This is a genomic window from Paenibacillus silviterrae, from assembly GCF_030167925.1.
GTDB classification, from domain to species: domain Bacteria; phylum Bacillota; class Bacilli; order Paenibacillales; family NBRC-103111; genus Paenibacillus_G; species Paenibacillus_G silviterrae.
This window is the reverse complement of the sequence record NZ_JASKUT010000001.1, coordinates 2422204-2883576: the sequence shown is the minus strand read 5'-3', so window position 1 is coordinate 2883576 and position 461373 is coordinate 2422204. Positions and strand designations below refer to the sequence as shown.

General features: G+C 52.4%; 449 protein-coding genes, 10 tRNA genes, 5 rRNA genes, 4 pseudogenes and 4 riboswitches (2 of these 472 cut by a window edge). Of the genes and pseudogenes, 348 read left to right on the top strand and 120 right to left on the bottom strand.

All coding sequences use genetic code 11. The annotated features are described in order from the left end of the window. A protein-coding gene (locus QMO62_RS13220; protein WP_284641496.1) for a putative RNA methyltransferase crosses the window boundary here: on the bottom strand, window positions 1–704 show its 5' portion. 181 nt of this gene lie to the left of the window's left edge; 704 of the gene's 885 nt are visible here — the first part of the coding sequence; its start codon is at window positions 702–704; its stop codon lies beyond the left edge, outside the window. Window positions 705–827: 123 nt separating this feature from the next. Between QMO62_RS13220 and QMO62_RS13215 the strand changes: the two genes are divergently transcribed. Further along, window positions 828–989: a hypothetical protein gene (locus QMO62_RS13215; protein WP_284641494.1), complete on the top strand. Its 162-nt coding sequence runs from the start codon at window positions 828–830 to the stop codon at window positions 987–989. Between the two features lie 23 nt (window positions 990–1012). Then, on the top strand, window positions 1013–1924 hold the full coding sequence (locus tag QMO62_RS13210; protein WP_284641492.1) for a DMT family transporter: 912 nt from the start codon (window positions 1013–1015) through the stop codon (window positions 1922–1924). A gap of 36 nt (window positions 1925–1960) precedes the next feature. On the opposite strand, the gene QMO62_RS13205 is transcribed toward QMO62_RS13210, so the two are convergent. Then, the gene (locus tag QMO62_RS13205) at window positions 1961–2098 is read right to left on the bottom strand and encodes a hypothetical protein (RefSeq protein ID WP_284641490.1); all 138 of its coding nucleotides are present in this window, start codon (window positions 2096–2098) and stop codon (window positions 1961–1963) included. Window positions 2099–2175: 77 nt separating this feature from the next. Further along, a complete protein-coding gene (locus QMO62_RS13200) occupies window positions 2176–3876 on the bottom strand; it encodes a methyl-accepting chemotaxis protein (protein WP_284641488.1) in 1701 nt (566 codons plus the stop codon). Window positions 3877–4024: 148 nt separating this feature from the next. Beyond that, a riboswitch (cobalamin riboswitch) is annotated at window positions 4025–4235 on the top strand. A gap of 244 nt (window positions 4236–4479) precedes the next feature. Between QMO62_RS13200 and QMO62_RS13195 the strand changes: the two genes are divergently transcribed. From QMO62_RS13195 to QMO62_RS13145, 11 genes are read left to right on the top strand one after another with little or no spacing between them, the layout of a single operon-like run. Further along, window positions 4480–5169 (top strand): HoxN/HupN/NixA family nickel/cobalt transporter, encoded by a 690-nt coding sequence (locus QMO62_RS13195; protein WP_284641486.1) that lies wholly within the window; start codon window positions 4480–4482, stop codon window positions 5167–5169. A 27-nt stretch (window positions 5170–5196) separates the two neighbouring features. Beyond that, a complete protein-coding gene (cobJ, locus tag QMO62_RS13190; RefSeq protein ID WP_284641484.1) occupies window positions 5197–6798 on the top strand; it encodes a precorrin-3B C(17)-methyltransferase in 1602 nt (533 codons plus the stop codon). Window positions 6799–6835: 37 nt separating this feature from the next. Further along, a complete protein-coding gene (locus QMO62_RS13185; protein WP_284641482.1) occupies window positions 6836–7819 on the top strand; it encodes a sirohydrochlorin chelatase in 984 nt (327 codons plus the stop codon). Then, entirely contained in the window at window positions 7819–8601 is a 783-nt protein-coding gene (gene cobK / locus QMO62_RS13180; protein WP_284641480.1) for a precorrin-6A reductase, read from the top strand. Before QMO62_RS13185 ends, cobK begins: the two co-directional genes overlap by 1 nt. A 2-nt stretch (window positions 8602–8603) precedes the next feature. Beyond that, window positions 8604–9248, top strand: a complete 645-nt coding sequence (locus QMO62_RS13175; RefSeq protein WP_284641478.1) for a precorrin-8X methylmutase — start codon at window positions 8604–8606, stop codon at window positions 9246–9248. Between the two features lie 14 nt (window positions 9249–9262). Continuing rightward, a complete protein-coding gene (locus tag QMO62_RS13170) occupies window positions 9263–10399 on the top strand; it encodes a cobalt-precorrin-5B (C(1))-methyltransferase (protein ID WP_284641476.1) in 1137 nt (378 codons plus the stop codon). A gap of 6 nt (window positions 10400–10405) precedes the next feature. After that, window positions 10406–11641: a precorrin-6y C5,15-methyltransferase (decarboxylating) subunit CbiE gene (gene cbiE, locus QMO62_RS13165; protein ID WP_284641473.1), complete on the top strand. Its 1236-nt coding sequence runs from the start codon at window positions 10406–10408 to the stop codon at window positions 11639–11641. Beyond that, window positions 11638–12348 (top strand): precorrin-2 C(20)-methyltransferase, encoded by a 711-nt coding sequence (gene cobI / locus QMO62_RS13160; protein WP_284641471.1) that lies wholly within the window; start codon window positions 11638–11640, stop codon window positions 12346–12348. The genes cbiE and cobI overlap by 4 nt, the downstream gene beginning before the upstream one ends. Next, window positions 12345–13121 (top strand): precorrin-4 C(11)-methyltransferase, encoded by a 777-nt coding sequence (gene cobM / locus QMO62_RS13155; protein WP_284641469.1) that lies wholly within the window; start codon window positions 12345–12347, stop codon window positions 13119–13121. Before cobI ends, cobM begins: the two co-directional genes overlap by 4 nt. Then, a complete protein-coding gene (locus QMO62_RS13150; protein WP_284641467.1) occupies window positions 13121–14275 on the top strand; it encodes a cobalt-precorrin 5A hydrolase in 1155 nt (384 codons plus the stop codon). Before cobM ends, QMO62_RS13150 begins: the two co-directional genes overlap by 1 nt. A gap of 18 nt (window positions 14276–14293) precedes the next feature. Then, window positions 14294–15700, top strand: coding sequence for a cobyrinic acid a,c-diamide synthase CobB (locus QMO62_RS13145; RefSeq protein WP_284641465.1), 1407 nt, complete (start codon window positions 14294–14296; stop codon window positions 15698–15700). Here the strand turns inward: QMO62_RS13145 and QMO62_RS13140 are convergent. The 4 genes from QMO62_RS13140 to QMO62_RS13125 form a co-directional block, all read right to left on the bottom strand. After that, window positions 15692–16324 (bottom strand): pyridoxamine 5'-phosphate oxidase family protein, encoded by a 633-nt coding sequence (locus tag QMO62_RS13140; protein WP_284641463.1) that lies wholly within the window; start codon window positions 16322–16324, stop codon window positions 15692–15694. The two genes, QMO62_RS13145 and QMO62_RS13140, sit on opposite strands and share 9 nt — an antisense overlap. Continuing rightward, on the bottom strand, window positions 16324–17238 hold the full coding sequence (locus tag QMO62_RS13135; RefSeq protein WP_284641461.1) for an IolE/MocC family protein: 915 nt from the start codon (window positions 17236–17238) through the stop codon (window positions 16324–16326). Before QMO62_RS13135 ends, QMO62_RS13140 begins: the two co-directional genes overlap by 1 nt. 174 nt (window positions 17239–17412) lie before the next feature. Then, window positions 17413–18546, bottom strand: coding sequence for an NADH-dependent flavin oxidoreductase (locus QMO62_RS13130; RefSeq protein WP_284641459.1), 1134 nt, complete (start codon window positions 18544–18546; stop codon window positions 17413–17415). A 220-nt stretch (window positions 18547–18766) separates the two neighbouring features. After that, window positions 18767–22006 carry a DEAD/DEAH box helicase gene (locus QMO62_RS13125; protein WP_284641457.1) on the bottom strand — a complete coding sequence of 1080 codons (3240 nt, stop codon included), beginning with the start codon at window positions 22004–22006 and terminating at the stop codon, window positions 18767–18769. A gap of 224 nt (window positions 22007–22230) precedes the next feature. On the opposite strand from QMO62_RS13125, the gene QMO62_RS13120 reads away from it, so the two are divergent. The 4 genes from QMO62_RS13120 to QMO62_RS13105 all read left to right on the top strand — a co-directional run bounded on the left by QMO62_RS13120 (window position 22231) and on the right by QMO62_RS13105 (window position 25451). Next, window positions 22231–23271, top strand: coding sequence for an LLM class flavin-dependent oxidoreductase (locus QMO62_RS13120; RefSeq protein ID WP_284641454.1), 1041 nt, complete (start codon window positions 22231–22233; stop codon window positions 23269–23271). Between the two features lie 95 nt (window positions 23272–23366). Then, window positions 23367–24347 carry a TIR domain-containing protein gene (locus tag QMO62_RS13115; protein ID WP_284641452.1) on the top strand — a complete coding sequence of 327 codons (981 nt, stop codon included), beginning with the start codon at window positions 23367–23369 and terminating at the stop codon, window positions 24345–24347. Continuing rightward, window positions 24344–24535, top strand: a complete 192-nt coding sequence (locus QMO62_RS13110; RefSeq protein ID WP_284641450.1) for a hypothetical protein — start codon at window positions 24344–24346, stop codon at window positions 24533–24535. The genes QMO62_RS13115 and QMO62_RS13110 overlap by 4 nt, the downstream gene beginning before the upstream one ends. A gap of 682 nt (window positions 24536–25217) precedes the next feature. Further along, window positions 25218–25451: a hypothetical protein gene (locus QMO62_RS13105; RefSeq protein ID WP_284641447.1), complete on the top strand. Its 234-nt coding sequence runs from the start codon at window positions 25218–25220 to the stop codon at window positions 25449–25451. Between the two features lie 78 nt (window positions 25452–25529). On the opposite strand, the gene QMO62_RS13100 is transcribed toward QMO62_RS13105, so the two are convergent. Both QMO62_RS13100 and QMO62_RS13095 read right to left on the bottom strand, forming a co-directional pair. Beyond that, complete coding sequence (locus tag QMO62_RS13100) at window positions 25530–26573, bottom strand: chymotrypsin family serine protease (RefSeq protein WP_284641444.1); 1044 nt, start codon at window positions 26571–26573, stop codon at window positions 25530–25532. A gap of 121 nt (window positions 26574–26694) precedes the next feature. Next, window positions 26695–27039, bottom strand: coding sequence for a hypothetical protein (locus QMO62_RS13095; protein ID WP_284641442.1), 345 nt, complete (start codon window positions 27037–27039; stop codon window positions 26695–26697). A 259-nt stretch (window positions 27040–27298) separates the two neighbouring features. On the opposite strand from QMO62_RS13095, the gene QMO62_RS13090 reads away from it, so the two are divergent. Next, window positions 27299–27586, top strand: coding sequence for a DUF3817 domain-containing protein (locus QMO62_RS13090; RefSeq protein WP_284641440.1), 288 nt, complete (start codon window positions 27299–27301; stop codon window positions 27584–27586). A gap of 66 nt (window positions 27587–27652) precedes the next feature. On the opposite strand, the gene QMO62_RS13085 is transcribed toward QMO62_RS13090, so the two are convergent. Continuing rightward, on the bottom strand, window positions 27653–27823 hold the full coding sequence (locus tag QMO62_RS13085) for a hypothetical protein (RefSeq protein WP_284641438.1): 171 nt from the start codon (window positions 27821–27823) through the stop codon (window positions 27653–27655). A gap of 512 nt (window positions 27824–28335) precedes the next feature. Here QMO62_RS13085 and pheS point away from each other — a divergent pair. From pheS to QMO62_RS13060, 5 genes are all read left to right on the top strand, one after another. Beyond that, complete coding sequence (gene pheS / locus QMO62_RS13080) at window positions 28336–29370, top strand: phenylalanine--tRNA ligase subunit alpha (RefSeq protein WP_284641436.1); 1035 nt, start codon at window positions 28336–28338, stop codon at window positions 29368–29370. Between the two features lie 22 nt (window positions 29371–29392). Next, window positions 29393–31825, top strand: coding sequence for a phenylalanine--tRNA ligase subunit beta (gene pheT, locus QMO62_RS13075; protein WP_284641433.1), 2433 nt, complete (start codon window positions 29393–29395; stop codon window positions 31823–31825). A 143-nt stretch (window positions 31826–31968) separates the two neighbouring features. Then, window positions 31969–34422 carry a cell division protein ZapA gene (gene zapA, locus QMO62_RS13070; protein WP_284641431.1) on the top strand — a complete coding sequence of 818 codons (2454 nt, stop codon included), beginning with the start codon at window positions 31969–31971 and terminating at the stop codon, window positions 34420–34422. 6 nt (window positions 34423–34428) lie between these two features. After that, on the top strand, window positions 34429–34989 hold the full coding sequence (locus tag QMO62_RS13065; protein ID WP_284641429.1) for a CvpA family protein: 561 nt from the start codon (window positions 34429–34431) through the stop codon (window positions 34987–34989). A gap of 957 nt (window positions 34990–35946) precedes the next feature. Next, window positions 35947–36279 carry a L,D-transpeptidase gene (locus QMO62_RS13060; RefSeq protein WP_284641427.1) on the top strand — a complete coding sequence of 111 codons (333 nt, stop codon included), beginning with the start codon at window positions 35947–35949 and terminating at the stop codon, window positions 36277–36279. Here the strand turns inward: QMO62_RS13060 and QMO62_RS13055 are convergent. From QMO62_RS13055 to QMO62_RS13045, 4 genes are all read right to left on the bottom strand, one after another. Beyond that, entirely contained in the window at window positions 36276–36965 is a 690-nt protein-coding gene (locus tag QMO62_RS13055; RefSeq protein WP_284641425.1) for an SDR family NAD(P)-dependent oxidoreductase, read from the bottom strand. The two genes, QMO62_RS13060 and QMO62_RS13055, sit on opposite strands and share 4 nt — an antisense overlap. Before the next feature lie 168 nt (window positions 36966–37133). Beyond that, window positions 37134–37517, bottom strand: coding sequence for a cupredoxin domain-containing protein (locus QMO62_RS13050; protein ID WP_284641423.1), 384 nt, complete (start codon window positions 37515–37517; stop codon window positions 37134–37136). Between the two features lie 58 nt (window positions 37518–37575). Then, window positions 37576–37692, bottom strand: coding sequence for a hypothetical protein (locus QMO62_RS33415; protein ID WP_369699106.1), 117 nt, complete (start codon window positions 37690–37692; stop codon window positions 37576–37578). A 309-nt stretch (window positions 37693–38001) separates the two neighbouring features. After that, window positions 38002–38370 carry a phage holin family protein gene (locus QMO62_RS13045; protein WP_284641421.1) on the bottom strand — a complete coding sequence of 123 codons (369 nt, stop codon included), beginning with the start codon at window positions 38368–38370 and terminating at the stop codon, window positions 38002–38004. 221 nt (window positions 38371–38591) lie between these two features. On the opposite strand from QMO62_RS13045, the gene QMO62_RS13040 reads away from it, so the two are divergent. From QMO62_RS13040 to QMO62_RS12910, 26 genes are all read left to right on the top strand, one after another. Further along, complete coding sequence (locus QMO62_RS13040) at window positions 38592–40970, top strand: endonuclease MutS2 (protein WP_284641419.1); 2379 nt, start codon at window positions 38592–38594, stop codon at window positions 40968–40970. A gap of 116 nt (window positions 40971–41086) precedes the next feature. Then, window positions 41087–41767, top strand: a complete 681-nt coding sequence (locus tag QMO62_RS13035) for a PspA/IM30 family protein (protein WP_284641417.1) — start codon at window positions 41087–41089, stop codon at window positions 41765–41767. A 93-nt stretch (window positions 41768–41860) separates the two neighbouring features. Continuing rightward, window positions 41861–42280, top strand: coding sequence for a DUF350 domain-containing protein (locus QMO62_RS13030; RefSeq protein ID WP_284641415.1), 420 nt, complete (start codon window positions 41861–41863; stop codon window positions 42278–42280). A gap of 134 nt (window positions 42281–42414) precedes the next feature. Then, entirely contained in the window at window positions 42415–42906 is a 492-nt protein-coding gene (locus QMO62_RS13025; RefSeq protein ID WP_284641413.1) for a hypothetical protein, read from the top strand. Window positions 42907–43137: 231 nt separating this feature from the next. Then, window positions 43138–46359 (top strand): glycosyl hydrolase, encoded by a 3222-nt coding sequence (locus tag QMO62_RS13020; RefSeq protein ID WP_284641411.1) that lies wholly within the window; start codon window positions 43138–43140, stop codon window positions 46357–46359. 358 nt (window positions 46360–46717) lie between these two features. After that, window positions 46718–47653, top strand: a complete 936-nt coding sequence (locus QMO62_RS13015; RefSeq protein WP_284644937.1) for an ABC transporter permease — start codon at window positions 46718–46720, stop codon at window positions 47651–47653. Between the two features lie 41 nt (window positions 47654–47694). Next, the gene (locus QMO62_RS13010) at window positions 47695–48561 is read left to right on the top strand and encodes a carbohydrate ABC transporter permease (protein ID WP_284641409.1); all 867 of its coding nucleotides are present in this window, start codon (window positions 47695–47697) and stop codon (window positions 48559–48561) included. A gap of 38 nt (window positions 48562–48599) precedes the next feature. Next, window positions 48600–50138: an extracellular solute-binding protein gene (locus QMO62_RS13005; RefSeq protein ID WP_284641407.1), complete on the top strand. Its 1539-nt coding sequence runs from the start codon at window positions 48600–48602 to the stop codon at window positions 50136–50138. A 193-nt stretch (window positions 50139–50331) separates the two neighbouring features. Next, the gene (locus QMO62_RS13000) at window positions 50332–52665 is read left to right on the top strand and encodes a helix-turn-helix domain-containing protein (protein ID WP_284641405.1); all 2334 of its coding nucleotides are present in this window, start codon (window positions 50332–50334) and stop codon (window positions 52663–52665) included. 88 nt (window positions 52666–52753) lie between these two features. Beyond that, window positions 52754–54070, top strand: coding sequence for an MFS transporter (locus QMO62_RS12995; RefSeq protein WP_284641404.1), 1317 nt, complete (start codon window positions 52754–52756; stop codon window positions 54068–54070). Window positions 54071–54256: 186 nt separating this feature from the next. Continuing rightward, window positions 54257–54547 (top strand): hypothetical protein, encoded by a 291-nt coding sequence (locus QMO62_RS12990; RefSeq protein ID WP_284641402.1) that lies wholly within the window; start codon window positions 54257–54259, stop codon window positions 54545–54547. Window positions 54548–54730: 183 nt separating this feature from the next. Further along, window positions 54731–55222, top strand: a complete 492-nt coding sequence (locus tag QMO62_RS12985; RefSeq protein ID WP_284641400.1) for an Lrp/AsnC family transcriptional regulator — start codon at window positions 54731–54733, stop codon at window positions 55220–55222. 15 nt (window positions 55223–55237) lie between these two features. Next, a complete protein-coding gene (locus QMO62_RS12980) occupies window positions 55238–56437 on the top strand; it encodes an aminotransferase class I/II-fold pyridoxal phosphate-dependent enzyme (RefSeq protein WP_284641398.1) in 1200 nt (399 codons plus the stop codon). 133 nt (window positions 56438–56570) lie between these two features. After that, complete coding sequence (locus QMO62_RS12975; RefSeq protein ID WP_284641396.1) at window positions 56571–56837, top strand: aspartyl-phosphate phosphatase Spo0E family protein; 267 nt, start codon at window positions 56571–56573, stop codon at window positions 56835–56837. 43 nt (window positions 56838–56880) lie between these two features. Beyond that, window positions 56881–57615, top strand: coding sequence for a hypothetical protein (locus tag QMO62_RS12970; RefSeq protein ID WP_284641393.1), 735 nt, complete (start codon window positions 56881–56883; stop codon window positions 57613–57615). Window positions 57616–57720: 105 nt separating this feature from the next. Then, on the top strand, window positions 57721–58251 hold the full coding sequence (locus tag QMO62_RS12965; protein WP_284641391.1) for a hypothetical protein: 531 nt from the start codon (window positions 57721–57723) through the stop codon (window positions 58249–58251). Continuing rightward, window positions 58252–58459, top strand: a riboswitch (cobalamin riboswitch). A gap of 162 nt (window positions 58460–58621) precedes the next feature. Then, window positions 58622–59659 (top strand): ABC transporter substrate-binding protein, encoded by a 1038-nt coding sequence (locus QMO62_RS12960; RefSeq protein WP_284641390.1) that lies wholly within the window; start codon window positions 58622–58624, stop codon window positions 59657–59659. Then, window positions 59660–60694, top strand: a complete 1035-nt coding sequence (locus tag QMO62_RS12955) for a FecCD family ABC transporter permease (RefSeq protein WP_284641388.1) — start codon at window positions 59660–59662, stop codon at window positions 60692–60694. It abuts the gene before it with no gap. Window positions 60695–60736: 42 nt separating this feature from the next. After that, on the top strand, window positions 60737–61546 hold the full coding sequence (locus QMO62_RS12950; protein WP_284641386.1) for an ABC transporter ATP-binding protein: 810 nt from the start codon (window positions 60737–60739) through the stop codon (window positions 61544–61546). Further along, window positions 61546–62634 (top strand): nicotinate-nucleotide--dimethylbenzimidazole phosphoribosyltransferase, encoded by a 1089-nt coding sequence (cobT, locus tag QMO62_RS12945; protein WP_284641384.1) that lies wholly within the window; start codon window positions 61546–61548, stop codon window positions 62632–62634. The genes QMO62_RS12950 and cobT overlap by 1 nt, the downstream gene beginning before the upstream one ends. After that, window positions 62631–63185 (top strand): bifunctional adenosylcobinamide kinase/adenosylcobinamide-phosphate guanylyltransferase, encoded by a 555-nt coding sequence (cobU, locus tag QMO62_RS12940; RefSeq protein WP_284641382.1) that lies wholly within the window; start codon window positions 62631–62633, stop codon window positions 63183–63185. Before cobT ends, cobU begins: the two co-directional genes overlap by 4 nt. An 18-nt stretch (window positions 63186–63203) precedes the next feature. Continuing rightward, window positions 63204–64181, top strand: a complete 978-nt coding sequence (cbiB, locus tag QMO62_RS12935; protein WP_284641380.1) for an adenosylcobinamide-phosphate synthase CbiB — start codon at window positions 63204–63206, stop codon at window positions 64179–64181. After that, on the top strand, window positions 64160–64978 hold the full coding sequence (gene cobS, locus QMO62_RS12930; protein WP_284641377.1) for an adenosylcobinamide-GDP ribazoletransferase: 819 nt from the start codon (window positions 64160–64162) through the stop codon (window positions 64976–64978). Before cbiB ends, cobS begins: the two co-directional genes overlap by 22 nt. A 21-nt stretch (window positions 64979–64999) precedes the next feature. After that, window positions 65000–67639 carry a cobyric acid synthase gene (locus tag QMO62_RS33240; protein WP_348651703.1) on the top strand — a complete coding sequence of 880 codons (2640 nt, stop codon included), beginning with the start codon at window positions 65000–65002 and terminating at the stop codon, window positions 67637–67639. A gap of 30 nt (window positions 67640–67669) precedes the next feature. Continuing rightward, complete coding sequence (locus tag QMO62_RS12915) at window positions 67670–68236, top strand: cob(I)yrinic acid a,c-diamide adenosyltransferase (protein WP_284641375.1); 567 nt, start codon at window positions 67670–67672, stop codon at window positions 68234–68236. Next, window positions 68233–69159, top strand: a complete 927-nt coding sequence (locus QMO62_RS12910; RefSeq protein ID WP_284641373.1) for an RluA family pseudouridine synthase — start codon at window positions 68233–68235, stop codon at window positions 69157–69159. Before QMO62_RS12915 ends, QMO62_RS12910 begins: the two co-directional genes overlap by 4 nt. A gap of 123 nt (window positions 69160–69282) precedes the next feature. Here the strand turns inward: QMO62_RS12910 and QMO62_RS12905 are convergent, their stop codons facing one another. Beyond that, window positions 69283–70029: a YdcF family protein gene (locus tag QMO62_RS12905; protein ID WP_284641371.1), complete on the bottom strand. Its 747-nt coding sequence runs from the start codon at window positions 70027–70029 to the stop codon at window positions 69283–69285. 126 nt (window positions 70030–70155) lie between these two features. On the opposite strand from QMO62_RS12905, the gene QMO62_RS12900 reads away from it, so the two are divergent. Genes QMO62_RS12900 through QMO62_RS12890 form a run of 3 tightly spaced genes read left to right on the top strand, consistent with a single transcriptional unit; the run spans window position 70156 to window position 72866 of the window. Beyond that, entirely contained in the window at window positions 70156–70527 is a 372-nt protein-coding gene (locus QMO62_RS12900) for an arsenate reductase family protein (protein ID WP_284641369.1), read from the top strand. A gap of 15 nt (window positions 70528–70542) precedes the next feature. Further along, window positions 70543–71634: a site-2 protease family protein gene (locus tag QMO62_RS12895; protein WP_284641366.1), complete on the top strand. Its 1092-nt coding sequence runs from the start codon at window positions 70543–70545 to the stop codon at window positions 71632–71634. 56 nt (window positions 71635–71690) lie between these two features. After that, window positions 71691–72866 (top strand): LL-diaminopimelate aminotransferase, encoded by a 1176-nt coding sequence (locus QMO62_RS12890; protein WP_284641364.1) that lies wholly within the window; start codon window positions 71691–71693, stop codon window positions 72864–72866. An 896-nt stretch (window positions 72867–73762) separates the two neighbouring features. Here the strand turns inward: QMO62_RS12890 and QMO62_RS12885 are convergent. Continuing rightward, entirely contained in the window at window positions 73763–74269 is a 507-nt protein-coding gene (locus QMO62_RS12885) for a GNAT family N-acetyltransferase (protein ID WP_284641362.1), read from the bottom strand. Between the two features lie 222 nt (window positions 74270–74491). Between QMO62_RS12885 and QMO62_RS12880 the strand changes: the two genes are divergently transcribed. From QMO62_RS12880 to QMO62_RS12855, 6 genes are all read left to right on the top strand, one after another. Further along, a complete protein-coding gene (locus tag QMO62_RS12880; RefSeq protein ID WP_284641361.1) occupies window positions 74492–75574 on the top strand; it encodes a Gfo/Idh/MocA family protein in 1083 nt (360 codons plus the stop codon). Between the two features lie 30 nt (window positions 75575–75604). Then, window positions 75605–76624, top strand: coding sequence for a Gfo/Idh/MocA family protein (locus QMO62_RS12875; protein ID WP_284641360.1), 1020 nt, complete (start codon window positions 75605–75607; stop codon window positions 76622–76624). After that, window positions 76621–77592, top strand: coding sequence for an AraC family transcriptional regulator (locus tag QMO62_RS12870; RefSeq protein WP_284641359.1), 972 nt, complete (start codon window positions 76621–76623; stop codon window positions 77590–77592). The genes QMO62_RS12875 and QMO62_RS12870 overlap by 4 nt, the downstream gene beginning before the upstream one ends. 307 nt (window positions 77593–77899) lie before the next feature. Beyond that, on the top strand, window positions 77900–79156 hold the full coding sequence (locus QMO62_RS12865; protein ID WP_284641358.1) for a GTP-binding protein: 1257 nt from the start codon (window positions 77900–77902) through the stop codon (window positions 79154–79156). Between the two features lie 2 nt (window positions 79157–79158). Next, window positions 79159–79308, top strand: a complete 150-nt coding sequence (gene rpmG, locus QMO62_RS12860) for a 50S ribosomal protein L33 (RefSeq protein WP_284641357.1) — start codon at window positions 79159–79161, stop codon at window positions 79306–79308. A gap of 104 nt (window positions 79309–79412) precedes the next feature. Beyond that, window positions 79413–80300: a 5'-3' exonuclease gene (locus QMO62_RS12855; RefSeq protein WP_284641356.1), complete on the top strand. Its 888-nt coding sequence runs from the start codon at window positions 79413–79415 to the stop codon at window positions 80298–80300. A gap of 60 nt (window positions 80301–80360) precedes the next feature. On the opposite strand, the gene QMO62_RS12850 is transcribed toward QMO62_RS12855, so the two are convergent. Further along, complete coding sequence (locus QMO62_RS12850; protein WP_284641355.1) at window positions 80361–80957, bottom strand: biotin transporter BioY; 597 nt, start codon at window positions 80955–80957, stop codon at window positions 80361–80363. Between the two features lie 139 nt (window positions 80958–81096). Between QMO62_RS12850 and QMO62_RS12845 the strand changes: the two genes are divergently transcribed. The 4 genes from QMO62_RS12845 to QMO62_RS12830 all read left to right on the top strand — a co-directional run bounded on the left by QMO62_RS12845 (window position 81097) and on the right by QMO62_RS12830 (window position 84458). Then, window positions 81097–81903 (top strand): ATP-binding cassette domain-containing protein, encoded by an 807-nt coding sequence (locus QMO62_RS12845; protein WP_284641354.1) that lies wholly within the window; start codon window positions 81097–81099, stop codon window positions 81901–81903. Further along, complete coding sequence (locus QMO62_RS12840; RefSeq protein WP_284641353.1) at window positions 81891–83594, top strand: ATP-binding cassette domain-containing protein; 1704 nt, start codon at window positions 81891–81893, stop codon at window positions 83592–83594. Before QMO62_RS12845 ends, QMO62_RS12840 begins: the two co-directional genes overlap by 13 nt. After that, window positions 83582–84052, top strand: a complete 471-nt coding sequence (locus tag QMO62_RS12835) for a DUF1284 domain-containing protein (protein WP_284641352.1) — start codon at window positions 83582–83584, stop codon at window positions 84050–84052. Before QMO62_RS12840 ends, QMO62_RS12835 begins: the two co-directional genes overlap by 13 nt. Before the next feature lie 88 nt (window positions 84053–84140). Then, window positions 84141–84458, top strand: coding sequence for a cupin domain-containing protein (locus QMO62_RS12830; RefSeq protein WP_284641351.1), 318 nt, complete (start codon window positions 84141–84143; stop codon window positions 84456–84458). 69 nt (window positions 84459–84527) lie between these two features. Here the strand turns inward: QMO62_RS12830 and fabF are convergent, their stop codons facing one another. The 3 genes from fabF to QMO62_RS12815 all read right to left on the bottom strand — a co-directional run bounded on the left by fabF (window position 84528) and on the right by QMO62_RS12815 (window position 87028). After that, a complete protein-coding gene (gene fabF, locus QMO62_RS12825) occupies window positions 84528–85805 on the bottom strand; it encodes a beta-ketoacyl-ACP synthase II (RefSeq protein WP_284641350.1) in 1278 nt (425 codons plus the stop codon). A 107-nt stretch (window positions 85806–85912) separates the two neighbouring features. Continuing rightward, window positions 85913–86509 (bottom strand): TetR/AcrR family transcriptional regulator, encoded by a 597-nt coding sequence (locus tag QMO62_RS12820; protein WP_284641349.1) that lies wholly within the window; start codon window positions 86507–86509, stop codon window positions 85913–85915. A 189-nt stretch (window positions 86510–86698) separates the two neighbouring features. Beyond that, on the bottom strand, window positions 86699–87028 hold the full coding sequence (locus QMO62_RS12815) for a DUF3055 domain-containing protein (protein WP_372516671.1): 330 nt from the start codon (window positions 87026–87028) through the stop codon (window positions 86699–86701). 162 nt (window positions 87029–87190) lie between these two features. Here QMO62_RS12815 and ilvD point away from each other — a divergent pair, with 162 nt between their 5' ends. Continuing rightward, window positions 87191–88876: a dihydroxy-acid dehydratase gene (gene ilvD, locus QMO62_RS12810; protein WP_284641348.1), complete on the top strand. Its 1686-nt coding sequence runs from the start codon at window positions 87191–87193 to the stop codon at window positions 88874–88876. Between the two features lie 63 nt (window positions 88877–88939). On the opposite strand, the gene QMO62_RS12805 is transcribed toward ilvD, so the two are convergent. Next, the gene (locus QMO62_RS12805; protein WP_284641347.1) at window positions 88940–89767 is read right to left on the bottom strand and encodes a DUF2935 domain-containing protein; all 828 of its coding nucleotides are present in this window, start codon (window positions 89765–89767) and stop codon (window positions 88940–88942) included. Window positions 89768–89921: 154 nt separating this feature from the next. Between QMO62_RS12805 and QMO62_RS12800 the strand changes: the two genes are divergently transcribed. Then, window positions 89922–90905 carry a stalk domain-containing protein gene (locus QMO62_RS12800; RefSeq protein WP_284641346.1) on the top strand — a complete coding sequence of 328 codons (984 nt, stop codon included), beginning with the start codon at window positions 89922–89924 and terminating at the stop codon, window positions 90903–90905. Window positions 90906–90929: 24 nt separating this feature from the next. Here QMO62_RS12800 and QMO62_RS12795 read toward each other — a convergent pair whose 3' ends face one another. From QMO62_RS12795 to QMO62_RS12765, 7 genes are read right to left on the bottom strand one after another with little or no spacing between them, the layout of a single operon-like run. Next, the gene (locus tag QMO62_RS12795) at window positions 90930–91610 is read right to left on the bottom strand and encodes a DUF4956 domain-containing protein (protein WP_284641345.1); all 681 of its coding nucleotides are present in this window, start codon (window positions 91608–91610) and stop codon (window positions 90930–90932) included. Window positions 91611–91631: 21 nt separating this feature from the next. Beyond that, the gene (locus tag QMO62_RS12790) at window positions 91632–92342 is read right to left on the bottom strand and encodes a polyphosphate polymerase domain-containing protein (RefSeq protein ID WP_284641344.1); all 711 of its coding nucleotides are present in this window, start codon (window positions 92340–92342) and stop codon (window positions 91632–91634) included. A gap of 3 nt (window positions 92343–92345) precedes the next feature. Then, a complete protein-coding gene (gene pelG / locus QMO62_RS12785) occupies window positions 92346–95447 on the bottom strand; it encodes an exopolysaccharide Pel transporter PelG (protein WP_284641343.1) in 3102 nt (1033 codons plus the stop codon). After that, entirely contained in the window at window positions 95423–96913 is a 1491-nt protein-coding gene (gene pelF, locus QMO62_RS12780) for a GT4 family glycosyltransferase PelF (RefSeq protein ID WP_284641342.1), read from the bottom strand. Before pelF ends, pelG begins: the two co-directional genes overlap by 25 nt. Continuing rightward, entirely contained in the window at window positions 96882–98714 is a 1833-nt protein-coding gene (locus QMO62_RS12775) for a DUF2194 domain-containing protein (RefSeq protein WP_284641341.1), read from the bottom strand. The genes pelF and QMO62_RS12775 overlap by 32 nt, the downstream gene beginning before the upstream one ends. Then, window positions 98686–99618, bottom strand: coding sequence for a hypothetical protein (locus QMO62_RS12770; RefSeq protein ID WP_284641340.1), 933 nt, complete (start codon window positions 99616–99618; stop codon window positions 98686–98688). Before QMO62_RS12770 ends, QMO62_RS12775 begins: the two co-directional genes overlap by 29 nt. Further along, window positions 99611–101767, bottom strand: a complete 2157-nt coding sequence (locus QMO62_RS12765; protein ID WP_284641339.1) for an NAD-dependent epimerase/dehydratase family protein — start codon at window positions 101765–101767, stop codon at window positions 99611–99613. The genes QMO62_RS12770 and QMO62_RS12765 overlap by 8 nt, the downstream gene beginning before the upstream one ends. Before the next feature lie 203 nt (window positions 101768–101970). Here QMO62_RS12765 and QMO62_RS12760 point away from each other — a divergent pair, with 203 nt between their 5' ends. Next, window positions 101971–103374 carry a DUF4832 domain-containing protein gene (locus tag QMO62_RS12760; protein ID WP_284641338.1) on the top strand — a complete coding sequence of 468 codons (1404 nt, stop codon included), beginning with the start codon at window positions 101971–101973 and terminating at the stop codon, window positions 103372–103374. Window positions 103375–103517: 143 nt separating this feature from the next. On the opposite strand, the gene QMO62_RS12755 is transcribed toward QMO62_RS12760, so the two are convergent. Continuing rightward, window positions 103518–103811, bottom strand: a complete 294-nt coding sequence (locus tag QMO62_RS12755) for a hypothetical protein (RefSeq protein ID WP_284641337.1) — start codon at window positions 103809–103811, stop codon at window positions 103518–103520. A gap of 220 nt (window positions 103812–104031) precedes the next feature. On the opposite strand from QMO62_RS12755, the gene QMO62_RS12750 reads away from it, so the two are divergent. Beyond that, window positions 104032–105033, top strand: coding sequence for an HRDC domain-containing protein (locus QMO62_RS12750; protein ID WP_284644934.1), 1002 nt, complete (start codon window positions 104032–104034; stop codon window positions 105031–105033). A 136-nt stretch (window positions 105034–105169) separates the two neighbouring features. After that, window positions 105170–105502 (top strand): coiled-coil domain-containing protein, encoded by a 333-nt coding sequence (locus QMO62_RS12745; RefSeq protein WP_284641336.1) that lies wholly within the window; start codon window positions 105170–105172, stop codon window positions 105500–105502. Window positions 105503–105534: 32 nt separating this feature from the next. On the opposite strand, the gene corA is transcribed toward QMO62_RS12745, so the two are convergent. Continuing rightward, the gene (gene corA, locus QMO62_RS12740) at window positions 105535–106470 is read right to left on the bottom strand and encodes a magnesium/cobalt transporter CorA (protein ID WP_284641335.1); all 936 of its coding nucleotides are present in this window, start codon (window positions 106468–106470) and stop codon (window positions 105535–105537) included. 457 nt (window positions 106471–106927) lie between these two features. Continuing rightward, window positions 106928–107079, top strand: a riboswitch (SAM riboswitch). A 120-nt stretch (window positions 107080–107199) separates the two neighbouring features. On the opposite strand from corA, the gene metA reads away from it, so the two are divergent. The 3 genes from metA (at window position 107200) to mqnC (ending at window position 110570) form a co-directional block, all read left to right on the top strand. Continuing rightward, a complete protein-coding gene (metA, locus tag QMO62_RS12735) occupies window positions 107200–108126 on the top strand; it encodes a homoserine O-acetyltransferase MetA (protein WP_284641334.1) in 927 nt (308 codons plus the stop codon). Then, on the top strand, window positions 108123–109301 hold the full coding sequence (locus QMO62_RS12730; RefSeq protein ID WP_284641333.1) for an aminotransferase class I/II-fold pyridoxal phosphate-dependent enzyme: 1179 nt from the start codon (window positions 108123–108125) through the stop codon (window positions 109299–109301). The genes metA and QMO62_RS12730 overlap by 4 nt, the downstream gene beginning before the upstream one ends. Window positions 109302–109427: 126 nt before the next feature. After that, the gene (mqnC, locus tag QMO62_RS12725; protein ID WP_284641332.1) at window positions 109428–110570 is read left to right on the top strand and encodes a cyclic dehypoxanthinyl futalosine synthase; all 1143 of its coding nucleotides are present in this window, start codon (window positions 109428–109430) and stop codon (window positions 110568–110570) included. Between the two features lie 33 nt (window positions 110571–110603). On the opposite strand, the gene QMO62_RS12720 is transcribed toward mqnC, so the two are convergent. Then, a complete protein-coding gene (locus QMO62_RS12720) occupies window positions 110604–111731 on the bottom strand; it encodes a GGDEF domain-containing protein (RefSeq protein WP_284641331.1) in 1128 nt (375 codons plus the stop codon). Between the two features lie 151 nt (window positions 111732–111882). Between QMO62_RS12720 and ytxC the strand changes: the two genes are divergently transcribed. Further along, on the top strand, window positions 111883–112812 hold the full coding sequence (gene ytxC, locus QMO62_RS12715) for a putative sporulation protein YtxC (protein WP_284641329.1): 930 nt from the start codon (window positions 111883–111885) through the stop codon (window positions 112810–112812). A gap of 14 nt (window positions 112813–112826) precedes the next feature. On the opposite strand, the gene QMO62_RS12710 is transcribed toward ytxC, so the two are convergent. Next, window positions 112827–112970, bottom strand: a complete 144-nt coding sequence (locus QMO62_RS12710) for a hypothetical protein (protein ID WP_284641328.1) — start codon at window positions 112968–112970, stop codon at window positions 112827–112829. Between the two features lie 158 nt (window positions 112971–113128). On the opposite strand from QMO62_RS12710, the gene thrS reads away from it, so the two are divergent. The 4 genes from thrS to QMO62_RS12690 all read left to right on the top strand — a co-directional run bounded on the left by thrS (window position 113129) and on the right by QMO62_RS12690 (window position 116586). Beyond that, a complete protein-coding gene (gene thrS / locus QMO62_RS12705; RefSeq protein WP_284641327.1) occupies window positions 113129–115066 on the top strand; it encodes a threonine--tRNA ligase in 1938 nt (645 codons plus the stop codon). A 141-nt stretch (window positions 115067–115207) separates the two neighbouring features. Then, entirely contained in the window at window positions 115208–115894 is a 687-nt protein-coding gene (locus QMO62_RS12700) for a 3D domain-containing protein (protein ID WP_284641326.1), read from the top strand. A 19-nt stretch (window positions 115895–115913) separates the two neighbouring features. Beyond that, the gene (locus tag QMO62_RS12695; RefSeq protein ID WP_284641324.1) at window positions 115914–116036 is read left to right on the top strand and encodes a hypothetical protein; all 123 of its coding nucleotides are present in this window, start codon (window positions 115914–115916) and stop codon (window positions 116034–116036) included. Between the two features lie 208 nt (window positions 116037–116244). Continuing rightward, the gene (locus QMO62_RS12690) at window positions 116245–116586 is read left to right on the top strand and encodes a hypothetical protein (RefSeq protein ID WP_284641323.1); all 342 of its coding nucleotides are present in this window, start codon (window positions 116245–116247) and stop codon (window positions 116584–116586) included. Window positions 116587–116734: 148 nt separating this feature from the next. Here QMO62_RS12690 and QMO62_RS12685 read toward each other — a convergent pair whose 3' ends face one another. Further along, window positions 116735–118030 (bottom strand): ammonium transporter, encoded by a 1296-nt coding sequence (locus tag QMO62_RS12685; protein WP_284641322.1) that lies wholly within the window; start codon window positions 118028–118030, stop codon window positions 116735–116737. A gap of 221 nt (window positions 118031–118251) precedes the next feature. On the opposite strand from QMO62_RS12685, the gene QMO62_RS12680 reads away from it, so the two are divergent. The 8 genes from QMO62_RS12680 (at window position 118252) to glnA (ending at window position 127125) form a co-directional block, all read left to right on the top strand. After that, window positions 118252–118665, top strand: a complete 414-nt coding sequence (locus tag QMO62_RS12680) for a YugN-like family protein (RefSeq protein ID WP_284641321.1) — start codon at window positions 118252–118254, stop codon at window positions 118663–118665. Window positions 118666–118801: 136 nt separating this feature from the next. Then, the gene (locus tag QMO62_RS12675) at window positions 118802–120355 is read left to right on the top strand and encodes a S1C family serine protease (protein WP_284641320.1); all 1554 of its coding nucleotides are present in this window, start codon (window positions 118802–118804) and stop codon (window positions 120353–120355) included. Window positions 120356–120458: 103 nt separating this feature from the next. Next, window positions 120459–121151, top strand: coding sequence for a response regulator transcription factor (locus QMO62_RS12670; RefSeq protein ID WP_284641319.1), 693 nt, complete (start codon window positions 120459–120461; stop codon window positions 121149–121151). Further along, window positions 121152–122693: a sensor histidine kinase gene (locus QMO62_RS12665; RefSeq protein WP_284641318.1), complete on the top strand. Its 1542-nt coding sequence runs from the start codon at window positions 121152–121154 to the stop codon at window positions 122691–122693. A gap of 44 nt (window positions 122694–122737) precedes the next feature. Then, complete coding sequence (locus QMO62_RS12660) at window positions 122738–123694, top strand: 4-hydroxy-3-methylbut-2-enyl diphosphate reductase (protein ID WP_284641317.1); 957 nt, start codon at window positions 122738–122740, stop codon at window positions 123692–123694. A gap of 37 nt (window positions 123695–123731) precedes the next feature. Next, window positions 123732–124268, top strand: coding sequence for a DUF2062 domain-containing protein (locus QMO62_RS12655; protein WP_348651702.1), 537 nt, complete (start codon window positions 123732–123734; stop codon window positions 124266–124268). A gap of 132 nt (window positions 124269–124400) precedes the next feature. Continuing rightward, on the top strand, window positions 124401–125444 hold the full coding sequence (aroF, locus tag QMO62_RS12650; RefSeq protein WP_284641316.1) for a 3-deoxy-7-phosphoheptulonate synthase: 1044 nt from the start codon (window positions 124401–124403) through the stop codon (window positions 125442–125444). Window positions 125445–125697: 253 nt separating this feature from the next. Next, window positions 125698–127125, top strand: a complete 1428-nt coding sequence (gene glnA, locus QMO62_RS12645; RefSeq protein WP_284641315.1) for a type I glutamate--ammonia ligase — start codon at window positions 125698–125700, stop codon at window positions 127123–127125. A 73-nt stretch (window positions 127126–127198) separates the two neighbouring features. Here the strand turns inward: glnA and thpR are convergent, their stop codons facing one another. After that, window positions 127199–127786 (bottom strand): RNA 2',3'-cyclic phosphodiesterase, encoded by a 588-nt coding sequence (gene thpR, locus QMO62_RS12640; RefSeq protein ID WP_284641314.1) that lies wholly within the window; start codon window positions 127784–127786, stop codon window positions 127199–127201. Between the two features lie 124 nt (window positions 127787–127910). On the opposite strand from thpR, the gene serC reads away from it, so the two are divergent. Continuing rightward, on the top strand, window positions 127911–128999 hold the full coding sequence (gene serC, locus QMO62_RS12635) for a 3-phosphoserine/phosphohydroxythreonine transaminase (RefSeq protein ID WP_284641313.1): 1089 nt from the start codon (window positions 127911–127913) through the stop codon (window positions 128997–128999). A 110-nt stretch (window positions 129000–129109) separates the two neighbouring features. On the opposite strand, the gene QMO62_RS12630 is transcribed toward serC, so the two are convergent. After that, window positions 129110–129826, bottom strand: a complete 717-nt coding sequence (locus QMO62_RS12630) for a response regulator (protein WP_284641312.1) — start codon at window positions 129824–129826, stop codon at window positions 129110–129112. Window positions 129827–129973: 147 nt separating this feature from the next. On the opposite strand from QMO62_RS12630, the gene trmL reads away from it, so the two are divergent. Next, a complete protein-coding gene (gene trmL, locus QMO62_RS12625) occupies window positions 129974–130438 on the top strand; it encodes a tRNA (uridine(34)/cytosine(34)/5-carboxymethylaminomethyluridine(34)-2'-O)-methyltransferase TrmL (RefSeq protein WP_284641311.1) in 465 nt (154 codons plus the stop codon). A 110-nt stretch (window positions 130439–130548) separates the two neighbouring features. Then, entirely contained in the window at window positions 130549–130821 is a 273-nt protein-coding gene (locus tag QMO62_RS12620) for an AbrB/MazE/SpoVT family DNA-binding domain-containing protein (protein WP_284644932.1), read from the top strand. Window positions 130822–131116: 295 nt separating this feature from the next. Here the strand turns inward: QMO62_RS12620 and QMO62_RS12615 are convergent, their stop codons facing one another. From QMO62_RS12615 to QMO62_RS12600, 4 genes are read right to left on the bottom strand one after another with little or no spacing between them, the layout of a single operon-like run. Beyond that, the gene (locus QMO62_RS12615; RefSeq protein ID WP_284644931.1) at window positions 131117–132190 is read right to left on the bottom strand and encodes a phosphodiester glycosidase family protein; all 1074 of its coding nucleotides are present in this window, start codon (window positions 132188–132190) and stop codon (window positions 131117–131119) included. 17 nt (window positions 132191–132207) lie between these two features. Beyond that, on the bottom strand, window positions 132208–132639 hold the full coding sequence (locus QMO62_RS12610; RefSeq protein ID WP_284641310.1) for a hypothetical protein: 432 nt from the start codon (window positions 132637–132639) through the stop codon (window positions 132208–132210). After that, window positions 132636–134258, bottom strand: a complete 1623-nt coding sequence (locus tag QMO62_RS12605; RefSeq protein ID WP_284641309.1) for a response regulator — start codon at window positions 134256–134258, stop codon at window positions 132636–132638. The genes QMO62_RS12610 and QMO62_RS12605 overlap by 4 nt, the downstream gene beginning before the upstream one ends. Further along, window positions 134236–136050 (bottom strand): sensor histidine kinase, encoded by a 1815-nt coding sequence (locus QMO62_RS12600; protein WP_284641308.1) that lies wholly within the window; start codon window positions 136048–136050, stop codon window positions 134236–134238. Before QMO62_RS12600 ends, QMO62_RS12605 begins: the two co-directional genes overlap by 23 nt. Window positions 136051–136233: 183 nt before the next feature. Here QMO62_RS12600 and QMO62_RS12595 point away from each other — a divergent pair, with 183 nt between their 5' ends. The 5 genes from QMO62_RS12595 to QMO62_RS12575 all read left to right on the top strand — a co-directional run bounded on the left by QMO62_RS12595 (window position 136234) and on the right by QMO62_RS12575 (window position 142066). After that, window positions 136234–137115, top strand: a complete 882-nt coding sequence (locus QMO62_RS12595) for a carbohydrate ABC transporter permease (RefSeq protein ID WP_284641307.1) — start codon at window positions 136234–136236, stop codon at window positions 137113–137115. Further along, window positions 137115–137948, top strand: a complete 834-nt coding sequence (locus QMO62_RS12590; RefSeq protein ID WP_284641306.1) for a carbohydrate ABC transporter permease — start codon at window positions 137115–137117, stop codon at window positions 137946–137948. Before QMO62_RS12595 ends, QMO62_RS12590 begins: the two co-directional genes overlap by 1 nt. Before the next feature lie 236 nt (window positions 137949–138184). Further along, window positions 138185–139483, top strand: coding sequence for an ABC transporter substrate-binding protein (locus tag QMO62_RS12585; protein ID WP_372516717.1), 1299 nt, complete (start codon window positions 138185–138187; stop codon window positions 139481–139483). A 214-nt stretch (window positions 139484–139697) separates the two neighbouring features. Beyond that, a complete protein-coding gene (locus QMO62_RS12580) occupies window positions 139698–141038 on the top strand; it encodes an MFS transporter (RefSeq protein ID WP_284641304.1) in 1341 nt (446 codons plus the stop codon). A gap of 92 nt (window positions 141039–141130) precedes the next feature. Beyond that, the gene (locus QMO62_RS12575) at window positions 141131–142066 is read left to right on the top strand and encodes an NAD(P)/FAD-dependent oxidoreductase (protein WP_284641303.1); all 936 of its coding nucleotides are present in this window, start codon (window positions 141131–141133) and stop codon (window positions 142064–142066) included. Between the two features lie 59 nt (window positions 142067–142125). On the opposite strand, the gene QMO62_RS12570 is transcribed toward QMO62_RS12575, so the two are convergent. Further along, window positions 142126–142875, bottom strand: a complete 750-nt coding sequence (locus QMO62_RS12570) for a DUF2161 domain-containing phosphodiesterase (protein ID WP_284641302.1) — start codon at window positions 142873–142875, stop codon at window positions 142126–142128. A gap of 404 nt (window positions 142876–143279) precedes the next feature. Between QMO62_RS12570 and QMO62_RS12565 the strand changes: the two genes are divergently transcribed. Beyond that, complete coding sequence (locus QMO62_RS12565) at window positions 143280–145175, top strand: PrkA family serine protein kinase (RefSeq protein WP_284641301.1); 1896 nt, start codon at window positions 143280–143282, stop codon at window positions 145173–145175. A 71-nt stretch (window positions 145176–145246) separates the two neighbouring features. On the opposite strand, the gene QMO62_RS12560 is transcribed toward QMO62_RS12565, so the two are convergent. Continuing rightward, window positions 145247–146782, bottom strand: a complete 1536-nt coding sequence (locus tag QMO62_RS12560; protein ID WP_284641300.1) for an ATP-binding protein — start codon at window positions 146780–146782, stop codon at window positions 145247–145249. A 277-nt stretch (window positions 146783–147059) separates the two neighbouring features. On the opposite strand from QMO62_RS12560, the gene QMO62_RS12555 reads away from it, so the two are divergent. Next, the gene (locus QMO62_RS12555) at window positions 147060–147839 is read left to right on the top strand and encodes a class I SAM-dependent methyltransferase (RefSeq protein WP_284641299.1); all 780 of its coding nucleotides are present in this window, start codon (window positions 147060–147062) and stop codon (window positions 147837–147839) included. Between the two features lie 162 nt (window positions 147840–148001). On the opposite strand, the gene QMO62_RS12550 is transcribed toward QMO62_RS12555, so the two are convergent. Next, window positions 148002–149042, bottom strand: coding sequence for a D-alanyl-D-alanine carboxypeptidase family protein (locus QMO62_RS12550; RefSeq protein ID WP_284641298.1), 1041 nt, complete (start codon window positions 149040–149042; stop codon window positions 148002–148004). Between the two features lie 330 nt (window positions 149043–149372). On the opposite strand from QMO62_RS12550, the gene QMO62_RS12545 reads away from it, so the two are divergent. From QMO62_RS12545 to QMO62_RS12525, 5 genes are all read left to right on the top strand, one after another. Further along, window positions 149373–151277, top strand: coding sequence for a DUF2334 domain-containing protein (locus QMO62_RS12545; protein WP_284641297.1), 1905 nt, complete (start codon window positions 149373–149375; stop codon window positions 151275–151277). A gap of 126 nt (window positions 151278–151403) precedes the next feature. Beyond that, a complete protein-coding gene (locus QMO62_RS12540) occupies window positions 151404–153524 on the top strand; it encodes a sensor histidine kinase (RefSeq protein ID WP_284641296.1) in 2121 nt (706 codons plus the stop codon). Window positions 153525–153581: 57 nt separating this feature from the next. After that, on the top strand, window positions 153582–154298 hold the full coding sequence (locus QMO62_RS12535; RefSeq protein ID WP_284641295.1) for a response regulator transcription factor: 717 nt from the start codon (window positions 153582–153584) through the stop codon (window positions 154296–154298). A gap of 67 nt (window positions 154299–154365) precedes the next feature. After that, window positions 154366–155493, top strand: a complete 1128-nt coding sequence (locus QMO62_RS12530) for a type I phosphomannose isomerase catalytic subunit (protein ID WP_284641294.1) — start codon at window positions 154366–154368, stop codon at window positions 155491–155493. A 25-nt stretch (window positions 155494–155518) separates the two neighbouring features. Next, a complete protein-coding gene (locus tag QMO62_RS12525; RefSeq protein WP_284641293.1) occupies window positions 155519–156436 on the top strand; it encodes a phosphotransferase family protein in 918 nt (305 codons plus the stop codon). A gap of 52 nt (window positions 156437–156488) precedes the next feature. Here the strand turns inward: QMO62_RS12525 and QMO62_RS12520 are convergent, their stop codons facing one another. Continuing rightward, the gene (locus tag QMO62_RS12520; RefSeq protein ID WP_284641292.1) at window positions 156489–157922 is read right to left on the bottom strand and encodes a SpoVR family protein; all 1434 of its coding nucleotides are present in this window, start codon (window positions 157920–157922) and stop codon (window positions 156489–156491) included. A 391-nt stretch (window positions 157923–158313) separates the two neighbouring features. On the opposite strand from QMO62_RS12520, the gene QMO62_RS12515 reads away from it, so the two are divergent. Then, window positions 158314–158535 carry a hypothetical protein gene (locus QMO62_RS12515; protein WP_284641291.1) on the top strand — a complete coding sequence of 74 codons (222 nt, stop codon included), beginning with the start codon at window positions 158314–158316 and terminating at the stop codon, window positions 158533–158535. A gap of 14 nt (window positions 158536–158549) precedes the next feature. Here the strand turns inward: QMO62_RS12515 and QMO62_RS12510 are convergent, their stop codons facing one another. Together QMO62_RS12510 and yhbH are read right to left on the bottom strand one after the other, a co-directional pair. After that, a complete protein-coding gene (locus tag QMO62_RS12510) occupies window positions 158550–158744 on the bottom strand; it encodes a hypothetical protein (protein ID WP_284641290.1) in 195 nt (64 codons plus the stop codon). A 100-nt stretch (window positions 158745–158844) separates the two neighbouring features. Then, window positions 158845–160008, bottom strand: coding sequence for a sporulation protein YhbH (gene yhbH / locus QMO62_RS12505; RefSeq protein WP_284641289.1), 1164 nt, complete (start codon window positions 160006–160008; stop codon window positions 158845–158847). A gap of 340 nt (window positions 160009–160348) precedes the next feature. Here yhbH and rpoD point away from each other — a divergent pair, with 340 nt between their 5' ends. The 6 genes from rpoD to QMO62_RS12475 all read left to right on the top strand — a co-directional run bounded on the left by rpoD (window position 160349) and on the right by QMO62_RS12475 (window position 165739). Continuing rightward, complete coding sequence (gene rpoD / locus QMO62_RS12500; RefSeq protein ID WP_284641288.1) at window positions 160349–161473, top strand: RNA polymerase sigma factor RpoD; 1125 nt, start codon at window positions 160349–160351, stop codon at window positions 161471–161473. A 112-nt stretch (window positions 161474–161585) separates the two neighbouring features. Next, window positions 161586–162530, top strand: coding sequence for an N-acetylmuramoyl-L-alanine amidase family protein (locus tag QMO62_RS12495; RefSeq protein WP_284641287.1), 945 nt, complete (start codon window positions 161586–161588; stop codon window positions 162528–162530). A 77-nt stretch (window positions 162531–162607) separates the two neighbouring features. After that, window positions 162608–163054, top strand: a complete 447-nt coding sequence (locus QMO62_RS12490; protein WP_284641286.1) for a MarR family winged helix-turn-helix transcriptional regulator — start codon at window positions 162608–162610, stop codon at window positions 163052–163054. 111 nt (window positions 163055–163165) lie between these two features. Continuing rightward, on the top strand, window positions 163166–164158 hold the full coding sequence (locus QMO62_RS12485) for an ABC transporter ATP-binding protein (protein ID WP_284641285.1): 993 nt from the start codon (window positions 163166–163168) through the stop codon (window positions 164156–164158). Beyond that, window positions 164155–165270 (top strand): ABC transporter permease, encoded by a 1116-nt coding sequence (locus QMO62_RS12480; RefSeq protein ID WP_284641284.1) that lies wholly within the window; start codon window positions 164155–164157, stop codon window positions 165268–165270. Before QMO62_RS12485 ends, QMO62_RS12480 begins: the two co-directional genes overlap by 4 nt. Before the next feature lie 28 nt (window positions 165271–165298). Beyond that, window positions 165299–165739, top strand: coding sequence for a DUF6526 family protein (locus QMO62_RS12475; RefSeq protein WP_284641283.1), 441 nt, complete (start codon window positions 165299–165301; stop codon window positions 165737–165739). Here the strand turns inward: QMO62_RS12475 and QMO62_RS12470 are convergent. Then, window positions 165727–166407 (bottom strand): putative endonuclease domain-containing protein, encoded by a 681-nt coding sequence (locus tag QMO62_RS12470; RefSeq protein WP_284641282.1) that lies wholly within the window; start codon window positions 166405–166407, stop codon window positions 165727–165729. The two genes, QMO62_RS12475 and QMO62_RS12470, sit on opposite strands and share 13 nt — an antisense overlap. Before the next feature lie 788 nt (window positions 166408–167195). Here QMO62_RS12470 and QMO62_RS12465 point away from each other — a divergent pair. The 14 genes from QMO62_RS12465 (at window position 167196) to QMO62_RS12400 (ending at window position 180955) form a co-directional block, all read left to right on the top strand. Beyond that, window positions 167196–167927 carry a ZIP family metal transporter gene (locus tag QMO62_RS12465; protein ID WP_284641281.1) on the top strand — a complete coding sequence of 244 codons (732 nt, stop codon included), beginning with the start codon at window positions 167196–167198 and terminating at the stop codon, window positions 167925–167927. Window positions 167928–168028: 101 nt separating this feature from the next. Continuing rightward, window positions 168029–168466 (top strand): DUF2383 domain-containing protein, encoded by a 438-nt coding sequence (locus QMO62_RS12460; RefSeq protein ID WP_284641280.1) that lies wholly within the window; start codon window positions 168029–168031, stop codon window positions 168464–168466. Window positions 168467–168709: 243 nt separating this feature from the next. Further along, window positions 168710–172060, top strand: coding sequence for a glycoside hydrolase family 44 protein (locus tag QMO62_RS12455; protein WP_284641279.1), 3351 nt, complete (start codon window positions 168710–168712; stop codon window positions 172058–172060). A 24-nt stretch (window positions 172061–172084) separates the two neighbouring features. Continuing rightward, window positions 172085–173221, top strand: a complete 1137-nt coding sequence (locus QMO62_RS12450; RefSeq protein ID WP_284641278.1) for an S-layer homology domain-containing protein — start codon at window positions 172085–172087, stop codon at window positions 173219–173221. 115 nt (window positions 173222–173336) lie between these two features. Further along, window positions 173337–173534 (top strand): hypothetical protein, encoded by a 198-nt coding sequence (locus QMO62_RS12445; protein WP_284641277.1) that lies wholly within the window; start codon window positions 173337–173339, stop codon window positions 173532–173534. Window positions 173535–173737: 203 nt separating this feature from the next. Further along, window positions 173738–174580, top strand: coding sequence for an alpha/beta fold hydrolase (locus QMO62_RS12440; RefSeq protein ID WP_284644930.1), 843 nt, complete (start codon window positions 173738–173740; stop codon window positions 174578–174580). Then, the gene (locus tag QMO62_RS12435; RefSeq protein WP_284641276.1) at window positions 174573–175157 is read left to right on the top strand and encodes a nitrogen regulation protein NR(II); all 585 of its coding nucleotides are present in this window, start codon (window positions 174573–174575) and stop codon (window positions 175155–175157) included. Before QMO62_RS12440 ends, QMO62_RS12435 begins: the two co-directional genes overlap by 8 nt. 87 nt (window positions 175158–175244) lie before the next feature. Then, window positions 175245–175733: a spore coat protein gene (locus tag QMO62_RS12430; protein ID WP_284641275.1), complete on the top strand. Its 489-nt coding sequence runs from the start codon at window positions 175245–175247 to the stop codon at window positions 175731–175733. A 215-nt stretch (window positions 175734–175948) separates the two neighbouring features. After that, window positions 175949–176707, top strand: a complete 759-nt coding sequence (locus QMO62_RS12425) for a hypothetical protein (RefSeq protein ID WP_284641274.1) — start codon at window positions 175949–175951, stop codon at window positions 176705–176707. Window positions 176708–176835: 128 nt separating this feature from the next. After that, entirely contained in the window at window positions 176836–177423 is a 588-nt protein-coding gene (locus QMO62_RS12420; RefSeq protein WP_284641273.1) for a bifunctional transcriptional activator/DNA repair enzyme AdaA, read from the top strand. Then, complete coding sequence (locus tag QMO62_RS12415; protein ID WP_284641272.1) at window positions 177413–177979, top strand: methylated-DNA--[protein]-cysteine S-methyltransferase; 567 nt, start codon at window positions 177413–177415, stop codon at window positions 177977–177979. Before QMO62_RS12420 ends, QMO62_RS12415 begins: the two co-directional genes overlap by 11 nt. After that, window positions 177939–178886, top strand: coding sequence for a DNA-3-methyladenine glycosylase family protein (locus QMO62_RS12410; RefSeq protein ID WP_284641271.1), 948 nt, complete (start codon window positions 177939–177941; stop codon window positions 178884–178886). The genes QMO62_RS12415 and QMO62_RS12410 overlap by 41 nt, the downstream gene beginning before the upstream one ends. A 64-nt stretch (window positions 178887–178950) precedes the next feature. Beyond that, window positions 178951–179244: a phasin family protein gene (locus tag QMO62_RS12405; protein ID WP_284641270.1), complete on the top strand. Its 294-nt coding sequence runs from the start codon at window positions 178951–178953 to the stop codon at window positions 179242–179244. 28 nt (window positions 179245–179272) lie between these two features. Continuing rightward, a complete protein-coding gene (locus QMO62_RS12400; RefSeq protein ID WP_284641269.1) occupies window positions 179273–180955 on the top strand; it encodes an ABC1 kinase family protein in 1683 nt (560 codons plus the stop codon). A gap of 11 nt (window positions 180956–180966) precedes the next feature. Here QMO62_RS12400 and QMO62_RS12395 read toward each other — a convergent pair whose 3' ends face one another. Continuing rightward, on the bottom strand, window positions 180967–181164 hold the full coding sequence (locus QMO62_RS12395; protein WP_284641268.1) for a hypothetical protein: 198 nt from the start codon (window positions 181162–181164) through the stop codon (window positions 180967–180969). Window positions 181165–181351: 187 nt separating this feature from the next. Between QMO62_RS12395 and QMO62_RS12390 the strand changes: the two genes are divergently transcribed. From QMO62_RS12390 to QMO62_RS12380, 3 genes are all read left to right on the top strand, one after another. Continuing rightward, the gene (locus tag QMO62_RS12390) at window positions 181352–181651 is read left to right on the top strand and encodes a hypothetical protein (protein WP_284641267.1); all 300 of its coding nucleotides are present in this window, start codon (window positions 181352–181354) and stop codon (window positions 181649–181651) included. 100 nt (window positions 181652–181751) lie between these two features. Next, window positions 181752–182135, top strand: coding sequence for a DUF423 domain-containing protein (locus QMO62_RS12385; RefSeq protein ID WP_284641266.1), 384 nt, complete (start codon window positions 181752–181754; stop codon window positions 182133–182135). 147 nt (window positions 182136–182282) lie between these two features. Next, the gene (locus tag QMO62_RS12380) at window positions 182283–184205 is read left to right on the top strand and encodes a putative bifunctional diguanylate cyclase/phosphodiesterase (RefSeq protein ID WP_284641265.1); all 1923 of its coding nucleotides are present in this window, start codon (window positions 182283–182285) and stop codon (window positions 184203–184205) included. Here the strand turns inward: QMO62_RS12380 and QMO62_RS12375 are convergent. Then, the gene (locus QMO62_RS12375; RefSeq protein WP_284641264.1) at window positions 184202–184732 is read right to left on the bottom strand and encodes a hypothetical protein; all 531 of its coding nucleotides are present in this window, start codon (window positions 184730–184732) and stop codon (window positions 184202–184204) included. The two genes, QMO62_RS12380 and QMO62_RS12375, sit on opposite strands and share 4 nt — an antisense overlap. Before the next feature lie 178 nt (window positions 184733–184910). Here QMO62_RS12375 and QMO62_RS12370 point away from each other — a divergent pair, with 178 nt between their 5' ends. Beyond that, on the top strand, window positions 184911–185213 hold the full coding sequence (locus QMO62_RS12370) for a YunC family protein (protein ID WP_284641263.1): 303 nt from the start codon (window positions 184911–184913) through the stop codon (window positions 185211–185213). A gap of 115 nt (window positions 185214–185328) precedes the next feature. Here the strand turns inward: QMO62_RS12370 and QMO62_RS12365 are convergent, their stop codons facing one another. Beyond that, window positions 185329–187308: a beta-galactosidase trimerization domain-containing protein gene (locus QMO62_RS12365; protein WP_284641262.1), complete on the bottom strand. Its 1980-nt coding sequence runs from the start codon at window positions 187306–187308 to the stop codon at window positions 185329–185331. 160 nt (window positions 187309–187468) lie between these two features. On the opposite strand from QMO62_RS12365, the gene QMO62_RS12360 reads away from it, so the two are divergent. Together QMO62_RS12360 and QMO62_RS12355 are read left to right on the top strand one after the other, a co-directional pair. After that, window positions 187469–188344, top strand: a complete 876-nt coding sequence (locus QMO62_RS12360) for a helix-turn-helix transcriptional regulator (RefSeq protein ID WP_284641261.1) — start codon at window positions 187469–187471, stop codon at window positions 188342–188344. Between the two features lie 67 nt (window positions 188345–188411). Beyond that, complete coding sequence (locus QMO62_RS12355) at window positions 188412–189125, top strand: FadR/GntR family transcriptional regulator (RefSeq protein WP_284641260.1); 714 nt, start codon at window positions 188412–188414, stop codon at window positions 189123–189125. Window positions 189126–189133: 8 nt separating this feature from the next. Here QMO62_RS12355 and QMO62_RS12350 read toward each other — a convergent pair whose 3' ends face one another. Then, window positions 189134–189562 carry an Hsp20/alpha crystallin family protein gene (locus tag QMO62_RS12350; protein WP_284641259.1) on the bottom strand — a complete coding sequence of 143 codons (429 nt, stop codon included), beginning with the start codon at window positions 189560–189562 and terminating at the stop codon, window positions 189134–189136. Window positions 189563–189635: 73 nt separating this feature from the next. After that, window positions 189636–190379 (bottom strand): SDR family NAD(P)-dependent oxidoreductase, encoded by a 744-nt coding sequence (locus QMO62_RS12345; RefSeq protein WP_284641258.1) that lies wholly within the window; start codon window positions 190377–190379, stop codon window positions 189636–189638. Window positions 190380–190526: 147 nt separating this feature from the next. Between QMO62_RS12345 and QMO62_RS12340 the strand changes: the two genes are divergently transcribed. From QMO62_RS12340 to QMO62_RS12325, 4 genes are all read left to right on the top strand, one after another. Then, window positions 190527–191276, top strand: a complete 750-nt coding sequence (locus QMO62_RS12340; protein WP_284641257.1) for a (Fe-S)-binding protein — start codon at window positions 190527–190529, stop codon at window positions 191274–191276. Then, window positions 191254–192726 (top strand): LutB/LldF family L-lactate oxidation iron-sulfur protein, encoded by a 1473-nt coding sequence (locus QMO62_RS12335; protein ID WP_284641256.1) that lies wholly within the window; start codon window positions 191254–191256, stop codon window positions 192724–192726. The genes QMO62_RS12340 and QMO62_RS12335 overlap by 23 nt, the downstream gene beginning before the upstream one ends. Beyond that, entirely contained in the window at window positions 192716–193483 is a 768-nt protein-coding gene (locus tag QMO62_RS12330; RefSeq protein ID WP_284641255.1) for a LutC/YkgG family protein, read from the top strand. Before QMO62_RS12335 ends, QMO62_RS12330 begins: the two co-directional genes overlap by 11 nt. Window positions 193484–193647: 164 nt before the next feature. After that, entirely contained in the window at window positions 193648–194238 is a 591-nt protein-coding gene (locus QMO62_RS12325; RefSeq protein WP_284641254.1) for a hypothetical protein, read from the top strand. 228 nt (window positions 194239–194466) lie between these two features. Here QMO62_RS12325 and QMO62_RS12320 read toward each other — a convergent pair whose 3' ends face one another. Continuing rightward, window positions 194467–196179: an ABC transporter ATP-binding protein gene (locus QMO62_RS12320; RefSeq protein ID WP_284644929.1), complete on the bottom strand. Its 1713-nt coding sequence runs from the start codon at window positions 196177–196179 to the stop codon at window positions 194467–194469. A 224-nt stretch (window positions 196180–196403) separates the two neighbouring features. On the opposite strand from QMO62_RS12320, the gene QMO62_RS12315 reads away from it, so the two are divergent. The 7 genes from QMO62_RS12315 (at window position 196404) to QMO62_RS12285 (ending at window position 202095) form a co-directional block, all read left to right on the top strand. Next, window positions 196404–197153, top strand: coding sequence for an IclR family transcriptional regulator (locus QMO62_RS12315; protein WP_284641253.1), 750 nt, complete (start codon window positions 196404–196406; stop codon window positions 197151–197153). A gap of 18 nt (window positions 197154–197171) precedes the next feature. Beyond that, window positions 197172–197945, top strand: coding sequence for an SDR family NAD(P)-dependent oxidoreductase (locus QMO62_RS12310; protein ID WP_284641252.1), 774 nt, complete (start codon window positions 197172–197174; stop codon window positions 197943–197945). Between the two features lie 50 nt (window positions 197946–197995). Then, complete coding sequence (locus QMO62_RS12305) at window positions 197996–198904, top strand: fumarylacetoacetate hydrolase family protein (RefSeq protein ID WP_284641251.1); 909 nt, start codon at window positions 197996–197998, stop codon at window positions 198902–198904. Window positions 198905–198937: 33 nt separating this feature from the next. Then, entirely contained in the window at window positions 198938–199258 is a 321-nt protein-coding gene (locus QMO62_RS12300) for a UxaA family hydrolase (protein ID WP_284641250.1), read from the top strand. 18 nt (window positions 199259–199276) lie between these two features. Further along, on the top strand, window positions 199277–200437 hold the full coding sequence (locus QMO62_RS12295) for a UxaA family hydrolase (RefSeq protein WP_284641249.1): 1161 nt from the start codon (window positions 199277–199279) through the stop codon (window positions 200435–200437). A 100-nt stretch (window positions 200438–200537) separates the two neighbouring features. After that, window positions 200538–201332, top strand: coding sequence for an SDR family NAD(P)-dependent oxidoreductase (locus QMO62_RS12290; protein ID WP_284641248.1), 795 nt, complete (start codon window positions 200538–200540; stop codon window positions 201330–201332). 97 nt (window positions 201333–201429) lie between these two features. Continuing rightward, complete coding sequence (locus QMO62_RS12285) at window positions 201430–202095, top strand: cyclase family protein (RefSeq protein ID WP_284641247.1); 666 nt, start codon at window positions 201430–201432, stop codon at window positions 202093–202095. Window positions 202096–202875: 780 nt separating this feature from the next. Here QMO62_RS12285 and QMO62_RS12280 read toward each other — a convergent pair. Beyond that, on the bottom strand, window positions 202876–203730 hold the full coding sequence (locus QMO62_RS12280) for an IS3 family transposase (RefSeq protein ID WP_284644925.1): 855 nt from the start codon (window positions 203728–203730) through the stop codon (window positions 202876–202878). A gap of 11 nt (window positions 203731–203741) precedes the next feature. Then, window positions 203742–204059 carry a transposase gene (locus QMO62_RS12275; protein WP_284641113.1) on the bottom strand — a complete coding sequence of 106 codons (318 nt, stop codon included), beginning with the start codon at window positions 204057–204059 and terminating at the stop codon, window positions 203742–203744. A gap of 410 nt (window positions 204060–204469) precedes the next feature. Between QMO62_RS12275 and QMO62_RS12270 the strand changes: the two genes are divergently transcribed. Further along, window positions 204470–205057, top strand: a complete 588-nt coding sequence (locus QMO62_RS12270; protein ID WP_284641246.1) for a hypothetical protein — start codon at window positions 204470–204472, stop codon at window positions 205055–205057. Window positions 205058–205130: 73 nt separating this feature from the next. Further along, complete coding sequence (locus tag QMO62_RS12265; protein WP_284641245.1) at window positions 205131–205259, top strand: hypothetical protein; 129 nt, start codon at window positions 205131–205133, stop codon at window positions 205257–205259. Window positions 205260–205316: 57 nt separating this feature from the next. On the opposite strand, the gene mtnA is transcribed toward QMO62_RS12265, so the two are convergent. The 3 genes from mtnA to QMO62_RS12250 all read right to left on the bottom strand — a co-directional run bounded on the left by mtnA (window position 205317) and on the right by QMO62_RS12250 (window position 207931). Continuing rightward, on the bottom strand, window positions 205317–206399 hold the full coding sequence (gene mtnA / locus QMO62_RS12260) for an S-methyl-5-thioribose-1-phosphate isomerase (RefSeq protein WP_284641244.1): 1083 nt from the start codon (window positions 206397–206399) through the stop codon (window positions 205317–205319). Between the two features lies 1 nt (window position 206400). Continuing rightward, on the bottom strand, window positions 206401–207606 hold the full coding sequence (mtnK, locus tag QMO62_RS12255) for an S-methyl-5-thioribose kinase (RefSeq protein ID WP_284641243.1): 1206 nt from the start codon (window positions 207604–207606) through the stop codon (window positions 206401–206403). Window positions 207607–207760: 154 nt separating this feature from the next. Further along, window positions 207761–207931 carry an asparagine synthase gene (locus QMO62_RS12250; RefSeq protein ID WP_284641242.1) on the bottom strand — a complete coding sequence of 57 codons (171 nt, stop codon included), beginning with the start codon at window positions 207929–207931 and terminating at the stop codon, window positions 207761–207763. Window positions 207932–208083: 152 nt separating this feature from the next. Between QMO62_RS12250 and QMO62_RS12245 the strand changes: the two genes are divergently transcribed. From QMO62_RS12245 to QMO62_RS12215, 7 genes are all read left to right on the top strand, one after another. After that, a complete protein-coding gene (locus tag QMO62_RS12245) occupies window positions 208084–208656 on the top strand; it encodes a DUF1802 family protein (RefSeq protein WP_284641241.1) in 573 nt (190 codons plus the stop codon). A gap of 168 nt (window positions 208657–208824) precedes the next feature. Further along, window positions 208825–209655 carry a Fe-S cluster assembly ATPase SufC gene (gene sufC, locus QMO62_RS12240; RefSeq protein ID WP_284641240.1) on the top strand — a complete coding sequence of 277 codons (831 nt, stop codon included), beginning with the start codon at window positions 208825–208827 and terminating at the stop codon, window positions 209653–209655. A gap of 28 nt (window positions 209656–209683) precedes the next feature. Next, window positions 209684–210997 (top strand): Fe-S cluster assembly protein SufD, encoded by a 1314-nt coding sequence (sufD, locus tag QMO62_RS12235; protein ID WP_284641239.1) that lies wholly within the window; start codon window positions 209684–209686, stop codon window positions 210995–210997. Further along, window positions 210994–212220, top strand: coding sequence for a cysteine desulfurase (locus QMO62_RS12230; RefSeq protein WP_284641238.1), 1227 nt, complete (start codon window positions 210994–210996; stop codon window positions 212218–212220). Before sufD ends, QMO62_RS12230 begins: the two co-directional genes overlap by 4 nt. Beyond that, window positions 212207–212632 carry a Fe-S cluster assembly sulfur transfer protein SufU gene (sufU, locus tag QMO62_RS12225; protein WP_284641237.1) on the top strand — a complete coding sequence of 142 codons (426 nt, stop codon included), beginning with the start codon at window positions 212207–212209 and terminating at the stop codon, window positions 212630–212632. The genes QMO62_RS12230 and sufU overlap by 14 nt, the downstream gene beginning before the upstream one ends. Before the next feature lie 46 nt (window positions 212633–212678). Beyond that, on the top strand, window positions 212679–214076 hold the full coding sequence (gene sufB / locus QMO62_RS12220; RefSeq protein WP_284641236.1) for a Fe-S cluster assembly protein SufB: 1398 nt from the start codon (window positions 212679–212681) through the stop codon (window positions 214074–214076). 139 nt (window positions 214077–214215) lie between these two features. Further along, window positions 214216–215370 (top strand): C40 family peptidase, encoded by a 1155-nt coding sequence (locus QMO62_RS12215; protein ID WP_284641235.1) that lies wholly within the window; start codon window positions 214216–214218, stop codon window positions 215368–215370. A 48-nt stretch (window positions 215371–215418) separates the two neighbouring features. Here QMO62_RS12215 and QMO62_RS12210 read toward each other — a convergent pair whose 3' ends face one another. From QMO62_RS12210 to moaD, 3 genes are all read right to left on the bottom strand, one after another. Then, on the bottom strand, window positions 215419–216453 hold the full coding sequence (locus tag QMO62_RS12210; RefSeq protein WP_284641234.1) for an HD-GYP domain-containing protein: 1035 nt from the start codon (window positions 216451–216453) through the stop codon (window positions 215419–215421). Window positions 216454–216607: 154 nt separating this feature from the next. Continuing rightward, entirely contained in the window at window positions 216608–217678 is a 1071-nt protein-coding gene (locus tag QMO62_RS12205; RefSeq protein ID WP_372516716.1) for a ThiF family adenylyltransferase, read from the bottom strand. A gap of 2 nt (window positions 217679–217680) precedes the next feature. Further along, window positions 217681–218436: a molybdopterin converting factor subunit 1 gene (moaD, locus tag QMO62_RS12200; RefSeq protein ID WP_284641232.1), complete on the bottom strand. Its 756-nt coding sequence runs from the start codon at window positions 218434–218436 to the stop codon at window positions 217681–217683. Between the two features lie 113 nt (window positions 218437–218549). Here moaD and QMO62_RS12195 point away from each other — a divergent pair, with 113 nt between their 5' ends. The 10 genes and pseudogenes from QMO62_RS12195 to QMO62_RS12150 all read left to right on the top strand — a co-directional run. Then, entirely contained in the window at window positions 218550–219011 is a 462-nt protein-coding gene (locus QMO62_RS12195) for a hypothetical protein (protein ID WP_284641231.1), read from the top strand. Window positions 219012–219049: 38 nt separating this feature from the next. After that, window positions 219050–220492, top strand: a complete 1443-nt coding sequence (locus QMO62_RS12190) for a bifunctional metallophosphatase/5'-nucleotidase (protein ID WP_284641230.1) — start codon at window positions 219050–219052, stop codon at window positions 220490–220492. A 64-nt stretch (window positions 220493–220556) separates the two neighbouring features. After that, complete coding sequence (locus QMO62_RS12185; RefSeq protein ID WP_284641229.1) at window positions 220557–221360, top strand: undecaprenyl-diphosphate phosphatase; 804 nt, start codon at window positions 220557–220559, stop codon at window positions 221358–221360. 182 nt (window positions 221361–221542) lie between these two features. Further along, the gene (locus tag QMO62_RS12180; protein WP_284641228.1) at window positions 221543–222649 is read left to right on the top strand and encodes an HD-GYP domain-containing protein; all 1107 of its coding nucleotides are present in this window, start codon (window positions 221543–221545) and stop codon (window positions 222647–222649) included. 144 nt (window positions 222650–222793) lie between these two features. Continuing rightward, on the top strand, window positions 222794–223930 hold the full coding sequence (gene yfkAB / locus QMO62_RS12175; protein ID WP_284641227.1) for a radical SAM/CxCxxxxC motif protein YfkAB: 1137 nt from the start codon (window positions 222794–222796) through the stop codon (window positions 223928–223930). Between the two features lie 52 nt (window positions 223931–223982). Further along, on the top strand, window positions 223983–225035 hold the full coding sequence (gene ytvI, locus QMO62_RS12170; protein ID WP_284641226.1) for a sporulation integral membrane protein YtvI: 1053 nt from the start codon (window positions 223983–223985) through the stop codon (window positions 225033–225035). Window positions 225036–225055: 20 nt separating this feature from the next. Next, window positions 225056–225940: a YitT family protein gene (locus QMO62_RS12165; protein ID WP_284641225.1), complete on the top strand. Its 885-nt coding sequence runs from the start codon at window positions 225056–225058 to the stop codon at window positions 225938–225940. 236 nt (window positions 225941–226176) lie between these two features. Then, a complete protein-coding gene (locus QMO62_RS12160; RefSeq protein WP_284641224.1) occupies window positions 226177–226398 on the top strand; it encodes a spore coat associated protein CotJA in 222 nt (73 codons plus the stop codon). A gap of 18 nt (window positions 226399–226416) precedes the next feature. Beyond that, a complete protein-coding gene (locus tag QMO62_RS12155) occupies window positions 226417–226686 on the top strand; it encodes a spore coat protein CotJB (RefSeq protein WP_284641223.1) in 270 nt (89 codons plus the stop codon). Window positions 226687–226788: 102 nt separating this feature from the next. Continuing rightward, a pseudogene (locus QMO62_RS12150) lies at window positions 226789–226989 on the top strand (manganese catalase family protein); the annotation flags it as partial. A 5-nt stretch (window positions 226990–226994) separates the two neighbouring features. On the opposite strand, the gene QMO62_RS12145 reads toward QMO62_RS12150, so the two are convergent. Next, window positions 226995–228554, bottom strand: coding sequence for a recombinase family protein (locus QMO62_RS12145; RefSeq protein ID WP_284641222.1), 1560 nt, complete (start codon window positions 228552–228554; stop codon window positions 226995–226997). Window positions 228555–228691: 137 nt separating this feature from the next. Between QMO62_RS12145 and QMO62_RS12140 the strand changes: the two genes are divergently transcribed. Further along, window positions 228692–229336 carry a hypothetical protein gene (locus tag QMO62_RS12140; RefSeq protein ID WP_284641221.1) on the top strand — a complete coding sequence of 215 codons (645 nt, stop codon included), beginning with the start codon at window positions 228692–228694 and terminating at the stop codon, window positions 229334–229336. Between the two features lie 141 nt (window positions 229337–229477). Here the strand turns inward: QMO62_RS12140 and QMO62_RS12135 are convergent, their stop codons facing one another. The 5 genes from QMO62_RS12135 to QMO62_RS12115 all read right to left on the bottom strand — a co-directional run bounded on the left by QMO62_RS12135 (window position 229478) and on the right by QMO62_RS12115 (window position 233790). Continuing rightward, entirely contained in the window at window positions 229478–229810 is a 333-nt protein-coding gene (locus QMO62_RS12135) for a hypothetical protein (protein WP_284641220.1), read from the bottom strand. Between the two features lie 4 nt (window positions 229811–229814). Continuing rightward, on the bottom strand, window positions 229815–231704 hold the full coding sequence (locus QMO62_RS12130) for a DEAD/DEAH box helicase (protein WP_284641219.1): 1890 nt from the start codon (window positions 231702–231704) through the stop codon (window positions 229815–229817). A gap of 96 nt (window positions 231705–231800) precedes the next feature. After that, on the bottom strand, window positions 231801–232397 hold the full coding sequence (locus QMO62_RS12125; protein WP_284641218.1) for a hypothetical protein: 597 nt from the start codon (window positions 232395–232397) through the stop codon (window positions 231801–231803). 24 nt (window positions 232398–232421) lie between these two features. Then, window positions 232422–233468, bottom strand: coding sequence for an ImmA/IrrE family metallo-endopeptidase (locus QMO62_RS12120; RefSeq protein WP_284641217.1), 1047 nt, complete (start codon window positions 233466–233468; stop codon window positions 232422–232424). Beyond that, window positions 233440–233790 carry a helix-turn-helix domain-containing protein gene (locus tag QMO62_RS12115; protein WP_284641216.1) on the bottom strand — a complete coding sequence of 117 codons (351 nt, stop codon included), beginning with the start codon at window positions 233788–233790 and terminating at the stop codon, window positions 233440–233442. The genes QMO62_RS12120 and QMO62_RS12115 overlap by 29 nt, the downstream gene beginning before the upstream one ends. A 170-nt stretch (window positions 233791–233960) precedes the next feature. Here QMO62_RS12115 and QMO62_RS12110 point away from each other — a divergent pair, with 170 nt between their 5' ends. From QMO62_RS12110 to QMO62_RS12025, 19 genes are all read left to right on the top strand, one after another. Then, window positions 233961–234167 carry a helix-turn-helix domain-containing protein gene (locus tag QMO62_RS12110; protein WP_284641215.1) on the top strand — a complete coding sequence of 69 codons (207 nt, stop codon included), beginning with the start codon at window positions 233961–233963 and terminating at the stop codon, window positions 234165–234167. A gap of 115 nt (window positions 234168–234282) precedes the next feature. After that, complete coding sequence (locus QMO62_RS12105; RefSeq protein WP_284641214.1) at window positions 234283–234474, top strand: hypothetical protein; 192 nt, start codon at window positions 234283–234285, stop codon at window positions 234472–234474. 107 nt (window positions 234475–234581) lie between these two features. Then, the gene (locus QMO62_RS12100; RefSeq protein ID WP_284641213.1) at window positions 234582–235094 is read left to right on the top strand and encodes an XRE family transcriptional regulator; all 513 of its coding nucleotides are present in this window, start codon (window positions 234582–234584) and stop codon (window positions 235092–235094) included. A gap of 15 nt (window positions 235095–235109) precedes the next feature. Continuing rightward, the gene (locus QMO62_RS12095) at window positions 235110–235373 is read left to right on the top strand and encodes a hypothetical protein (protein ID WP_284641212.1); all 264 of its coding nucleotides are present in this window, start codon (window positions 235110–235112) and stop codon (window positions 235371–235373) included. Window positions 235374–235432: 59 nt separating this feature from the next. Next, window positions 235433–235657, top strand: coding sequence for a hypothetical protein (locus QMO62_RS12090; protein ID WP_284641211.1), 225 nt, complete (start codon window positions 235433–235435; stop codon window positions 235655–235657). Window positions 235658–235663: 6 nt separating this feature from the next. Beyond that, the gene (locus QMO62_RS12085) at window positions 235664–236353 is read left to right on the top strand and encodes a hypothetical protein (protein ID WP_284641210.1); all 690 of its coding nucleotides are present in this window, start codon (window positions 235664–235666) and stop codon (window positions 236351–236353) included. Between the two features lie 17 nt (window positions 236354–236370). Then, the gene (locus QMO62_RS12080) at window positions 236371–237930 is read left to right on the top strand and encodes a PcfJ domain-containing protein (RefSeq protein WP_284641209.1); all 1560 of its coding nucleotides are present in this window, start codon (window positions 236371–236373) and stop codon (window positions 237928–237930) included. Next, window positions 237927–238925 (top strand): DUF3102 domain-containing protein, encoded by a 999-nt coding sequence (locus QMO62_RS12075; RefSeq protein ID WP_284641208.1) that lies wholly within the window; start codon window positions 237927–237929, stop codon window positions 238923–238925. Before QMO62_RS12080 ends, QMO62_RS12075 begins: the two co-directional genes overlap by 4 nt. Then, on the top strand, window positions 238925–239200 hold the full coding sequence (locus QMO62_RS33660; protein WP_504928720.1) for a hypothetical protein: 276 nt from the start codon (window positions 238925–238927) through the stop codon (window positions 239198–239200). Before QMO62_RS12075 ends, QMO62_RS33660 begins: the two co-directional genes overlap by 1 nt. Next, on the top strand, window positions 239197–239403 hold the full coding sequence (locus QMO62_RS12070) for a hypothetical protein (RefSeq protein WP_284641207.1): 207 nt from the start codon (window positions 239197–239199) through the stop codon (window positions 239401–239403). Before QMO62_RS33660 ends, QMO62_RS12070 begins: the two co-directional genes overlap by 4 nt. Beyond that, the gene (locus tag QMO62_RS12065) at window positions 239387–239821 is read left to right on the top strand and encodes a hypothetical protein (protein WP_284641206.1); all 435 of its coding nucleotides are present in this window, start codon (window positions 239387–239389) and stop codon (window positions 239819–239821) included. The genes QMO62_RS12070 and QMO62_RS12065 overlap by 17 nt, the downstream gene beginning before the upstream one ends. Then, complete coding sequence (locus QMO62_RS12060; protein WP_284641205.1) at window positions 239818–239997, top strand: hypothetical protein; 180 nt, start codon at window positions 239818–239820, stop codon at window positions 239995–239997. The genes QMO62_RS12065 and QMO62_RS12060 overlap by 4 nt, the downstream gene beginning before the upstream one ends. A gap of 36 nt (window positions 239998–240033) precedes the next feature. Then, window positions 240034–240783, top strand: coding sequence for a hypothetical protein (locus QMO62_RS12055; RefSeq protein WP_284641204.1), 750 nt, complete (start codon window positions 240034–240036; stop codon window positions 240781–240783). Then, a complete protein-coding gene (locus QMO62_RS12050; protein WP_284641203.1) occupies window positions 240770–241150 on the top strand; it encodes a replicative helicase loader/inhibitor in 381 nt (126 codons plus the stop codon). The genes QMO62_RS12055 and QMO62_RS12050 overlap by 14 nt, the downstream gene beginning before the upstream one ends. Further along, window positions 241116–242513: a replicative DNA helicase gene (gene dnaB / locus QMO62_RS12045; protein WP_284644928.1), complete on the top strand. Its 1398-nt coding sequence runs from the start codon at window positions 241116–241118 to the stop codon at window positions 242511–242513. The genes QMO62_RS12050 and dnaB overlap by 35 nt, the downstream gene beginning before the upstream one ends. A gap of 123 nt (window positions 242514–242636) precedes the next feature. Further along, on the top strand, window positions 242637–242990 hold the full coding sequence (locus QMO62_RS12040; RefSeq protein ID WP_284641202.1) for a hypothetical protein: 354 nt from the start codon (window positions 242637–242639) through the stop codon (window positions 242988–242990). A gap of 504 nt (window positions 242991–243494) precedes the next feature. Continuing rightward, the gene (locus QMO62_RS12035) at window positions 243495–244040 is read left to right on the top strand and encodes a tyrosine-type recombinase/integrase (RefSeq protein WP_284641201.1); all 546 of its coding nucleotides are present in this window, start codon (window positions 243495–243497) and stop codon (window positions 244038–244040) included. A gap of 309 nt (window positions 244041–244349) precedes the next feature. Then, window positions 244350–244724, top strand: coding sequence for an HNH endonuclease (locus tag QMO62_RS12030; RefSeq protein WP_284641200.1), 375 nt, complete (start codon window positions 244350–244352; stop codon window positions 244722–244724). Then, window positions 244687–245157, top strand: coding sequence for a hypothetical protein (locus QMO62_RS12025; RefSeq protein WP_284641198.1), 471 nt, complete (start codon window positions 244687–244689; stop codon window positions 245155–245157). Before QMO62_RS12030 ends, QMO62_RS12025 begins: the two co-directional genes overlap by 38 nt. Before the next feature lie 12 nt (window positions 245158–245169). Here the strand turns inward: QMO62_RS12025 and QMO62_RS33410 are convergent, their stop codons facing one another. Beyond that, a complete protein-coding gene (locus tag QMO62_RS33410; RefSeq protein WP_369699110.1) occupies window positions 245170–245583 on the bottom strand; it encodes a CBO0543 family protein in 414 nt (137 codons plus the stop codon). A 222-nt stretch (window positions 245584–245805) separates the two neighbouring features. On the opposite strand from QMO62_RS33410, the gene QMO62_RS12020 reads away from it, so the two are divergent. From QMO62_RS12020 to QMO62_RS11885, 28 genes and pseudogenes are all read left to right on the top strand, one after another. Further along, window positions 245806–246291 (top strand): phage terminase small subunit P27 family, encoded by a 486-nt coding sequence (locus tag QMO62_RS12020; protein WP_284641197.1) that lies wholly within the window; start codon window positions 245806–245808, stop codon window positions 246289–246291. Next, window positions 246254–248071: a terminase large subunit gene (locus tag QMO62_RS12015; RefSeq protein ID WP_284641196.1), complete on the top strand. Its 1818-nt coding sequence runs from the start codon at window positions 246254–246256 to the stop codon at window positions 248069–248071. Before QMO62_RS12020 ends, QMO62_RS12015 begins: the two co-directional genes overlap by 38 nt. A gap of 15 nt (window positions 248072–248086) precedes the next feature. Beyond that, a complete protein-coding gene (locus QMO62_RS12010; RefSeq protein WP_284641195.1) occupies window positions 248087–249421 on the top strand; it encodes a phage portal protein in 1335 nt (444 codons plus the stop codon). Next, complete coding sequence (locus QMO62_RS12005; protein WP_284641194.1) at window positions 249360–249992, top strand: HK97 family phage prohead protease; 633 nt, start codon at window positions 249360–249362, stop codon at window positions 249990–249992. The genes QMO62_RS12010 and QMO62_RS12005 overlap by 62 nt, the downstream gene beginning before the upstream one ends. A 47-nt stretch (window positions 249993–250039) precedes the next feature. Continuing rightward, window positions 250040–251233 (top strand): phage major capsid protein, encoded by a 1194-nt coding sequence (locus tag QMO62_RS12000; RefSeq protein ID WP_284641193.1) that lies wholly within the window; start codon window positions 250040–250042, stop codon window positions 251231–251233. Window positions 251234–251245: 12 nt separating this feature from the next. Then, the gene (locus QMO62_RS11995) at window positions 251246–251794 is read left to right on the top strand and encodes a hypothetical protein (protein WP_284641192.1); all 549 of its coding nucleotides are present in this window, start codon (window positions 251246–251248) and stop codon (window positions 251792–251794) included. Continuing rightward, complete coding sequence (locus QMO62_RS11990; protein ID WP_284641191.1) at window positions 251791–252276, top strand: phage virion morphogenesis protein; 486 nt, start codon at window positions 251791–251793, stop codon at window positions 252274–252276. Before QMO62_RS11995 ends, QMO62_RS11990 begins: the two co-directional genes overlap by 4 nt. Next, window positions 252273–252662: a hypothetical protein gene (locus QMO62_RS11985; protein ID WP_284641190.1), complete on the top strand. Its 390-nt coding sequence runs from the start codon at window positions 252273–252275 to the stop codon at window positions 252660–252662. The genes QMO62_RS11990 and QMO62_RS11985 overlap by 4 nt, the downstream gene beginning before the upstream one ends. After that, a complete protein-coding gene (locus QMO62_RS11980; RefSeq protein ID WP_443690014.1) occupies window positions 252604–253086 on the top strand; it encodes a phage neck terminator protein in 483 nt (160 codons plus the stop codon). The genes QMO62_RS11985 and QMO62_RS11980 overlap by 59 nt, the downstream gene beginning before the upstream one ends. Before the next feature lies 1 nt (window position 253087). Beyond that, entirely contained in the window at window positions 253088–254095 is a 1008-nt protein-coding gene (locus tag QMO62_RS11975; RefSeq protein ID WP_284641188.1) for a DUF3383 family protein, read from the top strand. 14 nt (window positions 254096–254109) lie between these two features. Beyond that, window positions 254110–254505, top strand: coding sequence for a phage structural protein (locus tag QMO62_RS11970; RefSeq protein ID WP_284641187.1), 396 nt, complete (start codon window positions 254110–254112; stop codon window positions 254503–254505). A gap of 81 nt (window positions 254506–254586) precedes the next feature. Continuing rightward, window positions 254587–254898 carry a hypothetical protein gene (locus tag QMO62_RS11965; protein WP_284641186.1) on the top strand — a complete coding sequence of 104 codons (312 nt, stop codon included), beginning with the start codon at window positions 254587–254589 and terminating at the stop codon, window positions 254896–254898. Between the two features lie 181 nt (window positions 254899–255079). Next, complete coding sequence (locus QMO62_RS11960) at window positions 255080–257365, top strand: phage tail tape measure protein (protein WP_284641185.1); 2286 nt, start codon at window positions 255080–255082, stop codon at window positions 257363–257365. After that, complete coding sequence (locus QMO62_RS11955) at window positions 257365–257850, top strand: phage baseplate protein (protein WP_284641184.1); 486 nt, start codon at window positions 257365–257367, stop codon at window positions 257848–257850. Before QMO62_RS11960 ends, QMO62_RS11955 begins: the two co-directional genes overlap by 1 nt. 6 nt (window positions 257851–257856) lie before the next feature. Next, entirely contained in the window at window positions 257857–258174 is a 318-nt protein-coding gene (locus QMO62_RS11950; RefSeq protein WP_284641183.1) for a phage baseplate plug family protein, read from the top strand. After that, entirely contained in the window at window positions 258167–258958 is a 792-nt protein-coding gene (locus QMO62_RS11945) for a phage protein (protein WP_443690013.1), read from the top strand. Before QMO62_RS11950 ends, QMO62_RS11945 begins: the two co-directional genes overlap by 8 nt. Then, on the top strand, window positions 258955–259398 hold the full coding sequence (locus tag QMO62_RS11940) for a hypothetical protein (RefSeq protein WP_284641181.1): 444 nt from the start codon (window positions 258955–258957) through the stop codon (window positions 259396–259398). The genes QMO62_RS11945 and QMO62_RS11940 overlap by 4 nt, the downstream gene beginning before the upstream one ends. Continuing rightward, window positions 259386–259733: a DUF2634 domain-containing protein gene (locus QMO62_RS11935; RefSeq protein ID WP_284641180.1), complete on the top strand. Its 348-nt coding sequence runs from the start codon at window positions 259386–259388 to the stop codon at window positions 259731–259733. The genes QMO62_RS11940 and QMO62_RS11935 overlap by 13 nt, the downstream gene beginning before the upstream one ends. After that, window positions 259720–260898 (top strand): baseplate J/gp47 family protein, encoded by a 1179-nt coding sequence (locus QMO62_RS11930; protein ID WP_284641179.1) that lies wholly within the window; start codon window positions 259720–259722, stop codon window positions 260896–260898. The genes QMO62_RS11935 and QMO62_RS11930 overlap by 14 nt, the downstream gene beginning before the upstream one ends. Continuing rightward, window positions 260895–261539 (top strand): hypothetical protein, encoded by a 645-nt coding sequence (locus tag QMO62_RS11925; RefSeq protein WP_284641178.1) that lies wholly within the window; start codon window positions 260895–260897, stop codon window positions 261537–261539. Before QMO62_RS11930 ends, QMO62_RS11925 begins: the two co-directional genes overlap by 4 nt. A 15-nt stretch (window positions 261540–261554) precedes the next feature. Then, entirely contained in the window at window positions 261555–263645 is a 2091-nt protein-coding gene (locus tag QMO62_RS11920; protein ID WP_284641177.1) for a hypothetical protein, read from the top strand. Beyond that, window positions 263642–264130, top strand: a complete 489-nt coding sequence (locus QMO62_RS11915; protein ID WP_284641176.1) for a hypothetical protein — start codon at window positions 263642–263644, stop codon at window positions 264128–264130. Before QMO62_RS11920 ends, QMO62_RS11915 begins: the two co-directional genes overlap by 4 nt. Continuing rightward, complete coding sequence (locus QMO62_RS11910) at window positions 264130–264240, top strand: CD1375 family protein (protein WP_284641175.1); 111 nt, start codon at window positions 264130–264132, stop codon at window positions 264238–264240. Before QMO62_RS11915 ends, QMO62_RS11910 begins: the two co-directional genes overlap by 1 nt. 46 nt (window positions 264241–264286) lie before the next feature. Continuing rightward, entirely contained in the window at window positions 264287–264424 is a 138-nt protein-coding gene (locus QMO62_RS11905; RefSeq protein ID WP_284641174.1) for a CD1375 family protein, read from the top strand. Between the two features lie 80 nt (window positions 264425–264504). Continuing rightward, the gene (locus QMO62_RS11900) at window positions 264505–264915 is read left to right on the top strand and encodes a phage holin family protein (protein ID WP_284641173.1); all 411 of its coding nucleotides are present in this window, start codon (window positions 264505–264507) and stop codon (window positions 264913–264915) included. Next, on the top strand, window positions 264912–265730 hold the full coding sequence (locus tag QMO62_RS11895; RefSeq protein WP_284641172.1) for an N-acetylmuramoyl-L-alanine amidase family protein: 819 nt from the start codon (window positions 264912–264914) through the stop codon (window positions 265728–265730). The genes QMO62_RS11900 and QMO62_RS11895 overlap by 4 nt, the downstream gene beginning before the upstream one ends. 385 nt (window positions 265731–266115) lie before the next feature. Further along, window positions 266116–266328: pseudogene (locus tag QMO62_RS11890) on the top strand (LexA family protein); the annotation flags it as partial. Window positions 266329–266341: 13 nt separating this feature from the next. Next, window positions 266342–266572: a LexA family transcriptional regulator gene (locus QMO62_RS11885; RefSeq protein WP_284641171.1), complete on the top strand. Its 231-nt coding sequence runs from the start codon at window positions 266342–266344 to the stop codon at window positions 266570–266572. Between the two features lie 86 nt (window positions 266573–266658). Here QMO62_RS11885 and QMO62_RS11880 read toward each other — a convergent pair whose 3' ends face one another. Together QMO62_RS11880 and sda are read right to left on the bottom strand one after the other, a co-directional pair. After that, window positions 266659–267171 (bottom strand): hypothetical protein, encoded by a 513-nt coding sequence (locus QMO62_RS11880; RefSeq protein WP_284641170.1) that lies wholly within the window; start codon window positions 267169–267171, stop codon window positions 266659–266661. A 242-nt stretch (window positions 267172–267413) separates the two neighbouring features. Next, a complete protein-coding gene (gene sda, locus QMO62_RS11875) occupies window positions 267414–267572 on the bottom strand; it encodes a sporulation histidine kinase inhibitor Sda (protein ID WP_284641169.1) in 159 nt (52 codons plus the stop codon). Window positions 267573–268471: 899 nt separating this feature from the next. Here sda and QMO62_RS11870 point away from each other — a divergent pair. The 6 genes and pseudogenes from QMO62_RS11870 to QMO62_RS11845 form a co-directional block, all read left to right on the top strand. Next, window positions 268472–268864, top strand: a pseudogene (locus tag QMO62_RS11870) (manganese catalase family protein); the annotation flags it as partial. A 25-nt stretch (window positions 268865–268889) separates the two neighbouring features. After that, entirely contained in the window at window positions 268890–269264 is a 375-nt protein-coding gene (locus QMO62_RS11865) for a hypothetical protein (protein WP_284641168.1), read from the top strand. Window positions 269265–269390: 126 nt separating this feature from the next. After that, window positions 269391–269591, top strand: coding sequence for a hypothetical protein (locus QMO62_RS11860; protein WP_284641167.1), 201 nt, complete (start codon window positions 269391–269393; stop codon window positions 269589–269591). Between the two features lie 521 nt (window positions 269592–270112). Further along, window positions 270113–270763 (top strand): CBO0543 family protein, encoded by a 651-nt coding sequence (locus QMO62_RS11855; protein WP_284641166.1) that lies wholly within the window; start codon window positions 270113–270115, stop codon window positions 270761–270763. Window positions 270764–270912: 149 nt separating this feature from the next. Beyond that, window positions 270913–271302 carry a DUF6010 family protein gene (locus QMO62_RS11850; protein ID WP_284641165.1) on the top strand — a complete coding sequence of 130 codons (390 nt, stop codon included), beginning with the start codon at window positions 270913–270915 and terminating at the stop codon, window positions 271300–271302. A 151-nt stretch (window positions 271303–271453) separates the two neighbouring features. After that, the gene (locus QMO62_RS11845; protein WP_284641164.1) at window positions 271454–272131 is read left to right on the top strand and encodes an HAD family hydrolase; all 678 of its coding nucleotides are present in this window, start codon (window positions 271454–271456) and stop codon (window positions 272129–272131) included. 58 nt (window positions 272132–272189) lie between these two features. Here the strand turns inward: QMO62_RS11845 and QMO62_RS11840 are convergent, their stop codons facing one another. The 7 genes from QMO62_RS11840 to QMO62_RS11810 form a co-directional block, all read right to left on the bottom strand. Then, window positions 272190–273308 carry a YheC/YheD family endospore coat-associated protein gene (locus QMO62_RS11840; RefSeq protein WP_284641163.1) on the bottom strand — a complete coding sequence of 373 codons (1119 nt, stop codon included), beginning with the start codon at window positions 273306–273308 and terminating at the stop codon, window positions 272190–272192. A 7-nt stretch (window positions 273309–273315) separates the two neighbouring features. Further along, window positions 273316–274497 (bottom strand): YheC/YheD family endospore coat-associated protein, encoded by a 1182-nt coding sequence (locus tag QMO62_RS11835; protein WP_284641162.1) that lies wholly within the window; start codon window positions 274495–274497, stop codon window positions 273316–273318. Next, on the bottom strand, window positions 274498–275868 hold the full coding sequence (locus QMO62_RS11830) for a YheC/YheD family endospore coat-associated protein (RefSeq protein WP_284641161.1): 1371 nt from the start codon (window positions 275866–275868) through the stop codon (window positions 274498–274500). A gap of 104 nt (window positions 275869–275972) precedes the next feature. Then, entirely contained in the window at window positions 275973–277193 is a 1221-nt protein-coding gene (locus QMO62_RS11825; protein WP_284641160.1) for a YheC/YheD family endospore coat-associated protein, read from the bottom strand. A 75-nt stretch (window positions 277194–277268) separates the two neighbouring features. Further along, entirely contained in the window at window positions 277269–278627 is a 1359-nt protein-coding gene (locus QMO62_RS11820) for a YheC/YheD family endospore coat-associated protein (RefSeq protein WP_284641159.1), read from the bottom strand. 187 nt (window positions 278628–278814) lie between these two features. Continuing rightward, window positions 278815–279618 carry an HAD family hydrolase gene (locus QMO62_RS11815; RefSeq protein ID WP_284641158.1) on the bottom strand — a complete coding sequence of 268 codons (804 nt, stop codon included), beginning with the start codon at window positions 279616–279618 and terminating at the stop codon, window positions 278815–278817. Then, window positions 279611–280393 (bottom strand): DeoR/GlpR family DNA-binding transcription regulator, encoded by a 783-nt coding sequence (locus QMO62_RS11810; RefSeq protein WP_284641157.1) that lies wholly within the window; start codon window positions 280391–280393, stop codon window positions 279611–279613. Before QMO62_RS11810 ends, QMO62_RS11815 begins: the two co-directional genes overlap by 8 nt. A gap of 186 nt (window positions 280394–280579) precedes the next feature. Here QMO62_RS11810 and QMO62_RS11805 point away from each other — a divergent pair, with 186 nt between their 5' ends. Continuing rightward, the gene (locus QMO62_RS11805; protein ID WP_284641156.1) at window positions 280580–281695 is read left to right on the top strand and encodes an acyltransferase; all 1116 of its coding nucleotides are present in this window, start codon (window positions 280580–280582) and stop codon (window positions 281693–281695) included. An 85-nt stretch (window positions 281696–281780) separates the two neighbouring features. Next, complete coding sequence (locus QMO62_RS11800) at window positions 281781–282059, top strand: hypothetical protein (protein ID WP_284641155.1); 279 nt, start codon at window positions 281781–281783, stop codon at window positions 282057–282059. Between the two features lie 74 nt (window positions 282060–282133). Here QMO62_RS11800 and QMO62_RS11795 read toward each other — a convergent pair whose 3' ends face one another. Then, window positions 282134–282511 carry a hypothetical protein gene (locus QMO62_RS11795; RefSeq protein WP_284641154.1) on the bottom strand — a complete coding sequence of 126 codons (378 nt, stop codon included), beginning with the start codon at window positions 282509–282511 and terminating at the stop codon, window positions 282134–282136. A 157-nt stretch (window positions 282512–282668) separates the two neighbouring features. Between QMO62_RS11795 and QMO62_RS11790 the strand changes: the two genes are divergently transcribed. After that, the gene (locus QMO62_RS11790) at window positions 282669–284009 is read left to right on the top strand and encodes a DRTGG domain-containing protein (RefSeq protein ID WP_284641153.1); all 1341 of its coding nucleotides are present in this window, start codon (window positions 282669–282671) and stop codon (window positions 284007–284009) included. On the opposite strand, the gene helD is transcribed toward QMO62_RS11790, so the two are convergent. From helD to QMO62_RS11770, 4 genes are all read right to left on the bottom strand, one after another. Continuing rightward, window positions 283993–286353, bottom strand: a complete 2361-nt coding sequence (gene helD, locus QMO62_RS11785; RefSeq protein WP_284641152.1) for an RNA polymerase recycling motor HelD — start codon at window positions 286351–286353, stop codon at window positions 283993–283995. The genes QMO62_RS11790 and helD overlap by 17 nt on opposite strands. Before the next feature lie 415 nt (window positions 286354–286768). Further along, a complete protein-coding gene (locus QMO62_RS11780) occupies window positions 286769–287053 on the bottom strand; it encodes a YtpI family protein (RefSeq protein WP_284641151.1) in 285 nt (94 codons plus the stop codon). A 105-nt stretch (window positions 287054–287158) separates the two neighbouring features. Then, the gene (locus tag QMO62_RS11775; RefSeq protein ID WP_284641150.1) at window positions 287159–287671 is read right to left on the bottom strand and encodes a sporulation membrane protein YtrI; all 513 of its coding nucleotides are present in this window, start codon (window positions 287669–287671) and stop codon (window positions 287159–287161) included. Further along, entirely contained in the window at window positions 287668–288000 is a 333-nt protein-coding gene (locus tag QMO62_RS11770; RefSeq protein ID WP_284641149.1) for a YtrH family sporulation protein, read from the bottom strand. The genes QMO62_RS11775 and QMO62_RS11770 overlap by 4 nt, the downstream gene beginning before the upstream one ends. Before the next feature lie 135 nt (window positions 288001–288135). Between QMO62_RS11770 and QMO62_RS11765 the strand changes: the two genes are divergently transcribed. From QMO62_RS11765 to QMO62_RS11725, 9 genes are all read left to right on the top strand, one after another. Next, window positions 288136–291705, top strand: coding sequence for a DNA polymerase III subunit alpha (locus QMO62_RS11765; RefSeq protein WP_284641148.1), 3570 nt, complete (start codon window positions 288136–288138; stop codon window positions 291703–291705). 109 nt (window positions 291706–291814) lie between these two features. Then, complete coding sequence (locus QMO62_RS11760) at window positions 291815–292303, top strand: phosphatidylglycerophosphatase A family protein (protein WP_284641147.1); 489 nt, start codon at window positions 291815–291817, stop codon at window positions 292301–292303. A gap of 100 nt (window positions 292304–292403) precedes the next feature. Continuing rightward, window positions 292404–292595: a glutamate decarboxylase gene (locus QMO62_RS11755; protein WP_284641146.1), complete on the top strand. Its 192-nt coding sequence runs from the start codon at window positions 292404–292406 to the stop codon at window positions 292593–292595. Between the two features lie 55 nt (window positions 292596–292650). Beyond that, on the top strand, window positions 292651–293580 hold the full coding sequence (gene accD, locus QMO62_RS11750) for an acetyl-CoA carboxylase, carboxyltransferase subunit beta (RefSeq protein ID WP_284641145.1): 930 nt from the start codon (window positions 292651–292653) through the stop codon (window positions 293578–293580). Further along, window positions 293570–294544 carry an acetyl-CoA carboxylase carboxyl transferase subunit alpha gene (gene accA, locus QMO62_RS11745; protein ID WP_284641144.1) on the top strand — a complete coding sequence of 325 codons (975 nt, stop codon included), beginning with the start codon at window positions 293570–293572 and terminating at the stop codon, window positions 294542–294544. Before accD ends, accA begins: the two co-directional genes overlap by 11 nt. After that, window positions 294537–296294, top strand: coding sequence for a pyruvate kinase (gene pyk, locus QMO62_RS11740; RefSeq protein WP_284641143.1), 1758 nt, complete (start codon window positions 294537–294539; stop codon window positions 296292–296294). Before accA ends, pyk begins: the two co-directional genes overlap by 8 nt. A gap of 87 nt (window positions 296295–296381) precedes the next feature. Beyond that, window positions 296382–296795: an acyl-CoA thioesterase gene (locus QMO62_RS11735; RefSeq protein ID WP_284641142.1), complete on the top strand. Its 414-nt coding sequence runs from the start codon at window positions 296382–296384 to the stop codon at window positions 296793–296795. Window positions 296796–296799: 4 nt separating this feature from the next. Continuing rightward, on the top strand, window positions 296800–297195 hold the full coding sequence (locus QMO62_RS11730) for an FxsA family protein (RefSeq protein WP_284641141.1): 396 nt from the start codon (window positions 296800–296802) through the stop codon (window positions 297193–297195). 176 nt (window positions 297196–297371) lie between these two features. Then, the gene (locus QMO62_RS11725; RefSeq protein ID WP_284641140.1) at window positions 297372–299456 is read left to right on the top strand and encodes an RNA degradosome polyphosphate kinase; all 2085 of its coding nucleotides are present in this window, start codon (window positions 297372–297374) and stop codon (window positions 299454–299456) included. On the opposite strand, the gene QMO62_RS11720 is transcribed toward QMO62_RS11725, so the two are convergent. Beyond that, window positions 299428–300963: a Ppx/GppA phosphatase family protein gene (locus tag QMO62_RS11720; RefSeq protein WP_284641139.1), complete on the bottom strand. Its 1536-nt coding sequence runs from the start codon at window positions 300961–300963 to the stop codon at window positions 299428–299430. The genes QMO62_RS11725 and QMO62_RS11720 overlap by 29 nt on opposite strands. Window positions 300964–301131: 168 nt before the next feature. Here QMO62_RS11720 and QMO62_RS11715 point away from each other — a divergent pair, with 168 nt between their 5' ends. From QMO62_RS11715 to QMO62_RS11680, 8 genes are all read left to right on the top strand, one after another. After that, the gene (locus QMO62_RS11715) at window positions 301132–301593 is read left to right on the top strand and encodes a YsnF/AvaK domain-containing protein (protein ID WP_284641138.1); all 462 of its coding nucleotides are present in this window, start codon (window positions 301132–301134) and stop codon (window positions 301591–301593) included. Window positions 301594–301668: 75 nt separating this feature from the next. After that, entirely contained in the window at window positions 301669–302256 is a 588-nt protein-coding gene (locus QMO62_RS11710; RefSeq protein ID WP_284641137.1) for a YsnF/AvaK domain-containing protein, read from the top strand. A gap of 246 nt (window positions 302257–302502) precedes the next feature. Beyond that, entirely contained in the window at window positions 302503–303615 is a 1113-nt protein-coding gene (gene citZ / locus QMO62_RS11705; RefSeq protein WP_284641136.1) for a citrate synthase, read from the top strand. A gap of 140 nt (window positions 303616–303755) precedes the next feature. Then, complete coding sequence (gene icd, locus QMO62_RS11700) at window positions 303756–305051, top strand: NADP-dependent isocitrate dehydrogenase (protein WP_284641135.1); 1296 nt, start codon at window positions 303756–303758, stop codon at window positions 305049–305051. Between the two features lie 53 nt (window positions 305052–305104). Further along, window positions 305105–306046 (top strand): malate dehydrogenase, encoded by a 942-nt coding sequence (gene mdh / locus QMO62_RS11695; RefSeq protein WP_284641134.1) that lies wholly within the window; start codon window positions 305105–305107, stop codon window positions 306044–306046. A 584-nt stretch (window positions 306047–306630) separates the two neighbouring features. Continuing rightward, window positions 306631–307236, top strand: coding sequence for a TetR/AcrR family transcriptional regulator (locus tag QMO62_RS11690; RefSeq protein WP_284641133.1), 606 nt, complete (start codon window positions 306631–306633; stop codon window positions 307234–307236). Then, window positions 307233–310346: an efflux RND transporter permease subunit gene (locus tag QMO62_RS11685; protein ID WP_284641132.1), complete on the top strand. Its 3114-nt coding sequence runs from the start codon at window positions 307233–307235 to the stop codon at window positions 310344–310346. The genes QMO62_RS11690 and QMO62_RS11685 overlap by 4 nt, the downstream gene beginning before the upstream one ends. A gap of 118 nt (window positions 310347–310464) precedes the next feature. Then, entirely contained in the window at window positions 310465–310890 is a 426-nt protein-coding gene (locus QMO62_RS11680) for a hypothetical protein (RefSeq protein WP_284641131.1), read from the top strand. Here the strand turns inward: QMO62_RS11680 and yfbR are convergent. Both yfbR and QMO62_RS11670 read right to left on the bottom strand, forming a co-directional pair. Next, window positions 310887–311468 (bottom strand): 5'-deoxynucleotidase, encoded by a 582-nt coding sequence (gene yfbR / locus QMO62_RS11675; protein WP_284644927.1) that lies wholly within the window; start codon window positions 311466–311468, stop codon window positions 310887–310889. The two genes, QMO62_RS11680 and yfbR, sit on opposite strands and share 4 nt — an antisense overlap. A gap of 29 nt (window positions 311469–311497) precedes the next feature. Continuing rightward, a complete protein-coding gene (locus QMO62_RS11670; RefSeq protein WP_284641130.1) occupies window positions 311498–312649 on the bottom strand; it encodes a polysaccharide deacetylase family protein in 1152 nt (383 codons plus the stop codon). Between the two features lie 122 nt (window positions 312650–312771). On the opposite strand from QMO62_RS11670, the gene QMO62_RS11665 reads away from it, so the two are divergent. The 7 genes from QMO62_RS11665 (at window position 312772) to QMO62_RS11635 (ending at window position 323886) form a co-directional block, all read left to right on the top strand. Further along, complete coding sequence (locus QMO62_RS11665) at window positions 312772–314313, top strand: fumarate hydratase (RefSeq protein WP_284641129.1); 1542 nt, start codon at window positions 312772–312774, stop codon at window positions 314311–314313. Between the two features lie 154 nt (window positions 314314–314467). Next, window positions 314468–316264: a two-component system histidine kinase PnpS gene (pnpS, locus tag QMO62_RS11660; protein ID WP_284641128.1), complete on the top strand. Its 1797-nt coding sequence runs from the start codon at window positions 314468–314470 to the stop codon at window positions 316262–316264. An 87-nt stretch (window positions 316265–316351) separates the two neighbouring features. Further along, the gene (locus tag QMO62_RS11655) at window positions 316352–317068 is read left to right on the top strand and encodes a response regulator transcription factor (protein ID WP_284641127.1); all 717 of its coding nucleotides are present in this window, start codon (window positions 316352–316354) and stop codon (window positions 317066–317068) included. 252 nt (window positions 317069–317320) lie between these two features. Then, window positions 317321–318406 carry a Gfo/Idh/MocA family protein gene (locus tag QMO62_RS11650; protein WP_284641126.1) on the top strand — a complete coding sequence of 362 codons (1086 nt, stop codon included), beginning with the start codon at window positions 317321–317323 and terminating at the stop codon, window positions 318404–318406. A gap of 190 nt (window positions 318407–318596) precedes the next feature. Continuing rightward, a complete protein-coding gene (locus QMO62_RS11645; protein WP_284641125.1) occupies window positions 318597–321590 on the top strand; it encodes a stalk domain-containing protein in 2994 nt (997 codons plus the stop codon). A gap of 104 nt (window positions 321591–321694) precedes the next feature. Continuing rightward, on the top strand, window positions 321695–322927 hold the full coding sequence (locus QMO62_RS11640; protein ID WP_284641124.1) for an aminopeptidase: 1233 nt from the start codon (window positions 321695–321697) through the stop codon (window positions 322925–322927). Window positions 322928–323013: 86 nt separating this feature from the next. Continuing rightward, window positions 323014–323886 carry a manganese catalase family protein gene (locus QMO62_RS11635; RefSeq protein ID WP_284641123.1) on the top strand — a complete coding sequence of 291 codons (873 nt, stop codon included), beginning with the start codon at window positions 323014–323016 and terminating at the stop codon, window positions 323884–323886. A gap of 55 nt (window positions 323887–323941) precedes the next feature. Here QMO62_RS11635 and QMO62_RS11630 read toward each other — a convergent pair whose 3' ends face one another. Next, window positions 323942–324106, bottom strand: coding sequence for a hypothetical protein (locus tag QMO62_RS11630; protein ID WP_284641122.1), 165 nt, complete (start codon window positions 324104–324106; stop codon window positions 323942–323944). 186 nt (window positions 324107–324292) lie between these two features. Here QMO62_RS11630 and QMO62_RS11625 point away from each other — a divergent pair, with 186 nt between their 5' ends. The 3 genes from QMO62_RS11625 to QMO62_RS11615 all read left to right on the top strand — a co-directional run bounded on the left by QMO62_RS11625 (window position 324293) and on the right by QMO62_RS11615 (window position 328495). Further along, window positions 324293–325948 carry an alkaline phosphatase family protein gene (locus tag QMO62_RS11625; protein WP_284641121.1) on the top strand — a complete coding sequence of 552 codons (1656 nt, stop codon included), beginning with the start codon at window positions 324293–324295 and terminating at the stop codon, window positions 325946–325948. Window positions 325949–326088: 140 nt separating this feature from the next. Beyond that, window positions 326089–328266 carry a PAS domain-containing protein gene (locus QMO62_RS11620; protein ID WP_284641120.1) on the top strand — a complete coding sequence of 726 codons (2178 nt, stop codon included), beginning with the start codon at window positions 326089–326091 and terminating at the stop codon, window positions 328264–328266. A gap of 85 nt (window positions 328267–328351) precedes the next feature. Then, window positions 328352–328495: a hypothetical protein gene (locus QMO62_RS11615; RefSeq protein WP_284641119.1), complete on the top strand. Its 144-nt coding sequence runs from the start codon at window positions 328352–328354 to the stop codon at window positions 328493–328495. 50 nt (window positions 328496–328545) lie between these two features. On the opposite strand, the gene QMO62_RS11610 is transcribed toward QMO62_RS11615, so the two are convergent. Next, window positions 328546–329691, bottom strand: coding sequence for a DUF2264 domain-containing protein (locus tag QMO62_RS11610; protein WP_284641118.1), 1146 nt, complete (start codon window positions 329689–329691; stop codon window positions 328546–328548). Window positions 329692–329870: 179 nt separating this feature from the next. Between QMO62_RS11610 and QMO62_RS11605 the strand changes: the two genes are divergently transcribed. Next, complete coding sequence (locus tag QMO62_RS11605) at window positions 329871–330341, top strand: CBO0543 family protein (protein ID WP_284641117.1); 471 nt, start codon at window positions 329871–329873, stop codon at window positions 330339–330341. Between the two features lie 40 nt (window positions 330342–330381). On the opposite strand, the gene QMO62_RS11600 is transcribed toward QMO62_RS11605, so the two are convergent. Next, window positions 330382–331143 (bottom strand): YheC/YheD family protein, encoded by a 762-nt coding sequence (locus tag QMO62_RS11600; protein WP_284641116.1) that lies wholly within the window; start codon window positions 331141–331143, stop codon window positions 330382–330384. Window positions 331144–331333: 190 nt separating this feature from the next. Here QMO62_RS11600 and QMO62_RS11595 point away from each other — a divergent pair, with 190 nt between their 5' ends. After that, window positions 331334–331630, top strand: coding sequence for a DUF6509 family protein (locus QMO62_RS11595; RefSeq protein ID WP_284641115.1), 297 nt, complete (start codon window positions 331334–331336; stop codon window positions 331628–331630). Between the two features lie 51 nt (window positions 331631–331681). On the opposite strand, the gene yxiS is transcribed toward QMO62_RS11595, so the two are convergent. Continuing rightward, a complete protein-coding gene (yxiS, locus tag QMO62_RS11590; protein ID WP_284641114.1) occupies window positions 331682–331987 on the bottom strand; it encodes a protein YxiS in 306 nt (101 codons plus the stop codon). A gap of 76 nt (window positions 331988–332063) precedes the next feature. On the opposite strand from yxiS, the gene infC reads away from it, so the two are divergent. The 3 genes from infC (at window position 332064) to QMO62_RS11575 (ending at window position 333991) form a co-directional block, all read left to right on the top strand. Next, window positions 332064–332537 (top strand): translation initiation factor IF-3, encoded by a 474-nt coding sequence (infC, locus tag QMO62_RS11585; protein WP_284644926.1) that lies wholly within the window; start codon window positions 332064–332066, stop codon window positions 332535–332537. Window positions 332538–332807: 270 nt separating this feature from the next. After that, window positions 332808–333125, top strand: coding sequence for a transposase (locus QMO62_RS11580; RefSeq protein WP_284641113.1), 318 nt, complete (start codon window positions 332808–332810; stop codon window positions 333123–333125). Beyond that, entirely contained in the window at window positions 333011–333991 is a 981-nt protein-coding gene (locus tag QMO62_RS11575; RefSeq protein WP_348651718.1) for an IS3 family transposase, read from the top strand. The genes QMO62_RS11580 and QMO62_RS11575 overlap by 115 nt, the downstream gene beginning before the upstream one ends. Window positions 333992–334473: 482 nt before the next feature. Here QMO62_RS11575 and QMO62_RS11570 read toward each other — a convergent pair whose 3' ends face one another. Together QMO62_RS11570 and QMO62_RS11565 are read right to left on the bottom strand one after the other, a co-directional pair. Beyond that, window positions 334474–335154, bottom strand: coding sequence for a putative endonuclease domain-containing protein (locus QMO62_RS11570; protein WP_284641112.1), 681 nt, complete (start codon window positions 335152–335154; stop codon window positions 334474–334476). 98 nt (window positions 335155–335252) lie between these two features. Next, the gene (locus QMO62_RS11565) at window positions 335253–337154 is read right to left on the bottom strand and encodes a methyl-accepting chemotaxis protein (protein ID WP_284641111.1); all 1902 of its coding nucleotides are present in this window, start codon (window positions 337152–337154) and stop codon (window positions 335253–335255) included. 256 nt (window positions 337155–337410) lie between these two features. On the opposite strand from QMO62_RS11565, the gene QMO62_RS11560 reads away from it, so the two are divergent. From QMO62_RS11560 to QMO62_RS11535, 6 genes are all read left to right on the top strand, one after another. Continuing rightward, window positions 337411–338415 carry a PstS family phosphate ABC transporter substrate-binding protein gene (locus QMO62_RS11560; protein ID WP_284641110.1) on the top strand — a complete coding sequence of 335 codons (1005 nt, stop codon included), beginning with the start codon at window positions 337411–337413 and terminating at the stop codon, window positions 338413–338415. A gap of 114 nt (window positions 338416–338529) precedes the next feature. Continuing rightward, a complete protein-coding gene (gene pstC / locus QMO62_RS11555) occupies window positions 338530–339438 on the top strand; it encodes a phosphate ABC transporter permease subunit PstC (protein ID WP_284641109.1) in 909 nt (302 codons plus the stop codon). Further along, window positions 339438–340307 (top strand): phosphate ABC transporter permease PstA, encoded by an 870-nt coding sequence (pstA, locus tag QMO62_RS11550; protein WP_284641108.1) that lies wholly within the window; start codon window positions 339438–339440, stop codon window positions 340305–340307. Before pstC ends, pstA begins: the two co-directional genes overlap by 1 nt. Before the next feature lie 12 nt (window positions 340308–340319). Then, window positions 340320–341072: a phosphate ABC transporter ATP-binding protein PstB gene (gene pstB / locus QMO62_RS11545; RefSeq protein ID WP_284641107.1), complete on the top strand. Its 753-nt coding sequence runs from the start codon at window positions 340320–340322 to the stop codon at window positions 341070–341072. An 18-nt stretch (window positions 341073–341090) separates the two neighbouring features. Next, window positions 341091–341750 (top strand): phosphate signaling complex protein PhoU, encoded by a 660-nt coding sequence (gene phoU / locus QMO62_RS11540; protein ID WP_284641106.1) that lies wholly within the window; start codon window positions 341091–341093, stop codon window positions 341748–341750. A 236-nt stretch (window positions 341751–341986) separates the two neighbouring features. After that, window positions 341987–343729 carry a bifunctional diguanylate cyclase/phosphodiesterase gene (locus QMO62_RS11535; protein ID WP_284641105.1) on the top strand — a complete coding sequence of 581 codons (1743 nt, stop codon included), beginning with the start codon at window positions 341987–341989 and terminating at the stop codon, window positions 343727–343729. Here the strand turns inward: QMO62_RS11535 and QMO62_RS11530 are convergent. After that, window positions 343705–344472, bottom strand: coding sequence for an HAD family hydrolase (locus tag QMO62_RS11530; RefSeq protein WP_284641104.1), 768 nt, complete (start codon window positions 344470–344472; stop codon window positions 343705–343707). The two genes, QMO62_RS11535 and QMO62_RS11530, sit on opposite strands and share 25 nt — an antisense overlap. 158 nt (window positions 344473–344630) lie before the next feature. Between QMO62_RS11530 and polA the strand changes: the two genes are divergently transcribed. The 5 genes from polA to QMO62_RS11505 all read left to right on the top strand — a co-directional run bounded on the left by polA (window position 344631) and on the right by QMO62_RS11505 (window position 350509). Further along, window positions 344631–347300, top strand: coding sequence for a DNA polymerase I (polA, locus tag QMO62_RS11525; RefSeq protein ID WP_284641103.1), 2670 nt, complete (start codon window positions 344631–344633; stop codon window positions 347298–347300). A gap of 371 nt (window positions 347301–347671) precedes the next feature. Further along, a complete protein-coding gene (gene mutM / locus QMO62_RS11520; protein ID WP_284641102.1) occupies window positions 347672–348523 on the top strand; it encodes a DNA-formamidopyrimidine glycosylase in 852 nt (283 codons plus the stop codon). 90 nt (window positions 348524–348613) lie between these two features. Then, complete coding sequence (ytaF, locus tag QMO62_RS11515; protein WP_284641101.1) at window positions 348614–349303, top strand: sporulation membrane protein YtaF; 690 nt, start codon at window positions 348614–348616, stop codon at window positions 349301–349303. A 37-nt stretch (window positions 349304–349340) separates the two neighbouring features. Continuing rightward, the gene (gene coaE / locus QMO62_RS11510; RefSeq protein WP_284641100.1) at window positions 349341–349937 is read left to right on the top strand and encodes a dephospho-CoA kinase; all 597 of its coding nucleotides are present in this window, start codon (window positions 349341–349343) and stop codon (window positions 349935–349937) included. After that, window positions 349934–350509 (top strand): lytic transglycosylase domain-containing protein, encoded by a 576-nt coding sequence (locus QMO62_RS11505; protein WP_284641099.1) that lies wholly within the window; start codon window positions 349934–349936, stop codon window positions 350507–350509. The genes coaE and QMO62_RS11505 overlap by 4 nt, the downstream gene beginning before the upstream one ends. 91 nt (window positions 350510–350600) lie before the next feature. Here QMO62_RS11505 and QMO62_RS11500 read toward each other — a convergent pair whose 3' ends face one another. After that, entirely contained in the window at window positions 350601–350825 is a 225-nt protein-coding gene (locus tag QMO62_RS11500; RefSeq protein ID WP_284641098.1) for an alpha/beta-type small acid-soluble spore protein, read from the bottom strand. A 99-nt stretch (window positions 350826–350924) separates the two neighbouring features. On the opposite strand from QMO62_RS11500, the gene nrdR reads away from it, so the two are divergent. The 16 genes from nrdR to QMO62_RS11420 all read left to right on the top strand — a co-directional run bounded on the left by nrdR (window position 350925) and on the right by QMO62_RS11420 (window position 367684). Continuing rightward, window positions 350925–351398 (top strand): transcriptional regulator NrdR, encoded by a 474-nt coding sequence (gene nrdR / locus QMO62_RS11495; protein WP_284641097.1) that lies wholly within the window; start codon window positions 350925–350927, stop codon window positions 351396–351398. A gap of 66 nt (window positions 351399–351464) precedes the next feature. Continuing rightward, a tRNA-Ala gene (locus QMO62_RS11490) sits at window positions 351465–351537 on the top strand. Window positions 351538–351696: 159 nt separating this feature from the next. Further along, window positions 351697–352644: an LLM class flavin-dependent oxidoreductase gene (locus QMO62_RS11485; RefSeq protein ID WP_284641096.1), complete on the top strand. Its 948-nt coding sequence runs from the start codon at window positions 351697–351699 to the stop codon at window positions 352642–352644. A 78-nt stretch (window positions 352645–352722) separates the two neighbouring features. After that, window positions 352723–353382, top strand: coding sequence for a TetR/AcrR family transcriptional regulator (locus tag QMO62_RS11480; protein WP_284641095.1), 660 nt, complete (start codon window positions 352723–352725; stop codon window positions 353380–353382). A 5-nt stretch (window positions 353383–353387) separates the two neighbouring features. Continuing rightward, window positions 353388–353756, top strand: a complete 369-nt coding sequence (locus QMO62_RS11475) for a DUF4180 domain-containing protein (protein ID WP_284641094.1) — start codon at window positions 353388–353390, stop codon at window positions 353754–353756. Between the two features lie 21 nt (window positions 353757–353777). Then, the gene (locus QMO62_RS11470) at window positions 353778–354437 is read left to right on the top strand and encodes a formylglycine-generating enzyme family protein (protein ID WP_284641093.1); all 660 of its coding nucleotides are present in this window, start codon (window positions 353778–353780) and stop codon (window positions 354435–354437) included. A 478-nt stretch (window positions 354438–354915) separates the two neighbouring features. Next, window positions 354916–356469, top strand: a complete 1554-nt coding sequence (locus tag QMO62_RS11465) for an ABC transporter substrate-binding protein (RefSeq protein WP_284644924.1) — start codon at window positions 354916–354918, stop codon at window positions 356467–356469. Next, window positions 356451–357476, top strand: coding sequence for an ABC transporter permease (locus QMO62_RS11460; RefSeq protein WP_284641092.1), 1026 nt, complete (start codon window positions 356451–356453; stop codon window positions 357474–357476). The genes QMO62_RS11465 and QMO62_RS11460 overlap by 19 nt, the downstream gene beginning before the upstream one ends. Next, window positions 357473–358336, top strand: a complete 864-nt coding sequence (locus tag QMO62_RS11455; protein WP_284641091.1) for an ABC transporter permease — start codon at window positions 357473–357475, stop codon at window positions 358334–358336. Before QMO62_RS11460 ends, QMO62_RS11455 begins: the two co-directional genes overlap by 4 nt. 19 nt (window positions 358337–358355) lie before the next feature. Further along, entirely contained in the window at window positions 358356–359279 is a 924-nt protein-coding gene (locus QMO62_RS11450) for an ABC transporter ATP-binding protein (protein WP_284641090.1), read from the top strand. Then, a complete protein-coding gene (locus QMO62_RS11445) occupies window positions 359269–359889 on the top strand; it encodes an ABC transporter ATP-binding protein (protein ID WP_284641089.1) in 621 nt (206 codons plus the stop codon). The genes QMO62_RS11450 and QMO62_RS11445 overlap by 11 nt, the downstream gene beginning before the upstream one ends. 133 nt (window positions 359890–360022) lie before the next feature. Further along, window positions 360023–360859 carry a helix-turn-helix domain-containing protein gene (locus tag QMO62_RS11440; RefSeq protein ID WP_284641088.1) on the top strand — a complete coding sequence of 279 codons (837 nt, stop codon included), beginning with the start codon at window positions 360023–360025 and terminating at the stop codon, window positions 360857–360859. Window positions 360860–360949: 90 nt separating this feature from the next. Further along, on the top strand, window positions 360950–361525 hold the full coding sequence (locus QMO62_RS11435) for a dihydrofolate reductase family protein (RefSeq protein WP_284641087.1): 576 nt from the start codon (window positions 360950–360952) through the stop codon (window positions 361523–361525). Window positions 361526–361687: 162 nt separating this feature from the next. Beyond that, window positions 361688–364246 (top strand): winged helix-turn-helix domain-containing protein, encoded by a 2559-nt coding sequence (locus QMO62_RS11430; RefSeq protein ID WP_504928719.1) that lies wholly within the window; start codon window positions 361688–361690, stop codon window positions 364244–364246. 89 nt (window positions 364247–364335) lie between these two features. Then, the gene (locus QMO62_RS11425; RefSeq protein ID WP_284641085.1) at window positions 364336–365262 is read left to right on the top strand and encodes an NAD(P)-dependent alcohol dehydrogenase; all 927 of its coding nucleotides are present in this window, start codon (window positions 364336–364338) and stop codon (window positions 365260–365262) included. A gap of 134 nt (window positions 365263–365396) precedes the next feature. Beyond that, window positions 365397–365483, top strand: a riboswitch (cyclic di-GMP riboswitch). Window positions 365484–365566: 83 nt separating this feature from the next. Continuing rightward, window positions 365567–367684, top strand: a complete 2118-nt coding sequence (locus tag QMO62_RS11420; protein ID WP_284641084.1) for a diguanylate cyclase — start codon at window positions 365567–365569, stop codon at window positions 367682–367684. Window positions 367685–367751: 67 nt separating this feature from the next. Here the strand turns inward: QMO62_RS11420 and QMO62_RS11415 are convergent, their stop codons facing one another. After that, entirely contained in the window at window positions 367752–368333 is a 582-nt protein-coding gene (locus QMO62_RS11415) for an NAD(P)H-dependent oxidoreductase (RefSeq protein ID WP_284641083.1), read from the bottom strand. A 109-nt stretch (window positions 368334–368442) separates the two neighbouring features. Between QMO62_RS11415 and QMO62_RS11410 the strand changes: the two genes are divergently transcribed. From QMO62_RS11410 to QMO62_RS11385, 6 genes are all read left to right on the top strand, one after another. Beyond that, window positions 368443–369459, top strand: a complete 1017-nt coding sequence (locus QMO62_RS11410) for an AraC family transcriptional regulator (protein ID WP_284641082.1) — start codon at window positions 368443–368445, stop codon at window positions 369457–369459. 18 nt (window positions 369460–369477) lie between these two features. Further along, complete coding sequence (locus tag QMO62_RS11405; protein WP_284641081.1) at window positions 369478–370443, top strand: helix-turn-helix transcriptional regulator; 966 nt, start codon at window positions 369478–369480, stop codon at window positions 370441–370443. A gap of 74 nt (window positions 370444–370517) precedes the next feature. Continuing rightward, a complete protein-coding gene (locus QMO62_RS11400) occupies window positions 370518–370898 on the top strand; it encodes a VOC family protein (protein WP_284641080.1) in 381 nt (126 codons plus the stop codon). Between the two features lie 99 nt (window positions 370899–370997). Next, window positions 370998–371498: a VOC family protein gene (locus QMO62_RS11395; RefSeq protein ID WP_284641079.1), complete on the top strand. Its 501-nt coding sequence runs from the start codon at window positions 370998–371000 to the stop codon at window positions 371496–371498. A 36-nt stretch (window positions 371499–371534) separates the two neighbouring features. After that, window positions 371535–372161, top strand: coding sequence for an SRPBCC domain-containing protein (locus tag QMO62_RS11390; RefSeq protein ID WP_284641078.1), 627 nt, complete (start codon window positions 371535–371537; stop codon window positions 372159–372161). Window positions 372162–372306: 145 nt separating this feature from the next. After that, window positions 372307–373578, top strand: a complete 1272-nt coding sequence (locus QMO62_RS11385; RefSeq protein ID WP_284641077.1) for a methyl-accepting chemotaxis protein — start codon at window positions 372307–372309, stop codon at window positions 373576–373578. Window positions 373579–373813: 235 nt separating this feature from the next. Here QMO62_RS11385 and QMO62_RS11380 read toward each other — a convergent pair whose 3' ends face one another. Then, window positions 373814–373984, bottom strand: coding sequence for a hypothetical protein (locus tag QMO62_RS11380; RefSeq protein WP_284641076.1), 171 nt, complete (start codon window positions 373982–373984; stop codon window positions 373814–373816). Between the two features lie 159 nt (window positions 373985–374143). On the opposite strand from QMO62_RS11380, the gene QMO62_RS11375 reads away from it, so the two are divergent. The 5 genes from QMO62_RS11375 (at window position 374144) to QMO62_RS11355 (ending at window position 381923) form a co-directional block, all read left to right on the top strand. After that, window positions 374144–375127: an aldo/keto reductase gene (locus QMO62_RS11375; RefSeq protein ID WP_284641075.1), complete on the top strand. Its 984-nt coding sequence runs from the start codon at window positions 374144–374146 to the stop codon at window positions 375125–375127. 286 nt (window positions 375128–375413) lie between these two features. Next, window positions 375414–377681, top strand: coding sequence for a helix-turn-helix domain-containing protein (locus tag QMO62_RS11370; RefSeq protein WP_284641074.1), 2268 nt, complete (start codon window positions 375414–375416; stop codon window positions 377679–377681). A 294-nt stretch (window positions 377682–377975) separates the two neighbouring features. Continuing rightward, window positions 377976–379478 (top strand): extracellular solute-binding protein, encoded by a 1503-nt coding sequence (locus QMO62_RS11365; RefSeq protein ID WP_284641073.1) that lies wholly within the window; start codon window positions 377976–377978, stop codon window positions 379476–379478. Between the two features lie 83 nt (window positions 379479–379561). After that, the gene (locus QMO62_RS11360) at window positions 379562–380839 is read left to right on the top strand and encodes a Gfo/Idh/MocA family protein (RefSeq protein WP_284641072.1); all 1278 of its coding nucleotides are present in this window, start codon (window positions 379562–379564) and stop codon (window positions 380837–380839) included. A gap of 94 nt (window positions 380840–380933) precedes the next feature. Then, window positions 380934–381923, top strand: coding sequence for a bile acid:sodium symporter family protein (locus tag QMO62_RS11355; protein WP_284641071.1), 990 nt, complete (start codon window positions 380934–380936; stop codon window positions 381921–381923). A gap of 112 nt (window positions 381924–382035) precedes the next feature. Here QMO62_RS11355 and QMO62_RS11350 read toward each other — a convergent pair whose 3' ends face one another. Continuing rightward, window positions 382036–384354, bottom strand: a complete 2319-nt coding sequence (locus QMO62_RS11350) for a helix-turn-helix domain-containing protein (RefSeq protein WP_348651701.1) — start codon at window positions 384352–384354, stop codon at window positions 382036–382038. A gap of 275 nt (window positions 384355–384629) precedes the next feature. On the opposite strand from QMO62_RS11350, the gene QMO62_RS11345 reads away from it, so the two are divergent. The 9 genes from QMO62_RS11345 to QMO62_RS11305 all read left to right on the top strand — a co-directional run bounded on the left by QMO62_RS11345 (window position 384630) and on the right by QMO62_RS11305 (window position 395431). Next, window positions 384630–386147, top strand: a complete 1518-nt coding sequence (locus QMO62_RS11345) for an extracellular solute-binding protein (RefSeq protein WP_284641070.1) — start codon at window positions 384630–384632, stop codon at window positions 386145–386147. 75 nt (window positions 386148–386222) lie between these two features. Next, the gene (locus tag QMO62_RS11340; RefSeq protein ID WP_284641069.1) at window positions 386223–387176 is read left to right on the top strand and encodes an ABC transporter permease; all 954 of its coding nucleotides are present in this window, start codon (window positions 386223–386225) and stop codon (window positions 387174–387176) included. A gap of 18 nt (window positions 387177–387194) precedes the next feature. Then, a complete protein-coding gene (locus QMO62_RS11335) occupies window positions 387195–388073 on the top strand; it encodes a carbohydrate ABC transporter permease (RefSeq protein ID WP_284641068.1) in 879 nt (292 codons plus the stop codon). A 150-nt stretch (window positions 388074–388223) separates the two neighbouring features. Next, window positions 388224–389654 (top strand): family 43 glycosylhydrolase, encoded by a 1431-nt coding sequence (locus QMO62_RS11330; RefSeq protein WP_284641067.1) that lies wholly within the window; start codon window positions 388224–388226, stop codon window positions 389652–389654. Window positions 389655–389677: 23 nt separating this feature from the next. Then, window positions 389678–390799, top strand: a complete 1122-nt coding sequence (locus tag QMO62_RS11325; RefSeq protein ID WP_284641066.1) for a hypothetical protein — start codon at window positions 389678–389680, stop codon at window positions 390797–390799. Window positions 390800–390802: 3 nt separating this feature from the next. After that, window positions 390803–392008: an MFS transporter gene (locus tag QMO62_RS11320; protein WP_284641065.1), complete on the top strand. Its 1206-nt coding sequence runs from the start codon at window positions 390803–390805 to the stop codon at window positions 392006–392008. Continuing rightward, a complete protein-coding gene (locus QMO62_RS11315; RefSeq protein ID WP_284641064.1) occupies window positions 392009–393514 on the top strand; it encodes a glycoside hydrolase family 28 protein in 1506 nt (501 codons plus the stop codon). A 3-nt stretch (window positions 393515–393517) separates the two neighbouring features. Next, window positions 393518–394573 carry a dienelactone hydrolase family protein gene (locus QMO62_RS11310; protein ID WP_284641063.1) on the top strand — a complete coding sequence of 352 codons (1056 nt, stop codon included), beginning with the start codon at window positions 393518–393520 and terminating at the stop codon, window positions 394571–394573. Window positions 394574–394672: 99 nt separating this feature from the next. Then, window positions 394673–395431, top strand: coding sequence for a hypothetical protein (locus tag QMO62_RS11305; RefSeq protein ID WP_284641062.1), 759 nt, complete (start codon window positions 394673–394675; stop codon window positions 395429–395431). Between the two features lie 45 nt (window positions 395432–395476). On the opposite strand, the gene QMO62_RS11300 is transcribed toward QMO62_RS11305, so the two are convergent. Further along, on the bottom strand, window positions 395477–395830 hold the full coding sequence (locus tag QMO62_RS11300) for a hypothetical protein (RefSeq protein WP_284641061.1): 354 nt from the start codon (window positions 395828–395830) through the stop codon (window positions 395477–395479). Window positions 395831–396056: 226 nt separating this feature from the next. Between QMO62_RS11300 and QMO62_RS11295 the strand changes: the two genes are divergently transcribed. Continuing rightward, complete coding sequence (locus tag QMO62_RS11295; protein WP_284641060.1) at window positions 396057–396230, top strand: hypothetical protein; 174 nt, start codon at window positions 396057–396059, stop codon at window positions 396228–396230. Between the two features lie 67 nt (window positions 396231–396297). Here the strand turns inward: QMO62_RS11295 and QMO62_RS11290 are convergent, their stop codons facing one another. Next, window positions 396298–397593 carry an MFS transporter gene (locus tag QMO62_RS11290; RefSeq protein ID WP_284641059.1) on the bottom strand — a complete coding sequence of 432 codons (1296 nt, stop codon included), beginning with the start codon at window positions 397591–397593 and terminating at the stop codon, window positions 396298–396300. Between the two features lie 197 nt (window positions 397594–397790). On the opposite strand from QMO62_RS11290, the gene QMO62_RS11285 reads away from it, so the two are divergent. From QMO62_RS11285 to QMO62_RS33640, 19 genes and pseudogenes are all read left to right on the top strand, one after another. Then, window positions 397791–398333, top strand: a complete 543-nt coding sequence (locus tag QMO62_RS11285; protein ID WP_284641058.1) for a hemerythrin domain-containing protein — start codon at window positions 397791–397793, stop codon at window positions 398331–398333. 13 nt (window positions 398334–398346) lie between these two features. Next, window positions 398347–398892, top strand: coding sequence for a ribosome hibernation-promoting factor, HPF/YfiA family (gene hpf / locus QMO62_RS11280; RefSeq protein WP_284641057.1), 546 nt, complete (start codon window positions 398347–398349; stop codon window positions 398890–398892). A gap of 167 nt (window positions 398893–399059) precedes the next feature. Beyond that, window positions 399060–400100 (top strand): hypothetical protein, encoded by a 1041-nt coding sequence (locus tag QMO62_RS11275; RefSeq protein ID WP_284641056.1) that lies wholly within the window; start codon window positions 399060–399062, stop codon window positions 400098–400100. Further along, on the top strand, window positions 400087–402267 hold the full coding sequence (locus QMO62_RS11270) for a molybdopterin oxidoreductase family protein (protein ID WP_284641055.1): 2181 nt from the start codon (window positions 400087–400089) through the stop codon (window positions 402265–402267). Before QMO62_RS11275 ends, QMO62_RS11270 begins: the two co-directional genes overlap by 14 nt. Next, window positions 402264–402824, top strand: coding sequence for a 4Fe-4S dicluster domain-containing protein (locus QMO62_RS11265; protein WP_284641054.1), 561 nt, complete (start codon window positions 402264–402266; stop codon window positions 402822–402824). The genes QMO62_RS11270 and QMO62_RS11265 overlap by 4 nt, the downstream gene beginning before the upstream one ends. A gap of 27 nt (window positions 402825–402851) precedes the next feature. Then, window positions 402852–403388: a Rieske (2Fe-2S) protein gene (locus QMO62_RS11260; RefSeq protein WP_284641053.1), complete on the top strand. Its 537-nt coding sequence runs from the start codon at window positions 402852–402854 to the stop codon at window positions 403386–403388. Further along, a complete protein-coding gene (locus tag QMO62_RS11255; RefSeq protein WP_284641052.1) occupies window positions 403378–403566 on the top strand; it encodes a hypothetical protein in 189 nt (62 codons plus the stop codon). The genes QMO62_RS11260 and QMO62_RS11255 overlap by 11 nt, the downstream gene beginning before the upstream one ends. Further along, complete coding sequence (locus QMO62_RS11250; RefSeq protein WP_284641051.1) at window positions 403563–403898, top strand: hypothetical protein; 336 nt, start codon at window positions 403563–403565, stop codon at window positions 403896–403898. Before QMO62_RS11255 ends, QMO62_RS11250 begins: the two co-directional genes overlap by 4 nt. After that, window positions 403868–404185, top strand: a complete 318-nt coding sequence (locus tag QMO62_RS11245; RefSeq protein WP_284641050.1) for a hypothetical protein — start codon at window positions 403868–403870, stop codon at window positions 404183–404185. The genes QMO62_RS11250 and QMO62_RS11245 overlap by 31 nt, the downstream gene beginning before the upstream one ends. 103 nt (window positions 404186–404288) lie before the next feature. Next, complete coding sequence (locus tag QMO62_RS11240; RefSeq protein WP_284641049.1) at window positions 404289–404528, top strand: hypothetical protein; 240 nt, start codon at window positions 404289–404291, stop codon at window positions 404526–404528. After that, window positions 404525–404887, top strand: a complete 363-nt coding sequence (locus QMO62_RS11235) for a group I truncated hemoglobin (protein WP_284641048.1) — start codon at window positions 404525–404527, stop codon at window positions 404885–404887. The genes QMO62_RS11240 and QMO62_RS11235 overlap by 4 nt, the downstream gene beginning before the upstream one ends. 51 nt (window positions 404888–404938) lie before the next feature. Then, the gene (locus QMO62_RS11230; RefSeq protein WP_284641047.1) at window positions 404939–405082 is read left to right on the top strand and encodes a hypothetical protein; all 144 of its coding nucleotides are present in this window, start codon (window positions 404939–404941) and stop codon (window positions 405080–405082) included. Between the two features lie 147 nt (window positions 405083–405229). Next, complete coding sequence (gene ric / locus QMO62_RS11225; RefSeq protein ID WP_284641046.1) at window positions 405230–405916, top strand: iron-sulfur cluster repair di-iron protein; 687 nt, start codon at window positions 405230–405232, stop codon at window positions 405914–405916. A 161-nt stretch (window positions 405917–406077) separates the two neighbouring features. Next, window positions 406078–406704: a molybdenum cofactor guanylyltransferase gene (gene mobA / locus QMO62_RS11220; RefSeq protein ID WP_284641045.1), complete on the top strand. Its 627-nt coding sequence runs from the start codon at window positions 406078–406080 to the stop codon at window positions 406702–406704. A gap of 95 nt (window positions 406705–406799) precedes the next feature. Beyond that, window positions 406800–409070 carry a formate C-acetyltransferase gene (gene pflB / locus QMO62_RS11215; RefSeq protein ID WP_284641044.1) on the top strand — a complete coding sequence of 757 codons (2271 nt, stop codon included), beginning with the start codon at window positions 406800–406802 and terminating at the stop codon, window positions 409068–409070. A 39-nt stretch (window positions 409071–409109) separates the two neighbouring features. Further along, window positions 409110–409874 (top strand): pyruvate formate-lyase-activating protein, encoded by a 765-nt coding sequence (pflA, locus tag QMO62_RS11210; protein ID WP_284641043.1) that lies wholly within the window; start codon window positions 409110–409112, stop codon window positions 409872–409874. A gap of 19 nt (window positions 409875–409893) precedes the next feature. Next, entirely contained in the window at window positions 409894–410412 is a 519-nt protein-coding gene (locus QMO62_RS11205; protein ID WP_284641042.1) for a hemerythrin domain-containing protein, read from the top strand. 186 nt (window positions 410413–410598) lie between these two features. Further along, window positions 410599–411801: a DHH family phosphoesterase gene (locus QMO62_RS11200; protein ID WP_284641041.1), complete on the top strand. Its 1203-nt coding sequence runs from the start codon at window positions 410599–410601 to the stop codon at window positions 411799–411801. A 166-nt stretch (window positions 411802–411967) separates the two neighbouring features. Next, a pseudogene (locus QMO62_RS33640) lies at window positions 411968–412166 on the top strand (transposase); the annotation flags it as partial. Between the two features lie 546 nt (window positions 412167–412712). On the opposite strand, the gene QMO62_RS11195 reads toward QMO62_RS33640, so the two are convergent. The 3 genes from QMO62_RS11195 to QMO62_RS11185 are packed head-to-tail and all read right to left on the bottom strand — an operon-like array spanning window position 412713 to window position 415065. Continuing rightward, entirely contained in the window at window positions 412713–412934 is a 222-nt protein-coding gene (locus QMO62_RS11195) for a cold-inducible protein YdjO-related protein (protein WP_284641040.1), read from the bottom strand. A 20-nt stretch (window positions 412935–412954) separates the two neighbouring features. Continuing rightward, window positions 412955–414196 carry an acetate/propionate family kinase gene (locus QMO62_RS11190; RefSeq protein WP_284641039.1) on the bottom strand — a complete coding sequence of 414 codons (1242 nt, stop codon included), beginning with the start codon at window positions 414194–414196 and terminating at the stop codon, window positions 412955–412957. Continuing rightward, window positions 414193–415065 carry a 3-hydroxyacyl-CoA dehydrogenase family protein gene (locus QMO62_RS11185; RefSeq protein ID WP_284641038.1) on the bottom strand — a complete coding sequence of 291 codons (873 nt, stop codon included), beginning with the start codon at window positions 415063–415065 and terminating at the stop codon, window positions 414193–414195. Before QMO62_RS11185 ends, QMO62_RS11190 begins: the two co-directional genes overlap by 4 nt. 196 nt (window positions 415066–415261) lie before the next feature. Between QMO62_RS11185 and nirB the strand changes: the two genes are divergently transcribed. Both nirB and QMO62_RS11175 read left to right on the top strand, forming a co-directional pair. Further along, the gene (gene nirB, locus QMO62_RS11180; protein WP_284641037.1) at window positions 415262–417694 is read left to right on the top strand and encodes a nitrite reductase large subunit NirB; all 2433 of its coding nucleotides are present in this window, start codon (window positions 415262–415264) and stop codon (window positions 417692–417694) included. A 40-nt stretch (window positions 417695–417734) separates the two neighbouring features. Next, window positions 417735–418067 (top strand): nitrite reductase (NAD(P)H) small subunit, encoded by a 333-nt coding sequence (locus QMO62_RS11175; RefSeq protein WP_284644922.1) that lies wholly within the window; start codon window positions 417735–417737, stop codon window positions 418065–418067. A 38-nt stretch (window positions 418068–418105) separates the two neighbouring features. Here the strand turns inward: QMO62_RS11175 and QMO62_RS11170 are convergent, their stop codons facing one another. The 3 genes from QMO62_RS11170 to QMO62_RS11160 form a co-directional block, all read right to left on the bottom strand. Further along, on the bottom strand, window positions 418106–419188 hold the full coding sequence (locus QMO62_RS11170; protein ID WP_284641036.1) for a PAS domain-containing sensor histidine kinase: 1083 nt from the start codon (window positions 419186–419188) through the stop codon (window positions 418106–418108). A 25-nt stretch (window positions 419189–419213) separates the two neighbouring features. Further along, complete coding sequence (locus QMO62_RS11165; RefSeq protein ID WP_284641035.1) at window positions 419214–419867, bottom strand: response regulator; 654 nt, start codon at window positions 419865–419867, stop codon at window positions 419214–419216. A gap of 93 nt (window positions 419868–419960) precedes the next feature. Beyond that, entirely contained in the window at window positions 419961–420383 is a 423-nt protein-coding gene (locus tag QMO62_RS11160) for a GAF domain-containing protein (protein ID WP_284641034.1), read from the bottom strand. A 259-nt stretch (window positions 420384–420642) separates the two neighbouring features. Here QMO62_RS11160 and QMO62_RS11155 point away from each other — a divergent pair, with 259 nt between their 5' ends. From QMO62_RS11155 to QMO62_RS11130, 6 genes are all read left to right on the top strand, one after another. Further along, window positions 420643–421350 carry a Crp/Fnr family transcriptional regulator gene (locus QMO62_RS11155; RefSeq protein WP_284641033.1) on the top strand — a complete coding sequence of 236 codons (708 nt, stop codon included), beginning with the start codon at window positions 420643–420645 and terminating at the stop codon, window positions 421348–421350. 147 nt (window positions 421351–421497) lie between these two features. Continuing rightward, complete coding sequence (locus tag QMO62_RS11150) at window positions 421498–422082, top strand: TetR/AcrR family transcriptional regulator (protein WP_284641032.1); 585 nt, start codon at window positions 421498–421500, stop codon at window positions 422080–422082. Between the two features lie 39 nt (window positions 422083–422121). After that, complete coding sequence (locus tag QMO62_RS11145; RefSeq protein WP_284641031.1) at window positions 422122–423405, top strand: HlyD family secretion protein; 1284 nt, start codon at window positions 422122–422124, stop codon at window positions 423403–423405. Beyond that, complete coding sequence (locus tag QMO62_RS11140; protein ID WP_284641030.1) at window positions 423402–424595, top strand: ABC transporter permease; 1194 nt, start codon at window positions 423402–423404, stop codon at window positions 424593–424595. The genes QMO62_RS11145 and QMO62_RS11140 overlap by 4 nt, the downstream gene beginning before the upstream one ends. 21 nt (window positions 424596–424616) lie before the next feature. Beyond that, window positions 424617–425900 carry a TolC family protein gene (locus QMO62_RS11135; protein ID WP_284641029.1) on the top strand — a complete coding sequence of 428 codons (1284 nt, stop codon included), beginning with the start codon at window positions 424617–424619 and terminating at the stop codon, window positions 425898–425900. 90 nt (window positions 425901–425990) lie between these two features. Next, a complete protein-coding gene (locus QMO62_RS11130) occupies window positions 425991–426338 on the top strand; it encodes a DUF2512 family protein (RefSeq protein ID WP_284641028.1) in 348 nt (115 codons plus the stop codon). A gap of 50 nt (window positions 426339–426388) precedes the next feature. Here QMO62_RS11130 and QMO62_RS11125 read toward each other — a convergent pair whose 3' ends face one another. Next, window positions 426389–427171: a sugar phosphate isomerase/epimerase family protein gene (locus QMO62_RS11125; RefSeq protein WP_284641027.1), complete on the bottom strand. Its 783-nt coding sequence runs from the start codon at window positions 427169–427171 to the stop codon at window positions 426389–426391. A 477-nt stretch (window positions 427172–427648) separates the two neighbouring features. Here QMO62_RS11125 and QMO62_RS11120 point away from each other — a divergent pair. The 15 genes from QMO62_RS11120 (at window position 427649) to QMO62_RS11055 (ending at window position 440186) form a co-directional block, all read left to right on the top strand. Further along, window positions 427649–429183: ribosomal RNA gene (locus QMO62_RS11120) — 16S ribosomal RNA — on the top strand. Between the two features lie 597 nt (window positions 429184–429780). After that, window positions 429781–432704: ribosomal RNA gene (locus tag QMO62_RS11115) — 23S ribosomal RNA — on the top strand. A 162-nt stretch (window positions 432705–432866) separates the two neighbouring features. Next, window positions 432867–432981, top strand: a 5S ribosomal RNA gene (gene rrf, locus QMO62_RS33635). Between the two features lie 333 nt (window positions 432982–433314). Beyond that, window positions 433315–434851: ribosomal RNA gene (locus tag QMO62_RS11110) — 16S ribosomal RNA — on the top strand. Window positions 434852–435448: 597 nt separating this feature from the next. Next, window positions 435449–438355 (top strand): 23S ribosomal RNA (locus tag QMO62_RS11105). The 16S, 23S and 5S rRNA genes sit together here with 8 tRNA genes alongside, the layout of an rRNA operon. A 129-nt stretch (window positions 438356–438484) precedes the next feature. Next, window positions 438485–438560 (top strand) — tRNA-Ala (locus QMO62_RS11100). Between the two features lie 4 nt (window positions 438561–438564). Further along, window positions 438565–438637, top strand: a tRNA-Asn gene (locus QMO62_RS11095). Window positions 438638–438709: 72 nt separating this feature from the next. Next, window positions 438710–438797 (top strand) — tRNA-Ser (locus QMO62_RS11090). 17 nt (window positions 438798–438814) lie between these two features. Next, window positions 438815–438888: transfer RNA gene (locus QMO62_RS11085), tRNA-Met, on the top strand. Between the two features lie 10 nt (window positions 438889–438898). Then, a tRNA-Thr gene (locus QMO62_RS11080) sits at window positions 438899–438974 on the top strand. 11 nt (window positions 438975–438985) lie between these two features. Next, a tRNA-Tyr gene (locus QMO62_RS11075) sits at window positions 438986–439071 on the top strand. Window positions 439072–439086: 15 nt separating this feature from the next. Further along, a tRNA-Leu gene (locus QMO62_RS11070) sits at window positions 439087–439166 on the top strand. Window positions 439167–439171: 5 nt separating this feature from the next. Further along, window positions 439172–439245 (top strand) — tRNA-Arg (locus tag QMO62_RS11065). Window positions 439246–439383: 138 nt separating this feature from the next. After that, entirely contained in the window at window positions 439384–439887 is a 504-nt protein-coding gene (locus tag QMO62_RS11060) for a hypothetical protein (RefSeq protein ID WP_284641026.1), read from the top strand. After that, window positions 439884–440186 (top strand): DUF2653 family protein, encoded by a 303-nt coding sequence (locus tag QMO62_RS11055; protein WP_284641025.1) that lies wholly within the window; start codon window positions 439884–439886, stop codon window positions 440184–440186. The genes QMO62_RS11060 and QMO62_RS11055 overlap by 4 nt, the downstream gene beginning before the upstream one ends. A gap of 40 nt (window positions 440187–440226) precedes the next feature. On the opposite strand, the gene QMO62_RS11050 is transcribed toward QMO62_RS11055, so the two are convergent. Both QMO62_RS11050 and QMO62_RS11045 read right to left on the bottom strand, forming a co-directional pair. Next, window positions 440227–441072, bottom strand: coding sequence for an SPL family radical SAM protein (locus tag QMO62_RS11050; protein WP_284641024.1), 846 nt, complete (start codon window positions 441070–441072; stop codon window positions 440227–440229). Window positions 441073–441272: 200 nt separating this feature from the next. Beyond that, window positions 441273–441821 carry a hypothetical protein gene (locus QMO62_RS11045; RefSeq protein WP_284641023.1) on the bottom strand — a complete coding sequence of 183 codons (549 nt, stop codon included), beginning with the start codon at window positions 441819–441821 and terminating at the stop codon, window positions 441273–441275. A 118-nt stretch (window positions 441822–441939) separates the two neighbouring features. Here QMO62_RS11045 and QMO62_RS11040 point away from each other — a divergent pair, with 118 nt between their 5' ends. Further along, a complete protein-coding gene (locus QMO62_RS11040; protein ID WP_284641022.1) occupies window positions 441940–442221 on the top strand; it encodes an alpha/beta-type small acid-soluble spore protein in 282 nt (93 codons plus the stop codon). A gap of 56 nt (window positions 442222–442277) precedes the next feature. Here the strand turns inward: QMO62_RS11040 and QMO62_RS11035 are convergent, their stop codons facing one another. From QMO62_RS11035 to brfA, 4 genes are all read right to left on the bottom strand, one after another. Further along, the gene (locus QMO62_RS11035; protein WP_284641021.1) at window positions 442278–442409 is read right to left on the bottom strand and encodes a DUF6254 family protein; all 132 of its coding nucleotides are present in this window, start codon (window positions 442407–442409) and stop codon (window positions 442278–442280) included. A gap of 111 nt (window positions 442410–442520) precedes the next feature. Beyond that, window positions 442521–442712: a hypothetical protein gene (locus QMO62_RS11030; protein ID WP_284641020.1), complete on the bottom strand. Its 192-nt coding sequence runs from the start codon at window positions 442710–442712 to the stop codon at window positions 442521–442523. A 114-nt stretch (window positions 442713–442826) separates the two neighbouring features. Next, window positions 442827–443345, bottom strand: a complete 519-nt coding sequence (locus QMO62_RS11025) for an RNA polymerase sigma factor (protein WP_284641019.1) — start codon at window positions 443343–443345, stop codon at window positions 442827–442829. A gap of 153 nt (window positions 443346–443498) precedes the next feature. Next, on the bottom strand, window positions 443499–443735 hold the full coding sequence (brfA, locus tag QMO62_RS11020) for a ribosome rescue factor BrfA (protein ID WP_284641018.1): 237 nt from the start codon (window positions 443733–443735) through the stop codon (window positions 443499–443501). Between the two features lie 171 nt (window positions 443736–443906). Here brfA and QMO62_RS11015 point away from each other — a divergent pair, with 171 nt between their 5' ends. Next, entirely contained in the window at window positions 443907–444215 is a 309-nt protein-coding gene (locus tag QMO62_RS11015) for a hypothetical protein (RefSeq protein WP_284641017.1), read from the top strand. Window positions 444216–444404: 189 nt separating this feature from the next. Here the strand turns inward: QMO62_RS11015 and QMO62_RS11010 are convergent, their stop codons facing one another. Next, window positions 444405–445031 (bottom strand): FMN-dependent NADH-azoreductase, encoded by a 627-nt coding sequence (locus QMO62_RS11010; protein ID WP_284641016.1) that lies wholly within the window; start codon window positions 445029–445031, stop codon window positions 444405–444407. Window positions 445032–445214: 183 nt separating this feature from the next. Here QMO62_RS11010 and QMO62_RS11005 point away from each other — a divergent pair, with 183 nt between their 5' ends. Next, window positions 445215–445586: a hypothetical protein gene (locus QMO62_RS11005; protein WP_284641015.1), complete on the top strand. Its 372-nt coding sequence runs from the start codon at window positions 445215–445217 to the stop codon at window positions 445584–445586. Window positions 445587–445655: 69 nt separating this feature from the next. On the opposite strand, the gene QMO62_RS11000 is transcribed toward QMO62_RS11005, so the two are convergent. The 3 genes from QMO62_RS11000 to QMO62_RS10990 all read right to left on the bottom strand — a co-directional run bounded on the left by QMO62_RS11000 (window position 445656) and on the right by QMO62_RS10990 (window position 446925). After that, window positions 445656–446411 (bottom strand): phosphodiester glycosidase family protein, encoded by a 756-nt coding sequence (locus tag QMO62_RS11000; protein ID WP_284641014.1) that lies wholly within the window; start codon window positions 446409–446411, stop codon window positions 445656–445658. 25 nt (window positions 446412–446436) lie between these two features. Then, window positions 446437–446712: a hypothetical protein gene (locus tag QMO62_RS10995; protein ID WP_284641013.1), complete on the bottom strand. Its 276-nt coding sequence runs from the start codon at window positions 446710–446712 to the stop codon at window positions 446437–446439. Between the two features lie 141 nt (window positions 446713–446853). Next, window positions 446854–446925, bottom strand: a tRNA-Gln gene (locus tag QMO62_RS10990). Window positions 446926–447036: 111 nt separating this feature from the next. On the opposite strand from QMO62_RS10990, the gene QMO62_RS10985 reads away from it, so the two are divergent. Then, window positions 447037–447705: a tetratricopeptide repeat protein gene (locus QMO62_RS10985; RefSeq protein WP_372516667.1), complete on the top strand. Its 669-nt coding sequence runs from the start codon at window positions 447037–447039 to the stop codon at window positions 447703–447705. On the opposite strand, the gene thiO is transcribed toward QMO62_RS10985, so the two are convergent. Together thiO and QMO62_RS10975 are read right to left on the bottom strand one after the other, a co-directional pair. Then, window positions 447698–448822: a glycine oxidase ThiO gene (gene thiO, locus QMO62_RS10980; protein WP_284641011.1), complete on the bottom strand. Its 1125-nt coding sequence runs from the start codon at window positions 448820–448822 to the stop codon at window positions 447698–447700. The two genes, QMO62_RS10985 and thiO, sit on opposite strands and share 8 nt — an antisense overlap. Further along, entirely contained in the window at window positions 448819–449463 is a 645-nt protein-coding gene (locus QMO62_RS10975; RefSeq protein ID WP_284641010.1) for a thiamine phosphate synthase, read from the bottom strand. Before QMO62_RS10975 ends, thiO begins: the two co-directional genes overlap by 4 nt. Before the next feature lie 246 nt (window positions 449464–449709). On the opposite strand from QMO62_RS10975, the gene thiD reads away from it, so the two are divergent. The 10 genes from thiD to QMO62_RS10925 all read left to right on the top strand — a co-directional run bounded on the left by thiD (window position 449710) and on the right by QMO62_RS10925 (window position 457593). Continuing rightward, window positions 449710–450528 carry a bifunctional hydroxymethylpyrimidine kinase/phosphomethylpyrimidine kinase gene (gene thiD, locus QMO62_RS10970; protein WP_284641009.1) on the top strand — a complete coding sequence of 273 codons (819 nt, stop codon included), beginning with the start codon at window positions 449710–449712 and terminating at the stop codon, window positions 450526–450528. A 133-nt stretch (window positions 450529–450661) separates the two neighbouring features. After that, entirely contained in the window at window positions 450662–451093 is a 432-nt protein-coding gene (locus tag QMO62_RS10965) for a DUF86 domain-containing protein (protein ID WP_284641008.1), read from the top strand. A gap of 129 nt (window positions 451094–451222) precedes the next feature. Further along, window positions 451223–451858: a helix-turn-helix transcriptional regulator gene (locus tag QMO62_RS10960; protein ID WP_284644921.1), complete on the top strand. Its 636-nt coding sequence runs from the start codon at window positions 451223–451225 to the stop codon at window positions 451856–451858. A 147-nt stretch (window positions 451859–452005) separates the two neighbouring features. Continuing rightward, entirely contained in the window at window positions 452006–452893 is an 888-nt protein-coding gene (phnD, locus tag QMO62_RS10955; RefSeq protein WP_284641007.1) for a phosphate/phosphite/phosphonate ABC transporter substrate-binding protein, read from the top strand. A 43-nt stretch (window positions 452894–452936) separates the two neighbouring features. Further along, a complete protein-coding gene (gene phnE / locus QMO62_RS10950) occupies window positions 452937–453686 on the top strand; it encodes a phosphonate ABC transporter, permease protein PhnE (RefSeq protein WP_284641006.1) in 750 nt (249 codons plus the stop codon). A 1-nt stretch (window position 453687) separates the two neighbouring features. Next, window positions 453688–454479 carry a phosphonate ABC transporter ATP-binding protein gene (gene phnC / locus QMO62_RS10945; RefSeq protein ID WP_284641005.1) on the top strand — a complete coding sequence of 264 codons (792 nt, stop codon included), beginning with the start codon at window positions 453688–453690 and terminating at the stop codon, window positions 454477–454479. Further along, window positions 454466–455524 carry a selenide, water dikinase SelD gene (gene selD / locus QMO62_RS10940; RefSeq protein ID WP_284644920.1) on the top strand — a complete coding sequence of 353 codons (1059 nt, stop codon included), beginning with the start codon at window positions 454466–454468 and terminating at the stop codon, window positions 455522–455524. The genes phnC and selD overlap by 14 nt, the downstream gene beginning before the upstream one ends. A gap of 24 nt (window positions 455525–455548) precedes the next feature. After that, a complete protein-coding gene (gene mnmH / locus QMO62_RS10935; RefSeq protein ID WP_284641004.1) occupies window positions 455549–456592 on the top strand; it encodes a tRNA 2-selenouridine(34) synthase MnmH in 1044 nt (347 codons plus the stop codon). A 117-nt stretch (window positions 456593–456709) separates the two neighbouring features. Then, window positions 456710–457180 (top strand): DUF948 domain-containing protein, encoded by a 471-nt coding sequence (locus tag QMO62_RS10930; protein ID WP_284641003.1) that lies wholly within the window; start codon window positions 456710–456712, stop codon window positions 457178–457180. 14 nt (window positions 457181–457194) lie between these two features. Next, window positions 457195–457593 carry a YtxH domain-containing protein gene (locus QMO62_RS10925; protein ID WP_284641002.1) on the top strand — a complete coding sequence of 133 codons (399 nt, stop codon included), beginning with the start codon at window positions 457195–457197 and terminating at the stop codon, window positions 457591–457593. Between the two features lie 62 nt (window positions 457594–457655). On the opposite strand, the gene QMO62_RS10920 is transcribed toward QMO62_RS10925, so the two are convergent. The 4 genes from QMO62_RS10920 to QMO62_RS10905 form a co-directional block, all read right to left on the bottom strand. Next, window positions 457656–458744 carry a phosphodiester glycosidase family protein gene (locus QMO62_RS10920; RefSeq protein WP_284641001.1) on the bottom strand — a complete coding sequence of 363 codons (1089 nt, stop codon included), beginning with the start codon at window positions 458742–458744 and terminating at the stop codon, window positions 457656–457658. A gap of 143 nt (window positions 458745–458887) precedes the next feature. Next, window positions 458888–460693 carry a putative bifunctional diguanylate cyclase/phosphodiesterase gene (locus QMO62_RS10915; protein ID WP_284641000.1) on the bottom strand — a complete coding sequence of 602 codons (1806 nt, stop codon included), beginning with the start codon at window positions 460691–460693 and terminating at the stop codon, window positions 458888–458890. A gap of 68 nt (window positions 460694–460761) precedes the next feature. Further along, window positions 460762–460884: a cyclic lactone autoinducer peptide gene (locus QMO62_RS10910; RefSeq protein WP_284640999.1), complete on the bottom strand. Its 123-nt coding sequence runs from the start codon at window positions 460882–460884 to the stop codon at window positions 460762–460764. Beyond that, a protein-coding gene (locus QMO62_RS10905; protein WP_284640998.1) for an accessory gene regulator B family protein crosses the window boundary here: on the bottom strand, window positions 460881–461373 show its 3' portion. It continues 65 nt past the right edge of the window; only the last 493 of its 558 coding nucleotides appear in the window; the start codon falls outside the window, past its right edge; it ends in the stop codon at window positions 460881–460883. Before QMO62_RS10905 ends, QMO62_RS10910 begins: the two co-directional genes overlap by 4 nt.

The window sequence follows — 461373 nt, the reverse complement described above, 5'->3', positions numbered from 1 at the left end:
ACAAAATACTTTTGAAATTGCGCGAGGGTATGATCGTTCGAATAGGTTTTCCTAGCGGAGCCATCGTACAGCAAATCTCTAAGCTCCTTCAGGTATTCGCTGCCGGGAATGACCTTAAGCACTGTTCCGCCCGCAGCGGCGATTCTTTGAAATTCCGTATAATTGGCGGGTGAAAGCACATTAAGCACGAAATGAAACTGTCGAGCCGCAAAAGGACAATTCGCGATATCGGCAACAAACCACATCGCGCCTTTATATTCTGCGGCCGCCCGGCTGATACCCTCCTTCGAGAGATCGATTCCGACGGCGAGCGGCGGATGGCACAGATCTCGCTCCAGCTTCATCCGGATGCCGGATAAAAGCGAGCCCTCTCCGCATCCGGCATCCAGAATCGCCAAAGGATGCACCGGCGAATGGCTGCCGCGGATGCACTCGACTAGGGCTTGGCTCAACGGCTCGAAGAAGCCGCTCTCAGCTATCCTTCTTCTGGAGTCAAACAGACGCTTATCATATTTGGATTGCATGGTTCGATTCAGTAGGTTGACGTACCCCAGCTTAGAGATATCAAAGCAGTGCCGGCTTCCGCAAACGATACTGCGCGATTCGACCGTATGCATCGGACCAAAGCATAAGGGACAACGTAAAACCCCGCTATGATGAGCCAGCAGGTCGACAAGACTCGCCTGGCTTTTCTTGTTGGACACAATAAATACACCCCATTCATTCGGATTCGGTGAATGAAAAAAGGCGCAGTCAAATAAACCCTCAAGCCGTAATTAAAAAAACGGATGGGGCCGCTGATCTGCACCTTACATTACCTGTACCGAATGAATTGGATGATCATGGCGGGCAATACTCCTAACGACAATTTTGCAAAGCCAGTTTATTATAGCACAGCAACCGGCGCCTGTCCCATTTCGCCGAAGCATATTCCGCCTGGGGGCTTCCTGTGGTATGCTGGAAGCTACACGCCCGCAGCGCTGCTGTGAGGCAGGAAGGAGCCGGGTGACGTATGCTTAGAAATTCACCGTATCTCTTGTTAATGCTGGCAACCTGTATTTGGGGAGGCAATTTTGTCGCGGGAAAGGCGCTGGTCACCCTGATGCCGCCCTTGACCATGGCTGCCGTACGCTGGGGAATCGCCTTTCTGTGCCTGCTCCCGTTTTTCGGGAAGATGACCTGGGCGATGCGATCCGAATGGCTGAGGCATTGGAGGATGCTCGTGTTTTTATCCGTAACGGGAGTCGTCGGCTTTAACAGCCTTACGTATGTAGCGGTGCAGTATACCGGCTCCATCAACGCTTCCTTGATGAATGCGGCGACCCCGATTTTCGTACTTATCCTATCATCCTTCGTACTTAAGGAAAGCATAGCCTGGTCGGCCTTACCCGGCATCGCGGTTTCCATTGCAGGGGTAGCATGGATCATCGGACGCGGCAGCCTGGATGCCGTACTTGGACTTACCGTCAACCGGGGAGATCTCTGGATGCTGCTAGCGGTGCTTTGCTGGTCCTTATATTCCGTCGGTATGAAGAAGGCAGCCGGGCGATTCCCTGCAACGCCGCTGCTTTTTGCACAGATCGCCATTGCGTTACTGCTCCTGCTCCCCATTTCGGCAGCAGAGCTGCTTATTCGCACCCCTGACATACGCTGGAGTCCCTCCCTCGGAGCCGGACTGCTCTACATCGGCTTATTTGCTTCGATCGTGGCTTTCCTGTCGTGGAACCGGGCGATCGAGCTGATCGGTCCGCAGCGGTGCTCGGGCTTCCTGAACCTGATACCGCTCTTCAGCGCCTTATTCGCTACCGCCTTCACGGAGGAGACCATCCGCTGGTATCATCTGCTCGGCGCGGCTCTAATCGTCTCGGGCGTTTACCTGGCGAACCGTGCCATTCGAGCGGTCCAGCACAAACAAAAAGCTTAGTTAGAGAGCTTATGCTTTCTAACTAAGCTTTTCGGTTTAATGAAACAAATAACGAATGACACGGAACGTTTTCTTGCCGCCGGGAATTCGCATCAGCCAAACCGGTCTGCGGCTTCGTGCCGTCTTCGCCGTGCGCTCCAGGAATTGGCCGAGCGTCATTGATTCTTTGGTCATCCTGATCACCTCTCGCCTAGGGTAGTATACTTAAGAGCCTATGTCGAAAAGGCGTTGTCCTATGTCAATTTTTCGGCTTACAGCTGAAAATAACGGATCGATTCTTTAAGATCCTCGGCGAGCTCGGCCAGCTGAGCCGCGTTCCGCGAGATTTGCTCCATGGAAGCAAGCTGCTCCTCCGAGGCGGTTGCCACGCTCTGGGCGTTGCTGCTGGAGGAACGGGCAATGCCGGCCGTTGCCGCAACGGAAGCGGACACTTCTTCGGTGCCTGCGGCGATTTGCTGAGAAGCGGCCGACACTTCCTGAATATCCGTGTTCAGCTGCTCGACAGAGCGAGCAATCTGCTGAAAGCTTCTGCCGGATTCCCCCGTCAGCTCCAGACCGGCCGTCACTTGGCGGCTGACGCCTTCCATCGCCTCCACAGCCGCTGCCGCTCCTTCCAGCATATGCACAATCAGCCCGCTAATCCGGTTCACGGATGCCTCAGACTGGGCGGAAAGCTTCTTGACTTCCCCGGCCACTACGGCGAAGCCCTTACCATGCTCTCCGGCGCGAGCCGCTTCAATCGAAGCGTTCAGAGCCAGCAAGTTGGTTTGATAAGCAATGTCGTTGATCAAGGACAAGATACCGCTAATCTCCTCCGATCGCTGTCCCAGCGCGCGAATGGACTGCAAGGTGGCTTCAGAGGCATCGGCAATCGCCTTCATCTGCCGCTCCACCTCACTGATCGCTTGAACTCCTTGTACCGCTCCCTGTGTCGTCTCCATGGATTGGGCCGCCATGCCTGCAGCGGTTTCGGAAATTTTACCGATCGCAGCGGCCATCTCTTCCATGGCCCGGGCGGTTTCTTCGGTGGCGGCCGTCTGCTCCTGCGCACCGGATGCGACCTCTTCAATCGAAGAGGAAATTTGCAGAGCGGAGGCGGTCGTTTGAGAAGCGCCGCTCGACAGCTCCTTGGAGAGGGCGGAGACGCTTTCGGAGGCTTCGGCTGATCTCGCAATGGTGCTTTGCAGCTGGCCGACCATCCGGTTTAAGGCCTCGCAGAGGTCGCCCACCTCATCCTTGCTCTTCGACTGCATCGGCTGGAGGTGGAGCTTGCCCGCAGCGATCTGTACGATCCCTTGGGTTACCTCCCGAAGCGGACGAGCCAGCCGAATTAAGAAAAAGTAGCTAATCCCGGCGGCAATAAGTATCCCCAAGGCGATACTGCTATAAATCATGCGGTCGCTTTCTTCATGAGCTTGATAGGCTTCCATGGCGGAAATCTCCGAGCCCTTGCGATTGAATTCGATCAGGGCTTGTATATGAGGCTGCATTTGATTGAATATTTTTTGACCGTTGGATAGTAAATAGTTGGATTCGGCCGCGTTCTTCGCTTTATTGGCTACCAGCGTTTTCTGGGTATTCTTCATGAATTCCGCCCAGTGGTTCTGTACCGCTTTAAAGTCAGCCGCTTCCTCTTCCGTTGATACGCGGTCGCTATACTGCTTCAATGCGGCATCGATCCGGTCGTAGCCTGCAGCGATTTGTTCCTCCAGCGACTTAATCTTTCCGGGGTCCTGCTCCTCCCTATGCTGATACAGCAGATTGGTTACGTGCTCCGTGCTGTAATTCACCTCGTGCATCAGCTGGATACCCGGAAGCCATACGGATACGGGCCGTTCGGAGCGAATCTGGATATAGTCCATCCGATTCAATGAGAATAGTCCTGTCGCTAGGGTGATGAGCAGCATCCCCGCAAACCCAGCGACCAGCTTGACACTAACTGTCCAACGCATCGACATCATCCTTGTATGTAAAATAAAAAACCGTAATCTATATCGGACTTCTATCGTCTGATCATAAATTTTATGTAAAATATTAACACAGGTAAATGGTGGTAGACAGCTGCTGAAGGATCGTGCTATCATAACTAGACTTTCAATTTCATAGGTTCGAAGCGTAGGTGACAGGCTGCAGGCAATGTATGATGCCGTCTGTCTTAAAAGGGAAGCCGGTGTAATTCCGGCACGGTCCCGCCACTGTAAGCGAGGAGCCGATCTGCATTTTGGTGTCACTGTCGACTTAGGTCGATGGGAAGGCCGCAGAGAAGCGACGATCCGCAAGTCAGGAGACCTGCCTGCGTTGTTAAGTCACCGAATTGGCCGAACAGGCCAACTAATAACCTACGCGGATAGGGGGTGTCGAACGCGCTTACGGGGCAGCTGTACAGCTTTTCTCTTTGCTTTGGTTTGGCTTATTACGTCAATGGGACGTATGGAACCGGACAGGGCTTACTTAGGAGAGCTGGAAGAAATCACGTACGAGGTTCGGGCATCTTCCATGGGAGGATGCCTTTTTTGTTGTATCTGCATTTTGATGAAAAACGGAGGTTGGAAAGCATGGAAATGGTGATGGTTCCCTTAACGATGGTGATTCTCGGGCTTCGGCACGGGTTCGATTCCGATCATATTGCGGCGATTGCGGATATGGTCGGTACGGAAACAGGAAAGTTTCGGCGAATGGTGGGTTTGGGACTGACGTATGCACTAGGGCACGGCTTGATTGTTCTAGCGGTAGGTTTGCTTGTCTTATATGCAGGCTCCAGCTTGCCCGAGTCACTGCTCGGCATTATGGAATCGCTCGTCGGCGTCAGCTTGGTGGTCCTCGGCTTGGTGCTCGTGGCCGTCACGATTAAGCAGCGGCGGGAGGGTGTTTACATAAGTCGGTTGAAGCTCGCCGAGGGTATCATCCGGAAGCTGACGGGACGCAGGGAACGGACGGAGGCAAGTCTGAAGAGGTACGGATTGGCGGGAGCTTTCGTCATAGGCATCCTTCACGGCATTGGGGCCGAAACGCCGACGCAGGTCGCGTTGATTTCCTCCGCAGCCAGCCTTAGCGATATAGCCGGAGCCGCACTGCAAATCATACTGTTTACGGTAGGACTGCTTGCGGCAACAGCGCTCATCACGCTTTTTGCTTCATGGGGCTTTACGATGGTCCGGCTGTACCGCAGGGTGCTGCTGGGACTTGGCTTGCTGACCGGCGGGTACAGCTTGTACTTGGGCGGCTCGATGCTTTGGAACGGATAGCGGCATTGAAGAAGGGAGCGGTTCAGGATGAAAGATCAAGGAAAGCTGCTTGTCATCGGCTTCGGACCGGGCAGCTTCGAGCATATTACGAAGCGGGCGCGCGAAGCGATTGAAGAGAGTGATGTCATCATCGGCTATAACACGTATGTTGATTTGATCCGCGGGCTGCTAAGTCACCAGCAGGTGGTGCGAACCGGGATGACCGAAGAGGTGAGCAGAGCTCAGGAGGCGGTTCGGCAAGCGGAAGCCGGCAAGAAGGTGGCCGTCATTTCCAGCGGGGATGCAGGTGTGTACGGGATGGCGGGTTTGGTCTATGAGGTGCTGATGGAGAAGGGCTGGCGGCGCGGAGAAGGCGTAGAGGTGGAGATCATTCCGGGCATATCGGCGATCAACTCGACGGCTTCCCTGTTAGGAGCTCCCGTCATGCATGACGCATGCACAATCAGCTTAAGCGATCATTTGACCCCTTGGGAGACGATTCGAAAAAGGGTGGAGGCAGCGGCGGCGGCGGACTTTGTCATCGCACTGTACAACCCTCGGAGCGGCCGAAGGACACGGCAGATTGTGGAGACGCAGGCGATTGTGCTGCGGCATCGGCCGCCGGAAACGCCGGTCGGGATCGTAAAGAGCGCATACCGCGACCGCGAGGAAGTCGTGCTGACTACGCTGGGCGGCATGCTGGAGCACGACATCGGCATGCTGACCACGGTCATTATCGGGAACTCCACGACCGTTGTGTACGAGGGGCTCATGATCACCCCGCGCGGATACCAACGCAAATATACTCTGAATGCGGAGGTACAGCCCCTTCGGCCAAGCGAACGACTGCAAGTGAAAGCGGAGCCTTGGTCATTGGAGGCTTCGATAAGCCAAGAACCGCGCGGTGGAGAAGTACGCTTGCCGACGCTCGAGCTTGCGCTTGAAGCGCTGCAGCGGGTGGACACGGCTCGGACGTCTACTGTACCGGCGCTGTTCCGGCAGGAACAGATTCTTGAGTTCTATGTGAGCCCCGGGCTGGCGAACAAGAAGCTGTCCGCGTCGCAGCTGGTGGCCTTGGCCAAGCTGGTCGGGGAGCAGGGGACGCTGGAGTATACCCCGCATCATCGTCTGCTCGTGAGGCTTGCCACGGACGAGCCTGAGCGTGTCAAGGAACGGCTGGCGGCGGAAGGGCTGCTGCTGGAGCCGGCAGGGGACGTGGTACAGGTGAAGGCGTGCGATTTTTGCGACATGGAGAAGGCGGAATCCGTCCCGCAGCTGGAAGAACTGCAGCGCCGAATCGGCGGGCAGCGCGTACCGAAGGAGCTGAAGCTCGGCTTCAACGGCTGCGGCATGGCCTGCTACGGGGCGGTCAAGGAAGATATCGGCATTGTGTACCGCAAGGAGAGGTTCGACTTGTTCCTTGGGGCAAAGACCGTAGGTCGCAATGCTCATGCGGCGCAGCCGGTGGCGGAAGGGCTGACGCCGGAGCAGCTGGTCGAAACCGTGGAACGGATCGTCCGGACCTATGCGCAGCAGGGACATCCGAACGAGCGGTTCCATAAATATTTTAGCCGGGTGAAGGAAGTGGAAGGGTACCGCTATGAAGCACCGCAAATAGCCCGGATCGAGAATGCGGCCTGCGGCGATTAAGGCTTTGTTAGGACAATGAGCAAGAGGAGGAGCGGGAATGAACGCTGTTTTATTTGTGGGACACGGAAGCCGGGATTCGGAAGGAAACGACGAGGTTCGAGCCTTCGTCGAGTCGATCGGGGAGCGTACGGGTCAGCCGATCGTCGAGACGTGCTTTCTTGAATTCGAGCCGCCCACGGTCGGAGCAGGCATCGAACGCTGTGTCGAGCGCGGTGCTACGCACATCGTGGTGATTCCGATCATGCTTTTCTCGGCGGGACATGCGAAGCTGCACATTCCGGCGATGATCGACGAAGCGAAGCGGCATTATCCGAGTGTCCGCTTTACATACGCACGGCCTGTCGGCGTGCACGAGCAGGTGCTGGAGATTCTGGCCTCCAGGCTGGAGGCGGCGGGCATGCATGTGAAGCAGAAGGAGGAGGACACGGCAATTCTGCTGGTAGGCCGCGGGAGCAGCGATGCGGATGCGAACAGCGACTTGTACAAAATATCGCGGCTCCTGTGGGAGCGAATGCGCGTGAAATGGGTGGAGCCGGCCTTTATCGGCGTTACGTCGCCGCTTGTGGAGGAGGCGGTAGAGCGCTGCTTGCGGCTGGGGGCGAAGCGCGTAATGATCTTGCCTTACTTCCTGTTTACCGGCGTCCTGATCAAGCGGATGGAGGGGCTGGCTCAGGAGTATGCGGCTCTGCATCCGGGCGTTCGTTTTGATCTTGCCGAGTACTTCGGCTTTCATCCGCTGCTTCGGTCCATTCTGCTGGAGCGGGTACAGGAGGCGCTGCTCGGTGAAGTGAAGATGAGCTGCGATATGTGCGTGTATCGAATTGAGGCTGCAAAGCATCACGAGCATCACCATGACCACCATCACGATCATCACCACGACCATCATCACCACGATCATCACGATCACGATCACGATCAAGATCACGATCACGATCACCAGCACGATCATCGCCACCACGACCATGACCATTCGCATGGACATGCGCACGGCCGCATTTCCGGGAAAGAGGAGGTATCCTGATGCTTCTGGTTTTAGCAGGAACCGGCGATGCCAGAGAGCTGGCGCTTCGCCTTCGGCAGGCGGAGTACCCGCTCCTTACGACCGTTGTCACGGAGAGCGCGGCCCAAAGCATGCGGGAGGTCGAGCTGCCGGTGCGGGTGGGGCGCCTCCAGGCCGAGGAAATGGCGGCGCTGATACGCGATAACGGCATGAAGGCAGTGGTCGACGCGAGCCATCCGTTCGCTGAAGAGGCCTCCCGCAATGCCAAGGCAGCGGCGGAGATGGCCGGGGTCCCGTATTTGCGGTACGAGCGGGCCGGAGGCAACATCGGGAAGCATCCGCTGCTCACGATGGCGGACGACTACGAGCAGGCGGCGGAGCTGGCGGCAAGCAGAAGAGGCGTGATCATGCTGACGACAGGAAGCAAAACGCTGCACATTTTCGCCAAACGCCTGCTTGGCTTGGAGGCTACGACGCTTATCGCGAGAATGCTGCCCCGGAAGGACAACATGGAGAAGTGCGAGGAGCTGGGGCTGCCGCAGCGCAACATCGTTGCGATGCAGGGGCCTTTTTCCAAGGAGCTGAATCAGGCGTTATACCGGCACTTCGGCGTGACGCTCATGATTACGAAGGAGAGCGGCAAGGAGGGCGCGGTCGACGAAAAGCTGCAGGCGGCGATGGAAATGGGCATCGAAACCATCGTGATCGGGCGTCCGGACATCGAATACGGAGCTGTATTCTCTTCCTTCGATGGCCTGCTGGAGGAGCTGGAGAATCATAGAAATCGATGGGAGGCGCAGTGAGAATGGATTTTCATACGGAGTTTAAGCCGCTGACGGTACAGCCGCAGGAAATTGAGGAACTCAGCTTCGAGATGATTACGGAGGAGCTTGGACCGCATGATTTTACCGAGGAGCAGTATCCGGTCGTCCAACGGGTCATTCATGCGTCGGCCGACTTCGAGCTGGGCCGCAGCCTGCGCTTTCATCCGGATGCGGTGAGGGCAGGGGTCGAAGCCATTCGCAGCGGACGCATCGTCGTAGCGGATGTGCAGATGGTGCAGGTCGGCATCAGCAAGCCGAGATTGGCCCAGTTCGGCGGCGAAGTGAAGGTATACATTTCGGACAGCGATGTGATGGAGGAAGCCAAGCGGCTGAATACGACGAGAGCGATCATCTCCATGCGCAAGGCCGCCCGCGAAGCCGACGGGGCCATCTATGCCATCGGCAACGCGCCGACGGCACTGCTGGAGCTGATCCGCATGGTGAAGGAAGGCGAAGCCAGACCGAGTTTGATTGTCGGTGTACCAGTCGGCTTCGTCTCGGCGGCGGAGTCCAAGGATGAGCTGCTCAAGCTGGATATTCCCTTCATCACCAATATCGGCAGGAAGGGCGGAAGCCCGGTTGCCGTAGCGGCAGTCAATGCACTCTCCTTACTGGCAGTGAGATAGCAGGGGGGACACTCATGCTTAAGAAGGAGCAGCCGGATGAAGGGAAGCCTCTTCGCCATGGCTACACTACGGGAGCCTGTGCGACGGCGGCGGCGAAGGCGGCGCTTATCGCGCTGATCGAGCAGGAGAACCAAACGGCCTCCACGATCCGGATCCCCGCGGGGCTGGAGGTGACGTTCGAGCTCGCACGCTGCGAATACGACCCCTCCCGCGGCTTGGCCGAGGTAATCAAGGACGGAGGCGATGATCCGGACGCAACGCATGGGGCCAGGATCATCAGCGAGGTGTATTGGTCGGAGAAGCCGGGGGTCGAGATCGACGGGGGCATCGGTGTCGGAAGGGTGACTAAGCCGGGGCTTCCCGTGGAGGTAGGCCAGGCTGCGATCAATCCAGTTCCGAGACGCATGCTGCGGGAGGCTGCGGAGGATGTCTTGAACCGGTACGAAATGAGCGGGCGGGGCGTTCGAATCGTCGTTTCCGTCCCCGACGGCGAGCAAATCGCGAAGAAAACGCTGAACGCCCGACTCGGTATCCTGGGAGGCATATCCATACTCGGGACAAGAGGTATTGTAGTTCCGTTCTCCACCGCCGCCTACAAGGCCAGTGTAGCCCAAGCGATACGCGTGGCGGTTAAGGGGGGCTGCAGCCATGTCATTCTGTCCACCGGCGGCCGCAGCGAATCGTACGGCATGCAGATGTATCCGAACCTTCCGGAGGAGGCCTTCGTCGAGATGGGCGATTTCGTCGGCTTTGCTCTCCAGCAGTGCCGCAGGCAAGGCATACGCAAGGCTACGCTGGTTGGCATGATGGGCAAGTTCTCCAAGGTCGCGCAGGGCGTGATGATGGTGCACTCCAAGAGCGCGCCGGTCGATTTTGGATTTTTGTCCCGTACGGCGGAGGAGGCCGGGGCTTCCCCGGAGACCGTGCAGGCGATTCTCGGAGCGAATACCGCCGCATTGGTCGGTGACTGGATGCAGGAGCAGGGAAACACCGGATTCTTCAGCAAGCTGTGTGAAAGCTGCTGCCGGCATTGCTATGCGGAGATTCAAGGCGGTATGGAGATCGAAACGGTGATCATTTCAATGAAAGGCAACTTGCTGGGCCGGGCTGAATGGACCGGCGAACCGGCAGACAAGCAAAGGGAGGATTGACGCACCATGAGCCATCGCATTAAAATCATCGGTCTCGGGGACGAGGGGGCGGCCGGATTGCCGCCCCAGTACGTGAAGTGGATCCGGGAAAGCGAGGTGCTGGTCGGAGGCGAACGCCAGCTCGGATGTTTCCCGGACTATCCAGGCGAGCGAATCACGCTCCAGGGAGGACTTGCGGACACTACGGCACGGCTTCGCAGCGAATCCCGAAGCGTCGTCATCCTGGCTTCGGGGGATCCGCTATTTTACGGGATCGGCGGTTACTTGGCCGGGAGGCTTCCCGTGGAGATCTACCCGGCGGTCAGCTCGCTGCAGCTGGCCTTTGCCCGGATGGGGGAGCCGTGGCAGGACGCCTACCTCGCTAGTGTGCATGGCCGAAGCCTGCAAGGGCTCGCCCAACGGCTGGACGGCAAGGACAAGGCGGCGCTCCTTACGGATGATACGAACACACCCGGGGTCATTGCCCGGTATCTGCTTTCCTACGGCATGTCGGAATATCGGGCTTTTGTAGCGGAGAACCTCGGCGGCCCGAACGAACGGACCGGCTGGTACTCGCTGGAGGAGCTGCAGGATGCTTCCTTCTCGCCGCTCAACGTGGTCATACTTCGCAAAATGTCGGAGGCTCCCCGCTGGTCCTTGGGCATCCCGGACGAGGAATTCGCGCAGCGGAAGCCGGATAAGGGCTTGATCACGAAGCGCGAGGTTCGCATCTTAAGCTTGGCGGGCCTGAACCTTCGGCCTGACAGCATGGTGTGGGACATCGGTACGTGCACGGGGTCCGTAGCCATTGAAGCGGCTCGGATGGCGCGGGAAGGGCAGGTGTTTGCGGTCGAGAAGAACGAGGCCGACTTGGCGAACGCTATGGATAACGCCAGGAAATTTAGGACGGACATCACGTTCCTGCACAGCAAAGCGCCGGAGGGGCTGGAGACATTCCCCGACCCGGATGCGGTGTTCATAGGCGGAAGCGGGGGTGAGCTGCAGGAGCTGCTGCAGGTGGTCTGCTCCCGGCTGCGGCCGCAGGGCTCGATCGTCCTGAACGCAGCGACGATTGAGAATCTGCATGAGGCGGTACAGGCTTTCGGAAGAAACGGCTATGAGACGTCGATTCTGCTATCCCAGCTGGCAAGAAGCAAGCCGATCCTAGGGATGAATCGATTCGAGGGGCTTAATCCCGTCTATATCATCACCGCAAGACGCGCGGAAACTACGTCGAAGAAAGAAGGGACGTTCCAAGAATGAACCGTTTAGGCACACTCTATGGCCTGGGAGTCGGACCGGGTGACCCGGAGCTCATCACGGTCAAGGCATTCCGTCTGCTGAAGGAATCGCCTGTCATCGCCTACCCCCGCAAAAAAATGGGAGCCAAAAGCTATGCCCTGAGCATTGTCGAGCTTTACGTAGATACGTCGCAAAAGGAGATGCTCGGCCTTACCTTCCCGATGACGAAGGATAAGGAGGCGCTGGAGCTTCAGTGGACGAAGACCGTAGAGATCGTGTGGGCCCATATGCAGGCAGGGAAGGATGTCGCCTTCGTGACGGAGGGCGATCCGATGCTGTACAGCACCTTTGTCCATCTCATGCGGCTGATGAAGGAGCGGCATCCGGAAGCTGCGCTTGTCTCGATTCCGGGGATCTCCTCCGTGAATGCGGCGGCCTCCAGATTAGGCGTTCCGCTTGCGGACGGAGACGAACAAGTAGCGATCGTCCCTGCCACTGAGGATTACAGCGCTATGCGTTATGCCATCGAGCAGCATGACTGCGTCGTGTTTATCAAGGTGGCGAAGGTGATGGATCTTATGCTTCACGTGCTTCGCGATCTTCAATTAACCGGTAAGGCCGCTGTGCTCACGAAGGTCACCTCCTCGGAGGAGCAGGTTTGGCTGAACGTCGAGGAGCTGGAAGGCCAGCCGCTGGAATATTTAACACTGATGGTGGTGAGAAAATGAAAATACATATCATCGGAGCGGGACCCGGCGATCCGGATTTAATTACCGTGAAAGGACTGCGCCTCCTTCAGGAAGCCGATGTCGTCCTGTATACGGACTCGCTTGTCAATGACGAGCTGATTGCGAAGGCTAAGCCGGAAGCCGAAATCCTGAAAAGCGCCGGCATGTCGCTGGAGGAAATGGTGCAGCTCATGACCGAACGGGTGAAGGCGGGCAAGCGCGTTGTACGCGTGCATACCGGCGATCCGGCGGTTTTCGGAGCGGTGATGGAGCAGGCCGCCCTCCTCAAGAAGGAAGGCATTTCCATCGAAATCGTTCCGGGGGTAAGCTCCGTCTTTGCCGCTGCGGCGGCCGTGGGTGCCGAGCTGACGATTCCCGAGCTGACCCAAACGTTAATCCTAACGAGAGCGGAGGGACGAACGCCGGTTCCGGACAAAGAGCAGCTCAAAGACCTCGCCGGGCACCACTGCACGCTTGCCTTGTTTCTAAGCGCTGCACTAACGAAGAAGGTGGTAAAGGAACTCACCGAGGCGGGGTGGAGCCCGCAAACCCCTGTAGCCGTCGTTCAGAAGGCAACCTGGCCGGATCAGGTCATTGTTCGCACAACGCTCGAACGCCTGGACGAGGACATGCGGGTGAACGGGATTCGCTCGCATGCGATGATTCTGGCAGGCTGGGCTCTCGACCCTGACATTCATGAACAGGATGCATACCGCTCCAAGCTGTATGACCGCACCTTTACCCACGGGTACCGCAGGGGAGTGAAGGATTGATGTCCTCCGCATCTGGACAGGAGACGATTCGGTTGGAGGAAGGCGTCATCCCTGCCTTGCGGAGGCAAGGTAACTATGCCGTGGTTGCCATCACCAAGCATGGGGTGGAGCTGGCAAGAAGGCTGCATGCCGACTTTGCGCATGTCGATCTCTATTATATGAATAAATTCAGGCGGGGGGACGAAGGAGAGAAGGGCATTCAGCTGTTCGAGGGCAGCGTGCGGCTGCTTTTTCCCGCCCTTTTTCCCGCTTATAAGGGAATCATCTGCATCATCTCGCTCGGAGCCGTCGTTCGCATGATCGCACCGCTTCTCATCGATAAGAAGAAGGACCCCGGAATCGTTGTCATTGACGATAAGGGTGAGCATGTCATCAGCGTCCTGTCCGGTCATCTGGGCGGAGCGAACGAACTGACCCGCGAGGTGGCTGCGGCGCTGGGAGCAAGGCCGGTGCTTACCACAGCCTCCGATGTACAGGGGACGATTGCAGTAGATTTGTTCGGCCGGCGTTTCGGATGGGTGTGGGAGTCGGACGAGAAGCTGACCCCTGTCAGCGCCTCGGTTGTGAACGAGGAACGGGTGGCCGTCGTGCAGGAGTCTGGCGAGCCAGGCTGGTGGATCTATGATACACCGCTGCCTTCGCATATCGGGGTGTATCGTAGCGTCATAGAGGCTTTGGCTGCAGAGCCGCAGGCCGCTTTGGTCGTCACCCACCGGCTGCTGGAGCCGTCGGAGGAGCGGATCCTGAGCAACGGAGTGTTGTTCCGCCCGAAGGTCATCGCGCTGGGAATCGGCTGTAACCGCGGCACCTCCGCCGAGGAGCTGGAGCAGGTCATCCGCGAAACGATGGACGAGCTTCGCTATTCGTTGCAAAGTGTGAAAGCGGTATGTACTATAGACATCAAGAAGGATGAGGAAGGGCTGCTGCAGCTTGCGGCAAAGTACGGCTGGCAGCTCATTGCCTATACTCCCGCAGAGCTGAACGAAATCGCCATAGAAGCCCCGTCGGAGACCGTGTTCCGGTTTACCGGGGCTTACGGGGTCAGCGAGCCGGCGGTGAAGCGATACACAGGGACGGACCGGTTGGTAGTCACGAAAAAAAAGTCCGGTAACGTCACCTTGTCCGTAGGGTTACTACACTTTGAAGGTAGATAGAAGGAGAAGAGCGTCTTCATGGGAACAGCAGAGCATACCCGCAGATTGGTGATTGCCGGGACCGGGAGCGGGGCGGGTAAAACGACGGTGACCATCGGATTGATGGCCGCCCTGCAGCGTCGCGGGTGGAGAGTGCAAGGCTTCAAGTGCGGACCGGATTATATCGATCCGACATATCACACCGCGGTGACGGGAATTCCTTCGCGCAATTTGGACAGCTGGATGCTGGGCAAGGATGCGGTGAAGGAAATTTTCTGCAGGGCTGTCTCCTCTTCGGAGGCGCAGATCAGCATCATAGAGGGCGTCATGGGCTTCTATGACGGGAAGAACCCACGTTCGAACGAGGGAAGCACGGCCGATATCGCCATGCTGCTGGATGCGCCGGTGCTGCTGGTGGTCAATTGCCAAAGCATGGCAAGAAGCGCTGCAGCGATAGTGAAGGGCTTCCAGGTGCTGGAGCCGAAGGCGAGGATTGTCGGCGTATTCGCCAATAAGGTCGGAAGCGAAGGACACTACCGCATCGTAAAGGAAGCTATCGAACAGGAATGCGGCATTCCGGTAGTAGGCTATCTGCTGAGAGAGGAAGGGGCCGAGGTGCCGGAGCGGCATTTGGGGCTGGTTCCGTCGATTGAGCGCGGGGAGCTGGACGGATTGTTCTCGCTGTTAGCCGATCGCTTAACCGCTACGACAGACCTGGATTTGCTGTGGCAGCTGGCTCTATCGGAGCCGGTTCACGCCGAGCCGGCCTTGTTTGCCGTCGAGGGAGCAGTGTCCGCATCCCGAGTCCCGATCGCCGTTGCGAAGGATGCCGCTTTCCATTTTTATTACCCGGAAAATCTGGAGCTGCTGGAAGCCTCCGGGGCGGAGCTGCTGTATTTCTCCCCGTTAGCAGGGGAGACGCTTCCTCCGCAGGCGCAAGGGCTTTATCTGGGAGGCGGCTTCCCCGAGGAATTCGCCGAGACGCTCAGCGGCAAGCAGGAGGTGTTCTCCTCGATTCGGGAGGCGCTGAAGGGCGGTTTGCCTTGCCTGGCGGAATGCGGCGGCTTTATGTTCTTGACCGAAGCGATTGAGGATCGCGAGGGAAACCGTTACCCGATGCTGGGCATCCTGCCGGGGCATGTGCGCATGCAGAATAAGCTGGCTGCGCTCGGCTACCGCGAGGTGACCGGGGGACCGGGGAACTTCCTGCTGCCGGCCGGAGAACAGGCGCGAGGCCATGAGTTTCATTATTCGGTGTATGTGCCCGACAAGTCGGAGCAGCCGCCCCCTGCCTATGAAACGAAGGGGCTGCGCGGCTCGAAGGCGGAGGGAAGCCTCCTGTATAACATCGTAGCGGGCTACACCCATCTGCACTTCGGCTCGAATCCGGCGCTTCCGAATCGCTGGCTGGACCGCTGCAGAGAAATAGCCAACCGTTTAGTATAATCGCTTTTCATAGCTTTCCTGCATGGCGGCTGCAACCTGACTTTCGGTCTTTCCGAGCTTTTTCGCGTGATCCGCAATGATGGCCGCGGGTTTGGGCAGCGATTCCTTCTCAGGCCATGTGGGGGGCTCCCATAGGTGCGATCTTTTCAAAGCCTTGGCACAATGGATGTAGCACTCCTCCGCTTCGACGCCGATCCCAAGAACAGGGCGCTTGCCGAACGCCTCCAAAGGCTCAAGCAGCTCAGGGTCCTTCACGATGCAAGCCCACCCGTTGATCCGCAGCGTTTCCTCCAGCCCCGGGATGAGAAAGATCAAGCCGATCCCCGGATTCTGCAAAAGGTTCTTGAGCGTATCGAAGCGCCGGTTGCCTGGCCGCTCCGGGATGAGGAGATGCTTATCGTCGATCACATGGACAAAACCCGCCTGATCCCCCCGAGGGGACACATCGCAGCAGCCGGAAGCATCGCTGGTGGCTACGAAGACGATAGGCGATCTCGATATGAAATCACGGCAGTGCCGATCAATCCGCGAGATGGTTTTATGGTTCACAATCTCATTAGGAAAGCCGCATAATGCATGCAGCTCCTCTTCGGAACGTACCGTTTCTTTAAACAAGGCATCCATCAGGCAACCCCACCGCCTCTCCGTTTCATGATTTCTTCAACCCAGGCATAACACTGCTCAAGCTGTTCGTCGCTGATTAGGTCCGACCTGTGCTCGAACACGATGTTCACTCGGTCGGTTTCCTCCATAATGATAGTTAAGTATTCCTCAATAGGTGCCCAGCCGTCGGCAGGGTCCAATTCCGGCAATGCTGGATAATGGTTGTGCGTAACGGTGTCACCGACCCGGACATTCCACAAGTGCACCGTGTAGGCGAATCGGGCATAGGTACGAAGCACTTTTTTGGCGTCGAAATAAGGGTCCAGCCGTTCTTGCAAATAAAGCCTTCCGGTATCGAGGCACAATCGGATTCGAGGGTACTTCAGCAGCAGGTCCGTGAGGAAGCCGGTTTCATATACGTACCGATTCAAGGCATCGAATTCGAGCACAGGGACGAAACGATACGCTTCACTTTTCTCGGAAAGCCATTGAAACAGCAGCTCCGTGTTCCGGGCCAGCTCCTCGTATGAATATTGACTTTCATATACATATTCCAGCGGATCGGCAAACCGCCAACGGCTCCAATCCACCCGATCGTCCAGAATCACCGGTTTGGGATAATGAAATAAGATGTAATCGGGCTTTATTCGGGTAAGATAGTCGAGCTCCTGTTGAATGATTTCGTAGGCTTCTTGCCGGATGGCGTCCTCTTGGGCAATAACTGGAGCATCACGCAGCTTGGATAAGCCTGAACGGAAGGGGAAATGAACGCCGACCCGGAATGCGCGTTTTTCCGCTTCCTGCAAAAGCTGCCGGGTATCCTCCTCCGAGCCGAACAGGCAAGCCTCCACGCCCCAGAAGCCGTCGTGAAGGTCCCGCGCATCCTTTTTTCGGTCGAACGCTCCGTGCTGTCCGATCACAAATCGATTCCTCATCAGTTGCCCTCCATTGGCGCGGTTTTTGACGGGTATGAGCTTTTATTATACAATGCCTGGATTTTTTTGTGTGAAAAATAAGGATGGGAAGAGTTCGGGCTTTACTTTAAAATGAACACTGGTCAATTATAGTACGAAAAAAAGGCCGGACTAGGCCAGCCTTGATCGGTACAATTATTTCGTCTGAGTAACGACAGGGAACCAGCCCGGAGAGTTCATGATCGCCTGCCACAGCGGATCCGGAACAACGAGATGCTCCTGATCCTGCGGACTCACAGTCGTGTAAATGTCGGCTTCACGGCCTTCCGTCACCTTTTGCACCCAGTCCGGTTCCATGATGAGCTCGCGTCCGAGAGCGACAAGCGGAACCCCGGCCTCAAGCGCCTTCAGGGCATCGTCAGCTGAATGGAGGGAGCCGACGCCGATTAGAGGCGTTCTACCGGCAATCTTCTCCTGCAGCCATTCGACCCGTGTTTTGCTCGTATCCACGCCGCGGCGCGGTTTCGACCAGAAGTCCATCAGCGAAACATGCAGGTAATCGAGCTCTTGATCCGCCAAGGCGTCCACCAGCTCCAGCGTCTCGGACATGGTGAAGCCCGGCGTCGATTCTTCCTCCGGCGAGAAACGGTAGCCGATCAGGAACGGCTGTTTGGCATGCTCGGCCACAACACGCTTTACTTCCTCGACAACGGCAAGGGGGAAGGCCATGCGCTTCTCCAGACTGCCGCCCCAGCGGTCGTCACGGCGGTTCGAATGCGGGGAGAAAAATTGGTGGATCAAATAACCGTTTGCTCCGTGAATTTCAACGCCGTCATAGCCGGCTTCGATGGCCCTTCTCGTCGTTTCGCCGAAAGCGCGAATGATGTCCAGGATCTCTTGCTCCGTTAGAGCGCGCGGGAGAGGACTGCCTTCTTTCTCCGAGGCAACAGCACTTGCGCTAACAACGTCCCCCCCGGGTACTAGAGCGCTTGGAGCCTCACGTCCTCCGTGGAAGATTTGGAGTACAGCCTTGGCTCCCTTGTCTTGGATTGCGGCTGCCAGACGCTTCAGGCTGGGCAGAAGGTCGTCGCGGTCGCCTCCGAACTCGCCCGGGAAGCCTTTGCCGTTCGGAGTGACGTAGGTGCACGCCGTTATGACCATGCCGGGGCCGGAAGAGCGGCGGGCGTAATAGCTTACCTCCGCGTCCGTTACGTGACCCTCCTCATCAGAAGAAAAGTTGGTCATCGGAGCCATAACGATACGGTTTTTCAGCTCGATACCGCTCTTCAGCTTCATAGATTGAAACAAAGGATTGTATTTACTGTTCATTTCATGTTCCTCCATCCGAATGAGTACGTAGTGTTCAAGCTACTGGTTAGGATTTGCTTTTTCCAGCTTTTTCATGATACGGCACAACTGATACAAAAACAATTACAGTTATATGGTTATCATATACGAAAAGGTAGTTAATTACAAATAAAAAGTTAAGGAGGCTTGCCTTACGTATAAAAAAGCCCAGCCCTATCGTTGTTAGGGCTAGGCTTGCTGATTACGGATGAAGCATCAGAATTTCCCGAATCTCTTGCTCAGTGAGCGCCGAAAGCCTCTGCTGACCCGGCAGGGCGATTTCTTCAATCAAATGTTTCTTGCGCTGCTGGAGCTCGTACATTTTCTCCTCCACCGTTCCTTGAGCAACGAGCCGGATGACCTGAACTACGTTCTTCTGGCCGATCCGGTGCGCCCGGCCCGCCGCTTGCTCCTCCACGGCGGGATTCCACCACAGATCATAGAGAATTACGGTGTCTGCGCCCGTCAGGTTGAGGCCGGTTCCTCCCGCCTTAAGCGAGATGAGGAACAGATCGCCTTCCCCTTCATTAAACCTGCGACATAGCTCGACGCGCTCCGCGGAAGGCGTATGGCCGTCCAGGTAGAAATGGCGTATATCGCGATAGCCCAGCTCCCGGCCGGTCAGACCCAGCATCTCGGTGAATTGAGAGAAGACGAGGGCCCGCCTGCCGGCGCTGCGACAGTCGTCGATGAGCTCAAGCAGCTGCTCGAATTTAGCTGAGCTTCCTTTGTAGTCCTGCACGAAAAGAGCGGGATGGCAGCAGAGCTGGCGAAGCCTGGTTAGACCGGCAAGAATTCGGATCCGGCTCTTTTCATCGAAGCCTTGGGTGCTGAGATGCTTCAAGGTTTCCTCCTGAAGCCGCGACAGATAAGCGGCGTACAGCTTCTTCTGCTCAGGCAGCAGCTCCGACGCTTGCAGCGTCTCGATTTTGTCCGGGAGCTCCTTCAGCACGTCGGACTTCAGCCTGCGCAGCAGGAACGGGCGGATCCTTCTTGCCACCGATTCTCTCGAGAGCTCCTGAAACTGTTTCAACGGCGGCAGCAGCTCGGGGAAAACCCCGTTGTAGATGGACCAAAGCTCCTCCAGCCGATTTTCGACCGGAGTTCCCGTCAGAGCGAAGCGGTGGCGGGCAGTGATCTCCCTTACAGCCTGGGCGGTTTGGGTGGTGTTGTTTTTGAATGCCTGTGCTTCATCCAAGATCAAGGTGTGAAACGTCTGTTCGGCGTACCAAGCCAAGTCCCTGCGCAGCAGGGGATAGGAGGTGATAAGGACATCCGTCTCCAACGAATCACGGAAAAGAGCGCTTCGCTCCTGCTTGCTGCCGTCCGCTACGACAGCTTTCAGCTGCGGGGCGAATTTGCGGATCTCGCTGAGCCAGTTGTACATAAGGGAGGCGGGGCATACCACAAGGGCGGGCTGACCCTGCTCCCGCATCTCGCTTTGTACCGAAAGCAGGAAAGCAATGCTCTGCAGCGTCTTCCCAAGCCCCATGTCATCGGCAAGGATGCCGCCGAACCGGTATCGGGCAAGTGTCTTCATCCATTGAAACCCGTACGCTTGATAATCCCTCAGCACCGGAGCGAGCTTATCCGGAAGAGGAAATTCCAAATGATCGGGGTTGCGCATATGCTCCAGCATCCGGCGAAGCGACTTCCCCAGCCGGAGGGCGCCGCTGCGGTCGTCGCGCTCCGTGAGGCGCAGTCCGTAGAAGGCGGGAACCCTGATTCCCGCTGCCGTGAGGTCCCCTCGTCCAAGTCCCAGCTCTTGGAACGTCCGAAGCACCTCCTGAAAGGCCTCTCCTTCCAAGGGCAGCAGTGAGCCGTCGGGCAGTCGGTGATAGCGCCGCTTCTCTTGGAGCGAGAACAGCACTTTCCGAATTTCGGCTTCAGGTATGCCGGCCAGCTCGAATTGGAACTCTAACCAATCGGTCCGTACATCGACCTCCGCCTTTAAGGTCGGGGTGATCGGGCCGCTATGGATCCGAAGCTTGACCGCCGTAGTGGCAAGCACCTGAGCGTACTTTTCCAGCATGGGGACAATCCGGTAGAGGAAGTCGTATTCCGACTCCTCTTCTTCCATGAAGTAGCCCGCTTCGGTTTTCGTGAAATTTCCGAGCTCCATCAGCTCTAGAATCCGCTGCTCCTTCTCTCCGTCACGCATCAGAATGCGCCCTCCGTCCCGGACGCCGCCGGTCGGCTCGAGCGGATTGATAATGATGTCTCCATACTGAAATTCAAGCGCAGCCAGCAGGCGCTCCCGCATCCGGTCAAGGTACAGCCTGGCCTTCAGCGGCGTGCGTACGATCCGTTCGGACACGGATTCCTCGATCCGTACACTGCCGAGCCTCATCAGCCCGGGAACCACCTTCTCCATAAAGGGCTCGGCCTGCTCCGCAGCGATGAGAACTCGGCTGCGTCGGGCGCCTGCCAGCATGCGCTTCAGCTCGGCAACCCGGCGGCATTCCTCCTCCGGCAGCTTCATGAGTCCCCCGCCCGTAAGCACCAGCCTGTACTCCTCGAGCACAACAAGACGCTCCAGTCCGGTCACCTCCAGCTGATAGGCCTCAGCTTGTCCTTGGACTTCCGTGAAGCGGAATTCCAGCGGCAGGTTCTCTTCAAGCCAGCGGATGCCTTCGTAAGCTTCTCCGTCCTGTTCTATCTTCAGAGAAGGGGCGGCCTCCAGGCAGGGGCAGATCGTTTCCCACGCGTAAGGAGGAATCTCGACTGCGGACAGCTTCTGCGTACCGGCTTTCGTTTCCCTCTCCTGCGGTTTGCGGTAGAGACCCTCATTGCGAACAATCTCGATGAGCTGGCGCAAGACCGCATCGTGCCCCGGCAAGAAGCTGTGAAGTCCGGGATCGTATTCGAAGCCGCGGCTAACCGGAAAAGGCGCTCCCCGGCCGACGGCTTCTAGAAATTCTCTAATTCGCTGTACCGGGTACAGCCGTTTGAGACCTGTTTTCATCTCGATCCCGAGCAGAGCTTTTCCGTCTCCGTAGATAACCGGCTTGCAGATGAATTCCACTTGAAGCACCGTCCGGGTATCGAACAGCGGTCTCGCTCCGCTGGAGCGCCGCGGCTTGTGGGCGAACAGATCCAGCATACCTGCCGCCAACAGACGTTCCGCTTCCGAGCTTCGGATAGGGTCCGGGGGCGGGGCGTCAAGCAAATTCCAGAGCACCGCGGCTATGTGGGCGCAATACTTGTCATCCGGATGATACGCCGGGCAGGAGCACTCCGCGTACGCCTCGCCTTCACGGTCGAGGTCTAAGGCGACCAGATACAATTCCCGCGCACCGGCTACCTCTGCCTCTTGAATCCAAGGCTCGGATTCGCAGGGCAGCAGGCTCACCTGGCCCTCACGGTAGAGCGCCTCCCCCTCTTCATAAGCAAAACGGCCGCAAAGCAGCTTGATTTTTTCAGTCGTAAGTGGAAAGCTCATGTTTCGGTTCCTTTCCGTACGCAGCTCCGTCTTTTCGAATAACTCTATGATAACAGATCGGGGCGAAAAGGAGTATAACTGACACTATTTCAATTACAGTTAGAATGTGTTACGATACAAAAGTTAGTACATTACGAACTGATAGCAAGTCGCATCGTATTTTAGACGAATGTGATCCATACTACAAAGAGTTACTATAGTGACAGAATAAGGGATGGTGCCATATGACCGATCGTGAGCTACAAGCATTGAATTACTCTGATATCAAGCTGTCCGTGCTGGATTTAGCGCCTATTCCGCAAGGTACTACGGCAGCGGATACTTTCCGCCATTCGCTGGATTTGGCACAGCATGCCGAGCAGTGGGGCTACCACCGCTATTGGCTGGCCGAGCATCACAGTATGCCGGGCATCGCCAGCTCGGCTACGTCCTTGGTGATAGGGTATATTGCAGGCGGTACGAAATCGATCCGGGTCGGCTCAGGAGGAATCATGCTGCCGAATCACGCGCCGTTAATGATCGCGGAGCAGTTCGGAACGCTGGAATCGATGTATCCGGGACGCATCGATCTGGGCCTTGGCCGGGCGCCGGGCTCGGACTTCCCGGCTACAAAGGCGCTTCGCCGCGGCTTGACCTCCGGCGGAGAAGACTTCCCCGAGCTGCTCCGGGAGCTGCGGGCTTATTTTGACCCAAGCGCGATCGACGATCGCCCTACGGGAGTACGAGCGATCCCCGGCGAAGGGTTGAACCTGCCGATCTGGCTGCTGGGCTCCAGCGGCTTCAGTGCGAAGCTGGCGGGCGAGCTGGGGCTTCCGTTCGCTTTTGCGAGCCATTTTGCCCCCGATTATTTGCTGCCTGCCATAGAATTGTACCGCAGCACGTTCCGCCCGTCCGGGGTGCTGGAGAAGCCTTACGTTATGGTGGGCATGAACATCATCGCTGCGGAAACGGACGAGGAAGCTCGAAGATTGGCAACTTCCCACGAGCAAGCATTCTTGAAGATTATCCGCGGTCAAACGGGGATGCTGCAGCCTCCCGTCGACGACATGGAGCCGCTCTGGAATGAGAGGGAGAAGGCGATCATTCGCAAGCAGCTCAGCTATTCCATTGCCGGCAGCAAAGCGACGGTCCGGGACAGGCTGCCTGCCTTTATCAAGGAGACGGGGGCCGACGAGCTGATCGTGACCGCTCAAGTATATGACCATCAGGCTCGGCTGCGATCGTATGAGCTGTTGAGCGAGGCATTCGCGGAGCTCCGGGGGTAGGCTCGGAAACGGGACCGTATTGCAATTTTCCTAGAGCCACCGGAGGAAATTTGTGGTAAACTAACCCTAACGTTGTTTAGGGGAGTCGTGAGGTTGTGTTTCAGGAGTCGAAGCCGAAGCTCTTTATCGGATCAGCCAGAGAATCGAAAAAATATGCAGCAGCCATCCATCGGGAACTTCGGCGCTGCGCGGAGGTAACCCCTTGGTATGCGGGGGTATTCGGCCCGAACCGGTCCACCATGGAGGATTTGGAGGAGCAGCTGGATCAAAGCGATTTCGGCGTATTCGTCTTTTCTCCGGATGATGTGGTCACAATGAGAGGCAAGCGGATGCTCGTTCCGAGGGACAACACCGTTTTTGAGATGGGACTTTTCTGGGGGAAGCTTAGAAGAGAGAGGGTCTTCTTCATTGTTCCCGAGGCGTCAGGCGCAAGCTTCGATGGGAAGGAACTGACGGACTTTCATATCCCGTCCGATCTGCACGGGCTGACCCTGCTGACGTACGAGGTGCGACCGGAACAATATGATGCTGCTGTAAGCATAGCGTGCGATACCATCAGCGAGAAGATCGAGAGCCTGCGGTGTTATCAGCATCCGCAGCAGGCTTCGATGATGCATTTCCTGATTGATTTTACCAAGGAGATGCTCAGGGAGCCCGAGAGGAAGTACGAATTTCTTGCGGATGCCATCCGGATCGCTTACGATACGTCGAAGACGGGACACAAGGTAACCGGTGCAGCCATCTGGAAGGTGGATGGGGCTGACGGTCTCAGGCAGGTTGGCGGTAATATCGGACGCAACAAGTTTTACCCCTTTACCGTCAACGACGGGAAGCAGGAGGGGGAGCCGCGGGTACTCGTGGTGGATGCTTATTTAACGAGCACACAGCAGGTTGTCCTGTATAAAAAGCATGTTGCCAACGTATATTTACTATGTTATCCTGTGGGTGAAGAGCTAGTCATTACGATCCATTTGTCTGGCAGGCATGCTACGGCTGCAGAGCTGGGGAAGCTAATGGATAGCAACGAAGGTTTGCTCAGCACAATTCATTATCTGTTTGGAGGCGAATCCACATGAACAGGAAGGGAACTGGAATTGGCATACATGGTTTTGGTAAGCTGATTGTTCAAGGCGCAGCCAGAATCGGTGAGGAATCGGTGCTTGAGAATGATAAGGTGATCGCTCCTTCGTTAGAAGGCGGAGATCAGGAATACACCGTCGTATTGAAGCGGAAGGCCCAGTATCGTAAGCCGGCTTTCGCATAGTTTATATAGGTATAAGGAGCCGCGGACATTTCGTCTGCGGTTTTTTTTGTCGTTATCGTAAAAAAAGGGGGGCTCACGGTCGCCCCTGATTCTCAAATTGCGAATAGTGGGGGGGCAGGGGCTGGCTTTTCGTGCACAGTGGCTTGGTTAGTCGCAAAAGCGCGATTGCATGAGACTTGAGGAGCCAGATTCGTGAGTGTAGTGGCAAATTTGCGATTAGTGGGGGGCAGGGGCTGGTTTTTCGTGCTCAGTGGCTTGGTTAATCGCAAATATGCGATTGGATGAGCCTTGAGGGGCCAGATTCGCGAGTGTAGTGGCAAATGTGCGATTAGTGGGGGGCAGGGGCTGGTTTTCCGTGCTCAAGGCTTGGCGAATCGCAAATGTGCGATTACATGAGCCTTGGGGAGCTAGATACGCGAGTGCAATGGCAAATGTGCGATTAAAGGGGAGCGAGGACTTCGCTGCATAGTACCTAAGCTAGCGGGTATGCGGAACGCATGCTGCGAGGGAAGGAACCGTTTCGGGTGGCTGCTCATACAGAACGGTTTCCAGCTGTGCCTCCCTTAAAGTAAGTTCCGGACACGCCTTTAGAAATTTTACAAATATTCTGACAATTGTTTACGTAAGCTTAACATTCAGCTGTTACACTATAATCAGATACAGAATATGGGAGGCGATAACAATGGTATGGCTCTTCTGGGGAATGGTTGGGTACATCGTCCTGTCTGTCGTCATCACTTCGCTGTCCGCTCCGGCTTCTCGCAAAAAACGAAGACGCAGCAGCTCCAGCGACGGTTATGTTTCTTCCGGGGATACGGCGGGTGGCTGGAGCTCCGGCAGCTGCGATACGAGCTCGGCCGGTAGCGACAGCAGCTGTGGAGGAGGCGGTGACGGCGGTGGGGGTGGCGGGGATTAAGGCTGCAGCTGTAAAAAAGACCGTCCCACCGGCTTGGGAAAAGCAGAGCCGATGAAACGGTCTTTTTTCACTGGCCGGTTATCTGCTCCTTGCTTGCAGAACGCTAATCCTACGCAGCTGCCGGAGGGTGAGCGGACGGGTATATTGGTTCCCCCGGCCATTGACTCGCTTGACTTGGCCAACCCCACCCGGACGGGCAACCCGCATGCCAAACGCCTGCATGAACCATTCAACAGGGTAAGCGATGGAGGTACGGCCATCCGAAGTCCCGGCAAAGTTAATGGCGGCCGCATAGTTGTCGCTCCTCCGGAGCCATACCGAGCCGGAGTCTCCCGGTTGAGATACGGGATTGCTTCCGCGAATCACCGTGACATTGTCGAACTGGATTGTGCCAAGGCCCCCGAAATCGCCGTAGTCTACACGCACATCGGTGTTAACGGACTCCACCCATCCGTTAACGTAACCCGAGGTGCGCCCGACCTTCTTCAGGCGCTCTCCGATGCGGTAGGCCGTTACGTGCCCGGGAACGATGCCGACCCTCGCATACTGCGGGGTGAGAAGACTGCTCCGCAGTGGTACGGATAGCGCTCCGTCGATCAGATTCCCGCTGCGGCGAAGCTGGACGAACCGGTCCAGTCTGCCGATGCGGTCGCGGCTGGAGGGTGAGTCAGCCCCGCCGGGCTGGTACGTGGCGGAGTATCCGGTGCTGTTATTCAGATTCAGCACATGATTGTTGCTCAGAGCGTAGAGACGGCTCGACCCGACGCGCCTGACGATGAGCCCGGCTGTGCCGGAGCCGCTCGAAGTGCCGATGCTGAAGCCGGCCCTGACTGGCCGGATGCGGCGCGTGTATTGTGCAGCTGAGGCGGATGCGCGCAGACGAAATTTGGGCGTACGGACGAAGCGCATTGGAATCTCCTTGCCTCCCCCAGCCTGAGTGCTCCGAGGCTGCTTCCCCAGCCTAGCGGCGGCACGGCCGGAGGAATAAACGACAAGACAGGCGCCCTCCTTCGGCTTGTTCGGATTTTTATAGCCTACCCCTACACCATACACTCCGGATTGCTTCAACAGCTGCTTTGCCATACGCTTCTTTAAGCGTAACACCTCAGCAAACGTGGCCATGTTCCTATCCCCTTTTTTCATTCGGATAAAACAGTATATTACTTGCGATGAATTATTCCAGTGCATTTCCCCAGAAAAAAGGAAAAACCCCTCTCCGAAGGGAAGAGGGGCATTGCTCAAATTAGCCGATGATGGCGAAGGCGGCATTGCCGGCAGGGATCGTTCTGCGGCGAAAGAAGACACCGTTAGCATCATAGGTCCGGATAACAAGTGTGCGACTAGTCGGAGTAACGATCCGGGAGAAGACTACAACGCCGAAAGAATCAAAACGAGCGGTTTGCAGAATACGGCCGCCCACGGTGCTGATGGTTGCGAAGAACCCTCGGGTATTAAACGGATTGCCTGAAGGGTCCACCCACACGACAGTGAGACGGCGCAGCCGTTGTGTCGGCATGGCAAGGCTGCGATGCTTGGACACGTTCAGCCTGGAGACAGCGCCGGACGTGCTTCTTTTGGGAGGGCGCATAGCTGATCACTCCTTCGGTATATAAATGAAGACTAGGACAGGCTGTGCGGCCTTCACTAGACTTGCTATAGTAAATGCATGCGGAGTTAGGAAGGAACGGGCGGATCCTGCGGTTCAAGCATCCAAATTTGCTGCCGATCACGTGGGCAGGGGAAATGCGACAAGTTTATGAACAACTCTGCCGGAGCTTGGGGAAGTGAAGCGTTCTACGTATAATGGAGGAAGAAACAGGCATTTTTCAAAATGGGGAGGTGACATCATGTGGAAAACGGCGATAGGCCGGCTGCGATGGATCGGCAATGTCGAGGGAATCTCTTATTTATTGCTCTTATTTATAGCGATGCCTCTTAAGTATTGGGCGGACTTCCCTCAAGCGGTCAGCGTGGTCGGTGCGCTGCATGGATTGCTGTTTACGCTATTTCTGGCGGCTTTGCTGCATGCGGCTATTGTGAAGCGTTTCTCGCTTTTGCTTGTGCTCGTAGCCTTCATTTCGGCATTTATTCCCTTCGGTACCTTTATACTGGATAAAAAGCTGCAGGCCCGTTAATACGCATAAATCCCTTCTTCGCAGACTGCCCTGCACAGAAGGGATTTATGACGTTCATCCGTAAAGCTAGTGATGCTTCCTCCACCAATCCCAGAACTTCCTCCACCAATCCTCCAGATCCTCATAAGGAATTTGGGGAAGCGGATGCTGGTGCCAACCGCCGCTAATCGTCGTTTCGAACTGAAGCGGTTCATGACGGAGCACCTTGGGAGAGTCATAGCGCTTTCGTTGGTACATAAGAGCACCTCCTTGGTAGATACATTATGTATCGAAATCATTGTAAAGCATCCGTCAGACAATGGGTGTCGAATAAACGACGGCTTCCGAAAATCGTACGACAGACCTACTTGAAAGGATGGGCTTGCATCTGAGGAAGCTTTTGCATATAATACTTGATAAATTCGAATAACAGCAAAATGCAACGACGGAGAAAAGTACGCAGTGCTTCTACACAGGGAGGAATCGCCGGAGATTGAGAGCGAATCCGTAGAATACAGGCTGCCGAAGTTCGCTCCTGAGCAGTCCTTTGAAACCGGGCCCGTTGAAGGCTCAGGCAAGTAGGGGGAACCGGCCGCGCCGCAAGCAAGCGTCACGGACCGTTACAGCAATGAGTGAGAAGATGCAAGCAGCATATTTGACTGCACAAGCGCTTCTAACAAGGGTGGTACCACGGCTTTTTCGTCCCTTATCCGGGATGGAAGGGCCTTTTTTGCGTTCGTATAATCGTAAACCAAAGGAGCAGAGGAGCCATGAAAGAGAAGCTGTTAGCACTTCAGGAAACGGCGCTGCAGGAGCTTTCGCAGGTAGAAAACCAGCAGCAGCTGAACGATCTCAGAGTCAAGTACTTAGGTAAAAAGGGGCCGCTCACCGAGATTCTGCGGGGCATGGGCGCGCTCAGCGCGGAGGAGCGTCCGGTCATCGGTCAAGTAGCGAACGATGTGCGCGGAGCGATCGAGGAAGTGATCGAAGCGAAGCAGGCCGCGTTCAGCGAAGCGGAAACGCAAGGGCGTTTGCAGGCGGAGACGATTGATGTGACGCTGCCGGGCCGTCCTGCGGCGCAAGGCGCGGTGCACCCGCTCAGCAAGATCATTCAGGAGATCGAGGATATTTTCGTCGGCATGGGATATACGGTGGCGGAAGGACCCGAGGTAGAGCAGGATTACTATAACTTTGAGGCGTTGAACCTGCCGAAGAACCATCCGGCGCGCGATATGCAGGACTCCTTCTATATTACGGAGGAAATTCTGATGCGCACGCACACCTCGCCGGTGCAGGTACGCACGATGGAGAAAATGAAGGGGCACGCTCCGGTCAAAATCATCTGCCCGGGCCGCGTATATCGCCGGGATGATGACGATGCGACGCATTCTCACGTGTTTACGCAAATCGAAGGGCTTGTGATCGACCGCGGCATCCGTATGAGTGACCTGAAGGGAACCCTGCTGCAGTTCATGCAGGAGTTGTTCGGTCCGAACACGCAAATCCGCATGCGTCCGAGCTTCTTCCCGTTCACGGAGCCGAGCGCTGAGGTGGATGTTACCTGCGCGATGTGCGGCGGATCCGGCTGCCGGGTATGCAAGCATTCCGGATGGCTTGAGATTCTGGGCTCCGGTATGGTGCATCCGCGGGTGCTGGAGATGGCCGGCTACGATCCGGAGGAATACAGCGGTTTCGCGTTCGGTCTTGGCGTAGAGCGCATTGCGATGCTGAAGTACGATATCGAGGACATTCGTCATTTCTATACGAACGATCTGCGCTTCTTGAAGCAGTTCGTGCATTTGTGAGAAGAGGGAGCGTGAGCAAAGCATGAAGGTATCATACCAATGGTTGTCTCAATATGTGGACGTAAGCGGGTATACGGCAAGCGAGCTGGCGGAGAAGCTGACCCGCAGCGGGATTGAGGTCGACGGCGTCGAGAACCGGAATAAAGGGGTTACGAGCGTCGTAGTGGGCTATGTGAAATCCAAGGAGAAGCACCCGGATGCCGACAAATTGAACGTTTGTATCGTCGATGCGGGAACAGGGGAAGATCTCCAAATCGTATGCGGTGCGAAAAATGTGGCCGCAGGCCAAAAGGTGCCGGTAGCCTTGGTCGGAGCGAAGCTGCCTGACGGGCTTGTTATCAAGCGGGCGAAGCTGCGCGGCGTTGAATCGATGGGCATGATCTGCTCGGCGAAGGAGCTGGGTCTTAATGACAAGCTGCTGCCGAAGGAGATTCAAGAGGGCATCCTGGTGCTGCCGGAGGGTACGGAGATTGGGCTCAGCATTCTAGACGTGCTGGCGATTAGTGATGAAGTGCTGGATTTGGATCTGACGCCGAACCGTTCGGACGCTCTCAGCATGCTGGGCGCTGCTTACGAGATCGGAGCGATCCTTGGGCGCGGTGTGAAGCTGCCGGAGCCGGGCATTGGCGGATCGGACGGGGCGGGCCGTGCGGCGGACAAAATTTCGGTAGAGATCACGGCAAAGGATTTGTGCTCGCATTATGCTGCACGTCTCATTGAAGGCGTGAAGGTAGGCGTGTCTCCTCTTTGGCTGCAAAACAGGCTGATGGCAGCCGGCATTCGTCCGATCAATAATATCGTAGATATTACGAACTATGTCATGCTGGAGTACGGTCAGCCGCTCCATGCCTTCGACGCCGATCAGCTGGCGAACGGACATATCGACGTGCGCTCGGCCCGGGAAGGGGAGAAGCTGGTCACGCTCGATAATGTAGAACGCACTTTGGACCCTTCGATGCTGCTCATTACCGATGGCGAGAAGCCGGTAGCGATCGCAGGCGTTATGGGCGGTTTGAATTCGGAGGTAACGGACGGCACGACCCGCATCCTGCTGGAGTCGGCGAAGTTCGACGGCGGCTCCGTCCGCAAAACGTCGCGTCAGCTGGGCTTGCGTTCGGAAGCTTCCCTTCGTTTCGAGAAGGAAGTGAACCCGGAGGCGGTGATTCCTGCCTTGAACCGCGCGGCTGCTTTGATTGCTGAGCTGGGTGACGGCGTTGTCGCTGACGGAATCGTCGAAGCGGTAACGAAGGAGCACAAGCCGGTCCAGATCGAGATCACGGCCGGCCGGATTAACGGATATTTGGGTACGTCGCTGTCGGTAGAGGAGATTAAAGGGATTTTTGACCGTTTGGCATTCGTTGTAGAGCCTTTGGAAGGAGACGGCCTGCTCGTGCACGTGCCGAGCCGTCGCGGAGATATTACCCGCACTGTCGATCTGATTGAGGAAGTGGCTCGCCTTCACGGGTATGACAATATCCCGACGACGCTGATGAACGTGGTTACGACGCCGGGCTCCTTGACGAAGCAGCAGCGCATCCGCCGTATCGTACGTACGCTGATGACAGGAAGCGGATTGCACGAAGCCATTACGTATTCGTTCACCCATCCGGATCAAATTGCAGAATACTCCGGTCTTTACCGCGAGGTTGCTCCGGTATCGCTGTCGATGCCGATGAGCGAGGAGCGCAGCACGCTTCGTACCAGCTTGGTTCCTCACCTGCTGGATGCGGCGCTGTACAACCGGAACCGGAACCAGAACGATGTCGCATTGTTCGAGATCGGCCGGGTATTTGTTACTCAGGAGAAGCAGCTCACCAAGCAGCCGGAGGAAAGATTGCTTCTAGCCGCTTTGCTGACGGGCAAACGAAGCGAGCTTCATTGGACGGGCAAGCCGGGTGATGTGGACTTTTATGATCTCAAGGGTGTGCTGGAAAACGTGCTGGCTTACCTCGGCGTGAAGGGTGTCAGCTTTGCCGCAGCCCAGCCGGATGGCTTCCATCCGGGCCGCACGGCCCATATTGTTGCGGACGGCAAGGTGATCGGTGTGATCGGACAATTGCATCCGGCCCTTCAGCAGAAGAAGGATCTTGCCGATACGTACGTATTCGAGCTGGAGTTGGATGTGCTCGCCGAGCTGGCCGACGAGAAGCTTACGTATACCCCGCTGCCTCGTTATCCGGCCATCGGCCGCGATATGGCTGTGGTTGTAGACAAGAGCGTCGCGGTGGGCGAGCTGGTAAGCAAAGCACGCGAGGTGGCAGGCAGTCTGCTCGAATCCATTCAAGTGTTTGATATTTACACAGGCGAGCGTCTCGGCGCAGACAAGAAGAGCGTAGCGATCTCCTTCGTATACCGGACCCTTGAGCGTACGTTGACGGATGAAGAGGTCAGCGAGCTGCATGCGAAAGTGGTGACGGCACTCGAGAACGGTTTCGGCGCCGAGCTGCGGAAATAAAGTTGGCTTGGGCAGGTCTTGTAAATTGACAGAAGTCTACAAATTGTAGAAGGAAAAAGGGTTCCCCGTATCGAATTATGTTAGATGCGGGGAACTCTTTTATGTTTTTTGCCCCGTCGAGTTATGAAAGGGGAGCATCCACAGTGAACGGTGAAGACAAAATCCGGATGACCGTCGACATTTATGGCACCCAGTACAAGCTGGTATCCAATTCCAGCCCTTCCTATATAAAAAACGTTGCAAACTTAGTGAATGATGAAATGCATCGGATAGCCGAGGCGAATCCGCGGCTTGATTTGCCGAAGCTGGCCGTATTGGCTGCGGTCAATATGGCCGACGAATGGACACAGATGCGGACCGAGCTTGAGGCTTCGATCGGCCGGCAGCGTCAGCTGGAGCAGGCGCGTGAGGAGCTTGCCCGGCTGAATGATCGTTACGGCGCACTGCAGCAGGAGCTTGCATCGGCGCAGGAGCTTTACGGCATAGCGGAAGGGGAGCTCGCCGACGTACGCGTAGCGTATGAAGGGGCAACCGCGGAGGCGTCCGATTTGGCGCAGCAGATGGAGCGTCAGGCAGACCGAATCCGCGAGCTGGAGGCGGAGCAGACGGCGGACCGGGAACGAATCGCGGCGCTTGAGCAGGAGGTAGCTCAAGGGATGGGGGCCTTGCAACAGGCGGCGGATGAGCACAGGCTGGCGCTGGAGCATGCGGCTAACGAGCGTACGGCTCTGGAGGAGCGTTTGGATACGCAAGCAGCGGAGGCGCTGGAGCTGCAGGGACGCATCGAGGCATTGGTGACGGCCAAAGGACAGCAGGAGCGCCGGTTGGCCGAGCTAACCGGGGAGCTGGACGGCGTACGGAAGCGCGTTGCAGAGCGGGAGCAGCAGCTTGCTGCGGCGGAGAAACGCGGCCACGATACCGCCGGACGCCTTACGGCTGCCGAGCAGAAGGGCTCCGAGCTTGCGGGGCAGTTGGCTTCAGCGGAGAGCAGAGTAACGGCGATTACCGAACAGCTGGAGGAGCGAGAGCAGGCTTACTTGGAGCTGAGCGAGCAGTTTGACCAGCTGCAGGAGCAGTTTGGCTTGCAGCAGCTGGAGCTGAACGCGCAGGTCGAGCTTGTCGCGGAGCTTCGTACGCAGGCGGAGGCGCGCGAAGTGGTATTCGCTGAGCAGCTGGCTGCGGCGGAAGCACGTAGCCGCGAGGCGCTGGAAGCGGAAGCGGCCCGCGGCGCCGAGCTGCAAAGGCGGCTGAGCGAGCTCGAGCAGGCGCATGCCGAGCAGCTGGCGGAGCAGCTTGAGCAGAAGCGGCAGCTGCAGGTGCAGCTGGGCGAGCAGGCTGAACGCAGCCGTGTGCTGGCGGAGCGCTGCGAGACGCTCGAGCGGGACGGCGCGGAAGCGGCTGCGCGTGCGGAGGCGCAGGCGCGGGAGACCGCCGGGCTCGCGGAGGAGCTCAGCCTGCAGCAGCAGCTGTACGGCGAGCTTGAGGCGGAGCTGCAGCAGCTGCAGGAGCTGAGCGGGCGTACGTCGGCCGAGCAGGCGGCGCAGGTGAGCGAGCTTGAGCGGCAGCTGCGGGCTGCGGCCGAGGAAGCGGCGGCTCGGCGCGAGGAGCAGGCACGCGCTTACGAGGCGGCAGTGGCTGCGCTGGAGGCGGAGCACCGCCGTGCAGCCGAGGAGCAGGCGGCACAGGTGAGCGAGCTTGAGCGGCGGCTGCAGGCTGCGGCCGAGGAAGCGGCGGCTCAGCGCGAAGAGCAGGTCCGCGCTCACGAGGCGGCGCTGGCATCGCTGGAGGCGGAGCACTTCCGTGCAGCCGAGGAGCAGGCGGCCCGCATAGCGGAGCTGGAGCTGCAGCTTGGAGAGCGAGAGCAGCGTCAGCAGCAGCTCGATCAGCAGCTGGCGCAGCAGCAGGCGTACAACCTGCAGCTGCAGGAGCAGCTGAGCCAGTGGCAGCGCCGCAGCGAGGAGCAGGCGGGGCAAGCGGACGAGCTGCGCCTGCGGTTGACGGCGCAGCAGGAGGAGCTCGAGCTGCAGCAGGAACTCTACGACGAGCTGCAGGGGCAGCACGACGAGCTCGAGCGGCAGCTGCGCGGCGAGCAAGCCCGCGGCAGCGAGGCGCTGGCGGCGGCAGAGCAGCAGCACGCTGCGATGGAGCGCCGCGTAGCCGAGCGCGAGGCCGAGCTGGCCGCGCTGCGCGAGCAGCTCGGCGCGGCGCAGGAGGCGGCGAGCGCGCTGCAGCAGCAATGCGCGGCGCTCGAGCAGCGCAGCGGCAGCGCCGAGGCGGAGCGCAGCGCGCTGGAGCGGCGCCTCGCAGCGCAGGAAGCGCGCATGGCGGAGCTGGCCGCGCAGAGCGGCTCGCTGGAGGCGCTGCAGCAGCAGTTCCGCGAGCAGCAGGACGAGCTGGCGCTGCAGGTCGAGCTGTACAACGAGCTGCAGGAGCAGCTCGAAGCGCAGACGCAGCAGCATAAGGCGCTGCAGCTGGAATACTCGCAGCAGCAGGAGCGCGCGGAGGAGGTCTACCGCGAGCTAAGCTCGCTGAAGTCCGAGTATGAGAAGCTGCAGATCGAATATAACGAGTGGATTGAGCTCGTAGAGAAGGAATAACGACCGATGAACGGACTGGATTGGGCCGCCGCGGTTCTCGTGGCGGCGGGCGTTGCCCTTGGTTTTTCACGCGGCTTGGTTGCACAGCTGGTCTCTTTTCTCGGCCTCTTTCTCGGCTATGTGGCGGCATTCATGTTCTACGATGAACTGGCGCCGGTGCTGAAGGAGCTTCTTGGGCTTTCGGAGAGCGAGACTTATAAAAAGTACGAGTTTTTGGCGAAGAACCTTCACCTGGAAACCTATGTGTACAATGCCCTGGCCTTTGCTTTGCTCTTGTTCGGCGTGAAGCTGGCGCTTAGTGTGGCCGGGCGGTTTCTTGATTTGCTGGCAGCCGCTCCGGGACTGAAGCAGCTGAATAAGTGGAGCGGAGCGCTGCTGGGGCTGGTGGAGGCGGCATTGATCGTGATTATTGCCGTGCAAGTCATGACGGTGGTGCCGAATGACACAGCACAGCGGCTATTGAAGGAATCTACGGCGGCACCGTATATTCTCGAACACACGCCCTTGATTTCGAATAAGCTGCAGGAGCTTTGGGAGAAACGGAGCGACGGCAAAACGAAAGTGTGAGATAGCGGGGGCAGTTATAGGAAGGACCCTACGGTGTGGCTTGGCACGTATAATCGCATATCCGCCATTGGAGTAGCCAATTCGCACAGTTTCACCCGGTGCAATCGCAAAAGTGCGATTAAACCGCCTACGAACCCCCGCGCATCACCGAACCCGGTGGAATAATCGCATATTTGCCCTTGCAGGAGCCGTACCGTACACTTTAACCCCGTGCAATCGCAAAAGTGCGATTAAACCGCCTACGGACTCCCGCGAACCACCGAACCCGATGGAATAATCGCATATCCGCCATTGCAGGAACCATTCCGCACACTTTCATCCCCTGCAATCGCAAATGTGCGATTAAATCGCCCTCGGACCCCTGCGCATCACCGAACCCGATGGAATAATCGCATAACAGCCATTGCGGGAACCATTCCGCACAGTTTCACCCCGTGCAATCGCAAATATGCGATAAAATCGCCCTCGGATCCCCGCGCATCACCGAACCCGATGGAATAATCGCATATCCGCCCTTGCAGGAGCCGTACCGCACACTTTAACCCCGTGCAATAGCAAATGTGCGATTAAATCCCCCTCGGATCCCCGCGCATCACCGAACCCGGTGGAATAATCGCATATCCGCCATTGGAGGAGCCGTACCGCACACTTTCATCCCGTGCAATCGCAAAAGTGCGATTAAACCGCCTACGGACCCCCGCGCATCACCGAACCCGATGGAATAATCGCATATCCGCCATTGCAGGAACCATTCCGCACAGTTTCACCCCGTGCAATCGCAAATATGCGATTAAATCCCCCTCGGACCCCCGCGCATCACCGATCCGGTCCCGCTCACGGCCCAACTAGAAAAGGCTAGACATCACATTTCCCCAGTGACGTCCAGCCTTTTTCGTATCCGCTGCCATCCCCTTTGAATAGGTTAGAATAACGACCTTGCCAAGGAGGGCTTTACCCATGTACCGCATTATCATCGATATTTCCGACTTCAAGCTGCATCTGCTACAAAACAACCGCGTCATCCGAAGCTTCAAGGTGGGCATCGGCATGCCGGACAACAAAACTCCCGTAGGGGAGTTTACCATTATAAACAAGGCACCGAATCCCGGCGGCCCCTTCGGCGACTTCTGGATGGGACTGTCGCATCCGCACTATGGCATTCACGGAACGAACAACCCGTCTTCGATCGGCAAAATGTCCTCTCACGGCTGCATCCGCATGCACAATGAGGATGTGAGAGCCTTAGCTGCCATCGTACCGATCGGCACACGAGTAACGATCCGAAACTAAATTCCCGTTGCCGTAATGAGCTGACCTGACATGCCGTGCCCCGGCAGAGCGGCCAATCGAACCAGTGCGGGAACGACCTCTGCCGGATCTTGACCGGTGGCATGCATTTCCGATTTGACCGTGCCCGGGTTGAAGAGGTTAGCCAATACGCCATGCTCGGATTCCTCTTCCGCCGTCGTGCGGGTAAGGGATTCGAGACCGGCCTTGCTGGCGCTATAAGCGGCATAGCCGCCGGCGCCATTGCTTGCGAGGCCGGAGGTAATGTTGATGATGCGACCGTACTTCCGGGCTCTCATGTGCGGCAGCACCTCTCTCGTCGTCAGAAAAGCTCCTGTCAAGTTGATGCCGATTTGAAGATTCCATTCCGCCAGGCCCGTTTCCGCGACAACGCCCGGCTCGAAGACCGCCGCATTGTTTACTAGAATATCGATCTGTCCGAAGGCCTCGACCGCCGATGTCACCAGGCGCCGGACGTCGGCCTCCGAGCTGATATCCGCCTGGATCGCCAGTGCCCTTCCGCCTGCAGCAGTAATCTCCGCTGCAACGGCATCCACCTTACCTTTTCTACGCCCGGCAAGCACGACATTCGCACCCTCCACAGCGAAAGCTAATGCCGCCGCCCGTCCGAGTCCCGTTCCCGCACCGGTGACGATCGCCGTTTTTCCCTGAAGTGTCCCGTTCCCCATCCTGCATAACCCCTTTGTTGTTAACATTTGCTCCATCTTACCAAGAAATGCCGGCCCAGGGAAATTACGAAATCTGATGGATTACATAAGAAATTCTTTTATTAAACGGCAAAAAGCCTCGCCGGCAGCCGTAGCTGTCAGCGAAGCGGTAAACTTCCTTATACCGTATTAGTCGACAATCAATTTGGATTTCATGGTGATGTGGCCTGTTCCGCAAGGAACGTTACAGATGATATCGTAGGTGCCCGCTTTATCCGCCTTGAAGGTGCTGGACAGTGTCTGCCCTTGCAGCTTGATGTTCAAGCCCTTGATTTCCACCCCGTGAATGCCTTCTTTGTTTTCCAGCGTAACCTTCACGTCGGAGCCCTTCTGCACTTTATATTCCGCTTGATCAAACTTAAAGTTTGATGCCACAAGCTTCACCTCTTGGGCTGCTGCCCCAGCGGCACCGGCTGCGTTGCTGGAAGCTGCAGGAGCTGCTTCCTTCTGTCCGCAAGCGGCGAGTCCGAGCATCAAGCTAGTTGAGATGGCCAATACGATCAATTTTTTCATATGACTTCCCCTCCGTCTATCCACACCAGTTAGGTTCTTGTTCTTCTTACAATCCTAACTATAGCGCAGCGCTCCCCGAAATGCAGTGACGGGACCGTGACAGCATGGTGAAAAAATCGTGAATTTCCGAGCCTCTCCTGTGAAATTCGTCACACTTGGCCGTTCCTTCGTTCAATCTCTATGATGAAACGCTTCCTGCCTTGACCATCAGCGTCAATACGGCATACAGCACAGCGGCAACCCAAACCAGACGGTAGTCAATCTTCCTAGTGCTTCTCACGGACCATGCATCCTCTCTATAATGAACATTGTTTTCATCGTTAGGTTGAGTTCATTATAGCGCCCAATTGTGAAAAAATATCATGTTTTTTCTTAGAATTTTCTTAAAGTTTGTAACTTATTACCCTTTCTCAGAAAAAAAGATCAGTAACGCGAATCGCTTCGCATTACTGATCTCCTTGGCCTGCCGTATATGCCGCCATGGTTACTTATTGTTCTCGCGGCCGGTGATTCCGTGTTCGAACGGAGTCTTGACCGGGATGAACAAGTCGATGATCCCGATGACGAGGGCAGCCAAAATGGCACCGATAAAGCTGGAAGACACGCCGCTGACAATAAACTGCGACAACCAGATGACCAGCGCACTAACGAGAAAGCCTACGATCCCCCGGCCGAATGGGGTAATTTTTCTGCCAAAAACACCTTCAATGATCCATGCTGCAATCGCGATCACCAATGCTAAGAACAGGGCACTCCAGAAGCCGCCGACGGTAAAGCCCGGGACGACCCAATCCACAACCATAAGGATCAAAGCAGATACGATAAACCTGACGATATGTCCAAGCAAATGCATCCGGCGTTTTCCTCCTTCTTGTCTTGGGAAAGTTAGTGATTCTCCTGGTTCTTGCGTTCGGCCGTGCGCTGATTCTGCTACCAGGGGTGTCACAGCTTAGGATGTCACTTCCTGACTTGTTTTATGTATCCCTTGAATCGGAGGGTATTAGCGAAAGGACCTCCTTTTGGGATATAATATAAGGATAAGAATGAAAGGTTGGTCTTCTAAAGGTGACACTTATGAAATCATATAATCAGAAAATATTAAAAACCCTCGACTTCGGCGCCGTACTGAACCGCTGTGCGGATTATGCCGCTACAAGCATGGGCAAAGCGTTGGTTGAGCAGCTTGAGCCGAGCGGTGATTTTACCGAGGTCAAACGCAGGCTTCAAGCGACGGACGAAGCGGTGAACGTGGACCGCCTGAAAGGCGGCGCTCCCTTCGGCGGCATACGCGATATTCGTCCCGCGCTGCACCGTGCCCGGATTGGCGGTATGCTGAATCCGACGGAGCTGCTAGACGTGGCCCTTACGAATCAAGGAGGCCGCCGTTTGGTGAAGTTTCTCGAGGCGACGAACGACGATTATCCGGTCCCTTCCTTGCTGGAGCTGTGTGCCCTGATTACCGATCACAAGTCTGTTGAGGACCGAATCAAGCTGTGCATTGACGAGAATGCGAACGTGATGGATTCCGCCAGTCCGGAGCTTGCCCGAATCCGGTCGGAGCTGCGTACCAGCGAATCAAGAGCCCGGGAGCGGCTGGAGCAGATGGTTCGGACGCCGTCGATCCAAAAGATGCTGCAGGATAATTTGGTGACCATCCGGGGCGACCGTTACGTCATTCCTGTGAAGCAGGAATATCGGGGCCATTTCGGCGGGATGATTCATGACCAGTCGGCGTCCGGCGCGACGCTGTTTATCGAGCCGGAGGCCGTCGTGCAATTGAACAACCGGGTCCGGGAGCTGAAGCTGAAGGAAGAGACGGAGGTTGAGAAAATTCTCCGTATGCTTACAGCGCAGGTCGGAGAGGCGGCGGATGAGCTGCTGGCCAATGTAGAGGCGCTCGGCGAGCTGGATTTTGCTTTTGCCAAGTCGGGTCTTGCGAACGCCATGAAGGCCACCCGGCCGATGATGAACGATCGGGGCTTTCTTCGAATTAAACGCGGACGCCATCCGCTCATCGCCTCGGACAACGTGGTTCCGCTTGATGTGGAGCTGGGGAATAAATACAGCACCATTATCGTAACGGGTCCGAACACCGGCGGTAAGACGGTTTCGCTGAAGACCATCGGATTGCTGTCGCTCATGGCGATGTCGGGCCTGTTCGTTCCTGCGGAGGAGGGGAGCCAGCTTTGTGTATTCGATGCGATATTTGCGGATATCGGAGACGAACAGAGCATCGAGCAGAACCTGTCCACCTTCTCCAGCCATATGACGAACATCATCCGTATCCTGCGGGAGATGACGCCCAAAAGTCTCGTCCTGCTTGACGAGCTCGGTGCGGGGACCGACCCTGCGGAGGGCTCGGCCCTGGCGATCGCAATACTGGAGTATATTCATAAAATGGGCTGCCGCATCGTAGCCACGACGCACTATTCCGAATTGAAGGCATACGCGTTCGACCGTCAAGGTGTGATTAACGCCAGCATGGAATTCGACATTCAGACGCTTCGCCCGACCTATCGTTTGCTTGTCGGCGTTCCCGGCCGAAGCAACGCCTTCGCCATCGCCGAACGACTTGGGTTATCGAAGTCGATCATCGACTATGCCCGCGGCGAGGTGGGAGAAGAGGATCAGCGCGTCGAGTCGATGATTGCCACGCTGGAGGAGAACCGAATCCAGGCGGAGGCGGACCGTGAAAGCGCGGGGCAGCTGCGGCGCGAGGTCGAGCAGCTGCGCGAGCAGCTGGCCCGGGAGCGGCAAAAGTTCGAGGAGCAGCGCGACCGCATGCTGGAGCGGGCCGAACGGGAAGCGGCCGATGCCGTGGCCAAAGCGCGAAGAGAGGCTGAGGAGGTCATCACGGAGCTCCGGCGCATTCAGCGTGAGGAACGCAGCGGCGTGAAGGACCATCAGCTGAGCGAGATGAAGCGGCGTCTGAACGATGCGGTGCCGGACCTGCGGAAGAACAGCACGGCGAAGCTTCCGAAGCGCAAGCCGGATGCGGTCGAGGCGGGGGATGAGGTCCGCGTAGTGAACCTGGGGCAGAAGGGCCATGTGGTCGAGGTCGTGAACGACCATGAGGTCATGGTGCAGATGGGGATCATGAAGATGAAGGTCAACAAAGCCGATGTCGAGCTGGTTAAAGCAGCTCCTGCCGAGAAGAAGAAGCAGCCCGTCCAGGCTACCTCAAGTCTGAAGCGGACACGAGACGACAATGCGAAGATGGAGCTGGATTTGCGCGGGGCTAACGTGGAGGAGGCGCTGCTTGAGGTGGACCGTTTTCTGGATGAGGCGTATCTGGCCAATTTCGGCAATGTCTACATCATTCACGGGAAGGGTACCGGCGTCCTTCGGACCGGAATTCAGGAGTTTTTGCGCAAGCACAAGCACGTGAAGAGCTACCGTATCGGCAATTACAATGAAGGCGGTCACGGCGTAACGGTTGCCGAGTTAAAATAAAATTTATTTTCCATTTCGAAACTCTTTGCACCTATCTGTCGTAATACCATGTGTAACGATCGATCGCTGAAGCCCTGCAGGCTTAAGGATAAATATAGGATCGGGAGGATTCTACGATGGGAATTTTTAAACGACTGCGTGATTTGACAATGGCTTCAATTAATGATCTGCTGGATAAAGCGGAAGATCCGGTAAAGATGCTGAATCAGTTCCTGCGTGATATGGAACAGGATATTCTCGAAGCGGAATCGGCGGTAGCTAAGCAAATTGCAATTGAGAAGAAATTCAAGCAGCAGTACGAAGAAGCGCTTGAGATGGTTCAGAAGCGTGAAGAGCAGGCATTGCAGGCATTAGAGAAAGGCAACGAGGATTTGGCCCGCCGCGCGCTGCAGGATAAGAAGGAGCACCAGGCGCGTTATGACGAGATGAAGCAGCAGTATGACGTAGCCAAGGGCAATGCGGATCGTCTTCGTCAGCAGCTGCAAGAGATGAAGGATGAATTTTCGAAGCTGAAGAGCAAGAAGGAAGTGCTGGTGGCGCGCGCGGAAGCGGCCAAAGCCCAGAAGCAGATCAATCAGGCGATGTCGGGCTTCGGTACGGACAATGGGGCTAAAGGCTTCGACCGGATGAGCGAAAAGGTGCTGCAGCTGGAAGCGGAGGCAGAGGCCAGCAATGAGCTTCGCTCCAAGAACAAGAGCCTTGATGACGAGCTGAATCAGCTCGGGAAGAATGATGGCGTCGATGACGAGCTTGCCGCTCTTCGGGCAAAGCTTGCAGCCAGAAACAAGACCGAATAAAATAGGATGGAAGGAAAGACTGGAAGGCTAGCTCCTTTCAGTCTTTTCGGTTGTAGGCCTTCGTAAGGACGAGGACGGGGGAGGTTGGATCGTATGGATGATGAGGTGGGGAAATTAATGGGGAATCCTTATGTCGAAACACTTGCTTTTTTTTCCGTGGCCGTGCTGGCTTTGGTTGTGTTCTTAACCATTTTTGAGCTGGTAACGAAGTACAAGGATTGGGATGAAATCAAAAGAGGTAATTTGTCCGTAGCCATGGCGACGGGAGGCAAAATCTTCGGGATCTGCAATCTGTTCCGGTTTGCCATACTTAACAATGATTCCTTGATGCATTCTCTCATCTGGGCCGGTTTTGGTTTCTTGCTGCTGCTGATTGCTTATTTTATTTTTGAATTTTTGACGCCCTACTTCAAAATCGATGAAGAGATCAAAAATGATAACCGCGCCGTAGGTTTCATTTCTATGGTCATTTCGATTTCCTTATCGTATGTCATCGGGGCAAGTGTAACCTGAGGAGGGCCTGAGCGGTGAAGTACTTATGGGGCACATTATTTGCGCTTGCCCTTGTGTTTGTGGGCTCCGGCGTATATTATTTTCTGAAATTTGCCTGATGCAGGGGGAGCCCTGTCGGCTAGGAGGAGTTTGCTGTGTCTGATCTGCATGACCAGATTTGTCCGTGGTGCCAGACGGAGATTGTGTGGGACCCGGAGCTGGGGCCTGAGGAGGCATGCCCGCATTGTTTCAACGAGCTGGGCGATTATCGGAGCATTAGCTTGAAGCTCAAAAATTCAGGCCAAAACCTGATGCTCGGCGAAGAGGACGAGGAAGAATACGAAAGCGATATGGAAGCAATGGACGACTATGAGGAAGGAGTTCAGCGGCTGCTCGATCAGCAGGAGGAGGCGCCGGAATGTCCGTCCTGCCACAGCTTTATGCTGTTCGCCGGCACCCAAAGCGCGCCGCAGTCCTTCCTGCCTTTCGTTCATGGGGCTATAAAGCAGCCGCTGCTGAAGGCCGCCTTCTCTATGAATGTCTATGTATGTCCTTCCTGCTTTAAGCTGGAGCAGATTGTGTCGGAGCCCGATCGCCTCGAGCTGATCGAAAAGCTCAAAATTCACGGTCAGGAGAAGCAATCATAAACAAATGGAAGCACCCGCAAGGGTGCTTTTTCTATGTAGATAAGCATTAACAGTAACCTGTGAAGATTTTGCGCAGGAAGTGTAAATGTGTAATTTTTGCAAAAGAGTGCAATTGCGCTTCCTTCGCAGGGAGACACGGTAACAAAAAAGTGTCATTGCCTGCAACTCCACGGGGACCTATAGTAGGCTCATCAATGCGAATCCAATGGGGAAGCGGTGAATGTTATGGATATGAACCGATTTACGAATCCGTCGCCGGAATACCGGATTCATCCGTTCTGGTTCTGGAACGGTGAGATGGAGGACGAACGCGTCCGAGAGCAGATTGAAGAGATGCACGACAAAGGTGTCGGCGGCTTCTTTCTGTGTGCCCGTCAAGGGATGACGGTACCTTATTTATCCAAGCAATGGTTCGATAAGGTGCGATACGCTGTTGAGGTAGCGAAGTCATTGGACATGCATGTCTGGCTGTACGATGAATATCCCTACCCAAGCGGCATTGCCGGGGGAGAAGTGGTGTTGGAGCACCCCGATGCGAAGCATAAGACATTGGAGCACAGGAATATTCGCACCGCCGGCGGAGAACGGTTGGATGTGGAACTGCCCTGGGGAAGAGTGCTGTATGCCAAAGCCGCGCCCGTACAGGCGGACGGCTCCATCGACTGGACCCAAGCCATCGATGTCAAGGAGCACATCGGCAACTGGCAGGCGGATCCCATTTTTCAGAAAACAGGGCTCACCGGCTACAATCAGAAGCGTTTCTTCACCTACCGAACGGTATTTCGTTTACTATGGGAGGCGCCGCCCGGGGACTGGGAGGTCATGGTGTTCCAGGAGAAGGAAATCGACGATTTCAAATATTATGGGACGTTCGTCGACCCGTGTAACCGGGAAGCCATGGAGACGTTTATCCGCTTAACCCATGACAGATATGTGCCGGCTATAGGTGAGTATTTCGGCAGCACGGTCAAGGGCATGTTCACGGATGAAATCGGGCTGCTCGGGCGTATACCATGGTCCCCTCGGCTTCCTGAAGAGTTTAAGCTGCGCAACGGCTACGATCTGCTGGAGCATCTGCCGGCTTTACTTGACCGCTCCGCCAAGGATGCGGTGAAGGTGCGGTATGATTATTATCAAACCATCCATCTTCTGCTTCGGGAGTCGTATCACCTGAAGGTGCACGATTGGTGTGAAAGGTATGGAATGGAATATGTTGCGGAAGTGCCTGCGGTTCGCATGACTACGCAAAAATTCAGTCATGTACCGGGCGGCGATTCCGCGCACGAGAAGCTGGGGCGTTCACTGGATTGGATTTTGCGCCGTTATATCGGGCATACACGCGATAACCCGAAGATGGTAAGCTCCCTGGCACGCCAGCTGGGCCGCACTCGGAACCTCATTGAATGCTTTCACAGCGTTGGCTGGTCAATGACGCTCCAGGATGCACGCTGGATGATTGACCGGCTGGCGGCGCTCGGTACGAACTTTTTTAATTTTCACGCTTTCTATTACACGATGGACGCACTGGCAAAGCACGACGCGCCTCCTTCGCAGTTTGTGCAAAACCCTTATTGGGCGCATTTCCGCACATTGGGCGACTATACCGGACGCATTAGCTACATCATGACGGAAGGAAAGGCGAATATCCGAATGGCGTTCGTCGATCCGGTTACTTCCTACTGGACATATTTGGCCAATCCGTTTCATTCCTTTCACTTCGCAGGCACGTCCGAAGAAGAGAAAGCTCAGCTTGAGCGGCTGGTGCAGGATTGGACCGAGCTGGGTGTCAAGCTCATCCGCAATCGCTTCGACTATGATCACTTGGATCCGGAGCTGCTTGGTGAAGCGACGGTAGAAAACGGCGTGATCCGCATCGGAATCGCTGAGTATTCCGTTCTGATCCTGCCGCCGATGAGCAATATGGAGGCTTCCGCATGGGCGAATGTCCGCAAATTCCTGCAAGGCGGGGGAACGGTGATCGGGCTTGGCTTGCTGCCGTACGATGTCATCGAGCAGGGCAGCCCCTCGGAGGAAGAATCCATGCAGATCTTCGGTGTGACGGAATCGCCGCGCACTCTATACTGGGATGGCCGCTTCACTGAATCACATTATTCAAATGGCGGAGCGCACTTCCTGCCGATATCCGCGCAGGGCGGCATCGAAGCCGTCTGGCCGCACCTTGCAGGGCTGCTGGAGGAGGCTTCGCCGCGCCCCGCGAGACTTAAGCTGGAGCAGGATCCCCAGTGCTTCCTGATGCAGACGAGGTATCTGAGGGAAGGGGAAGCGGCCATTTTCATCAGTAATCAGGAGGGCGAATCGCATGACGGTCAGCTGCAGCTGGACCCTGAGGCACTGTTTGGTTCCGGTTGTACGGGGCTTCGGGCATATGAGCTCGAGCTGGAGACCGGTGTGAGGCGGCCGATGGCGGTGAAGCACAGCGGCGACGGTCCGTATGTAGATTTTGCTTTGGCACCTTATCAGGGCCTGCTGGTTTATGTGGAAGCTTGCTCGGAGGACGCCGAGGCACCAATTCTGCCACAAGCTCCGGATGTGCTCGAACTGCAAACAGACGGCGAGTGGTTCATTACGGCACTGCAGGATAACATCGTCCGGTTCGATGATTTGACGCTGAAGATCGCAGGGGAGCCGGCAGGCAGGCCGGTGAGGGCAAAAACATTCATCGACCAGTGCGCGGATCTGGCCCAGCTGCAGGATTTCCCGGTCTCCTTTAAGCAGACCTTCGGTACTCCGCAGCGGATGCAGATGAGCTACCCGCTTGATGCTGCCTATTCCGCCGAATTTATTGTCGAGGAATTACCCGAACGGTGTGACATCCTCATGGACGCTAATGCAATCCAGGGGGATTGGCGGCTGCTGATCAACGGTCATACGGTCACACCGGATCAATTCAAGCCTATGAGGGTCTACGACCATCGAAATGTAGGCTGCCCGGTCGCGTCATTGCTGAAGCAGGGAGTGAATGAACTGATCGTTCAGCTTACCATAACGTCGGATTCGGACGGTGTTACGGATCCGTTTTACCTGAAGGGCAATTTCGGAGTGACGTTCGATGAGCAGGGCCGTCAAGTGATTGGAGCTGCACCACGTTCGGTTGCGTGCCTTAACGGCGGTCCGCAGCCAGGCTATCCATACTTTGCAGGGACCATGAGCTACCGGCGGACCATCGAGCTCGGCAAGACGCAGGAAGGCACGGAGTTCGAGCTCAGCTTCGCGGATTGGGATCCGCATTTCCATGACTGTGCGGAAGTCATAGTAAACGGTCATTCCTTGGGCGTACGTCCATGGACGCCTTACCGATGGGCCGGTTCAACCGACTGGCTGCATCAGGGGGATAACGAACTGGAGATTCGGGTGACGAACACGCTGATCGGACTGCTTGAGGGCTTGACCTTCGACTACGAGACGCACACGCTGCAGAGGATTCAAGGTTAGCTTCATGAAACAATGCAAAAGTCGGATTGCATACAAGGCAGTCCGGCTTTTTGTAATTACGGGAAAATAAAGGCTCTTAAGGCGAGGTACAAAAAAGGTTAGTGCGTGCAAAATAGTGTAGTCCGCGTCGCGGCGGGCTGAAATAGCGATCGGGCATGGCTTGGAAGCCAGAAAACACAAGGCCGGACGGTAACAAAAAAGTATAGTTGAGGGCAATGAAAAGATGCTTTACCTTGAAGTCATGGAAGCCGTGCAGGATCACGGCACGCAGCGTAAACAATCTTAGGCTGACTTCATAAAGAAAGGGGATGTGCACATGCCGAAGGTCGATTCCTCCACTACATCCGGATCCTTGTCCATGAACCGGCGTTTGAACCATGCGAAGGGCAGATCGCGCATCTGGTTTGATCTCAAAAGAGACAGGTACTTATACCTGCTTGCCTTGCCGGGGCTGATCTTCTTCCTGATATTCAAGTACGTGCCGATGTGGGGTGTCATCATTGCCTTCCAGAACTATTCACCTTATGTAGGTGTGCTTAAGAGCGAGTGGGTAGGCTTCGAGCACTTCGCCAAATTTTTCTCGAATCCCGAATTTATGCTTCTGTTTCGCAATACGATGGCCATCAACCTGATGAGCCTGACGCTGTTCTTCCCGCTGCCGATTCTGCTGTCTCTTCTTCTGAACGAGGTCAGATCGGAGGCGTACAAACGAATCGTTCAATCGATCGTTTATATGCCGCACTTCTTATCGTGGGTCATCATCGCCGGATTGACCTTCCTGCTCTTCGCCAAGGGCGAAGGCTTAGTCAACAAGCTGCTGGAGGCAGGAGGCTTCGAGCGGATGGACTTCCTGACGAACCCCGACGGCTTCTGGTTCATGCTTACCGTCCAGTCGATCTGGAAGGAAGCGGGTTGGGGCACGATCATCTTCCTTGCGGCGATAGCAGGCGTAGATCCGCAGCTGTACGAAGCGGCGAGAATGGACGGCGCCGGCCGAATTCGCCAAATGTGGCACGTGACGCTGCCAGCCATCCGCAACGTCGTCATCATCCTTCTCATTCTGAGGCTTGGTCATATGATGGATGTCGGCTTCGAGCAAGTGTTCCTGATGTATAACGGAGCGGTATCCGAAGTGGCGGAGGTATTCGATACTTATGTATACCGGGTTGGTATTCAACAAGGTCAGTTCAGCTTTAGCACAGCCGCAGGCTTGTTTAAGTCGATTGTAGGACTGGTGCTGGTTGTAGGCGCTAACAAATTAGCGAAAAAGATGGGTGAAGAGGGCGTGTACTAAGACAGGCGCCCGCCAATTTGACACAGTAAGGAGGAATTCCCATGATTAGCACCAAAGGAGACCGGATTTTTGGCGCGATCAATATCACTGTACTCGCCATCGTAGCTATGGTGACGTTCTTCCCGGTGTACTATGTGTTCATCGTATCGTTCGTCGATCCGGTTGAATATATCACCAAACCCTTCATTCTTTGGCCGGAGACATGGTCTCTCGATTCGTATAAGTATCTGCTCTCGACCAAGTCGTTCGTCGGGGCGTTATACAACAGTACGTTTTTGGCCGTCGTCGGTACGATTTGCAGCTTGATCGTTACCGCTGCGCTTGCGTATTCCTTATCAAGAAAGCGCTTGCGGGGCCGCCGGACGTTTCTGATGCTGATTCTATTTACGATCTTATTCAGTCCGGGCATCATCCCCCATTATTTGCTGGTACGCGACCTGCATCTGATCAACAGCATTTGGTCACTGATTCTGCCCGCCTTGGCCAGCGGCTGGAACGTCATTCTCATGAAGGGCTTCTTCGACAGCCTTCCCGTCGAGCTTGAGGAATCCGCCGCTATAGACGGATGCAACGACATCTCGATTTTCTTGAAAATCATCCTGCCGTTGTCCTTGCCTTCTCTCGCTGCCTTCGGATTGTTCTACGCGGTGGGCTATTGGAACCAATTTTTTAATGCGCTGCTCTACTTGAACGATCCGACCAAATGGCCCATTCAGGTATTACTGCAGAACCTGCTCATCTCATCGTCCAACAGCGAGTTAACCTCCGATGTCTTCGTGAAGGCCCCGCCGACGGAGACGCTGAAGATGGCCGCCGTTATTATCGCTACCGTGCCGATCCTCCTGGTATACCCGTTCCTGCAAAAGCATTTTGCCAAGGGTGCCATGGTTGGCTCGGTTAAGGGGTAATGATATATTCAATTTCATTAAAAGGAGAGGGTCTATCAATGAAGTATGCAAAAACGTCGCTTAGCCTGTTTTTGGCACTTTCGACGCTGCTTGCCGCTTGCGGCCAGAGCAGCACACCTCCGGCAGCAAGTGGGGATGCAGCAGGACAGGCGGAGGCTCCTGTCGAAATCAGCGTAATGGTTCATTTCCTGACACAGCAGCCGATGGCTGAGGACAATGCTGTAAAGCAAGCGATCGAGAAGGCAACGAACAGCAAGCTGAAAATTCAGTGGGTTTCTTCCAACAACTACAATGATAAGTTGAACGTGACACTGGCTTCCGGAGACCTGCCTGACCTGACATACATCGGTGACCCGTTCTCGTCGGTATTTCGCAATATGGCGGCCCAAGGGGCATTCTGGGAGGTTGGTCCTTACATCAAGGATTACCCGAATCTGGCGAACGGCATCTCGAAGACGGCATGGGAGCTCACCAAGATGCAGGACGGCAAAAATTACGTCATTCCAAGACCGCGTCCTTCCGAAGCGGATTCGTTCTTCGTGCTCCGCAAGGATTGGCTTGACAAGGTGGGGATGAAGGTACCGACGACCAGCGATGAGCTGTATCAGGTGATGAAAGCCTTCACGGAGAAGGATCCGGACGGCAACGGCAAGGCCGATACCGTAGGCTTCGCCGCCAATACGGACTCGAGCAGCACCGCAAGTCCCTATGGCGTGCTGGGCCATATCGACAGCATGTTCACCGGTGTCAACGGAAAATATAAATGGACCAATAACCAAATGACGCATAGTGCGCTGCTGCCTGAATCCCGCAAAGCACTGGAATTCGCCGTGAAAGCTTACCAGGAGAAGCTGATTCCTGCTGACTTTGCATCACTGAAAGGCACACAATTCCGAGATATGTTCGATGGCGGCAAAGCAGGCATCATTATCGAAAAAGCCGGAACAATGAAGGATCACTTCGACAAGCTGAAGAACGTCGATCCGAGCTTCAAGGAAGGCGATTTCTATCCGGTAACGAGTATCAACGGCTATAATCCGAAGGGTCCCGGGTTCGCCGGAGCTCTGGCCATTTCCAAGAAGGTGCCTGAGGCCAAGATGAAGCGCATTCTGAAGGTGCTGGATACTTGGATGAAGCCGGAGGTGTTTGCCTATAACACGTATGGGCTGGAAGGCGTTCATCACACGGTGAAGGATGGCCAGAAGGTACTCAATACGGAAAAGCTTGCGGCTGATAGTGTTGCTGACCTGAATCAAATTCTGTATGTTGCCGATCCTTACGCCAGCTCGACGAAGCCGTCCTTCCCGAAGGAAGTTAACGAGCTGTATGCGAAAATTCAAGACGAGCGCGCGAAGTCCAGTGTGGCGGACCTTACCACCGGCCTCTACTCGCCGACGCTGCAGAAGGCAGGACCGGAGCTTGAGAAGAAAATCGCCGACCTGAAAACGAAAATTATATTGGGCCGCGAACCGATGACAGCATGGGATGACCTTGTCTCCAAGCTGAAAACGGATGCCGACCTGCAGAAGATCAGCCAAGAGCTGACGGAGGCTTACAAGAAACGGATCGGCCAATAATAAGAGCAAACAGCTAGAATCTCAAGAAGCGGCAGGTATTGGCCGGAGGCGGATCTCAAGATCTGTCTCCGGCCTGCGTATTATACCAAGGAATCTGCCGGTTAGCGTTGACAAGGGGCGGACATGTCTTCATCATGAAGCTAAGCCTTCCCCCTCGGGCAGGGCACAACAGCAATGAAACGGAGGACACCACATGCTGCAGACCCTAAGAAGCTGGCTAAGAATAGGACTGGAAAGCAGGCGCTCCAAACGTTTTTTCTGGAGGAGCCTAGCCTTGTTTCTGCTGGTCACCTGTATCCCGGGCATGATTACGGGCAGCATCATCTACTGGGCCTCAACAAATCAGGTCGAAAGCGAGCTTCAAAAGCTTCATGAAAAACAGGTTCAGCAGCGGGCGGGCAATATCGATGATCAGCTGTCCTATATGGAAATGCTGTTCACCCAATGGGCGTTTGACGCGCAGTTCGATAACAAGCTGAAAGAGCTGGACTTTGTATATAACTATCAGCAGGTGCATGACATTTATCGGACGCTATTCATCATGGAGGGGGCCCATCCATTGATCTCCAGGGTAGATTTGTATCTAAAGCATCCGTACCCGCTGATTTTTCAGAAGGATGTTTACTTGGATATCAGCAATGCGAAGGTAAGTGAGCGTTTTGAAGCTCTATTGCAGCAGACCAAGTTTGCCTTCTGGACGGAGCACTACGAGCGATTCGACGGAAAAACCTGGGGCAAGCCGTCCCTTGCATTGGTGAACAAGGTGCCGGGAGGGAGCACGGAGCCCCTCGGGTATATCATTACCACGGTCGACAAGGCGAAGCTGAATAAGCTGCTGCAAACCTTGACGCCTTATAGCGACGGCACCACCTTCCTGCTGTCGGCAGGAGGGGAGCGATTCATTGTTCAAGATGCGCAGCAGCAGAGCGGACTTGAGCTGGCTCTAAGGGAGGCGATAACCAGCGGCCGGCAAAAGGCCGGTTCGTTTCTTTTTGACTATAACGGCGCGACATATTCCGTGTCCGTCGGCAAGCTGGCACGTATCGGCGAGGAGTGGACCTACGTATCCGCCGCTCCCTTGACGGCCGTCACCGCACCGGTGCTGTTCATCTCCAAGCTGATTCTGTCGATCAGCGGAATCGGCTTCATCCTGGCGCTGCTGCTGTCTCTCGGCGCTTCCTACCGGTTGTATACGCCGATAGGCAAGCTTGTCCGGCTGCTGCCGAAGGAAGAGGGTCACCGGGATGAGTTTGAGCAGATCGAGCGGCAGTGGCAGGATCTGACGAACGAGCGGGAGACGCTGCAGGGCCGGCTGAAGACACAGCTGCCGCAAATGCGCGAAGGCTTCATGCTGCAGCTGGTACAGGGACATTTGTTCTCCATGACGGAGAAGGATATCAAGGAACGTCTGCTGCATTACGGCTGGGAGACGGAGGGCAAGCAATTCGTCGCCGTGCTGATTCAGCTTGGCGGATTTTCCAGTCAAGTGGGGCGGTTCAAGCATGGCGATGAGAGCCTCGTTACCTTCGCCGCGGCGAACATTGTAACGGAGCTGTCCGATTCGCTCTCGTTTCAGCTTCTGAACTTTCATGACCTGACGATTGGGCTGCTGGTAGCTTTTCCGGAAGAGATGACCGTGAAGGAGCAGCAGACTACCCTGAACCGGATGGGAGAGGAATGGATTCAATCCGTCGGCCGTGTGCTCAAGATGCGCATGACCATTGCGATCAGCAAGCCTGTTCCTAACGTGAAGCATAGCCCAATGCAATTCGAGGAAGCGCGTCATGCGCTGAGCTACGCGGACCTTAGCTCGGAGAGCCAGATCATCGATTCCGAACGGATTGGCAAAAGCAACTCGGCATTAGAATTCCGATACCCCTTCGCGCTGGAAACGGAGATCATCAACGCCGTCCGCATTGGGTCTGAGGAGGAGGCGGCCCAGCTTATCGAGCGCTTCCTTAAGGAGCTGACGCAGGATGGAGCGGCGAAGCTTGTTTTGCAGCAGGGGATGATGCAGCTGCTGGGCAGTCTGCTTCATGCCATGCTGCATGCGGGGATGAATCCGATGAAGCTATTTGAGGGCGTGAATTTGTATGAACAACTCGGTGCCTGCAACGAGCCGGAGGATATTCTTCGCTGGTTCCGAAGCAAAGTCGTCGGCCCTTTTGTTCATGAGCTGATCAGCAAGCAAGATTATCATTTGAAGCAGATGGCCGAGAAGACGATCATGCTAATAAGCGAGCATTATATGAGTCCCGACTTATCCCTTGAATGGTGCGCCGATCAATTCAATACAAGTCCCTACACGCTCAGCCGAGTGTTTAAACAAATTACCGGCGTCAATTTCATTGATTTCGTAACGAACAGGCGTATGGAAAAGGCTAAAGAGCTGCTCCGCGAAACCGATATGAGGATTAACGATGTGGCGGGAAGCGTGAGCTACCAGCCGACGTATTTTCATCGGATTTTCAAAAGATATGAAGGGATTACACCTTTGCAGTACCGTGATTTGCATCAGGATAACTAGAATTTGCTGGGATATTATTCTTGTCGGACATGATTTTTGCGCTTTTGGGTAGCTTAACTAAGACATTACATAGATAAGGTGAGAGCGCATGCATTCCGATTCGTCAACGAAGCATTTTCCTCATAAATGGATTCAGGAAAACAAAAGTAAGCATGAATGGCTTCAGGTAGACAAGAAGGAAGAAAAACCGGCTAAAGATAATCATCCGCTCGACGGCCAATCCCGGCTGCTGTTAACTGTGCATGGCTTGTGTGCTGTGGCCAATGCTTTATCCGGTACCTTCGTCAACGTATACCTTTGGAAGGCAAGACATGATTTTGCCGTCATTGGCTGGTTCACGCTAATCCATCACTTGACGATGGCCTTCACGTTTTGGATTGCGGGCAAGTGGGTTAAGGAGCATAACAAAATGAACTGTCTGCGCGCCGGCGTTGCGGTTTCGGCCTTGTTCTATTTGCTGGTGCTGTGGTTTGGGGACAAGGCTGCCGACAATTACTTGATTCTGGGCGTGGTACAGGGCTTAGCGTCCGGATTTTTCTGGCTTGCCTTTAACGTAGTCTATTTCGAAGTGACGGATCCGGACAATCGGGACCGGTTCAACGGATGGGCCGGTCTGTTGGGTTCAGGGGCAGGGATGGTGGCGCCATGGGTATCCGGCTACTTGATCGTGCATATGCAGGCGGCAAACGGTTATCGTCTGATTTTTACCATCTCGCTCAGTGTGTTTGTCATTGGAGTCATTATCAGCTTCTTCTTGAAAAAAAGGAAATCGGAGGGCAGGTATGCATGGCTGCATACCTGGACCTGCCTGCAAAAGAAGGATACGGCTTGGCGGACGGTCGGTCTGGCGCTGGTGGCGCAAGGGGTTCGGGAAGGAGTATTCGGGTTTATGATCGCGTTGCTGGTGTACGTTCACACGGGCAGCGAGATGAGTCTGGGCAACTTCTCCCTTATCACCTCGGCGGTGGCTTTAATCAGCTTTATGATCATCGGTCGGGTGCTGAAGCCGCAGCACAGGAAGGTGGCCATGCTCATCGGGTCGGCGGCGATGGTTATCGTGATATTGCCCTTCTTCTGGAAGGTCAATTATTGGACGCTGCTGACCTTCGGGATTGGAGTGGCCTTGTTCTTCCCGCTGTTCTCGATTCCTATGACCTCCTCGGTGTTCGACCTGATCGGCAGCGATGAGGAAAGCGTGAAGCGCCGCGAGGAATACGTGGTCATGCGGGAGCTCGCTTTGAATGCCGGCAGACTGCTCGGTACGGCCGTGTTCCTCATCTTCATCGCTTGGGTGAAGGCGCCGGCGGCCATGAACTGGCTGCTGCTCTTCATCGGAAGCTCGCCGCTTGCAGCCTGGTTCTTCATGAGGAAGGTGCACGCGCGGAAGCGGGCAGAAGCAGGGTAACCTAATGAAAAGCCTCAGAGTGAACGGCGCTCTGAGGCTTTTGTCCGTTCAGCCGTCTCCTTTCCTTTGGGGCATCAAAAAAAGTTGGAAAAATAATATCGGACATGTTGCATAAATATACAACTAAATGTATAATAATAAATGTAATCCTAAATGACATTATGTACATTGGAGCGTGGAAAAAGCATGAAAATTGCACTGCATAATGAGCTGCCGGCCCCTGAGCAATTTCAGCGGCTGATCCAATCCATTTCCGAATCGGATGTTCCTGCAGATGCAGCACCATATGATATCTATAAAGAGAGCCCGCATGTCATTGCCGCTTATGATCAGGAGCAGCTGGTTGCCCTGGGACGGCTGGTTGCGAGGGGAGAAGCAGCTTCCGAGCTCGAATTTGCCGTATCCCCGAACTATAAGGGACGCGAGATCGAAGAGAATATGAGAAGACTGCTTCAAATTAGATCATTAAAGGTTTAGGCCGTAAATCATATACTATGCAAAGTCCTTTGCCCCGGGCCCGGAGTGAAGGACTTTTTTCGCTGGGGGAGCCGTTTAATTTTTTTTTGCCAAAGACAGGCTGCAGGGTGTAATATGTAGGAATAAGCTTTGGGATCCGAAGCTTGCAGTTCCAAGTAATTTACCAAAGGAGCGTATCAGACGATGGAACAATTTAAGATGAAGATTATTGAGCTGCTGAAGGAAGACGCGCGTCGTACCCCTGCACTTATCGCAACAATGCTCGGGGCGTCCGAGGCGGAAGTGGCGGAAGCGATTGCCGAGCTGGAGGAAGCGAACGTAATCGTCAAATACGCTACCGTCGTCAACTGGGCCAAGGTGGATAATGAGAAGGTCACCGCCCTGATCGAAGTGCAGATAACCCCAGAGCGCGGCCGCGGCTTTGATGCCATTGCGGAGCGCATTTATTTATATCCGGAAGTGAAATCGGTCTATTTGATGTCCGGCGCTTATGACCTGCTCGTCGAGATTGAAGGGAAGACGCTGAAGGAAGTCGCTTCCTTCGTATCCAATAGGCTGTCCCCGATCGACCGGGTGCTTTCCACCAAGACGCACTTTATTTTGAAAAAATATAAACAGGACGGCATCACCTTCGAGGACCACGAGGACGACCGCCGGCTCCTCATCTCACCGTAAAGGAAGCTTGATAACATGCTAGAGCAAACACAAAGTCAAGGTATCTCGTCCAGATCGATGTCCGGTTACTTGGCCCCGCTCGCCAGGGCGATTCCGCCATCGGGCATTCGGAAATTTTTTGACTTGGTCAGCGCAAGCAAGGATATTATTTCCCTCGGTGTAGGGGAGCCGGATTTCAGCACGCCGTGGCACGTTCGGGAGGCCTGCGTGTATTCGCTCGAGCGGGGCAACACGAAGTATACGCCCAATGCGGGGATGCTGGAGCTGCGTGAAGCCATTGCCGAATATTTGTACGATTCGTTCCAGCTGCTGTATGAGCCTTCCGATGAGGTGCTGGTCACGGTCGGCGGCAGTGAAGCGATCGATCTTGCTTTGCGCGCCTTGATTGCCCCGGGGGATGAGGTTCTCGTCCCAGAGCCCTGCTACATTTCCTACAGTCCGATTACCCGGCTTGGCGGCGGTGTGCCGGTAGGTATCGAAACTTTTGCCAAGGATCAGTTCAAGCTGACCGCAGAATCCCTGAAAGCAGCGATTACACCTCGTTCCAAGGTGTTGATTCTATGCTACCCCAGCAATCCGACAGGCGGCATCATGACGTATGAGGACTGGGTGCCGATCGCTAAGCTTGTAGAGGAGCACGATCTGATCGTTATCAGCGATGAAATCTATGCCGAGCTCACCTACGAGCAGAAGCATGTGAGCTTCGCTTCTCTCCCCGGCATGAAGGACCGGACGATTCTGGTCAGCGGCTTCTCCAAGGCGTTTGCCATGACCGGCTGGCGGATGGGCTATGCTTGCGGGCATAAGGATATTTTGTCGGCGATGCTGAAAATTCACCAGTATACGGTGATGTGTGCCCCATCGATGGGGCAAGTGGCGGCGCTGGAGGCTTTGAGGAACGGCATGGACGAGAAGGATCGCATGGTGGAATCGTATAACCAGCGTCGCCGGCTGGTGGTTAAGGGCTTCCGGGAGATTGGGCTGGAATGCCATGAGCCGCAGGGCGCGTTCTACGCCTTCCCATGCATCAAGTCTACAGGCATGACGTCGGAGGAATTTGCAACGAAGCTTCTTTATGAGGCGAAAGTCGCAGCCGTTCCCGGTGACGTGTTCGGACTCGGGGGAGAAGGGTTCCTTCGCTGCTCCTATGCCTATTCGGTCAATCAGCTGACGGAAGCGATCGATCGGATCGGAAATTTCCTAAAAAAACTGTAAATTCGACAAAAAAAGTCATTTCCATTCTTCTAAAAAACTGGTATCTTTATGATATAAGTTTCATATATTAATAGTTTTTGGGATAAATATATGGGGCTTAGGATTCTAAAGCTACAGTGGGAGGGATGCAGTCATGGCTTTTCCGGAATACCAGCTTCGCCAGTATTTAAATATCGGATGGATTCGCGAGAAGGAAGATCAAGCCAAGTGGGTTTTTGGTAAAAGAAAACGCACCTCATCTACCCTGTCTTTGGAAGACGATATTTACAATTTGCGGCTGGAAATGGAGCGACTCGTGAAAGAAGGCTATAGTCTTACCTCACACAAGGTCGTCGAAATCAGCATGATATTAGATAAAAAGATTAACGAATATATGAACGCGAACAAGAAGGACCGATGAACCATCGGTTCTTTTTTCTTTGCGGGGGAACGAGGCGGAGTCATTGTCACTGGAAACGTATGCCGATCGGATTCGCCGACTTCCGGAGACGGGGAAGCTGACGAAGGAGGATTTGTTAGTCCCCGAGTTTCTGCTGGAGCAGGAGGGGGAGCTGACGATGTATTACGCCCCGCACAACGAGCTGGTAAATGAGGTCGCGCAGCTTGTGCTGATCGGCATCACCCCGGGGTGGACGCAGATGGAGCTTGCTTTCCGGTCCGTGCGGGATGACCTGCGCAGCGGGAAGGTTACCCTGAGTGAAGCGGAGGAGCGGGCCAAGAGAGCAGCCGGGCTGGCCGGACCCATGCGCAGCAATGTAGTGCAGCTGCTCGACCGGTGCGGAATGCATACCGCAATGGGCTTGTCTTCGACCGCATCATTATTCGGGGAACGGCGGGAGCTGCTGCATACGACGGCGGTGATCAAATACCCGGTTTTCGTTAAGGGGGTAAATTATACCGGCCACCAGCCTCCTGTCGGGCGGTCGGCGCTTTTGCAGCGGTATGCTTACGAGGTGCTGCCGGCAGAGCTGAAAAGGCTTCACAAGGTGAAGCTATGGGTGCCGCTGGGTCAGGCGGTATCCGAGGTGCTTACCGAGCTGGCCGAGCGCGGGGTGGTGGACAGGGAGCGTTGTCTGCTCGGGTTCCCGCACCCTTCCGGCGCCAATGCACACAGGCACAAGCAATTGGAGGAGAGGCGGGAGGACTTCACGTCCCGTATTCGGAAGGCATGGCCGTAAGCCGGCCATGCCTTCCGCAAAGGTTCACATTTTCTTACTTTGATACCAGCCCCCGTTCTATGCTATCATCTAATGATAGAGAAGATGTAGGAGGGGAAGAGAACTGTGAAAGGTAAGCTGCTTCTTGTATCTCTGCTGATGACGGTTATGCTTGCGCTGGCCGGCTGCGGCGGCGGTCCGAAGCCCGATGTGGCGATATTCATGATGTCCTCCAAGGGTATCCCGAACGAAGTGGGCGATAAGCTGCAGCAATGGCTTCATGGGAAACTGGGCGAAACGCCGACCGTGAGAGTGTTAACGACGCCGATGTTCTCTATGGAGAAGCTGATTGTTGAAATTGCGGCGGGAGACAATGGAGTGATTGTGGTACCGACCGAGCAGTTTAAGGCGATCGGCCAACAGGGAGGTTACGTCGTTCTGGACGATCTCGCCAAGGCGGAGGATTTTCCCGGCGGTGTGCTGGAAATCGAAGAGAACGGGACGAAGCTGAAGCATCTCTACGGCATCCCTCTCGAGGAAACCAAATGGTTCAAGGAAACGAATCTGAACGGCAAGGATTTGATTGCGTTTATTCCGGTGAACGCTCCAAATAAAGAGAAGGCGATTCAGGTTATGAAGCTGATCGCTCAAAAGTAAGGAAGACAATAAGCATTAGGTGCCCGCAGGCGAACGCCGTGCGGGTTAAAAGGGAAGCCGGTGCGATACCGGCGCGGTCCCGCCACTGTAATTGGGTGAAGCTCCGCGAGCAGCCACTGTCCGTAAGGATGGGAAGGCTGGAGCTATTGTGCTAGCTGTGTCAAGCACCCTCATGAGCCAGGAAACCTGCCTGATGCGTGTCATGCGGCCTTTCGAGGAAAAGGGGCGCACTGCTGCGGTTTGCAGATTCGCTTGGGCATGGGAACGATAACCTGCCGGGAGCGGCTGCATGGATCGAAGGGGTGCCCTCTGCTCGAAAGGAGCAGGGGGCTTTTTGCTATTTATTGTAGGAGAGGGAGAGGAAAACAGAATGAAAAAGAAGTTGGATATGGGGATGAATAAGGGGACAAAAAAGCTGCTGACCTTGGTATTGACCTTGGCGCTGGCCGGCTCGGCGATAGGCTGTGCCCAAACGGAGAAATCACCGACGGGCTCCGGACAGCTGGTCGACCCGCCGAAGGCTAACGGCTCGGGCCAAGGCCAAGCAGCAGGGAATACGGCGAAGCGCACGGTGTACCCTCTGAAGGTGAAGGATGCGACCGGAAAGGAATTCACGTTCGAGAAGGCGCCGCAGAAAATCGCTTCCACCTCGCCGAGCGAAACGGAAACGCTGTTCGCCTTGGGGCTGGGAGATAGCATAGTGGGCGTTTCGGATTTCTGTGATTTCCCTGCTGAAGCGAAGGCGAAGCCGAAGCTCGGCAGCATCACGAAGCCGAACGAGGAAGCGATGATCGCTTCCGGGGCGGAGATTATCCTGGGCGGCGTATCGATGAAGATGCCGACGGTAGAGAAGCTTCGCGAGCTGAAGCTGAACGTATACAAGGTAGAGCCGAAGACGATCGACGAGGTGCTTAGCAACATCCTGCTGCTCGGCCAAATTTTCGATAAACAGGAGCAGGCCGAGAAGGTTGTCGCACAAATGAAGGCGGAGCGCGATAAGGTAGTTACTGCCGTGAAGGATCTGAAGCCGGAGCAGAAGAAAAAGGTGTTCATCGAATTTTCCCCGGGCTGGACAGTCGGCCAAGGCGAGTTTATGGATGAGCTGATTACGTTGTCCGGCGGCATCAACGTAGCCGGCACGGAGAAGAGCTACGTGAAATTCAGCGAGGAGAAGATTATCGTCGATAATCCGCAGGTCATTCTGTATCCGAAGGATCTCATTGACTCCAAGCAGAAGAAAAACCTGGATGCCATCATTAAGGAACGCGGCGGCTGGGAGAAGATTGATGCCATTAAGAACGGCCGTCTGGTCGGCGTGGACAACAACATGATGTCCCGTCCGGGCCCGCGTATTACCCAAGCGCTGACGGAATTCGCTAAGGGCATTTATCCGGAACTGGTGAAATAAATGAAACGAAGGCTGTTGCTGTGGGGCGGGTGCGGACTCGCCCTCCTTCTCATTTCCATGACGGCGGCGCTTGCGCTGGGATCGGTGAAGGTGCCTTTCGTGCAGGTGTGGAAGATCATGCTGTACCACATGCCGTGGGTGGGCGGCTCTATCGTGCCGGATTGGACGGTGGCTTCCGAGCAGATCATCTGGAAGGTGCGTCTCCCCCGGGTGGTTCTGGGCTCCTTGGTCGGCGCCGCTCTTGCACTGGCTGGCGCTTCCTTTCAAGGAGTGCTGCGAAACCCGCTGGCCGACCCGTATACGCTGGGGGTTTCGACGGGGGCCTCGGTAGGCGCCTCCTTTTTGATTCTCTTCGGGCTCCATTATGCGTTATTCGGCCAGTGGACGGTTCCGGTCGTTGCGTTTGTCACCGGTTCGCTATCGCTTCTGGCGGTGCTGTCCTTAGCCAAGACGAACGGGAAAATGCAGATTGAGACGGTGGTGCTGGCCGGTGTCGTGATGCATGCGTTTCTAGGGGCTTTCGTCTCCTTGATGGTGTCCATGTCGAAGACGGTCATTAATGAAATCGTGTTTTGGCTCATGGGCAGCCTGGCACTGAGGGGCTGGGCGTACAGCCTGGTGCTGCTGCCGTATTTGGCTGTCGGCGCCGTGCTGCTGCTGAGCTTTGGCCGCGCGATGAACTTGTTCTCGCTGGGCGAAAGGCAGGCGGCTCACCTCGGGGTCAATGTGGAGCGGACGAAGACGATGGTACTGATCGCCGCGACGCTGATTACGGCGGCTGCCGTCTCCGTGTCGGGAGTGGTTGCCTTCGTCGGCTTGATCGTGCCGCACCTGCTCCGCATGCTGATCGGACCGGACTATCGGCTGCTGCTGCCGCTCTCGATGCTGGGCGGGGCGGTGTATGTCTTGTGGGCTGACCTGCTTGCCAGGACGCTGCTGAGCCCGACGGAAATCCCGCTCGGTGTCGTGACGGCTTTCTTGGGCGCACCGTTTTTCGCCTATTTGCTGAAACGAAGAAAAAAGAAGCTGCAATAGATGCTCTAGCAATATAGCTATAGAGTGGAGGGGAACGTTCCGATGAATGTGCCGGCGGTTCAGGTGGAAGGGATAGAAAAGACATACGACGGGCGCATCGTGCTTGGCGGCATCAGCTTCCATGTCGAGGCTGGGGAGTGGTTCGGTATTCTGGGACCGAACGGCAGCGGGAAATCCACGCTGCTGCAGATCGTCACTGGAGTCGTGCCGGCCGACGGAGGACAGGTGCTGCTGCACGGCAAAACACCGGAGACTTACGGTCGTAAGGAAATGGCCCGCCGGGTGGCGGTGCTTCCCCAGGATGCCCTGCCGCCGCTCGGCTTCACGGTGCGGGAAGTGATCGAGATGGGCCGATATCCTTATCAAAATTGGTTCGGGGATGAGAAGGGTGACGCCGGGGCGCTGGTAGACCGGATTATCGACCGGCTGCGTCTCGGACACCTGTGCGAGAGGTCAGTTGAGGCGTTAAGCGGCGGGGAGCGTCAGCGCGTTGCGCTGGGGAAGGTGATGGCACAGGAGCCGATGCTGTTGCTGCTGGATGAGCCCACGACTTTCCTCGATATCGGCTATCAGCTGGAAATGATGGAATTCGTCCGCACATGGCAGGAAGAATGCGGGTTGACGGTGGTCTCGATCCTGCATGATCTGAATTTGGCGGCGCAGTACTGCGATCGCCTGCTGCTGCTGCACGATGCGCAAGCTGCTGCTATCGGCACGGCCGAGGAAGTGATTCGTGCCGAGCTCCTGGAGCAGGTATACGGCACCGTACCTCACGTGATGAAGCATCCTGTCAGCGGGGTGCCGCAAGTGCTGTTAGGCACGGTTATGAAGAAAGGGAGGGTGCTCATATAATGTCACAGCATTCGGTTCGCTTGAAGGAAGTGCTGGAAGGAATAAAGCCTGTTGATTCTGCGGCTATCGAGCAGGCAGCCAACCATTTGGATCAGCTGACGAAGCCGCCGGGCAGCTTGGGACGGCTGGAGGAGGTCGCACGGCAGCTGGCCGGGATTTATGGGGAGCTGATGCCCGACCTTGGACGGAAGGCCGTCATCGTGATGGCGGGTGACCACGGCGTATGTGAAGAAGGTGTCAGCGCCTTCCCGGCGGAGGTCACGCCGCAGATGGTGCTGAACTTCCTGAACGGCGGGGCCGCCGTGAACGTGCTGGCACGCCATGCGGGAGCCGATGTCGTGTGCGTCGACATCGGGGTGAACGCGGAGCTGTCTCATCCGCAGCTGCGCGGCAGGAAGATTCGCCGGGGGACGGCGAATCTGGCGAAGGGGCCGGCGATGACTCGCGAAGAGGCGGAGGCGGCCGTGCTTGTCGGCGTCGAGCTGGTGGAGGAGCTTGCAGCCGAGGGCTGCAAGCTCCTCGCCACCGGCGAGATGGGCATCGGCAACACCACGGCCAGCGCCGCGCTGCTGATGGCCTTGGGCGGAGCCGATGCGGAAAGCGCCGCAGGCCGCGGGACGGGCATCGACGACCGGAGGCTCGAGCACAAGCAGGCGGTAATCCGCCGCGCGCTGGAGGTGAACCGGCCGGATCCCGAGGATCCGATGGATGCGCTGGCCAAGGTCGGCGGATTGGAGATCGCCGGCCTTGTCGGAGTCATTCTCGGCGCGGCGAGACACCGGCTGCCGGTCGTCATTGACGGCTTCATCTCCTCGGCTGCGGCTCTCGTGGCTTCACAACTGGCTCCAGCCAGCGCAGGATACATGATTGCTTCACACTTGTCTCAGGAGAAGGGCCATGGCCGCCTGCTCAGCGAGATCGGTCTGCAGCCGATGTTACATATGGACATGCGGCTGGGAGAGGGCACCGGGGCGGTGCTCGCGTTTCACCTTATCGAGGCGGCGGTCAAGATCATGAAGGAGATGGCGACCTTCTCCTCGGCAGGCGTCTCCGGGGCCGTAGAATCAGGGGAAGGGGCCGGCGTATGAGAGCGCTGGTAACAGGGGGAGCCCGCAGCGGCAAAAGCGGCTTCGCCGAGCGATATTCGGCGACGTTGGCCGAAAAAGGGATGTACATTGCCACCTGTCAGCCTTATGATAAAGAGATGGAAGCAAGAATTGCGCTGCATCGGGAGCAAAGGGAGCGGAGCGGTTATGCTTGGAGAACGGTAGAGGAGCCTTATTCGCTCAGTGAGTTCCTGTCCTCCGGCGCCGCCGAACCCGGTGAGGTCATTCTTGTCGATTGCTTGACGCTCTGGCTCACCAACTGGCTGCTCCGCTGGGAGCAGGAGGCCGATGCGGAAGCTCGAGTGGAGGAGAAGATCCGGGAGCTCGTCGAGACGTTTCGTTCGTGCAGGGCTGATGTCGTTATGGTAACGAATGAAGTAGGCTATGGCCTGGTGCCGGAATACCGGCTGGGCCGGCAATTTCGCGATTTGTCCGGCCGGATGAATCAGCGGCTGGCGGAAGCGGCCGATCAAGTATTTCTGGTGACGGCCGGCATTCCGGTGGAGCTCAAGAGCAAGGCCTATATTCTATAGCATCGCGGGTGAGAGAAGTTGCTGTTTTACAGCTGGCAAGAGACGGTCCTGATGGTCCTGGCTGCGCTGGTGCTGGACTGGTGGATCGGGGATCCCCGTTGGCGCTGGTATACGCATCCGGTCATCGTGATCGGGAAATGGATCAGCTGGTGGGAGAAGCGTCTCCGGCGGGAGCAAGCCGGACCGGTAAGCCTGCGATTACGCGGAGTGCTTCTGATGGTGCTGACCTTAGGGGTTGCTTTCGGGACCGCAGGGCTTCTCGTTTGGGCAGCGCATCAGATTCATCCATGGCTCGGGTATGCTCTGCAGGTGTGGCTGATTTCCACAACCATTGCGGTTAAGGGGTTAAAGGACGCGGCCATGCAGGTATATACTCCGCTGGCGGATGGGAAGCTCACGGAAGCCAGAACCTATGTAGGCTATATTGTCGGGAGAGATACGTCGGAGCTGGATGAAGGCGAGATTGCACGGGCAACCATTGAGACGGTGGCTGAAAATACGGTGGACGGCGTCGTTTCGCCGCTGTTCTTCGCATTGCTTGGGGCCGCACCGCTGGCGATGCTGTACCGTGCGGCCAACACGCTCGATTCCATGGTCGGGTACAAGAATGAGAAGTATATGTGTTTCGGTTGGGCGTCCGCTCGTTGGGACGATGTGATGAACTGGCTCCCGGCCAGGTTGACGGGGGTGCTGATGGTGGCTTGTGCAGCGCTGCTTCCGGGCATGCGGGCTCGCCGCTCGGCCCAGGCGATACGGCAGTTTGCCCGCCTGCATCCGAGTCCGAACAGCGGCATTCCGGAGTCGGCGGTGGCAGGGGCGCTCGGCATCGAGCTCGGCGGCTTAAATTACTACGGAGGCCGTGTGAGCGACCGGGCCCGCATGGGCTGGCCGCTTCGCGCAAGAACCAAAGAGGACATCAAAGCAGCCGTTCGGATGCTGTATGCGGTGAGCTTACTCATGGCAGGAGGATTGCTGTGCGCGCTTGGGCTGACATGATACGAAACGGGGGAGCCGCTATTGTGGCGGCTTTTCAATTTTTGACGAGACTTCCCGTGCCGGTGCATTTGAACTATACAGACGAGCTGTTTCGCCGCAGCACAGCAGCTTATCCGCTGGTCGGAGCTGTGCTGGGGCTTATTCTTGCAGGAGCGGCGTGGACGCTGCAGCATAGCGGCTTATCCACTCCTATCGGTGCGGTTTTGCTGCTGGTGCTCTGGGTAGCGCTAACCGGCGCCTTGCACCTGGACGGACTGATGGATACGGCGGACGGCGTTCTCAGCTACCGATCGCGTGAGCGTATGCTGGAAATTATGAAGGACAGCCGCGTTGGAGCGATGGGTGTGGTCGTGTGTGTGCTTCAGCTGCTGCTCAAATGGGCGCTGCTGACGGAGTGGCTTGACCATCCCGAAGCGCAGGCCTTTCCTATGCTTATCCTTAGCTTGCTCTGGAGCCGGTGGTATATGGTAACGGCTATTGTTTGCTGGCCGTATGCCCGTTCGGAACAGAGCGGCGGGCTTGGCGGACGATTCCGCGGGCTGGGAACTGCTCAGCTGCTGCTGAGCTCGACGATTGCTTTGGCTCTGTCGGCCTGGCTGCTGCTGCTTACAGCCGGGACCCTGCTGGAGGCTATTGTACTTGGTATCCTTTACGCGGGGATTGCAACGCTGGCCGGCGCAGGGATGAGCATCTATCTCGCACGCAAGCTGGGAGGCTTGACGGGGGATACCTACGGCGCCTTGAACGAAGTGCTGGAATCGCTGCTGCTGCTGCTTGCGATAATTTTACTTAGTTAAGAAATGAGGAGGGGAGACCGCATGAAGCTGGAACGATACGGGCACGGCGGCGATCTTCGGACCGCGGCGGAGGCTTTCGGACGAAGCAAGGAACAGTTCCTGGATTATAGCTCGAATATGAATCCGTGGGGGCCGCCGGAGGCGGTTGGCAGAGTGCTTCGTTCGAGCTGGCAGGATGTGGTGCATTATCCGGACCCGGCGGTACGCGAGCTTACCGCAAAGCTGGCGGCCAAGCACGGCGTGAAGGAAGCGTGTCTGCTCGTCGGTAATGGAGCCGCCGAGCTGATTGACCTGGCGGTCAGGGCACTGCAGCCGACGACAGCGGGACTGGCGCGTCCGTCCTTCTCCGAATACGAGGAGGCGCTGCACAAAATCGGCTGCCGCATCCATGATCTTCCTTTAACGGCCGGCAACGGGTTCACGTTGCATTGGGAAGTGGTACAAGAAGCGCTGGACGCCTGCGACCTGCTGTTCCTCGGTCATCCGAACAATCCTACGGGGCGTCTTCTGACGCCGGATGTCATCGGAAGACTGAAGCGGACGGAGAAGCCGGTGATCGTCGATGAAGCCTTCCTTGATTTCAGTCCCCATGAAGAGGAGCTGAGCTTGGCTTCGGCGGCTGCAGATAACCCGAATTTGATCGTGATTCGCTCGATGACCAAATTTTATTCGATTCCGGGCCTTCGTCTAGGCTATGCGATTGCGCATCCGGAGGTCATCAGCCGTATCAAACGCCTTCAGGTGCCTTGGAGCGTCAACGCCTTAGCCCAATGGATCGGCTGCGAGGTACTCGAGGATTGTGGCTTCGCCGAGCGAACGAAGTCTTGGCTTCCTCCGGAGCGCGAATGGCTGTCGGCAAGACTGCGCGAGCTCGGGCTGCAGGTTACGGACAGCGACGTGAACTATATTTTGTTCTCGACGGCTCCGCTCGGGCTTAAGGCGAAGGAGCTTCAAGAGTCGATGGGGCGGCTTGGTGTGCTGATCCGGGATGCCTCATTGTTTCCTGGGCTCGATGATACCTACGTCCGTGTCGCCGTGAAGCGCAGAGAGCAGAACGTGCAGCTATTGCAGGCGATGTCGCAGGCAATAGGGATGCTGAGGGGCAATTACGTGACCGCAAGGTCTAGGCAAGAGGAAGAGGGGGCGCCTGCAGCTGCAGGAAAAACGGTCATGCTGCAGGGCACGGCTTCGGATGTGGGCAAAAGTCTGCTGACCGCCGCCCTATGCCGTATTCTGCTGCAGGACGGGTACCGGGTTGCGCCGTTCAAGTCACAGAACATGTCGCTGAACTCCTATGTCACTCCCGATGGCAAGGAAATCGGCCGGGCTCAGGGCATGCAGGCGGACGCCTGCCGCATCCCGGCAACAACCGACATGAATCCGATTCTGTTGAAGCCGAAGAAGGATATGGTGGCCCAGGTCGTTGTACACGGCAAGCCGTATAAGGATTTGAGTGCGAGAGAGTATCGGGAGCGCTATTTGTCCGAGGCGGAGCTCGTTGTGAAGGAGGCGCTCGGCCGATTGCGGGAGCAATACGAGATTGTCGTGCTGGAAGGCGCGGGGAGCCCGGCTGAGGTGAATTTAAAAAACCGGGATATTGTCAATATGCGTCTTGCAGGCTGGGCCGATGCTCCGGTGTTACTGGTGGCCGATATTGACCGGGGCGGCGTCTTCGCCTCCCTCGTCGGAACGCTGGAGATCCTGACGCCGGAAGAAAGAGACCGAGTGAAGGGCTTCGTCATCAACAAGTTCAGAGGCGATGTGTCGCTGCTGAAGCCCGGCCTGGATTGGCTCGAGGAGCGGACCGGGAAGCCGGTGCTCGGCGTCATCCCGTATTTGCCGGACCTGGGCCTGGAGGATGAGGACTCGGCTTCGCTTGAACGGAGACTGTCTGCTTCAGGACAAGAGGCTGCTCCTTCCGAGCTAGATATTGCCGTCATCAAGCTGCCTAGGCTTTCGAATTTTACAGATATCGATCCCTTATTGTTCGAACGGGATGTGCGTGTCCGGTTCGTCAGCTCTCCAGAGGAGCTCGGCCGGCCGGATGCGATTGTGCTTCCGGGCAGCAAAAATACGGTAGATGATTTGCTGTATCTGCGTGACAACGGGCTGGAGCAAGCGCTGAAAAACTACGTATCCGGCGGCGGCTTTCTTACCGGGATTTGTGCAGGCTATCAGATGATGGGCGAGCGTCTGCTGGATCCGCTTCTGGTGGAATCGGATCGGCCGGAGCTTCAAGGAATGGGCTTCTTCCCATCGCAGACGGTCTTTGCCTCGGAGAAGCGGACGGTGCAGTCCACCGCGGTGACGAAGCTGTATTGTGCCGAAAGCACGGTCGTGACCGGGTACGAGATTCATATGGGCGAAACGACGTTCCTGCGACTTGTCAATCAGCCGTTCCTTCTGGAAGGCTCGAAGCCGGATGGCGCTTCCTTGGACGGGGGAAGAGTTTGGGGGACGTACTTGCACGGCATTATGCATAATGATGCGTTTCGGAGGGGTTGGCTGAATCGGCTTCGCGAGAGCAAAGGGTTGGCTCCTCTGCCTGCGGAGCTGCAGTTCCAGGCTAGGCGCGAGGCTGCGTTCGACCGGTTGGCCGCCCATGTCAGGGAGCATTTGGATTTGCCGAGGTTGTATGAGATGATGGGGATACCAACCTAATTTTTTTCCTACATGAGGGAGGGATGCGCAATGCGGATTTATACGAGAACGGGAGATAAAGGGCAGACGGGTGTGATCGGCGGTAGAGTCGATAAAGACGATGTGCGGGTCGAGGCTTACGGTACGACCGATGAGCTGAAGTGCTTTGTCGGGCAGGCGATGGGCTTTCTCGACCCGGAACGGTTCGAGGATCTGCTCGGTGATTTGCTCGAGATTCAGCATGAGCTGTTTGATTGCGGCTCTGACTTGGCGCTGCTGAAGCCGGAGCTGCGGCCCTACAAGGTCACGGCGGAGATGGTGGATCGTCTGGAGGCTTGGATCGACAAGTACGATGCGGAGCTACCTGAGATTAAGAAGTTCATTTTGCCGGGTGGAACACAAGCTTCCTCGACGCTTCACGTATGCCGTACGGTGTGCCGGAGAGCGGAGCGCCGGGTCGTTACGCTTGCGCGGACGGCTTCGATCAACCAAGAAGTGCTGCGGTATTTAAACCGGCTGTCCGATTTTTTCTTTACCGTTGCTCGCACGGCGAACTACCGCTCCGGTGTAGCGGATGTAGAATATGTCCGGAGTGCCGAGGTGTTCAGACGCAAGTGACCACGACGAATTATTACAAGCCGCTCGAGTATACCGTTCCTCCGGAGGATGACGGCGTGCTGCTGCGAACGGTGCTGCAGAAGCGGCTGATGATCTCCCGCAAGCTCATGTCGCGGCTGAAGCTGACGGAGCAAGGCATTACCGTCAACGGGGAACGCAAATATATCGATTACAAGCTGAAGACCGGCGATCAGGTGGCGGTTCGGATGGCTCAGGAGGAGTCGGACGATATTTTGCCGCAGGAGCTTCCCTTGCACATTGTCTATGAGGACGAGGATCTGCTGGTGCTGAATAAGGAGGCCGGTAGGATCGTTCATCCGACGCATGGGCATTACTTGAATACGATCGCGAACGGGGTCGTGTACTATTGGCGGCAAAAAGGGGAGCAGGTGCGCTTCCGCCCGGTGCATCGGCTGGATCAGGAAACCTCCGGCACGCTGTGCATCGCGAAGAATCCGTACGTGCACCAGCAAATTTCCGAGCAGATGCAGGAGCATACGGTGAAAAAGGAATATATCGCGCTGGTATACGGGGTAGTTGAGGCGGATGAGGGAACGGTTGACGAGCCGATCGACCGGGATCCTGAGGCGCCTCACATTCGCATTGTGACGCCGACGGGCTATCGCGCGGTTACACACTATCGGGTGGAGCAGCGCTTCACGTCGGCCACCATGGTGCGGCTCTGGCTTGAAACGGGGCGAACGCACCAGATTCGCGTCCATATGAAGCATTTGGGCCACCCGCTGATTGGCGATAAAATGTACGGTCCCGAAGAAAGGGCTGACGAGGCGCTGATCGGCAGGCAGGCGCTGCATGCGGCTACGCTGGGCTTCATACATCCGGGCTCGAAGCAGTGGATGGAGTTTCATGCACCGCTGCCGGCGGATATGGAGGCTTGCTTACGTTTGCTAGGTCAGCAGTAGGCGGCGAACGCTTCAAGTCTTGGCGATAAGCCGTGGGAAATACCTTCGCAGGGCCGCTTTCCCACGGACGCACGCCGCCTTGCGGCATGTGATATCCACTTTTCTCTCCGCACTACGGTCCTGTCACTGCAAAAGCCCGATATACTCCTTAAGCGCCATGCTCAGCTTATCCAACGCATCTGCGGAAGGGATCAGCTTATTCACGCTGAAGGCTCCTTCTGCGCTTACGCGATACCCCGCGGGATAAGGAATGACCTCGATTCCCTGTTCCTGAAACTGCTTCACCGCCCGCTGCATATGGAAGGCGGAGGTGACCAGCAGCGGCTTGCTCCAGCCGAGCTGCCGAAGCAGCACCTTCGAATTCGCCGCATTCTCCTGTGTGCTTCTGCTCTTGTCCTCCAGCACGATGCTTGTCTCCGCCACACCCAGCGCCACGAGCTTTCTCTTCGACAGCTGCCCCTCATTGCCCCCATCTTCGTAAACCAGCCCTCCGGACACCAGTACGGGAAGCTTGGTCTGCTTGTGCAGCAGTGCTGCCGTCACGACACGGGGCAATGTGTGCTCGCTTACTCCACCTACTCCGTCGATGTCACGAATTCCTGCATTGGCTCCTCCGGTCAGCATGACGATTCCGTCAGCCTCGATGCGGCTGGGGACGGGATATTTTTGCTCGAGGGAACGAATCGCTGCATCTCCGACTAACGGAATGGAGGCGGCATAAAGCAGCACCGCAGCTGCAACGGCTGCCCACACGGCTCCTCGCCCCGAACCCTTCCGGTGCAGCCAATAGGCCAATCCGGCAAGAAGGACGATGAAGAGGCCGGGAGGAAGGATGAATCCGTACACATTTTTCAAAAAATAAAGCATCATTTCCGCACTCCGCCTTATCCGTTATTTCACTCGGCACCGGGTCATTTGCAGTGCCTATCGTTTCATCGGTATAATTGTACTAATGTTTGCCTGCAAATACTACAATAATAGACAAGGATTGGTGTTATGAGCTTAACGGTGTATCAGTATCCTCAATGCGGCACATGTCGAAACGCGGTCAAGTGGTTGAAGGAGCATGGAGCCGAGGTGGAATCCATCAACCTCTTCGAGAATCCGCCACCGGTAGAGCGGTTAACCAAGCTGATTGAACTGAGCGGTCTGGAGCTCAAGAAATGGTTTAACACCTCCGGCGAGGTATATAAAGAACAGAAGCTTAAGGATAAGCTGCCGGGCATGTCCAGGGAAGATCAGATTGCGCTGCTTGCTTCCAACGGCCGGCTGATCAAGCGTCCTGTTGTGACGGATGGGGAGCGGGTTACAGTAGGCTTTAAGCCGGAGCAGTATGAGGCCGCCTGGAGCTCCACCGGGAAATCTTAAGGGAAGGAACGTGGCATGTTGCAGGAGGAAAATAAGAAGCAAAATAAGAGGCAAAATCCCCTCTGGTTCCTGGGCGCGGCTTTGACATTTATTCTCGCCCAAGGGAAATGGCTGATTTCCCTGCTGAAATTCAGCAAGTTCGGCGGGGCTCTCATCTCCATGGCCATCACGATATGGGCATATGCGATCATTTATCCATGGAGCTTTGCCATCGGCTTTGTGATCTTGATCCTTATCCATGAACTCGGGCATGTGTTCGCTGCCAAACGCAAAGGGCTTCCCGTCAGTGCCCCGATGTTCATTCCGTTTCTAGGCGCGCTGATTAACATGAAACGGCATCCGAGGGATGCGGTGACGGAGGCTTACGTAGCGATGGGTGGCCCCGTGCTCGGTACGGCCGGAGCTGTCATAGTGTTCGGTTTGGCGTATTATTTTCAAAGTCCGTTGTTATATTCGCTCGCTTATGTCGGATTTTTTCTGAATTTGATCAACCTGCTTCCGATTCATCCTTTGGACGGAGGAAGAATAGCTACGGCGGTGAGCAGATGGTTATGGCTGGTTGGGCTAATCGGAGGACTTTACCTGATCATTTTTTATTTACGCAATCCGGTCTTCTTCATCATCTGGGCACTGTTCGCTTACGACCTTTATAAAAAGTATGTCAAGCGCAAGAAGCATATCGCGGAACGGTTCGTTACGGCAAGCTTCCTTGTGCCTGCTGGTCCGCTTGTCGCGCAAGGCTACTTTATTCCGGGGCCTGAGCACAAGCGAGAGCTGCCGTTCGTGACGTACTCCGATCTGGAAGGCACGCAGTACGTGAGGGTAATATGGGACGGGCTTGATTTTCAAGGGACGATCCCTCTGATGAATCAAGGCATTATTCACAGAACGCATGTGACGCGGCTTGAGCATTTGCATAAGGAAGACGGCTTCCATCTCATGATTCACTGCCAGGTCGATTATGAACCGCATGAGAACGACCGGTATTACGATGTGCCTGCCGCCTCCCGTTGGCGCTTCGGACTGGGGTATCTCGGTCTGGCCTGCTTCCTCATCCTAATGATGATGCTTGTGCATGATCTGGGCGGGATTCCGCAGTCACGGTGAATCGCAGTAGTTCACCTGATTAACCATTTACTATCTAAAAAAGAGGTTCTATTCACATGAAGCATACTGAATCTACAAGGCTGGCCCGTATGGGTTCAGCTATTTTTTCTGAAATGGCCGAATGGAAACAGGAGGTCGTCTCCCGAGGAGTCGATGTGATCGACCTCGGGATCGGCAGTCCGGACCGTCCTCCTTCCCCCAAGGTGATGGCAGCTCTCGAAGCAGCGGTTAAGGATCCGTCGATGTACGGTTACCCGACCTCGGAGGGTTCGCTGCAGTTCCGGCAAACCGTATCGCGTTGGTATGAGCATCGCTTCGGCGTACAGCTGGATCCGGAAGAGGAAATTGTCTCCCTCATGGGCTCTCAGGATGGTCTTGCGCATTTGGCGCTTGCCGTCACGGATCCGGGAGATGTCGTGCTTGTGCCCGATCCGGGATACCCTATTTATTCCGCCAGTCTCGTGCTTGCCGGTGTGGAGGCTCATTATGTACCGCTTCGGGCGGAGAATGATTTTCTTCCTCGGTTGGAGGAAATTCCTGAGTCGGTTGCGCGTAAGGCCAAGTTTCTTCTGCTGAATTACCCGAGCAATCCGCTCTCGGCGGTTGCAACGAGAGAATTCTTTGAGGAGCTGGTTGCGTATGCCAAGCGATACGACCTGCTCATCGTGCACGATCTGGCGTACTCGGAAATGGCCTTTGACGGGTTTCGACCCCCGAGCATTCTGGAAGTCGAAGGGGCGAAGGACGTCGCCGTCGAATTTCATTCCTTGTCGAAGAGCTTTAACATGGCAGGTTGTCGGATTGCGTTCATGGTCGGGCGGAAGGATGTCGTTCGAGCGCTGCGTGTGTTGAAATCGAACATCGATTACGGTATTTTTCGTGCCGTTCAGCATGCAGGGATTACCGCATTAGAGGAAGATATGGAGGCGAACGCGGTTTCGGTAGCTTCCTTGTATGAACGCCGCCGCGATCTTGTTATCGAAGGGCTGGCGCGTGCCGGGTGGGAGATTCCTAAACCGAAAGCGACAATGTTCATCTGGGCGCCGATTCCGAAGGGCTGGACATCTCGACAAATTTCCCGGGAAATTTTGTTCAAGGCGGGGGTTGTCGTAATTCCGGGCGACGCCTTCGGTCAAGAAGGGGAAGGCTATGTCAGAATAGCGCTTGTTCAGGAGGAAGAACGTCTGATGGAAGCCGTATGGCGGATTGCTGATTTTCTTCGGATTTCCTAGTGAGCAGCTATAGAGGTAATTAAAAAGGGGATAACGGCATGACGCGCCGCTATCCTCTTTTTGTCTTACTCAGAAGCATGCCGCTTGTCGGTTAACTCTCGTTCCTGCCCTTATGCAAAGCTGCTAAAGAAGTCAATTTCATAATTAGAAAGCCCATGTGGAATAAGGTTTTTCGGCAAACAAAAACGGAGTACCTCCCCACATTAAGTTTGCCGAATTGTTTAATCAGCGAACGGCTATTGAACGTGTCTTTGCAGACTTCAAATTTTATTATGAAAATGAGTTCTTATATAAATTTGTTATACGGGTCACTTTAGCCGGGTCGTGATAAGCGCCAGACGCCCTGTAATGCGATCTATATGCCGCAGGCAGTGATGCCGTAAATGCTGTTCTCCTTCTCGGGGTAATGCTCCTTGTAACGTTATGAAATCACCTTAACTGTACCCAATATGTATTCATCTGCGACCGTAAGATGAAAAAATCGCGTTACAATGCGTCTGGTGCTTATCACGGCCCGGTAACGCTCCTTGTAACGTTATAAATTCACCTTAACTATACCAAATATGTGTTCATCTGCACCGTAAGATGAAAAAATCGCGTTACAGGGTGTCGGGCGCTTATCACGGCCCGGTAACGCTCCTTATAACGTTATGAAAAATCACCTTAAAGTGCAGAAATCCACCATCCCAAGCACGGTTAAGAGTACAGTTTTGTGAGTATAAGCATCTTTGAGAGTATACAATGGCTGGAAACGAGGCAAATGGTCTTGGAAGTTGTATATACGCAGAAATTATCACGTAGCCGCGGAACCGCATACCCATCCCTAAGCGTGCGGTGAATGTATGGAATCGTACGCGAAGACCTTCAAAGGTAAGTCCGGGACCGGACGGCTTAACTTACAGCAAGCTTTTATAATACAAAACGGTAGCATCCAATCGCCCGCTCGCGGACTTCGCATAATCGGGGATACGGCCGGCCTGTACGTAACCTAACGATTGATACAGCAGATTGGAGGGATCGCCTTCTCTCGTATCCAGCACCAGCAAAGAACGTCCCTCTTGCTTCGCATGCGCTTCTGCAGCCTCCATCAGAACACGGCCGACACCTTGTCTGCGATAGTCAGGGTGCGTCATTAATTTGGCAATTTCCGCCCGGTGATCTCCGTTTCGCTTCATGCAAAGATGCAATTGTACGCTGCCGACAAGCTTGCCGTCGATCAGAGCAGCATACAAGACGACCTCGGGAGCCGGCACGCCTTGCCAGTATATCTGAGCTTCGTGACGCTCCAACGGGTGGAGGAAACCGATGGAAGCTCCATCCTCGACGACCAGCATAATCAATTCCGTAAGCTCGTCGAAGCATTCATCTACCGATTCCAGCCGTTTGATATCTATATTGGGCATAGCCAATCACTCCTCACCTTAGTAAATAATTCTAATTGTAATATACCGGAGCTGCTACAGTAAACCGGATGGGAAGTAAAGGCGGACTACCATAGTTTTACTCAGGCATGTTCGCGATGTCGCAATTTCTTACTCTTGACTGTCGCTAATTTGCAATTTCAAGCAGGATAGCTTCGTGGTACTATGTTAGCAAGATACGAATTAAACAAGGAGGATTTATGTATGTCTGCTAAGCTGAAAGTGGGAATTATCGGTTGTGGGGGGATTGCGAACGGAAAGCATCTGCCAAGTTTGGCTAAGCTGGAGCAGGTCGAGATTGTCGCTTTTTGTGACATCATTGTTGGACGTGCGGAGGAAGCCGCCGGAAAGTATGGAGTTGAAGGAGCAAAGGTGTACGAGGACTATCGCGAGCTCCTTCAGGATGATTCGATTGATGTCATTCATGTATGTACGCCAAACGATTCCCATGCTGAAATCTCCATAGCTGCAATGGAGGCCGGCAAGCACGTGATGTGCGAGAAGCCGATGGCCAAAACCGCTGCAGACGCCCGCCGTATGGTAGAGGCTACGAAGCGGACAGGCAAGAAGCTGACGGTCGGCTACAACAACCGTTTCCGTGCGGACAGCTTGTACCTTAAGCGGCTTTGCGAGGATGGGGAGCTTGGAGATATTTATTACGGCAAGGCTCATGCGATTCGCCGCCGCGCCGTACCGACTTGGGGCGTATTCCTTGACGAAGAGAAGCAAGGCGGAGGCCCGTTGATCGACATCGGTACGCACGCGCTTGATTTAACCCTTTGGGTGATGAACAATTATGAGCCGAAGGTGGTTCTCGGAACGAAGTTCCATAAGCTGTCCGGTAAAGAAAACGCTGCCAATGCCTGGGGTCCATGGGATCCTGCCAAGTTCACGGTGGAGGATTCGGCGATGGGCATGATCGTAATGAAAAACGGGGCGACGATCGTTCTGGAGTCCAGCTGGGCATTGAATACTTTGGATGTGAAGGAAGCAAAGGTTACGCTGTGCGGTACGGAGGCCGGAGCGGACATGGAGGACGGACTGCGGTTAAACGGAGAAAAGCACAGCCGCTTGTACACGAATAAGATTCAGCTCGAATCCGGCGGTGTGGATTTTTATGCTGGTAAGAAGGAGAGTCCTCAGGATACGGAGATGCGGATGTGGATCGATGCGGTGATTCACGATAAACAGCCGGTAGTCACGCCGGAGCAAGCTTGCGTCGTTTCGGAAATTTTGGAAGCGATCTATGAATCCGCACAAACGGGCAAGGCTGTCTATTTCGAATAACCAAACGAAGACCGACCGGAGGGAATCGACATGATTAAAGTAGCCAGCTTGAGCTTCTGGCATGTGCATGCAAGGGATTATGCAAAACAAGCGACAGAACATCCGGATACGGAGATCGTCGCCGTCTGGGATGAAATGCCGGAGAGAGGGCGGAAGGAAGCGGAGGAGCGGGGCGTTCGTTTCTATGAGAGTCTGGAGGAGCTGCTGGCACAGCCGGATATCGCCGGGGTCATCGTAGATGCGCCGACGAATATGCACCGGGATGTCATGGTAGCGGCAGCGCAGGCCGGTAAGCACATTTTTACGGAAAAGGTAATTGCCCCTACGCTCAAGGAGTGCGACGAAATCTTGGCTGCTGTGGAAGCGGCGGGTGTGAAGCTGACGGTTTCGCTTCCCAGGCTGAATGAAGGCTATACGCTGGCTGTTCAGGAAATTCTGGAGCAAGGGCTGCTGGGCGAGCTGACACTTGTTCGCACCCGTCTCTCCCACAATGGAGCGGTTCCGTCCGAACGCGGTGAGCTGGGCTGGCTTCCGTCTCACTTCTATAGTCTGGAGCAATGCGGCGGCGGTGCCTTGATCGACCTGGGCTGCCATCCGATGTATCTGGCCAATCTGTTCCTTGGTGAGCCGGAAAGCGTGACCGCAAGCTTCGGTTACGTCACGGGAAAGGAAGTCGAGGACAACGCGGTGGCGGTTCTGCGCTACCCGAATGGAGCACTTGCCATCGTGGAGGCAGGCTTCGTGAATCGATTCTCACCCTTCGTGATTGAAATTCACGGTACGGAAGGCAGCCTGCTGTACTCGACTCATGACGACAAGCTGCTGGTGCGCAGCTCGAAGCTTGGGGCGGAAGCGGCGAAGGAATGGCAGGTCCGGAAGAAGCCGGAGGCAAGAAAGTCCGCCTTCCATCAGTGGGTTTCCCATATCCGGAACGGAACTACGGCGGAGGAGAATATTCGCTTGGCCCGTGATCTTACACGGCTGATGGAAGCCTCCAATCTATCGGCTCGATCCGGAGCAGCTTTCAAGCTGTCCGATTTGCAGCCATGAATACGTTGACCCGGGGCGGCGTCAAGCCGCCATATCCTTATGAGCTGATGCTTAGCAATCCTTTCGCGTTAGACCGGCTGGACGTGCAATTCCGGTGGGGGAGATACGGGATTCGTATGATTAAGTTCCATCATACCAGCTTCGCCCCGGGTAAAATTGTTGCTTTTCACAAACATTCAGATTACGAGCTGCATTTCATTCCCCGGGGAAAAGGCAAGGTTATTCTGGGAGATGAGCCCTTTCAGCTTCATGAGGGGCACATGTATTTAACGGGTCCGGGTCTGATGCATTATCAGGAGGCCGATGTCTTCGAGGTGATGGATGAGCTTTGCCTGCATCTCGATATTAAGCGGATCGACGATGCGCCGGAGCTGGAGGAGGTCGAGGATTGGGGGGAGAGATGGGAGATAGCCGAAGCGGATGCCTGTATTCGCCAGCTGGAGCAGCTTCCGTCAAGACCTGCCGTCGACCAGTACCGGGCGATGGAATGCTTCCTGACCGCTTATCGTGCCTGGCACGAGAACCAGCCTGGGCTGTACACGGTGATTAAGCAATCGATCATCCAAATTTTGCTGAGAACGACTAGGGCGTACGCCTCCGTACCTCAGCCGGATTTGCCGTCGCGCGATATGAAGCACTACCGTTATCAGCTTGCCGTGCAGTTCATCAAAGACAATTACATGGCGCCGTTGACCTTGGAGGTCGTTGCCGAAAGGGTGCAGATTAGCGCGCGGCAGCTTCAGCGCATTTTTCGCGAGCAAACGGGAGGCACCTTCAGTGAGTATATCGAGCAGATCAGACTGACGCATATTTGCGAGGAGCTGGCGGCGACCGACAGCACGATCGATCATATTGCCTTCCAGAACGGATTTTCCAGCCCGAACTATCTGCATTACGTGTTCAAAAAGAAGCTTGGCACTACGCCTATGCAATATCGGCTGCAGCACCGCAAATCCGCGGAGCCGTAATAACGAAGCATCCCGGAGGTTTAGCCTCTGCGGTGCTTTTTGCTATGAAAAACATTCCAGACCTTATTAATTCGACAACAAGATCTGCGGCATATGCAGCGTCCCATGGTCCGTTATCTGGAAACGGAGGAGGAGCTATCGTCGCCGAGCATCCCACCGCAATGGTTACTCAATCGATATAACGACAACGGATCTCTCCTCGAAGGGGTCTTTTTTGTAGTTACCTATTGACTTGGATTCGTAATGACTGCTAATATAATGAACTATAATCGTAATAATTACTATTAGTTAAGAGGGGGGCTATGGAATGACCACAAAAAATGCCAGTAGGAAAATACCGGTTACAGTGCTAAGCGGATACTTGGGCGCAGGGAAGACGACGGTGCTGAACCAGATCCTGATGAATAAACAAGGCTTGAGGGTAGCCGTCATCGTGAATGATTTGGGAGAGGTAAATGTGGATGCCGATTTGATTAAAGAAGGAGGAGGTCTCTCCCAAACGGAAGAGAAGCTGGTGGAGATGTCTAACGGCTGTATTTGCTGCACGCTTCGAGAGGACCTGCTGCGGGAGGTGGAGCGACTTGCAAGGGACGGCCGATTCGATTATATCTTGATCGAATCTACAGGTGTAGGCGAGCCAATCCCTGTAGCGCAAACCTTCTCCTATATCGATGAGGAACACGGCATCGACCTCACGCGGTTTTGCCGATTGGATACCATGGTGACGGTGGTGGATGCATACCGCTTTTGGCATGACTACTCCAGCGGCGAATCGCTGCTGGATCGTCAGCAGGCGGTAGGCGAGGACGATACTCGCGACGTTGTCGATCTGCTGCTTAGCCAAATCGAATTCTGCGATGTGCTGCTTCTGAACAAGTGCGATCTCGTCGAGGAAGAGGAGCTTGCTGAGCTGGAGCAGGTACTGCGGAAGCTTCAACCGCGGGCAGTGATTCTCCGCACAACGCGGGGCATGGTCGATCCGAAGCATCTGCTGAATACGGGACGGTTCGACTTCGACGAAGCCAGCATATCCGCCGGATGGATGAAGGAGCTCGAGCAGGGCCATCATGCCCCGGAGACAGAGGAGTATGGAATTTCTTCCTTTGTTTATGAGCGGAGGAGACCGTTTCACACGGAGCGGTTGACCGAATGGATGTCCGATTGGCCGGAGGAGGTCGTTCGGGCGAAGGGGATGGTATGGCTCGCGACAAGGAATGACATGGCCCAGAGCTTAAGCCAGGCAGGTCCTTCCATTCAATTCGGGCCAGCCGGATTGTGGGTGTCCGCACTTCCTTCAGAAGAACGGGAGGCGCTGCTGACGGAGGAGCCGGAGCTTTTGCAGGCTTGGGACCCCGTGTACGGGGATAGAATCACGCGTTTTGTGCTGATCGGTATTCATATGAACAAGACGGAGATTACGGAGCAGCTGGATCAATGCCTGCTGACGGACGAGGAGATGCGCTCGGATTGGAGCCGAATTCACGACGGGCTGCCGAACGCATCCTCGGAACAGCTGGAGCAGATTCTGGCTGCGGCTGCCGGACCGTCAGGAGAGGAGGTGTAGCTATGCGAGTTATCGTTACGCTGGCATGCACGGAAACAGGCGACCGGAACTATACGACTACCAAGAATAAGAAGAACCATCCAGGCCGCCTGGAGCTCAAGAAATACAGCCCGCGGTTGAAAAGAGTGACGCTGCACCGGGAAACCCGGTAATCATGCTTTGCGAATTGCACTTTTTTTCCTATCATGATACCAGCCAATACCCGGCGACTCTATGCTATAATACTAGAAAAACGAGTAAGGCGTTGATAGAGTCGATGAATCAAGAGAAGAAGGTATTGCTGGTAGACGGTATGGCGTTGTTATTCAGAGGATTTTATGCCAACTCCTATGGAGGGTACATAAGAAAAACGAAAGCGGGATTGCCGACGAATGCGGTGTTCGGTTTTCTGAAATATTTTATGGACGCGATTAAGCAGTTTCAGCCGACGCATGTGGTTTGCTGTTGGGATATGGGCAGCAGTACGTTCCGCACGGAAAAATTCAGCGACTACAAGGGGAACCGTCCCGAGGCTCCGCTCGAGATGATCCCTCAGTTCGATTTGGTGAAGGAAGTCGTGGCCAGCTTTGGCGTGCCGAATGTAGGGATCCATGGCTTCGAGGCCGACGATTGCATCGGCACACTGGCACGCCACTATAGCAGTGATGCGGACGTATATGTGCTCACCGGCGACCACGATATGCTTCAATTGGTGACGGAGAAGATTAAGGTTATTATTATGAAAAAGGGCGCTTCCAATTACGCGGTCTATGACCCTGACGCCTTGCTTGAAGAGAAGCAGCTGACACCGGCGCAGTTTATTGATCTGAAGGGACTGATCGGGGATACAAGCGATAATTATCCGGGTGTCAAGGGGATCGGCGAGAAGACGGCCGTCAAGCTGCTGCTTGAGTATGAGTCCATCGACGGGATTATAGCCAATCTCGCCTCGCTACCGAAGGGTGTGAAAAGTAAGATCGAGGCGGATCTGGAGATGCTGCATCTGTGCCGCGAGCTGGCTACGATATGCTGTGAAGCTCCGGTCGCATGCTCTTTGGAGGAAGGCGTGTGGAGTCCGGACAGCCGGACGGTGCAAGCCAAGTTTGAGGAGCTGGAATTCAACTCGCTCACGAAGGAAATCGGCCGTATCGGCACGGTTTCTTAAGAACAAAAGAGGCGTTGTCCGCGTTTGCTGCGGGATACGCCTCTTTTGTTCGTGTGGAGATTACATGGATTGGGTTGGATGAGAAACGCTGCTGCTGCTGCCGATCAAACGCTGAACAGGGAACACACGCCGTAAGGAAATGACAATGACCGTAGCTGCCAAGGCTTTTATGGCATCACCCGGCAGGTAAGGATAACACCCGGCTACCATCGCCTTGTCAAACGGAAGCTTGGCCACGTGCGCAAGCCATGGAACTCCGGATACATACAGCAGCAGGGAACCGAACACTTCCATGGCAAGGAAGATCAGCAGAAATTCGACGACCCCCTTCTGCTTCAGCTTCTGTACGATCCAACCGATCAAGAGAGCGGCAATCGGCCACATCCAGACGTAGCCCGCCGTCGGTCCCATCAGTACGGAAATGCCGCCTTTCCCCCCGAGCAAGGGAAATCCTAGCGCCGTTAAAGCAACCACAATAAACAAGCTGAAAAAGCCATAACCGGCACCTAACAGGCCGCCTGCCAGCATGACGGCTAATGTTTGAAGGGTGATAGGTACCGGGGTAAAGCCGAGCGGGATGCTCACAAAGCCGAACACAACGACCAGTGCGGCGAACAAGCTGCTGAAGGCAACTCCGCGCAGTGTCAATCCTCTCATTGTCTCTCTCTCCTATTGATGATATAGTAGTATTACTTGATTGTTAACCTGATAACGAACATTCTTGGTTAACAATTGGCATTATAGCATGGTCTCTCAGAAAATGGTAGAGAGGGGACGAATTTTATTTCTTATGGCTATGATCTTCGAAAATGTACATATCACCTATGAAAACGGATTGTCCGGACATGTTTATGCGCTTCGCGGTGTGACGGCGGTTTTCCCTGCCGGCTACTGGACGGCGGTTGTCGGCTCCAACGGCAGCGGCAAAAGCACGATGGCGAAAGCCGCAGCCGGCTTAGGTACGGTCAGCAGCGGAAGGATCGTGAAAGAGGACTTAGTCCGTACTTATATCGTTTTGCAAAATCCGGACAGCCAGTTGATCGGGGAAACGGTGCTGGAGGAGGTCAGCTTATGCCTCGCCGCAGATGGCTCTATTGACGGGAAAGTACAGCTGGTCCGGGAGCTGCTGGAACAGGTGGGCCTGCATGTGCCGCTGGATACCCTTGTCACTACCTTATCCGGCGGGCAAAAGCAGCTGTTGAATCTGGCCTCCTGTCTTGCGGCGGGAGCCAATTTCATCATTCTGGATGAAATTACGTCAATGCTGGACCCGGCGTCGAGGGCGCTGGTGCTGGAAGCCGTTCAGCGGATTCACCGCTCGGGAACGACGATCCTTTGGATCACTCACCGGCCGGAGGAGCTTGGCTTCGCGGACCGGGTGCTTGCGATGGAGGCTGGACATGTTGTCTACGACGGAGAGAGCCGTCATTTCTTTTATCCGCCGGACGGGGAAGCAATGAGCCCGTGTGAACGGCTGGGCATGGAGCTGCCTTATACGGTCAGGGTGGTCAGACAGCTGGAGCGCAAGGGCTATTCTATCCCCCAGCGGCCTGTCCATGCCCGCGAGCTGAAGGAGGTCATGCACGCATTATGCCTATCGTAATGAGAGACGTCACCGTTAGAGCGGAAGGTAGAGAGGGGCGGACGATCCTGCATCCGGTAAGCGGCGAAATCGCGGAGCATTCGTTGACGCTGCTCATCGGCCGTACGGGCTCGGGAAAATCGACACTGTTGAAGGCGTTGGCTGGACTTACGCCCATCGCCTCCGGTACGGTTGACTACAATGGCACCTCCTTATGGCGCAAAGGAAAGCCCGTGCGCGAGGCGCTGCTGCTTAGCGGCATGGCCTTTCAGTTTCCCGAGCAGCAGCTGTTCGCTCAGACGGTTCAGGGAGAGTTCGATTACTCTCTTCGTCCGTATAGGCTTGGCAAGCCGGAGCGGGAGGAGCGCATCGACAAGGCGATGTCCTCAATGAAGCTGCCGCGGGAGCTGCTGGGGGCGTCTCCCTTGACGCTCAGCGGCGGGCAGAAGCGGCGTGTGGCGCTGGCTTCTCTCTCCGCAACGCAGCGGCCGTGGCTCTTCCTCGATGAGCCGTCAGCCTGTCTCGACGCGGCCTCTTCCGCCCGGCTGAAGGAGCAGCTGCTTGAGTGGAAGCGAAGCTCCGGTGTGGTGATGGCAACGCATGATTGGGAGGCGTTCCTGGAGGTGGCGGATCGCGTCTTGATCCTGAGCGAAGGCCGCCTTGTAGCGGATATGACGCCGGAGGAGCTGCGGTGGGATCCGGAGCTGCTGGAGCAGGCGGGAGTCGGGCTGCCGGGTGCTGCCGAGCTGGCAAGAGAGCTTCGCAGTGCCGGGCTGGACGTGCCGCTGCAGATGCTGGAGCCGGAGAAGATGGCGGAGCAGCTGGCGCTGGCGCTGGACAGACGCTCCTTCGAGGCTGGGCCGCAAGAGGCGGCGGCAGCGTTGTCGCCGGTTAGTGAGCGGGGCGAAGTGCCGCTGATGAATTCGTCTGAGCAGCCCGGGACCGCAACCGGGCGCAGGCTCGTCTACCTGCTGGATGCGCGGGTGAAGTGGCTGGTGTATACGCTGCTCTCCGCCGGCTTTGTGCTTCAGACGGAGCGGATCGGCACTGTCTTATCGCTGCTGCTTGCTTTCGGTGCGGTGCTGCTGCTGGACCGGGAGCATGCCGGCCGGGTGCTGAGGCTCTGCAAGCCGCTGCTCTTTTTTATGGCCTTCGCCTCGAGCTTTGCCGGGCTTCGGGTCCAAACGGACCAAAGCTTCCCCTTATCCTTTGCCTGGGAAGGAGCTGCAGGCAGCTTCGCTCATTTGCTGCCATTCTTCTCGGTTACACTGCTGGGGATTGTGTTCACCTTATCGACCAGTCCGGTTGAGATGAAGCAGGGGCTGCAGAAGGCGTTGTCCGTCTTCGACCGGATCGGCTGGTCAACCTCGATGCTGGCGCTGGCCGCATCGCTCGTCCTGCGGTTTATCCCGCTCATTCTGGAGGAAACCCGGCGCTTTGCGCTGATCGCACAAGCCCGGGGCAAGAGGACCACACGCCGCGGCCAGATTGCCGTCAGGGATATCCCCGTTTTCGTGATCCCGCTGCTCATCTCGCTGTTTCAGACGGTGGAGGATTTGATCATGGCGATGGAGATTAAGGGCTATATCAACCGCAAGGGGCTGTCCCTGTCCGATCTTCAGGAGCGAAATCGTGCGACGGATGCGGCTGCCGCAGGCGGGGGCTTGGTTCTATTTTGCATCCTGCTGGGGGTGAGACTATGGAGCGTATGACGGTTCGATTGCGGGGCCATCATCTGCTATGCTTGCTGGGGTACCGGGGTATGGGCTATTCCAAGGCTTATACGGAGAATATGACGGCGGTATACGGACGGCTTCGGGACAATCCTTCGACTTCTGTAACAATTGTGGAGGGTGTGGATGATTTATGCTCGTGCTTTCCGTCCGATCAGGAATACCACTGCGATCGAGAAGGGGTATTCCGGCATGACCGTCTCGTGCTGGATCACCTGGGGCTGTCCTTCGGGGATACGCTGGCTTGGGAACAGCTGCTCGAGCGGATCCGCCGATGGGTAGCACCGGAGAGGATAGGGGAATGGTGTGCCGGCTGCCGCTGGAGAAGCTACGGCGTATGTGAGGCGGGCCTAGCCCGGCTCGCTGCGGGAGGCGAAGGCTTGCCGGCCTTGCCTACATTGACTCCTTCGCCCCAAAAAGAACCCAAGCAAACCTAAATGGAATCGCTTCTGTTTAGAGCGAATTTGCGATATACTGTGGGTGGCAATGGACTACTTGTACGCGAAAGGAAGGTAGGTAGGAGCTATGAGCAACATTAACGTATGGGAAAACGCCGAGCCGGGCGTTAAGCGCAAAATTTTTGAGCCGGGCAAAGGGATTATGATGATGGAAGTGCATTTTGAGGAAGGTGCGGAGGGGTACCTTCACAGCCATCCGCATGAGCAGCTGTCTTATTGCCTGAAGGGCAAGCTCGAATTTTCCATCGACGGTGAGAAAACGGTGATCACAGCAGGGGAGACGATTTATATCCCCAGCGGAGCGAAGCACGGCTGCCGCGCCCTTGAGCCAAGCGCACTGCTGGACTCCTTTACCCCGGTCCGGGAAGATTTAGTAAAACGATAACATAACCAAAGGCCGTACCTCCAAATGATGTTATTTGGGGTACGGCCTTTTTTTTTGTCGTTCGGTCGGTCAGGGCTCGTATTTGCGAAGGGCGATCACGGCATTGTGTCCTCCAAAGCCGAAGCCGTTGGATAGCGCCACCCGGATGTCCTTAGCGCGAGCTACGTTCGGAATGTAATCCAGATCGCAGGTTGGGTCAGGGCTTTCATAATTGATCGTCGGAGGGAGAAGACCTTCCTGCAACGCCCTTACGGTCGCAACGGCCTCTATACCGCCTGCTGCCCCGAACAAGTGGCCTGTTACGGATTTGGTCGAGCTGACGGACAGCTGGTGCGCGTGCTCCCCGAACAGCCGCTGGATGGCTGCCGTTTCCGCCTGGTCTCCCAGCGGCGTCCCGGTAGCGTGAGCATTGATATAATCGACCTGCCCGGGGGTTAAGCCCGCGTCTCGCAGCGCTTCCGCCATAGCACGATAGGCGCCGGAGCCCTCCGGATCGGGAGCGGTCATATGATAGGCGTCCGCCGAAAGACCGTACCCGATGATCTCCGCCAAGATCGGGACACCTCGGCGCAATGCGCCGTTTAGCTCCTCCAGCAGCAGCACACCGGCCCCCTCCGACATGACGAAGCCGTCCCGCTGCAGATCGAACGGCCGGCTGGCGCGCTCAGGCGCATCGCTCCGGGTGGACATGGCCTTCATGTTGGAGAATCCGGCGAAGGAAAGCTCGCAGATCGGAGCCTCGGTGCCGCCGGCGAGCATAACATCCGCACGTCCGCTGCGGATGAGGTGAAAGGCGTCGCCGATCGCGTTGTTGCCGGTAGCGCAGGCGGTGGCCGGCGAGCTGTTCGGCCCTTGCGCCCCGAATCGGATGGATACTTGCCCTGAGGCCATGTTCGGGATCATCATCGGCACCATGAACGGGCTGACCCGCCGGGCTCCGCGATCCAGGAGCTGCTTGTGATTGTCCAGCAGAGTGGAGATACCGCCGAAGCCGGAGCCTATGTACACACCGGTTCTCTCGGCATTGCTTTCCGTGATCAGATAACCGGACTGTTGCAGCGCCTGGGTTGATGCGGCTATGGCAAATTGAAGGAAGCGATCATACAGCCGAAGCTCCTTCGGTTCCAGGTAAAGCTCGGGCTGAAAGCCGTAAGCTTCCCCCGCAATCCGGGTAGCAAACGGAGCGGTATCGAACCCGGAGACAGGGCGGATGCCGGAGCGGCCTTCGATCAGGTGTGTCCAGAAGTCCTGAACGGTAGAACCGACAGGGGAGACGACGCCCATGCCGGTAACGACGACACGGCGGGACGTTGCGGAGGAATCGTTTGGCGAAGGGTTGATAGACATAACGGGTACACCTCTTTTTCTGAAATGAATAGCGGTTAAATTGAGACCGAATGGTCTGTTTTTTCGGTAAAAGGAAGCCCCTGCGAGAGGGGGTTAATCGGTCTTATTTATGAAGTGAGACATGCGGAATGCAGCACGCCGGTTATATGCCGGGCTGCGATCCGGAGATGGTGATCGTTCCCGTGCAAGCGGCTCATCATGAGAGCTCCTTCCATGGTGGCTACGATGACGGAGGCCAAGGCCTCGGTGTCAAGCTCCGGCTTCAATTCGCCGGATGCGATCCCGTCTTGGAGCGTACGCTGCACCATACTGACCATGCGATCCATCGCTTGTTTGGCCAGCTCCCGCAGCTCGGGCGAAGTATCGTCCGCTTCCACCGCCGCGTTCATGACCGGACAGCCTCCGGGAATCGGCACACCGAGGAGCAGCTCCTGGCTTACCTGCATAAAGCGCAGAACCTTCTCGGTGACGGTTCCTTCCGCGCTCAAGGCTTCCTTGAGTCGATGACCGAGCAGCTGAACGGCGTAGCTGAGCGCTTCCCGGGCCAAGTCCTCCTTGCTCTCGAAGTGGTTATAAATGCCCCCCTTCTTTAATCCCGTAGCTTCCATAATTTCCGATACAGGAGCATGCAGATAGCCCTTGCGGTTCAGGAGCTCCGCCGATTGAGCAATGATCCGCAGCTTGGTGTTTTCCCCTTTACGCATAAATCTAATCCTTTCGGCATTATAAGACCGATCGGTCTTAATTGTAAGATAACGAATGAGGAGCCCCTTTGTCAAGTTTTATATAAGGTTAGGGCTGCACAGCAACAAGAAAAAGCCGCAGAGCAGCTGACGACAGCTTCCCTTGCGACTTTTTGCGTTACCTTTATCGGTGTCTCTGGCGGTGTCCACTTAAATATCCGTGAAATTCACCGGTCCGACGATTTGCCCGAGAAACTCCCTCAGCTCGTTCGCTTCCTCTTCGTTCAGCTTGTACACGTGCTCGAGGTAACCCTCTTCCTCGAGATCGTCCGGTCCGATCACCGCCGTACGGCCAAGCTGCATATCCGTCACCAGCTTCTTTCCGTAGAAGCGGTTCGTCGTGGTAATGGCAAGATCGAAACGGCGCATCGTTTCCCCGACAAAGCACACAAAACGCGTCTTCGTCTCCTCTACGCCATCGTATAAATAATCAAATTCCGTTGCGGACATGCCGGCTACGCCTCCTTCATCTGCCCTCATTATACTCGAAACGTCCTCCTTCGGCAAAAACAGGACCCGACGGCGGTACTACAGATCGTCTGGTTTTCCCAAATGGGATTTCGTTTTCAATTTACTAGAAACATGGTACAATCATAGGAAGCATATTGAAGTAGCATAGAAGCTTGGGAGGGTTATACGGTAATGGCTAACGGTAAAATGAGAAGCGACATGATCAAAAAAGGCTTTGACCGCGCGCCGCACCGCAGCTTGCTGCGTGCCGCAGGGGTAAAGGAAGAGGACTTCGGCAAGCCGTTTATTGCGGTTTGTAACTCTTATATCGACATTGTTCCAGGTCACGTGCACCTTCAAGAATTCGGCAAAATCGTCAAAGAAGCGATTCGCGAAGCGGGCGGCGTACCTTTTGAATTTAATACGATCGGTGTGGATGACGGCATCGCGATGGGTCATATCGGTATGCGTTATTCCTTGCCGAGCCGCGAGATTATTGCGGACGCTTTGGAAACCGTTGTTTCCGCCCACTGGTTCGACGGTATGGTTTGTATCCCGAACTGTGACAAAATTACACCGGGCATGATGATGGGCGCACTCCGCGTCAACATTCCGACGGTATTCGTCAGCGGCGGCCCGATGAAGGCCGGTAAAACGTCCGACGGCCGTTCCATCTCCCTGTCCTCCGTATTTGAAGGCGTGGGCGCTTATCAGGCCGGGAAGATTGACGAGAAGGGCCTGCAAGAGCTTGAGCAGTACGGCTGTCCAACCTGCGGCTCCTGCTCCGGGATGTTCACGGCGAACTCCATGAACTGCTTGGCTGAGGTGCTCGGTTTGGCGCTTCCAGGCAACGGTACGATCCTGGCTGTTGCTCCTGAACGTAAAGATTTCGTCCGCCAGTCCGCAAAGCAGCTGATGGAGCTGATCAAGCTCGATCTGAAGCCGCGTGATATCGTGACGATGGAAACGATCGACAACGCGTTCGCGCTGGATATGGCGATGGGCGGCTCCACGAACACTGTGCTTCATACACTGGCTTTGGCCAAAGAAGCGGGCTTTGATTATCCGATCGAGCGCATCAACGAAGTGGCTGAGCGCGTACCGTATTTGGCCAAGATTGCCCCTGCATCCGAGCATCACATTGAGGATGTGCACAACGCTGGCGGCGTAAGTGCGATCATCAATGAGCTGCTGAAGAAACCGGGCGCCCTCGACGGCGACCGCATTACCGTTACCGGCAAAACGCTCCGCGAGAATGTGGCCGGCTGCGAGATTTTGAATAAGGAAGTCATTCGTCCGATCGACGACCCGCACTCCGCACGCGGCGGCTTGGCCGCACTGTTCGGTAACCTGGCGCCGGAAGGCTCCATCATCAAGGTTGGTGCGGTGGACAAGTCCGTCGGCGGCTATCATAAGGGCCCTGCGATCTGCTTCGATTCCCAAGAGGATGCACTGGCGGGAATTGCGAACGGCAAGGTGAAGGAAGGCCATGTCGTGGTCATTCGTTACGAAGGACCGAAGGGCGGACCGGGAATGCCGGAAATGCTCGCGCCTACATCACAGATCGTAGGTATGGGTCTTGGCGCGAAGGTCGGCTTGATTACCGACGGCCGTTTCTCCGGCGCATCCCGCGGCATCAGCATCGGGCATATCTCTCCAGAGGCGGCTGAAGGCGGTCCGATCGCATTCGTTGAAGATGGAGACGAGATCGAGCTGGATCTGGAGAACCGCAAGATTCAACTGCTGATCAGCGACGAAGAGATGGAGCGCCGCAAGGCCAACTGGAAGGGCTTCGAGCCGAAGGTGAAGACCGGTTATTTGGCCCGTTACTCGAAGCTTGTAACGAATGCAAGCAACGGCGGGGTTCTGAAAATCTAATCCCTTATAAATGAAACCAAGCTTGGAGCTTAAGGTGCTAGCACCTTGAGCTCCAAGCTTTTTTTAAAATGACGGCTTCGTGAGGGGACAGTTCTCAAACGAGCCGGCCGACGGATCGTACAGTGCCAGCTTCCGGAGGAAGTAGCACGATTCCGGAAAGTGGTGCTCGAGAAAGCGCAGCGTTGTTCGGCTTAGTACGGTCGTCCCTTGATACCGGCGGACCACCTCTACTACGAAGGCATAAAATTGCTGTACGGTCTCTCTGACTTCTTTGGCAAATTGCTGCTGGTCGGGGAAGCCCGGTGCGATGAACCGGAGGTAGCCCGTGAGGGCCCGATTTTTCGTCATATGTACTTGAAACAGCTGAGAGAATCCGGAGGCCTTCTCCGTAAGCAGAAGCTCCACCGGGTCCAGCACATTCCGAAGCAGCACCGCATGCCCCAGCTGGTCCTCCAGCCACATATCCAAGAGTGCTGCCAACGGAAGCTCCGGAAACTCCATGCCCTGCATGTAAAAGCTTAGGATACGTAAATATTCCTCATTTTCCAGTAAGGTTCCATTAAAGTAGGTGGGGGTCAAATTGATGTTGATCCGGTTTAAAATGCGCCTGCTCTGCAGCGAGCCCTCGAACCGAAAATAACCGTTCGCTACAGGATAGGCTTGCCTGCTGAATTGGATCATGTCCGCATGTGCAGCCGGAAGTCCGGGCGGGATTGCCGCCAGCTGCTTTCTCAATGCCCCGAACGCCTGTATGTACGAAGCAGCTTGCTGAATATCCGCGGTTTCCTCCGGCGCCAGATGGTCATGCGCGAAATGTGCGTGATCCTCCAGGATCTCCAGCCAAAAGGCATGCTCCTCACGGGGGGTAAGCTGTGGTGATGTATGAATCATTTTGTGCGGCCTCCTCATCTATTCTGCTTCTCTATGTATATGATCAAAACTTTCTAAGTTATCACGCAATCATGCTTTTTCAAACGGCTGTTATTTAGTATACTGGGATATAACAAGGGTGACCTCTCATACTGCAACAGAAGGTGTTTACATAATGAACCGATTACTTAGAAAGCTGGCCGCCATGACTGCAGCCGCTATGCTGCTTTTGCTCCCGTGGAGTACTTATTCCGAACCTGCGATGACCCCGGAAATAGAACAATTGGAGCTTCGGTCGGAACTTGATTCGTCTGTGGTACTCTCCGCATCCTTACAGGGGGCCGATAGCTTCACCCTGGCTTGGAGGCTGCATGAGTCTCAGGTTGATAATCTCTATGTGGATATAGACAATACGATTCATTTTCAAGCCGCAGGGGGGAACAAGTCTGTTCTTTCATCGGGGGAGCGTGTGAAGCGTACGAAGCCGTCCGCACAATATGTGAAGGCACCTGAGCATGTGACCGTTCAACAAGACCAGGTCGTCAAGCGAGAGGGTGATAAGCTTTCATGGAGCTATAAACCGGCTAATGGGAGTTACGTTATCAAGGAATCGCTTCAGACCGATGAGGCGCAAAATATATATTTTCTTGACAGTCACTATCACTGGTATTCGTTGGATCCGGCGGGAAGAGAGCGGTATATTCTGCGATGGGAATCCGAGCAGAAGGAACTGGCGTGTAAGGTGACACCATCCGGCGATACTGCTTGCTCTTCTCCTCAGCTTGGGCTTATCGGCATAAGAGAGAAGAACGATTCCCCTCGGATATTGGTCAATGGCGTTGAACGAAATTTTCCTCAGCGTCCCGAGATTTGGAATGGTTCGACCTTTGTTCCCTTACGTTCCGTGTTTGAAGCGCTTGGTGCTGAGGTGGCATGGGATCAGGAGACAAGAACGATAGAAGCGTCAAAGGGAAAGCGATCTGTCAAAATTACAATCGATAGCGAGGAAGCTTACATCAACGGTAGGAAGACTAGACTGGTCTCGCCACCTTTGCTTTATAACGATGTCACTATGGTCCCGCTCCGGTTTGTGGGAGAAGCGCTCGGGGCGAATGTCGTTTGGGAAGAAGCGACGAGAACGATTCAGATCGTACCTTAACCACAAAAAGTAAAAAAACTACGCTCATTGAGCGTAGTCTCCTGTGTAATTGATTAAGCTGACATCCTGGACACCGTCAATGTGAGAGATCTCATTCACAAAAGCGGTGTTTTCGTCTTTCAATCGAAGCTCTATCGTTAATTCCGTGAAATCCTTGCGTACTGTCTTGGATTTAAGATGATAGTCTACCTTACGCAGTCTCATTTTTAAGCTAATAGATGCTTCATCCGTATAACGGATAATCAGAAGATAGGGCTGCTCCCGCATTTTCTTCCTGGACAGCCACACAATGGTTAGTCCTATAACTAACGAGCCGATGATTGCAATAGGGTACATCTTGGCGCCGGTAGCGATCCCGGCAGCAACTGCCCAGAACATGTAGATGACATCAAGAGGATCCTTTACCGCCGTTCGAAAGCGCACAATACTGAGAGCTCCGACCATACCCAAAGAAAGAATAATATTGGTGCTGATCGTCATGATAATGAGTGTAGTGATCAGCGTCATAAGGACGAAGGTAAGATTGTAATTGTAGCTGTAAACAACGCCGCGAAACGTTTTGCGATAAATATAGAAGATAAACATACCGATGGCAAAGGATGCTCCCAGTCCAAGAACAATATCCAAATAAGATACGTTCCGAAATGCTTCCAGATGCAGGACGCTTTTTTTAAATAAATCCTGAAAATTAACATTGTCTCCCATGATACAACTCCTATAGGGCGGCTAAGGCTTAAAGCTCCGAATCCCCAGCTCCCGGCAAATAACATATTTTGAGATCGCGGAACGTTGGCTTGCTGGCGGTTGAGCAAGCTTTCGTATTGTGTCCGGCAGAAACTCATTGAATTTAATTTCGAGGATCGTCCTAGTCGGCTCCAACGCTTCGTTCAATGCCAAATGATCATCAAACAGATCTACTGTGTTCATTCCTGCGGACAGCATTTTGTCAAACGTAATACGAACATCTCCCGGCTCATAAATATAGGCCTCTCTTGTGTAATCGACAATGACTGTCGGACGATAAGCTCGAAGAGTCAAGGCTCTATAGAAGTCCAGGATGAGCGGGATCTCGGAATCTTTAAGATAAGTAACGTCACCGAGCAGAATTCGGTCATACTCGGCACGTGTCAGCGTGGCCGCTTCTTTGGACACATAGTCCCCGAACTTGCTTTTTCTTTCCAGCTTGATGGTTCGATCGCTTCCGTTGTAAATTCGAATCCTATATTTCTCTCTGGCAAATATCCCGTCTTGCTTATCGTACAATGCATTATCCTGCGGACTGTCGAAATACAAGCTGCGAATGCCGTAGCCCTGCGGATCGTTTGAGTTTTTGTCTAAGACTAAGAAGGAGGAAACTCGATTCCGCAGAACCACATAATCATGAGGATGAATATAATATTTGAGCTCATGCCGTAATTTGCGGCCAAGGAATTCCAAATCTCATTCCACCTTTATCTCTTTCATACCATAATAAGGAGTATCTTTCTCGTCAAAATAAATATCGAATGCAATTTGTTCATGACCTTCGGGGTCGCGAGCAATAACCTTCCAGTAATAATTTCTCGGCGGCAGGCTGTTTAGTGTGACATTCGTAACCTTAAGCTTTTTTCTTTCGTCCACGATTTGCTTAAACTCAGGGTCTTTCGCCATAAGGAAATCATACTCTATGTCGTCACCCTGTAAGTCGAATGCAATGTCCCAACGAAGTATATACTTGCCTTCAACTTTTTCCAAGTCGCTAAGGAAGAAGGGCTTTGGCTTCTGTATATCCTTGTTGAAGCGTTCGATGGAATGAACAGGAACCTGGCTGATGCGCTTAAACTCTTCATCCAGCTTGGCAATGGGAATAGGCAGAAACTGATTGTCAGGCATTCGGGACATATACTTTACTGCAATATCCTTGTAAACCTGCAATCTTTTCTCTACCGTATCATGATTTATGGCAGTATACAATTCATCAATTTTATCCTTTAAAAGCCGAACGTTCTTCTCACTTCGGAAAAAGCGGTTATGGAGCACGCTTCCCCAATAATTGCTGATTCCCATGGAGTACTCACTGATGCTTTTCACGCTTCGCTGCATCTCCCACCCTCCGTCATAGTCCCAAGGAAGAAAATACCACTTGGATGAGTTCAATGGGGAATAGAGGAAAAAGTTTTGGGCGTCCGTATCCATATTATCCATTAAAATGTTAGCCGCAAGCCAGGTTAAGTAGTTGTCCAGGTCAAAATGCTTCGCCATGACCTCATCAATCGGGATGGACATATTATTCACGTCATCCAGCATGGCCAGGAGCTTATCATGATCATCGCTTCCGTTGATTTCAAGCCTCGTTTCGAATTTTTCTTTATCGAAGGACGGATCCGAGGAAGACTTCAGCTCGTCCGGATATCGGAAGAATTCGAACATCACCGCTTTGTAAAGCTGGCCATAGGGATCCAGCCAATGATTTTTAAGGAAGGTTTCATTCGCCTGCTCTATATGCGTATATAATCCGTAATCCACAAAGGGTGCACTTGCTTTGGCATTCTCCGAAAGATCCTTCACGTAAAGATGTACAAATTGTGTGCGCAGGCTGGCGATATTCGGCAAGGTTTCAAAGATATCAAAGCTAAGCTTATTGCGGATTCGGGAGGAATCGTAGGAATGCTTATTTAGATTCAGGACCCGTTGATCCCGCCAGAAGCCCGCCTGGTCGTTCAACCGAATTTTGTAAGAACGCTGGGATGCGTAGCGTGCCGTCTTCCCGCGCAGGCTGATCTTACCGTTGGCTTCACTTGTTCCATATCCGAACATGCCGCTCTTTGGGCCGCTCCCATCGGGAGCACCCTCCTGCATGATCACCTTTAAATTTTTATCCCTAGTCTCTGCAGGCAATCGGTTGAGCTCGTACCAGGATAACGGCTTTCCCTCGTCAGGCTTATCCGGAAGGATGGTAATATATAAGGGTATCACTGAATTGTCCTGGTCTCTTTCATAGATCCTCTTATCCTCGCTCAGCCCTATAGGAGCGATGGGGGTAGGAGCAGGAGGCTGCGGTTCGACCGCCGTTTGGGAATCTTCTGCAGACGTACATCCACTTAAAATAAGGAACAGCAGAACGATGACAGCCGCCGATGAAGATTTTCCGGACCAGCGTTTCCAAAGAGGCTCCTTGCGCCGCGTGGTGATCGGCTGAGCGCAGAAGGTGTAATAATCGATATTGCGTACATAACTGACGATACGGGCAAGTGCCAGTATTAGCGTGACGAGAGAAGCGATAAACATCCCGAGCCCATGGTAGCCCTTCATCATTGTCCAGTAAGACAGAGCGGCATTAAGAACGACTAGCAGACTGCTGATGAGGAGCACCCCTTTCCTATCATCGTAGTATAACAGCAGCAGCATGACGACAAAGGCAATAATGAAAAAGAAATAGCCAAGAACTAATATATTGAAGACATGGAGCTGCTCCATGGTAAAGCCGATCATGGGAAGAAGTTTAATACCCAGAGCGATGGAGATGATGGTGAAGAGGAGCTGCACCTCCATTACGAAGCTGATCTCGTGCATGAGCACACGATTCATATCTTTTTTGGCGTTGGTAATGTCGAGCAAGGTTCCTCCGCTCAAAATTCTCGCATAATACTGTTTATATTTCTCGTAGAAGGAGGTTTCCACTGAAACGACAAAAGTAACCAAAGTGGGCACAGCCGTCAAATAAGCATAGAATACGGGCAAATCGTAGAATGGCGAAATGGCATATTTCTCGGCAACCCAGAAATGAAAGGGACCTGACCAGTAAATAAAGCTGTGCACATAGACACCGGCATAGAAAAAGGTCCCTATGAAGAATAAGGCCGGATACTTACGGAAATAGGAGAGAAAGCTCCAATACAGCTTGCTGCTTGCGGGCGGAAATGTGAAATGAAAATGTCTCGCGTTGAGGATGAGAATAAGAAAAAAACCGATACTCATCATCGTCACTACGGTAGAAGCAGCGTTAAAGGACGTATATTTCAATACGATCCATGCTCCGGCCAAGGAAACAACCGTGCCATAGAAGAAATTTCTAACAATTCTTTTGTAGTCTTTAAGAGCCGATAAGTAAACGGATTGGATCCAGATAATGGTCAGTTCAGAGAATAGCAGATATGTTGCAAGCTTATATCCTAGGGAGGAGGGAACATCACGCAGGAACAACCAGCAGATCAGGGCTCCTATGGGCATGCAGAGAACGATGGCTCCATAATACGATGGAAGCATGTGCTCATACTTTTTAACAAACAGCATATCCGCAATATAACGGTTGAGCAGCATGGATAAGCCTCCCGTCAGCAGAACGGAGAAGATAAAGCAGTAAACAACGGTTGAAAGAAACAGCTCCCGTTCAAGGAATGGAGATCCGTTTATTGTCATGAACCATTGCAGTACGATCATCATCGTCATACAAAGAATCATAGGCCCTACAGTCGTCACGGAAGAGAAAGCATAAGCCTTAGCTGTACTTGTCAGGCCGTGTTCGTTAAACAGCTTTTTTAATTCAAATCCGACGCCTGCCATGATCCTGCCTCCTTTCCCGGAATATATGACGCATAATGGGTACGGTAGCTTTCTATAAATCGCTCTCTTGTATAAAGGCTTCGTGCTCTCATCAGTCCGTTACGGCCCATCTCTTCACGGAGCTTTTTATTTTTGCATAGCTTCACGATGGCAGAGGCCATTTGGTCGTAATGCATGACCGGAACGACCATTCCGGCGGGTCCGTAGCTGTCATCCGTCCCAAGCAGCAGCTCCCGGCAGCTCCCGACATCCGTTGTCACGCAGGGCTTGGCACAAGCCATGGCTTCCAGTACGGCGAGCGGCATGCCCTCGCTGATGCTGGAAAGCAGAATCATATCCATTCGTCCTAAATACTGTTTAACATTGACTTCTCCGGTAAAGATGACATCCTCGACCTGCAGGCTTTCGACGAGCTGCAAACATTCCTCATAGTATTCCTTGCTTTCCTCGGTCGGTCCCATGATATACAGCTCTGCTTCGGGGATTTCCTGTTTCACAAGGGCGAAGCTTTGAATCATGGTCTTGATGTCTTTAATGGCAACGACGCGAACGATAGCTCCGAGCCGTACTTTCTTCTCATCGGAAGGGATCGTATCGATCAGCTCATCATAATCCGCTACATTAACCCCATTGGGAACAATATGAATTTTCTCCGGGTCGCAGCCGAGTTCAATTTCAATTTCCCGATTTCGATTAAACAAGGTGATAACTTCATCCGTATAATCGTAGGCACAGCTGGAGAGCCGGTAAAAGTATTCGATCCAAAGGTCCTTAAAGTAACCTTTTACCCAATCGGCTTTAATTATCTCTTCTTCGCGCTCCCGAGAATAAATGCCGTGCTCCGTAAGAATATAGGGCTTGTTGTAAATATGCTTGGCCAGTGCTCCGATGACACCTGCATAGCCGGTTGATACGCTGTGGTATAAATCAGCTTCCGGAATGTCGTTCCGGATGGAGATGAAGAGCGGGAGCACCATAGAGCGTATGGTCCAAAAAAATTCCGTAAAGGGCACGTGCGCATATTTTTGTCCGCAGATTTCAACCAGGACGTCGAAAAAGTCTTTGCTCATCAAAAAATCGGCTGCAACCTTAAATTTGGTAGTACGCAGCAGGGTAAAGATCCCTCCCCAGTCCACATGGCCCTCGCCGCCAAGGAGCGATTGGAAGGCAAGCTGCTGCTCCGCGGTTAAGCGGAAGCGATGTCCCCATTCGCCGTGCTCGCGAAGATAGGTGTCTAAGAAGGTTTCCTTCACCTCGATAACGTTCGGCGGGAGCTTGTAACGGAATTCACCCTGTTGCTTCTCTTGCGCAGCGATCGCATAAATGATGAATTCATGCTCGGGCAAATTTGTAATTAACGAATGGATCCAGCTGGAAACCCCTCCGGTAATATAGGGGTAGGACCCCTCGGCAATGATGCATACGCGCATTTCGCTAATCACCCAATTCAATAGTAAAATCCGCATGATGAGCGGTCACGAGATAAGCTCCCGTATCGATCTTTTGTATCTCGCAGCCTGACAAGATACCGATGCTCTTCGTGGTTCTGAATATAAAGTACTGTTTGTCGGCAAAGGGTTCGATAGTGCCTTGAAGCTTATTGCCGTTCCTTATGAACTGAACCTTGCTGTTAAGCACCTTCTCCATGTCCATGGCAGCCTCGGTTGAATTCATGGGGCGGAGCCACGGATGAACGGTTTTTAATCTGTCCAGCATGTCGACATAACGCTTGTAAAGTTTTTCCCACGACAATCCTGAGCTTCGGTTCATATCGAACATGTCATCGGGATGTATAAAATGTGAAAAGATACCGTGTGTCGTAATCGCATTGGCTTCAAACCAACGATCGAACGGACGTTCGAAATAACCGGAGGTGATCCTCGGCATCTCCAGGATACCGTCCGACGCGATTTCGAATTCCTGTACATAGGACAACTGGGTCGCATCCTCGCCGTACAGCGATGAAATGACAGCTAGCGCCGGCCAACCTCTCTTCAAGGCTTCCCTGCCTTCGGACGAAAGGACGTTGGAAGGGGGGACGTAAGACATCATCGTATAATTCGGAAATGCCTGGGAAACGAAGCGAACGGATTCCTTTATGGAGTCCTCCATATCGCTAACATTGTTCCAAGCGTTGTAACCATATTCGTCAGCCACTTCATTGCTGGTTTGAAGCGATTGGTGATTGTAGCCGTGAAGCCCGATTTCCCCTCCGCTCTTTATCACTTCACGGCCGTAGGAGATCAAACCGCCGATATCCTCATCGTCCGGAGCGGCAAAGGGAGGATTCACCCGATCGTTATACGATTGAACCAATACGGCAGTATATTTGACGTTATTGAGCTTGGCCGCTTTCAGCATATCGGGCCACCATACGTCTTTGAAGAAAGTAGGAATATCTCGATGATACTCCTTGTATAGTCGTGCATCCAAGCCTTTACGAATGGGTGCGGGAAAATCGTCAATATACATGAGCTTGGTGTTGAAGATCGGATAAATAAAATCAGGGAGCAACAGACTGAGGGCTCCCGAGATGAGGCCCCGGTTGAGCTTTTCCTGAAGCATGGTGCCGTTAAAAACCATAAAGGCACCTTGCTTATAAGGATACTTCCAAAGTAAGGGAATCCCGTTGGCAGTTTTGGCTAACACTTGGCTCTTTTCATCCAATTCTACGGTAATCACCGTGTTGGTGATGAAGGGGTCATCCACCAGCAGATCCTTCTCCCCAAGCAGCACATTGGAGGTCAGATGAATTCCCTTGGCGGTTTCCAGATCACCGGTGTTTACTATGCCAAGCTTGCGATACAATCTATAAAAACTATCGTCGGGCATAGGATGGACCGCGAGTAGCACATACCCGCCGCTCTCTACGTAATGTGCAACGGCATCGATGTCCCCCAACTGCGTAAGCTCTTCCATCGTAACAATGACCGTAGAGCAGCCGCTCGGCTTGAATTCAGCTTTGCTCACATCAAACAGCTTCACCGGTTTTTTCATATATCGAAGGACCCGTTCCACGTTGTTTTTTACCTTGCTGCTGAAATCATTATCCGACGCAAAGGCTACGCAGTAGGGTTCCCCCGAAGGAGTCAGAAGAAGCGGGTCGGCAGCAACAGGCTTCCAAGCGGAGACAGAGTCATGAATGGCTTTATTTTTACTGAAATTTAGAACAAATTGAGATTGTGTTACCTGGATGGCAAAAGCAAGTAAAATGATACCCACAACAATAAAATACACATTACGCTTTAGCCTGACCTTCGATTTCATTCCGTGCTCCTTCTGACCAGAATCGTATCATCGTTAAGGTAGGATTGGACAAACGAACCGGCGAGGCCTTCAATTCATTAACTACTTCCATTAACCGATGATAAGATCTAGTGGAATAATAAACATTCATCAAGCTCAAGTAAGCATCCTCGCTGCGAGGATAACGTTCAAGAAAGGTTCTGGCGGTATTCTCCGCAGCGGCATATTCGGCCAGCTCCAAATCATTTGCGATCTTTTCGCTATACGTTCCGGGTGAGTCGGGAGCCAGCTCAAGTAATTGACCCAATAATGAAGAGTAAGTATGGCGGTGCTTCAGTAAGGTCCGATCATCAAGAAAACCGCTCCTCATATAGCTTTTCAGGATGTCAGCATAAGAGCGCACCAAGTGGGGGTCATTCTTATTGCTCTGATAGGCAACGGACATTTCCTGCAGCGCTAAGGTCAGCTTCCGTTTCACTTCTACAATGGCGCTGACGGCATAATGAGACGTTTCCGTGTCCTCGTTTCCCACGGCCATTTGCAGCACCTCAAGGTACTCCAAAGAGTCTTGCTTCAGAAGGTCTATCATAGCACGCCTCCGTGCCGTCAGATCGTTTACCAGCAGCGTTTCCTCAAGCGGCACCACGTTCATTTCTTTTTCCGCTTCAGGACGATATAGAGTGCCTGCTTGAAATTGTGTAGCATCGTTTGCTTCCTCAAGAAGAGCAAGCTGGTCCACGCGTGTCGATAATTTACCGCGGTCGACCCATCGTTTAGGCCAGAAGTTCGGCATTAAGAAGCCTACAACAGGCAAACAAAGGGCAATGACGAGGCGAACGGCGAATTCTTTCTTGTCCTTTCTAAAGATAAGACCTAGCAGGAGAATGCAGCCCAGCATGTATAATAAAAAGATCCATTTAAGCATAATTGGCATCCTCATTAATCACCTTCAGCAGAATTCCGTTGCTTCGGAATCGGTCAAGCACGAATTGAGCCTCATCTAAGGAAGAATTGCTGAGAAGCACCTGTATATCTCCATTCGGCCCCATACCGATATAATCCGTTTCGCGTAACGATTTTGCGATTTTTTGCGAGTACTCGTGCGACGCATCCATTGCCTCAACGGTGGATAAGAGAACGTAGCTGATTCCGTGCTTTGAGCTTGCCGTTTTTTTATTTACGAGAATATCGGCAAACACTTCTGGGGTCAGCACATTCGTTCCTTCAATGTACCGCCTGTTTGACGTTGCTTCAACGTGAATAAGAGAACGGGTCAAGGCTGAGGAAATCAAGTCAACCATGACCTTAAATAAATTTTGGTAATACAGCGTAAAATGCTCAAACTTCATATCATGAATGGAGATAATCGCTACGACCTCGCCATTGCTAAGCACCGGAGCTGCAAGCAAGGGCAGCTCTCCCGAAAGCTCCTTATTGACAAATGGCGATTTTACTTCCATGATTTGTCTTAGGTAAGGATAGTCCTCAACCTTAATCGATTTGGAAACCTCCATATGGCTGTTGGAGCGGGCAACCAAACGAAGATAGCTTTTGTATTTATTTACGGTATAGATGGTTACGGTGTTGGTTTTCATGATAGATTCCACAACACTAATCGTCGATGTAAATATTTTTTCAGGCTCTAGACTCTCAAGCTCCTTAATAACGGAATAGATCTTCCCGAAGCTGTCTCCGTTGTTCATAATTTGCTGCTGCAGCTCATCTTTAACGGCCCGGGTATCGTTATAGACCTCAAGTAAGAATTTATACTTCTCTTCCCAAGCAATCAATTGTTGTTTAATGGAAACGACGTTATAAAGCTTCCTCTCCGTAGAGTAGCCGACAACGAGTCCGATAAAAATATACACTGCCGCATTAAAGAAGAAGTCGGGGTCATAAAAAAGAGATAGCAATTCTCTGCCGCGATCAAGCTGCAAGTACATATAGAAGAAGGTTGACAAGGCTACGGCAATGATGGACTGACGACTTCCGTAAAAAATACCCATAATAATGATGTAGAACAGCTTGAAATCGATATGATTCAACAAATACCCATCTAATGAGAAAGTAAGCCAAACCGTAATGAAAAAAGCTGCGAAATTTTCAATGTAAGGGAGCAATACCTTCATGATGCGATAGAACGGAGAAGGAGCCGAATCAGCTTTCTTGGTTTCTTTCTTTAGCTTGCTGTTATGATGCATGAACCAATCTTGTGTCTTACGGACGCCCTCCTCGAACGAATACTTGGGGATCCAATCGAGCTGCTGAATCAATTTTGTATTATCCAATGTCGCTTGCTTCAGATCCTTGGGCCTAAATCCGCGAAACGTTCCGCTTACTGTTCCTCCCAGGATCCGAATCAGCTCTTTAGCTTCGTTAGCCGTGTTGGAGGAAAGATTGAAAATACCGGTTAAACTTGAGTAGGAGGCGCGGTAAAATGCTTCCGCTACATCCTCGACGTAAATAAAGTCATGCAGAATATTGTCATTTTCAATCAAATGTGTGCTTTTACCCGTAAATAACGTTGAAGAATCCTCTAACACTTGATGCTGCCGCGGCCCGTACACATTGGATAAGCGAAAACATATCGTCTCCAGATCATACATCTCGTTCCATTTACTGCAATAGGTTTCGCCAATCATTTTATTGATTCCGTAAGGAGTTACCGGATTCAATGGAGTTTCTTCGGTAATGCCTTTCTGATGGAGCACTCCATAAACTGCAGAAGAGGATGCAAAAATAAACTTTTTTACATTAAACTTTTGAGATAAAGAAAGCATGTTGGATAACCCGAGAACGTTGCTTTGGGTATCTTGCCTGGGGTTTTCCATAGAATTCATTGCATTTACTTGAGCAGCCAAGTGAATAACCAGATCGAACCGGTTGCTGCGGAAGATTTCCTCACAATTACGATCCTCAACAGAGAGTAAGTAGCTTTTATGTTTAAAGGGTACGTTATCCTTGTTGCCTGTAGATAAATTATCCATTATGGATACTTCATAGCCTTCTTTATGGAAACGTTCGGCGACAAAGGAGCCGATAAATCCATACCCTCCGGTAATTAAAACTCTCATAATGCACCTCGGCATTCGATATAAATCGACATAATGTTACAAAAATTGGTGAAAATAAAAAACACTTTACGAAAAATGTGTTTTAAGGGAAGATATACTTATACTATACCATATTATAGGTATAATGAACTATGACATGGGAATATTTAACTTTGCTTTAGCTAATCTTTAATCTTTTATCTTACCTGTAACAGGGGGCACCTATGAAATTTCGCAGCTTGTTTGCCGCATTATCGATGCTGATCATGGTATGTATCGGTGTGCTACTATCCTTAGGATACAGTCATGCAAAAGAAACGTCAAAGAAAATTACTTACATTCCCTCCGAAACGGATCAGGTTCTTACTAATCCTTATATGGGATTCTCGATCGATGCTACTAATGTTAAGTCAGAGCAGCCTGTCCGGATGGTGCATGCGAACCTCAGTTGGAGGGAGCTGGAGCCGGAGAAGGGTTTTTTTCAATTTGACAGTATTGAAAAGAAATTTAACTTCAGCTTCTGGAAAAGCAAGGATGTTAAAATTGTACTAAGGGTTGTGTTAGATTATCCTAGCAGCCGATCCCACATGGATATTCCTGATTGGCTCTATTCAGAAATGGGTGAGAAGGGCCATTGGTATGATAACGATTATGGAAAGGGCTTCAGCCCCGATTATGCGAATCCCGTACTAATTGAAAACCATGAACGTCTAATGAAGGAGCTCGGGCAGCGATACAATAAGAGCCCGCAAATCGCCTTTATTCAGCTTGGAAGCATTGGGCATTGGGGTGAGTGGCATACATGGGACGATGAGGCAATCTATATCCCCTTCCCAAAGCACGAAATTACGGACCAATATGCACTCCATTACGTTAAGTATTTTCCGGATAAAAAGCTGCTGATGAGAAGACCTCATCAGGTAGCCCTGGATCACCAAATGGGTTTGTTTAACGATGCATTCGGGAAAACCGTATCGACCCTATCCGGGTTTATGAAATGGTATACGGAAGGGTATACCTCATGGCTGACGAAGGAAACGGAACCTGCGATGCCGGATTTTTGGACGAAGGCTCCCAGCGGTGGAGAGTTTTCACATCCTACCAAGTACTTTGAGGACGAACAAATCGAGGAGACGATTCGCCAGGCAAGACTTACCCATGTTACGTGGATGGGGCCAAGCTCCCCTTTTCAGGCGAAGAAGGATGGGCCGTTGCAGGCTAATATCGATCGATTCCTGAAAACGGTAGGTTACCGGTTTGTCATTACTAGGGAAACCCATGAAAAACAAGTATCGGCGGGAGGGGTATTGAATGTGCAGCTTTCCGTAACGAATAGAGGAGTGGCTCCATTTTACTATAAGTGGCCGGTTGAGCTTTCCCTATCCGATGATAAAGGAAACATCGTTTACCAAAAGGCTGCAGCGGCGGACATTCGAGAATGGCTTCCTGGTGAGCATCAGTTCCTTGAGGCGCTCCGGCTCCCTGACGACCTTCCTGCCGGAAAGTACAGAGTGAATGTGGCGATTCTGGATCCGGAGCGTGGAATTCCTGGGATTGAATTTGCCAATGACGGGAGGAGAGCAGACGGAAGGTATGCTCTGGGTCAAGTCTCCGTGTATAGTCGGTAAGAAAAGCTTCTATCGAAGCCCTCTCGGGGATGTACATTCGTGATCAAGAGGAAGCTTTTCTTGAAACATTAGAATCCTTGAGCTCCGCTCAAAACTTGTTAATTCTAATGTTATAAAAAAGCACGCCCGTATTGGGCGTGCTCTTAGTGCGGCTGATCATCCCCAGTCGAATCGTGAGTGGGATGATCCCCGGGATACTCGCGGGACATGCCCGCGTGAAACTCGCGATCCTCGTAAGTGAAGCGATTGTTCGAACGCTGGCTTTCTCTCCACGGAGTGCTTTTCCCTAAGGATTCCACCGGTAAAGAGGAGCCGTAGGGACCCTCCGGGAATTCCTCGGCGGTAAGATCGTTCCTTTGAGATTCTACGGTAGCCAGATCCGTATAAACGTGCTTATCTTCCTCAATGAAGCCGTCTTGACTGCGGTTTTCTTCCATTGGTGCAGGCCTCCTAAGCTTCTCGTTTTCTGGTAACAGTTTGTCCGGTAAAGGTCGACCCTATCCAAAATTCGGACTTGCGGATCAGGATTTTCTATGATAATATGGTAATAATTTCAAACCAAAAGAGGAAGCACCTCTTCTACGATTTCGTAGGAGAGGTGCTTTTTTGCGTTTGGAAAATCTTATTTGCATTGAAGGGGGACTCATCTTGAATTTGATGTTTCTGAACAGCTTGGAGAAGAAGACAGAGGAGGATCGGGTAAGAACGGCCCAGGTATCGATCGGCGAGGCACAGGGGACATGGTACGTGATGTGGAGTGATATTAAGGAGGACGGGAGAGCCTCGCAGGAGTCCTGGTACGAGGGTATTCATTGGGATGAGATGCTGGCCGTGTTCCGCGAACGGATCCTGGAGAAGCAGCTGGAAGGGTTTATCCCCTTGCTGGAAATGGGTTCCGGTGATCTTACGGTGGACGGGAGGACCATGTACATTCAGCGTCTCCACTACTACAGTGAAGCGAATAGCAACGAGGAGCTTTACGACCAGCTTCGCCAATGGAGACTGAAACAGGCAGGCAAGGAGGGGAAGGCGCCCTTCATCATCGCAACGAACCGGGTGTTGAAGCTGATCAGCACCTTCGTTCCGAAAACGGAGGAGGAGCTGCTGCAGCTTCCGGGCATCGGGAAGAACAAGGCGGGGCTCTATGCGGCGGATATTTTGTCCATGACGGCGGAGCAGGAGCAGAAGCGTGCTTTCCCGCTGTCGTGGGTGGCGGAAGAGGTCACGCAGGGGGAGTTCTTCGCATGGCTGCTGCAGGAGAAGGAGAGGAAGCGGAAGGCGGAGGCGGACAAGCAAGAGACCAAACGCAAGCTTCTTGAGGTGATTACGAAGGGGGAAAAAATCGATTCGCTCCAGGAGCAATCGCGCATTCAGCGAAGAGATCTGCTGCTGTGGATTGAGGAGCTCGACCGTGAGGGCTATGATCTGGAGCCTTACATCGATAGGATGCTGAGCGAGGTGCCGGAGAAGGAACGCGAGGCGGCTTGGCAGGCCTTCGAGCTGCAAGGGGACCGGTACCTTAAGCCGATATTGCAAGCGATGTACAAGCAGGAGGAGCTGTCGGCTAAGGACGCGGATCGGGTATACGAATGGCTTCGGCTATTGCGGCTGAAATTCCGCAGGACGAATGCTGCGACTACGGCAAGAGAGGCGGGGTAAGAGCAATAATGCCAGGAAGGGTGAGGGGCTTCCGTTTGGAGCCCCCTCTTTTTCCGTGAAACAGATGGAAATCTATTGAAGACGAGCAGGCACTGGAGTATCATGAAGATAAGAGAGTCCAAGGAGGAAACAGAACATGGAGGAAATCAAATCCATTCTGCAGGCCGTGCTGGAGAACCAGGAGATCACGAACGCCAAATTGGATGCGTTATACACGCGAGTTGACACTATGGAGGTCAGACTGGACGGTAGAATCGATTCATTAGAAGGCAGAATCACTTCATTGGACAGCAGGATGGATTCCTTGGAGAATCGGCTTGACCGCGTCCATCACAGCCTGCAGCTTCAGATCGATGAAGTGGCTCTCGACGTCAAGCATATTAAGCGGGGTATGCGGATGCTCGAAACGGATCTTGTTTCAACCATCGATCGGGTACGCCAGATCGAGGATCAGCGCAGTATCGGTTAACCGCAGCAAACAACAAGAAAAAAGGATCGGCTCTACAGCCAATCCTTCTTGCGAAAATACCACAGCATGGTCAGTCCTACAACCACCATAAAGCATACGGCATATAAGCCGCCCAGCTCGGAATGGAGACCGGGGATGTAATCAAAGTTCATTCCATAAATGCCAGTGATGAAGGTCAAAGGCATGAAGATCGTCGTCAGCGCCGTAAATACGCGCATGATTTCGTTGGCGCGGCTCGCAATACTGGATTGATAAGCTTCTCTCAAGTTGCCCATCAAATCGCGGAACGTATCGAACGTTTCCGAGATTTTTACAGCATTCTCGTAAATATCGCCGAAGTACTTGCGAAGAGGCTCGCTGATCAGCCGCAAATCCTTGCGGTTCAGCGTGGCGATAACCTCTTTCTGAGGAATCAGCACCTTCTTAAGCCACAAAATTTCACTTCGCAATCCGATAATCTCGTTCAGATGCGATTTCTTCGTGTGCATCAGAATATCCTCTTCCAGCTTCTCAATCTTCGCTTCGATCCGATCGCCGACATTGGTATAATTATCGACAACGAGGTCCATCAGGTGATAGAGAAATTGGTCGGGCGAGGTTACTTCCTCTTCCCAGAGAATAGGCTTCAACGCACGGATCTCATTGATCTTCTGGCGCGTAACCGTGATGATGTAATGTTTCCCCAAAAAGATATTTAAGGCGCGAAGAAAAATCTCTTCGTCGTCAAAACGGATGCTGTTCATGACGATAAAATAGTGCGTGTCATAGAGCTCGATCTTCGGACGCTGCTCCTCCTCGGATAAGCAATCCTCGACAGCCAGCTCATGAAGATGGAATAAGGGCTGAAGCAGCTCAAGGTCCTCGATATCGGCGTCGATCCAATAAAATCCCCGTTCGGGCGCCTCCATCGTTAAAGTGATATCCTCCACCAGTGTAAAAATGCCGTCCTGCACCAAGCGTGCTTTCATGGCGCTCTCCCCCTTGTACGAAGTGTTCCGTCAAGGCTTCGAGGCAGCAGCGGTCGGCTGTCGGCAAACTGGCGGACTACAGGCGTAGCATGTCAGCGGATGCCGAACGAACGTAACGCGAGAGGCCGCAACGTCCTTGACGGAATTGTATGCGGTTGTTCCAAACAGAGATACTACTCCTCGGGTCTCCGTCCATTCGAAATACTGCACCCCTTTACACGATTTGTCCAAGATACTTGTCTAGTATAAACCTTCATTTTTCACAATTCAAGGAGAAAACGGCAGGAGTTGCGTTGAAATCCTTGCCTTTTGCTTAGTATATGAGTGCTGAGGGCGTTTGGTGCCGGATTATGGGGGCCTAAGGGGTGTAGGCGTCCCAATATCGATGCTTGACGAAGACCGTAATTTCGATTACATTAGTATTAACCCAAAACAATTGAATAGATTCGGTTTCAAACTCTTATCAAGAGCAGGTGGAGGGACTAGCCCGATGATACCCGGCAACCGACAATTTCTTTGCGCACGATGACGACGACACGATGAAAAGGCAAAGAATTGCACGGTGCTAAATCTTGCGGAAGCGGTATGTAAGCTTCTGAGAGATGAGAGAGGACGATGTGATATATACAAAGGCCTCTTCTCGCCCGCGCGAAGATGGCCTTTTTTGGTGCTCCGCGGCAGGCGCAGGAAACGACGAATCCCAATCCTACATTCGAAGGAGTGAGCCAAATGCCTATTAAGATTCCTGATTTTTTACCGGCGAAAGAAGTGCTGATTAATGAGAATATTTTCGTGATGGATGAAAGCGTGGCCTTTCATCAGGACATTCGTCCTCTGCGCATCGCGATCCTGAATTTGATGCCGACGAAGGAAACGACCGAGACTCAGCTGCTGAGACTTATCGGCAATACTCCCCTTCAGGTCGAATTCGTGCTCCTGCACCCGAAAACGCACACCTCGAAAAATACGTCGCAGGAGCATTTGGCTCAATTCTACAAAACCTTCGAGGATGTCAAGCACGAGCGGATGGACGGGATGATTATTACCGGAGCTCCGGTAGAAACGCTTGATTTCGAGGATGTGTACTACTGGCAGGAGCTGCAGCAAATCATGGAATGGTCCCGCGAGAACGTAACCTCGACGCTGCATATTTGCTGGGCGGCCCAGGCCGGATTGTATCACCACTTCAATGTTCCCAAGTATGCACTGGATAAGAAGCTGTTCGGCGTGTTCCCTCATACAGTGAACCGCCCTAATGTGAAGCTGCTGCGCGGCTTCGACGAGTTGTTCCTAGCTCCACAGTCACGCCATACGGAAGTGCGGCGGGAGGATATCGAGCGTCACCCTGATCTGGAGATTTTGTCCGAATCCGAAGAAGCCGGCGTTTATATTGCGGCAACGCGGGACGGGAAACAGATCTTCATTACCGGCCATTCCGAATACGATGCGTGTACGCTGAAGAATGAGTATGACCGCGATGTGAACAAAGGAATGCAGATTGATATCCCCCAAAATTATTACCCGAACGACGATCCTTCGAGACAGCCGTTGAATACATGGCGTGCGCATGCGAATCTGCTGTTCTCCAACTGGCTGAATTATTATGTGTATCAGGAAACGCCGTTTGATCTTCACAAAGGAGAGTACGTCATATGAGTCATGAGAATTGGAAAATCGAGAGCCGTCTCGCACAGATCGGTTCTCAAGAAGAGCCGGTGACAGGCGCGATCAGCTTCCCTGTCTACCAGGCGACGGCATTCCGCCATCCGAAGCTCGGGCAGAGCACAGGCTTCGATTATGCCCGTACGAAAAGCCCGACGCGGAAGGTACTCGAGGACGCCATCGCTCAGCTGGAATCCGGTGACGCCGGGTTCGCCTGCAGCTCGGGCATGGCGGCATTGCAGACGATTTTCGCCTTGTTCAGCCAAGGTGATCATTTGATCGTTTCGTTAGACCTTTATGGCGGTACCTACCGTTTGCTTGAGAAAATCATGTCCAGGTTCGGCGTGACCGCAACCTACGTGGACACGAATGATCTGGATGCACTCGAATCCGGCGTGCAGCCGAATACGAAGGCGGTATTGATCGAGACTCCGACCAATCCGCTGATGATGGTTACCGATCTCGAGCTGGTATGCGGATGGGCGAGAAAGAAAAACATTCTTACTATCGTTGACAATACGCTGCTGACGCCGTTCTTCCAGCGTCCTCTGGAGCTCGGGGCCGACATCATCATCCATAGCGCGACCAAGTATTTGGGCGGACATAACGACGTGCTCGCCGGGCTTATCGTGACTAAGGGCAAGGAGCTCTCCGAGCAAATGGCCTTCCTGCACAATTCGATCGGCGCCGTTCTGGGACCGCAGGACAGCTGGCTGCTGATGCGCGGGATGAAGACGCTGGCGCTTCGTATGGAGCGTCACCAGGAGAATGCGACGAAGATCGCCACCTTCCTTCAGAATCACCCGCAGGTAGAGTCTGTGTATTATCCTGCGCTGGAATCCCATCCGGGTCATGAAATCCAGAAGAAGCAGTCCTCCGGCAATACCGGGATCTTCTCTTTCAAGATGAAGGATGCGCGGTACATCGAACCGATCCTACGGCACATCAAGCTCATCGCCTTCGCTGAAAGCTTGGGCGGAGTAGAGTCGCTCATGACGTATCCGGCGGTGCAGACACACGCAGACATTCCGGAGGAAATTCGCCGCAAGGTCGGGGTGGACGATAAGCTGCTGCGATATTCCGTAGGGATCGAGCATGCTGACGATTTGATTGCGGATCTTTCCCGTGCCATTGATTTGGCTCAGGCTGAGCTTGAAGGGAAGAAGTAAGGATCGCACGATCCATAAATGCCATAACCTACCGACCGCCTCGAGCCTCAGCGCTGGATGGCGGTCTTTTGATGTAGCCGTAAGGCTGCTTTTATGTTAGGATGGACTCATAAAGGAGTGAAGCGTATGCGTTCTATAGACCGCATTCTAGATCAGGCATTAGCCGGAAACCGCATCAGCGCAGAAGACTGCATGGAGCTCTACGAGTCGAACGAGATTGAGAAAATGGGCCATGTCGCCAACCAAATCATGCTGCGGTTTCATCCGGAACCCATTACGACGTTTGTCATCGGCCGGAATGTAAACTATACCAATATATGCGATGTGTATTGCCGGTTTTGCGCATTTTACCGTCCACCAGGCTCGGAGCAAGGGTATGTTCTCCCGGATGAGGTTATTTTCCAGAAAATTCAGGAAACCATCGATGTAGGCGGTACGGAGATTCTGATGCAGGGCGGCACGAACCCGAACCTGCCTTTTAGCTATTATACAAACTTATTGCGTGAGATTAAGAAACGGTTTCCTCAGATTACGATGCATTCGTTCTCCCCTGCAGAGATCATGAAGATGAAGGAAGTGTCGGACGGTCTCTCCTTGGAGGAGGTTGTTCGACAAATTCATGAAGCGGGTCTGGATTCCTTGCCGGGCGGGGGAGCGGAGATTCTCGATGATCGGACAAGACGTAAGATCAGCCGCTTGAAGGGGTCCTGGCGCGATTGGATGGACGTCATGCAGACGGCCCATCGCGTAGGAATGCATACTACCGGTACCATGGTCATCGGCTTCGGGGAATCGAGCGAGGAGCGCGCACTGCACTTGCTGCGGATCCGGGATGCGCAGGATGAATGTGTAGCAAACGGCTGGCCGTCCGAAGGATTCAAAGCGTTTATCTCGTGGACCTTCCAGCCGGATAACACGAACATGAAGGCCGAGAAGCTGGGTGCCGAGGATTATTTGAAAAATGTGGCGATCAGCCGCATTATGATCGATAACATTCCGAACTTCCAGTCCTCCTGGGTGACCATGGGACCGGAGGTCGGCAAGCAGTCCCTCCATTATGGATGCAACGATTTCGGGTCCACTATGATTGAAGAAAATGTGGTATCCGCTGCGGGTACGACACATAAGGTGAATATTGAGAGCATATTGCGCCTGATCAGAGAGGCCGGCAAAATTCCGGCACAGCGCAACACAAAGTATGATATTCTCCGCGTGTTTGACGACGAGCAAGCAACTCGCGTAGATAAAGATTTTATTATGCAGAACTAATGCACTACAAAATAAGCGCCGCATTTCCCGTAGCTACATCGTGGGAGATGGGCGCTTTTTCTGTTGATCCGATGCAGTGTAAACTACGGTTTGATTCCGGCCGTTACGCTTGGCTTCATACAAGGCCTCATCCGCTCCGATGAACAGTTCCTCTTTTCTGCAGCCCTGCTCGTAGGAGTGTATGCCAATGCTGATGGTTACCGGCTGATGATCCAGCTCCGGATGCTTCATGAGCGCAATGGACTTTCGAATGTGCTCGGCCTGCTCTACAGCGGATTCCGGCGACGTGTCGGTGAACAAAACGGCAAATTCCTCCCCCCCATAACGGGCGGCAAAATCATTGGGCGAAACCATGTCCCGAAGGACGGAAGCCACACGCTTTAACACCGCATCCCCCGCACGATGTCCGTAGGTATCGTTCACCTTCTTGAATCGGTCGATGTCGAGAACCGCCAAGGTAAAGTCGAGGTGATGCTTTTCTCCATGCAGGATGAGCTCGTCCAGGTATTCATGAAAGGACATATGGTTGTATAACTCCGTCAACGCATCGGTCTTGGACAGCTTGTCCATCAGTATATTCTGAATACGAAGCTCCTGCTCGGAAGCAAGGGCGGTACGCAAAAATTTCAGCAGCTCGGCTCCGCGGCTAACAATCCCTAAGGCTACGGCCCCTCCTACGATCAATGCGCCAAGCATGGCAAGCAATTCATTTAATTGATAAATGCTGTACTGTGTCATTTGCCCCGCATAGAGGTAAATAAAGCTTAGCAAGCTGATAAGGAGCCCGAAAACGACTTTTCTTCGCTGAAAATAAAAAACGGAGACCATGATGGGCAGGTAAAGCGTAGTCAGCAGAGGACTAGTCAAAGGAAAAGAAATGATCAGGTTGACAGCAAGCAGCGCTGCACCGAAGAGGACAATGTAGTCTTGCCATGGCTTAAGGAATGCGTGGAGCGCTTCCACCAGCAGTAGGCTTGCGCAAATCCGAAGGGTATTCACGGAGATGATAGGTACGATTTCGGAGGATGACCCTTGCAGCCAGACCACCGCATCGAAGATCGCCGTTAGTAGAACGGATAAGCCAACAATGCCCCAAAAGCCGGTAAGAAGTCTGCGATTCCACCGGGGCAGATGGACGTTCTGCAGCAAATCAAACGACATATACCATTTCACTCCATTAATTACAGGTACTGTAAAAATGTGTTGACTTTCATTTATTTACTATACCATGGTCCCTTGTTGTTTGTATATATGCTTCTACCTGACCATATACTTTAAAGGAGAGTGAAGGGTCGAAAAGGAGTGATTGGACTTGAAGCTGTTTACGGTAACATTAATGAAGAGCCCGGAAGAACTTGCAGAAAAGCTTGTCATGGCCATTCAACGATCCGACTATTATGTACATAATAAGGCGAAGCTCGATCTGTCCGTGAGACGCGGAGACGGCTTTTTTTCCATCGACTTGTATGGACTTCTGCCGCATTTTACTTTAAATGCCGAGGTTCATAGCCTATATCATGATACGGCGGAGCTGCTGGCCGATTATATTCTGGATGAAGCGGAAGCGGATCTCCTTCATATGCTGATCCGCAGGGAGTTCGACTACGATCAGGAAGAGGATATCCGGTCCATAATGGATTATTGTCTTCAAATGCTGGACGGATCGGAGGAGACCGACGAACCGATGTCCGGCCAGAAGGCCCGGCAGAGACGCAGACACAAGATCGTGCTTGAACTGGAGGATTATTTGCAGCAACATACGGAACTTCATTTGGAGGGCTTCCTGCGCTTCCGCCTAGGCTCTTACCTTGACGAGCTGAGGGATGTCGTGGAGTATGCTGTGGATGAGTATGTAATGGATCGTCAATATCAAGAGTTCATCTCGCTGCTCAAATATTTCGTCTATATCCAGGAAGCGAAAATTCCGTTCGTACATTTGATTCATAAGGGCGGAAATGAGTTTATGCTGCTGAACGACCGTATGGAGCAAATCGATACCGACGATGCGGAAGCAACAGTGACGATGGAGATGCTCGAGAAGGATATGAATTTCGAGGATATGATCGTGAGTACGCTGATCACAGTCTCTCCGGGACAGGTGTACATTCATACGCGAGAGCCGGACGTTCAGGTGATCAAAACGATCAAGCAAATATTTGAGAACCGGGTTGAAATTTGCAGCTACTGCCGTCTGTGCCACCAGCTTGACCGAACGACGGCGGCTGAATATAATAAAGGATAAAGCGGACATCAAAGTCACACTTTGCCGAAACGAACGATCCAGAGAGAGGGGACTCGGCTGCAAGCCCCTTGCGCGACGACGGTGAAGTACCCCTTTGTAGCTGCAGCTTGGAACCTTGCATCCTGCCCGGAGGCAAGCAGTATAAGCCGCCGAATCATTCCCGTTACCGAATGTCTAGAGGATTCGTGATCGTCGTAAGAGGATATTCCCTTCGGATGCGAATCGAATTAGGGTGGAACCACGAGCTAAGCGCACTCGTCCCTTTGAGGATGATGCGCTTTTTTATATTTCACAGCATGCAGGAGGTAAGAAAGTTATGGCTATCAAGGTAACATTCCCCGATGGTGCCGTTCGCGAGTACGAGCAAGGCATCACAGTGGAGGAAATTGCAGGCTCTATCAGCCCGGGTCTTCGCAAAAATGCGGTTGTCGGCAAGGTAGACGGTAAGATGGTGGATCTGAGCACACCGCTTGAGCAGGATGCGGGACTCGAGATCGTAACGCTGGACAGCCAGGACGGCCTGGAGGTTTATCGTCACAGCACGGCACACTTGCTGGCTCAGGCGATTAAGCGTATTTACGGCGAGAAAAATGTGAAGCTCGGCATCGGTCCCGTCATCGAAGACGGCTTCTATTACGATATTGATATGGAATCCTCTCTGACTCCGGATGACCTGGTTCGGATCGAGAAGGAAATGGAGCGCATTGTAGGCGAAAACCTGCCGATTCGCCGTCGTGAGGTAAGCCGCGAGGAAGCAATCCGCATCTTTACAGAGCTGGAGGATCCGCTCAAGCTGGAGCTGATTCGTGATCTGCCAGAGGATTCCGTCATTACAATCTATGATCAAGGCGAATTTTTCGACCTGTGCCGCGGCCCGCATTTGCCTTCGACCGGACGAATCAAAGCCTTTAAGCTTCTGAGCGTAGCCGGTGCTTACTGGCGCGGAGATTCGAAGAACAAAATGCTGCAGCGCATTTACGGTACCGCCTTCCCGAAAAAAGCGGACTTGGACGAGCATCTGCATCTGCTGGAAGAGGCTAAGAAGCGCGACCATCGCAAGCTCGGCAAGGAGCTGAAGGTGTTCACCTTCGCCAACGAGGTAGGACAAGGCCTGCCAATTTGGCTGCCGCACGGCGCCAAAATCCGCCGGACAATGGAACGTTACATCGTCGATCTGGAGGAGCGTCTCGGCTATCAGCACGTGTACACACCGGTTCTGGCGAATGTGGAGCTGTATAAGACAAGCGGACACTGGGAGCACTACCAAGAGGACATGTTCCCCAAAATGGTCATGGATAACGAGGAGCTTGTTCTCCGCCCGATGAACTGCCCTCACCATATGATGGTATATAAGAGCGAAATGCGCAGCTATCGCGATCTTCCGGTCCGTGTAGCCGAGCTTGGCACGATGCACCGTTACGAAATGTCAGGCGCTCTGACCGGTCTCCATCGTGTGCGTGCCATGACGCTGAACGATGCCCATATTTTTTGCCGTCCGGACCAGATCAAGGAAGAGTTCGCTCGCGTTGTCAATTTGATTCGTCAAGTATACGAAGACTTTGGAATCAAAGAATATCGCTTCCGTCTGTCTTACCGAGATCCCAAGGACACCGAGAAGTATTTCCAGAACGACGAAATGTGGGAAATGTCCCAGCGTATGCTGAAGGAAGTGGTAGAGGAGCTCGGTCTTCCTTATTTCGAGGCGGAAGGCGAGGCGGCATTCTACGGTCCGAAGCTGGACGTGCAAATCAAGACCGCGCTGAAAAAAGAAGAGACCCTCTCGACGGCGCAGCTCGACTTCTTGCTGCCGGAGCGCTTCCAGCTGGAGTATGTAGGCCAGGACGGTCAAAAGCATCGCCCGGTTGTCATTCACCGCGGCATCATTTCGACAATGGAACGTATGACGGCCTTCCTGCTTGAGAACTTTGCAGGCTCCTTGCCGACTTGGCTGTCGCCGGTTCAAGCGAAAATTTTGCCGGTTTCCACAGCGTTCGACGCTTATGCGAAGGAAGTGACGGAACAGCTTCAGCAAGCGGGCATTCGGGTAGAGGCCGATCTTCGCAACGAGAAGCTGGGTTATAAAATCCGTGAAGCGCAGCTGGAGAAAATTCCGTACATGCTTGTCGTGGGCGAGAATGAAGCCAGCTCGAAGAGCGCATCCGTTCGGAAACGGGGGCAGGGCGACTTAGGCGTCCAGCCGCTGGATGAAGTCATCGGCTTGATCAGCGAGGATATCCGATCGAAGCAAGTATAAATTGTATTTAGAGGCTGTGTCCGAGAGATACCTTGGACACAGCCTCTTTTTGCCGTTCATGGATGAACATGGGTTTATGCGTATAATCCCCTCCCTACTTGGAAAACCTGAAAGACATAAGGGGAGGTTACAAACCAACTTATGTTATCCAATACGGCAAGCCATGCAAAATGGATCTGTCTAGTTACTGTCATTCTTACTGCGTTCGTGTGGTTCGAACAGGAGCGTCCTTCTTTGGCCGGCCAGGGGGCACCGAGTGCTGCACCGCCTGTGGAAGGCACTCTGGTACCGAATGCTGCCGCTGTTGCCAGCAGCAAGCCGGAAACGAAGCCGGAGGCCCCGGCAGCGCCAGTCTCCACACAGAAAGCCAGAAGCTATAAGCTGTTCCCGAATACGAATCAGGACCTGTCCCGTTATTCCTCGATTGAGGTAGTAGCGACCGGCTATTATGCAGGGAAGGAATCGACGGGGAAAAATCCCGGCCACCCGGAATATGGACTGACAAGGTCCGGTCTTCGCGTACTGCGCGATGAATATGCTTTCTCTACGATTGCGGCTGACCCCGCTGTGTTCCCTATCGGTACCGTACTGTATATTCCCGGTTACGGCTATGGAGTCGTTGCAGATACCGGAAGTGCGGTAAAAGGGAATCGCATTGATCTTTATTTCGAGACGAAGGATCAAGTATATAAAGAATGGGGAAAGAAAACCCTCAACGTTTATGTGGTCAAAAGAGGCTCCGGAAAACTGACCGAAGCAGTCTGGTCCGAGCTGAAGAGGGATACATTTGCTAACATACCGTCTGACAAGCCCGCTAATACTAAGTAACAAGCGGGAGGTGAGAAGGATGGCAAAAAACAAAAACAAGAATAATAAAAAAATCGATACGGAGTTTGCCGAAGAGGTTTTTGCGGAGAAGGTAGCCGAGTCAAACGCAAAGAAAACCCAAGGCAGTGGGTGTGAGAGATAAACTATAAGAATAGCTGACATAAAAAACGGAGAAATAAGAGCTTCCGGTCCTTTGAAGGATGATGAAGCTCTTATTTCTTCATTTCCGAACAAAAATGGATGTTTTCAAGCCGAATGTTTTGGTGTAATATATAAGTATTGTGATAAATGTTAACATCAAAGGGTGATGTTTCGTGCTGAACGCTATAATAACAGGGAGTACAAAGCCGGTGACTCATCGGAAAGCGGCGGAGGTTTACCCTTTTCTGGAGACGTTTATCGCCAGAAAAGAGGAACAAATCGTTGAAATGGAGCAATTGATCGAGCGTTATGAGAAAAAACGGCAAATGGAAGAGCGTAGCTACCAGTCCATGTCAGGTTTGCGCAGGATGTTTGCCGGGAAAAAGCCGGATCATCATTTGGCGGTTGAGTATATTCATTATGTTAAGCGCCCGATGGAGCAAATTCGCCAATTACGTTTGGAAGTGGAGAATGCACGGTCGATATTGCAGAGCAGCAAGCCTGCGGATCTTGTGACGATTAGTGATGATTTGGCCAAAGAGATGATATAAAGGCTAGAAGCTATAGAGGCTGAATCCTTAGGTGTATGCATGCCAAGGAAGCAGCCTCCTTTTTATGTTATGCCGCTTCGGCAGTTTGCCCGGGAACGGGACCTTGTCTTGTTAAAATAAGCCCCGCAGGCAGCCTGCGGGGCTTTGGTTATCTCTCTATTTTTAACCGGTCCAGCTCGATGAAATCATGCTCCTGACTGTAGGCGGGAACGCCGTGGATCCCGACGTCAAGTCCAACCAGCTCTTCGTCGCGGCTGACACGGATCGGAATCAGCTTGCCGATCACCTTCATAGCCAGCCAGCTCAAGGCGAAGCCCCAGAGACTTACGGTTACAAGTCCTAACGCTTGGATGCCGAGCAGGTTCCAACCGCCGCCATAAAAGAGGCCGTGATAGCCTTGACCCACACCTTCGATCAGCTCCGGCTTGGCGAACAATCCGACGGCCAACGTGCCGATACTTCCGCTTACACCGTGAACAGCAAAGGCGCCGACCGGATCGTCGATTCGCTTGGATTCAAGAAACTCGGTAGCGAACACCATGGCGATACCGCATACTGCGCCGACCAGAATAGCGGCAGCGTCGCTAACGAAAGCGCAGCCTGCCGTAATTCCGACGAGTCCGGCAAGCGACCCGTTGATGACCATTGGCGGATCCGCTTTACGGTAACGGATCATGGTGAACAAGATGCATGCGGCACAGCCCGAAGCGGCGGCCAGCATCGTCGTTACGGCAATATGGCCTATGTTTCCGTTCGTTGCGCTCAGCGTGCTGCCGGAGTTGAAGCCGAACCATCCGAACCAAAGGATGAAAGCGCCAACAGAAGCTAGCGGTAAATTGGAAGGAGGGACAATATTGGGAGTGCCGTTCTCGCTGAACTTACCGATACGCGGGCCCACCAGGATCGCCGCAGCCAGAGCGGAGAAGCCGCCAAGCGCGTGAATGACGGCAGAACCGGCGAAATCGACCATACCGAGGCTGCCCAGCCAGCCGCCGGCACTCCATACCCAGTGTCCTGCGATGGGATAGATGAGGCCCGTCATTGCGATCGTAAACAAAATATAGGCGTGAAAATTGATTCTTTCGGCTACGGCTCCCGAAACGATGGAAATAACGGCAATGACAAAGGCGCATTGAAACAGCCAATATGTGTCATGAGAGATGGAGAGATCGATATGTGTAAGATCTCCTCCCATCAAAAAACCTGTTGTTCCGATTAAACCGCCGGCATCCTTTCCATACATAAGGGCGAAACCGAAGAAGAAAAAGATGAGAGCCCCGAATGCAATATCGACAAAAACCTTCATGATGATGCTGACCGCGTTTTTTTGTCTGACGAATCCAGCCTCCAGCAAGGCAAAGCCGCCTTCCATCAGCAGAATCATCGCAGCGGTAAGGACAACCCAAATGGTATCCAGACCGCTGGCGAGAGTGGCTAAATCCATGAAGCTCATCTCCTTAAAAAAACGTACATTAGATTGAACTGACGCCCCTCATTATACGGTTCTGATGACAACTATGTCAACGAATTACGTAAGAATTAATAACATCAAATGATGGTAGTTCGTATGATCCTTGGCATAGTTGACATCGGCATAATTTTCCCCCAATCCGATCAATCTAATGAGTAGGAAACGAATAGAAAAAGCAGCGGAGGCGAACCGACATGATCCCGATCAACTCGAGCATCGAGAATACGCAAGAGCCTTTTGATAAAATAAGAAATTACTTACATTCGTTTGAATTTGTGCTAGGCGGCAATTGGGATTACGACCATGGCTATTTCGACAGGTATTTGGATGAGGGGCATAAGGTTTGGCTGCGGATCCCGTTCGAGGTGAAGTACGGACGTTTGGAAGGCGATACGGATGCCACCGACGCGGTGATTCGGGTCGGCACGCCTTTTGTCCTGAAGCATGTATATAATGAAGGCCTCGATATGGAAGCGCAAGTACGCACATATGGAGCACTGATTGACCAGTTCCAAGAGCCGGTGGATAAGGATGCTCCTGTAGATGACAAATGGGTTCAGCAGGCGAAAGACCTGTTACAGGAAGTGGAGCGCAGCTGGCTGCACTAATTTTGCTAAGGTTTTACCTCCATTTTATTTAATTTTAAGGTTGCTTTAAGGTTGCGGATGCATGATAAAGTCAAGAATAAAAAACACATCATCCTACATCTTACAATGCTTGAAGATATGAATGGAGGTTTTCTCTATGGACGACAACAACAAAAGAGACTATAGCGATTTTTTCCGCACGCCGGGCGAAGAATCGAACGATAAAGAGCAGCGGTCCGGCACAAGGAAGGACAGCGAAGATCGCGAATCGTATTACTACTCCTACGGACCTTACAAGTCGCAGGAGCCCGTGTCCGAGGAACAGGCAGGTGCAACGCCGGTAGAGGTGACACCGCCTAAGCCGCTCCGCTCGATGAGCTTCTCCTCCTCCGACGAGGGGGCGCCTCGTACGCCGTCCGGTAACGGCAATATGGGGAATTGGCAGTTCGGCCAGCCGAAGAAATCGTCCCGCTTTAAGAGCGCCTTCACGGCTTTCCTTGCGGGGGCCGTCGTCGTCGGCGGACTGATGTTCGCAGCCGATACAACGAACCTGTTTACAGGCACCAAGGGTGTCATGGCAGGCAACGGCAGCTCGAGCAGCTCGGGCTCCGGCAAGCTGGTGAATGACGGCGGGGTGACTTCCACGAACTTAGATCTTGGAAGACCGAACAATATTTCGCAGATGGTGCAGCAGGCCAGCCCCGCTGTCGTGAAGATTGAAACCAAGGTTAAGTCCAAGAGCAGCGGCCGCAGCAGCAATCCGCTCTTCGACGACCCGTTCTTCCGTCAATTTTTCGGAGATGACTTCTTCGGCGGCAGCCGTCAGCAGCAGCCCAATAACAACGATCAGCTGCAGCCAGGCGGGATGGGAACCGGTTTTATTTTCGAAAAATCCGGCTACATCCTGACCAATGAGCATGTCATCGAGGGTGCGGATGAAATTTGGGTGACGGTGCAGGGCTACGATAAGCCGTTCAAAGCAACGCTGCTCGGCAACAGCTACGATCTTGACCTTGCCGCACTCAAGATTGAAGGCGAGAAGGAATTCCCGACGCTTCCGCTCGGCAATGCGAACGATCTCAATGTAGGAGATTGGGTTGTGGCGATCGGTAACCCTTATGGCTTCGACCATACGGTAACCGTAGGTGTGCTCAGTGCAAAGGAGCGTCCGATCTCGATTCCGGATCAGAAGGGTACTAGAAACTATCAGCATTTGCTTCAAACGGACGCCTCGATCAACCCGGGGAACTCCGGCGGTCCTCTGCTGAACACAAATGGCGAGGTGATCGGGATTAACGTTGCGGTGAGCGCGCAGGCGCAAGGTATCGGCTTCGCGATTCCGACAAGCACGGTATCCGCGGTTCTTGATAACCTGAAGAACAACGTGAAGATTCCGAAGGAGCCGATCCCGTATATCGGCGTACAGCTGGCCAACATTGATAAGGATTGGGTGGCGGAGCTGAAGCTGGAGAACACCGACGGCGCCATCATTTCGCAGGTGGAGCGCAGAAGCCCGGCATTCCAGGCGGGTCTAAGACCGTATGACGTCGTAACAGAGGTGAACGGCGCGAAGGTGAAGACGTCCGAGGAGCTTTCCAGCAGCATTAAGAAGCTGAAGGTCGGTGACAAGGTCACTTTAACCGTGATCCGCAATGGTCAGAAGATGCCGATAGATGTTGTCATCGGCGACCGGAACGCCGAGCAGAAGTAACGATTGACATAAAGGGGCAGAGTGCGCAAGGGTAAGCGCCTCTGCCTTTTTTGCCTGACGGATTCGGTTTGGATACAATGAGGGTAAGGCAGGTGTTCAGCAGATGAGAGAAAAAATATTGGTCATTGACGATGATGAGAAAATCACTTCGATGCTCCGTCGCAGCTTGGCGTTCGAAGGGTACATGGTGCTGACGTCCAACCATGGGATGGACGGCTTAAAGCAAATTTTGGAGCATGAGCCGGATGCTGTCATTCTCGACGTAATGATGCCCCAGCTGGATGGCTGGGAGGTGGTTCGCCGCATACGGGAAGGCGGGTTCGAGGTGCCTGTGCTGATGCTCACGGCCAAGGATGAGGTCGCCGACCGGGTGAAGGGACTCGATCTGGGCGCGGACGATTATTTGGTGAAGCCGTTTGCGCTTGAGGAGCTGCTAGCCCGGATTAGGGTTCTTCTGCGGCGCAAGGCAGCCGATAAGACGGATCAGGCAGCAAACCGGCTGCAATTCCAAGAGCTGTTCATGGATCTTGACACGCGCGAGGTATACCGCGGAGGGCAGCGGATTGATCTCACAACGAAGGAGTTCGAGCTGCTGCACCTGTTCATGCAGAATCCGAAGCGTGTACTTTCCCGGGACGTGATCATGGAGAAAATATGGGGCTATGATTACAGCGGAGAGTCTAACGTGCTTGAGGTGTACATTGCCATGCTGAGGCAAAAAACGGAGGAGCATGGCGGCAAGCGAATGATTCAAACCGTCCGTGGCGCCGGCTATGTGCTGCGAGGTGAGGGCTAAATGTCAATTCGGCTTCGGCTTACGCTGTGGTACTCAACCATCCTCGGCGCAACGCTGCTGCTTTTCGGCGTTGGTCTTTATATTTTTCTTCATTATAGTTACTTCAGCAGTCTTGAGGAGGACCTTCAGTCGCAGGCCGCAAGCGTAGAGTCGCGGATTCAGCCGCGGCTTGCCGTTACGCTGAACGGTCTTAGTGTGGATCTTGTCCTGGAGGGGCGCGATTATTTGCGGAGCGGCAATACCTTCTTTCAAGTCGTGAATTTGGGCAACGGAAGAATCAGTAAATCCGCGAATTTGGAAATGTCGGATGTGGAGCTGCCCAAGCTCGATGAGAAAAGAGTGCAGCGGTTGGCGCAGAAGGTAAGTTATTTTGAGACCGTCAAGGTTGATGATATGCGATTTCTTGTTTACAGCTCCCCGCTTTTCGTAGCGCCGGGCGGTGTGCCGCAGCTGGCCGGGGTGATGCAGGCGGCGATTTACTTGGAGCCGCATGAGCGATTTTTTATTATGATGCGGTGGATTCTTGCCGTGACGGCATTGGCTACCATTATCCTTGCCGGTACGGTAGGCTGGTTCCTCGCCCGCAAGGCGCTTCGCCCGATTGACCAGGTCATCGCGGCTGCGAATCAGATTGAGAACGGGACGGATCTGGAGAAGCGGATTGAGTATTATGGTCCCGGAGACGAAATCGGGAGATTAACCAGTACGATTAACGGCATGCTGGGCCGGATTCAAGGAGCGTATACCGAGCTGGAGGAGGCATACCGCACGCAAAGAAGATTCGTGTCCGACGCCTCCCACGAGCTTCGAACGCCGCTCACAACAATTAGAGGCAATGTAGAGCTTCTGGAGAAAATGTGGAAGCAAGCCTCGCTGCTGGCACCGGCCGGCTCTCGGGAGGAGGATCCGAAGCTGGCGCTCTCCCTGGAGGCCATGCATGACATTGCCGGTGAGGCGGAGCGCATGTCGCGTCTTGTCGGGGATTTGCTGTCGCTTGCCCGTGCCGATGCCGGGGTACAGATGGCGAAGTCCGAGGTCGCCATGGACTCCCTGATGGAGGAGATTGCCCGCAAGGCGCAAATGCTCCCCCGCACCGTGGAATGGCAGGTAGGGGATTTGACGGCAGCGGAAGGGGTACAGGTCTGCGGTAACGAGGACTATTTGAAGCAGCTTTTGTTTATTTTTATCGAAAATGCCTTTAAGTACACCGATGAGGGCCATGTTCGCCTTGATACCATGAAGTCAGCGACCCAGATCGGCATCCGGATCTCCGATACGGGCATCGGTATGGACAAAGAAGAGGTGCCCCACATCTTCGAGCGGTTTTACCGTGCTGACGTATCGCGCGGGAAGAAGGCCGGGACAGGCCTCGGTCTGTCGATCGCCAAATGGATCATTGATGAGCACCACGGCTCCATTGAGGTGAAAACCCGCAAAGGGGAAGGAAGCACCTTTGTCATCTGGCTCCCGGTTTCGCAGGGATCCCGTTCCCCGGGCACTGTGATAAACGTGAATTCCCTCTCTTCCGAGAATCGGGTATAATAGATCATATACAAAAATTCGACAGATGAGCAGGTGTCCTTACCATGGATGTAATTAAAATCTCGCCTCGAGGCTATTGCTACGGAGTTGTCGACGCTATGGCGCTGGCAATGCAAACGGCCAAAAATCTTGACCTGCCGAGGCCTGTATATATATTGGGAATGATTGTGCACAACGCGCATGTGACCGAATACTTCGAGAAGGAAGGGATCGTCACGCTGGATGGCCCGAACCGTCTGGATATTTTGGATCAGGTCGAAAAGGGCACGATTATTTTCACGGCGCACGGCGTTTCGCCGGAGGTTCGCCAACGGGCTAGGGAGAAAGGCTTGACCGTGGTGGATGCCACGTGTCCGGATGTGACGAAGACGCATGATCTGATCAAGGAGAAAACGGCCGAGGGCTACCATGTTGTTTACATCGGGAAGAAGGGCCACCCGGAGCCGGAAGGAGCGGTCGGAGTGGCTCCGGGCCGAGTACATTTGATCGAGAAGCTGGAGGAAATCGACTCTCTTCAGCTGGATGACAGCCGAATCATCATTACCAACCAAACGACGATGAGCCAATGGGATATTAAGCATATTATGAGCAAGCTGCTGGAGCGCTTCCCGAAAGCGGAAATTCACAACGAAATTTGTCTTGCCACACAGGTAAGACAGGAAGCGGTGGCGGAGCAGGCGAAGGATGCGGATCTCGTGCTGGTTGTGGGCGACCCGAGGAGCAACAATTCAAACCGTCTCGCACAGGTGTCGGAAGAAATTGCCGGGGTCAAGGCTTACCGCATTGCGGACCTGGGTGAGTTGAAGCGGGAATGGCTCGTGCCGGTAAGGCGAGTTGCCGTCACCTCGGGAGCTTCGACTCCGACACCGATCACGAAGGAGGTCATCAGCTACCTTGAGCAATACCGGAATGATGACCCGAACACCTGGGAGCTTAAGCGGACTGTCAATATGAACCGGTTAATACCTGCCGCGAAGCAGAAGACGGCCGCGGAAGGATAATCATTCGAACTAGAGGCGAGGGAAGGGAGATAACAGAATGGCAATGAATACAGCTAAGAGCAGGAAATCCTTTCACTTGCGAAATGTTCCCCGTTGGTTTCGGCTGCAGTACCTTCAGCTGATCCGGGCGAAGGGAGGCCCCGGCATGGTGGCTATGGGCTTCTCCATCGGTCTGGCAGTAGAGATGTTTACCCTTCCTACCGGAGGCGTTGCCTTCCTTCTGATCTTTCCGCTCGTCTACTTGCTCCGCGCAAGCATGGCCGCGGCGATGATCGGTTTTGTTATCGGGAAGCTGATCTATATTCCGATGACCTTCCTTATGCGCCAAATCGGCGTAGCGGTGCTTCCCAAAGGATTGCAGCATTTGTTATACCACTGGCTCCCGGGCTGGCTGGATCATTTTGTGAAGCTGTATCTCGAATTGTTTGCCGGGGGTGTCATCGTCGGGCCTCTCCTTGGGTTATTGATGTTCTTCCCTGTGAGACAGCTACTGCTGTGGGTCAGCAGACGCCGGGAGGAGAAAAGAAGGCTTCGACGCGCTACGGTACATCTTGTTCCAGGCTCCAACGGATAAGAATAAAATAAAGAAGATATTGACGGAGGGCTGACCTTCGTTGTATATTTACTTTAGTGATTAAAAGCTTAAAAGCGTATAAGCGTCGAAGCGTCTAAGTACGAAAAACTTGTCCAATGGGAGTGGATGTTTATGATAGCGATCATCAATAATAAAACGTCGGAAGAGCGGATTCAAGAAATTGTAGCTCATATTGAGAAGCATGATGTGAAGGCTCATGTATCGCGCGGTGTGGATAGGACGGTCATCGGCATTATCGGGAAGGCGACTCCCGTGCTGGCGGAGCAGATCCGTCAGCTGTCCGGTGTCGAGCAGGTGGTTAAGATTTCGAAGTCTTACAAGCTGGCGAGCCGTGACTTCCATCCCGATAACACCGTGATCAAGATTAAGGATGTAGAGATCGGCGGAGAGCAGCTCGTCATCATGGGCGGCCCGTGTGCGGTGGAAACTCCGGAGCAGATTGATGAAATCGCGCGATTGGTTAAAGCATCGGGAGCTCAAGTGCTTCGCGGAGGAGCCTTCAAACCGAGAACAGGTCCTTACAGCTTCCAAGGAACAGGAGTGGAAGGCCTCGTGATGATGGCGGAAGCCGGCAAGAAACATGGCTTGCTTACGATCACGGAGGTTATGACTCCGGAGTATGTGGATGTGTGTGCGGAATACGCGGATATATTGCAGGTAGGTACCCGCAACATGCAAAATTTCGACCTTCTCCGCAAGCTGGGTACGATCCAAACGCCGGTGCTGCTGAAGCGGGGCTTCAGCGCAACCTACGATGAATTTTTAAATGCGGCGGAATACATCCTGGCAGGCGGAAATCCGAACGTTATGCTTTGCGAGCGCGGAATCCGAACATTCGAAACCTACACGCGCAACACGCTCGATTTATCCGCCATTCCGGTGCTGCAATCGCTTAGTCATCTGCCGGTAATCTCCGATCCAAGCCATGGAACCGGACGCCGGGAGCTGGTGGAACCGATGAGTAAGGCTTCGGTGGCGGCAGGAGCCAACGGATTGATTGTAGAGATGCACACCGATCCCGACAATTCGATGACCGGTGACGGGGTACAGTCGCTCTTCCCGGATCAGTTTGCCCGTCTGATGCAGGATCTGGAGAAGCTGGCTCCGCTTTGCGGGAAGCGTTTTGACACGAAAAAAGAGTCGATTTTGGCCTGATTCCGATATCATATTGTACTAAAAAAGCTTGATTTCCCTGGGGTTATAGGGAGTCAAGCTTTTCGTTTGTACAAAATGTGAACAAACCATGGCTGTATGTCAGCATACCTAACACCTCGATAAAAAATACCTCACATAAGTATTGACGATTCTTGGCGGAACGTTTTATAATATGACCAAGATCAATAAAAAACTTGAACAATACACGAACAAACAAGCAAGAATGTTCGGAATTTAGGAGGTAAGCGAGACCATGTCAGTTCAAAACGTATTAAATATCATCAAAGAAAAAGGTATTGAGTGGGTTGATTTCCGTTTCGTTGATTTGAGCGGCAGAGCACATCACATTTCCCTTCCGGCGGTGGAAGTAGACGAAGCGGTTCTTGGTGAGAACGGCGTAGCATTCGACGGTTCCTCTATCCCTGGCTTCAAAGGTATCGAAGAATCCGACATGGTCATGATTCCGGACACCGAATCCGTGTTTGTAGATCCTTTCACTGCGCATCCGACACTTGTAGTAATGTGTAACATCCACACTCCGGATGGACAGCGTTATGACCGTGACCCGCGCAGCATCGCTCAGAAGGCTGAAGAATATCTTCAAACGACTGGCATCGGTACGACAGCATTCTTCGCTCCTGAGTCCGAGTTCTTCATTTTCGACGAAGTTCGTTTCGAAACAAAGCAAAACACTTCTTCTTTCTTTGTAGATTCCGAAGAGGCTCACTGGAACTCGAACCGTAAGGAAGAAGGAGGCAACCTGGGCTTTAAAGTTGGTCATAAGGGTGGATATGTGCCTGTAGGTCCTACAGACACCCAACAAGATATCCGCAGCGAAATGTGTCGTTTGCTGATGGAATCCGGTCTTCGCATCGAGCGTCATCACCATGAAGTGGCGACTGCCGGTCAAGGCGAGATCAACTTCCGTTTCGATACATTGACTAAGACAGCCGACAACCTGATGAAATATAAGTACATCGTACAAAATACAGCAAGACAATACGGCAAGGTAGCAACCTTCATGCCGAAGCCGATCTTTGGTGACAACGGCAGCGGTATGCACGTTCACCAATCCATCTTCAACGGCGACACTCCTTTGTTCTATGAAAAAGGCGGATACGCTAACCTGAGTGAAATGGCATTGCACTACATCGGCGGTATTCTGTACCATGCACCGGCTCTGATCGCGATCACGAACCCGTCCACGAACTCCTTCAAGCGTCTGGTTCCTGGTTACGAAGCACCAGTTAACCTGGTATTCTCCAAGGGTAACCGTTCTGCAGCAGTTCGTATCCCGGTTGCAGCAGTTACACCGAAGGGCTGCCGCATTGAGTTCCGTACTCCGGACTCCACTGCTAACCCTTACCTTGCTTTCGCAGCTATGCTTCTTGCGGGCCTCGACGGCATCAAGAAGAAAATCGATCCTCGCGCTCTGGGCTACGGTCCGCTCGACAAGAACATCTACGAGCTGTCCGATGCAGAGAAAGGCGAAATCCGCAGCGTTCCAGGTTCCTTGGATGAGGCCCTTAACGCTCTGGAAGCGGACTATGAGTTCTTGACTGAAGGCGGAGTATTCTCCAAAGACTTCATCGACAACTACATCGCTCTGCACCGTGATGCTGCTAAGGCGGTATCCATCCGGATTCATCCGCACGAGTACTCCTTGTACTTCGATCTGTAAGAATCAGCACTTATACGAATATCATATAAGCCTCTGCGGCAAGTGGGCCGCAGAGGCTTTTTGCTAGAAGACATTACTTTCGAAGGGCGGGCTGTCCCTGCAGAGGGAACGTATGCAGGGCATGGTACATCGGTCTGCGCCCGAGATGGCTTTGATAAAGGACGATTTCATTGACTTCCCAGCTCCAGCTGCCGCTCGCGGGGAGGACGGCTTCTTGAGTCCACAGACGCTGGAAGGGTTCAGACCCCACGTATCGGCGGGCAAGCGTAATATGGGGTTTGTAGGGGCGTTCCTCCGGCGCAAAGCCATGTGCTGCTGCAAGCTGCTCTACGCGCCTGTGCATGTGCTTCAGCGCATCCGTGTCGCCATGGACGCCGGCTTGCAGGACGCCGGGTGCTGCGGGCTTGCCGAAGGCGCCGAGCTCTCCAACTGACAGGTGAAAAGTGGACAGGCCGTTAGCAAGCGATGCCAGCTGCTCCTCCAGCTTCTCTTTCATTTTCACCGGGGTACCGCCTAGAAACTTCAAGGTAATATGAAGATCATCGGGATGAACCCATTTTTGAAACGAAAGGCTCGCCTGTAAATCCAGCATGTAGCCCTTAAGCGAGTCCTTCACTCGGGACGGAATCGGGACAGCGATAAACAGCCGTAACTCTGACAAGAATCGGCACGCTCCTTTCGAATGTTCGAACGTTTCCTGAATATTGTAACGGACTACTTGATGCGAAGCGACAAACTTTGCTATCATAGCCATATCCTATATGTAAAGCGAAGGTGTGAAATCAATGACGAAGCGCGCTTACAACTTTAACCCGGGTCCTGCGGCCCTTCCCCTGGAAGTGCTGCAGCAAGCCCAGCAAACATTCGTAGACTACAACGGCATCGGTATGTCGTTAATGGAAATTTCCCACCGCAGCAAAGAGTATGAAGCCTTGAATGCAGAAACGCAAGCGCTCCTTCTGGAGCTGCTCGGTCTGGAATCCGGCTACCAGGTATTGTTCCTCGGCGGTGGCGCGAGCATGCAGTTCTCCATGATTCCGCTCAACTTCTTGAAGCAGGGTAAAGTCGGCAGCTATGTGATTACGGGAAGCTTCTCGGAGAAAGCTTATCAGGACGGCAAGGTCGCAGGTGAGGCTGCCATCGCTGCTTCCAACAAGGAAGGAAACTGGAGAAGCCTGCCTAAGGCATCGGAAATTCAGCTGGATCCGAACTCCGCTTACCTTCACATGACGACAAACAACACGATTGAAGGTTCGCAATTTACGGAAATACCGGATACGGGAAATATTCCGCTGATCGGCGACATGACCAGCGGCATTCTGAGCCGTCCGATCGACGCGAAGAAATTCGGTATGATCTATGCGGGCGCACAGAAGAACCTGGGTCCTTCCGGAGTCACGGTTGCTGTAATTCGTGATGATTTGCTTCAAGAGGAGCCTAAGCATATTCCGGTGATGCTGCGTTATACAACCCATGCGAAGAATCAGTCGCTTTATAACACACCTCCGGTGCATTCCATCTACATGGTGAACCTTGTGCTGAAATGGGTGAAGGAGCAAGGCGGCGTACAGGTGATGGAAAAGCGCAACATCGAGAAGAGCGGATTGATCTATGATGCGATCGATACAAGCGGCGGCTTCTATCAAGGCAATATCGATAAGGACAGCCGTTCCATTATGAACGTGACGTTCCGCTTGCCAAGCGAAGAGCTGGAGAAGAAGTTCGTGAAGGAATCCGAGCAGCACAACTTTGTAGGCTTGGCGGGTCACCGCAGCGTAGGAGGAATCCGGGCATCGGCGTACAACGCCGTTCCTTACGAAGCATGCAAGGCACTGGCGGATTTCATGGTCGATTTCCAGAAGCGTAACGGGTAAGATGCGGATAACTCGCGGCGATGCGAATCGCTCGCGGGTTCTTTTTTTTGCGAACAAAAAAATAAACCCCGGACACACCAAGTGAAGTGCGACGGAGGTTCATTCTATGGTTAGGCCAGTGACTCCTTCACAGCCGGTTCGGTAAGCTTGTATCCGACATTGCGAATGGTCATGATATATTCGGGTGTACGTGCATTCGATTCGATTTTGTCGCGAAGATGGCTGATATGGACATCGACGATACGCGTATCGCCCAGGAAGTGATAATCCCAGACGCCATGAAGCAGCTGCTGGCGGCTCAGCACCTTGCCGCGATGCTTGCATAGGAAAAGCAGCAGGTCAAATTCCTTGGGGGTGAGCTCTATCGGCTCGCCACGGAGCGTTACCTCGCGCTGATCCGGCTGTATCACAATGTGGCCGATGTTGATCGGCGTATTCTCCGCTGCGGAGGGTAGGGTTTGAATGCGGCGCAGAATGGCTTGAATCCGGGAGATCAGCTCCTGCGGACTGAACGGCTTGGTCATGTAATCGTCCGCTCCGTTATCGAGACCGGCGATTTTGTCGGACAGGTCCTGCATGGCGGTCAGCATGATGATTGGCACCAGATTGTTCTGGTTGCGCAGCTTGCGGCATACCTGGATTCCATCCATCTTAGGCAACATCAGATCAAGTACGATCAGGTCAGGACGGAACTGCTGAATGGCTTGGAAGACCGCCTCGCCGTCGTACACGCAATGGACCTCGAAGCCTACAAGCTTCAGGTTAAACTCTATTAACATGGAAATCGAAGGCTCATCGTCGACGACCAAAATTTTTTTCTTCAACATGCCCCGCATACTCCTTTACATTAAGCCTTATGTTCTTATTATGCCAGCCTACTATCATGAGCATATTAAGAAAACGTAAAACGAGTGTAAAATTAGGTCGCGAAATGTAGTATAATGAGTAACGGCAAGCGAGGTGACAAGAAAATTATGGCATTTCATATTGTATTGGTGGAGCCCGAGATCCCTGCGAATACAGGCAATATTTCCCGAACCTGCGCGGCGACGGGCACTTGGCTGCACCTGGTTAGGCCCCTCGGCTTTGACACCGATGACCGCACGCTGAAGCGGGCGGGGCTCGACTACTGGCACTCGGTCAAGCTGGAATACCACGACTCCTTCCAAGAGGTCAAGGAGAAGTATAAGGACGGGCGCTTTTTCTTCGCTACGACGAAGGCGAAGAAGCTCTATACGGATATTGCCTTCCAGGATGGAGATTTCCTCGTATTCGGGAAAGAGACCAAGGGACTTTCGGACGATATTCTACAGGCTCATCCGGAGCAGCTCATGCGGATGCCGATGACAGATGCGGTAAGATCGCTCAATCTGTCGAATTCGGCAGCCATTATCCTTTATGAGGGACTGCGCCAAACCGGGTTTCCCGGCCTATCGTAACCGAAAAATAGGAAAAAACTAGCGGCTCTGGGAAGGAATTTTCACACAAACATCGAATATGAATAGAGGTGTTCTGATTTTTTTTGTGTGAAAAGAGAGGTGAATTAATGATGAAGCCGGCAGGAGTCGTAAGGAAAGTCGATCAGCTGGGGAGAATTGTTCTGCCGAAATCGCTCCGTAAACGGTATCAAATGAATGAAGGTGACCCTGTAGAAATTCTCGTCAGCGGAGATCACATCATCCTCGAGCGTTACCGTCCGCGCTGTGTATTCTGCAGCTCTATGGAGCAAGTTAGCGAGTTCAAGGAAAGACATATTTGTGCCGAATGTCTCGGTGAGATGAAAGGCATTAAGGGCGAACGGAACGAAGTGCTCGGAGAATAAGAAAGCTTCTATCGAATCCCATTCGAGGAAGTACATAAAGAAAAGCATCACACCCTTGTTAAACAGCAAGGAGGTGATGCTTTTTTTCTGTGTGTATTTTGAGAACGCAAATGCAATGCTATTACAGACCCTTTGTTTTGTCATCGTTATATGCAGCGGTAAGAATAGCAACGATAAACATCGCAATCGTCACCATAAAAATCCAGAATGTTGCCGACATGAGAAAGCACCTCCTGCCCTATATTATAACCAACCCATAAGGAAAAGAAAATTATATTTGTGTGAACATTTGGCATCATTTGAAAAATAAAAAGTGCGTCGGCATCAGCCGTAAGCGTCCGTCGGACGGGCGATTGATGACTTGGCCGTCATAGACGAGCGAGGAGGAACCTCCTCCGTCAAGATTATAAGCATCCTTCACCCCGAGCCCGATCAGCTTGTCCTGCAGCTCGGCCAGCGTAGCGCCGGAGTTGCCCTTCTCGTCATAGCCGTCCGTCACAAGAAAGATCAGCTGGTCGTTCTTGAAGCTGCCGACGACCGTTCTTGGGGCCCTCGCGGGGGAGGTTTGCCATTGCGCCGGGATCGGCTGCTTCTTGCCGCCGAGGAGCAGTGTCGGAACGAAGGTGGAGCCGAAGGCCGGCTTCAGCTTGTCCAAATCCGCCTGCCGCGTAAACTTGCCGCCGATCAGCTTGCGGTCGGTGCTCATACCGATGAAGGTCAAGTCATCCGTGCTGGGGAAGAAGCCGTACACATATTTGCCGTTCAAGACGGTTGTGCTCAGCGGATATCGTTTACCGGTTTTGCTGTCGTCGGCAAATCCGCCGGCATTCACACCCGCGACGGCACCGTAACGTCTGGCTGCATCCAATGTCGTTTCGCTGCCTCCGACTTGATCCTTCCCAAGCACCATGCGCATCGCTTTATCCGTTTTGAGATCCACCTTTAGGGCGTAGCCCCGATACCGGGGATCATCGAACGTATAAAGCTTCAGATCGATATTGGCCGAGGAGGTTGAGCGGGTGACCTTGCCGCCCAGCTTGGAGGCAATGCGATTGTCGAATATAAACAGAGGACGTTTCATCGCGGCATCAGCTGAGGTGACCATCCCGGCTACCTCGGAGGCGCTCTTCTCGTAGATTTGATAATATTTTTCAATCGTGCTTCGGGTCACCGTGGCATCCGCCTTCATCTGATCCAGCTTCTGCGAGGCTGTAGTAAAATCGTTCTCCATCGTAAAGGGAGCGGAAGCAGGCTTAGCCAGCTCCGGGAGCTGGACGCTGAAGGTAGAGATCAGCAAGTAGAGCATGGCGCCAAGAAAAGGTGCGACGGCTAAGAGAAAGGTACGGTTCATCTGTTGAATGGGATTCATCATGGCAGCGTCACCTTCTATTGCAGAGCATCCAGGTTCTTCTTCAGCTCGTCCAGCTTCTTCTTCACGTCGGCAAGCTGAGTATAGAGCTGGTTGCTGTTGTCCGTCTTGGAGTTGGCGCTATCCTTCGTGAAAGCTAAAAGCTCGTTGATCGAGTCGATCTTGCTCTGCATGTTCGCCATGTCCGAGGTGATACTGTCCTTGAGCGCACTGATCTGCTTCTCATAATCTGCGTGAGCCGCCGCGAGCTGCGCCTCCGTTTGGCTGGCAAGCTCCTTGGCCAGCTGCTCCTTCAGATGGTCGGTATACAGCTTGGCCCCCAAGACACCTAAGGCGATAAGCAAGGTCCAAGCCATGAACAGGAACATATAGGTTCTCGGTTTTACATTTTTCGGCTTTGCAGCGCGCGCGACGGCCTGGGGAACTCCCGGCTCGAGCGGAGTATTCATGGTTGCTTCACCTTCCTGAATTCATTCGGAGAGAGACCAACCATTTTCTTGAACACCTTGCTAAAATATTTCTCGTCCTCATATCCGACCATCGCCGCTACTTGCGAGATGCGAAGGTTCGGGTTCAGCAGCAGCAGCTTCGCCTTATCGATCCGAATGCTGCTGATATAATCAGACAAATTGATTTGAAATTCTTGTTTGAACTTACGGGAAATATATTCACGGCTCAAGTAAAAATGGTTTGCAATCTCTTGCAGGGTAATATCCTGATGATAATGGTTTTGAATGTACTTTGCAATGTCGAAGATGACGTTGCTTTCCCGGTGCTGAAAGGACAAAAACCGCTTGGACAAGTCGATCAGACTATCGCTAAGCTCCTTCCCCCATAAGTCAATCGACAGCATCCCCTCCGAATCCAGGGGGAGAAAGAAGGCGGCTGCAGTGTCTGCCGACGGCAGCGGAGGCGGCTGCTCCCCGAACAGCTCGGACAGCCAGCGGCTGCGCATTACGTTGTATTCGTACCACCACAGCTCCAGCTGGTCGATGGTGATGGCCTTCAGCTCCCGTACCGCCTGAAGCCATACATCGAGAGACCTGTGGATCTGATCCTCGCTGCCGCTCCGCACGGCAAGATACACACTCTCGCTGTAATCCGTAAAGGATAACAGCTTGCCGGGTGAAGGCGATGCCGGATCGAAGACGTGAACCTCCTTCTGGCCGGACAAGAGGTTGCGCGTGCGAAGGGCTTTCCGGGCTTCCATGTAAGCCTGCGTCATGCCGCTGGGGAAACGTGCTGTCATGCTGACACCGATATCCAAAGTGCTGTAGTAAACGTCATGGATCGCACTTTGGATTCGGGACAGCAACGATTCAGCCCCGGCCAGTCCGGAGAACAACAGCACGGCGATTTCATCCTCGCTGTTCCAGTAGCGGTAGGCAACGCCGCGGCGTTCGCCGCCCTCTATCAATAGTTCGTTGGCAATGTTAGTTAGGGAAAAGAACAGCAGATCCTTATTTGCCGCGAATTTTTCCTTCAATCCCTTGGTCATTGTATCGAGACTGATGATCCCTAAGCGGCATGTCGTAACGGCCGGGCTCAGACCGAATTCCTTCGTTAAAGCCTCAGCATGGGATTCATAGCCGGTAGGCTCTGCGATCAGATTGGATAATATTTTTTCCCAATAAACCGGCTTGAACTGATTTCTTTCAATGTTACGTTCCGTTTGGCGGAGCCTCTCTGCCTCCTCTTGCCGCCACTGCGTTACGGCTTTACTCACGGCGCTCAGCAGCTGATCGGCATCGATCGGCTTTAAGATGTAGTCGACGCTGCCGGCCTTAATCGTATGACGCAGCAGCTCGAAGTCATCGTGCCCGCTGATCACAATGGTCTTGCCGTTGGGGTAATTCTCCTGAAGCCAGTCCAGCAGCTCCACCCCGCTTTTCTGCGGCATCATCATATCGGTGAAAATAAGCTGCGGCCGTTCCCTGACAATCATCCGTGAGGCCTCCAGCCCGTCCTGGGCTTCAAACACCTCTTCGATCCCGAATTGTTCCCAGGGGACGAGCAGCTTGATCGCTTCCCGTACATGCTTCTCATCATCTATGATGATGGCTCTCATTTATGTTCCCTCCCTCTGTCGGACGCACCGGCAGCCACAGCTCGACTCGCAGTCCGGTCGGCTCTTTCCTTGTCAGCCGCATTTCCGCTTCCTTGGTGTAATAAAGCTGCAAACGGAGGAGCACATTCATCAGACCGATGCTCTCTCCTTGCTCGGATTCTCTAGGATGGAGCAAGCGCGTCTGCAGCTCGGCGGCTCCCTCCTCGCTCATTCCTTTGCCGTTATCTTCAATGATAAGCTTAAGGCCGGTTGAATCTTCGCTCCACTGGGCGGCGATATAAATTCGTCCCATACCCAGGCTCGGATCGAACCCATGCTTGAAGTAATTCTCCACAATAGGCTGCAAAATCATCTTAGGAACCGTTACGGACACGGTAGAAGGATCAATCTCGTAGGTAACATCCAGCTCATTCTCAAAGCGCTGCGTTTGCAGCTGCAAATAAGATTTTACATGCTGAAGCTCGCTGCTCAAGGGCACCATCGTTTCATTCGTATTCATGCTGTAACGCATCATTTTGGCGAGCGAAGAGAGCAGGGAATAAATCTTAGGCGCATTGTGCTGCAGGGCCAGGGTTCCTATGGATTGCAAAGAGTTATATAGGAAGTGAGGATTGATCTGGGCCTGCAGCGCCTTAAGCTGATTCGTCTTATTGGCTATCTCCAGACGATACTCCTCAGTTATTAGATTATTGATGGTTTGCATCATAAGCCGAAATCGGTTCGCGAGAATGCCCAGCTCGTCTTGACTTTTGACATGGATATCGACGTTCATATTGCCGGTCTGAATTTGGCTGATATATCGGATTAAGTCTCGAATGGGCGCCGTAAAACGAAACGAGATGACCAGTGTTGCAATAATAACGACAACAAGGAAAAACAGCAGGATTAGCGAATTGAGCTGCGTCAGCTTCCTCGCATTCCGATATAACACCTCATCAGGAACCCGTTTGACCAGAGTCCATTTCATATACGGCGTTTCCATCCGTTCATAAATATGAATGCCCTTGAAGTGATCCTTACTCCATTCGAAGCTGCCCTTCGCCTCTTCCAGCCCGGTAAGATGTGCAACCCATTCCTCTTGCAGCACCTTTCCGGAGAGCTCAGGATCAGGACCGTAAATCACGGTACCTTTTTCATCCAGTATGAAGAGCTCCTCCTCACCCTTGCTGTACAGCTGCTCGCAAATCGTCTTCAGGCGCTCCAAATTCACATCGATAGACAATGTCCCCAGAGTTTGCATTGTCAAGGCATTCACCAGAGCGCGATGGAAGGTAACGACGGCCGTGCCCGGAGGAACGTAAAGACCCTTCACGCCATAGCCATGACTTGCATGGGTTGGCTCGAGGATGACCTCCGCATTCCCGAGCGGAGCCACAATTTTCGGCTCGGGGCCTTCATTCCGCAGAAGGATTCCTTGGACATGAAGATAAGCCTTGTTCGTGCTGGCCACATACAAGTACACCTGGTGAATTTCGCGAAGCGTGCCGGCGATTCGCTGCAGCCCTCGGGTGACCTCCGCCGTGCTCAGATAGTCCCAGCCCAAGCGATTCTCGATGGCTCTATACAACTCTTCGTCGGTATATGGAAACAAAGAGGTTTGCTGCAGGATATTAAAATAATTAATAATGTTGGTCTTTCCCTGAAATATTAAGTTCGAATTTTGCCGGATGGTTTCCGCCGTAATGTTCTGTTTGGTGAAGAAATACGTAATCCAGATCGAGGTGGCGATCGGCAAAATGGTAGCGACTAACAGGAAGAGAATCAGTTTGTTTCGAATGCTGTTTTTTACCATAACGGCAGCTCCTCGAACGACGGGAATAGGCTCAGCGCCATTATTGTATCAGTATAGGTCAATAAATTCCACCTCTTTCGTCACCTGAGTCAGTGTGTCAAAGAGACAGCGGATTTTATACTAGGTGTATACTTTTAATGCAATTTGCCAAAATAAGAAAAGTTTCATAAAGGGGGAAACGTCATGGGATCAAAACGCTCTAGCGAAGGGCTGCAATGGCTGGTGTTTCTTGGACCGGCTGTCGTGTTCTTCTTTATCATTATTGTTATCCCGTTTGTCATGAGCTTGTATTACTCCTTCACGGAGTGGAATGGCGTAACTTCGAACGTCAAGTGGGTAGGTTTCGATAATTTCAAACGCATTCTGGCCGACGATCAAGATTTCCACCGTTCCTTCTGGTTTACTACGCGGTTTACCATAGCAAAGGTATTGCTGGCTAATCTGGTAGGCTTCGGCTTGGCTTTATTGCTGTCTCAAGCGCTTAAATCCAGAAATGTGCTGCGTACCGTATTTTTTATGCCGAACGTCATCGGCGGCTTGCTGCTGGGCTTCATTTGGCAGTTTATTTTCGTCAAGGGCTTTGCGACGCTTGGCGAGTTGACGGATCTTGCGTTCTTTAAGCTCCCTTGGCTCGGTGATGCTCCTACAGCCTTTTGGGGTCTTGTCATCGTAAGCGTATGGCAAACAGCCGGTTACCTGATGGTAATTTATATCGCTGCTCTGGCGAACGTACCCAAAGAGCTGCTTGAGGCCGCTTATATTGACGGAGCGACTCGCTGGGAGACGCTTCGCAAGATTACCATTCCGATGATCATGCCGGCGGTTACGGTATGTTTGTTCCTTGCCATTTCCTGGGCATTCAAAATGTACGACTTGAACGTGTCTTTGACCAAAGGCGGTCCGTTCAATTCCACGGAATCCGTAGCGCTGAACATTTATGAAGAAGCGTTCCGCAATAACCGGTACGGCTTAGGTACAGCGAAGGCCGTGATCTTCTTCATCGTCGTTGCCCTGATCACTATGGTTCAGGTGACATTGACGAAGCGTAAGGAGGTGGAGGTGTAATGAACAAAAGTTCTTACGGCGGCAAGCTGCTCGTTCTTGAAATCATCGGGATTATCATCGGCATTTTGTTCCTGGTCCCGTTCTATTTTGTCATTGTGAACTCCATGAAAACCTTCTCGGAGCTGCTGATCAACTCCGCCAATTTGCCGAGCTCCTTATACTTCGGCAACTATATGAAGGTATGGACGATCATGAAGTTTCCCAAGGTGTTCACCAACTCCTTGCTCATTACAGTGTTCAGTAACCTCGGATTGGTTCTGATCAGCTCGATGGCAGCGTATCGTCTGGTTCGTCGTCCGACGAAGCTCAATAACACCATCTTCATGCTGTTCGTTGCTGCGATGGTCATTCCGTTCCAATCCATCATGATTCCGCTCGTTCGGGTAGCCAGTGAAGTGGGGCTCATGGACAGCCGCATCGGCTTGATGATTTGTTACTTTGGCTTCGGGGTTTCCCTGAACGTGTTCTTGTACCATGGCTTTATCAAATCGATTCCGCTTGAAATAGAAGAATCGGCAAGGGTAGACGGCTCGTCCCCATACGGTGTATTCTGGAGAATCGTATTCCCGCTGCTGAAGCCGATGACGGTTACGATCATCATTCTGAACAGCTTGTGGATTTGGAACGATTTCCTGCTCCCGTCCCTTGTGCTGAGCAACCCGGATCTGCGGACAATCCCGCTCGCAACGTTCTCCTTCTTCGGTCAATATACGAAGCAATGGGATCTGGCGCTGGCCGCCCTGGTCCTCGGGGTGCTGCCGATCATCATCTTCTTCTTGGCTATGCAGAAATATATTATTGAAGGCATTACGGCCGGTTCCGTTAAAGGATAGGTTTTCAAATCGGAAAAATTGGAAAAACAATATTCTCCACCTTTTCGTTCAATATTCTCGGTGTTCGGAAGGGTGGAGCTCAAGCTACAATGACATCACAAGGAAAATCAAGCGTTTTCAAATACAAGCGATTGCAAGAAAAAGAGGTCGGCCTCGGTCGATCGATTTTCTTTCAATAAATGTTAGGTAAATAACACATACTAAGTGAAAAGATTAGGGGAGGTACCACAATGAAGATGAAGAAAGTGGTTAGCCTTAGCTTGGCATCCGTCATGGCTCTGACCTTGGCGGCAGGCTGCGCAAAGAAAGAAGAGACTCCGAATGCAGGTGGAGCGGCAGGCGGCGCAGCAGGCGGGAAAAATGTAACGCTGAAAATGTTCCAGTTTAAAGTAGAAATCGCCGAACCGCTTGCCAAGCTGGTAGCGGAATATGAGAAGCAGAATCCGGGCGTGAAGATCCAAATCGAAACGGTCGGCGGCGGCTCCGATTACGGTGCGGCTCTGATGGCGAAGTTTAACTCCGGCGACAAGCCTGATATCTTCAATAACGGCGGCTTCGCCGATATGGAAAAATGGCTCGAGCACCTCGAAGATCTCTCCGATCAGCCATGGGTAAAGGATCTTGTCCCTGTAGCGAAGGAGCCAATGACAAAAGCAGGCAAGCTCTACGGCCAGCCGCTGAACCTGGAAGGCTACGGCTTCCTGTATAACAAGGATCTGTTCGCTCAAGCAGGCATCACCGAAACGCCTAAGACGTACTCCCAGCTGGAGGATGCTGCGAAGAAGCTGCAAGCGAAGGGCATTACGCCATTCGTTAACGGCTACGGCGAGTGGTGGGTACTTGGAAATCACTTCGTGAATCTTCCTTTCGCGTATCAGCCGGATCCGAATGCATTCATCGACGGCTTGAACAAGGGCACTGCCAAAATTCCGGGTAATGCGGCATTCGATAACTGGGTGAAGCTGCTTGACCTTCAGCTTACTTACGGAAACAAGAACCCGCTGCAAACGGACTACAAAACGCAGGTTACCGAGTTTGCTACCGGGAAAGCGGCTATGACGCAGCAAGGGAACTGGACGCAGCTTCAGCTGACCGAAACGAATAAAAACCTGAAGGTGGGCTTCCTGCCTATGCCGATCAGCGATGATGCGGCGGCGAATGACAAATTGCCTGTTGGCGTACCGAACAACTGGGTAATCAACAAGAACTCCCCTAACAAGGAAGAAGCCAAGAAGTTCTTGAACTGGCTTGTTACTTCCGACACAGGGAAAAAATATATTGTCGAGCAATTCAAGTTCATCCCTGCATTCACGACCATTCCTGCTGACCCTGCGATCCTCGGACCGTTGGCCGGCGACATCGTGACATACTCCAAAGCGAACAAGACGCTTAGCTGGAACTGGTTTAAGTTCCCGGGCGGCGAAGCTTCCTCCAAGAAGTTCGCGGCTTCGATCCAAGCTTACATCGCGAAGCAGAAAACGAAGGACCAAATGCTGACGGAGTTCCAGTCAACCTGGGATAGCCTGAAGAAGTAATAACAGCGATTGAAGCCCCGGCCTAACGGCCGGGGCTTTTCTTTTGCATGTAAAGCGAGTGTAAAGCGCAAGGATGACGAACAGAAGAGTATAGGGCGGGCAGTGTGCGCTGAAGGTGGAAATATGGCGTTATATCCCTGTATAAGAGCGATTATGGCATTTAACACGCAGACCTGCAGGCTGTTACAATGATCAAAAGAGCAAGGCAGCCTTCATGAGCCTGAAACAGGCAGGCTGCCCTACAGGGGCTGACGGGATGGCATTACCGGTGATAAGCTGGCTGGAGTCGAGAAGATCAGGGATTCCGCCGGAGAAGCGTTTGTCGAAGGATGCCGTCACGGCATTATTTATTCATTTTTGCTTTCAGTTCGGAGCCTCGATGTCGGGCGTGTTCCTGATGCTGTATTTGTGGCGGCTCACTCACAGCTTGTGGATTAACGGCATGTACAACATCGTCAACTATGCCATCGCTCCACTCGCTTTTGCCATTGGAGGCTACATTATTAAACGCAGGGACCGGATGGTGACCTATCGGATCGGCATCGGACTGATTGCCTTGTTTTATTTATGCGTCATTATGGCGGGAGAGCGTGTAGTCGATTACTATGTCATTTTTGCGATATTCGGGGGATTATCCGGTTCGTTCTATTGGGCCGGGTACTTGACTCTCATGTATGACGTTTCTACGGACCAGAACCGCATTCGCTTTCTGGCGATCAACAGTATTGTGTTCACTTTGGCCGGTCTGATCGGACCTGCACTTGCCGGATTTCTGATTAAAGTGAATGAGGGGCTGACAGGATATACAATCGTATTTTCCATTTCCTTTATGATGTTCCTCGCAGCGGCGCTGGGGAGTCTTAAGATTCAGTCGAAGGAATCGCACCACAAGGCCTACTACTTGAAATATGTCGGGCTGTTGATGCGCCGTGAGCCGGATTGGCTGAAGGCTTTGTTCGCTTTTGCCCTGATGGGGCTGTTCCAAGGGCTGATGCTTTTCCTCCCGAGTATTCTACTGTTTGAGATTGTGGGCCGTGAGGATTTGGTAGGCTATTTGGGGGTGCTGTATGCGAGCTTGGGGATCGGGACGGGCCTTTTCATCTCCAGGTACGGCTCGGAGAGCCTGGCGAAGCGATTTGTGCTAGTGTCCACGATCGGTTTTTTACTGGGGACGTTGTTTATTATTTGGAAAATGAGCCTCTTCACGGTGATTGCTTTCATGGTGCTATATTCGGTTTGCGCTCCGCTTCAGGGTAACACGGTGACTTCCTATTATTACCGGCTCATGGGAGCCTTGCCGCTGAAGGGACAGCTTCGGGTGGAATCGGTCGTTATGAGGGAAGTATTCCTCAATACCGGAAGAGTGGTTTCCATCGTGCTCATGCTGCTGGTTACGGGCTACCTGGGCAATGAGACGCTTCCCTGGGTTCTATCGGCAACCTCCCTTATGCAGGTCGGGCTGGTATGGCTGCTAAGCCGTAACGCCGATGCTGAGGATGCTGCGGCTGGGGTACGGGGGCAGGAATCGCCGCAAGGGAAGAGCACGACTGTGTAATTTTGCTAAAGGTTTCGATAAGGTCCGCTGCATGGAGCGGTCTGGGAGGGGGATAAACTAAAGGCAAACCTGGTGAAAGGCGGTTGCCTTGAATGTTCGATTGTGTTGTGGTGGGCGGCGGAATTGCCGGACTGCAGGCTTCCATCCAATTGGGACGGTATCAGCATAAGGTGCTGGTGATTGACAAAGGACGCGGACGTTCCACGCTGTGCAGGAGCTATCATAATTTGCTGGGCTACCCGGAGGGGGTGTCCGGCGAGGAGCTGCGGAGGGTCGGCCGGCTGCAGGCAGAGAGTCTCGGCGTCAGGTTTCAGGAATGCGAGGTCATCGCAGCAGCCAAGGATGGCGATACGATCGAAATTGCTTGCGCGGACGGCGGAATCCATCGGGCTCAAACGCTGCTCATCGCTACAGGCGTGCTGGATCGTTACCCGTCGATCCCGGGCCTTGAGCCCTGCTTAGGGCTCACGATATATGTATGCCCCGACTGCGACGGCTACGAGGTTCGGGATAAGATGACGCTGGTGCTCGGCTCCGGGGATGTCGGTTCCAGCATTGCTGTGGGGCTCCGCGACTTCACCGATCGGTTGATCTATATCAATCATGAGCGGAAAATTGTCGGCAGCGAGAAGCTGGATAAGCTGAAGGAGCTCGGGATCGGCTACGAGGAGGCGGAGATCGCCGAGGTGCTGCTGAAGGGGGATGCCGAGCAAGGGCAGCTGTCCGGCGTCAAACTGGCGGACGGCAGAATCATTGAAGCGGAGCGTGCCTTCCTGGGCTTCGGGGGCAATCAGGTGTTTTCCGATCCGTTCGTCTCTCTCGGCGTTGAGCGGATGGAGAATCGGCATATTGTGACCGACCCCCGAACGAAGATGACCAGCGTCACCGGTGTATGGGCAGCCGGCGATGTGGGTGTTCACGCGGAGCAGGTCAGCATAGCGATGGGAGAAGGGGCGCAGGCGGCCATCTGGATTCATAAGGACCTGATGAAACGCAAAGCAAGGGCAAGGTCCGCTGTAACCGTATAGTACGGGCTCGAAATAACCTCAGACGTGAGCTCTGAGGTTATTTGGCGAGCTGGCCGTGGTTACTTGGATACGGCTGCCTGCTGCTCGGGAAGCGCCTCAGGCAATGTTTCGAGCACATGAGCATACGTCTCAAGCGCTTGCTCGCCTTGCGGAGTCAGTCGGTATACCCCGCGCTCCACGCGCTCATACCAGCGGTATACATTCCTCTGAAGGAAAGCAGCTGCGTGGCTGTTGCCGGTTAGGCCCTTTAATCTGCGCGGACTGAGCGGCCCATGGAGCTGCAGCATCAGCGCCAGATGAAGCGCCTTCTCCCGGTAGGCGGTGACCAGCTTGCGCTGCGTGCTCCCTCCGACGTTGTAATCGGCGCGTCTCTCGTGGAATTCTTGGACGAGCCGGGTGGCTACACGTTTATTATGACGCGGCAACAGCAGCTCCTGCCGCTCTGCCGGCGGGTAACATTCCACCTGCAAGCGGGGCTTGCGGGTTTTGTAGAACTGAACCGTCATCATCCCGATGCCCAGCATGCCGCATAGCTTACGCAGCTCCGGCCAGCTGGCTCCATGCGGTGCTTTCCCCTTGTTGGGCAGCTCGAAGGCTACATAGACATTGCGGCTGATCTTAAGCCGATCGATCGCCTGCAGCAGCAGCGGAATCGAGAAGCTCTTCTTCAGCTCGACGATGAGGGGAGCCTCATCCTCGCGCATGGCTACGAGATCACAGTGGTTCACTTCGCCGCGCACACGGTACCCGAGCTCCTCGAGATAGGCTTTGACAGGAGCGTACAGCTCCGTTTCACTTTTTATCGGCAAGGTGTGACGCCCCTTTCTCTGCGGTGTATTTCTCTTTGCATTATAGCACACCGTCTCTTGAAGCATTATAGGTTCCTTTACAAAAAGAGCGTCCCTCCGGGTCGCTCTTTTAAAATTGTTTAAAATTTTCGGTCAACTTCTTTCCTCTTTCTGCATAGGTATTTAATACACTTCTTTCGAAGAAGAAGAGCTAACGCGTTAGCCGAAGAGGCAGTCAATTGTCAAACCTGTAAAGCGTCCATGCACGGAATGCACCCAGTCCAGCTTCCTTTGACCGGCGCATGTTTGAAGAGTACCTATTGTTTTTTTGCTCAAGCAGTCGGAGTCACACGCATTTGTCAAACCCCGTAGCCAATGCTTACAAAGCAGGTTTCGCGACTGCGAAACCCGGAGGAGGTAGACCCATGGACATATTCAAAAAGATCGCGGATTATCGCACCGAAACCGAAAGGCTGGCTTGGACCGGAACTTTCGCAGCTTACATCGATAAGGTTCGCACACAGCCAAGCCTTGCTATGACCGCGCACGCTCGGGTGTATGAGATGATCGCCTCCCAAGGCATCGTGGAGGCGAACGGCCAAAGGAAGTACAACTTCTTCGAGAAGGAAATTTATGGTCTCGATTCGGCTGTAGAGAAGCTGGTTGAAGAATACTTCCATTCAGCCGCGCGGCGTCTCGATGTGCGCAAGCGGATCCTGCTCCTGATGGGGCCGGTCAGCGGAGGCAAGTCTACCATCGTCACGATGCTCAAGCGCGGACTGGAGCAGTTCTCCCGGACCGATGAAGGAGCCGTCTATGCGATTAAAGGCTGCCCGATGCACGAGGATCCGTTCCATCTCATCCCGAATGAGCTTCGCCCCGAGGTGGAGAAGGAGCTCGGCATCAAAATCGAAGGCAACCTGTGCCCGTCCTGCCAAATTCGATTGAGAGATGAGTATGGAGGACGCATTGAAGAAGTGCTTGTCGAGCGTGTGCTCATTTCGGAGGAAAGCCGAGTAGGTATCGGTACCTTCAGCCCGTCCGATCCGAAATCTCAAGACATTGCGGACTTGACGGGAAGCATTGACTTCTCGACGATAACGGAGTACGGCTCGGAGTCGGATCCCCGCGCATACCGCTTTGACGGGGAGCTGAATAAGGCCAACCGCGGTCTGATGGAATTTCAAGAAATGCTGAAGTGTGACGAGAAATTTCTTTGGAATTTGCTTTCCCTGACACAGGAGGGCAATTTCAAGGCAGGGCGCTTCGCGCTGATCTCGGCGGATGAATTGATCATTGCCCACACGAACGAATCCGAGTATAAGTCCTTCATCGCCAACAAGAAGAACGAGGCCCTCCAGTCCCGGATGATCGTCATGCCGATTCCATATAATCTGAAGGTGTCGGAAGAGGAAAAGATTTATCAGAAGCTCATCAGCCAGTCCGATATGTCCCATGTCCATATTGCTCCGCACAGCTTGCGTGCCGCAGCGATCTTCTCCATCCTTACCAGGCTGAAGGAGTCTAAGAAGCAGGGGATGGATCTCGTCAAGAAGATGCGGATGTACGACGGGGAGGAGGTAGAGGGCTACAAGGAAGCGGACCTGAAGGAAATGCAGAACGAGTTCCTTGAGGAAGGCATGTCGGGGATTGACCCGCGCTATGTCATCAACCGAATTTCGAGCGCGCTGATTCGCCAGGATCTGGAGTTCATCAATGCGCTTGATGTGCTCCGCGCCCTTAAGGACGGACTGGATCAGCATCCTTCGATCACGAAGGAGGAGCGGGAACGGTACCTGAACTTCATCTCCATCGCGCGCAAGGAATATGACGAAATCGCGAAGAAGGAAGTCCAGAAGGCGTTCGTTTATTCCTTCGAGGAGTCCGCCAAAACGCTCTTTAACAACTACCTCGACAACATCGAGGCTTATTGCAACTGGTCGAAAATCAAGGATCCGCTCACCGGCGAGGAGATGGATCCGGATGAGAGGCTGATGCGCTCCATTGAGGAGCAGATCGGCATCAGCGAGAATGCAAAGAAGGCGTTCCGCGAGGAGATTTTGATTCGGATGTCGTCCTATTCACGCAAGAGCAGACGCTTCGATTACAGCAGTCATGAAAGACTGCGCGAAGCGATCGAGAAGAAGCTCTTCACGGACCTGAAGGACATCGTCAAAATTACGACCTCTACGAAGACGCCGGATGAGCAGCAGCTGAAGCGCATCAATGAGGTCATTAGCCGCCTGGTTGAGGAGCATGGCTACACGGCCGCTTCCGCCAATGAGCTGCTTCGCTACGTAGGAAGCCTGCTGAACCGATAAGCCCGCGGTAACGAAAACGATCCCCTAAGCTGCAAATGCAGTTCAGGGGATCGTTGTTGTTTTGAAGGCGACTAGACATAGGGCAGCAGCAGCTCCACCGTCGTTCCGCGGCCAAGCTCGCTGAAAAAGCGCATTTTGCCGCCGTGATTTTCGATGATTCTGAAGGTGACCATGAGCCCGAGCCCGGTTCCCTTCTCCTTCGTAGTGTAGAAGGGCTCTCCCAGGCGGGGAAGCCGATCCTCCGGAATGCCTCCGCCTTGATCGATGAACCGGATCAGCAGATGCCGCTCATCGTGCTTTCGCAGCTCGATTCGAATTTCGCCTCCGTCGGGCATCGCGTCAATGGAATTATTCAATATATTAATGAAGACCTGTTTTATTTGATTTTCGTCGCAATTGATGGGAGGCAGCTCTTGTTCCGAGTGGGTACGAATATCGATATTGTGTATGAGTGCTTGAGAGCCCAGCAGGAGCATGGTGCTTTGCAGAATACTGTCTGCATTGACGGGCCGGAATTTCACGGATTGCGGCTTGGCAATGACCAGAAATTCGCTCACAATAAAATTGATGCGATCCAGCTCTTCCATCATAATTTGAAAATAGCTGTCGTATCCCCCGATTTTCGTCTGCATCAGCTGTACGAAGCCTTTGAGCGACGTGAGCGGGTTACGGATTTCATGGGCTACCCCGGCAGCCATTTGCCCGACGACGGACAGCTTCTCGCTCCGGATGAGCATCTCTTCGGAACGCTTGCGCTCGCTGATGTCTTGACCGATCATGTAAACCCCGGAGATCTGCTTATTGACGTAGATAGGAAAATTCAGCACGCTGAGCTGAACCGACTTGCCGTTTATGTGGTGGAACGTAATCTCATAATGGGGAGTAGCTCCTTGCAGAGCCCCCTGGAAGTTGGCGGTCCACATCGCCAGCTGCTCCGGATCGACGAGCGTATCGATTGTCTTGCCGATCAATTCCTCAGGGGTATATCCCATTACCTCGAACATGGCCGGGTTCACGCTCGTGATAAGTCCGTTCAGGTTAAGCGACAGGATCGGATCGGGGTTATTCTCGAACAACGATTTGTAACGCAGCTCACTTTGCTCCAGGAGGAGCTCCGCCTTCTTCTTCTCATATAAGGCCTTGATCATGGCATACGATCTGGCGAAACGATGATCCTCCTCCTGAGCGAGGATCGTTTCGAAGATATCGTCGTCGTCATCGTCTTCGGGCGGGAGTCCGTTGTCCAGCTCTTTCATTTTGCGAAGCAGGCTCATGACGTTCAGAATATGATCCCCGTGGATCCAAGCGGCGGAGGCCGTCTTGCTGCGCCCTGCTCCGGCAGGCTGGAGCACGACGACTCCCTTCTTGGGGTTGTATTCCTTGACGTGATTCATGTTGACGACGTTCATCTGGTCGATGAGCCGAAACCCGTCCTCGTAAAGCCATTCTTCGAAAGCTTCGAGGGATGAAGCCAAATAAAACTTGTCGGCAGCCGTATGTAAAATATATTCTTTATCTCTGACGCACTCGATTTTGATGACCTCGTCCGCATGGATGATGGTGATGTCAGAGCCCTTTTTATCGCGAGTGACTGGAATTTTTTGCATAATCTGAAATCACCTGCCTGTATCATTCATTTCATTATACCAGACGAAGGTCATGCTGCGTCAATCTCCATTGCAAAATAATATAGAAACAATGAATACATTATATCCTCAGCGGTTTCTCGAAGTAAATGCGTTTTTTAAAGCAAATCTTTATCATATTCGACATTATTCTTCGTTACCTTAATAGTTAAAAACTATAAAAACTATTTAATTTATATATTTCCAAAATAAGCTTGCGTGACTGATAATGGGTATCAAAGAGAAGGAGTGATCGAACATGAACCGGATGGAGAGCTCTAATGAATGGAATGCAGGGCACTATGACGAGCACATCGGCTATGTATCTCGACTGGGTAGAGGTGTGGTGGAGCTGTTGAAGCCCGCCCCCGGTGAACGTATTCTCGATTTGGGCTGCGGCACGGGAGATCTTGCCCATCTGATCCGCCAGAGCGGAGCTTATGTCCTTGGGATGGATCAATCGGAAGCGATGATTGTTGAGGCGCGGGCCAAATTTCCCGAACAGGATTGGATTCAGGGGGATGGGGAAACGTTTCGGCTTCCGGGTGTCCCTGCCTTCGATGCCGTTTTCTCCAATGCAGCGCTTCATTGGATGAAGCGTCCTGAGCTTGTGGCGGCTTCCGTTCATAAAGCATTACGGACAGAAGGACGTTTCGTTGCGGAATTCGGAGGCAAGGGTAATGTAGAACAGCTGGTGAAGGCGATCCTGCAATCGACGGCCCCCTTCGGCGTGGATGGAGCGGCACGGCACCCATGGTATTTTCCAAGTGTAGGAGAATACACGGGACTGCTGGAGGAGCACGGCTTTGAAGTCGGCTACGCCGAGCTGTTCGACCGCCCAACACCGCTTAGCGGAGGGGAGCAAGGATTGTGGCATTGGCTCAAGGCGTTCGCTGGGATGTTCTTCGAGGGACTGACCGAGGAGCAGCAAGAAGAGGCGTATCAAAGCTGTGAGAGGATGCTGAAGCCCGTTTTATGGAACGGGGATACGTGGGTAGCGGACTATCGGAGAATTCGGGTCGTAGCGGTAAAGAAATAGGAGCTGTTTCGTTAGAATCGTGAAGATGTGGTCATCTTATCGTCCACCGTGGCCAAATGCCTTCAGCCTGAGCTTATAAGACATTTGTCCACTGACTCGCAGATGACCACCCTTCAAAAATCTAAGAAACCGCTCCTATTTTTTTAATATAGAATAGGTAGATTAAGGCTTGCCGGCAGAAGGCTTGGAGACGGGCACGGCATCCTGAAAGTACTCTTCAAGCGTAATTCCCTTTTCCGTAATCTCCTTGGCCAGCTCGATGCCAACGTAGCGAATGTGCCATGGCTCATAGCTGTAGCCGGTAATGCTTTCTTTGCCCTTCGGGTATCGAAGAATGAAGCCGAACTTCCAGGCATTCGCGGCAAGCCACTTGCCCTCGGGCGTCGTGCCGAATACTTCCTCCAAAGCATACTTGGCGCTCGGACTCGAGACATCGATCGCGAGGCCGGTTTGGTGCTCGCTCTGCCCAGGCTTGGCGCTGTACTGCGAGGCTAGCTTTTCCCCTTGTGTTTTTACATTATTATTGTAAATCGATTTCTGGGAAGCGTAGGAGCGGTAGGCGGATACGCCGGCGAGCTTGATCTGCTCCTTCGTTGCCTGGTCGAAGAGCTTCTCCAGCGCACGTGCGGCCTCCGTCCGCATCAGCTTCTTCTCGCTTTTCTCCTTAAAGGTAAACGGAACGTTCGGCTCTACCAGATCGGATTTGTCCGGTGCATAGTCCGGGGGAAGCGCCCGGGTTTTGTTGACGACAGCTATGATATCGGCAGGGTTGGTAATCATGGAAGCTGAGGTTACCGTATCGGCGAGCGCATATTTGACAGTGAGCGGTACTTCCTTCTTGATTCCTTGGGATTGGACCGTGATAGTCACCCGTGTACCGGTTCTCGTCCCCGGCGATATGCTGATGGTGCCGTCAGCTGCAACCGTCGCCGCCTCGTTTGAACTCGACTGATAAACCACCCCGGACTCCGAAGTCATGTCCTTCTTGCTTCCATTCTTCGCGATACCTGTGACGGTGAGCTTCTGCTTCGCACCCGGCGCTATGACAAGAGCGGCGGGGGTGACGTCCAGATCGGTAATGCTTTGATTTCCAGCTTTGCCGCTGACTGGAGAGACCGGCGCCGGTGAACCCTGGGCAGGCTGCTGCTGTCCTGCCGATGGATCGGAGCAGGCCGATGTGAGCCATACGGCTGCCGTTAACATTAGGGCAAGTTTTCGTTGTAATGATGGCATAATGTCCTCGCTTTCTTACCTGCTGCGAATTTCGTGAATTGTTTCATTATAACATATGCCTTCCGGGGGTTCATCCGGACGAACGAACCAGAAGCAGGGAATACGCATGCATGGATGAAGCGATCGCAGCATAATCGTAATCATGGACGCAGCAGCCCTGAAAAATGTTCTTTTTTTTCTCTATTTCCCAAGGAAAACCATGTTCGGCATTGTCGAAATCTGTTACAATATCTCAGAAAGCTGCATCTATGAGACTTTGTTATAAATAGATTACTAGAGTAAGAGGGAGCAGGATGGTCCATGGCCTTTTTTCGCAAATATAAGCTTGCGCGTTATGTAGTCTCGGTACTGCTGGTAAGTGTGATTGTAACCGCTTACCATATGATTTCGGTAGAAGGCGAAGCTAGGCTGCCGAAGTTCGTCATGATGCGTCTGGAGGACATCGGACCGGGAGGCCAGTACGAGACGCCGGAAGGGCTCGGCAAGCTTCGAGCGATCCTGGAGTACTTGCGAGATGAGAAGGTTTCCTATCATTTGGCCGTAATCCCAAGGTGGATCAATATTTCTCCGGACGGCTCCCGTTATGATGTAAGTCTGGATCAAACGGACAATCCGCAAGCGGCCGCTTTTGTACACATATTAAAAGACGCGGTCAAGGGCGGAGCAACGCTTGGCATGCATGGCTATACGCATCAGGTAGGCAGTGTGCGCCGAGAAGATGGACATCACGAATCGGGTATCGGCAACGAGTTCAATAACCCGGGAAGCGCGGAGACGATGCCGGCGTCTTACGGAGAGCAGCGTATGAAGGAGGGCTTGGCCGTACTGGAGCATGTAGGTCTTAAGCCTCAATTCTGGGAAGCGCCGCATTATCGCTCCACGCCGGAGCAGGATCAAGTCTTCCGCTCCTACTTTGGTCTTCATTACCAGGCTGAAGTGCAAGAGCACAGGAACGCTCAGACGGTGCATTACGAAAACAAACGCAATAAAGCATCAGGAGCGTCCTCGCTAGGCGCGGCTTATATTCCGACTCCCTATGATTATATACCGTATAATAAGGACGAGAAGGTCATTGTGGATCGGGTGGGCACAACGGGCCATGTCGCCTCCTTCTTCTTTCATCCCTTTCTGGATTTCAAGCAGCTGATTCCCGTAATCAATGAGGATGGGGAGCCCGTAATGCGAGACGGAATTCCGGAATATCGGCTGCCGGATACGAACCGCAGCTTGCTGCAGAAGCTCATTGCCGGTTTGCGCGCAAAGGGGTATACCTTCTATTCCATCCAGGATTATGTACCCTTTACACCCGCTCATAGTGTTGGGTTATCCGGCGGAAGCAAGTCGATGGTCGGCGATGTGAACGGGGACGGGCAGGCGGATTTGGTCACGTGGGATACCAAGACCGGCAATCTGCATGTCGTCGAGTGCAATTTCCGCGGACAGCGGAACGAGGCACAGCCGGCTCCCGCACTATGGGGCCAAGCGGCTTACGTTCAAGGGGCGACAGCCGCCCTAAGCGGAGCCGACGGTTCCCGGTCAGCCGTCCTGTGGACCCTTTCGCCGAAGGGGCAGCTGGAAACCTACCGGGTTACCGGGCGTCAGTTCCGGCGGGAGGGCTCCTGGCGAACGGAGCAGGCCGGCTGGTCTACGATGATCGTCATTCCTCAAGCGAATGGAGCCAGCTTGCTGGCAGGGCTGTCCAAGGATCGGCGCCAGCTGAACGGACTGCTCGTTACCTCCGGAGGCGATGTCAAGCCCCTGAAGCCCTTCAGCTTCAGAAGCGAGCAGAAGGCGGAGCTTCAGCTGCATAAGGGACAGGAGGGCATCACATCTCTCCTCTCCATGAAATCCGGTGCCAGCAGCGGGTTTGAGCTTATCCCGGATATCGGCTCCCTCACTTGGAGGCTCCAACGAACAGCCATTTCGGTACCTAATGAGAGCGGAGTGCTGAAGCTGGGGGATTTTAACGGCGATGGCCGGGAGGACGTGCTGCGATGGGACCCGGATTCCATGAGCGGATCCGTATATCTTAAGCAGGAGAATGACGAATATAAGCTTCTCTCCTTTTACGGGCCGTGGGGCCGGGGAGGCTCGGGGCTGCAGCCTCTCATTGCGGATCTCGACGGCAACGGAACGAGCGATCTGGCGGTTATGAACCGCGAGGAAGGCTATTTGGATACGGCCCTTTCTTTTATTCACCAATAAGTTTAGAAGCGCTGCATTCCCCTGATGAGCTGCCAAGGCTTAGCAGGGGAGTTTGCGCATAAGGCAGGATTTGGTCTCCTTCGCATCGAATGGATACTGTCTAAGCGTAAGGGGGTTTACCAACCTATGGGCAAAGCTGCCAATCAGCGTACTACGAAGGTCGTCATCCTGCTTGTTTTGCTTGTTGCCGCTTATGTCCTCTTTTATATGACGGGGACGTTCACCAAACAAAACCTCCCGCGGGTGACGAATGGGAATATGAATTTATCCGAATGGAATTTTGAAACGAACGGCTCGGTGCTGCTTAACGGGGAATGGGAGTTTTATTGGAATCAGCTGCTGGAGCCTAGGAGCTTCTATACGGACGAGGCGCATCTTGTCAAAGATTATATCCATGTACCCGGCTCTTGGAACGGGCATGGGGATCGGCTCCGCAGCGGCAGCGAGCTTCCGGGCACAGGCTATGCCACCTATCGGTTAAAGCTTCAATTGCCCTACGAAACTCAAACATTTGCGATGCGGATACCGACCGTCTTTACCGCATATACCTTGTATGCCAACGGGGAGAAGATTTCTTCCGCGGGCATTGTGGCCCCATCCGCCGAACAGATCCGTCCGCAATTTTTGCCACAGGTTGTTGTTCTGCATACCCACTCCTCCGAGATTGAGCTGGTCCTGCAGGTAGCCAATTTCGATCATCAAAAGGGGGGCTTACGTTACCCGATTGAGTTCGGGCAGTTTCAGGATATTTCCCGTTCGATGGAGCTCTCCGTCGGTTTCGATACGCTGCTGATCGGCAGCCTGCTGATCATGGGGCTGTATCATCTCGGATTGTTCGCCGTCCGCAAGAAAGAAGCGGCCATGCTGTTTTTCGGACTGTTCTGCCTGTTGATCAGCCTGCGAATTTCACTGCTCGGGGAGATTCTGCTGACGAAGCTCATTCCGGACTTCAGCTGGGTGCTCGAGATCAACCTCGAATACTTGACGGCCACCTTAAGCATGCCGTTGTTTGTATTGTTTTTTGCGTGCTTATACCCGGAGGAAAGCTCACGCAAGGTCAGCTACGGCTTCGGTATCGTAACGGTAATGTACTCTGTTATCATGGCTGTGCTGCCTACGATTCTTTTTACCAAAATACTGGTTGTCATGCAATTGATCATCGTCGCCGGCGTAACCTACATCTTGCTTATCGTCGGGAGGGCTTACATTCGGAAAAAAGAAGGCGCGGGTATTTTGCTCCTGGCCTGCGGCATCTTCGCCGCTACCATTATAAACGATATGCTGTACGCTCACGAGCTTGTGCAAACCACGGACAAAATGTCCGCGTTCGGCCTGCTGGTGTTCATTTTCTGCCAATCGGTACTGCTCTCGATTAAGCTGTCCAAGGCTTATGCAACCGAGGAGAAGCTGTCCGCGGAGCTGACGGTCATGAACAGCGGACTGTATGCCAAAATCAAGGAACGAACCATTGATCTTGAGCACGTGAACGAAGCGTTGAAACGTAAAAACGACGAGCTGTCCCGCTTGGAACGATCGCGAAGCCATTTGCTCAGCAATATCTCGCATGATCTCGGCACACCTCTCACGACGATTCAATGTTATCTTGAGGCAATTCTCGACGGGCTTGTGGATCATGAGGAGCAGCGCGACCGGTATTTGCGGCTCATTCATGCGAAGGTGATCGGGATGGACCGGCTGATCGAGGATTTATTCCAGCTATCTCAGCTGGAGGCGCGTCAGGTGACGTTCAAGAAGCAAACGGTGTCTACCGACCGTCTGATGGATCTGCTGTTCACCCGTTACGAGCTGGATGCGCGGAATGCGGGCATTGACTATACGCTGGAAATCCTGCCGCCGGCGGGAGAAGGGGCGCGTTACTCCACCGTTTTGGTGGATGTAGAGAGGCTGCATCAGATGTATTCGAACCTCATCTTCAATGCCATCAAGTTCACACCTGAAGGGGGTTCCATTCGGGTAGAGATGTCCGACGACGGAAAGCGGATGCTCTGCCGTATCATCGATACGGGGCTCGGCATTCCTTCGGAGGATTTACCGTTCGTCTTCGACCGCTTCTATACCAGCAACAAATCGAGAAACACTGTTACCGGGGGGAAGGGCTTGGGCCTATCGATCTCCAAGGAAATCGTCGAATCCCACGGGGGCCGCATCTGGGTAGAGCGAACGCAGCTTCAGGTCGGAACGGTGCTTTGCTTCACAATTCCGGTAGAAGAGACACTTGATTCCTAGAAAATGTTGGACTATGCTTGCAATAGCAGCAAGAGAATCGGCAGAAAGATACACTGAATGGTGGTGAGAACCTTGATCGGTGCAAAAATACTGGTAATCGAAGACGACCCGGAGATAAAGGAGGTCATTCGTTTATATTTGGAAAAAAACGGGTTTCGCGTCGTCCAGGCTGAGGACGGCCAGAACGCGGCCCGCATTGTGATGGAGGAGCAGCCCGAGCTGATCATTCTGGATGTACTGCTTCCTGGTAAAAACGGGTTTGAGGTGTGTCAGGAGATACGGGAGCGAACCCAAGCCCCTATTTTGTTCTTAAGCTGCAAGAAGGATGAGACGGACAAAATTATGGGACTCGGCCTCGGGGGCGACGATTATATGACCAAGCCCTTCAGCCCGAATGAGCTGATCGCCCGGGTGAAGGCGCATTTGCGCAGACCTCATCTGTCCGGCGGCGAGAAGGAAGCCGGCGGCGCCAAGCAGACGATAGGCTCCATCCAGATCGACCGCTTGAGCCGCGTCGTGCGAGTCAACGGCGGGGAAGTCACGCTGTCCCGGAAGGAGTTCGACCTGCTCAGCTTCCTTGCCTCCCGTCCGGAGCAAACCTTCTCGCATGAGCAGCTGTTTCGGGAGATATGGGGCCAAGAGAGCTTCAATGATACAAGAACGATCATTGTTCATGTAAGCAATCTTCGCAAGAAGATCGAGCCGGATCCTTCCAATCCGCAGTACATCATTAATGTGCATGGCGTCGGGTATAAATTTATAAGCTCATTATAAAAGGAAAGGACCTAAGCGCAAGCAATCTTGTGTTCCAGGTCCTTTACGTCCAGGAAGGAACACGAGGATGACAAACAGCGAACGCATATCCGCTTCACTAACCGTACAGCCGTTAAAGCTGCAATTCAATCGGGTTTGGCGCACTTATTCGGGCGGGAAAGCATTGGAGGCTTGGCTCGGGCAAAGTGAAGCTGCGGATGACGATTTCCCGGAAGAATGGGTGGCCTCTGTGGTCAAGGCAAAGAACGTGGGGCGAGAGCACATTGTTGAGGGGTATAGCCGAGTGGCGCTTCCCGGCAGCCAAACGGGGCCGCTGCTGAAGGATCTGATCGAAGCTTACCCGGAGGCGATGCTGGGGATCCGTCATGCTGCCGCCTTCGGGCATCAAACGGCTGTGCTCGTGAAGGTACTGGACGCGGCGGAGCGGTTGACGATCCAGGTGCATCCGGACCGCGCCTTCGCCAGGGAGGCATTCGACTCCGCGTTCGGAAAAACGGAGGCGTGGTATGTTCTAGGCGGCAGACCGATCGACGGCGAGGAGCCTTACGTGTTGTTCGGGTTCAAGCCGGGCGTGACGCGCGAGCGGTGGAAGGAGCTGTTCGATAAGCAGGACATTCCCGGGATGATCGACGCGCTGCACCGCATTCCCGTACAGGAGGGTGATGTGTTCCTCGTCGAGGGAGGCGTGCCGCACGCCATCGGCAGCGGCTGCTTCCTGATCGAGATTCAGGAGCCGACGGATCTTACGCTGCGAACCGAGCGAACGACGCCGAGGGGGCACGTAGTCCCCGATCAGGCCTGCCATCAGGGGCTGGGCTTCGAGCGGATGCTGGATTGCTTCCACTATGACACCTATAGCTACGAGGAGGCGCTGGCCCGTTATCGCAAAACACCGGTTGCCATATCGGAAACGGAAGGCGGAACCGAGTGGGAGCTGATCGGGGCCAAGGATACCGACCGCTTTCGGATGAACCGGGTTACGGTTACAGGAAGTTATGCCTTGAAGCCTTCCGGTACGTTCGCTGTAGCTATCGTGACCTCAGGTATGGGAAACGTCCACTGGGAACAAGGGAATATGGAGGTGCGGCAGGGCGATCGCTTGTTTGTACCGGCAGATGTACTGGGCCTTCATTGGTCTTGTGAAGCAGAGGGCCGATTGGACATCGTTCTCTGCTACCCGCCGGCCTCATCCTGATTACGGAGTGAAGGAAGTGTTGCTTATGGCTGACTTTCCATCTTCTGCATCGCTGCAATGGGCTGCTGCCTGTGTAGGGGCCGGCGCTTCCGTTGAATCGGTTCAGCCCATGCCAGGCGGCGCTTCCTCGGCGGTGCACCGGTTGGTGATTAGCAGCCGGGGCGCTTTGCATCAGCTCGTGCTCAGGCAGTTCACGAACCGGGAGTGGCTGGAAAAGGAACCTGATCTCGCGCTCCATGAGGCGCGCAGCTTGGGGCTTGCCGCGTCAACAGGAGTTACCGTGCCCCGGGTGATCGGCTTCCATGAAGAGGGAGTCGATGAACAGAGGAGACCACTAGTCCTGATGTCGCTGCTGCCCGGTCATGTACACCTGCAGTCTGTTCGGATGGACGTGTGGCTGCACCGGCTGGCCGAGCCTCTCGTACAGATTCATCGCTGCACCGGAGAAGGACATGCCTGGACCTATTTCAGCTATAACGATCGCGATAGCTTAACGGTACCGTCATGGACGGAGCAGCCGGCTTTGTGGGAACGAGCGATTCGCATCGTTCGCCTGCCGCCGCCGGAGGGAAGGACGGTGTTCCTCCACAGGGACTATCACCCGACCAATGTTCTCTGGCAGGACGGACGGGTCAGCGGAGTTGTGGACTGGGTGAATGCCTGCCGCGGCCCTGCCGGGGTCGATGTGGGCCACTGCCGCCTGAACCTGGCGCTTCTGTTCGGGCCTGAGACCGCGGCAGCCTTCCTGTCCGTCTACCGCCGTCTCGCGGGGGATGACTTCGATTACGAGCCGTATTGGGAGCTTGTCTCCATTCTCGAATTTTTGCCGGGACCTCCGGAGGTATACTCCGGCTGGACAGCCTGCGGTGTGACCCATCTAACGACTGCTATGATGAAGGATCGCTTGGAGCGTCATCTTGCGGCAGTGTTAGCCGATCTGTAGCAGAAAAGCCGCTGCGGATGCTTCTCCAGCATCCGCAGCGGCTTCGTTGTAACTATAGAAACTTCCTCTGATGCTTCTTCCCGTCATACGTGAACAGCACCGGTTTCCCTTCCACAACACTTTCCAGATGCACCGTCTTGCCCCACAGCTGATGAATGTAAGGGATGGTGCGTTCCACATACTTGAGATCGAGCTCCATCCCTTCGTATTCGTGGAACAAGTAGAGCTCGCCGTTTCGTTCATAATCCCCATTGTCCACCGAGATGTAAGGGAAGCCGCCATTCACCCGCGAGTACACCAGCTGATCGCGGATGTTTTCCCACGACTTGTCGGTGATCTTCCATTCCGGCCCCTTTTTCTCAAAAACGTAAAGATCCAGCTCCTCGACCAGCTTCTTGTTCATATAGTTGCGGATGAAGGAGATGTCGGAATCGACCTCCCGGACCTCGAACATCTTCTGCCGTCCCTCACCGCCCTTACGCCCGAAGCGTTCCCGTTCTTCCGGCGTCGGGTTATCCCAGCGCTTCTCGATGTCCTCGAAAATTTTGAGTCCCAGATAGTAAGGATTGAGCGAGTGGCGAGACGGGACAACGACGGAGGAGTTCAGCTTGGCGTATTCGATCGTTTCGTCCTCCGTCAAATCGAGCTCTCTCATGATGCGCTGATGCCAGTAGGAGGCCCAGCCTTCGTTCATGATTTTCGTTTCGATCTGCGGCCAGAAGTAGAGCATCTCGTCGCGAAGCATCGTCATGATGTCGCGCTGCCAATCCTTCAAATAGTGCCCATGCTCCTCAATGAACAGCATGATGTCCTTCTGCTTTACCGGCGGGAACTTCGATTGCGGCTGCTTCGGCTTATCGGAGCTCTCCTTGCCGCGCTCATCGAGGTCCCACAGATCCTCATAGCCGAATTGGCGCTCCGGCTTTGCCCTTAACTGGTTGTTGCGGGGATCTCGCTCCTCGCGCTGGCGGTGATACGGCTTCATGATCAGCGGATCGACATGCTCCTGAATAGCCAGCACGGCGTCGATGAAGCGCTCGACCTCCTCCGTCCCGTATTGAATCTCGTATTGCCTGATGCGCTCGGCTGTGGCGGACATGCTTTCGACCATGTTGCGGTTCGTTTTGGAGAAGCGGACATTGTTCTTGAAGAAATCGCAGTGAGCGAGTACGTGAGCTACGATCAGCTTGTTTTGAATGAGGGAGTTGCCGTCCAGCAGGAAGGCGTAGCAGGGGTCGGAGTTGATGACGAGCTCGTATATTTTGCTGAGGCCGAGGTCGTACTGCATTTTCATTTTATGAAAGGTCTTGCCAAACGACCAATGGGAAAAGCGGGTCGGCATCCCGTAAGCACCAAACGTGTAGATGATATCGGCCGGACAAATTTCATACCGCATCGGGTAAAAATCGAGTCCGAAGCCTTGCGCGATTTCCGTTATTTCTGCAATCGCATAATTGAGCTGCTTCATGTATTCATCGTGGTTCATCGTCCGTCCCCCTCCGGCAAGGAGTTTTAAGGTTCATACCATATGTATGCGATGGGACGGGGGAGTATGCGGGGGGGAAGGGCGACAATAATCGCCAGTTTGCTCTGCGGCTTCTTCCAATACGGGGTTCATGCCAATTTCATGGATAATCAACTCCTAGGTCATTTTTAATTGTAATATGGAATTTCAAGTGTCAACGAATAACATATGTTAAAATGAACATATGTTTATGAAGTTGTTGATCTTCTATCGAAGGTGGAGGAGCTGAAGAAGCTGCAATCCACTGGGGCTAACGATGATCCGATGGCCGCGACGATCGCGGTCGAGGAGTTCGGAATCCGCTACTTGATCGGTAAGCTTTCAAAATAGTAACCAAACGGAGGGAACCCTTGTGGAGCAATATGCATCTTTAATTGGTGTCGTTCTTGAGAAGCTGGACCAAACCTATAAGGACCTCAAGTTCAATTTCGACGGACTGGGAAGTGTGCTGGACCAGCATTCGGAGGAGGAACGAAGGATGGTTCCGGAGCTGATAACCATGGCGGAGCTAAGGGATACTTACGCGGATATGATCCGAGCCTTGGAGGAACGATTGCCTGGTATCAAATCATAAAAAAACAGCCCGTGTTATGAACACAGGGCTGTATCTATGGAATCCTTACTTCCCTTGCCGCTAATCCGAATGTGCCAGCCGGAACAAATGCTGCAAAGGTAAGCTTCCAGATCGTTCGTGATGGTAATCTTCATGCCGTTGGCGAAATGCGTCGCTTCTTCTCTACTGTCAAACCTGATCTTGGCACAAGCTTTGTTTTTTTTATCCATATCCACAGCCGCCTCATTTACTGAATCGCTTCATTTTATTGACATTATAGCCTATAATTCGACGTCAATATAGAACCTTCGGCATTTCTTTAGACAAACTTTATCTAGTAGCTGCCTTGAGTTCACCGCTTTTCGGGAAGAAGGTTTTGAGCGCTTTATACACTTCGCCCTTTTCCCTGATAACATAATGAACGAATTTCGGATCATGAATGTTGCGGTAAGCGGACATTAACGTGCTGCTGCGGTTGTATTGGTTCACCTCTCCGTAGCCGAACATATTACTGCGCTTGACCAGCTCGCCGATCAGCTTCACGCAGCGCTCGTTATCGGAGGTCAAATTGTCTCCGTCGGAGAAGTGGAACGGGTAAATATTGTAACGGCTAGGGGGATACCTGCGATCGATGAGGTCAACGGCAAGCTGGTAGGCCGAGGAGCAAATCGTTCCGCCGCTTTCGCCTTTCGTAAAGAACTCCTCTTCCGTGACCTCTTTCGCTTCCGTATGATGCGCGATGAACACGATTTCCACCTTCTCGTACTTGGTTCGCAGGAACCGGGTCATCCAGAAGAAGAAGCTGCGGGCAATGTACTTCTCAAAGGAGCCCATCGAGCCTGAGGTATCCATCATGGCCAATATCAGAGCATTGGATTGCGGCGTGATCTTCTCTTCCCAGGTGCGGAAGCGAAGGTCATCGGGGCTGATCCCGTGGATGCCGGGGCTGCCTTCCCGCGAGTTGCGGCGCAGATTTTCGAGGATCGTGCGCTTTTTATCAATATTGGACATAATCCCCTTCTTGCGGACATCGTTAAAAATGATTTCCTTCGAAGTGACATTATCCTTCTCTTTCTTCTGCAAATTCGGGAGCTCCAGCTCCTCGAAGAGCATCGACTGAAGCTCCTCCAGTTCGACCTCCGCGTCATAATAGTCTTCGCCGGCTTTATCTCCCGCGCCTTCGCCTTTACCCGGGCCGCTGGCCGCTTGGGGATCGACTCCTAGTACGTCCCCAACCTGACTATCTCCGTCGCCTTGACCCACATGCTTGCTCTTGTTGTAGTTGTAGCGAAAACGGTACTCATCCAAGCTTCGGATCGGGATTTTGACGGTTTGCTTGCCGTCAGACATAATAATGCTCTCATCGGACACGAGATCCGGCAAATTTTGCTTTACGGCCTCACGCACTTTCTCCTGATGTCGAGTTTGATCTTGATAGCCTTTGCGGTGCAGGGACCAATCTTCACGGGATACGGTGAATAGCGGTTCTGTCATGGGAGACACCTCCTGGATGAAAGGCAAAATAACGATAAGATGAAAAAAGTGCTTGTTACTATTTATATTCGAGGAGAGGGGGGATATGTGAACAGAAATTTTTGCGGGCTTGTCCCATTTTGGCCATTCCTAGAAGCAAAAAAAGCCGACCCTATGATGTAGGAGTCAGCTTTGTTGATCTCGTGAAAAAAAGTGTTGTCATGAAAAAATAAATTTGGTACAATAAAGATTAGTATATTATTGGTGGTATTACGTGCATAATTATCTATATTAAGATTAGCATAGTACCGTGGTATTGTCAACTGGAATCACCATGACTCACGAGCAAGGGAGATGAATTATGACTGACGATCAACGTGAGGAGCTGCAAACAAAGCCGACTCTCGAACAAGTAAAAGAGCAACTTATAGAGCTGGGGAAGAAGCGCTCCTCGTTGACCTACCGGGAAATTACGGAGAAGCTGGCTCCCTTTGAACAGGACCCGGATCAGATTGACGATTTCTTTGAGCAGCTCATCGAACAAGGCATTGACATTAGCGACGCCGCGGATAACGGCAGAGAACAACAACAGCAAGAGGGGGCTCCTGCTGACACGGATTTCGACTTGGATAATCTGACCTTACCTCCGGGGATCAAGATTGATGATCCGGTTCGCATGTATTTAAAAGAGATCGGACGTGTCGGGCTTCTTTCCGGTGAAGAGGAAGTAAAGCTGGCTCTGCGGATTGAACAGGGAGATGAAGAGGCGAAGCGCAGACTTGCCGAAGCGAACCTGCGGCTAGTCGTCAGTATCGCAAGACGATATGTCGGGAGAGGCATGCTGTTCCTCGATTTGATTCAAGAAGGAAACATGGGCTTGATCAAGGCGGTGGAGAAGTTTGATCATCGCAAAGGGTTTAAGTTCAGTACTTACGCAACCTGGTGGATTCGCCAGGCTATCACCCGTGCAATCGCCGACCAGGCTAGGACGATTCGGATTCCCGTACATATGATTGAGACGATCAATAAACTGGTGCGTGTATCCAGACAGCTGCTGCAGGATCTCGGCCGGGAGGCGACGCCGGAGGAGATCGCGAAAGCGATGGAATTAAGCGAAGAGAAGGTTCGCGAGATCATGAAGATCTCTCAAGAGCCGGTATCGCTGGAGACGCCGATCGGGGAAGAGAACGACTCGAACCTCGGTGATTTTATCGAGGATCAGGATGCGCTGGCTCCCGCGGATGCCGCGGCCTTCGAGCTGCTTCGAGAGCAGCTGGAGGAGGTTCTTGATACGCTTACGGAGCGGGAAGAAAATGTTCTGCGATTGCGCTTTGGCCTGGACGACGGCCGCACAAGGACGCTGGAGGAAGTGGGTAAGGTGTTCGGTGTTACCCGTGAGCGGATTCGCCAGATTGAGGCGAAGGCGCTCAGGAAGCTGAGACATCCGAGCCGCAGCAGAAGGCTGAAGGATTTTATGGATAGCTGACGTATGCGAGGGAGCGGCCTGGAGAGGCCGCTTTTCTTGTTGTCGGTAGGATTTGTGGGATATGATGGCGAATGGATGAAAGATACGGTTATACGGAAGGGTTGGAGCTGGGATGAAGCGTGGCGGGCAAGCGGGAAGACTGGGAAGAATAGTATGCCTGATTGGCTTAGTGGGCCTATTAGGGCTGGAGTCGGGATGGGTAGCTCAAGCAGCGCCGCACAAGGAACGAACGGTTTGTCTTGACCCGGGGCACCAGCTGCGGGGGATTAATGAACATGAGCCAATAGGACCCGGTGCTGCGGAAACGAAGCCGAAGGTATCTTCGGGAACGGCAGGGGTGAAAACGAAGAGGCCGGAGTATGCGGTCAATTTGGATGCAGGGCTGCTGCTCCGCGACCGGCTGCAGGAATACGGCTACAAGGTCGTGATGACCCGCGAGGTGCACGATGTGAATCTTTCGAATCGGGAGCGCGCGGCGGTATGCAATGAAGCAGCCGCAGACCTTGCGGTGCGTATTCACGCCGATGGCGACAGCTCATCCAAGACGCAGGGCATGACGATGCTTTACCCTGGCTTGAATAAGTATACAGGTGCGATCCATGAAGAAAGCCGCCGCGCGGCGGAGGTTGTACTCCCCGAGGTAATTGCTGCTACCGGCGCTGTTTCTCGAGGTGCCGTGCCACGTACGGATCTGAGCGGCTTTAACTGGTCGGAGGTGCCGACGATCCTTGTAGAGATGGGCTTTATGTCCAATCCAAGAGAGGATGAGTTACTGTCCGACTCGGAATATGTAGGCCGAATGGTGCAAGGGCTTGCCACGGGCATCAACAAGTTCTTGTCCGAAACCGTAGAAGGGGAGCCGCTGGACATGCAGGGAGAAATGGTGCTAAGTCAGCCTGCCCGGCTATTCGAGCTCGTGGAGGGCCGCATGCTGCGAACGACGTTATCTTTGAGTCCGCAGACGGTTTGGGCTGCTGAGGTACGAGGCGAATGGGCGAAGATTGACACTTGGGTGGGAGAGCGTTGGGTGCATCTGCAGGAGGAGCCATCCGTTTGACAGTGGAATCCCGTTCAAGTATACTTCAGATACTACCATAATGAAATTAGTCTTCTAAGAAGGAGGGAGATGGCCGTATGTCTTCCCCTATTGACCCCAAGCAGCTTTGCTCGGTACGTGAGTTTATTCTTTTCATCGGGCAGAAGCTGAAGAAGTGCACCCAGGCGTTCGAAAGCAATTGTGACCTGAATCGGCACGAGGCTTCGATCCTTCTTCTGCTGCACCAACGCGGCCCGCTCGTGGTGAAGGAGATCGCAGGGCAGATGCAGGATATCAGCCCCAGTACGTTGACCCGGCTGCTTGACAGTCTGGAGGAGAAACGCTTCATCCGGAGGAATCTCGATCCGGGAGATCGGCGGAGCTTTGTGATCACGCTGACGGAAGAGGCCCGCGAGGTCATGGAGAGCTTTCCGAAGCATATGGAGACGCTTGCCGGAGCTATGCTGGAATCGCTCACTCCAGCGGAGCGTATGATCTTGCTGGAGCTCTTTAACAAGATGGAGAAGCACATGGAAAATCCGTGAGTAACCCGCTTTTCTCGGCGGCACAAAGGTGCTGCTTGGAAAGCGGATTTTTTAAGCATAATAGTACCGAAATGAAAATATTCTAGAGTGAAATGATAGGAGTGGGACTTGATGAATACCGAGGGGTTAGGCGCGGCTGTTTTGTCCGAAGAGGACCGACGAAAGCCGATTATCGAGGTGGAGGGCCTTGTGAAGCGTTATGGTGATTTCATGGCGGTACGCGGCATTCATTTTCAGGTGCTGCAGGGCGAGGTGTTCGGGTTGCTCGGACCGAACGGCGCGGGGAAAACCACAACCATGGAAATGATCGAGGGGCTGCGTAAGCCGGACGGCGGTATAGCGAAGGTAGCCGGCTTTGATACGCAGACTGCGCTGAACCGCGTGAAGGAGGTCATCGGTGTTCAATTGCAGTCGACCTCGCTGTTCGAGCTATTGAAGGTGAAGGAAATCATGAACATGTACGCCAGCTTCTACAAGCGCTCCCTCTCGGTGGATATGCTGCTGGAGCAGATGATTCTGACGGATAAGGCGAATTCCCGGGTCAAAGGACTGTCTGGCGGACAGAAGCAGCGGCTTGCCATTGCACTGGCGCTCTTGAATGATCCGAAGGTAGTATTCTTGGATGAGCCGACTACAGGCTTAGATCCTCAAGCGCGCCGCACCTTGTGGGATATCATTCTCAAGCTGAAGCAAGCGGGCAAGACGGTCGTGCTGTCCACGCATTACATGGAGGAAGCCCATGTCCTGTGCGACCGCATTTGCCTGATGGACAGGGGCGAGATCATTGCCCTGGACACCCCGCGCAATCTCGTAAGCGGCTTGCAGTCGGACAGCGCTATCGAGTTCCGGCTGCCCGAGCTTCCTGAGGACCCGGGCGACATCGATCGTTTGCTGAAGCGGTTAGGAGAGCTGGGAGAGGTCAAGCGAGCCGAGCGGCGCAACGAGGTGTTCGTGCTGCATACGGATCACCTGCAGACCTCGCTGCTTGAATTCATTCAGTTCACCGAGCGGGAGACGCTGAAGTTCCAGGAGCTTCAGACTCGATCGGCAACCTTGGAGGATGTATTCCTTCAGATGACGGGAAGGAGCTTGCGAGAAGCATGAGAGCATATATACAGCTTACGATGGCGCAGCTGCGCATTTTTTCCCGGAACCGGTCGTTCCTGTTTTTTACCCTTGTGTTTCCAATCGTGCTGATGGTTGCGCTGGGCTCGTTTCTGGGCAACGGCGGCGGGGTGCAGCTGTCAACGGCATTAATTGATCAGGACCGCAGCGCAGCGTCCTCCCAGTTTATCGAATCGTTGAAGGCTCAGCTGGTGCTGGATGTGACGATGCTGGAGAACGATGATGCGGCTTTGGATGAGCTGAAGAAGGGCGACCGCCAGCTCGTTGTGGTCATCCCGAAGGGATATGGAGATGCCGTCGCGACGGTGAAGGCAGGGGCCGCTGCGGGGACGGCGAAAGAGGCTCAGGTCACGGTCTATTATGACGAAACGAACATGACCAATTCCCAGCTCGGGGTGCAGCTCGTCCAGACGGCCGCGGATAACGTGAGCAAGCAGCTCACTCAGTACAAGCAGTGGGTTACTGTTCAGCCGAAGGGGATTCAATCGATTAACTTGAAATATATCGATTTCCTCGTTCCGGGCATTGTGGCGATGATGATTATGTCCAACAACCTGAACGGTGTTGCCGGGCAAATTGCCGCGTGGCGGGAACGGGGGATTCTGCGCAGGATGCAGTCGACCACGCTGAAGGCCTCCACGTTCATCGCGGCACAAATTACATCTCGTTTAATTATGAACGGTTTTCAGGCCATTGCGGTGCTTCTAGTGGGTTACCTGTTTTTCGATACGCAGGTGAACGGCTCCTGGTGGCTATTGATCCTGTTCGTCGTGCTCGGCACGCTGACCTTCATGTCCATCGGCTTCATTGTAGCCGGGCTTGCCAAGACGCCGGAGAGCGCAGGGCCGATTGCGGGCTTCATCTCGTTCCCGCTGCTGTTCCTCGGAGGCGTATTTTTCCCGGTGAAGAATATGCCGGAGCTGCTCCAGCCTGTTGTAAAGCTGCTGCCGATCACCCATCTGTCGGGCTCGCTCCGTCAAGTGATGAACGTAGGGGCGGATTTGACTACCCTCTGGCCCGAAGCGGCGCTGCTCGGCGGCTGGATGGCGGTTGCTTTTATTATTGCGAGCTTGTCCTTTAAATGGGAATAATACATTCTAGTTGGGGAGAGGATTATTCATGAGTCAGCCAAATCAGAACTACGCGAATCATCGTCAGATCGTGCCGGTGGTGCATTATTTTCTCATGCCGTTAGGCCTCATCGTTGCGATTGCGTCCCTTGTGTATGCTCTAGGAAGCTTGAGGAGCGGGGATCGGCTGCTAGAGCCGTTAGTGATTGTCGGATTGTCCGTGATGGTGATGCTGCTTATCCCGTTGTCCCGGTCATTCGGTGTAAAAGTGCAGGACCGTTTGATCCGGACCGAAGAGAATTTACGGTACTTCCGATTGACGGGGCAGTGGCTGGATTCCCGTATTACACTGAAACAGCTGATTGCTCTACGTTTCGCAAGCGATCAGGAGTTTCCGGCTCTTTGTGACAAGGCAGTGAAAGAGCAGCTGTCGCCGGGCGACATCAAGAAACTCATTAAGAGCTGGAGAGGCGACTACTATAGAGTGTAGTCAGAAAGCTGATCGATGTTTATCTGATAGCGATGGATTCGCTTGGCTCCGGTCCCTTTTGGCCGCAGAATGTTTTTGTGATGCAGCTTCCTAAGGATGCGGCAAGCTTTGTATCGACTGACCTCCAGCAGCGACATGATGTCGCTTGCCCGGAGGTCTTTTTTCTTGTCCAAGGCATGGAGGATAATCTCTTTCTCCGTGGGGTTCAGCCTTGTAGTTGTGGTGCTGCCGCGCTGAGCCATGCGTCTTCCCATCAGCTGAAGCAGCTGCTGTTGACATAGCTTGGGGCGTTCCTTCACATCGTCGTAGGAGAACCTTAGGATTTGCCAGCCTTCGATGATGAGGCTGTTCTGCCGCATGAGCTGATCGGAAAATTGCCACCGGCTGATCTTCGATAGATGGGGGCCGTATCCATCGATTTCAATCGCTAACCGAATCGGCGCACGAAGAAAGGCGAAATCCAGGAAGCGTGTGCCCTCCTTGTAATCGACCACTTCGTACTCCGGATGCAGATCCTCCAAATGCTGAAAGATGGGATACCACACCTGTTCTAGGAATAGCTGCTCCGCATGGCTGTGCCCCTCCACCAGTCGGCGAAGTCTCTCTCCCGCGCGAGCTGTTTGATGCGCTGCTAGCCACTGAGCATGGGCCGTTTCGAACGTTGACATGGCTTCATACCTCCCCTGGTCAAATAAAAACGCCGCTCACCACAAAACGATTACGTTTGGGTAGAGCGGCGTGTGCTTCACTGCCTAATATATGTGTTCAATATTACTACATTTGTGATTATTTTACAAGAGGTAAAGAGGGACCGCTACTAAACTCCATGCCGTGTTGAGCGGCTGGCGGGAGGCTTGAGTGCCCAATAGTGGCAGAAATGCGATTGGAAGCAGCGAGAGAGCGTGAAACCGCGGAAATAGTGGCGAAAGTGCCACTGCATGTCGTGTTAAGCGGCTGATGGGACACGTAAGTGCACGGTAGTAGCAGAAATGCGACTGGAAGCAACGAGAGTGCGTGAAACCGCGGAAATAGTGGCAAAAGTGCCACTGCATGCCGTGTAGAGCGGCTGATGGGACGCGTGAGTGCACGATAATGGCAAAAGTGCGATTGAAAGCGGCTGGAGTACGTGAAACCGCGGAAATAGTGGCGAAAGTGCCACTGCATGCCGTGTTGAGCGACTGATGGGACACGTAAGTGCACGGTAGTAGCAGAAATGGGACTGGAAGCGGCGAGAGTGCGTGAAACCACGGAAATAGTGGCGAAAGTGCCACTGCATGCCGTGTTGAGCGACTGATGGGACGCGAGAGTGCACAGTAGTGGCAGGAGTGCGGCTGGAGTGCCAGAAACCGTCGGATGTGCCGCAAATTTACGCCTAGGCGCTTCCCGTTCTCCCGGAGCTTGCATATGCATAATTATGGTATAATACCCTTACCATCATAGACCAGAGGAGGTTCCTATGGAGACAGCACTGCTGGGCAGCTTCGTATCGGCGATGGCCACGGTGATGGGCGCTGTACCGCTGCTATTCGTCAAGAAGCTATCCGAGAAGTGGAAGGACGTACTCATCGCCTTTACGGCGGGCATTATGGTTGCCGCGAGTACCTTCGGACTGATGCCGCAGGCGATTAAGGAAGAGGGTATCTTCGCACTATCCGTCGGTTTCATATTAGGCTTCGTCGTACTGGACAGGATCGAGAAGAATATCCCCCATATCGACGTTGAGAATGATTCGGGCGTCAGCCAGTTCCATGCGAAATCGCTGCTCGTCATCATCGCTCTTTTTATTCATAATATACCGGAGGGACTCAGCACCGGATTCAGCTACGCAAGCCAGAACGAGAGCTTGGGGCCGATGGTCGCCATCTCTATAGGAGCGCAGAATATGCCGGAGGGGCTGGTGCTAGGCGTCTTCCTGCTGAACTCAAACGTGACAAAATGGAAATCGTTCCTCATCGTCACGCTGACCGGCCTTATGGAAATGGTATCTGCCGTCGTCGGCTACTTCACGGCAAACTCCATTCAGCCGCTTGTCGGGTACGGACTCGCCTTCGCGGCTGGCGCCATGCTGTTCATCGTCTATAAGGAACTGATCCCGGAAAGCCACGGCCACGGCTATGAACGCCCCTCGACCTATTCCTTTATGTTCGGTCTCCTGCTCATGATTTACATCAGCTACCTGTTCACGTAGCATAGCATAGTCGCTTAAGCTGCCGAGCCGGCCTTCAAGAGGAATAATGTGACGTATGTTCCCAAATACTACGGGAGACTACAACGGAAGGGGCTGGCAGCATGCAAGCGACGAAGGACAAAACCGTTACGATGCTTAACGATTATTTGAAGGGTGTCTATATGGGAGTACATAGCTATGAGACGTACATCCAGCATGTGAAGAGCCCTGAAGTAAAGCGGGCCTTTCAGGAGATTCAGCAAAGCCATAAGAAGGAAGCAGCCGATCTGGCGGAACGCATCCAGAATTTAAACGGAACCGCCGCGGACGGACCCGGACTTATTGATTCGATTGCAGGCACGATCAGCAACAAATGGAAAGGCGTAAGCGAAGAAACGGCCGAGCTCATCCAAGAAGCGATAAAAGGCGAGCGCATGGGCATCGAGCAATCGGAGAAGCTGCTTCAGCAGGAGCTGGATGATACAAGCCGCAAGCTGATCGAACGTATCCGCCAATCCGCAGAAAACCATATCAAGCAGCTGGAAAAACACATCGTATAAATTCAAGCATCTCTCCAAACATCCCTTTGGCCATAGCGCTGGAGGGATGTTTTTTTGTACGGGACCTAATGACTATCATTACCCGTGACCGTGTCATGCATGACTGTCACAATATGCAAAAGTGTGTCGAAACACACTTGTTTTGACGGTGGTGCTGTTCTAAGATGAGGGCATCCGCAGCAGTCGGGTAGGTCGCAGGTCGGGCCTGACGCTGCACAGTTTACCGGAAGGGGAGGAATCGACATGATCATGGGGAAGCAAAGGCTTCGCCGGGCTGCAGCCGGATGTCTCGCTGTTTGTTTAAGCTTGACAGGTCTGCTCCCGACTTGGAGCGCTCAGGAGGTGGGAGCAGCCGTTACAAACGAAAAGGCCGTTTATACGGACGGTCTTGCCGCCGGATTTACGGATCACAGCTGGGCCGAGCATTCGCTGGAGGAGACACAGACGGTACATCAGGGAACAAGCTCCATCCGTTTCAACCCCAGCTTCGACGGGGGGTTATACCTGTACAGTCAGGAGCCGCTCCTCGTCTCCGAGCTGAATACGCTGCAATTTTGGATTCACGGGGGCGGGCAAGGACAGCAGCAAATGAACGTCATCTTTCAGGCCGGCGGTGAGCCGGTGGCGAAGGTGGACCTGAGCCAGTATTTAGAGAGCGGCGGGCTTCAGGGGGACGCATGGCAGAAGGTGCAAATCGATCTTACGCCGCTGCGCATCCCGAACGGCGTCTATGACGGCATTTTGCTCAGGGACAAGAGCCAGGGTCAGCAGGGGAGCGTATACATAGACAATGTGAGTCTTCTATTTGAAAGCGTGCCTGTTTCGAACAAGCCGCCCGCTTCGGTATATGAGCAGCTTAAGGTTTTTGACAGCAAGCTGAATGCCGGGTTTCACAATTACAGCTGGGGTTCGCATTCTTTGACAGAACAAGCGACGGTCCACTCGGACGTGTACGCGATGATGCTGCAGCCCGGCTGGAATGCGGGCCTGTATTTATACAAGGATCGAGTCTTGAGCACCGCGGAATACACAACGCTCGAGTTCTGGATTCACGGCGGTACAACGGGAGGTCAGCAGGTCAATTTGATTCTCCAGGCAGGCGGCGACCCGGTAGTCACCATCGATTTGAACAATTACCTGAGCCATCGAACGATCCAGCCCGGCCTATGGGAAAAGGTGACGATCCCGCTCAATGAGCTCCCGGTGCCGAACGCCATCCTCGACGGCTTCTTATTCGTAGGACGCGGAGATCAGGAGCAGGGGAAGCTGTATTTGGACGATATGGTATTGACCAAGGAAGTGTATCAGCAGCCGCAGCGCAAGGATATCACCTTCGGCCGCACCTCCTTGCTGATGTACAACGGGAACTCCGAGCTCCCTGTCGTTACCTCGAATTTTGATAACGGGTATTCCGAGCGTGTCACGCATGCGGTGTACTGGGCTTCCTCCGAGCCGGACGTTGTCAGCGTAAGCGGGGGCGTTCTTCAGGCACATCGTACGGGAACCAGTGTGGTTACCGCCACCTATGACAGCTTCGAGGCGCAGCTCGAGGTGAAGGTAATCGAGGCGCTGCCGGAAACCGTCTATGACGACCAGCTGCAAAACAATTACGACAACTGGAGCTGGGGGAAGGTTGATCTTCAAAATAGCTCCGTGGTTCATACAGGGATGCGTTCGATCCGTTTCCAGCCGCACAACTGGACGGGTGTGTACCTGAATCATGACGAACCGTATGCCGTGCAGGATTACTACGGCTATGAGTTCTACGTGCATGGGGGCGATAAGGGCGGACAAAAGCTTCGTTTCGTCGTTCAGGACGGCAACAGTATTCTCGGCTCGGTTGTGCTCGATGATATTTTGCCGTACGGGATTAAGGCCGGCGAGTGGACCAAGGTTACCGTTCGCCTCTCCGATCTCGGTTTAACAGACGGCTATTTCGACTCCTTTGTTTTCCAGGCCTGGGATTGGAAGGAGCAGCCGGCGGTGTATTTTGACGATGTGAAGCTGCTTCGCTTTAAAGACCGGGTCCAGAATCCGAAACCTCCGGTTACCAACGTGAGCGTACAGATCGATACGACGCAAAATCGCAGAGCTGTCAATCCCGACATCTACGGCGTCAATTATGAGGAGATTCCCCCGGAGGACGTGTCCTCCTTCACCCAATATCCCGTTGTCCGCTGGGGCGGTAATGCCGCTACGCGCTACAACTGGGAGGCCAATGTACAAAATCATGCAGCCGATTGGTTCTATATGAACCTGCCTAAGGAAATCAGTCCGAATGAGACGCTCCCGCACGGCTCGAGAACCGACCGGCTGATCGACAAAACCTTAGGTAACGGCGGTAAAATGCTGCTGCAGGTACCGACTATCGGCTGGACGCCGAAGGATCGTCAAGTAAGAGTCGGTTTCTCCGTGAACAAATACGGGGCGCAGCAGCAAACGGAGTGCTCGTATGGCGGTTGGTGGTGTAACCCGGATGCAGGCAACGGCGTGACGCCGGACGGGCAAACCATAACAGGCAACGATCCGAACGATACGTCCAAAAGGGTCGGTCCAGACTTCATTACCCGCTGGATGGACCATATTCAAAGCCGCGTAGGCGATAAGGTCAATTACTATGCGCTGGATAATGAGCCGATGCTTTGGCCTTATACGCATCGGGATATTCATCCGGAGAAAACGACGTATGATGAAATTTGGGGTTATACCCAAGCATATGGACAAGCGATTAAGGATAAAGATCCCGACAGTCAAATTTTCGGTCCGGTCGTTTGGGGCTGGTGCGCCTACTTCTATTCGGCGGCGGACGGCTGTTCCTCCGGACCCGACAGGCAAAGTCATGGCGGCAAGCCCTTCCTGGAATGGTTCTTGGAGCAGGTGAGAGGTTATGAGAATCAGCGCGGTACGCGATTGATCGATTACCTCGATATTCATTATTATCCGACGGAAGCGGGCGTAGCGATTACGGCGGACGAATCGAACTCGGTGGCTGCAAGAAGATTAAAATCACTCAAGGCGCTTTACGACCCCTCCTTCCGGGACAGCTCTTCGTGGATCGGCGAGCCGGTGAATCTGATCCCGCGGATGAAGGAGATCATTAACAAAACGGCTCCCGGGACGAAGCTTGCGATTACGGAGTACAACTTCGGCAACGGACGAGGAATCAGCAGCGGGCTGGCGCAGGCGGAAGCGATGGCGATTTTCGGCCGGGAGGGCGTCGATTTGGCAACACGCTGGGGACAGCCGCTGGCGAACACGCCGGTCGAAGATGCCTTCAAGCTGTACCTGGACTATGACGGAAAGGGCAACCGAGTTCAAGGCGATAGTGTAAGAACCGAAAGCAGCCATGTCGACATGGTAGGCGCCTATTCGATTCAGGGCTCCGACGGCAAGCTCTACATGCTGCTCTTCAACAAGGATACGGCTCCGAAAGTCATGGATATGAAGGTAGCGGGGACGTCTCTTCGCCAAGGCGAGGTATACCGGTTCGACAGCACGAACCGACTCTCTCAGGCCGGGACGATGCAGCTGCAGAACCAATTCTCGATAGAGGTGCCGGCGAGGTCGGCGACGCTCATTGTGGGTACACCGTAGAAGGGAGTTGGGAGAATGAGTAACATGGGCAACTGGAAGAATAAGATCGTTCGTGGAGGAGCAACTGCGCTGCTCCTCGCTACGGTGTTGTCTGCCGACACCACGCTTGCCGCGGAGCCGCTGCGCGATGTAGAAAGCGGTTCATGGTATGAAAGAAACGTACAATGGGCGGTTACGAAGGGGATTGTGGACGGCTACGAAGACCAAACCTTCCGCCCCTACGACCAGGTGTCGGAGGCAGAGTTTCTAACGATGCTGCTGCGTTCCCATGGTATGGAGGTTCGCGCCTTGAAAGCCGGTGAAGCGTGGTTCGGACCCTATTATGAAAAGGCACAGTCCCTTGCGATTCCGGCGGCCCTAAAGACGGAGGATCGGCTTCAGCCGATTCCCCGGGGGCAGGTTGCTGCCATAATTGCCGCCTATTTCGGTAAGCGGCTAACGGCAACCGAGGCGGTGCAATTCGTTCTGGATAAGGGGATATCAAATGGGAAAACGGCTCCCACAGTGGAGGGTTACCGGATGAACGACCGGCTGTCGAGGGCGGAGGCGGTTACCTTCGTCCGTGGCGTCGTCGTCTTCGCGGAGTCGGAGGAGGGGCGGAAGCTGCTTGCGCCGGCCGATGCGACGAAGAAGCCTGCGAGCACAGAGAAGCAAGCGTCCGAGACGGCAGACAGCTCGGCAGCGGGAAGCGGAAGCAGTGGAGGTTCCTCAGGAAGCAACGGGTCCTCCGGCGGAGGGGACAGTTCACCGGGACCAAGTAGACCGCAAACACCGGTGCTGACCGAAGAATCTCGTACCGTTCTCGATCAGCAGGCAAAGACGGCCATTTCGCAGCTTGGTCTTACGATTCAGGAAAGCGGGCAAAGCTTGAGAATCCCTAGTCCGGAGGGCGGGGGCAGCGGACTGATCCAGACCCGGACCGACGACCGCTCCGGCGAAATTCAAATCCTGGAGCCCGGCAGCCCGGTGCTGGTCAAATCGGCTTACACGCTGCTTAAGGCAGCGGGAGCTGCGTTAAGCGAGTCTGATTTTACCCATATGGTCCGACAGGTCGACACGACCGGAAGCAGTACGGCGGTCAAGCTGGGAAGCCAGATGATTTCCGTTCTGAGAACGGTTCCCTCAGGGACCGTTGTTGTCAGATATGCAGGGATGAGATAAGGCCGTTCCGGTGCAAGCGACAAATGTTCCTATCTCCTCGACAAAACTTCCTATGTCGCCGTCTAGCGGATTCTTTTACAATAGGGGTAGACTGATAGGCTGGGAGGATGCACGGATGACGGAGACCAAGGTGGGCAAGTCGCTCAACGAGCATTTGGCGGAGGATACGAATAAACTTTTACATATGATCGAGGATATGAGTCAGAAGTACCCGGCCGACAGCGACCAATGGAAAAAGCTGAATTCGATCTGGGTTTCGACAGAGACGATGATGCGGATCACCAAGATTGAGATTGCGTTCAACGAAAGCTGAGCAGCTCTTTAAACGATAAGCAGGCATGATGCAGGCGGCCGCCGCATCATGCCTTTTTCCTTTTTAAACGTATACGGACGGCTTGCCCATGGCATGTTCCAGGCTTCTCAGCTTCGCTTTTATTACTGCAAGGAAGTATTATAGCGGGAGGTATTGAATATATGGTATATTAGCCTTTTACATCACGTCATCCTTGGGGGTATCTGAAGATGAGCATCATACAACGTAACAACGTTCAAATAAAAGGCAGCGGTGAAATGCCCATGATATTTGCGCATGGCTTTGGCTGCGATCAGCATATGTGGCGTTTTGTAGCTCCCGCATTTGAGAGCGATTACCGAACCATCCTGTTCGACTATGTCGGCTCGGGGAAGTCCGATTGGGGAGCCTATAACCCGGAACGCTACAAGGATTTAGCAGGCTATGCACAGGATTTGCTGGATGTGTGCGAAGCCGCCGGTATGCAAAAGGGGATCTTTGTAGGGCATTCTGTCAGTGCTATGATCGGGATTCTTGCGGCTATCCGCGAGCCGAGTCTCTTTAGCAGGCTGATTCTGATCGGTCCTTCCCCGTGCTTTATCAATGAACCGCCAGACTATATAGGAGGCTTCGAAAGGAAGGATATTGAAGAGCTGATTGAGCTGATGAGCAAAAATTATAAGGGCTGGGCTAACTTCTTGGCGCCTATTGTCATGGCGAATCCGGATCAGCCGGAGCTCGCCCGCGAGCTTGAGGAAAGCTTTTGCGCGATGGATCCTCAAATTGCCATTTCATTTGCACGGGCAACCTTCTTATCGGACTATCGTCAGGAGCTGTCGAAGGTAAACATTCCCGCGCTCATCCTTCAATGCGATCAAGATGCTATTGCTCCTTTGGAGGTAGGTGCGTTCGTGCATTACCAAATGCCCCAGAGCACCTTGCAGCTCATGCAAGCAACGGGACACTGCCCGCATATCAGTCATCCTGAAGAAACCATTCAGCTGATCAAACAATACCTATGCACTTCCTTTCCGGATTCTTCGGAGAGCAGGGCGGGTCATGGATGACCGACTGCTTAACGCTCCGTGCGGGTACTTGACCTTAGATGACGATTGCCGAATTCTATCGGTTAATCATACGCTTCTTGCACTTATCGGATATCAAATGGACTTATTGTATATGTGTAAATTCGAATCGATCTTAAGCAGGTCCAGCCGGGTTATATTCCAAATTTATTTTGCTCCCTTAATTAAGCTGAACCAAAGAATCGATGAAATGTATGTATCCTTAACATCCGTAACAGGAGAGAACGTTCCTGTGCTGCTGAGTGCTGTCCGTAGGGAGCAGCAGGGTATTTGTTCCAATGAATGCGTCTTGCTCCCGATGCAGCGTCAAATGGAGTATGAGCGGCAGATCACTCAAGCTGAGTATGGGGCAAACCGGGCCAAGAGCGAATTAGAACAGCTGCAGCACTTACTGAAAACAAAGGAAGATGAGCTTCGAGAGCTTACTGCGAAGCTGGAAGAGGTCCGCTCTCAAGCCAAAGCAGCGGAACAGTCCCTCGCTCAAATTAAGTCAGAGCTGAAAGCGGCCGAAGGAGCCTTGTCTCCCTTTCCATGCTTCAAGAAACCGTTAAGCGAATAGAGGATGCCTGTTGAAACATGGGGACAATTTCTATTTTTTGACAACACACATATACTTTTTTGTACTATAAAAAAGGAGTGTGTTCCTTTGAGCCCTCAAAGCAGACCGAATCACCTGGCGTGGCATGAAACCTTGGAGCTGCATGAGCTTGTGGCATTCCAGACCAGCCAGTTAGTCTCGTTCAAAAAGAAGCTGCCCAGTCTTCAAGACCGGGGCCTATACTCCCTTTACTCTGAAACGGTAAAAATTTTGGAGAAAAATCTTACGGAGCTATTGCAATTTTACCCTAAAGCTCCTGAGATGCGAAGCAGCAGCGATATGCCGGAGCTGCTCGGCGCAGAGTCCGCCCAGCTGCTGGCTTTTGCCAAAACGGCTGTTCGTAATTACGCTATCGCCATCACGGAGACCGCTACCCCTCAGTTAAGAGCTGTTTTTCACAAACAGCTGATAGGTGCGATAGAGCTGCACGGGAAAGTATTTCAGTTCATGTACGAGCGCGGATTGTACCCTGCCTATGATTTAAAAGCATTGCTGGCCAATGATGTTACGAATGCCAAAGCGGCTATCTCCTTGTAAGGCGACAAGAAATCCATTACGAAGATCGCTTACCGGCTATTATGGCAGGTAGTCAGCGATCTTTTTGCTGTTCCGGAAATATGTATAATTTGGAAACGATCGGGGGTTACTAAGGATAGGAGATTAATAAACACTTAACATAAAACGCGGTTGGATTTAACATGAGCCGTCTATGATGGATGGAGTAGGAGATCAAGCGAAGGAGGACATTTCTAGTGAACACCTTAACCATCAAAAGAGGGAGACGGTTGTCGGTGCTGTTATTGCTGCTTGTACCGCTTGTGCTTTGGTCGGTGCAGGAGGTGCTGGCTCAGCATGTATTCCTTCAGGAGGATCGTGTTCAGGAGATGGAGATAGGGCTGGTCAAGGCGCGTGATCTTCCGGTTCTTTCCATTCTGGAAGCGAAGGACTTTATCGGGCAGACGGTGAGGATCCGCGGGATTGTTACGACGGAGGAAATCACGCGACAGGGCAATATCCGATCCGTTCATATACAAGATGCTACCGGCGGGATTCACTTAAGCGCCTATGAGGGAATGACTCTTCAAAAGGGTGACCAGGTGCAAGTGATCGGGGCCATTGCAGATGTCAAAGGATTAATGGAAATTCGGCCTCAGTACGGAGGTCTTGCGATACTAAAGACCGATCAGGCTTTGCCTCCGGTGAACGTACTGACGGCCGGCGATCTGAAGGATGCAAGAAAGCTTGAAGCATTAAAAGGGACCGTCGTTACAATCAAAGCGCAGCTGCAAGAGATCCCGCAAGAGGCTCGAGACGAGGGGGTACTGATCCCTCTTCAGGCGGGGGAAGGAAGCAAGCTGTCGTTGCGTCTTCCGAAAGAGACGATCAAGCCCTCACAGCTTCAGGTTGGCGGCATTTATGAGGTGACGGGAATTCTTAGCCAGCACCGGCAATATCAAATTTTGCCGCAGCATATCGAGGATATAAGCTTAATCAGCCCGCCGCGCGGGTAGGTTAAGCTTTTTTTCTTGTGCTTCGAGGTGGGACTATCGAATTCTTGCTCTCCTATTGCAATTGTATTATCACACGCTGAACGTTGGTTTATAATGAGTGTCACGAGGAGCTAGGGAGGTGGGTTCGTTTGCAAGACGATCAAGTGTTCGAAGCGGTGTATGAGACGATATTGAGCCGGGATACACGGCATGACGGAGTGTATTATGTCGGTATCGTCACCACAGGCATTTTCTGTCGTCCGTCCTGCCGTTCGCGAACGCCGAAGCGGGACAATGTGAGGGTCTACAGCAGCATAGAGGAAGCCCGGCATGCAGGGTTTCGGGCGTGCAAGCGCTGCAAGCCGGACGACCCGACCCGTCATGGACCGGATGCCGAGCTGGCTGAAGCTTTGTCCGAGCTCATCCGGCAGCGCTACCGGGAGAACGGTCTCACACTGGAAGCGATGGCCGCCGCCCTTGCCATTAGCCCTTACCATATGCAGCGTGTGTACAAAAGGGTCACCGGATTGACCCCTTCGAAGCGGCTGCAGCAGGTCCGAATCGAAGCGGCGAAGCGCTGTCTTCATGAGACGGATCGGCCGATCGCCGATATAGCCAAAGCAAACGGATTTGGGACGGCCGCCCATTTTTCCTTTGTATTTCAGAGAAGTGAGGGCTGTGCGCCTAATGAATATCGAAACCGAATAGCAAAGAAGGAGAATACCGATGAAGAATAACCGTTCATGTACGGAGGTGTGCTGGGACACCTTCATTCACCCTTTATTCGACAACAGGCCGATTTACTTGGCGGCGACGGAGAAAGGGTTATGCCGGATTACATGGCCGACGGAATCGTTCGATACGCTGCAAAGCTGGGTGCTTAAGCAAATACCGGATGCGCTGTTGATAGAGAACGGATTGCCGTTAGCAGAGGCCGCCGAGCAGCTGCGTCACTATTTTGACGGGCGCAGGGATGCTTTCTCGCTGCCCCTGGACATGCGGGGGACCCCGTTCCAAATCAGTGTATGGCAGGCGCTAACGGAGATTCCTTTGGGCCAAACGAGAAGCTACTCCGATATAGCCGTTGCGGTAGGAAGCCCGGCCGCAGTCAGAGCTGTAGGGGCGGCCAATGGAGCCAATCCGATTCCGATCGTTGTTCCTTGTCATCGGGTCATCGGCAAGAACGCGGCATTGACAGGCTTCCGCGGAGGAATCATGACGAAGCAGAAGCTTCTGGAACGGGAGGGATTTCATGATTACACCGGGAAAGCGCACGCAAGATTTCGGTTTTGATCCTGAATCCGGTGTGGTTACGATGGCGCTTCCGGCGAGCTTCAGTTATAGTGAAGCCTTGCATTATCTTTCGAGATCGCCGCTGGAATGCTTGCATCTCGTGGAAGATCGGCGTATTTATAAGCTGCTGGAGCTGGAGCCGATGGAGGAGCCGGTCCTTATTGAAATTTCCGAGCAGGAGCAAGGCTGTCTTCTGCTTCGCTCGGTTGAGGGCAAGCCCCTAAGCCCATCCGCCGGACAAGCGGCCGTCTCCTATATACAGGAGTGGTTCGACCTGAAGAGGGATGTAACGCCCTTCTACGTTATGGCCGAGCGGGACCCGCTGTTAAGCAAGCTGGCGGAGGATTATGCGGGGCTGCGCATCATCGGCGTCCCGGATCTGTTCGAGGCGTTGAGCTGGGCGGTCGTCGGGCAGCAGGTCAATCTCACCTTCGCTTATACGATGAAGAAGCGTTTGGTGGAGTCTTACGGCTTGCGGAAGGAATGGAACGGCCGTACACTTTGGCGGTTCCCTAAGCCGGCCGATATCGCGAGCCTTACGGTGGAGGAGCTGAGACAGCTGCAGCTCACAACCAAGAAGGCGGAGTTTCTCATCGGTATTGCGAAGCTTATGGACAGCGGAGCCCTTACGAAGGAGGCTCTAGCTTCGGCAGCGACGAGTCAAGAAGCTGAGCGTCAGCTGACCTCGATCCGCGGAATTGGACCTTGGACGGCAAACTATGTAATGATGCGATGTCTGCGCGACACGTCCGCCTTTCCGATAGGCGATGCCGGCCTTCAGAACGCGCTGAAGGCGTCGCTCCAACGTACGGAGAAGCCGTCCGCCGATGAAATCAGAGCCATCTTCGAGCCGTGGCATCCTTGGGAGGCCTACGCGGTCTTTTATTTGTGGAGAAGTCTTTCCTAAGCGGATATGCATATTTTTCCGTCAGGAAGTGGATACTTTTCCTAAAAAATGCGAGGTATGGTTCATGAATGATTTGTTCAGAAAAGCGTTATCGCTAGGTGTCGGCATTACCGTGCTCAGCAAGGAGAAGATTGAGCAGCTGGTGGAGGATTTGGTGAAAAAGGGTGATGTGGCGCCGGACGAATCCAAGGAGCTGGTTACTCGGCTGGTGGAAAAAGGGGAGCAGCAGCAGTCGGAGATCAAGCGCATGGTTCGTGAGCAGCTGCAGAAAGTGATGGCGGAGCTCCAGGTTGCCACGAAGGAGGATATCGCGCGGCTCGAACAGCGGATCGAGAAGCTGGAAACCCCGACTTCATAGACGGTAAGCGGGAAAGGAGAGGCTCGTAATGGGCAAGCGGATTCGCCATATCAATCGGTACCGGGATATTGCTCTGGCGTTCACCCGGCACGGCTTCGGCTTCCTGGTCGAGGACCTCGATCTTCTCAAAATCTCTTCCGTCCCGAGCAAAATCCGGTTTTTCGCCAAAGGCGTAGAGCGAAAGTCGATCGGAGAGCGAATCCGCCTCATGTTTCAAGAGCTGGGGCCAACCTTTATCAAGCTTGGTCAAATTGCGAGCACCCGGGCGGATTTGGTGCCGGAATCGATCCTGGAGGAGCTTGTGAAGCTTCAGGATCAGGTGGCTCCGTTTCCCTTCGAGCAGGTAAGAGACATTGTTCGATCTGAGCTTGGGATGGAGCTGGAACAGCTCTATTCCTACTTCGGAGAGACTCCGCTCGCTGCCGCCTCCATAGGGCAAGTCCATGAGGCGGTGCTTCGAACCGGGGAGAGGGTGGCGGTCAAGGTACAGCGCCCACACATCACGGTGAATGTACGAACGGATCTTGAAATTTTGCAAAATCTGGGCCAGCTCGCGGAAAGCCGGTTCGAATGGGCCCGCCGCTACCAGCTTCGCAAAATGATTCAGGAGTTCGGCAAATCGCTGCTGCAGGAGCTGGATTACACCATCGAGGGGAGAAATACCGAGACGATCGGCAAGCAGTTCGAGAAAGATCCCTTTGTTCGTGTTCCCCGCGTATACAAGGAGCTGACGACCAAGAAGCTGCTGACGCTGGAGTTCCTCGACGGAATTAAGCTTAGCCATATCGAGAAGCTCCAAGCGGACGGCTACGATGTCAAAAAGATCGGTGAACGCCTTATGAAGGCGATGCTGCAGCAAATTCTCGTAGACGGCTTCTTTCATGCGGATCCCCATCCGGGCAATCTGCAGGTGCTTCCGGGCGGAGTTCTTGCGTTGATGGATTTCGGTATGGTGGGACGGCTGACTCCGGCCATGAAGAGGCACTTCGCCAATCTGGTCATCGCGCTGATGCGTCAAAGCACGCCGGCCGTCATGAAGGCGGTGCTGGGCATGGGGCTGGTTACACATGATGTGGACGTTGCCGAGCTTGAGCGGGATGTGGATAACCTGCGAGACAAGTATGTAGGCATCCCGTTCAGCCAAATGAGTCTCGCCGAAGCGGTCAGCGATTTGCTGGACGTGGCAAACCGCCATCAGGTGCGGATTCCTCCCGATTTCATTCTGCTCGGGAAGAGCCTGATGACGGTCGAAGGTGTGGTTCAGCAGCTGGACCCCGAGATCAGCGTGCTGCGAATCGCCGAGCCGTTCGGCCTGCGGCTGCTGAAGGATCGCTTCCATCCCCGCAATATGGCTACCAGGTTCCAGGAAGAGCTGTCGGAGTATGGGGACCTAGCGCTCAAGCTTCCGAAGTATGTGAAGGATCTGATGAAGGTTGTCAGAAAGGGCAGGGTAGAGATCAGCCTCTTCGACCTGGACCGGCTGATGGCCAGGATCGACCTAATCAGCGGCCGGCTGATGTTCGGCATTGTACTGCTCTCCTTCAGCATCCTGATGTCGGGGATCATTATCGGCACCTCGCTGCAGCGTCAATCCGGTATCCTCTGGAACATTCCCGTGTTGGAGATCGGTACGCTGATCGCGATATTCCTGCTGGTCTGGCTGCTGTTCGCGTATGCCGTGATGCGGTCGGGAAAGAAGCCTTTCGATTAAGGGTTCTGCGCTTATACTCTGGTTTTTGTCAAAATGCAGGGTACACCTTTGCCAACCGCTCCCGGCTCGCTCATTTTTTCCAGATACCGAAGTCCTCGGGTACATTTGCGGCAGCGCTCACATACATCGGATGTAACCACCTTCATGTGATACTGCTTTTTATCCGATGAGGGGGTATTTTTTTTGCCTTTTGTTTTTTTGCCGCCCATGGTCGATCCTCTCCTTCATGTACAATCATGTTGCATAGTATGAGGGAACGACGCAAAAGGGAACGAATCCAAAGGTAGAAGGAACTGGGTACTTTGCACTAAATTTACACAGAGCAAGGAGGGATAACCGGGAAGAGTGTCGAATGTCTTAAGGAGCATTCATTCCCAGCAGCAGAGGAGGATTAAGATGAAGTACCTTATCAGCCAATCCGTCAAAATTGTCGACATGAACGACGAAATTTTAACCGAGGTGCTGTTCGAGCACGGTGAGTTCGAATCCCCCGCCTTGTCGATCGGCACGTCTGTCATTACGTACCAGCTAGGTTTGAAGGAGTTTCAGGTGGTCTTTGACATGCGGGAAGGAAAGCAGCACCGCGTCAAAATTATCGATATAGAGGTAGATTTGATCCGTCAGCCGACAACCACCCGCGCGTATCTGGAGCCGGTCACCTTGATCGTAGGACAGCATGATATCGGACAAATGTAATTCGCTGTGAAGCCGCTTTTCTGACGCGTTAAGAAAAGCGGCTTTTTTTGTGCTAAAATAAGTCTGTCCAATATTCTGTGGAGGAGCGGTGTTTCATCCAATGACCAAATCACCTAATCATACCTTTCTTATGCTTGGCGGGTTGTTTGCTTTGCTGTCCGTTGCTCTTGGGGCCTTCGGAGCTCATGCGTTGAAGGAAGCCATGCCCGCGAATTTCATGGCGAATTACCAAACCGGGGTGCAGTATCAGATGATGCATTCGCTGGGTCTTATTGCCGTTGGCCTGGCTGCGGCCGTGCTGCCGGACACCGGACATTTGCGGCGTGCCGGCTGGTCGATGGCGATCGGCATCGTGCTGTTTTCCGGGAGTCTCTATGTGCTTAGCCTTACGCAAATCACCAAGCTCGGTGCGATTACTCCGCTCGGCGGGGTAGCGTTTCTATACGGCTGGCTGTCTCTTATGCTGGCTGCACGAAAGAAATAAGCGGGGAAGAAAGCCGTCCGATACCGGATGGTTTTCTTCTTTTTTTACGGCAGGAAATCGCCTGCGGAGCGCAGAATTGCTTAAGGGATATCCTAATTTCAGGAACAAAAGCATGTCCAACCGAAAACAGCGGAGGGGGCAAGAGTGATGAGAGACCAGCCGGATTCCAGCACTCCTCAAGGGAGGAGGCGTTTGTTCCCATGGTTATTGTATGGCTTCGCTCTGCTGTGCACGATCTTTGCCTTCTGGACGGGAGAGAAGCTGTTATGGGCCTTGATCGCCTTGGGAAGTCTGGCTTTGGCTTCCATGCTGTATCACGGTGCCGCGAGGCAGACCGAAGCCTCTAGGACAAGGGAAAGCGCCGGATTTTACGATGCTTTGCTTCATCATAATCCGAACGCGATCGGGGTGATCGACTCCGGCGGCAGCTTCAAACGAGTGAACACAACGGCGGAAGAGATGCTCGGGTATTCGGAATCGGAGATGCTGGGGCAGCCGCTTCACGCGATCTTAGCTTCCGACAGGAGCGATAAGGTGCAAGCCTTCTTCTCGGAGCTGAGTAGAGGGGCGCCTGTTTCCGTCAAGACGACGGTGCAGCACAAGGAAGGCTACCGGGTGGATTTGGATGTTACGGCCGTTCCCTTCAATCGAGGGCAAGGGGATGATGACATCATGCTGATCTGTCAGGATATTACGGCCAGCATGCGAACGGAAGAACAGATTCGTCATTTGGCGTATTACGATGATATGACCGGATTGCCGAACCGCCGGCTGTTTGTTCAAAGCTTGAATCAAGCGATCGCCCGAGCGGTCAAGAGAAACCGTATGCTGGCAGTCGTATTCGTCGATCTGGACCGGTTCAAAATGGTGAATGACAGCTTCGGGCATGACTATGGGGATATGCTTCTGCTGCAGGTGGCCGAGCGAATCACCCGTTCCGTGACGGAGAAGGATTTCGCCGCGCGAACGGAGGGAGATGAATTCGCGCTGTATTATACGGATATACATAGCATTGAGAATGTGGCGGAGATTGCCGAGGGGATCTATAAGGAGCTGGAGGAGCCCTTCATGCTGGAGCAGTACCAGCTTCATGTGACCGCCAGTATTGGAATTGCGCTGCTGTCGGAAGACGAGGAAGATGCCGCCGCATTGATGAAGTGCGCGGATATTGCGCTGACCCGTGCCAAGGAAAAAGGGAAAAGCAACTATCAGGTGTTTAATTCCGATATGAAGTCGGTGTCGTTGAAACGGCTGACGCTGGAAAATGAGCTGCGCAAGGCGTTTGCGCGGGAGGAGCTAATGCTACATTATCAGCCGCAGATGGAGATAAGCACCGGACGGATCGTCGGCTTCGAGGCGTTGGTCCGCTGGCGCCATCCCGAAAGGGGGATAATTCCTCCGATGGATTTTATCCCCTTCGCGGAGGAAAGCGGACTGATCGTTCTTATAGGCGAATGGGTGATGAAAGAGGCTTGCCGGCAAAATCGACGGTGGCAGACGATGGGCTTCGCGCCGGTCCCGATCGCCGTAAATTTATCGACCCGCCAGTTTCTCCAGCAAGATCTTCCGGACAAAATCGCCCGGGTGCTGCAGGAGACCGGACTTCCTCCCGAGCTGCTGGAGCTGGAAATTACCGAGAGCAGCACGATGGACGTGGACTACGTCTCCGAGCTGCTGCAAAGCTTGAAGAAGCTTGGCGTCAAAATCAGCATCGATGACTTCGGCACAGGGTACAGCTCGTTATATTACTTAAAACGCTTCCCTATCGATAAGCTGAAAATCGATCAATCGTTCGTGCGGGATATCATGACGGATCCTAACGATGCGGCCATCGTGGCTTCGATCATTGCCATGACACGGCATTTGAACCTTCGGGTCATAGCGGAGGGGGTGGAGACGAGGGAGCAGCTCGACTACTTGTACAGCAATCACTGCAATGAAATTCAGGGGTATTGGTTCAGCCCGCCGTTAGAAGCGGGGCAAGCGGAGTGTCTATTGCTCCAGCAGAACGCCGCGGCTGCCTCTGTCTCTGACTCGGCCGCGGCCAGCGAGCGGAAGCGTCCCACTTAATCGGCGGTAAAATCATCGATTTCGTTGATTTTAAATAAATATACCTTCTTCTCATCCACGTGATATACGGTCACGTTCCCGACGGAGGGATCCGTGCTTAAGATGCGGCAGGGTATGCTAAGCTTTACGCCCTTTCCTTTTACTACGGTTAAGCGAATCAGCTTGTTGCTTTCCTTCAGCTGCTGCAGCTGCTCCCATATCACACGATGCGGATCGTCCTTAGATGCCTGAGTTCCGGACTCCTGCGCTTTCCCCTGAGGCTTGCCCGGCGATTCTGTTCGGGGGGCCTCTTTAGGCTGCTTAGCCGCATCGGTAGCATTGCTTGTCCCCTTATCCTTCAAGATCGCCTGCTTTAAAGCGACTTCAATTTTCTTGCCCAGCTCGATTCCCTGCTTTACCTGATAATCCTCGACGGAGCTGCCGTTCAACAACTGCAAAAGCTTTTCCAGTGCACGCCCGTTGGTATCTTCTTCGATCATGATGTCGACGTTGAACAAAAACTTCCGTTTCTGCGGTTCCTTCTCCAAAGGGTTGCCTCCCTACTATCCTAATACCTACTACTATATCATGTTTTTCCCAAGTAACCAAAGCGCAAGCTTTGCCCAGTGGCGCCCGGATTGCGATCAGCGTGGAACGGTTCTTCAGCCGGCTTCATACATTATATAAGGCATGATTTCCGATTGATGCATAAGGGGGAATGTCGTTATGATGCGAGTGGAGCCGGTTGAGCTGGAAGGACGTATCGCGCTTGCCATTGAAGTGAAGCTGCCGAAGACAACCCTGCTTGTTGTCACTACGGATAAGGGCTATATCATGTGCGGAGCGCTGGATGTCGGTCTGCTGAACGAGAAGCTGAAGGACCGGCGGATCATCGCAGGGCGGGCCACCGGAGTGCGCACGATAGAGGATTTGCTGGAAGCGCCGCTGGAATCGGTTACGTACGAGGCGGAAGCGCTGGGGATCGTGGCCGGCATGAAGGGCCGGGACGCTGTAATGAAGATGTTCTAAGATGAACAATCCAAACGACAGTCCGATGGGGCAGCCCAAGGGCTGTCGTTTTTTGATAAGAGGAAGATGCAGAAGCCCGCCCTCACGAGGGAGGGTAGGGCTGAAGACCAGAGGCTTATACGTCGATTACGACCATCTGATGGCATTCGAGCTTAGGCAAGACATATTGAACGGTACCGTCCGCTTCCTGAAGGAAAGGAAGCTCCACCTGCTGTGGGGCCAAATATACCCGCTTAGCCTTCTCCTTCAGCTTGACGGCAACCTCCGTTTCATACAAAGGAACGATGTCCTCAATAACCTCGATTCCTTTCCCGCGTTTTACGGGAGAGGCATACAGCAAATGATTAATATAGCGGTTCTCCGCAGACTGCTTCGTTAACGTCACGACCCCCTGAGCCGGCAAGCTTGTGCGCAGCGTCTTAGCCGTTCCCAGCAAGCGGTCGAGGGCAAACTGTACCGTTTCTTTCAGAATGAGGCTGCCGTTATTGGCATAATCCTCGAACACATTCCACGCGATATAAATGCCGCTCGGGCTTTCCACCATTCCCGGTCCGCTATTTTGCAGAGCGCTTGGCGTATGCTTGTGGGAGCAGAACGTAAACACATCCCGGTTAAAATAAGGATTTTCCCGATGTCCTAGCAGCGTGCCCTGATGGGTCAATTCCACCTGCTGCCCCTGAGAGTAGAAGATGAAGGAGGCCTCCGGCAGGCTCTTCAGCTCGAAATGCGGACGAAAGTAATCCGGCTGATAAGGATTGACTCCGATATACCGTACGCCCAGGTCCAATGCAAAGGCGGAGCCCTCCGTGTTCAGGCCCGATGTGCCGGTGGCCAGAAGTTTTCCTCCTTGTGCCGCGTACGCCTTCAGCTTGGAAACGAGCGCCTCCGACACCGGAATGCGATCCGGTAAAATGACGACGCGATAAGGCGATAGGTCGCTCTCCAGATCGACAACGTCGAACAGCAATTTGCCCTCCAGCAGCATCCGGACTGCTCCAGTATCGGAGTCGCCGGTGCGATCGCTGCGGGATTCCTCCCCTTGGGAAAGGACGGCCTCCACTGTGAGAAGAGCTACATCGGCTACGTTCCTTGCCTCAATGCACCAGGCCTCCTTTTGCTCCACTTCTGCATAAGCCGCTCCAATGATAGAGTAGGTGGCCGGGTCCATCACCCCCTCCGGATGAAGCTGGTCGCCGATCGAGCAGCGCGCCCCGTTCGCCAGGCTTAACGCCGTCTCATAACGCAGCGCATTCGGATGCTTGTAGCCGCCGAACTCGCCCCAGGAGGTGTGAAACTTCCCGGTCATTCCGAGGAATGGCATGCCAAGCCCTTGAGCATAGCGGGCCGACAAAGGAAAGTGGTCGTAGCCCCAGCCGCCGGTAGGCAGCGATTCCAGCTCCAGATGGGTGTTCATTTGCGCCAGGTCGCGTCGCCCGCGCCGGATATGACCGCCGTTGTGGAATACCGGCAGCCCCGGCTTCACGGCGTCAATGGTTTCGCGGACGCGGCGTGTATAGTTGGCATAGGTGCGCTCCCCTTGCTCTAGGATAGCGGCTTTGTCCCGAGGATCTTTGCCTTCAACGAGCAGCCGGTTGACACAGGTGTGGCAATAGCATTTGCGGACGCCTACGATGTCAAGGAAAATGCCGTCTGCGTCATAATTGCGCACGACCTCTTCGATCTGTCGAAGCAGGATGTCCAAATAAGGCGTGTTTAAGCAAAATTGATGATACCCCGGCTTCATGAACCCGTCGACCCAGTTCGTATTATCGTTGATGTCGCGAATCAGCCATTCCGGATGACGGCGGGCCAGCTTCTCATCCAGTCCTGCCGATAAATAAACGGGGGTTTTGACACCGATTTCATGAGCGGCCTCCATCATGGCTCCCAGCAGGTCGAAGTCGAGATGCGGATGCATTTCGTTCTCCCGGGTAGGATGATAAGCCCAGCCGTGATGGCATTTGGAGAACACGGTGATGGAATCTACGCGGCCTTTGCGGAGCATGTCCTGAAACTGTCGCTTGTCGAAGCGGCTGCCGATACCGGCGATCGCCTCCGACGTATGAAAATCAAGATGAACCTGACGAAAACGCATACTTGCATCTCCTCCTTAGGGGTGATATGTACCTTCCCGAAAACACCTGTACCTCCTTACTATAGTACGGATTTTGGAAGAGAGCATAGGCACGGTCGCGACCAGTTATAGCACATTTTCGACCATTTGCATTATAATGAATCCAAAGGGGGAGAGCGTGATGGTGGATTGCTTGCAGCTGCGCATTCCGCCGCTGCCGCAGTTTCTGACCGGCGGGCATTCGGTGTGGCCCGTAGGGATGCAGCACTTTGAGCGGATCTTTGAGGTGTACGATTTATTGCTTGTTTTTGACGGGACCATGTATATGACGGAGGAGGACAAATCCTACAGCATTCGCGGCGGGGAGCTGCTGCTGCTGGAGCCCGGACGGAGACATGTCGGTCTGAAGCCCTGTGAGGAGCCGACGGATATTTATTGGGTGCATTTCAAGCATGAGCTCCCGCACGGCCGCCTCCAAGACAAGCAGGTCGAATGGTCCGTACCGGTGCGGGCAGGCCGGGATCAGGATCTATCGCCGCAGGAACAGTTCCTGTATTTGCCGAAATACGGCCCTTTCGACCGGGCGGCCCTCAAGCCGATTTTGGACGAGCTGCTTCAGCTGCGGTCCACTTTGACGATGGATCATGCGGTGGATATCCAGGTGCTGCTCGGCCGGCTGCTTTCCGCGCTTCAATCGTCCTTGCGTTCGGACCGGAGAAGAAGCCGCTCGTATGCCGTGGCCGAGCAGGTGATGCGATACCTGGAGGCAAGAACGGGAGAGGGGTATCAGGCCGGCAGGATGGCCGAGGAGCTGCACTTTGACGAGGATTACGCGGCACGCTGCCTGCGCAAGCATTACGGAATGAGTCCGCTTCAATACCATAACCGGCTGAGGATGGAGGAGGCGAAGCGGCTGCTTCGGCACAGCACGCTGGCCCTGCCCGAGATCGCGTCCCTCGTAGGGTATGGCGACTATAATTACTTCATCCGCATGTTCCGCAAGACCGTCGGATCGACTCCCGGCGCTTACCGCAATCAAGCGCAGGGGTATGTATAAGCGTTGTGTATCCTGTCAAAGCCTGTATAATGTTAGGTAACAGATCGGACGATAGGGGCTGGAGCGGATGGAGATACAGAAAATAACCACGCGCAAAATCTATGAGGTGGTCGCCGAGCAGATCAAGGAGCAGATCGTAAGCGGTGCCCTGAAGCCGGGAGAGAAGCTGCCTTCGACGAAGGAGCTGTCCGAGCGCTATCAGGTAGGCCGGTCCACGGTTCGGGAGGCGTTAAGTGCGCTGAAGGCGATGGGACTTGTCGAGGCGCATCAGGGTGAAGGCAGCTATGTGCGCATCATCGAAGCGCAGGATGTGGAGCTGCCGGAGCTGGGTTCCCTGCTGATGAGCCGGGAGACCGTAATGGAGCTGATCGAGGCCCGCCAGGCGCTTGAGATCTCCAATGCGGCGCTGGCGGCGGAGAAACGGACGGAAGCGGATCTGGAGCGGTTCGAGGCGGTGCTGAAGCGAATGGAGGAGCATCTGGGGGATGAGGTCGAGGGCGAGCGGACCGATCTCGAATTCCACCTGATTCTGGCGGAGGCAACGCATAATTCGATCATGATGCGCATGATCGATTCGATCTCGTCGCAGATGCAGGCGGCGATCCGCGAGACGCGTCGGCTGCAGCTATACGCGCAGAAGGAGGTCGCCCGGCAGCTGTATCAGGAGCATAAGGCCATATTCCAGGCCATCCGTGACCGCAACCCGGCGGCAGCACAAGAGCAAATGCAAAAGCACCTATTCCATGTGGAGCAGGTGCTGGTCAAATTTCTGAAGAAGTGAGCTGCGGCTTACTTCTTTTTTTTGCGCTCTTGTCCTGCGGCAGGCTTCTTCAGGCGGATTTCCAGAATGCCGTCACGGAACTGCTTCCGCGGCTTCTTGGTCAGCACCGGTGCCGGGAGGCGGAGTACCTTCCGCCGCTTGCCGGGGATGCCGGAAATGACCAGTCTCATCTCATCAAGTGTCAGCTTCACGGAGCGGGGGGATACCTGCTCGGGCAGCAGCACCCTGACGATAATGGAACGATGGGTTTCGAACAGGTCGGCGCTAATGCCGGAGAACCGGGACACCTGCAGCTGTCTTAGTGACCGGTCCATCGCGCCGTGAAGCTCCCGCCGCAAAGGTTCCCGGCTGTCCTTTAGCGAAGCAAGCCGTTTCCGCACCACATGCTCAAAGACGCTCCAGCCTTCGCCGAACGCCTTCTCGAATCGCTCATTCATAGGCAAAGCCCTCCTTTGACCTATGGGGATATCACAGGATATGCAGGAGGGCCCAGGATGGTTCCTTGCAAGCTTATTGCAGGTCTCTCACGTCAGCAATGGAGCCGAAGCCGCAGGGGTCGCTGTGCAGGAAGCGAAGCACCTGCTCGGCAGCCTGCTCAGGCGAAGTAAGCTGCCCGGAGCGCTTAAGCTCAAGGAAGCGGTCAAGCTGAGGAAATGCCTCCGGGCTTGACGAGCGGATTTCCTGCTGCATCTGCGTGTCGATGACGCCGGGAGCGAGCGAGGCGATTCGCACGCCGTGGGCTTTGCCCTCCTCCTCCAGACCCACACAGCGGGTGTAGTGGTCCAAGCCCGCCTTCGATGCGCAGTAGCTGCTCCAGCCGGCATAGGGCTTGCGTCCGGCCCCGGAGGAGATATGCAGCACCCGTTTATCGATAGGCAGCTTAGCGCTGAGCCGGATAAAGGCGGAGGTCAGCAGCATCGGCGCCAGCAGATTGACCTGGACGTTCAGGGAGACCTCATCCGGCTCCGAATCGGCGGCGGGCGCAATCGGGCCGAGGACACCGGCGTTATTGATCAAATATAGCGAGGTCAGGCCGGAGGGAAGCCGTTCAAACAGTCTCTGCATCAGCGCTTCAAGCTCATGACCCGCAGACAGATCTTGCGAAAGGTAGGTGACACGATCATCATCCGACGAAACAGGGGGAACGCCCCGCGAGACGCAGATCAGCTTCTTAGGCTCTGCATCGTTTAACAGCCGAGCGGCTAACGCTTCACCGAGTCCGCGGGACGCTCCGGTTATGATATAGGCTTTCATATATGAGCAACATCCTTTCGTTTAGATCCGGAATCCGATGTAAGTATAACATTTTTTTGGCGAGGGTACTTTTCAAAAACCAACTTATCTGATAACCTGACAAGTAAGAGATCATGATCCGAATTTTGCGAAAAGAGGGGACTTCAGGTGCGCGTATCCTTGTTCATTACATGCCTTGCCGATAACATGTATCCTCAGGTAGGGGAAAGCGTCGTTCGGCTGCTGCACCGGTACGGGTGCGAGGTTGATTTTCCGGAGATGCAGACGTGCTGCGGTCAGCCCGCTTACAACAGCGGCTACCAGGATGATGCGAGAGAGGTTGCTCGCAATCTGATCCGTGCTTTCGAGCACAGCGATTACGTGGTGTCGCCGTCGGGCTCGTGTACCGGTATGGTGCATCACTACTATCCTCAGCTGTTTGAGAATGAGCCGGAGTGGAAGGCCAAGGCGGAGAAGCTGATCGACAAAACGTATGAGTTTACCCAGTTCTTGGTGAATGTGCTGGGGATTACGGATCTTGGCGCTGTCTTCGGGGAAAAGGTCACTTACCACCCGTCCTGTCATGCCACGAGGCTTCTGGGCATTCGCGAGGAGCCGGTGAAGCTGATGGAGAATGTCGAGGGACTGGAGTTCATTGATCTGCCGAAAAAAGAAGATTGCTGCGGCTTCGGCGGCACGTTCGCGGTGAAGATGGCGGATATGTCGGAAGCGATGGTATGCGAGAAGGCGGCTAATGTATGCTCCACGGGGGCTAGCGTGCTCTGCGGAACGGACATGGGCTGCTTGATGAATATTGAAGGACGCTTGAACAAAGAGGGGCGTCCGATTCAGGTGATGCATCTGGCGGAGCTGCTGGAGGAAGGGGTGAAGCGCGGTGAGTCTGCAGGCAAAAAGTGAAAAGGAATTGATCGGCACCGGGCTGAAGCAGCGTACGGAGGAGGCACTGGCTAACGATTTCCTGCGTAAGGCGGTGGCGTATACGACGGATAAGCTGAAGGGCGGCCGTCTGAAGGCGGCGGATGACTTCGGTAACTGGGAGGAGTGGCGCGACCGCGCAAGGCTCATCCGGAAGCACGTAATCGACAACCTCGACTATTACCTGACGCAGTTTACGGACAATGTTGCTGCGGCGGGCGGTCACGTGTATTTCTGCAAGACCGCAGAGGAAGCGGTCGCTACGTTCATGAAGCTGGCGGAGGAACGCAAGGCGAAGCTGGTGGCCAAAGGGAAATCGATGGTGTCCGAGGAGATTCACCTCAATCACCACCTGGAGGAGCGCGGGATCGAAGCGATTGAGACGGATCTAGGCGAGTATATTCTGCAGCTGGCGAAGGAGACGCCGTCTCACTTGATCATTCCGGCGATCCATAAGAATAAGGGACAAATCGCCGATATTTTCTCCGAGGAGGCGGGAGAGAAGCTCGAGCCGGAGACGAAGGTGCTGGCGGGCTACGCGAAGCAGCGGCTGCGCAATTACTTCCTGGAGGCCGATATCGGGCTGACCGGCTGCAACTTCGGCGTGGCGGAGTCCGGCGCGATTACGCTGGTGTCCAACGAGGGCAACGGCAGGATGGTGAGTACGATTCCGAAGTGCCATGTCGTGATCATGGGCATGGAGCGGCTCGTGCCGACGTATGACGATCTGGAGGTCGTGCTGAACATGCTGGCGCGAAGCGCAACGGGTCAGAAGCTGACGACCTACACGTCGATGATTACGGGACCGCGCCGCGAGGGCGAGCTGGACGGACCGGAGGAGCTGCATCTGATCGTCCTCGACAACGGACGTTCCTCGCAGCTCGGCGATCCGGTGTTCCAGGAGGTGCTGCACTGCATCCGCTGTGCGGCGTGCTTGAACGTATGCCCCGTGTACCGGCACGTGGGCGGCCACACCTACGGAAGCGTGTACAGCGGCCCGATCGGGGCCGTGCTGACGCCGCTGCTGCAGCAGGACATGAAGGAAGCGGGACAGCTGTCCTACGCTTCCAGCCTGTGCGGGGCCTGCCACGAGGCGTGCCCCGTGAAGATTCCGCTGCACGATATGCTCGTGCAGCTGCGCGCGCGCAAGGTCAAGCTGGGGCTGACCCCGCTTGCCGAGCGCGCCGCGTTCCGGACGTTCCGAACCGTGTTCGGGAACGTCACGCTGTATCGTATGGCGACGAAGTCCGCCTACTATGGGATGAAGCCCCTGGTGAGCAAGGGGGGCTTCATCCGGAAGGCGCCGGGGCCGGCCGCCGGATGGACGCAGTCGCGCTTCCTGCCGATGAAGCCGAAGCAGTCGTTCCGCGACCGGTGGGCTGCGCTGCAGCAGGAGCTTCAGAAGAAGGGAGGCGCTCACGATGGCCAATAAGACGGGTGCCATACACGGCCGCGAGGCCTTCATCGGCAATATTTCGTCGCGGTTAGGACGCAGAGGGCCGGCAGCTGCCGCACCGGAGCATCCTTATCGCGGAGCGCCGGACTTCTACAAGGCGGTACAGCGGACGACGGAGGAGCGGATGGAGCTGTTCGAGGCGAACTGGACGGCGCTGACCGGCAAGGTGCTGGTGGTTGACGAGGCGGAGGCGCCGGAGAAGATCGGCGCTTGGCTGCGTGAGGTGGCCGCCGAACTGAAGGTCACTTCCGTCTCCCGCTGGGAGCATGAGGGACTGAAGGCATTGGGTCTCGACGCTGCGCTGGCTGAGAGCGGTATCGAGGTCGTGCCTTGGCAGGAAGAGGAGGCAGGCTCGGTGGAGGTCGCCGCCGAAGGCTCCAACTGGTCGAAGCGCAGCGAGCTGCTGCGCCGGACGGAGCGCTGCCAGCTCGGCATCGTCTGGCCGGACTATGCGGTAGCCAACACCGGTACGCTGGTGCTCCAGTGCTCGCGTGAGAAGGGCAGATCGGTCAGTCTACTGACCGAGATTTTGTTCGCCGTCTTCCGGGCGGATCAGCTGGTGGACCGCATGGGCGAGGCGTTCGCGAAGATTACCGACGGCAAATCGCACGCATCGGATTATGCCTCCTCGCTCAACCTGATTACGGGCCCGAGCCGCAGCGCGGATATTGAGAACGACCTGACGATCGGGATCCACGGACCGGGGAAAGTGTATGCTGTGATCATCAAATAAATAGATGAATAAAATAACCTTCCGAAATTCTTCGTATTTTTACGAGAGCCGGAAGGTTTTTTGCATGTTTTGCCGAATTTTCTGTAGAGGCTTTGCGGGGAGGTCCGCGAAAGAGGCTTTTTTCTTATGAACGGGAGAGGACTACATTGAGCAGTGTGAACGACATGTTGCATTTTTTCTTGAAGGATGTATTGCAGTTTTTCGAAAAGCGCAAATTGGCCCGGGATCTGTCGGACTGTGATTTTGCTTTGGCCGGGCAGGTTTTATATAAAAAGTACGGGCAATCCTCTTCCATTAACGAGTTTTCCCAGCTGTTGGCCGGCTATCTGGGCGAGCCTTGTCTGGAGCGTGCGCTCGAGCTGATCGAGAACAATTCGGCGCTTACGATTTACTTTGTGGAGTGTAAGCCGAACGGCTATTACTCGCGCAAGAACAACAAGCTGTCGCCGGAGTACACGGACCATATCGGCCTCGCGCCGGTGGCTGCCGGAGCGGAAGGGGCAGGAGAGGATACGGAGGAGGACTACACGCCGGATATCAACAAGTTTCCGAATGTGCTGCCGACGATCCGGAACTATATCGAGGATCTGCAGATGGAAATCGACCGCTGCCGCAGAGAATTCGATATTCATATGAACATGACGGAGAGCCGCAGGGCTCAGCTGGAAGCGTGGATCGCCCAGTGCGAGCAGGGGATCGGTGAGTTCGAGGAAGCAATCCGCGTGCTCAATCGCCATTCGCGGAAGACGATGTAGCTGGGCCGGTGCCCGATATAAAACGAACCGTGCGCTTGTCGAATCCGTCTCTTTAGACGGGGAAGCCCGCCGGCGAATCGATGCCTCCGCATCGCCCGCCGGCGGGCTTCTCTTGCTATACTGTTTTCTATACAACGAACGGTTCCAACAGGGGGTTGTAAAAAGTGTAATGACCCTCACGTCAGTTTTATGATCCAATGGACACAGCTTCACAGGCGCCTGATAAAGCTATACCGTCTGCGCCTGGTGCAGGCGGCTGTACAGTCCACCTGCGGCGAGCAGCTCGTCGTGGCCGCCCTGCTCGGCGATGCCCTGCTCCGTCACGACGACGATGCGGTCCGCGCTCCGGATTGTTGCCAGCCGGTGCGCGATCACCAGCGTCGTACGGCCGACGGACAGCTCCGCCAGCGCCTGCTGGATCGCCGCCTCCGTCTCCGTGTCGAGCGCGGACGTGGCCTCATCCAGGATGAGGATCGGCGGATTCTTAAGGAACATCCGCGCGATGGCGAGACGCTGCTTCTGACCGCCGGACAGCTTGACGCCGCGTTCGCCGATCTGCGTATCGAGCCCCTCCGGCAGCGCCTCGATCAGCTCCCCGAGCCGAGCCCGCCGTGCGGCATCCAGGATCTCCGCCTCGGTCGCCTCCAGCTTGCCGTAGGCGATATTTTCCCGCAGCGTTCCGGTAAACAGGAACACATCCTGCTGCACGATGCCGATCTGCTTCCGCAGGCTGGCGAGCGTCATGCCACGAACATCGAACCCGTCGATCGTGATTCGTCCTTCCTCCACCTCGTAGAAACGCGGGATCAGGCTGCAGAGTGTCGTTTTGCCCGCCCCGGAGGGTCCGACGAAGGCTACGGTTTCTCCGGCCCGAATCGCCAAATTTACGCGGCTTAATACTCTTGCGTGCCCCTCGTAGCCGAAAGAGACCTCCTCGAAGCGGATATCGCCCCGCAGCGTTGCTACCGCCACAGCTCCCGGCTGATCCGCCACATCCGGCTCGGTGTCCAATATTTCCGTAAACCGCTTGAAGCCGGCCATCCCTTTCGGATAATTTTCCAGAAATGCGTTAATTTTCTCAATCGGTTTAAAGAAAACGTTAATCAGCAGCAGGAATCCAACAAACGCCCCATAGGTCAACTCCCCCTGCACTACAAACCAGGCACCGCAGATCAGCACGAAGAGCGAGATCAGTCTCATGAGCAAATACATACCTGAGGAGCTGTAAGCGATGATGCGGTAGGACGCCAGCTTCGCTTCCCGGAATTGATGATTGCTTTGATTGAATTTCTTCATCTCGTACGGTTCGTTCGTAAAGGTCTGCACGACGCGGATTCCCGAAACGCTGTCCTCGACACGCGCGTTCACCTCGGCGATCTCCGAGAACATCCGCTTGGCCGCCTTGACCAGCTTCAGGTTGCAGGCCACTACAAGCCAGATCAGCAGAGGCACGATGAGAAAGGTGAGCACGGCCAGCTTCCAATTAATAGTGAGCATCAGGAAGAACGCCCCGATTAAGGTCATGACCGCGATGAAGAGATCCTCCGGCCCGTGATGAGCCATTTCCCCGATTTCAAACAGGTCGTTCGTCATTCGCGACATCAAATGCCCGGTCTTGGTGTTGTCGAAAAACCGGAACGACAGCTTCTGAATATGGCTGAACAGCTGTTTCCTCATATCGTATTCAATGTTAATGCCAAGCTTATGTCCCCAATAGGTTACGACGTATTGCAAAAAGGTGCTGATGCCGTACAAAACGAGCAATCCGACGCAAGCCCACACAATCAGCGGCCACTGCTTGCCCGGCAGCAGGTTGTCGACGATCCACTTGACCGCAAGCGGAAACGACAGCTCCAGCAGAGCGGCTAAGACCGCGCAGCCGAAGTCGACCATAAACAGCGTTTTGTAAGGGCGATAATAGCTGAAAAATCGCTTTACCATATCCAATCTGTAACAACCTCCTCATTCCCTAACACGTACTCGTATCATTTCAGTCAGTATAGGTCGGCGCAGGGGTCATGGCAAGGGAAAAATCGGCTGAAATCCGTTTTTCCGGCCGGAATTTATTCGTTGACACCTTTTGGAGACGGGTGATACTATGTTTATGTCAGTATATAAAACTGTGGTTTATTATACAAAACCAAAACTCGGAGGCTTCTGTCATCATGGACAAAAAATATTGGGTTCCCGCCCTGGAAAAAGCAAACCATGTGCTGCAGACCATCGCCGAAGAGCCCTCCGCTTTGAAGCTGATTGATATCTCCAAAAAGCTGGGCATTAACAAAAGCTCGCTATTCTCTCTGCTTGCCACCATGGAAGCGCTGGAATGGGTTGTTCGGGAGAAGGATGCGACTTACTCCTTAGGCTCGAAGCTCGGGCTGCTCGGCAACGTGTTCTTCAAGCAATTCACGCTCATCGACCGGTTCAAGAAGGAAGCCTCGGTCACGAAGCACGTCATTCAGGAAACGATTCAGCTCGCCAAGCTGGAGCAGCATGAGGTGCTTTATTTGGCGAAGGAAGAGATGCCTTCCCAGGTCAAGCTGACGTCCGAGCCCGGGATGAAGCTTCCGGCCCATTCCACGGCGTTAGGCAAGGCGCTGCTTGCCTGGCTTCCTGAGCAGGAGCTTCCCGAGCGGTTTCCGCAGGAGATGCTCGAGCCGCTGCTGACGCCCTATACGGTGAAGACTCGTCAGGAGCTTGTCGAGCATTTGAATCAGGTGAGGGAGCGCGGCTTTGCTTTTGACCTGCAGGAGGCGGTGGTGGGGTTCTGCTGTGTCGCCGCACCCGTGCGCAATGCCCAGGGAGAGGTCATCGCTGCGATCAGCTGTTCGATGTTCCAGCATGTTTGGGAGCAGAAGAAGGAGCTCGCGCAGAAAGAAATTTGCGATTTGGCCGCAAGACTTTCACATTATTAAGGAAAAGGAAGTGAGCCCGTGAGACTGCAAAACAAAATCATCCTTATTACCGGATCAGGCTCCGGTATCGGCAAGAGCTCGGCGCTGCTGTTCGCCAGCGAGGGCGCGACGGTCGTCGTGAACGACCTGCAGGAGGATAAAGGACAAGAGACAGTAAACGAAATTCGTCAAGCCGGAGGAGAGGCCTTATTCATCCAGGCGGATGTGACGGACCCGGAATCCGTCAAGGCGATGGTCGACGAGATCATCGAACGGTTCGGGCGAATCGATGTGCTCTTTAATAATGCCGGGATTAGCGGCGTGGGCGCCATTCACGAGGTGGAGCCGGATGCTTGGGACCGTGTTATCAGCATCAACATTCGCGGCGTTTTCCTCCCAAGCAAGTATGTGCTCCCTCATATGATGGCGCGCAAGGAGGGCTCGATCATCAACATGTCCTCCTGCATCGCGGAGATCGGCTTGGCTCGCAGGGCGTCCTATTCGGCGACCAAAGGAGCCGTGCTGGCTCTGACCAAGTCCATGCAGGTGGACTATGCACCTTATAATATCCGTGTGAATGCGCTGCTGCCGGGTACCATTTTGACGCCGTTTGTGGAAAATTATCTCCGAACCTCCTATGACGATCCCGAGGCGGCGGTAGAGTCCTTGAAGAAGCGTCAGCTCAGCGGAGATCTCGGACGGCCGGATGATGTGGCGAAGGCCGCCTTGTTCCTTGCATCGGATGAATCGAAGTTCATGATGGGCTCGCCGCTATACATTGACGGCGGCGTTGTGTTCGGCAAGAATGCGTAAGCAGCATACAATCGCAGTTCATTTACTACAATTAGGAGGTCATCGCACTTATGAAACTTTTAACCTTTATCGATAACGGCTCGCAGCAGCTTGGCGTGAAGACAGATCGCGGTGTAGTACATATTACGAAAGCGCTTGAAACCGTTGCGGCGGAAGGAACTATCGCGACGAACGTACATCAGGTCATTGAGGGCGGAGCTGCCGCAACTGCAGCTTTGCAGGCATTTGTGGACAAGGCGCTGGCGGCGGGAGGAAGCGAAGCCTATCTTTTGAATGAAGAAGAGCTGACGCTCGGTCCTGCCGTGACTCATCCGAACAAAATCATCTGCGTCGGTCTGAACTACCGCAAGCACGCGGAGGAAACGAATGCGCCGATTCCGCAGTACCCGATTCTTTTTAACAAATTCAATAACACGCTCACCGGCCATGGGGCCGACGTTCCGCTTCCTGTTCGCGTAACCGACAAGGTGGACTATGAAGCGGAGCTCGTGATCGTCATCGGGAAAACGGCGAAGTATGTGTCCAAAGAGGATGCGCTCAGCCACGTATTCGGTTACTGCAACGTAAACGATCTCTCGGCACGCGATCTGCAGCTTCGTACACAGCAATGGCTGCTCGGCAAAAGCTGCGACGGCTTCAGTCCGCTCGGTCCTTATCTTGTCACTGCTGATGAGGTGGGCAATCCAAACGACCTGAGCATTCGCTGTATCGTGAACGGAGAAGTTCGCCAAAGCTCCAACACCTCCGATATGATTTTCCATTGCGACGAGATTGTGAGTTATATTTCGCAGCACATGACCCTGTTGCCGGGGGACATTATTCTTACCGGGACACCGGAAGGCGTTGTTCTCGGGTACCCGCCGGAGAAGCAGGTGTACCTCAAGGACGGCGATGTGGTGACGATTGAGATCGAGAAGCTCGGCTCCTTGACGAATCGTATGGTGAATGAGCAAGCGTAATTGATTTTTCGTGAATGAGGGAGGTGCAGTCAGGTGGCAGGACATATTTCAAGCGGGGCGGATGCGCTGGTCATGGATGGACGCGATCATGTGGCGACCGCGATCCAGGATCTCGCAGCAGGGGCTCTTATTACTTATATGAAGCAAGGTCAGGTGTTTGAGCTGACGCTGCTGGACGCGATTCCGTTCGGTCATAAGGTGGCGATTACCGATTTGGCGGCCGGTACGGACATTCGCAAGTACGGCGAGGTCATCGGAAGAACGACGTCCGATATTCGGGCGGGACAGCATGTGCATGTTCATAATGTCGAAGGCATTCGCGGTCGCGGAGACCAGGCGGCGGAGAAAGCGTAAGCGAGAGGAGAGGCTCACATGAGTCATATGATGGGATATAGAAGACCGAACGGCGATGTGGGAATCCGCAATCATTTGCTGATTATTCCTACGGTCATTTGCGCCAATCAGGTGTGCAGCCGGATCGAGCAGCTCGTGCCGGGGACGGTGGCGATCCCGCACCAGCATGGCTGCAGTCAGATCGGAGCGGATAAGGATCGCACCTTCGAGGTGCTGGCAGGGACGGGCAGGAACCCCAATGTAGGAGGGGTCATTATTATCAGCCTGGGCTGTGAGGTGGTGGATCCGCACGCGCTCGCGGAGGCGATTCGTCCGACCGGCAAGCCGGTGGAAGTATTCGACATTCAATCGGTCGGAGGCTCGGTGAAGGCGATTCAGTACGGTGCAGAGATTGCCCGCAGCATGCGTGCGCAGTTGGATGAGATGAAGGCGGAGCCCATTCCGTTCAGCGAGCTGATCATCGGCGTGAAGTGCGGGGGCTCGGATGCCACCAGCGGCCTTGCCTCTAACCCGGCCCTCGGAGCGGCGGCGGATACGCTCATTCAGCAGGGCGGCGGCGTCGTCATCGGCGAGACGACCGAAATTATCGGCGCTGAGCATGTGCTGGCTTCCCGCTGCGCAACTCAGGAGACGTCCGATAAGCTGTATTACATTGTCGACCGCTTCGAGAAGGAAGTGGAGCGGATGGGAGCCGACATGCGCGGCGGCAATCCAAGCCCGGGCAATATTGCGGGAGGGCTCACGACGATTGAGGAAAAGTCGCTTGGCTGCATCAGTAAATGCGGCAATGCTCCGATTGAAGGCGTGATCGAGTATGCCGAGAGCATTCCGAAGCACGGCCTCTACTTCATGGACTCGCCGGGCAACGATATCGAATGCGTATCGGGCATGGCAGCGGGCGGTGCTCATCTGGTGTGCTTCACGACCGGACGCGGTACGCCAACCGGCTCGGCCGTTATTCCGGTTATCAAGATTACCGGCAACAAGCGGATGTATGAGCGCATGACAGACAACATGGACGTCGATGTGAGCGATATGCTGGAAGGTACGCTGAGTCTGGAAGCGGCAGGCGAACGGATCTGGCAGGCAATTCAAGAGGTAGCGAACGGAAAGCTGACGAAGGCGGAAGTTCTCGGCCATACGGAGTTCAGCATTAACCGGATCGGACCGAGTCTGTAGCAGCACTCTGGATAAATCGAATCCCCTGGCATGCATTCGACAGGTGAAGCATTGCGGCTCGGTGGAACGCACCAATAATTTCAAGCAGGAGGCTTTCTGTATGGGTAGATTGAAAGGCCGAGTGGCCTTAGTTACGGGCGCCAGCCGCGGAATCGGCGAGGCGATCGCGATTCGTTTGGCCGAGGAAGGCGCTCACGTCGCGGTTAATTTTACTTCGGAACGCTCCAGACCGCTCGCAGAGAAGGTCAAGGAGCAGGTGGAAGCGCACGGTGTCAAGTCGATCGTGGTCCAGGCTGATGTCGGCAGCAGCGAGCAGGTGGCTGCCATGTTCCAGCAGGTGAAAGAGCAGCTGGGCGAGGTGGAGATTCTAGTTAACAACGCAGGTATCGCCCCGTTTGAATCGTTCATGCATGTCACCGAGGAAACTTGGGACCGCACCTATAATACGAATGTCAAATCGATCTTCTTGGCTTCCCAGCTGGCGGCGCGCTCGATGATCGAGAAGCGCTACGGTAAAATCATCAACGTGCTGTCTACCGCGAGCCTGGTGGTGACAAGCCCTGTCATCCCGCATTACCAGTCGTCCAAGGCGGCGGCTCATATGCTGACGAAGGGCATGGCCATTGAGCTCGGCAAATACAACATCAACGTCAACGCGGTCGGTCCGAGCACGGTAGACACGGATATGTGCACGGACTACTTAGCGGATCCTTCCATCCGTGCGAAGGAGATTGAGGCGAATCCGATGAAACGCCTGGGCACCGCCCGCCAAATCGGCGACGCGGTGGTGTTCCTCGCGTCCGAGGAAGCCATGCAGGTGAACGGTCACCTGCTGATGGTGGACGGAGGCTTGACGGTGAAAGCCGCTCAGCCTGACGACCACATGGAGCACTAGCACCATTCATGCTGCGATTCGCTTGAGCGGGGGCCGTGCTCCATGTGGTACCTGCTCAGCGCGGGTCGCCGGGAACCAAGCATAAGGAGTTGACGTCATGCGGGTAAAGCGCATGCTGGATTTGACACAGGAGCTGTATCACAACAGCCCTGTGCTGCCGATCTTTGATCCGCCGAAGCTGGACTATATCTTCATTGGTCCTAGAGACGGCTGGAAGATGGAGCGGCTTACGCTGAGTCTTCATTCCGGCACACATATGGACGCGCCTTCTCATATGAATGAGTTTCGTACGAATCTCGACGAAATTCCCGTGGAGCGATTCCAAGGGCAGGCGGTGTATATTCCGTTAGCTGGGATAAAGGGGCCCTCGGACCCCATCACACCCGTTGATCTTGAGCCATACTTAGAGCAGCTGACTCCTGACGCCGTTGTGCTTCTGTACACGGGCTGGGGGGAAAAGCAGGCCTGGACGACCGAGTGGATCTACCAATCGCCTTACTTAAATAATGACGCCGCCCGTTTGCTCGCGAAGCATCAAGTGCGCGGGGTGGCGATTGATCATTTCAGCATCGGCGGTACCGGGGACGAGAACGAGGAAACGCACAGGATCCTGCTGGGCAGCGGCATCTGGGTGGCGGAGGGACTGCAGCTGAATTTCCCAGAGCTGAGCGAAGGGAGCTGGCAGCTTCTCTCTCTGCCTATTAAGGTTCGCGAATCGAGCGGAGCACCCGCTAGAGTGGTAGCTATTCAATATGAGTCATGATACTAGACTGATAGAAAGTCCTTCGAATCCCTCGAAGGGCTTTTTTCATATGATCAGAAAGTATAAGTTCGAGCCGAGGGTTCAGCTTTCTGATATTGCAAGAAAAGCTTTATTTTTAGCACGAATGCACTTCCTCGAAAGGGCTTCGATAGAAGCTTTTCTTACGTTACATTTATGAGAATTCCCTGTCCATGATTTCCACGTTTTGTTTGGTATCGCCAGAGAGAAGGCCGTCACGTGTCAGGCAAGTGGTGAATTACTGCTAAAGCGCAGAAATCTACGATCCCAAATGAAATTCAAAAGCGAGATTTGTGAGAAAACAACTTTAAGAGAACACAATGACTAAAAATGCAGCTACTGGCCTCACAATGTTGTATATAAAGTCAAAATTAGAAAGTCCTTGTGGAATAAGGTTATTCGGTATACAAAAGCAGGAGTACCTCCCCACATTCTAGAAGTTAAGGTTACCAAATGGCATGGGCAACACGAAGGCGCAAAAGAACGGGCTTTTGTCGATCTCGAACTATATGTACAACTCGAAATCGGTTACCTGTGGCAGATAGATGGCGTTACAGGGCGTCTGGCGCTTAACACGACCCGGTAATGCTCCCTGTAACGTTATGAAATCACCTTACTGTACCCAAAATGTGTTCATCTGCCATTGTAAGATGAACACATCGCGTTACAATGCGTATGGTGCTTAACACGGCCCGGTAACGCTTCTTGTAACGTTATGAATGGACCTCTGTCAAGAAAGTAGACACTCCGTTAAGTGAACCCTTAAGCAGCCTTCTTAAAACGCGCAGCAAATTTAACCGGCGATACATAACCGATTGCACTGTGGATTCGCTTACGGTTGTAGAAGAACTCAATATATTGAAAAATGGCTTCATAAGCCTGCTGCTTCGTTTTAAACTTGGTGCGGTAAATAAGCTCCTTCTTTAATATGCTGTGAAATGACTCGATACAAGCGTTGTCATAGCAGTTCCCTTTTCGGCTCATGCTGGCTTTCATTGAGTAAGCCTTCAACTTCTTACGGTATTCATCTGAGGCATACTGTGAACCGCGGTCTGAATGATGGATGAGCCCTTTCCGAGGTTTCTTGGCCTCATAGGCGGCTTGTAACGTGTCTACAACTAAGTCTGTGGTCATTCGATCGTAAAGGCGCCAGCCGACGATCTCACGCGTGCATAAGTCTAAGATGCTGGCAAGGTACAATCGGCCCTCTCGGCAAGGGATGTAGGTAATGTCTGCTACCCAGACCTTCTCTGGCTTCTTCACATCAAATTCCTGATTCAGGATGTTTGGAGCGATAGGCAGATCATGGTTAGAGTCGGTTGTCTGTACCTTAAATTTTCGAGAAACGCACGAACGCAGCCCTAGCTCCTTCATGTAGAGACTGACTGTGCGCTCTGAAATCTTAAACTGTTCAGCCCATAGTAAACGGGTGATCTTGGGGCTGCCATATCTTCCATGAGAGTCGTGAAAATGGTAGGAAATCCGCTCCATCACCTTCGTCTTCCGTTTCTCTCGCTCACTTGCTGTAGCCGTTTGCCACTTGTAAAACCCGCTCCTGGATACCTGCAGCACTTTGCACATCTTCTCCATTCGAAATTCGGAGCGGTGATCTTCAATGAACTGGAACCTTAGTTCTTTTCTTTGCTGAAGATGTGCAGAGCCTTTTTTAAAATGGCCAGCTCCTCCTGGAGATCGGCTATCTCCTGATCTTTTTTCTTGGCTTCGCGTTCTTTTGCTGCCAATTCTTCTTTCATTTGACGAAGCTTTTCCGGGTTGGCTAGCGGCTCATTTTCAAATGAACGGTACTGAGACATCCAGTTGTGGATTGTTCCTGCCGGAATGTTCAGCTCCGCCGCGATTTCCGGCACCGTCTTGGTCTGTTCTTGTACGTATTTGACTGTCTGCTTTTTAAATTCTTCATTGTAACGCTGCCGTTGATCTCCCATGGTGGACACCTCATTGTTCTTTGCTAAGTTAATTATCTAACTTCACTTAACGATGTGTCCACTTTTTATTCTAGCTGCAGAAATCACCTTACTGTACCAAGAATGTGTTCATCTGCCACCGTAAGTTGAAAAAATCGCGTTACGACGTCTGGCGCTTATATCGGGCCGATAATGCTTCCTTGTAACGTTATGAAAGTCATCGTAATGGGCAGAATTCGCAAGAAAATTTGGGCTGCCAAAGCTCAATTTGTGCGATTGAAGTCAAAAAAACCTTCGACTTTCGTATGAGCATTCGACACGAATTGTTCATTCTGGTATCCAAATCTAATAATCTCTTAACGATTGCTTGATACTTTTTGAATTTCTTCCTAGTAAACTCCAATTATAGCAATGATGCGGAGGTGCTTCGGATGAAAGAGATTCAAATGTTGTATAAAGGCAAGGTTCACAAAGGAGAAATTGCATACGAGCAGCCGGACTTTATGGAAATCAGCCTGCCGGATGAAGCTGAATATTCGAGCGGAGATGCGATCATTTGCTTTGACCGTTTCCGCAGATGGACGATGAAAGTGATGCGGACCGCTACGTCGCGGATCATCGTGGCTCCTGTAAACAGCGAAATTTTTCAGATTCAGGGTTATTCGCCTATCGCGTACGAGGAGCTGTACCGCCAGGAGGACAAGGTGTTCAAGAGCTTTAAGCTCAATACCTTCGGTACGATCAGCGAGGATTTCAAAATCCGTTCGGTTCGCTTTACGGATGTCAGCAGGCTGGGCTTCGGGCTGGAGGTAGACGATTTCTCCGTCCGAATGAATGAGGTCTACGATTCGATGATCATCTGTGACGAGGAGACCATCCATCCGAAGCTGATCGTAAGATATGCGCATATCCTGGAGAAAACGATCCGGTACGGCTGTGAAATCAAGTCGATTTCTTCTAAGGATCTGCATAAGCTTCGCTGCTATCTTCTGACAAAGCAGTTTGCACAGGAAGTGTGATATCGGTCACAGCCGCCGGGGACGGCTCTATGGTTCAATAGAGGTAAGTTCAAAGATAAGGGGGCTGCCAGCCATGATTACCTGCGGAGAATGCGGCAAAATCAAGGGCCAAGGTGAAACGGGGAACAGCTGGATCTGCGAGGATTGCAAAGTCGAGCCGCCGGCAAAGGAAGAGGAGCCAAAGGAAACGAACACGCCATAAGAAAAAGGGACGCCTTGATCGGATTAAAACCCGAGGGGCGTCCTTTGTATTTATCCGCTACTCTTCAAACAGGTTACGCAAGCCTTCCTCATAAGGGGCTCGCACGATTCCCTTTTCGGTGATGATCGCGGTAACGTATTCGTTCGGCGTCACGTCGAAGGCAGGATTATATACTTTGATGCCTTGCGGGGCCGTACGTTTGCCGAAGCCTTGCGTAATCTCGTCTTCATGGCGTTCCTCAATAGGAATGTCCGCTCCTGTAGGCGTATTGAGGTCGATTGTGGACATCGGGCAAGCCACGTAAAAAGGAATGCCGTGCGCTTTGGCCAATACAGCTACGCTGTAGGTCCCGATTTTGTTGGCTACGTCGCCATTGGCCGCCACGCGATCCGTCCCGACGATGACCGCCTGTACCCAGCCCTTGGACATGACCGCTCCGGCCATGTTGTCACAAATCAGCGTCACATCGACACCGGCCTGCTGCAGCTCGAAGGCCGTCAGTCTGGCACCCTGCAGCACCGGCCGTGTTTCATCCGCGAACACCTTGATGTTGAGTCCCTTCTCCTTCGCCAAATACATCGGGGCCAAGGCGGTGCCGTAACGGGCTGTCGCTAAGCCGCCGGCGTTGCAGTGCGTGAGCAAGCCCATGCCGTCCTCGAACAGGGTTAGAGCATGCTCTCCGATCAGACGGCACGTTTCCTCATCTTCGGCTTGGATTGCCCTAGCCTCGTCCAGCAGTGCTTGCTTTGCGCCTTCGACCGTTACTTCCGTACCCTCGGCAAGAAGCCCCTTCGCGGTTGCCCGCATCCGGTCCAAAGCCCAGAACAGGTTCACTGCCGTAGGCCGGGAGGTAGCCAGGTAATCGCATTGCCGCTCCACTTCTGCCAGCAGGGCGCTTTTGTCCCCTTCGGTGTGACGAACACCGAGGTAAACCCCGAACGCAGCGGCAATCCCGATGGCCGGAGCCCCGCGAACCGCGAGCTGTTTAATGGCGTCCCACACCTGTTCGGAGGTGGTCAGCTCCAAATAAACAATTTCATCGGGCAGCAGGCGCTGGTCAAGAAGATCCAACCGGTTATCCAGCGAATTCCAGCGTACCGACTGCAGCCAATCATTATGCGTTTGCTCTACTGTTGACATCTTATTGAACCGCCTTCACTGCGATATCCAGAAGCTCTTCGATCGAAGCTGCCTTCCGGTTGTGCTTAATTAGGGACGTGCCGATTTGCAGGGCGATGCGCTGAGCGCGCTCCTTCGCCGCGGCGTCCTCCAGCTTATTGATATCGGCGACCTGTGCGAGTCCATGAACGCGGCGAACCATCTTACAACCGGAGTACCCGAAGGTGTCCTGCAGCAAGCGCGTCATATAAGCGTCCTGGAAGCCCTCTGTCTTGAACATGCGATCGTTGCCCTGCTCGTTCCAAAGCGTACGGAATTGCCGATCGAAGCCCACCCAAATGTCCCGGATGGTATTCAAGAGATACGCCCGGAAGTCCTGACGAGAGGAAGCATCCTGACTCCAGCCCTCTTGCGCGGCATAATTGAGCAGGAGATTGGCGAATACCGCACCGATATCAAAGCCCATCGGACCATAATAAGCGAATTCCGGGTCGATCACCTTCGTCGATTCGGGTTTAATGAAAATACTGCCGGTATGTAGATCGCCATGCAGCAGCGCCTGCGCTTGAACGAGGAACTTCTCACGGAGAAGGGCAACCTCAAGATGCAGCTCCTTATCGTTCCAAACCGCTTCTACCGCATCCTGAATGGCCGGCGGCACATTGTTGTTCGGCGAATTCGTGTACGGGTCATCGAAAATCAAATCCTCGGTAATTTTGCACAGCTCCGGATTGACGAATTGCTTCACCCGAGCTTTCTTCTCCTGCTGATTCATTCCAAGGTCGGAGGTAAAGAACAAGGTGTGGGCTAGAAAACGGGAAATGTGCTCGGCGAACAGCGGATATTTATTGCCTTCCATCAGTCCGCGGCGCATGATGACATGATCGCTTAAATCCTGCATGACCGTAAGGGCAAGCTTCGGCTCATAGACATGGACATGGGGCACAAGATCAGGACAAAGCGCTTCCTGGATCATCAACGCTTCGCTTTCAATACGGGCACGGTCCAGTGTCAGAGGCCAGGATTCCCCTACAACCTTTGCGTAAGGAAGGGCTTGCTTGAGAATGATGCTTTTCCCCGAAAAAGGCTCCGAGATATGAAAAACGAGATTCAAATTGCCGTCGCCGATCTCACGGCTGACAAGCTCGCTATTGGCTGCAAACAAATCGGGCAGGCGGCGGGCGTACTCGATTGCTTCCGCTTCACTTAATGCGTGGTATGCGCACATGGTATATATCCCCTCCAAGTGGACGTTAACTAAACGGTTTCGACAAAAAACTGCCATTCCTAAGTATAAATCAAATTAGGGTGATTGGAAATAGAGGGATACAAAAGAAAAGGGAGGGCACTGGAATTGTGCCTTCCCTTGTCCTCTTTCAGAATTAAAGCATGCGTTGCCTACGATGCTCCACCAAATCGATTGCCCCTAGTACCACATGGGCAAGTCCGAAGCCTACTACAGCGGCGGCTGCCATAGGATACTTCCCTCTCATAGCTGCACCGGAAGCTGTTACTGCTGTACCCAGGACGGTAGGAATAAGACCTTCGCGCATGTACAATTCCTCCTCAAAGGATAATGTCATTACTTCTTTAGAATCGGGCGAACCGCGAAGTTTTATGCAATCAGGGAGCTGTATGGTTTTGCCTTGCCGCGCGAACATGGTACAATGTTAAGATCAAGCAAATACGGAGTTGAGAATCACGGATGAGCGGTCAGGTAATTGCACTAAAGGAGTGGGCTTCGGCCATTGAAGCACTTCGAAACGGGCAGCAAATTCTCATTATGCGCAAAGGAGGGATTCGGGAGGAAACCCGGGATTTCCAGATCGAGAGCGAAAGCTTCTACTTATATCCGACTTACGAGCATCAGCGCAGGGAGCTGCTTAAGGAAGAGTATCAATATCAATTGGACGAGACTCTGAGGGGCTGGAGCAGCCAGGATACGGAAGCGGTGATTCGTTGTTATGCCGAGCTTACGGAAGACATACTAATTGCATCGCAAGAGGAGCTGGATCGGCTCAAAGGAGAGCATATCTGGACCGACCGCTTCGCCGAAGAGCGGGTCAAGTGGAAGCGGGCACAGCCGCTGCATCTTATGCTGCTGCGTGTGTACGAGCTAACCGAGCCCGTCCGGGTAAGCATCCTGCCGGAGTATAACGGCTGCAAATCATGGATCGGCTTGCCTGCCGCAGCTCTGGATGCAGCGGAGCGACGGCCGGTCTTATCCGATGAGCAATATGCGGAACGGATAAATACCATAAAATCGTTGCTGGGGTGACCGGTTTATATGTGATCGAGGCTCCCGGGTTCGCTTCATTTTCACCGAGCCTAAGCACGCCTATTGATTTTTATTGGTAATGTAAGATAATATTATCATTGAGAATCATTGATAATCAGTTTAGAATAATTATTAACAAAGAATAATTTAACGCTGGAGGCGCAAATCATGGCTAATTCACCACAATTTATCATAGACGGTTTGAAGGCAACTGTCGAAGGGAAAGAGATCCTCAAGGGCTTAAGCCTGAAGATCAACGGCGGCGAGGTTCACGCCATCATGGGTCCGAACGGAACGGGGAAATCGACCCTTGCATCCACATTGATGGGACATCCGAAGTATGAAGTTACTGACGGTTCCGTTTCCTTGAACGGCGAAGACGTGCTTGAAATGGCGACGGACGAAAGAGCAAGAGCAGGCTTGTTCCTTGCTATGCAGTACCCTAGCGAAATTACCGGTGTTACGAATGCGGACTTCCTGCGCAGTGCGATCAATGCGCGCCGCGGCGAGGGCAACGAAATTTCGTTGATCAAGTTCATCCGTCAAATGGAAGCGAAAATGAAAGAGCTGGAAATGAATCCGGAATTCATGCATCGTTACCTGAACGAAGGCTTCTCCGGCGGTGAAAAGAAGCGGAACGAAATTCTCCAGATGCTGATGCTCGATCCTAAGATCGTCATTCTCGATGAGATTGACTCCGGTTTGGATATCGACGCTCTCCGCATTGTAGCGACAGGTGTGAACGCCATGCGCTCCGAAGACCGCGGCTTCCTGATCATTACGCACTATCAGCGCTTGCTGAACTACATCAAGCCTGATTACGTTCACGTTATGATGCAAGGACGCATTGTAAAATCAGGCGGTCCTGAGCTTGCAGAGCGTCTGGAAGCGGAAGGCTATGATTGGGTAAAGGAAGAACTGGGGATTGTAGACGAAACGGTTGGCCAAGAAGAGAAAGAATTCAAGGTTCCGATGAATACTACAGCGCCTAAATACTAAGCGATAGAGGGATAGGAGGATACGCAAGATGAGTACACAAACCGCTCTTCCCATCGATCGTGCAAGCCTAACGGAGCTGTCGAAGTCCAGAAAAGAACCGGAATGGATGACAAATCTTCGGGCGCAGGCTCTCGAGCTGGCCGAATCGTTGGAATTACCGAAGCTTGAAAAAACAAGAATCGACCGTTGGAGCTTAAATTCCTACGGCAAATATAAAGCAGCAGGCGAGCTGACCGCCTTGGATCAGCTTCCTGAGGCAGCGAAGCAGCTGCTGCAAGGCGAGAATCAAGCTCAGCCGGAAAACCTGCTGATTCAGCAGAACTCGGCTGTAACCTTCCGCAGCGTTTCCGAGCAGTTGAAGCAGCAGGGTGTAATTTTCACCAGCCTGGAAGAGGCTCTTCAAACGCATGGCGACTTGGTGCAAAAGTACTTCATGTCCGTTGTCGAGACGAAGGAAAACCTGCTTACCGCATTGCATACTGCGCTTTGGAGCGGCGGGGTATTCCTCTACGTTCCAAAGAACGTTCAAGTGGAAGTACCGGTTCAAGCGCTGTTCCTCACATCGGATGCGGAAGCAAGCTTCTCTCCGCACGTATTGATCGTAGCTGAGCAGCATTCCTCCGTTACTTACGTAGATAACTTCGTTTCGGAAGGCAATCTGAATCAGCTTGTACTGAACGGTGTAGTAGAAGTAGTAGCCAAGCCCGGCGCCAAGGTTACCTTCGCTTCCGTACACAGCCTGAACGATTCCGTAACGGATCTGACTTATCGCCGCGCGGTCGTTGAGAACGATGCTGGCGTCGAATGGATTATCGGTGAAATGAACTATGGGAACACGATGTCCGATACGACGACGATTCTTAAAGGCAACGGCTCTACTTCCGATGCCAAGGTGATCAGTGTAGGCACCAACGACCAGAAGCTGAACGTAACGACCCGTGCGATTCACTACGGTAAAAGCTCGGACAGCCAAATGATCACTCGCGCGGTAATGCGCGATGAGGCGACGGCGATTATCAACGGTATCACCAAGATTGAGCATGGCGCTACGAAGGCAAACGGCGAGCAAACGGAGAAGGTGCTGATGCTCAGCCCGAAGGCGCGCGGAGACGCGAACCCGATTTTGCTTATCGACGAGGATGACGTAACGGCAGGACACGCAGCCAGCGTCGGCCAAGTCAATCCTGAGTATGTATACTATCTTATGTCCCGGGGGATTTCCCGTCAGGATGCCGAGCGCCTGATCATCTATGGCTTCCTGGATCCGGTTGTCTCCGAAATTCCGCTGGAGCTCGTACAGACGCAATTAAGGAGCCTTGTGGAAAGGAAGCTGGGACAATGAATACCGCAGCCATCCGCAAGGAGTTCCCGATTCTTCATCAGGAAATCAACGGACACCCGCTAGTGTATTTGGATTCCGCGGCCACCTCGCAAAAGCCTCAGGTTGTAATCGATGCGATCAAGCATTATTACGAATGGGATAACGCCAACGTGCACCGCGGTGTCCACACGCTGGGCTCGCGGGCGACCGATGCCTATGAGAATGCCAGAGAGAAGCTGCGTAAGTTCATCAATGCCCGCTCGACGGAGGAAGTGATTTTCACCCGCGGCACAACCACGGCGTTAAACCTCGTAGCTTCAGGCTACGCAAGAACGGTTTGCGGCGAGGGTGATGAGATCGTCATTACTCCCATGGAGCATCACGCCAACTTAATTCCGTGGCAGCAGGTGGCTAAGGCTACCGGCGCCACACTGAAATATATTCCGCTTCAAGAGGACGGCTCCATCCGCCTTGAGGATGTGGAGAGTACGGTAACAAGCCGCACCAAAATCGTCTCCGTCACTTATGTTTCCAACGTGCTTGGCGTCGTCAATCCCATCAAGGAGATTACGGCGATTGCTCATAAGAACGGGGCCAAGATGGTAGTGGACGGGGCTCAGAGCACACCTCATATCAAGGTTGACGTACAGGATCTCGATTGTGATTTCTATGCGCTGTCCGGCCATAAAATGTGTGCTCCAACAGGGATCGGTGCCCTTTACGGTAAGAAGGAGCTTCTTCAAAGCATGGAGCCGATCGAATTCGGCGGCGAAATGATCGATCATGTTGGCTTGTACGAATCGACATGGAAGGATCTGCCCTGGAAGTTCGAGGGGGGAACTCCGATCATTGCAGGCGCGGTCGGGCTTGGTGCGGCGATTGATTTCCTGGAAAGCATCGGAATGGATGCGATCGACAAGCATGAGAAGGAGCTCACGGCTTACGCCATGGATCGGATGCTTGAGATTGAAGGCCTTACCGTCTATGGACCGAAGGAGAATCGCGCAGGACTGGTCACCTTCAACCTGGACGATGTTCATCCGCACGATGTTGCAACGGTTCTGGACGCAAGCGGCGTTGCCGTTCGCGCAGGACACCATTGCTGCCAGCCGCTGATGCGTTGGCTTCAAGTAACGGCAACGGCACGGGCAAGCTTTTATCTATACAATAACGAGGAAGATGTCGATCGCTTGATCGCTTCGCTAATCAAAACAAAGGAGTACTTCGGCCATGCAATTGGATGATTTATACCGCAGAGTCATCATGGATCATTATAAAAATCCACGCAACCGCGGCTCCTTCGAAAGCGGAGAAGCGGTTAGCATCGACTTGAACAATCCAACCTGCGGAGATAAGATACAGCTTCAGATGCAGGTGGAGGACGGTATTGTCAAAGCGGCAAAATTCACGGGCGAAGGCTGTTCCATCAGCCTTTCTTCCGCTTCTATGATGACGGATGCCGTGAAAGGCAAAACGCTGGACGAAGCGCTGAAGATGGCGGAGAGCTTCTCCGGCCTGATGAAGGGCGAGCCGGTCGAGTTCGAGTATGAGGATATTGAGGCGCTGTCCGGCGTGAACAAGTTTCCTGCCAGAATCAAGTGCGCCACCCTTGCTTGGAATGCTCTGCGCAAAGGTATTGAGCACTCAAAACAATAGTAAAACGTACGGAATGACCTTAAATTGAAAAGGAGGTCTTACCATCATGGCGAAAAAAATGCCCGAAATGGAAGATTATAAGTATGGTTTTCGCGACGAGCACAAAGCGGTGTTCCAGTCGGGAAAAGGCTTGAATAAAGAGATTGTTACGGAAATTTCGCGTATGAAGGGCGAGCCCGAGTGGATGCTGGAGTTCCGTTTGAAGTCTCTGGAGCAATTCCAGAAGATGGATATGCCTACTTGGGGCGGCAACATGGACGATCTGGATTTCGAGGATATCCAGTACTACGTCAAGCCTTCTGAGAAGCAAGGCAAGACGTGGGAAGAGGTGCCTTCCGAAATCAAGGAAACGTTCGACAAGCTGGGTATTCCCGAGGCCGAGCAAAAGTTCCTTGCCGGCGTATCCGCTCAGTACGAATCTGAGGTAGTATACCACAGCATGCAGAAGGAGCTCGAAGACCAGGGCGTTATCTTTACCGATACGGATACTGCGCTTCGCGAATATCCTGAGATCTTCAAAAAATATTTCGGCACGATCGTACCTCCAAGCGATAATAAATTTGCCGCTTTGAACAGTGCCGTATGGTCCGGCGGAAGCTTCATCTACGTTCCGAAGGGCGTAAAGGTAGAAATTCCGCTGCAGGCATATTTCCGGATTAACTCGGAAAACATGGGGCAATTCGAACGTACGCTGATTGTTGCCGACGAAGGCAGCTTCGTGCACTATGTAGAGGGCTGTACGGCTCCGATCTACAGCACAAACTCCTTGCATAGTGCGGTCGTTGAGATCCTCTGTCTGAAGGACTCCCGTGTCCGTTACACCACGATCCAGAACTGGGCACCGAATATCTTCAACCTCGTAACCAAGCGTGCGGTAGCGGAAGAGAACGCAACGATGGAATGGGTTGACGGAAACATCGGCTCCAAGCTGACGATGAAATATCCTGCCGTCGTTCTGAAGGGCCGCGGCGCGAAGGGTATGGTGCTTTCCATCGCGGTAGCAGGGAAAGGTCAGCATCAGGACGCAGGAGCGAAGATGACGCATCTGGCTCCGGATACGACGTCCACGATCGTATCGAAGTCGATCAGTAAGCACGGCGGTAAAGTAACATACCGCGGCTTGGCTTCCTTCGGACGCAATTCCCAGGGGTCTAAGGCGAACATCAAGTGCGATACGCTGATCATGGATAATCAGTCCACATCGGATACGATCCCTTACAATGAGATCATGAACGATAACATCACGCTGGAGCACGAAGCAACGGTATCCAAGGTTTCCGAGGATCAGCTCTTCTACCTGATGAGCCGCGGCTTAAGCGAAGCGGAAGCTACGCAAATGATCGTTATGGGCTTCATCGAGCCGTTTACGAAGGAGCTTCCAATGGAATATGCCGTAGAGATGAACCGTCTCATCAAGTTCGAGATGGAAGGCTCTATCGGTTAATAATAAGGAAGGACACAGCTTTCCCGGGTTATACCGGAGGCTGTGTCCTTTTTGTTTCCATAGCCGACAATGCATAGGGGGTTCAGCCTTTTCTCATGCTATAGAAAGTGAAAATTTGCTGAACAAGGAGACAGCCAGCATGAAAAAGCGAAGCCAAAGAGCCGTTTTAGCCATGATCATCGGAACTCTTCTCATCCCCACGGGCTGCGGCCATATTTTGTCCAAGGAACAGCGTCAAAACAATCAATTGAGCTTTCCGAGCACAGACGGAAGGCAGACGAACAGGGCAAGAGTGGAGCAGGAAAATGCCGCAAAGGGCCTTACGGCCCAGTCGAAGCACCAACCGAAGGTACTGGAAGCAGATACGGCCCGTTTGCCGCTCACGACGATCAACGGGGTAAGTTACGTTGAAGCTAACGCCTTCGCTAAGGCACTGGAGTATAACACCGATTGGGATGGCGATCAAGGCGTGCTGCAAATAGGGGAATACGGCTCCAACTATGAGCTGAAGGTGAATGATACCACTGCCATGAAAGAAGAGGAGAAGGTAAGCCTTCCTCAAGCGCCAATCTTGAGAAACCATCAGGTGTTCCTGCCGTCTGCGGCGATTCAGCCTTTATTCGGCGACGATATCTCCTTCGAGCTGACAGATCGCGAAGTGGTTCTGCGTCCGGTGGGTGAAGCGGTAATGGATCCGATGGACGGACCGGAGGAGGCGGATACAGGCTCTGAACTGGACTTCGGAGATGACCCGGACGATCCTTTCAAGGGGGATGAGGGCGAGGATCCTGCCGATGCGGAAACGCTTAGCGGCGCTGTAGAGGAGCTGACACAGCTGAGCTCCGTGGAGCTGGAAGCGCTAATGAACCAAGAGGCCGTTCCGGTGTTAAAAAATATTGATATGAATGCTTTAATCCGCCGCGGAAAACGATATTTGGGCGTGAAGTATCGTTTCGGCACAGGGCCGTATCCAAGAACCGGCCGTTTCGACTGCTCCACCTTCACGGATTATGTGTTTAACAAGTTCGGCGTGGATTTGCCTAGAACGGCTCGCGCGCAAGCGAAAAGGGGAACGGCGGTCAGCCGGAAAAACCTGCGTAAGGGCGACCTCATGTTCTTCTATGTACCGGGGCGGTTCAGGACCAATAAGACGGTCGGGCATGTGGGCATCTATATGGGGAATCGCCGGATGATTCATGCTTCCCCGCTGCCTCGGAATGGCGTACAAATTTCAACTATCAATAAGGGCTACTGGAAAAAAACGTTCTTGCGTGCCAAAAGAGTAGCGTATTAATGCTTCAAAGGAATAAAGCTCAACGTCAGCCGACGTTGAGCTTTATTTCTAAACAAAGATTTGTTCGATATCCAGCTCCCGTTCGTGAGACAAATCAACGAACCTTCCCTCGACGTTAATTAAGGGCCGGAAGAAGTCCACCGGATTCGTCAGAACGATTGTGCCGAGCTGTCCATTCGTTAGCTGGAGCTTCTTTCCGACAAAATTAGGAACCATATTCCGAATAAACACCTGTGTAATGCCAGGGTCCAGCTCTCCGAAGCTGCAGCGATGGATTTCACGGAGAACATGCAGCAGATTGCGGGCCTTCTGATATGTGCGATTGGAGATCATGGCGCTATACACATCGGCGACCGCTACGATTTTGGACATACGGGACATTTCATGTCCTTTAATCCGCAGGGGATAGCCGGTCCCGTCCAGCCGCTCATGATGCTGCAGCGCCGCGACCGCCAAGCTTTGCTCGAAGCCGGATTGCTTCAGCATCTCATACCCGAAAATGGTATGCTTTTTAATTTCTTCGTACTCCTCATCGGTAAGACGCGAAGGCTTCTGAAGGATGTCTATGGATACCTTGCTCTTGCCTATATCGTGCAGATAGCCCGCTTTTCCCGCCAATAACGCTTCGTCTTCCGACTGCCCCAGCCATTTCGCAATGTAATAAGAGATCATGCCTACTTGGACGCTATGCTGGTAAGTGTAATCGTCCTTCGTATTTAGAGCGATCAGAAGCGAGACGACGTCTTTTTCCTGCTTGAAGTGTTGAACGAGCGGGGTGAAACCGTTCTCCACTTGCTCCTCATGGAGCTTCCCTTCATGAAGTACTTGCTCAAACACAAGCTTGATGTTGTCGACCGCGTTGCTGTATGCTTCTGCTTGCTGCTCTTGGACTGTTGAGACGGTGAGCCTGGAATTTTCCACTTGCAAATCAATGTCGACATAATCCAAGTCATGTCGCTGCAGTTTAGCAATATCCTCCGCATGAAGAACCGTATGAGCGGATAGCACAAGAAGCCCGTGCTTGTTGAAGGTATCCGACCCCAAACGATCGCCAACCCGCACATCATAAATGGGAACCCGCAAAAGAATTCACCTCAAAATAAAAAATATTGTGCGATTTCCCTAATCATACCAGCATTCGGATTGGCAAACAATGTCGAACTGCGCGATTTGAAGTAAAATTTTACTAAAAATTTATTAATAATTATTGAAAATTTAACACAAAAATTCCATTAAGTTACATTCCGATATAACGGCTATAAAGGCTCTTGGCCAATACTGGATCATCCGTTCCTTGGACCAGCATCCGTCCGCCTTCAAACAGCACAAACGTGATTTCGTCATCCAGCCGGAACTTGAGCAGGAACGGATTCAGCTCCACTTCGCCCAGCGGACGCAATCGCTCCGCCCATTCCTTTAGGCTTAGCGCGGAAGGCCTAACCGGCTGAATCTGCACGGAGTTTCTCCCGCATAGCGTTTGCAGCGTATCCTCATGCATGAATGCTTCCAAATATTCATAACGTCCTTCCGCACAGCAGGGGCAGTCCGCTTTCCGGGCTTTGCTCACGTCAACGGCCGAGTATTGGTTGTACCACAGATCCCAGTGGACCATCCGCCGATTGCGCTGCTCGTGAGCGCCGACGAGCAGCTTCATGGCCTCGGTCGCCTGATGTGAAGCGACCGTATGTATGATCGGCCCGATGACGCCGGCCGTATCGCACGTCTCGGTCGTTCCCTGCGCCGGGGGCTGCCCGAAGAGGCAGCGCAAGCAAGGCGTCTCTCCGGGAACGACGGTAAGGCTTACGCCGCGGGAGCTGACCGCGCCGCCGTAAATCCACGGGATGCCGTGCTTAAGGCTCACGTCATTGATCAGGAACCGCACCGCGAAGTTGTCGGTTCCGTCCAGGATGAGCTGCACATCCGTCAGCAGCTCTTCCGCATTGGTCGCGTTCAGGTCCGCGACCACCGGTTCGACCGCGACCTGCGAGTTCGCGGCCCGGAGCCGCGCCGCTGCGGCGACGGCCTTCGGCGACGAGCCGGCCGCATCGGCTTCGTCGTACAGCATCTGCCGCTGCAGATTGCTGGTCTCGACGAAGTCGCGGTCGATCAGGCGCACGAAGCCGACCCCTGCGCGAATCATATGGTTCGCGAGGACGGTGCCGAGGGCGCCCATGCCTACGATGGCGACACGTGCCTCGTGAAGCTTCGCTTGGCCTTCCGGCCCGATCGGGAGGAATAACATTTGCCGAGAGTAGCGGGCAAGGTGGCTAAGATCTCCGTTCTCCTGTATGTGGCTTGCTTCATTCATGTTCATGCTGCCCCTCCTCCTTCGGGAGTCGATTGGCCGGGACCGGCTGTAGGATCCCAGGGCCCCAGCTGATGGCCCTTCCATTCGGAGCCGTCCTCCCAATTTTCTTTCTTCCATATCGGTACAATTTGCTTCAGTCGCTCAATGGCATACCGGCTCGCTTCGTAAGCGGCGGCGCGATGGGGGGCGGAAACGGCAATCACCACGCTAATTTCACCGATCCCCACGGTGCCCAGACGATGGGTAATGGCGCATAACGCCCCGTCCCACCTCTCCCCGATCTCCGAGCAGATTTGCTCCATCGTCTTGAGAGCCATAGGCTCGTAAGCCTCATATTCTAGCAGCGTCGTTCTCTTCCCGAAGGTAAATTCCCTCGTGGTTCCGACAAAGGAGAGCGACGCACCGTGGTTCGGATGAATCACCTTGCCGGTGACCTCTTCTACAGAAATCGGATCCTTAGTAATACATACAAGGTTCCCCGACGTCCGGTGCAGCTCTTCCTCCGTCGGTTCTCCGCCCGATACCGGAGGGATGATCGCAATTTCATCCTTCTCGGTGAGAAGCAGCTCCGGCTCGGCGTAAGCTTGATTTACCGCAATGAAGGATTGCTGCAGCGAGCGCGCTGCGTGAGGATACAGCTCTGCCAGCTTCTCCTTAAGCGCCTCTACCGTAAGGGATTCCTGCTCGATATGTAAAGTCAGCTCGGATCCGCCTAGCTGCTCGGCGAGTCCTGCAAACAGCAATAGTTGAAGTTTCATGACGCCTCCACGACTTCCTTTTTTCCTTTCAGCATATCATATTTTTCATGGGAAATGGTATAATGGGATGAGTTTGGCTGTGGTTTTGGACTTAAGGCAAGGGAGGCATAACGATGCAAATTCACGTATATGATGAAATACATGGGAGCGGACAACTTACCGTTCAGGAAATGGCTTCGCTGGCCGGCGGCGGCTTTGCTCTGCAGGAGCGCGTTCCGTCCGTCTCCGGCAAGGCCTTCGATCTGAAGCGCTGGTATGCCGGATGGCGCGGGCAGCAGGGAGGGGAGAACGACAGACTGCCGGTCCTTCTTCAAGTTGAGGCGGCGGATGAATTTCAGGCAACGATTCCATGGGATCAGCTCGATCAGGCATGCTTCTTGTACGAGCAGGAAGATGGCAATCCGCTGAAGAAAGGGTTTCCGCTTCGTCTCTACGTTCCGGACGGCAGCAGCGAATGCTTAAATGTCAAAAGCGTTGTTACCCTTCGTCTAGGGTATGAAGGGCTTGCTCCGGAGGAGGCAACCTACGGCTTCAAAAACACGGTGAGCCTGGACGATCTGAAGCTTCGCAAATAGAGCAGCCTTCGAAGCCGCTAAACGAAAGGAGAGCGCTTATGAATGCTGATCGAAACCGTCTGCGAATCCTCCATACGAACGATCTGCATAGCCGCTTCGAGCAAATGCCGAAGATTGCGGCGGTCATCCGGAGGCTGCGGTCGGAAGCCGGCGAGGAGCACACCGTTACGCTGGACATTGGAGATCATTTGGATCGAATGTTTCCGGAAACGGAGGGCACGGAGGGGCTTGCGAACATCGCTGTGCTGAATGCAACGGGCTACGACGCCGTGACGCTAGGCAATAATGAAGGACTGACCTTCAGCAGGAGCATGCTTGCCAAGCTGTATGCCGAGGCTCAGTTTCATATCGTCGCCAGCAACTTGCCGGAGACGGCCACCGGGGAGCTGCCCGAGTGGGCCCTGCCGTATCAAATCCTTACCAAATCAGGAATCCGGATTGGCTTGATAGGGGTCACGGCTTATTTTACAGAGTACTATCGCTTGCTCGGGTGGGATATTCAGGAGCCGCTGCAGGTAACGGAGCAGCTCGTTCGTAAGCTTCGTCCCGAGGTCGATGTGCTGATCGTGATGTCTCATCTCGGTCTGCGGCTGGATGAACGGATGGCACAAGAAATTCCGGGCATAGACGTCATTCTGGGCGGACACACGCATCACTTGCTTGAGGAAGCTCAGCGTATGAATCAAGCGCTGGTATGTGCCACAGGCAAATTCGGTCAGTATGTCGGGATCGTCGACCTGGAGCTCGACAGCGTAAGCAAGGCCATCCTATCCTCCTCCGGCTCCGTCATAGCAACCGAACCATTGGAAGAGAACGACTCCGAGGTGAAACAAGTCATCGCGGCGTATTCAGAGCTTGCCAGGCAAACCCTTAGCCACCCGGTGGCCTTCGTGGACAGAGCGCTCCCGCACAATTGGAACGGCGATTCCCCTTTGGGGAATCTTCTTGCGGCGGGACTGCGCCGGGTGACGGAGGCCGAGATCGGGCTTGTGAACGCGGGACAGCTCCTGGGGGATTTGAACTACGGTCCAGTCACGTCCGGAGACTTGCTGGCCTTGTGTCCGTCGCCTATTAATCCGTGCCGCATGACGCTGACCGGAGCACAGCTGCTGCGTGCGCTGGAGCAAGCCTTACTGCCGGAATACACGGAAAAGGCGATTAAGGGTTACGGCTTCCGGGGCAAGGTGCTCGGCACCCTCTGTCTCGATGGAATGATCGTAGAGTATGACCCTGCCGGCAAAGCGGGACGCAAAATCCATCGTGTGCTTGTGGGATCAGCGCCACTTGAATTGCAAAGGTCATACCGTATTGGGACCATCGATATGTTTACCTTCGGAATCGGATACCTCCCGATCGCCGAGGGAACGCATGTAGAATACTTGCTGCCGGACTTCCTTCGCGACGTGCTGCTTCGGGAGCTGCATGCTCCGGGGGCGATTGAGGATAGTCTGCATCGCCGCTGGTTGTCTATCGAGCCATAACTGCGGGAATGCGGCGTTCGTACGGTACCTAATGCTCTGAATTCCGGTTCTTGGGAGGCGTGAAATGTACGATATTTGGGTTGCCGTTATCATCGGTATTGTGGAGGGCTTGACGGAATTTCTGCCGGTTTCCTCGACCGGCCATATGATCCTGACGGGTTATTTGCTGGGAATTCCGGAAAGCGATGAATTTATCAAAACGTTCGAAATCGCGATCCAGCTCGGAGCGATCCTGGCCGTTGTGCTGCTGTATTGGAAACGAATCATGCGATTATTCGGCCTTACCAAGTCCGATAAACCGGGACCGAGACTGAATCTGTTCCATATTGCGATTGCCATTGTACCTGCCCTCGGATTGGCTTATGTGCTGAAGGATTTTATAAAAGGCCAGCTGTTCTCGCCGACCACCGTCCTCATTGGGCTTGTCCTCGGAGGGATTCTTCTCATTATTGGGGAGAAGCAGCAAGGCACGGTGACGACCGAGGATGTGGATCAGATTACTTATAAGCAGGCTCTCATGGTCGGCTTATGGCAGATTCTCTCGATCTGGCCGGGGTTCTCCCGCTCCGGATCGACGATCGCCGGGGGGATGCTGTCCGGCATGAGCCGGGCTGCCGCCGCTGATTTTACATTTATCATCGCCATCCCTGTCATGGTTGTGGTGACCGGTTACGAGATGCTCAAAAGCTTCGATCAGTTTTCTTCAGAGCAGTTCGGTTTCTTCACAACAGGGTTCGTTGTATCGTTTATTGTTGCGCTGTTGGCCGTCGTTACGTTCATCAAGTTCGTTCAGCGGTTCAGCTTGTCTTATTTTGCCTACTACCGATTCCTGATTGCCGCGGTGTTCTGGATGTTTCTGCTTCGTTAGGTTAAGTGGGCCGGGGTCCTAATTTGATTAGGACTTTCGGCTTTCTTGTTTTTTTTGTCATAAAATTAATAAAAAAGTAGAAAAATGCATCAAAAGATAGTTGCCATTTTTTGACGGATCTTTTACTCTTATCATACAGCCTTATTCTAAAAAAAATTTAAGAAAGTAGACGTGACACTTCTATGCGCTTGCTGCCTATCGCGAAGATCATACCCGGGATGAAGCTTGGCAAAAAGATATACAACAGCGACGGTTTGGTCTTGCTGAATGAAGGGGTGGAGCTCTCCTCGTCATTGATCAAGCGTTTAGGAGATCACGGTGTAGATTTTGTTTATATAAGTGACCCCAGAACTGATGACATTGTAATACGGGAGCTTATCTCGGATGAGACGCGCGCTGCAGCCATTTCCGGAATCAAGCAGTCCTTCCGCACGGCTATGGAGGATCACATGAAGCGTAAAGCGGTTGGCGCCTTGCAGGTGGGCAAGGTGTTCCGCAATTTGCTGACGATGATTCTCGACGATCTCAGCAGCCATAAAGACGCGATGATCATGCTGACCAATATTCATACAATGGATGATTATTTATATCAGCACTCTCTTAACGTATGCATATACTCAACGATGCTTGGAATGGCTCATGGGTATTCCAGAGAGGAGCTCATGACGCTGGGACTCGGCTCGCTGCTGCACGATATAGGCAAGACTCAGATCCCTATACAGCTTTTGCGCAAGAACGACAGACTGACCGATGAGGAATATCTTGTGATCAAGAAGCATGCGGAATTCGGCTACCGCTTCCTGAAGGACGAGCCTAATATCCCGCTGCTCTCCGCTCACTGCGCCTTCCAGCACCATGAGCGTGTTGACGGTTCGGGTTATCCCCGGGGCTTAAAGGGGGACGAGATCCATGAGTATGCCCGATGGATCGGACTCGTCGACTCGTATGACGCCATGACGACCCATCGGGTGTACCGCAGAGCGATGCTTCCTCATCAGGCAATGGAGATTTTGTATGCCGGCACGGGAACTCTCTATGATATGAAGAAGATCGAACTGTTCCGGGACAAAATCGCAATCTATCCGCTTGGCGTCACCGTTACGCTGAATACGGGCGAAACGGGAGTTGTGTGCGATCTGAATCCTTCCGTTCCGCATCGGCCCACGGTACGTATTCTGAAGAATGCCTATGGGGAAGATATTCAGTCCCCTTTCGATATTGATTTGTCGCAGCAGATGACGCTGCTTATTACCGGTGTAGGTGAAGAGAACGCGGTTACGCCGGTATAATGCAAAGGCGGTTCCTTGCGGGAGAAAGTCCTTCCACAAGGGACGGCCTCTTTGTTTTCAGAAAGCCGTTCGGTTTTCTTTTGTGACGGGTTGCGATACAATAAAATGAAAATAAACCTCAAGAGTCAGGTGTGAAGAATTACCATGTCAGAAGGAATACAGAATACATTTCGGGCGGAACTGGACCCGATTACCCCTGAGAACGACCCGTGGGAGCCGATTCGCTCCAGAAGCCGGCATCATAAACACGTTCTTACCAGCGTAGAGTTAACCGTAACGAATTTGTGCAATATGCGTTGTGAGCACTGTGCTGTAGGCGATTCGCTGCTGATGACCGAAGGGCCGAGAATCCCCCTGTCTGCGATTCTGAAGCGGCTCGATGAGGTCGAGCATTTGGAAACCATCAGCATCACCGGAGGTGAGCCGAGCTATCATGAGCAGACCGTTCGCGATTATATCGTGCCCATCTTGCGTTATGCCAGAGAAAGAGGGATTCGATCCCAGATTAATTCGAATGTGACGCTCGATTTGCACCGCTATGAGCTGCTCGCTCCTTATCTGGACGTCATGCATATTTCGTTCAATTATTTGAATGCGGACGACTTTTATCAAGTGGGTTTTGTTCGTGCAGACCGCAAGGTGTCCAAGGATACGGCCGCCCGCCTGTATGAACGGATGGTAGAGAACACGATGGCCCTCAGCCGCGGCGGCATGTTCGTATCCGCGGAGTCGATGATCAATTACCGGACGCATGAGAAGCTGCCGGCGATCCACCGGTTGATCAGTGAAATGGGCTGTCGACGCCACGAGGTGCATCCGATGTACCCGAGCGCCTTTGCCGCCCAGCTTCCGGTGCTCAGTCTGGAGCAGATTCGCACATCGATTCACGATTTGCTTGACCATCGCAATCAGGAGCTCTGGATGCTGTTCGGCACGCTGCCCTTCTATGCTTGCAGCTCCTCCGATGCCGATCTCGAATTGATTTGGAGACTCAGGAAGGAGCCGAATGTAACGGTACGGAACGACCCGGACGGCCGCAATCGATTGAATGTCAACTTATTTACGGGCGATGTCTATGTGACAGATTTCTCGGATGTTCCCCCACTCGGCAATGCTCATCGGGATACGCTGGATCAGGTGTTTGAGCGATGGAAGCAGCATCCGCTGAATGATGCCGTTGATTGCTATTGCCCTGCCGCCTCCTGCTGCGGACCGAATTTGCTTGTTATGGATGCTTATTATAAAGGCTTGAATTTCAAAGAACGCCAGGCGGTCATTTAAACCGGATGCTTCAGTCAGACGCAACTTGACGAAAAGAGGGGAGCCTCATACGGTGTCATTGCGAGCTGTAGTTTTATGCGCTGTCGGATTTGTGCTGCTGTACGGATTGTTTACCATCGGATTCCCTTTCTTGCTGGCCTTGCTGGGAGCAATTTTTTTGGAGCCTTTGGTTACATTAAGTATGAAGTATTTGCGTTTCCCTCGGATGGTTGCTTCAGCTTTGGTTTGCACATGGTTTACCGCCTTACTGCTTGGCTTTGTTTATTTGCTGGGGTTCAAAATCGTCTCTGAGGTCATTCAGCTATGGAACCATAGTCCTGCCATTTTGAACGGGGCGAGATTGTTTTACGATGATACCTCAGAGCGTACGCGGCTCTTCTACGATTCACTGCCTTTGGGTGTAGCCGAGCAGCTCCAAGGAATTCTGGAGTCAGGCATAACCTCCCTGGCGGAAAGCGTCAAGGATGTATTGACGGCGGTTTCGATGTATTTTTTAAACGTAGCGAAGGCGATTCCCAACATGCTTGTCTTTGTCGTGGTCTTCATCATTAGTCTATATCTCATGTCTTTCCAATTACCCAGCTTATATCAGTCCTTCCTGAATTTGTTCGATAAACGTTCTAGACCTAAGGTGGCAAGTGTGCTTACCGATTTGCGGAGAGCCTTGGTCGGATTTTTGTTTGCCCAGACGCTGATCAGCTTTCTGACCTTCCTTGTTACAGCTGCCGGGCTGCTGTTTCTGCGGGTCGATTACCCTTTGGCCATTGCGTTGGTCATCGTCCTTGTAGATGTCCTGCCTATCCTTGGAACAAGCGCCGTCTTCGTACCCTGGATCATCTACTGTCTGCTCGCGGGGAATACGCAGTTGGCTGTGGGGCTGCTGATCCTGCTGCTTTTCATTATGATTTTCCGGCGTCTCATCGAACCCAAAATTATTGGTGAGGCTGTAGGGATTCATGCGCTAGCCGCACTTATCAGCATGTATATCGGCTTTCAGTTGTTCGGGGTGATCGGGCTGCTGCTCGGTCCGGTCGTGATCATCATTTATCAAGCACTGCGTCGTGTAGGGCTTCTGCACCTTACGATCAACTTGGATAAAGCTTAAACGCACGATGGAGGACACAGATGGAGACAACTAGACTGACTGCCAAAAAGCATGCAAAGCTGACGACCGTTAAGCTGCTGCGCCGTATTTTCTTCCTTACCCTGGGGGCTGCTCTCGTCTCCGTCGGACTGGAAATTTTCCTCGTTCCCAACTCTATCATCGACGGTGGGGTTGTCGGTATTTCGATCATTTCGTCCTATTTGTTCGGAGGACCGCTCGGGCTGTACTTGCTGCTGCTGAATCTGCCGTTTCTGTTTGTCGGGTATAAGCAAATCGGAAAAACCTTCGCTTTGTCCACCTTGTTTGCCGTCATCATCATGTCCATCGGAACGTACAAGCTGCATCCGGTGGCCCCGTTAACGATAGATCCGCTTCTTGCCGCCGTCTTCGGCGGGATTATTGTCGGTATCGGGGTGGGGATGGTGATTCGTTCCGGAGGCTCGCTGGACGGCACGGAAATCGTGGCCATCCTGGTAAGCAAGAAAAGTCCGTTTTCTGTAGGCGAGATTGTGATGTTCTTCAACTTCTTCATTCTGGGGAGTGCGGGATTTGTCTTCGGATGGGACCGGGCGATGTATTCATTGATTGCCTATTATATTGCCTTTAAGATGATTGATCTCACCATCGAAGGCTTCGGAGAGTCGAAGTCTGTCTGGATCATCAGCGACAGCGTTCGGGACATCGGGGACGCCATCATTCAGCGGCTTGGCCGCGGCGTTACGTATCTCAGCGGCGAGGGAGGATTTACGGGCGATGACAAGCAGGTTATCTTCTGTGTCGTCACCCGGCTGGAGGAGGCGAAGCTGAAGTCCATCGTGGAGGAGATTGACCCGACGGCCTTCCTCGCGGTCGGCAACATTCACGATGTGAAGGGCGGACGCTTTAAGAAGAAAAACATACATTGATCCACAGCACCTCTACTTGCTCATTAGAAACGATGGGCGGGCGAGGTGTTTTTTATGTTCCTGGGGCTAGGTGCTCTGCAGCTGCTGGATAAATAATACCAGTATTCCGGGAGCTTGTAAGCTCATAACAGACAGGCAATGTCTATATAAATAGAGGTAGTGGTTGTAAGATGAGCTCCTTACTGAAGCTCGGTCCAACGTATCACTTCCGTGGTTGTACAAAGGAGGTATGGCTTGTGAATCAACAGAATCAACAAGTGAAGGTATGGTTTCCCTTCGTCAGTCCCAATGACCCTTGCCCCCCGATCGAATGCAAAACCTTCGTCACACCGCCAAATCTTTATATCCCGTTTCAGCCGCCGGGATTGCCGCAATATTCACCTATAGAGGCACTGCGTAGAGGAACGCTGTGGCCTGCCCTGTTCAGTCCTTACGAGCCCAAACGAAACGAATCTTAACTCGAGGAGGGATGTTCTATGACCCATGCATTGCCGGAAAAATATTACACCACCCTTCATGAGCTTCAGGCCATCGATTTTGTCCTCGTGGAGCTGACCCTGTACCTTGACACCCACCCCGATGATGAACAGGCCATCAGGCAGTTTAATCAATTCACTCATCAGCGGCTGCAGGTGGCGCATCAATTTCAGATGGAATTCGGACCGCTTACGCAGTACGGCCACAGCTTCGGCTTCAGCAAGCATCCATGGCAGTGGGCGGAAGGCCCTTGGCCGTGGCAGGTATAGGCACGCACGTGGCGCTTAACGTTGTAAAGCAGGCTGAGCTTTAATCGTTGCAGCGCCATGGCAGGGTTCTCTTAAACATTCGTTAACGGAGGGGAGCGTACTATGTGGATCTATGAGAAGAAGCTGCAGTATCCGGTACGGGTCGGCAAGTGTGACGTACGCATGGCCAAACTGCTCTTGGAGCAGTATGGCGGAGCGGATGGAGAATTGGCAGCTGCGTTACGGTACTTAAACCAACGTTATTCGATACCGGATAAGGTGATCGGGCTGCTGACGGATATTGGGACGGAGGAATTTGCACACCCATGTTATAGGTGTGCAAATCGGGGATAAAGTTTGAGGGTAAAATCGTCTAACCGCTGGTGCTTTTCCTTACGGTACACGACTTGCTGCAGTACTAACTTCAGGAGCTCGTTCTTCTTAGCCGGATCTTCCGATTGGCTGTAGAGATCAAGAACTCGTTCCACCACGGGGATGACTTCCTCCAGTGCCTTTGTCTTGGAAGACTCCAGTTCAACCTCGGTTTTCAGCTTACTGAGTGTTTCCTCGGCTTTCTTCATCTCCTCGGCAATCTCATTCGACCTCTGAACGAACATATCGACCGAATACACCCCTAATTCGAGCAGCTTGTGCAAATTCCCCTTTTGTGTGTGAAGATCGCTCAGATCCTTTTCTACGGCTTTTAGCGCGTTCCTTTTCACTTCCGTTTGGGAAGAGGTATCGGGAATGTCCCGCTGATGCTTGTCCCATTGTATTCGGTATTCCTGAAGCCACTGCTGCAGCCCCTTGATGACCTTATCTTCAACGTAAGAGAACCTGGCGCTTTTGTTAGTGCAGTATTGATTCGAGCAAATTAAATGAGCCGGCTGTTTGGTATAGGGTCTGTACACCATTGCCGCGTTGCAGACATCGCATCGAACCAGTCCGGCAAGAGGGTTCGATATTTTTCCATTCGGAGTAGGGACACGTGTTTTCTGCTTGAAGATCTGCTGAGCAGCTTCGAACTGCTCCTTGGAAATGATAGGTTCGTGCTTTCCCTGGACAAGCGTATACTCCTCAGCTCGGGGCCGCGAGGTCCGTGACTCGCCTTTCACCTTGGTCGTCTTTCTATGATCCCAGCGTATCATCCCTGTGTAGGTAGGATTCTGGAGGATATCGCGTATCGTTGCCACGATCCACTTAGACCCTCTTTGGGTTGGTATTTGCAGCTCCGTAAGCTTTCTGCAGATGGTAGCCGTACCGATCTTCGTTATCTCACCGTTTTCATCTAAATATCCGTTCGTATACCAGTCATAGATTAGCTTAACTATGTTGGCCTGCTCCGGATGAGGTTCGAGGGTGAGGCTTCCATCTGGAAGTCTCTTCTTCTGATAGCCATAGGGAGGAGTATTTCCGATATAGTTTCCTTCCCGGACAGAAGCTAATCTGCCGCGCTGTAAGCGCCGGTTGATGATCTTGAGCTCCTTACGGGCCATGAACTGCTCAAATTCGCTGTATTCTTCGTCCCATTCGTCATTGAGGTCATAGGTCTTGCGAGGGGTGATGATCTTTGTGTTCGAGTTCTTGAAGGTCTCCTGAATCAATCCCTGCTCTTGCATGTTGCCGCGGCCTAAGCGGTCGACGTCCATGACCAGTACCGCGTCGTAAGTTCCGTTTTCTACTTCCTTGAGGAGCTCCAGCATTTCAGGGCGGTTCATTAGACTCTCACCAGATACGATTTCTTCACGGATTTTTATTATGTTAAGGTCGCGATCCTGGGCTACCTTTAGCAGCGTCTTGCGATGTTTGGCGAGAGTTTCGCCTTCGCCGCGATTCTCGGCTTCTAAATCGGCGCGGGATTTACGTAAATAGATGCACACTCTGTCCATTTGTACCTCCAAGTTAGAAGTATATTGGTAGGATAACACCTCAGTATATAGAGAGACAAGCAGAAGCGTGTGTTATAGTCGAGCAAATGGTAGTATAATTACAGAATCGGTTATCTATTTCGAAAGGACATAATTAAATGTATTTAGATTTCCATAAGTTTCATGAATTTGATTTAAGATATAATCCAGCTCATATGTTTTTGGTCAATGCATACGGTGATTTAATTAATTTTAGGGGTGCGATTAATTTTTTTGAGACACAAATAGAGAATCATCTTGATCTGTCTGTTCCTGAAAAGAAAGATCCTTTAATAATTCCCTTTGTAAATGATAAGGAGAACTATAAAAGTATTATCTATTCTTCAATGATAATTTCTATTTACTCTCTTATGGAGAATCATTTACTCAAATTGTGCCAGTTGCATAAATTGTTTTATCCAAACGATCCTGATATAAAAGATCATAAAGGGAAAAGTGGAGTTAAAAAGTTCGCACAGTATTTAAATAAAACAGCTGGATGTACAGACGTATATGGTAGTAGATGGGGAGAAATAGATGCATGGAGAAAAGTAAGAAATTGCTTAATTCATGACAACGGGATCCCCAAACCCGATGATGCTGAAATATTTACATCTATTTTAAATCTAGTTGTTGTAAAAAAAGAATATGTAATTATCAATGGAGAAGATTGTAGAAAGTATATCGATTTGATAGAAGATTATTTATTCTTTTTAACCCACCAATTAAAATTCGATATTAGAGAGAGACAGAAAAAAACATGATCAATAGTTACCTGCCAACTCACGGGGTATAATAATGCTCAAAACATGTGAATGTAAGGTTGTTTTTTTGGAAGTTGAAAAAAAACAAAAAAGAGCGCTTGTGAAACTAAAAGCGCTACTTTTGTATGTTCTATTCAATTACTACACAGCTTCTGATTTTAAATTAGCGGCAAGCAGGTCTTGAAGTTGTTCTTTTATTTCTTGGATGGCTATTGATCGATTATACTCAACTTTTTCTATTCCATCATAAAAGCTTGTCAATGACAACAGTTTGTCGTTTAGATCAAATTTATAGACAAATTTAGCATATATTCCTGCACCCATTAGGCAAGATGACTCCACTGTAAGTCCTTCAGACTCTTTGTACATGTTCACATACTGATAGTGATCTAATTTAGCATTGGATACTAGTTCGTATGGTGTTATTTTTGGTGAGTAAATCTCGTCATAAAGTTTATTCAATAATGTTTCCACGCGTCTAACTCCCTTTCGGAAATCTGAGATTAAGTGTTGAACGGAGATAGCTGACTATTGTTTCCAATTCTTGTTCAGCTCTCGGCCAATCTTCAACCGACCATTCGCTCCTCTTACCACCAATAGCATCATTTAGTCTGTTTTCAAGGTAAATCGCAAGGATTTCACCGTTCATTTCTTTGTGTTGAGTTATCCATCTATACTTTGCAGCAAAAACCGAGGGAGAACTTTTTAGCTGCGTTCCGTTCATATCTAAATTATACTCGTCAAGAAGGTCAGGTACAATTTCAAATTTTATCTTTCTGTCAATTCTTTTTCTAGAACGGTCCACAAATAGATCAGGGCGCAAGAGTCTTTGCTTATCAGTATTTTCTTCAGCTTGTCGTAACATCTGAATTGCTTTATCTTTTGAAATATTAAGCAATTCCATCATTTGAGTTATTTTTGCTGATTCTTCGGCAAGTCGCTCATTACGCTTTTGAATGAGTTCGGATTCAATAAAACTGTCGACTTCGAGTGAAGCATTTCCTTCTTCAAATGCAATTCCAAACGATTTATTTTTAGTCGATTCAGAGTCCTTGGGATTAATATTAGAGTCTTCTTTAATTTTCAATATGATATCTTTTTTTCTAAGTTCTTCTTTATAATATTCCCAAAGTTTTTCTAATCCGAGTTCTTTATGATAGACAACCGCGGCAATATTATCCTCAGGAATTGTTGTAATATCTTCAGTTGAATCAATTGATCTTAATACTCTTCCGATGAACTGTGCGTATGGTAGCAAGCCCTTGTAAGGTCTAAAAATAGCTGCTACAGACAAATATTTATGATCGTACCCTTCACCGAGCATTGCCACGTTCACGACGACTTTTACTTTATGCTTTTCAATTTTATCAAGTTCGATTTGCCGGGTGACTTTTTCTTGTTCACTATGTACTAATGCAACAGGATAACCTTTGACTTCATACATCTCTTTCAATTGTTCAGCATGCCAGATGCTAGATGCTACAGCAATGATTTTATGTGGAAATTTACTAATCGACAGCTTTTCCTCCAACAGTTCTATACTTCTATCTATAATTACGTTGTTACTTTCTTTTGAGAGAGCTACCGAACGATTGATCCAGTCTTCTTCTTTTAAACCTAACGCCCTAATTTCTTCGATGGTATATAACTTATCTTCATTTTGATCAATAGACAAGTATAACTTTTCTGGAACATGAGTTATTTTCTCTAGAGTCTTCACGTATCCATTGGCCATGGCTTCTCTTAATTTATATTCGTAGACGTCTTTACCTTGGATAGGCTTACCATCAGTTCTGAAAGGAGTACCGGTAACCTTTACAACCTTAGCACTGCTAAAATAATCAATGGCTTCTTGCCAGGTTTTTGCTTCGGCATGATGTGCTTCATCAATTATGATGAGATCAAAAAAGTCAGGGTCAACTTTTTTCAACAAAGATGACTTTAGACGTTTCTGGAGTTTATGAATATTCAAAATCACGATGTTGGCATACTTTAGAAGATTCACGTCATGACTTGTTTCATATTCAATCACAGAAGGCAGTTCTTCTCGATGTTCGAATACCTTTGTCATAATCCAGAAATTCCGATCGAACTCAGGATCTAACGAACCAAGAACTGCATCCTTAATAACAAGTTGAGGAGTAATAATGAGTGTCCGGCTATTTGAGAGGCTGTAAGGGATTATTCCCATTAACCCCGTCTTTCCTGTTCCAGTTGGTAGAACAACCTTAGCATGCTCACTGCTTTTAGTAATAGTAAAATGGTCGAATACCGCCTGATAAGCCTCAATTTGAGGGGCTCTGAGATTCATATTTTCAAGAATATAGGGTTTAGCTTGCATAAAATAGTCTTTAGAGTATTCAAACATTTATAAATGCCCCCTGATAAGAATTTTATCTTAGACTCGTATTACTCATCCGACGATCGGTTATACTCGAATTCAAACCCTTTACAAAAAATAATCTTAGAATGCTTTGGGTAATGTGATTTTATTTTGAATTGCAATGCTTTCAATTTTTGAATTGATAGCAGCATAATGAAGACGGGTTTCCATTGAAGCCCAATCAGCTCTAATCTGCTCTTCTTCCTGCTCTGTGATGTAAGGTGCAATGATAGTTAATCTCTGATTAAAACTGGTATTCATTTCAACATTAACAAATTCAGTGAAATAACTGAAATTGACAGGAAAAACTGCGAGGACAGCTGCGATTAAAAACATAATCAGCAAAACTTTCTTTTGTTTGCTTTCCTCCATTGCAAATAGTTTTTCTTTAAATCGATTTCGTGATTTTTTTAGTAGAATTACCAGAATAAACGCGATCAATAATCCCAATAATATACCTGCCAATAATCCGAGCAAAGTTAAATTAATGGTATTTACTTGACTTCTTGCAGCTTTAGAATAAAGGAAATCAATTAATCCAGAAAAAGAATTAGCTAAGAAATTCAAAAGAATCTTATTCAACCAGTTAAGTATTGGCTGAAATAATATTAAAAAAATCGCTGAAGAAATAATGCCACCAATTATATTAATTCGCATTTCTTTTCCAGATACCCCCAAGATTTTTTTCTATAATCAACAAAGCTAGAATCTCCTAACTGTCTTACTCATCCGACGAGAGATGGCTTCTTCATCTCGGAAACGCTCCGCCTCCATCTCTCTCCACGTCTTCAACAACCCCATCTTCGACATGTAAGTCTCTGATCCACATGCTTCACAATATCGCGCGTCAGGTGGGTTGATCTCGCCGCAGTTGCTTCTTGGCATATCTAGTTGATTTTGACAGTCATTGTACAAAAAAAGACCGCACATTTTGCAGTACGACGCTTTCTCGGAGAACTTGTTATGTCCGCACCGAGGGCACATTTTAAAGCGGCCGTTTGAGTCGGACTGAAAATTCATGAATTTAACGTTCATATATTTCACCTCTGCCGAGACTTTATGGATATGACGATTAGGTAATGGCACAGGAATATTGGAGCAATAATTAACTTCTTTGAAGTAAGGTGCGAAATTCTTTTCGTAGAAAGTATGGCCGAAATCGTCCACGTTCCTCTGGAAACGAACTAGCTCTTGCGCACGATACTTAGCAGCTTGCCTTGAAATTTTGCAAATGAATTCAATGTCAGCGGCAAGTGTAGCACCAAGTTTAGAAAGCACATAGGAGGGGGCCAGCAACTCCTGAGCAAAAAGATCAGCTTCGTTCTCTAAGGTTCGATATTGGTATTGAGTCAGCCCGCCGCGGTTAATGGAAGTGAGCTCATAATCGAAAAGATGATTTAAAAAGATGTGCCCGATCTCATGAGCTAATGTCCATCGAATCCGCTCAGAACTGTATCCTGCAGTGTCATCATAGATGGTCAGATATTGCTTTCCATTCCAGACGGTAACGGCATCCGCTTTGGTAGCCCTGAGTCTCAGTGGATCAGTAGCTCCGTATAGCAATTCTGCTTCTGATAGTTTAAAGAGCAGCCAGTTATTTTTCTTATAATAAACAAAAGGATTAACCGGCAATGAATCAATCCCGAACCTCTCCATAAAAACGAGAGCCCCTTGCTTAGCAAATTGTCTACGAGGAACCATGGGGATTTTCTTCATGCTGTTAGTCCTTTTTTTTGTTGCCTTGCTCATATAGGAAATCAATGAAGCTTTTTGCCTGCTCCAATTGGTCGGGAGGCAGCTCTTTTGCTCGGGCAATCATTCGGTAAATGGATTCATCTTGCACTTTAATTTGATCTGAGTATTCACTTGATTCCAAAAGTCTACCCAGTAAATAGTCAGCGTTTACATCGAAAATGTCAGAGAATTTAGCAAGAAGGTAATCTTCGACAGGACGTTTATTCGCTTCTATTCTCGACAGAACACTATTGTTGATACCTGCTTTATCTGCAAGTTCTAGTTGAGTCCATCCCTTTTTTTCGCGGAGTGCTTTGATTCGATCACCAATCTTCATAAGGTCACCAACTTTCCGATTTAGCAATTCTATTTTAACATTTTTCCATATTAGAAAAAACGACTTTGCTAAAACAACAAAAAAATGTTGACTTTGCTGAATTAGCAAAGTATATTATTGCTATGGGATTTGCTAAATTAGCAAAATGGTAATGGGAGGGAGGAAAGAGAATGAATGAACTAAATTTAACGTACATTTCTGATAGGAGGCAGGAACTAAAGATATCCCTTCAGGATATGGCTGAGAGATTAGGCTTTAGGAATGCTTCGACTTACATGAAGTATGAGAAAGGAGAGTATTCCTTTAAAGCAAACCACCTTCCAGCCATCTGTGAGAAACTTCAATGCAGTCTTGAACTGCTTTTTTTAAGGAACTGAATTTGCTGAAATAGCAAAATAAATAGACCGATTGATTTTGAAAGAAGGAAGTGAAAAAACAATGCCCGTCCCACAGGCTTCACAGCATACAAATAGTCGTAGGAGTGTGATGCCTGTGACTAGCCAAATCGAACAACCTGCCATGGTGATTGAACCCGGCCGCGGCCGTATCGAGATTTATACAACACATGTGACGACTTCTAAAGAAGAGCTCGAGCGCATTGATGCCGGAATTGCGAGAATTTGCTGGTCCATTATTGATGAAATGATCGCACGCGGGAATTACTCCATGGTCAAGCAGCAATAAAAGAACCCGCTAGGGTCGCGGGTTAAAGGAATGTTGGTTGATTCCATCATAAACCGCATACCTGTCCAATGGAACTACCTAATTCTGCCAAGGAGGTGAGAAATCAAATGACGTTTGGACAGACCCTTGAAAAAACGATGAAGGCAAACAGCGAAACAAAAATTGAAGTTGCTCGAATGCTTCACGTAGATAACTCCACAATTGGTAAGTATACAAATGGATCTCGAAAGGTTCCGAAGGATGTCATGCGCTCCTCGACACAGCACTATGATGATGCTGAGCTTTATGTGGCCGCGGCCAATGAAGTCACTGGGAACGCATGGGTACCTTGGTTGGACGGCGAAGGGGCCGATCTGCACAAGGCTTCAGTACACCTTAAGACCATGGAAGAAGTAAAAGAATTTATTATCGCCATGGAAAAGGTTCAAATCACCAAAAGGAAAGACCAGCTCTGCGAACGAGGGCATGAGGAAATCAAGCAAGCAATCATGGAAGGGCTAGAGGCGATGACCGCGCTGACGCACTACATAGGCGTTCTTTGTAAAGAATATTGCTTCAGCTGGCTTGGGATGTGGAAGGAACATCGGCGCGATCTAAAGTCGAAGAAGTATATAAATTAAAGGATGGTGAAGTGGATGAATACATCAAACCCACGAATTTTAACGGTCAGCGATGGCGTTCTTAAGGGGTGGCAGGTTCGACAAATGGCTGCTGACTTCCGAGCTCAGGAGCATATCGGTCCGCAGACGGACCGGATCCTCCGTGAGAACAATTGCGGACAAAATGAAAAAGCCGCCTGGCGGGGCGACTCTTCGGAAATGCTATTTAATCAAATTACACCTGTACATATTATAGCGGAGCAATCCAGCTTTAGCAAGGATGTATCAGGGTGTCATTAGGCACCCTTTTTATTTCAACTGTTATTTTCAAAGAGTAGTTTCATAGGCGAGGGAGGGCGATGCAGATATTTGAGGCTAAAGAAGAATGGTTGGACGAGCCGTTAACCAAAGTCGGCATCGCTTTAAAACTGTGGAACATAAAAGCTCGTGATCCGGAAGATTTCAAACGTCGTGTACTCGCTTATTTGGCTATCGGCTACACTGGATGGGTTGTTGTTCGACTGGACAAGCCCTTTGTCTTGTGCAAAGACACAAGGGAGAAGAAGGGCAAGAGAACGAGGTAAAGCCATATGGAGAATTACAAAGACGAAAATCAGTTGACCTTAGAAGAAGCACTCGGGTTAAAGGAGCTGAACGAGGATGAAGCTCTCAGAGAAAGCTACTATGGTGGTAGAAAAAGCCTTAGTGACGATCCTGCAGTCAGACAAGAAGATCGAAAGAATTGCAATGAACGTTTCTCCGCATTCCCAACTGGCTGCATGCCATACGGTAGAGACCAAGTACGGACATCTACGAGTCCAATGCAATCCATTTGTTCCAAAGGGATGCTCCTACTTGATCGAAGATCCGGGGGTTCCTCTCCGCGGCTTTGCATGGGTTGTGACCAACAAGCCGAGTTATTTGAGCGAAATAAAGAAAACGTCAGGAGGGTAGTCAAAATGTTGAATAAAGCTGTTGAAAAGCTAAATACGGAGATTGAAAAGGAAAATAAGCCATATGTCACGGCGATTGGCAATTTCCTGCTACAGCACCTGCAGAGCAAGCCGCATGATGCTGAGAAAATTCTAAGTCAGGATAAGTCCATCGTTAAAAGCCTAGATGCGATGAGGGCTGTAGCCGAGAAGAACAAGGTTGGCAATTGCGCTGTTCTTACAGATCAAGAGGGATTTGCGATCGTTCTGAATTATTTCGGCATCGAAACTGAGGCTGCAGCTGCGCCTCAGGAAAAAAGACGGTTCACTGCTACACTTGATATTTGATTGGAGGGATTCGCGGTATGAGCTTCGATGACTTCAAATCACATTTTTCCACACAGATCAGCACTGATATCGTTAAATTTGCGACCGACACAGCGCTAAAGACGAGTCGCTATTTATTCTACAAGACAGTGCTTGGTGTTCAGTATGCATGGTGTACTCACTGCAATCAAACACACCTTCCAGCAGAGAAATTGAAGCACAAGCAAGAAACACTTGCTACCTGCTCAAAATGTAAGTCGTCGTGTAGGGTTCGAGCAGAAGGAATGAGCCGCAAGTACATGGAGGACAAAGCCGTTTTCGTTTGGTATGAACGCTCAATTGCTGACAAGCAATCCGTAACGGCACGAGTGATCGAAGTGAGACGTGATTACAGCGGTGATTATAAGAATGTGCAGACTTCATATAATTGCAGTCACATGTATCTGTTTTCTCCCGGCCAAAGCCATTACTATCGCCTGAAATACAGCAACGAGTGGGAGCGGCGATCGACAGTCTACAGCGCTTTTGACAATTACTTTTCTGGAATGGGTAACTACCCGAAATACGTGTCACTCAATAATATTAAGCAAGCGGTCAAAGGGACTCCATTCCAGTATTCCACATGGGAAGATTACACGAAATATCAGAATCATTTTTATGTAAGTGATATGGTTGAGTTCTTTGACCTAGCTGCTCGATACCCCTGCGTTGAGTATTTGACGAAAGCAGGATTTGGCAATTTCGTTAAAGCAAAGTTACACAAAGATTCAACTTACGGGGCGATCAACTGGAACGGAAAAACACTAGAAAAGGTTCTTCGCCTGTCAAAGTCCGAGTTGAAGGAACTCAGAAAGTTGGGGATTGAATTAGGGCCTCTCGAATTGAGGTTCTACCAACTTTCTAAGAAACAGGGACTCGGGATCAGCATGGCGGATGCTCAAGTGCTGGCTCCTATTAGTAGTCATTATTATAAAAGCTATTTGAATGAAATATTGAAAGTCACATCCATGGATCAAGCCGCCAAATATATTCTGAAACAGATCCGCAACGGCCACTACTCATCGAGTACAAGTGCTTTGTCGGATTGGCGAGACTACCAAAAGGAATGTAAGCAGCTCGGGATGAGTCTTCAGGAAGAACGCTATCTGTTTCCGAACAATCTCAGGGATGCTCATCGGAAAACATCAGCCCGAATCAAGTTTAAAGAAGATCAGGCTTTAAGCCGGAGGATGGCAAAACGGAGTGAAAAGCTTGCATCGCTTTCATTCGAAAAAGACGGTCTTATCCTACGCCCAGCAGCCGACACTGCCGAGCTCGTTGCGGAAGGAAAAGCGCTGAATCATTGTGTGGCCGGTTACGCCAAAGATTATGCGGATGGCAAGATAGACATCTTTTTGGTACGCAGGTCATCAGCACCTGATGTACCATTCTACACGATGGAGGTTTCCTCCAACAAAGTCAGGCAGTGCAGAGGGCTTAAGAATTGTGAAATGACCTCTGAGGTACGAGCCTTCGTCAATGCATTTGTACAGGCGAAGCTAACCATTAAGAAAAGAGTTCGATTCAACAATAAACATAATCAAGGAGTGGCAATATGAGCAGAAAAATAGTCCAAGCGGAAGCAACAAGTATCCAGGAAAGACCCTTAAATGTTATTGCCGAAGAGATCCGGGAGATTGACCTCAAAGCTAGGCAGGTTGTAGGTCAGAGCATCATCGAGATTGGCACTAGGCTTATTGAGGCCAAGAACATGGTTGAACACGGCCAATGGGGTGACTGGCTAAAGAACAATGTCAACTACAGCCAGTCGACAGCCAACAATTTCATGCGGATCGCTACAGAATTTACAGAAATGAATTCCCAAGCACTTGCAAATTTGAGCTATACCAAGGCTGTTGCTCTGCTCGGCCTACCTGCTGAGGAGCGCGAAGAGTTTGCCGAGAAAAACGATATCGAATCCATGTCGAGCCGGGAACTGCAGGCGGCAATTAAGGAGAAGCAGGAGCTCGAGCGAAAGCTTCAGGAGGCTCAGCGGACCGCTGATCAAGAGAAGGCTGCACGGGAGGCACTAGCGGCGTCAATGGCTAAGCTGCAGGAGCAGCAACAAGCCCACGATGAATTGGTGAAGAAACTGACCGCGGACGTAGAAAGTGCACAAGCGGCAAAGGACAACAAAGCTGCAGAGGCGGCAAAGGAACAGCTGAAAAAAGCGAAAGAAGAACTCGCCGAGCTAAAGAAGCGGAATAAGGATCTTGAAACGGAGCTGAAGAACATCCCGATCGACGTTCCAAAGGAAGTCATTCCCGATGAAGTGGCTAAAGAGCTTGAAAGCCTTCGGGAGCAAGAGAAATCCTTGCAGGAGCTTCTAAAGAAACAGGCTGAGGAATCAGAACGAAAGATTGCCGAAATGAAGACCATGCTTGAGAAAAACAACAATGTCGATGCCATTCAACTCAAAGTTGCCTTCGACACGTTCGTCAACAATTTTGACAAGCTGCTCGGAGCTCTTGAACAGATCAAGAATGAGGAAGAAAAGGAGAAGTTCCGCAGTGCCATTATTGGACACATTGATCAGATGAAGGCAGCGGTATAATGTTCTTCTTCTTCGAACGAGATCGTGATGATGAATCGATATCAGTAGGAGCTAAGTGCAAAATTGTAGCGGTGCACATGCCTCTTTTTTCTGACAGTCTCGGTAGGAGAGTCGTTATAGCTGAAGTGGATAGGAAGATGAGAATGGTATTGGCTTATGATGACAAACCGATACGTTACAAATTGAATCGCCAAGGAACGAGGGTCATTGATTTCAACCCTCGGTGCATCTTGTCTTGTTACAGCTTCGACCAACTGGAGGTGATTTCACCTTGAATAAGCACGATAAAGTCAGGAGAGATCGCTTAGTCCGAACGCTTAATAAAGCCCTGAAGGAAGCAGACATCACTCTGCTTTATCTTCAGGCTAATGAGCGCGATCAGGAGGATATCATGGACACAAATCTTGCCAAAGAGAATATTAAAATTGCCTTGAGACACCTCGGGGCCGATGGAGGCGGCAATGATTCTGAGAACTGAAGAACGGGTAACCCGGCCAATGACAAGCGATACATGGAAAGAAGTAGAGAAGAAACTGCTCTCCTTATACAACCAAGTAAAGCTTTTATGCGACGGATATGAGTTGACGATCATGCTTGAGCGTTCGGGACAATTTAAGAATCATATATCGATCTACATTAACGAGCAGATCAAGGGCGCCTGGATGATCGAAGATTGTGAGGAAAGACGAAGATTTTTCTGCGAGAGACAAAAATCTTTTTATACCAAAAAACAGAAGGAAAGTGTAGGGAGGGTCAGCAAGAAGCTCGCCAAAGAGTTAGGCTTCGATAAAAAATATAGCTACTACACTCCCTATTGGAACTCGTTCCGATCGCTTAAAAGTCATTTAATTAAGAATAATCAAAATATCGAACTAATAGAGGGACATCACGAATGAAGAAGTTCAAGCAAACAGATTACTTAAAGTACGCACCGTTGGTTATCGCTTTTATTTTGTGGGATTTAAAGAATAGAGTACGGGACAGCGGCTCTCTTGAGCATGATGTGGAATCGGTGAGACACCCGGCAGATGAGCCGTGGCCCGTTAAAAAAGCACGAATCATTGAAGATTAGCTAGGCACACATTACAAAAGTCAGGAGGTGAGAGTTTTGAATTACATAAGAGAAATGAACGCCTTCTTCGATTGGCTCGAAACAAATCCATTGGACTCATCGGCACAAACTTTGTGGTTCCACCTTATGGCGGTTGCAAATAAGAGCGGATGGCCAGAGTGGTTTGCAGTAGCGAATCCCTTGCTCCAAGCGAAGGTCGGCATTTCTGAAAACTCTCTCACCAAACATCGAATGACTCTGATCAATAAAGGTCGTATTGAGTATAAGGGTCAGGGTAAAAAGAATCCGGGAAAATATAGATTAATACCGTTTGCCTCAAAAAATGAGGTAAACGAGTGGGTAAACCATGAGGTAATCCGAGGGGTAAACCATGAGGTAAAAGGTTCAGCATTATTTAATAATAAATTAAACGATACAAAACTAAGTGGTGGTGACGGGGGAGAAATCGTCGACTTGAACCTTGCCAAAGCAATAAAGGCGATCGATGCACATTTTCCAGCTAGGACCAACTCCCTTCAAACGGAATATGTTGTGAAGCTCATTAGCGAAGGGTTTGACCCAGAGATCGTTGTCCGTTCTGCTGAGATCACTCGCAAGAAGGGCAAAGATATTGATTACTTTTGGGGTATCTTGGAAAACTGCGTAGAGCGAGGCATATTCACTATCGCCGCATTCGAAGAGGGCCAGAAAAGAAAGAAGGACTCTACTCAGAGCGGTAACCAAGGTGATAAAGCTTCGTTCTTCGCGAAAAAAGCAAGGGAGGCGCAGCAGCGTGAAGGAATATGAAATCTGGAATTTGTTCGAGCAGATTGTGCTTTATTACCCTTATTTCACCGGTGACGAGGTTAAAGCTGTCGCCTGGCATAAGGCTATGAAAGACGTCCCGTATGAGGTAGCTTACGAAAACCTTATCCGCCACGTCACGATCGATAAAAAAGCACCTACGATTGCTGATCTATCCGCTCCTCTTGAGCCGGAAAAGGACAGAGTAAGCCGTTATCATGACGCGTTGAAACAACGGTCGCAAGATTATTTCCAGTTCATCTCTGATTCTGAGAAAAAGGCGGTTGGACCAACGGAAGAACAGCGAAGAAAGGTGCGTGAAATGTGTGGAAGAAATGGAGTTTCTTTTACCCAAGAACATCGAGGCTGAGCAAGCGGTATTAGGCTGCATACTCTACGACAATGAAGCCTTAGATGTCGCAGAAGAAATTGTCTCCGATGCTTCTTTCTACAACCGAGGTCATGGCAGGATCTACAGGGCTATGCGGAAAATGCGGGAAGAAGGAGAGCCGATCGATTTTGTCACACTGACTGCGTATTTGCAATCAAGCAAAGAGCTCGATCAAGTTGGTGGCATTGGGTATCTTTCTCAGCTTGCTAACAGTGCCCCGACCGCGGCGAATGTTGCACACTATGCTGAAATCGTGAGGGAACGTTATACTCAACGGTGCGCGATACTTGAAGCTAAAAATATACTGGATGAGGCTCGCAAGGTAGGAGACCCCGCTCAAATTGCTCATGTGATGGCGACTGCAGCTGATTCCTTAGCGGACCAAACATCCAAGGGAAAGGATTTCAAAAAAATATCCGATGTAGCGATGGAAGCCTTTGATCAGGTAGAGCTTAGGTATAACAACAAGAGCACTTCTGGAGGTGTGACGGGCATCCCATCAGGTTACACAGATCTAGATAATATGACAAGCGGGTTCCAAAGGAGCGATTTGATTTACATAGCTGCTCGTCCATCGGTAGGGAAAACAGCACTCGCCCTTAATATCGCACAGAATGTAGGGATAAGGCACCGCGGCACAGTGGGGATTTTTAGCCTGGAAATGTCTGAGGGTCAACTCGTTCAGAGGATGTTTAGTTCAGAACAGCACATCGACGCAGGCCGACTTCGTACTGGATTCTTGGAAAGCGACGATTGGGAAAGACTCACGATGGCCGTTGGATCTCTAGCCGACGCAAACATATTCATTGATGACACACCGGGAATTTCTATCTCCGAGATTAGAACGAAAAGCAAAAGGCTACAGAAGAAACACGGTCTTGATCTTATCCTCATTGATTACCTACAGCTTATTACGATCCGAGGTCGCCGCGATAACAGGCAACAAGAAGTATCGGAAATATCGAGGATGTTGAAGCTTATCGCTAGGGAGCTCAATGTACCTGTCATCGCCCTATCCCAGCTGAGCCGTAACGTAGAGCAGCGCCAGGACAAACGACCAATGATGTCGGACCTCAGAGAATCAGGGTCTCTGGAGCAGGATGCAGATATCGTGGCCTTCTTGTATCGAGATGATTATTACGATAAAGAGTCTGAAAAAAAGAACATTATCGAGGTCATCATTGCCAAACAGCGTAACGGCCCGGTCGGAACCGTGGAGCTCGCATTTATGAAAAATTTCAATAAATTCGTAAGTCTGGACAGGACTCATCATTCTTCTAGCAAGCCAGAATCGTCAAAGAGAGAGAACGAAGTCCCAATGCCAGACATGTTTAGAAAATAAAAAAAGCCCCAACAATAGGGGCAGAAAATTTCCCAGCTAAGCAACTTGTCGGTTTAAGCTGGGAATGTCCAAACTCACCTTCTATTATATCATAATAAAGGACGGGTGAGGGGAATGTTGGTAATGCAAGAACTGATTCCATTGGCTACGAAGGAAGAGATAAAGAAAACTCGGCAGGCATTGGAAGATTACAAGACCGATAAGCTCATGTTGGAATATCTTCAGGAGAACCCTCCGACTTGTGAACGACAAAAGGAAGCGATGGAGGAGCTGGCGGTTCGATTGAAAAAAATAGATAGAGCAATTGCATTAATAAGAAAAGAAAGAATTCGGAAAACCATCGAATATCGATATATAAAAGGAAACGAGCGACAGACCGCTATTTTGGTGTTTAATGATCGGACTTCCAAAACTCTCGATCGCAGGACCAATGAGGGAATAACCTCTATAGCCAATAGCTTGAAGTGGATGGAATGATAAGCCAAAAAAATGTCCCTCAAATGTCTGTAAAATGTCTTTGCAATGTCCCCAAAATGTCTATTAAACCGAGGTACAGTAGATCCAGAGCCCAATGGCTCCATGGTAATGTCTACTGTACCTTTATCACTGTAGGCACTCGGTCATGCTGTGGGACTTTGATCCTTAGACGCCGGTCGTCGAGAGTGTGATATGAGGAGGGGTGAAATGCCCCATTTCAATTCATTCTTTGCATAGCAGCTCGGATGTGAAGTTTCCGGTCTGCTAGGAAAGGCATGAAAGTTGAGTATTACGTGCAAAGAGTCGCTTCTAGCGGCTCTTTTTGTGCTGGGACTATCACGCAGCGGACAAGGGAGGGAGTCGCGTGAAGAAACGAAGGTACAAGGACCCACCCGCGCAACACCCGAAGTGTCGTGGGTGCATTTGGGGGAAGTGGGAAGGAACGAAGCAGATTTGCTTCAAGCCATTATCCTGTATTAAGGATTCGAAGAGTGGTGTTAGAAAATGAACACAGTTCGACCACTACGTGATCCGGAACTCATTGAAGATATCCTCAGTTATCTGAAACAGAAAAGCTCCAGGAATTACATTTTGGTATTAACCGGTATCAACACAGGTTTCCGCATAAGTGACATTTTAAAACTTAGAGTTCGAGATGTTACTGGGACTCACATAACCATTCGGGAGAAGAAAACCAGGAAAGAGAAGTCCATCTTAATCACTCCTGAGCTTAAGCGGGAATTGAAGGAATACATCAAGGATATGGCACCTCATGAGTACCTTTTTAAAAGTAGACAGGGAGCAAATAGACCCATCGGTCGGACCATGGCTTACACAATTATGCAGGAGATTGCGACAGAGTTTCGCCTGAGCGAGATTGGATGTCACACGCTTCGAAAGACCTTCGGTCACTTCCACTACAAACGATTTAAAGATATCGTCATGCTAATGAACCACTTCAATCATTCCAGCGAGAAGATCACATTAAGGTACATTGGCGAACTTCAAGACACCATGGACATGGCAATGAAGCAATTTAAAATCTTCTGAATTGGTCATATTGAGACTATGTTCAACTAGATTTTATTCACCACCACAAGCCTTTGAATCTTAAGGCTTTTTCTTCGTTGCGCGAGTTTAACAGAATATCTGTTATGTCCAACTTAATCGACTAATATTTTCCATAAAAAAGGGGTGAAAAAGCGTGTTAAAACGGCTGATGAAGTTGCTGAAATTGACTCGTGAGAAGACCATATTAACTCCTCTCCCGAGGTTCGAACCGATCGAACACAGATTGAGTAGGAAGCAACGAAGGAAGCTCTGGAGAGAGGCTTGGAGCCGTCATACACGCCGACGTTAATGCCGAAGAAACCTTTAAGGCCGTGCAGCAGGCAAGGTTGCAAGGAGCTTACAAGAGAGCGGCATTGTGCCAATTGTGCTGGCGAGTATGACAAGCAGCGCGGCTCCTCGTATCAAAGAGGATATGATTCCAGGTGGAGGAAAGAGCGGCTGACGTTTCTCCTTGCCAACCCGCTCTGCAGGCATTGCCTAGAGCGTCAGCACTTATCGGAAGCTACGGTAGTAGACCATATCATTCCGCATCGCGGCGATCAGCGCCTTTTTTGGGATCAATCGAATTGGCAAGCATTATGTGACAGCTGCCACAGTACCAAAACAGCCAAGGAAGATGGCGGCTTTGGCAATCAACAAAATCCCAATCGCTTGGGAAAATAAGAAAGGATCGATGAAACAGATGAAGTCATCCATTGTATTGCTTACCGGCTCCGTCATCACCATGGCAGAGAGCGAGTTTCACCGCATCAAGAAAGCTGTGAAGTCTGCTCCTAGCGCAAGCGTAGTCACTCTAAACTTTGTAGACGAAGAAGGGACGGAACACATCCTTCCGTTCAGCAGCGTATGCGATCTGAGACTTACTGCAGCCGAGGCAGAATCGCCCGTTAAACCCGAAGAGGTTACAACTGGCGACGACAGTGAGATCAGTGCTGATGCTTCAGTTAAGCAACTTAAGGAGTATCTTGATGTTGCCAAGGATTTGAAGACTGTCCAGCACCTCCTTGATGAAGAGAAGGCCAAGGAAAAGCCACGTGAGACAGCGGTCAAGCTTCTGGAGGATAGGATTGCTAAGTTGAGCAGTGATGTATCATGAGGGTTGAATTTATTATTTATTTTTAATAGCTTTTCTCTTGAGGTACTGAACAAACTTGTGGTTGTACATGTTAATGACAAAGCAAACCGGATAGCATAAAGCTGAGTACCACCATTTCCACTGAAAGTAAGAGAACATTCCTACCTTTACACTTAACAATTCATACAAAATGGAAAAGGTAGACCATGCTAATATATATAAAAGTTTTATGATGTAACTTTTTTTAAACGGGTAGAAATTAAGAAATAAGATGTTAACCAATGGAAACAGAAGATAAATAATGAAATAACCTTGAATATCAACGCCTGCGGTGTAATAACTGTAAAGTTTCAATTGTAAATTAAGGGAAAAATCTGTCAAGGTTGCAAAGCAAATGGCAAAAAGCGCTGCATTATATGTGTCTATAGGCGAAAGTCTTTTAGGCATGAAAAAAATAATAACAGCAAATAAAATTATCGTGGTAGTAAGTAGAATATCTGCCATAGTGACCACCCTTCAGGGAAAGTATTTCCAGATATATTAGATTTTATGTCAACACAGGAGGGGGTGGGTCCAATTTTTTTGGAATGTTCATTTGGAGACCGCGGCTCCCTCTAATGCGAAAAAAAGTCCCCGACGAAAGTTTTGAAAGGGAGGAGGTTGTTCGTCGTGCATGAGGTTGTTCGGTTCGACCACATGCGGGTCGGTAAAAAGGGTGGAGGAAAGCACTGGACCCAGAAGGAAGTGGAGGCCAGAGAAGCAGCTGCAAAGAAGTTTCAGCGCAGAAAGAAGGCTAAGCTCAAGATTCCCGAGTGGCTATCCGATGAAGCACGTAAGGTATGGCGCAAGACGGTTAAGGACATGGAGGAATTTGAAGTCCTTGATAAGGTCGATGAAGATGTGCTTGGAACCTACTGCGACGCCGTTGCAAAATACCAGGAATTGAACGGGCTGATTGACGAGCATGGATACACGGAGTACAATGCTGCCGGTTCAAAACAGGTCAGTTCCTACGTGAAGGCGGCACAGAGCTATGCTAGGCTTATTCTTACTTATTCCAGCAAGCTCGGACTGAATGCGGATTCCAGGGCAAGACTAGCGAAGAAGGATTCTGAAGGTGGTGGGGACGATCCTAATGGGGACCTCTTCGATTGATTGGGAGGACGTTCACCCCACGAACCGTTATGCTGCAGAAATCGTCATGGGGATTCGCCCCAGCTGCCGCATGGAATACCTCGCGTGCGAACGTCATCTGAAGGATTTGCAGAGGCAGGCCACTGCTGACTTCCCGTATGTTTTTGATGAATCGCGTGCCAATCGTATTTTTGACTGGTTTGAAAAATGCTGCAGGCACGTGCGCGGCCCGTTCAGCGGTCAACTCATCGAACTTCTACCGTTCCAAAAGTTCGACCTCGGGTGCGTGTTCGGCTGGGTTCACATGGATTCCGGCAAGCGCAGGTTCAAAAAAGCGTTCCACATGCGGGCGCGGGGTAACGTTAAATCCACCGAGATGAGCGGACTCGCCCTGTATGGTATGTGCAGTGATTGTGTGTATCCCCCAGGGCAGCCGGAGTTTAAACGGTACGAGGACAGCCCAGAGGTTGAGTGTGCTGCTGTAGATAAGGGTCAGGCGAAACGGGTGTGGGGCGATGCTCAGGAAATGGGGAAGAAAAGCCCCGACATCTTAAGGCGGCTGCGGATCAAGCGGACGTATATCGAGCATGCTTCACGCGGCGGGTGGCTGCGGCCTCTGTCAAAGGACACGAAGAACAAGGACTCTGGAGCACCCTGCATCGTCATCATTGACGAGTATCACGCCCATTCTTCAAGTGAGATCCACGACGTTCTGCAGTCCGGTTTCGGTAAGCGACTGCAGTCGCTGATGATGATCATCTCTACAGCGGGCAAGGATGCGGAGAACAGTCCCTGTAAGAAGGAATACGATTCCCTGTGCAAGATGATGAAGGGCGAAATCGACATGAACGAGGCATATTTTGTTATGATCCGGGAGATAGAGAAGGGCGATGACCCACACGATGAGAGCGTATGGGTTAAAGCGAACCCCATTCTGCAGGAGAATAACGAGTATGCCGAGGAGCTGCGCAATCAGATCCGGCGAGAGCATGACGATGCGTACAATACTGGTGACCCGGATAAAATCCGCGAGTTTCTGATCAAGCGGGTGAATCGCTGGCAAGCGGACAGCGAAAAGAAGTACATGTCCGGGATTATGGACAAATGGAAGGCCCTCGCGATACCTCGGGAGGATTTTTTGGCGTTGGTTCGCGGCCTGCCATGCTGGAAAGGCTTAGACCTTTCCAAGACCACCGACCTAACAGCAGATGGAACCGTGTTTCACTTGGAGGACGGGCGTTTTGCCGTTACTGCTCACGGATACATCCCAGAAGATGCCGTGAAGAAGCACGAGCACGGCGACCGCATTCCTTATACGGAATACATCGAAGGTGGTTGGTGTACCAAAACAGACGGCGCTGTCGTGGATTACCGCAAAATCAAGGAGCGATTGAAGCAGGAGCAAGAGGAACAGCAGCTGGATATCAGCGAGATTTGCTTTGACGATTACAACGCGACGCACTTCGCCCAGGAGCTGGGGATGGACGGATACACTATGGTGAAGATCCCGCAAACGATGAAGGTGCTCAACGGACCGACGAAGTTTTTCCGTGAGCTCGTGCTGCGGGGCAAGATCGTTCACGATGGGAGTCCGTTGTTGACCTGGTGCCTCTCCAATGCGATGGAGATCGAAGACACGAATGGGAACATCAAGCTGTCAAAGAAGAACAAGGACGACAGCCAGCGGATTGACCTTATCGCTGCCATAATCAATGCCATGGCTCGTGCCATGATCGGCGCAGGGAATATCGACGTATCCGAATTTGCCGAGGAAGACGTGCTCGAAAAACTGTGGGGATAAGGAGGTGATGCCTGTGTGTTAAAAACATTACGCCGGTGGGTTCACTGGCCTGAAAAACGGGAGGTCTTAGATCTCAATGATTCCCGGCTCTTGGAGCTGCTTGGGATCCAACGGGGGGACGTGGACGTTCGCGGCAGGAAGGCGCTGAAAGTAGAAACGGTGTATGCCTGCGTGAAGATTCTTTCCGAATCTATTTCGAAGCTCCCTCTCAAAGTATACAAGGAAGATGAGAGTGGGGTCCAAAAGGCGACCCGTCATCATTTGATTGACCTGCTGCGGCTTCGACCGAACCCGCTCATGTCGGCTTCGGACTTCTGGAAGTGCACCGAGGCGCAGCGTAGTTTTGGCAACGCCTATGCGTACATTGAGGTGGATCAACGAACCGGCAAAGTTAGCGGCTTGTGGCCGATTGACCGAAGCAAGGTTACGATCTGGGTCGATGATGCCAACCTGCTGAGTGGGATCGGAAGTTTTATCAATGGGGGCACACGGCTTTGGTATGAAGTCGATATCGGAGGCGGCCAGAAGCGCAAACTGCTGCCGGATGAGATGCTGCATTTCAAGGGCAGCGTGACGCTGGACGGTATCGTCGGCATTAACCCGATTGAATACCTGCGTTCCTCCATCGAGAATGCAGCCAGCGCAAGTAAATTCATCAACAACTTTTACAAGCAGGGCTTGCAAACGAAGGGGCTTGTGCAGTACACCGGCACGCTCGATGAGAATGCGAAGAAAATTTTCCGTGAGCGATTCGAGGAAATGTCGAGCGGGCTTAGCAACAGTCACCGCATTGCCCTCATGCCTGTGGGGTACCAGTTTACTCCCATGGCGCTCTCGATGGCTGATGCGCAGTTTCTGGAGAATACGGAGCTCACCATTCGGCAGATCGCCACTGCCTTTGGCGTGAAGATGCACCAGATCAACGAGTTAACCCGGGCTACGTTCAACAATGTGGAGCAGATGCAGATGCAGTTTTACTCCGACAGCTTGCATCCCATCCTTACGGGGTATGAACAAGAGCTTACGTGGAAGCTGTTCTTGGATCACGAGATTCAGGAGGGTTATTACACGAAGTTCAATGTCGATAGCATCCTTCGGGGCGACCTGAAAACGAGGTACGAAGCCTATCGAACGGCGATCCAAGGCGGATTCCTGATGCCGAACGAGGCACGGGCCAAGGAAGATTTGCCTCCAGTGGCCGGAGGCGATCGATTGTACGCGAACGGGAACTTTATCCCGCTTGAAATGGCTGGCACGCAATACGTCAAGAAGGGAGGTGACAAGAACAATGAGCCAGGAGCTGAAGACGAAGGAAGCGAAGGAAGTAAGAGCGGTACCGATAACGATTGAGATCCGAGAGCAGACGGAGGAGGGAGTGCCTTCCAAGCGAACGATCTCCGGCTCGATCAAGTTTAATTCACTGAGTGGAGAAATGCGGGACTATTACGGAGATTCCTTTGTAGAAGAGATCGCCACAGGCGCCTTCGATGAAAGCCTGAAAACCCGCGGCGTGGTCGGGTTATGGTCGCACCGAACAGATATGGTCCTCGGGAACACCAAGAGCGGCACGCTGCGGATCGTAGCGACAGCTAGTGAGCTCCGTTTCGAGATCGACCTGCCGGATACGAGCATCGGCAATGATGTGTGGGAGACGATCAAGCGCGGGGACGTAGACGGCGTTTCCTTTGGCATGCGAGTGACTAAGGATAAATGGTCCAGCGAGAAGCGAGAGTCTGGCGGCAGGCTCTACAAGCGGTCGATACTGAACGCGGAGCTGTACGAAATTTCGCCGGTCGCCTTTCCGGCCTATCCGGCCAATGAGGTTTCGGTGCGCAGCCTGGATGATTACCGTAACGAGCAGCGCAGAGCTGCCACGGAGTATCAAAAAAGAAAACTGCTCTTGGAGCTCGATGCAACCTAGTCGGCTCCTTTTTTTATTCACATCAAACCCATATGGAGGTTTTTTCAATGTCCAAAGAATTACGCGCTATGCTTCAGCAACTGGAGCAAATGAAACAAGAAGTCCGGTCCTTCATCGCGGCGGACAAAATTGACGAAGCAGAGCAGCGCATGAATGATGTTCGCGCATTGAATAAGAAAATTGAACTGCATCGAGCGCTCGACGGAGAAGAACGCGACGGATTCGGAGGCGGCAAGCCGTATGAAGGCACCAACCCTCTGGAGTCCCGCGAGGATGCGCAGCTTGAGCAGGAATACCGCAGCGTATTCTTCAAGGCGATTCGACGTCAAGACGTTTCTTCCGACGAACGGAGCATCTTGAGGGAATATGAGAAGCGTGCCGTTATGCATGCTGGCGGGGCTACCGGCCAAGCTAACGGAAATTCTTCACTGATTGTGCCGCAGGACATTCAAACTCGGATCATTGCCGTGACAAGACAACTGGTTGACCTTTCACAGTACGTAAATGTGCAAGGGGTAACGGCATTGAGCGGCAGCCGCGTGCTGGAGAAGATCGAGGACATGATTCCGTTCCCTGAAATCGAGGAGTATGGTCTCATCGGCAATACAGACAACCCGCGTTTTATCCCAGTTACCTATCAAGTGAAAAAGCGTGGGGGAATTTTGCCGTTGACGAACGAGTTACTTGCGGACAGCGATCAAAATATCGCTGAGTATGTGAGTAACTGGATCGGTCGAAAATCTGTTGTTACCCGGAATACCTTGATTCTTGCTCAGCTCAACGCGATGGCAAAGACAGCGTTAACCAACTTTGATTCGATCAAGACGGTGCTGAACGTAACGTTGGACCCTGCGATCAGCGCCAACAGCATTATGCTCACGAACCAAGATGGCTATGACTGGATGGATAAACAAAAGGATTCCACCGGAAAGTACTTGCTTACAGACGACATTACCCAGCCGGGTCGAAAACTGTTCAAAGGCAAACCGGTTGCGGTTGTATCCAACCGTCACATGCCAAGCAATGCCACAGATCCGGCCAACATCAAAGCGCCGCTGGTCATCGGGGACCTGAAAGAGCTGATCGTCCTCTTTTCCCGTAAGTTCTACGAGCTCGCCAGCACCAAGGAAGGCGGCGACGCGTTCAAACGCGACACCACAGACCTTCGGGCCATCATCCGTGACGATTGCAAAACGTGGGACTCCGGTGCCGCGGTGTTCGGTGAACTGGATATCAACTAGGAAGGTGATTGCATGCTGACGACGATTGCGATCGCAAAGCAAATGCTCGGCATTGCGGAGGATGACATGACTCAGGACGGGCAGCTTACGCTCGCCCTGATCGCCTCGTCTCAGCGGATTGAGCAGGAGTGCCGAAGGTCGTTTAAAAAGCAATCGTACAAGGAAAGGGCGAGTGGGATTGGGTCGCAATATTTTCCTCTGCGAAATTATCCTATCGAATCTGTTCAGCAGGTAAACGTTGATGGGGTGGAAGTGACCGATTTTACCGAGAATGAGGGTATCCTGTTTCGGCGCTGTGGTTGGCCGAGCGGGAGCTTCAACTTGGAGGCAACTTATGTCGGTGGGTATGTTCTTCCCGAAGATGCGACGGAAGAAACTCCTTCTACACTGCCGAAGCCGTTAGAGTTTGCCTGCATCTTATTTGCCCAGACACTGCTTCGCACGCCGGGAGCTATTACGGAGCGGGTCGGGGATATCTCTGTTACCTATGCCAACGAAGGCGACGAACTCCCTTCATCTGTGCGGGCTCTGGTCCTTCCTTACGTGAGTAGCTGGGGATGAGCAAAGCGAAGAAGACGCGCACCCGGCGTGCGAATGTCACGATCGATGAAACGACGATGCTACCGGATATCCTGCAGAAGCTCCAAAAGCTGACTTCCCAGGAAGTACATATCGGGGTGGATGGTGGAGAGGAGATCGCTATGATCGCGGGCATCCTGGAACACGGTTCCATCAAAGCAAAAATTCCAGCCCGAAGCTTCATTGGGGCCGGAAGAAAGAAAGCTGCGGCTACCATCTCTAAAATGGTGAAGGCCGGACTGCAAGCAATTGTCGAGGGGAATAAACAGCCTGAGGACTTGCTTCAGGAGCTCGGGGCCGCGGCAAAAGATCGCGTACTTCGGAACTTTGACCGTATAAGGACTCCTCCGTTGTCACCGATCTATGCTAAACGGAAGGGAAGTAACAAGATTTTGATCGACGAACAGAACCTTCGAGATTCGATTACCTATGTTGTGGTGAGCAAGAGGAGGAGGAGTCGATGATCTTTCGATTTGCCCCGGTCATTCGAAGGCACGCCAAGCCATATGCGGTTATACGCAGCGGGGAAGGGACCTGGGACGCCGATGGGGTTTATCAACCGTCAAGTGACCAGTGTATTCCGCACGCCGGGTTAATTCAGCCAATTAAATCGGAATTGCTTCAGAGCGAGGGCGGGAGATACACGGGGGACGATCGCGTGTTGTATACCACTTCCCAACATATTGAGGGTGACGTGGTGGAGTACCAAGGACATCGGTACACGATTGCCGAAGAAGCGCCTCGTGACTACGTGGATGTGCAGAAATACACGATGAAACGGGTGAGTACGCATGATACCATTCCGAGCAATACGGACAGCAATGGTGCAGGGGCTATCGGTTCATCTTAGCCTGAAGGTCATTGAGATGAATGATATCGGGAAGATGCCTTCATATCCCTTCCTGACCTACGACTTTACGGATCTCGGGGGACCAGAGAATTCCGGTCTTCCGGTCGTTACGATAGAGGGTTCCAAACGGGTGACAAGGGAGACGGAGCTTTTTGACGTCTCCTTCTTGTCTTACGCAGCTTCCAAAGCTGAATCGATTGAAAATGCATTGAGAGCACGCGACTGGCTCCTTACGACCGGAAAGATACTTCTTTCATCCATAGGAGTAATCGTTGTAACTGTGGGTCAAATCACCAACAGGGACATTCAAATCGGGCCGGAGTGGGAGCGGAGACATGGTTTTGATGTAGAATTTCGCATCACTAACATTATCGAAACCGAAGCCGAAGTAATTGAGAAGGTAACGGTAAAGGAGATGAACTAGCTTGAATGACGTTACTGTCACGATAGATATCCAGCGGCCAACACCGAAAATCGGGTTCGGCAAACCTTTAATACTCGGCTCTAGCGCTGCGGGAAATGCCTATAAGACGTATAAAACCTTATCAGCCGTCCTCGTGGACTATGCAAGCGCGACGGAGGAATACAAGGCAGCTTCCGCGCTGTTTGGGCAAGGGGATAACTCACCAACAGAAATCGCCATTATTGCCCGTAGGACGGGTAGCACGCCGGAAACTCTTGAGGAAGTGTTGGAAACATTGTTTCTCAAGGATTGGTATTACCTTATCAGTACGAGCACAGACCTTAACGATATTACAACCATCGCTGAGGCTGTGGAGCAGGATAACTCAAGGCAATATTTCTTCCGCACGAGCAGCAAGACGGACCTTGCCACGATCTTCGCTGAAGGATATACAAGAACAAACGGTTTTTATCACATCGCAGCGGAAGTAGCGAAGTACCCGGAAGCTGCATGGATTGGAAGGGCCGGCTCTGCTCCTCCGGGTAGCTTGACGTGGAAATTCAAAACGCTGTCAGGGATTCAGCCTCTCGATATCGATTCGACTGAATTGGAGAGTATTCACGCTCTTGGTGCAAACACTTACGTTACGAAAGCCGGAGACAACGTGACCAGTGAAGGGAAGACGATGAGCGGGGAATACATCGATATCATCCAATCCAAGGATTATCTTGTTTCCTCAATCGAGTTCGCTGTTCAAAAGCTACTTAACTCGAAGGATAAGATCCCTTATGACAATGGAGGTATCTCCCAGATTGAAGCGACAACGAAAACAGTGCTTCAACGGGCAGACAACAACGGGATGATTGCCAAGGATACAGATGGCATCAGCTTGTTTGGAACCTCCTTCAAGGCACGTTCCGAGGTAGATCCAGCGGATCGTGCAGTTCGCGAGTACAACGACGGGACATTCTGGTTCGAGCTCGCTGGGGCAATCCATAAGACTCGCATTCGCGGTACCATTAAACTGTAAAGGGGGAGCTTTCATTGCCAGCAAAGACTTATGATCCAAGCGACGTGAGCGTCATTGTCGATAACGTGTATATCACGGGTCTCGGCGAGGACATGGTAGAAGTGGTTAAGGATGAAGATGGCTACGAGCCGAAGGTGGGAGCCCAAGGCGATGTCATCATTGCTAAAAATAACAATAAGCTGGGCACCATTACGATCACTGTCCAATCCTCAAGTCCTGCTATTGCTCACTTGGACCGTCTTGCCAATAGCGGGAGATTGGTACCGGTGAGTGTAATCTATTCTGGAGATCCGAAGGAAACCTCTTCCGCAACGGAAGCTTATGTAAAGAAGCCTGCAGACCGTACCTACGGCAAGTCAGCAGAAGACCGTGAGTACGAGCTGCAGTGCCTTGACCTGAAAATGGAGTAAGCTGCATTAACCAAAATCCCAAGCGGTTGGGATTTTGGTTTTTCTTTAAAACATATTACAAAGCGAGGAGCAAATGAAACCATGAAAAACTTCAAGCAAAAACAGTACACTTCCAAATCCGGCACAAAATATACCTTTCAATTTCCCGGCATCCGGTCCGTAACCAAAATCAACGATCGGATCAAGAACAAACACGGCATTCCACAGGATGAAAAACTTGCCGACGAAATGCTAGAACACGTCATTGTGAATCCGAAAATGAAGATGGATGACTTTTCATCGATTCGAGAGTTTAACGAAGTTGTCCAGGAAGCTTATAAGTTCGTGAATGGTCTAGATGAGCAAACGGAGGATTCTTTTCGACAAGAAGAAGGCGGCGCGGGAGAGGGCTGAACGTAACTGGCCGCAATGGAGGCTGCTGTGCGCTCAGATGGTGACATACTCCGAACTGGATTTAATGGACCAGAATGACATTTTGGAAGCTAATGCAGCTCTTGATCTTCATATCGAAATGCAGGAAAAGAATGCTCCAAAGGCAAAGGGGACGCCGCCAGGGAGAGGAAGGAGGTAAAACATGGGCATTATCGGCAATCTTATGTTTGCCGTTGGCTTCAAGGTGACGAATAAAGCCGTTCAAAATGCGGATAAGGACCTCCAGAACCTTCGGCGCAGCACAGACGAAGTAGACGATTCGATAACAGGGCTCGGCAGGGGATTCAGCATGTTCGCTTCGGTTAGTGCCGGTGCTTTGGACGCAGTAGCTGTTGGCGTTGCAACTCTCGGATATAAAGCGTTCAATGCGGCTCGGGAATACGAGCAAGCCATGGGCAGGATCGAAGGGGCCACGGGTTCCGTGGGTGAGTTAATGGACGAAACCCGCGGAATAGCCGCGAGGCTGTATGAGCAAAACTACGGTGAGAATTGGGGTGATCTTGCGGGGTCCATCTCTTTGGTGAAGCAGATCACCAAAGAAACGGGAGACCAACTTGAAGAAACCGCAAGGAATGCGATGCTTCTTCGGGACAACCCGGACATTGGCTTCGAGATCACAGAATCCCTCCGGGCGGCACGCGGCATGATGAAAAACTTTGGCATCGAATCAGACGCGGCATACAACCTGATGGCACAAGGAGCGCAGCAAGGACTCAACGCAAATGGAAATTTGCTCGACTCCGCGAATGAGTATTCCGTATTCTTCAAATCACTTGGATTCTCAGCCAACGAAATGTTTGATGTTTTCGGAGCGGGGATGGAGAACGGGGCTTTCGACCTTGACAAAGTCGGTGATGCTGTAAAGGAGTTTAACATCCGGGCAAAAGATGGCTCCAAAACAACGATCGAGGCGTATCAAATGCTCGGGCTGAATGCTGAGGAGATGATGCAGACCTTTGCAAGAGGCGGGCCCGAGGCGAAGGCTTCTTTCAGTCAGATCATGCAAATGATCGATGCGATTGAAGACCCTGTCGAACGCAACACCGTTGGAGTATCGCTGATGGGTACCCAATTCGAGGACTTGGAAGCGGGTATCGTTTCGGCTATGGGGTCAGCCCGCAGCCAGTTTGATATGACGAAAGATACCATGGAGGAGCTTAACAGAATTAAACTGGAAGAGCCCGGTCATGCGATGCAAATTTTTTGGAGGCAATTTGAGACGGGTATCCTTATCCCGATAGGTGATAGGTTTCTTCCTGTTGCGGACCGCTTTCAGAAATGGGTGATAGGGATTAATCCCGCTATCCAAAGTCTTGGGCAGGTAATCGTAACCGGCATTGGTATTGCTTTTGCCATATCCGAAGGAGCGATATCAGGTGTGAGTGATGCGATTCAGTGGTCGACACAATTTTTTGAGGACCACCAATTCGCTATAAGCATCACAGCCGGGATTATCACTGCATTCTTCTTACCTGCATTGATCAGCTCGGGTGTTCAGGCAACGATCGCTGGAGCTAAAATATCTGCCGGGTTCATCGCATCCATGGCTACTACCGCATGGCAAGCGACGGTGACGGGAGCTACGATTACAGGGCAGCTCGTCATGGCGATGCTCAGCTATGCGGCACAGGGTTGGGCAACAGCCACATCCATCGCGCTCACTACCTCTGCATGGATTGCACAGCGGACTGTCATGGCCGTTTCAACAGGGCTTACATGGGCGATGACAGCCGCACAGTGGGCGCTCAATGCAGCGTTTTGGGCTAACCCTATGACCTGGGTAATCGCAGGCATTGTTGCCCTCATTGCTGCAGTGGTGTGGATGGTTGCCAACTGGGATATGGTAAAGGAAAAGGCATTCGAGGTATGGGGTGCCATTCGCGATGCATGGGGAAGAGCAATGGACTTTTTAGAGTCCATCGATCTCGTTCAAATTGGAAAAGATATACTTAACGGGTTGATCCACGGCATTACCTCAATGGGAAGTGCCGTATGGGACGCTGCCAAGGGCATCGGCAAAGGGATTAAGGACAGCATCACTGGCTTCCTTGACATCCATTCACCATCCCGCGTAATGATGGAGGTAGGATTCTGGACCGGAGAAGGATTGATCGAAGGCCTTGCAGGCACGGAAAGCGATGTTTCCGGCGTCGCCGGTGGATTGGCAGAAGAAGCAGTTGCTCCATTTGAAGAATCCCAATACGCATTGCCATCCACGATGCCAGCAACTGCTACGCAGGCCAATCCTTACGGATCTTCATCAAACATCACGATTCAACTGGTCGTAGAAGTAAAGGGGACAACACCTATCTCTGAGTCCAATGCAATCAACATAGCAGATGGAGTTAAACCTGTGCTTGTGGAAGCGGTCGAGAGTGCCATCCGTCGACTTGGATTGGATTCAGGTATGGTGGAGGTGGAGACGTAATGGCTACCCTGAACGGCATGTATATCCTAGTGGAAGATGAGGATCCAGATTATGATGTGGATGTCACAGAACAACCGGTAGAAAGCGGTATTAACATCTCGGATCACGTTCAGCCTAAAGCCCGGTTCATGACCATTACCGGGTACGTGGTCGGGGATGATGCGGCAGAAAAACGAGCTGCAATCATTGCCTTAATGAATTCGGGGTCCATTGTGGAATACGATGGGCGAAATTATTTCGTGGGTCTTATCACAAGCCTGAAACCAAAGCATAATAGCCGAGTAGCCAACGGGTTTGCATTCTCTATGACCCTCAAAGAGGTTCGGACCGCTAAAACCTCCTATATTGAAACGTTGGAGGCTCCTATTCGTGCCCAGGTTGCTCCCGTGATCAGTTCTGGACGAAAGCAAACGAAGTCAAGAAAAAAAGATGACGAGGTCAAAAAGGTTACATTCAAGGCTGGAAGCCCATGGGCTGAAGGGTAAGGTGCCATGATGGAGTATATTGAGATTCAAAAGAAATCTGTACCGTATCGGTTTGATATTTCTTTGGCCGGTACGGTTTTTATTTTTGAGATTCACTACAACAGCGAATTCGATTTCTTTACCGTGGATCTAACTAGAGATACGGAAACCCTAGCCACAGGCGAGAAGATCGTCTATGGAATTCCCTTGTTCGCTGATATTTGGGATAATCGCTTTCCCGCTGTCGATATTGTACCGCTGGACATGGCCTCTAACACGGATCAAGTAACGTGGGAAACCCTCGGCGAGAAAGTCCTGCTCTACGTGGTGAGCCGCGATGAGTAACTTTGGAAGAGTGGTAGAGGTAATGGTCAACAACATGATGTTCTCTAGCGATGATTTCGCCATCGAGGGCTCGGTACCGTTTGATAATGATCCGCTTCCCAATGAGAGCGAGATTAAGATTTGGAACCTAACACAGGACACGATCGAGCGAATTCAACGCGGCGATGTGCTAACAATTAACGCAGGCTACAGGGGGGATGTAGGAGTCATCCTCCACGGGTTTATTTCCAAGGTTCATACAAAACGCGAGGGCGTCGACAAGATCACGACGATCTATGTTTTAGATTCAGAGGATCTTTCTAGCCGTAAGCTAACTGATGTGGCCTATGCAGAAGGCACCCTTGCTTCCTACATCCTTAAAGAAATGGCCGCGCAGTTAGGTCTGCCAATCGCACAATTCGAACTTAATCAGGATTACCGCTATGAGGATGGTTACACTGCCAGTGGTGAGGTGACCAAGATCATTAGCGATATCGCGGCGGATTGTGGAACAAGCGCTTACGTCAATAAGGGGAAACTATACATTCGCAACTTGCGAAGAGGGGCCGATGACGTATTCTCCTTAAATGTCGAGACGGGCATGATTGGATCGCCTGAACCCTTCGAAGATGAACATTTCAAGGGCTATAACCTGAAGTCTCAACTGCAATACCGGATAACGACAGCTTCTATAATTGATGTGACCAGCTCGTACTTCGAAGGCAGGGTTCACGTGAGAAGTGGGAGTCACACGTTCAGTCGCACTGGTGACTTCATCACGGAAGTGGAGGCGATTTTGCCATGAATAAAAATGACCCATCTAAGCCTTTGGCTGAGCTTGCTCTCGGGATCATCAGTGAAGTGTTTAAAGAACTTCGAGTCGCTTTCCCGTGCAAAGTATTATCTTACGATGAGGGGACGGGTATGGCTGTCGTATCTCCGTTACTGCAGCTGGCGGACCTTACACCTTCCCCCATTCAGAACGTGCCAGCGATTGGACACAAACTGAAGGTGAAGGAGCACGCGCAAACCATTGTTGATCAGGGCTCCGAACGAACGGTCATTGTACGGGAGCATGAACAAACATGTACACCAAGTCTTTCTCCTGGAGACACGGTATATGTTGTTTGCGCGGATCGCCATATGAAAACAGCTCAGTCAGGAGTCCTTTCCAAACCAGATAGCAGGAGAATGCACAATGCTAACGACGCCGTGATTGTGGGGGTGCTTCCATGCAGTCTATAAAGCTAGTTAACGGCGATCTTGTTATCGAAAACAATGATCTTACTTTAGTAGAGGGTATTGAGGAGCTGGCCCAGTGTTGTGAAATTGTACTTGGAACAAATAGAGGGGAATGGTTTCTGAATCCTCAAATGGGGATTCGTTTCGATAAGCTTCACGGTAAGCAGGTGAGTGTGGAAGCTGCCCGCGAGGAGATCCGCTCCGGTTTGCGACAAGAGCCTCGAATTCAGACGGTGGAATCGATCGATGTCACACTAAACACAACGGCTAGGGAGAGTTCAATCGCGTTTACCGCCACGAGTACTGAAGGGGAGGTGATAAACAGTGGCACTGGATAGTACCGGTTTCAAGAGAAAACGGTTTGATGATCTATTTTCGGAAATGGAGACCAAGGCAAAAGAGGTTTTTGGTCAACAGATGAACACGACCGAGAGGAGCGTTCTGGGAATTATCCTTCGTTTGTTTGCATGGTTTCTGTCCATCGCATGGCAGAATTCGGAGGATGTTTACAACAGTGGGTATGTAAATACTGCAGAAGGGGTCAGCCTCGATAAGCTTGGCCCATACGCAGGCATTAAACGAATTCAGGCTTTACCGGCGAAAGGCAGGGTTCAGTTATCGGGAACACCCAATTATACTATTCCTCCCGGATTTCGGGTTTCCGGTGCTGGTCAGGTTTTCGAGACGGAAGAACCGGTTACGTTAAGCGGAAGTGGTACTGGATCGGTAGCGATTCGCGCAATCACGCCAGGTAAAGCCGGAAACGTGTCTGCCGGTGTCATTACGACAATCGTAAATACAAATGCCAACGTTAGTACAGTAACGAACGCAGAACCAACATTCGGTGGCCGGGAGAAAGAGACCGCCAAGGAATTTAGAGATCGTTTTGCGATTTCTTCTGAAGGAAGAGGCAAAGCAACTGTTGCGTCAATTCGTTCAGAGTTATTGAAGACCCCCGGTGTTCGTGCTGCAACGGTGATCGAGAATTATGATTCGACGCCGGATGCCGACGGTAGGCCTCCCCATTGTTTTGAGGCGTATGTACTTGGAGGAATGCCTCAGGACATCGCTAAAACGATATTGAATACAAAGGCCGCGGGAGTAAAGCCCCATGGATCACAAAGCATCGTGGTAAAGGATGATGCAGGGTATGATCATACCATGAGTTTCAGCTATGCCACGGAGGTAGAGATACATGTTCGATTTACGATTGTCACCGACAATCGGTATCCCTCGGATGGGGATAACCAGCTAAAGACGGCTACCGTGCGTTACATCGGGGGTGAGGATGCAAGTGGATCTGTATTTGTGGGGTTAAACATGGGGGATGATGTTGTTTATTCCCGCCTGATCGCAGCAGCATACAACGTAGAAGGCGTGATCGATGTAGTAGTGGAACTTAGCAATGACGGTGCAAGTTGGACGGCCACAAACCAATCCATCGCCACAAACCAAGTAGCGCAAACGAGGCACAACCTGATTACGGTGGTGCATTCGTTATGATTACACCACAGGATGTGCTGAGGCGTTTAACCGATGTGTTCTCCAAAAACCCAAATAGCAACATTGGCAAGCTACTTACAATCATGGCCGATCAAATTCGAGAGTTAACTGAAACCCAAAATCGAATACGGGATTGGCGGGATATAGATCAAGCGCAAGGAACAACTCTAGATCGGATTGGGCAAAACGTGGGCCAACCCCGTGGTGTGGCTACGGATGAGGTGTACCGCATCTTAATTAAATCTAAGATCGCCCGGAACCTCTCCACAGGTGATATTAATACCATCATTCGGGTGGTATCGACTGCGCTGGATTGTGACCCGAGCGAGATTGAGATCAAGGAGACATTTGAAGATCCTGTCTCCCCCGAGCCAGCGGGGATCTCCGTCATCAGCGTACCTCTTCAACGAATTAACGAGATTGGTTTGTCACCTGTTCAATTTTCAAAGATCATTCAAAGGACAGTAGCTGCAGGGGTTCGCGTGAGGGTCATTGAACTTGAAGGTACCTTTTCATTTTCAAGTGTCCCGGACCAAAGTGAGAGCGATGATAGCACGGGATTCGGGGACTTGGCAGGTAGTATCGGCGGGTATCTCGGAGCCGCATACAGCCCTGCAGACGAAAAGGACTTGCCGATATGATGGGAGTGAGACATAGTGCAATTCAATGAACAACAACCGGATTGGCAGCCAGAAGGGACGGAACCGCCTGCCTCCAAGAAGGTGACGGGCTTTGTTCCAGGGGAGAAACCTCCAGCGGACTACTTCAATTGGCTATTTACAAGAATTTCAAAAGTAACTGCTGAGATACGGTCAAAATTAATAGGGGCTTTTAGTGGTTCGTCTGGTCACGGACATACGGGCACAGACGGTGATGGCCCAAAGATCACCTCTTCAGGATTAGCCAACGGTGCTGCTACAGATACTGTTATTGGGAACCGAACCATCGACGATTCTGACACAGCCATTTCCGGACCGAACACGATCACGAAGCTCTTTAATTTCCTCGCTAACCGCTTGAAAAACTTGACTGGTGAAACGAGTTGGCTTACCGCTCCGGCCATGACAATTAAAGCTATTGCGCTTGCCTTAGGAGTATTGAACGGAAGAGTGAACCAAGATGTCAATACGACCAGCAGCCCGAACTTCGCGGGGCTTACAGTAAACGGCGTAGTCGATATGGGCGGCGCTACCTACGGCTTCGCTATAGGTGACAAAGCGGGAAGGCGCAGGGTATATGCCGATAGCACAGCTTTCAGTTTCTTAACCGATGCGAACGCCTACGCTGGGTTATATGCAAACACAGGACAATTTACTGGAGTACTACAATCTAACGTACAAGTAAGGGCGGCTTCCCCGTCAAACTGGCAGAAGTTTACCTTTATGCAGTACAACGATACAAGGGACGTAGGCGAAGTGCTAGCCGTTCATACCGGGAATGTATTTAAGCCGCTACACCTGGTAGCCGATGGGCTGAAATACCGCCCAACGGTAGGCGGTGGGGAAACGACGGTATATGATATTCTTCATTCGGGCGGCGGTACGATTTCCGGGAACATGACCACAACCAACGGCAACCCCTGGGTATCTAAGTTGACAGGTAGGAAAAGCTGGCTTTTCCACCACCCGGAAAGCGACGCATTTATACTGGCCCCATCTACCGCCGTCAATGGGGAAACATGGGATTGGGGAAACCAGTTTGTATTTGAACCGGATGGAAAATTCACTACCGGGCAGCTTGTCGTTAATGGGCGAACAAATAACCAAAATAATAACTTCCAGCTGTGGGTAAAACCGGGCGCTGGCGGTTCGAATGCATCGGGGAACCAGATAGCACTGGGGGATTCTGTTAACGACTATGTTACGGTATTCGGTACGCGGGCAAGCGGCTATGATACGGTTATCGTACAAAACGGCTACCAGCCCACGTCCGGTACCGACAGCTGGAAACAGGGCGCGGCGTTTGCACAAACCCGCGCTATCATTATGGAAAACGGCTACGATACAAAGGATTTACGTAACGTTTACCTAATGTATGCCCAACCGGGGAAGGCGCAAAATAACTACTCAACATTTTTTGATAGGACGTTGAAATTCCAACTAGCTACATACGGGGACGAAACCTGGTATGTAGACTTCGCCAATGGTAGCAGCGCAAACGATGGACGAAGCCCAGCCAAAGCGAAAGCCACGATTCAACAGGTAATCAATAACCTGCCCCCGGTAATAGACCATGCAATAACTATTATCATGATACCGGGACAAGCAAGTAATGAAGGCGTATCTATCACCGGATTCACAGGAAAGGGCACTATTACATTAACCGCTAACGGTGGTTTGTACAGCATAGACAGCATATTTGTAAGCCAGTGTACGGTACAAGTGACCTTAATAAACATGGAATGCACACGGACAGGCACAGGCCCTATAGCTGCCTTCTACCTAACAAGAAACAGGTATGTGTATTTAAGTAATTGTCGGGCCAATGGCATGAAGACTTCTTCCGGGGGGGCTGGGATTCAAGCAGAAGCCACTTCGGTATATTTACACAGCAGCAGCTTTTCCAATTCGTACTATGCCATTAGGGCAAACATGGATAGTACAATATTTGTAGATGGGGGCACTGGAACCAACAACACATATGGGCTATACGCAGATTTAGGTTCACTCATTGCCAGTTATGCGGGGTCTACAGTCCCAAGCGGTTCCCAGGCTACGTACGGGGGAGGTACGTTGAAACTATCATGATTATAGGACTGGTATATAACAAAGAAAGCCGCGATGTTATTTTTATCGCCCGGAACGTAAAAGAATTCACCGATACCGACATTATCGGCAGCGATACGATTACGGGAATAGACCGTAGCGCTTACGACTTTATCCTGGTAGACCAGCTGCCCCAGGCAGAGGACCGGATGCTGGAAATGGGCGATAAGTTGCCTGAAGGTCTGAAAGACGTAAGAGACCAGCTTCCTGAAACGATAGATAAGAAGACATACAGGCTCGAAGCAGAAAGCCTCTCGACCATGTTAGCTATAGCTGAATCATACGAGAAGCAGATCGCCGACACGACCCAGCGGGAGCAGGAGACAGTAGAAACGATGCTTGGGCTTGCTGAAGCGTACGAGATCATTCTACAACAAGGAGAACTCATTGCACAGCAAGCGGATCGCATCGCACAACTGGAATCACGTTTGGAACAAGTAGAACAGAATTCAGGAGGCACCAGCTGATGGCCCAGATATATGCGAATTTGATTCGTAAGAAATTGAGAACGATCAATGATGTGCCGGAACATTTAAAACCGGAAGTCGAATTATTACTGGCGGCAAACAATGGCTAGGGTCATTGTGTTGCTGCTTTTTATATTGCGGGGAGGAGGTGAATCAATGGTTACAGTATACGTTACTCTTATCATCAAAGGTTATAAGAATTTCCAACAGGTGCCTGCAAATCTCCAGCCAGCCGTTGAAGCCGAATTATCAGCTATGGATCTCGGAACAGATGGCAAGCCGTTACCCCAATAAAGATAAGGCGACTTAGCTACCGCCCCGAGCCGATCGGGGCTATTTTATTGCCCAAATGACGGGCATGGAGAGGTGAATATATGGAGCGCATGGATGTGATTCTAAAGGCAGGGACAGGTATTATAGGAGGCGTAATTTCTTGGATGGTCGGGGGTCTTGGGTTAGCCCTGACGATACTTATTGGCATGATGTTATTCGACTTTGCTACTGGATTGATGGTGGCCTACGTACAGAAGAAAATAAGCCCGAGGATCGGCATTCAGGGACTATTTAAAAAGACATACGTTGTGATTCTTATCGGATGCGTGTACATGGTTGAAAAGTCAGTTCCCGGTGTTCAGCTCAACGGTGCAATTGGTGATGGAGTAGTGGTTGCCTATATCATTATAGAGTTTTTAAGCATCTTGAAAAACGGCGGGAAGCTTGGTGTTCCTCTCGGGCCATTAAAGGCACTGCAGTCGGCTTTTGAACAGAAAGGGGTCAGCAAATGAAGATCGCGCTAGACGCGGGGCACTCTGCTAGCACATATGATCGCGGGGGAGGCAAGGGAGTTGTCACACCATCCGGTGCTGTGTTTAAAGAGCATACGTTCAATGCTGGGGTATCCCGATATGCACAGGAACTCCTTGAGGCGAATGGGTTCGAAGTCGTACAGCTGCAGCCATTGAATGATGAGGACGAGATATTCTTAAACGAGCGTGTTGAGAAGGCCCGTACGTTCGGTGCTGATCTTCTTTTTAGCATCCACGCAGACGCAAACGGAAACCGTGACGCTCGCGGCCACTGGTGTTTTTATTGGCATGATCATGGGCAGAGCAAACGGCTTGCTCAAATATGGGATAAGTACGCCGACAGCCTCCTTCCCCATCCGGATCGAAACATTGTACCAAGCATGCCGGGAACGTGGACGGATTTCCATATGTGCCGTGTTCCGGCGCGATACGGAATCCCAGCGATCCTCATTGAGCATGCATTCATGACAAACCTAGACGATCTTGAACTGCTTCAGGATGAAGGGTTTCAACGCCTTTGCGCTGAGGTGATAGCACGGACCGCTTGTGAGTATACCGGTCAGGAATTCAAGTCGAAGGAAGGAGATAACGTGACTAAGAAGTTGAGTTCAAGCACAGCAAACAACATTATCGATTCATACCTGTCCCCGGAGTGGTTCAAGTGTGATGACGAGAGAAAAAAAGCTGAGGCAGAAGGCCGATTAGACGATGCTGAAGCTTGGAAGAGGCTCAGAGATCACCAGAAAGCTCTTGCTGACGAACTACGCGATGCAGCCGGAATCATCCGTGAATAAATTGCCAATCGCTTGAGAATTTGAACCGACCCCATACAGGCCCGCCAGAGGGCTTTGTATGGGGGTTATTTGCATTTGGTGGAGCTTTACTATTTAACACTTGATTTGAGAACAAACGTTCTGTTATTCTATATACAGAATTTATGTTGGTATAAAGGGCGAGCGATGTCAAGATGGATCAATGCATCGGCGTTTTGGGTGATTTTTCAGATCTGATAGAGGAAACCATTGAAGAAATGTTCGATGGGGAAAAGATAATACGGAGTAGTGATGACAACGTGACTTTCGATAGAGAGCTTGAATTGTTACAAAAAATTGCTAGCTTAAGGCCGAATTAAACGTACTCAAAGGTAACCAACTCAATCCTTTAACAAAAACACTCTCTCGCAAGCAAGCGGAAATTTTAAAAGTTATTCACCAGTACATCATAGAGAAGGGTTACCCGCCTACGATTCGCGAGATAGGCACTCTTGTAGACCTGAAATCGCCAAGCACAGTGTACGGCCATTTGGAGAGGTTACGAAACCGAGGAGCTATCACGTGGGATGAATCATCACCGAGGACGTTAAAAGTGTTGGTGAGTCTTGATGCTTCCTGACCATGAACGTAAATTGTTAAGGATTATCTCCAACTTTTTAGCCATACGAGGTAGGACTCCAACGATCAATGAGCTGACGATAAAGACCGGTCGTTTCGAGAAGAGTATATACAAGTCACTGGCCGTGCTTGCCGATGAAGATTTCATTGAGTGGAGCCAGGACGATCCGGAGAGCATATTATTGCTTCGAGCCTGGGAGAATCCTCCGCCTGAATACAACGACTATAAGCTGTTTATTGAATAAGGTTTTAGCAAAAAATTGTTACTTAATAAAAAGCACATCCCACAAGCCCTGAGAGCTGGCTAGTGGGATTTTTTTCATTAGGACTTTTATTTTATATTTAATATTGCTTTGTCCATCTGTTTTTCGTTGGATTTAACTGAGTCGCTTCCAACCGTTTCGGTGCCTCTGTATGTATATTTTGTGTTTTGTAAGAAGTCGAGAGCAAACGAATCAATTGGTTTTTTATCTTTATCCGCATAATGTCTCTCTACTACGGTGGCTTTAAAAACATTGGTTAGCATGTATACATGGTTTGAAATATCACTTAAATAAGTCTTGTTTTTATACTCACTTAAAATGTATGCCTCGTATGCTGTTATCTCCGCATCACTTGCCTTATATGCTCGTGCTAACTTTGTAACCTCATCGAACTTCTCAGTTGCGGTCTTGCTGCTATTAGCAATCTCAGTTAGGCTGCCTTTCCATGCTTCATCATTAGTCGATATCGCCGTTTGCGTTGGGGCGGTTGTCGCAACCGGTGGGTTTGTTGATTTTCCGCAGGCAGAGAGAGATGTAAACACTACTGCAGCAACAGATACAATAATTGTGAATCTTCTCATTTGGCTTGTTATCCCTTCAATATGGTATATTTTACATCCATATTTACGCCTACTTGAGGGATTTAGTTTCGAGCATCATTGTGTTACGAATCTCAATCCACAACATTATCAACAGCATATCAACAGATTTCACAAGGCGGAAGTATCAGCCGACCATTGCGACGCTTTCGGCAATAAAAGCGTATAAGAACGTTACCTTAAGCAGCCTAAGGGTAGCGGTCTTTCACAATGGTCCAATGCTATTAATCATTATCATCAGCTATAACTTCTAAGTTTCTCCTGTGTATTTCTTGTCTTAGCACTGAAATAAATTCTTGCGGTAACTTTAAAATTACAGCATCTTTATAGGCCATAAGCAAGACATCTTCCTCTAGTTCCGACAGAGTCAATTTTTCGTTCATATCCACAGTAAGCTCCCTATGCAAGTTGTCACTGTTTCGGCAATTGAAACAGACAATTTTAATGTAGTGCATTAAACCAAAGATATACAATATCAAATATGTTAATATATAGAATATTTCTTTATAAATTTTAGTTTAGTTTTGCGTCACGAACTGAAATCTTTTATGGTCAACATTTCCCCGAGTACTATTTTTGCAATAAGTGCCGAACAAAATGGTAGTTGAGTACGAGAATTAAAAAAATTAACGGATAGCATAATAGCGAGTACATGGGATTCCATCCATTGTAATAAAAAACCCATGTGTATGACGTTATCCACTCCCACATTGTAAACAGAATGCTGGTTTGCAGAATATACTTTACCTGTTGTAATTTACCACCCGAAAAGGGGTAATAATTGATAAAAATAATGCTTGCTTGTGGTAATACACCAAATAATATAAAACTATACTGCCAATCAACACCATGTCTAAAGAATCCATACAAGTCATACTTAAAGTCAAGAAAAACATCAACGAAGGAATTTAAGAACAATGCAAAAAAAACAGTAGTATAATAATCAATTTTTGATAATCTCTTTTTCATAAAGAACACAACCATATTCAAGATAATGATATTTGCAAATAAATAATACATATGCCACCTCCATATTTTTTAATTATTACCTTATTACATCGAATTCAACAGGGTTAATAAAAAACAAATGAGAAACGTTAGCAAAGAAATCATTAACGGCTGAGGTTAAAATCTAGCTGCAGGTATAAACCCGAAAGGATATAATCCTCGTCGGGTCTTTTTTGTTGTGTATATTTAGGTGGCAAGAAATATTTAATTTCAAAAAGACATTTGTAAGGAGCTCATTCATATATTATACAGAAGATAAAAATACTTATAACATATTGGCGCTAAAGAATTTGCCCATCTAGAAATGATTGCGACCATGGTGTATAAGCTGACAAAGGATGCGACACCGGAGATGCTGAAGGCCGCGGGACTCGATGATCATTACGTGGCGCACGACAATGCCCTGTTTTATCAAAATGCCAGCGGTGTGCCGTGGACAGCGGCCTACATACAGGCGAAGGGTGACCCGATCGCCGATTTGTACGAGGATATTGCGGCTGAAGAGAAGGCCAGAGCTACATACCAATGGCTCATCGATATGACCGACGATGTCGATTTGCAAGACGGTCTGAAATTCCTGCGGGAGCGGGAGGTTGTGCATTCGATGCGCTTCCGTGAAGCGGTCGAAATTCTTAAGGCGGACCGGCAGCAGAAGAAAATATTTTAAATAAGATCAATGGGAGGTTGGCGCTGTGCAGAAGGAGGATATTCTGCTGGAGCTGCAGTCGCTCCCGGAACGGGTACTGCGGGCGGAGCAGGATTATTTGAAGGCGTTGTCCTACTTGGAGGAGAGCAGGCTGGCGTTAACGGCCAAGACGAACGAGCTTTTCTACCAGGGGACGATTCAGGGCAAGAATGAGCAGGCGCGTGAGGCGGAGCTATGGCCTCATACGCATGAGCTGCGACGTCTTGTATTGAAGGCGAAGCTGGCTGCGGAGCAGGCGAAGAGCGAGCTGACTTATGTCAGGAATAAACTGGACAATACAAGACTTATTGCCCAGATGGTGCTGCATGCCCCACCGGCCGCTGCAAGCTACGATAACTGGGCCGCCGGCCCGATGGATTAGCTTAAGAACTGGCATGCCCCTGTGGGTGTGCTATTTTTTTGTATAGTTAAGCCCCCCTTGTATAAAGAACGTTTGTTCTGTATAACATAGTATAGAACAAACGTTCTTATTAGAGGTGAAATATGTATGAATATGGGAAAATACGTTGGAAAAACAATTGATATTATTTATATTGGCCTTGACGAACGAATCACCCAGCGGCGGATCCATGTGAAATCATCAGTTGGCGGTATCGTTAAGGCACATTGTTTACATCGAAATGATCCAAGAACTTTTCGAATTGAGAACATTCTGGCAGTGAAGCCGGTGAATCAATATGCTTCATGATGCCGAGCGTAAGCTGTTACGTATAATTGGAAACTTTACAGCTATCCGTAGAAGAACGCCAACGATCCACGAACTAACGATCAAGACAGGGCGGAATGAAAAACGTGTATGGGATTCGCTTGCGATACTGGCTAAAGAAGGTTTTATCGAATGGGATAAAACAGATCCGGAGACAATCCTTATCATACGCGCCTGGGAGGATCCTCCGCCGGAGGACTTTAGGTTATTTACGGAATGAATACAAGCTGGTTAGTGTTGGCTTAAAAGCCTATGGATATTGCTGTTCGAGCCATGACTGTGCACATGAGCAATCCATGAGAAACCGGGCATGCTGTTGGATGGTAAAATCTAGACATAAAGAAGGCTGCAAATGGAACGCCTAATGATGAATATGCAAGAAAACCAGGGAGGAGAGTCAGTCGCATGGCAAAAATCATTTTCGCATTGAACCAGTAAGGAAATAGCGTAATATTACTGTTATTAATTGTGTACCCTAAGGACAACAAGGAGGGAACACAAGGATGACGCAAACACAAGCTGATTATTTTCATAATATAGTATCGACTCAAGAACGGCTTACTCGTGAGGGGGTTAATTATTGGTCTCTATACTCCAATTTTACCACTTGGCAATTTTGGACAATCCTGGCTATGCTTATTATCCCACTCATTCTAGTATACAGGTTTATTGATCGTACAAAGATATACCAAATCGCATTTTTTGGGTTCGCCACTCATGTGCTCTTTGCTTATACAGATGTATTCGGCATCCGTTACGGGTTATGGGGATACCCATATCAGGTAATACCGTTTCTGCCCAGTGTTTCATTGGATGCTGCGCTAATTCCGGTAGCGATCATGTTCGTCTATCAATGGACCCTTAAGCGAGGGAAAAACTTTCACCTGTATGCCGTCTTAACTGCACTGGCATTTGGGTTTGGTTTCAAACCATTACTGGTCATGTTCGGTTTGTTCGAAAAATACAAGTGGGTAAATTACTTTATCATCTTCCTTATTTATATAACCCTGTATGAGGCGGCCTACCTGCTAACCTCCTTATTTTCGAAAATGAAAACCTCTAATCCGAAGAGGCAGGGCAGACAGGATCACAGGGTTAAGATGAACGATGTGAACCTCAAGCTGCCAGGCAGGAAGAGAAGCAAGGTTACGTAAATAGCTTGAAGGAAAAGGCATGCCGGCGGCGTGCCTTTTTTTGCGTGAAGGGCGCAATCATTTGCGTGAAGCGGGTACATTTTTTGCGCTTTTGTTGTAATCTCCAAGTGCTAAGATATGCATAGGAAATTACACTAGGAGGATGTATCATGTCAAACCAAGGGAAAATAATTGTTGGAGGTATCTTACTCGCCTTATTGACCATTAGATGCTTTTACTGGTTTTATTCACCGATCGCTTATGAAATGTTCGCGTTATTCTTAGGATATACCGCCTGCGTTTATTTGGGGGCTGCTTTAGCAGATTCGCGAATCCAATGGATCTCTGTTGAGTTTGGAATGTCTCTTCTGTTTTTTACGATAGCAGCCATGGGATTATTGGTTTCCCCGATGTGGATTGGAATCGGATTTGCCTTGCACGGAATATGGGATATGCTGCACCATCCGAAAGTGATCAAGACCAAGGTAATCCACTGGTTTCCGCCTCTCTGTGCGATCTTTGACGTTACCGTGGCCGCATATATTTTTATCTTTTTTTAATTTACTTGGACAAAAGCACTCCGCACCAAACTGAGATGAAACGAAGCCCGCGGGGTTCCCGACAGCAACTAATTCCTTCGAGGTGCGGTTTGACTTTACCGGGAAATCATGGTTGTATAATACGTAAAAAAGTGTTTCGGGAGGGGAACCGATGACTGGGAAATGGACGAAGCCGGAAGCGATGATCTTCGATCTCGACGGCACGTTGTTTCAAACGGAAACATTGCTGCTGCCGGCGTATTATGCCACCTTTGATCAGCTGCGGAAGGAAGGCCTGTTTCAAGGAGAGACACCGCCGGAGAAGCATATTCTCGGTGCGCTGGGAATGCTGCTTGAGCATATATGGCAGCAGGTGATGCCGGATTACGGTGCCGAGGTGCATCGACGGGCGGACGAGCTTCTGTTGAACTACCAGCTCGAGGGGATGGCTCGCAAGGAAGGGAAGTTATATGACGGTGTGGCCCGCACGCTGCAGGCTGCGCGGGAGCAGGGCATCAAGCTGTTTATAGCCAGTAACGGGCTTGAAGCATACGTTAAGGGAGTTATCCGCATGCAGGGCCTCGAGCCGTTGTTCGAGAAGGATGGGTTGTATAACGCGGGAGAGTACCAAACACGCTCCAAGAATGATCTGGTTCGATTGCTGCTCGAACGGCATCAGCTGAAGTCGGCCTGGATGGTTGGCGACCGCTCGTCCGATGTGGAGGCAGGGCATGCCAACGGCTTGAAGGTGATCGGCTGCGATTACGCCGGCTTCCGTAAAGAAGGAGAGCTCGACGATGCGGATGTGATCATTAACCGGTTTGAGGATCTGTTAACGCTGATACAATAATAACGAAACCCCTTGCTTAGGCCATGAAGGCCGGCAGGGGGTTTGTTGTAGGTAAAGGTTACTCTTTTTTCTCTTCGGCCGGCTTCTTCTGCTTTAGCAGCCAGAGCGCATACTCCAGCGGGCGTGTAATCGCTCTCCGGTACGTTTCCGTTTCCCCGATCCGGTAGAATACTTCCCGCGACGGCTTCGGATTCACTTCCAGGAGCCACACATGGCCCTTCGGGTCAACCGCCAAATCGATGCCGACCTCGCATAAACGTCCGAACTTCTCTTCCAAATGCTTCACGACATTCAAGCCGAGAGTATACGCGCTTTGTTTGATTTGATCTACCTTTGCCTGCGAGCCGAATCTCCGTTTCAGCAAGGTTTCCATCGGTGCCGCCGAGCCCCCGCCATGAAGGTTGGACGTCACGGAGCGCTTCGGTCCGACCCGTCCGGCGCAGCCGGTAACCTGCCACACCCCGGTGCTGTCCTTCTGAACGAGCATCCGAAAGTCGTGAACGCGTCCGTCCTTCAGCTGGAGAGGAATCCCCTGCTGTAAAATATACCGATGGCCCAGCTTCCAGCCGGAAACCCGGCTCGTAATTTGCTCAGGCGTGACCTTCTGCGGAAGGAGAATGCGCCGATTCGGGTCACGCCCCTGAAGCAAACAGTGCTCGCCGCCCGGAAGACGCTGCAGACGAAGGATGCCCCGCCCTCCGGTGCCGTTCATCGGTTTCATGTAGACGATGGAGTGCTTCTTCATGAAATTCGCAATGCTTTTCGCATCCTCGAATTTCTCCGTATCCGGCATATGCGGCTTGATTTGGTCGTGCTCGGACAAAATCCGATGCATCGTCCATTTGTTGGCCATCGGTCGGCTAATGTAGCGAAGCTTCGTATGCCGCTCCCGGAAGGCCTTCAGCTTTCGGTAATTGCTCACCCCGTGATAGCGCGCACGGTCATAGATGATGGGTGGGAACGAAGTCCACTTGCGTTCCCACTTACCCTTCTCCGGATTATACGACAGCGCATGAATGCGAGGTCCTTTGCTCTCATGTACGTCATCCGGCGTGAAGACGAGCACCTCCAGCCCAAGCTTGCGCCCGTTGACACAGAGCTTGCGGAAGAAGGAAAGCTCCTCCAGCTTTTTTCCTTGCATATACATCGCTAATACACCAACTTGGTAAAGGGGCATGCTGTCGTCACCTGCTTGCATTACGTTTTGTAGTCATCCGTGTCCTACCCGGTTTGGCTGCAGTGCGGACTTTTTTCCTGCGGGATAGAAAGGCGCTGTAAAGAATCAAATTTTCAAGTGATTTCTTGCGGATATGGGGTTCGTCGAATTTCATCGGCTTGGAGTTGGCTTCGAAGAACCATAAGCGGCCATCCGTATCTACGCCAAGATCCATAGACATTTCTCCCAGGACGCTTCCGCTGGCCTTCTCAATCTGTTTCGCAATCAGAAGGGCAGACCTTCTGGCGCTGACGATAATCCGCTTGCTGCCTGCCGCACCGAAGGTGGAGGCAAGCAGCTTTGCCGGGTCGTCGATCGAGCCGCCTCTCGGCACATGGGTAGTGATGCTGGATTTTCCCGCCAGTCTGGCGCCTACGCCCGCAATGCTCCACAAGCCTTTGCCGTTCTTCTGCACCAGCACGCGGAGATCGAATGGGCGCTGCCTATAGCTCGACAGATCGATCCCTTGCTGCATGATATATTCCTTGGAGTCCACAAGCTCACGAACCTGGGACCACAGCTGAGTCGGCGTCGTATACCTGGAGATGTGGCTCTTGGTTTTTTCCTGAATGCTCAGCTCATATAAGGGGGTGCCGGCAGCTCCGGGCTTTAGGCTCACCTTCATGATCCCCTTCCCGGCTTTGCCTCGAATCGGCTTCAAATACAGGGAGGAATGCTTCTGGAGCAGCTTATCAAGCTCTTCGCTTGAGGTCAGTTTGTGTGTGACCGGAATAAAGCCCTTCGTGGTGCCGGATTTCGTCAGCCACTCAAACAAATTCCATTTATTGAAGAAGGACGGGTTGAAGAAATGAATCTGTCCGTGGCGCAAGCAGGTTTGGATCACCTGCTGCACCTCGGGAAGCAGCTCGAATTTGCGGAAGGGGATCCGGTTATAAATGACATGCGGGATCGGCTGCTCCCCCTTCTTCCAGCGCTTTGCCGCAAAATCATACGTGTAGCCAACGGCGGAGCTCCCGGTAAGTTTAAAATCCTGAACGGTCATCACATAAACCTTCACCTGATGCTCCAGACCAGCCCGGATTAAATCGATAAAGTTTTCCTGATTTCCTCGAAAAATTCTCTTGTCATCCGAGTAAGTGAGAATGGCCAGCGTAGGCCGCTGCGGCTTCTGCTGTGTGCTCGCGTCCACTCACGAATCCCTCCTTGCCCGAAATCGGCTCAAGTAGAGACAGTAGTCATAAATGTACTGCAGCGAGGCTCTGCCTTGTTCCTTGAGCGCCGGGTGTTTGAAGATCGACCGGCCGGGCTTGGAGTTGGCCTCGAACATCCATACCCTTTCGTTCTGATCGATGCCTATGTCGAAGCCGAGCTCTCCCAGGGTATGGCGATGATTTTTCTCTACAGCCTCTGCAAGCTTGATGGCTGCATCCTTGGCCGTTTGCAGCACACTCTCTCCACGTGCACCGTAGACCTGACGCATCACCTGCTCGGGGGTCATCAGCTGGCCTCCGGTTCGAACATGGGTTGTTACGCTGCCTTTACCCGCCTTTTTGGCGCCGATCGCTGCAACGATCCATTGGTCGTTCGAATTTTTGGTCATATGGAAGCGGAAGTCAATCGGACAGTTGTCAATCTCGATCAAGCGGATGCCTTGCTGCGCCACATAATGGTTTAAGCGGCCGTTTTGGCGGGTCAGCAGCCTCATCAGCCCGTCGAATTTGGCGAAGCGAAGCAGCACATTGCGGCCGCTGCGGCGGAAACGGGCATAGTACCCGCGTTTCGGATTGTACGTCAGCCGGTATATGCCGATGCCGAGACTGCCACCGGTCGGTTTTAAATAAATGAACTTGTGCTTCTCGAGCATTTCTCTAATATCCGACGCGGAGGGATTGATTCGGGAATCCGGCACATGCTTGTATGCATCGGTGCCTTCTAGCAGGTTGTAGACATCCCACTTGTCGAAAAAGCTCCAGTTAAACAGCGGAATGCCGCGCCGGATAAAACGGTTTTTGAAGGCGTTCATCGAAGCGAGCTTCTCCGCCTTCCGGCTTGGGAGCCGGTTGTATACCACGTCCGGCAGCGGAACCACCTTGCGGACCCAGCCTCCCTCGGAGCGAGGAATGGTTGCTGTTACCGTGCCTTGGTTCCAATTCACTTGGTTTGGGGAAAAGGCAAAGTAATATGCCTTATCTGAGCCGACGCGCATGAATTGGCGGATGAATTCGGTGCGGGAGCCGAAGGGAGCGGTGCTGCTGCTCGAGACGCTGGTCAGAATGCCGATGAGCGGTCCGATCTCGAGCTCTTTGCCGCCGCCGCTGCTTTGGATGAGTGTGCTGCCGAGGCGCGGGATATGAAGCTGCTTATATAAAGTCGCCGGCAAATACATATGCTTGCCGGTTTTCTTGAGCAGTCTCAGACTAAGCTCAAGGCTTTTGCTGCCAAGCCGTAATGTCACGCTTCTCGTTTTGGCCAGTTTGAGGGCGCTGGCAAGCTCACTTGTCAAGAAGACCGCTCGCTCCTGCCGCTGGGTGACGTGAATCGTGCAGGTTGTCAAACTCATGATAAACCTCCTTAGCGCTCCGTGTGCGAAGCGTTCTTCGTAAGGAATCGCGGCCTTGCCTAAGGCCGGCTCATCCGTTGCTGCCGCTCGAGCGTAGCCTTATTTCACCGCTCTTGCGATTGTCCAAAACGTCTGAGTTTACGATCTTCGGGAATCGCTGTTTGCGTCAGTAAATACTTGGCATACCGAATGGGATTTTCCAGCGCACGGTTACGCGCCTTATCGTCCTGTAAATAAGTAAAGATGGAGCGGCCGGGTTTGGAGTTCACTTCCAGTATCCAAATATAACCGTCGAGATCGACACCAAAGTCGATGCCGAGCTCGACGAGCCGCCCGTGACAGGATTCGAGCACATCCGGGATGAGCTCGGATAGCCGCGTCAGCTCCTTCTGGAGCTGACGCGCCTTCTCCGGCCCGAACACGCGGGCCAGGAAAGGCCCGGCGGCCTCCGCTTTGCCGCCGCCGTGCAGATTCGAGGTCAGGCTGCCGCCCTGACCTTGCCGGACGGCCATGCCGGTCAGCTGCCAGCGACCGGCGCCGTCCTTCTGCACCAGCGAGCGTACGTCGTACGCATCGCCGCTGGCATCGTGCAGCTGCAGGTACGGCTGCACGAGATAGCTGCGCCGCCCCGTGAAGCGGCGCAGCCAGCGCAGCAGCGCTGCGGCGTCGCCGAAGCCGTGCGCGACGCGCCGGTTGCGCGCGTCGCGGCCGCGCACGGAGAAGGCCGCCTCGGCCGTATTCTCCGTGACGGCGGCAGCGCTGACGCGGGCCATCCCGGCGCTTTCGCGGCGCACGAGCAGCACGCCGCGTCCCTGCGAGCCGCCCTGTGGCTTCAGCACGATGGCGTCGCGGCGTTTCAGCCACTCCAGCATCGTGCGGCTGCTGCGCAGCTCCTCCGTGGGCGGAAGGAAAGGCCGGAGCCGTTCCTCCCGCTGGAGAAGCTGCTGCACCTCCCACTTGCCCTTGAGGCCGTAGCCGAGCAGCCGGACCGGCTGCTGTTCCAGGAGGCGGCGCAGAGCCGTACGGTAATTGGCATATTCCTTGCGGGTGGAGAAGAAGCATCGATCGTACACCGCATCCGGCAGAGGAAACCACCGGCTGACCCACTGCTTCAGCGACGGTTCATAAACGTAACCGGTGACTCGGGAGAGAGACCAATCGATGTCCTCCGGTGAGAAAACAAACACGGTCAGCCCGTAGCGCCGACCGCACACAATCAAGCGGCGGTAGAACCCGCGGTTCGTAAAAGGGACGTCTCCTTCGGTACGTGTCGTCATGATGCCCAAGGTGCGTCCGTTCGTTCGCTCCAGCATGGTAATCATCATGCGTTTCACCTTCCTGCTTCGGCAGTTGCCGCGGCCTGGAAGGCAGAAGCATCCCCCTTGGCCCCGGTCTTTGATTTAGAACTTCGCCGCATGGCGAGCATACTGTACGACCGTCTTCACGGACGGGCGGATCTTTCGCTCCGCATTCAGCGGGGTATTGTCATCCTTCGACGGCTTCGAGTTCACCTCGAGCAGCCACACCCGCCCGGAGGTATCCAAGGCGAGGTCGACCCCCAGCTCGGCAAAATGTCCCTCCACCTGCGTCTCAATGCCCTTCGCAATCTGTAGGGCGGCGCGCTTCAGCCTGGCGGCCCCGGAAGCGGAGGCACCGGCGCGGGCCAGCGCCTCCCTGACGGTGCAGAGCGTTCCGCCCCGGGCCAGGTTGGAGACGAACTGGTGGTTGCCTGCAATCCGTCCGACGATGGAGGTGACGGTCCATGATCCGGTATCATCCCGTTGCACGAGCGCCCGGAAATCGATGGGGCGGTCGCCCGCCTGGATCAGGTTCAGGCCTTGCTGGATCTGGTGCCGCCCGGTCTTCACCTTGCCCGAGATGGCCGAGTACAGCTGGGTCAGGCTGCGGTACACCTGCTTTCGGGTACCGTTCAGGCCGGTGAAATGGGCGATATACGTTCCGCCCTCGGAGCGGCGGATGCGAATGATGCCTTTACCCAAGCTGCCCGTGATAGGCTTAAGAAAGACGGAGGCGTATTTGCTGCACATGGATTTCAGCGTGGCAAAATTACGAAGCAGATGGGATTCCGGCAAGTACGTCTGGAGTCCGGCTTCCTTGCGCAGCGCATCGAAGACCTCGCTTTTATTGAGATATTTCTCATTAAACATGATGGTGCGGTGCTTGCTTCGGGCCTGGCTTACAAACTGCTGGACGTGGGGGTAATTTTCGTAGCGGCGAGAGGTAAGACGATTGTACAGTACATGGGGTACAGGAAAGGTAGAGCGAATCCAGCGGCCGGCGTAATGCCAGCCCTTGACGGTATCGCCTGCCGTCTTCAGGTCCTCCGGTGTGCAGAAGAAGACGGCGGCACCGTAGATTTTGCATGCTTCCGTCATTTCGTGGCAGAAGGCGGTCGTTGTACCGAACAGCTTATCACCCGCACTGGCGTTGGCGCGGCTGACCATGACTCCGATTAACGGTCCCAGATGAAGGGAACCCGAGGCGGATTTATATTGCAGACACAAGGAATCGCCGTGTTTCACGCCCCATTTGGCAGCGAGGGTGTCACTGAGCCGCAGCATTCCCGCTTGAGTGACAGGGATGACCTTTACCTCTTGTTTGGCGGACCCAAAGCAAAGGGAGACGGATGGGTTCTGCGAAAGCTTCCATTTCTTCACGAGAGAATCGCTGAGCATAACAACGGAGCCGTCCGGTGAAAGGCTGGCGCTGACATGAATCTTTACCTTCGTTCTTTTCATTGCGGACCTCCTTCCCAGCACAACATACATCTACCAAGTAACGAGCTACTGTCATCATATGAGGGCATCTACACCTTGGTGAATGGACCATGCCGAAAAGTACAGTGTTCATAGGCCCGATGGGAAGGTGCTGCGGCAGGCTGTCCGGCGTCGCCGAAGGGAGGGAAACAACAAAAAAAGCCGGCGTTTATACACCGGCTTCTCGTAAATTATAGGCCCTGACCCAGGCAATCACATCCGCTACATACGCAGCGGTATGCTTCGCCTTTGCACGTACCTCCGGATGGGCGCCGCCCATAGCGAAGCTGTGCGGCGTCTCCGAGAACATCGCGAGATCGTTGAACGAATCTCCGATGCATACGGTCTCCTCCGGCAGCACATCGAGCTTCTTCAGCAGCGCATGCAGACCGGTGCCCTTCGAAACGCCCCGCGGCATAACATCCATGCAGTCGATATCGGAAATGTAGGCGTCAATCCGTTCGCCATACTGTCCGAGCAGCTTTTCCTGCAAGCTCCGAAGGCGCTCCACATCGCCGAAAAAGGACATTTTGCCGCACATCACTTCGCGTCCCAGGAGCTCCCTCGCATGGGGAATCTCGTGAAAAGGCGCCATCAGCCTTGCTCCGATGATGCGGGCATGCTCATTCATCCGCTCGACGAAGTAGCTGTCCGGTCCGCAGAGCATGGTCAGGAAGGGCATGCCCTCCGCAGCTCCGGCCAGCTCCAGGAGCAGCTCCCGCTCGAAGGCGTGATGCGAAAGCAGTGTCCCGTCCGAAGTGTGGACATAGGCTCCGTTTTGGGAAATGGAATGAACCCTCCGGTCGATTTCCTTCATGACCGTATCGATTTCGGGATACATGCGGCCTGAGGCGAAGGCTACGGCGACACCCTCCTCCAACATAGCGTGAAGCCCCTTCACATCCTCCTCTCGGATCGAGGAATGATGATGGATCAAGGTACCGTCCAAATCGCTGACAATCAGTTTAATCATAAGTTTTTTCCCCTTCTTCTGCGGCGACGATCAGATGAATGCCGTGCTTGTCCAGCAGCTCGGCGAATCGTTCCTCCGGACGCCGGTCCGTGATGATGATATCAATTTGCTCAAGACCTGCAACCCGGTAAAAGGTACGCTGCCCGAACTTGGAATGATCCACGAGAATAATTACCTGATCCGCCCGCTCGACCATTTCACGATGGACATGGCCTTCGTCCTCATAGGGATTAGAGAGACCTTCGGCGGACAAGGCGGCGGTGCCAAGCAGAAGCTTATCTGCGTGATAATCGCGCAGCATATCGATCGTTCTCGAGCCGGCGATGAAGCGGTGCTTGGGATGTACGACGCCGCCGAGCAAATGCACGGTAACGCCGTTCCTCGCCGACAGCGTACCGGCAATGTCCATCGAATTGGTTACGACAACGTGCTGCGACGTTCTCAGGCACTCCGCCGCCTGAAGCACAGTCGTAGAGGCGTCCATGAACAAGTAGTCTCCCTCCTGAACCAAAGAGGCGGCGCATGCGCCGATGGCGTGCTTGCCGGTGCTTTCCAGATGGAGCCTTGTATGATAATCGACGACATCCTTCATCAAGGTGGGAAGAATCGCGCCGCCGCGAGTTCGCAGGATGCGGCCTTGCTCTTCCAGCTTAACAATATCCCGTCTGGCGGTATCCCGGGATACCTCGAACAGCTCGCAAATCTCATCCGTGCTGATGCGGCCCTTGTGCTGCAAGTGCTGCATAATACCGATAAACCTTTCTTCTTGGTACATGACGCTCTCCTCGGGGAATTTGATTTTCTTTCATTGTAAGTGAAAGTAATGCATTAAGGCAAGTGTTTTTAAGTGTAAATAAGTATATATGCGTAAATATAAGTGATAACTCGATGGAGTAGGCTTGTTACACCCAATATGTTACAATGCTTAATAGCATTTCTTCGACAAAGGAGTCGACAACATTTGACGGAAACCGTACCTCCCCCTGCAAAAAAGAAATCACTCCCCAAGCTCCATGAGCTGGATATCGTGAGAGCGATTGCCATCTTAGCGGTGGTAGCGATTCATGCCACCTCGGAGGCTACCGTGGAGCTTCCGGTCGGCAGCACGGCGCAGGCGGTCTACCTAGCAGTCAACAAGCTGTGCAACTTTGCCGTACCCGTTTTTATTTTATTAAGCGGCGTCGTCCTGTTCTATCGCTACTCGAACGATTGGGGCGCCAAGCAGGGAGTCACCTTTTACCTCAGAAGAGTAAAGCAGGTCGTTATTCCCTATCTAGTATGGTCCTTGTTTTATTACCTGTACAACCAATGGATTTTTTCAAGGAACACTCTGCATTTCGACTGGCGCGCCTTTCTGGATTTACTGCCGTGGGCGGATGCCTCGTATCACTTGTATTTCATGACGATTATCGTGCAGTTTTACCTATTGTTCCCGCTGCTGATGACCCTGTGCCGGAAATGGTTTTGGTTTCGCCGAAGTCTGTTTTTGTTCGGGCTGCTTGTTCAGGCCGTCTTCTATTGCTACAACCGGTATGTGTCGCCTGTAGAGCATGTTCCTTCTCTGGCTGTGACGTATTTCGCGGTATTTGCGGTGGGCGGGCAGATCGGGCTGTATTACCAGCCGTTCATCGAATGGCTGCGGAAGCACATCCGCTGGGTGCTGCCGCTATCGTTGATCATCGGGGCGTCGTTCGCCGGGTCCATTCTATTGGAGCAATACAAGCTTGTCCGGTTAAACGGCGTCTGGTATGAAGTCATGTTTCACTCGTATGCGATCTTTGTGGCGATGAGCTTCATCTGGCTCGGGAGAGGGCTGTTGAACAAGTGGAACAGCGCTGCGCAATGGCTCATCCGGCTCGGAGCGGTCTCATTCGGTATTTATTTGGTGCATCCGGCGGTCCTTACGTATTGGCATACCCAGGTGGAGCGGGCGACCGGCGACATTCTGCTATACCATGCGTATACACTCGGCGGCTTTGTCGCGACCTTGTTTGTCCCTTGGATTCTGGTCGCTGCCTACGGCCAATTCATGTCTCTTTGGAGAAAAAAAACGAAGCCGCAGCCGGCCAAAGCGTAGCCTGTCTTTTTTTCGGTGATAATCCGTCCCCTTGCCTCATAGAATGAAGCGTACAAGTTGTTCTGGGGAGGGGAGACAAGGACCGATGAAAGGGATACGTAATCTCGTTTATATGGGCTTAACTCTAGGAATGGTCATCTTTGCCGTTCCGCGGTTAAGTTTAAGCGACGGCTTGGCGCCCGAGTCGGTGTTCGGCTTCGTTTGGCTTGCGATGGCGCTCTTGATCGTAGCTGCGCATCTTCACGAGCTGCTGGGCGTGGAGGAGGAGACTCGCCGGGAGCTGCTGAAGGTGAAGAAGATGAAGCGATGGCAGCTGGAGCAAATGCTGCAGGGCCGCAGGAAGGTTATGCAGTTCAAAAAATAAATGGCCTGGGGTATGGAAAAGCCTGCCTGCTTTCCGAATGGGAGAGCGGGCAGGCTTTTTGGCATGACAAGAAACTACCACAGCAGACTGACGGCGAGAAGATTAAACAGAGCGAGCGGCAAAACCACATTGTTATAATAGGGATTGAATGCCGGAGACCCGAAGCCTCCGTGCGGCCCAAAGCCGCCGAAGGGAAGGAAGGCGCGGCTGTGTCCCGGCATGATTTGGAGGTAGATGAAGTCGCTGTCAATATGCACGATATAGCCGTCATGCGTCTGGCCGTGCACCGTTTGGACGCGGACAGGGCGGTTCATGTGCTGGCTGCAAATGGAATGGAGGCGCTCCCTGCACTTTTTCATAGCACCTGCCGTTTCGGGGTCCAACTGGTAAATCGGCTGTAAAGCGCCGGCTCCGGCCGCGGCTCCGACCGGCTGTAACGGATTCATGGACATGTGTTCTCACTCCTTAACATTCTATAAGCACAAATGGCTATTTCCATCCTATGCAGCACAAAACAGGTATAGAGCTGTCAGTCTATTCATTTTTTGTAAAATCGCCTATAATGGGTAATACAGAGTGTGACAGATCAATGGGGGAGAGGTATAACAGATGGAGGTTTCCGGTGTACCTGAGGCGGCGACGAAGCACGAGCAGATCATTAAATATATAGAAAGCTTAAAGATCGGCACCAAAATCTCCGTCCGGAAAATCGCCGAACAGCTGGATGTCAGCGAGGGTACGGCATACCGTGCTATTAAAGAGGCGGATACGATCGGGCTTGTGGCTACTAAGGAGCGGGTCGGAACCGTACGGGTTGAGAAGAAGCTGCGCGACCAGCTGGATAAGTTAACCTTCGCGGAGGTCGTCAATATGGTGGACGGCGAGGTGCTGGGCGGGAGCGGCGGTTTGAACAAAACGCTGCATAAATTCGTTATCGGCGCGATGGAGCAGGAAGCGATGATGCGCTATATCGATCCGGGCAGCCTGTTAATTGTAGGTAACCGCTATAAAGCGCATGTACGAGCGCTGGAGCAGGGGGCCGGCGTACTGATCACCGGGGGCTTCGGGACATCGGAGGAGGTCAAGCAGCTGGCGGACCAGCTGGAGCTTCCGATCATATCAAGCAGCTATGATACGTTTACCGTCGCCTCGATGATTAACCGGGCCATCTATGACCGGCTGATCAAGAAGAAGATTTTGCTGATTGAGGATATTATCCCGAAAGGGATGCAGGTGTACGTGCTTAAGGGGAATCAGACGCTGAGGGACTGGCAGCGGCTGCATGAAGAGACGGGACACAGCCGCTTCCCTGTAGTGGATGAATGGAACCGGGTCATCGGAATGATTACGTCCAAGGACTTCATCGGTGCGGAGCCGCAGCAGACGATCGACAAGCTGATGACGCGGAGCCCTGTCACGGCTGCGCCGAGCACCTCGGTAGCTTCGGCGGCCCACATGATGGTGTGGGAGGGCATCGAGCTGCTGCCGATCATCGACCTTGGCCGTAGGGTAGTAGGCGTGATCAGCCGCAAGGATGTGTTGAAGGCGATGCAGCACACCCAGCGCCAGCCGCAGCACGGGGAGACATTCGAGGACCTGATTTGGTCCGGCTTTCAGGAGGGCAAGGACAAGAACGGCCAGCTCGTCTTCCGCGGCTCGATTACGCCGCAGATGACGAACCGGCTCGGTACGGTGTCCGAAGGGGTGCTGACCGTGCTTATGTCGCAAGCGGCTTACCACGCCGTGCTTGACGTGAAGAAGGGCGATCTCGTGATGGACAATATGTCCTCGTACTTTGTCAAGCCGGTTCAAATCGACAGTGAAATTGAAATTCGTCCGAAGATGATTGAAGTCAGCCGCAAGTTCGGGAAAATCGACGTGGAAATTTATCACGGCAGCGCGCTTGTCGCCAAAGCGATGTTAACCGCTCAGGTCATTGAGCAGGGGTAGCCGTATAAAGCTCCTCGCTGACTCCCCCAAGCAGCGGCGTTCGTTCCCCGGTATAGAATAAATGAAGCTCATGCATCGCGCGGGTGCAAACAGTATAGAAAAGCTTGCGCTCGCTTTCTCTGCCGTATTGCTTAGCCGAGGCGTCAAATACGATGACGGCGTCGAATTCCACACCTTTGGCCAAGTAAGAAGGAATCACGAGCACACCCGCCTCATAGGAGGTCGTTTCCTTGCGGATCAAGGCAAGACCGTCTAGATGCCCGCTGAGCGCCCGGTGGGCTTTCTCGCTTTCCTCCGCCGTTTTGCAAATGACCGCAATCGTAGGATGCCCGGCCGACTTCAACTGCCGGAGACGATCCCCAATGCCTTTTGCCAAATCGATAGGGTCTGCAGCCTTCGTCAGAGTCGGCTTGGGACCTTCCCGATGAAACGGCTCTATGAGAGCCCCAGCCGGAAGCAAGGGCTTCGTAAACTCGACAATCTGACGGGTCGAGCGGTATGTCCGCGTTAGGATCATCGTTTCGGTTTGCTCGGCGCCATACAGCTCCGGCAGGAATTCCAGGCTGCTGCCGCCCGCGGTATGGGCGTAGATCGCTTGATTAAAGTCACCAAGCACCGTCATTTTACTTCTGGGAAACAAGCCCTTCAAGTAATGGTATTGAAACGGCGAATAGTCCTGCCCCTCATCGACGAACACATGGCGAATCCCCGTATTCACTTGAGTGCCTTCCAGGCGCTCGCGGAGGTATAAGTACGGGGTGGTGTCCTCGTAGGCGAGATAGCCTTGATCCAGGTGCTCACTTGTTTGGCTGCAGATGTCCGCCCATTGCTTCGGCAGGGAGGAAGCTACGCATGCTGCCGCTACCTTTGGATCGGTGAAGAACTGTCTGTAGGCCGACGGCACGTCAAGGAAACTAAGGCGCTTGATTTCCGCACGCACCGGCTCCATCTGCTCCCGAACCAGCATCGTGGCGAGAATATGCTTCTCCCGATCGAAATCATCGAACGTATCCTCCGAAGGAAGCTTCTTGCGCTGCAGCTCCTGGTAGGCCTTTAAGTAAGCCTCGGTATCCAGCAAGTCTATCTCGTCCTCAACCCAGGGCTTTAAGCGCTCCGCGCGGGCGATTGGAATCAGCTCCTTCAGCAAGGCATCCCGGAGCAGCCTTAGACGATTCGGGATGGGCAGCCCTTGATCCAGCTCGTAGAACCGCTTCTGCAGACTTTGTGCGGAGAACAGCACGTCCTCGCGAAACCGGATATCCTGAAACGGAAGGCCTTGCCGGCCTAAGGTAACCACATAAGCATCCAGAGCGTGCAGGTAATCGGTGGAAGCTTTGAACCGAATGCCCTCAAGCCGCGCCGCGTAACCGGGCTCGTGCATGGAAGTCAAGGTGTATTCCATTTGAGCTGCGGGTTCCTCCTGATTGAATTCATGCCCTAACCGGTGCTCCAGATATTCCTGAAACGTCGTTTGCTGCATGTTCTCCTCGCCCAGCTCGGGGAGCACGGTGGAAACATAGCTGTTGAACATGGAGTTCGGCGAGAAGAGAACGATCTGATCGGCCCTCAGCGTTTCACGAAAACGATAGAGCAAGTAAGCTACCCGCTGCAGGGCGGCAGACGTTTTTCCGCTTCCGGCTGCTCCCTGAACGACAAGCAAGCGGCTGCCTACGTTGCGGATGAGCCGGTTCTGCTCCTTCTGGATCGTAGCCACGATGCTGCGCATCTGCGGGTCGGCCTGCTTTCCCAGCACCTCCTGAAGCAGCTCGTCGCCGATGGTTACACTCGTATCGAACAAGCTGCGGAGCTCATTGTCGCGAATGATGAATTGACGCTTCAGCTCCATGCTGCCTGTGATGGTGCCGCCGGGAGTATCGTATTGTGCCGGGCCCGGAGGATAATCGTAATACAAGCTGGAGACCGGGGCGCGCCAGTCGTAGATGAGAAACTGATCTCCTTCCTGATTGAGCAGCGAGCCCACGCCGACATAAATAGCCTCGCTTCGCGGCTCTCCGTCCTCCTGAAAGTCGATGCGCCCGAAATATGGCGATTGCAGAAGCCGCTTGAGCTTTTTCAGCTGCGACTGCTGCTGACGATGCGCCCGTTCACGGTCCGAGATGACCTCCGCCTGCTGCTTCAGGCTTGCCATCGTTTCGACCATTTCCTCAAGACCCTCGACGTTCACTGTTACGTCATCCCAGAAATGCTTGCGGAAGCCGACGATGTCTTCTCTTATGCCGCTGATTTGCTCCTGCAGCGTTTCGGCCCGCTCCTGAATTTCATTTCTCACGGCAGTAATACGGTGCTGCTCCTCAACCCATGCTTGCTCTGATACGCGGCTCATAGCACAGCTCCTTTTCATGAAAGATTTTTTGTGAAGAGGGGTTTGACAACAGGGTTTCGATGTGTTATGATAATATTGAGGAAAACTGATCTTGTTAATCTTTCTTAAAAATGGAATCGAGATCAATGATATCATGAAATTATATTGATTGCAATAGAAAACGGAGCCCCTAGGGAGGACTCCGTTTTTTTGTGTTAAGGCGAGCGCCATTCTCGGCGTTAATGGTCTGGAACGCAGGGAATTTACCGGGATACATACGAATAGCGGCCTTGGGGGACGTTATTCCCTCGAAATAGCCGGTAATTTGCAGAATAGCCTCCCCGCGGGACGTTAATGGCGATGAAACGCTAACTAAGCCCGGCATTCGCTAAACGAAAAAGAACCGCGCAGGCTGAAGCCTGACGGTTCCAAGGTCCTACCGGTTAAATAAAGAGTGGTTCCGAATTCCGACGAAGAAGTTGAACGCGCCCAGGATAAAGCAAACCACACCGAAAATGCGCCGTGTTACCGAATCCGTAAAGAAGAACAGCTGGCTGACGGCAATGATGACAAGCATCAGGCCCATGGCGATGTTCATCCGGGAGGAATAAATGCCGCGAAGCTTCGGGTCCTGCTCCCGGCGGTACCGAAGGCTGTAGTATACAGTGAAGATCAGGCTGACAAGAATCAAGGTGCTGAGCACCGCTTGAACGATCAGCATTGGCTAATGCACTTCCTTTATGAGCTTGAATATAAAGGCACCTTACGAAGGCGCAGCTTTAACTCTACCCATAACGCGGAAAAAAAGCAATCCTGTCCCTTCGAATCATGACGAGGGGAGGCGCTTCCATTCTTTTGCGGTAACCCAGACGCGAAGCTCTGTACCGACCAGCAGCATGGTTTTGACGGTAACGATATAATCCTTCTCCATGACGCCTGAGAACGTCTTCTCCGTGAGGATTTCCTCGTACAAGTCCTTCGAGTCGACGAATGAGGAAATCTTCGTGCCGATCACGACCTTGCCGAACTCCTTGTGAATACGGCGCTTCAGCTCGCTTTCCGTAACTTTATCTAAAGGAGGCTGCGGGCTGCTGGTGCTCACTTCGATAATATTCAGAAGATTAATCGTGGTTTGCTGATTCTTAGATTTGCGCAGTGTAGCCGTCTCCTCCATAAGCTTCTCGTTATCCGACAGCAGCTCCCTATTCTCCGTAATGATGAGATTCATGTTGTGGCTGTACACCGACATAAAAAATGCAGCCCCGATGATCATACCGGAAATGACGAGGCCGAAGGCGCGCAGGTAGGCGGTGAACAGGTCAAAGCGGGGCACCCTCATCCATTTGCGCCTCCCTTGCAGATCCACTGGATCAGCATCGTTCCTACATGAGCCCCTGTGAAAGCGCAGACGATGTACAAAATTTGCTTAATGGCAGGGGAAATATTGCCAAGAGCAAAATTGGTTTCAATCGCCCGAATCGGATCGATCGTGCCGCCAATCGCAGCGACCATAGCCCATATTTTAATCTGTTCGGCGACCAGGGACATCCGGTTGATCGGCGGATCCAGCGTCAGAACGGCACAAATGCCCGCCAGCATCGTTCCCCCCAGCACCACCCCGAACGCAACGAAAAAATCCAACAAACATCTGGATAAAAACATAACCATACGACTGCTCATCCTTTCCCGTATGACAAGCTTGGCTTGACCCATCCCTCTTGTCCTAATCTATGGCACACTTGTTCGCATTATGCTAAAATTAAGAGAAACATTTTTTTCTTTCGAGAAACGGAGGCGAAGCGATTGAGCGGGTTTGTCCATTTGCATGTACATAGCGAGTACAGCTTGCTCGACGGGGCGGCGCGGATCGACGATATGGTCGAACAGGCGGCGAAGCTCGGGATGAAGGCGCTGGCGCTTACCGATCACGGTGTGATGTACGGAGCGATTCCTTTCTATAAAGCGTGCAAGCAGCACGGAATTAAGCCTATCCTTGGGTGCGAGATGTATTTTACCGCCGGCTCGATCAAGCAGAAGGCCGCGAGACAGGAGCAGCCCATCTACCATTTGCTGCTGCTTGCCAAAAATTTGACGGGTTACCGTAACCTGATGAAGCTGGTATCGATCGCTCACCTGGAGGGCTTCCACTATAAGCCCCGCATCGACCTTGAGCATTTGGCCGCTTACTCCGAGGGCTTGATTTGCACCAGCGCTTGTCTCGGCAGCGAGGTGTCCCAGCATCTTCTGCACGGGCGTTATGAGGAGGCGAAGGCGGCGGCACTCAGGTACCGCGGTATTTTCGGCGCGGACTTCTATCTTGAGCTGCAGGACCACGGATTGCTGGAGCAAAGGAAAGTCATGCCCGAGATGCTGAAGCTGAGCCGCGAGACGGGCATCCAGTTGGTAGTAACGAACGACGTGCATTACGTGCGGGAGCCGGAGCACGCCGTGCAGGATATATTGATTTGCATTGGCACGGGGAAAACCGTTGAGGATCAGGACCGGCTTCGGTTCTCCACCAGCCAGCTCTATCTTAAGAGCGGGGAGGAGATGAGCCGTGCATTCGCTCATGTGCCGGAGGCCTTGGCCAATACAGCAGCCATTGCGGAACAATGCGAGCTGGAGCTGGAGTTCGGCCGCTCGATCCTGCCTCAATTCGAGCCGATTCCCGAAGGGCGGACAGCAGGCGAATACCTTGCCGAGCTGTGCCAGGTTGGCCTTCAGCAGCGCTACGGCTTGTCGCAAGAGTGGGAGGATGCAGGCTGGCGAAGAAGCATTGAGGATCGCTTGACTTATGAGCTTGGAGTTATCGAGCGTATGGGGTACTCCGATTATTTTCTAATCGTGTGGGACTTCATCCGCTTTGCCAAAGAGAACGGCATCATGGTCGGCCCCGGCAGAGGTTCCTCTGCCGGAAGTCTCGTAGCCTACGTTCTCCGAATAACCGATGTGGATCCGATCCGTTACGAGCTGCTCTTCGAGCGCTTCCTCAATCCGGAGCGGGTCACGATGCCGGATATCGACATTGACTTCAGCGATCTTCGACGCGATGAGGTCATCGACTACGTTGTGAAGAAATACGGCCGCGACCGTGTGGCGCAGATCGTCACCTTCGGTACGATGGCGGCGAAGGCCGCGGTGCGCGATGTCGGCCGCGTGCTGAGCGTTCCCTATAACGAGGTGGACCGCGCGGCAAAGCTCATCCCGAATCAGCTCGGAATGACGCTCGCCGATGCGCTCAAAGTAAGTCCTGAGCTCAAATCGCTCGCCGAGAAGCATCCGAAGACCGGCGAGCTGCTGGAGCTGGCCATGAAGGTCGAGGGGATGCCGCGTCACGTGTCTACGCATGCCGCCGGCGTTGTGATCTCCCGTGAGCCGTTAACGCAGTATGTTCCTCTTCAGGAGGGTACGGAGCAGACGCCGCTAACCCAATACTCCATGGAGCATCTGGAATCGATCGGTTTGCTGAAGATGGATTTTCTCGGGCTGCGGACGCTTTCGATCATTGAGCGCACGCTGGAATGGATCCGCGAGAGAACAGGGATAACGATCGATTGGACGAAGATTTCAATGAATGATCCTTTAACCTATGAGCTTCTGAGCCGCGGGGATACCACAGGGATCTTCCAGCTGGAATCTCCGGGTATGCGCCGTGTGCTGAAGGAGCTTCGCCCCTCGCAGTTCGAGGACATTATCTCCGTCTTGGCTTTGTATCGGCCGGGACCGATGGAATTCATCCCCCAGTACATCCGGAGCAAGCACGGAGAGCAGGCGGTAGAATACCCCCACCCGTCCATCGAGCCTTATCTGAAGGATACGTACGGCATCATCGTGTATCAGGAACAGATCATGCAGATCGCTTCCGGTATGGCCGGCTTCCGGCTGGGAGAGGCGGATCTGCTGCGAAGAGCGGTCAGCAAGAAGAAGCGGGAGGTGCTCGATGAAGAGCGGGCCCACTTCGTTCGAGGCTGCTTAAGCCAAGGTCATACGGAGGATGCGGCCAACCGGGTGTATGATATGATCGTACGTTTCGCCGATTACGGCTTCCCGAAGGCGCATGCGACGGCGTACGGTGTGCTCGCCTTCCAGACGGCGTATCTGAAGGCGCATTATCCGGTGCCGTTCATGGCTTCGATGCTTACGGCTGTGATGGGAAGCCATCATAAGGTGGCCGAATATGTGGACGAGTGCCGCCGAATGGGCATTGCCGTGCTGCCGCCGGACGTGAACGAGAGCGGGATTGTGTTCACCCCTACGGGGGACTCCATTCGATTCGGTCTTGCGGCCATCAAGAATGTCGGTACTCATGCGATCGAATCCATCATCGCGCAGCGAAACGAAGGTCCTTATGAGAGTCTAATCGACTTCTGCCGAAGGGTGGACCTGCGGGTGTGCAATAAGCGCGTTATGGAATCGCTCATTCAAGGAGGCGCGACGGACTCGCTGCCGGGGCACCGGGCGCAGCAGCTTGCGATGCTGGAGGATGCGGTAGACGCAGCTGTGAAGTGGCGCAAGGAGCGGGAGGATCTGCAGCTGCATCTGTTCGGCTTCGTAGAGGAGGTCAACTGGGAGGTGGATTACCCTGAGATCGCTCCTTTCACGATGACGCAGCAGCTGGAGCTGGAAAAGGAGCTCTTGGGTCTGTACATCTCGGGCAGCCCGCTGGATGATTATGAAGCGGTGCTGCGCAAGCTTGAGGTCGATTATTTGCACCATTTGCAGGAATACCCCGACCACAGCGAAGTCAAGGTAGCCGGATTGGTGCTGTCGAACAAAACGATCGTGACTAAAAAGGGACAGCCGATGGCCTTTATGGAGCTGGAGGACCGGGTCGGCAAGGCGGAGGTCGTCCTGTTCCCGGAGACCTGGAAGAAGTACGCCCCCCTCGTTCAAAAGGGGAAGCCGATTCTGGTGATGGCGAAGCTGCAGCTCGGTGACGAGGATTATAAGCTGCTTGCCGATCAGCTGATTGCTTTGGAGGATCCGCATTTGGAGCTGAAGGCGATCAAACCGGCGGCGGCTTCCGGTGCACAGGCTCGTACGGCGGGCGGCACCTACACCAGGCCGGATACGGCGACTTCCCAAGCGAAGCAGCAGGCCAAGCCGGAGACCCCGGACTCTCCGCAACAGGTGCATGCCGCCCAAGGATCAAGAATGTATGTCAAAATTTCCGAGGAGAAGGAGCGGCCAGCGATATTATCGTCGCTCAAGGAGCTTATACGCAAGCAGCCTGGCAATCATCCAGTGGTGCTTTATTATGAGAAAAGTAAAAAAACGCTGGGGCTGAGCGAGTCCTATTATGTGAATCCTTCCGCCGACCTGATTCGGCGCATGGAGCAGCTGCTCGGTAAAGATACCGTAAAAGTGAAATAATTGACGTCTCCTCTGCATACATTTAGTAACCCAAACGGGAAACGGTGTAAGAAAGCAGCCGAAGCCCGGAACCCCTGTTACTTATGGATGAGTGAGGAGGCGTTTTTTTATGACCCATCAGCACATCGAGGAATGCTTGGAGAAGCGCGGCGTAACGATCGATCGGATCGCCGAAATCGTACACAAGCTGCAGCTGCCCTATAACTCCAGCCTCACTATGGAAGCATGTGTGGAAAGCGTGCAAGCGGTTTTAAGGAAAAGAGAAGTACAGTATGTGCTGTACACCGGCATCGCTCTCGATGATTTGGCGGAAAGGAAGCTGCTTCCGGAGCCGCTTCAAACCATAATGGAGAAGGACGAATCGCTTTACGGAGTGGATGAGACGCTGGCGCTGGGCATTGTGCATGTGTATGGGATGATCGGACTGACCAGCTTCGGTTATCTGGACAAGGAAAAGATGGGTATTATCCGCGAGCTGAACGATCAGCGGTCGGGGATTCACGTGTTTTTGGACGATTTGGTGGCGGGTCTGGCAGCAGCCGCGTCAGCAAGAATTGCGCACCGTCATCAGGATGAGCTGGACGGACCGGCGCACTAGAACCCTCGTTCACGTCCTCAGGAAACAGACCCTCCCTCGGTTGCGGGAAAAAGTGGAGTTATGATATCATTATTCCATTATGTTCGGGAGGTCTGTTTTCATGTGGACGGTTATATATATCGCTCCGACTGCAAAAATTGCTGACAGAATCAAGACGAAACTGACGGAAGAAGGATTTCTGGTGCAAGTGCGCGCGATAAATATGACTAAGAATCAGTTTGAGATTTTGGTTCCCGAAGGCGAAGTGGAAGAGGTTCAAGAGGTATTGAACTCGATTTTGCATAGATCTTAACATTTCATTTTCATCTTATGTGCTTGGTTCAACTTTCCGCAAGAGAGGTGTAGTCGTGCAATTCAAAGATTTGTTTCAGAAGAAGAGGAAGTACGCCACGGTTCCTTCTGCGGATCGGCCTGCGCCGAACCGGGTCGTTGATGATGGGACGATCGATGTCCCCGAGGAACGTCCAAGAAGAGAGATTCCCGAAGGACTTATGAATAAATGCCCGAAGTGCGGCAAAATTCAGTCTACCAAAGAATTGGACAAGAACCTGAAGGTATGTATCAGCTGCAGTTATCATTTTAAGCTGAACGCTGTGGAGCGTATTCAAATGCTGGTCGACGAGGGTAACTTTATCGAGTATGATAGTGATCTGGCCTCGGAGAATCCTTTGAATTTCCCACAGTATACGGAAAAGTACACGAAGGCCGTGGAAGCTACCGGGATGCGTGATGCCGTCATTACGGGAGAAGGCTCGATTGGTGGCTTTACCTGTGTTGTCGCGGTGATGAGCGCTGACTTCATGCTCGCAACGCTCGGTTCGGTTGTGGGAGAGAAGATTACCAGAGCGGTTGAAGCGGCTACGGAGAAGAGGCTCCCGCTGCTCATTTTCTCCACCTCCGGGGGAGCGCGTATGCAAGAGAGCATTCTAAGCTTGATGCAAATGGCCAAGACGAGTGCAGCCATCGCCAAGTTCAATGAGCAGGGCGGTCTTTATATTTCTGTCATTACGGATCCTACCTATGGCGGTGTTACTGCCAGCTACGCTATGCTTGGAGATTTTGTGATCGCCGAGCCGGCGGCGGCCTTCGGCTTTGCAGGCCCGCGAGTCATCGAGCAGACCATTCGCCAGAAGCTTCCTGAAAATTTCCAAACCGCTGAGCTGAATCAGAAGTACGGCCAGGTGGATCTGGTCGTTCCCCGCAAGGAGCTGCGGACGATGCTTTCTCAGATTATCAGCATGCATGGAGTAAAGGAGGAGAAGACCGTTGGCAGGTGAGATGCCTTTCGAGCAGCCGCTCGTGGAGCTGCGGGGGAAAATCGATGAGCTGAAGAAATTCAGCAAGGACAAGCAAATCGATTTCACCGATGAAATCGACCGTCTTGAACAGCGCTATCAGCAGCTGGAGACGGAGCTGTACCAGAACCTAAGCGTGAAGCAGAAGATGCAATTGGCCCGGCATGCGCAGCGTCCGACCACGCTGGACCTGATCAACCACATTTTCACCGATTTCATCGAGCTTCACGGTGATCGTCTATACGGTGACGATTTGGCGATCGTCGGCGGAATCGCTCGTTTGAACGGATTGCCGGTGACGGTTGTAGGACACCAAAAAGGGAAAGATACGAAGGATAATATCTCTAGACACTTCGGAATGCCTCATCCCGAAGGCTACCGCAAGGCTTTGCGGTTCATGAAGCAAGCGAACAAGTTCAACCGTCCGATCATCACCTTCATCGACACGCCGGGAGCTTATCCGGGAAGTGCCGCCGAAGAGCGGGGACAGGGGGAGGCCATCGCCCGCAACCTGATGGAGATGGCGTCCATGCGGGTTCCTATTCTATGCGTCATCGTAGGGGAAGGCGGCAGCGGCGGAGCTTTGGCGCTCGGTGTAGGTAACCGGGTGTTTATGCTTGAGAACGCCATCTATTCCGTTATTACTCCGGAGGGAGCAGCTTCGATTCTGTTCCGCGATGCTTCCAAGTCCATGGAGGCGGCGGAGGCGATGAAGATTACGGCGGATGAAATATTGAAGCTCGGGATCATCGACGGCATCATTCCGGAGCCGAAGGGCGGAGCCCACCGGGATGTGGCTGCACAGGCGGAGTCTATCAAGAGCACGCTTTGGACAAGCTTGGAAGAGCTGCTGAAGCTGTCTGAGCAAGAGCTAGTGGAGGACCGTTACAACAAGTTTAGACAAATGGGTCGGTTTAAGGCTATTCAGGAGGGTAATCATGCGTAAAACGAAGATTGTATGTACGATTGGTCCGGTGAGTGAATCACTGGAAATGTTTAAGAAATTGATCGATGCCGGGATGAACGTGGCCAGATTGAATTTCTCCCACGGGGATTTTGAAGAGCACGGCAATCGGATCAAGAACGTAAGACAAGCCTGCAAGGAGCTCGGCAAGAACGTAGCGATTCTGCTGGATACGAAAGGTCCGGAGATCCGCACAGGCAAGCTGAAGGGCGACCAGAAGGTGGAGCTGGTTCAGGATAACCTGATCACGCTCACGACAGAGGAAATCGAAGGCGATGCAGAGCGCGTATACATTACCTATCGTGATCTTTACAAGGATGTTCGCGTAGGCTCCACGATCCTGATCGACGACGGCTTGATCGGGTTGACCGTTGAGGATATTCGCGGCACCGACATCGTCTGCCGCATCAAAAACGGCGGCTTGCTGGGCGGCAAGAAGGGCGTCAACGTGCCTGGCGTGAAGATCAATCTTCCGGGGATTACGGAAAAGGATGCCAACGACATCATTTTCGGTATCGAGCAGGGTGTTGACTTTATCGCTGCTTCTTTCGTACGGAAAGCTAGCGACGTCATCGAGATTCGCGAGATTCTTGAGCGTCATAACGCGCAGCACATTCAAATCATCTCCAAGATCGAGAACCAGGAAGGCGTGGACAACCTCGACGAAATTCTGGAGGTATCCGACGGTTTAATGGTAGCCCGCGGAGATCTTGGTGTGGAAATTCCGGCGGAGGATGTGCCGATCGTTCAGAAGGCGATGATCAAGAAATGTAATCAGGCAGGCAAGCCAGTCATTACGGCTACGATGATGCTGGATTCCATGCAGCGCAACCCGCGTCCTACACGTGCGGAAGCGAGCGACGTGGCGAATGCGATCTTCGACGGTACCGATGCGGTGATGCTGTCCGGCGAAACGGCGGCAGGGAAATATCCGGTGGAGTCCGTGCAAACCATGGCGAGAATCGCAGAGCGTGCGGAATCTGCACTGGAGCATCGTGAAATCTTCATCCGTCAAAGCAATGCACAGCAAACGAATGTAACCGAAGCGATCAGCCAAGCCGTAGCCAACTCCGCGCTGGATCTGGATGCGAAGGCGATTCTTACGGCAACCGAGAGCGGTTATACCGCGCGTATGGTGTCCAAATACCGTCCGAAGGCTCCGATTATCGCGGTAACACCGAGCGACCAGGTGCTGCGCCGCTTGTCTCTTGTATGGGGTGTTGTGCCTATCAAGGGTGAGCCTTGCAATACGACGGACCAGCTGTTCGAGCACGCTGTAGATACAAGCGTGAAGACCGGCTTTGTCAGCTTGGGCGATCTTGTCGTCATTACGGCTGGAGTGCCTGTTGGCCGCTCCGGAACGACAAACCTGATTAAAGTGCATCAGATCGGCGAAATGATTGCCAAAGGCCAAGGAATCGGCACGCAGATTGCAACCGGCAAGGTTGTTACGGCACGCACCGCGGAAGAGGCGAATGCTAAGGTATCTGAGGGCTGCATTTTGGTCTCTCTTACGACGGACAAGGAGTACATGCCTGCATTCGAGAAGGCGGCAGCGGTCATTACCGAAACCGGCGGCATTACCTCCCATGCGGCGGTCGTAGGCATCAGCTTGGGCAAGCCGGTCGTCGTTGGCGTGAACAACGCGCTGGAGCTGCTCAAGGAAGGCACTGAGGTGTCCATTTACCCTGAGGTTGGCGTCATTTATTCCGGACGCGCACGCGTTCTGTAAACAATACAAGGATAAAAAAGCGGAATCGAAGTCCTCGGTTTCGCTTTTTTAACGTTATAGCTTGGTAATGGAGGTGCCTAGAAACGTATGTCATCACAATGGTTTACTCACCCGCTGCGGGTCCGCTATCAGGAGACGGACCAAATGGGGGTCGTCTATCATGCTAATTATTTGAACTGGTTCGAAATCGGCCGTACTGAAATGATTCGTCAGCTGGGCATGCCCTACGGGCGGATCGAGGAGAACGGGCTGCTGCTGCCTGTGGTAGAGGCAGAGCTGAAATTTCACGCACCGGCGAAATATGATGATGAAATCATCATGAAGACACGGATTGCATCGTACACTAATGTACGGCTGGAATTTCAATCGGAGGTTCGCCGCGGCGAGGAGCTACTCGTGAGCGGGGGGACACGCCATATTTGGGTCAACCGGGATTGGAAGCCGGCCCGAATTGATAAAGCCGCACCTGAACTTTATACCTTGCTGCAGAAATGGGGCTGAAGCTATGTACCGCCTGCTGGTTGTCATAATGATCCTTGTACCGGCTCTTGAGATCTGGGGCTTGTTCACCATAGGTAAGCTTATCGGAGGCTGGCAAACCTTCTTCCTCCTCCTGCTGACGGGCTTTACGGGCGCATGGATGGCAAGGCGCGAAGGGAGACGTGTTTGGGAGTACGCGCAGTACCAGATGCGCAATGGCCAGGTTCCGACCGACTCTATACTGGACGGAATCTGTATTTTTGCCGGAGGTCTGCTTCTGCTTACACCCGGTTTCCTTACAGATATCCTCGGATTTCTTCTTGTCTTCCCACTAACCCGTCCGGTCTTCAAGGCTTGGGCGTTGATCCTGATCCGAAGATTGATCAGCCAGGGGAATTTTCAATTGTTTTGGCGGAGGTAGGGCGAATACTCAAGCTTGGATATTTACATAATTTTTACAAAAATCAAGTGCATTGTTAACATTGTCGAATTACCATGGAATGAGTAGAATGAGAGAGAATAACGACAGATCGGCTGGCACATCAGGCATCTCTTGTTTGCAAATTCGGCTAATAACCATGGAGGTTGCATTTCCTTATGAAAGATACTGCTGCCCGAGAGACTGCGAACCAATATATCAATCGCGATTTAAGCTGGGTGGAATTTAACTGGCGCGTACTGGAGGAGGCTCAGGATCCGAGCACGCCGCTCCTCGAGAGGGTCAAATTTCTCTCCATTGTCTCTTCGAACCTGGACGAGTTCATGAGTGTCCGGGTGGCCGGTGTCAAGGACCAGATGAAGGCAGGTTTTACCAAAAAAGATTTTACCGGTTATACTCCTGCAAGTTTATTCAAACGAATTATGAGGCGTTCTTCCAAAATGGTTGCAGAGCAGTACCGTACGTATCGCGATGTAACGCGACAGCTTGCCAAAGAAGGCATTCTTTTCGTCGATTATGAGGACTTGAACGTGACCCAGCGGAGTGCAATGGATGAGTATTATCACGACATCATTTTTCCCGTGCTTACACCGATGGCGGTGGACCAGTCGCGTCCGTTTCCTCTTGTTCATACACAAAGTCTTTATTTAGCCGTCGTGCTGAACAAGGACGATGAGACAATCGATGAGGAGCCGTACTTTGCCATTTTGCAGGTACCCTCCAACCTGAACCGTTATATCGCCCTGCCTACGCGTCCCAACAGCAAGAAGCATGAATATATATTGCTGGAGGATTTAATCGAGCAGCATATCCATACGTTATTTACCGGCTACACGCCGCTTGCCGTACATGGGTTTCGATTGACACGCAATGCGGATTTAACGCTCAATGAAGAAGGCGCGGAGGATTTGCTTGAGGAGATTGAAGCGCAGCTGCGACGCCGACGATGGGGGGCACCGGTTCGCCTTGAGGTAGAGAAGGGCATTCATCCGTATGCTCTCACCCAGCTGATGGATGAGTTCGAGATCACGGATAATATTTTTGAAATTGACGGACCGATCGATTTAACCTATTTCATGAAGCTGGCCGGTTCGGTTCATGGCTTCGAGCATTTGCGTTACCCGCCGATCAAGCCGGTATACCCGATCGAGCTGAGTGATACGGAGGATATGTTCACCGTGCTTCGGAACAAAGACGTTCTCGTGTATCATCCCTACGAATCGTTCGATGCGGTGACGGATTTCGTCTGCCAGGCGGCTTACGATCCGCAGGTGCTTGCCATCAAAATGACACTGTACAGGGTAAGCGGGAACTCACCGCTCATTCAAGCGCTGGCCCGTGCGGCCGAATCGGGTAAGCAGGTAACAGTCGTTGTGGAGCTGAAGGCGCGCTTCGACGAAGAGCGAAACATTGCATGGGCACGCAAGCTGGAGCAATCGGGATGCCACGTCGTTTACGGTCTGGTTGGTTTGAAGACGCACGCCAAAATCACCTTGGTGGTAAGGCAGGAGCCGGACGGCTTGCGCCGTTATGTTCATGTCGGCACAGGAAATTATAACGATAATACAGCCAAACTGTATACGGATGTAGGTTTATTCACGACACATAAAATCATCGGAGAAGATGCCTCCGCCTTGTTCAATGAGGTGACCGGCTACTCGGCTCCGCATAACTGGAAGGCCTTCGGCGTAGCTCCGACGGATTTGAAGGATAAATTGTTCGAGAAGATCAGGAAGGAAGCGCAGTTCGCTTCCGAAGGCAAGCCTGCGAAAATTATTGCGAAGCTCAATTCTTTGTCGAATCAGCAAATGGTGGATGAACTGTACGCCGCTTCTCAGGCAGGAGTAAAGGTGGAGCTTATCGTCAGAGGGGTTTGTTGTCTGCGTCCGGGGGTGCCGGGCCTTAGTGAGAATATATCGGTCCGCAGCATTGTGGACCGTTTCTTGGAGCATTCGCGTATTTTTTACTTTGAAAACGAAGGGGACCCGGAGATCTACATCGCCAGCGCGGATTGGATGACAAGGAACTTGACACGGCGGGTAGAGTTAATGTGTCCGGTCTTCGACCAGCATATCAAAACCTCGCTCATCCATATCTTGAAACTAAGCCTGGAGGATAATGTTAAGGCGAGAGTGCTGCAATCGAGCGGTTTGTACGAAAGGGTACTGGCGGAGGGCGAGAAGCCGCTCCGCAGCCAATTCGAAGCCATGAAGATCAAATCGTGGAAAAAGACGGCGCGTTAAGCTGAACCGACAAGCCCCATATTTTGCGAAAATCCTTTTGCAGTTCTTCGACCTCACTGAATTCGGCAGTGGGGTCGTTTTGTATTTGCAGCTGAAGCCGGAGCGACTTGTCGTCAGAGACGGCATATATTAGGTGCAAGGGCTGGGTTTCGCTGCTGTCCAAGGCTACAGCCAGCTGCAGGATGCTGCCCAGACGAACGACGAGCTCAACGTCACTGTCCAGCATAATTTCACGATAGGGCGACCACATGTGCAGCAGGCGTTTTTTCGTTTTGTAGGTAGCAATGAAAGCACACAGCAGTGTCTCTCTGTGGGTAAGTCCGTCAATCCTTGCGCCGGCCAACATATAGAAGGTGTGCTTCGCGTATTGGTAATAGCTTAGGGACACTCCGATTCTATACAGCTTGGCGGCAATTTCTAGACAAAGCCGGGTTCGCGGGTCAAATGGATGCTTGCCCGCGGCGGTGAGCGCATCGTAGATGGTAAGAGCGGAATGCTTCACATGCTTCGAATGAGCCGGAGGAACTGTGGAATGCAGTTTATACAAATTGTCGGAGCTTCTCTCTGCAATGGGCAGGGAAGTGTCCTCCGCTGCAAAGCTTTCATAAAAAATACCGTCCCGAAGTCCCGCGCCGCTGATGACACAGTGGCTGGAGCCGGACGCTTGGAATAGGGTATCCACAATAATGAGCCCGGGAACAATCAGGTCGAACCGGTCTTTGGATAATCCATCCACCTTCTTCCGTTTGTCGGGGGGAAGTTTAGGCAGCCACTCGGTAAGCTCCTGCATCGCTTCACCGGACATAGGATAATTATGCGTAATCGGCAGAGGATACTGGTGTCTACGCTGATGTATTTTACATAGGGACCGGAACGTTCCTCCCAAACCCACCATCGGCTTTCCCTCGTTGGTTCGGATCCAAGGCTCGCTTGCAACGGCTTGCAGCACCATGTTACGGATTTCATGCAGCTTCGCTTCCGGGGCTTCTCCGTCCGTATTGAAACGTCTTGCCGTATTCACCGCGCCGAAAGGGAAGGATACGCTGTGCAGCAGCTTTTTACCGCGAAAGAGAGAAACCTCCGTGCTCCCTCCCCCGATATCAATTAAGAGGCCGTCCGCGATATCAAGCGTTTGGCTCATCCCCAAGAAGCCGATACGGGCTTCATCCTCGCCGGTAAGCAGCTCCACCTGAATTCCGCTTTGCTCACGTAATTGATTTACTATTTCTTCGGAGTTGGAAGCATTGCGTATAGCTGCGGTTGCTACAGCCCGAAGGCTTGTGACTTGGTGAGCCTTACAAATGCCTCTGAAATTTTGAAGGATTCGGACTATGCCGTCTATTCCGGCAGCAGGTAGGGAACCGTCCATGCTCATTCTACCGCTAAGTCGGGCGGATTGCTTAAATTCGCTTATGACCCGGTAGGCTCCGTTCGCTTGGATGTCATAGATCACGAGACGAATGGAATTCGAACCGATATCGATAATGCCGATGCGGCGGCTGTTCATGGCATGTTCCTCCTTTGGGCGTAGGACAAGTTGTATGCAATATTCCTATTTTACCAAAAAAGCGATGGGACTTCATGCAGTATATGTTTGGTTAGAATAAGGGACACCAAAAAGGGTTACCTTAGTCTACGTGACACCAAATCCACTACGCTTGGAGGTCGAGTCATCATGGCAGATTTATTTAACATTTTTGATGATGAGAAGAAGGAAAATCACGAGGTAAGGGATGAGGATCGCGAAGCAGCCGTGCAGCTTCGTCAGGAAGAGCTGGATATCTCGAAGGATCGCGTGCAGACGGGCGAAGTGAAGCTGCACAAGGATGTCATCGCGGAACAAAAAACGGTCCACGTGCCGGTAAGCCATGAAGAAGTGGTGATTGAAAGAAGAAGCTTCGACGCGGAAGCATCGGATGAGCCGATCGGCCGGGAGGAAACGATCCGGATTCCGGTCAGCGAAGACCGCGTCCATGTGGACAAGCATACGGTAGTGACGGGCGAAGTAGCGATGCATAAGCGTACCGTTCAAGAGACACAAGCCGTTACGGATACCGTTCGCAGGGAAGAGGCAAGAGTGGAAGTGGAAGGCGACAGCACTGTAGTGGAAGATGTTGACGCCGAAGAAATTCGATAATTAAACAGCTTTATTCTCGACACCTCCGGCTGTTGGCCGGGGGTGTTTGGTTAACAAAAAGGGAGGCACGGCAAAATGGATCGCAGACTTGGCTTCGGATTGGCCGCTGGTGCGGTAGCAGGGGGTGTCATCGGCTTTTTCGTCGGCACTTACGGCACGGTGAATATGATGTGGGTTACTCTTGCAGGAGTCATCGTAGGCGCCATAGCAGGCAGTGTGCTTGGGGTAGTTATCCGTGTGATTGCACCGAAGGAAGTGCACGCGAATGAAACGCAGGATAAGGCTGAAGAGGGTAAAATGGTGCTGCGCGAGGAGCGGCTGCACGTGGATAAGGAGCGCGTGAAGACGGGGGAGGTTCACGTGCATCGCGAACGCATCGAGGAAGAACAAACGGTAAAGGTGCCGGTGGTCAGGGAAGAGATTGTGATTGAAACCAAGGAAGGAACAGGCCCGGAGGCTGAATCCAAAACGATTCGCATCCCTGTTAAAGAAGAGCGTCTCGAGGTTCTGAAGCATGCGGTGGTTACAGGCGATGTAAAGGTTTATAAGAAAGAATATGAAACCGTGGAAGAGGTAACGGAGACGCTTAGAAAAGAAGTCGCTTCCGTGGAAGTGGCAGGCAAGGCTGACGTGACGGAGGAACAAACGCAGGCCCCTCATTGATCGAGGGGTGTTTTTGCGTTTGGATGGGAGGATAGAGTATAATTTAGATCCATCTAGAAAAAGCTTCTAGAGGGGCCGAAACGGATCGCTTAACGGATCGATGCGAATTGCATCACCGAAATTACATCGATTAAAATTTTGGTTATGGTGCTGATAATGAACTTTTATGTCTAAATTTGTTCACTTTACTTGGTAAATACTTTATTATTAACATATGTGAAATTGACTGCAAAAGGAGAGATTATCTTGACAGCCACCAAAGGTTTGGAAGGGATCGTAGCCACAACGTCCTCCATTAGCTCCATCATAGACGGCGTGCTTACGTATCGGGGCATCAACATAGATGACTTGGCGGAGAACGCTACATTCGAAGAGGTCGTATATTTGCTATGGTACGGCAAGCTGCCTAATCGCTCCGAGCTGAACCAATTGCTTCAAGACTTGAGCAACCATGCACAGGTTCCCGCTCAAGTACTCGAGCAAATCAAAACATATCCTAAAGATGTAAATACAATGGCAGCTCTTCGTTCTGCCGTTTCTTCTTTGGCTCTGTATGATGCGGAAGCTAATGATATGACACCGGAAGCCAACCTCCGCAAAGCCATCAAGCTGCAAGCTCAGATCACTACGATCGTAGCTGCATTCTCGCGCATCCGCGAAGGCAAAGAGCCGATTGCACCTAAAGCGAACGCAACCATTGCCGAGAACTTCCTTTATATGCTTACAGGCAAGGATCCGGAGAAGATCGCCATCGAAGCTTTGGACAAGGCGCTCGTGCTTCACGCTGACCATGAGCTGAATGCTTCCACCTTCGCAGCCCGCGTAACCGTAGCAACACTTTCCGATATTTACTCCGGCGTAACCTCCGCTATCGGGGCTTTGAAGGGACCGCTTCACGGCGGCGCCAACGAAGCCGTTATGGCGATGCTGGAAGAAATCGGAACTTTCGATAAAGCTGAAAGCTACATCAACGAGAAGCTCGCCAACAAAGAAAAGATTATGGGCTTCGGTCACCGCGTTTACAAGAACGGCGACCCTCGCGCCAAGCATCTGCAGAAGATGTCCCATGAGCTGGGCAAGCTGACCGGTAACCTGAACTGGTACAACATGTCCATCAAGATCGAAGAGCTCGTAACCGGACAAAAGGGTCTGAAGCCAAACGTAGACTTCTACTCCGCTTCCGTATACACATCCCTTGAAATCCCGCGTGATCTGTTCACGCCGATCTTTGCGATCAGCCGTACCTCCGGCTGGACGGCTCATATCCTTGAGCAGTATGAGAACAACCGTCTGATCCGTCCTCGTGCGGAATATACGGGCCCTGCTCATCAAGCTTACGTTCCGATTGAGAAGCGCTAATTCGAGCGCTTGTTATTACCGGAACCAATAGGTAAAAGGCAACCAACGGGTTGCTGCGTCGCGCGCCGTCAGCGGCAGCGCCGCGGCTCCCGTTCAATTTTGTAATGAACCATATATTACTGAGGAGGCAATACATACCCATGGCACAATTCGAAAATTATGCAGCGCCAACTGAAGGCGAAAAAATCACGATTACTAACGGAAAACTGAACGTTCCTAATAACCCGATCATTCCTTTCATCGAAGGTGACGGCACAGGTCCTGACATCTGGGCTGCTTCCAAGCGCGTTCTTGATGCAGCGGTAGAGAAAGCCTACAACGGCCAAAAGAAAATCGCCTGGTACGAAGTGTTTGCCGGCGAGAAAGCCTTCAACAAATTCAACAACTGGCTTCCGAGCGACACACTGACGGCTATCCGCGAGTACATCGTTGCTATCAAGGGTCCATTGACTACGCCAATCGGCGGCGGTATCCGTTCCCTCAACGTTGCGCTTCGCCAAGAGCTGGATCTGTACGTTTGCTCCCGTCCGGTTCGTTACTTCAAGGGTGTTCCTTCCCCTGTAAAGCGCCCTGAGCTGGTTGACATGGTTATTTTCCGTGAGAACACAGAGGACATCTACGCCGGTATCGAGTGGGCTGCAGGCTCCGATGAAGTGAAGAAAGTCATCTCCTTCCTGCAAAACGAGATGGGCGTGAAGAAGATCCGCTTCCCTGAGACTTCCGGTATCGGTATTAAGCCTGTATCCTCCGAAGGCTCCAAGCGTTTGATCCGTTCCGCAATCGAGTACGCCATCGCACACAACCGCAAGAGCGTTACCTTGGTTCACAAAGGAAATATCATGAAGTTCACTGAAGGTGCGTTCAAAAACTGGGGTTATGAGCTGGCTGAGCAAGAGTTCGGCGACAAAACCTTCACTTGGGCTCAATACGACAAGATCAAGGAAGAACAAGGCACGGATGCTGCTAATGCGGCTCAAAAGGCTGCTGAAGCGGAAGGCAAAATCATCGTTAAGGACGCTATCGCTGACATTGCATTGCAGCAAGTATTGACTCGTCCTACAGATTTTGACGTTATCGCTACCCTGAACCTGAACGGCGACTACTTGTCCGATGCCCTTGCTGCACAAGTTGGAGGTATTGGAATCGCGCCGGGAGCAAATATTAACTATGTAACCGGTCATGCGATCTTCGAAGCAACACATGGTACAGCTCCGAAGTATGCAGGTTTGGACGTAGTTAACCCTGGTTCCGTTATCCTGTCCGGCGTTATGATGCTGGAGCACCTCGGCTGGCTGGAAGCAGCTGAGCTGATCTACAAAGGGATGGAAAAAGCGATCAATAACAAGACAGTTACTTATGACTTCGCTCGCTTGATGGAAGGCGCAACCGAAGTGAAATGCTCCGAGTTCGCTAACCAAATCATCGCTAACTTCTAATTTAATGGGGCGCTTATAGCGCCCCTACTCTAATTCAGGAGGCTAACCGGATCATGGCTATTCAACGTAAGAAGATTACTGTTGTAGGTGCAGGATTTACCGGTGCAACCACTGCTCTGATGCTGGCTCAGAAGGAGCTTGGCGACATCGTTCTGCTCGATATCCCGCAATTGGAAAACCCGACGAAGGGGAAAGCGCTCGATATGCTCGAAGCATCCCCGGTGCAAGGCTTTGACGCAAACATCATCGGTACTTCAAGCTATGATGATTCCGCGAATTCCGATATCGTGATTATCACAGCGGGGATCGCCCGTAAGCCCGGCATGAGCCGCGACGATCTCGTGAACACGAACGCAGGCATTGTGAAATCCGTTTGTGAGAATGTGAAGAGAACCAGTCCTAACTCCATCGTAATCATCCTATCGAACCCAGTGGATGCCATGACTTACGTTGCCTTTGAAGCACTCGGATTCCCTAAAAATCGCGTCATCGGTCAATCCGGTGTCCTGGACACGGCGCGTTACTGTACTTTCATCGCGCAAGAGCTGAATGTATCCGTTGAGGACGTTCGCGGCTTCGTGCTTGGCGGTCACGGCGACGACATGGTTCCGCTCGTCCGTTACTCCAATGTAGGCGGCATTCCTATTGAGAAGCTAATCCCGGCTGAGCGAATCGAAGCGATCGTACAGCGTACACGTACAGGCGGCGGCGAGATCGTCAATCTGCTCGGGAACGGTTCCGCGTACTACGCACCGGCCGCTTCCCTGGTACAAATGACGGAAGCGATCCTTAAGGATAAGAAACGCATCATTCCTTCGATAGCTTTGCTGGAAGGCGAATACGGCTATGACAATCTGTTCATGGGCGTCCCTACCTTGCTTGGAGGCAACGGGATCGAGAAAATATTCGAGCTTGAGCTGCTTCCGGAAGAGAAAGCGGCGCTTGATAAATCCGCGGATTCCGTACGCAATGTAATCAAAATCGTTCAAGGCTAATTCCCTGGAACACAAAGAGCAGTCTCGGTCAATGGGCCGGGGCTGTTTTTTTATAACATTAGAATTTATAAGTTTTGAGCGGAGCTCAAGGATTCTAATGTTTCAAGAAAAGCTTCCTCTTGCTCACGAATGTACGACCCCCGAGAGGGCTTCGATAGAAGCTATTCTTATTAGTTCGTGTGAACGTACGACTGCGAAGCGGTGAAGAGTGCAAAGCTGCCAATGTGCAGAAATCCACGAGCCCAAGCGAGGCTCAGAACGAGATTTGTGAGAATAGGCATCTTTGAGGACTCATATTGGCTCGGTACAAGGCATCTGGTGCTGGGATGTTGTATATAGGCAGAAATCTTATCATAATTGATACAAATCATGGAAAAAAGTTGTATTATTGCAGAAATGTGCTGTTCACAAATGATAGGCCCCGACATATAGAACCAAATGACGTCTAGATTCAAAAAGGAATGTGTAGGGGGCCCACCCTTACAGAGTTCTTGAAAATACAAGACAGGATATGGTAACATACAATATGACTGACTCGTCAGTCATATTTGCTATTTAGCGGCAATGGAGGGTGTTTATCAGCGATGCCTGGGGATGACAAAAGAGAGCGGATTATCGAAGCCGCAATGAAGCTCTTCGAAGAGCAAGGATACCACGGGACGAAGGTATCCAATATTGTGAAGGAAGCCGGGATGGCGCAGGGAACCTTTTACTTATATTTTAAGAGCAAAGAGGACTTGTTCCGAAGTGTTGCCGAGGGTTGTCTGGATGAGATTGCCATGGCGCTCGCCGCGAATGCGGAAGGGGAGTCCGTTCTTTCACCGGAGAATACGATCCTGTACCGGACGATACACAAAGCCTTGACGGTGTACTACCACAATCGGATGATAGTCAGCATGCTGAACCGGATAGGTGCGGCATCGCCGGAAATCCAGGATATTTCAAGACATTTTTATGGGAAAATGGCTGCTCTGATTCAAGCAACGTTCCGTAAGTTCAAAGCATATCCGAATTATACGGACCAGCAGCTCGAGATGACGGCTTACGCAAAAATCGGCATGGTGGAAATGGTCGCCTATCATTGGTTTATCGAGAAGGGAGCAGGTCTCGAGTCCATTGACGAAATGACCAAGGTGCTGATTGGTATAAACATCAACTGCTTACCGGAGGAAGGTGCCAGCCGGCAATGATTACGAAGCTGTTGAAGTATCGCAAAGTAACACTGCTCTTCTTCTTTATGGCGGTGCTGCTTGGGGTTGTCAATATCGGCACGCTCAAGCAGCGTGAGAACCCGGAGATCGATCTTACGGTTGCTCTTGTACGTACGATTTATCCGGGGGCATCTCCCGAGAAGGTCGAGCAATACGTAACTCGTCCCTTGGAGGAGAAAATCAAGGAAATGAGCGACGTTTCCCTGATCACATCGACTTCCGCAGCGAACGTATCCGTCATTCAGGTCGAGGTGAATCCCGATACGGATATTAAGCGGGCATGGGACACACTTCGCCAGAAGGTGCAGGCTGCGGTCAGCGAGCTGCCTGACGGAGCCCAGCAGCCTGTCGTTAATGATGATCTGGGCAAAATTGCTGAGCAGATCCTTCATTTTGTAGTGGAGCGTCCGGAGGAGCTGGAGCCGCTACGACCGACCATGGAGCTGTGGAAGAAGCAGCTGTCCACCCTGGCTGGCGTCAGCAACGTCGAAATCGTAGGACTTCCCGAACAGGAGGTAGCGGTAACGCTGGATACCGAGAAGCTCAATGCGTTCCGCCTTCCTTGGGGGATTGTAGCGCAATCGCTGCAAACCAAGCAGGAGCGGGTACCGCTCGGTTCTATCGATAAGGGCAGCAAGCAGTATTATGTAAACCTCGGCGGTGAGTGGAAGACTGCGGAGGATATCGCCAATACGGATTTGGTCGGCTTGCCTGGCGGGATGAGGCTCAAGGTCAAAGATGTCGCCGAGGTGAAGCTTCGGCCTAAAGAGAGAGAGGCTTCCATTCTTCACAACGGCAAGCCGGCTTTGGATCTGGTCATTAACGCGGAGAAGGGAGCCGATATCCCGGCGCTGCAAAGACGAATCGACGGCAAGGTCGCCCAGCTGGGCGGGGAGCTGCCGGAGCACGTTACACTGGAATCCCTCTTTACGCAAAAGGAAAGCCTGGATCATTTATTCCGTGAGCTCGGGAAGGAGCTGCTGATCGGCATCTTGGCGGTCATCATCGTCTGCTCGATGGGCCTGCCGTTCGGTACGGCGCTGATCGTAGCTATGGCCATTCCGATCTCCATTACAGTGGGTTTCATTCCTGTAGAGATGATGGGGATCGATCTTAATCAAATCACTATCGTGGCGATTGTGATTGTCCTCGGAATTCTCGTCGACGATGCCATCGTCGTGAACGATAACATTCAGCGGCGGCTGGATCTCGGTGATTCGGTCGACGTAGCGTCACTGGAAGGCAGTAAGGACGTAGCCATATCCATCTTAACGGCTACCATTGCAACAGCGGCTGCGTTCCTTCCCTTGTTCTTCCTGAAGGGGAATATCGGCAGCTTCATCCGGCCTTTGCCGGTCGTCATTTCGTTGACGCTGGCCGCCTCCATGGCGATGTCTCTGACGATTATCCCGATTTTCCGCCAGTGGGTCGGGGAACGAAGGCAGCGCAAGCACGGAGGGGCAAACACAGCCTCTCCAGCGATCAAGACGGAGCCAGGATGGCTGGGCAAGCCGATTCAGAAGCTCAGTCATTTTTACGGCAAGCAAATTCACCGCTTCCTCCGGAGGCCGCTGCTGACCGGGATCGTTGCCTTACTGCTCGGCACCAGTGCTTTCGGTTTGCTTCCTTTCTTAGGCGCGCAATATTTTCCTCCGGCGGAGAAGGATCAGATGCTGATCGATATCGAGCTGCCGACGGGCCAAATTTTCGCCGAAACGGAATATGTCGTGCATAAGGCAGCCGCATGGGTAGAGCAGCAGCCGGGTGTCAAGTTCGTTTCAGCCTACGCAGGAAGAACGTCCCCGAAGTTTTATTATTCTGAGACAGATAGGACGAGTACGAACATCGGGCAGCTGTTTGTCAAAATCGATACCAAGCAGCTTCATACCAAAGAGGTCATCGCCTACTGGAGGGAGCAGCTGGAAAGCATGTTCCCGGGGGATGTTGAAATCACGCCGCGGGAGCTTGAGCAGGGTCCCCCCGTTGGGGCGCCCATCGCGGTTCGGATCAGCGGAAGTGATCTTACGCAGCTGCGCACGCTTTCCACAAGCATACAAGACATGCTGAAGAAAATACCGGGTACGGTTAGCGTATCGGACGATGTAGGGAAAGAGATGGATACCTATGAGGTAGCTCCAGACCCGGCTAAGCTTCGCCAATACGGCGTCACAGAGAAGGATTTATCCATGACACTGCGAATGGCCACGGACGGACTGGAGGTTACCGAGCTGCAGCAAGGGGAGGATCCGATTGATGTAACGCTCTACGCCAAGCAGCTGGGGAACGGAACGGATCCGATTACGACGATGAAGCAAATGTATGTGCCTGGCCAAGGCGGAAGCACCGTGCAGGTGCAGCAGCTTGCGGATATTCGGAGCACGTCGATGCTCAAGTCGATTCATCATCGTGATCAGACAAGGACAATTACCATCCGAAGCTATACGGAAGGGCGGCTTGCCGATGACATTGTAAAGGAGCTTCAGGCCGAGCTTGCGGTCAATCCTCCGCCGTCCGGCTACACGATTGATTTCGGGGGAGAGAATGAAGAGCGCAACGATGCGTTTGCGGCCATAGGCAAGCTCTCGATTATTGTCATCCTATTGATTTATATCATTATGGTTATGCAGTTCTATTCGCTCTCCATCCCGCTGCTGATTCTGTCCACGGTGTATTTGGCAGCCGGGGGAGCGGTAATCGGTCTGTATCTTACCAACTCACCGATCGGCTTCATGGCCTTGATGGGGCTGGTGAGTCTGGCGGGTATCGTCGTTCGAAACGGCATCATTCTGATCGAGTTCATCGAACAGGCAAGAGAGAGAGGACTGCCGCTGTATGAGGCTGTAGCGGAAGCAGGAAAGGCAAGACTTCGGCCGATTCTCCTTACCATGGCGACGGCTATCGGGGGGCTGCTGCCCATGACGATTATGGGGGGGAACCTGTGGCGCCCTATGGGAATTACTATTATATCCGGGCTGCTGTATTCGACCCTGCTGACCTTGATCGTAGTGCCCTCGCTGTTCGTTATTTTGGCCAAATGGAGGGACCGCAGAGCGGAGAGGTCGGGAAAACCGCTTCACCCTCACGGATAATAAAGCAAACCCGCGACCTCAGGTTACAATTCTGTGACCGGGCGCGGGTTTTATTTGCTTCTTGGTAAAATCATCCGCTATACTATAGTCAGTATGGCATGTTTTATAGGAGGGTTTAATGATGTTTCAGTTTCTGCTTTATTTACACGTTTTGAGCGCCATTCTTATGGGGGCGTACCTGGTCATGCCTTTCTTATCCGGGAAGCTGGCGAGTCTTTCGGGATCGGCGCAATATGGCTTCCTGAATGTGCTGTCGGGCTTTAACCGGGCCGGTCAATTTGCGCTTATCCTTGCTTTTCTGACCGGTGGTTATATGGTGGGTAAAGGAAGCTACTCCGTGCTCTGGATGGTGCTTGCCGTAGTATTGCTGCTGGCCATCGGCGCTGTAAGCGGTATTATGGGCAAAAAAATGAGACAAGCCTTAGCGGATGTCTCGGGCAGCAAGATTGCAGGCCAGCTAGGTGCAATTCGTTCGCTGAGCCTGGTTCTGGCTATTTTGGTTTTTGTCACCGTAACATTAATGAAATTCCCTAACTACCTTTAAAGCTCGTCAAGCGTCTTTTCCAGGCTTGGCGCCAAATGTTCCAGGAAGTATTTCATTTCGGGCATGTCCATCTCTTCGATGGCTTGCTCGATTTGTTTTTTTGCGATGGCGAACTCGCGATTGCCCGCAGAAAGCTCCGTCACGCATTTTAAATAGGCATCTAGTGTGTCGGCGGCCTTGACGTATTTTTTCAAATCCGCATCCGCTTCCGTCTTGGTATCGATCAGCGGCGTGTATACACTGCGCAGCGGCTCCGGAATCATATCGAGCAGGCGCTCTGCGGCCATATGCTCGATCTCGCGGAAGTTCGCCAGGATCTTCTGATTGTGATGCTTGACCGGAGTCGGGATATCGCCGGTGAACACCTCGGTAGCATCATGAAACAGCGCCATGCTGACTACACGGTCCGTAGGGATCTGCTTGCCGTATACTTCATTCGCAATAGAACAGAGAACGTGAGTGAGAATAGCTACATGAAACGAATGCTCGGCGACATTCTCCTTAAGCACGTTACGCATAAGGCTCCAGCGCTCGATATAGCGCAGCCGGTACAAATAAGCAAAAAAGTGACTTTCCATAGTCATGGGGACATCATTCCTATTATGAATTATTGCTTCACAGTCGGAGTTTGTCGAACGGCGAAGCTCGGTACAGAAGGATTATACACGATTTGTGTCCCGATTGCTTGCTCCAAATCCTTCAGCCCCATGTACAGCTTGCTGCTGCGAAGCATCAGCGGCTGCTGCAGCCGGATGACGCCGTCAAGAGGCGAAACGAGCTCCGACTCGCGGACGTTCCCTTCCCATCGGCGATTGCCGTAGGACAGCTCGACACGGCCGCTCGGGTGAACCGTTGCCTGGCCGCCCAGCTGGCGAAGCGCCTCCTCTACGGGCACCTGCTCCACCGAAGCTCCTTTGGCGATCACACGGTAAAGAATGGAAGCGTGCAGTCCCTCAGGGCTAATCGACGGATGTCCGCCGTTGATCCGGGGAATCCGCATCGGGTCCGCAGCGCGGCTTGCCATCTCCGGCACAATGGTGAAAGCATAACGGATGCCGGCTTGCTTCAGCAGCCCGCGTGATAGCTCGTCGTTGATGCCGAAAGGGTACGCGAATGTATCGACGGGAGCGGGATAGAGCTCACTGACCTTGCTTATGCATGCTTTGGTGTCGGCAAGAATGCGCTGCTTATACTGCTCCTCGGTTTCGCGGACCCCGTCCGTCAGGAAGCGGCCGACAAGGGCTGCGTTATTGTCCTCCAGCTTGTAATGGAGCGCATCGGTATGGCATTGAAGGTCAATGAAGTCGGTCTCACGCGTCATAGTACGGATATGGTCCCTCGATAAAAAAGGAATATTGCTTTCGTTCGGGTTGTCCAGATCGCCGGAAATGACGAAATTGACGGCCGGGATTTGAAGCTTTTTCAAGATAGGATACGCGTTCGTATAGTAGCTTTCATAACCGTCGTCGAAGGTAACCAAAACGGCATTGGCCGGTACGGATGCTCCTTGCATGTAACTCTTAAACTCTTGCAGTGTAATGAAATGATAGCCTTTGCTTTGCAGAAAGGCCAGCTGATCGTGAAACAGCTTCGTGGTAATGGTGCTGCTGCTCGTTGCTTCGTCACTTACGTGGTGATACATCAGGACGGCTACCTGATCCTCGTACATGGTGCTGCTTCTGGCCTCGTTCCACGCAGGAAATGTAAGGCTGAGCACAAGCGCCAGCAGGACAAGAGCTTGCTTCCATAGCTTGTTCAACGCGGTTCCTCCTTCCTGAAACTCATAGTTTTGGTCCAAGTCCGATTATGATATGATATAGATATGTACTCTTAAGCTATTATTCAGGCTTTTGCATATTCGGAAAGGAGTCTTCACAGACCATGCAGCACTTCCAAGATAGTATTTATAAGCTCATTGTGGAAACCTCCACGAACCTCCCGGCCGATGTCCGCGAGGCGATTCAAGCCGCCCGCCAGAAGGAGGACGAGGGAACTCGCTCCGCTCTGTCGCTGTCGACGATTGCTAACAACATCCATATGGCGGAATGTAATGTATCTCCGATCTGTCAGGATACGGGGATGCCGACTTTCATTATACACACTCCTGTGGGTGCAAACCAGATCGTGATGAAGAAACAAATTCTTGAAGCGATTGCGCAGGCGACGAAGGACAGCAAGCTTCGTCCGAATTCCGTGGATTCGCTCACAGGAGAGAACAGCGGCAACAACCTGGGCCCGGGCACACCGGTCATTCACTTCGAGCAATGGGAGCGCGATGAAATTGAAGTGAAGCTGATCCTCAAGGGCGGCGGCTGCGAGAACAAGAACATCCAGTACAGCCTCCCGGCTGAGCTGGAAGGGGTCGGCAAGGCAGGCCGTGATCTCGACGGTATCCGCAAGTGCATTATGCACGCGGTATATCAGGCACAAGGGCAAGGCTGCAGCGCCGGCTTCATTGGCGTAGGCATCGGCGGCGACCGCACCAGCGGGTATGAGCTTGCGAAGCAGCAGCTGTTCCGTAAGGTCGATGATGTGAATCCGAACGAAGATCTGCGCAAGCTCGAAGACTATGTAATGGAAAATGCAAATCAGCTTGGCATCGGTACGATGGGCTTCGGCGGTCAAGTGTCTCTGCTCGGCTGTAAGGTCGGCGTGATGAACCGTCTGCCGGCGAGCTTCTTCGTTTCCGTAGCTTACAATTGCTGGGCGTTCCGCCGTCAAGGCGTTCTCATCGACGCCAATACCGGCGAGATCAACGAGTGGGTGAACACAAGCGGAACCGACCTGCCGATGAAGCAAGACGAGCCGGCTGCAGCGGCTGCCGACTCGACCGCAGAGCGCCGCGAGTTCGTACTCAACACGCCGATCTCCGAGGAGCAAATCCGTCAGCTGAAGGTAGGCGATGTCGTCATTATTAACGGACCGATGCATACGGGCCGCGACGCGCTGCACAAGTACTTGATGGACCACGACTCCCCGGTAGATCTGAACGGATCGGTCATCTACCATTGCGGTCCCGTTATGGCGAAGGATGCCGAGGGCAATTGGGTTGTGAAGGCCGCAGGGCCGACGACCAGTATCCGCGAGGAGCCTTACCAAGGCGATATCATCAAGAAGTTCGGCATTCGTGCGGTGATCGGTAAGGGCGGTATGGGGCCAAAGACGTTGAAGGCGCTCCAGGAGCATGGAGCCGTCTACTTGAACGCCATCGGCGGAGCAGCGCAATATTATGCCGAGTGCTTCAAGAAGGTGGAAGGCGTTGATTTTATGGAATTCGGGATTCCGGAAGCGATGTGGCACCTGCAAACCGAAGGCTTTGCAGCCATCGTGACGATGGATTCCCACGGCAACAGCCTGCATGCGGAAGTAGAGAAAAACTCCTTGGAGAAGCTGACTCAGTTCAAGGAGCCGGTTTTTAAATAAGTCATAGGAAGCCGGACCTCTTATCTTCGGATAGGGGGTCTTTCCTGTTTATCTTTACAAAAAAATAACTAGCGCTTCCCTTGGATTAGGGGTACGATATTGTGTAAAACGTTTCATAGGGGCGAATGGCTCCTACTATCCGGAGGAATGCAGCATGAATAAGTTTCGCGCCAGGCTGACGCTGATGTTTATTGTCCTGATCGGATGCTCAGTGCTTACGGCAGGTTTGTTTATGGCCAAGCTGATGCAGGATTCTCATATTGAGGCATTAAAGACAAATATGCTGAGAGAGCTTCACATTTTGCAGGTGACAGTGGATTGGAAGCGAAGCGGCACGGACGCCGAATTAACCCGTTATTACACGGGGCAGGCGATGCAGCTGCGAAATTCGGCGGATGCCCGCATCACCTACATCCGTGCGGATGGCAAGGTGCTCGGCGAATCGGATTACGATCCGGGGAATATGGACAACCATCTCAGCCGCCAAGAAGTGATCGATGCGGAAAAGTACGGTACCGGGATCGCCACCCGGTACTCCCAGACGGTAGGACGCAACATGCTGTATGTGGTGGTACCCGTCAAGGAAGGGGCTGTGACGCAGGGCTTTCTTCGACTCGCGATGAGTCTCGAGGACGTTGAAAATTCCATCCGGCATTTATGGTCGGTGCTGCTTGCCGGCTTGATTATCGTTTTTGTCATTGCCGGTTTGATCAGCTACCGCTTAGCCTATGGGATTACCAGACCTATCGAAATGATTACGCGGGTAGCCCAGCAAATAACGAATAGAAATTACAAGGCGAGAGTTCATTTCCCGAAAAAGGATGAGATCGGGCAGCTGGGAATGGCATTGAACCGGATGGCAGACAGCCTGCAGCTGCAGATGAACCGGATTACGGAAAATGAAGGACGCCTTAGCAGCGTATTGGAGAATATGAACAGCGGGGTCATGATGATCGACAAGGAGGAACGCATCGTTCTGCTGAACCGGTCGGCGGAGGAATTCCTCGGCTTCTCCTCGCAGGAGCTGCTCGGCAAGAAATTTGATGAAGCGAAGCAGCAGTTTGAGTTCACTCAAATGATTCAGGAATGCTTCGAAACCAGAGAGCATATCCGGGATGAAATGATTTTTTATTTCCCGAGCGAACGGATACTTGACATTCATCTCAACCCGATTCTGCAAACGGATGATGAATGGGCAGGCGTGCTTATCGTGCTGCACGATACGACGGCGATGCGCAGGCTGGAGCGGATGCGTTCGGAGTTCGTGGCGAACGTCTCCCATGAGCTGAAGACGCCGATCGCCGCGGTGAAGGGCTTCGCCGAGACGCTGCTGGCGGGGGCATTGAATGATAAGGAAACGGCCAAATCGTTCCTGCAAATCATCTTCGATGAAAGTGAGCGGTTAAACCGCCTGATCGGAGACATACTGGAGCTGTCGAAGATTGAGTCGAAGCGGATTCCGCTGCATTTTTCACCGGTGCACTTGAATTCGTTCATTGCGAACTGCGTTCATGTCATGAATGCGGAGGCGAAGAAGAAGCACATCGAGCTGGAGATGCAGGTGCCCCAGGATGCTTACATGGAGGCCGATGAGGATCGCCTTCGCCAAATCTTGATCAACTTGCTGTCCAACGGAATCAACTACACGCCGGAGGGCGGAAAAGTGAAGGTCAAGGTAGAGCTGCTCGATGGCATCGTTGCAGGCTCGGAGGGAGAAAAATTAAAGCTGACGATAGCCGATACGGGGATAGGCATTCCGAAGAAGGATTTGCCGCGCATCTTCGAGCGCTTCTATAGAGTGGATAAAGCCAGGTCAAGAAGCTCAGGAGGCACCGGCTTAGGGCTGTCCATTGTGAAGCATCTGGTCGAGCTGCACAAGGGCACAATCCGGGTGGAAAGTGAAGTAGGGATGGGCTCGAAGTTCATCATTGAGCTTCCGGTGCTGCATTAAATATGAAAAATATTCAAACATGTTAATTTATAGGCGAATTCATGCTATGATGAGTTTGTCAGTCCATGAAATTGGTTGGGGGTTCCCATGCAGCAAAAAATTTTGGTTATCGAAGATGAACCTACAATAGCTCGATTGCTGTCCTACAATTTGTCTCAGGAAGGGTATGACACCCTAGTGGTCGACCATGGCAGCGAAGGTTTGCAGGTCGCATTACAGCAGCAGTTCGATCTCATTTTTTTGGATATTATGCTCCCGGGTATGAACGGGTTCGAGATTTTGTCCAAGCTTCGCCAGAAGGGCAACAAAACGCCGGTCATTATCTTAACGGCTCGCAACGCAGAGGACGAAGTCGTTCAGGGCTTGAAGTACGGTGCCGATGACTATATTACCAAGCCGTTCGGTGTGGCGGAGCTGCTGGCGAGGGTGTCTGCAGTGCTGCGGCGAACGATGAGCGAGGAACAGCTGCAGGAGAAAAATTTGAGCGCTGAGAAGGTTATTACGGCGGGAGATTTGCACATTTATCCGGAAAAGTATGAGGTGCTGCTGAACGGGGATTCGATTCCGCTGCGTCCGAAGGAATTCGAGGTGCTGCTCTATCTGGTGCAGCGTCCGGGTGTCGTAGTGACGAGGGACGACCTGATGAACATCGTTTGGGGCTTCGATTATATCGGAGGCCAGCGTACGGTCGACGTGCATGTCAGCTCTTTGCGCAAGAAGCTGGAGATGAATCAGGAGTCGGTACAGATTGAGTCGATTCGCGGAGTCGGGTATAAGCTGGTGACTTCCACCGGGAAGAAATAAGATAAGCGAGAGGGGCAGGCCATGGGCTTGCCTCTTTTTTCAGTGTGCAGCCGCGTATAGATAAATTTCCCGGGAAATGCCGAATGCTGGCATAAAATGTCGGAACGTGTGTTGTTCGGGGGGGGCCGAGTCTTCATGTGACACAATCGGATAAAAGAATCGCCAGATCCAAAATATCTTTTCCATGGAAAGTTGTCTATACTATGAGGTAGCGTCTCAATACATAACGGTGGCTTAGGAGGTCAATTGATCATGTCTAGAACTTTCAGAATCGGTATTATCGGCTGCGGCGGAATTGCGAACGGCAAGCATATGCCTGCGTTGAAAAACCAACCGAATGCTCAAATGGTCGCTTTTTGCGATATCGAGGAGCATAAAGCGAGAGAGGCGGCGGAAAAATTCGGTACGCCTGACGCAAGAGTATATACGGACTACCGGGAGCTGCTGCAGGATGGCTCCATTGATGTCGTTCATGTTTGTACGCCGAACGATTCGCACGCGGATATTTCCATTTCGGCCCTGGAGTCCGGGAAACACGTCATGTGCGAAAAGCCGATGGCCAAAACCGCTGCTGATGCGCGTCGCATGGTGGAAGCGGCCAAGCGGACCGGTAAGAAGCTCTCGATCGGCTATCAGAACCGTTTCCGTTCCGACAGTCAGTACTTGAAGCGTCTCTGTGAGGACGGAGAGCTGGGTGAAGTTTACTATGCGAAGGCGCATGCGATTCGGCGCCGCGCCGTTCCGACTTGGGGCGTGTTTCTTGATGAGGAAAAGCAGGGCGGAGGCCCGTTGATCGATATCGGGACGCATGCCTTGGATCTGACGCTGTGGATGATGAACAACTACAAGCCTAAGGCGGTACTTGGGACGGCCTTCCATAAGCTGTCGAAGAAAGAGAACGCCGCCAATGCATGGGGTTCCTGGGATCCGGCGAAGTTTACGGTAGAGGATTCGGCCTTCGGGATGATTACGATGGAGAACGGCGCTACGATCGTACTGGAATCGAGCTGGGCAATCAATATGCTGGCGACAGGCGAGGCCAAGACGACTTTATGCGGCACAGAGGGCGGAGCCGACATGCAGGACGGTCTGCGGATCAACGGCGAGAAGCATAGCAAGCTGTTCATGAATCAAATCCAGCTGGATGCCAAGGGTGTGGATTTCTACGACAGCCGCGGCGAGAGCCCGGCGGATTTGGAGGCGCGCCTGTGGCTTGAAGCTATCGAGCAGGATAAGGATCCGGTCGTAACTCCGGAGCAGGCATGTGTCGTGTCTGAAATTCTAGAGGCAATTTATGAGTCCTCGAAGACAGGCAAAGCCGTGTACTTTAACGAATAACTGTTTTTCATTCAGAGCTCGTACCTCCCGGAATCGGCTGAGAGGTACGGGCTTTCTTTTGTTTGGCCGGCGGCCAGCAGCATTTTCCAAAAAAAACACAAGCTTGTAAAAAGGGAGCCCGTAGCGGAGTTGGATCTGGAAGAGGTAATCTAATGGGAAGCGTTTACAATTGCTATCCAAGGAGGCCTCCATGAAACGATCGAACAACCGATGGAAGAAAAAGCTGATGACCGTTGTACTTGCAGCAGCGTTGACCATGCCTTCAGCCTTAGTGCCGGCTGCTTACGCTGCAGACCCGTCTCCCGAGCTTCAAACGAAGCTGAAGGACGCCATTGTTCTCTATGTGAATAGTCCGGATGCGTTATCTCATGGGAAAAAGCAGCGGATCGATCCCGAAAACCCCGGGGTTCGGGCAATAGTGAAGGACGGTTCTACGCTGGTGCCGGTCCGATTCGTCTCCGAGCAGCTCGGTGCGGAAGTGAAGTGGGACGACAAAGAAAGCCGGGCTACGATTGTGAACGGGAAGGATACGATTCAAGTCGCCATTCACGAGAAGAGCATGCGGGTGAATGAGTCCACCAAGGAGCTTGAGGTACCGGCTCAGCTGATCGACGGTCGAACCATGGTGCCGCTCCGGGCTATCGCGGAAGCGCTCGGGCGCAAGGTATTCTGGGATCCGATGGGGCTTATCGTGATCTCCCGTGAGGATCGTTTCTTCGATGGGGAGAAGGACGCCGGGGCGCTGGAGCAAACGGCGGACCTGTTTAATTCTCCGCTGCCTCTTCTGGAGGCGGTCGCCAGTGTCGACGACGGGAATGTGCCGGAGAACACTTTGGACGGTTCGCTGGAAACCCGCTGGTCGGGGCAAGGGGACGGGGAATGGATCCGCTTTGACCTTGGAGAGAAGAGGACAATGGGCTATGCGGCGATTGCCTTCTACAGCGGGGATCAGCGGCAGTCGTTCTTTGATCTTGAGGTTTCGGACGACGGGGAGAGCTGGAGGCAGGTATTCAGCGGGAAAAGCAGCGGCAAGTCGCTGGAGCCGGAGCTGTTTGATTTCGATGATACGAGCGGCCGTTATATTCGTGTTCTGGGGCATGGAAATTCGAAAAATGCGTGGAACAGCATCTCGGAGTTTCAGGTATATGCGCCTGGAGAAGGCAATACGATCCGCCGGATCACCGCCGCACCTCCGGAGGCGAAGCCTGATGTTAAGTACATGCAGCCGGGCTTGGTCAATCCGGACGGCAAGGCCGTTTCCCTGCATGCACCCAATCCGGTAACAGGGAAGACACTGAACGTGCTTGATTACGGCGCCGACGTGAAGGATAACGATACGGACGACCTGCCCGCCATTCAGAAGGCGATTGCAGCGGCAAAGCCGGGAGACGAGGTATATTTGCCGAACGGCGTGTACAATCTGAGAAGCACCCTTCCGAACGATAAATCGGCGAACATGGAGCTGAAGAGCGGCGTCAATCTGCGGGGGGAAAGCCAGGAGCAAACCATCCTGATCTCAAGTATCGGTGCGGAGACGCCTAGCGGTAAAATGATGAAGGCTTACAGCCGGTCGAATATCGTTGTCTCCGGAATGACGCTGACCTCAACCTGGAACGGGAAGTATTCTTCCGATACGAAAGAAGCGAATCCGGATAAGGGCGGTCCGCAGTATCTTATTTATATTACCGACAGCGTAAACAAGCCTTCCAGTAACATTACGATTGACGGGGTGACCTTCGAGAAGTTCGAGCGTATGGCTGTGCGTATTGAGAAGAGCAGTCATGTCGTGGTGAAAAACAGTCTGTTCCGGAATGCAACCGACGTAGCCGGCGGCGGAGCGGGGTATGGGGTTTCCATTCAGGGACTGCCGAAGAACGACCGAACCGGTTATGCGAATGATACCTACTTTAACGTCGTGGAGAACAATACGTTCCAGGGTCCTTATATTCGTCACGGGGCGTTGATTCAGTACTATGCCCATAATAATGTAATTCGCAACAATACCTTCCTGAGCACCCAGCTGGATGCGATTGATCTGCATGGGGAAGACGAATATTTGAATGAAATTTACGGCAACACGATCCGGGATATTGTGACGGGAGCGGGCATCGGCGTAGGGAATACCGGCGGTTCGGCCCCTTCCAACCACGACGCGTCGGGTCCGGGCAACTATATTTACAACAACATAATTACCGGCTCCCGCGAGGGAATCAAGGTGCATATGGGCTCCCCGGATACGGTGATCGAGAACAATACGATTTCCGATTCGAAGGTAGCGGACGGCAAGGGGATTTATTTGCAAAACGCGCCGCGTACGCTCGTTCGAGGCAATACGATCACAGGCTTGACCGGTGAAGGCTCTTGGGGGATTGTGCTTGAGGAGGATCCGGGAGATAAAAATACGAAGGATCTGGCCGGCAAAGGAAGTCCGAAAGACATTCAGCTGATCGGCAATAAGGTGAACGGCAATGCGAACGGTGTTCAGATTGGCGCGACAAGCACAGGCATTATCCTGAAGGACAACGAGATCAAGGATAATAAAGGGGAAAATGTAGTAGATCTGCAGGGGACCTCAGCCGGAACCGGATCGCCCGGAGCAGAGCCGTCAGCCCCGACCGCGACTCCGCCAGCACCTGCTGCCGCTTCCGTCGACGGAATCATCATCGCCTCGTCGGATGCGGAGGCAGACCGCAGTGTGGAAGGCAATCTCGGCACGGAGAACCGGATGCGATTAAAGCGTTCGGGGAGCGGAACGACAGCGAGAATCGGCTACTTCAAGTTCGAAGTTAACGACGCCGCGCAGATCCGATCGGCGGAGCTTCGCTTGTCTGCCATGCTGACGCCTTCCAATGCCGATGATGCCAAGCTGGAATATGAGGTGTACGGCTTGACGGATGATACTTGGCAGGAAAATGAGCTCACCTGGAAGAACGCTCCGAACCATGGAGATAAGGGCGAAATTACGGGAGTCGGCGAATCGGCTATCCTGCTGGGTACGATCACCTTGTCCGAGAAGATCGACAAAACCTACAAGTTGGACGTGACTTCCTTCGTGCAAAGCCAGACCGACGGCGTCATCACACTGATGATTGCCGATAACAAGGGTCAGAACGGCAATATTGCCCTGTACACGAAGGAAAAGGGGGATGCGGAGCTGCAGCCCGCACTGCTCATCACGAAATAAAGTAAAACAAACCATGCTTTCTTCTAAGAGCATGGTTTTTTCTTTGCTTGGCGGAATATGCTAAAATGACCGTAATGCGATAGAATCAAAGGAGGAATTCAGCTATGGTGGATTTTCAAGAAAAGCTGGAGCGTTATGCATCTTTGGCCGTACAGGTCGGTGTGAATATTCAGCCCGGTCAAACGCTGGTTGTCACCGCGCCCTTAGCCTCTGCGCCGTTCGTTAGGCTTGTGGCTAAGAAGGCTTATGAAGCAGGCGCCAAAAACGTACATATCGAATGGCAGGACGACGAGGCGACGCGCATCAAATATGAGCTCGCGCCGGATGAAGCTTTCCTTGAATATCCCATGTGGCGGGCCAAAGGTTGGGAGGAAATGGCGGAGAATAACGCAGCCTTCCTGTCCGTTCTTGCTCCGAACCCGGATTTGCTGAAGGGGATTGACCCGCAAAGAATAGCGAATGCGAACAAGACCGCAGGTGAGGCATTGAAAACATGGCGCACCTATCCTATGACGGACAAAGTCAGCTGGTCCATTGTCGCCGTCCCTTCGGAAGCATGGGCGGCAAAGGTGCTTCCGGACCAGGATGAGGCAGGTCGCGTCGACGCTCTCTGGGAGCTGATCTTCTCGGCGACCCGTATTAACCGGGAAGATCCGGTGCAGGCATGGAAGCTTCATCTGGAGGAGCTTGATAAGAAAGCGGATCAGCTGAACAGCAAGCGTTACCGCGCCCTTCGTTATCATGGACCGGGAACCGATCTGACCATTGAGCTGCCGGAGGGACATCTCTGGGTCAGCGGGGGCAGTGTGAACGTAAAGGGAACCTCATTTGTCGCAAACATGCCGACGGAGGAGGTGTTCACGGCACCTCGAAAGGAAGGCGTGAACGGAACCGTGCGAAGCACGAAGCCGCTGAGCTACGGCGGTGTCTTGATCAAGGATTTTGCGATTACCTTCGAGAACGGTAAAATCATTCACGTTGAAGCCGCGGAAGGGCTCGATGTGCTGAAGAGACTGGTCGAAACGGACGAAGGCTCGGCCTATCTCGGCGAGGTAGCGCTTGTGCCGCATCGTTCGCCGATTTCCGATACGAACCTGATTTTCTACAATACGCTCTTTGACGAGAATGCATCCAGCCACTTGGCTATCGGGAAGGCCTATGCCTTCTGTCTGGAAGGCGGCAAGGAAATGACGGAGGAGGAGCTTGCCGCGCGGGGGATGAACTCCAGTATTGTTCACGTGGATTTCATGATCGGCTCCGGTGAGCTGAGCGTGGATGGCGTGCTGGAGGATGGCGCCACCGAGGCTTTAATCGTTAACGGGGACTGGGCGATGTAAACGCAACCGGTTATATATTTTCACCTTCGTTGGGGCAATGTAAATGTCGAACGAACAACGACAATCCCTGACGGAGGTGTTTTACATTGTTTTATTATACAGAGCAACTAATTAATGAGATTGTCCCGGATCAGCCGGATCCGGCAGCGGCCAAGGCAATGCAGGAAATCTTGGGCGGACATTTCGGGGAAATGCGCACCATGATGCAATTCTCGTTCCAAAGCGCCAATTTTCGGGGGGCGGCTACGGAATACCGTGACTTGATCAAAGGGATTTTCCTGGAGGAGATCAGCCACGTCGAGCTGGTTCAGAATACGATTAACGCTCTGCTTGACGGGTCAGGCAGTGATCCGGGGACGCAGGCCCAAGCCCAAAACACAACTCTGCAGAATGGTGCCGGGGACCCTATCGGATATCACTATATTATCGGTGCACAGAGCTCAATGCCGATTGATTCGTCCGGCAATCCATGGAATGGTTCTTGGGTATATGACCACGGCAACCTGGTGACGAATCTTCTCGATAATTTGGTGCTGGAAGCGACAGGGACACTCCAAAAGTCAAGAATCTATGAGATGAGCTCGAATCGAACGTTCCGCGAGACGCTTGCCTTCCTTATGGTGCGTGACAACGCCCACCAGAACGCTTACGCCAAGGCGCTCGAGACACTCGGCGTTCAGTGGTCGAAGGTGCTGCCGGTGCCGGAGTACGATCTGAACAAATATCCCGAGTGCCGTAAGTATATTGAACGAGGCCTTCATAACGTGCAGTTTAATTTCCGAATGGACCCGACACGTATTGCCGAGATCTTCCAAGGTGATTCTCCGGGACGACATGGCGGAGTCCTATCGGTAGAGCCGCCGCCGCAAGGCTTCCCGGTACCTGCACGCCCGGAGCGTCCGGCGGAGCACAGCCCCGGCATGCCGCCGAAGCCTAGCGCTCAGCCTGTGCTTGTATAATTAAGGTTCGAGGGTAATAGTAAAGCCCCACTGCTGCTGCAGTGGGGCTTTACTATTACCAGAAATATTTCACGAGATCTACGTTGAACAGGTGCTTATTACCAAGGCTCAGGTTGATGACAAAATATAGCAGCGGCGATGCCAGTATACCGAAGAAGATGATAACCAAAGGCAATAAGCCGGAAAATTTCTTTGTATTAGTCGTTTTCATAGTTTCCATGTGTGATAACCCCATTTCTTTGTGATGTTGTTCCGTCTTATGTCTTTATTATAAGAGCGTGAAATGGGGGTGTAAGTGATTTAAATCACATAGGGTAGACGATCACAAAATCGTAACAGAAAAGCATAATCCATGCCTGTCATTGGAAACCTAGACAGACGTTACTTGCAGAATGGGTGAAGTTCAATGAATAAATGGATTGCCGCTATGTGTATTTTCATCCTGCTGTTTGTGCTGGCGTGGTTTATTTTCTCCAAGGTGTTTTACCTCAGAAGCAGTCCCAAAACCCAAGCTTTGTCGACTCAAGAGCAGCAACAGCAATTGTCACACAGCAAATCCGCTAACCCTAAGGCGAGAAAGGTCATCCTCATTGTTGTGGATTCCCTGCTCACCAGTGCGTTAGAGGAAGGGTTGAAGCAGGGGATTTTGCCGACTTTTGCCTATCTAAAAAAGCAAGGCCGGTACCATGACAACCTGGTCAGCTCGTTCCCTACGATGTCTGTCGCCATTGACAGCACCCTGCTGACAGGAGCTTATCCCGATCAGCACCGGGTTCCGGGATTAGTGTGGTATAGCGCCGATCGGAGAAGCATGATCAATTATGGAACAGGACCGATGGAGATAGTTAAGGCAGGCTTGAGCCCGGTTCTATATAACTCCTTCATCCATTTAAACGGACAGCATTTGAACCCAAGCTTGCCTACCATTTACGAGGAGCTCGCTCAAAAAGGCTTTACCTCGGGCTCCATCAATGGTTTTGTATACCGAGGAGCGAAGGAGCATACGCTTCATATCCCTCCTTGGCTGAGCCGGTTCACTCTGCTTCCGCGTGAGATCCGGGTGAAGGGGCCCGACTTCTTGTCGTTCGGCATTTTTTCCAATCCGTTAGAGGGACGAATCGACATGACGGACGATCCATTTCACCGTGTGGGTCTGAATAACTATTTTTCACTGGAGACCGCTTCCTATCTAGTGCAGCATGATCTGCTTCCCGATTTTCTGTATGTCTATCTGCCCGATTTGGACAAGCAGCTGCATAAGAAGGGACCGTCCGATCTGAGGTTTGTACAAAAAACGGATAAGCAGCTGAATGACTTCCTCCAACAGTTTGGTTCGCTGGAAAAGGCGCAGGAAAAAGCGGTGTTCATCCTGATAGGTGACAGCGGCGTTACTCAGATTGATGACCGCAAAGAGGAAGCAATTGTTCCATTGCATGAGCTGCTTCAGCAGTATGTGCTGCTGAAGCCCGGAGAGCTGCCGGAGGCGCATACCGAGATGGTGCTTGCAGTCAACGAGACCATGGCCTATGTGTACAAGCTGAAAGAAAGCTTGTCTTATCGAGACATTGCCAAGGCAGTAACAGCGGATGATCGGATCGATTTTATTGCGTGGAAGGAGCACGATTGGATTCATGCAGCAAGCTCACGGATGGCGGATGAGCTTCGCTACAAACAAGGCGGACCCTATAAGGATCCGTATGGGCAGACTTGGACCATCGAAGGGGATACGAAGGTGCTGGATGTGAAGCTCGATGAGCAAGGGAGATCCGTTGTCTATGACGCTTATCCCGACGGACTGCGCAGATTACACGCCGCGCTTCATTCTCATGAAGGGGAATTTCTGATCGTCACAGCGAAGCCCGGGTTTGAGCTGGCCGATCGGAGTTCTCCGCATCATACCGGCGGAGGCGCCCATGGAGCTCTTAATAAAACGGAATCGCTGATTCCATTGTTTATCTACGGTACCGAGGAACAGCCGAAGCACTTGCGTTTGGTTGATCTGAAGGAATTTCTGCTGAAGCTTACGGAACAAAACCGGGATTTGGCCCGAAATAAAGAATAGAGATTGCCTAAATTGTGGGAATAACGTAAAATATTTAGTATGTTATTCTAAGCGATTTGAGGCCTACAAGCCGGATTAGAGAGCGATCACGCGGACTAATCCGGCTTTTCTGTGCGAGCTTATAAAGTGAGGGACCGTAGATGGAAGTCAACAAGGCTATCTTGCTAGGCGACGAACTATTTTATAGTGCTTTTCATTATTCGGCCATAGGCATGGCGCTCGTGGCGCTCGACGGCCGTTCCATCGCCGTCAATGATTCGCTGTGCAGAGTACTGGGATACACCCGGGAGGAACTGACCTGCGTAACCTTTCAAGAAATTACATACAGCCAGGATATCGATCAAGACACGGAGCTTTTCGAGCGGCTGGTAGCCGGGCAGCTGCCTTCCTATCACATAGAGAAACGATACATTCATAAGTCAGGACATCTTGTATGGGCATTGTTAAGTACTTCTATTGTTAGAAGCAAGGATGGAGAGCCTTTATACACCATTTCTCAAATTCAAGACATTACAGACCGTAAAGTAATGGAGCAAGAGCTGAGATCGGTTCAACATCAGTATGAGCTTCTGGCGGAAAATGCCGTGGACATCATTACCTTTAGCACCCCGGACGGAACCTTTCAATTTATTTCCCCCGCGAGCCGGACTTTGCTAGGTTACATGCCGGAGGAGATGCTGGGTAAGCAGGCGATATGCTTCTTTCATCCCGACGATAAAGAGACCATCTCACTGCAGAATCTCGCGGATGCGGATACCTTCGAATGCCGGGTCATGCATAAGGAGGGGCATTATGTTTGGATCGAGACCACCATTCGTATTATTCGCGATGAACATGGGGAAACGTCCAAGCTTATTGGGATCGGACGTGACATAACCAGACGCAAGGAAATGGAAAATCAACTGCGCAGAAGTCAAGAACGCCTGAGGGAGGCTCAGCGGATATCGAAGATCGGCAGCTGGGAGTGGGACGTCTCGCGGGATCACATCAAATGGTCCGAGGAATCCTTCCGGATTTTCGGCAAGGGTCCGGGTGAATTCCTCGGCAAGCTGGAGGAGTACTATCAATTCATTCATCCGGGAGATCGGGGAATGGTGGAAGCCGCCGTAACGAGAGCGCTCAACGGCGAGGATTATAATTATGTGTGCAGACTGCCGGCTAAGGACGACCAATGGAAATATATCCATGTGCGCGGGGTTCAACAGCGGAATGCTGAAGGTGTGATCGTCGGGATCAACGGAACGGTGCAGGATATTACCGATCGGATCCTACAGGAGCAGAAGCTGGAAGAAACCATAGAACGGTACACCTCATTAAAAAAGTACAATCCGGACGCCGTCGTTTCTTTGACCCACCTGGGAGAAATCATTTCCGGCAACGCGGCCGCGGAGACTTTATCCGGCTATAAGGCGGAAGAGCTGAAAGGGATGCATTTTACCGATTTCATAACGGACCCTTACCTTAAACTCGCGCAGGAGCGATTCAAGCAGTTTCTTAGCGGCAACCTGATCGAGGAGACCCATATTGTGCTTCGCAATAAACATGGGCAGCTGCTGGATGTTGTGGCAACACCCGCTCCGATTGTCATTAAAGGCAACATCGTAGGCTGTTATTTGATTATTAAGGACATTACGGAGCAGAGGAAAAAGGACGAGCTGCTCATTCGTTCGGAGAAGCAATCGATTGCAGGGCAGCTGGCTGCGGCCATCGCACACGAGATTAGGAATCCGCTTACCGCCATTAAAGGTTTTTTTCAGCTTATGCGTTCGGGAAGCATCAAGGACGCTTATTTCAATATACTGGATGAAGAGTTTATTCGGATCGAAATGATTCTTGGCGAGCTGATGGTGCTGGCCAAGCCGCAGGATATGAAAATGGAATCGAAGGATTTGGTTCATACGCTGCAAAGTGTGACGCTGCTGCTTGAAAGTCAGGCGAACATGAATAATGTCACCATACGGCATTGCTTCGAGGCGGAAGAGATCCTAATTTGGTGTGATGAGAATCAGATTAAGCAGGTTTTCATTAATATGCTGAAAAATGCCATTGAAGTCATGCCCAAGGGGGGAGCGGTCGAGATTCTCGTAAAGCCGGAGGACGGGTTCGTGACCGTCTCCATAACGGATCATGGTTGTGGGATCCCCAGGGAGCTGCTGGATCGAATCGGCCAGCCCTTCTATTCTACCAAGGAGAAGGGAACCGGTCTCGGCTTAATGGTCAGCTACCGTATTATTGAGAATCATGGGGGAAGCGTAACGATCCGCAGTGTCGTAGATGAGGGGACAACCTTTGAGGTAAAGCTGCCGAGATTGAATTAAAATGCGGTTCCTTTGTTCGTTATGAATGACAAGAGAAGGAATGGGAGAACCTACCTAAGGTGCCAACAGCGAAGGAGGTGTACCCATGGCGAAAAATCAAGAGGAACGAAGCGTAGAAATTCCGGAAGAGAACGAATATCCGGATCGATCGGTAAGCTCGATTATGGGGCGAATGGAGACACCGGCTGATCGAATCGCAGACAAAGAGGAATATGTAGACGAGCCCTAATCGGATCATAAGCAAGCACCTCGCGACAACCAATCGCGAGGTGCTTTTTTCTACTTGAGGGCCGTATCGATAGGGAAGTATTGTCCGGACCAAGCCTTCCGTGAGGTCCACTCGGCGGTCCCTTGCCAAAAGGTGTGCTCGGGAGGCAGTCCCAACGGAAGAAACACCGATGCGCATAAATAGAGACTGCCGGTCGAAATATAGGTCTCCCCGACGTCCGGCTGATCACCGCAAAACCCAATCCGCAGCCAGCCGCTCTCATCGAAGGTTCCCGGGGCTGCCATCATGCGTCGTATCACGGCTGTCAAGGCGCATCGCACCTGAGCGGGAGAAATTTCCGCCGGCAGCCGATCCTGAAGGGCAACCTGTGACAGGAGCTGGAAGGCCCCGAAGCGGTAAGCGAGCGATCGACCGATCGGCGGGAAAGTACCTTCCGGCGAAATGCAGCGCTCCTGCTGGGCGGCATAGCGGGAGGCTCTGCGAAGAGTCGTTTCGGTAAGAGTGCCCCAGTCCGGATATTCCGAGCCTATGGTAAGGAGGATATCCACAAGCATCGGCTGGATCACGAAGCTGTTGTAGTAATCGTGATGGTATTCGACGCCGTCGCCATAGGTGCCGTCTCCCAAATACCATTCATGATGTTTTTTGATGGCAAAGTCAACGCGCATCGGGTCCCAATCTTCCTCCCCCAGCAGCTTCAGGGCGGTCTCCGTCATGGCGGCGAACAGCAGCCAATTGCTGTACACCGGCTTTCTCGTACGGGTCGCCTTTAGGCAGCCGATCAGGTTGCTCTTGACCCGCTCGTCCAGCTTGCCCAGCAGCTCCTTCGGCGCCCGCAGCAAGGCGTGAGACAAGAAGGCCGCATCAACGATCGGCTGTCCTCCCTTGGAGAAATTCATCCGATCCGGCGAAGCCGGATCGGTCCCGGCATCGATGGCTTCCCGAGCGAGCTCAGCTATGCGATTTCGCTGCGCCTCTTCCTCAGCGGATAGTCCTGTTGCCTCCAGCCAAGGGGCAAGCCCGCAAAGCAGTCGGCCCAGCGCCTCAAGATAAGTATAGTCTCTCCGATCGTCGAGCTTCCCTTGAACCGGCATCGTTTCCTTCAATTTTCGCTCTTTTAGCGCAACCAGCACCGGCTCGCCGATTTGAAGCATCCAATCGATCCATTGCTTTCTGTCTAGAGCACCTTGATCCATTCATCCTTCAGCCCTTTCTTGATATCTCCTTGAAACGTTTCAATCTTACTTTATATTATAGCGCTGATGAGCCGAGTTGAGGAAAATATTTTTTATTTACATTCCTTATTATTCCTATGTTTCTATGAAACCCCAAGAGGGTAATAAAGTAGGATCGTAAACTAGGGTAGGGTGAGATCATGAGCGTTGAAACAGGGATTGAAGCGGTGTCTTGTGTTATCGCAGCATGGCTATTATGGTTGTTTATACCCAGAAATCGTATGCGAGAGGTTCATGTAAGCTTTTTATTTGCCCAGGCTCCTGCATGGTTTTTAGGTGTTCTTGTGGTCGAGCTGGGACTGCTTGAATACCCTGTCCGTTTTTTTTCTGATGCGGTTCGTACCAGCTTTACTTTTGAGTTTTTTATTTTGCCTGCGATGAGTGTGCTTTACAATCTTCATTTTCCGGCCCGGTCGGTTTGGTGGAAAAAACTTGCGTTTGCCCTCTTTTTCCCGACCTGGATCACTTTGCTTGAAATTCCGATAGAAAAATATACCCAGCTTCTTACCTACATACATTGGCATTGGTCAGCCACTTGGGGCAGCTTGCTGTTCGTATTTCACTTATGCTACCTGTATTATTGTTGGTTCTTCAACAAGAAAGCCACATAAAAACAGGCCCGATCCTTCCACGGAATCGGGCATTCTTGCGTTATCGCTTCCTTGTTCGCCGAAGTCGACGGACGACGCTTTGAATTCGGGGATAAAGGCCAGCGTCCTCATGATCCTTAAATAAATTGTACTGCGGTCTAGTGTTGGCTTCAATCAGCCACAGCCTCTGGTATCGGTCGATTCCGATATCGAGCCCAAGCTCGGTGATCAAGGGGAAGGAGGCTTCGAGTGCGGCGGCAATCCGATACCCCATCTCTCTTAGCTCGGCTTCCAGCTCTTGCTGCCTCAGCTCCTCCAGCTTCAGACTGCTTTTCAGCGCTTGGCTTAAGCCGATCGAGCTGCCTCCCCGGCAGTGATTCGTTACGATCTGTCCGGAGGGGGCCCATTTGCCCATAACTCCCATGTATCTCCACTTCTTCCCCGGCTTCAGCAGCACCACGCGAAAATCAAGCTGCCTTCCTTGCAAATCCATAAGATCGATGCCCTGCTGCAGGATGTAGCTTTTCTTTCCTATTTTGCTGATCATATGAGAATAGATTTGATCTATGGCCACTTCATAACGGTCCGTATGCGTATAAACCTTAACCTTACCGTTTCCCATCGTCAGCTTCATGATGCCTCGGCCGCCGCCTCCAAAGCACGGCTTCAGGAAAACGACGGGGTATTTCTTCAGAAATTGAAGCAGCTTCCTTGGTGTCAGCTTTGCCGTATCCGGCAAATACGTGCGAAGAGAATCGACCTTCCATAGTGCAGCATGCTTCCTCCACTTGCTCCAGGGGTACATTCTACCGTACAAGCTCAACGCGGATCCCCTCCTGTGAAAAAGTAGACTCGGATAGGATTAGCATATGAAAGGGGAATAGGCTAGGCGCTTGACCGGTGACGTTACAATTTGGAGAGTTCGGTCGATGGATGTATCTTATGGTGTAGGCCAGCAGCTTGACTCTGCGGTTTCAAAGGGATAAAATCCGAAGGAAAGGACAGGTGACGGCATGTTCACAATTACAGAATACAGTGTGGAGCTCGTGAAGGATCCCTTCGGCATCCTGACCGGCAAGCGTTATGAATTCACTCTTGATCTTCAGGTAGATGAAGAGGATGAACTGTACTCGGAGCAGGGAATCTTTTTAAGGGTTGTATATCGCGTGGAGGAAGAGAGCGCGGGGATCGTCAAATACGAGTTCCTTGAGCGAAACACCAACAAGTACCTTGATTTCGAGCTGGAAGATGAGGAGGCTGAGGCCGTTCGGTCTTTCTGCCAGGCTCATTACAGCGAAGCGGAGGAATAAGCCGGAGCCTTAGGGCGGACGGCTTATTCCGGCTCGCGCCGGGATGTAAGGCTATCGCTTCTTGGGGCGCCTTGCGATTTGGTTCGTAACGACGAAGGCAAGCTCGTCATTGCCGAATAAGGATAAAACGCCGAGCAGAGTGTCGTCCGGTATATCGCCGGCTTCCTCTTTGGGAACCGTCAGCTCTATCGCTTGCTGCAGGGCAGGATTATCCGCTTGCTGAGGATAAGCGAGTCGGTACAGTTCATTCGGGTCCAGGTCGTGATTCACACACCACTGGGCAAAGACGAGAATCATCATGCTCTCGTCTCTTTGGTAATTTCGGATGATTTCTTCTTCTAGCTCCTTGCGGCTCATCGGTCGGCAGCTCCTTCTTTCAATGGCTGGAGATGGTCATAGGGTTCATTATATCGGAATGACAGAGGTGTGTACAATGATCATGAATGAGAAAATTAAGGCAGCCGAGGTGCTTCTGACAGGTGTGAACGGGGAAGACATGGGTGTAGTGGCGACAAGTGAAGCGCTGGCGATGGCAAGGAAGCTCAAGGTCGACTTGGTCTGCACATCGCTCATGAGCAGCCCTCCGCCTTGCCAACTGATCGGGGCAGGCGCAGCCAAGCAGGAGGCGCAGCAGGCCCGCAAACGGGAGAAGGCGCCGAAGGTGAAGGAAATCCGCCTCACGACGCAAATTGAGGAGCACGATTATGACACCAAGCGGCAGCAAGCCGAACGGATCCTTAGCTCCGGGGATGCGGTGCTTTTGGTCGTCAAGCTGCAGGGCAAGGAAGGCGTGCGGGCGAAGGAGCTGTTGGAATCGCTGCTCAAGGATTTGAGCGGTGTAGGCCGAAAGCAGACGGGCATTCAGCTAAGCGGCAAGCAGGCCGCGGTGCAGGTGGACCCGGTATAGCGGCATTGAGCTGCGGTCGGCCACCGGCGCGATTGCGACCGCAACCGCATCGCATCGCGGCCGCGTAAAGTGAAAAAATCACCTTACAAGCTTCATGCCCGGCGCATGGAGGAGATGTAAGGTGATTTTTTGTTTTTACAGACGGAGTTCATCCCGCGAATCGCTAACATGCAGGCCTGTAAGATGATTTTTGCAGCTAGAATAAAAAGTGGACACATCGTTAAGTGAAGTTAGATAATTAACTTAGCAAAGAACAATGAGGTGTCCACCATGGGAGATCAACGGCAGCGTTACAATGAAGAATTTAAAAAGCAGACAGTCAAATACGTACAAGAACAGACCAAGACGGTGCCGGAAATCGCGGCGGAGCTGAACATTCCGGCAGGAACAATCCACAACTGGATGTCTCAGTACCGTTCATTTGAAAATGAGCCGCTAGCCAACCCGGAAAAGCTTCGTCAAATGAAAGAAGAATTGGCAGCAAAAGAACGCGAAGCCAAGAAAAAAGATCAGGAGATAGCCGATCTCCAGGAGGAGCTGGCCATTTTAAAAAAGGCTCTGCACATCTTCAGCAAAGAAAAGAACTAAGGTTCCAGTTCATTGAAGATCACCGCTCCGAATTTCGAATGGAGAAGATGTGCAAAGTGCTGCAGGTATCCAGGAGCGGGTTTTACAAGTGGCAAACGGCTACAGCAAGTGAGCGAGAGAAACGGAAGACGAAGGTGATGGAGCGGATTTCCTACCATTTTCACGACTCTCATGGAAGATATGGCAGCCCCAAGATCACCCGTTTACTATGGGCTGAACAGTTTAAGATTTCAGAGCGCACAGTCAGTCTCTACATGAAGGAGCTAGGGCTGCGTTCGTGCGTTTCTCGAAAATTTAAGGTACAGACAACCGACTCTAACCATGATCTGCCTATCGCTCCAAACATCCTGAATCAGGAATTTGATGTGAAGAAGCCAGAGAAGGTCTGGGTAGCAGACATTACCTACATCCCTTGCCGAGAGGGCCGATTGTACCTTGCCAGCATCTTAGACTTATGCACGCGTGAGATCGTCGGCTGGCGCCTTTACGATCGAATGACCACAGACTTAGTTGTAGACACGTTACAAGCCGCCTATGAGGCCAAGAAACCTCGGAAAGGGCTCATCCATCATTCAGACCGCGGTTCACAGTATGCCTCAGATGAATACCGTAAGAAGTTGAAGGCTTACTCAATGAAAGCCAGCATGAGCCGAAAAGGGAACTGCTATGACAACGCTTGTATCGAGTCATTTCACAGCATATTAAAGAAGGAGCTTATTTACCGCACCAAGTTTAAAACGAAGCAGCAGGCTTATGAAGCCATTTTTCAATATATTGAGTTCTTCTACAACCGTAAGCGAATCCACAGTGCAATCGGTTATGTATCGCCGGTTAAATTTGCTGCGCGTTTTAAGAAGGCTGCTTAAGGGTTCACTTAACGGAGTGTCTACTTTCTTGACAGAGGTCCATTTATAACGCTACCGGTGGTGCTTTGGCGAAACTCCGCGGTGTAAAACGATTTTTTCACGCTAAACGACCACAGCCATTCGGAAACCCTCGCCGGGTTTACCGTATAGGAGCGAATCCGCTAGCGATAGCAGGCGGTGAGCAGTTCCTGAGCTTCGTTCGGGGATGCGGTGCTCATGATCGTGAAGCTGCCTGCGTCGGCCACCGGCGCGATTGCGACCGCAACCGTAACGCACCGCGGCCGCGGCCGCGTAAAGTGAAAAAAACACCTTACAAGTCCATGCCCGGCGCATAGAGGAGATGTAAGGTGATTTTTTGTTTTTACAGACGGAGTTCATCCCGCGAATCGCTAACATGGAGGTCTGTAAGATGATTTTATAACGCTACCGGTGGTGATTTGGCGAAACTCCGCGGTGTAAAACGATTTTTTCACGCTAAACGACTACAGCCATTCGGAAACCCTCGCCGGGTTTACCATATAGGAGCGAATCCGCTTAGTGCCGCTTCCCTTAACAAGCAAATAGCCCTTCTCGTGCAGCGCATGCAGCAGCTTGCGGGCTGTCTGACCTTGCACGTCGAGCCAGCGGCCCGTATCCCCGGGGGTGAATCCGGCTGTTTGCCGAAGTGCTTGCCGCAAAATCTCCTTCTCCACGTAGCTCAGTTCCCCACTGACAGTCTTCGAGCCAAGCACACGCCCCATAAACTGCTGCAGCAGCTGTTCGCACCGTCTCGGGCGATCCTTCACATCATCGTAAGTGAAACGCAGAACCCTCCAGCCATCGATAATCAGGTGATTCTGCCGAACCCATTGGTCGGAGAACTGGCTCCGGCTCATCCGCTGCACGTGGGATTCATACCCGTCTATTTCTATCGCTAATCGAAGAGAGCCTTCTATTAAGGCAAAGTCAAGGTACCTGACACCATCCCGAAAGTCGTACACCTCGTATTCGGGATGTAACCCCTCGAAGCTGCCGAAGGCCGGCCACCACACCTTCTCCAGAAAAAGCTTCTCAGCATGTGCGTGCCCCTCCAGCAGCCTCCGCAGCCGTTCGCCGGATCTGCGCTTCTGATGCCCCAAGAGCCACTCTCCGTGTTTCTGCTCAAAGTAACCAATCAAACTCATCCCTCCATTGGCAAAAAAATAACCGAGGACGAGAGCAGCCTATTGCTGGTTCTCATCCTCGGTGTGTGCTTCACAACCAGAGTTTATCATCCATCCCATTATATCATAACGAGCTTTTTCTCTTCATCCTTTTCTTTTTCCTTCTCATTCATTTTGGGTGCCATAGAGGGTGCTTCAGTAGGTGTTTCAAAAGGAACCCCAACTCCAATTGCAGCAGGCTTCGGTAAAACCGACCCTCGCTCCATCGCGCTATCCATCTCGACTTCCTCATTGATCTGGAAACGGCTGATCTCTTCAAACAGCTCCTGCGAGAGGACCAAAATATCGTCGGCCTGCTCGGCCACCCGTCGAATTGCCATGTCCTGCTGCACGGACACGGCATTGACCTCCTCGATTCCGGCAGCCGACTGCTGTGCAATCGCGCTCACGAACTGCACCGAATCAATCAGCTGGCTGTTTTTCTGCATGACCTGTTCGATGCGTCCGTGGATTTGCTGAACTTGCTCCGACAGCTCGTCCATGGATACGCGAATTTCAGCGAATGCTTCTACACTGTCATCCATCTTGTCCCGCTGCTGGTCGAAGGACTGTCGTGTGATTCCGATCTGCTGGTGAAGCTCCTGTGTCTGGGAAACCAAGGAGGAAATGATCCGGCTTACCGTTTGCGACGATTCGTTCGTTTGGGTCGAGAGGAGGCGAACCTCTTCCGCGATGACAGAGAAGCCTCTGCCGTGCTCGCCGGCGCGCGCCGCTTCAATGGCTGCATTCAGTGACAATACATTCGTTTGAGTGGAAATTTCCGTGATGGTGCTTACGATTTTAGCAATTTGATTCGAGCTGCTCGTCAAGGTCTCCATCGCCATGTAAACCTTCTTCAGCATCTCCTCCGATTCCGCTACCGCTGCCTTTAACGCATCCATCGAAGCCGAACCGGTATGCGTGTTAAACGATACTTCACGGCTTTTGCGCTGCATGGCTGTCGCAGAGTCGGCAATATTCAGTATTTCCTTCTCCAAATCGGCAATGATCAGAGTGCTCTGCTCCGATTGAACCGCCTGCTGCTCCGAGCCGACGGAAATTTCCTGGATCGCGCGTACTACATCCTGATTGGCCGCGGCGGTAGCTCCGGACAGCTCATGGAAGGATCGGGAATGCTCCGATAGAGAGCCGGCAATATCCTTCGTATGGCGCAGCATGCGGTTGACTTGATCCACCATGTGATCGAAGCTTTGGCTGAGCATTCCAAGCTCGTCCTTCGATTTACTATGAATCTTGTGCCGCAAATCTCCTTCCGCTATGCGTTGAACGGCAGCCTGCAATCGGCGAAGAGGCCGGGTGAAGGAACGAATGACGATCAAGGCTACGGCAACGGTAACGACGACGACGGTGATCAGTGCAAAGAGAGAGACCGCCGCGGAACGGCTGAGCAGCACCTTCGAGCTCGCTACCGCCGCGTCCGCGTCCTGCGAGTACACCTCATTAAACTGATCGGTCAGCTCGAAAATGTATTCTTTATGTACTTGGGACTGCTCATGGAGCGACTCCAGCTGCTTGCTCATTTCCTGGGGCGGGAGGGATTTGTTCTTGACCACGGCAAGCGCTGCGTCAAAGGTAGCGGTGAATTCCTTCGAAGTATTCGTCAGCTTGGCACTCCATTTTCGCTCATCCGAGGTTCCGGCCGTTCCCGCAATCTTCTCAACAAGTTCGTAGAAGTGAGCTCTTTCTTTATTATAAGGCTCGGCGATGTCTTCCTTCTTCGAAACCATCATGCTGGACTTTAGCGCATCCAATGTGTTCGCCGACTGCTTCAGTGCGGATGCGAGAAACTGCTTATCCACCTGCGCGTTCTGAAACAGAATTTGTTCCTTCATCAGATCGGCTTGAATCCATTGATAGGCTGACATCCCGGAAACGATCAATAGAATGAACGCAAATCCGATAAGCAGCTTCCCTCTCATAGTTAATACGGATAAAGAGAATTTCCCGCGACCCTTTGCCATGACTACCCTCTCCTTTTACCTATATCTATTTGCCTATATCTTACACAATGAAATAGCGAAAAAGGTCAGCGTTATGTTAAGCCAGTGTAAATTGTTGTCGAAACTTCCTCGCGTCAAGGAGAATCTTGTAGAACGGATTCGAAGACTTGTAGTTTTAACATTCCGTTTACAAAACTTCGAAATTGCGAAAACAAATGAGCCGTAACATAGCAATTGTGAGTTCGAAAAAAACAAATTAGATCAAGGAGTGGTCAAGTTGTTAAAGGTTTTGGCACGTAAAGGAACGATCGTACTTTCTTCTGTTATTCTTGCAATGTCTCTTGCGGCATGCGGAAAAACAGCAACGAACGACAACACACAAGGTTCCGCACCGGCACCGCAAGGCGGAAACAACACAGCTGCTCCGGCCCCTGCAGGTCTGAAGGGTGAAATCAAAATCGACGGTTCTTCGACGGTATTCCCGATTTCCCAGGCTATGGCGGAAGAATTCATGAAGAAAAATAAAGATGTCAAAATCACCGTAGGCGAATCCGGCTCCTCGAACGGAGCGAAGAAGCTGATCGGCGGCGAAATTGACATTGCCGATATGTCCCGTAAGTTTAAGCAAGAAGAAAAGGACGAACTGAAAACGAAGCAAAACACCGAAGTCATCGAAATGCCGGTGGCGCTTGACGGAATTACGGTAGTAGTGAACAAGAAGAATACCTTCGCCAAAGAAATGACGGTTGAAGAGCTGAAGAAGGTATGGCAGAAGGACAGCACAATCAAGAAGTGGAACGAAATTCGTCCGGAGTGGCCGGATAAGGAAATCAAACTGTACGGCCCGGGTACGGCTTCCGGTACGTTCGAATTTTTCACGGAAGCAATCAACGGGAAGGCAAAGGAATCCCGCAGCGATTACACACCGTCCGAGGACGACAATGTACTTGTTAAGGGCGTAGCCGGCGATGAGTTCGCGATGGGTTACTTCGGATATGCATACTACAAAGAGAATGAAGCGAAGCTGAACGCCGTTGCGATCAAGAAGGATGCGAATTCTCCTGCTATTGCTCCGTCTTTGGAGACTATTGAAAAAATGACGTATGCTCCGCTGTCCAGATATATCTATGTATACCCTACGAAAAAAGCGCTGGAGCAGCCGCATATTAAAGAGTTCTTGAAATACTACAACAGTGCCGAAGGTACCAAGCTGGTAGAAGCCGTGAAATACATTAAGCTTCCGCAAGAAACCATGAACAAGAATCTGGAAGCTTTGAAGTAAGCTTACATTTGAAAAGCGCAAGCAGATAGAAAGCGAGAGCCGTGGCGTCCCGTAGGTAAGCTAGGGGGTGTCACGGTTTTCACAGTATAACATGCTGTGGGGGAATTAATGGGAATGGGACAAACAACAGATCTAAAAAAGAAAAAGAGCATGATTTCGTCCGATGTGCTGATACCTAAGATTTTGGCATTCTTCGCCATTATTTCGATCTTTACGACGATTGGCATTGTGGCCATCCTGATTTTTGAATCGATCGGCTTTTTCCGTGAGGTGCCGCTGTTTGATTTCATCACGGGGACCGAGTGGACTCCGCTGTTCAGCGATCCGAAGTTCGGTGTTCTTCCTCTGATTACAGGTACGCTCCTGATTACCGTAATTGCCAGTATTGTAGCGATTCCAGTCGGTTTGGGCAGCGCGATCTATTTAAGTGAGTATGCCCCGGCCCGTGTTCGAAATATTTTGAAGCCGGTGCTGGAAATATTGGCAGGGATTCCGACGATTGTGTATGGCTTTTTCGCATTAACGTTCGTCACCCCGATTTTGCAGTTCCTGATCCCGCAGACGGAAATTTTTAACGCCTTAAGTGCGGGAATTGTGGTGGGCATTATGATCATTCCTATCATCTCCTCGATGAGTGAGGATGCCATGGTGGCCGTTCCGATTTCCCTTCGCAACGGAGCTTACGCCCTTGGCGCGACCCGATTCGAGGTGGCGGTCAAAATCGTCGTTCCCGCAGCGCTCTCCGGTATTGTGGCTTCTTTCGTGCTGGGCTTGTCCCGTGCGATCGGAGAAACCATGATTGTGACATTGGCGGCAGGGAATCTGGCGCATCTGTCCTTTAACCCGCTCGAGAGCATTCAGACGTTGACGGCATATATCGTAGCTGTCAGCTCGGGGGATACCCAGCACGGCTCGGTGGAGTATTTAACGATTTATGCGGTAGGGATTACGCTGTTTGTCATGACACTGGCTATGAATATACTGGCCGGCTACATCTCTAAAAAGTTCAGGGAGGAATACTGATGGCATCGAGAGAAGAATTGCTGCATATCGGCAAAAGAAAACGTAAAAACAAGCTATACCATCAGCTGTTTTACCTTTCCACCTGCTTCGGAGTCGTAGCGCTGGCGTTATTGCTGATACAGGTGCTTGTGCAAGGCGCAGGCTGGTTGAACTGGGACTTTCTTACGAACTTTTCCTCCCGCATTCCAGCGAATGCCGGGATTAAGGCTGCCATTGTCGGCACCTTCTGGCTCATGCTGATCACGGCTCCTCTTACCTTCATCATTGGAGTGGCTACGGCGATCTATCTGGAAGAGTATGCGAAGGACACGGCATTCAGCCGTTTCATCCAAACGAATATTGCGAACTTGGCCGGCGTTCCCTCGATCGTATACGGCTTGCTTGGACTGACCGTATTTGTGCGCGTTATGCATTTGGAGCGCAGCCTTCTGTCCGGCGCATTAACGATGACCTTGCTCGTACTGCCGATCATTATCGTTTCGTCGCAGGAAGCCTTGAAGACCGTACCTCAATCGCTGCGCAATGCGTCCTTCGCATTGGGAGCGAATCGCTGGCAAACGATAGTCCGCGTGGTATTGCCCTCGGCTTTGCCGGGAATTTTGACGGGAACGATTCTGTCCTTATCCCGTGCCATCGGAGAGACGGCGCCGCTGATCGTCATCGGAGCGGTTTCTTATATCGCCTTCCTGCCGAGGTCTCCATTCGACACCTTTACCGTCATGCCGATCCAGATCTTCAGCTGGGCGAGCCAGCCGCAGGCGGAGTTTCAGAATGTGGCCGCGGCGGGAATTATTGTGCTGCTGATCATGCTGCTGAGCATGAACGCTTTTGCTATCTTTTTGCGGAACAAATACCAGAGGAAGCTGTAGGAGGACCCGGACATGTCTATTGTCAGCATCAAGAATTTAAACTTGCATTATTCCGAGTTTCATGCCTTGAAGAACGTTCAAATGGAAATTAGCGAAAAATCGGTGACGGCCTTCATCGGTCCGTCCGGCTGCGGGAAGTCGACCTTGCTGCGCACGCTGAACCGAATGAACGATATGATTAAAGGGATTCGTATCGAAGGCGATGTCATGATTAACGGCACCAATATTTACGACCCGGATGTGAATGTGGAGCTGCTCCGCAAAAATATCGGCATGGTGTTTCAACAGCCGAATCCTTTTCCAAAGTCAATCTATGATAACGTAGCCTATGGCCCGCGTATTCACGGCATTACGGACAAAACGCAGCTGGATCATATCGTGGAGAGCAGCTTGAAGGCTGCCGCGCTTTGGACGGAAGTGAACAGCAACCTGAAAAAGTCGGCATACGGTTTATCCGGCGGTCAGCAGCAGCGGCTTTGTATCGCTCGCGCGCTAGCGGTAAATCCGCAAATTTTGCTGATGGATGAGCCGACCTCGGCGCTGGATCCGATCTCGACTTTGAAGATTGAAGAGCTGATTCGGGAGCTGCGCGATCAATATACGATCGTCATCGTCACCCATAACATGCAGCAAGCGGCGAGAATCTCCGATTTCACCTCGTTCTTCCTTAACGGAGAAGTGATTGAATCCGACCAGACGGAGAAAATTTTCACCACACCGTCGGACCAGCGAACAGAAGACTACATTACCGGACGTTTCGGATAAATTGAGGAGTGAATTGTCGTGGATACGAGATCGAATTTTCATCAGGCGGTTGATGAGCTGCAGCAAGAGCTGCTGAAGATGGGCAAACAGGTTGAAGAGCATATCCATCTGGCGGTAGAAGCTTTGGCCGCAATGGATGAAGCTTTAGCGAAGCGGATCATTCAAGAGGACGATCAAATCGACGAAATGATGCTGGCGATTGAGGAAAAATGTGTACGGCTGATTGCTCTGCAGCAGCCCATGGCCAGCGACCTGCGGATTATCGGCATGGCGATGAAGATTTCAACGGACCTCGAGCGGATTGCCGACCATGCCGTAGACATCGCCAAGATTGCCCTGCGCCTGGCGGGCGAGGAATTGGTAAAGCCGCTGGAGATTATTCCTAAGATGACGCTGCTCGCTAAAGATATGCTTCGCGAGAGTTTGCTGTCCTATACGGAGCGCAACGTTCACCGTGCCGCAGCCCTTGCGGAGAAGGATGACGAGCTCGATAAGCTGTACAGCACGGTCATGAACGAGATCATCGGGCTGATGAACAGCGATTTTGCACGGAACCGCCAGCTGTCTCAGCTGATGTTCGCGGCGCATTACCTGGAGCGCGTCGGCGATCATACGACGAATATCGGGGAAGGCGTCATTTATATGGTGACCGGGAAACGAAAGGATTTGAATATCTAATAGAGAAGGACCTGAGGCTTTATGTCTCGGGTCCTTTCGGTGTATATGTAAGATATTTTCCATAACTTCGACAATCTTTTACAATATCTTTACATAACAAGGTGGGTAATGTTAACACTAGTTCTTCCATCCTATGCTAGAATAAATACAAGAGAACAAAGAAGTAGGGATGGCATATGGCGATAGAACGTCCAAAGTACGAGAAGGGTCCTACGGCAGAATCGCTTCATATGGAAATGCAGCAAATTATAAAGGACCGGTCGATTACAACGCTTTATCAGCCGATTCTTTCATTGAAGGACGGCAAGGTATTCGGCTATGAGGCGCTGACACGGGGTCCGGAGGCCAGCCCTCTTTATGCGCCTTTGCCGTTGTTCGAGCAGGCGGAGCGTTCCGGCCTACTGTACTCCCTTGACCGGTTAGCCCGCGAGAAGGCCATACAAGATTCCTTGGCGGTAACGGACAAAGAGCTTCTGTTTTTAAATCTCTCGGCACGCATCCTGCAGGATCCTTTGTTTATGCCCGGTCGTACGCTGGAGCTGCTTGAACGAAGAGGGCTTAGGCCGTGCAACGTCGTGTTTGAAATAACGGAGCGCGATTCCATTGGGGATTTCGCCGCCGCCCAGCGTATTCTCGATCATTACCGTTCACAGGGCTACCGGATTGCCGTGGATGACGCCGGCGCCGGCTATTCCTCCCTGCAGGCGGTAGCGGAGCTTCAACCTGACTTTATTAAAGCGGACCGCTCGCTCGTGAAGGATCTTCATCTGCAGAAGAAAAAGGAATATATCGTAGAAACGCTGCTTGAATTCGCCCAGAAGCTGAACATTGACATGATTGCTGAGGGAATCGAGAAGACGGAGGAGCTGATGAAGCTCACTCGGATGGGCGTGCATTTCGGGCAAGGCTTTCTGCTCGGACGGCCGGGAAGGGAGCGCACCGTGCTGACGGAGGACCTTAGGGAGTGCATTCTCACCCATCGCCGGAAGCACGATACGACAGGGAGCACCTGGGCTATTGGGGACTTGGCCTCTCCCTGCGCGGAATTCAAGCCTACCGTACAGATCTCCGAGGTCGCAGGGTATTTTAAGCAAAATATTCATGCCCAAGGCGCAGCCATAGTATCTGAGGGCGTGCCGATCGGGCTCATCATGCGGGAACGGCTGTTTCAGCAGCTGGCCGGGCAGTACGGCTTCTCCCTGTTCTGGAACCGTTCCATCGATCAGCTGATGGATCCGAGACCGTTGATCGTTGATGAGCTGACGCCTGTGGAGCAGGTTTCCCAGCTCGCCACCTCCCGGGACATCCAAAATCTATATGACCTTGTGCTTATCACAAGGAGAGGGAGCTTCACCGGAGCCGCCTCCATCCGCTCCATTCTGGAGTGCATCACGAACGCACGGATGGAGAGCGCGAAGGTGGCAAGCCCGCTTACCGGCTTGCCGGGCAATATCCAGATTCATAGGGAGCTGAACAAACGCCTGACGGAGGGGCGCCGTTTTTCCGTCATTTACGCGGATTTGGATTTCTTCAAATGGTACAATGACCGGTACGGCTTCCAGAAAGGCGATCAGCTGATTCAATTCACGGCGGATTGCATCCAGCAAGCGATTGGCGTGCTTGGCAAGCCGCATGACTTTGTCGGACATATCGGCGGCGACGATTTCATTGCGATTACAAGCTGCGATGATCCCGAGAAGCTGTGCGGCGAGGTGATCCGCCGTTTCGAGCAGGGCGTGCCGCTATTCTACGAGAAGAAGGACTGGAGCTATGTGGAGGATCGCAGCGGCAACCGGATCGAAAGCACCGGAGTGACCATCTCCCTTTCGTTGATCGTCTGCGGGCAGGCCGGGCAAGTGACGGCGGACCAGATTTCCCAAGCGGCCGCGAAGCTGAAGAAGCTATCCAAGCAGGCGAAGGGAAGCATCTTCTGCTCCGATTACTTGGAGGCCGCCTATAGCAATAATTCAGGCAGCTGATCTAGCTGTACAATACAGTATACACTGCGTTTCCCGAGCTTCTGATGTGAAATGGTTTTGGCTGGGGAACGGACAGACGGGTCCTTCGGCGGATGATACCATACGGCATCGATACCAACCTTGGTAGCTCCGCAAATATCATGCTTCCAGGAGTTCCCGACCATAAGGGCATGCCGCGGACTGACCTCCAGTTTTTTCAGCGCGGCTTTAAAGAGATACGGGGACGGTTTTTTCTCGGAGGGCTTGCCTGCGGTAAAGATCCGCTCCTGCTGGAAGAACGGGATCAGGTCGAATTTCTCGAGCAAGCCGAGAACCTCCGTCCGCGGACTGTTGCTGATAATGGCCAGCTTGTAGCTGGATGCGAGCCGGTGCAGCATGGGAATGACATGCGGCGCCGGCCTCTTGGCGCTGGATTGCATGGTTCGCGCTTCCACCAGCATGCTCCTTACCATGGAAGAAGGAAGCGGGATGTCGAGCTCGGCTATGGCTTCGAGGAAACAGGCTTGCTCCAGCTCATCCAGCCGCTGAGAGGATAAATTGGTTTTGCGCCGGAGGTGCCAGCGGCGTATATAAGCCTGCCATACATCCTCCTTCGTTGGCGATTCTTCTTGAAGCCAGCGTGCGGTGTAGTCCCCCCATACGCTTTTGAAGCATTGCTCGAAGGAACGTCCTTGCTCAACCAGGGTTTGATTCACATCCAGCAGAATGGCCTTCTTGTTTACCGGCCTCGCGATCGATGTCATGGCTTACCATACCTCCGTTCCTCGTATCTCCTTTTCATTTTATGCAGAAATTGGCGTCGAACAGCCCTCCTTTACGTGAGAACCCGGTTTTTTTCTTCGGGCTCCGTATGATATGATGAAGGGAGGTATGTTAACGGTTCAAAAAATGAGGTGTAACCATGTCCAAACTGGTTTTAATTGATGGCAACAGTATTATTTATCGCGCTTTCTTCGCCTTGCCGCCGCTTAGCAACTCCAAGGGTCAGCATACGAATGCGGTATTCGGATTTACCACGATGCTGCTGAGACTCATGGAGGAACAGAAGCCTACCCATTTCCTGGTGGCGTTCGATGCGGGGAAAGCGACGTTTCGACATAAGGACTACGCAGAATATAAAGGCGGACGGGAAAAAACGCCGTCGGAGCTGTCGGAGCAATTCCCGGTCCTGAAGGAGCTGCTGAATTCCTTCGGCATTCGGCAGTTCGAGCTGGACGGATATGAAGCCGATGACATTATCGGTACGCTCACACGGGTTGCCGATGAGAAGGGCGGCATAGAGGTGCTCGTCGTTACGGGAGACAAGGACATGCTTCAGCTTGCTTCTGACCGGGTAACGATTGCTCTAACCCGGAAGGGCATTAGCGAGGTGGAGCTGTTCAGCCCGGAGTACATCGGGGAGAAGTACGGCCTCACACCTAAGCAGATCATCGACCTCAAGGGTCTAATGGGTGACACGAGCGATAATATTCCGGGAATTCCGGGCGTCGGGGAGAAAACCGCACTTAAGCTGCTCCACGAGTTCGGCTCGGTGGAGAACGTGCTGGAAAATGCCGCGAACGTCAAGGGGAAAATGGGCGAAAAAATCGCCGAGCACGCAGACAGTGCCCGCATGAGCAAGGAGCTGGCGACGATTTACCGCGAGGTGCCGCTCGACCTGGAGTGGGAGCAGCTGAAATATGAGGGTTACGACAAGCGGGAGCTCGGAGAGGCGTTCCGCAAGCTGGAATTCAAATCGCTCATTGAGAAAATGGACTTGACCGTCAGCGCGGCCGCTTCGGCCGTTCCGCAAGCGGACATGGAAGCCGTTCTAGTAACAGAGAACACAATGGACGAGCTTCTGGCCTTCCTGCCTGAGGTGAAGGCGCTGCACATCGAGATCATCGGCGATAACCCGCATACGGCGGATGTCGTCGGCATTGCCTTCAGCCCTGCTCCTGTAGAGGGCAAAGCGCTGCGCTGCTACTATATCCCATTCGAGCTTGCGGCCGGGGAGCAAGGGAAGCCGCTTCGCGAATGGCTCGCCTCGGAAGAGAAGAACGTTGCCGTATTCGACCTGCATCGCGCTCTGATCGCCCTCGCATGGAGAGGTATCGAGCTGAAGGGAGCCGGCATCTGTACGGTACTCGCCGCCTATCTGCTCGATCCGACGGAGTCCACGCTGACGCTGGACAGCCTCTCGGCACGGTATGAGCTTCCGGCGATCCCGTCCGATGAGGAGGTCTACGGCAAGGGGGCCAAGTTTGCCCTGCCGTCGATGGAGGAGCTATGCTCCTATCTATGCCGCAAGGCTGCAGCGGTCGCCTTCCTCGCGGACAAGCTGAAGGCCGATCTGGAGCAGAATGACATGGATAAGCTGTTCTACGAGCTGGAGTTTCCGCTTGCCGTTGTGCTGGCCTCCATGGAGATGAAGGGCATCAAGGTCGATGCGGAGGGGCTGAAGAAGTACGGTGCGGAGCTCGGCGTACAGCTTGAGAAGATCATGCAGGAGGTATACCAGGCCGCAGGAGTTGAATTCAATATCGGTTCTCCTAAGCAGCTTGGTGAAATCTTGTTCGAGAAGCTGCAGCTGCCCGTATGGAAGAAAACGAAGACCGGCTATTCCACCGATGCGGAGGTATTGGAGAAGCTGGAGCCGTACCATCCGGTCATCGGCCATATCCTGAACTACCGCTCGTTAGCGAAGCTTCAGTCTACGTACGTGGAGGGCTTGCTGAAGGAGGTTCGCCCGAGCGACGGAAAGGTGCATACTTACTACCAGCAGACGATTGCCGCGACCGGCCGTCTCAGCAGCCAATTCCCGAATTTGCAGAATATCCCGATCCGTCTGGAGGAGGGCCGCAAGATCCGGAAGGTATTCGTGCCGTCCGAGCCGGGCTGGCGCATTCTGACGGCCGATTACTCGCAGATTGAGCTGCGGGTGCTCGCTCACATCTCTCAGGATGAGAAGCTGATGGAAGCGTTCCGGAAAAATATGGATATTCATACGAAAACGGCGATGGACGTCTTCGGCGTATCCGAATCCGAGGTCGATTCGAACATGCGCCGTTCGGCCAAAGCGGTCAACTTCGGGATCGTATACGGCATCAGCGAATACGGCTTGTCCCAAAACCTGAATATTACACGGAAGGAAGCGGGGCAGTTTATCGAGCAGTATTTTGCCGTGTTCCAGGGTGTACGCAAATATATGGATGACATTGTGCGCAAAGCCCGCGAGGACGGCTACGTCACGACGCTGCTGAACCGCCGCCGGTACTTGCCGGAAATTACGGCCTCCAACTTTAACATTCGTTCTTTCGCCGAACGTACGGCGATGAACTCGCCGATTCAAGGCACCGCGGCGGATATCATCAAGCTGGCGATGGTACAGCTCGACGAGCGGATGCGCGAAGAAAAGCTGAAGAGCCGCATGCTGCTGCAGGTGCATGACGAATTGGTGTTCGAGGTGCCGGAGGAGGAGCTTGAGCTGATGAAGCGGACCGTTGCTGAGGTGATGGAGGGCGCTCTCAAGCTGGATGTTCCGCTGAAGGTGGATGTCGATTGGGGAGAGAATTGGTACGAAGCGAAATAAGGCTTCGCGCAATAATATACTCGGCAACTTGCGGTGCTTGCGCACCGTTGTTGCCGTTTTTGACGAGGAAGCGCTGCTACGTGTGAGGTAACCAAAGTGCATTCGTGCCATAGTGCAGAAATTTACGCTCCTCTCCCGAGTTCGGAAAGAGATTTGTGCGAAATAACAGCTTTCAGAGTGCGTAAGGGCCCAAACCGGGGCAAGAGGCCCGAGAAAGTTGTATATTCGCAGAAATCCGTTCAGATTGTCCAAACTTATAGGGGAAAAGCTGCACTTTCGCAGTAATGTTCTTTCTGAATAAGATTGCCCTTCATGAGAAGGGATATTGAATAGAAGCCATTCTTGCTTTATACGAGAGGAGGGAGTTCATCATGCCGGAATTGCCGGAGGTAGAGACGGTTCGGCGGACGCTGAATCAGCTAGTGGCTGGGAAGACGATTGCCAAGGTTGCGGTCCGGCTCAATCGGATCATCCTGCTGCCGGATGATGTTAAGCTGTTCGAGCAGCTGCTGGCGGGCCAGACGATTCATACCGTGGAGCGGCGGGGCAAATTCCTGCGCTTCATGATGGATGACTACACCATGGTGTCTCATCTGCGCATGGAGGGCCGCTATGGGCTATACCAGCAGGATGACGCAATCGAGCCGCATACGCATGTCATTTTTTATTTTACCGATGGGACGGAGCTGCGGTATAAGGACGTAAGACAGTTCGGAACCATGCACGTGTTCCCGAAAAATCTGGACTTGCAGGAGAATCCCCTCAAGAAGCTCGGATTGGAGCCGCTCGACGAAGGCTTTACCCTGAAAGCCTTTGAGGATACCATTGCAAGAAAAACAACGAAAATCAAACCGCTGCTGCTGAATCAGGAATACATTGTCGGCATCGGGAATATATATGTGGACGAGTCCTTGTACTTGGCGGGTATTCATCCGGAGCGGGAAGCGGGGTCGCTCAGCAGGAAGGAGCTTACCAAGCTGCATGAGGCGATTGTCCGAACGCTGCAGGATGCGGTGCAGGCCGGCGGCTCCTCCATCAAATCGTATGTGAACGGACAAGGCGAGATCGGCATGTTCCAGCACCAGCTGAAAATGTATGGCCGCAAGGAAGAGCCGTGTTATTCATGCGGTACGGCCATTGTGAAAACGGTGGTCGCGGGACGGGGCACGCATTATTGTCCGAAATGTCAGCCTTTAAAACGTCAACGCGTGCGAAAGGTATAGGGGAAGGCCCGTCTTGTCTGCGGACATGCACTCTCCGCCCAGAGCTCTCATATAGATAGGTTGAGGCTTTAGGTGAGGAGGAGGGGTAGCATGCTGCCTGCGATATCATTGCTGATCTTGGCGCTGGCGGTCAGTCTTGACGGCTTCGGCGTCGGTGTCATGTACGGGTTGCGTAAAATCAGAATACCGCTTGTATCCATCGCCATTATTTCCTTTTGCTCGGGGCTGATCATTTACGGGTCCATGCAGATTGGCGTATTCCTAAGTCGGTTTGTGCATCCGCAGTGGGCTAAGGGGCTTGGTGCCTTAATTCTCGTAGGGATCGGCATATGGGCGTTGTTTCAGATGTTTATGGAGAAAGAGGAGCAGGCTGACGCATCTGATGCCGGCAAGCAGCCTGTAAGCACCCCGCTTGGGGGAACGGCTGTGTATACGGTGAAGGAAATATTCACGCTGGAGCTAAAACGGTTCGGTCTGATCATCCAAATTCTGCGTTCCCCGCAGGTGGCGGATATGGACCGGTCGGGCAATATCTCTGCAAATGAGGCGATGCTGCTTGGCTTAGCGTTGTCGCTGGATGCGTTCGGAGCCGGAATCGGTGCCGCTCTGATTGGTTTTACCCCTTGGCTGACGGCGGCGGTAATCGCGTGCGCAAGCGGTATGTTCCTTACACTGGGACTTCGAATCGGGTTCCGCTATGCAGATATTCGATGGATACGCAAGTTATCGATTTTGCCCGGATTTGTTCTCATCATCATGGGTATCATGAAACTGTTCTAATTCTTCCATTACTTCGTCTTCCTAGAGGAGCATAAACATGAATATCGGATTAACCGGAGGCATTGCCTGCGGCAAGAGTACAGTTGCTTCCCTGCTCGTTCAGCGCGGCGCATTCCTGGTGGATGCCGACCGCATCGCCCGTGAGGTGGTGGAGCCGGGAAGTCCTGTGCTTTCCCGGGTGGTGGAACGTTTTGGCCCAGACATCCTTCTGGAGGACGGGTCGCTTCACCGTAAGAAGCTTGGCGAAATTATTTTTGAAAATCCGGCTGCCCGAGAGGATTTGAACGGGATTCTTCATCCGCCGATTCGAGCCATGATGCGTGAGCAGATGGCTTCTCTCGAGGCTCAGCATCCGGACAAGCTGGTTGTCGTAGACATTCCGCTGCTTTTTGAATCCAAGCTGCAGCATATGGTTTCGGAGGTCATGGTCGTGTATGTGCCGCGTGAGGTACAGCAAGAGCGACTGATGGCGCGGGACGGAATCACACGGGAACAAGCGGAAAAACGGATCGCAGCCCAAATGCCGATCGAAGAGAAAAAGCAGCTGGCGGATATCGTGATAGATAATTCCGGCACCTTGATCGAAACAGAAAAACAGGTGGACCGTTTTCTGAAGGAAAGGGGGCTGTTATGAAGTTTTTTCGAAAAAAACGAACTTTCGCTTTCCTTTTAGTGGGGTTTGTTATATTTCTTTTTCTGAGCAGCGGTGCGCTGGGGAGGATGATGTATCCGATCCATTATCAGGAGGAGATTCGGGAAAACGCGGCTAGGTATGAACTGGACCCTTTTCTCATAGCAGCCATTATTCGGGTGGAATCCAATTATGAGAAGGACATTGAATCCAAGAAAGGGGCCTACGGGCTCATGCAGTTGATGCCGGATACGTCCTCATGGATTATTGAAACCGGCCAGTTTTCACCTTCATACGGAAGGGCATTGGATAATCCGGCCGTTAGCATCCAGCTTGGATCCTGGTATCTGAACTGGCTGCATAGGCAATTCCAAGGCAATCCATATGCGGCTATTGCAGGGTATAATGCAGGGCAGGGCAATGTCATTAAATGGCTGCAATCGAAAGAATGGGACGGAACCTTGGAGAATGCGGCTATGATCCCTTTTGGCGAAACAAGACATTATGTACAGCGTGTGGTATATTACCAGAAACGATATGAGCAGTTGTACGGAGACCATTGGAATAAGAAGTAGGCTTAACGCTGAGAAAAGGCAAAGAAGCATTGGACAAGCTCCTTGCGGAGGTTTGTCCAATACTTCTATGCGTATTGCTCAAAACGTGGTATTATTTGAATTGACCGGCAAGAGATTGCTCAGCGATTTGTACCAGGCGGCGTGTAATGTGACCACCGATCGCACCAGTATCACGAGTAGCCATGTTACCGTAGTAACCGTCTTGTGGAATCGCGATACCGAGTTCCTGAGCTACTTCGTATTTCAATTGGTCCAGCGCTTGACTAGCCTGTGGGACAACCAAAACGTTGCTACCACCAGATTGACCTGCACCCATGTCTGTTCACCTCCTTGTCGTTGGTAATCCTATTATGCTCGTTTCCTTGGCGTTCATAACAGGTAGTGTATGGTAATACTGAAAGGATGTATCCCGCTCATGAAATGCCCTTATTGTGACTATAGTGGAACCAAGGTGCTTGATTCCCGCGCAGCCAACGAGAATAAATCGATCCGTCGCCGGAGAGAATGTGAACGATGCCAGAAGCGTTTCACGACCTTCGAGATGGTGGAGGAAACGCCTCTTATCGTCATTAAGAAAGACGGAAGCCGTGAGGAATTCAGCCGGGAGAAGATGATGCGAGGATTAATCCGCGCGTGCGAGAAGCGCCCTGTGTCGGTAGAGCAGCTGGACAAGATCGTATCCGAGGTGGAGAAACAGATCCGCAATACGGCGCACGCCGAGGTGGACAGCCGCCAGATCGGCGAGATCGTAATGGAGCAGCTGTACCCGGTGGATGAGGTTGCCTACATTCGTTTTGCCTCGGTATATCGTCAGTTCAAGGACATTAATATGTTCATGAAGGAATTGAATGATATTTTGCTGAAGCACCAAGTCGGCGGACAGGGATAACAGCATGTAAAATCAAGTGTTGACAAGCAATCATGCTCCGTGGTAATATACATTTTGTCGCCACACGGGGCCTTAGCTCAGCTGGGAGAGCGCATCGCTGGCAGCGATGAGGTCAGGGGTTCGATCCCCCTAGGCTCCATACATAAACAAAAGTTAACCGATCCAACGAGGGTCGGTTTTTTTATTTTTGAAAAAGCAAGGAAAGTGTTCATCTGAGCTATACTGGTAATATGCTATTCGCAGATAAACTTCTACGAATCGGTCGAGTATTAGGAGGGAACCGGTCATCGGAAATGAGATGAGTGTAAAAGGAAAATTGCTAAAACTTGGCGTGCTGGATCTGGTCCCGGTATTCGGAAACAGGAATGATACTTACGCATTAGAACGGGCGGCAGAGCTTGCACAGACGGCGGAGCTGCTAGGGTATTCCCGCTATTGGGTGGCCGAGCACCATAATATGCCGCTATTGGCTTGCCCCTCGCCAGAAGTGCTTTTAGCTCACATTGGAGCCCGAACGAAGCGGATTCGTATCGGTTCGGGCGCGGTGTTGCTGCCGCACTATAAGCCGCTCAAAGTAGCGGAATCTTTTCGTTTGCTGGCTGCCCTGTACCCCGGTCGGATCGATCTGGGCATAGGCCGGGCACCCGGTGGAAATGCTCATGCCAGTATGGCGCTTAGCGGCAATTTTTTGGAAAATGTGGGGCAAATGCCGGATAAATTAAAGGATATCGCCAGGCTGCTGCAAGGCAGCTACACCTATGAGGGAGAACCGATCGGCGCCCGTCCGAATCCTTCTGTTCAACCGGAGGTATGGCTTCTAGGAACCAATAAGAAAAGCGCGGAATATGCAGCGGCATTCGGGATGGGTTACGTATTCGGCCAATTTATGAGCGAGACGGATCCCGGGGAGGTACTGCGTGTTTACCGCGAATCTTTTGTTCCCTCGCCGCTCTGTCCCAAGCCCCAAATAATGATAACCGTAGGTGTTGCATGTACGGCAACCGACGCAGAGGCAAGGAGACTGGCGCTCTCGAGCGGTTCCATGTTCCGTGAAGAGGTGCAGGCCGGACAATCGATGCCGTATTCGGCACGCAAACTGCTTGTGGGGACAGCTTCATCTGTTCAAGCTCGATTACAGGAGTTGTCGGATTTATATGGAGTTGATGAATTCATGCTTGTAACTATGATCCCTGATTACGCCGAGAGGCTGCGTTCCTATGAATTGCTTGCTCAATCCACTTTTTAATTTGACAAAAGGGCAAGCGTTGCTTACAATTATTTAAACTGACCGTTCAGTATAAATAAATAGGAATCAGGTGAACGTATGCCCAAGGTAGGGATGGAACCGAAGCGCCGAGCGGATGTCATTAATGCTGCATTAACCTGTATTAGCGTTCACGGGATGGACGGGATGACCTTAGATAAGGTTGCCGAGTATGCGAAATGCTCTAAGGGAGTAATTATTTACTATTTTAAAAATAAGGATCAGTTGATCGTGGAAGCCTTCCGGTCCTTCATGGCTTACTACGGTCTGAAGATACAATCCGAAATCGACAGCTCCATGCCGGCGGATCAAATGATCGATATTACGATGAAGCATATCCTGCCCCCATACGATGACGATAAAAGCAACGAGATGAAGCTAAATGTGTCGCCGCTGGACGGGATAGAAGCCATGTTTATCCCGATCGAGGATCAGGCGAGACTCTTTCTTCAGTTGTTCTCCAAGGCTGTATTGGACCGCAGGCTGCAGGAGGTTGTGTCCACGAGCTACATGACGGACCTCCAAGGTATCGCCAAAATTTTCGATTATGGCAACAGGACGGGCCGCATGAATGTGGAAGATCCCCAAAGCGCTGCATACGGGCTGCTTGCCATGGTAATCGGACTCAGCTTCTTTAGAGTCGCGAACATTCCGCCCGTTCATGGCGAGGATAACCGATACGTCGGTGAGGATTTTATTAGGAAGATGACAGGGGGCTAGTTGAAATGAACATTGCTAAAGTAGTGGCTAACGGGGTGCCCATTGCCGTTGTGAGCGGCAGCGAGGTCGCCGTCGAGGATGCACAGTCAGCTTTGGATCTTTTGGCAACCGTGCGTTATGAAACCGACAGCGATCGGATGATTCTGCACAAATCGCTGCTGAGCGAAAGCTTTTTCGATCTGAGTACGCGCCTTGCAGGGGAAGTGGTACAGAAATTTATCAATTACCGGATGAAGCTTGCTATCGTGGGTGATTTTTCTACGTATTCCAGTAAAAGTCTCAAACACTTCATCTATGAGAGCAATAACGGAACCGATCTTTTCTTTCTGCCAGACGTACAACAAGCCATTGACCGGTTAAGCAGGGTGAGCTAGTTGGTGAACGGGAGGATGTGGATGCTTGAGATCCCCATGGTGCCGATTCCGGCGGGTGAAGTTGAATTAAGGGATGACCGAATCAAGCGAAATTGGACGACGCGGGTGGATTCTTTTTTATTAGGGCAGGTTCCTGTTACAAGGGGATTGTATGATGCGATCATACCCAGGGCAGTCGAAGCTCACTACGAGCCACAATCTCCGGTAGTGGACGTCTCATGGCATGATGCTGTTGCCTTTTGTAATTTGCTTTCCCGGCAAGCCGGCCTGCAGGAATGCTACTCGGTAAGCGAGGACGGAGAACGTGTCGACTGGAACAGGGAGGCCTGCGGTTACCGGCTTCCAACAGAAGCGGAATGGCAGTATGCGTGTAAAGCCGGAACTGGCGGTTATCGTTACGGCGAGCTCGAGACCATAGCCTGGTATCTTGAGAATGCCGAAGGCAGGGTACATCATGTGGGGCAGAAGCAGCCGAATGCGTGGGGTCTCTACGATATGCTGGGAAATGTGTGGGAGTGGTGCTGGGATGTATATGATCCCAAGGTATACGGGTCTTACCGAATTTTTCGCGGTGGGAGCTGGGCGGAAGAGGCAAGGGGATGCGGAGCCACCTGCCGCCGTCGAAGCCATCCGACGTTTCGGATCGATGATCTTGGGTTTCGTCTGGCGAGATCCTGCTAAGGGAACGATGGGGTACCCTCTTCTGCAAGAAGGACGCCATCGTGTCCAACAAGGGAAGCAAAGCTGCTAAAGTGCAGAAATCCACGATTCCAATCGAAGTTCAGAACGGAATTTGTGAGAATGAGCATCTTTAAGATCGCACAATGGCTGAAAGTGTGGCAAATGGTCTCGGAATGCTGTATATACGCAGAAATCCTCTTCGATTTGATGAGAATGGTGGAGAAAGCTGCCTTTTTGCAGAAGTGTACCATTCAATTTAACACACAGAGATCTTCTAAGGACCGTCCGGTGCAGGACGGTTTTTTCTTTGGTTACTTACTGATGACAAGCACAATTGTTTGTGTTACGATTTATTCGTTTCGTGTTACGATTGATGAGGCCTACATAAAGATTCAGCCCGAACACGGTCATAGATGAGAATCGGGAGTGAGAGAGCTTGAGAAGTATCATAAGAAGCTATGGGATCTTGATTCTAATCATGCTGATCCTTGCGGCAGGATGCTCGGGGAAGCAGAAGGAAACGGCTGCGGGCAATAAACAAGAGCTTCTGCTTGCCGTAGGCGGTGAGCCGGAGCACGGCTTCGACCCGACGACAGGCTGGGGAAGATATGGCTCGCCTCTGTTCCAAAGCACCTTACTGAAAAGGGATCATGCGATGAACATTACATATGATCTTGCTACCTCTTATGAGGTAAGCGGTGACGGTAGGGTTTGGACCGTATCGCTTCGCAAGGATGTCAAGTTCTCTGACGGAAAGCCGTTATCTGCTGCCGATGTCCAATATACGTTTCTAACGGCTGCTAAGAGCGGTTCTGCTATCGACCTTAGTATCTTGAGCGATGTGGAAGCACCGGAAGAGCATGTCGTCCGGTTCAAGCTCAAAGAGCCGCAGTCTACGTTTATCCAATATCTCGTGTCGACGGGGATTGTTCCAAAGCATGCCCACGGGAAGGATTATGCATCCCATCCTATTGGCTCCGGTCCGTTCCGGCTCGTGCAGTGGGATAAGGGGCAGCAGGTGATTGTCGAACCGAACCCGGAATATTACGGGAAACCATCGGCCTTTAAGAAAATCACGTTTATGTTCCTGAACGAAGATGCTGCCTTGGCCGCGGCGAAGGCGGGGAAGGTGGATGTAGCTGCCATTCCGGCAAGCTTCAGCAAGATGACCGTTGCGGGCATGAGGCTCGAAGCCGTGAAGTCGGTGGATAATCGGGGCATCATGTTTCCCTACGTGAAAGCAGGGAGCAAGACGAAGGAAGGCTACCCAATCGGGAACGATGTAACCTCCGAAGCGTCCGTTCGAAAAGCCATCAACCTGGCGCTCGATCGAAAAGCGCTGGTGAATGGGGTGCTTGAGGGTCACGGTACACCTGCTTATACGATCAATGACGGCCTCCCTTGGTCGAACCCGGATGCCGCCATCAAGGATGGCGACATGGCCGGCGCCAGAAAGCTTCTGACGGATGACGGCTGGAAAGACACCGACGGGGACGGCATTCTTGAGAAAAATTCGCGCAAAGCCGAGCTTACGCTCTTATACCCTGCGAGCGATGTCAACAGACAGTCATTGGCGATTGCCGCCGCGGATATGCTGAAGCCGCTCGGAATTGCGGTTAAGGCGGAAGGGAAGAGCTGGGATGAGATTCGAAAGCAGATGCATGCCCATCCCGTATTGTTAGGCTGGGGGAGCCATGATCCGCTGGAAATGTACAATGTATACAGCAGCAGGTTCGGCGGCGTGGAATACTATAATCCTGGCTTTTACAGTAATCCGGCGGTGGAGGCTTATATGGAGAAGGCTTTGAGAGCAACTGATGAGAAGGAAGCGGCGAAATATTGGAGAAAGGCGCAATGGGACGGCCAAACCGGTTTAAGCGCCCAAGGCGACGCACCATGGGCTTGGCTTGTAAACCTGGATCATTTGTACCTTGTTAAGGAGGGTCTGGATATCGGCAGGCAAAAGATTCATCCTCACGGTCATGGCTGGCCGGTTACGGATAACATTGAGGAATGGCAATGGACCGAGTGATGAGAACCTCAGCTTCGTTCGCGAAGAGTCTGACCTTTTTCCTGCTGCGCAAAGGGGCCAGGTTGATTCTGCTACTCCTGGCGGTAAGCAGTATCTCCTTTGCGCTTGCAGAGTACTCCCCTATGGATCCGGTGCAGGCCTACGTTGGCGCCGACCTGATGAGGGTTAGCCCCGAGCAGCGGGAGGCCATTGCCGAGTATTGGGGGCTTAACAAGCCGCCTGTGGAACGCTTTACCTTGTGGCTCGGTTCCGTCATACGCGGTGAGCTCGGCACCTCCATGATCTATCGCCTGCCCGTGACGGAGGTCATTCAGGAGCGGTTCGTCAGCTCCGTCTTTCTGATGGGGGCCGCATGGCTGCTTTCGGGCCTTCTTGGGTTTGCGCTGGGGGTAATCGCAGCAATGAAGAGAAATACGTGGATCGACAAGCTCATTCAATTGTATTGCTATTCGCTTTCGGCAACTCCCGCCTTTTGGCTGGGGCTGTTGTTCTTGATGATCTTTGCCGTCTGGCTCGGTTGGTTTCCCGTAGGCTTAGGCGTCCCTGCCGGTGTGCTTGCGGAGCAAGTAACCCTTGCGGACCGGCTGGAGCATATGGCCTTGCCCGCACTCACTCTCAGCGCCGCAGGAACGGCTTCCATTACGCTGCACACGCGTCAAAAGTTGGTTGAGGTGCTGGACAGCGATTATATCTTGTTTGCCAGAGCAAGAGGAGAGCAGGGTTTTCCGTTGTTTTGGCGGCATGGACTGCGCAATGTAGCTCTGCCCGCCGTTACTTTGCAATTTACTGCCTTTAGCGAGCTGTTCGGCGGAGCGGTGCTTGCCGAGCAGGTATTTGCTTATCCCGGCTTAGGTCAAGCTACCGTGGAAGCAGGGCTGCGCGGGGATGTACCTCTGCTGCTCGGCATCGTTCTGTTCAGCACGCTGTTTGTTTTCTGCGGCAATCTGCTGGCGGAGGCGGCTTATCGCTTTATCGATCCCAGAGTGAAGGAGGGGCAAGCGGTATGAGAACTTTGGCTAAGCCTTGGAAGTCAGCCTTCAGGCTCCCTAAGCTGCATGGACGCCAGCGCGCCCTCCTCTCGGCAGGAAGCGCTTTGGCATTTCTACTGTTCATTTGGCTTGGTTCCGTCTTCTTGCCGGAGGGGGGATTGCAATCACAGCTGGAGCTGCGGAATGTGCCGCCCTCTCCGGAGCATCTCTTCGGAACGGATTGGCTGGGACGAGATATGCTGACCCGAACGTGGAAAGGGCTGCAGCTTAGTCTGCAGGTCGGATTCATCGCAGGCGGAATCAGTGTCATTCTTGCAACGGTGCTCGGTCTCTCTGCAGCAGCCTTCGGAAAAGGGGTAGACCGGGTCATTACCTGGCTTATCGATTTGTTCTTGAGCGTACCTCATCTGGTTGCGCTCATTCTCATCGCCTTCGTTCTTGGGGGCGGGGCCAAGGGCGTCATTGCGGGAGTAGCGCTAACCCACTGGCCAGCGCTGACGCGGGTGATCCGGGCGGAGGTCCTGCGGCTTCGTTCCTCCGAGTATGTGCTAATCTCCAAACGAATGGGGAAAAGTGCCTATTGGATCGGAAGCCGCCACCTGCTTCCCCACCTGCTGCCGCAGCTGCTTACCGGGCTGGTGCTGGTAATTCCCCACGCGATTCTGCACGAAGCGGCGGTAACCTTTGTAGGACTGGGACTTTCTCCGCACGAGCCCGCGATCGGGGTGATTTTATCGGAATCCATGCGTTATCTTTCCGCCGGTTTATGGTGGTTAGCCGTGTTCCCCGGTCTGTGTCTCTTTCTTGTTGTTCGAAGCATAGCTCAGCTGGGAGAGCAGTGTCGATTACTGACCGACCCGCATCATTCTCATGACTGATCGGCTGGAGGAAAATCATATGGCTCTTTTGGAAATAGAGGATTTATCCGTTCGTTTTACCCAATATACGAAAGGCATGCGCCAAAGCACGATTCAGGTGCTGCATGAGCTTCGCCTGTCGATCCATGCCGGTGAAATTGTAACGGTGTTCGGCTCCAGCGGTTCAGGCAAAAGTCTGCTTGCCCATGCCGTCTTGGGGATTTTGCCGGGGAATGCAAGCTCTACGGGAACGATTCGGTTCGGGCGGGAGCCGCTTACTCCCGAAAGACAGGCGAAGCTAAGAGGAAACCAAATTTCCCTAGTGCCACAATCGGTTTCTTACCTGGATCCGCTGATGCGGATAGGAAATCAGGTCAGGCAATCGGTGAAAGCGGGTGACCCCGTCTTGAAGCAGAGAGAGGTCTTCGACCGGTACCGGCTGAAGCGGGAGACGGAAAACTATTTTCCGTTTCAGCTGTCGGGAGGTATGGCAAGAAGAGTTCTTGTATCCACAGCGGTCGTAAGCGGCGCTAAGCTCATCATTGCTGATGAGCCTACCCCGGGGCTGGACCCCGTAATTGTCGGGGAAGCGCTTGGCTGCCTTCGGGAGCTGGCCGATCAAGGCTGCGCCGTCATGCTGATTTCCCATGATATCGAATCGGCGCTGACGGTATCCGACCGGGTCGCGGTTATGTATGCGGGGCGTGTGGTCGAACAGTGTCCTGCGGAGGATTTCAGCGGATCGGGGGAACGATTGCGACATCCTTACACCCAAGCATTATGGCGCTCATTGCCGCAAAATGATTTCACCCCTCTGCCCGGATCGCAGCCGTCTGCAGATGCTTTGCCGGAAGGCTGTGTATTCGCGCCGAGATGTTCCGCCGCTACCCGTGAATGCCTCGGGGCTGTACCGGCAATGAGAGAGGTTAGAGGCGGACTCGTGAGGTGCATTTATGCTTCTTGAGGGGAATAAGCTGGGCTATGGCTATGCGAACCGGCCTTGGCTTTTTAATCATGTGGATATTCGGATCGAATCCGGGGAAAGAGTCGGTTTGGTCGGTCCCAGCGGCTGCGGTAAATCGACGTTGGGCCGCTTGCTGGCAGGCTATGCCAAACCGCTCCAAGGGAATGTAACCTTAGACGGAAACCCTCTTCCCGAGAAGGGGTACCATCCCGTTCAAATGATCTTTCAGCATCCGGAAAAGGCAGTCAATCCAAGATGGAAGCTGCGCAGAACGTTGAATGAAGGCTGGGCGCCGGAGCAAGACCTTCTGCAGCGGCTCGGCATTGAGCCTGCCTGGCTGGATCGTTGGCCTAACGAGCTGTCGGGAGGTGAGCTGCAGCGCATTTGCATCGCAAGGGCGCTTAGCCCGCAGACTCAATTTCTGATCGCCGATGAAATGAGTACGATGCTGGATGCCGTCACGCAAGCGCAGCTGTGGCATGCCTTGCTCGAGGCGGCTCAGACGCGCAACATGGGGATGCTTGTCATCAGTCACGAACGGCACTTGCTGCGGCGTGTCTGTCATCGGATCATAGAGTTTCCGGCAACGGGAACGATGGAACCGCAATAACGGGTCCTTTTCACATACCGGGAGGAGTTCCTGGAGTGGCTGCCGAATGGGTTATGACAAACGGATATAGAAGGGAGCCGGCCGGTCCGGCCGTCATGGCCCCTGGCTCTGACGAGAGCCGCCGGCGACGAAGATGACTACTATCAGCTTCAGCGTCATGCAGCCACCGCAGGCTGTAAGCAGGGATATCGAATGTCTGCGAATCGCAACGCACACGGGACATCAGCCGCTTGACGTCAAGGTATGCCCGAGCGGGTACCCGGGGATCGTATTTCAGCTTGCTGCCGACCGTACCTCTGCCATCGAGAGCATCGCCATCCGCTCCGCGAAAACGACCGCGATCCCGTTCCTGTTTCTTCATGGCCAAGGATCGGAGCCAAGCTTCATGCGCTTTCACGGCAAGCCTTACACCACGATTCAGATCGTTTTCAAGCCCCATGCTTTGTACAGCTTGTTCGGCTGGGACGCTTCACTTCATAATCAAGGCTTTCTAGAGCCCCACCAATTCGGAGCGGAGGGACTTGAGGAAGAGCTTCGGCAAGCGGGCTCAACGGACGAACGAGTCGAATTGCTGGGCTGCTTTCTTACGGCAAGGAAGGAACAGACTCATGCTCGGGACGAGCTCATCGAATCGACGCTTGATTACATACGTGATCATATCGAAACGGTTTCCGTAAAACAGCTGGTAGCCTGCTTTCATCTGTCGGAGCGGCAATTCCAAAAACGGTTCGCCCGGGTCGTAGGGTTGCCGCCGAATTTATTCATTCGGGTAAGGAGGATCAATGAGGCGCTGAAGCGGATGCACTCCGGTGAGTATGAACGGTTATCCGATGTGGCTTATGCGCTGAACTATTACGATCAGTCTCATTTTATCCGCGATATGAAATTGTTCTCTTGGGTAAGTCCGAAGCATATCGCGATGAAGGTCAGCGAATTTCACAGTGATTTAGCCGGGTCTTCTTATCTGTAGAAGGACGGTTTTGTCCAATTTTTTCTGTCATCCTTGGGGTATGATGTAGTTCTTCCCATAACCGACTACCCCCTGAGGAGTGACGAGCAAATGAAGAAGATAAAAGTGCTGAACCGGATATCGATTGACGGTTACTTTGCCAGTCCGAACGAAGCGAGCTTCGGTATGGACTGGTTTATCCATGACCCGGAGGTGGACAAGGCAGTACATTCGATCGGCGGCAAAATGAATACGCTGATTCTGGGAGGGACGACTTACCGCGGATTTGAACAGTATTGGGTTCCTGTTCTGAACGATCCTCATGCACCCCGGCAGTTGAAGGAGATCGCAGAGGAGTTAAATGACATGACCAAGATTGTTTTCTCCAGATCGATGACAGCTTCGAAATGGGATCATACCCGGATATTTCCCGACCGATTGCTGGAGACCGTACGTCAGCTGAAACGGGAGGCCGATTCCGATATTCTCCTGCTGGGCAGCGGATCCATTTTACAGCAGCTTGCTCGGGAAGATTTGATCGACGAGTATATTTTTATCGTCACCCCTGTCATTTCCGGCGGAGGAAAGCCATTGTTCCAGGATGTGAAACAAACCGGGCTTACTCTGGAAAAGGCGATCACGTTCGCATCCGGAAACGTCGTGCTTCATTATACGGTTCAGCGGTAAAGCAAAAGCTGCGATAGATCCATAAACCCGGTATAGTAGGCTCTGTGGCTGTTGACGATAGAGAAAGGCCGTACTTATAATGAAGTCATGTCGATGAACATCCTATCCACCAAATTATACATGCCCCCGTCGCGGCCCAAGGTTGTTCGGCGGACTCGCCTATTGGAGCGACTGAATGAGGGGATGCACCGCAAGCTGACCATCGTGTCCGCACCTGCGGGCTATGGCAAAACGACGCTTGTCGCCGAATGGCTCGCGGGCTGCGGAAGAACGGCCGTATGGCTTTCCTTGGACGAGGGCGACCACGATCCTGCACGCTTTCTCACCTATCTGACGGCTGCCCTGCAGACGATGGACAGGAGTATCGGGGAAGGCGTATTTGCTTTGCTTGCCTCTCCCCAGCCGCCGCCGTCGGAATTCATTCTAACTACACTGCTTAATGATATAAAAGCCCATCCTTACCCGTTTCACCTCGTGCTTGACGATTACCACGTGTTGGATGCAGGTCCCGTCGATAAGGCGATCACCTTCCTGCTTGAGCGCATGCCTCCGCAGATGCATCTGGTCATCACAACCCGCAAGGACCCCTCGATTCCCTTGGGACGGCTGCGTGCCCGCGACCAGCTTACGGAATTACGCGCTGCAGACTTGCGGTTCGACTTCCCCGAAACAGTTGAGTTTCTTGGAGAGGTCATGGGCCTCAGCTTGTCGAACGACGAAATGGCGCATCTTGATTCCCGCACGGAAGGCTGGGTTGCCGGCCTGCAGTTAGCTGCGCTATCCATGAAAGGCGATTCGGACATATCGGGCCGCAGCGCTTCCTTCACCGGCACCCACCCCTTCGTATTGGACTATCTGGTGGAAGAGGTGCTGAAGCGGCAGCCTGCCCCAATACAGACCTTCCTGCTGCGAACCTCGATCCTCGACCGATTCTGCGGCCCGCTCTGCGATGCGGTAATGGCCGGTGCTGATAAAGAGCCTAGCATCTCACCCGGGCAGGAAGTCCTGGCGTATCTCGAGCAGGCCAACCTGTTCCTTGTCCCGCTCGATCAGGAGAAGCGCTGGTATCGGTATCACCATCTCTTTGCAGAGCTGCTGCGGCAAAAGCTACCGTCGATGTCAGCGACAGCTCCGCTTCATGTGCGTGCCAGCGAATGGCTGGAAGCACAAGGCTGCGAGCTGGAGGCGTTTCACCATGCGGCCGCAGCGGGAGAGACGGCCCGGGCCGTTCGATTGATAGAGGGCAAAGGGATGCCCTTGCTCTTTCGTGGAGCGGTGACGCCCATTCTGAATTGGCTGGCATCACTGCCCGAAGAGGAGCTGGACGCATGGCCTTCGTTGTGGGTGACCTATGCATCTGCTTTGCTATTGTCAGGCCGGCTGTCCGGCGTACAGCAGAAGCTGCAAGCTGCGGAGAAGGCGCTGCAAGGCATCCCGCATGACGATAAGAGCCGCGATCTCATCGGGCATATTGCCTCGATACGAGCCACGATGGCTGTCAACAAGCATCAGGCGGAAACGATCCTCTCCGAGTCGCGCCGTGCCTTAAGTTATTTGCACCAAGGCAATCTGCCCGTCCGCACCGCTACTACCTGGACCCTGGGATACGCTTATCAGCTTCTAGGGGAGCGGGCAGCGGCAATCGCGGCCTATACCGAAGCATTATCCGCCAGTCAAACAATAGGGCACGTCATGATCACTATCATGGCCACTCTCGGCATAGGCCTGCTGCAGGAAGCGGATAACCGGTACCATACGGCGGCGGAAACTTATCGTCATGTGCTGGCATTGGCGGGCGACCCGCCGCTACCTGTCGCTTGCGAGGCTCATCTGGGCTTAGCCCGTATCCATTATGAATGGAACCGGCTGGAGGAGGCACAGCGGCACGGCCAACAGGCGTCCCGGCTGGCCGGACTGCTGGAGCATTCGGACCGGGTCGTGGCCTGCGAGGTGTTTCTCGCGCGGTTGAAGCTGGCTCAAGGGAAAGTGAGCGAGGCTGCCGAGATCGTTGTCCGGTCCGAGCATTTTGCAAGACAGCATCGGTATGAGCAGCAATTCCCCTTCATCTCCGCCGTACACGTGCAGGTGCTGCTTCGGCAGGGCAATCTCATGGCAGCCTCGCAGCTCGCCCGGAAGCACAAGCTTCCTGTGAGTCTGGCTCGGGCCCATCTGGCTCAAGGAGATACAGCTGCCGCGCTGGCTCTGCTGGGACCGCACATGGAATGGCTGGAAGCCAAAGGCTGGGAGGATGAACGGCTTCAAGGCTTGATCCTCGAAGCCCTTGCGCTGCATGCCCATGGAGATAAGCTGAGATCCTTGCAGCAGCTGAGCTATGCCTTGGCATTAGCGGAGCCGGGAGGCTTCGTCCGGCTGTTTCTCGAGGAAGGGCAGCCGATGGCCGGTCTCTTGTCGGAAGCCGCGGCTGCGGGAATCATGCAAGAGTACATCGGAAAGCTGCTGTCCGCCATGAAAGCGGAGGGAATCTATTGCGGGCTCCTCTCCGATTCGCCTCAAGCGCCCTCACTGATTGAGCCCCTTACCGCGCGGGAAACGGAGGTGCTCCGTCTCATAGCCTTAGGCTTGTCGAATCACGAGATAGGCGAGCGCCTTTTCATTTCCTTGAGTACGGTGAAAGGGCATAACAGGATCATCTTCGACAAGCTGCAGGTCAAACGGCGCACCGAAGCGGTTGCTCTTGCACGCAAGCTTGGCCTTCTCTAAGCATTTCGTCAAAACCGTACTTTAGTATCTATGGAATCGTACCCATTGACATGTATGCTAATTCTAATATGCCGTTGGGGAGGAAGTCCATGAGAGCGATACTATGTACAAAATACGGTTCCGCGGATGTGTTGAAGCTGGCTGAGGTTGAGAAGCCGATTCCCAAGGACAAGGAAGTGCTGGTGAAAATTCATGCGACGACGGTGTCGGCCGGGGACTTGCGTGTGCGCCGCTTTCAAAGCCCGCTATCGCTGTGGCTCCCTATGCGCATTGTCTTAGGACTTAGGAAACCAAGGAAGCCCATCCTGGGCGTCGAGCTGGCCGGAGAGATTGAAGCGGTGGGCAAGGAGGTCCGCAGCTTTCGGAAAGGGGACCAAATTTATGCCCTGACCGGGATGGGCTTCGGTGCGCATGCGGAGTATACATGCTTGCCGGAGGAAGGTGTGATAGCTTTAAAGCCGGCGAACATGAGCTATGAAGAGGCGGCTGCCGTTCCTATGGGAGCTACGACAGCATTGCATTTTTTTCGCAAAGGGAATATACGGCAAGGGCAGAGGGTTCTAATCTATGGAGCTTCCGGAGCGGTAGGCATGTCTGCGGTGCAGCTGGCGAAATATTATGGCGCGGGGGTTACCGGGGTGTGCAGCACCTCCAACCTTGAATTCGTCAAAGCCATAGGGGCGGATCAGGTGATGGACTACACGAAGGAGGATTTTACCCTGGAAGTAGGGTGCTACGATCTGATCTTCGACGCTGTAGGGAAGCTCTCGAAATCCGCTGCCAAGAAAGCACTGGCTCCAAATGGGAGCTATGTGACGGTCGATGGCCAAGGGATTGCCAAGGTACGTAAGGAAGATCTGCTGTTCCTCAAAGGGCTCGCAGAAGCAGGGAAGCTGAAAGCGGTAATCGATAGACGCTACCCGCTGGAGCAAGTTCCCGAAGCGCATCGTTATGTTGAAAAAGGACATAAAAAAGGGAATGTCGTCATCACGGTGAAGCATGATAACTGTATGTAATTTACTAAGAGAAGGCCACTGGGTTGCCGTTACCGGTGGTTTTTATTTTGCGCTTATAAAGAGGTATGGTAATCCTTGTCCTTAGTCCCTTAGACAAAAAGCTAAAAATATCTTATACTAAACCGTGTCGAATAATGTCGAGTGGGCAAACCTTTCGAAAGGAAGGGGCGCAAAGCTTCGGGCCTAAGGTGTGTTGACTCTAGGGCGGCCGGGCCGCAGAAATCGGATTGCGTTTGAATCATCGCAACGCGGCGCCAATAACTCGCAGCATGTCATGTTCATCGATGGAGTGAGGGGAAAGCCTATGAATTTGCGGATCAAATTGCCGATCCTTATCGTTGTCATTGTTTCAGCTTCCATACTTATCTCCGGGATCATCACTTATTTCTATAGCTCGGAGCTTCTGCTTCGCAAGAGTGATGACGAAATGAAGGCGAATGCTTATCGTATGGGAGAAGCCATTCGTGGGTTGGTTTCTGCAGAAATACGCCAAACCGAAATCCTCGCCTCCCAGCAGCTGTTTCGTCATACGCTGGCCGCTAGAAGCGAAGCCGGCGTACATTTTTTTGACTTGACGAATCCGCAACGCTCATTAACTACGAAGGCGCTTCAGGACGCTTATTACGGTTCGGTGCTGCATGAGAAATTTTGGCTCGGCGATTCCGAGGGAGTAGTTATTGCAGGCAGCGACGCGGCACCGGAGACAGGTCAAATTATAGTGAAGGACCGCAGCTACTTTATCGCGGCGATGAACGGGGCACCGGCTGTTAGCGGTACGATTGCTTCCAGGGCCCACAGCCAAACGATTATCGTAATTGCGGCGCCGGTTAAGGACGCGTCAGGCCAAGTCATGGGGGTCGTCGGCAATTCCATTTATACTTCTTTTTTCTCGGATCAGTTGAAGGGCATCAAAGTAAACAAGCGTGGAGTGTTATATATCGTTGACGCTGACGGAATGATACTGGCTCACTCCACCAACGACAACTTGATCCAATCGCAGGTAAAAAACGAGGAAATTTTAAGCATCATTCGGGATCAATCCGATGAAATGAACGGTGGCATGGTGATTTCGAACGATCAAGGCTCCAAATATTTGGCGTATTCCAAAATCCCTTTGGCCGATTGGATCGTCATAGTAGAGGATGATGCGGCAGACATTCAAAGCCCGCTGATCGATTTGGCATATAAGTACGCGATGGTGCTTCTTCTTTCCATCACGACGGCGTTCGGGTTATTCGTCTTGATCTTGTTCCGTTGGGTAACGAGACCGCTTCATGAGATTATTAGAGTGATCATGCGAGCCGGGGCAGGGGATCTTACCGCCCGGGTGGAGCTCCGGGCAAAGGATGAATTTCGTGTGCTCGGGACCTCGCTCAATGACATGCTGATTCGAATCGGGGAGCTGATGCAGGCGCAGGAGACGGCGAACCGCCTTCAGCTGGAGAATGTCGCGGAGCGGGAGAGGAGCCGGGTTTCCGAGCTGCTTCGAAACTCCATGTATAGGCTGAACTCTACCTTGGATGTCGAGCAAGTGAAGGATCTTGCCTTCAGCGAGCTGCAGAAGCTTGTCCGTTATGATCGCGCAGCTACATGGATGCTGGAGTCCGATCGTTTAATTCCCTATGCGGAAGCAGATCGCGGGATAGGAAGGTCTCAGCAGGATGCCTTTGAGGTTAAAGCTTGGTTTGCTCAAATGACGCAAGACCACCAACCGATAGTTGCATGCAGTACGAATGGAAAGGGCTACCTTCTGGCCGCTCCGCTCGAAATGCACGGGAAGCTAGTGGGTCTGCATCTCATCGAGAGAAAGGAGCCGGCCTTCGAGCGAAGTGAAGTCGAGCTGGTGTTAAGCTTTTGCAGCCAAGCGGTCATCGCCGTGACGAATGCGCAGCTGTATCGGGAAAAGGAAATGATGGCCATAACGGACGAGCTGACCGGCATCTATAATCGCCGCCAATTTTTCCACCTGGCCGAGCAATGGCTGGAACGGGCCGAGCTGCATGGAGAGCCGATCTCCGTTATTTTATTTGATGTAGATTATTTCAAGCAGGTAAACGATCGCTTCGGACATCTCTTTGGGGATTTGGTGCTGAAGAATGTACCGCTGTTAGTGGCTCCGCATCTTCCGTCTCAGCATCTTATGGCACGTTATGGCGGCGAGGAGTTTGTTCTTCTGCTGCCGGGACACCGTGGTGCGGAGGCATGGATGGTTGCGGAAGCGATGCGCCGAAGTGTAGCCGATCACAGCTTCGAAGTTGAGCAGCTGCCGATTCACATTACGGCAAGCCTTGGCGCAGCGGAGAATGTGAGGGGTGAAGGGCTAAGGTCGATGCTGCAGCGGGCGGATCAAGCCTTGTATGAAGCGAAACGTTCGGGACGCAACCGTACCGTTCTCGCCGAACCCTCCGTGAGAACGGAATGACACTCATAGTATATTGGAAGGCAGGTACCTTGTTAGAACGACACAACGAGGCGCCTGCCTTTTCCATTTAAGCACGTTTGGAGCCGAGCCGTTTTACTTTGTCGAGCCACTTGGCCCGCAGCTCTTCCGAGGACGGCCTGACCGGTCCGATCTCGGTAATGAGCACCGGCTTTATGCCGCAAAAATGCAATATATTGCGTTTCATCACTTGATGTCCGGCATGCCGGTAGATCCAGCGGTTGTACCAGGGCGGGGTGTCCATGGTGACGATCAGATGCGCGGATTTGCCGGAGAGCAGCTTATCCCAAAGAGGGGAATGCTCGCGGTACTTAAAGGCGAAGCCGGGTAAGAAGACACGATCGATGAACCCCTTCAGAATTGCGGGCATCGCTCCCCACCAGGTAGGGTAAATGAATACCAGGTGATCCGCCCATCGGATGAGCTGCTGCGCCTCCTTCAAATCCTCCTCCAGCGCCGTTCTTTGCCGGTATCCATATTTCAGATTCGGATCAAAGCGGATTAGGCTTAGATCAATCTCACGTACGTCAGCTTGGCTCTCCGCGGCTCCCGCCTTATATGCAGCCGATAAAGCCGCACAATAGCTTTGCGAGTCAGGATGTCCCATGATGATGAGAATGTTTGATTTCATATGTTTTTCCTCCTCCGGAATGCTATAGTAAGCATAGAACGTTATCCCGTACGAAGGTATGATCAGACGCGCACAAGTGCTGTTGAATCGCGCAAAGGAGGAGCAAAGCTTGAACAGCCAAGGAGTATCCGTCTCGATGGTCTATCCGATCATAAAGACGATCGTCCATAAAGGATACGATCTGGACTCATTTTACCGATATGCTTCGTTTGACCCTGCTTCTCTTCGCAATGTCGAGGCGCGGATCCCCGAGCAGGAATTGGAGCGGTTAACGCTGGCGGCGGCAGAGTACACACAGGATCCGTATTTTGGACTGCTTCAGGGGCAAATTATGGAGTTTGCCGATATGGGCATTCTCGGTTATGTCATGATGCACTCGAGCAAGGTAGAGGACGCACTTGCGGCATACCAGCGATATAACGTGATCTTGTGCATCGGGTTTAACCTGAAGTGGGAAGTATGCGGAAACGATGTGCTGATCCGGCTATCCCTGCAGTCCCCCGGCCGAATGTCTCGCCATTGTATTGAGGATATGGCTTGTTCCTTGTATCGCCTGATCGGTAAATTAAGCAACCGCCAGCCGCCCCTTCGAGAGATTGCGTTTATGCATGAGGCGCCGGAGGACTTGGGTCCTTATGAAGCGGCGTTTGGCCGAAGCCCGGTGTTTGGAGCGAAGGACGATGTGCTGCGATTGTCGAAGGAGGTGCTGGACTTTCCGGTCATGTACTCCGACGCCAAGCTGCTGAGGCTGTTTGATTCCGTTGCGCAGGAAACGATGGAAGAGCTGCTCCGACCCGGCAAGCTCTCGGACCAGGTCGTTCTATGGATGAAGCAATGCAGTCCGTCCTTCTTCCCGACATTGCAGGAGACGGCGGCACACTTCGGATTCAGCACCCGGTCCCTGCAAAACAAGTTAAAGGAAGAAGACACAACCTATAATGAGATTTCCGTTCGTGTGCGGAAGGAGCTCGCGATAGGCTACCTGCGCAAGCTCGATTATTCGGTCAGTGAAATTGCTTATGTGCTGCACTTTTCCGAGCCCAGTGCTTTTCAAAGCGCCTTCAAAAAGTGGACGGGAATCACACCGGGGCAGTACCGCACCCGACTCATGGAGAACATGCAATAAGTAAGGGGAAATCATCTCATGGCAAAAGCGGATCATATGCTAGCGATTCTTATGCTGCTCAGAACCCGCCGTAAAATGACAGCTCAGCAGCTTGCGGAGGAGCTGGAAATTCATATTCGCACAGTGTACCGTTATATCGACGCTTTATGTATGAGCGGAGTACCTATTGTTTCCGAAACGGGGCGAGACGGGGGGTATTTCATTCCTGATCATGTGAAGCTGGATCCTCTGTATTTTGATGCCGCTGAGCAGAAGGCGCTACTCCATGCGGCGAAATTCATTCGTGAGTCCGGCTATCCGCAGGAGGAGGCCTTAGAGCGGGCTATCGGTAAAATAAAACGGTATACCAGCTATGCGCAAGCCGAGCGGCTCGGTCAGCTGGAGGCCGGTCTAGAGGTGATTCATTCCCCCGCCAACGGGAAAATTTCGGGAGAGCTGCGTCTTTTGGAGCAGGCCATAGAAGCGCAATGCAGTCTTGACATTGAGTATGATGCAGGGTATGAAAATACTTCGACGTCACGCACCCTGGACCCTTACGGCATCGTCCACTGGAAGGATAAATGGTACGCTGTAGGGTATTGCCGGCTTCGAGGAGCCGTTCGGTGCTTTCGTGTCGACCGCATCCGAAGCATGACGCTGGCCGGGAATACGTTTGACAAACCGAGTACGTTCTCTGCCCGAAATGCTCTTCTGGAAAGTCTTCAAGGTCATACGGGTGACTCGGAGGAAGGCTTGGTTACCGTGCGAGTACAGGGGGGGCCTCAGGCACTGAATGATTTGTGCGGGCATTGGATGTTTGGGCACTCTCTCATAGAGCGAGAGAAGGAGCTGGCCGTATTCAAAGTGGATGAAGCATACTTATATACGCATGCGCCTTACTATTTGCTCTCTTTCGGCGGATCCATCCGTGTCCTGGAGCCGGAGCCGTTAAGAGCTTGCTTAGCGGATATCGCCACAAAGCTGGTTGAGTATTATAAAAGCTGAGAAACACTGACCGTCGTTGTCAGTGTTTGTTTTTTATAATATCGGTATATCAATCCAAGAGAGGCGGATGGGAAATGAATAAATACAGTCATATGGATGTCAGGGTTACGTCGTGGGAGCAGGTCCGCCATTTTTATGAAGCGCTGCTAGGAGCCTTGGGATATACCCGTACGTTTCATAGTGAACAATGGAAGGTATTTGCCTCGGAGGGAGAGCTTCCCAGTGTAGCTTATTTTGCCTTGACGGTAAATCCCGAACATGAGCCTAACGAGAATACAATCGGGTTCTGGGCGGAGGAACGGGAAGAAGTAGATCGAATTGCAGAGCTTGTAAAGCTAAGCGGCGGAACGGTAACAAGCGGACCGGGGTTGTTTCCTATAAGCCCGACTTATTACGCGGTATTCTTTGAGGACCCTTGCGGTAACAAGTATGAAATGGTGCATCGATTGAATTGATTCAGCTGCAGAGGCTTTGAAATGTTAGCAATAGGGAAGAAACGCAAGGAGGAAGTCTATGGTAAAATAATGAAAAATGAGAAGCATAGGAGGATCATGATGGGATCGATAATGACCAGAATTACACCTTGTCTCTGGTTTGACAAGCAAGCGGAAGAAGCAGCCTTGTTTTACACGAGTATTTTCAGCAATTCAGCCGTTACCGGCATGACCCGTTACGGGAAAGTAAGGCATGAGATCGGCGGTATGACCGAGGGGATGGTGATGACGGTCAATTTCCAGTTGGACGGGCACGATTTTGTGGCATTAAACGGAGGACCTCTATACCGATTTAATGAGGCGCTGTCTCTGATGGTTCATTGCGAAACACAGGAGGAAGTGGACTATTACTGGGAGAAGCTCTCGGAAGGCGGGGATGAGAAGGCTCAGGTATGCGGCTGGCTGAAGGACAAGTATGGTGTATCCTGGCAAATTGTTCCTGTCCAGCTTACGAAGATGATCAGCGACCCTGATGCAGAGAAGTCCCAAAGGGTTACCCAGGCGATGCTGCAGATGAAGAAGATGGACATTGCCGCGTTACAGCGAGCTTACGAAGGATAGCAGAGCAGGACAGGATAGGATAGGAGGGAAACCGAAATGCCGAGTTCCGTATTTACCAATGCGCTCAGAGAAGCAACGGGAGTATCCTGGGAGGAGTGGATCATCCGCTTGCAGCGCTCGGTCGATCCCGCATGGTCGCACGAACAAATCAGGAGTTATATCCTCAGCAACCACCGCGTTGCCGAGGAATGGGGAGAGTGGCTGGCGCTCCTGTTCGGCGAGCTGCTGGGCCGTATTCCCGTAGGAGTAACCAAGGACGCAGGCGTCCAGGTAGGATATCGGAGAACGATAAATATTCGGAAGGATCAGGCATGGAGCTATCTGACTTCATTGCAAGGACTTGCCTTGTGGCTCGGAACCTTCTCCCAATTTGAATGGAGCAAAGGGTTTGAGTTCGAGTCACAGGAGGGGGTCACGGGGAAGCTGACCGTAGTTGAGCACGGCCTTAAGCTGCGCATGACGTACAAGCGTCCCGAGTGGGAAACGCAATCAAGGCTGCAGCTGTATTTCTTAGCGACCAAGACAGGGAAGACGACCTTGGCGTTCCATCAGGAGATGCTGGAGGATGTGTACATCAGAGAGCTGATGAGACATCACTGGGAGCAGGTCGCGCTTCATGCGGATACAGCTTTGGAAGGAGCCGGGCATGGTAACCGTCCATGAGGTACGCGCTTTGGCCCTTTCATTGCCGGAAACGGAAGAGCAGGAGCGTTTTATTGTCTATGATATAGATCACAGTATCCTCATTCGAATTTTGTTATAATCCGGAATACGTGCAGCTTTCGATACGAAGGGGAGCAAGAAGGCAATGACATTCGGATTGGTAAAAAAATTCGTGCTCGGACTAACAGCTGTTTCCGCAATTACCTACGGGACCAGCGCATTTTTTATTTTTGTTTTGAAGGATCAGTTTACCTCCTTCTTACCGGAGGGAGTATTTATTGCGTTGACCTTGGCCATGGGCATAGGTTGGACGGGGTTTCTTGGCTGGCTGATGGCCAAGTGGATTGTCAGTCCGCTGCTACTTTTGACAAAGTTAGCCAATGAGGCAGCCGAAGGTAATTTAGCGATCAGCCTACCGGCCCACCAGTCGAAGGATGAGCTCGGGGTCTTAAACGAGGCGTTCCGCAGTATGGTTCGGCAGCTTCGGGGCTTGCTTCAGGACATTACAAAGCACGCGATTGCAGCTAACGAGAGCTCCGCGGCGCTAAGTGAGGCGATCCTGCAGGCTACCTATCAAGCGGAGCAGATTTCGGCCATTAACGAGCGAATCGCCCATGGGGCAGAACAGCAGAAGGAGGAAGCCAGACTTTCCTTCCTCGCCATGGAACAAGTATCGCTTGCCGCGTCGGAAGTCAGCGTAGAAGCCGGACAGACGAATCGACTCTCTGCGCAAATGGTGAGGACGATAGAGGAAAGCAGCGAGGTGATCCGCACCTTGGTACATACTATGCTGGAGACATCACGGACAGGCGAAGGAACGATTGAGGTTGTGGCCCAGCTGGAGCGCGACGCACTGGAAATCGGAAGCGTGACTCGGCTGGTAGGGGAAATCGCCGATCAGACTCATCTGCTTGCTCTGAATGCAAGCATTGAAGCGGCGAGGGCCGGGGAAGAAGGGCGAGGCTTCTCTGTAGTTGCCATGGAGATTCGGAAGCTGGCTGAGCAGAGCAGTCAATCCGTACATGCCATAGATGAGCTGATAAGACAGGTGCAGCTTGCGGTGAAGGACGTTGCCGATCGGCTGAAACGACAGGTCGAGTCCATGCAGCGGGAAGCGTCAAAGGGAGAGCAGACGGAGCACGCGATACGCAGGATGAGCGGGAGCGCTCAAGAAACGGCGAGTGCCGTACAGCTGATCGCCGCTACGATTGCTGAGCAGTCGCAGCAAATTTATGGAGCGGAGCAGAAGCAGCGGAGCATCGATAGGATTGCTCTGGAAATTGCTGATGCAGCGAGGCAGGCCGCTTCGTCCACCCGGGAGCAGACCGCCGTCATGCAGGAAATTGCCTCTTCATCGGAGGTGCTTAAACGACAATCCGAAATCCTGCGGGAGAAGAGTGCGGCGTTTCGAACATGAACATAAACGAAAAGCCTGCCGAAGGCCGCTAGAGAAGCGGCCTTCGGCAGGCTTTTATGCAGTCTAGGTAAAGAATAAATCGATGAGAGCACCGCCGAACAGCCAATAGCTGAGTGTCAGGCTGAAAATAACGAGAACCGCATTTTTGATAAAGCTCATGAAAATCCCCCAATTCCTATCTAATAAATAATCTTTCTCTCTCTGTTATATTAGACGAAGAAGTATGGGAAAAGTTTCACTTTCTTTCATTTTTAATGAGAGCCTTAATTTCCTCGAGATCCTTGCGGAACCTGCGGTACGTAAGGTAGCCGGCGAGCGCTTTGAGCAGAAAAAACAAAACGGCTGCGACGATGACAAGGATGTAGTTGGATTTGACGATGACGATAAGGCGATTCAACTCGTCCATTAAACAGAATCCTCCCAGGGGATGAAGGTTCATCCAATTCTCAATGATATATTTTCAGCCTCAGGACCGCTATTTTATACACTTCCCGTTGTGAAGGTTCATTCATATGGAGTATAATGGCCCCAGTTCCCATCCTATGAAGAACAAGGAGTTGACCTGATGAACTACAGAACGCTTGGCACAACAGACCTGAAAGTAAGCGAAATCAGCTTCGGTACATGGGCTATCGGAGGTTCTTGGGGCAACGTAAGCGATGAAGAGTCTCTGAGGGCTTTGGATTATGCCATGGATCAGGGCGTGAATTTCTTCGACACAGCGGATGTCTACGGAGACGGAAAGTCGGAAAGGCTGCTCGCGCAAGCGACGAAGGGTAAAGAGGATCGGATCCATGTTGCGACCAAGTTTTGCCGGAAGGGGGACATTCACGATCCCCAAACCTATTCGGAGCAGTCGGTTCGTGCATACTGTGAAGACAGTCTTCGCCGGCTGAACCGGGAGCGCATCGACCTATATCAGATTCATTGTCCGGCTACTGCCATTCTGCGGGATGGAAGCGTATTCGGCGTATTGGACAAGCTCCAAGCGGAAGGCAAAATCAGGCACTACGGCGTCAGCGTCGAAACCGTCGAAGAGGGCTTGATCTGCTTGCAGCATCCCGGTGTAAGAGCACTGCAAGTAATTTTCAATATACTGCGGCAGAAGCCGCTGGAGCAGCTGCTTCCCGAGGCTAAAGCCAAAGGAGTGGGGATTCTTGTGAGACTTCCGTTAGCCAGCGGCTTGCTGACAGGGAAGTTTACGGAAGCGACCACTTTCTCAACCGATGACCACCGCTCCTTCAACCGCAACGGAGAGCAATTCAACGTGGGTGAAACGTTCGGCGGCTTGCCGTTTGAGAAGGGTGTTGAGCTGAGCAGAGAACTGGCATGGATTGCCGAAGGTCGAGGCAATATGACCCGTGCGTCGCTGAGATGGCTGCTGGATCAACCCGAGATCAGCTGTGTCATTCCCGGCTTCAAGTCGGTTGAACAGGTGAAGGACAATCTCGGGGCAGGGGATGTGCCGAGCTTTTCGGAGGAAGAGCTCGCGAAGCTTCGCAGCTTTTATAACGAGCGTGTACATACTCAGATCCGAGGAGCTTACTAGTAGCTTCATCTGCCGATTATCTGTATAGCTCTTACGGGCGATGACGTTCACGGACCATCGACCGGCTCCTGCCGGCTCGATCCGTTGTCCGGCGAGAGTCATCGCTTTTTCAATGAAAACTCACTTCCCCGATCCCCCTATTCTCATCGCTGCGTTCTTCTACCATAATCATTCCTCAACATAAATAATCTTTGGATAAGACGTTGCTTCTTTGGAACCCGTCTTCCGGCTGCTCCATGCTATAATGAAAATCCTTACGCTGTAGAGGAAAGGGGCTCGATTCGGTATGTCCACCTATTGGCGGCGGCTCTTATTCTTTGGGTTTTTACTCGGTGCGATCCCCGTTTTCTTGATCGGACTTCTTTCTTACTATATTGCCGCCGGCGACATTGAAGCAAAAGTGGAAGAGGGCAATCGTCAGATTCTTCATCAGACTCAGATGCGGGTCGAACAGGTTCTGAAGACACTGGAGCTCTCGGCTATTCAATATGTGAATTCCGCCGTTGTCACGGCTTCGGTTCATCAAGAGCTTACTCCGAAGCAATTCGATACCGTCCGTGATTTGTCAAAAGGATTGTATCACTTGCAGACGTTGACGGGCATTTCGGAAGCCTACCTCATTAACCTGGAAAAGGATTGGCTGCTTAGCTATCGGCTTTTTACGAAGCTTAGCACGCACTCGGAAAAGGAGAAGCTGCTGTCTTATGCCGATGCCCCGACGAGCTTGTTCTGGGAGACGCTCCAAGACGACTCGACTGAACCGGACCGGCGAACCATCCGTATGGTGCTGAAAATTCCGACCGTGCCGCTAACAGGGAGCCCGCGGGAGATGCTGGTCGTCGATTTGCTGAACAGCGAAGTGAAGCAATTGATAGCTAACAGGGAGAAGCTGGGCGTTCATTATATTTTAGATAAAAACGGGGACAACATTTTATCCGAGTCCGGCAGTGACCAGCTCGAAGCGATTCAAAGCGCCATCATCGAGAGGGCCGGACAGGAGCAGGAAGGGTCATTCCGTACAACAGCCGGCGGCAAGGACATGAGTGTCACTTTTCTTGTATCCCCTTACAATGACTGGACCTACGTATCGGTCGTTTCACGGGACGACATTACCTTCGAGTCGCGCAAAATCGCCGTGATCACATGGATCGTTTGCCTCCTGATTTTTGTACTCATTTGGGTCGTCGCCTTTTTCGGCAGCCGGCGAATGTATTCCCCTGTACGGAGACTTTTGGAATATTCCAAGCGGATGGAAGGAAGCGGCTTAGGTACGGTTCTTAAGGATGAATTTACCTTTATCGAGGAGCGGCTGCGCCGACTATCGGTAAGAGGCAAGGAGCTTCAGGACCAAGTAAAGGGGCAGTATGCCCAATTGAAGGAATTTTTCCTAATGAAGCTGCTGTCCGGCCAGGTGAGCGAACAGGATTTTGTTGAACGCTCTCAGGTATACGGCTTCCCTGTTCAATGGCACCGTCTGGCTGTACTTACGCTCCAGATCGATACGCTGCAGGACACACGCTACCGGGAACACGACAGGGAACTGCTGCTGTTTGCGGTTAACAATATGGTCGGCGAGCTGCTCCCTCCGGCATCGCGGTTCAATCCTATCGTACTGGAGCAATCTCAAGTGACCATCATGGTGAGTAACACTACAGATGAGATTCGGCTGAAGGAAGAGCTGCACCGTGCCGCGGAGGAGATCAAGTCGAAGGTTAGTGAGTTTCTTCAATTGAAAGTGAGCATCGGCATCAGCCATCCCTATGAGAAAATAACCGGCTCAATGAAGGCGTACAGGGAGTCCCTCCAAGCGTTAAAATGCAGGCTAAGCCTAGGCGATGACATCATTATTCACTTTCAAGACATTATTGCCCAGCAGGACGTCAATGCGGCGACCTTTAACCAAATGAAGCTCCATGAGGATCAGCTTGTCCAAGCGCTGAAGACAGGAGAACCCGTTCGCGTGAAGATGAGCTTTGAGCAGTATATCGCTCTTATCGTATCCAAGGAAATCAGCTTTGCCGACTATTCTCCCCTGATGGTGCAGCTCATTGCAAAGGTTTATCAGCTTGTTCAGGAGCAGGGGGGCTCCATTCCAAAGGTGCTGGGTCCCAAGGCGTCATTGGAATTTTTCATGAAGCTGACGACGCTGCACGAGATTACCGTTTGGTTTGAGCAGGACCTGCTGGGACCGGTCGCTCGTTACTTAAACGAGCAGTCCGAAACGCAATATCACGATATTGCCAATCGAATGGTAAGGCTCATCCACGAGAGATATGCCGAGGATTTCTCGTTGGAAGCCTGCGCGGCTCAGCTGAATTTTCACCCGGTGTATCTTAGCCGAGTGTTTAAGAAGGAAACCGGTGTAAACTTCAGCGATTACTTGGCCGAGCATCGGATGAGCATAGCGAAGCAGTGGCTTGAGAAAACAAACGATAAAATTGCCGATATTGCCGATAGGCTGCGATACACGAATACAAGCGCCTTTATCCGGACGTTTCGCCGGATTGTCGGAATGACCCCGGGCCAGTACCGGGAGCAGTTCCGACGTGGTTAACTGCGGCATATCAACAGGTTATCTCAGGACTATACGGTGCATCAAGACGAATAGATCAGGGGATTGGCGCGCTGCTGGCAATTGGTTAAGAAAGATGTATAGCCTGCTACGGACATGCCGCTCTATAATCAGGAGGAAGCTACGAATGAGGATAGCTTTGTTGGGCAATCAACGGAGATGGTGCTCATCTCCTTCCGCCGGTTGACGGCTTCAGCGTGATTCGACAGGCACCGGTTCTTAACGGACAACGGCAGTTTTACGCTGTACTCAACCATGAGGGAGGTCAACCAACGTATGTATAGCAAAAGTTGGCTTGCGGCCGTCTGCGCAGCGCTCGTCACCATCATTGTCGGTTGCGGTGAAGATCGGGAGACGGCGGGGAATGCCGGCACCGAACCGTTCAAAATCACCTTGACCACCGCCCAGGTAGGCGATGTGCCTGCCGTGGACAATGATATCGAGACCGCCATCGAGAAGTATACGAACACGCAGCTTGAGATCCAATGGATTCCGAACGCCGCGTACGACGATAAGATCAATGTCATGCTGGCGGCCAATGAAATGCCGATGATGCTGCGTGTGAAGTATGTGCCCATGACCATCAGCGCGATCCAGTCGGATTTGTTCTGGGAAGTCGGGCCTTTTCTCAAGGATTATAAGAACTTGTCGGCGCAAAACCGGAAGTACTACGACAATATTGCTGTGGACGGGAAAATTTACGGCATTCCTCTGTTTCGGGATATGGCAAGATCCGCAATCATTTATCGGAAGGATTGGCTTGATTCGCTTGGCTTGCAGCCCCCGACGACACTGGAGGAGTGGTATACCGTCTTGAAGGCCATGGCCTTGAACGACCCGGATGGGAACGGCAAGAAGGATACGTATGGCATGGTGCTGGATAAAAAGTACAATGACGGCTCCGCGGCGTCGACTACTCGGCTCGCGGTTAGCATGGGCGCCCCCAACAAATGGGGCGTTGATGCTAACGGCAGATTTACGCCCGAATTCGTATCTCCGCAATACGTCGATGTGTTGAAGCTGCTTCGCAGACTGTACGGGGAGAAGCTCATCAATGACGACTTTGCGGTACTGGACGAATCCGAAGCGGAAAAGCTGTATGACTCCGGTCGTGTCGGGATGCGGATCGCAGTGGCGCAGAATGCCAAGAGTATGCAGGACCGACTGATCAAGTCAGTCCCGACGGGCCGGTTCGATGTCATGCCCCCGACCGGGCCGCAGGGGCCCAGGGCTGCAGGAGAGCTCGGCAACAACGGCTTCTTCGTCTTCTCCAAATCGGCTGTGCGGAGCGAAGCGGACCTGCGAAGGATTCTCACGTTCATCGACAGTATGCTGGATGAGCCGATGTCGACTTTACAGATGCGCGGTTTGGAGGGAAAGCATTACGCCAGGCTGGGTGACGGAACATTGGAGATCCAAAACTTTAATTTGTTTCAGCGCGAGGTGAAGCCGTATCGGGACAGTCTGTTCAACATCGAAGGCTACCACGTGGCGCCGCTGAAGGATACGCCTCTGGGGGAGAAGGGCAGGCAAATTCCGAAGGATAATTTGACGAACATGGTGTCGAACCCAGCTCTGACGCTCACCTCGCAAACCAACACAGAACGGGGCAAAGAGCTAGAGCAGATGATTGCGGATGCACAGACCCGTTACATCATGGGCATTATTGATGACGCCGGCTGGGAAGCCGAGGTGGACAAGTGGCGCATGGCCGGCGGCGATCAGATGAGTAAGGAATACGAAGATGCTTATAAGAGCATGACCAAGGGGGGAGAGTGAAGCGATGCAGCAATAGAAATGGAAAACAGCAAGCGATCGCGAAGTAGGGAAACACAACATGAATAAGGGAGAAGAGAAGCCGTATGAAGAACAAATATGCTATTTGCGGAGTAAGTAACCGAGCAATCTCGATGTTTATCGGGCCTATGCTGAAAACATTCTCGTCCACTGCCGAGGTGGTTGGTTTGCTTGACGTGGACCCAAGAAGACATGAGGTATGCAAAAGCAAGTTCCCGGAGCTGTCCCATGTGGGAGAATACGGACCGGAAGATTTCAGCCGCATGGTATCGGAGACGAAGCCGGATGTCATCATTGTCACCGGCCGGGACGACACGCACGCAGGTTACATTGTTCAAGCGCTGGAGCACGATCTCGACGTACTGACCGAGAAGCCGATGGCGACGACAGGGAAGGATTGCCGCCGCATCATGGACGCGGAAGCGAAGAGCAAGGGCAAGGTGACGGTAACCTTCAACTACCGTTATTCTCCGATCCATACCCGAATTAAGGAAATGATCCTGGAGGGCAAGATCGGTCGCGTCACCTCAATCGATCTGAACTGGTATATCGATACGTATCACGGGGCGAGCTACTTTAAGCGTTGGAATCGTATTCGGGAAATTTCCGGCGGCCTGTCCATCCATAAGAGCTCTCACCACTTCGATCTGGTGAATTGGTGGATCGACCAAACTCCTGTTGAAGTATTCGCGTTCGGTGCTCTGAATTATTACGGACCGGAGGGCGAGCTCAATCCGAAGAAAGAAGACGGCCGATTCTGCAGCACCTGCGAGGTTAAGCGGGATTGCGACTATTACAGCCGCTGGAATACCCGCAGCCAAAGCATGAATGTTAAGGATGATCACCTCGGTACGGTGCAAACCGACAAACCGGCCTACAGCCAGTATCGCCCGGATGCCTGTATTTATGACTCGGAAATTAATATCGAGGATACTTACACGGCTACCGTCAAATACGACCGCGGCGCCTTGTTGAGCTATTCGGTCAACTTCTCCACCCCATATGAGGGTTACCGGCTTGCCATCAACGGCACCAAGGGCCGGATTGAAACCGTAGAATATCATATGCTGGATCGGGTACCGTTTCCAACGGAGGTGCAGACGATCGACTACTTCCCGCTGTTCGGCTCCAAGGAAACGATTCACGTCGTTCACCGCGAAGGCGGACACGGAGGCGGCGACCCGGTGCTGCTTGAGGACTTGTTCCTTGGCCCGGACCCTAAGCGCGGCTACAGCATTTTGTCCGGCAGCCGCGACGGCGCTTATTCCGTCGGCACAGGGGAGGCGGTTTGGCGCTCGGTGAAAGAAAATCGTCCGATTCGACTGGAAGATGTGTTACAATAACATACGACGCTTTCGCGGGGTTCATGCTAAGGCATGAACCCCGTGTCTATCGGAATCGAAGGCAAGTAAGCTAAACGGCGGGAGACGAGAGAGCATGCTGCAAACTATCAATAAAACTATGGAAAAGTGGATGCCTTTAGTCACACCTATAAGCGTGGCTTTGGGAATCTTGTTCTCCACATGGTTTTCCCCTTACACCGCTTGGGTGCCATGGATTTTCGGATTTATGACGTTTTCGGGCAGCTTAAGCATGAACTTCGGAGATTTGAAGCGCGTACTGACGCATCCGTTTCCGATCTTAGTCTTTCTAACCGTCATTCATATTCTTATGCCGTTACTGGCTTGGGGCATCGGCCACGTCGTATACCCGGGAGACCCGTTGACCATTACAGGTCTCATACTGCTGCTTTGCATCCCTACGGGGATCGTCAGCTTCATGTGGGTTTCCATTTACAAGGGGCATATTGCACTGACCTTATCGATGATTCTAATCGATACGATGCTGGCTCCGTTCCTTGTCCCGTCAACATTGTCTCTGCTGGTCGGTGCAAAGGTCGAGATGGATGTGTGGGGAATGATGGAGGGGCTCACCTGGATGATCGTCGTGCCGTCATTACTCGGCATGGCGCTGAACCAGTGGACCCGCGGCGAAGTGAAGAAGACGTGGGGGCCAAGGCTGTCACCCTTCTCCAAGGTGGGCTTAGCCGTAGTCGTAATGATCAACAGCTCGGTCATCGCCGGTTATTTTACAGAGCTTACGGGGAAAGTCATCTTCTTGGCTTTCATCTGTGTCCTGATCGTAGCGATGGGTTATCTGATCGGCTGGGGAGTTGCCAAGCTGCTCGGCTGGGATCGCGGTGTAGCTGTCAGCATGATGTTTAACTGCGGCATGCGAAACATTAGCGCGGGGGCTGTCATGGCGATATCGTATTTTCCGCCGCCGGTAGCTCTTCCGGTCATCATCGGTATGGTGTTCCAGCAGATGATGGCTTCGTCCTTCGCCTACTTGTTCTTCCGCCGTAATTCGCCGGAGAGTGGTGTTCCCACTTCGGGAGGAGTGCCGGGACGTTCGCAATCGGCATAACGCATCTAAATAAAGCCCCCTAACCGCCAGAAATCAGCGGTTAGGGGGCTTTTTCGTAGGCTACTTGTCGGTGAAGGCAAAGGGGCAATGGGCTAACCTCGTCCTGCCCTTCCTATTTTTCCTCTCCCGTACCGTATTTGGTCCGGTATTGTCCTGGTGTCATATCCTCTTGCTTCCGGAAGGAGCGAATGAAGTTCTGCGGGTTGTTGTATCCGAGCTTCTGTGCGATATCCTTGACCGTCATATCCGTTTCCTTCAGCCATTTCTTCGCCATATTAAACCGGTACATTGTCAGGTATTCACTGAACGACATGTTGGTTTCCTTCTTAAATACACTGCTCAGGTAGAAGGTATTATAGTGCAGCTTGGACGCACATTCCTCCAAGGTCAAATCCGTATCGTAGTATCGATGAATCAAGTCGATCAGCTCTTCCGATAAATTACGGTACTGCGATTCGCTTCGGTCACGGAAAACGCCGATCAGCGGCAGGATCAGTCGGGTGCGGAACCATTTTTCAATCTCATCCCCAACATAAATCTGCAGCAGCTCCTCATATAGCGAATCTTCGTTTTGCTGGATCTGGGCTAAGGAAATGCCCGCCTCCTGCATCACGATAAGCAGATCATTCAACAGCCTCATTAAGGATACCTGATACTGCTGAGGGGAACGCTCCTTCTGGAAAACCTCCTTCATCCACTGCTTTAGAAGCGATAGAGCCTTCTCTTCCTCCGCCAGCTTCACCGCGTCAATCAGGTCGTTCTCCAGCTGCTGAGGGAACGTCTGAATGATCGTATGCTTGCCTTCATTAATGTAAGCATAACGAATGATTATGCCGGTACCCAGGGTTAATCGCTGCTTAAGCGCCTCCAGTCCTTCACGGTAGCCGCGGGCTGCTTTCGAAATGTCCTGGAAGGGGAGACTAATCCCTATGCTGACATCAAGATCCAAGTAAGTGCGGATATTATGCCGGACAGCCTCGGTCCAATCGTCGACAAGCTCGCGGAACTGCCCGCTCGTAATGTCACCGGCCCCGATTAGGGTAACCTGTGTCTGATCCAGCAGTACAGGCGAGAAGCGGTGATCGGCAGGAATCGTTTCCTCCAATATGTTATTCACGGCGAATAGCAGCAAATCCAGGTCTTTGGAGGTAAACCGGGTCGATTCCAGCATATCGATCTGAAGGGTAAGCACCTCCATTTGTTTCCATCCGGCAATCTGCTCGTCGAAACCGTACAAGCTCAGACGCTCTTCGAGCTCAGACAGCTTGATATTGCCTGTGAAAATCTTCTGCAGGAAGCTCGTTCGAACGACCTGGGTGTTCTGCTGCAGCTCGGTCTTCAGACTGGTATTCGATTCGAACAGCTGCTCGATATGCTCGCTGATAATCTGAAACTCATCCTTAGGCTTCCCGGGCTGGGAAGGCAACCGGTCCTCAATCGCATTGATCAGGGATCCGATCGGGCGGTACATGCGCCTTGTTCCGAACCAGACGGTCACCACCGAGGCGCCGATGATCAGGAGACATACGAAGAAGGTAAACCACCCGATATCGCGGGCTTCCTTGGTGATCAGATCATTCTCCGTAAAGGAGAGGTAGGTCCAGCCGTTAAATTGCGAACGAACGTAAGTTGCCGTAAATAGGCCCTTGGCGGTTTTCGTTTCGAATTGACCGATCTCATGATCGAGCAGATCCTTCTGGCTTTCGCTCAGGAAGCCCGTTTCCCAAAGGGCATGTCCCACTTGATTCTCATCCGGATGGACCACGATGTTCATATTCTGATCCAGGATCATCACGTGCTGCGAAGCATTGGAGGTCAGCATGGAAGCCAAGGTGCAGCTAGGGATATGGGCGAGAATCAGCCCCTTCTTATCAAATGCTTGCAGCGGCAGCTTCTTCACCAGCGTTATCGTGTTCTTGCAGCCATACGACAGCGTATCCTTTGACCCAAGCTGCCCCTTCTCATGCACAACCCACTGCGAATGGTGCGGCAGGCTCATCAGATTGGTGATTTCATCCTTTTGCTCCCATGTGTCCAAAGGATAAAGCCCGGAATTGTTCATCAGCCAATTATGCGATGTGTTGACTAGAACTACATCCGTTACTTTGCGGTCAGGAGACTGCAAAAGGCTCATTTCTCTTCGAAGGGTGTTGTACAGCTGAAAATCGTAAAACGTCAGCCGGCGGTCCATCGCCTCTTGAAACGTACTGGAGCTGATGACACTGTTCAGTGTGTGGTCCAGTGTAATTAATACTCGTTCAATGTTGCCGTTGGTTTGCCTCATGATGTGAATGCTGCTGTCGTTCACTTCCCGCTGGATGGCATCCGATGATTTTAAATAGGAAAAGAAGCCTATGATGATGACCGGAATAATGGACAGCAAGCATCCGAAGAGCACCATGCGCTCGAATACGGACAGTTTCTTGCTCACGGCTCGAACCCCCTTTGCTTTACATGGTAACGCCTTGACAAATAAGGTATACGCCGAAGTGCGCTTACGTGTATGATGTCGGTGTGGATGCGGTTATCACGATAATCATTAGATTATATCGGATACTACCCGGCTGCCGTAGCGCTTACACCGTTCGACAGATGATGCTTGGATTATATACGTAACCGAGATTTCATTATAATCTGAGATCAGCAACAAGAAAAGCACCCGCAGCCAAATAACTCAACATTCCTAACTTAGGGAGGTCTACAGAAATGAACAGAAAGCAAGTAAGCATTGCTCTTGCATCAACACTCGCAGTATCCATGCTGGCCGGCTGTGCAGGCGGAAAACAAGATTCTAAGAATGCAGCAGGTGGCGAGGCGGCAAAAGGCCCTACGAAGATCAGCATTATGGCGAATCTTCATACTCCGGAGGTTCCCGCACCAGATATTGAGAAGCTTCTAGAAGAAAAAACAAATACAGAACTGGATATCCAGTGGGTACCGGACGGCAGCTATGATGAGAAGCTTAACGCTTCCTTCGCAACAGGTACTTTGCCTCAAGCCGTATATATGAAAAACCAAACGTCCCTTATTATGTTCCGCGACGCGATCCGGAATAATCAATTTTGGGAAATCGGACCGCTGCTGAAGGATTATCCGAATCTGAAGAATCTCGACCCTGCGGTACTGAACAATACTTCGGTTGACGGTAAAATTTATGCTCTATACCAAGAGCGTCCGCTATCCCGTCAAGGTGTCATTTACCGAAAGGACTGGGCTGATGCGCTTGGCATCGGAACGCCTAAGACTACTGAGGATCTGTACAACATGGCGAAAGCCTTTAAAGAAAAAGATCCTGACAAGAACGGCAAGAACGATACCATCGGTTTCACAGACCGGAACGATCTTGTATACGGTGCGTTTAAAACTGTGGCTTCCTGGTTCGGCACTCCGAACGGCTGGGGTGTGAAGGACGGAACGCTGTACCCTGAGTTTGAAGATCCGGCTTACATCGAGACGATGAAATATATCCAGCGTCTTCATAAGGAAGGTCTGATCAACCAGGACTTCCCGGTAACGAGCAAGAACGATCAGCAAAACCTGTTTACGACAGGTAAAGCAGGTATCTATGTAGGCTCCATGGCCGATGTCGTTTCCCTCCACCAGAAGATGGTGACGGTGAACCCTAACATCAATCTGGATGTCGCTAACGATATTAAAGGTCCGAACGGCAAGTTCGCCGTATGGTCGATCCCGGGCTACGGCTCCGCGGTCATCTTCCCTAAATCGTCAGTCAAAACGGAAGCGGAGCTGAAGCAAGTTCTTACTTTCTACGACAAGCTGATGTCTCCGGAGCTTTCCAACCTGATCTACTACGGTTTGGAGAACAAGCACTACACCTTGAAGAACGGCAAAGCGGAAGTAACAAGCGACACCAAGCTTCAGGAACGTGAAGTAAAAGCATACCAAGCGCTGCAAATCGGTGGTATCAGCACCGTTAAAATGCTGGAGCCGCTGTTCACACTGCCGGCGAAAGAGAAGGCGGAGCAGCTGATTCTTGAGAACAACAAATCGTTGATTCACGACCCTACCGCACCGCTTGATTCCAAAGCCTTCACTGAGAAGGGCGCACGTCTTCAGGATATCATCAAGGACGCAACCTATAAGTTTATCCTGGGCAACATCGACGAAGCCGGCTTCAAGAAGGAAGTAGAGAAGTGGAAAAAAGAAGGCGGAGAACAAATCATCAAGGAATTTAACGAATCCTACAAAAAAGCCAAAAAATAAAGAGAAGAAATGGTCACGGGCTGTTGAGCTCTTCAACAGCCTTCCCATTTCTACATAGAGAAGGGAGAGCTAAGGATGAGCGATACTGCGGTTTCACGCCCTACGACTGCAAAAAAATCACAAGAATCCGGCCTACTGAAGAGAATTATTAAAAACCGAGCGATCTACCTTATGATTTTGCCCGGAATTTTGTACTTTATTATTTTTAAGTACATCCCAATGTACGGTTTGGTCATTGCTTTCCAGGATTACAAGCCTTATCTCGGAATGACAGGCAGCCCTTGGGTTGGCTTTAAGCACTTCGAGCGTCTGTTTACAGAGCCGATGTTCTGGACCATCTTCTACAATACGATCATGCTATTCGTCATGAACCTGGTATTTTACTTCCCGGTGCCGATCATTTTGGCCGTGATGCTGAACGAGGTGCGCCGCGATTATTTCAAGCGTATCATTCAGACACTGATTTATGTGCCTCACTTTATGTCTTGGGTTATTATCGTTTCAATTACGTTCGTTATGCTTTCGATGGACCGTGGTATTATAAACGAGCTGCTTGTGATGATGGGATTTGAGAAAATCAACTTCCTCCTGAGCAACGACTGGTTCCGGCCGATGTACATTCTGCAGACCATCTGGAGAGAAGCCGGATGGGGAACGATTATTTACCTGGCCGCAATGGCTGCGATTGACCCTGGCTTATATGAAGCTGCCCGTATGGACGGCGCAGGACGCTTCCGTCAAATATGGCACATTACGCTGCCTTCGATCCGCAGTGTTATCATGGTATTGTTGATCCTGAAGATCGGAAACGTGCTTGACCTTGGATTCGAACATATTTATCTCTTGCTGAACTCCATGAACCGTGAAGTAGCGGAGATATTCGATACGTATGTATACACGGCCGGTTTGAAGCAAGGACAATACAGCTTCTCGACAGCTGTCGGCTTCTTCAAATCGATTGTCGGATTGGTTCTCGTTATGTTCGCTAACTGGCTCTCCAAAAAGGTCGGCGAAGAAGGTATCTACTAAGAAGGAGGTTGAACTCACATGCAGGATAAATCTTTCAACAGCCGCCTCTTTGACGGAGTCAACTATTTTCTCCTGACGCTGGTCGGTTTGGTTACGATTCTTCCCTTTATTCACGTCGTTGCCGGCTCCTTCACTACGGTTCAGGAGCTCGCTGAGAAGCAATTCGTTTTGATACCGACGGTGTGGACCTTGGATGCTTACCGTTATGTATTTTCAACAAACACACTGGTCATGGGTCTTGCGGTCTCCATCGGGATTACAGTGTTCGGTACCATGTTCAGTATGGCTTTAACGTCCTTCATGGCTTACGGCTTGGCCCGCCGCGATTTGGACGGCCGTAACACCATCATGTTCCTCGTCGTGTTCACTATGCTGTTCAGCGGCGGTATGATTCCGACGTTCCTGGTCGTTAAGGAAATGGGCTTGATCGATACGTATGCGTCTCAGGTTATTCCGGTTGCGATCAGCGCGTTCAACCTGATCATTATGCGTAACTTCTTCCAAAACCTGCCTGACGGGATTGAGGAATCGGCGAAAATCGACGGCTGCGGCGACTGGGGTATTCTTTTCAAAATCGTCATCCCGCTGTCCATGCCAGCCATTGCAACCATCTCTCTGTTCTATGCCGTAACTTACTGGAACACTTATATGTCTGCGATCCTGTACCTGAATGACACGGCGAAATGGCCTGTACAGGTCATTCTGAGACAGATCGTTATCCTGGCGAGCGGTCTTAGCGCCGATACCTCCGGTATGGACGACAGCTTCGTAACGCCACCGGAGCAAACGGTGAAGATGGCGGTTATCGTAGTAGCGACGCTTCCGATCCTGCTCGTATATCCGTTCCTGCAGAAGCACTTCGCGAAAGGTGCTTTGATGGGTTCGATCAAAGGCTAATTGTACTGTGTGCTTGAGAGGATCTCCTCTCAGGCATTCCGTTTCTTAGGATGCCGATTGCCCGATGAAATAGCATATACAAAACATGATTCCTGCGAAACTGCAGGAATTTTCTTTCGAATATGACTTATTTAGAGGAGGGACACCAACATGAACGGCAAGGGAATGTACGTTAATCCGGTTGTAGCAGGGAATTATGCAGACCCGTCGGTAATCCGGGTTGGCGAGGATTATTACATGACACATACGTCTTACAAAGCGATCCCGGGGCTAATCATTTGGCATTCCCGGGATTTGGTTCACTGGGCGCCGATTTCGGCTGCGCTCTATGAGTATGTAGGGGACGTATGGGCTCCGGAGTTTGTTCATCATAATGGAACGTATTACATTTACTTCCCCGCGAACCGGACGAATTGGGTGGTCACGGCGCCAACCCCGACGGGTCCATGGAGCCGGCCGGTGGATCTCAAAATCAAGGGCATTGACCCCGGACACGTGGTCGGTCCCGACGGAAAGCGTTACCTGCATATGTCCGACGGCCATATCGTAGAGCTGTCAGAGGACGGGCTTGCGATTGCCGGGGAGCCGAGACATGTGTACGACGGCTGGCGTTATCCGGATGAATGGGTGGTCGAAGGCTACAGCATGGAAGGGCCGAAGCTGCGATACAAGGACGGCTACTACTACTTGAACGTCGCGGTGGGCGGAACGGCCGGACCGCCGACCAGCCACATGGTCGTATGTTCACGTTCACATACTCCTTGGGGACCTTGGGAGCACTCGCCGTACAACCCGGTGGTCAAGACGCAGTCCCGCAGCGAACGATGGTGGTCCAAGGGACACGGAACGCTGATTGATTCTCCGGACGGCAAATGGTATATCGTCTATCACGGTTATCTGAACGGGTATCATTCGTTAGGACGACAAACGCTTCTGGAGCCTGTGGAGTGGACGGAGGACGGTTGGTATCGGACGATCGAAGGCATCTCGCCGGATAATCCCATCCCACTGCCTTTCGGGGAAGCGGTGAAGCGGAGCCGTACAGTGGACGACCGGTTTAACGGCGAGCGCTTGGGTATTCATTGGCAGTGCAACGGCGAGCTGCCGGAGGTGCATTACCGCCAACAGAACGGGACGCTAACGATTGAGGGGCGAGATGATGATAAGATACGCTCCCCGTTAGTGTTCATGACTACAGCGCCCAGCTACGAAGCGGAGGTAGAGCTGTCCTTCACGGGAGCCGCCGAGGGAAGGCTCCTGCTCTACTACGATGATAATGCCTGGATGGGCATCGGCGTCTCCGCTAAAGGGGCAAGGCACCTGCGTTCCTTTAAGCAGTATGCCGTGAAGCCATGCTACGGGGAACGAGTATTCTTAAGGATTCGACATGAGGAGCATCTGGTCTTTTATTACTACAGCACGGATGGAATCCATTGGAGCCGGTACGATAAAGTGACCGATGCGTCAGGCTTTAACCATAACACCTTGGGCGGCTTCCTAAGCCTGCGAATCGGTTTGGACGCCGTAGGAGAGGGTACCGTTACGGTTCACCGGTTTCAATACCGAGAACTGCACAGCTAGAGCCACGAAGGGGAGAACAACATATGTCAAACGCGAATCAACGCCTGCACACCATTTTTAACGATTTGGATGACTTGTTCGAAGGATATTTTGATTGGCTGGAAGGTCAGTACGACCCGAAGAGCGGCGGCTTTTTCTATGCGCAAAGCTCTAAGAGCTCGGGAAAGTTCATTCCCGACATCGAGTCGACCTCGCAAGCGATCAACATTCTGGAGCGCTGCGAGTTTCTCCCCAAATGGGACGAGGCGTTCAAAACGAAAGCAACCCAGTTCTATCAGGGAAAGCAGGATCCGGCTACCGGGTACTTCTACGATGAAGATCCGAATATGAGACTCGATGAGGTGATGGTGGGCAGGGCAATCGCTTATTCGGTGAACTCCCTTCGAAAGCTGGGTGCTCAGCCGCTCTATCCGCTTCCGAGCCAGCAGCATGCGGCTCCCGCGTACATGAAATCACCCCAGGCTTATGCGGAATGGCTTCGAAGCATTAGTCTTGCGAACAGCTGGAGAGGCTGCGACCGGCTCTGCAACTCGGCGCCTTACATCGGTCAGCTGGAAGGAGCCGAGCAGGAGGCATTCTTGAAGGAGGCCTTCACTTACTTCGACAGCATCCAAGACAAGGAATCCGGACTATGGGGCGAAGGCTCGCGGTACGTGCAGATTTCCGGGTCGTTCAAGCTCCATACGTTCTACAACCGGTTTCAGGTAAAGCTTCCGCGTGCCGCCGAGCTGTATCAGAGCCTTCTCTATACGCTGCGCAATGATGAAGCGAAGGATATGTGTTATATTCGGAACCCGATCGACCTGCTCTCGGAAATGTCGGTAACGATTACAGACGACGAGATGGCGGAAATCGCTGAGACTACGGTGCGCAATATGAAGCGGCTGAAAAGAGCAGACGGCGGCTTCTCCCGCGAGCTTGACCATTCCCCGGTTGCGCCTAACGTGGCACAGGTGAAAAAAGGGGAATATTACCCGGAAATGCCGATTGCCGTGCCGCTTGGACTGGGCCTTGTCGAAGGAGATATGAACGCAGGAACGCAGGCGATCTGGATCCGGGTGCTGCTCCATGAGCTGGCCGGCTTCAAGCAGCCGCAGCTGACGGTGCCGGCAAAGCTGTTTGGCCGTTACCGTACAGAGCTGTAGGCTATGAATCGTAAGAGCATCGATCGGCGCTTCCTCAACGAGGCGCTGATTACCCAGCTGAACCACGGTATCTTTCAATTCGGGAATGCCTTGTCGTCCGTTTTTCTTACGGTGTATTTATGGCGGCTCACCAATGACCTATGGATCAACGGCGCCTTCAACCTGATCATGCTGCTCAGCGGTCCGATTGCAACGATTTACATAGGGAAGGTTGCGAAGCTGAGGGACCGGCTGCTGGCCTACCGCTTGGGCATTTTTCTGACCGCGGTGTTATATCTCGGAATTCTTATCGTTCAAGAACGCATGGTGGATTATTTCGTTGTATTCGCACTGCTTCGCGGCGTGTCGAATGCATTTTATTGGCTCGGGCATTTTACCCTAATCAGCGAAGTGACCAACAATGAGAACCGGCACCAATACCTGGGCTGGAATCAGATCATTACGAATGTGGCGACACTGGCCGGACCGGCTGTGGCTGGGCTGCTGATAGGAAGCTTCGAGGGTCTGCAGGGGTATATGTACATCTACCTGCTTGCGTTCCTGATGTTTTTCCTTGCTTCGCTCGTCAGCCTGAAGCTGAAGAAATCTCCATCTCACCATAAAGCATATTATTTAAAATACACAGGCCAAATGATGAGGAAATATTCGATCTTCGGCCGTTCACTTGCCGGCTGGTTCGTCATGGGATTGCCGCAGGGGATCATGAGCTATATGCCCACGATTATCCTGTATCAAGCCGTGCCGAAGGAGAGCTTCGTCGGCTGGATGAACATGGCGTTTACGGGCATTATGATTTTATCAGGTTATTTCTTGGCCAAAAAAGCGAAAGCGGAGCAAACTCGCCTCTTCCTGTGGCTTTCCGCTTGGGGCTTTCTCGTCTCGTCAGTGCCCCTGCTGTGGGGAATTTCGTTAGTAACGGTGATTTTGTTTATGAGTGTGTATTCCTTTGTGAAGCCGCTGCAAACCAATGTCTTCACGGCGCATTATTACCGGATGAGCGGCGAGCTGCCTCTGGGGCCGCACTATCGCATCGAAGCGGTGGTCGTTCGTGAAACATCTATTAATATGGGACGGGCGATAGGCGTTGTGCTGTTCATGCTCGCTTCGACCTATCTCGGTACAGCCTGGATGCCATGGATACTTGTTTTGGTAATGGCTACCCAGCTGGCGGTAAATCAACTGATTGATCTTAGGGAGGCTAATAACTAAATGGCGATTTACGATATTACGCAATATGGGGCGGTACCCGGCGGTACCTTCGATAACACGGCAGCTATTGGAGCGGCTATTGACGCTTGCGAGCAGAACGGGGGAGGAACGGTGTTCGTTCCCGCCGGTACATTCCTTACAGGTCCAATTGAGCTGAAGAGCCGCATGACTTTGTATCTGGAATCAGGCTCCGTACTGAAATTCAAGGACGACTTCGACAGCTATCCGGCGGTTCGTACTCGCTGGTCGGGCTATGAGTGCTTCGGCTATAAGCCGTTGATTTATGGAGTGGGCCTGAAGCAGGTTGCGATTAAGGGCGAAGGCATAATCGACGGTCAAGGGCAAGCCTGGTGGCAAGCTTACCGGGAACTGAGGTATCAGAAGGTGCTGCCTGTGTCCTCCGTACGTGAGCAGCTTCTCGAGCTGAACCATACCCTACGAACCACCGTCAAAAGTAATATTGTGGAATGGGATTCTCAATTTTTCCGTCCGGCGCTGCTGCAGCTCCTGGATTGCGAGCAAGTCGTGCTGGAAGGTGTCACCCTGCAAAACTCTCCATTCTGGAATACGCATCTTGTCTATTGCGATCAGGTCAACATGCGCGGCGTTTCCATCAAAAACCCTGCGGATACGCCGAACGGCGACGGTTTGGATGTGGATTCCTGCTCTAATGTACGCATCTCGGATTGCCACTTTGACGTAGGTGACGACTGCTTGTGCTTGAAATCCGGTATCGATGAGGACGGGCGCCGCGTGGGCCGGCCGACCGAGAACGTCGCCGTTACGAACTGTACGATGCTGCGCGGGCATGGCGGGGTCGTATTCGGCAGCGAGACGGCCGGCGGCATTCGCCGGATCGTCATCTCAAATTGCATCTTTATCGGCACGGACCGGGGCATTCGGTTCAAAACGAACCGTCAACGCGGCGGTGGCGTAGAGGACGTTCGGATCAGCAACATCTTCATGCAGGATGTTCTGTGTCCGCTGGCGATCAACGGCTTCTACAAGCATGGTGTGGACGAATCGAACCCGTTGATGACAAGCCCTAATGCCGTTCCGATTACGGAGGCGACTCCGGTGATCAAAAATATTTATATCAGCGAAATTTTGGCGAAAAACTGTTTGGCCTCAGCCGGATTTATTTACGGCTTGCCGGAGCAGCCGATTGAGAATGTCGTGCTTCGCCACGTGACGCTAGAGACCACAACGGATCCGCAGGAGAAGGGCGGCGAACCGGATATGGTTCGGGAAGAGCGTGTGATGGCGGGGGACGGTATTCTCGTGAAGCACGTAAAAGGTCTGGAGCTGCACCAGGTACAGGTGGAGACGCGCCAGGGACCGGCGTTGATGCTGGAAAACGTAAGCGATGTAGATATCGACGGGCTGCGAATGAAGAAGCGTCATGCTTCTACCCCTGTCGTACTCGCACAGGATGTAGAAGATCTTCGCATTAGCGGGGATCGTGCAGGCGACGCCGCTTATTTGGAAACCGTGAAGCTGGGGTAGGTGATGGATCGCATGTGGCATCCTGATGAATTTTTGAAAAAGCTGTATGCAGAGCAGGAGCAGGAGCGCAAACGTTTGTTGGACGAGCCGTGGGACAAACGACGGACTCGGCTGCGGGCGAAGCTGGGCGAACTCCTCGGTGAATTTAAAGTAAGCGGCGAGCTGGCTCCGAAGCTGCTGGAGCGGGTAGAGCTGCCGGAGCACGGATTGGTGCGCGAGCGCGTCGAGTACACGACCGCCGAAGGGCTTCGCGTCCCTGCATATGTAGTGCTTCCGCAAGCGACGGAAGGCAAACGATTGCCGGCCGTTCTTGCTTGGCACGGGCACGGGTATGGCAGCCGCGAATCGGTAGGTTTGCTGACGGACGGTTCAGTCCGGGAAGGAGCCCCTGGCATTCACAACGATTTTGCTCTGGAGCTGGCGAAGCGCGGCGTGGTTGTTCTGCTTCCGGAGATCGTCGGCTTCGGAGACCGGAAGCTGCAGCAGGACTTGGCGCAGGATCCCGGGATAGGCAACTCCTGCTTTTCCATTGGGGCCGCTTTGCTCCTTGCGGGCAAAACCATCGCCGGACTGCGGGTATACGAAGCAAGACGCGCTGTCGATTACTTGGCTGCCCGCCCGGAGGTGGACGCGGAGCGTATCGGCGGCATGGGCTTCTCCGGCGGAGGTATGGTGGCTTCCTTGCATGGGGCGGTCGATGACCGGGTGAAAGCGACGGTACTTTGCGGGTATCCGAACACGTATGAGAGCAGTATCCTGGCGCGGCGGCACTGTCTGGACAACTATATTCCCGGTGTGCTTCCGTATGCCGAAATGCCGGACCTGCTGGCTTTACTGGCTCCCAGACCACTATTCATCGAGTCAGGGGATGAGGACCATTTGTTTCCTGCAGAGACGGTCAAGGAAGTCATTAGCAAGCTGAGATCCTTGTATACTCAGCTTGAGGCAGGGGAGAGGTTTGCTTTTGACATTTTCGAAGGCAAGCATGAGATTAAGGGACGTTATTCATACGACTGGCTGACTACAGTATTACGTTCGACGGATGGCAGTATACATTAGGCGGCGCGAGGTCTATGCCGAAAGTTTTTCATAGTATAAGCCGGAACGTTTTACTGAATCCTAAGGGTGTTGTTCTAAATCCTTAGGAGGTGTTCGTCCATGTCTACGACAACCAAGGAATCTCCTCAAGCCGGGCAACAAACGGGCGGGTCGAAGCAACCTGTAAATCAGGCGCCGACAGCGATGTCCGCTGCCGCTGCAGCCCCAACCGCTAAGTCGGCCCCGGCAGCTGCTGCGCAAACAAACACGTCGGCAGCTCCGTCTGCTTCGACAACAGCAGCATTACCTGCCCCGTCTGCGACGCAAACGAAGTCGACAGCTTCGGCTTTACCTGCCCAGCTTCAGATGGCTGAAGCCAAACAAGCAGCAACACAGGCTGCGTCGGCGCAGCAGCTGGCTCAGCAAGCGCAACAGCAGGCACAGCAAGCGCAGCAGCAGGCATTAGTGGCTTCGCAGGTCTCGCAGCAAGCATCCATGGCAAGCGCAGCGGCGAGTGCATCGGTTGCTAAGCAGCCGGCGGCTGTAACGAACATCAACACCGAACAGCTGGCTCAGCAAGTGCAGCAGGAAGCGGATCAAGTGCTTCAGCACGCACAACAAATGATGCATCAAGCGCAGCAGGCGTCCCAGCTTGTACAGCAAATGCAGCAATGCGCCCAAGAAGCGAAGCAGCAGCAATATATTGCTGCACAGCAGCTTGCCCAAGCGGAGCAGGAATTGTACGGGGCGCAGCAGAAGGTGGAGGCGGCCGTGCAGGCAACCCAGCAGGCGAATCAGCTGGAGAAGTCAAGCAATGAACAGCTTTTACAGGCACAGCAGCAGCTGCAGCAGGTAGAACAGCAATGTCATTTTTCGTAGATTATCCGAAGAAAAACCGTCGGAGCTTAGGCACCGGCGGTTTTTTTAAACAAAAGGATGGCAATCGTAAGGATGATAATCATAAGCGATGTCCCAAGATTTCTCCCGCGGCTGTTGCGCCTCCTCCCAGCGCCTGAGAACCTTTGAGTTCCATGCTCCTGTCTCTACCCTCTCCAAAAGCTCATAAACGGTGACATGCTCATCTTGGCGGATCAGCTTTTGATCCTTCAAAGGCAAGGTGGACACCAGCGTTGCAAAATATTCCAGCGACATCGACCAGCACTTCATTTCCTCTTCCGATCTGTCGATTCTTCCTAAGTATCCGATTTCCGATTTATGACTGGTACATAGACCGTTTTTATGAAATTCACAAGTACGACAACCTAAGTTCAGTTCCATTTACATCAAACTCCAGACCTATATTTTATATGAATCATTATACCTAGGGGACTGGAAAAAGACTGTGGAGTATTTCACAAAAACATGGATTCTGTAAAACTTTTTTTCATGCGAAATCGGGAGGCGCGATACTTTGTTACGAATTGGTGACCAATAGAGCAGGATGAAAAATTCATGCTACAATAAGGGTTACTAGGGAAAACCCGTAAAGAGAGGTGTCTGCTTCGTGATTCAACTACTGTTGATTATCGTAGTGCTTGGTATTTTGTTTAGTATGGCGTTTCTTCGATTTTTCCAAGGGTACAAAGGGCAGGGGGCGCTTTGGTCCGTACTGTTTGCTGCCGGAATGGTGGCCTTTTACTGGTCCATTGCTGCGGGGATACTAGTTATTGAGGAATAGGAAGAACCTGGACGAAAAACAAAAGGACGTGCCCGGATGTATCGGGAACACGTCCTTTTTGCTTATATTAACACTTCACTTCAGCGCCTTTTCTTGAATACCAATACCAGCATACTGCAATACTGACGGCATAATACACGATGAAAATATAGAGCGCTGTGTTCGCCGAGCCGGTCGTATCAAGGGACCAACCGAAGATTTTCGGAATAAAGTAGGCCCCGTAAGCAGCCAATGCCGCGATCAAGCCCATGACGGAGCTGGCTTGCTTACCCTCAAAGATGAAGGGTACCATGCGGAACGTAGATCCGTTGGCAATCCCCGTGCCGGCGAATAAAATCAGGAACATCAGCAGGAAGCCTGTAAATTGATGCGTGTTCAAGAATAGGACGACGCCGGCCGTTGCTGCAACCATTACGATGGTTGTCCAGAAGGTGACCTTCGCTCCGCTGTTGAGCTTATCGGAGATATAACCGCCCACCGGGCGCAGCGCCGCCCCGACCAGTGGCCCAAGGAAAGCGAGCTGTGCCGCATTGATCTCAGGAAATTCAGAGCGGATGAGCAGCGGAAAGGCGGCGCCATACCCGATGAAGGAGCCGAAGCACATCACATACAGCCATGTCATCACCCAGGTATGCTTGTGCTTCAGAACAGCCAGCTGCTCCTTCACGCTTTGGCCCGAGTTCGGTAAACTATCCATGCCGAAGATCGCTAACAGGGTTGCCAAGATAATGGGAATGACCCATACGAAAGCTGCATTTTGCAGGAAAATCTCCGAACCGTTCTTCATGATTTGCGGACCGCCGGTCATCGCTCCGATGAAGCCGACGCCTATGATGAGCGGCGTTACGAATTGTACGACACTAACTCCCAGATTTCCGATTCCCACGTTGATTCCATTCGCCGTCCCTTTCTTGGCTTTAGGGAAGAACGGATTAATGTTTGCGGTGGAAGAGGACAAGCAGCCGCCGCCCAGTCCGCACAATGCTGCAAGCAAAGCAAGCACAGAGAACGGAGTGTCAGGGTTCTGAACGGCCCACCCGATCCCGACCGCCGGTATCAGCAGCAGGGATGTACTGATAATGGTCCATTTTTTGCCGCCAAGCAGTCCGGGCATAAAGGTATAGAAGAGACGGAAGGTAGCTCCCGTCAGGCCGGGAAGAGCAGCAAGGGTAAACAGCTCGTTCTTGCTTAGCTGAAAGCCTACATCATTCAACCTTGTAGCGACAACGGACCAGATTTGCCATACGATAAACGCCAGAATCAAACAAAATACGGAGATTAGCAGGTTTCGATTCGCAACCTTCCTGCCTGTTTTCTCCCAAAATACGATGTTCTCCGGATTCCAATCAGCGATACGTGCCATACGTAATGACCTCCTCGATTTGTATGGACACATTGTATCAACGCTTTCAAAACCCCGATGTTAAATAAATCACAGGTTCAATGTAAAAAAAAGGATGACTGGACTTTGTGATAAAATGCACAGCTAACGGTGGCCCGCAGAGCTACAATGAAATCAGAAACAAACGCAAAGCCAGCAAGCATAGGAGGTCGTTTGTCATGAAAACCGCTGTCCCGTGGAAGGAACCGTTGTCTGAGCCTGCTCATCCTACGGAGCTGTATCATGCCATTCAGCAGCTAATAGAAGAGCATGAGCAATTAAAGCTGTTAATTCAAGCCTTGGAAGAAAAGGCTCGTCAAGCTGCATTATCCCGCGATACGGAGGAGCAGCTTAAAGCCTTGCGCGATCTAAAGGTCGATACGGTGCAATTAATGACCCAAATGAACCGGCATTCCTCTTGGGAGGAGCAGGTCCTATACCCGTTCCTTCATGAATATTTCGATCTAAGCATGGGTCCGTCTATGGTTCCTTCCTTTTGGGTATTGGAGAAAGACCATGACTTGGCGGAGGCCTATATGGATTCCTTCATCGACGCTGTGGAAGACCTGGCTTCCCCCGGAGAACGGCGGCAGCTGCAAAGTGTAGCGGAGCATCTGCTTCAGGCCTGCCGGATCTTGAGCGGACACCTCGCTATGGAGGAACAGCTGGTTTATCCTTTGTCTGACCAAGTATTGACGGACGTAGACTATTTCTTCTCTTAAGGAGCTGATTGCCATGAGTATGATCATTCACGGGAAACAATTAGAGGTAACCCCTGCCCTTAAGGAATACATCGAACGCAAGGTGGGAGCGCTTCAGGAGTGGTTCGAGGAGCCAGTCGAGATTCATGTGACCATATCGGTTCTAGGTCATAGACATCAACAAGTTGTTGAGGTGACCATACCGTATCATGGCATGGTGTATCGCGCCGAAGAAAAGCAGCAGGACATGTACGCTTCGATCGACCTCGTGGCCGACAAGCTGGAGCGCCGTCTGCGTAAATATAAAGAAAAGGTCCAGCGTAAGCTGCGCACCCAGGGCAGCCTCCGGACGCAACCGGTCCAGTCCGAAACGGTGCGTTCGGCAGCTATGGAGGAGGAAGAAAACTTCGAGCTGCTTCGCGTTAAAAAAATTAACCTCAAGCCTGTGGACGTGCAGGAGGCAATACTGGAAATGAATCTGCTGGACCACAGCTTCCATCTGTTCCATAACAAAGATACGAATCGTATGGAGGTTGTTTATCGACGCAACGACGGTTCGTACGGATTGATTACAACCTAGTAAACGGCTTCACAGGGCATGCTTCCATTGCAGGAAGCATGTTCTTTTTTTGTCTCCATTTGTAGGAAAATCCCGTATTCCCAAATTTGCAGTGATCTTAATCATAGTTGCTCCCTTATGGAATGTGGTCTAATAACAGCAGACAAAGGAACAAAGGAGAATGAACAATGGACCGAGCGTTCGCATCGAAATATGCAAGGATGATGTTCATGACGGTTTGCGGGATGATTCTGCTTATGTATATTGGCTCCCGCATGTTTACTCATATTGACTTGGCCTTATACGGGTATATGGTCGGTACAGTGGTTTTTATCGGAGGGTTCTTCTACCGTTTCATCGCTTGGGCGGAGCGGCCGCCGACGAAGCTGATCCTAAAGAAAGGGATGAAGCTGCTGTTCCGCAAAAGCACACCGCAAACCTCGGTGGAACATTTGGTGACCTACCGGTTTATCTGGAACCGGAGCTGGTATCGATGGACTCAGCACGTGCTGCTCGGCTGGGGCTGTATCCTGTCCTGCTTCGTAACGTTCCCCTTGGTATTCGGCTGGATGTATTTTACCATGTCGGATAACGGCCTCTATACCGTCGTATTCTTCGGAATCGACCTGATGAAGGTAAAGGCCGACGGCATCATCGCCTTTCTCTTTTACAACGCGCTTAATATTACAGCCATGATGGTGATAGCCGGTGTAGCCATGGCGCTGTACCGCAGATTGAAGCATATGCAGGCGCGTGCGGAGCAGTCGTTTGTTTATGACTTCCTGCCGCTGTATCTCCTATTATTCATTAGCATCACAGGGCTTATGCTGACCTTCAGCAACGTATTCCTGCACGGCTTCGGCCATCCGGTGATGTCGCTTATTCATCAGTGGTCGGTGATCGTCACACTGATCTATCTGCCCTTCGGCAAGCTGGCTCACATTCCGTTTCGTCCGATGAGCGTGCTGGCGAGGAACTATCGCGAGCACTACGGTGCACAGCAGATGAAATCCTGCAAGGTGTGCGGCAGCGGCTTCGTCTCGGGAGAGCAGTCGGAGGATGTGATTTCCGTGCTGAAGCAGAATGAAATCGAATTCCAAACGCCGGAAGGACACCATCTCGCAGAGCTGTGTCTGCCTTGCCGACGCAAGTATCGAATCGCCCGCTTCAGCGGGATTCCAACCCACGAAATCCGTCATAAGGAGGCGAATCAGAATGCCAAAGGATAAATTTTTTAAAGACATCGAGAACAAGACGCATCCAGGTGAAAAATTAATCCCGACGCATTGCTCCTATTGCGGTATGCAGTGCGGGATGAACCTGAGAGTCAATACGCATACGAATCAAATCATCGGGGTGGAGCCGAGATACGAATGGCCGGTTACCCTAGGTAAAATGTGCCCTAAGGGAGTTACTGCTTATCAGCAAACGAACCACAAGGACAGGCTGCTCAGGCCGTTAATCCGGGATAACGCGGCATTTAAAGGGACGAAGGACGGATTCCGTGAAGCAAGCTGGGAGGAAGCTTTCGATCTGATCGCCCGACGCTTCTTGGAGCTTCAAGGAAGCTACGGCAAGGATTCGTTATCTGTATTCAGCGGCGTCTCCATGACGAATGAAAAATGCTACCTGACCGGCAAATTCGCCCGGGTTGCTCTGCAGACCCGTTATATCGATTACAACGGACGCTATTGCATGTCCAGTGCGGCGGCGGGATTCATGCGTTCTTTCGGCGTAGATCGGGGTTCGACCCTGCCATGGACCGATCTGCACGAAACAGACTGCTTGTTCATCGCCGGCAGCAACACGGCGGAATGCCATCCCACCTCCATGTTCCGCATATGGGAGGTTCAAAACCGGGGCGGTTACGTGATTGTAGCGGATCCGCGGGAAACCCCCATCGCGAGGCGCGCCGATGTTCATCTTGACCTTCGCCCCGGCACGGATTTGGCCCTGGCCAACTGTATGGTCCATCTCCTCATTCAGAACGGCCATATCGACGAAAGCTTCGTGAAGGAGCATACGAACGGCTTCGAGGACATGGCAGAGGTGGTTCAGGATTTCACGGCTGAATATACGAGCGAGATTACGGGTGTAGCCCCGGAGAAGCTTATAAGAGCTGCCGAAATCTACGGCAAGGCTCCAAACGCCGTTGTCATGTTTGCCCGCGGCATCGAGCAGCAGCATAAGGGCTCGGATAACGTGTCCGCTTATACGAATATGGCGCTCGTTACCGGCAAAATCGGAAGACCGAAGTCCGGCGTAGCAACCTTCACGGGCCAAGGCAACGGCCAAGGGGGGCGTGAGCACGGGCAGAAGGCGGATGCGCTCCCAGGCTACCGCAAAATTGTCAACCCGAAGCACGTGGAGGAGGTATGCAAGGTCTGGGGCATCACTCCGGAGGAAATGCCGCAGCCGGGCGTCTCTGCGCAGGAAATGTTCGGGCTGATGATGGACAAAACGATTCGCGGCTTGTACCTGCTCTGCTCGAATCCGGCCGTATCCGCACCGAATCAGAACTTTGTCCGTTCCGCGCTGCGTCAGCTGGATTTCATGGTATGCTGCGACTTCTTCCTGTCGGAATCGGCGGAATTCGCCGATGTCGTCCTGCCGGCTACCACTTGGTCCGAGGATGAAGGGACCGTTACTAACCTGGAAGGACGTTGCATTAAGATCAATAAGGCACAGGAGCCTATCGGCGAATCCAAGCCGGATTGGCTGATCCAGGTGGAGCTTGCCGAGCGTCTTGGCCGCGGGCATTATTTCCGCCATTTGCAAAGTGCCCGGAAGGTGAATGATGAATTCCGGCTTGCCTCCAAGGGAGGTTATGCGGATTATAGCGGGATTACATGGGAGAAGATTGAGAAGCAGAACGGCGTATTCTGGCCCTGCCGAAGCGAGGCTGAGGAAGATAGGGGTACTCCGTACATGTTCCTGGACAAAAAGTTTTACCACCCCGACGGCAGAGCGAAGCTGTGTGCCCTGCCATACCGGCCGCCTGCAGAGGAGCCTTGCACGCTCTATCCGCTGCGTCTGACGACGGGCAGAGTCGTTTATCACTATTTATCGGGGAATCAAACCCGCCGCATTCCTTTCCTGAAGGATATGTGCCCCGAGCCTTTTGTTGAAGTTCATCCCGAAATGGCAGCCCGCTACAATATCGTGCATGACGAGCGTGTCCGCCTGTATACCCGCAGAGGCGAAGCCGTATATAAAGTGAAAATAACGGAAGCGATTCGTCAAGATACTGTTTTTGTTCCTTATCACTACGGCCACGAGGAATCAGTCAATCTGTTGACCATCGATGCCTTGGATCCGATGTCGAAAATGCCGGAATTCAAAGCGTGTGCCGCCCAGATCGAGAAGCTTCACAAAGAGGAAGTGAACGGACAATGAAGCAATATTTATATATCGAAATGGATAATTGCATCGGGTGCCGAAGCTGTCTGGCCGCGTGCACGCAGTGCGGAGGTCACGATGAGCGTAACCGGAACTACGTATATGATGTCAATCCCTATGTGAACCGCCAAACGATACCGCTAATGTGCTTGCACTGTGTGAACCCGGCATGTGCCCGCAGCTGCCCTGCGCAGGCCATTCAGGTCACTCCGGAGGGAGCGGTGCTGTCCGCTCTGGTAGAGAAATGTATCGGCTGCCAGAACTGTACGATCGCCTGTCCTTACGGCATTCCAAAGTTCGATGCCGAACAGAATCTGATGTACAAATGCGACCTTTGCTATGACCGGACCAAGGAAGGAATTCCGCCGATGTGCGCTTCGGTATGCCCGACGAATACGCTGCAGTGGGTTACCGAGGAGGAGCTTCGCCGCAAGAAGGAGCAGCATCAGCTGGGCAAGTGGACGGCCAGCCGGGAGTATGATCCGCTTGAAGGAGAAACGAATGTGAAAATCAGCCTCCCGGGCATTCTACAAGGGAAGCAGAAGCTGTTCTAAGTACAAATATCCAGGAGGTGTTCTCCGGTGGAACAAGAAAAGCAGCCAAAAAATCATAAGATTCCTTTCGAGGAAGACAACTATACACACAACATCCGTAAGGAAGGCGAACGTAAGCTGGACCGGCGCGGGTTTATGAAAACGATGGTCGGAGCGGCGGGAGTCTTTGCCGTATCGACCTTGCCTTGGGGGGCCATTGCCGCTAAAGAACTAGCGGGAATTGGAAAGAAGGCCCAGCCGAAGCTCAAGCTGGCGGAGGTGAAAGCGCTGGGTATCGGAGATGCCCTGGAATTCGCTTATCCTACGGAGCACGAGAGCGCTCTATTGATCCGGCTCGGCGAATCGGAGTATAAGGCGTATCAGAACGCCTGTACCCACTTGAAGTGTCCCGTCTTTTGGAGCAAGGAGAAAACGGAGCTTGTATGCCCGTGCCATCATGGCTTCTTCGATGTCAAAACCGGTGCTCCGACGGCAGGGCCGCCGAAGCGTCCTCTGCCGGAAATTGAGCTGACCATCGAGCAGGGCGCGATTTATGCAACAGGGGTGAAGCGATATGAAACGTAGCTACCGGGGCGTGATACTCCTCTGCATCGTGCTGCTGCTGAACATCGTGTTTACTCAGCAGGCGGTCAATGCCTATTTTTACGAAAAGTATGTGACCGTTCTCGTCTTTGCCGCGCTTAATGTGCTGACCTTTCCTTTGGCGTTATGGATTTATCGGCGGGAGCGTGATGCTGCATGAGCGCCCCGAGCGAGTTTTTCGTCGATTTATGCTTTATCCGTTCGCACGAAAGCCGCAAGGAGCCGATGAAGCGTGCGGTTGATGAGGCTATGTCGAGAATGTTTACCGAGGGACACATTTGGTCAACCTCGTATCGAATGGAGGAAGGGCTCGATATCGTGACGGCAGAGGCGAACGGCTTGTCCCCCTGGGGCACCGAGGAAGAAGTACTGGTTCGCCTTGAAGAGAGTCTAAGCGGCGATTGCCTGGAATGGCTTCAGGGCTACCGGGTTCATGTGATCACCAAGGAGGACGTAGGGCCATGTCAGCTGAAATGCAAGCCAAGAAATTAAGCTCCATCACCGAGCGCCTCAGAGAATTCATCGGTCATGAGGCTGAGGTTCGGATAACGGACGTGGCCGGGAAGGATCCGGTCGCGCCGGGCAAGCGGTTTACCTTGCACGATGTGAAGCTCTCCCCGGAGCACACGCACCTGATCTGCTGCTTGAACAAAGCGCAGCATATTTCCATACCGATATATGATCAGACTTCGCTGCATTCAGTAGAACAAGGAGTTAGGCTGGTATCCGAGGACCGTCTTGCGGAGCTCATATACACATTACAAATAACGCATGCCTAAAGGCGCTGCTTTCTCATCGAAGCGGCGTCTCTTTTTTATGTGCCGTATTCTCGTATGATATTTCGGAACAATGACCAGAATATGACACAGGAGGTGTAAACGGATGGATTGCGATCAACATCAACAGAGCTGCGGGATCGACCGGGAGACGCTGCGTTCGCTGCTGCAGCAGACGATGGAGACAGAAACCGAGCTGCTTCGTACATATACCCTCGCGTCTGAACGGATACATGACAATCGCGAGCTGAGAGAGCGTCTGCAGAATTTTGCTGAGGGCAACGCCAAGAGGTCTAAGCAGCTGCAGGACGAGCTTGCTTTACTAGGAGGGAATCTCACAACATGACGACACAAACTTTATTTCACAAGCTGGGCGGCCAGGACACGATTCAAAAAGTCGTAGATTCCTTCTATGAGAAGGTGCTGGCGGACGAAACCGTAAACGGCTTCTTCCGTGAAACGGACATGGAGAAGCAGCGGCGGCATCAAGCGTTGTTTATCGGCTACGCTTTAGGCAGCGGGCACGAATTCACGGGCCGGTCGATGGCTAAAGCGCATGAAGGTATGAACCTTCAGCCGCAGCATTTTGATGCAATTGTCGGCCATTTGACAGCGACCTTAAAGGAATTTGGGGTGGAAGAGGCGGACATCGGCCAAATTGTGGCCAAGCTGGGCACACTTCAAGACGATATTTTATACAAGTAAGGGGATACTACGTCTCGTATCACATTCCTGTACATTCGGAGGCGAGACGAAATGGCGAAGACTAAAGGCAAGTCGATGAAGCAGAAAAACCAAGCTATGGCTGCAGAATCCAGCAATGCTACTGAGAATATTACAGGCAGCACCCAGCCGACATACCATGCCGGAGCTCACGAGCAAAACAATCGATCCGTGTAAGTATGCATGCAGTCCGAGAGGACGGCCCAACAGGCCGTTCTCTTTTTTTTGTCGAAATGATTGTGCTTGAAATCACAAGCTCATCCTCCCGTGACGGTTATAGTGGTAATAGATAAGCCAATTCACTTAAAACGGAGGGTGTTCTATATGAGATTTCAAGCGACTGAAACGGTAGGAAGCATTGTGACGGCATTTCCGGGAGCAAGCAACGTGTTCAAGGCACACCGGATCGATTTCTGCTGCGGTGGACAGAGACCTTTGGCTGAGGTGCTTGAGCAATCCGGCTTGAGTGAGCAGACCGTTCTTCAAGAGCTGGAGGATGCCTACGATCGGGCGGCGCTGAGGGAACGGCAGCAGGACTTTCGGCGCTATACGCGTTCCGAGCTGATCTTGCATATTGTGGCGGTCCATCATGACTTCCTGCGTTCCGAGCTTCCTTTATTGGGTGAATTCGTAGAGAAAATCGCCAGAGTGCACGGACCCTCGCATAAGGAGCTGATCAAGCTAAGGTCATTGTATCAGCAGCTTCGGGAGGAGCTTGAGGAGCATTTGCTTGCGGAGGAGGAGCGGGTGTTCCCTATGGTCCGGGCGTACGAAGCAACGGGTGATGCGAATACGAAAGAAGAAGCTCTGCGTGCTATTGACGAGCTCGAGTCAGAGCACGACAAGGCGGGCGGTTTGCTGCGGGAGATGCGAGCCGTGACCGTCGATTATACACTGCCGGAAGGGGCATGCCGAACTTATACCGTAGCCTTTCAGAAGCTGGAGCAGCTCGAAGCCGATATGTTCCAGCATATCCACCTGGAGAACAATATTTTATTCCAAAGCCTGTAACGCTCGTGCCTTCTTTTCGGGTTCGCCGATTTGCCGTTTCGTCTCTCTCGTCCTCTATAGTGACGCATATCACTGCCCGGGCGTGCCAAATGTGGTGTAATAGGAATATAACCACCAGCCGGAGAGGATCAGGCAACCAAGCAGAAGAGGAGTGAACGAATATGATGTCCGGACTCATATTGGCAGGCGGCCGGAATCGGGGGACGAACGGGGAGCATAAAGCGTTTTTGGTGCTGGATAACATGACCTTCGTAGAACGGCAAATTCGTGAGATGAAGAAGATTTGCAAGGAAATCATTATTGTGACGAATGATCCTATTCCGTTCCTGCGGAAGGTGGATCGCGGCGTTCGGATTATAACCGATTATTTCCCGGGTAAAGGACCGCTAAGCGGCATGCATGCCGGCTTAACCTTAGCGCAGCATCCGAATGTATGGGTCGTCGGCTGTGATATGCCTTATATTTCAGCAAAGGCTGCGGAGCTGCTTATTGAACGCAAGCAGGACGGCTTCGAGGCCGTCATCCCTTGGGTCAACCATAGCGCTTATCCGCTCCATGGAGTGTATGACCGCTCCTGTGCGGCTGCTATCGGGCAGCTGATCGAGAAGGACGAGGTTGCCGTATCCGCTCTTCTGAAGCAGCTGTTCTGGTGTGAGCTGCAGCAGTCGGCTTTCGAGGAGAAGGGCATTGACACCCGTTTTGTTGCCGCGATCAAGACGACGGAGGAGTATGAGAAGCTTCTTGCGTGGCATGATTCGTTGAAAATGAACTATTTGTACGGAGGATAGAAATCATAAAGCGGCTGTGAGAAAAATCATAGAGAGAACTACGTGAAAAAGATAACATAGATCTTGTAGAGAACATTATTCGGAGGTGTGTCCCAATGGTTATGAAGGAAGCGGACGTAAAAAAAGCAGCCACGGCAGCCGATGCTTGGCGGGGGTTTGCACCGGGAGCTTGGAAAAAACGTATTGATGTCAACCAGTTTATCGAGCGGAACTTAACTCCTTACGAGGGGGATGAAGCTTTCCTGGCCGGTCCGACAGAGGCGACGACCGCCTTATGGCTTCAAATTCGGGAGCTGCTGAAGCAGGAGAGGGAGAAGGGCGGCGTGCTGGATATCGACGTAAACACGGTATCCACAATTACCTCGCACGGTCCCGGATATATCGATCAGTCGAAGGAAAGGATCGTAGGTCTGCAAACGGATGCGCCGCTGAAGCGTTCCGTTCAGCCCTTCGGGGGTATCCGTATGGCGGCGGATGCCTGTGAAGCGTACGGCTACAAGCTTCCGGACGAAATGGAGCGGCTCTTTACCGAAATCCGCAAGACGCATAACCAGGGCGTATTCGATGCCTATACGACAGAGATGCGAGCCGCGCGGAAAGCCGGGATCATCACAGGGTTACCTGACGCTTATGGGCGGGGACGCATTATCGGCGATTATCGCAGAGTGGCGCTGTATGGGGTGAACCGGCTGATCGCGGACAAGAAGCAGGATCTCCTCCAGCTGGAAGTGGATGCCATGACAGAGGATGTGATCCGCGCCCGCGAGGAGCTGTCCGAGCAAATCCGAAGCCTGGAAGAGCTGAAGCGCATGGCGCTCTCCTATGGCTATGATATCTCCGTTCCGGCGACGAATGCGAAGGAAGCGGTGCAGTGGCTGTATTTCGCGTATCTCGCGGCGATTAAAGAACAGAACGGGGCAGCGATGAGCCTCGGGCGTGTATCCAGCTTCCTTGATATTTATATTGAACGCGATATGCAGGAGGGCACGCTCACGGAATCGGAAGCGCAGGAAATCATCGACCATTTCGTAATGAAGCTGCGGATCGTGAAATTCCTGCGGACGCCTGATTATAACGAACTATTCAGCGGAGACCCGACTTGGGTAACCGAAGCCGTTGGCGGCATGGGGCTGAACGGCAAGACGCGGGTTACACGCAACTCGTTCCGCTTCCTGCATACCTTGTACAACCTCGGCCCGGCTCCCGAGCCGAACCTGACCATCCTGTGGTCGACGTCGCTGCCGGAAAGCTTCAAGAAATATTGCGCGAAGGTATCCATTGAAACAAGCTCCATCCAGTATGAGAATGACGATATCATGCGCCCGCACTTTGGCGATGACTACGGCATCGCCTGCTGCGTATCCGCTATGCGAATCGGAAAGCAAATGCAGTTCTTCGGAGCTCGCGCGAACATGGCGAAGGCGCTGCTTTATGCCATCAACGGCGGTATAGACGAGAAGCTGGGCATTCAAGTTGGACCGACAGTTGCCCCTATCACCTCGGATATACTTGACTATGAGGAAGTGAAAGCCCGGTTCAACGTCATGCAGGATTGGCTGGCCCGACTCTACATGAACACGCTGAATGTGATTCACTATATGCATGACAAATATTGCTACGAGCGTGTCGAGATGGCGCTGCACGACAGAGAGATTCTGCGCACGATGGCTTGCGGTATCGCCGGTTTATCCGTAGTGGCGGACAGCTTGAGCGCGATTAAATATGCGAAGGTGCGTCCGGTGCGCAATGAGAAGGGACTCGCCGTCGACTTCGAAATCGAAGGCGACTTCCCGCAATACGGCAACAATGACGAGCGAGTGGATAACCTTGCTATCGAGCTGGTGGAAGGCTTCATGAATAAACTTCGCAAGCACAAGCCTTATCGGAATGCTCTGCCGACGATGTCCGTACTTACCATAACCTCGAACGTCGTTTACGGCAAAAAGACCGGCAGCACACCGGACGGGCGCCAGGCGGGAGAACCGTTCGCGCCGGGAGCGAACCCTATGCATGGACGCGACCGCAAAGGGGCATTGGCGTCACTGGCCTCCGTGGCGAAGCTTCCGTACGAGCACAGCCTAGACGGCATATCGAATACATTCTCTATCGTTCCGAAGGCTCTTGGGAAAGAGCCGCAAGCGAGAATCAGCAACATGGTCGCACTGCTTGACGGCTATGCAGCTTCTAGCGGTCATCACTTAAACGTGAATGTGTTTGACCGGGAGCAGCTGCTGGATGCGATGGAACATCCGGAGAACTATCCGCAGCTCACGATTCGGGTATCCGGCTACGCCGTCAACTTTATTAAGCTGACGCGCGAGCAGCAGCTCGACGTCATCAACCGCACGTTCCACGGCTCCATCTAAGAGGACATCTTTACAGCAAGGGAAAGGGGCGTGGCCCTCATGAAAGGCCGAATTCATTCCATAGAAACCTTCGGGACGGTGGACGGACCGGGCATTCGCTTCGTTCTGTTCATGCAGGGCTGCGCACTGCAATGTCAGTTTTGCCATAATCCCGACACCTGGGATACCGGCGGCGGCCGTCAGGTGACGGTAGAGGAGGTCATCCGGGAGCTGGAGCCTTACCTCGAATATTACCGCCGGTCCGGCGGAGGAATTACCGTAACGGGAGGAGAGCCGACGCTGCAAGCACCGTTCGTTACCCAGCTGTTTCGTGAATGTAAACGGCGCTTCGGGCTTCACACAACCCTGGATTCCTCCGGCTTCTGCGAAACGGATCATGTGGCCGAGCTCATGGAGGTTACGGATCTGGTACTGCTCGACCTGAAGCAGATGAACAACAAGAAGCACGAGGTGCTCACAAGTCAGCCGAACGACCGGATTCTGCGTTATGCCAAGTGGCTGTCCGACCATCGGAAGCCTGTCATCATTCGTCATGTGCTCATTCCGGGAGTAACGGACAGCTACGAGGACTTGTTCGCCCTGGGGAGCTTCGTAGGCACCATGAGCAATGTCCAAAAGGTAGAGCTGCTGCCGTATCATCGGATGGGAGTCTACAAATGGCAGCAGCTGAATAAAACGTATCCTCTCGAAGGCGTTCAAACGCCGAGCGAGCGCGAAGTGGAGCGTGCACGGGGAGTCATCGAATCGGGGATCGCGGCTTCCGCAAGGGCAACTACATCATCAGACCATGTGCGCGTTACCTGATTAAAGGAGCTGAGTATCGATGAACCGAGAGCAATTTCACCCAACGCATCTTACGTATGCCTTTGAACGTCTTCGCAATGAGCATATCTTCCTGTTTGATGCCATTCAGCAGCTTGAGACGGCAGCCAAGCGACTCGGGAAGCTGGAGAATGAAGAAGAGTACTTTGCCAAACTTGTCGTACTCAAGGAGCAGACGCTGAATTTAATGGCCGAGCTGGACGGACATTCCGTTTGGGAGGACAACGAGCTGTTTCCGCTGCTAACGGAATATTTCCAGCTGCCGAATCGGCCGGACACTTCCACCTCCTTGTGGATGCTCGAGCATGAGCACGAGCTTGCCAACACCTTCTTCCGATATTTCCTGGAGGAGGCGGATAAGTGCTTGGCAGGACGCAGGCGCCCCATACTCCCTCGGCTTACGGATCACCTGATGCAAGCGTGCCGTCTCGTGAAGGAGCATCTGCTGACAGAAGAGGAGACCGTGCTTCCGCTCGAGGAAGAGCTTGTTGCCGGCACGGATGAGGAACTGGTGGTTTGAAGTGACAAGCAGAGCTTAAAGGAGATTCTTTCCTTTAGCTCTGTTTTTTTGTGCTGAACGAAACCGCCATTCAAGCTTCCCGCCATGTATCGGAACAGAAACCGAATAACATACAAAGCTGAGGGAAACCTTACACAAAGGAAAAACAAACACTTGAAGGCAGGCTAAGGGGGATGAGGGCAGCGTATGTATCGGCTGTTTACACATAACGACTTGGACGGAGTAGGCTGCGGCATCGTGGCCAAATATGCCTTCGGCGAGCAGGTGGAGGTACGCTACAATTCGGTCTCCGGCTTAGACTCCCAGGTCGAACGATATTTGGAGCAGGCGAAACGAAAGGGACGCAAGGGCGATTTCCTGCTGATTACGGACCTGTCAGTCGGCGAGAAAGTCGAGGGAGCCTTAAACGAGTTCGCCGATTCCGGCGGTAAGCTTCGCATGCTGGATCATCATAAATCGGCGCTTCATTTCAATCGTCATCGCTGGGCATCCGTCGTGGTGGAATACGAGGACGGGAGACTAGCCTGCGCCACGTCCCTGTTATACGAGTACTTGCAGCAAAACGGTTTGATCAAACCGTCTCCCGGCTTGAACGAATTTGTGGAGCTTGTCCGATTATACGATACCTGGGAATGGGACAGGACGGGGAATACCAAGGCCAAAAGGCTGAACGACTTGTTTTTCATGATGTCCCTTGATGAGTTTGAAGAGACCATGATTCAGCGGCTGCAAGGAAACAAAGACACGTTCTCCTTCGATGAATTCGAGGTGAAAATCCTGGACATGGAGGAGGAGAGGATCGAGCGTTATGTTCGCCGGAAGAAGCGGGAGCTTGTGCAGGTGTTCATCGACGAGCAGTGTGTCGGCATCGTTCACGCGGAATCTTATCACTCGGAGCTGGGGAACGATCTCGGCAAGGACTACCCTCACCTGGACTATATCGCCATCATGAATATGGGCAGCAAAAAAGTCAGTCTTCGAACCGTACACGACGAGGTCGACGTATCGGAGATCGCCGGTCACTACGGCGGCGGAGGCCATGCCAAGGCGGCAGGCTGTCAGCTGACGGAAGAGGTGTACCGGAGGTACGTAGCGGAGGCGTTCGACTCAGAGCCGCTGAGAGAGGATGCCTTCAAGAACCGGTTTAACGTGAAAGGCCATAACGGGGGCACGCTGTATGAGAATCGGAAGGAGGAGCTGTTCTTCTTATTTCCCTCCAAGAGCAGAGGAGGGAAGTGGCAGGTGGAGAAGGACGGGGAGGCGCTGGAAAGCAGCTTCGATTCGTTTCAAGAGGCGGAACGCTTCGTGAAGCGAAACCATGCCGCCTGGCTCGTAAGGGACGAAGCGTATGTTTGCTATTTGAAAGAAAAGGTCGTCGAGAATAAATAAGCAGACATCAAGCCGGTACGGTATATAGGCAGCGTACCGGTTATTTTGTTATTTTCGCGCTTGCTGCTCCGCATTGCAAAGGTGCTAAAGAAGTCAATTTCATAATTAGAAAGCCCATGTGGAATAAGGTTTTTCGGCAAACAAAAAGGAGAACCTTCCCCACATTAAGTTTGCCGAATTGTTTAAGCAGCGAACGGCTATTGAACGTGTCTTTGCTTATCTGAAATTATACTTTGGCATGGGCACTACACGAAGGATCAAAAAACGGGCGTTTGTCGATCGTGAACTATGTTACCTACCGTACAACGTGTCTACATATGCGTCATTTGAACATGAACATCCGTTTGACCAAACAAGCTGCGTAACTTTTTTGAGAATGTACACCTCGAAATTGATTTCCTGCGGCATATAGATTGCGTTACAGGGCGTCTGGCGCTTATCACGGCCCTGTAATGCTCCTTGTAGCGTTATGAAATCACCTTACTGTACCCAATATGTGTTCATCTGCGACCGTAAGATGAAAAAATCGCGTTACTGGGTGTCTGGCGCTTATCATGGCCCGGTAACGCTCCTTGTAACGTTATGAAATCACCTTACTGTACCAAATATGTGTTCATCTGCCATTGTAAGATGAAAAAATCGCGTTACAATGCGTCTGGTGCTTACCACGGCCCGGTAACTCAATCCTAAGTAAGATTCCGATGGGATTTGTGAGAATAGGCATCTTTAAAAGAGCGCAATGGCAAAATATCGACGCAAATAGTTCCGGATGATGAAAAGTGGTATATTTGCAGAAATGTGCGATTTTGAAATAAATTGCTCTGAGTAAGCACGCAGAGGATCGATTTGTTACAGCAGCTTGAAAAAAGCAGCCCGGCTATCCAAGATAGTCCGGGCTGCAGGAACAAGTGCTATTGAAGCCAGCTGAATTCTTCCTTTTTCTTCTTGGTCGATTTCGCCTTTTTGACGATCTTCGGCAAATGCTTGAAGCTTCTCAGCATTTCCCCCCTGCAGAGAGGGCATTCCCGTGTCGGAGAAGCCAGCTCCTCTCGCACCCATGCCTTGCAATCCGGGTTCCTGCACTTGAGAATGGGCGTAGGGAACAACTCCGGCTTGATTTCGTCTTGTTCCAAGGTCGAACACCTCCCGACCTTTAACTTTTCCCTACCGCTTCAAGTTCATACGTTTCAGGGGAATCGGCGGTCAGGAGGGTATACGTTTTCCGGGCGATCATCAGCTCCTCATTGGTCGGGATGACCATGACCTTGACACGGGAGCTATCCTCGGAGATGATGCGTTCTTCGAAGGAGCGGACCGCATTCAGCGCTTGATCGAGCTTCACACCCAGATAAGACAAGCGGGAGCAGACACGCTCACGGATATAGGCGGCGTTCTCCCCTACGCCTCCTGTGAAAATCAGAACGTCCATGCCATCCATGGCCGCGGTATACGCACCGATATATTTGCGGATGCGGTACTCGTACATATCGAGCGCAAGCTGGGCATTCCCATCCCCGTCCATAGCAGCGGTAAGAACCTCCCGTACATCTCCGCTGATTCCGGAGACGGCCAGCAGCCCGCTGTGTTTGTTCAGCATAGAGTTCACCTCATGCACGCTCAGCTCCTCCTTTACCATCAGGAAGGGGAGGATGGCCGGGTCCAGATCACCCGAGCGCGTTCCCATCATTAACCCCTCAAGCGGGGTCATCCCCATGCTCGTATCCACCGAGCGGCCGCCGTCAATGGCGGTACAGCTGGCTCCATTGCCAATGTGGCAGATGATCATCTTCAAGTCTTCGATAGGCAAGCCAAGCAGCTCCGCCGCTTTCCCGCTGACGTACTCATGGGAAGTGCCGTGAAAGCCATAACGCCGAACCCCATGCTTCCGGTAAAGCACTTTAGGAATAGGGTACAGGTATGCATGTGCAGGCATCGTCTGATGGAATGCGGTATCGAAGACGGCCGCTTGCGGTATTCCCTGTAGATGCTGCTCTACAGCAGTAATACCTACCATGTGTGCTGGATTATGAAGCGGAGCGAGATCATAGAGCTTTCGGATTTGCCGCTTAACCTCCTCGTCAATGAGCGCCTCCGCCGTAAAAGCCTCTCCGCCGTGCACGACCCGGTGCCCTACCCCATGAATGTCGCGAATGCTCTCGATCACACCCAGGATCGGGTCGACCAATAACCGAATCATCTGCTCGATGGCAGCGGAGTGGTTCAGTACCTCCCGGACCTCGTTCCATTCCTCCCGTCCCGGTGCCTGCTGCACCAGCTGGGCGGACTCCGATCCGATCCGCTCGATCCGGCCCTTGACCTTCAATGTTTCCGTGCTCATATCATAGAGCTGGTATTTCACGGAAGAGCTCCCCGAATTGATTACCAGAATGTTCATAAACGTTCTCCTCTCTCGTTATAGCGGAAGAAGCCTTCCCCCGTTTTCGTACCTAGATGTCCGGCTCGGACCATCTTCTTCAGCATGCTGCTGGGACGGTACTTGAGATCCCCGTATTCTCGGAACAGCGACTCCATAGAAGCCAGAACACTGTCCAGTCCAAAGCGGTCGGCCATTTCCAAGGGACCGTAATGAAAGTCGTAGCCCATCCGCATCGCCGTATCGATGTCCTCCGCAGTGGCGACACCCTCGGACAGCGTATGAAGCGCTTCATTGATAAACACACAGATGAGCCGTGTTGTTACATAACCGGGGGACTCATAGACCTGCACGCTAGTTTTGTCCAGCAATTCTTGAACGAAACGGCGGACCCTGACGAAAGCATCATCCGAAGTGCGCAGGCCGCGTACGATTTCGACCAAATTGATTTTACCCGCCGGATATAGAAAATGAAGCCCGATCGTCCGTTCCGGATGGCGAAGCCCGTTCCCAAGCTCCGTTAAGCTTAGTGATGCCGTATTGCTTGCAATAATGGCATCCGGACGAAGAATCGTATCCAGCTGCCGGAATACCTCCCGTTTCGCATCCAATTGTTCAATCACGCATTCGATCACCAGATCGCAGTCGGCCAAGGCCGTATAATCGAGAGTTTTATGGAGCTTGGAAAGGATCAGCTTTTTCTCCTGCACCGTCAGCGCCCAGCGGGACAGCTGATGATCCAAATTTTGTTCAATTGAGGCAAAGGACTCGTTCAGCTTCTCTTCCGACAGATCGGCTACAAAGACATCCAATCCTTTGGAGGCCAGCATTTCGGCAATCCCTTGACCCATCGTGCCTGCACCGATGACAGCTATATTTTTTATCGCCATATCTATCCACTCCTTCTCTCTCTATTAAAAACGGATGGAGTCCTGCCAAGCTGTGACTCATATCACGATCTGACAACAATGGGCGGCATCTGTGAACAATTGTTGAAGCGCCGGCCAGCCGTGATTTATGTCACACCGCTACTCATGCGGAAAAGGCTATACTTGCTTTATCGAAAAGGAATTGAGGAGGCGGTTAATGATGCAAAGCAAGCAGCGTTTAGTACTGATCGGCAACGGGATGGCTGGGATGAGCGTAGTCGAGCAAATCGTCCAGCTGAATCCGAACCTATATGAAATAACAGTGATCGGCGAGGAGCCGTATCCGAACTATAATCGAATTCAATTGTCCTATGTGCTGGAGGGCAGCAAAACCATAGATGATATTATCCTGAACGACAAGGTTTGGTATCAGGAGCATAACATTACCTTGCTTACCGGCACTGCCGTGGAGCGGATAGACACGGTTCGCAAGGAGATTCATACCGATGCGGGGCAGCGGATTCCTTATGATCAAGCGATCGTGGCAACTGGCTCCAAGCCCATTCGGCTGCCGATTCCGGGTGCCGATAAGCAAGGCGTCATGGGCTTTCGCGATATTCGCGATTGCGAGACGATGCTGGAGGCGGCTAAGACGTACCACAGCGCAGTTGTCATCGGAGGCGGGCTGCTGGGTCTGGAGGCGGCCAGTGGCTTGAAGAAGCTAGGCATGGACGTTACGGTCGTGCATTTGGCCGACTGGCTGATGGAACGGCAGCTCGACGGCCCTGCAGCCGCGATGCTGAAGGCAGAGCTGGAGAAGCAGGGGCTTCGCTTCCTCTTGTCCACGAAGACGGCCGAAATCCTCGGCGCAGAACGGGTAACCGGCCTTCGCTTCGCGGACGGCGCCGAGCTTGAAGCCGATCTGGTGATCATGGCTGCCGGGATTGCACCGAATACAAGCGTCGCCAAGAGCAGCGGACTTGAGGTTCGCCGCGGCATCGTGGTGAACGATTATATGCAAACATCGGCACCTGATGTGTACGCAGTAGGCGAGTGCAATGAGCATAACGGCGTGTGTTATGGCCTGGTTGCACCACTGTATGAGCAGGGAGCCGTGTTGGCCAAGCGGCTTTGCGGACAGTCGGTAGAGCCTTATCAAGGTTCAGATGTATATACCAAGCTGAAAATTTCCGGTGTCGATGTGTTTTCCGCCGGAGAGCATATGGAGCAGCAGGGGGACGAAGTGATCCGCGTCCAAGACCATTGGAAGAACAAATACAAAAAGCTGATTCTTCGGGACCGGAAGGTCGTCGGCTCCGTTCTGTTCGGGGACGTTCAGGAATCGTCGCGTGTCACCAAGTGGGTCAAGGCGAAGGAAACGATGACGGAGTCGCTTTATGATGCTTTCGTAGGACATGCGGACCCGGTTACAAATGATCCGCTTGCGTTCGCTGCGGCACTGCCGGACGATGAAATCGTCTGCGGCTGCAACGGGGTGACGAAGCACATGATCATGCAGGTCGTTACCGAGAAAGGCCTCACAACGGTTGACGAAGTAAAGGCCTGCACGGGAGCCACACGCTCCTGCGGCGGCTGCAAGCCGATGGTGGAGAATATTTTGAAGCTTACGCTGGGAGAGAAGTTCCAGGCCTCCGCCAAAACGCAGGAAGCTATCTGCGGCTGTACGGATAAGACGCGGGACGAAGTCGTTGCGGCGATTCGCAGCCTGAGGCTGATGCACGTGAAGGAGGTCATGAACGTACTGGGCTGGACGCAGCCGGAGGGCTGCACCAAGTGCCGCCCTGCGCTCAATTATTACATTGGGATGGTGTGGCCGGACCAGCACGAGGATGAAAAGGCGTCGCGTTTCGTCAATGAGCGTCTGCATGCCAACATTCAGAAGGACGGTACCTTCTCCGTCATTCCAAGAATGTACGGAGGGGTCACGACACCGGAGCAATTAAGGAAAATTGCCGATGTAGCGGACAAATACCAGGTCAAGCTGGTGAAGGTAACCGGAGGCCAGCGTCTCGATCTGGTCGGCGTTCGCAAGGAAGACCTGCCAAGCGTATGGGAAGAGCTCGGCATGCCTTCGGGCTATGGTTACGCCAAAGCGCTTCGTACGGTAAAAACGTGTGTCGGCTCCACCTACTGCCGCTTCGGAACACAGGACTCCCTTGGAATGGGTGTTTACCTTGAGAAGAAGCTCGAACGGCTGTGGATGCCGGCCAAGTTCAAAATGGCGGTCAACGGCTGCCCGCGCAACTGTGCCGAGGCGGATGTGAAGGACCTTGGCATCATCGGCAACGACGGCGGCTGGGAAATCCACGTAGGCGGCAACGGCGGTATTAAGCTGAGAGGAGCCGATCTGCTCTGCAAGGTGAAAACCGACGAGGAGCTGGAAGAGATAACATGTGCCTTCATACAGTATTACCGGGAGAACGGCAAGTACGGCGAACGCACCTCGGATTGGATTGAGCGCATCGGCATTCAGCAAGCGATTCAAGCGGTCGTGGAGGATCAGCCGAATCGGCAAGCGCTCAAGGAGCGACTTGAGCAGGCTTTGGCCGGCTTGCAAGACCCATGGCAGGAGGCGGCTCAGTCGGAGCAGCTGCGTCATGATTTATATGAAGAAGTTCAAGTGAAATAGAAGGAGGATGGTATAGATGCAAGTGCCAATGCAAGTGAAGATGGTCGCTCAAACCTGCTACTACGACGTGGGTCCGCTGGAGGATTTTCCGGTACAGCTCGGCAAAACCGTTCATCTCCCCGGTATGGACATTGCGGTATTCCGGATGACGGACGGTACCGTGCACGCTTTGGAAAATCGGACGGCCCATATCAAGGGAGGTCCTTTGGCCGAAGGGATGGTCAGCGGGGAGTTCGTGTACTGTCCCCTCCGCGATCTGAAGATCAGCTTGCTTACCGGAGAAGTTCAAGCACCTGATACCGGTACAATAGCCATATTTCCCATCATTCTGGAGCAGGGTCGCGTATGGGTAGGGCTCCCGTCCGTTGGATAAAAAAGAAGGCAACGACGGAAGTCGTTGCCCGGGAACAGCTATTTGGATTTCGGGATCGTAATGGAAACCTTGGTGCCTTGTCCGGGCTCGGATTGTACGGTGAAGCTTCCGCCGACACTCCGGGTCCTTTCTTCCATACTGAAGAGACCGACGCCCTGGGCTGAGGTGTCGCGAACGAAGCCTTTGCCCTTGTCTTCGATATAAGCTTCTACGTAATCCTCGTGCTCCAGAAGCACCGCCTTGGCTTCCGACACATCCGCGTACTTCGCTATGTTCGTTAATGCTTCCTGAACGACACGATAAATCGTCGTTTCCCGGTTCGCGTCCATTCGTTTGCGCACGTTGGTTTCGAAATCCACCTGAATGCCGTAATGCTCTGAATAGTTCTCCATATACGTCCGCAGTGCCGGAACGACACCTAGATCATCCAACACGGAGGGCCGAAGCTCCCAGGCCAACACACGAACGTCCTGCATAATACCCGCAACGCCCTCCCGGAGCTTCTCCAGCTCAGGGAGCTTGCTATCTCCAATTAAGCGATCCATCTGGATCAGAAGCGAGAACAAGCTTTGTCCGATCCCGTCGTGCAGCTCACGAGAGAATCTGCGCCGCTCCTCCTCCTGCACATTCATAACATGCGTCATCATATGCTGGAGTTCTTCTTCAACCCGTTTCAGCTGAGTGATTTCACTGCGGATGGCCAAGTATTGGAAAGGACGTCCCGACTCATTAACGAACGGAACGATGGTCGTGTGGACCCAGTAGTAGGAGCCGTCCTTCGCCCGGTTCTTGATCTCTCCGCGCCATACTTGGCCGGAAGAGATCGTTTTCCACAGCTGGTTCATGAAAGCTTTGTCATGATAACCCGAATTAATGATTCGATGGTCTTGGCCGAGCAGCTCGTCCTTGCCGTATTGAGAGATTTCGCAAAATTTATCGTTCACATATTGAATGACTCCGCGGTGATCGGTAATTGCTACGATGGAGGATTCGTCCAGCGCAAACTTTACATCGAGCAGCTGCTTCAAGGAATGCTTGAGCGAATCGCGGTACGACGGATCTACGATATGCTCATCCAAGTCGCGCAGCAGCCGGTCTACGTTCTGTCCTATGGCCTTCATCTCTAATTGGTACCTCCCACTATTGTTATTCGAAGCTTAGCAGACCTTTTTTTAATGCATATTTCACAAGCTCCGGTCTTGTTTTCAGTCCCAGCTTTTCCATGACATTGCTCTTGTGGCTTTCCACTGTTTTCACGCTGATAATCAGCTGTTCGGCAATTTCCTTGTTGCTGTAGCCTTTGGCGATCAAGCCGAGAATTTCCTTCTCACGCTCCGACAGCGCCTCATACGTATCGGTATTATCGCCGCGCTTCAGCTTCTCCAAGTATTCTCCCATGAGTCGCTTTGTTGCGGTCGGATACAGATAGGCGTTACCCGCGGCAACGGAACGGATCGCGGAGAGCAGCTCTTCATGCGGCGCGCTCTTCAGAATATAGCCTGATGCACCGGCATGGATGCCGCGGAACAAGTACTCATCATCATCATGCATGGTGAGAATGAGTACCGCTACGTCCGGAAACAGCTGCTTCAGTTCGGCCGTGGCCGTTAAACCGTCCTTCCCCTGAGGCATATGGAGATCCATCAGCACGACATCGGGGCGCAGTACGCTGACCGCCTGAATCGCTTCATCGCCGTCAGCCGCTTCCCCAAGGACCTGCATATCCTCTTTACCATCCAGCAGCATTTTCAGCCCCGACCGGACCACAGCGTGGTCGTCCACCAGCAGTATTTTTACCATTTAGCCCATCCCCCCGTCCTGCCCGTTATTTCATCGTAATTTCTATCTTACCTAAATAAAAGAACCCCTGCAATCCTTACGTTGCAGGGATTCTTATGAGATTCCTACCAAAATTGACTGTATTCTGTCCATATACCTATTCATAACGGTGAGCTCGCTCTCTCCGTACTTCCCGGAGTAACGTCTGGCGATAAGCAGCACTCCGTAAATTTGGTCTCCCCGAACAAGCGGTATTGCAGTGGCCGCATGCAGCTGCTCAGCTGTCATTAATGGACAGTCTGTCGGCAGAGGATCGGACCAGCTTGCCGGCTTGCCGGTTCGAAGCGCCACTCCTCCAGGTCCAACGCCCGGTTTCAGGCTCATATGCTTATAACGATCATTGCGGTTACCGTATGCATATCTCCAGCGTATGCGCGTTTCATGCTCCTGAACAAGAGATATTGCGGAGAAATCGCTGCAAGTATCCCGGCACAGGCTTTCCAGCTCTTCGGTGACTTGATGCTTTAGTTGAGGCATGTCTCCGCCTCCTTCCGCTAATAACAAGGATATTCTTATTGTAGTCCTAAAGCGGGTTTTTGTAATTCAGGGAAAACCCCGAAAACTTGCTAAGGGAATTCCCCCTGTACGGGGTAGGGGAAATAAGGTCTTTTCCTGTGATTTTTCTCACATCAGAATAGGGAGAATCCCCCTGCAAAATCAGGTGATGCCCCGATGTGAAAAACATCACTGCCGTTATATGATTACCTTAACGAATTCACCTGAGGGGGCAACGACAATGGCAGCAGCACAAAACTTGAACGGAATCCTGGATGTCATCTCGGCAGAAAGCTTCGATAAGCTGAGAGGCATTATGTATACAAAGCAAATGGAGAAGGGCTCTTACCTGTTCTGGGAGGGTGATTCGGCGGATAAGCTTTACTACATTATTAGCGGACGAGTGCGGACAACGAAAACAACGGACAGCGGCAGAAGCCTTACGATGTATCTGCACCAAACCGGAGATCTATTCGGGCAGATGGACCCGTTCAAGGATTCCATGCACACCTTCAGCGCCGAAGCAACCGAGGATTGCAAAATCGGCATTATTCAGCGTAAGGATCTTGAGGTGCTGCTTTGGCAGCATGGAGATCTGGCGGTAGAATTTATGAAATGGATGGGCCTGATGCACCGTCTGACGCAAACCAAATTCCGCGACCTGATGATGTTCGGTAAAACAGGCGCCTTGTGCTCGCTGCTCATCCGTCTTAGCAATTCCTATGGCGTGGCGCGTAAAGATGAAATTTTTATCGATATCAAAATGAACAACAGCGAAATGGCGGATATGATCGGGGCAACCCGCGAGAGCGTGAACCGCATGCTGAGCGACCTGAAGAAGGACGACGTGATAGAATATGAGGACGGCCATGTCGTAATAAAGGATCTCGCTTATCTTCGGGATGTATGCCGCTGTGAGAATTGCCCTAAGGAAATTTGCCGGATGTAACCGCGATGCTGCAAAGACATGATTAGCTTGCTGGAGCCTTGAGCCCAGGGGCGGATCATGTCTTTTTTGTTGTTGCGTTTAATAGAAACTCATGATAAGATAAAACCACAGAACCGGAATGTTATTTCAGTCACGGAGGTGTGGAAAATGATCCAAAAGGATCCTCGAAAGGCAAAGATTATCGAAGCCGCACAAAAAACCTTTGCACTTTTTGGATATAAGGGCACGACTGTGGATCAGATTGCTAAGATGGCCGGGGTCGGAAAGGGAACGATTTACAATTTTTTCGAAAATAAAGAAGAGCTTCTGGGCGCCATCATTGAAAACTTAATTGTTGAAATGAGGAAGGTCGCGGATGCGGCTCTCGCCGAGGAAGTCCATCTATTCGACAGGCTTCACCGGGCAATATACGGAATCCTCATGTTCCGTAAGGAGCACGAAGTGATCATCCGGCTTTCGCTCGAAGTCAATGAATTAGGATCAGCTGTTGCACAGAATGCTCTAAGAACGATCGAAGACGAGGTTATCGGCTACATTCGCAATCAGTTGGAGAAGGCGGTGGCCGGCGGCAGGATTCGTCCGTGCGATCCGGAGATTACAGCATTTGTTTTGCTCAAACTGTACGTCTCTCTCGTATTCGATTGGGAGAAGCGCCATGAGCCGCTTTCGAATGAAAGGATATCCGAATTGATTCGTTTGTATGTAATGGAGGGTCTGGCCCGACCTGAATAGGGCTATTTCTTTTTGCTTTAATCCTAGGAGGGGATTTTTTTGAAAATTATTCGACCAATGGTCTATTCATTATTTGCCGCCATGATCGGCACGGGGTTTTTCTTTTTGCACACGGGTCAGGTAGATAGCAGTACAGGTGCCCAGCGTAACGGAGCGACAGCGTATATTGAAGCTACACAGGTAAGTGCGAGCTTTAAGGTGGGAGGACGCGTTACCGAGCTGCTGGTGAAGGAAGGCGATACGGTTAAGCAGGGGCAGCCGATCGCCCGGCTTCAGAGCAACGAGATCGAGGCAAAGGTCGCCCAGGCGAAAGCGGCGGTAGGCTTGGCTCAGGGCAAGATTGCCGAAGCGACGGGAGCTGAAGCGGGGGCCTTGGCCAAGAAGCAGCAGGGTGCCGCAGCGGTCCAGCTCACCGCGGAAACCGCCGAGCAGCAGGTCGCTCAGGCGCAGGCAGCGGTGCAAGCCGCTGAAGCGAAGGTACAGGCGCTGAAGAACGGTGCGCGTCCTGAGGAGAAGAAGCAGGCCGAGGCTCAGCTGAATGCGGCCAAGGAAGTGTACGATGTCGCCGAGCAGTCCTTGAAGCGAATGAATACGCTGCTCGCCGAGGGACTGATCGCCAAAGCTGATGCCGATAAGGCCAAGGTAAGCTTCGAAGAGGCTAAAGCCAAATACGAGCTGGCTCAGCAGCAAGCGGCACTTGTTAACCAGGGGCCGCGTCCAGAGGAAATTCAAGGTGCGGAAGCGATGCTGGAGCAGGCTCGCGCGTCTCTTCGGTTGGCGGAGGCAGGCAGGGAGCAGGTGCAGATTCGCCAAGGGGACGTCGCTGCGGCGGAAGCAGCCGCCCGGCAAGCGCGCGGCGCCATACAGTCGGCCGAATCCGGTAAGCTGCAGGCCGAGGCATCGCAATTGGAGGCGGAAACGTATCTCAGCTACACCGAGCTGCTGGCCCCGGCCGACGGCATCATCGTTGCCCAGAATGCACAGCTTGGTGAGCTTGTAGGCTCCGGGTTCCCGATATACACCGTGGAGGCTTCCGGCAGCCGCTGGGCCAAGTTTTATTTGCCTGAAACCGAGCTGACGGGCTTGAAATCGGGGGACAACGTCTCGCTCAAGCTGGCGGCGACAGGTGCCGCGATTCAAGGGAAGGTTCAATTGATTGCCCCGGCGGCGGATTTTGCCGTGAAGAAGGCAACGCAGGCCGCGGGAGATACCGATATCCGTTCCTTTGGCGTGAAGATTGAGCTGACGGAGGTTCCCGAAAATACAGCTACAGGCATGACCTTGCAATGGGCAGGGCGTGCGGAAGAGGGTGTCCGGCCATGAAGGTTGGGTCTGTCATTGTTGAGGAATGGAAGAACATTGTAAAAGACCGCCGGTTGTTCGCGATTCTTTTCCTGATTCCGATCGCATATACGGTGATGTTCGGATATATCTACGTCAACCATAAAGTGACGGAGATGAATACGGTGATTTTCGACGCCGATCAAAGCCAGTTGAGCCGGCAGATCATTCAGGCGTTTGATCAGCATGAGACGTTCAAGGTAGTCGGGGAGAAGGACACGGAGGAATCGGTAAAGCAGGCATTGAGCGAAGGCAGCGCCAAGGTAGGTATCATTATCCCCGCCGGACTGGAATCCAAGCTCAAGCACGGAGATACGCCGCCGGTCCTTGCCCTTGTCGACGGAAGCAATATGCTGATCTCCAATGGTGCCACCCGCGGCGCCAATGAGGTGATCAGTACCTTCAGCGCCGGAGTCACCATGAAGAAGCTGCAGCAGCAGGGACTTCAGGATGAGCAGATCAGCTCGACGCTGGCCGCGATCCCTTTTCGGTACCGCGTTATGTACAATCCGACCTTTAACTACAGCGATTTTATGATATATGGTTTGATCGGAGCTATCCTGCAGCAGGTGCTGCTGCTTGGTATTGCTTTGGCGGTAACGCGTGATAAGGAGCAGGGAACCTGGGACCGGTTTCGGGAATGGATGCATAACCCATGGCGTATTGCCTACGCGAAGTCGGCTCCGTACTTGCTGATCGGGCTGCTGAACGCCACTATCGCTCTGCTCATCGCGCTGTACTGGTTTCATTTGCCTTTTCACGGTGCTGCTGTGGCAATGCTTCTGCTTGTTGCCGGCTTCACGTTTGCTGTGCTTGGGATCGGCTACTTGGTCAGCATGATTTCAGGGAGCCAGCTGGCATCGACCCAAACGGCCATGCTGATTGCGGTCCCTTCGTTTCTGCTGTCGGGGTTTACATGGCCCTTCGAGGCAATGCCCTCCGGCTTGGCGACGGCAGGCAAGCTGCTGCCGTTGACCTATTTTCTCGATGGGGTAAGGAATGTCATGGTGAAGGGAAATGACCTTACTTCCGTCTATCGTGACTGTGTGGTGCTCGGATTGATGGGGGTGGTCACGTATTTTGTTTCGTTTCTGCTTACCCGCTTTGTCGTCTTCCGCAAGAACTCTTCTGCGGCGCCGGCGGCAGCCGTTGATTCAACTCTTGCAGTTTAGCTTGAAATTAGGAGGAATATGATGATGTATCAAAAATGGATTGCTGCCTTGTTAAGCACTGCTGTAATCGCAGCCGGAGTCCAGGTTCCTTATGCCGTGAAAGCGGAGCCGGCTGTTTCCGTAGTTTCAACTACCGGGCTGGATCAATTCAGCAGCTTGGATCTCGATACCGTTCTGCAGCGCGGTTTGGATAAGTCGTACAATCTTCCCCTTCTGACGTTGAAATATATGGCTCAAGGACATAAAAAGGACGATCTCAATGCCCAGCGCGACGAACTGGGGGGCGCTTCAACCGCAACCGTGCATTTGCCTGAGAATGCAGCGGAATTTAGTGCGGTTATGCCCGGGATGAAGCCGCAGGAAGAGCTTTGGCTTGGTCCGCTAAGCGGAACCAATAAGGTCATCAACCAAATGGTGCAAGGTCAAGCGGTTATGGTAGGCGAGGTGAATGCTTTCATCTCGCAGCAAAGGGAGCAGATGAGATCGGCTGCCCATCAGCTCGAAGCGGATCAGCAGAACACCCTCCTTCAGACGGATGAAGCCAAGGAAGGCATTCGTTTGCAGCTGACCTCTCAATACGTACAACTCTTAGCTATGCGAAAGCAGCAGGAATTGATGAACGGATACGAGTCGGTATTACAGAAGGATCTGGTGCGTGCTCAGCGGCTTCATGCGGAAGGACTTGCATCCGATGAAGAGGAAAGAACGGTTGCGAAGCAGCTTCGCAAGCATCAGGATGATATGAAGATGCTGCAGCATCAATTACAGCTCGGGCTGGTGCAGCTGTCATTTGATTTGGGCATTGCCTACAACCCTAATCTCGTTCTTCGAGACGTTCCAGCCGACGGCTACGGACCGGTACCGAAATTGAATACTTCTGAGCTGGTGGAAGCTTCCTACCCCATGAAGACAGCCATGAATCAAGTAACGGAAGCTGCGTGGCAGGCCTCGAATACGGTGACTCAGAACACGTACGGTCAAGCTTACTTAGGCGATCAGACGGCGATCAGTTCCTTGAAGCTGCAACAAACCCGACTTGAGCTCAGCCGCAAGGTAGAAGCCACTTATACAGAAGCGGAACAGGCCTTTGAGGCTTGTTTGACCGAAGAGCGCAATGTACAAGACGCGAAGCTGGATTATGCGAGGATGAAATCCCGTTACGAAGCGGGTCTGATTTCGGCCCATGATCTACAAAAACTTCAGTTTAAAATCACGCAAAGTGAAACTGCCTTAACCTTGGCGAAGCTCAAATATTTTGCCGTAAGTAAGAAAGCATCCGCTATGGAAAAGGGTCTCATTGTGTAATAAGTTAGTTCCGGCAACAGCATAGGAAGCTCCTTCTTGGGGAACGATGAAAATAAATCATTTCCGAGTCAAGGAAAGGAGCTTTTCCTAATGACCATGAAGCTGCTTGTTAAAATGATGTTAAACGGTCTGGTGCTGATTCCATTTTTGTATTTGACGACGAACGCTACGATTTTCCAAATTGTAATGTCATCCTTAGGCTTAAGCCTGCTTGCTTTCTTTGTCGGCGATCAATGGATCCTGCAGGAGACCAATAACACAATGGCGACCGTTGCCGATGCAGGGCTGGCCGGGCTTTACTTATGGGCTCTGTCCGTGATGCTGAATTGGGGGCTTTCCGCCGGCGAGCTGATTGTTGGGGTACTGCTTCTAGGTGTAGTGGAGTATTTTTATCACCGAATGCTGCATCGTTGGGATGAAAAAGGACCTGTCTATTAATAGGACGCCATATGGCCGCTTTTCTGAGTTGATTTCAAGCTTGGAGGCGGTCATTTTGTTTCTTTCAGCTGCATTTCCTTTCGAAGGAAAGAGTGACAATCCTGCAGTATGGAGTCGAAATGCTCGGCGGAAGCCGTACATTCAACGGATACCATGCCTTGGTAGTTCATTTGCTGCAGCATATGAGATAAGCTGGTGAAATCAAAGCTGCCCTCGCCGGGTGGCTTTCTTCCTGTATCCGCAACATGGATGTGCGCGATCCATTCCGCATGCCGCCGGATTTCCTCTAACGGCTCATTTTCCTCCATCATATGATAGACATCGGCAAGGGCCTGGATAACAGGCGAATTGATAAGCTGAGCCATGCGGACAGCTTCGGAGATACTGTTGATCAAGTTGGATTCCTTACGATTTAAGGGCTCGATAACAAGGGTTGCCCCGCATCCTTTGAACTCCGCATCGATCACGGAAAGCGTTTCCAAGAACTGCGCTTCTGCGTGCTCCTTCTCCCAGCCCTCAGGAATGTGACGCGACGCACCGCTTCCTAGAACAACAATGCGTGCTTTGGCTAGGTTAACGGCTTGGGCAGCCCGGGCAACATAATCCTTAATTCGATTCGGCTCCGCTTCCGGACCTACGATTTTTATGGTTCTAGGGAAAAAGATATTAAAAGCGGCTGTTGGAAGCGAGAGTGATAAAATTTCTTGAACCTGGGCATGATAGGCATCAGGATCCTCAAGTTGAAGAGCTGCTAAGGGGAGCTCGATAAAATCGTAGCCTGCCTGTCTAATTTTGTGTGCGTTTGTACTTCCACTGCACCAGCCTAACTTCATAGGTAGCACCAGCCTTTGCATTTTTGTTGTAGTGTAACAGCTTAGAGTCGAGGCGCGCCATGGAAGAATCGATTTTTCATTTGGCAAAATCGCTCCTTTCGTGGATAATCTTGAACATTGCATAGCACGGGTGAACCGTGTTATATTGTTACTCCTGCCGCAAGATGCGGTTCGGACTATTGATTATTTAAAGTGGCTCTCATGCAATATTTGAAAGATTGGTTGTTGCAATATGTCGAATAAACATGATATATTGTAAGTCCGGCCGCGAGAGCGGTTGATGCTATGAAGAATCGCTTGTCAGAAATTGGCGGTTGATTCGACAAAGCTAACATGATATATTATAAGTCCTGCCGCTTCAGCGGTTCGGAAAAGCAGCATGAAATTGCCCTTTGAAAACTGAACAACGAGAGAGTGAAAATAAAACGAATCTTCGGATTCGTGCTAGCTTTGAACATGAGCAAGTCGAACTTTACTTTATTGGAGAGTTTGATCCTGGCTCAGGACGAACGCTGGCGGCGTGCCTAATACATGCAAGTCGAGCGAGGGTCTTCGGACCCTAGCGGCGGACGGGTGAGTAACACGTAGGCAACCTGCCTGTAAGACTGGGATAACTACCGGAAACGGTAGCTAAGACCGGATAGATGGCTTCTTCGCATGGAGGAGCTTGGAAACGCGGCGCAAGCTGTGGCTTACAGATGGGCCTGCGGCGCATTAGCTAGTTGGTGGGGTAACGGCTCACCAAGGCGACGATGCGTAGCCGACCTGAGAGGGTGATCGGCCACACTGGGACTGAGACACGGCCCAGACTCCTACGGGAGGCAGCAGTAGGGAATCTTCCGCAATGGACGAAAGTCTGACGGAGCAACGCCGCGTGAGTGATGAAGGTTTTCGGATCGTAAAGCTCTGTTGCCAGGGAAGAACGTTCCGGGGAGTAACTGCCCTGGAAATGACGGTACCTGAGAAGAAAGCCCCGGCTAACTACGTGCCAGCAGCCGCGGTAATACGTAGGGGGCAAGCGTTGTCCGGAATTATTGGGCGTAAAGCGCGCGCAGGCGGTCTTTTAAGTTTGGTGTTTAAGCCCAGGGCTCAACCCTGGTTCGCACTGAAAACTGGGAGACTTGAGTGCAGGAGAGGAAAGTGGAATTCCACGTGTAGCGGTGAAATGCGTAGAGATGTGGAGGAACACCAGTGGCGAAGGCGACTTTCTGGACTGTAACTGACGCTGAGGCGCGAAAGCGTGGGGAGCAAACAGGATTAGATACCCTGGTAGTCCACGCCGTAAACGATGAGTGCTAGGTGTTAGGGGTTTCGATACCCTTGGTGCCGAAGTAAACACAGTAAGCACTCCGCCTGGGGAGTACGCTCGCAAGAGTGAAACTCAAAGGAATTGACGGGGACCCGCACAAGCAGTGGAGTATGTGGTTTAATTCGAAGCAACGCGAAGAACCTTACCAGGTCTTGACATCCCTCTGAATACGGTAGAGATATCGTAGGCCTTCGGGACAGAGGAGACAGGTGGTGCATGGTTGTCGTCAGCTCGTGTCGTGAGATGTTGGGTTAAGTCCCGCAACGAGCGCAACCCTTGATTTCAGTTGCCAGCATTGAGTTGGGCACTCTGAAGTGACTGCCGGTGACAAACCGGAGGAAGGTGGGGATGACGTCAAATCATCATGCCCCTTATGACCTGGGCTACACACGTACTACAATGGCCGGTACAACGGGCAGCGAAGGAGCGATCCGGAGCGAATCCTTAGAAGCCGGTCTCAGTTCGGATTGCAGGCTGCAACTCGCCTGCATGAAGTCGGAATTGCTAGTAATCGCGGATCAGCATGCCGCGGTGAATACGTTCCCGGGTCTTGTACACACCGCCCGTCACACCACGAGAGTTTACAACACCCGAAGTCGGTGGGGTAACCGCAAGGAGCCAGCCGCCGAAGGTGGGGTAGATGATTGGGGTGAAGTCGTAACAAGGTAGCCGTATCGGAAGGTGCGGCTGGATCACCTCCTTTCTATGGAGTCCATGATGGCTGCAGGCCATCGGACATAATAGCTGACAACTGACATCGTTCCACGATGTAACAGTTGCAGCAACTCACTCTTCTCGTTGTTCAGTTTTGAAAGGTGCAATGCCTTTCTGTACATAGGATGTTTTGCTTCGCTGAAGGAATAACGGACTTTTAGGACGTTATTCAGTTGAAACAGCAGCGAGAAGCTGGAATAACGGTTTTTCAGACCGCTATTTCGGCGAAAACAAGGCAAAACCGCTCCACAATCGTGTTACAGCAGAAAATAACGGTTCGAAAGTCCGTTATCTGCCTCTGACCGATTCCAAAACCGCAAATAACGTTCTCAAAGTCCGTTATTGTGCGAGCACCTCTGGTAAATCTTGATGTTTGCATCGAAGATTGCGGACGTGCTAAAATAACCTTCCTGCCGCGGTAATGCGAGCAGCGAAGAACAATCCTTGTTCCTTGAAAACTGGATATCGAAACAAAGCAAAATGTCGAAGATCATCCGATCTTACAATAGCTACTAGCGAAATATGCTGTTTAAGAGTGACTTTGTGCGAAGCACAACGGAACGAGAAAATAGCATATGGAGCGACAGGTTAAGCTAATAAGAGCACACGGAGGATGCCTAGGCACCAGGAGCCGAAGAAGGACGTGGCGAACGACGAAATGCCTCGGGGAGCCGTAAGCAGGCTTTGATCCGGGGATGTCCGAATGGGGGAACCCGCGTGAGGTAATACTCACGTACCACACAGTGAATACATAGCTGTGTAGGAGGCAGACGAGGGGAACTGAAACATCTAAGTACCCTCAGGAAAAGAAAACAAAAGTGATTCCGTCAGTAGCGGCGAGCGAAAGCGGAGTAGCCCAAACCAAGGGGCTTGCCCCTTGGGGTTGTAGGACGTCAATATGGATGCAGCGGATTAGGTGAACAGGTCTGGAAAGGCCGGCCAAAGTGGGTAACAGCCCCGTAACCAAAAGTCCGCGAGATCCTAGACGGATCCTGAGTACGGCGGGACACGTGAAACCCCGTCGGAATCCGGCAGGACCATCTGCCAAGGCTAAATACTCCCTGGTGACCGATAGTGAAGCAGTACCGTGAGGGAAAGGTGAAAAGAACCGCGGGAGCGGAGTGAAAAAGAACCTGAAACCGTGTGCTTACAAGAAGTCAGAGCTCGTTAATGAGTGATGGCGTGCCTTTTGTAGAATGAACCGGCGAGTTACGTTTACGCGCAAGGTTAAGGTGAGAAGCCGGAGCCGCAGCGAAAGCGAGTCTGAATAGGGCGAATAAGTACGTAGACGTAGACCCGAAACCGTGTGATCTACCCCTGTCCAGGGTGAAGGTGCTGGTAACACGCACTGGAGGCCCGAACCCACGAATGTTGAAAAATTCGGGATGAGGTGGGGTAGCGGAGAAATTCCAATCGAACTCGGAGATAGCTGGTTCTCCCCGAAATAGCTTTAGGGCTAGCCTCGGGTGATGAGTCGCGGAGGTAAAGCACTGATTGGGTGCGGGGCCCGCCAAGGGTTAAGTCCAGTCAACAACTCTGAATGCCGCAGACTTTAACCGGGAGTCAGACAGTGAGTGCTAAGATCCATTGTCAAGAGGGAACAGCCCAGATCATCAGCTAAGGGTCAAGTGTGTGTAAGTGGGAAAGGATGTGGAGTTGCAAAGACAACCAGGATGTTGGCTTAGAAGCAGCCACCATTGAAAGAGTGCGTAATAGCTCACTGGTCGAGTGACTCTGCGCCGAAAATGTAACGGGCTAAACACACCACCGAAGCTATGAGTCCAGGTGCAAACAAGTTTGCACCGAGAGGGCAGTAGGGAGCGTTGTAACAGCGGTGAAGGTTGATCGTGAGGACAGCTGGAGCGGTTACAAGTGAGAATGCCGGTATGAGTAACGAAAGACAAGTGAGAATCTTGTCCGCCGTAAGCCTAAGGGTTCCTGAGGAAGGTTCGTCCGCTCAGGGTAAGTCGGGACCTAAGGCGAGGCCGAAAGGCGTAGTCGAAGGACAACAGGTTGAAATTCCTGTACCACCGTGAACCGTTATGAGCAATGGGGTGACGCAGAAGGATAGTGACGCGGACTGATGGATGTCCGTCCAAGCAGCGAGGCTGATGTGTAGGCAAATCCGCACATCGTAAGGCTGGGCTGTGATGGGGAGCGAAATTCAAGTAGCGAAGGTCGTGAGTTCAAGCTGCCAAGAAAAGCCTCTAGCCAGGGAGAAGGTGCCCGTACCGCAAACCGACACAGGTAGGCGAGCAGAGCATGCTAAGGCGCTCGGAAGAACTCTCGTTAAGGAACTCGGCAAAATGACCCCGTAACTTCGGGAGAAGGGGTGCCTCGGTAGGGTGAATAGCCCGAGGGGGCCGCAGTGAAAAGGCCCAAGCGACTGTTTAGCAAAAACACAGGTCTGTGCGAAGCCGCAAGGCGAAGTATACGGCTGACGCCTGCCCGGTGCTGGAAGGTTAAGGGGAGCGGTTAGGGGTAACCCGAAGCTGTGAACCGAAGCCCCAGTAAACGGCGGCCGTAACTATAACGGTCCTAAGGTAGCGAAATTCCTTGTCAGGTAAATTCTGACCCGCACGAATGGCGTAACGACTTGGGCGCTGTCTCGACGAGAGATCCGGTGAAATTTTAATACCTGTGAAGATGCAGGTTACCCGCGACAAGACGGAAAGACCCCATGGAGCTTTACTGCAGCTTGATATTGGACTTTGGTACGATCTGTACAGGATAGGTGGGAGCCTAAGAAGCCGGAGCGCCAGCTTCGGTGGAGGCGCCGTTGGGATACCACCCTGATCGTATCGGAGTTCTAACCTGGCACCCTGATCGGTGCGGGGACAGTGTCAGGTAGGCAGTTTGACTGGGGCGGTCGCCTCCTAAAGAGTAACGGAGGCGCCCCAAGGTTCCCTCAGAATGGTTGGAAATCATTCGAAGAGTGCAAAGGCATAAGGGAGCTTGACTGCGAGACAAACAAGTCGAGCAGGGGACGAAAGTCGGGCTTAGTGATCCGGTGGTACCGAATGGAAGGGCCATCGCTCAACGGATAAAAGCTACCCTGGGGATAAACAGGCTTATCTCCCCCAAGAGTCCACATCGACGGGAGGTTTGGCACCTCGATGTCGGCTCATCGCATCCTGGGGCTGAAGTAGGTCCCAAGGGTTGGGCTGTTCGCCCATTAAAGCGGTACGCGAGCTGGGTTCAGAACGTCGTGAGACAGTTCGGTCCCTATCTGTCGCGGGCGTAGGAAATTTGAGAGGAGCTGTCCTTAGTACGAGAGGACCGGGATGGACGTACCGCTGGTGTACCAGTTGTCTCGCCAGAGGCACGGCTGGATAGCCAAGTACGGAAGGGATAAGCGCTGAAAGCATCTAAGCGTGAAGCCCCCCTCAAGATGAGATTTCCCAGTATAGTATGTAAGACCCTTGTAGAAGACGAGGTAGATAGGTTCGGGGTGGAAGCGCGGGCAACGTGTGGAGCTGACGAATACTAATCGGTCGAGGGCTTATCCTACATTAGACAAATTGCTAGCGAAGACATCTCGTTTGGGAGCGACTTTGTGGAAGCACAACGGAGTGATAAAATGAGATTGTCGGAGCGTAGTTTCGAATCCAGTTTTCAAGGCGCAAGTCGCTTTGAACAACAACCTAGATGTTTCTTGGCAGATGCATCACGTTTGGTGATGATGGCGGAAGGGAACACGCGTACCATACGAACACGACCGTAAGCCTTCCAGCGTTCGATGGTAACTTGGACCGAAGGGTCCTGGGAGAGTAGAACGTCGCCAAGCAAAGAGTCCTTTGGGACCCGGAGGACTCTTTATTATGCCTTACCCGAATGACTCCGGATGGGAGAATTCGGACTTGCAAAGAGAATGACCAACATGATATATTATGACTCCGCCGCTTGAGAGAGCGCAGCGGAACGCACAAACATCGTGGATCTGACCTCGCAGGACTACCTCTTGGATGGAAAAAAACAAAAAGTTGCAAAACATAATGAAATGTGCTACATTCCTTAAGGCAGTGAAGTTGCCCTTTGAAAACTGACAACGAGAGAGGGAAAATAAACGAATCTTCGGATTCGTGCTAGCTTTGAACATGAGCAAGTCGAACTTTACTTTATTGGAGAGAGTTGATCCTGGCTCAGGACGAACGCTGGCGCGTGCCTAATACATGCAAGTCGAGCGAGGGGTCTTCGGACCTAGCGGCGACGGAGTGAGTAACACGTAGGCAACCTGCCTGTAAGACTGGGATAACTACCGGAAACGGTAGCTAAGACCGGGATAGATGGCTTCTTCGCATGGAGGAGCTTGGAAACGCGGCGCAAGCTGTTGGCTTACAGATGGGCCTGCGGCGCATTAGCTAGTTGGTGGGGGTAACGGCTCACCAAAGGCGACGATGCGTAGCCGACATGAGAGGGTGATCGGCCACACTGGGACTGAGACACGGCCCAGACTCCTACGGAGGCAGCAGTAGGGAATCTTCCGCAATGGACGAAAGTCTGACGGAGCAACGCCGCGTGAGTGATGAAGGTTTTCGGATCGTAAAGCTCTGTTGCCAGGGAAGAACGTTCCGGGGAGTAACTGCCCTGGAAATGACGGTACCTGAGAGAAAGCCCCGGCTAACTACGTGCCAGCAGCCGCGGTAATACGTAGGGGGGCAAGCGTTGTCCGGAATTATTGGGCGTAAAGCGCGCCGCAGGCGGTCTGTTAAGTTTGGTGTTTAAGCCCAGGGCTCAACCCTGGTTCGCACTGAAAACTGGGAGACTTGAGTGCAGGAGAGGAAAGTGGAATTCCACGTGTAGCGGTGAAATGCGTAGAGATGTGGAGGAACACCAGTGGCGAAGGCGACTTTCTGGACTGTAACTGACGCTGAGGCGCGAAAGCGTGGGGAGCAAACAGGATTAGATACCCTGGTAGTCCACGCCGTAAACGATGAGTGCTAGGTGTTAGGGGTTTCGATACCCTTGGTGCCGAAGTAAACACAGTAAGCACTCCGCCTGGGGAGTACGCTCGCAAGAGTGAAACTCAAAGGAATTGACGGGGACCCGCACAAGCAGTGGAGTATGTGGTTTAATTCGAAGCAACGCGAAGAACCTTACCAGGTCTTGACATCCCTCTGAATACGGTAGAGATATCGTAGGCCTTCGGGACAGAGGAGACAGGTGGTGCATGGTTGTCGTCAGCTCGTGTCGTGAGATGTTGGGTTAAGTCCCGCAACGAGCGCAACCCTTGATTTCAGTTGCCAGCATTGAGTTGGGCACTCTGAAGTGACTGCCGGTGACAAACCGGAGGAAGGTGGGGATGACGTCAAATCATCATGCCCCTTATGACCTGGGCTACACACGTACTACAATGGCCGGTACAACGGGCAGCGAAGGAGCGATCCGGAGCGAATCCTTAGAAGCCGGTCTCAGTTCGGATTGCAGGCTGCAACTCGCCTGCATGAAGTCGGAATTGCTAGTAATCGCGGATCAGCATGCCGCGGTGAATACGTTCCCGGGTCTTGTACACACCGCCCGTCACACCACGAGAGTTTACAACACCCGAAGTCGGTGGGGTAACCGCAAGGAGCCAGCCGCCGAAGGTGGGGTAGATGATTGGGGTGAAGTCGTAACAAGGTAGCCGTATCGGAAGGTGCGGCTGGATCACCTCCTTTCTATGGAGTCCATGATGGCTGCAGGCCATCGGACATAATAGCTGACAACTGACATCGTTCCACGATGTAACAGTTGCAGCAACTCACTCTTCTCGTTGTTCAGTTTTGAAAGGTGCAATGCCTTTCTGTACATAGGATGTTTTGCTTCGCTGAAGGAATAACGGACTTTTAGGACGTTATTCAGTTGAAACAGCAGCGAGAAGCTGGAATAACGGTTTTTCAGACCGCTATTTCGGCGAAAACAAGGCAAAACCGCTCCACAATCGTGTTACAGCAGAAAATAACGGTTCGAAAGTCCGTTATCTGCCTCTGACCGATTCCAAAACCGCAAATAACGTTCTCAAAGTCCGTTATTGTGCGAGCACCTCTGGTAAATCTTGATGTTTGCATCGAAGATTGCGGACGTGCTAAAATAACCTTCCTGCCGCGGTAATGCGAGCAGCGAAGAACAATCCTTGTTCCTTGAAAACTGGATATCGAAACAAAGCAAAATGTCGAAGATCATCCGATCTTACAATAGCTACTAGCGAAATATGCTGTTTAAGAGTGACTTTGTGCGAAGCACAACGGAACGAGAAAATAGCATATGGAGCGACAGGTTAAGCTAATAAGAGCACACGGAGGATGCCTAGGCACCAGGAGCCGAAGAAGGACGTGGCGAACGACGAAATGCCTCGGGGAGCCGTAAGCAGGCTTTGATCCGGGGATGTCCGAATGGGGGAACCCGCGTGAGGTAATACTCACGTACCACACAGTGAATACATAGCTGTGTAGGAGGCAGACGAGGGGAACTGAAACATCTAAGTACCCTCAGGAAAAGAAAACAAAAGTGATTCCGTCAGTAGCGGCGAGCGAAAGCGGAGTAGCCCAAACCAAGGGGCTTGCCCCTTGGGGTTGTAGGACGTCAATATGGATGCAGCGGATTAGGTGAACAGGTCTGGAAAGGCCGGCCAAAGTGGGTAACAGCCCCGTAACCAAAAGTCCGCGAGATCCTAGACGGATCCTGAGTACGGCGGGACACGTGAAACCCCGTCGGAATCCGGCAGGACCATCTGCCAAGGCTAAATACTCCCTGGTGACCGATAGTGAAGCAGTACCGTGAGGGAAAGGTGAAAAGAACCGCGGGAGCGGAGTGAAAAAGAACCTGAAACCGTGTGCTTACAAGAAGTCAGAGCTCGTTAATGAGTGATGGCGTGCCTTTTGTAGAATGAACCGGCGAGTTACGTTTACGCGCAAGGTTAAGGTGAGAAGCCGGAGCCGCAGCGAAAGCGAGTCTGAATAGGGCGAATAAGTACGTAGACGTAGACCCGAAACCGTGTGATCTACCCCTGTCCAGGGTGAAGGTGCGGTAACACGCACTGGAGGCCCGAACCCACGAATGTTGAAAAATTCGGGGATGAGGTGGGGGTAGCGGAGAAATTCCAATCGAACTCGGAGAGCTGGTTCTCCCGAAATAGCTTTAGGCTAGCCTCGGGTGATGAGTCGCGGAGGTAAAGCACTGATTGGGTGCGGGGCCCGCCAAGGGTTACCAAGTCCAGTCAAACTCTGAATGCCGCAGACTTTAACCCGGGAGTCAGACAGTGAGTGCTAAGATCCATTGTCAAGAGGGAAACAGCCCAGATCATCAGCTAAGGTCCCCAAGTGTGTGTTAAGTGGGAAAGGATGTGGAGTTGCAAAGACAACCAGGATGTTGGCTTAAGAACAGCCACCATTGAAAGAGTGCGTAATAGCTCACTGGTCGAGTGACTCTGCGCCGAAAATGTAACGGGGCTAAACACACCACCGAAGCTATGAGTCCATTTATGGGCAGTAGGGGAGCGTTGTAACAGCGGAGAAGGTTGATCGTGAGGACAGCTGGAGCGGTTACAAGTGAGAATGCCGGTATGAGTAACGAAAAGACAAGTGAGAATCTTGTCCGCCGTAAGCCTAAGGTTCCTGAGGAAGGTTCGTCCGCTCAGGGTAAGTCGGGACCTAAGGCGAGGGCCGAAAGGCGTAGTCGAAGGACAACAGGTTGAAATTCCTGTACCACCGTGAACCGTTATGAGCAATGGGGTGACGCAGAAGGATAGTGACGCGGACTCGATGGATGTCCGTCCAAGCAGCGAGGCTGGTTAGTAGGCAAATCCGCTAACTGTTAAGGCTGGCTGTGATGGGGAGCGAAATTCAAGTAGCGAAGGTCATGAGTTCAAGCTGCCAAGAAAAGCCTCTAGCCAGGGAGAAGGTGCCGTACCGCAAACCGACACAGGTAGGCGAGCAGAGTATGCTAAGGCGCTCGGAAGAACTCTCGTTAAGGAACTCGGCAAAAATGACCCCGTAACTTCGGGAGAAGGGGTGCCTCGGTAGGGTGAATAGCCCGAGGGGGCCGCAGTGAAAAGGCCCAAGCGACTGTTTAGCAAAAACACAGGTCTGTGCGAAGCCGCAAGGCGAAGTATACGGGCTGACGCCTGCCCGGTGCTGGAAGGTTAAGGGGAGCGGTTAGGAGCAATCCGAAGCTGTGAACGAAGCCCCAGTAAACGGCGGCCGTAACTATAACGGTCCTAAGGTAGCGAAATTCCTTGTCAGGTAAATTCTGACCCGCACGAATGGCGTAACGACTTGGGCGCTGTCTCGACGAGAGATCCGGTGAAATTTTAATACCTGTGAAGATGCAGGTTACCCGCGACAAGACGGAAAGACCCCATGGAGCTTTACTGCAGCTTGATATTGGACTTTGGTACGATCTGTACAGGATAGGTGGGAGCCTAAGAAGCCGGAGCGCCAGCTTCGGTGGAGGCGCCGTTGGGATACCACCCTGATCGTATCGGAGTTCTAACCTGGCACCCTGATCGGGTGCGGGGACAGTGTCAGGTAGGCAGTTTGACTGGGGCGGTCGCCTCCTAAAGAGTAACGGAGGCGCCCCAAGGTTCCCTCAGAATGGTTGGAAATCATTCGAAGAGTGCAAAGGCATAAGGGAGCTTGACTGCGAGACATACAGGTCGAGCAGGGACGAAAGTCGGGCTTAGTGATCCGGTGGTACCGAATGGAAGGGCCATCGCTCAACGGATAAAAGCTACCCTGGGGATAACAGGCTTATCTCCCCCAAGAGTCCACATCGACGGGGAGGTTTGGCACCTCGATGTCGGCTCATCGCATCCTGGGGCTGAAGTAGGTCCCAAGGGTTGGGCTGTTCGCCCATTAAAGCGGTACGCGAGCTGGGTTCAGAACGTCGTGAGACAGTTCGGTCCCTATCTGTCGCGGGCGTAGGAAATTTGAGAGGAGCTGTCCTTAGTACGAGAGGACCGGGATGGACGTACCGCTGGTGTACCAGTTGTCTCGCCAGAGGCACGGCTGGATAGCCAAGTACGGAAGGGATAAGCGCTGAAAGCATCTAAGCGTGAAGCCCCCCTCAAGATGAGATTTCCCAATTCGTAAGACCCCTTGTAGACGACGAGGTAGATAGGTTCGGGGTGGAAGCGCGGCAACGTGTGGAGCTGACGAATACTAATCGGTCGAGGGCTTATCCTACATTAGACAAATTGCTAGCGAAGACATCTCGTTTGGGAGCGACTTTGTGCGAAGCACAACGGAGTGATAAAATGAGATTGTCGGAGCGTTGTTTCGAATCCAGTTTTCAAGGTGCAAGCCTTGTAATATGGGGCCATAGCTCAGCTGGGAGAGCGCCTGCCTTGCAAGCAGGAGGTCAGCGGTTCGATCCCGCTTGGCTCCACCATTATTCCCTGATAGCTCAGTTGGTAGAGCACTCGACTGTTAATCGAGTTGTCACAGGTTCGAGTCCTGTTCGGGGAGCTAATATACCCCACAAAGTGAAGAGAAGCTCTGTAGAGTATTCCGATTACTTTGTGGGGACCCCAAAACCATGGAGAGGTGTCCGAGAGGCCGAAGGAGCACGATTGGAAATCGTGTAGGCGTCACAAGCGTCTCGAGGGTTCGAATCCCTCTCTCTCCGTAGCAGTACCTTAACATGGCGGCGTAGCTCAGCTGGCTAGAGCGTACGGTTCATACCCGTAAGGTCGGGGGTTCGATCCCCTCTGCCGCTATTCATATCATGCCGCTGTAGCTCAATTGGTAGAGCAACTGACTTGTAATCAGTAGGTTGGGGGTTCAAGTCCTCTCGGCGGCACCATAGGTTCATACGGAGGCTTAGCGAAGTGGCCAAACGCAGCAGACTGTAAATCTGTTCTCGTACGAGTTCGGTGGTTCGAATCCATCAGCCTCCACCACTTATTATTTCATGCGCGCGTATGGCGGAATTGGCAGACGCACCAGACTTAGGATCTGGCGGGAGACCGTGGGGGTTCAAGTCCCTCTACGCGCATTCATGTGCCCTTAGCTCAGCCGGATAGAGCGTTTGACTACGAATCAAAAGGTCGGGAGTTCGAATCTCTCAGGGCACGTCCATTAGCAGCAAGAGTCCTTCGGGTAAGCCGGAGGGCTCTTTTTTTGCGTTGCGTTTATTTGCTAATCATAAATCCACAATTCCGGTAGGATACTACATCACATGAGTACAGCGGCATTGGAGGGGGTTATATCCTATGAAAAAAATAACGGTTACCTGCTTGTGCTTCGTCTTATTCTTGCTGTGTATCCAAGCAAATACCATAGCGGCAGTATCCAGTAATACAACAGCTACTGAACAGCCCCACCCTCCCGCGGAAAGCACGGATGCTGCTACCCTGAGAGAGAATGCTTATCGGTCCGGTAGGGGCACCTTTTCCGGCGGAGCCAGAGGCGGAATTACGCGCTCTCCCGCCGCTACTCCGGGCACCGGCTATACCACCGGTCCTAGGAACCCAAGCAACCGTGTAACCAATCCTTCAACAAACCCATCCTACGGGAACCGAGGGGGAGGCTTCGGGCTTGGCGGGCTATTTGGGGGCTTTGCTGCCGGAACGCTGCTTGGCAGCTTGTTGAACCCTTTTGGCTTTGGAGGCTATGGATATGGGGGCGGCTTTTCGATAGTAGGCCTTCTGTTCTGGGGTGTGATTCTTTACTTCTTATTCCGGTTATTCCGTCTAATAAGAGGTCAGAGAAGATGAAGATAAGCTTCAGCGAGCAGGATTTGATTGATGCGGTATGCCGTTGGGGAGCGGATCGCTATCGAACCGATCCGATGGATGTTCAGGCGGAGCTTCGCTTCCAGCACAGTATAGGAATTACGGCTGAAGTTACATGGAAGGACCGAACAAAAGGTCCCCTCCATCTAACGGAGGAAGACATCATCGATAGTACGGGGGACTACTTGTCCCGGCAGCACTTGTTCCCACCAGACCGACTGACGATAGAGCTGATGTATGATCAAGAAGAAGGATTTGGCGCCGATATCATAGTACTGTAAACAAGGGTCTCTCTTCCTTCAGAGAGACCTTTCCTCTTATCTAGAAAGAAAAGCTCAACTGTACGGGCGGCTCTTCCTGATGCTGCACGGGTACAGCCTTACGTTCGAAAGGCTCGTTAACCGGAATCCGATACTTCGAGAATAAACGATGAATCCGTGCTTTGGTTTCCGTACGATAGGAGTTCTTAGCATATACGGAGCCTTGATAGAGCTGCGCGTAGCCGGATACATATTGGGGATAATGGGTTCTGAGCGTCTGAAAGAACCAGCTTTTTACTTCCGAAGTGTTTAGCCGAAGAATGGAGCTCATGACAAATTTTACATTGGCTTCGGAGGCGGATCGGATTAAGCTTTCCATGGAATCCTCGTCATCCGTTAAGAAGGGAAGAATGGGTGCCATAAAGATCCCCGCATGAAAACCCTCTTTGACCAGCCGGCTTACGGTTTCCAATCGCAATGCAGGGGAAGGTGTAAAGGGCTCAAGGTTTCGCCACACAGACGGATCTAAAGTATTTATGCTTATGTTAATGGAGGTGATGTTCATTTGCTTTAATACATCCAGATCCCTCAGAATCAGGGGGGACCGAGTTGTGATACTGACGGGAACTTGGTACTCAGCCAGTAGCTCTAAGCATTGCCTGGTGAGCTTCATTTTGGCTTCAATAGGCTGATAAGGATCCGTTGCGGTTCCGATCGCGACTTCGCGCTGAACTCCGCTTCTAGACCGCCTCCACTTATCGAGCTGCAGCCGCAATGCTTCCGCCGCGTTCTCTTTATATACAATATGATGTTGAAAGGTATCGTCCGCTTCCATCCCTAAGAAGGAATGCGTTGAACGTGCATAGCAAAAGCTGCAGCCGTGCTGGCAGCCTCGATATGGATTCAATGACCAATCAAAAGGCATGGCCGAAGATTTGACGGCAGTAAGCATTGTTTTAGCCTGTATAGGCTCAAAAACGGTTTTTTTCCCCATAAGATTCTCCAATCCAACTAAATGCGAATATATGTTCCCATCATAACCAAACAGTCATTCATAAGCAATGGAAATAAAAACAAAAACCACTCCTTAGAGAGTGGTTCTTCGGGTCATGGGGACAGATCGGATGGTGCAGGGACATTATCTTCGTAGGCAAAGCTTCCTACATCCTGTTTCGGTAAGGAATTCAGGTGCGCATGATCCAGCTGTCCGTTGAAATCAAGCAGATCGCTGGTCATATGAGTAATAACGTCCTTTAACTGCTTTAGGGTCTGAAATGCCTGCTTCGCTTCATAGGCTTTTGGTTGAGCCTGAGCTTGCACTTCAGGTTCCAGCGTTTCAAATGCGTCCTTGTCCCCAATAACTGCCGAACGGTAATAATCCGCAGCTTGCTCCATCAACATATCGGTATCCTTCGAGCATTGTACACACCAGGCTCTAAGCTCTGTCACTTGCTTTCTGCGTTGCTCCAGAGTCTGGCCTGATATTTGTTCAATGAAAGGAAAGCCGTTCAATTGCGCTGCAACTTCACGAAGCATTATAGACAGCTCGTTTAACCGGGTTGTAGATACAGCATCAATTCCGTCCAATGAATCCGCCAGTTCCACAGCATACGTGCTGCGTTCCGCCAAAGAAGCGATACTATTGCTATTGTTCATGATCCGTCACCTTCCCGAGCAAGAATGGTTCTCACAGCTAACGGTCATATGATTTTCTAATTCAAATTGAATTATTCTAGGGACAGGCAGGGAAAGCTGATAACAGGAGGCGGATGTAATGGCTAGAAGAAGCGGAAGACGGCCGGTAGTGCCGGGCGCAGGGCATGGACTCGATCAATTCAAAGCCGAGGTTATGCGACGTCAAGGCTACATGACCAATCCGGCCAGACCGGATCTTGTCAAATACGAGGTTGCACGCAACCTGGGAATACCGCTCAGCCCGGAAGGAAATCAAAACCTGACCACCGAGCAAGCCGGCAAGGTCGGGGGGCAAATCGGGGGCACCATGGTTCGCGAGATGATCCGAATGGCACAGGAGCAGCTGGCCAGACGCAAGTAGAAAAAAGCTCCCGGAGTTGATCCTAATAAAAGGACAACTTCCAGGAGCTTTTTCCATTATTGCTGATCCTTGTGCTGAGCTTCGTAATCCTCGGCATACTCGTGCAGCGATTTTATTTTCCCATGGGGGTGCTGAGCTTGCTTACGGCTTTTCCAAGCGGCCTCTTGACGTCGTTTTTGATGGCTCATCGGAAAGCACTCCTTTATGAGATAAGATAACTGCATTACCTAGGATGGCAGGATACGTTCAGCTTTATGCTGCGGCTTGGCATCAAGATCATGGGTTTCGTAAAGACAAAATTACGTAATCTCTTTGTCTTCACGGTTTTCATCCAGATGCAAATCCTGTAAGCTATATCGATGCTCCCACAAAAATTCCATATCATAGTTTGTAGAATCTTTAAGAATAAACTCCAGCAGTAAGGTGGAAAAACAGATCAAAATGGAGGCGAACAGCACCAGCCACATGAAAAACTCGATCATAAGCTCCATCGGCGAAGGGCTCCTTTCGCAGGCAGGATACTAGCATTCTATGAACGAGTCTTAGGATTCATGATAAATAGACAAAAAACCCACGGATGCCTATCCATGGGCGATTGAAGCTTTTTACCAATAGCTCGCTACTTCTTCCCGCAGCCAGGCTTTGGCCCGATGCAGCTTGGAACGGATCGTATTTTCGGGGATGCGAATATGCTCGGCGATCTCCTTGTAGGTTAAATTTCTTCTCCAGCGAAGCTCGAAAATGGTGCGGGTATCGGGCTTCAGATCACAAAGCTTCTCCATCACCGCTTGGGAAAGCAGCTTCAGTTCAACCTCTTTGGCAACATCCTGCCCGCTGGTCACTGTGAATTCAAGCTCTTGCTCCGCGGGAAGCCCTCGTCTATTTTTACGTAAATAGGAAATGCTGCAGTTACGAGCCGTAGTCCTGATCCAGGCGCGGACTCGTGCTTCTTCTGGAAAATCCGGCATCCTATCGATGGTACGAAGCAGCGCCTCATGGATAACATCCTCTGTAGCCGCATGGTCACGTAACGATTGATAGATATAAGGGTAGACGAATTGATAATATTCGTGGTAGAGGAGGGACTGCTGGCTTTCCGGTAAATTGTAATATTTAGACGACAAGGGCAATAACGAACAACACAATTTGAGAAAGCCTCCTTTAATAACGATCAGCACTATCGTAACATACCAGCATATGGAAATGAATGATAGAATACTAACATTTTACCAATATATAAATGTAGGACTTTCGCAGGATGAGGTAAGAGAAGAGGCTTACTGACGGAAGGATCCAACGGGGCTAGAATCAAAAATGGAACCGTCACTCGTGTCAAGAGTTCGGTTCCATTTCTTTTTGTGTTTATTCTCTTGTTTGCGTAGTCGTTCATCCCGGGTAGGTGTGACCCGTTCCACTGGAACAATTCCATTCCAATGCAATCGATTGCTCTCCGGACTGCGTTTCCCTTCTCTAGCTTGCTTTAATCTTGTTTTCTTCGCTTTGCTCAGTGCCATGCAGGGCACCTCCTTGATCTTCATGATGATTCCATTATACGCGCAGCCAAAGGCATTGTACACTGTGTCATTTTTGCGAATTTGGCAGAATGTCGGTTGAATGCATAGTTCTTTCATGGTACTCTTGGTGGGGTAGCAGGGGACAAGCATGGAATGGGGAGGAGACCCGCGTTGACATACGATACAATCTATTGGCTTATTATGGGTGCAAGCTTTGTGCTCACAGGAGTAGCAGGGATCTGGGCGATGTACAAAACAGGGAAACTGGGGCTGTCGTTTCTCATTGGATCCTTCTTTAATATTGTCATTTTGGTCGGTGCTTGTATTTGGTGGGCCCGTGTATTTGCATCACCGGAGCAGCAATTTTCATTGATGTTCGGCATTTTCGGCTTTGGGATTGCCTTGGTGAATAATGAAGTGCTGCTGTTTTTTGCCCAGTGGATGATGAAACGGCGTAATGAAGCTCCGCAAACGTCATAGGATGGTTTGTAACATAAATGTAATCTGTTTTTCATCCTGTATTCATGTTGCCGGGTTATACTAATTATCGACCCCCTTTTTGTATATATAAATCCTTGATGGCCCGTAATCCTTGTGATTACGGGTCTTTTTCTAATGAAAAAAGCTTCGCTGCCTCTCGGAAGAAAGGTGCGAAGCTCTGTGCGGGATTTAAAACTTGGCTGCGAGTGCTGCCGCTTTGGTTACGCCTTCTTGAATAATTTCGCCTGCGCGGTCAGGGAATTGGCCATGTCCTTCAACTACCACGGTTTCCACATTCTTAATGCCAACGAAGGAAAGGATCGTTTGTACGTAGTTCAGAGACATTTCCAGGCTAGCCATTGGGCCTTCGGAATAAACGCCGCCGCGTGCATTGAGCAGAGCCACTTTTTTATCGGAAAGCAGTCCAACAGGCCCTTGAGGAGTGTAAGAGAACGTAATGCCCGCTTGACACAGGTAGTGAAGATAGGTAACCAGCTGTGCAGGAATCGTAAAGTTCCAGAGCGGGAAGGCGATAACGATTTTGTCCGCTGCCAAGAACTGATCCAGATAACGCTTTACAACATCTGTTCCTTGCTTCTCTTCGGCCGTCAGGTCAAAGCCTTTGCCCAGCTTGAACATGCCGTTGATCATATTCACGTCGTAATAAGGAAGCTCTACCTGGAACAGGTCAAGCTCAGTGATTTGATCTTGCGGGTTCTGCTCACGATAAGATTGAACGAAAGCGTTGTAAAGCTGGACGCTTACGGCCTGCTCTGCGGGACGGCCGTTGGCTTTGATGAATAATACGTTAGACATGAATACAACCTCCTAAGTATGAAAGAAGAATAAAACTTACATTTCGTAAGTAAATATACTAAAATATAAATCAGATGTCAAATCTTAATTTTAAGATATTGCATGAGGGGAAGAGCTGCCCGCATATTTTCCACCGGGGGCGGAACACTAACATAGCTAATTAACGGTAAAGAGGTGACCCATATGGACAAAAAGCTGACCGTCGTAGATGCGGTGTGTAAGCGGGTGCTGGAACGGAGCGATACGTTATGTGCTGATGTTGAAGTGAAGATTGCCGGCGAGGAGAATCCGTATATCGCCATACTAACGGAAGCGAATGAGAAGGACTATGAGCTTTCTTTGCTGCTCAAGAATGATGCGAACCGCGAGCTGGATTGGTATGACAACGATCTTCATGCAGCTTATGAGGATGTAACGGAGAAGCTGCTCGGCGATCCGGCAACCCGAGCCGACTTTACGGAGCAAGTATTGACGCACGGAACCGTTCGTGCGGATGTTCGCCGTATGCTTAGCGAGGCGAAGGTCCAAAAAGAAGCGGAAACGATACGGGCATGACACCGATAGACCCTCGGCAACCACCTTTCGCGGCTTCGCGACAAGTATTGCTTCGGGTCTTTTTTAATGTTATATCCAGGTTGCATTCGTTACGGCTACCATCGTTTGCACCTTTCTGGCACGGTAGAGTCCGTTTCCATGCCATGAAACGATGGAACCGTCATGTGCCATAGCTCGAAAGGCTGAAGAGCGGCCTCCGTCCAGCAGCAGCGAAACGTCACTGCAGCAGCCGAGCCGTTGCATAATTAAGCGTGTCTGCCAGGGCGTCGCCTGCTCCACTACAACCAGCAGCAGGGTATGGTCATCCTTGAGCCCGATAGCTGTACGCGGGCGGAGCACCGGTTCAATATGATCCTGTTCACCGACTGTATCGTTGATATAAGCGGCACCTTCCTGCCCTCGTATGGCTGCGTAATATTCCGCCTGATCATAGGCTCTGTCGCAATGGAGACTGATGCCCCCAATTGCCCATCGGATTTGCCTAATTTCGCCAAGCTCCGTAATATGGGAGAGCGTATGCTTCTCTAGCCGCCCCTCTTGCCACTTAACAATGGTCCCTCGGCAACGGTTTCCTTGCATGCCGTTGGAAGCGGAATAAGGCTTCACCGCTTTACCGTCCTGGATGGCAATGCCTAGAACGTCATACGTAGACATGTTAAAGAACGTGCCGTTAATCCCAAACAAGCCTGAATTCGGCACCGTCCGTTTATCCAGGGCTTCAATAGTAATGTCAGACACCGCACACTCTATATATGCTATACGGAAGGAAAGATCCGTACCTGGGAGATCCGAAATCCTTACCGTTTGGAATTTGGCTACTCCCATGAACGGTCCCCCGTCCGGGGAGTGCTTAATGCTGCTTCTTTGCAGGTTTGGGCTGGCTGCTGATCCATTGTTTTTCCTTGCGCTCCCAACCGAAGTTTGCTATGAAAAATCCCAAGACGCTGAATACCAGAAGACGGATGGTCAGCCACGAGCCCGTAAAGGATTGCTGAGTCATCCATTCGACGGCGGTTGTGAGAACGGTAAACGAAACTCCCCAAAGCAACACTCCGTAATACATTACATATTTGGCTTTCCCCATACGGCGGGTCTGGCCCCACTTATTCATCTTTTCATTACTCATTGCTGCCTGCTTCCCCCTGACCAAAGTGCATTCCACAGTTCATTCGCTGATGGGTACGGGTTTTCCTGCACGTTCACGGAGGTTTCACAAAGAAAAACACTTTCCCCATAGGCCGGGAAAGTGTTCTCCTGTGCAGCTTGACTGGGAAACTAGGATTCGAACCTAGGAATGACGGAGTCAAAGTCCGTTGCCTTACCACTTGGCGATTCCCCATCGACAATAATTAGAATGTCCGGTTAAAGAAACATCTATACGCGGCGGCGCTAACTTTCACATGGAAATTTGTGGTATGATACAGTGAGTTAACTTACAAGAAAGGATCAGATGACTTTGAGTAAAATATTTATTTTTTCTATTCTTTGGTGGGTGACAGGGAATCCGTTTGTTGCACTGATTGTTCTTTTGATCATATTGTATATGCTGGAACGGCGCTTCGTAGGGCTAACACCCAGCATTCTGAGGCCTATAAGCCGAGGGAGAAGAATGGCGCGGCTCAAGGAAGAGCTGCGTATGAATCCGCACGGCAACACCACCAAGCTGGATATAGCCAGGATCTATATGGAGCAAAAAAAGTATGGGCAGGCCAAAGAGCTGCTCGAGCAGGTACTGCCGGTGATGGAGGATTCCGCCGAGGTGCTTTGCGAGCTGGGGATCTGTGAGCTGAAGCTGGGGAATCTGGAGCAGGGGGAACAGCTGATTCAGCGTGCGCTTGAGCGAAATCCGAGGGTGAAATATGGAGAGCCGTACTTGCGCTTGGGCGAGGCGTATGCCGAGGAGGATCCGGAGAAGGCCGTAAGGTACTTGGAAGAGTTCCGCGAGGTGCACTCCTCCTCTTGCGAGGCGTATTACCGTCAGGGTCTCATCTACAGCCGGCTCGGACGCAAAGAGGAAGCCCTCCGGGCGTTCCGGGAAACATTGGAACTATACCGTGGACTTCCTCGTTATAAGCGCAGACATGAGCGCAAATGGGCGCTGCTGGCCCGGTTTAAGTAGCTCGCGCCTTAGCGGCTTCGGCTGCCCGTTCGGGGGAGAACGGCTCCAGATTAAGTGAAGTGCTGCCGCCGGTCAAGAGCTCCCGAATTAACACCGCCGTGACAGGGGCGAGCAAAATTCCGTTGCGGTAGTGCCCCGTAGCGAACACGAGCCCAGGCAGCTGCTCCCAGGTGCCGAGGAACGGTAGACCGTCGCGGGAGCCGGGGCGCAGTCCCGTCCAGGTGCGCAGGAATTCCGCTTCCTTGAGCTTCGGAACCAGCTGGACGGCTTTGTCCTGCAGCCGGGCAATAGCCTCTGCCGTGGAGCGCTTATCGAAGCCGGCTTCCACCTGTGTTGCTCCAACAATGCAGCTTCCGTCCTGCTTGGGAACGATATAACATCCCTTTGTAAATGCAGTAGAGGTCAGCAATGGCGCTTCGGTCCGGATGGAGAGGCATTGTCCTTGTACCGGGAACATTGGAAGCTGCATACCGAAGGCTTCTGTGAGTGCAGGACTCCAAGCACCGGCTGCCAGCACGACATGATCCGCATAGAGCGGACCCTCGGAGGTTTGTACGCCTGTAATGCGTCCCTGGCTCTGCAGCAGCCGGAACACCGGCGTCCATTCCCGAATCGTTACGCCTCGCTTCACGAGAGAGGCCCGAAGGGCCTGCATGAGATGAATCGGGTGCACCTGATGATCACGATCGAACCACAGGCCGCCACGAACCGCTTCCGTCAGCTGCGGCTCCCTGCGGCGAATCTCCTCCGGGCTGACCCACTGCGCATGCCGGATCCAAGTAAGACGCCCACGCAGCTCCGCTTCATCCTCTTCTGTCAATGCAACTCGCAAAATACCCTCATCTATATATTGCGGCGAGATGCCGGTATAGGCAAAAAGCTCCTCGGACCATGGGCGGTACAGCTCCTGGCTCTTCGTGCACAGCTCGTAAAAGGCGCCGGGATGGTGGGTTTCCACCTGTGCGCCGAGCATGCCGGCTGCCGCTGTCGAGGCTTCCTGACCGACAGCCCCTTTGTCCAGCAAGGCGACTTTCATCCCCGATTTCGCTAATTCATGGGCTATCGAGGAGCCGATAATGCCTCCTCCTATGACGATTGCTGATGCATTTACGTTCATGATGAGAACCAACCTTTCTTGGGTTTATGGCTGGAGGAGTCCAGTCGTTCCCGATAAGCTGCGACCTGGTCAGCCGGCTCCGAATGCAGCAGCACGGAGGAAAGGACGGCGATCCCGGCGCAGCCGGTCGACAGCACCTCGTCGACCTCGGCGAGGCCGATGCCGCCGATGGCGATGACCGGGACGGGCGAGGCCGCCACGACCTCCGCTAGCGCGCCTATGCCACGCGGCGCGAGGCCGGGCTTCGAGCCCGTCGCATACACATGGCCGAAGATCACGTAGTCGGCGCCCTGACGGGCCGCCTCCGCCGCATCCTCGGCCTCATGGACCGAGCAGCCGACCCGCATGCCGCGCGGCACAAGCTGCCGCACCGCTGCAGCCGGGAGGCTGCTGTAGCCCAGCTGCACGCCATCCGCCGGAGCCGCCAGGGCCGCATCGACGCGGTCGTTCAAGACGACCGCGGTGTGCGGCAGCAGCGGCTTGAGCCGGGCGTGCCAGTGCAAGAGCTCGCGTGCGCCGCGTTGCTTCTCGCGCACGTGAAAGGCATCGATCAGCGACGTATCGATGCCGGATAAAATCGCCGACACCTCGGCGAGCTCCTGCCGACCTGTCGTCAACACATGCAGCGCGTGCTTGCGCATAAACCAACACTTCCTGCCGTAGTTTTCGTAGTTTCATCATACCCCCCGAGCCTTTATTGCGTCAAAGGCTTCTTGAGGTTTGTCATAAAATGATCACTAAAAAAGCGGAAACCTGTGAGGAAGGCTGCAGGCTGCGCTGAATGGGTCTTTTTCTTGACGCTGTTCGGCGGGAACTATAAACTTAGAGCTAGTGTATGGAAGCTTGCTTCGGGGAATGGATAGAGGCATAGGGGAGGAGAACATGGAATGAGTGTGACCTATAAAGCATTGACAATCGCCGGATCCGACAGCGGCGGCGGGGCAGGCATTCAGGCGGATCTGAAAACGTTCCAGATGCTAGGCGTGTTCGGCACCTCGGCGATAACGGCGGTGACGGCGCAAAATACGCTTGGAGTGCACGGCATTTACGATATTCCTCTGGAGGGGATCGAAAAGCAGATCGATGCGGTGTTCACGGATATTGGCGTGGATGCTGCCAAGACGGGGATGCTCTCCCAGCCGGAGGTCATTGAGCTGGTAGCGAGTAAGGTGAAGGGGTACAAGCTGTCGAAGCTGGTTGTAGATCCGGTGATGATCGCCAAGGGCGGCGCCAGTTTGCTGGCATCGACCGCACAGGATGCGCTTAGGACGAAGCTGATTCCGTTAGCTGCGGTCGTCACTCCGAATATTCCGGAAGCGGAGGTCATAACCGGGCTCAGCATTCACTCAGTTGACGAAATGAAGGCGGCGGCGGTCAGGCTTGTCCGAGAGCTGGGAGCGAAAGCTGCGGTGGTCAAGGGCGGACACAGCGACGGGGCGCCTACCGATGTGTTGTACGACGGGGAACGCTTTGAGCTCCTGACGGCAGAGCGATACGAGACCCGCCACACTCACGGCACAGGCTGTACTTTCTCAGCGGCCATCACCTCCGAGCTGGCGAAGGGCAGGCCCCTGCTGGAGGCCGTTCATACGGCCAAGCGGTTTATTACGCTGGCTATCCGTTATGAGCTTGGCATTGGGGCCGGACACGGGCCGACCAACCATTGGGCCTACCACCGTGCGCAATCGCAAGATCAGACAAGCTGAGCAAAGGAGCCTTTAACCGAACATGAGCTACGAGTATTTAATGCAGGCGGTCCTGTTGATATTTCTATTGATGCTCTCCTTCCCGGCCATCCTTTTATGGTCTAAGTGGAGAAGGAAGAAACGGAGATAAGCGATGTACTATGTGAATCATGAACAGATTGATATTCGTTTGCAGTTTATTCCTGTCATTACGGCGGCCTGCGAGCAGCTGGCCAATCAGTGGAATCTTGGGCAGAAAGGACTGCTGATCCAGCTCGCACAGGAGCGTACGCTGCACCTTGCCATTGAGACGGTAACGGATATCGGCAGCTTGCTGATCGATGCTTTTATGATGCGTGATGCCAGCAGCTATGAAGATATTGTGGAGATTTTAGAGGGCGAGAAAGTCTTCGGTGCGAATACTGCCGCCGTGCTGAAGGAGCTGGTCGGACTACGCCGGCCGCTGGTACAGGATTACGCGACCTATGCCAGGGAAGGACTGCATCCGCTCGTCTTGCAGCTGCCGTCCGTTCTGGAGGAGCTGGCTCAAGCCGTGCCTGCTTTTATCAGCCGGGAGATGGTGTAAATTGCCTTTCTATACTTTTTAGTATCATAATTTACTTATTGCCGGATTTCGTTTAAAATAACGGTATCAGCAGTTTCGCAGCTGCCGCAGCTTAGAGGAAAAGTCCCTGTAAAGGCGGTGAATACCGGCATGAATCAAGAGCCCGATGCGTCCACACGCAAAGTCATACTAACCATGCTTAAGACGAGAGGCGCTTTACCAGTCAGTGAGATGGCGAGACAGCTGGGTATTACCGAAATGGCAGTTCGCAGACACTTGAGTACGCTTGAGAGGGATAGCTTAATCGAAACGAAGCTGGTCCGGCAAGCCATGGGGCGGCCGACACATCTGTACTCGCTGACCGCGAACGCGGACGATCTGTTTCCGAAGAAGTATCATTCCCTTACGCTGGATTTGCTGGACGAGCTGGTGGCCGAGGCAGGCGAAGGGCAAGTCGACCGGCTTTTCGATCGCCGAAAGGATAAATTGATCGGCCGATATACTGAGCGCATGTCGGGCAAAGCGTTGGCCGAACGGGTCAAAGAACTGGCTGACCTTCAGAATGCCAACGGCTATATGGTAAATTGGGAACAAACCGGAGAAGAGCAGTACGTGCTTCACGAGCATAACTGTCCGATATCCCAAGTGGCCAATCAATTCAATCATGCATGCCAATGTGAGCTGGATATGTTCCAGAGCTTGCTGAGCGCCGAGGTGGAACGAACGGAATGCCTCGCGAAGGGCGGCTCGAAGTGCACTTACGTCATTCAAGCGAAGCTGAAATAAACCAGTAGGCGAACCATCGCTGCATCTTGTCTGAAGAGACAGGGTCGTGATGGTTTTTTAACATATTTCGACGAACTTTTCATTGTACCGAAACTATGTTAATCTGTAATTTAGGCAAAATTACCTTACATGAGCAGGAGAAGCAAAATGATATTTCTTAAAAAAGGAACGAGAGCACTCGTGTTTATACTGGCAGCTATACTGCTGGTAACAGGATGTACTGCAGGCGGTGCGAAAAATCAGGAATTTCTGATTGGCGTCATTCCCGCTCAGAATGAGGGAAACTCAAGGGTGGGCATGGAGAAGCTGAGCCAGGTCATGACCGAGAAGATGGGCCGCAAGGTACGCGCCGAGGTTTATCCGGACTATAACGGCGTAGTGGAGGCTATGGGTGCGGGCAAAATCCATATGGCTTACCTGGGGCCTTTAACTTATGTACAAGCCCATGAGAAATATGGTGCCAAGGCTATTGCCACGATTGAGGTAGGCGGGGTGCCGTATTACTATTCGTACCTGATCGCTCCCGTTGACTCGCCGTATAATTCCTTTGACGATGTGATTAAGAATGCGGACAAGATCAGCTTCGCCTTCGGAGACCAGAACTCTACCTCGGGAAGCTTGGTACCGGGGATGGCGCTGAAGAAGGCCGGCGTGTTCGAAACGACTCAGAAATATAAATTCAAGAAGGTTACCTATACCGGAAATCATGATGCCACTGCGTTGGCCATTCAGAATAAAACGCTGGACGTCGGTGCCATTGACAGCGCCATTTACGCCAATCTGGTGAAGCAAAATAAAGTGGACGGATCCAAAATCAAGAAGATTTGGCAATCCGAGCAGCTGTTTCAGTACCCTTGGGCTGTCGAGAAAAATGTCGGCGAACAGGACATCAAGAAGCTTCAAGAGGCGCTGTACAGCATTAAGGATAAGGATATCCTAAATGTATTTAACGGTGCGGATGCGTTCATCCCGGCCAAGAACGAGGATTACGCCGCCGTTCGCCAAGCAGCCCTCGAGGACGGACGCTTGAAGTAAGCTGAACGCATATACCCGAGAGCGGGCGGCAAGGAGAGGAAGTATGAAACAACGAATCATTTACTTGGCCGTGTTTCTCGGGCTGCTGATCTGGTCGGGAATCGGCGTCGGCTTCGATTTGAGCTTGCTTATGGATATAGGCCGAACGGTAGATTTTGTCCGGAATCAATGGTTTCCCCTCGATTGGAGCGATGCGGATTACGCATTGGGGCAAACCGTGGTCACGCTGCAGATTGCGCTCTTCAGCACGCTGATTGCGGTGGCGATTTCGCTTCCGCTCAGTTTTTTTGCGGCCCGCAATACGACACCCTTTCCATCGGCGTACCATTCCTTCCGTGTCGTGTTCAATTTTCTGCGCTCCGTTCCGGAAATCGTGCTGGCCCTCATCTTCGTACCGACGCTCGGGCTCAACCCCATGCCTGCCGTGGTAGCGTTGATTATTCACAATGTGGGGGTATTTGGCAAAATGATCTCGGAAATGATAGAAGCTATGGATCCCGGACCGCAAGAAGCTGTGAAATCAGTGGGAGGAACACGGATATTAGTAGCGTTGTATGGAATTATGCCTCAGATGATCCCGCTGGTGATCTCCCAGTATTTCTATCGGCTCGAGGTAGCCATTCGTACCTGTCTAATTCTTGGCGTAGTCGGGGCAGGGGGGATCGGACAGCTGCTCTATAACGATTTCAAAATGTTTCAATACGAGAAGGTGGCCGTCGAGGTAGTTTTCATTATGGTGCTCGTCACCTCGGTTGATTACCTCGGCGCTTATGTCCGAAAGCGGGTGATTTAACATGCTGGCTATTCAAGGGCTCCGCAAACAGTATCCGGGTGAATCGGACCCTGCCCTGAACGGCATTAACCTGACGATCAAGCAGGGCGAGCTTGTAGCTGTCCTTGGACGCAGCGGAGCGGGAAAGTCCACCTTAATCCGCTGCATCAACCGCTTAGTCACACCCGATCAGGGGAGCATTCAATGGAACGGCCGAAGCGTTACCGGCACGATGGAGAAGGAGCTGAGAAAGCTTCGCGGCGAGATCGGGATGATTTTCCAGCACTTTCATCTGCTTCCGCGCTTAAGTGTGCTGACCAATGTATTGGTCGGACAGTTTGCATCGATGCCCTTATGGCGAAGCGTTACCTGGAGCTTTACCCCCAAACAGAAAGAAGAGGCCATGGAAGCGCTTCGGCAAGTAGGGCTGGAATCGCTGGCCAGACGGCGAGTCGAGGAGCTTAGCGGCGGACAGCAGCAGCGCGTGGCCATTGCCCGGGTAATGATGCAGCAACCTAAGCTGCTTCTAGGGGATGAGCCCGTATCCAGCCTGGATCCGGTTACTGCAGTCAAGGTGCTGGACCTGGTAAAGGTGCTGCATCGCGATCAGGGGATGACCGTCTTGCTGAATCTGCATGATGTCTCTCTGGCGAAGCGGTATGCCGGGCGTTTGATTGGTCTTGCCATGGGAAGGATCGTCTTTGACGGTCCGCCCGAGGAGTTGACGGAGGAAGCACTAGCCCGGATCTACCCGCAAGATGAACCGCAATTAACCGAACAGGAGATGAAGATAGATGAGCATGCAAACAGGTGAACCCATTAAATTAACGTCCCTATCCTCGAAAGGCGGGTGCGGGTGCAAAATCGGACCGGCGGATCTTCAGCAGGTGATTCGTACGCTCCCTCCGGCGGAGCCGGACCCGAATCTGCTTGTAGGCTTGGACACCAGTGATGATGCGGGCGTATACAAGCTGACGGAGGAGCTTGCTCTGGTACAGACGGTAGACTTCTTTACACCGATTGTTGACGATCCATACTCTTTCGGGCAGGTCGCGGCAGCGAACGCTCTTAGCGATATTTACGCGATGGGCGGAAAGCCGCTTACGGTGCTTAACATCGTCGCCTTTCCAATCAAAAAGCTTGATAAGAGCGTGTTGGCCGACATTCTGCGAGGCGCGGGAGATAAGGTAAGGGAAGCGGGAGCCACCCTTGTTGGTGGGCATTCTATCGACGATAACGAGCCGAAATTCGGACTGGCCGTTACAGGGCTGGTGCATCCGTCCAAAGCCAAAACGAATGCCGGCGCGAAACCGGGCGACCGCTTGATTTTGACGAAGCCGATTGGGGTAGGCATCCTGACGACCTCAATCAAGAAAGATGCGCTCAGCGCCGATGAGGTAGCCAGAGTCACTAGTGTTATGACTACACTCAATAAGAAGGCTGCGGAGATTATGGAGCCTTATGAGGTGCATGGGTGTACGGACGTTACCGGCTTCGGACTGCTTGGTCATGCCGCTGAGATGGCGAAGGGCAGCGGTGTGGGCCTGCGCATCGGAAGGGCTCAGGTTCCTGTGCTTCCGCGAGTGCGCGAGCTGGCGGAAGCGGGCTTTGTTCCGGGCGGGACAAAGAACAACTTTGCCCACTTGGAAGGAACGATCAGCTTCGAGGATGGGATCGATCAGATCGACCAATATATTCTCTGTGATGCGGTCACTTCCGGCGGGCTGCTGATTGCCGTAGCGGAAGAGAAGGCCGAAGCGCTTCTTAGCGACCTCGTCCAGGCAGGCGTCGAAGCCAGTCTGGTCGGCGAGGCCGTTGCTGAGCACCCAGGTCAAATACGTATAGTCCAATCATTGTAATTTTGGCTAAAGGGGAGACAAGCCTTGTTTCAGGACGTCACGATACAGGAACTTCTAGAGCTGCAGCAGAAACGGGAGCTAGCCCTTGTGGATGTCCGTTCTCCCGGGGAATTTCATGATTTTACGATTCCCGGCAGTCTTAATATTCCGCTCTTTACGGATGAAGAGAGGGCGGAGATCGGGACCATTTATAAGAAAAATAGCATTCAAGCGGCGAAGGATCGCGGTTTGGAAATCGTTTCTGCGAAGCTGCCCCGATTTATTAAAGAGTTTGAATCGATCGAACCGAGGAAGGCGGTATATTGCTGGCGTGGGGGCATGCGGAGCAAAACCTCCGCTACCTTGCTGTCACTTATGGGGATACGGGTCTATCGACTACAGGGAGGCATTCGAGCGTATCGACAATGGGTTGTCGATACCCTTGCCCATTTTGAGCTGAAGCCCCGTATGATCGTCATCAACGGATATACCGGAACCGGCAAATCGCTTATTCTTCGCAAGCTGGCGGACAAAGGGTTTCCCGTACTGGATGTAGAAGCTTTGGCCGGCCACCGGGGCTCGATCTTCGGGCAAATCGGCATGAAGCCGAACAATCAGAAGTCGTTTGAATCGTTACTGGTGCAAGAGCTGCTTAGGCTAAACGACTCCCCCTACATTCTTATGGAAGCGGAGAGCAAGCGAATCGGCAAAGCAGTGATGCCGGAATTCCTGGTGGAAGCCAAGGAGAAGGGACGTCAAGTATTTGTCGAGATGCCACAGGAGCAAAGAATTCAGCATATTCTAGATGATTATTCTCCGGGAGAGCATAAAGAGGAATGCCTTGCTGCTTTTGAGCATATCCGCAGACGGATTCATACCCCAATTGCAGCGGAAATTGAGCGTCATATGCTGATGAACCAGTTTGGCGAGGCGGTGAGTCTGCTTCTGGAATACTATTATGATCCAAGGTATGAGCATGCTACCGATCAATATGCCGCTGAATCCGATACGATCCAAGCGGTGACTCCCGATGATGCCGTCGATCAAATCATAGCCTATTTGCATCGTGTTACATCCGACCCGAATTAAGGGGTCGGATTTTTTTATTGCTTCTTGTGTCAAAACAAGCTGCGCCTACTTATACTGTAGTATCCCATAGGCATTCGCCCTGAAGCAGCAACCCGATATCCAGCGGAGGTGATGGTCATGTTATGGCAAATCTGCATCGGTGTCAGTGCGGCGGCGTTTACAGTCGTATCGTTCTACCTGGTGCGCTTGCTGCGAACGGCTCAAAGCAAGCTCGAGCGAGCGGATCAAGCGCTGCACGAGATGGAGCGGCATTTGGCCCAGACAACGACCGAATCGATGCAGTTGATCCGGTTGTCTACAACATTGCTCGAGGATCTGCAAGGGAAGCTTCAAGCGACCGACAGATTCTTCGATGCGGTAGAGGAAACGGGAGAGACGGTGAATCGCGTCTCCCAATCCGTTCAGCTTCTATCGCAGACGGTGACGGATACGGTATTGGAGGCAAAAAGGTCGGTACATAACGGGCAAAGGACCGTAAACGACCTGATGGAGTTGACGACAACCGGAATGCAACTGTGGAACAGGTGGCAGTCTTATCGACAGGCAAAAGCAGAGGATAAGATGCGATCAGAGGCGGATCAACAATAAAGGAGCGAGGAAGCATGACAGACAAAAGAAACAAGGATTTGGTCATTGGGGCAGTTGTAGGAAGTGTACTTGGAGCGGTAACCGCATTATTGTTCGCGCCGAAGTCCGGGCGTGAGCTGAGATCGGACATCAAGGAAGGCTGCCAGCAGCTCAGTGAGAAAACACAACAGGTGGCGGGCGATGTGGTCGACAAATCAAAGCAAATCGCTACTGCGATCAGCGAAAAGACGCAAACGGCCGCCCAATCCGTCAGCCGTCAAACATCGGAAATCGTAGATAAAGCCAAGGATGTAGCGGGACAGCTGGGGCAAGAAGTGAAATCGTGGCGTCGCACCAAGGATGATGCGGTTGAAACGGCTGAGGCCTCCATTGCAGCAACTTTGGCGGAGAAAGAGGAGAAAGAGGAGAAATAAATACTTCAATAAGCAAGCCGTGGATCCTTCGAGTGAAGCTCGAAGGTCCACGGCTTTTCCTTTTACCACTTGGATGGGTCAATCTTGCTGGGATCTAACCCTTCCCATATATTCTTGATCTGAGCGGCCTTCATCGGATCATCGAATACAAGCCAAGCCGTAGGAAGATAACGTTCGCCATATTCGCTGGACGGCTTGTTGACGATCTTATTATCGTGCACCAATACCGTAGAGGAGCCACCGTCCAGGTTGGCGGCCGTAACAGCGCCATGCTCGAGGAAAATATTCTGCACATCAAACAAGGTTGCACCGATACTGTGCGGCTGACGGCCGTCGATGATCGCAAACATAATGGTGCCGTCGGCCTTCTGAGCCATCGAGGTTCTCGGTGCGATGCCCCAGCCGTCCGCCTGATTTTTAATCTGCCCGACGCCGTTGACAATGAATTTGGGAGCGAATGTGACCGCTTCCTGAACGCCCATCTGCAGCAGCTCGGAAACCTTGTATTTACCGGCCACCATAAGACCGTCCTTATCTACACCTACGATGTGAATCGGGGTATTCATTCCGGAATCGTTATAGAAGACCTTCCCTCCGGACATAACAAGACCCGTCGGCTGAAAGCCGTTGCCCTTCCACTCGGGGTCTACGAAGCCTCCGGCATTGACTCCGGCTACGGCTCCAAGACGGCTCACCATAGATGTAACCTTTTCCCCTTTTCCTGCCTTGCCAGGGACGGCAATTCGAAGAGCTTTCGGATCGTTCACGATAAGCAGATGTCCCTTAAAGTTTTTTCCCGAGATTTCTTCAATCTCAACTAAAGGCTTCTTCTGTTCCTGAACCTTCGTTTCGGTAGCGTGTACTTGAACGATAGGCTTATCCTTTATTTCCGAGTAGCGGTCAAATTGATCCCAGTATCGGTTTACGCGCTTATCCAGCTCTTCCTGCCCGATTAAGTATTTCGCCCAGTGGCGATGCTGCGTAGTGATCAAGGTGTCGGCAGCCATGAAACGTAAATTGGAGCCGGACTCCGTCAGGAAAAACCAGAGGCTGCCTACGGCACCAAAGACGAAGAGTACAAACAGCGTATATAGTGACAAGGTAAGCCATACGCTCGACCCGCGCTTCTTGGCAATCGCTTTTGTTTTCAAGGGAGCTGAAGCTTGAGCCCGGGTTTGACCGGGTAGAGGTGCTGACACGCATTCCAATCCCTTCCAAGTAAAATAGGCCTACTTAGTATATAACGAAAAAAAGAGAGAAAAGTTGCAGTTCTCACTGCACCCATTCTCTCATTCTAGTTCAAATACAGCTGTTTCTTCTCTCTGATCATGAGCTCGAATTCTTGGGCTGGCATCGGCTTGCTGAACACATAGCCTTGAATCTCATCGCAGCCTTGATCTTGAAGAAACTTCAGCTGCTCCTGCGTTTCGACCCCTTCGGCCAGAGATTTGATCTTCAGCCGATGCGACATCGCGATGAGCGCGGTCACGATTGCAGCATTGTCTTCATCCGAGGTAACGTCTCGAATAAAGGATTGATCGATCTTGAGGGTATGCACACGGAATCTCTTCAGGTAACTCAACGAGGAGTAGCCGGTACCGAAATCGTCGATGGAGATCCGTACGCCAAGCAGTTTTAATTTTTGCATAGTATCTACGATATAAGGCACATTGTTCATAGCCACATTTTCTGTAATTTCAAGACAAAGCTGATCCGGCTTCAGACCGGACTCCTCAAGCGCCTCAACGACCAACTGGACAAAGTTGAGCTGATGGAATTGAATAGCCGAGATATTGACAGAAACGACCAGAGGGGGGTATCCGAGCTTTTGCCACTCCCGGTTTTGTCTGCAAGCTTCCTTCAGCACCCAATTGCCGATCGGTACAATAAGTCCTGTTTCCTCTGCGAGCGGAATAAATTCTCCAGGAGAGATCATACCCCATTCGGGATGCTGCCAACGCACAAGCGATTCCATCCCAAATACGCTGCCGTTACGGAGGTCCACAAGCGGCTGGTAAAAAATCTTAAATTCATTGCGTTCAAGTGCTTTCCGCAGATGAATCTCCAGATTCAACCGATGCAGGGAGCGTTTGTTCATGTCAGGGTGATAATAGTGATATGAATTCCCACCTTTTTCTTTGGATCGATACATGGCGATATCTGCGTTTTTTAGAAGTGTCTCCGTATCGGCGCCATCATTGGGATAAATACTGATACCGATACTTGCTGTGACGAACAGCTCCTGGTTCTCTATGACAAAGGGCTCCTTCAACAGCTCAGGAATGCCCTTGGCAAACTGGGCGGGTTCATCAACATGGGTTACATTGGAAAGCAATATCATAAACTCGTCACCGCCGAACCGGGCGACAAGATCCTTTTCTTTCGCATATACTTTCAGCTTTCGAGCGAGGTATTCCAGCAGCTTATCTCCGACGTGATGACCTAACGTATCATTAATGACTTTGAAGCGATCGAGATCGAGGAAAATAACCGCCATCATACTGCCTGACTTCTGTGCTTGCTCGAAGCAGGATTTCAGCTTCTCATCGAACATTAATCGATTCGGTAAGTCCGTCAACGCATCGTGATAAGCCATGTGAACGATCTGTTCCTCTGCACGTTTCCGTTGATTTACGGCACGAATTGTAGCATAAGATCTAAGCAGCTGATAGTCATTCGTCTCGCTTATGATCTTGGCAAAAAGTTCTTCTTCTTTTTCTATGCTGTTTTCTGCCGAGTAGTCAGCTACTTTAAGAAGCTGCATGACGTTCTCGATATGATCCTTATGAATTCTGGCGGCCGAAGCGTTCTTCGAATGCCGTCGATCGTCAGATCCGAGATAAACCAAACCCTTACGCGAATCATAGTCTACAACATGATTCATATTGACGATATTGGTGCTATCCAGCTGGCGGAACCCGTCCTCGAACAACCATTCCTCTAAGTTGTCAAATGAAGTATCTAGGTAGTATTGTTCGTCTTTGGTGTGTATGATGACTTCCCGGTCACGGATTCGATCGATCTTAACTACATCGTTCGAGTCGATGACAAGGACCTCTGAACCTCTTTTGCCATCACGAGTAACGGGAATCTTCTGCATTAGTTTCAGCTCCAAGGAGAAGGATGAAGGCTGTCAGACGGAATCTGGCAGCCTTGGAAACGTATGTATTACTTTTTCAAAAGTTCAGCAGGCGCTTCTGGACGGTTGTCCCAAAAGGAGTTTGTGCTCATCAAAGTAGCTGCGATAAAAACTAGAACTGCATTCGCCATAATTGCAATTAGCTTCTTCATTTTTCCCACCTCCTTTCGAGTGCCTGAATTAATTTTTCAGCCAGTTTGGTTGTTTGAAGTGCTTGAATAAGGAAGGCAACAGATAGGAAACTAGCTTGAAAGAAAAAGTTGGAAGCTACGATTCCCACTGAGGCTATTTTAAGAATAGGATAGTATTTCTCCGGGATTGTGCTAATGTCTTTTATATTAAATGGAGCAGTAAATAATAGAATGGATATGGATAAAATGTCCATATATATTCCCAAATCAATATACGAGAATTGCAAATGCGAAGACAGGATGAACTTAAATGAAGAAAATAAACAACAGACAAGCGAAGATGAAAAATGTGTACCGCCACTTACATATCTTAGTAGCGTATAAAGCACAATGACTTCAATCGCTTGAACAATATATCCCGTAAATGCCGAAAATAGGAGGACGATGAGCAATGTTAATGTTGAATTGATGAGCAGGCTTAAGGAATAAAACAACATTGCGTGGGATGCA

What these genes read in the sequence shown, in the direction of transcription:
- QMO62_RS13215 (WP_284641494.1), top strand. Translation starts at nt 828, where the DNA reads ATGAATTGGATGATCATGGCGGGCAATACTCCTAACGACAATTTTGCA.
- QMO62_RS13210 (WP_284641492.1), top strand. Translation starts at nt 1,013, where the DNA reads ATGCTTAGAAATTCACCGTATCTCTTGTTAATGCTGGCAACCTGTATT.
- QMO62_RS13205 (WP_284641490.1), bottom strand. Translation starts at nt 2,098, where the DNA reads ATGACCAAAGAATCAATGACGCTCGGCCAATTCCTGGAGCGCACGGCG.
- QMO62_RS13200 (WP_284641488.1), bottom strand. Translation starts at nt 3,876, where the DNA reads ATGCGTTGGACAGTTAGTGTCAAGCTGGTCGCTGGGTTTGCGGGGATG.
- QMO62_RS13195 (WP_284641486.1), top strand. Translation starts at nt 4,480, where the DNA reads ATGGAAATGGTGATGGTTCCCTTAACGATGGTGATTCTCGGGCTTCGG.
- cobJ (WP_284641484.1), top strand. Translation starts at nt 5,197, where the DNA reads ATGAAAGATCAAGGAAAGCTGCTTGTCATCGGCTTCGGACCGGGCAGC.
- QMO62_RS13185 (WP_284641482.1), top strand. Translation starts at nt 6,836, where the DNA reads ATGAACGCTGTTTTATTTGTGGGACACGGAAGCCGGGATTCGGAAGGA.
- cobK (WP_284641480.1), top strand. Translation starts at nt 7,819, where the DNA reads ATGCTTCTGGTTTTAGCAGGAACCGGCGATGCCAGAGAGCTGGCGCTT.
- QMO62_RS13175 (WP_284641478.1), top strand. Translation starts at nt 8,604, where the DNA reads ATGGATTTTCATACGGAGTTTAAGCCGCTGACGGTACAGCCGCAGGAA.
- QMO62_RS13170 (WP_284641476.1), top strand. Translation starts at nt 9,263, where the DNA reads ATGCTTAAGAAGGAGCAGCCGGATGAAGGGAAGCCTCTTCGCCATGGC.
- cbiE (WP_284641473.1), top strand. Translation starts at nt 10,406, where the DNA reads ATGAGCCATCGCATTAAAATCATCGGTCTCGGGGACGAGGGGGCGGCC.
- cobI (WP_284641471.1), top strand. Translation starts at nt 11,638, where the DNA reads ATGAACCGTTTAGGCACACTCTATGGCCTGGGAGTCGGACCGGGTGAC.
- cobM (WP_284641469.1), top strand. Translation starts at nt 12,345, where the DNA reads ATGAAAATACATATCATCGGAGCGGGACCCGGCGATCCGGATTTAATT.
- QMO62_RS13150 (WP_284641467.1), top strand. Translation starts at nt 13,121, where the DNA reads ATGTCCTCCGCATCTGGACAGGAGACGATTCGGTTGGAGGAAGGCGTC.
- QMO62_RS13145 (WP_284641465.1), top strand. Translation starts at nt 14,294, where the DNA reads ATGGGAACAGCAGAGCATACCCGCAGATTGGTGATTGCCGGGACCGGG.
- QMO62_RS13140 (WP_284641463.1), bottom strand. Translation starts at nt 16,324, where the DNA reads ATGGATGCCTTGTTTAAAGAAACGGTACGTTCCGAAGAGGAGCTGCAT.
- QMO62_RS13135 (WP_284641461.1), bottom strand. Translation starts at nt 17,238, where the DNA reads ATGAGGAATCGATTTGTGATCGGACAGCACGGAGCGTTCGACCGAAAA.
- QMO62_RS13130 (WP_284641459.1), bottom strand. Translation starts at nt 18,546, where the DNA reads ATGAACAGTAAATACAATCCTTTGTTTCAATCTATGAAGCTGAAGAGC.
- QMO62_RS13125 (WP_284641457.1), bottom strand. Translation starts at nt 22,006, where the DNA reads ATGAGCTTTCCACTTACGACTGAAAAAATCAAGCTGCTTTGCGGCCGT.
- QMO62_RS13120 (WP_284641454.1), top strand. Translation starts at nt 22,231, where the DNA reads ATGACCGATCGTGAGCTACAAGCATTGAATTACTCTGATATCAAGCTG.
- QMO62_RS13110 (WP_284641450.1), top strand. Translation starts at nt 24,344, where the DNA reads ATGAACAGGAAGGGAACTGGAATTGGCATACATGGTTTTGGTAAGCTG.
- QMO62_RS13105 (WP_284641447.1), top strand. Translation starts at nt 25,218, where the DNA reads ATGGTATGGCTCTTCTGGGGAATGGTTGGGTACATCGTCCTGTCTGTC.
- QMO62_RS13100 (WP_284641444.1), bottom strand. Translation starts at nt 26,573, where the DNA reads ATGGCCACGTTTGCTGAGGTGTTACGCTTAAAGAAGCGTATGGCAAAG.
- QMO62_RS13095 (WP_284641442.1), bottom strand. Translation starts at nt 27,039, where the DNA reads ATGCGCCCTCCCAAAAGAAGCACGTCCGGCGCTGTCTCCAGGCTGAAC.
- QMO62_RS13090 (WP_284641440.1), top strand. Translation starts at nt 27,299, where the DNA reads ATGTGGAAAACGGCGATAGGCCGGCTGCGATGGATCGGCAATGTCGAG.
- QMO62_RS13085 (WP_284641438.1), bottom strand. Translation starts at nt 27,823, where the DNA reads ATGTACCAACGAAAGCGCTATGACTCTCCCAAGGTGCTCCGTCATGAA.
- pheS (WP_284641436.1), top strand. Translation starts at nt 28,336, where the DNA reads ATGAAAGAGAAGCTGTTAGCACTTCAGGAAACGGCGCTGCAGGAGCTT.
- pheT (WP_284641433.1), top strand. Translation starts at nt 29,393, where the DNA reads ATGAAGGTATCATACCAATGGTTGTCTCAATATGTGGACGTAAGCGGG.
- QMO62_RS13065 (WP_284641429.1), top strand. Translation starts at nt 34,429, where the DNA reads ATGAACGGACTGGATTGGGCCGCCGCGGTTCTCGTGGCGGCGGGCGTT.
- QMO62_RS13060 (WP_284641427.1), top strand. Translation starts at nt 35,947, where the DNA reads ATGTACCGCATTATCATCGATATTTCCGACTTCAAGCTGCATCTGCTA.
- QMO62_RS13055 (WP_284641425.1), bottom strand. Translation starts at nt 36,965, where the DNA reads ATGGGGAACGGGACACTTCAGGGAAAAACGGCGATCGTCACCGGTGCG.
- QMO62_RS13050 (WP_284641423.1), bottom strand. Translation starts at nt 37,517, where the DNA reads ATGAAAAAATTGATCGTATTGGCCATCTCAACTAGCTTGATGCTCGGA.
- QMO62_RS13045 (WP_284641421.1), bottom strand. Translation starts at nt 38,370, where the DNA reads ATGCATTTGCTTGGACATATCGTCAGGTTTATCGTATCTGCTTTGATC.
- QMO62_RS13040 (WP_284641419.1), top strand. Translation starts at nt 38,592, where the DNA reads ATGAAATCATATAATCAGAAAATATTAAAAACCCTCGACTTCGGCGCC.
- QMO62_RS13035 (WP_284641417.1), top strand. Translation starts at nt 41,087, where the DNA reads ATGGGAATTTTTAAACGACTGCGTGATTTGACAATGGCTTCAATTAAT.
- QMO62_RS13030 (WP_284641415.1), top strand. Translation starts at nt 41,861, where the DNA reads ATGGATGATGAGGTGGGGAAATTAATGGGGAATCCTTATGTCGAAACA.
- QMO62_RS13020 (WP_284641411.1), top strand. Translation starts at nt 43,138, where the DNA reads ATGAACCGATTTACGAATCCGTCGCCGGAATACCGGATTCATCCGTTC.
- QMO62_RS13015 (WP_284644937.1), top strand. Translation starts at nt 46,718, where the DNA reads ATGAACCGGCGTTTGAACCATGCGAAGGGCAGATCGCGCATCTGGTTT.
- QMO62_RS13010 (WP_284641409.1), top strand. Translation starts at nt 47,695, where the DNA reads ATGATTAGCACCAAAGGAGACCGGATTTTTGGCGCGATCAATATCACT.
- QMO62_RS13005 (WP_284641407.1), top strand. Translation starts at nt 48,600, where the DNA reads ATGAAGTATGCAAAAACGTCGCTTAGCCTGTTTTTGGCACTTTCGACG.
- QMO62_RS13000 (WP_284641405.1), top strand. Translation starts at nt 50,332, where the DNA reads ATGCTGCAGACCCTAAGAAGCTGGCTAAGAATAGGACTGGAAAGCAGG.
- QMO62_RS12995 (WP_284641404.1), top strand. Translation starts at nt 52,754, where the DNA reads ATGCATTCCGATTCGTCAACGAAGCATTTTCCTCATAAATGGATTCAG.
- QMO62_RS12990 (WP_284641402.1), top strand. Translation starts at nt 54,257, where the DNA reads ATGAAAATTGCACTGCATAATGAGCTGCCGGCCCCTGAGCAATTTCAG.
- QMO62_RS12985 (WP_284641400.1), top strand. Translation starts at nt 54,731, where the DNA reads ATGGAACAATTTAAGATGAAGATTATTGAGCTGCTGAAGGAAGACGCG.
- QMO62_RS12980 (WP_284641398.1), top strand. Translation starts at nt 55,238, where the DNA reads ATGCTAGAGCAAACACAAAGTCAAGGTATCTCGTCCAGATCGATGTCC.
- QMO62_RS12975 (WP_284641396.1), top strand. Translation starts at nt 56,571, where the DNA reads ATGGCTTTTCCGGAATACCAGCTTCGCCAGTATTTAAATATCGGATGG.
- QMO62_RS12960 (WP_284641390.1), top strand. Translation starts at nt 58,622, where the DNA reads ATGAAAAAGAAGTTGGATATGGGGATGAATAAGGGGACAAAAAAGCTG.
- QMO62_RS12955 (WP_284641388.1), top strand. Translation starts at nt 59,660, where the DNA reads ATGAAACGAAGGCTGTTGCTGTGGGGCGGGTGCGGACTCGCCCTCCTT.
- QMO62_RS12950 (WP_284641386.1), top strand. Translation starts at nt 60,737, where the DNA reads ATGAATGTGCCGGCGGTTCAGGTGGAAGGGATAGAAAAGACATACGAC.
- cobT (WP_284641384.1), top strand. Translation starts at nt 61,546, where the DNA reads ATGTCACAGCATTCGGTTCGCTTGAAGGAAGTGCTGGAAGGAATAAAG.
- cobU (WP_284641382.1), top strand. Translation starts at nt 62,631, where the DNA reads ATGAGAGCGCTGGTAACAGGGGGAGCCCGCAGCGGCAAAAGCGGCTTC.
- QMO62_RS33240 (WP_348651703.1), top strand. Translation starts at nt 65,000, where the DNA reads ATGAAGCTGGAACGATACGGGCACGGCGGCGATCTTCGGACCGCGGCG.
- QMO62_RS12915 (WP_284641375.1), top strand. Translation starts at nt 67,670, where the DNA reads ATGCGGATTTATACGAGAACGGGAGATAAAGGGCAGACGGGTGTGATC.
- QMO62_RS12905 (WP_284641371.1), bottom strand. Translation starts at nt 70,029, where the DNA reads ATGATGCTTTATTTTTTGAAAAATGTGTACGGATTCATCCTTCCTCCC.
- QMO62_RS12900 (WP_284641369.1), top strand. Translation starts at nt 70,156, where the DNA reads ATGAGCTTAACGGTGTATCAGTATCCTCAATGCGGCACATGTCGAAAC.
- QMO62_RS12895 (WP_284641366.1), top strand. Translation starts at nt 70,543, where the DNA reads ATGTTGCAGGAGGAAAATAAGAAGCAAAATAAGAGGCAAAATCCCCTC.
- QMO62_RS12890 (WP_284641364.1), top strand. Translation starts at nt 71,691, where the DNA reads ATGAAGCATACTGAATCTACAAGGCTGGCCCGTATGGGTTCAGCTATT.
- QMO62_RS12885 (WP_284641362.1), bottom strand. Translation starts at nt 74,269, where the DNA reads ATGCCCAATATAGATATCAAACGGCTGGAATCGGTAGATGAATGCTTC.
- QMO62_RS12880 (WP_284641361.1), top strand. Translation starts at nt 74,492, where the DNA reads ATGTCTGCTAAGCTGAAAGTGGGAATTATCGGTTGTGGGGGGATTGCG.
- QMO62_RS12875 (WP_284641360.1), top strand. Translation starts at nt 75,605, where the DNA reads ATGATTAAAGTAGCCAGCTTGAGCTTCTGGCATGTGCATGCAAGGGAT.
- QMO62_RS12870 (WP_284641359.1), top strand. Translation starts at nt 76,621, where the DNA reads ATGAATACGTTGACCCGGGGCGGCGTCAAGCCGCCATATCCTTATGAG.
- QMO62_RS12865 (WP_284641358.1), top strand. Translation starts at nt 77,900, where the DNA reads ATGACCACAAAAAATGCCAGTAGGAAAATACCGGTTACAGTGCTAAGC.
- rpmG (WP_284641357.1), top strand. Translation starts at nt 79,159, where the DNA reads ATGCGAGTTATCGTTACGCTGGCATGCACGGAAACAGGCGACCGGAAC.
- QMO62_RS12855 (WP_284641356.1), top strand. Translation starts at nt 79,413, where the DNA reads ATGAATCAAGAGAAGAAGGTATTGCTGGTAGACGGTATGGCGTTGTTA.
- QMO62_RS12850 (WP_284641355.1), bottom strand. Translation starts at nt 80,957, where the DNA reads ATGAGAGGATTGACACTGCGCGGAGTTGCCTTCAGCAGCTTGTTCGCC.
- QMO62_RS12845 (WP_284641354.1), top strand. Translation starts at nt 81,097, where the DNA reads ATGATCTTCGAAAATGTACATATCACCTATGAAAACGGATTGTCCGGA.
- QMO62_RS12840 (WP_284641353.1), top strand. Translation starts at nt 81,891, where the DNA reads ATGCCTATCGTAATGAGAGACGTCACCGTTAGAGCGGAAGGTAGAGAG.
- QMO62_RS12835 (WP_284641352.1), top strand. Translation starts at nt 83,582, where the DNA reads ATGGAGCGTATGACGGTTCGATTGCGGGGCCATCATCTGCTATGCTTG.
- QMO62_RS12830 (WP_284641351.1), top strand. Translation starts at nt 84,141, where the DNA reads ATGAGCAACATTAACGTATGGGAAAACGCCGAGCCGGGCGTTAAGCGC.
- fabF (WP_284641350.1), bottom strand. Translation starts at nt 85,805, where the DNA reads ATGTCTATCAACCCTTCGCCAAACGATTCCTCCGCAACGTCCCGCCGT.
- QMO62_RS12820 (WP_284641349.1), bottom strand. Translation starts at nt 86,509, where the DNA reads ATGCGTAAAGGGGAAAACACCAAGCTGCGGATCATTGCTCAATCGGCG.
- QMO62_RS12815 (WP_372516671.1), bottom strand. Translation starts at nt 87,028, where the DNA reads ATGAGGGCAGATGAAGGAGGCGTAGCCGGCATGTCCGCAACGGAATTT.
- ilvD (WP_284641348.1), top strand. Translation starts at nt 87,191, where the DNA reads ATGGCTAACGGTAAAATGAGAAGCGACATGATCAAAAAAGGCTTTGAC.
- QMO62_RS12805 (WP_284641347.1), bottom strand. Translation starts at nt 89,767, where the DNA reads ATGATTCATACATCACCACAGCTTACCCCCCGTGAGGAGCATGCCTTT.
- QMO62_RS12800 (WP_284641346.1), top strand. Translation starts at nt 89,922, where the DNA reads ATGAACCGATTACTTAGAAAGCTGGCCGCCATGACTGCAGCCGCTATG.
- QMO62_RS12795 (WP_284641345.1), bottom strand. Translation starts at nt 91,610, where the DNA reads ATGGGAGACAATGTTAATTTTCAGGATTTATTTAAAAAAAGCGTCCTG.
- pelG (WP_284641343.1), bottom strand. Translation starts at nt 95,447, where the DNA reads ATGGCAGGCGTCGGATTTGAATTAAAAAAGCTGTTTAACGAACACGGC.
- pelF (WP_284641342.1), bottom strand. Translation starts at nt 96,913, where the DNA reads ATGCGGATTTTACTATTGAATTGGGTGATTAGCGAAATGCGCGTATGC.
- QMO62_RS12775 (WP_284641341.1), bottom strand. Translation starts at nt 98,714, where the DNA reads ATGAAATCGAAGGTCAGGCTAAAGCGTAATGTGTATTTTATTGTTGTG.
- QMO62_RS12770 (WP_284641340.1), bottom strand. Translation starts at nt 99,618, where the DNA reads ATGCTTAAATGGATCTTTTTATTATACATGCTGGGCTGCATTCTCCTG.
- QMO62_RS12765 (WP_284641339.1), bottom strand. Translation starts at nt 101,767, where the DNA reads ATGAGAGTTTTAATTACCGGAGGGTATGGATTTATCGGCTCCTTTGTC.
- QMO62_RS12760 (WP_284641338.1), top strand. Translation starts at nt 101,971, where the DNA reads ATGAAATTTCGCAGCTTGTTTGCCGCATTATCGATGCTGATCATGGTA.
- QMO62_RS12755 (WP_284641337.1), bottom strand. Translation starts at nt 103,811, where the DNA reads ATGGAAGAAAACCGCAGTCAAGACGGCTTCATTGAGGAAGATAAGCAC.
- QMO62_RS12750 (WP_284644934.1), top strand. Translation starts at nt 104,032, where the DNA reads ATGTTTCTGAACAGCTTGGAGAAGAAGACAGAGGAGGATCGGGTAAGA.
- QMO62_RS12745 (WP_284641336.1), top strand. Translation starts at nt 105,170, where the DNA reads ATGGAGGAAATCAAATCCATTCTGCAGGCCGTGCTGGAGAACCAGGAG.
- corA (WP_284641335.1), bottom strand. Translation starts at nt 106,470, where the DNA reads ATGAAAGCACGCTTGGTGCAGGACGGCATTTTTACACTGGTGGAGGAT.
- metA (WP_284641334.1), top strand. Translation starts at nt 107,200, where the DNA reads ATGCCTATTAAGATTCCTGATTTTTTACCGGCGAAAGAAGTGCTGATT.
- QMO62_RS12730 (WP_284641333.1), top strand. Translation starts at nt 108,123, where the DNA reads ATGAGTCATGAGAATTGGAAAATCGAGAGCCGTCTCGCACAGATCGGT.
- mqnC (WP_284641332.1), top strand. Translation starts at nt 109,428, where the DNA reads ATGCGTTCTATAGACCGCATTCTAGATCAGGCATTAGCCGGAAACCGC.
- QMO62_RS12720 (WP_284641331.1), bottom strand. Translation starts at nt 111,731, where the DNA reads ATGTCGTTTGATTTGCTGCAGAACGTCCATCTGCCCCGGTGGAATCGC.
- QMO62_RS12710 (WP_284641328.1), bottom strand. Translation starts at nt 112,970, where the DNA reads ATGATTCGGCGGCTTATACTGCTTGCCTCCGGGCAGGATGCAAGGTTC.
- thrS (WP_284641327.1), top strand. Translation starts at nt 113,129, where the DNA reads ATGGCTATCAAGGTAACATTCCCCGATGGTGCCGTTCGCGAGTACGAG.
- QMO62_RS12700 (WP_284641326.1), top strand. Translation starts at nt 115,208, where the DNA reads ATGTTATCCAATACGGCAAGCCATGCAAAATGGATCTGTCTAGTTACT.
- QMO62_RS12695 (WP_284641324.1), top strand. Translation starts at nt 115,914, where the DNA reads ATGGCAAAAAACAAAAACAAGAATAATAAAAAAATCGATACGGAGTTT.
- QMO62_RS12685 (WP_284641322.1), bottom strand. Translation starts at nt 118,030, where the DNA reads ATGGATTTAGCCACTCTCGCCAGCGGTCTGGATACCATTTGGGTTGTC.
- QMO62_RS12680 (WP_284641321.1), top strand. Translation starts at nt 118,252, where the DNA reads ATGATCCCGATCAACTCGAGCATCGAGAATACGCAAGAGCCTTTTGAT.
- QMO62_RS12675 (WP_284641320.1), top strand. Translation starts at nt 118,802, where the DNA reads ATGGACGACAACAACAAAAGAGACTATAGCGATTTTTTCCGCACGCCG.
- QMO62_RS12670 (WP_284641319.1), top strand. Translation starts at nt 120,459, where the DNA reads ATGAGAGAAAAAATATTGGTCATTGACGATGATGAGAAAATCACTTCG.
- QMO62_RS12665 (WP_284641318.1), top strand. Translation starts at nt 121,152, where the DNA reads ATGTCAATTCGGCTTCGGCTTACGCTGTGGTACTCAACCATCCTCGGC.
- QMO62_RS12660 (WP_284641317.1), top strand. Translation starts at nt 122,738, where the DNA reads ATGGATGTAATTAAAATCTCGCCTCGAGGCTATTGCTACGGAGTTGTC.
- QMO62_RS12655 (WP_348651702.1), top strand. Translation starts at nt 123,732, where the DNA reads ATGGCAATGAATACAGCTAAGAGCAGGAAATCCTTTCACTTGCGAAAT.
- aroF (WP_284641316.1), top strand. Translation starts at nt 124,401, where the DNA reads ATGATAGCGATCATCAATAATAAAACGTCGGAAGAGCGGATTCAAGAA.
- glnA (WP_284641315.1), top strand. Translation starts at nt 125,698, where the DNA reads ATGTCAGTTCAAAACGTATTAAATATCATCAAAGAAAAAGGTATTGAG.
- serC (WP_284641313.1), top strand. Translation starts at nt 127,911, where the DNA reads ATGACGAAGCGCGCTTACAACTTTAACCCGGGTCCTGCGGCCCTTCCC.
- QMO62_RS12630 (WP_284641312.1), bottom strand. Translation starts at nt 129,826, where the DNA reads ATGTTGAAGAAAAAAATTTTGGTCGTCGACGATGAGCCTTCGATTTCC.
- trmL (WP_284641311.1), top strand. Translation starts at nt 129,974, where the DNA reads ATGGCATTTCATATTGTATTGGTGGAGCCCGAGATCCCTGCGAATACA.
- QMO62_RS12620 (WP_284644932.1), top strand. Translation starts at nt 130,549, where the DNA reads ATGAAGCCGGCAGGAGTCGTAAGGAAAGTCGATCAGCTGGGGAGAATT.
- QMO62_RS12615 (WP_284644931.1), bottom strand. Translation starts at nt 132,190, where the DNA reads ATGAATCCCATTCAACAGATGAACCGTACCTTTCTCTTAGCCGTCGCA.
- QMO62_RS12610 (WP_284641310.1), bottom strand. Translation starts at nt 132,639, where the DNA reads ATGAATACTCCGCTCGAGCCGGGAGTTCCCCAGGCCGTCGCGCGCGCT.
- QMO62_RS12605 (WP_284641309.1), bottom strand. Translation starts at nt 134,258, where the DNA reads ATGAGAGCCATCATCATAGATGATGAGAAGCATGTACGGGAAGCGATC.
- QMO62_RS12600 (WP_284641308.1), bottom strand. Translation starts at nt 136,050, where the DNA reads ATGGTAAAAAACAGCATTCGAAACAAACTGATTCTCTTCCTGTTAGTC.
- QMO62_RS12595 (WP_284641307.1), top strand. Translation starts at nt 136,234, where the DNA reads ATGGGATCAAAACGCTCTAGCGAAGGGCTGCAATGGCTGGTGTTTCTT.
- QMO62_RS12590 (WP_284641306.1), top strand. Translation starts at nt 137,115, where the DNA reads ATGAACAAAAGTTCTTACGGCGGCAAGCTGCTCGTTCTTGAAATCATC.
- QMO62_RS12585 (WP_372516717.1), top strand. Translation starts at nt 138,185, where the DNA reads ATGAAGAAAGTGGTTAGCCTTAGCTTGGCATCCGTCATGGCTCTGACC.
- QMO62_RS12580 (WP_284641304.1), top strand. Translation starts at nt 139,698, where the DNA reads ATGAGCCTGAAACAGGCAGGCTGCCCTACAGGGGCTGACGGGATGGCA.
- QMO62_RS12575 (WP_284641303.1), top strand. Translation starts at nt 141,131, where the DNA reads ATGTTCGATTGTGTTGTGGTGGGCGGCGGAATTGCCGGACTGCAGGCT.
- QMO62_RS12565 (WP_284641301.1), top strand. Translation starts at nt 143,280, where the DNA reads ATGGACATATTCAAAAAGATCGCGGATTATCGCACCGAAACCGAAAGG.
- QMO62_RS12560 (WP_284641300.1), bottom strand. Translation starts at nt 146,782, where the DNA reads ATGCAAAAAATTCCAGTCACTCGCGATAAAAAGGGCTCTGACATCACC.
- QMO62_RS12555 (WP_284641299.1), top strand. Translation starts at nt 147,060, where the DNA reads ATGAACCGGATGGAGAGCTCTAATGAATGGAATGCAGGGCACTATGAC.
- QMO62_RS12550 (WP_284641298.1), bottom strand. Translation starts at nt 149,042, where the DNA reads ATGTTAACGGCAGCCGTATGGCTCACATCGGCCTGCTCCGATCCATCG.
- QMO62_RS12545 (WP_284641297.1), top strand. Translation starts at nt 149,373, where the DNA reads ATGGCCTTTTTTCGCAAATATAAGCTTGCGCGTTATGTAGTCTCGGTA.
- QMO62_RS12540 (WP_284641296.1), top strand. Translation starts at nt 151,404, where the DNA reads ATGGGCAAAGCTGCCAATCAGCGTACTACGAAGGTCGTCATCCTGCTT.
- QMO62_RS12535 (WP_284641295.1), top strand. Translation starts at nt 153,582, where the DNA reads ATGGTGGTGAGAACCTTGATCGGTGCAAAAATACTGGTAATCGAAGAC.
- QMO62_RS12530 (WP_284641294.1), top strand. Translation starts at nt 154,366, where the DNA reads ATGACAAACAGCGAACGCATATCCGCTTCACTAACCGTACAGCCGTTA.
- QMO62_RS12525 (WP_284641293.1), top strand. Translation starts at nt 155,519, where the DNA reads ATGGCTGACTTTCCATCTTCTGCATCGCTGCAATGGGCTGCTGCCTGT.
- QMO62_RS12520 (WP_284641292.1), bottom strand. Translation starts at nt 157,922, where the DNA reads ATGAACCACGATGAATACATGAAGCAGCTCAATTATGCGATTGCAGAA.
- QMO62_RS12510 (WP_284641290.1), bottom strand. Translation starts at nt 158,744, where the DNA reads ATGGATAAAAAAAACAAAGCTTGTGCCAAGATCAGGTTTGACAGTAGA.
- yhbH (WP_284641289.1), bottom strand. Translation starts at nt 160,008, where the DNA reads ATGACAGAACCGCTATTCACCGTATCCCGTGAAGATTGGTCCCTGCAC.
- rpoD (WP_284641288.1), top strand. Translation starts at nt 160,349, where the DNA reads ATGACTGACGATCAACGTGAGGAGCTGCAAACAAAGCCGACTCTCGAA.
- QMO62_RS12495 (WP_284641287.1), top strand. Translation starts at nt 161,586, where the DNA reads ATGAAGCGTGGCGGGCAAGCGGGAAGACTGGGAAGAATAGTATGCCTG.
- QMO62_RS12490 (WP_284641286.1), top strand. Translation starts at nt 162,608, where the DNA reads ATGTCTTCCCCTATTGACCCCAAGCAGCTTTGCTCGGTACGTGAGTTT.
- QMO62_RS12485 (WP_284641285.1), top strand. Translation starts at nt 163,166, where the DNA reads ATGAATACCGAGGGGTTAGGCGCGGCTGTTTTGTCCGAAGAGGACCGA.
- QMO62_RS12480 (WP_284641284.1), top strand. Translation starts at nt 164,155, where the DNA reads ATGAGAGCATATATACAGCTTACGATGGCGCAGCTGCGCATTTTTTCC.
- QMO62_RS12475 (WP_284641283.1), top strand. Translation starts at nt 165,299, where the DNA reads ATGAGTCAGCCAAATCAGAACTACGCGAATCATCGTCAGATCGTGCCG.
- QMO62_RS12470 (WP_284641282.1), bottom strand. Translation starts at nt 166,407, where the DNA reads ATGTCAACGTTCGAAACGGCCCATGCTCAGTGGCTAGCAGCGCATCAA.
- QMO62_RS12465 (WP_284641281.1), top strand. Translation starts at nt 167,196, where the DNA reads ATGGAGACAGCACTGCTGGGCAGCTTCGTATCGGCGATGGCCACGGTG.
- QMO62_RS12460 (WP_284641280.1), top strand. Translation starts at nt 168,029, where the DNA reads ATGCAAGCGACGAAGGACAAAACCGTTACGATGCTTAACGATTATTTG.
- QMO62_RS12455 (WP_284641279.1), top strand. Translation starts at nt 168,710, where the DNA reads ATGATCATGGGGAAGCAAAGGCTTCGCCGGGCTGCAGCCGGATGTCTC.
- QMO62_RS12450 (WP_284641278.1), top strand. Translation starts at nt 172,085, where the DNA reads ATGGGCAACTGGAAGAATAAGATCGTTCGTGGAGGAGCAACTGCGCTG.
- QMO62_RS12445 (WP_284641277.1), top strand. Translation starts at nt 173,337, where the DNA reads ATGACGGAGACCAAGGTGGGCAAGTCGCTCAACGAGCATTTGGCGGAG.
- QMO62_RS12435 (WP_284641276.1), top strand. Translation starts at nt 174,573, where the DNA reads ATGGATGACCGACTGCTTAACGCTCCGTGCGGGTACTTGACCTTAGAT.
- QMO62_RS12415 (WP_284641272.1), top strand. Translation starts at nt 177,413, where the DNA reads ATGAAGAATAACCGTTCATGTACGGAGGTGTGCTGGGACACCTTCATT.
- QMO62_RS12410 (WP_284641271.1), top strand. Translation starts at nt 177,939, where the DNA reads ATGATTACACCGGGAAAGCGCACGCAAGATTTCGGTTTTGATCCTGAA.
- QMO62_RS12405 (WP_284641270.1), top strand. Translation starts at nt 178,951, where the DNA reads ATGAATGATTTGTTCAGAAAAGCGTTATCGCTAGGTGTCGGCATTACC.
- QMO62_RS12400 (WP_284641269.1), top strand. Translation starts at nt 179,273, where the DNA reads ATGGGCAAGCGGATTCGCCATATCAATCGGTACCGGGATATTGCTCTG.
- QMO62_RS12395 (WP_284641268.1), bottom strand. Translation starts at nt 181,164, where the DNA reads ATGGGCGGCAAAAAAACAAAAGGCAAAAAAAATACCCCCTCATCGGAT.
- QMO62_RS12390 (WP_284641267.1), top strand. Translation starts at nt 181,352, where the DNA reads ATGAAGTACCTTATCAGCCAATCCGTCAAAATTGTCGACATGAACGAC.
- QMO62_RS12385 (WP_284641266.1), top strand. Translation starts at nt 181,752, where the DNA reads ATGACCAAATCACCTAATCATACCTTTCTTATGCTTGGCGGGTTGTTT.
- QMO62_RS12380 (WP_284641265.1), top strand. Translation starts at nt 182,283, where the DNA reads ATGAGAGACCAGCCGGATTCCAGCACTCCTCAAGGGAGGAGGCGTTTG.
- QMO62_RS12370 (WP_284641263.1), top strand. Translation starts at nt 184,911, where the DNA reads ATGATGCGAGTGGAGCCGGTTGAGCTGGAAGGACGTATCGCGCTTGCC.
- QMO62_RS12365 (WP_284641262.1), bottom strand. Translation starts at nt 187,308, where the DNA reads ATGCGTTTTCGTCAGGTTCATCTTGATTTTCATACGTCGGAGGCGATC.
- QMO62_RS12360 (WP_284641261.1), top strand. Translation starts at nt 187,469, where the DNA reads ATGGTGGATTGCTTGCAGCTGCGCATTCCGCCGCTGCCGCAGTTTCTG.
- QMO62_RS12355 (WP_284641260.1), top strand. Translation starts at nt 188,412, where the DNA reads ATGGAGATACAGAAAATAACCACGCGCAAAATCTATGAGGTGGTCGCC.
- QMO62_RS12350 (WP_284641259.1), bottom strand. Translation starts at nt 189,562, where the DNA reads ATGAATGAGCGATTCGAGAAGGCGTTCGGCGAAGGCTGGAGCGTCTTT.
- QMO62_RS12345 (WP_284641258.1), bottom strand. Translation starts at nt 190,379, where the DNA reads ATGAAAGCCTATATCATAACCGGAGCGTCCCGCGGACTCGGTGAAGCG.
- QMO62_RS12330 (WP_284641255.1), top strand. Translation starts at nt 192,716, where the DNA reads ATGGCCAATAAGACGGGTGCCATACACGGCCGCGAGGCCTTCATCGGC.
- QMO62_RS12325 (WP_284641254.1), top strand. Translation starts at nt 193,648, where the DNA reads ATGTTGCATTTTTTCTTGAAGGATGTATTGCAGTTTTTCGAAAAGCGC.
- QMO62_RS12320 (WP_284644929.1), bottom strand. Translation starts at nt 196,179, where the DNA reads ATGGTAAAGCGATTTTTCAGCTATTATCGCCCTTACAAAACGCTGTTT.
- QMO62_RS12315 (WP_284641253.1), top strand. Translation starts at nt 196,404, where the DNA reads ATGGACAAAAAATATTGGGTTCCCGCCCTGGAAAAAGCAAACCATGTG.
- QMO62_RS12305 (WP_284641251.1), top strand. Translation starts at nt 197,996, where the DNA reads ATGAAACTTTTAACCTTTATCGATAACGGCTCGCAGCAGCTTGGCGTG.
- QMO62_RS12295 (WP_284641249.1), top strand. Translation starts at nt 199,277, where the DNA reads ATGAGTCATATGATGGGATATAGAAGACCGAACGGCGATGTGGGAATC.
- QMO62_RS12290 (WP_284641248.1), top strand. Translation starts at nt 200,538, where the DNA reads ATGGGTAGATTGAAAGGCCGAGTGGCCTTAGTTACGGGCGCCAGCCGC.
- QMO62_RS12285 (WP_284641247.1), top strand. Translation starts at nt 201,430, where the DNA reads ATGCGGGTAAAGCGCATGCTGGATTTGACACAGGAGCTGTATCACAAC.
- QMO62_RS12275 (WP_284641113.1), bottom strand. Translation starts at nt 204,059, where the DNA reads ATGGGAGATCAACGGCAGCGTTACAATGAAGAATTTAAAAAGCAGACA.
- QMO62_RS12270 (WP_284641246.1), top strand. Translation starts at nt 204,470, where the DNA reads ATGAAAGAGATTCAAATGTTGTATAAAGGCAAGGTTCACAAAGGAGAA.
- QMO62_RS12265 (WP_284641245.1), top strand. Translation starts at nt 205,131, where the DNA reads ATGATTACCTGCGGAGAATGCGGCAAAATCAAGGGCCAAGGTGAAACG.
- mtnA (WP_284641244.1), bottom strand. Translation starts at nt 206,399, where the DNA reads ATGTCAACAGTAGAGCAAACGCATAATGATTGGCTGCAGTCGGTACGC.
- mtnK (WP_284641243.1), bottom strand. Translation starts at nt 207,606, where the DNA reads ATGTGCGCATACCACGCATTAAGTGAAGCGGAAGCAATCGAGTACGCC.
- QMO62_RS12250 (WP_284641242.1), bottom strand. Translation starts at nt 207,931, where the DNA reads ATGCGCGAAGGTCTTATTCCTACCGTCCTGGGTACAGCAGTAACAGCT.
- QMO62_RS12245 (WP_284641241.1), top strand. Translation starts at nt 208,084, where the DNA reads ATGAGCGGTCAGGTAATTGCACTAAAGGAGTGGGCTTCGGCCATTGAA.
- sufC (WP_284641240.1), top strand. Translation starts at nt 208,825, where the DNA reads ATGGCTAATTCACCACAATTTATCATAGACGGTTTGAAGGCAACTGTC.
- sufD (WP_284641239.1), top strand. Translation starts at nt 209,684, where the DNA reads ATGAGTACACAAACCGCTCTTCCCATCGATCGTGCAAGCCTAACGGAG.
- QMO62_RS12230 (WP_284641238.1), top strand. Translation starts at nt 210,994, where the DNA reads ATGAATACCGCAGCCATCCGCAAGGAGTTCCCGATTCTTCATCAGGAA.
- sufU (WP_284641237.1), top strand. Translation starts at nt 212,207, where the DNA reads ATGCAATTGGATGATTTATACCGCAGAGTCATCATGGATCATTATAAA.
- sufB (WP_284641236.1), top strand. Translation starts at nt 212,679, where the DNA reads ATGGCGAAAAAAATGCCCGAAATGGAAGATTATAAGTATGGTTTTCGC.
- QMO62_RS12215 (WP_284641235.1), top strand. Translation starts at nt 214,216, where the DNA reads ATGAAAAAGCGAAGCCAAAGAGCCGTTTTAGCCATGATCATCGGAACT.
- QMO62_RS12205 (WP_372516716.1), bottom strand. Translation starts at nt 217,678, where the DNA reads ATGAATGAAGCAAGCCACATACAGGAGAACGGAGATCTTAGCCACCTT.
- moaD (WP_284641232.1), bottom strand. Translation starts at nt 218,436, where the DNA reads ATGAAACTTCAACTATTGCTGTTTGCAGGACTCGCCGAGCAGCTAGGC.
- QMO62_RS12195 (WP_284641231.1), top strand. Translation starts at nt 218,550, where the DNA reads ATGCAAATTCACGTATATGATGAAATACATGGGAGCGGACAACTTACC.
- QMO62_RS12190 (WP_284641230.1), top strand. Translation starts at nt 219,050, where the DNA reads ATGAATGCTGATCGAAACCGTCTGCGAATCCTCCATACGAACGATCTG.
- QMO62_RS12185 (WP_284641229.1), top strand. Translation starts at nt 220,557, where the DNA reads ATGTACGATATTTGGGTTGCCGTTATCATCGGTATTGTGGAGGGCTTG.
- QMO62_RS12180 (WP_284641228.1), top strand. Translation starts at nt 221,543, where the DNA reads ATGCGCTTGCTGCCTATCGCGAAGATCATACCCGGGATGAAGCTTGGC.
- yfkAB (WP_284641227.1), top strand. Translation starts at nt 222,794, where the DNA reads ATGTCAGAAGGAATACAGAATACATTTCGGGCGGAACTGGACCCGATT.
- QMO62_RS12165 (WP_284641225.1), top strand. Translation starts at nt 225,056, where the DNA reads ATGGAGACAACTAGACTGACTGCCAAAAAGCATGCAAAGCTGACGACC.
- QMO62_RS12155 (WP_284641223.1), top strand. Translation starts at nt 226,417, where the DNA reads ATGACCCATGCATTGCCGGAAAAATATTACACCACCCTTCATGAGCTT.
- QMO62_RS12145 (WP_284641222.1), bottom strand. Translation starts at nt 228,554, where the DNA reads ATGGACAGAGTGTGCATCTATTTACGTAAATCCCGCGCCGATTTAGAA.
- QMO62_RS12140 (WP_284641221.1), top strand. Translation starts at nt 228,692, where the DNA reads ATGTATTTAGATTTCCATAAGTTTCATGAATTTGATTTAAGATATAAT.
- QMO62_RS12130 (WP_284641219.1), bottom strand. Translation starts at nt 231,704, where the DNA reads ATGTTTGAATACTCTAAAGACTATTTTATGCAAGCTAAACCCTATATT.
- QMO62_RS12120 (WP_284641217.1), bottom strand. Translation starts at nt 233,468, where the DNA reads ATGAGCAAGGCAACAAAAAAAAGGACTAACAGCATGAAGAAAATCCCC.
- QMO62_RS12115 (WP_284641216.1), bottom strand. Translation starts at nt 233,790, where the DNA reads ATGAAGATTGGTGATCGAATCAAAGCACTCCGCGAAAAAAAGGGATGG.
- QMO62_RS12110 (WP_284641215.1), top strand. Translation starts at nt 233,961, where the DNA reads ATGAATGAACTAAATTTAACGTACATTTCTGATAGGAGGCAGGAACTA.
- QMO62_RS12100 (WP_284641213.1), top strand. Translation starts at nt 234,582, where the DNA reads ATGACGTTTGGACAGACCCTTGAAAAAACGATGAAGGCAAACAGCGAA.
- QMO62_RS12095 (WP_284641212.1), top strand. Translation starts at nt 235,110, where the DNA reads ATGAATACATCAAACCCACGAATTTTAACGGTCAGCGATGGCGTTCTT.
- QMO62_RS12090 (WP_284641211.1), top strand. Translation starts at nt 235,433, where the DNA reads ATGCAGATATTTGAGGCTAAAGAAGAATGGTTGGACGAGCCGTTAACC.
- QMO62_RS12085 (WP_284641210.1), top strand. Translation starts at nt 235,664, where the DNA reads ATGGAGAATTACAAAGACGAAAATCAGTTGACCTTAGAAGAAGCACTC.
- QMO62_RS12080 (WP_284641209.1), top strand. Translation starts at nt 236,371, where the DNA reads ATGAGCTTCGATGACTTCAAATCACATTTTTCCACACAGATCAGCACT.
- QMO62_RS12075 (WP_284641208.1), top strand. Translation starts at nt 237,927, where the DNA reads ATGAGCAGAAAAATAGTCCAAGCGGAAGCAACAAGTATCCAGGAAAGA.
- QMO62_RS33660 (WP_504928720.1), top strand. Translation starts at nt 238,925, where the DNA reads ATGTTCTTCTTCTTCGAACGAGATCGTGATGATGAATCGATATCAGTA.
- QMO62_RS12065 (WP_284641206.1), top strand. Translation starts at nt 239,387, where the DNA reads ATGATTCTGAGAACTGAAGAACGGGTAACCCGGCCAATGACAAGCGAT.
- QMO62_RS12060 (WP_284641205.1), top strand. Translation starts at nt 239,818, where the DNA reads ATGAAGAAGTTCAAGCAAACAGATTACTTAAAGTACGCACCGTTGGTT.
- dnaB (WP_284644928.1), top strand. Translation starts at nt 241,116, where the DNA reads ATGGAGTTTCTTTTACCCAAGAACATCGAGGCTGAGCAAGCGGTATTA.
- QMO62_RS12040 (WP_284641202.1), top strand. Translation starts at nt 242,637, where the DNA reads ATGCAAGAACTGATTCCATTGGCTACGAAGGAAGAGATAAAGAAAACT.
- QMO62_RS12035 (WP_284641201.1), top strand. Translation starts at nt 243,495, where the DNA reads ATGAACACAGTTCGACCACTACGTGATCCGGAACTCATTGAAGATATC.
- QMO62_RS12030 (WP_284641200.1), top strand. Translation starts at nt 244,350, where the DNA reads ATGCCGAAGAAACCTTTAAGGCCGTGCAGCAGGCAAGGTTGCAAGGAG.
- QMO62_RS33410 (WP_369699110.1), bottom strand. Translation starts at nt 245,583, where the DNA reads ATGCCTAAAAGACTTTCGCCTATAGACACATATAATGCAGCGCTTTTT.
- QMO62_RS12005 (WP_284641194.1), top strand. Translation starts at nt 249,360, where the DNA reads ATGAGCCAGGAGCTGAAGACGAAGGAAGCGAAGGAAGTAAGAGCGGTA.
- QMO62_RS12000 (WP_284641193.1), top strand. Translation starts at nt 250,040, where the DNA reads ATGTCCAAAGAATTACGCGCTATGCTTCAGCAACTGGAGCAAATGAAA.
- QMO62_RS11995 (WP_284641192.1), top strand. Translation starts at nt 251,246, where the DNA reads ATGCTGACGACGATTGCGATCGCAAAGCAAATGCTCGGCATTGCGGAG.
- QMO62_RS11990 (WP_284641191.1), top strand. Translation starts at nt 251,791, where the DNA reads ATGAGCAAAGCGAAGAAGACGCGCACCCGGCGTGCGAATGTCACGATC.
- QMO62_RS11985 (WP_284641190.1), top strand. Translation starts at nt 252,273, where the DNA reads ATGATCTTTCGATTTGCCCCGGTCATTCGAAGGCACGCCAAGCCATAT.
- QMO62_RS11980 (WP_443690014.1), top strand. Translation starts at nt 252,604, where the DNA reads ATGATACCATTCCGAGCAATACGGACAGCAATGGTGCAGGGGCTATCG.
- QMO62_RS11965 (WP_284641186.1), top strand. Translation starts at nt 254,587, where the DNA reads ATGAAAAACTTCAAGCAAAAACAGTACACTTCCAAATCCGGCACAAAA.
- QMO62_RS11960 (WP_284641185.1), top strand. Translation starts at nt 255,080, where the DNA reads ATGGGCATTATCGGCAATCTTATGTTTGCCGTTGGCTTCAAGGTGACG.
- QMO62_RS11955 (WP_284641184.1), top strand. Translation starts at nt 257,365, where the DNA reads ATGGCTACCCTGAACGGCATGTATATCCTAGTGGAAGATGAGGATCCA.
- QMO62_RS11950 (WP_284641183.1), top strand. Translation starts at nt 257,857, where the DNA reads ATGATGGAGTATATTGAGATTCAAAAGAAATCTGTACCGTATCGGTTT.
- QMO62_RS11945 (WP_443690013.1), top strand. Translation starts at nt 258,167, where the DNA reads ATGAGTAACTTTGGAAGAGTGGTAGAGGTAATGGTCAACAACATGATG.
- QMO62_RS11940 (WP_284641181.1), top strand. Translation starts at nt 258,955, where the DNA reads ATGAATAAAAATGACCCATCTAAGCCTTTGGCTGAGCTTGCTCTCGGG.
- QMO62_RS11935 (WP_284641180.1), top strand. Translation starts at nt 259,386, where the DNA reads ATGCAGTCTATAAAGCTAGTTAACGGCGATCTTGTTATCGAAAACAAT.
- QMO62_RS11925 (WP_284641178.1), top strand. Translation starts at nt 260,895, where the DNA reads ATGATTACACCACAGGATGTGCTGAGGCGTTTAACCGATGTGTTCTCC.
- QMO62_RS11915 (WP_284641176.1), top strand. Translation starts at nt 263,642, where the DNA reads ATGATTATAGGACTGGTATATAACAAAGAAAGCCGCGATGTTATTTTT.
- QMO62_RS11910 (WP_284641175.1), top strand. Translation starts at nt 264,130, where the DNA reads ATGGCCCAGATATATGCGAATTTGATTCGTAAGAAATTGAGAACGATC.
- QMO62_RS11905 (WP_284641174.1), top strand. Translation starts at nt 264,287, where the DNA reads ATGGTTACAGTATACGTTACTCTTATCATCAAAGGTTATAAGAATTTC.
- QMO62_RS11900 (WP_284641173.1), top strand. Translation starts at nt 264,505, where the DNA reads ATGGAGCGCATGGATGTGATTCTAAAGGCAGGGACAGGTATTATAGGA.
- QMO62_RS11895 (WP_284641172.1), top strand. Translation starts at nt 264,912, where the DNA reads ATGAAGATCGCGCTAGACGCGGGGCACTCTGCTAGCACATATGATCGC.
- QMO62_RS11880 (WP_284641170.1), bottom strand. Translation starts at nt 267,171, where the DNA reads ATGAGAAGATTCACAATTATTGTATCTGTTGCTGCAGTAGTGTTTACA.
- sda (WP_284641169.1), bottom strand. Translation starts at nt 267,572, where the DNA reads ATGAACGAAAAATTGACTCTGTCGGAACTAGAGGAAGATGTCTTGCTT.
- QMO62_RS11860 (WP_284641167.1), top strand. Translation starts at nt 269,391, where the DNA reads ATGAATATGGGAAAATACGTTGGAAAAACAATTGATATTATTTATATT.
- QMO62_RS11855 (WP_284641166.1), top strand. Translation starts at nt 270,113, where the DNA reads ATGACGCAAACACAAGCTGATTATTTTCATAATATAGTATCGACTCAA.
- QMO62_RS11850 (WP_284641165.1), top strand. Translation starts at nt 270,913, where the DNA reads ATGTCAAACCAAGGGAAAATAATTGTTGGAGGTATCTTACTCGCCTTA.
- QMO62_RS11845 (WP_284641164.1), top strand. Translation starts at nt 271,454, where the DNA reads ATGACTGGGAAATGGACGAAGCCGGAAGCGATGATCTTCGATCTCGAC.
- QMO62_RS11840 (WP_284641163.1), bottom strand. Translation starts at nt 273,308, where the DNA reads ATGCCCCTTTACCAAGTTGGTGTATTAGCGATGTATATGCAAGGAAAA.
- QMO62_RS11830 (WP_284641161.1), bottom strand. Translation starts at nt 275,868, where the DNA reads ATGAGTTTGACAACCTGCACGATTCACGTCACCCAGCGGCAGGAGCGA.
- QMO62_RS11825 (WP_284641160.1), bottom strand. Translation starts at nt 277,193, where the DNA reads ATGATGATTACCATGCTGGAGCGAACGAACGGACGCACCTTGGGCATC.
- QMO62_RS11820 (WP_284641159.1), bottom strand. Translation starts at nt 278,627, where the DNA reads ATGAAAAGAACGAAGGTAAAGATTCATGTCAGCGCCAGCCTTTCACCG.
- QMO62_RS11815 (WP_284641158.1), bottom strand. Translation starts at nt 279,618, where the DNA reads ATGATTAAACTGATTGTCAGCGATTTGGACGGTACCTTGATCCATCAT.
- QMO62_RS11810 (WP_284641157.1), bottom strand. Translation starts at nt 280,393, where the DNA reads ATGTACCAAGAAGAAAGGTTTATCGGTATTATGCAGCACTTGCAGCAC.
- QMO62_RS11800 (WP_284641155.1), top strand. Translation starts at nt 281,781, where the DNA reads ATGAAAGGGATACGTAATCTCGTTTATATGGGCTTAACTCTAGGAATG.
- QMO62_RS11795 (WP_284641154.1), bottom strand. Translation starts at nt 282,511, where the DNA reads ATGTCCATGAATCCGTTACAGCCGGTCGGAGCCGCGGCCGGAGCCGGC.
- QMO62_RS11790 (WP_284641153.1), top strand. Translation starts at nt 282,669, where the DNA reads ATGGAGGTTTCCGGTGTACCTGAGGCGGCGACGAAGCACGAGCAGATC.
- helD (WP_284641152.1), bottom strand. Translation starts at nt 286,353, where the DNA reads ATGAGCCGCGTATCAGAGCAAGCATGGGTTGAGGAGCAGCACCGTATT.
- QMO62_RS11780 (WP_284641151.1), bottom strand. Translation starts at nt 287,053, where the DNA reads ATGCTGATCGTTCAAGCGGTGCTCAGCACCTTGATTCTTGTCAGCCTG.
- QMO62_RS11775 (WP_284641150.1), bottom strand. Translation starts at nt 287,671, where the DNA reads ATGAGGGTGCCCCGCTTTGACCTGTTCACCGCCTACCTGCGCGCCTTC.
- QMO62_RS11770 (WP_284641149.1), bottom strand. Translation starts at nt 288,000, where the DNA reads ATGGTTATGTTTTTATCCAGATGTTTGTTGGATTTTTTCGTTGCGTTC.
- QMO62_RS11760 (WP_284641147.1), top strand. Translation starts at nt 291,815, where the DNA reads ATGACCCATCAGCACATCGAGGAATGCTTGGAGAAGCGCGGCGTAACG.
- QMO62_RS11755 (WP_284641146.1), top strand. Translation starts at nt 292,404, where the DNA reads ATGTGGACGGTTATATATATCGCTCCGACTGCAAAAATTGCTGACAGA.
- pyk (WP_284641143.1), top strand. Translation starts at nt 294,537, where the DNA reads ATGCGTAAAACGAAGATTGTATGTACGATTGGTCCGGTGAGTGAATCA.
- QMO62_RS11735 (WP_284641142.1), top strand. Translation starts at nt 296,382, where the DNA reads ATGTCATCACAATGGTTTACTCACCCGCTGCGGGTCCGCTATCAGGAG.
- QMO62_RS11730 (WP_284641141.1), top strand. Translation starts at nt 296,800, where the DNA reads ATGTACCGCCTGCTGGTTGTCATAATGATCCTTGTACCGGCTCTTGAG.
- QMO62_RS11725 (WP_284641140.1), top strand. Translation starts at nt 297,372, where the DNA reads ATGAAAGATACTGCTGCCCGAGAGACTGCGAACCAATATATCAATCGC.
- QMO62_RS11720 (WP_284641139.1), bottom strand. Translation starts at nt 300,963, where the DNA reads ATGAACAGCCGCCGCATCGGCATTATCGATATCGGTTCGAATTCCATT.
- QMO62_RS11715 (WP_284641138.1), top strand. Translation starts at nt 301,132, where the DNA reads ATGGCAGATTTATTTAACATTTTTGATGATGAGAAGAAGGAAAATCAC.
- QMO62_RS11710 (WP_284641137.1), top strand. Translation starts at nt 301,669, where the DNA reads ATGGATCGCAGACTTGGCTTCGGATTGGCCGCTGGTGCGGTAGCAGGG.
- icd (WP_284641135.1), top strand. Translation starts at nt 303,756, where the DNA reads ATGGCACAATTCGAAAATTATGCAGCGCCAACTGAAGGCGAAAAAATC.
- mdh (WP_284641134.1), top strand. Translation starts at nt 305,105, where the DNA reads ATGGCTATTCAACGTAAGAAGATTACTGTTGTAGGTGCAGGATTTACC.
- QMO62_RS11690 (WP_284641133.1), top strand. Translation starts at nt 306,631, where the DNA reads ATGCCTGGGGATGACAAAAGAGAGCGGATTATCGAAGCCGCAATGAAG.
- QMO62_RS11685 (WP_284641132.1), top strand. Translation starts at nt 307,233, where the DNA reads ATGATTACGAAGCTGTTGAAGTATCGCAAAGTAACACTGCTCTTCTTC.
- QMO62_RS11680 (WP_284641131.1), top strand. Translation starts at nt 310,465, where the DNA reads ATGATGTTTCAGTTTCTGCTTTATTTACACGTTTTGAGCGCCATTCTT.
- yfbR (WP_284644927.1), bottom strand. Translation starts at nt 311,468, where the DNA reads ATGGAAAGTCACTTTTTTGCTTATTTGTACCGGCTGCGCTATATCGAG.
- QMO62_RS11665 (WP_284641129.1), top strand. Translation starts at nt 312,772, where the DNA reads ATGCAGCACTTCCAAGATAGTATTTATAAGCTCATTGTGGAAACCTCC.
- pnpS (WP_284641128.1), top strand. Translation starts at nt 314,468, where the DNA reads ATGAATAAGTTTCGCGCCAGGCTGACGCTGATGTTTATTGTCCTGATC.
- QMO62_RS11655 (WP_284641127.1), top strand. Translation starts at nt 316,352, where the DNA reads ATGCAGCAAAAAATTTTGGTTATCGAAGATGAACCTACAATAGCTCGA.
- QMO62_RS11650 (WP_284641126.1), top strand. Translation starts at nt 317,321, where the DNA reads ATGTCTAGAACTTTCAGAATCGGTATTATCGGCTGCGGCGGAATTGCG.
- QMO62_RS11645 (WP_284641125.1), top strand. Translation starts at nt 318,597, where the DNA reads ATGAAACGATCGAACAACCGATGGAAGAAAAAGCTGATGACCGTTGTA.
- QMO62_RS11640 (WP_284641124.1), top strand. Translation starts at nt 321,695, where the DNA reads ATGGTGGATTTTCAAGAAAAGCTGGAGCGTTATGCATCTTTGGCCGTA.
- QMO62_RS11630 (WP_284641122.1), bottom strand. Translation starts at nt 324,106, where the DNA reads ATGGAAACTATGAAAACGACTAATACAAAGAAATTTTCCGGCTTATTG.
- QMO62_RS11625 (WP_284641121.1), top strand. Translation starts at nt 324,293, where the DNA reads ATGAATAAATGGATTGCCGCTATGTGTATTTTCATCCTGCTGTTTGTG.
- QMO62_RS11620 (WP_284641120.1), top strand. Translation starts at nt 326,089, where the DNA reads ATGGAAGTCAACAAGGCTATCTTGCTAGGCGACGAACTATTTTATAGT.
- QMO62_RS11615 (WP_284641119.1), top strand. Translation starts at nt 328,352, where the DNA reads ATGGCGAAAAATCAAGAGGAACGAAGCGTAGAAATTCCGGAAGAGAAC.
- QMO62_RS11610 (WP_284641118.1), bottom strand. Translation starts at nt 329,691, where the DNA reads ATGGATCAAGGTGCTCTAGACAGAAAGCAATGGATCGATTGGATGCTT.
- QMO62_RS11605 (WP_284641117.1), top strand. Translation starts at nt 329,871, where the DNA reads ATGAGCGTTGAAACAGGGATTGAAGCGGTGTCTTGTGTTATCGCAGCA.
- QMO62_RS11595 (WP_284641115.1), top strand. Translation starts at nt 331,334, where the DNA reads ATGTTCACAATTACAGAATACAGTGTGGAGCTCGTGAAGGATCCCTTC.
- yxiS (WP_284641114.1), bottom strand. Translation starts at nt 331,987, where the DNA reads ATGAGCCGCAAGGAGCTAGAAGAAGAAATCATCCGAAATTACCAAAGA.
- infC (WP_284644926.1), top strand. Translation starts at nt 332,064, where the DNA reads ATGATCATGAATGAGAAAATTAAGGCAGCCGAGGTGCTTCTGACAGGT.
- QMO62_RS11580 (WP_284641113.1), top strand. Translation starts at nt 332,808, where the DNA reads ATGGGAGATCAACGGCAGCGTTACAATGAAGAATTTAAAAAGCAGACA.
- QMO62_RS11570 (WP_284641112.1), bottom strand. Translation starts at nt 335,154, where the DNA reads ATGAGTTTGATTGGTTACTTTGAGCAGAAACACGGAGAGTGGCTCTTG.
- QMO62_RS11565 (WP_284641111.1), bottom strand. Translation starts at nt 337,154, where the DNA reads ATGGCAAAGGGTCGCGGGAAATTCTCTTTATCCGTATTAACTATGAGA.
- pstC (WP_284641109.1), top strand. Translation starts at nt 338,530, where the DNA reads ATGGGACAAACAACAGATCTAAAAAAGAAAAAGAGCATGATTTCGTCC.
- pstA (WP_284641108.1), top strand. Translation starts at nt 339,438, where the DNA reads ATGGCATCGAGAGAAGAATTGCTGCATATCGGCAAAAGAAAACGTAAA.
- pstB (WP_284641107.1), top strand. Translation starts at nt 340,320, where the DNA reads ATGTCTATTGTCAGCATCAAGAATTTAAACTTGCATTATTCCGAGTTT.
- QMO62_RS11535 (WP_284641105.1), top strand. Translation starts at nt 341,987, where the DNA reads ATGCAGCAAATTATAAAGGACCGGTCGATTACAACGCTTTATCAGCCG.
- QMO62_RS11530 (WP_284641104.1), bottom strand. Translation starts at nt 344,472, where the DNA reads ATGACATCGATCGCGAGGCCGGTAAACAAGAAGGCCATTCTGCTGGAT.
- polA (WP_284641103.1), top strand. Translation starts at nt 344,631, where the DNA reads ATGTCCAAACTGGTTTTAATTGATGGCAACAGTATTATTTATCGCGCT.
- mutM (WP_284641102.1), top strand. Translation starts at nt 347,672, where the DNA reads ATGCCGGAATTGCCGGAGGTAGAGACGGTTCGGCGGACGCTGAATCAG.
- ytaF (WP_284641101.1), top strand. Translation starts at nt 348,614, where the DNA reads ATGCTGCCTGCGATATCATTGCTGATCTTGGCGCTGGCGGTCAGTCTT.
- coaE (WP_284641100.1), top strand. Translation starts at nt 349,341, where the DNA reads ATGAATATCGGATTAACCGGAGGCATTGCCTGCGGCAAGAGTACAGTT.
- QMO62_RS11505 (WP_284641099.1), top strand. Translation starts at nt 349,934, where the DNA reads ATGAAGTTTTTTCGAAAAAAACGAACTTTCGCTTTCCTTTTAGTGGGG.
- QMO62_RS11500 (WP_284641098.1), bottom strand. Translation starts at nt 350,825, where the DNA reads ATGGGTGCAGGTCAATCTGGTGGTAGCAACGTTTTGGTTGTCCCACAG.
- nrdR (WP_284641097.1), top strand. Translation starts at nt 350,925, where the DNA reads ATGAAATGCCCTTATTGTGACTATAGTGGAACCAAGGTGCTTGATTCC.
- QMO62_RS11485 (WP_284641096.1), top strand. Translation starts at nt 351,697, where the DNA reads ATGAGTGTAAAAGGAAAATTGCTAAAACTTGGCGTGCTGGATCTGGTC.
- QMO62_RS11480 (WP_284641095.1), top strand. Translation starts at nt 352,723, where the DNA reads ATGCCCAAGGTAGGGATGGAACCGAAGCGCCGAGCGGATGTCATTAAT.
- QMO62_RS11475 (WP_284641094.1), top strand. Translation starts at nt 353,388, where the DNA reads ATGAACATTGCTAAAGTAGTGGCTAACGGGGTGCCCATTGCCGTTGTG.
- QMO62_RS11470 (WP_284641093.1), top strand. Translation starts at nt 353,778, where the DNA reads ATGCTTGAGATCCCCATGGTGCCGATTCCGGCGGGTGAAGTTGAATTA.
- QMO62_RS11465 (WP_284644924.1), top strand. Translation starts at nt 354,916, where the DNA reads ATGCTGATCCTTGCGGCAGGATGCTCGGGGAAGCAGAAGGAAACGGCT.
- QMO62_RS11460 (WP_284641092.1), top strand. Translation starts at nt 356,451, where the DNA reads ATGGCAATGGACCGAGTGATGAGAACCTCAGCTTCGTTCGCGAAGAGT.
- QMO62_RS11455 (WP_284641091.1), top strand. Translation starts at nt 357,473, where the DNA reads ATGAGAACTTTGGCTAAGCCTTGGAAGTCAGCCTTCAGGCTCCCTAAG.
- QMO62_RS11450 (WP_284641090.1), top strand. Translation starts at nt 358,356, where the DNA reads ATGGCTCTTTTGGAAATAGAGGATTTATCCGTTCGTTTTACCCAATAT.
- QMO62_RS11445 (WP_284641089.1), top strand. Translation starts at nt 359,269, where the DNA reads ATGCTTCTTGAGGGGAATAAGCTGGGCTATGGCTATGCGAACCGGCCT.
- QMO62_RS11440 (WP_284641088.1), top strand. Translation starts at nt 360,023, where the DNA reads ATGACTACTATCAGCTTCAGCGTCATGCAGCCACCGCAGGCTGTAAGC.
- QMO62_RS11435 (WP_284641087.1), top strand. Translation starts at nt 360,950, where the DNA reads ATGAAGAAGATAAAAGTGCTGAACCGGATATCGATTGACGGTTACTTT.
- QMO62_RS11425 (WP_284641085.1), top strand. Translation starts at nt 364,336, where the DNA reads ATGAGAGCGATACTATGTACAAAATACGGTTCCGCGGATGTGTTGAAG.
- QMO62_RS11420 (WP_284641084.1), top strand. Translation starts at nt 365,567, where the DNA reads ATGAATTTGCGGATCAAATTGCCGATCCTTATCGTTGTCATTGTTTCA.
- QMO62_RS11415 (WP_284641083.1), bottom strand. Translation starts at nt 368,333, where the DNA reads ATGAAATCAAACATTCTCATCATCATGGGACATCCTGACTCGCAAAGC.
- QMO62_RS11405 (WP_284641081.1), top strand. Translation starts at nt 369,478, where the DNA reads ATGGCAAAAGCGGATCATATGCTAGCGATTCTTATGCTGCTCAGAACC.
- QMO62_RS11400 (WP_284641080.1), top strand. Translation starts at nt 370,518, where the DNA reads ATGAATAAATACAGTCATATGGATGTCAGGGTTACGTCGTGGGAGCAG.
- QMO62_RS11395 (WP_284641079.1), top strand. Translation starts at nt 370,998, where the DNA reads ATGGGATCGATAATGACCAGAATTACACCTTGTCTCTGGTTTGACAAG.
- QMO62_RS11390 (WP_284641078.1), top strand. Translation starts at nt 371,535, where the DNA reads ATGCCGAGTTCCGTATTTACCAATGCGCTCAGAGAAGCAACGGGAGTA.
- QMO62_RS11385 (WP_284641077.1), top strand. Translation starts at nt 372,307, where the DNA reads ATGACATTCGGATTGGTAAAAAAATTCGTGCTCGGACTAACAGCTGTT.
- QMO62_RS11380 (WP_284641076.1), bottom strand. Translation starts at nt 373,984, where the DNA reads ATGGACGAGTTGAATCGCCTTATCGTCATCGTCAAATCCAACTACATC.
- QMO62_RS11375 (WP_284641075.1), top strand. Translation starts at nt 374,144, where the DNA reads ATGAACTACAGAACGCTTGGCACAACAGACCTGAAAGTAAGCGAAATC.
- QMO62_RS11370 (WP_284641074.1), top strand. Translation starts at nt 375,414, where the DNA reads ATGTCCACCTATTGGCGGCGGCTCTTATTCTTTGGGTTTTTACTCGGT.
- QMO62_RS11365 (WP_284641073.1), top strand. Translation starts at nt 377,976, where the DNA reads ATGTATAGCAAAAGTTGGCTTGCGGCCGTCTGCGCAGCGCTCGTCACC.
- QMO62_RS11360 (WP_284641072.1), top strand. Translation starts at nt 379,562, where the DNA reads ATGAAGAACAAATATGCTATTTGCGGAGTAAGTAACCGAGCAATCTCG.
- QMO62_RS11355 (WP_284641071.1), top strand. Translation starts at nt 380,934, where the DNA reads ATGCTGCAAACTATCAATAAAACTATGGAAAAGTGGATGCCTTTAGTC.
- QMO62_RS11345 (WP_284641070.1), top strand. Translation starts at nt 384,630, where the DNA reads ATGAACAGAAAGCAAGTAAGCATTGCTCTTGCATCAACACTCGCAGTA.
- QMO62_RS11340 (WP_284641069.1), top strand. Translation starts at nt 386,223, where the DNA reads ATGAGCGATACTGCGGTTTCACGCCCTACGACTGCAAAAAAATCACAA.
- QMO62_RS11335 (WP_284641068.1), top strand. Translation starts at nt 387,195, where the DNA reads ATGCAGGATAAATCTTTCAACAGCCGCCTCTTTGACGGAGTCAACTAT.
- QMO62_RS11330 (WP_284641067.1), top strand. Translation starts at nt 388,224, where the DNA reads ATGAACGGCAAGGGAATGTACGTTAATCCGGTTGTAGCAGGGAATTAT.
- QMO62_RS11325 (WP_284641066.1), top strand. Translation starts at nt 389,678, where the DNA reads ATGTCAAACGCGAATCAACGCCTGCACACCATTTTTAACGATTTGGAT.
- QMO62_RS11320 (WP_284641065.1), top strand. Translation starts at nt 390,803, where the DNA reads ATGAATCGTAAGAGCATCGATCGGCGCTTCCTCAACGAGGCGCTGATT.
- QMO62_RS11315 (WP_284641064.1), top strand. Translation starts at nt 392,009, where the DNA reads ATGGCGATTTACGATATTACGCAATATGGGGCGGTACCCGGCGGTACC.
- QMO62_RS11310 (WP_284641063.1), top strand. Translation starts at nt 393,518, where the DNA reads ATGGATCGCATGTGGCATCCTGATGAATTTTTGAAAAAGCTGTATGCA.
- QMO62_RS11305 (WP_284641062.1), top strand. Translation starts at nt 394,673, where the DNA reads ATGTCTACGACAACCAAGGAATCTCCTCAAGCCGGGCAACAAACGGGC.
- QMO62_RS11300 (WP_284641061.1), bottom strand. Translation starts at nt 395,830, where the DNA reads ATGGAACTGAACTTAGGTTGTCGTACTTGTGAATTTCATAAAAACGGT.
- QMO62_RS11290 (WP_284641059.1), bottom strand. Translation starts at nt 397,593, where the DNA reads ATGGCACGTATCGCTGATTGGAATCCGGAGAACATCGTATTTTGGGAG.
- QMO62_RS11285 (WP_284641058.1), top strand. Translation starts at nt 397,791, where the DNA reads ATGAAAACCGCTGTCCCGTGGAAGGAACCGTTGTCTGAGCCTGCTCAT.
- hpf (WP_284641057.1), top strand. Translation starts at nt 398,347, where the DNA reads ATGAGTATGATCATTCACGGGAAACAATTAGAGGTAACCCCTGCCCTT.
- QMO62_RS11275 (WP_284641056.1), top strand. Translation starts at nt 399,060, where the DNA reads ATGGACCGAGCGTTCGCATCGAAATATGCAAGGATGATGTTCATGACG.
- QMO62_RS11270 (WP_284641055.1), top strand. Translation starts at nt 400,087, where the DNA reads ATGCCAAAGGATAAATTTTTTAAAGACATCGAGAACAAGACGCATCCA.
- QMO62_RS11265 (WP_284641054.1), top strand. Translation starts at nt 402,264, where the DNA reads ATGAAGCAATATTTATATATCGAAATGGATAATTGCATCGGGTGCCGA.
- QMO62_RS11255 (WP_284641052.1), top strand. Translation starts at nt 403,378, where the DNA reads ATGAAACGTAGCTACCGGGGCGTGATACTCCTCTGCATCGTGCTGCTG.
- QMO62_RS11250 (WP_284641051.1), top strand. Translation starts at nt 403,563, where the DNA reads ATGAGCGCCCCGAGCGAGTTTTTCGTCGATTTATGCTTTATCCGTTCG.
- QMO62_RS11245 (WP_284641050.1), top strand. Translation starts at nt 403,868, where the DNA reads ATGTCAGCTGAAATGCAAGCCAAGAAATTAAGCTCCATCACCGAGCGC.
- QMO62_RS11240 (WP_284641049.1), top strand. Translation starts at nt 404,289, where the DNA reads ATGGATTGCGATCAACATCAACAGAGCTGCGGGATCGACCGGGAGACG.
- QMO62_RS11235 (WP_284641048.1), top strand. Translation starts at nt 404,525, where the DNA reads ATGACGACACAAACTTTATTTCACAAGCTGGGCGGCCAGGACACGATT.
- QMO62_RS11230 (WP_284641047.1), top strand. Translation starts at nt 404,939, where the DNA reads ATGGCGAAGACTAAAGGCAAGTCGATGAAGCAGAAAAACCAAGCTATG.
- ric (WP_284641046.1), top strand. Translation starts at nt 405,230, where the DNA reads ATGAGATTTCAAGCGACTGAAACGGTAGGAAGCATTGTGACGGCATTT.
- mobA (WP_284641045.1), top strand. Translation starts at nt 406,078, where the DNA reads ATGATGTCCGGACTCATATTGGCAGGCGGCCGGAATCGGGGGACGAAC.
- pflB (WP_284641044.1), top strand. Translation starts at nt 406,800, where the DNA reads ATGGTTATGAAGGAAGCGGACGTAAAAAAAGCAGCCACGGCAGCCGAT.
- pflA (WP_284641043.1), top strand. Translation starts at nt 409,110, where the DNA reads ATGAAAGGCCGAATTCATTCCATAGAAACCTTCGGGACGGTGGACGGA.
- QMO62_RS11205 (WP_284641042.1), top strand. Translation starts at nt 409,894, where the DNA reads ATGAACCGAGAGCAATTTCACCCAACGCATCTTACGTATGCCTTTGAA.
- QMO62_RS11200 (WP_284641041.1), top strand. Translation starts at nt 410,599, where the DNA reads ATGTATCGGCTGTTTACACATAACGACTTGGACGGAGTAGGCTGCGGC.
- QMO62_RS11190 (WP_284641039.1), bottom strand. Translation starts at nt 414,196, where the DNA reads ATGAACATTCTGGTAATCAATTCGGGGAGCTCTTCCGTGAAATACCAG.
- QMO62_RS11185 (WP_284641038.1), bottom strand. Translation starts at nt 415,065, where the DNA reads ATGGCGATAAAAAATATAGCTGTCATCGGTGCAGGCACGATGGGTCAA.
- nirB (WP_284641037.1), top strand. Translation starts at nt 415,262, where the DNA reads ATGATGCAAAGCAAGCAGCGTTTAGTACTGATCGGCAACGGGATGGCT.
- QMO62_RS11175 (WP_284644922.1), top strand. Translation starts at nt 417,735, where the DNA reads ATGGTCGCTCAAACCTGCTACTACGACGTGGGTCCGCTGGAGGATTTT.
- QMO62_RS11170 (WP_284641036.1), bottom strand. Translation starts at nt 419,188, where the DNA reads ATGAAGGCCATAGGACAGAACGTAGACCGGCTGCTGCGCGACTTGGAT.
- QMO62_RS11165 (WP_284641035.1), bottom strand. Translation starts at nt 419,867, where the DNA reads ATGGTAAAAATACTGCTGGTGGACGACCACGCTGTGGTCCGGTCGGGG.
- QMO62_RS11160 (WP_284641034.1), bottom strand. Translation starts at nt 420,383, where the DNA reads ATGCCTCAACTAAAGCATCAAGTCACCGAAGAGCTGGAAAGCCTGTGC.
- QMO62_RS11155 (WP_284641033.1), top strand. Translation starts at nt 420,643, where the DNA reads ATGGCAGCAGCACAAAACTTGAACGGAATCCTGGATGTCATCTCGGCA.
- QMO62_RS11150 (WP_284641032.1), top strand. Translation starts at nt 421,498, where the DNA reads ATGATCCAAAAGGATCCTCGAAAGGCAAAGATTATCGAAGCCGCACAA.
- QMO62_RS11140 (WP_284641030.1), top strand. Translation starts at nt 423,402, where the DNA reads ATGAAGGTTGGGTCTGTCATTGTTGAGGAATGGAAGAACATTGTAAAA.
- QMO62_RS11135 (WP_284641029.1), top strand. Translation starts at nt 424,617, where the DNA reads ATGATGTATCAAAAATGGATTGCTGCCTTGTTAAGCACTGCTGTAATC.
- QMO62_RS11130 (WP_284641028.1), top strand. Translation starts at nt 425,991, where the DNA reads ATGACCATGAAGCTGCTTGTTAAAATGATGTTAAACGGTCTGGTGCTG.
- QMO62_RS11125 (WP_284641027.1), bottom strand. Translation starts at nt 427,171, where the DNA reads ATGAAGTTAGGCTGGTGCAGTGGAAGTACAAACGCACACAAAATTAGA.
- QMO62_RS11060 (WP_284641026.1), top strand. Translation starts at nt 439,384, where the DNA reads ATGAAAAAAATAACGGTTACCTGCTTGTGCTTCGTCTTATTCTTGCTG.
- QMO62_RS11055 (WP_284641025.1), top strand. Translation starts at nt 439,884, where the DNA reads ATGAAGATAAGCTTCAGCGAGCAGGATTTGATTGATGCGGTATGCCGT.
- QMO62_RS11045 (WP_284641023.1), bottom strand. Translation starts at nt 441,821, where the DNA reads ATGAACAATAGCAATAGTATCGCTTCTTTGGCGGAACGCAGCACGTAT.
- QMO62_RS11040 (WP_284641022.1), top strand. Translation starts at nt 441,940, where the DNA reads ATGGCTAGAAGAAGCGGAAGACGGCCGGTAGTGCCGGGCGCAGGGCAT.
- QMO62_RS11035 (WP_284641021.1), bottom strand. Translation starts at nt 442,409, where the DNA reads ATGAGCCATCAAAAACGACGTCAAGAGGCCGCTTGGAAAAGCCGTAAG.
- QMO62_RS11030 (WP_284641020.1), bottom strand. Translation starts at nt 442,712, where the DNA reads ATGGAGCTTATGATCGAGTTTTTCATGTGGCTGGTGCTGTTCGCCTCC.
- brfA (WP_284641018.1), bottom strand. Translation starts at nt 443,735, where the DNA reads ATGGCACTGAGCAAAGCGAAGAAAACAAGATTAAAGCAAGCTAGAGAA.
- QMO62_RS11010 (WP_284641016.1), bottom strand. Translation starts at nt 445,031, where the DNA reads ATGTCTAACGTATTATTCATCAAAGCCAACGGCCGTCCCGCAGAGCAG.
- QMO62_RS11005 (WP_284641015.1), top strand. Translation starts at nt 445,215, where the DNA reads ATGGACAAAAAGCTGACCGTCGTAGATGCGGTGTGTAAGCGGGTGCTG.
- QMO62_RS11000 (WP_284641014.1), bottom strand. Translation starts at nt 446,411, where the DNA reads ATGGGAGTAGCCAAATTCCAAACGGTAAGGATTTCGGATCTCCCAGGT.
- QMO62_RS10995 (WP_284641013.1), bottom strand. Translation starts at nt 446,712, where the DNA reads ATGAGTAATGAAAAGATGAATAAGTGGGGCCAGACCCGCCGTATGGGG.
- QMO62_RS10985 (WP_372516667.1), top strand. Translation starts at nt 447,037, where the DNA reads ATGACTTTGAGTAAAATATTTATTTTTTCTATTCTTTGGTGGGTGACA.
- thiO (WP_284641011.1), bottom strand. Translation starts at nt 448,822, where the DNA reads ATGAACGTAAATGCATCAGCAATCGTCATAGGAGGAGGCATTATCGGC.
- QMO62_RS10975 (WP_284641010.1), bottom strand. Translation starts at nt 449,463, where the DNA reads ATGCGCAAGCACGCGCTGCATGTGTTGACGACAGGTCGGCAGGAGCTC.
- thiD (WP_284641009.1), top strand. Translation starts at nt 449,710, where the DNA reads ATGAGTGTGACCTATAAAGCATTGACAATCGCCGGATCCGACAGCGGC.
- QMO62_RS10965 (WP_284641008.1), top strand. Translation starts at nt 450,662, where the DNA reads ATGTACTATGTGAATCATGAACAGATTGATATTCGTTTGCAGTTTATT.
- QMO62_RS10960 (WP_284644921.1), top strand. Translation starts at nt 451,223, where the DNA reads ATGAATCAAGAGCCCGATGCGTCCACACGCAAAGTCATACTAACCATG.
- phnD (WP_284641007.1), top strand. Translation starts at nt 452,006, where the DNA reads ATGATATTTCTTAAAAAAGGAACGAGAGCACTCGTGTTTATACTGGCA.
- phnE (WP_284641006.1), top strand. Translation starts at nt 452,937, where the DNA reads ATGAAACAACGAATCATTTACTTGGCCGTGTTTCTCGGGCTGCTGATC.
- phnC (WP_284641005.1), top strand. Translation starts at nt 453,688, where the DNA reads ATGCTGGCTATTCAAGGGCTCCGCAAACAGTATCCGGGTGAATCGGAC.
- selD (WP_284644920.1), top strand. Translation starts at nt 454,466, where the DNA reads ATGCAAACAGGTGAACCCATTAAATTAACGTCCCTATCCTCGAAAGGC.
- QMO62_RS10930 (WP_284641003.1), top strand. Translation starts at nt 456,710, where the DNA reads ATGTTATGGCAAATCTGCATCGGTGTCAGTGCGGCGGCGTTTACAGTC.
- QMO62_RS10925 (WP_284641002.1), top strand. Translation starts at nt 457,195, where the DNA reads ATGACAGACAAAAGAAACAAGGATTTGGTCATTGGGGCAGTTGTAGGA.
- QMO62_RS10915 (WP_284641000.1), bottom strand. Translation starts at nt 460,693, where the DNA reads ATGCAGAAGATTCCCGTTACTCGTGATGGCAAAAGAGGTTCAGAGGTC.
- QMO62_RS10910 (WP_284640999.1), bottom strand. Translation starts at nt 460,884, where the DNA reads ATGAAGAAGCTAATTGCAATTATGGCGAATGCAGTTCTAGTTTTTATC.